The sequence below is a fragment of the Campylobacter concisus genome (assembly GCF_003048775.2).
Lineage (GTDB): Bacteria > Campylobacterota > Campylobacteria > Campylobacterales > Campylobacteraceae > Campylobacter_A > Campylobacter_A concisus_I.
On the sequence record NZ_CP049272.1, the window covers coordinates 402,627 to 863,999 of the forward strand.

Here is a 461,373-nt window from a genome sequence, read left to right on the forward strand (position 1 = left end):
GGCTTTGGGCGAGAAAAGCGGCGGAGACGCGAGATTTGTGCCCTATCTAGCGCGAGCTGCGGCGGCTGCCGGCGTGGACGGATTTTTTTACGAGACGCACGTAAATCCTTGCGAGGCGCTTTGCGACGGGCCTAATATGCTAAATTTGGACGAGCTAGACGCAAATATCGATCAAATTTTTAAGATAAAGCAAGCTCTTGGCGATGCAAACTAAGGGCTTTTTGTGGGTATTAGGCGGCGCGGTCGCCGAGTGCGGCTGGGCGTACGGGCTAAAACACGCCCAAGATGCCGTAGGATTCGCGCTTACTGCCGCGTTAGTCTGTGTTAGCTTCGTATCGTTTATAAAGGCTTTAAAATACATCCCCGTTAGCGTCGCATATACCGTATTTGTGGGGCTTGGGGCGTTTTTTGTGGTGATCGCCGAGATCGTGAGCGAATTTCGCGCGAGCGGTCAGACGCCGGATTTATTGCGGCTATTTTTCATAGCGACGCTGATCGCGGGCGTGTTGGGGCTAAAAAGGCTAAAATCTTGATGCACGTTTTAGCTCTTTTGGCGGCCGGGTGTTGCGAGGTTTTGGGCGTGTTTTTTCTAACGAAATTTCAAAAAAGCGTCGGCGTGAAAAAGGCGGCGAATTTTTTGATTTTAACCGCAAATTTCGCCCTTTCGCTCTGGCTTTTGAGCTACGCGATGCAGGCGATGGCGATGTCGGTGGCGTACGCGATTTGGACGGGCATCGGAGCGATCGGAGCCGTGGGCGTCGGGATAGTGTTCGATAAAGAAAAAATGAGCGCGCAAAAGGCGTTTTATCTATCGCTAATAACGCTAAGCGCGGTAATGTTAAAGATAAGTTAAAGGAGAAATCAATGAAAATAATCGAAGGAAATTTGGCTCTAAAAGGCGGTGAGAAGGTCGCCATAGTGGGTGCTAGGTTTAATCATATCATCACCGATAGGCTGGTCGAGGGTGCGAGGGATGCGTTTTTGCGTCACGGCGGGGATGAGGCGAATTTGAGCCTCATTTTGGTGCCTGGCGCATTTGAGATACCGATGGCGCTTGAAAAGGCGCTAGCTAGCGGTAAATTTGACGCAGTTTGCTGCGTGGGAGCGGTTATCCGCGGCTCTACGCCTCACTTTGACTACGTTAGCGCCGAGACTACCAAGGGTATCGCAAACGTCACGCTAAAATACGGCAAACCGGTGACCTTTGGCGTGCTAACGGTCGATAGCATCGAACAAGCCATCGAGAGAGCGGGCTCAAAGGCCGGAAATAAGGGCTTTGAAGCGATGACGGGCGTAATCGAGATGCTAAGCTTATATAAAAATTTGGAGGCGTAAAATGGCGACTCGTCATCAGGTCAGACAAGCCGTCGTTTCGCTACTTTACTCAAACGAGATAAATCCAGTAACTGCTGCATTTGAAGAGGAATTTCTGGAAGAGAAAAAGATAAGAAACGAGCGAAAAAGTGAGGCGCTGCAGACTTTTAAAGAGGTGCTCGCAAATAAAGAAAAACTAGATGAAATTTTAAAGCCATATCTAAAAGATGGTGATTTTAGCAAAGTTGGCGCGACTGAGCTTGCCATTCTTAGACTTGGGCTTTATGAGATGAAATTTAGCCAAACTGATAAAGCCGTCATCATAAACGAAGCGATCGAGCTTGCGAAAGAACTTGGAAGTGATCAGGCGCCAAAATTTATAAATGGCGTACTTGATAAGCTAAAGGACGATCTGTGAGGCTCTGCGTCGCACTTGATATGGCTAGTCGTGAAGAGAATTTAGCCCTTGCTAGTGAGCTAAAAGGGCTTGATCTTTGGCTAAAAGTAGGGCTTAGAAGCTATCTTAGGGACGGAGCAAAATTTATAGAAGAGCTAAAAGGGCTTGGAAATTTTAAAATTTTCCTCGATCTAAAGCTCTATGATATCCCAAATACGATGGCGGATGCGGCTGAAGTCGTCTCAAAAATCGGCGTAGATATGATAAATGTGCATGCTAGCGCTGGTGAGCGCGCAATGAAGACAGTTATGGATAGGCTAGCTGGTCTTGGAAGCCGTCCTTTAGTGCTTGCAGTATCGGCACTTACTAGCTTTAGTGAGAGCGAGTTTGACTCTGTTTATAACGATACGATCGCAAGAGCTGTTAGGAAATTTAGCCAGATGAGTTTTGAAGCAGGGCTTGATGGAATGGTCTGCTCTGTTTTTGAAAGCAAGCTCATTAAAGATGTAACAAATGAGAAATTTATCACTCTTTGCCCTGGTGTTAGGCCTTTTGGCGAGAGCGCTGGAGATCAAAAAAGAGTAGCAAACTTAGTGAGTGCAAAGCAAGAAGGTAGCGACTTTATCGTTGTTGGTAGGCCGATTTATGAGAATGTAAATCCAAGAGAAATTTGTGAACGAATTTTGGAGCAAATTTAAAATTTGAACTTGTGTGAAGTGATTTTTAACTAAGCTTTTTTACAAAATGTTGCGTGAAGATGATATCAAAGCGAAGTGAGGAGCTAAATTTGAGTGATTTTAAGAAAATCCTCTTGTTGGCTGAGCGGCTAAAGTGTATCTACTAGTACTTGGTTAAGGATATCGCTTTACTAAATGGCGCGGATCATAGCAAGATGTTCGAGTGCACAAAGGCGTTTGGTCGCGGTAGCGATAGGCGTTTTTATATGTTTTATCGTATGATTTGCTACTACGCCAATACGCCGCACCTAGACAAAGCCAAGCTAAAATGGTAGCTTTGGAAGGATTAAATTTGCAAAATTTGACTTGCGGAGAGTCGTTTAAATTTGAGTAGTTTTGCGCGGCTATTTTTCTATGGGAGAGTGGCAGGCGCGAAAATGTAAATTTAAGCAAGATATCAGCGGCGTTCAATTATAATGCGATTTCTTTTTATGGACAGATGGGTGAGTGGCTGAAACCACACCCCTGCTAAGGGTGCAGCTCTTAATCGGGGCTCGAGGGTTCAAATCCCTCTCTGTCCGCCACAAATTCATTAAATTCCATTTATATATCCCTAAATTTCAATGTTTTAGCTATATTTTTAAATGAATATTTTTGTCCAAAATTTCGGACAAATCAGATTTGTTACAGAAAATTTGCTATTTTGTTACAGAAACTATTTGGATTATTCCATGAGTTCTAGAATGATCACCAAAGTTCCTAACAGACCAAATTTTTATTTTTTTGATACGGCTATTAAAAATAACAAGAAAATAACAGTAAAGTATTGTTTATTTACTAAGGATCTGGATGAGGCAAGGATACTGGCCAGACTTATAAAAAACACTGCAAATGATGAACTATCACGCCATCTAACAACAAAACACCCAAATCTTAAAAGCTTGACATCCTTAATAAACATAAAAAGACAAAATGAACATAAGATAAAACAAGAACGTTTATATTTGGATGTGAGTGAGTATAAAAAAATATCTCAAAGTGTTATAGCAAAATTTTACAATGTTTCAATATCAGTGCAAGATAAATCAGAAATAGAGGTGACACCAAATAATAAACAAGAGAAGTCAAGTGAGCTAAACAAGTCAGTGTCTTTTGAGACAATAGCTAAAAGATACGTGTCAACCGAGTGTTTGAAGCTAAAGTCCAGTGATAAGACCAAGGGCTATTATATTAAGACTGGCAAGCTTTTGGATGAGTTTTTTAAAAATCATTCAGGGGAGTTTAAATACAGCGATGCTGAAGGTTTTCAAGTAAGCTTGTTAAATAAAAATCTAAACAAAAAGACTATAAATAATTATACGTCTTATTCTAAGAGGCTTTTTAATTACGGTATAAAAATAGGCAAGCTTACAGTAAATCCTTTCAAAATGCTTACATCTTTTAAAATTACATCTGATGAGAAGTCGCCAAAAGATAATTTTACGTTAGATGAATTAAAGATAGTTTTTGACACTCAAAGAAAAGATTTGAGAGATTATATGATGTTTGCACTTCATACGGGATTAAGACTAAATGAAATTTGGCAACTTGATAGCGACAATGTTGGTGAGCAGGATGGAATAAAATTTATAAATGTTAGAACTGCAAAACAAAGAGGGGGAGTGAAAAAGTATAGACAGATACCTTTGCATGAAAATATTGAGTATTTAAGCGATCTAAAGTGGCTAGAAAATATTAAGAGCAGTAAGGTTAATAGCGATTACTTTAGTAAGCGATTAAATAGACACATCCATAAATGTATCCCACTAGCAAACGTTACATTTCATAGGCTTAGGGGAAATTTTGCTAAGGCTATAAAGGATTACTGTTTGGAGAATTCCTTGACCGATCTAACATCTGTTTTGCTAGGACATAGTGCCGATCTTGCAACTGATACGTACGCAAAGGAAATATCTTTAAAAGCTAAGCAAAATTCTATGATTGGACTAAAAATTTTTAAATTTTTACATAACCAGTGATTTTTGAAAGCAATCGGTATAATTAGTAATAAAAGCAAAAAGGATTTTCGATGGAAAACAATAAAAAATCTATGGATGTGACAATGCAAAAGCTGCTTTGTGTAGAAAAATATGAGGATGTTCATCATGGGAGAGTAAGGGCGTATTATGATACTGATATAAAGTTATTGAAGCAAGATGCAATATATTGCCTCAATAAGGGATACTCTAGGTCTAGTGGTGAGAAAAAAAGACAATATTGGCTTAAGATATTTTTAAACCTAGCAAGTTTGTATCCGTGTATTTTATCACTAGATAAAAAAGGCATAGTTAGTAGTACGATTACTAATTTTTTTAACAACTTAGCCGAAAAAGAGTCTCGAAAAAAAAGAATTATTAATCAAGATCAAGTCGTAAGTCAAAATAAACTACCGCCAGAACTTCATATAGATCAAAAAAAGTGGGATAGTTTTCTTCAACTGCATTATGGGCAGATAGACTTTAATGATTATTACAACACCCCAGTGAGTAAAAAAATATCTGATGGAGTGTATAAAGTAAGAGATGGCTTTCTCGTAAGGGGTCAATTTATACCGAGTTATATTTTTTTAGAAATTAGAGAGTGTATTATAAAACAAGAAAAGACAAAGATAGTACCTGTAAAGCATCAATATGGTGTTAAACTAGAAAACTTTGAAGATATAGAAAAAGATTTTATGGAGCATGTTGCAAGGAAGCGAAATTTTAGTGATAGTACAAAAAAAGAGTACCGTCATGCACTTAAGCTGCTTAAGGAATTTCTTAATGATAGAGACATCAGCATAAGCGATATAAATGTAAAAGTAGCTGAGGACTTTCATGAAGGTCTTATTAAAGAAGAAGGTGTGAGAGCAAGAAACGAAAAGAGAGCAAATAATATAGTAGGCTTTTTATCAAATGTGTTTAATAGACTTGCACATTTAGGAGTAGTTGGTGATAACTTTTTTAAAAAAGAAGCGATAGAGCGATTTGGTATTAAAGAGAAAACGACAAAGAGAAATTTCTCTATGAGCGAGTTAATGCTGTTATTTTCTGGAGAACATAATATAGAAAAAGAGATACTAGACTATTTTCGCTTTAAACTACATGTTGGACTTCGCATGAGAGAGTTTTTTGGTTTAAGTGCTGATAGCTTTAAAACAGAAACAATCAATGGAAAGACTTACAATTATGTCATCATAAATACAGCCAAAGGCAAGGGTGGTAGAACATCCCAAAGAGCGATAGTTATACATGAAAATATTAAAGATTTGCATAATTATGATTGGGTTAAAAAGATAATCTCAAAATACCCAGACATAAAGTCTTTTGGAAAAAAGGTTAATAGATGTATAAGAAAAATAACTTCTGATAAAGATGTCAGTGATCACCGTTTGCGTGGTAACTTTGCAAATATACTAACAGAGTGTGATTTACGAAATGAAATAAGCGAGTCTATTGCGGATGTTGATGGAGCTCTTGGCCATAAGCCAAATATTCAAAAATATGAACGTAGACAATATACAACACTAGTAGAACATATGCTAGGTTATGGACTGTCTGATGCTTTTGATATATATGCTAGATCTGAGTATTTAGAAAGAAAGCAAGAGATTATAAAAGGGTTTGACTCATTATTTGGCTTTTTTAAATACCTAGAAAATCCAAACATACCGCATCTTAAAACGGATAAACATAGAAAAAATTCAAAAAAGAGTCAGAAAAAGTAGAAAACTTTTCTGTAGGTATAATTATTATAAACAATAAATAATAAAATAAGGAGGAATAAATGCTTTATTTATTAGGGCAAGATCAAATTTTGTTTAAACCTCTTGATTCAGAGGAACCTTATACTTTAGACAATGGGCTACAGACTATCAATTGCTGGCTTGATATGGCTATTATTGGTTTAAAATATAAAATACCTTTTGTTTTAATTGGTTTTGAAACACTGTATAGTGATGAAAAAGAGAGGATGGAGTATGTAGTTGGTGGTAGCAAAAATGATCCATGGCCCTTTGAAAGAGTCTATAAGTTTTGCAAAAAATTACATAATGATGTCTCTGGGTTTATGGAGGAGCTAGTGTTAGAATATTGTAGGCTTTGTATCTGCTCTACAACAGTAAAAGAATTTGAGAAAGATTGCAAAAGGCATCTAAAAGAGCTTGAGGATAAACTCTCGAGACTAGACGATGTCTTATAGTCTATTATTAGACTCATGGGAGGTCAATCCCATGAGTGAGTTTATAATACCTCAATATCCTGACCACTACTAGCTACTTTTTTGGACTCTACTAGGTTGTTGATACTTTTTAGCAACTCTTTATCTTTTGCACTTAGTATAGGTAAAAAGTAAGTATTTTTTGTTTTTATATTTAGTACTGCGATCAAGCCATAGTCTTTAGCCATCTGCCTATGAAATACTAAAATTTCATCTTCACAAAGCTCCTTCTCAGTGTATTTTGCCCCTAGCTTAAGGCTCTTTTGATAACAAAGCTCAGCGTTTAAAAGGTCTTTTTCATCTAAAAACATAGGTTTTGTTTTATAAATTTTCTCCTCATGATAGCACTCAAAATTTTTAAGCCCACTAAAGTCTTTATTTTCTCCATTTGCGTATTGTTTTATGTGGTTTTTAAAGAAATATTGATGAGATAAATTTCCAACTAGCTCTTTATATTTTGACTCTCCACCTAAAGAATTTTTTAGCACATCTTCATTTTGAAAAGCAAGTATGAGCTCCACCTTTGCCTCTCTTAGTACATCTGCGTGCAGATCTGTTTGTGGGTTTAACACGCGTTGTGCCTCGTCTATAAAAATACTAACTGGTACTTTATATTCATCTAAAATGCGTCTTGTCATGCTTGAAAGAGTGGAGTTTAGTATGAGTTCTATCACATTATCTTTTAGTCCTTGCGCATTTATGATCACTATTTTTCCTTGATTTAGTAGGGTGCTTATGCTTTGCATCATAGTGATGTCTTCGTTTAGCATCTCATCATCAGCTAGTTCTCTTAGTGCTTGAAGCATAAACGTATAGTTTGAAAACATCCTTGCTCTATATGTCTCTATCTCGCCAACAGCACTAGTGTGTTCTTTAAAAGCTTGCAAAAATTTGCTAGATTTTTGTTTAAAAGTGTTTAATGTCCAAATATTTTCAGCTAGCATCATCGGCTGACAAAGAGTTGAGATTTTACTGCTTATGTCATCTGCTATCGCTTTGTTGTCATTTGCATATCTGCTTAGTTCAAGCACTATGTCATAGAAATTTCTAAAATCAGATAGTTGCTGGGTAAATTTACATAGATTTGCAAAGCTAGGATAGATGCCTTCTGCTTTTTTGCACAGTTTTATGCTGCAAAAGGCACTCTTGCTAAAGTCATATATTGCTTTCATCATATCAAGAGAGCTTGCTGAGATATTTGTGGCCAAATTTCCCCAAAAAGTATCACGCTCAGTACCAAATGTTTTTTTGAAAAAATTTGTTAGCAATACATCATTTGTGTCATACATTAAGTTTAGTTTGTAGCCCCAAGGGACATTTACCATCACAACATCACGCAGTCTACCGTGTTTTTGTGCTAAAAATTTTACCTTTTTATGTTCTACTCCTTTGTAATCAAGGATAAGCATTGCGTGATTTGCCTTTATACGCTCATCAATAGCTGGCAATATAACAGATGTGGTTTTTCCACAACCTGTCTGACCTGTGATCATTGCATGAGTAAAGCTAATAGGTATGCTAAGTGAAGTTTCTTTACTAGCTAGAGCCGTATTGTTTTGTTTGTTGATTAATGAAAAGACTGACATGTTATTCTCCTTTGTTTGATGTTATTATTTCGTTTGCTAAACCGTATTTTATGGCTGTATCTGCGTCTATGTAACAGTCTCTATCTGTTATCTGCTCAATTTTTTCTAGCTCTAGCTTACTTCTCTGCATTATCATGTTATTTATTTTTGATTTTGTCTTTAAAATTTGATTTGCCATTAGCTCTATATCGCTTGCTTGACCTGATACTCCGCCTAGTGGCTGGTGTAGCATCAGACTGGAGTTTGGTAGCATATAGCGTTTATCTCCGCTTAAAAATATCAGTGCTGACATAGAGGCGGCTAGACCAACACAAAAGGTATTTATGGGTGCTTTTATGGTTTGCATAAAATCAATCAACCCAAAGCCATCATATATAGAGCCTCCTGGCCCACTTATGTAGATATTTATATCACTGCTTTTGTTTGTGGAGTTTAGATATAAAAGTGTTTTTTGAGTATTTAGACAAATTTCTTGATCTATCTGTCCGTATAAAAAGATATTTCTATCAGCTAGTAAGCTCATATGAATATCGGTGAAATTTAGTTTCTCTTTTTCTTGCATTTTCACTCCTTTTGTTTTTTGTGAGTGAAATTGTAAAATAAAAAGATTGCCTACTTGTTCCACCTATTGCTTGAAATGTTCTATTCAGCTAGGGTAGATAAAATTTTTATAGTACTTCAAAGTCAATATTTTGAGCAAAAAGTGGGTAATTATGCTTGTTAAGGTAGTCATTTAGGCTTTGTTTTATGATATCTTCGAAATAAATTTTGGCTAGTTCTTTAGGGGTCTTATGCTCACAAAAGCTATGGGTGCAGGTATAAAGACCATAAATATCATCTATGAGCCAGCTTCTTGAGGTATTGTTTTGTGAGGCATTAAAACTTTTATATGAGAGGTTGTTTTTTAGACTATTTAGTGCACTTAAAAATTTCTCTAAAACAAGCACATTAGCTTTTTTAAGATCTCTATAAACTGCTTTGGGCTCTAAAAGTGATGAGTCATTAAGTGTCCTAAGCAAGCCTTTTATAAGAGATTTTTTGTAGCTTATTTCTTTGTTTCTTATTTTTATTATATCAGCATAAATTTGCGTAAAATTTCCATTAAAAAATCTCGGTGAAAATATGACTAACGCATCATTTTCTCTAAAACTTATGTATCTGTCTTTAAATATCTCAAGCTTAAAAATTTCAGCTTTTAAATTTATAAAGCTTACAGCGCGGTTGTCTTTATCTATTGCTTTTACTAAGCCATCTTTTATGATAAGCACGCTTATATCTTGTATAAATTTATAAAGCTTTTGCTCTTTGTATGCTTCTGTGCTAGTTATATAGCCTATGATATTTTCAGGCAGGATAGGCATAGGCATGTCTAGGCTTTTAAAATCTAAATTAGATTTTTTTATTATCCAGACAAATTCGTTTGTTTCTACATACAGGCATATCATCACAAAGGCACTATCTTGCAGGTAATAAAATTTCTCATCATCACTAAAATTTAGCTCATGTTTTATATGCTTAACATGATTTTGTAGATATGCGTTTGGGGATAATATATAGCTATTTTTGTCGTTTATATGCTGCACTTGGTTTGAGAGGTTCTTAGCTAAGTTAAGGATCAAGTAGTATTCATTAGATAGCTTTTTTAGGAGTTTATTTATATTTCTTCTTTTGCTATCTTGCTTTTTGTCGCTATCTTTTATATATGTTTTTAGATTGACAAAATTTGCTATCAGCCTAAGAGCATCTTTGCCACACTCTTTACATATTCTTTCCATATCTTTTTTGACCTGTTTAAGATCGCTTGCTTTGGAGCCTATATGTGGATAAAATATATTATCTAGATCATCAGTTTCGTTAAACCTATAAAACTCAACAGCAAAAAGACATAAGGCATATATATTTATAAGTGAGTTACTATAGCTTCTTTTGTTTTCCTTATTTTTATGTATACGACTAGAAGATATAGATTTTGATTTACTACTAAATAATAAATAGTCGAACTCTGGCATGATCCTTGTTACCTATATATGTATTTTTTCCCATCTTCTGATAAAAAATATTGCAATTCACTATTATAGTAAAAAGCTTTGGGTTGATGGCTATCATCTCTAAATAAGCTATATGAAGGATCATTTTTTTCAAATATATTTTTGTGAAACAAATACAATCTGCCTCTATAAGGATAAAGAGATATTCTATACTCCCCTATGCGTATATTATAGTATTTATCTAGGTTAAAGCCAGTTGTTCCACCATATTTTATATGGTTTATAAAGCGTGAATAATCATTCACAAAGTATTTGTTATCCAATACTTTACCGTTTACATCAAAAACTTCTATTTTAGCATAACTACCGTCAGCTGTGCCAGCTTGACAACTACAATACATATTGTATTTAAGCCCTAGTTTGTCCCCTGCGATATATATAGCTGTATAAGAGCTATAAGCTGGCATAAAGTTAAAGTTTTTGTTAAAAACATAGTCATTTAATGTTTTGTCGCCAAAAAGTGGCTCTAAAATAGTATCTATACCCTCATATTCTCCCAAAAATCTCTCTCTTTCTATTTTTTGTGTGTCATATATGGCAAATACCATTTTTTGGTCTAATACTTTTTTAAGCTCAATGTTTTTACCTATGAAATTTAAGCTATATGTGTTGTTTTTATCAGTTTTATTAAAGTTTAATACCAACTCTTCGTGGTCATTACCACATTTTATGTCTTGTGAGTTTTTTGTTTTTTTACACAAATAGTAGTATCCATCTATGATCAGCATACCTTTATTTCTCTGATCATATATAGTATTATCACAGCCTCCTTTTACTCTATCACTAGGTAGATCATCACTTATGCTAAAAAAATTAAATACTAGTTGCGCATAAAGATCGTCTGAGGCATAAATGGATTCAGTGCCTTGCAGTATTTTAGACGCAACTGTAACGCCATCTTTGGTGATAGTTTCTTCTATATCATATTTGCCCTGAGTAGAAGCGTAAATGCTGGTTGCCAACAAAAGTAAAGCAAATATCCTTTTCATCCATGTTCCTTTTTTTTAAAAATTTCGAGCAATACACCAAAATACAGCATGTTATAAGGCTTGTATTTGAGCAAACACAAGCATATAAATCAAAGCACCATAAGAACTTTATTTAGATTGTCCTTTTTGATGCCAGTAAAAACTAAAAATAAATCAACAACATAAAAAATCATACTCGCAATAAATAAAATACTTCCTACAACAAGAAGAGATTCGTCTTTTTCTGATAGTCCAGCGTCATAAAAAAGCATACTACCAACTGACAATAAAAGCTTTATGATACCAAGCCCTATATCGCCTTTGTAAAATCTATCTATACCTAATCCGCCCAAAAGAAATCCAAGTATTAGCCCTACTATAGGACTTTTTAAATTTAGCATAGATATTGATGTACTTATTTTGTTTAAGCTCTCATCACTTGCGCTACTTAGTTTGTTGTGTAAGATAACATTTCCATGGCTCGGTATCTTACCTGTCAAAGTTGTTAAGATTACATTTTTCATTTTTACTCCTTAATGATTTTAAAAGAGCGAAATTATAGCATATATTATTCTATACGTATAAAAATATTTAATGAGCATAATTAGCAAAAGTATAATCGCATAAATTAGCCGTAGAGGATAAAATATGCAGATTCATGAAAGGATAAATTCGATCATTAAAAGCAAAGGGTTAAAGAAAAAGGACTTTTTGCAAAAATTTGTCTCTTTAGAGCCAAGGCTTAAAAGCACTGGTGAAATTCCATCTATCCCTACGATATACAACTATCTAAATGGCACTAGAGAGATAAAAGCTGAGCTTATACCGTATATGGCAAAGGCTCTTGATGTAAGTGAGCAGGAGTTATTTTTAGATAATGACTCGACTGAATTTTTTAAGGAATTTATTAAAAAACAAAGTGAAAACGAGAGCTCTAATGAGAAAAATAAAGCGATTTTAAAACTAATAAACCTATGCGAATACGCTTCTATGCCTATGCTTGAGAGACTAATAGAAATTTTAGAACAAAACAAACAGCTTACTTTACAAAATATGAAACGCATAGGTGGATTAGAATTTAACATGTAAGCTACTAAAATTCTTCCAACAAACCTTATTTTTTAATATATTTATCGCATATAAATTTTTCTTTTTTAACAATACACTACTAACTCAAATTTATTTTTCTATGTCAATATAGCTTTTATTATTCAATAAGCATAATATTAATAAAATTATCCGTATAGTAAATTTATTCTTAATAGTGATAGTTTTTTGTGCACTAACATACACTATCAGATTAATAAGTGTAATTTCAAGCAAGACAAAGACAAGAAAGGATAAAGATGAAAAAGATGGCTTTTATGCTTGCGCTTTTGCTGTGCAGTAGCTCTGCATTTGATTTTAACCCGGTAATATTGATCAAAAGGGCATTGAGCTCAAGCTCAGCTACAAGTGAAAAGACATTGGGTTCGGACTTTACTACGAACAAAAAGGCACCAGGGGCCACAGCTGGGTTTAGCAGAGATGACCGTTTGGGGGTTGTTAGAGATGATATATATAAACTGATGTGGCAAGATGATAATTTGCCAGATAAGATGGCTCAGGACAGAGCCGTTCACTACTGCGATGATTTAAATTTTGCAGGTTACGACGACTGGCGCTTGCCGACCAAAAACGAGCTTTTAAGCATCACGGACGATAGCAGGTATAAGCCTGCGATAAACAAAGCCTTTAAAAACGTCGCATACGAGACGAACAACAAGGGCGAGAAAATGTATTGGAGCTCTATCAAACATGCCGGCTACCCGTCGTCTCTCGTGTGGTCAGTGGATTTCGAGAGCGGCAGCGATTACTTTGGAAGCGTTTTAGATCGCTACTTCGTGCGGTGCGTCCGGCAGTATTGATTTTTGAAAGGATTTGAAAGAGTTGCTATATGAAAATTTACCTATATTTAGAGCTTCTATGAGATTTTGCGTCTATTTAGAAAATGAGTTCATGAGCTTAGTGTTATCATAGATGCACCGCGCAAGAGATAGATAAATTTTTAGCCGTTCAGGCTTCGTTTCTAGCTCATATAAAATGGGCTAACTTGTATAAGCTAAGACAAAAGGTGGCTTTGATAGACGAAAGCCGTGAAAATATCCAAGCGATATATAACTTTAGAAAGTAAAGGAAGATGGATGAAAAGATGCATAGCTATATCTTTGCTGCTTTGCGGACTGTTAAACGCTGAGGCGCTAAGTCCTGAGTGCTACCGAGATAACGAGAAAAACGTAGTGGTATGTAGCGAAAAAAAGCTGGAAAGACTAATGTGGCAAGACGAAGAACAAAGCTTTGAAGGAACGTGGGATGAGGCGCAAGAATACTGCAAAAAATTAAGCCTGGCCGGATACAAAGACTGGAGACTACCGACTAGAATGGAACTACTAAGTACAACGGACAATAGCAGGTATAAGCCTGCGATAAACAAAGCCTTTAAAAACGTCGCATACGAGACGAACAACAAGGGCGAGAAAATGTATTGGAGCTCTATCAAATATGTCGGCGACCAGTGGTCCGTGTGGTTAGTGAATTTCGAGAGCGGCAAGGATAACTTTGGAGACGTTTTTAATCGCTACTTCGTGCGGTGCGTCCGAGAGGATTGATTTTTGAAATTTCTTTTTTGAGAAATTCAGACTTAATGGCGGCGCTTTAAAAAGCCTTTTGCTCCCCTTGCGGGAGCTTTTTAAAATTTTGGAGAATGAAATGATTAATTTTACGTTTGAACAGATAATAAAAATAAACGAAATTTTTAGTAGAGTTGTCGACTGCAAGGGAAATTTGAAGGTGTTTAAGGATTTTGATTGGGATCAGGATAAAAACAATATTGTTATATATGAAGAAAGCCCATATGGAGATAAATCTCTTGCAATAGTAGATGACTGGAGTAAAGTGAGTCTTGAAGACATATATAATAATGCGCAAAAAGCTCTAAGTATAAGTGATATAACTCATATAATAGATAGAGCAAATATCGAGCCGCTGAAAGATTTTACGATAGAAATAAGGATAGATAAAAATAAAATAAATAATCAAGCAAATACACATTTTTCAGTTTTGTTGCACCAGCTTAGCGATCTTAAATTTGATGATTTTGACACGTTATACACTGCTTTTTATGATATTTTAGAAATTTGTACAAAAGAACTAAATATCAAAGATACTCATACGATCTTTTACTTAAATATCTTTCAAAGACTACTTGAATACTTTCAAAAAGGTGATGTAAATTTTTACATTAAAGATGGCAATGTAAAGCCAGTAGATGATGAACTTGCTAAAAGACTTAGAGAGTTTTTTGTTATTAATAGAATAATTTGCAAATTTAAAAATTATGTAGCAAGAAATTTAAATACAATGGTCTCAAATGGAGACAGATATATAGATACTGGAAAATTTATAGAAACACTAACAGATGAAGAGAAAGAAGTATATGAAAAATATGGTGTTGTTTTAAGGGATATTTTTGGTATTTTGCATGGGTGTATTCCTGATGAATTTGGCGAATTAATTCAAAATGGTATAAAAAATATCATCTACTACGGTGCGCCTGGAACCGGCAAGACAAAATTCGTAAAAGACTGCCTTGATATTTTAGATCCGAAACGTACTAGAACCGAATGGGTACAGTTTCATAGCGGTTTTGAATACGAGGATTTTATAGACGGCATAAAACCGATCGGCATACAAAACGGAAATTTAAATTTGGCTTTGACAAACGGCATATTTAAAGAATTTTGCTTAAAAGCGGCACAAAACGAAAAAGAAAATTTCTTTTTTATAGTCGATGAAATAAATAGAGCCGACATAGCGGCGGTATTTGGCGAAACGCTATCACTTTTGGAGGAGAATTACCGAGGTAAAAGCATAAAGACTAAAAATTATGCACTTAGTAAGCAGGAGTTTTCTATACCAAGCAACGTATATTTCATAGGTATGATGAACGACGTGGATAAAAGCATCGACTGCTTTGACTTGGCTCTAAGAAGGCGCTTTGCGTGGGTCTTAATGAGATGTGATTATGAGGTTTTAAGCGATTTGGACAAAAAATACAGCGACTATAAAGAAAAATGTAAAAAATTAAATAACTACATCACCAATGACCTCAAATATTTAGTCGAATACAAAGATGAAACTAGGGTAAAAATAAAATCTATTCAGTCTTACGATAATACCGAAAAAAGAGATGAAGCTTACAATAAGTTATTTTCAAGCGCATCTGACAAAGACAAAGAAAAAGAAAAAGAAAATGACAAGAAAAAATACGAAAAAAATAGTGGCTTAAATTTAGGCAGAGCTTACGAGATTGGACATTCATATTTTCTCAAAAAGGAAACAATGAGCGAGCAACAAATTTGGGATAGGCATATAGAACCGATCTTACGTGAATATATTAGAACGCAGTTTGGCGACGGCGAAGTAGAGAAAAAACTAAAAATAGCCGAGGGTATTTTTGTAGATGGAAAATGTATTCAACGATAATAGGATTTGTGATTCCAGAGATCATAAAAAAGAAATAACCTTTAATGATCTGGCGCAGGGCAAGACGGGCATAGTATTTCTAAACGGACGGCACGATAAATTTAAGCCCAAGATAAAAGACGATAAAGATGCGCACTATATCCTTAAAGAGTGTAAAGATGACAACTATATATTCGGCAACTATATAGGCCGTTTTACCTTTGAGTGGCAAGAGTACGTCATAAACTCTCGTTTCGGTAAAGAACTAGAAGCCGAGCTTTTAAAAACTATCGACTCGGCGTTTTTTAGCTCCGATGGTAGCGTCGCCGAGGTAAACGGCGACATTCCTATGGACGATGTCCTTTATGCCTCATTTATCAGCCGCTTAAAGCTAGCCAAACTAAGCGGCTTCCCGAGCATTTACAAGAAAATTCCTTTTAGAGACTACGCCGTGCACGGAAGCCTTGATGTTAAAAATTTCATCAAAAAAGATCAGCCATTCACGGGTAAAATCTCAAGCCGCAAAAGCTCTCGAGTGCCCGACGAAGTGGTCGCAAGGGTGCTTTTAAAAGCTTATGATATCTTGGTTAGAAAAAACCCTAAATTTGGGCTTTACGATAAGGAGATTAGAAATTTTTTGCTAGCTAACGCTAACGGCGAGATGAAAAGCGTAAAAGATATAAACGTAGCCCTAAACTCAAAATCCGTGATGAACGAGCTTTATAAAGATTACAAAATCGCTCTTCAAATCGCTAAGGTTATCATTTTACAAGATTCAAGATACGCGAACGAAAACGCCGTCAAAAATCTAAATTTCGGTTATTTGCTGTATGCACCCAATCTTTTTGAGCTTTATGTTGAGAGACTCATAAGAAGCGTATTAGGCGAATTTGGCGGTAAATTTAGGCTAGAAACGCAGGATAAAATTCCTGGCTCGAATTTGAAGCCCGATTTTTTAATAAAAGACGAAAAAGGGAAAATTTTAGCTGTTTTAGATGCCAAATATAGGCATTTTTATAATGCTAATTTAGGCGAAACCGACTTCAAGAATTTGTTGCAAATAAAACAATACGTGGAGAAGGCCGGTTCAAACACTGGAATTCTAATCTATGCTAAAAGTGACGTCTTTAATGGGTTAGGAAACATAAGACATAGTCCTGAAAACAAAATTTTTATACTCAATGTATTAAAAAATGATAATAAAACATCTGCTGACGAATTTAAAAAGTATCTTAAGAAGATTTTAGAAACTATAAAATAAAAGAGATAATGTGAAAACATTATAAAAGTTGTAGCGTTTATGGCTATAAGCTTGTTGGATGCAAAAGCTACTTTGTCTATAGAAGGATATATGGCAAAGATGTTCTTTTAAAAGAAAAAAGATGGCAACACTGTCTATGTGGCAAATGATGTACAAACAAGCTAGTAGAGGGTATACATAAAAGGACTCATTTAATCTATTTGGGTCAAATTTAAACTACGATCCGCTACTTTCAAAGTCTATACAAGCTAGAGTACTTTGAAACAAGCAAGTCAAAATAGGACTTAGATTTTTAAAAGAATGTAGGCTGTCTCTCTTGCATTAGAAAGCCTCGCAGAGCCCAAGGGTTTAGAGTTCTCTAAACCCATTTGGGCATTAAATGGTTAAAACCTACTCTTTTTAACAAAATACATATAATTAATAGTAATTAGATCATAGTTTTTGGAGAGTAAGATGTTTAAAGACCAACAAGCAAATATAACATTTGAACTAGCAAGTGAGCACCTGAATGCTCATAACAGTAGAGAAAACCGACCAAAATATCTCATGCCGGGATACTACTTAAATGAAAATTTTTGCGTATCTAAGCCAGTGGAGTATATAAGGCTAAACGAGCTTAGTTTTGATGAGCTGTGGCAAAAAAGAAGAGATGAGATGAAGAGTGAAGTGGTGCGTAATGGCAAAACAAAGCTGGTGGATATAGAAAGGGGCAAAAAACCACTCAAGCAAAACTGTCACTATGAGTGCGTCATAGGGCTAAATGAGCATACAAGTGTTTCAAGCCTGCTACGCTCCATAAAGGCAGTAGGAGAAATTTTAAACATAGAGCCCATAAATGTCTATATACATAGCGATGAGGGCCATCTTTTAAGAAAGCGTGATAGTAAAGAGATATATCCACTCTTTCGTGATGAAAATGGTAAGCTAGGTGGTACGTATGTGACTGATACAGACGGCAGAGCATACTACATACATATCAAAGAAAACAAAAAAGGCGAACAGTACTATGAAAAAGGAGCGGAGCTAAGATATGATGAGTTTGAGCCTATGTTTCAAAGGCATGCACACGTAGAGTGGAACACTCTAGTATCTAGCAGAAACCAGATGCAAAGGTTTAAAAGATACAGTGCTGATGCAAATTTAGATGCTAAGACTGTTTTTAAAAATGTATATAACACAAATGCTGAAATTTTAGGTATGAAAAAAGGCAGTGGCAACAGCAAACACAAAAAACTAAAAGAGTTTAGAGTGGCTAGTGAAAACGAAAAGCTAGCTAGTCAGATAGAAGAGCTAAAAAGTCTAGTAGAGCAAAAGGAAGCTCAGATGCAAAGCGCCTTTGAAACTGAGGTAAAGCAAAGGGATAAGATAAGAGAGCTGGCTATACAAAACGAAGGGCTGAAATCTGAGATAAAGGAGCGTATAGAACTATACGCTATGAAGTTACTTGAGCTACTAGATACTAAAGATGAGCTCGCACTAGCAAATGAAACACTTGCCGAGAAAGATATTGAGATAAAAAATTTAATAGATGAGATATCTTACAAAGATGAAGAGATAATGGCAGCTAGAGAAGAGATAGAACAAATAAAAGAGCAAATGCGTAATATAGAATACAAGCAAGAAGCAAGTATAAAACCTGCCAATACAAAAGGCAAAAGTCGTGAGGTGTATGAATTTGGGATGTGAAATTGACAATAAGTTATCAAATATGATAATATAGCCAACATGAAAGATCAATTATGGAAAATTACATTTTATGATAAGAGTGTTGAAGACGAGACACTATCTTTGCCAGATACGATACTAGCTAATTTACTTAGAGTACTTGAAATGGCAAAAGAGGTTGGACCAAATTTGGGTAGACCGCATAGTGCTCCTCTTGGAAATGGGCTATTTGAGTTTAGGGCAAAAGGCAAAGAAGGTATTGCAAGAAGTGTCTTTGTAAATGTTATAAATAAAGAAATAGTGATTTTGCATACGCTCATTAAAAAATCAGACACCATTCCTAAAAAAGATATGAAGATCATTATGCAAAGAGCAAAGGAGATAAAATGAGACCAACATTTGAGGACTTTAAAGAAAAAGCTCTAAAAAGAAGCGAGGTAAAAAAAGAATACGATAGGCTGGAGATTGAATTTGAGTTAAAACTAAAGCTTATAAAGATCAGAAAAGCTGCAAATCTAACTCAAGAGGAGATGGCTAGCAGGATGAATACTAGTAAAAGCAACATCTCAAGATTAGAGAGCCTAAACTCTAAAATTTCACCAACAATCTCTACTTTAAATGCCTATGCAAATGCTGCGGGATATAGGCTGGATGTAAATTTTGTGCAGTAAATTTTAGTGGCGTATAGGTTAGTGAAAGTATATAAAAATTTTTATGAAAGAATGTATGTGGAGGCTGATGTGTTTGGGTTTAGGGTACATTTGATATTTTATAAAATCTGTCCTGATTTAGGACAAAATTCTTCCAATAAAAATGTTATTTATAGTTTAATAAAAAGGGCTAGAGTGTGTTACATAGAATTTGGACTTTTGTTACAGAAAATAAGTAAAAATAAAGCTTTACAATGTATAATTGTAAAGTTCATAAAACACGTCTATATAAGCGTTTCTGAAAGGTTAAATGTGTATCAAAACGCCAAAATGGCGGAGTGTCCCTCTCTGTCCGCCACTGCTTATAGATAATCATAAATTTTATTATTGTTTAACATTATTTTTTTGAATATCTTTATATAAAAATTTTTCTGCGTTAGAAAATTGCTTACCTAGTAAAAAAACTTAACTATAAGTTTGTAGATTTTAGACTGATGATTTTTTTGTGAAATTTATAAGTAAAAATTTTATGGTGATCACACATCTTTTAAAAAATTATGATTTTTTTGGTTATATTGTTGTTTCAAACTAATTAAAAATATCTTAAATTAAGTTTTTATTATAAAAAGTATTATATTTTACATGATTAATTATATTGACAATCAAAAAGCTATTTTTTGATAAAAGCTTATAATTCGCTTTTTACAAACTATTGACATTTGGAATTTATATATTTAATTAATATATTTTTTTCTTAAAAGATAAAATTTCTCATATAAAGTTATATCTTATAAAGATAGTATATAATCACGTAAAAATTTAAATAATACAAAAAATAATAATAAGGAGCAATCTTGGCTAAAGAAGCTGGAGTAGTAAAATTTATTAGTGGCAAGGCGGTCGCTATCGATCAAAATGGAAATGAGAGAGAGCTAAAAGTAGGTGACATCCTTTATATGGGAGAGAGCATCAAGACAAGTGATGCCGCTGATAAAATAACAATCGTTTCAAATAATGGAAAAGAGATTACAATTGTAGGCAATGATACACTTGCTTTAAATCAAAGTACTATAGGCGCGGAAGGTTTGGCAGATGTTAGTGATTTGCAAAATGCTATTTTAAATGGTGGAGATCTAACAAAACTTGAAGAGACTGCTGCTGGTGGAAACACTGCTGCTGGTGGTGGAGATGGTGTTAGCCTAGGTGATGCTAAATTTGCTGAGGGTGGCCACTACTCAAACATTAATGCAACATATAGAAATTTAAGTGATACAAACAGAGCTTTTGCATCATACGATAGCTCAATAAGCGGATACAATGGTGGAGATGATCTATAATCCCAAGCGATCCTCTTGTAACTTTTATAAGCGATCTTAATAACGATGGTACTTTAAGTAGGGTTGAGCATGCACGAGATACAAATTTAAACACATCAAAAGTTCTTATTACGATTCCAAATGATGGCACAGTAAGGGCCGGAGATATACTAAATATCACTATAACTAAGCCAGATGGTAATACTGAAAATAAAACAATTCCTATCACTCCAACTATCATAAGCAATGGTTATCAGTTTGATGCACCAATACAGACTGGTAAAATTTCAAAAGTTGATGCAACTATTACAAATTTCCAAGGAAATGTTAGTGGCAGAAGTGAAGATAGCGTAACTTCAAGTGGCTTTAGTGCTCCAGAGGTTAAATTTACAGAAGATAACGGTCCTGATAATAATCTATTAACATATACTGAAAATGCTAAAGATGGCAAATTAAATGAAACTCCAGTGCTTATAACTGTAAAAGATGTGATTGTTGGAGATGTGCTTCACGTGACTTTAACAAAGCCTGATGGTACAACTGAGGTTAGAAATGTATCTATTGATCAAAACATAATAGATAATGGATATAAGATAGATAATATGCCAGTTGAGCACGGTAAGCCTTCAAAAGTAGAAGCTTACGTAGCAGATAGCACAAACACGATGAGAAGTGCAACTGCAAGTGACTCTACTACTCTTGATGTAAAACCGACTTTGACATTTACAGAAGATCAAGACAACAATGGCTATTTATATGATCCAGAAAATAGTCAAGACAATAACTTTAGAAGCACGACAGTAGAGATAACTCTACCAAAAGATGTAGTTATTGGCGATAAGATTGTTATAACTTATACCGATCCACTAACTAAGCAAGATACAACAAAAGAAATTTCTCTTACACAAGAGATGATTGATAGTCAAAAAGTAAATACATCTCTTCCGATATTTCCAGATGTAAGAACATCAGCTAGTGTTCATGTGGTAGATAAAAACAATGTTCGAAAAAGCGAAGAGTCAGATCAAGATAGTGTAATGCCTATTGGCAGAAATTTAGAAATGACATTACCAGAAGAAAAGACTCTTCATGAAATTTCAAGACAAGAAAGTACTGATGACAATGAAGTAAATAAAACCACAGCAAGGATTACTCTGCCAAATAAAATTGATAATGGCGATAAGCTTACGCTAACTATTACTGGACCTGATCCTGATGATCCTGTAAATAATCCTTCTAAAACTTATACAAGAGAATTTACTATACATATGGATAGTAAAGGTGTTGTAACTAGTGTAACAGAAAATGGAACTTCTAATGTTTTAACGCCTATAAAAGCAAGTGATAATCAATATATCATCAATGTTTCTGGTATCCAACTAAAGCATGGAGAAGATACGACTATTAAGGCCAAAGTTACAAATTTAAATCCAAATAGACATACATCTATAAATGAGCCAGAAGTATCGGCTAGTTTAGAGCATGTAAAAAAACCTGAAGTTATCTTTGATGAAGCTGATGGAGCTAAAACTATGACTAGAGAGCAAGCTATCAGCAAAGATGATCTTAATAGCACAACAGTCACTATAAAGCTTCCTAAAAATGCAGTAAGTGGAGATAAACTAACTGTAACTATAAAAGAGCCAAATGAAGCTACTGCTAGAGAAATAAAATACACTATTGGAAAAGATAATAATGGTAAGTTCTTTGTAAAAGATAGCGATGGCAATAAAATAGATACAGAAACAGATGGTAGAAGCTTTAAAATTTCTGGCATTAAAACAGCAACTGGTCTAGAAACTAAAGTAACAGCCGAGATAAAAGATAAAGATGGTATTCAGCATGCAGAAGATACAAGCACGGTTACTATCTCAAATATAAACGATATGGCAGTATATTTCAAAGAGGATGCTGACCGTAACGTATCTTTAACGAGAGCAGAGAGCAAGGACGCGGATGGCGACCTACATAAAACGACAGTAGTAGTAAAAGTGCCAAATAACGTTATAGCTGGCGATGTGGTAACTGTAAAAATAGATAATGGCACTTCACCTAAAACTTATAAGGTTACAGGTAGAGACCCAAGCGGTAAAATCATGCTAGAAGATACTTCTACTCATGCTTCTATAACTGCAAGTGATAAAAATGAGATAGAAATTCCTGGCGTAGAGATCATTGCTGGCAAGACCATCAATGTAACTACTGAGACCACCGATGCAAGTGGCGGCAAGAAAGCCGAAGCTCAAAATCATAATACTCTTGAAAAGCTTCATGAAGACATGGAGATAACTTTTGAAAAAGATACCAATAATGATGGTATTTTGGGCAGCACAGAGGCAACTGGAGCGACTACTATAGCAACTATCAAGCTTCCTTCAAATTTTGTTTTAGGTGATAAATTAATAGTAGAGTCACACAACGAAGACACGCCAAACAATAAAACGACCAAGACATATGAGATAGTAAAAGACAATAACGGCAAATTAATAGCTAAAAATGGTAGTGAAGAGCTTGATATTACCGATGATGCTGACGGCAATAAGGTGGTCAAATACACACTTGGCTTAACAGAAGATCATAAGACTATCATTAATGCCAAGGTTACTGATAATACTGGTGCTGATAAGGTTGAGACAAATAGCGATATTACGCTTGATGCTCAAGGTAGCGGTTCTGGAACAGGCTTTAGGCTATTTATTGATGAGGATAAAGATAGAAACGGAGTTCTAAGTAGAGATGAAGCTATGAAGGATGGAAATTTAAATACTACTTCGGCAACACTTCAAATCCCAACCACTGTAAATAGCGGTGATACTATAAAAGTTAAGGTAAATGGTGGGGCAGAGAAAACTTATACCGTTGCTTCAAATGATGGTACAAACGTTACTATAAAAGATGCAGGTAGCAGCCTTGTCGCACTTGAGCCAGGAAATAAACTAAAAATTTCTGATGTTCATATAGATAAAGATCATCCAGCAGTGGTTGAAGCTACTATAAATGGAGTAACAAAGACAGCTAAAGCTACATTAGAATCAGTAGATACCAAAAATTTAAAGATTGAATTTGTTGAAGATAATGCAAGTAGAGACAATGTAATAGACAGAGATGAAGCTATTTTGGACAATGATATAAAAAAGACAATTATAAGCGTTCAGGTGCCGCATAATGTCACAAATGGTGATAAGATAGCAGTAACTATAAAAGAGCCTAAAGCCGATGGTACTACGGCTGATAGGACAATAAATTACACAGTTTCAAAAACTGCCAATGGTAAAATTTCACTTACAGATGATACTACTCATGTTACTACACAGTTAGCAAACAATACTATAAAAATTCCTGGCGTTGCTATGCTTCCAGGTCGTGAAACTAGTGCAGTAGCTACTATAACAAATGGTGCTGAGACTACAACTAGTAGCGAAGCAAAAGCTAAACTTGCACCTTTAAGTGAAGCGGGATTAAGTGTAAGCATAGTTGCTGACAAAAACGACAATGGCATTATCTCAAGAGATGAGTCAGGTAGTAAAATTTCAAAGGTTCATGTTTCTATCCCAGGAAGTGTTGTAGCTGGTGATAAGATAGATGTCAAGATAACAAATCCTAATGGGTCTATCTTAACTAAACATTATGAAGTTATGGGAAAAGATGTAAATGGAAAAATTACACTTAAAAATTTAGATGATAATTCTCAACAAACACTTGATAGAGATAATCCACTTGATCTCAATGCTACTATCGCAGTTGATAAAGAAACAAAAGCTGAAGTTACTCTAACTGACACATTTGGTGAGAGCAAAACAGTAAGCGATACAGCACATGCTGAAATCGATGCTATAAGAGGCATCATGTTTAATAAAGATATAAAAACCTCAGAAAGTGGTGAGAGATCTACTTCTGTTAAAGTTTATCTTAATGAAGATGCTAGAGATGGAGATAAGGTAGAGTTTAAATACACTGATCCAGACAACCATACACTAACCAAGACTGCAAGACATACTTTATCAGCTGCAGATATAGCAAAAGGCACATTTGATCAAGAGCTTGATATCAATGCAAGATCAGCCTATGATCTAAATATTAAAGCCTCGCTTAAAACTTCAGATGGCTTAGAGTCCAAGTCTTACGAGCCTTATAAACCACTTCATATAGGCGTTGAAAACTATACGGTTAAATTTGACGCAAGTAAAGATATGAAAGGTGGTGAAGGTCATGATACTTTGGTGTTTGATAAGCAAATAGTTGATCTTAGAGGCATTGCTAATCTTGATTCAAAAGTGAAAAGCTTTGAAAACCTTGAGCTTAAAGGAGAAACAAAGATCAAATTTAATGCACAAAACATCCTTGATATCACTGATAATCCTGATACGGTGCTTAAGATAAAAGGTGGTGATGTTGATGCTAATGGCAATAAAATCACAAAAGTTGATCTAGTTCATAAATGGACAGCAGATCATACATATGATACTGCTGGATTTAAAGGCTACACAAGCATAGATCAAATAAATGGAAAAACTATCCATATCCAAATAGACGACAAAATCCACACCGATCTTTAATCCTCAAAATGAGTGCGTAAATTCGCACTCATTTCAAACTCAACTCACATTATTTTTTAAGTCTTGTTTTACTAATATTTGCTCCTTAAAGGAGAAAATATGAAAAATTTAATAGCCGTTATTATAGTTATTGCTGCACTTGCTTTTGGCGCTTTTAAGTATATAAATTCATTTGTTGCACTTGATGAAAATGTAAATGCAAAGTGGTCGCAGGTGTTAAATCAATATAAAAGAAGAGCCGAGCTTGTGCCAAATTTGGTTGAAACTGTAAAAGGCTACGCAGCTCATGAGCAAAAAATTTTTGAAGATGTGGCAAATGCTAGAAGCAAGAGCATGCAAGTAAGCATTGATGCAAGTGGTCTTAGCGATGAAGCTAAGATGAAAGAATTTATGACAGCACAAAGCTCATTTGGTTTGGCACTTGGCAGGCTTATGGCAGTTAGTGAGAACTATCCAGAGTTAAAAGCAAATCAAAATTTCTTATCTCTTCAGAGTCAGCTTGAAGGTACGCAAAACCGCATAAGCGTAGCAATGCATGATTATATCGAAGCTGTAAAAGAGTATAACGTAGCCCTTAGAAGCTTTCCAAATAAATTTATAGCAAGTACTTTTTATCCTGAGCTAAAGCCAAAACAAAATCTTGAAATAAGCAACGAAGAGAAGATCAATCCAAAAGTTTCATTTGAGAAATGATGAAGAAAATTTTTGCTCTTTTATTTTTTACATTTTGCTTTTGTTTTGCCATAAATTTTAATGAGCAGATAAATGACGAGGCTCAAATTTTCTCTAAAAATGAGAAAGCTGAGCTTTTAAGCTTGGTGCAAAATTACGAGCAAAATAGTACGACGCAAATTGCTATCGTGACTCTTAAATCACTAGAAAATAAAAGCATAGAAGAGATCTCTCTTGAGATAGCTAGAGGCTACAAGCTGGGACAAAAACAAAGCAGCAATGGAGTGCTTTTAATAATCGCTCCAAACGAGAGAAAAGTACGTATAGAAGTTGGTTATGGACTTGAAGGCATGCTAACTGACGCTATATCAAGCCAGATCATAAATGATGTGATAGTGCCTAAATTTAAGCAAGGCGATATGGGTGGTGGCGTGATAGAGGGCATAAGAGCCATCATAAAAGTGGCTAGTGGGGAAGAATTTGAAAGTGCGAGTGATGATGAAGAGATACCTTTTGGAATAGTTGCCTTTTTTGCTGGCATGATCTCGTGTTTTATCTCTGGCTTTTTAGGTAAATTTTTTATGCGAGTTGGCTTTAGTGCGTGTTTTGCAGGGCTGATATCTACGGTATTTGAGCAATTTTTTGGCGTGCAAAATTACTTCATTGTCTTTGCCATTGTGTTTGTAATATTTTTTATTATTTTAAAAAATGCCTTTAAAAAAAATACTCAAAGCAAAAATACATATAGTGGCTTCAGACGAGATAGATCAGACTCAAATGGTAGTGGCAGTGGCCATTCAAGCAGTTCAAGAGGTGGTGGCTTTAGTGGCGGCGGAGGCGGTTTTGGCGGAGGCGGAGCAAGTGGCAGCTGGTAAAATTTCATCAAAAATTAGCTTGTAAAGCTCAAATCTTTTAAAATATAAAAAAATTAGGAGCAAAGATGCTAGCTGGTGAGCTGCTTAAAAGCCATTTTGCTAAATTTGATCTAGTGGCAGTGCTTAGTAAATTTTTAGAGCAAAGTCATTTTGATAAAGAAAAATTTGGCCTACTTAAACAAAATAACTTTAAAATTCTAGATAAAAATATAAAGCAAGAGATAGTTGGTACTACTGGTTTTAAAGAGTTTTTTGATAAGAAATTTCAGAGCTTTTTATGCGAGCTTATGCAAAGTAAAGTTTTAATTGTTTCTGGCAAAGAGTATAAATTTAGCGAGCTTGAAATTTATACTTGTTTTGACGCAAATACCTACAAAAGGCAGTGTGAGGCAGGAGAGATTTACTTTCATAACTTTGGCTTTGACATATCTTTTAAAAGCGAGCCATCGCTTTATGGTGGCGTTTTAGTAAGAAGCCTAAAGCCCTTAAACGGGCAAAATTTTATCTTTGGGCCAAGAAAATGTGCCTTGCATATCTTAAATAGCAAAATGAGCAATTTAAACTTTGATCTAAAAGAGGCTGATTTTAGAAAAGATGAGATTACTTTTACGTCACGTATCAGATCATTTGGCGATGAAAACCAGCAAAAAAATGATTGCCTTAGAGCATTTACTGCCGAGTTTGAAAAAGCATTAGAGTTTGATGAAAATTATAAAAAGAGATTAAATGCCTATAAAAAGGGGTGAAATTCATCTACTTATCAGCTTTTGCAGTGAGAAATTTAGCCCAAAAATGCTAGATAAAAAAGATCGCAGAAGAGTAAAAAAATACCCAAATTTAATAAAACAAAACTCATTTAAAATATCTCGCTACTTAAAATTTAAAGCAAAGATGCGAGGTAAAATCTGTCTTTCTCATAAAAAAATATCGCAGCTTTAGCCATTTCAAAAGAAAAGATCGGAGTCAAAGATTTAAAAAAGAAATTTTAGCTCTAAAATCAATGAAGGATTTTAAGAAATTTATGCTTGATGAAAATACAAGTGTGGCTTACGCGAGTGGCTTTGTAAAAGGGGCGCAAAGTGATGAGGTGCTGAAGCGCCACAACGCTTTTAGCCTAAATTTTGCTGACTCGCTAAATGAGAGCCTAACTCAGGCAAAAGAGCTTGCTCTAAAGCTAAAAATAGCAGCGCTTGTGGTAGCATTTTTACTGCTTTGGGTTTATTTTAGTGCGATCATTTCGGTACTTGTGATGGGTGTCATCATCTTTGGCGTGCTTCTTACGATCTTTATCTTTGCCGTTTTTGGCGTAAATTTAAGCATTTTTGGCGTCTTTGGGCTCATCCTTGCAAGCGCTGTGGGGATTGATTACATGATATTTGCGCTAAATGAGAGTCTTAGCGAAAAAGAGCGAATTTATGGGATATTTTGCGCATTTATCACGAGTTTTATCTCGTTTTTTACGCTATCTTTTAGTCAGACTGCCGCTCTTAGCGTATTTGGATTAAGCGTTAGCCTTTGCGTGCTGATATATGGGCTATGCGCTAGCGTTTTATCTTGTAAAAATATAAAAATTTAGTTTGATTTTCATGCCCCAAGTGGCTTGCTTGGGGCTTTGGTGATATTATTTTATGACGGCTAGTTTGCCTGTGCCTGCGTTTTGATTTACCTCGTTTTGGACGCTTGAGGCTTTGAGGAGCTCAAATTTATATGGAGGCTCAAATGGCGGCTTGGTTAGCTTTTCGCAAACGCTGCCTTTTTTTGAAAGGTCTATGTTGCCGCTTTCAAAAATGGTGCCTTTGTTACACTTGTAGCTTATCTTGACGCCATTTGTAAAGTAGTTGTTTTGAGCGTATATTAGTGAGCCAAAGCGCACGCCAATGGCGTATTTTTGGTCATAAAAGCCATCTTTTGAGTCATAAAAGTTGTTATAGACGTGCACCTTTGCATTGCGTGCCATAGGTAGGCGTTGTGCGCAGTTGTCAAAAACGTTATGAGCGACCGTTATAGTCCTTGTTTCGCTGCTGCCGTCAGAGTCTCTTGAGCCAATTAACATCGTTTTGTCATGGTTTTCAAAGATGTTGTGCGAGATCGTGATAGCTGCACTGTCTCCCTTGATATCGCATAGTCCGTCATAGGTTTGCCATTTAGTAAGCTCTCCGCCTGCTAAATGCACATGACCAAGCTCGACCGTGTCCTTAAAATGGCAGTGATCTACCCAGATGTTTTTGCTTGATTCTATGCTGACGCCGTCATATTGCGCATTAAAGCCGTCATTTTTTTGTATATCTGGAAATGGATCAAAAGCATCTTCGATCTTCATATTGCGGATCGCGATATTTTGGACATTTTTTAACAAAAGCGAGCCGCCTTTTATGCCTGAGTTTTCGCCTAAGCCGATTATTGTGGTGTTACTAGCTACCGGCACTACGATGAGCTTTTTGTACTCGTTGGCTAAATTTTTGCGAAGCGCTGCTAACTTTGGATCTTGCGAACCGTCTAAATTTGCACGGCATGAGGTGCCGTAAGCCTGCATAAATTTGGCATAAGAGCTAAACTCGCCACCGCTAATCTCGCTTACAAATTTATCCAACCCCTCGCTCTTGCTATTTTGCGGGATATTACCTTCGCTAAGGTCTATGAGGCCATCCACATAGATTACGTAACCACCCATTTGAGCGTATTTTACGAGCTCTTGCCTATCTTTTACGACGACTTCTTTGCTCTCTTTGCCGGCGTATCCGCCAAAATTTTGCTCTGCTCCAACGCTAGCGTAACCAAAGGGCGAGTCGCTTGCTTTTATCTCGCCCGCTTGTGTCTCAGCACCAAATGCAAATAACGAAGAAACGGCTAGAAACAATATCTTTTTAAACATCTTTAGCCTCCCAAATTTGGCTTTTTATTTTTGATCTTCTGCTAGAAAATCGCTGCCGAATTTTATTTTGGCTCATTAAATTTAGCGTAAGACTTTTATAAATTTTTAGTAAAAGCGAAATTTTACGCGAAAAATATCTCGCTTTTTAGACGAAGTAGGCATAGATAGGCACTTAGCACGCTTTGCTCTCTAACGTAGTTGCGCTCCCCTTTTAAAAGTAGCCTCTCAACCTCGATGTTGCCGTTTCTATCGCCAGCTGCGACATATACCGTGCCAACTGGCTTGCTAGCTGTGCCACCACCTGGTCCTGTTATACCGCTAATAGCAAGCGCGAAGTCCGCATTTGTCGTGCTTAGCGTACCTTTTATCATCGCTTTTACGCAAGGCTCGCTCACGGCTCCGTAAGTATCTAAAATCTCATCCTCAACGCCTAGCCACTCGTGTTTTATGTGGTTTGCATAAGTCACCAATGAGCCATCAAAGCTAGCCGAGATGCCGCCATATCTTGCAAATTTAGCCGCCGCAAGCCCAGCCGTGCAAGACTCAGCAAATGAAATTTTAAGCCCCTTTTGCATGAGCTTTTTTGCTACAAATTTGATCACATCTTTTTGCGGGATAAATTTTTGCGAAAATAGCGTTTTTACACCTTGTAAAAAGCTCTCGATCTGACCAAATTTGTTGCTTTTTGCTCTTACTAGTATTAAATTTGGCAGGATCTGCGCAAGAGTGATATCGACCTCATAAGTTTTAGCAAGTGGCAGCATAAGGATCTTCGCGCTATCTGCGTCGATGTCTATTAGATGAAAGTAGCTAAAATCAGGCTCATACTCGGTGAGAAACTCGCCCAGTTCTTCATTTGGATTAGCTTTTATGAGATTTATCTGAGCGTTATTTAGGCTGGCTAAAAAGCTATTTTTAGAGTAGTCTAAGCTATCTTTAAGCGCAAGGGTCGTGCTATCTTTTAGCTCGAGCGAGCCCCCAGTTAGCGTCGCTACGATCTTTGCAGCGATGGCAAAATTTTCATCTGAGCCAAAAATGCTTACAAAGTCGTAATCTTTTGATAAATTTTCGATGATAAAAGGTAGCTCTTTGCTATTTTTGGGAGCAAAACTGACCACTCCAAGCTCGCCAAAATGATCCTCGTAACTTTGAAAAATGTAGTTTAGAAATTCTCTATTTATCTCAAGATCTTCGCCTATTATCAAGATACTTTGTCTCATTTTTAAGCTCCTTTTTTTGCCTCATTATACTATTTTTCAGTGTGATTTAACCAGCACAGGTGTAAAATTAGCAAATTTTAAAATCAAGGTAAAAAATGGACTACAAAGAGACACTTTTACTCCCAGAGACAAATTTCCCGATGCGCGGAAATCTCCCACAAAATGAACCGCAAAGACTAAAATCATGGTACGAAGAGCGCAAGGTTTATGAAAAAATGAAGAAAAATCGCCAAAATGCGGTTAAAAACTTCAACATCCACGACGGCCCTCCGTATGCAAACGGCCACCTACACATCGGTCACGCGTTAAATAAAATTTTAAAAGATATCATCACAAAAACGCACTATTTTTGCGGTGAAAACGTCCGCTACGTGCCAGGCTGGGACTGCCACGGCTTACCTATCGAGCAGCAAGTCGAAGTAAAGCTTGGCGATAAGAAAAAAGAGCTTAGCAAGGTCGAGATCAGGGAGCTTTGCAGGCAGCACGCGAGAGAATTTATAGACATTCAGCGAAATGAATTTAAAAGCCTTGGCATCATCGGCGACTTTGAAAATCCATACATGACGATGAAATTTGAGTTTGAGGCTGACATCTACAAAGCGCTTTGCGAGATCGCTAAAAAAGGCCTTTTGGTTGAAAGAAGCAAGCCAGTTTATTGGAGCTGGGCGGCTAGATCGGCGCTAGCTGAAGCTGAGGTTGAGTACGAGGAGAAAGAGGACTACTCTATTTACGTAGCATTTGAGCTTGATGGCGACGCGCTAGAAAAGCTTGGCGTAAAAGAGGCAAGCGCTGTCATCTGGACGACCACGCCTTGGACACTTCCAGCAAATCAAGCCATAAGCCTAAAACCAGATGAAATTTATGTGCTAACAGCTGAAAATTTGATCTTTGCAAAGCCACTACTTGAAAGCGTTGTGCAAAGCGGTCTAAGCAAGGGTGAGATCAAAAAAGAGTTTAAATCAAGCCTGCTTGAAAACACTCACGCGATAAATCCACTAAACGGCAGAAAGTCGCGATTTTTACTAGGTGATCACGTTATGATGGATGGTGGTACTGGACTTGTTCATACAGCTCCAGGACACGGCGAGGACGACTACTACGTCTGCTTGAAATATGGCTTTAGTGAAATTTTGATGCCAGTTGATGATGGCGGCTGCTACGATGAGAGCCTAAAACATCACGGATTATTTAGAAGTGACGTGGTAGACGAGTTTGTAGGTATGCACATCTTTAAAGCAAATGAGAAAATTTTAGAGCTACTTGGCAAAAATTTACTTAGCGTCTCTAAATTTAGACACTCTTATCCATTCTGCTGGAGAACGCATAAGCCTGTCATTTATAGAGCCACAAAGCAGTGGTTTATAGCTATGGATGAGGCAAAACTAGGCGGAAAAACGCTTAGACAAACAGCGCTAAAAGAGCTTGAAAAGGTTAAATTTTACCCAAGCGTTGGCGTAAAAAGAATAGGCTCAATGATAGAAAATCGCCCAGACTGGTGTATCTCTCGTCAGCGTGACTGGGGCGTGCCGATCGCATTTTTCAGAGATAAAGCGACAAAAGAAGTTATATTTGATAGTGAAATTTTAGACCACATCGTGTCTATCTTTAAAGAAAAAGGCGCTGATGCGTGGTGGGCGCTAAGCATAGACGAGCTTTTGCCAAAAGGCTCAAAATATAAGGCTGAAAATTTAGAAAAAGTGATGGACATCCTTGATGTTTGGTTTGATAGTGGCTCGACATGGCATGCGGTCTTGCAAAGCGACAACTACGACGCTGGCAAATACCCTTCAAGTATGTATCTAGAGGGCTCAGACCAGCACAGAGGCTGGTTCCAAAGTTCGCTTCTAGTAAGCACAGCTGTAAATTCTCACGCACCTTATGAAAGCATATTAACTCACGGCTTTACTGTCGATGCTAAGGGCGAGAAGATGAGCAAGAGTAAGGGCAACGTCATCGCTCCACAAGATGTGGCTAAGACTCACGGCGTGGAAATTTTACGCCTTTGGGTTGGCATGAGTGATTATTCAAGCGATTTAAAAATAAGCGAAGATATATTAAAACAAATCAGCGAGCAATACCGCAAAATTCGCAATACGATCCGCTTTTTACTAGCAAACGTAAATGACCTTGAGATCTTAAAAACGGATTTTAACATCCTTGATAAGTGGATCTTAGCACGCGCTAAAAAAGTCTTTGATGAGGCGAGCGCTTGCTTTAGAAACTACGACTTTTCAAAGGGTTTTAACATCCTTTTAAATTTCCTATCAGCCGATCTTAGCGGCGTATATCTTGACGTTTGCAAAGATAGACTCTACTGCGACGCAAAAGATGCTCCAAGAAGAAGGTCGGCTCAAAGCGCAATGGCGATCATCACAAAAACACTACTTCCACTCATCGCTCCAACGCTTACTTACACCGTTGATGAGGTGATGGATTATGCTCCAAAGATCATCAAAGGCGAGGCAAAAGACGCGTTTGATCTAGTCTATGAGCCAATCAAATTTGATCTTAGCTTTGAAGATGAGCTGCTTTTTGCCAGCAGGGAGAAATTTAACGAGATCGTGGACGTTCTTAAAAAGGACAAAAAGATAAAATCAACTCTAGAGCTAAGCCTAGAGACAACAAGCCACAGTATCACAGGCTACGACGAGCGCGAAGTGGCCGATCTTTACATGGTAAGCTCAGTTAAAGCTTACGATGATAGCGAGCCGTTAGCTGAGTTTGAGCTGGAGGGTGATAAATTTAAGATCATAGCAAGTAACCTTCACAAATGCCCAAGATGCTGGAAATTTAACGCTAGCAAAGAAGATGCGCTATGCCCAAGATGCGAAGAGGTCATAAGTGCTAAGTGAGCCAGTAAGCGCAACTATCATAATAGCAACGATCGCTGCGGTGGTCGTTGTTAGCTTGTTTGGCATATTTTTGGTTAATAAATTTAAAGGATAAAAATAGTGGTAACTTTAAAAGAAGCTTTGAAATTTTCAGCTGAAGAGATAAAAAATTTAAGAGCCGAGCTTGAGGCAAAGATCATAAAAGAAAAAGAACTTGGCGCTTATGTCGAGCAGCTAGCAAATTTAGAGATCGCAAAACTAGGCGAAGGCGTGCCTATCGCTATAAAAGACAACATCCAGGTAAAAGGCTGGAATGTAACAAGTGCCTCAAAAATTTTACAAGGCTACGTAGCACCATATAACGCAACTGTCATTGAGAAGCTACTTAGCAAAAATTTAGCTCCATTTGGCCGCACAAATATGGACGAATTTGCGATGGGAAGCACGACTGAGAGTTCATTTTACGGCAAAACACTAAACCCACTAAATCACGTTCACGTCCCAGGTGGCAGTAGCGGCGGCTCAGCAGCAGCAGTCGCAGCTGGCCTTGCAGTAGCCGCACTTGGTAGCGACACTGGTGGCTCGATCCGCCAGCCAGCGGCATTTTGCGGATGTGTGGGACTTAAGCCAACTTATGGCAGAGTGAGCAGATATGGCCTTGGCGCCTACTCAAGCAGCCTTGATCAGATAGGCCCAATCGCTCAAAACGTAGAAGACGCAGCCATTTTATATGACGCGATCGCTGGACACGATCCAAAAGATAGTACGAGCGCAGATGTGCCTTTTGTTAGCGTTAGCGACAAGATAGATGGCAACAAAAAGCTAAAAATTTGCGTCATCAAAAATTACGTAGAAAACGCAAGCGAGCAGACAAAAGCTGCTTTAAATTTAGCGATAGAGAAGTTAAAATCACACGGACACAGCGTGACTTACACAAATTTTGAAGACTCAAAATATGATGTCGCTGCCTACTACATTATCGCAACCGCAGAGGCAAGCGCAAATTTAAGCCGCTACGATGGCGTGAGATACGGCAGACGTGCAGAGGCTAGAAATTTAAAAGAGCTATATGTAAATTCACGTTCAGAAGGCTTTGGCGAAGAGGTAAAAAGGAGAATTTTGCTTGGTACATTTGTCCTAAGTAGCGGATACTATGATGCTTACTACATCAAAGCGCAAAAAGCAAGAGCGCATATAAAAGCTCAGTACGAGAAAATTTTAGAAGAAAATGATCTCATCTTCATGCCAGTTGCCCCAAGCACAGCTTATAAATTTGGAGCACACAGCGATCCGCTTCAAGCCTATCTAAGCGACATCTACACGATCAGCGTAAATTTAGCAGGCCTACCAGCTATCTCTGTGCCAGTTGGTAAAGATGATCAAAATTTAAATGTGAGCGCCCAGCTCATCGCAAAAGCGTGGGACGAACAGACCTTGATAAATGGTGCTAAGAGCCTAGAAAATTTAATAAAAGGATAAAAATATGAAGATAGTAAAGAGAGCTTTAACATTTGAGGATGTGCTTCTTGTACCGCAATACTCTGAAATTTTGCCAAAGCAAGTTGATGTAAAAACCAGGATCAGCAAAAATGTCACGCTAAATATCCCGATCGTCTCTGCTGCGATGGATACGGTGACTGAGCATAGAACTGCTATCATGATGGCAAGGCTTGGCGGTATCGGCGTCATCCACAAAAATATGGACGTCGAAAGCCAAGCAAAAGAGGTCAAGCGCGTCAAAAAAAGCGAAAGTGGCGTCATCATCGATCCTATCTTTATAAATCCAGAAGCGACCGTGGCTGAAGCTCTAAGCCTTATGTCAGATCTTCATATTTCAGGCGTTCCAGTCATCGACAAAGACCGCAAACTAATAGGAATTTTAACAAACCGCGATTTGAGATTTGAGACAAATATGAGCACTTTGGTAAAAGACCGCATGACAAAAGCACCGCTTATCACTGCACCAAAGGGCTGCACGCTTGATGATGCGGAGAAAATTTTCTCTCAAAACAGGGTTGAGAAGCTACCTATCGTCGATAAAGATGGCAGACTTGATGGCCTTATCACCATAAAAGATCTAAAAAAACGCAAAGAGTATCCAAATGCAAATAAAGATAGCTATGGCAGACTTCGCGTGGCTGCGGCTATTGGCGTGGGTCAGATAGAGCGCGCTAAAGCACTTGTTGATGCTGGTGTAGATGTCATCGTCATCGACTCAGCTCACGGCCACTCAAAGGGCATCATCGACACTTTAAAAGAGGTAAAAGCAAATTTTAATGTCGATGTCGTAGCTGGCAATATCGCAAATCCAGCAGCCGTAAAAGACCTAGCAGAAGCAGGAGCGGACGGCATAAAGGTAGGTATCGGACCAGGTTCTATTTGTACCACAAGAATCGTTGCTGGTGTTGGCGTGCCTCAAATTTCAGCGATTGACGACTGCGCAAGCGAAGCAGCGAAATATGGCATCCCAGTTATCGCAGATGGCGGTTTAAAATACTCAGGCGACGTGGCAAAAGCTCTTGCGGCAGGTGCAGCTTGCGTTATGGCGGGAAGCTTGCTTGCAGGTTGCGAGGAAAGCCCAGGCGAGCTTATAACATTCCAAGGTCGCCAGTACAAAGTCTATCGTGGAATGGGATCGATCGGTGCTATGACAAAGGGTAGCTCGGACCGTTACTTCCAAGAGGGTACCGCTCAAGACAAGCTTGTGCCTGAAGGTATCGAGGGTCGTGTGCCATTTGCTGGCAGTATAAAAGATGTGATCCATCAGCTAATAGGCGGCCTAAGAAGCGCTATGGGCTATGTCGGTGCAAAAGATATCCCAACTCTTCAAGAAAGAGCTGAATTTGTCGAGATAACAAGCGCAGGACTAAAAGAGAGCCACGTCCACGACGTAGTTATCACACACGAGGCACCAAACTACAAAGTTAATTAGTGTTAAACCTGCAAACTAGAACTATTAAATTTAACGAGCCACTCTATCTTGAGAGTGGCCGTATGCTATCAAATTTCAAGCTTATTTATGAGACTTACGGCACGCTAAACGCTGACAAAAGCAACGTTATCGTGATCTGCCACGCACTAACTGGTTCGCACCACGCTGCTGGCACCTACGCAGGCGATGAGAAAGCTGGCTGGTGGGACGGGCTAATAGGCAGCAAAAAGGCGGTCGATACGGATAAATTTTACGTTATTTGCGTAAATATCTTAGGCTCATGCTTTGGCTCGACCTCGCCACTAAGCGTGGATAGAAGTAGTAGCAAAGAGTATAGGCTAAATTTCCCAGTCCTTGCCATAAGCGACGTAGTAAAAGCGCAGATGAGGCTATTTAGCGAGCTTGGCATCACAAGAGCAAGAGCCGTGATAGGTGGTAGTCTTGGCGGTATGCAAGCACTTTGCTACGCTATCGAGTTTCCAGAATTTGCGCAGGATATCGTCATGCTTGCAAGTACCTATCAGACCAAGCCATGGGCGATAGCTTTTAACAAAATCGCCATCGAAGCCATTTTAAACGATGAAAATTTCAAAAATGGCGAATACGATGTGGAATTTATAAGAAAAAATGGGCTAAAGGGTATGGCTTACGGCAGGATGGCAGGTCATATCAGCTTTTTAAGCCCTGATAGCATGGATGATAAATTTGGACGCAACTACGTAGAAACTGACGGCCTTTACGAGCTTTCTGGACGTTTTCAGGTGGATCGCTACATGGAGTACAACGGTTACAACTTCCCAAAGAGGTTTGATCCGCTAAGCTACCTATATATCGTAAAAATGATGAACATTTTTGACTGTACAAGGCACTATGATAACCTAAAAGACGCCCTTGCGCCGATCAAAGCAAATTTGCATCTAATCGCATTTAAGGGCGATTTACTCTTTCCTCCAAGCTGCATGAGAGAAATTTATGACGCACTTTGTGAGATGGGGCGAGAGTTGAAGACAAATTTTGTAGAGATAGATAGTAACTACGGCCATGATGCGTTTTTGGTCGAGATAGAAAAATTTGATGGATATATAAAAAATATATTAAAAGGATAGAAAATGGAGCAAAAAGAGCAAAGCTTTGAAGAAAAATTAGCCCTAGCAGATAAAATTTTAAACGATCTAAACAAAGATGATGTGAGCTTAGAAAATAGTATAAAGCTACACAAGCAGGGCAAAAAGCTACTAAATGAAGCAAGAGAAATTTTAGAAAACGCAAAACTTAGCATAAAGCAGGTGGATGATGAGTAGAATTTGTGCTCTTCAGCTACCAACTCAGCCTTTAAGTGAGGCGAGGCTTGATTATTATCTAAAAATTTGTGCGGACGAAAATGCAAGACTTGTTGTGCTTGGTGAATACGTGCTAAATAGCTTTTTTAAAGAGCTCATTAGCATGCCAAAAAGCCTTATAAAAGAGCAGAGCGAGCGCAAGAAAGAGGCTCTTTTTGCAATGGCAAAAAAGTATAATCTAAATATCGTTGCACCCATTGTAAATCTAAAAGGCAAGGAAATTTTTAAAAGTCTAGCTAAATTTACCCCAACACAAGTAAAGCTATATGATCAGCAAATTCTCATGCCTTACGCTCACTGGAATGAGGCGAAATTCTTTAATAACACAAGCGATGAGCTAAATTTGCCTGTCTTTACCTACGAGAAATTTAAGGTTGGCGTCATGTTTGGCTATGAGGCGCACTTTGATGTGTGCTGGGCGTATATGAGCGCTAAAAAGGTCGATATCGTGCTCGTGCCAACGGCTTGTACATTTTTTTCTCAGACGCGCTGGGAGGAGCTTTTGAAGGTTAGAGCCTTTACAAACAACGTCTACGTGCTGCGCGTAAACCGCGTAGGAAGCCATAAAAGTGACGATGCTCAGTGGAGCTTTTACGGCGATTCGATGCTTATTAATCCGTTTGGTGAAGTTAAAAATAGGCTTGGTAAAAATGAAGAGATGATGATAGATGAGCTTAGCAAAAAGGAGCTTAGCGAGGCTAGAAGCACTTGGGGTTTTATGCAGATAGAGGCGAAATTTAAAAGATGAAGCGCTGTGCCTAGGTAGAAAAGAGCAAATTTAGCAAAAGTTATCGCGATTACGAGTTGGGTAATGTGACATCACGACTACGAGAATGAGCGCTCTTTAAAGGAATTTTGGAGTGAAATTTGAAACGAAGCGAGATTGAAAAATATATAAAAGAGAAATTTGACGTTTTGGGCGAGCAAATTTTCCCAAAATATCCAAATTTTAGCGCCTTTCGCCATAAGAAAAATGAGAAGTGGTTTGCACTGCTTATGGATATAAGTGCAAGCAAGCTAGGTCTTGAAAGTGACGAAATGATAGAAGTTTTAAATCTAAAATGCAGCCCTGATCTAGCCATGGTGCTAGTTGATGAAGAGCAAATTTTTAAAGCATATCACATGAATAAAAAGCACTGGATAAGTGTAAATTTAAACTCCAAAATCTCACAAAAAGCCGTTTTTAATCTGATAGATGAAAGCTTTAGCTTAAGCAAATAAAAGCCATTTTCAGCCTTAAATTTAGTAGTTTTTGTTAAAATCACGAAAAACTTAAGGATAAAATTTGCAAGAGCTAAACAACGAGATCAGAAAAGTCCATTTCATAGGCATCGGCGGCATCGGCATCTCAGCCATCGCTAGATTTTTACGCGAAAAGGGCCACAAGATAAGCGGCAGCGACATCAAAGAGAGCAAAACGACGCTAGAGCTAAAAGATGAAGGCATCGAAGTCATCACGCCACACTGTAAAGAGGCGATAAAAGACCAAGACTTTGTGGTCTACTCAGCCGCGATAAAAGAGGATAACATTGAGCTAGTGGAGGCCAGACGAAAGGGCATAAAGTGCTTTTCTAGAAAGGAAATTTTGCCTTATGTGCTTGAGGATAAGTGCGTCTTTGCAGTAGCTGGCGCACACGGCAAGAGCACGACTTCAGCGATGCTAGCAAGCCTAATAGAAGGCTCAGTCATCATCGGCGCCATCTCAAAACAGTTTGGCTCAAACATGCGCTACGCTAAAAGCGATAACGTCGTATTTGAGGCAGACGAGAGTGACTCTAGCTTTCTAAACTCAAACCCATATCTAGCCATCGTCACAAATGCAGAGCCAGAGCACATGGAGCACTATGACTATGATCTAGCTAAATTTTACGCAGCCTACAAGGGCTTTTTGGAGCGTGCAAAGGTTAGGGTGATAAATGCTGAGGACGAGTTTTTAAGCACACTTAAACTTGATGCGATCAGACTTTATCCAAGCACCGATATCACCGAGCTTACGATGGTTGTAAGAGACTATCAGCCATACACTAGCTTTAACCTTAAAAATTTAGGCAAATTTGAAGCCTTTGGCATGGGCGAGCACATCGCCATAGACGCATCTTTAGCAATTTTAGCTGCGATGCACGAGACGCCACTTAAAGACATCAGAGAAAATTTACTAAATTTTAAAGGTATCAAAAAGCGTTTTGACATCCTTAGCGCAAACAAAAATTTCGTCCTAATCGACGACTACGCGCACCATCCAACCGAGATAAAAGCGACGCTAAAATCAGTCTTTGAATACGCTAAAATTTTAGGCATAAACAGCGTCACAGCAATATTTCAGCCACACCGCTACACAAGACTTAGCACAAATTTACCTGGCTTTAAAGAGTGCTTTAAAGGCGTTGATGAACTTGTCATCTTGCCAGTTTATGCAGCTGGAGAAAGTCCGATCGAAGTTGATATGAAGAGCGAGTTTAGCGAGTATAACCCGATCTTTACTGATAAGGTCGAGAGGGTTGAAGAGGGCATAGAATTTACAGATGAATTTGGCGTGAAAAACCGCCTAAGTGATGGCATCGTAGTTGGTTTTGGAGCGGGTGATATCAGCGTGCAGCTAAGGGGCGGATATTAATGGATCTAAACACTTTCAAGCCTCAAGATGAAAATGAAATTTTAAAAGAGATAAAAGAAAAAGAGCTTGGTGAAGACGAAATTTCAAGCCTTATAAATTTAGGCAAAAAAGATATCTTGATCGCGCTTGCAAGGTCGCAAAAACTAAATAGCACTCAGATAAAAGATATGTTACCGAATGCCCCGTATATGGCTGTTTGCTTACTAGTTGAAAAGCAAGATATCAGTGAGGTTAGGGCTGAAATTTTAGAAAAGATCAATCCTCATTCTGAGCTTTACAAAGAGCTCATCGCAAAGTATAAAGGCGTGAAATGGTAAGAAATTTGATCCTAATCGCTGGCTTTATCGTACTTTTTGGAGCGATCTGGGGGATAAAAGATGAAAAGATCAGCAAAAGCATAAAAGCGCTCGTTAGCGCAGTGCTTGTAGCGATCCTTGTTTGCGTCTATTTTTACGAGGAGAATTTGTCCAAAAACGAGGACGCCATCTCAAAGCTAGTGACTGACTTTAAGCAGGGTAAAGTGCTAAAATGTGGCGAATACAACGTGAGCGCGGAGAAATTTAACTACGAATTTGGCACGGCGTCATTTTTGGCTAAAAGAGAATTTAGTGATCTCTCAGGCGTCATCGTGCCTATAAAAAGTTGTGAGCAATGACTGAAGAGATATTTTTAAAGCTCGATTTGGGCGAGTATTTAGAGAAATTTAACTCCTTTTTAGCAAGGCAAAAACCGCTATTTTTGCAAGGTGACAGCAAAATCCACTTTGAAAACATTAGCGAGCTTTCAAAGTATGATTTTAAAGCGCCTGATGAGATAAAAGAGCTTGATGATGCGCTAATTAGACTTAGCAAGCAAGCAGTGCTTCACATCAGTGAAATTTACGAGTTTGCAAAGATCATTAAGTATTTTTCATATCTAAAAAAGCAAAAATTTGAAGGCAGACTTGGGGAGTGGATCGCAAAGGTTGAGATCCCTGAAGCGATGAGCCAGATGGCAAACAGTTTTGATGAAAATGGCGAGTTTAGTGACAGCGTGGATGAGAGATTTTACGCGATAAAGCAGGCTTTTAGCGAGAAAAAGCGCCAGATCGACGCTGAGCTTAAAAAGCTCATCTACTCAAAGCACATCACGCCCTATCTAGTCGATACCCAGACGCACTACATCAACTCGCAAGAGGCACTTTTGGTGCGTGGCGGCTTTAATCACGCCTTAAAAGGCACCGTGATCGCTAGAAGCTCAGGCGGCTACTTCTACGTCGCACCTGCAAGTACTGAGCGCCTAAAAAAGGAGCAAAGCGAGCTACTTGATAGAAAAGAGGAGATCATTTTTGAGCACTGCAAGAAATTTAGCTTGCAGATGAGCAAGAGCCTGCTCTTTTTGAAATTTATAAATAACGCATTTGATCAGTTTGATGCGTATCAGGCGCGCGTAAATTTGGCTAGATCGCGTGACTATGAGTTTGTTTTGCCAAACAGCTCGCATGTTATCAAGCTTGAGAAATTTGCCCACCCAGCGCTTAAAAACCCAAAAAGCGTGAGTGTGGATTTTAGCAAAAAGGTGCTTTTAATAACCGGTGTAAATGCTGGTGGCAAGTCGATGCTTTTAAAATCTATCATCTCAGCCACGCTGCTTGCAAAGTATTTACTACCTATGCGTATCGATGCAAACCGCTCAAGCATCGGCTCTTTTAAAGAATTTGACGCGATCATAGAAGATCCGCAAAGTGTGAAAAACGACATCTCGACCTTTGCTGGCAGGATGGTGCATTTTGCAAAGCTTTTTACTAAAAAATCGATCATCATCGGTATCGACGAGATCGAGCTTGGCACCGATTTTGAGGAGGCTGCGAGCTTGTATGGCGTCATGATAGAGCGCCTCATCACTCAAGATATCAAAATGATCATCACGACCCACCACAAGCGCCTTGCGATGTTGCTAGCTAAAAATCCAGAGGTTGAGCTAGTGGCGGCACTTTACGACGAGGTGGCACAAAGACCTAAATTTGAGTTTTTAAAGGGCACGATCGGCAAGTCTTACGCCTTTGAAACAGCGGCAAGATACGGCATATCTCAAAATTTAGTGGCGCAGGCAAAGAAAATTTATGGCGAAGATAAAGAGAATTTAAACGAGATCATCACAAAGACGCTAAATTTACAAACTAAGCTTGACGATGGGATAAAAGAGGTCACGGCAAAAGAGGAGCGGCTGGAGCGCTTGCTTGAGGAGCAAAAAGAGCTAAAAGAGAAAAATGAGATCAAGCTAAATGCGACTATTTCGCGCCTTGAAAAAGAGTATTATGAAGCGATAAATGCGGCAAAAGCTGTTATAAATTTCAAAGATGTCAAGGACAAGCAAAGAGCGCTAAACGTGGCAAATGAGAAAAAAGCTGCCATCGTTAAGCCTAAGAAAACTGAGTGCGAGAGCCTAAAAATAGGCGATAGAGTGAAGTATGAAAATATAAAAGGTACGGTTTTAAGCATCTCTAAAAATGACGCGATGATCGAGTCAAATGGTATAAATTTACGCGTACCACTTGAGCTTTTAAGAAAAAATGGCAACGAAGTGGTCTTGCCTAAAAAAGGCGGCGTAAGTTTAAGCGTAGATAAGCCAAAAACAGCCTCGCTCTCGCTTGATCTGCACGGCATGAGAGCTGACGAGGCGATAGCAAAGCTTGATAAATTTATCTCAGATAGTCTTGTTATGGGATTTGACGAGGTTAGCGTATTTCACGGCATCGGCACTGGTAAGCTTGCCTTTGCAGTTAAAAATTTCTTAAAAGAGCATCCAAGCGTGAAAGAATTTTTTGACGCACCGGCAAATCAAGGCGGATATGGAGCTAAAATAGTCAGGCTTTAACTTTTTTCCAAAAGTTAAAATTTATTTTAAGGTTGATATAATCAGGGCAATTACACAAAACAAGGGAAGTAACTTTTGAGTAACAAGGACGAGCAAACTGGTAAAAATCTAAACATCATTAAAACGATTATAGGTTTAGTGTTTGTTTTGGGAAGTATTTTTTTAGTCGAAAACCTGGCAGTTTTTTATTTTAAATTTAATAATGCTTCTGCTGAAAATGGTTTTAATCTTCGAAAGAAAGTTGATTATTTGACATATCAATATGTTGATTATTTCAAAAATGTCAGCAAATATGATGTCGCAAATTTCCAATCTTACATTAATGATAGTGCTATGGGTGATGTTCTTTTATTAAAGGATGATAATAAAAATGGATACAAGGTCGTAGCGTCTTCAGATAAAAGAATAATAAATCAAGAGTTTAATGACAAAAGCTGTGGAAACATCTTTGCTCATAATTTCCAAAAAGATTATTTTTGGGCAAAAATTTTGCCAGAAAATGCCGCTCAAGTTTGTATGTTTGTGCCAGTTGGAGAGTATATATTAGGCTTTAAAGGAAAGGTCGATCAACGTATTACTGGCACGCATGATGAGTACTTTTTTGAGTGGCTTTTAAACAATATGGCTTTAACATTCATCTTAAGCCTCATTGGCGCAATAGTTGCTTTGTCTACTTGTATATGGTATGCGGTCAAGTACATAAAAGAAAAAAATAACTATAACGCATTAAAAACAGATACTAAAAAACAGATAGAAGAGCTTGGAGAAAAGCTTTATATCGATCCGATGACTGGACTTTTAAATAAAACAGCATTGGTGCGTGATATTAATAGTTATGAAAATCCTAAAGTAGTGCTTATAGATATTGATGATTTTGGTAAGATGAATGACTTTTACGGTAAATTTGCATGTGATCAGATTTTGGTCAAGATGGCTGATTTGATCAGTGAATTTGCCAAAAACGAGAATATGAAGGCTTACTGTATAGAAGCAGATAGGTTTGCTCTGGTAGAAGATAGCGATAGCTTTATCGATAGATATGAAGATATGGTTGAAGATTTGATAGAAATTTTTAAAGGCCGTATGCTAAGTATAGTCGATGAAGATGGTAGAGAGATAGAAGGTATCGAGATACATAGCACGATAGGCTTTGCTCTTGATAGTGACCAAACACTAAGAAAAGCAACAATAGCATTAAAAACAGCAAAAGAGCAAGATAAAGACTATGTTTGCTATTTTAAAGGGCTAAATCAAAAAGAGGAATACGCAACTCAAATAGAACGCTCTAAACTGATACAATACGCCACTATAAACAACAATATTGTTCCTTATTTTCAGCCGATAGTTAATGATCAAAAGGTACCTGTAAAATATGAATGTTTGATAAGACTTTTAGATAGAGGCGACGTTATATCACCAAATGTCTTTTTAGATATCTCAAAGCGCATTAAGCGTTATGCTGATCTTGAGAAACAACTCATTAAAAAGTGTTTTAAACAGCTTGTAGAGGATAAGAATTTAGTACTTTCTATAAATTTAAGTAGTAGAGATATGATCGATGGTGATGTTAGCTCACTTGTTTTAAATTTATTGAACAAGCACAATGTTGCTGGCAGAGTAGTATTTGAGATCGTTGAAGATGAAGAGCTTAAAAATTTAGAGAGAGTTTCAAATTTTATCGAGCGTGTAAAAAGCATGGGCGCAAAGATCGCTATCGATGATTTTGGCTCAGGATATTCAAATTTTTCTTACATCATAAAGATCAAGCCTGACTACGTGAAGATCGATGGCTCTATTATAAAAGATATAGACATAAATAAAGATTCACACTCTATCGCAAGTGCGATCGTGGCATTTGCAAAAGACCTTGGTATAAAAACTATTGCTGAATATGTGCATTCAAAAGAGATATTTGAAATCTGTAAAGAGATCGGCATAGATGAGTTCCAGGGCTTTTATTTTGGTGCACCAGAGCGTGCTGGCTCATAAGGTGCTTAGTGGTAATTAGCTTTTTAAAGGAGCTTTTAAGCTTTCGCTCTATCACACCTAATGATGCTGGAAGCTTAGAGTTTATCGCTAAATTTTTACCTGATTTTGAGGCGAAATTTATAGAAAAAAATGGCACCAAAAATCTCATACTTTCTAAAATTTATGGTGATGGCGAGCATCTAGCTTTTGCAGGGCATGTTGATGTCGTGCCTCCAGGTAAGGGCTGGGATAGCGAGCCATTTACACCATATGAAAAAGATGGCTACATCTACGCAAGAGGCGCACAGGATATGAAAAGTGGCGTGGCTGCTTTTATCTGTGCTGCTAAAGATGCGAAATTTAATGGTAAACTAAGCCTCATCTTAACAAGCGACGAAGAGGGCGATGGCACATATGGTACGCCTTTAGCACTTGAATATTTACGCGAAATAAATGATTTGCCAAAATTTTGCGTAGTGGCTGAGCCAACTTGCGATAAAGAATTTGGCGATAGCATAAAAGTTGGCAGACGTGGCTCAATAAATGGCAAGATCGTGATAAAGGGCATTCAAGGGCACGTGGCGTATCCTGAAAAGTGTGTAAATCCGGTAAATTTAATAGCTCCACTTTTAAATAAGATAGCTGATCACGATATGGACGCTGGGAGCGAGTTTTTTAGTCCAAGCAAGATCGTGGTAACTGATATCAGAGGTGGTATGCAAGTTTATAATGTCACGCCAAGCGAGCTTAGCATAATGTTTAATGTTAGAAACTCAAATTTAACTGACGTAAATGACGTCGAGAGCTATCTTAGAGGCGTTTTAGATGGGCTTGATTACGAGCTTAGTATAAAGCAAAGCTCAAAGAGATTTTTAACAAATAAAGATAGCAAAATCGTAAAAAATTTAATGGCCTCTGTCGCAAAAATTACCGGTGTCACACCGGTTCTAAATACAAAAGGTGGCACAAGCGATGCAAGGCACTTTGCTGAATTTGGCATAGATGCAATAGAATTTGGCGTCATAAACGACCGCATACACGCCAAAAACGAACGAGTTAGCGCCCACGAAGTAAATAAACTTTATGAAATTTTTAAAGATTTGATAGAAAAATTTTAATCCATAAATTTCATTGTCCTTAAACCAAAAAGTTATTAAGTGTCTAAAAAATATTTTCAAAAGCCATTTTGATTGATATTTTTTGTCAAAGAATTTTAAAATTAAGAAATTTCCTTTATTTGGCAATATTGCTATTATCTGTTACAATTCATGGAATAACCGGGTTTTGGTCATTTCAAGTAAAACCTAATGGAATGCTCTTTTTGACGAGCATATGGTAGAAGTTATAAATACATTTGTGGGCGAGAAATATATCCAGTACAATCCTGGCTTTAAAGATGGTATGGATATCATTTCTAATTTGTAAAAAAGTAAAATTTCAAATAAATAAAAAAATGCAAGTAAAACGAAAAATATACAAATCTTTTCAATACGAGAAAATGAGACATAGCTTGCGAGTTAGATTGTCCTTTTTAGTCGTAGCAGTCGTGATTTTAGCAATCGAAATTTATATCGCAGCTTTTGTTAAAGGTGGCTTTGTGCGCCATTACTTGGGTGATGTGCTAGTTACGGCGATGCTTTACGCATTTGGACGAGCCGTGTTTAAAACTACACCAAAAATTTTAGCGTTTGAAATATTTATTTTCTCGCTATTTATAGAAATTTTACAATACTTTAAAGTGCTTGAAATTTTAGATATTCATAATTTAATAATACGCATAGTCTTTGGCGGAACATTTGACGTTAGCGACATCGTATGTTACGCGTTGGGCTGCTTGCTAGCTTATTTGACTGATATCATTTGCCTTTTACAAAAGTATAAAAGTCCAAAGATATAGCGATAAATCACAGCTTTATTTTTTAAGTATAAAGCAGGAGCTAATCATCTTAAAAGCTCCAGCAAAATTTATCTATCTATTTTAGCTCGCCCCAGTTTTTGGCGATATTTAGCGATGTTTTAAGTGGCACATTTAACGTGTAAATTTCCTCCATCGTCCTTTGTGTCGCTTTGCCAAATTCCTGCGCAAACTCGTCTTTTACTTCAAAGATCAGCTCATCATGTATCTGAAGCAACATTTTGGCATTTTCATCTAAATTTGCTCTAACTTTTACCATCGCCATCTTGACAAGGTCTGCTGCGGAGCCTTGAAATACCGTATTTACCGCCTCGCGCTCAAACATAGCTATTTGCATAGGCGTAGCGCTTTTAAAGTCAAAGTAGCGCTTTCTGCCAAGTAGTGTCTGCACAAAGCCATCGTTTTTAGCTGAAATTTTTATGCTCTCTAAAAACTCTTTGATCGTCGCAAATGCCTTAAAATAGCGCTCTATATACTCTTTTGCCTCGGCTCTTGTGATATTTACTTGATTTGCCAGTTTGCTTGAGCCCATGCCGTAAATGAGGCCAAAATTTATGCTCTTTGCCACGGCTCTATTTTGCCCGTCGCTGCTACCAAATATACTAATAGCCGTCCTTGCGTGGATATCCTCATCATTTTTAAACGCCTCAAGCAGCGCAGGATCACGGCTAAAGTGAGCTAGCAGTCTAAGCTCGATCTGGCTGTAGTCAAGCCCCACGAAGCTATAGCCCTCACGCGCCTCAAAGCACTCTCTGACATCTTTTGCGAGGCTGCCACGAGCTGGGATATTTTGTAAATTTGGATTTTTACTTGAAAGCCTGCCGGTACTCGTGCCAGTTTGTAAAAAGCTCGTGTAAATTCGCGAGCCCTCGTCCTTTTTCGCAAGCGCTAAAAGTGGCTCGCAGTAGGTGCTTTGCAGTTTATATAGCTCGCGGTAAGCTAAAATTTTCTCTATCACCGGATGAGCGTCCGTAAGCTCAGCTAGCACGCTCTCATCGGTGCTATATCCTGTTTTTGTCTTCTTTTTGGTAGGGAGTTTTAGGTGCTCAAAAAGTATAACGCCAAGCTGTTTTACGGAGTTTATGTTGAAATTTTCGCCGCTTAGCTCGTAAATTTCACTTGTTAGCGCCTTTAGTTTGGTGTCGTTTTCAAGGATGAGCTTTTGCATCTTAGCTTCATTTATCTTGATGCCGTTTTGCTCCATGTCAAAGAGCGTGAGGATGAAAGGAAACTCATGCGTATCGGCAAGGGTTAGTAAATTTTTATCAAGTGTGTTTAAAAAAGTTTTATAAAATTTAAGCGTTATCCAAGCGTCCTCACTTGCGTATTTGGCGGCATTTTCTAGCGGTACATCGCCAAAAGTCTGCCCCTTTTTGACCACATCTTCAAATTTGATCGTGTCGTAGTCATAAAGCCTCTTTGCCAGTGCATCCATGCCGACACTTGAGTTTGGATCGCTAAGCCACGCAAGTATCATCGTATCTTTAAAATTTGCTGGGGGATTAAGACCTAGGTTGTTTTTCACGATCTCAAAGTCATATTTTAAATTTTGTCCGATCACGCAGCCTTTATAAATTTGCCCTACCGCCCAAGTGGCAAATTTTAGGCTAATTTGCTGTGGCACACCAAGGTAGTTGTGAGCTACTGGCACGTAATAGGCGTCCTCGTCGTTAAAGCAAAAGCTAAATCCAACGATCTTTGCGCTCCTGCTATCAACGCCTGTGGTCTCGGTGTCAAAGGCGATGATAGTCTCTGGTGTGATGTTAGAAAGTAGTTTTTCTATGCTAGCCTCATCAAGAAGCAAATTTGCTCTAAAGCCAAGCTTAAATTCAGCATTTTCCTCTTTTTGCAAGCTCTTAAGAAGTCTGTTTAGATCGTACTCTTTTAAAATTTCTGAGATGTTTATCAAAGGATTTTGCTCTGGAAATTTAGAGTGTTCAAGATCAAATGAACTAACTGCGTCATCAAATAAAGTGGCCAGCTTTTTGCTCAAAAATGCTTCGTCTTTTGCAGCTGCTAGCATATTTTTAGTACGCTCGTTTCTAAGAAGGGCTAAATTTTCATAAATTCCCTCTAGACTGCCATACTCAGCCAAAAGCTTCTTAGCTCCCACTGCACCGATGCCTTTGACTCCTGGGATGTTGTCCGAGCTATCGCCTGCGATGGCTAGAAAGTCCCTTACTTGAGCTGGATAGACGCCATACTTTTCAAAGCAGCTTGCACTATCATGATCGATCTTGCTTTGTGGGCTGTAGATGCTCACTTTGCCGTCCTCTATGAGTTGGTAAAGGTCTTTATCGTGGGTGACTATTCGCACAAATATATCTTTATCTTTACAAAATTTAACCGCACTTGCGATGATGTCATCGGCTTCGTAGCCCTCGCGGCTAAGGCTGTAAAGTCCCATTTTTTCTATCATATCTATGCAAACTGGAAGCTGTTCTTTTAGCTGAGCTGGTGGCTCGTTTCTGTTTGCTTTGTAATCACCTAAAATTTCGTGACGTAAGGTCTTACCTTTGCTATCAAGTGCGAATATGAGATAGTCGCTTTGGTATTCATCCTTGAGGCTTGCTATAAAATTTGCAAAGCCACTAATCATACCGCTTGGCTTGCCCTCACGGTTTTTAAGTCCGCTCATGGCGTAGTAGAGCCTAAAAAAGAAACCAAAAGTGTCAATAATCGTAAGTGTTTTCATTTTTATCCTTTGTGTAATTTTATGAAATTTAGGCAAAAAATAGGCTGATTTATAAAATTTTTTGATATTATGGCGGACATTACAAATGAAAAATCACAAAAATAAAAAGCTTTGAGGTCATGAAAAAAATAGTTTTTTTACGTATCAATCCAAACGCAGTCGGTGGTGCCGAACGCTATTTAAGGAGGCTTACCAAAGCCCTAAAAGACGTAGGTATAGATACATCTATACGCTCATATCTAGGAGAGGCTAGGATCTCGTCATGGAAAAAGGCTTTGAGATTTAACGCACAAGTAAAACGCCAAAAACAAAGTGATGAGATATATTTTAGCTTGGAGCGAGTGAGCTGCGCAGATATTTATAGAGCAGGGGACGGCGTACATAAAATTTATCGTGCCACAAAGCCATTTTGGTGGGTTAATCCTCTAAATTTTGTCTATCCATATCTAGAAAAACGTTGCTTTAAAAATTCTAAAAAGATAATCGCAAATTCAAACTACATAAAAGAGCAAATCATCTCAGCTTATGGTGTCGATGAGTCAAAGATCGTTACCATTTACAACGGTATAAATTTGCCACAAAAAGTAGAAAAAGGAGAAGCAAAACTTAGCGTATGCGAAGAATTTGGACTTGATTACAATTTACCAATTGTGCTTTTTGTAGGAAATGGCTTTAAAAGAAAAGGAGCAAAGGACTTTTTGCTTCTTGTCTCAAAGCTAAAAACGCCAGTAAATGCGCTAATAGTAGGCAAAGATAAAAATTTAAATTCATATAAGAAGCTAGCAAAAAAGCTAAAGATAAATGCATTTTTTACAGGTGAGCAAAAAATGACTGCCAAATTTTATGAAGCAAGCGATATTTTTATATTTCCAACACACTATGAGCCATTTTCAAATGTCGTTTTAGAGGCGCTTAGTTTTAAAAATATTGTCTTTACAACGGCTCAAAATGGAGCTGCTGAAATTTTAGAAAATCGTTTTATCATGCGTGAACCAAATGATGAAAGTATACTGGAGCTAGTGGAGCAGGTGCTTAATGATAATGACATGATGAGAGAGCTGCAAGAGAAGTCATTTTTACTTTCGCAAAAATTTAGTATAGAAGAAAATGCAAGCAAAACTCTTGAAACCATAAACGAAGTACTAAATTTGGAGCAAAAGTGAGAGTTTTTATAGAGCTTCCAACTTGGCTTGGAGATGCTGTGATGGCGAGCGCAGCGATAGAAAATTTAAGTAAAAATGCTAAAAATATTGTATTTTTTGGCTCTTACGTGGCCTGTGAGCTTTATAAATCACATCCAAAGTGCGAAAAAGTAGTCATTGACGATAGTAAAAAACAAAACTCAAGATATTTAAGCCTTATAAAAACGGCTAGAAAGCTTGGAAAATTTGATATTGCTATTAGTTTTAGAAGCTCATTTGCTAGTAAATTTTTGCTATTTTTTCTAAAAGCAACGCAAAAATTTTGCTTTAAAAAGAGTAGCGAGAGCTTGCATCAGGTGCAAAAATATCTAAATTTTATAAAGCAAAGCCTGAATTTAAAAGAAATTTCAAACGAACTAAAAATTTATTATGAAGCCAAAAAAAGTAAGCAAAAGCTCCTCGTGCTAAATCCAGGTGCTAGCTACGGAAGTGCCAAAAGGTGGTATCCGCACTATTTTGCAGAGGTTGCATTGCACTTTAAAGATGAATTTGATGTAAAGATCACTGGCTCAAAAGCCGAGCTTGAGATTTGCAATGAAATCGAGCAAACGCTCTTGCAAAATGGTATGAAATGTGAAAATTTAGCCGGAAAAACGAGCATAAAAGAGCTTTGCGAAGTTATAGGTTCTATAAAAAATGGCATCTTTTTGACAAATGATAGTGGCCCTATGCATATCGCAGCTGCCTATAAAGTGCCACTTGTGGCTCTTTTTGGACCGACAAAATTTAAAGAGACCAGCCCTTGGCAAGACGAAGGTGCAAAGATAGTGCACTTAAATTTAGAGTGTATGCCATGCATGAAGCGAGTATGTCCTATAAAAACACATGCCTGTATGAAGGAGCTTGTGCCAGAAATAGTCATCACTGAAATAGAGCTACTAAGAAAAAAATTAAATTTTTGAAATTCTAAACATAATTAAATATATACATACAAAATTAAAAATTTTAGTTTTTATTTGATTACATTTTTACTAAATATTTGACATTGGTTATCAATATAGCTATAATCACGCAAAAATTTTTACTAAGAAGGTATTATGGAGCTAATTAAACATCACATTGATCACGTAATTATTGCGATTTTAGGCATTATGAGTTTTTTTGTACTTTGGTATACGATTGAGCGTATTATTTTTTATTCACGCGTTGATATAAAAGGCTACAAAAGTATCGAAGCGCTTGAAGAGGCACTAACCAAAAATTTAACCACGCTTTACATTATCTATTCAAATGCACCATATGTAGGACTTCTTGGTACAGTTGCTGGCATTATGATCACATTTTATGATATGGGTATTGCAGGCGGAATCGATACTAAAAGCATAATGGTCGGCCTCTCTCTTGCGCTAAAAGCAACTGCTTTTGGACTACTTGTGGCGATACCAACTTTGATGATTTACAATGGTTTTGTCAGAAAAGTAGATGTAATGCTAAATAGATACAAGGCTGAAAATGCGTCTAAATAAAAAAGATGGGTTAAATATTGTCCCATTTATTGATATTATGCTTGTTTTGCTCGCCATCGTGCTTAGTATTTCGACTTTTATTGCTCAAGGCAAGATAGCTATTGATCTTCCAAGTGCAAACAGTGCTGAGCAAAGTAAAGAGGACGATAAAAAGGTAAACGTAGTAATTGATAAGGATAATAAATTTTTTATAGATGATGTAGAAATTTCTGAGAACGAACTCAAAGATAAGCTAAATGCGGTTGATATAAAGACATTGATCGAACTAAAAAGCGATAAAAATTCGAAATTTGATAGCTTTGTCAAAGTAATTGATATATTAAAAGAGAAGGGCCACGAAAATTTTGCAATCCAAACAATCTCTGAATAAAATTTCAAATTACAGCGGCTTAGCTGTTTCGCTTATAGTGCATGGAGCAGCAGTATATTTTTTACTTTCACATAATTTTGATGAGATAAAAATAGGTGAGCAAAAACCGATAAAAATAGCTCTTAATTCATTTACTCCAGTGCCACAAGTCTCAGCACCTCAAATAGCGGAGCAAATGCTTATCCCAGAGCCAACTCCACCAGCCCCGCCACCACCGCCAGAACCTCCAAAACCTGAGCCAAAGCCAGAACCAAAGCCAGAACCAAAACCTGAACCTAAAAAAGTGGAAAAACCAAAGCGTGAAATAAAAAAAGTAGAGCCTAAAAAAGAGAAAAAAATAGAGCCTAAGCCTGAACCGGTAATTGCTCAGCCAGTGCAGCCTATTGTACAGCCAGCCAGTGTAAATACAAATTTGCCAGCCAATAACAAGTCTATCGCTGCAGCTCCAGTTCAAAATGTAACACCTGAGCTAAATTTATCAAATTCACAAGGTGATGAAGATTTTACGAAGGTTATAATCGCAGTTAAGAGGCATAAAAGTTATCCAAATAATGCTAGACGTATGAAACATCAAGGAGTTGTAGAAGTTAGGTTTTTACTCAAACAAGACGGCAGTATAGATGAACTTAAAGTTAGTAAAAGCTCTGGTTTTGAGTCGCTTGATAATGGTGCTTTAGAAAATATTCAAAGAGCAAGTTCTGAGTTTCCAAAGCCTAAACAAGATCGTTATCTGCGCTTTCCTATTTCATATACACTAAAATAAATTACAAGCTTACTTAAGCTCGTAATTTATTATTTGCTTTGTAGAATTTCTTTTATATTTCAAGTCAAAATAGAAAAACATAACTTATTTTATTTAAAAAAGTGTGTATTTTAAACTTGCTTTAAATATTAAACATGTATAATCTGACTTTCTTTAACGAGTGGTTGGATAGCTCAGTCGGTAGAGCAGCAGACTGAAAATCTGCGTGTCGGCAGTTCGATTCTGCCTCTAACCACCATTTAAACTTTCCTTAAACATCAATCCTTTTTCTCTTAGTTCTATTAAATTTTGTATTTACAAGACTTCTAGGTTATTTATAAAATTTAAATAAATTTTTGTTATTAATAAATTTAAAATATAACAATGCTATTTTTATTTTATATATTCTAAGACAAATAAAATCTTCAAGATCAAATAAAAAATTTGTAAGAGATAATCTTATAAATTTTATCCTAAATAAGCCTTATTAATCAAAATGTTATATTTGTATCAAATCATCCTTAAAATATAAGTTTAATATAAATCCATAAGAGATATAATCTTGATTAAATTTGTATTAACTTAGGAGGTTTCATGGATTTTCTCATGAATTTAAGTGAAGGCATGCAGTTTGCTATCCAGCTTCTCATCGTCCTTATCTGTTTGTTCTACGGAGCTAAAAAAGGCGGTATCGCACTTGGTATGCTAGGCGGTATCGGTCTTATAGTCCTCGTTTTTGGATTTAATATCGAGCCTGGTAAGCCAGCTATTGATGTTATGCTAACTATCCTTGCTGTTGTTGTGGCAAGTGCTACGCTTCAAGCTAGTGGTGGTCTTGATGTTATGCTTCAAATAGCAGAAACTATACTTAGAAAAAATCCAAAATATGTAAGTATCTTGGCTCCTTTTGTAACATGTACGCTTACTATTTTATGCGGAACTGGACACGTTGTTTATACCGTGCTTCCTATCGTTTATGACATCGCTATCAAAAATGGTATCCGCCCAGAGCGACCAATGGCAGCAAGCTCAATAGCTTCACAAATGGGCATCATAGCTAGCCCAGTTTCAGTTGCTGTTGTAACTCTTACAAGCTTTCTTATTAATGCTAAAACTCACCTAGCTGGCTTTGATGGGTATTTAGATCTTTTAAAGATTACGATTCCATCAACATTTTGCGGTGTTTTAGCAGTAGGAATTTTTAGCTGGTTTAGAGGCAAAGATCTTGATAAAGACGAAGTATTTCAAGCAAAGCTTCAAGATCCTGAGTTTAAAAAATATGTTTATGGCGATAGTGCGACGCTTTTGGGCAAAAAGCTTCCTGGGTATCAATGGGCTGCGATGTGGATATTTTTAGGCTCTATCCTTGTAGTTGCGCTTCTTGGATATTTTAAAGATCTTCGTCCAAGCTGGACTACTTACAAAGACGCAACGGTCGTTCAAGTAATAGCTAACCTTCCAACTGAGCAAAAAGTCTTAAAAACCTTAAAAATAAAAGACGCTAGCATCCAAACAGAGGCGGCTGAGTTAAAAGTAGCAAACGATAAGCTAAATGCTAATCAAAAAGCTCAATCAGTCAAAATCATCGGCAAAGATGCAAATCAAACTCTTACTCGCACGGCTGATGGCGCAGTAACATATATAAATGAAAAAGGCGCAAAAGAAGAATTTCAAGGTGCTTACATCAATATAAGCAACAAACAAGCATCTTCAAAAAGCCTAAGCATGGTTCATGTTATCCAAATTTTCATGCTTTTAACAGGCGCTATCATTTTAATCTTTACACCAACAGATGCTAGCAAGATCGGTAAAAACGAGATATTTAGATCAGGTATGATCGCTCTTGTTGCAGTATTTGGAATCTCTTGGATGGCTGAGACTATGTTTGCAGTACACACTCCGATGATGAAAGAGGCGCTAGGAAGCATCGTAAAAGAGCACCCTTGGACTTATGCGGTTATGCTTTTGATTATCTCAAAATTTGTAAATTCTCAAGCTGCAGCCTTGGTTGCTTTTGTGCCATTAGCATTAAATATCGATGTTAATCCTGCTATCATTCTAGCTTTTGCGCCAGCTTGCTACGGATACTACATCCTACCAACATATCCAAGCGACCTTGCAGCTATTCAGTTTGATAGAAGTGGTACGACACATATTGGTAAATTTGTTATCAATCACAGCTTTATCATTCCGGGTCTTATTGGTGTTATATCCTCTTGTATATTTGGCTATATTTTTGCAACTGCTTTTGGATATCTATAGTATATAAATTCTCTTGCTGCTAGTATTTTCTAGTGGCAAGAGCAGAATTTATCAAAGCTTATCTTTAAATTTTTGTTTATTGCTCATATAAACGAAGCTTAGCACCTCGGCTACGGCTCTAAAAAGATGTGCTGGTATCGTATCATCGACTTCACAAATTTTATAAAGCTCTCTTGCGAGTGGTGGATTTTCATAAATTTGCACACCATTTTCAACGGCTATTTTTTTGATTTGCAGTGCTAAAAAATCAACACCTTTTGCAAGTATTATCGGTGCTTCGTCACGACTTTTATCATATCTTATCGCCACGGCGTAGTGAGTAGGGTTTGTGATGACTACGTCAGCTTGTGGGATATTTTGCATCATTCGCCTTTTTGCCGCTCGCATTTGTGCTTGACGAATTCTGCCTTTTACCTGAGGATCTCCCTCCATTTGCTTATACTCATCTTTTATCTCTTGCTTGCTCATACGAAGGTCTTTAAAATATTGAAAACGCACGATGAGAAGGTCGATAAGTCCGATTACAAAAAGAATAAAAAGCATGACACTAACAAGAATGATGAGCTTTTCTTTTAGCCAAGCAAGCTGATCAAACATAGAAAAAAAGAGCGTGTGTGGCAGCTCCTTTATAAACTGCAAGAAAAAATAAAATCCAACACCAAAGACGATGCTAACTTTTAGCACGATCTTAATGCTGTCTATCACTTTTTTCATCGAGAATAAATTTTTTAGCCCTTTTAGCGGGTTTATCTTGCCAAAATTTGGCATTATAGGCTTTGTGGTAAAGATAAATCCAAACTGCATTACATTTGCGATGACACCAGCGATCGCCACACAGATACAAACTGGAAGTATCATAAGAAGTGACCTTGCAAAGGTATTTACGACGATCATTTTTACAGTTGGCAAGGTAAGTGGCTGACCGATAAATTTTGAATAGTATATATAAAGTGAGATGATCTGTTCTTTCATAAAATTTAGCATCGCAAGTAGTACGCCAATAGCAATGACAAGGGTCACGAACCCAGCTAGGTCCTGACTTTTGGGGACATTGCCGTCCTTTTTGGCGTCTTCTATCTTTTTTGGGGTCGCTTCTTCGGTTTTTTCCTGATCTTCGCCTGCCATCTTTGTCCTAAGCTCGCTTAAATTTGGGGCGATTATAGCCAAAATGCGGTTAAACTATCCGCTAAATTTAACTTTTGCAATTCAAAAAAACTAAGCCGTTTTAGGCGTTTTTGGCTAAAATTAGCAAAAATAAGGAGCACGCAAAATGTCATTTTTAGAAGGCTTGTTTAACATTTTTAGAGCCAAAAAACCACCAAAAAGCGACGAAGAGCTACTTTTAGACGAGTATGCGATGATTTACACTGAAATAAAAGAGAAAAATTTAAACGAATACGACTTTTTATGTGAGCTCATACGATTACTCTCTTTTTCAAGAGCTAGACGCTACGACTTTTGCCTTGAAAAGTGCCTAGCTGATGGCAACGCCGAGGCACTAAATGATCTCATTTTTCAATACGCTAAGCTAAATTTACTCCCAGGATGTAGTGGTGGATATGATCAGTGCGAGAAGCTCATACCGGCATTTTTTGCTATCGCTTGTGGCGACACAGATAGTATGGCAAGGATCTTTCCAAAAGGCCTGCCACCTAGCAAAAACGGCTATAAATTTCTATGCGTTATGCATGATCTGCTAACGGCGATGCTTTGGCAAGATGAAAATTTACTTGCCCCTGCCCTAGAAAAAGCTCGCAATTTTGCAGAGTCCAAAAAGCCAGCAAACGAAAGAGAGGCGATTAAATTTGTGCTTGCCCTGCATAAAAAAGATGTGGCTGCCATGAGTGGGCATTTGCAGAAATTTTGCTCCACATTTGACAGGACAGATGCGCCTAAATTTGAAAAAAGGCTTTATATTTTCGCACACGGACTTCACGCTTTGGCACGCTACTTTTTACCGTTTGAGCTCTTTAAAGAGATCAAGCTACCAAAGAACGAAAATTTCAGTAAATTTTACGCAAAAAGGCTCTTTCAAAATGAAATTCCCAAGCCAAAACTTTATTTTACTTTTCCGCCTGAGCTTGAACTGATAAATGTGATTTTAAATGCGCCAGTAGCTAAAACTCTGATATATCAGCCATATTTGCCAAATAACAAAACATTTTTTCTGGATCACGATGCGATGATTAAAAATTTAGCCGACGAGATCATAAAATCAGGGGCATTAAAGTAGAATTTATAAACTTTTGGCTAACATTCACACCTTACAACCAATAAAGCTCCATAAATCTTTTGCAAAAAAGTGCTTTTTGGTCTTACCAAATTTTAGAAAGGTAGAGTATGTCAAAATACGCTATATTTAAGCATGGTGGCAAGCAATATCGTGTTAGCGAGGGCGAGTACCTTAAGCTAGACCACTTTAGTGCTGAAGCTAAATCAACCGTTGAGATTACAGAAGTTTTAGCTGTAAATGACGGCGAAGTAAAGGTAGGTGCGCCATTTGTTAAGGGTGCAAAAGTTGTTCTTGAGGTCGTTAATGAAGGCAAAGACAAAAAAGTAGTTATCTACAAAAAACGCAGACGTAAAGACTCAAAACTAAAACGCGGCTTTAGAAGACAATTTACACGTGTAAAAGTCGTAAGTATCGCAGCTTAAGGAGATAAGATATGGCACACAAAAAAGGTCAGGGTTCAACCCAAAATAACCGTGATAGTATCGGACGCCGATTAGGTGTTAAGAAATTTGGTGGTGAGTTCGTTCGTGCTGGAAATATAATCATCCGCCAAAGAGGAACAGCAACTCACGCTGGAAATAACGTAGGTCTTGGCAAAGACCACACAATTTTTGCATTAGTCGACGGCTTTGTAAAATTTGAAAGACTCGATAAAAACAGAAAAAAAGTATCTGTTTATCCAGCTGCATAATACCAGGGGCAATCGCCCCTTTCTTTCTTAAAATTATTCAAAAATCAAAATTTTTATTTAGTGTTTAGAATTTTTCAAATAGCTGTTTGAGAGAAATTTTAAATCAATCACAACTCTATATTTCGAGCTTCATGGTGTTTATATTTGCTTTATTTTAATCAAGATATCACGATTTAATTTCAGTAAAGTTGGATATAATCCAAATAAAAAATTTAAGGTAAAAAATGTTTATAGATAGTGCAAGATTGACTCTAAGTTCGGGGCATGGTGGAGCTGGAGCTGTGAGTTTTCGCCGTGAAAAACACGTCATTTTAGGTGGTCCTGATGGCGGAGATGGCGGAGATGGCGGAGATGTTTATTTTATTTGTGACAACAACACCCATACTTTAGCAAATTATAAGGGTAAAAGAGCCATGAAGGCTGGCAATGGTGAAGCTGGCATGGGCAAGCGAATGACTGGCAAAAAGGGCGAAAATTTAGAACTCATAGTCCCTCCTGGCACAGCTGTTTATGACGCACAGACAAATGAACTACTCTGTGATATAGTTAGTGAGGGTCAAAAGACACTGTTTTTAAAGGGCGGTAAAGGCGGACTCGGAAATTTCCACTTTAAAAGCTCTATAAACCAAGCTCCAGAATACGCTCAAAAGGGCATGCCAGAAGAGAGCGTAGAGGTTAGGCTCGAGCTAAAGCTGATAGCTGACGTGGGACTTGTTGGCTTTCCAAATGTCGGTAAATCAACCCTCATCTCAGCCGTCTCAAACGCCAAACCACAGATTGCAAACTACGAATTTACCACGCTTACACCAAAGCTTGGCCTTGTTGAGGTTGATGAGTTTAGTGGCTTTGTCATGGCTGACATCCCTGGTATCATCGAAGGGGCGAGCGATGGACGCGGTTTAGGCGTTAAATTTCTAAAACATATCGAGAGAAATAAAATTTTACTTTTCATGATAGATAGCGCAAACTACAGAAGCATGAGTGAGCAGTTTAGTGTGCTAAAAGAAGAAGTTGCTAAATTTTCAAGTGTGCTTGCTAGCAGGGACTATGCTATCGCGATCACCAGAGTCGATGCGGCTGAAAATTTAGATGAAAATATAAAAGAATTTATGAAATTTTTAAAGCTAAAGCCAGAGCAAAACGGTAAATTTATCTACAAACAAGATTTACTCAGCTTTGATCATTCAAAACCATATTTTATTTTGCCGATCTCATCAGCGACAAATGAGAATATCGACGAGCTTAAATTCGCACTTCTTGAGCTACTAAAAAAAGAGCTTTGAGTTGCGACTTTTTAGTGCTTTGGGCATAGATTTTTAAGAGTATAAAATGAAGAAATTTTTTGCATTATGCTATTTTGTCTTGGTGTATATAGCTGTGATCCAGCGGATCCGGCGTATATGTTTTTAGATTTTAATGACATAGATCGTGACGGAACGCTAAATTTAGATGAGTGGGTGGCGTGCAAGGCGCCACCAATGCTAAAAATAGCGCCAGATCTATGCACTAGTGATGAATTTAAAAGGCTGGATCTTGATCGTAGTGGCAAAGTTAGCGTTAATGAGTTAAGAAATTTAGTATTGCAAAAGATTAGCTGGCAGAAAGATCCATGCGCCTCTTGGCCGCCAAGCAGGCAAAACGCAGATCAAAATAAAAGTCGTTGAAATTTAAAGGAAAGTGATGAATGTAGTTTTTATGGGGACGCCTGATTATGCCGTTAGGATACTTAGGCATTTAAAAGAAGCTGGCTTTAACATAAAAGCAGTCTTTACCCAGCCTGATAAGCCAGTTGGCAGAAAGCAAATTTTAACCCCAAGTGAAGTCAAAATTTATGCGCAAAATGAGCTTTTAAGCGTGCCAGTCTTTACACCAAATACGCTAAAAGATGAGGCGGTGGTTGCCGAGCTAAAGGCATTTGAGCCTAAATTTATCGTAGTGGCAGCTTATGGCAAAATTTTGCCACAAAGTGTGCTTGATGTGGCGACTTGTATAAATTTACACGCCTCGATCTTGCCAAAATATAGAGGCGCAAGCCCTATACAAAGCGCGATCCTAGCAGGCGAGAAGCAAACTGGCGTCACAGCTATGCTAATGGACGCTGGCCTTGACACTGGCGATATGCTAGACTTCATCTACACGCCCTGCGAGAGCAAGATGTCAAGCGAGCTTTTTGGCGAGCTAGGTGAGCTTGGCGGCGAGCTAATCGTAAAAGTGCTTAAAAATTTTGAAAATTTAAAGCCACAAAAACAAGACGACGCGCAGGCCTCGCACTGCAAAAAGATAAGTAAGAGTGATGGGCTTTTTAGCTTTGATGAAGAGGCAGGACAAATTTATAATAAATTTCGTGCGCTCACGCCTTGGCCAGGGATTTATCTGGCAAGTGGGCTAAAAATTTTATCGCTTGAGCTAAGCGAAAAAAGTGGCAAAAGTGGAGAAATTTTAAGCGTAGAAAAAGATCACGTTGTGGTTGCTTGCAAGGATGGGGCGGTCAAAATTTACGAGCTTCAAGAGCCAAGCAAAAAGCCAACAAACGCAAAAGCATATATAAATGGTAAGCGCCTTAGCGTTGGCGATGAATTAAAATAAATTTAAAGGAGCGGTTATGAAAAATGCACTAAGTATAGCAGGGGTTGATCCAAGTGGCGGGGCTGGAGTTTTAGCTGATATAAAGGTCTTTATAGCGCACGGCGTATATGCGATGGGAGCGATCACTGCGGTCACTGCTCAAAACACAAAGGGCATCTTTGGCATGCAGTTAGTTGAGCCAAAGCTCATCGAGGATCAGATAAGAGCGATATTTGATGATATAAGAGTTGATGTGATAAAAATAGGCGTTGTCCCAAGCGTTGAGATCATCAAAAGCGTTGCAAAAACGCTAAGAGAGATCAAAAATTTACCGCCAGTCGTGCTTGATCCTGTCATGAGCTGTAAAAATGGCGACATCTGGCTAGAGGGCGCTGCAAAAGACGCGATCGTGGAGGAGCTTTTCCCACTTGCTAGCGTGATCACACCAAATATCTTTGAAGCGCGTGAAATTTTAAAGCATGAGCTAAAGGGCGAGAGCGAGCTAAAAGAGGCTTGCAAGGAGCTTTTGAAATTTGGTACAAAAAGCGTCTATCTAAAATGTGGCGAACTTGATGGCAAGTCGCTTGATATATTTTATGATGGCAAGGAATATGAAATTTTTAGCGATGAGCGTATAAAAACGACCGCAACTCACGGATCAGGCTGCTCGCTATCAAGCGCTATAGCTTCAAATTTAGCAAATGGGCTTAGCCTAAAAGAAAGCGTAAAAAATGCGCATGATTATATCTTTAACGCTATCAAAAATGCGGTCATCATCGGCGGTGGACAAAATCCGGTAAATCACTTCTATAAATTTAAGGTGTGATTTGAAAGTAGAGTTTTTTCAAAGTCTACCCTCGACACAGGAATTTTTGATAGAAGCCCTAAAAAAAGACGAGATAAAAGCTCCGTATATGGTCGTGGCGTATAATCAAACCAAAGGCATCGGCAGCCGCGGCAACAGCTGGGAGGGACTTGGCGGAAATTTATTTATGTCATTTTGCATAAGCGAAGATGAGCTGCCAAGCGATATACCTCCGCCCTCGATCTCGATATATTTTTCTATGCTGATGCGTGAAGTCTTGAGCGAGCTTGGCTCAAAGTGCTGGCTAAAATGGCCAAATGATTTTTACGTAGATGGCCTCAAAATAGGCGGAACTTTAACAAATAAAGTAGATGAAATTTACATTTGTGGTATGGGGATAAATTTAGCTAGCGCGCCCGAAAATGCGGGCATTTTAGACATAAAAACTAGCGTAGATGAGCTAGTTTGGGGCTTTGTTAGCATGCTTGATAAAAAGATTTTATGGAAGCCAATTTTTAGCAAATTTAGGATAGACTTTTGCAAGTCAAAAGGTTTTATTACGCATATTGCAAATAGAGCTGTTTCGCTTCAGGATGCTGAAATTTGCGATGATGGAGCGATCTTACTAAATGGGGAAAAGGTATATTCTTTAAGATGAGCGAGATAATAACAATAGCTAATCAAAAAGGCGGCGTTGGCAAGACTACAACAGCCGTAAATTTAGCCGCATCACTGGCGGTTGCTGAAAAAAAAGTATTATTAATAGACATCGATCCGCAGGCAAACGCGACAACCGGACTTGGTTTTAGCAGAAGTGACTATGAGTTTAACATCTATCACGTCTTAACAGATAGAAAAAAGCTCTCGCAAATCGTATTAAAAACTGAGATCCCAACACTTTTTTTAGCTCCGTCAAATATAGGACTTGTCGGCATTGAGCAAGAATTTAACGATCAAAATAAGGATTATAAACTAATCCTTAAAAATAAAATTTTAGAAGTTGTAAACGATTATGATTTTATCATCATCGATAGTCCTCCGGCACTTGGTAGCATTACGATAAATGCTCTTAGTGCAAGTGATAGTGTTATCATCCCGATTCAATGTGAATTTTATGCACTTGAGGGGCTAGCGCAGATCCTAAATACAGTCAAGATTATTAAAAAAACGATAAATCCAAAGCTAAATATAAAAGGCTTTTTACCGACCATGTTTAGTTCGCAAAATAATCTCTCAAAAGAGACAATTGCAAATTTAAAGCAGCATTTTGAAAATAAGCTCTTTAAGAGTAAGGACAGCAAAGAGGAATTTGTGGTCGTTCCAAGAAATGTGAAACTTGCTGAAAGCCCAAGTTTTGGTAAGCCAGTGATACTTTATGATATAAAATCACCAGGCTCGATCGCATATCAAAATTTGGCATATTGTATTTTAAACTAAAAAATAAGGAAAAAAATGGCTAAAAAAGGTGGATTAGGGCGTGGACTTAGTGCGATACTTGAAGATGTAGAGCAAGCCTACAGTAAAGAGATCGCAAATTTAAATGACTCTGAGATGGTCGAAGAGATAAATATAGATGAAATTTTACCAAATCCATACCAGCCTAGAACGCATTTTGATGAAGAGGCTTTAAAAGAGCTAAGTGCCAGCATCAAAAGACACGGACTGATCCAGCCAATAATCGTTATCAAAAAAGATGATGGCTATATGTTAATAGCTGGTGAGCGCAGATACCGCGCTACAAAGATGCTTGGAGCAAGCAAGATAAAGGCGATCATCGCTGATATCAAGTCTCAAAATTTAAGAGAGCTTGCGCTTATCGAAAATATCCAACGTGAAAATTTAAATCCAATCGAACTTGCAAAGTCGTATAAAGAGCTCATAAATGAGTATAAGATCACACAAGATGGCTTGGCAAATATCATTCATAAAAGTAGAACACAAATAACAAATACGATGAGGCTTTTACTTCTTAGCGACTACACGCAAAAACTTTTACAAGAAGACAAGCTCACGCAAGGCCACGCTAAAGTTATAGTTGGGCTTAGCGCCGAAGAAGAAAAGATGGTTGTTGATACGATAATTGGTCAAAAGCTAAGCGTTAGAGATACAGAAATTTTAGTAAAAAAGATAAAAAATAAGGAAGAGATAAAAGACAAAAAGCCAAAAATTCTGAGGAAATGGGCAAAAAATTATTAAATTTACAAGAAATTTTTAAAAATTTAAAGATAAAAGCAAAAGTAAAATCTAGCAATCTAGTTTTAGAATTTAATAATATTTCACAGGTGGAAGAATTTATTTCTAGGCTAAAATAGAATTACAAATTTATTTTTATTTTTAGTAATTTATTGTAAAATCAGACTTTAATTTGAATATTAAATAAAACTTAATGATAAAATAAGGAGAGTGGATGTTAGAAATAGATGTGCCATTGATGCTTTTAACGGCTATCGTTTTCTTGGTATTGATCGCTATTTTGAATTCCTTGCTGTATAAGCCAATGCTCAAATTTATAGATGACAGAAATGCTTCTATAAAAAATGATGAAGAGAGTACTAGCAAAAATGCAAGTGATCTAAGCGTTCATGAAAAAGAGATTGAAGAGATTATATTAAACGCAAGGACTGAGGCCAATAAAATAAGGCAAGAAGCCTTAAATTTGGCAAAAGAAGAGTCTTTAAAAGAAGTAAATGCTGTAAAAACTAGTTTAGAGGCTGATTACAATGAATTTTTAAATGCTCTAAGCTCTCAAAAAGATAACTTAAAGGCAGATCTATCAGCTAAACTACCTGAACTTAGAGCGGCTTTAAATGCCAAGCTCTCTAAAATTTAAAGGAATTTTATGAAGATAAAAATTTTATTTTTTCTAGCACTTCCATTTCTAGCTTATGCTAGTGGACATGGCGGAACAAACTACGACATAGTCGAGAGAACGCTAAACTTCTTACTTTTCTTTGCTATTTTGGTATATTTTGCAGCTAAGCCACTAAAAGCTCTTTATCAAAGCAGAATTGACAGGATCGCAAATAAGCTTGAAAGTATCCAAGAAAAGCTACGCGATTCTAAAGCCAAAAAAGATGATGCTCTAAAACGTGTTGAGGAAGCTAAACAAAATGCAAATTCCCTAATCGAAACTGCTAAAAAAGAGGCTTTAAATTCAGCTGCTAGGGTTAAAAGCGATACTCAAAATGATATAGCAAACCTCCAAAAGAGTTACAAAGAGCAAAAAGAATTTGAAGAGCGCAAGATGACAAAAGGCGTTGTAAATGAAATTTTGAGCGATATCTTCTCAAGTGATAGCCTAAAAGTCGATCAAAAAGAGCTTGTAAATATCATACTTAAAAAGGTTAGCTAATGAATGAAGTAGTAGCTAAAAAATACGTAAAAGCGATCTTAAGCGACGTAAAGTCCAATGAGCTTAATGCATTTGTCGAAAATTTATCAGAGCTAGCTGCTGCTTTTGCTAGCGATAAATTTAAAAGCATTATAAGTTTGCCAACATTAAAGGCTTCACGAAAGGTTGAATTTGTACTATCTTTGGTTAAAAATCAAGATGCTAAATTTGAAAATTTTATAAAGCTTCTTGGTGCGAACAAAAGACTAGAGCTTATACCTGCGATACTAGACGAGATGAAGATAGAGCAATCTTTGCTTGAAAATACATATCGCGGCGAAGTTGTTGGAAATTTTGATCTAAGCGCTGAGCAGCTGAAAGCTTTGGAAGAGAATTTCTCTAAGAAATTTGACTCTAAGATCAAGCTTAATGGCTCAAAGAGCGAATACAACGGTGTAAAAGTTGAGTTAGATGATTTAGGTGTCGAGGTAAATTTCTCTATCGACAGACTAAAAAGTCAAATGAGTGAATATATATTAAAAGCAATTTAAAAAGGAGTGAAAGCGTGAGTGCAAAAATTAAAGCTGACGAAATTAGCACGATAATCAAAGAGCGTATTGAAAATTTTGATTTAAGTGTTGATGTAGAAGAGACCGGTAAAGTCATCTCAGTTGCTGATGGCGTTGCTAACGTTTATGGTTTGAAAAACGTTATGGCCGGCGAGATGGTTGAATTTGAAAGCGGCGAAAAAGGTATGGCTCTTAACCTTGAAGAGAGTAGTGTTGGTATAGTTATCCTTGGAAAAACTAGCGGTATCACAGAAGGAAGCTCTGTAAAAAGACTAAAAAAACTTCTACGTGTGCCAGTCGGCGACGCATTGATCGGCCGTGTTGTAAATTCGCTCGGTGAGCCAATCGACGCAAAAGGTCCAATCGAAGCTACTGAATCTCGCTTCGTCGAAGAAAAAGCAAAAGGTATCATGGCAAGAAAAAGCGTTCATGAGCCACTTCAAACAGGTATCAAAGCTATCGACGCACTTGTGCCAATCGGTAGAGGTCAAAGAGAGCTAATCATCGGCGACCGCCAAACTGGTAAAACAACAGTTGCTATCGATACTATCATCAACCAAAAAGGTCAAGACGTTATTTGTATCTATGTAGCTATCGGTCAAAAACAATCAACCGTTGCTCAAGTCGTTAAAAAACTTGAAGAGTATGGCGCTATGGACTACACGATAGTTGTAAATGCTGGTGCTAGTGATGCAGCTGCGCTTCAATACCTTGCTCCATACGCTGGTGTAACAATGGGTGAATATTTTAGAGATAACTCTCGCCACGCGCTAATCATCTATGATGACTTGTCAAAACACGCGGTTGCTTACCGTGAGATGTCTTTGATCTTAAGAAGACCGCCAGGCCGTGAAGCTTATCCGGGCGACGTTTTCTACCTTCACTCAAGACTTCTTGAGAGAGCAAGTAAGCTAAATGACGCGCTAGGTGCGGGATCTTTAACAGCTCTACCTATTATTGAGACTCAAGCGGGCGACGTTTCAGCTTATATTCCAACAAACGTTATTTCTATTACAGATGGTCAAATTTTCCTTGAGAGCGACTTATTTAACTCAGGTATCCGTCCAGCGATCAACGTTGGTCTTTCTGTTTCTCGTGTCGGTGGTGCAGCTCAAATAAAAGCTATCAAGCAAGTTTCTGGTACACTAAGACTAGACCTTGCTCAGTACCGTGAGCTACAAGCATTTGCTCAGTTTGCAAGTGACCTTGATGAGAGCTCAAGAAAACAACTAGAGCGTGGTCAAAAGATGGTTGAAGTACTAAAACAACCTCCATATTCTCCACTTCCAGTTGAGAATCAAGTAGTTATCATATTTGCTGGTGCTAAGGGCTATTTAGATGATGTTGCAACTGCAAATGTAACAAAATTTGAAGCAGAGTTATATCCATATATCGAGGCAAAATACCCTGAAATTTTTGAGCAGATCAGAACTAAAAAGGTTCTTGATAAAGAGGTAGAAGAAATTTTACATAAAGCGTTGAAAGATTTTAAAGCGACTTTTGCCGCTAACTAGGGCTAAGATATGTCAAATTTAAAAGATATAAAACGAAAGATCAAGAGCGTTCAGAATACTCAAAAGACGACGCGTGCGATGAAGCTTGTTTCTACAGCAAAGCTTCGCAAAGCTGAAGAGGCTGCTCGCTACTCTAGAGTTTACGCACTTAAGATAAATGAGGTTTTATCCGAGATAGCTTATAAGATCAATCAATATGCTTCAGTTATGACTGAGAGTAAATTTTTTAACACAACAAAGAGTGTAGAAAAGGTTGATATTATATTTGTTACCGCTGATAAAGGGCTTTGCGGTGGCTTTAATGTCCAAACTATAAAGACAGTTAGGCGCATGATTGATGAGCTAAAAGCCAAAAAGATCAAGGTCAGACTAAGAGCTGTTGGTAAAAAAGGTATAGAATTTTTCAATTTTCAAGGCGTTGAGCTACTTGAGACTTACGTCGGAGCTAGCTCTTCTCCTACATATGAAAAAGCTCAAAAAATCATAAAAGATGCCATCGATGACTTTACAAATGGCATAACTGATAAAGTCGTGCTAATACACAATGGTTATAAAAATATGATTTCTCAAGAGATTAGAGTAAATGATATTGTGCCTATTGAGCCGTCTAAGATAGTTGCTGTTGAGACAAATTCTTTGATGGAATTTGAGCCAGAAGATAACTATACTAAGATTATGGATGAATTGCTCAATAAATATTTTGAGTATAGTATGTATTATGCCTTGGTTGACTCTTTGGCGGCTGAGCACAGCGCTAGAATGCAAGCTATGGATAATGCAACAAACAATGCTAAACAACGCGTCAAACAGTTAAATCTTGCTTACAATAAAGCAAGACAAGAGTCTATTACCACTGAGCTTATTGAGATCATCAGTGGTGTTGAATCAATGAAATAAAAGGAGTATGAATGAAGGGTGTTATTAGTCAAGTTATGGGCCCTGTGGTCGATGTTGACTTTAATGACTACTTGCCGAAGATCAATGAAGCTATCGAAGTTTTCTTTGAGGTTGAGGGCAAGAAACATAAACTAATATTAGAAGTTGCTGCTCACCTAGGTGATAATAGAGTTAGAACGATCGCTATGGATATGAGTGAGGGCTTGACTCGTGGCTTAGAGGCTAAAGCACTTGGTGCACCTATTAGCGTCCCGGTCGGCGAAAAAGTTTTGGGAAGAATTTTTAACGTCGTCGGTGATTTGATCGACGAGGGCGAGGGAGTAAATTTTGATAAGCATTGGTCTATCCATCGCGATCCTCCTCCATTTGAAGAGCAAAGCACAAAAAGTGAAATTTTTGAAACTGGTATCAAGGTAGTTGACCTTCTAGCTCCTTATGCAAAGGGTGGTAAAGTAGGTCTATTTGGTGGTGCTGGTGTTGGTAAAACGGTTATTATTATGGAGCTTATCCACAATGTTGCGTTTAAACACAGCGGTTATTCTGTATTTGCAGGCGTTGGTGAGAGAACTCGTGAAGGAAATGACCTTTATCACGAAATGAAAGAAAGTAATGTTTTGGATAAAGTTGCCTTGTGCTACGGCCAAATGAACGAGCCACCAGGAGCAAGAAACCGTATCGCGCTAACTGGCCTTACAATGGCTGAGTACTTCCGTGATGAGATGGGACTTGACGTTTTGATGTTTATCGATAACATCTTCCGTTTCTCTCAATCAGGTGCAGAGATGTCAGCTCTACTTGGACGTATTCCATCAGCTGTTGGTTACCAGCCAACTCTTGCAAGTGAAATGGGTAAATTCCAAGAGAGAATCACGTCAACTAAAAAAGGCTCAATTACCTCTGTTCAGGCTGTTTACGTTCCAGCTGACGATCTTACAGATCCAGCTCCTGCTACAGTTTTTGCTCACCTTGATGCTACAACGGTTCTTAATAGATCGATCGCAGAAAAAGGTATCTATCCAGCTGTTGATCCGCTTGATTCAACATCAAGAATGCTCGATCCACAAATTTTAGGAGCAGATCACTATAAGGTAGCTCGTGGCGTTCAAGCTGTACTTCAAAAATATAAAGATCTTCAAGATATCATTGCGATCCTTGGTATGGATGAGCTTAGCGAAGAAGATAAGCTAACAGTTGATAGAGCAAGAAAGATAGAGAGATTTTTATCTCAGCCATTCTTCGTTGCTGAAGTATTTACAGGTAGCCCTGGTAAATATGTAAGTCTTGACGAAAATATAGCTGGCTTTAAGGGAATTTTAGAGGGTAAATATGATCACTTACCAGAAGCAGCATTTTATATGGTTGGAAATATAGATGAGGCTTTAGCCAAAGCTGAGAAACTTAAGGCTTAAATTTAAAAAGGAAGCGTAATGGATAAATTACATTTAGAGATCGTAACTCCTCAAGGTCAGATATTTAATGATGACGTGAGCAGTGTAGTGCTTCCAGGTAGCGAGGGTGAGTTTGGTGTTTTACCAAACCATGCCTCATTAATATCTCTTTTAAAAGCAGGTATTATAGATATAGAACATAAAAATAAAAAACATGATGTTGTTGCGATTAACTGGGGCTATGCAAAGATTGATGAAGGTAAGGTGGTAATACTTGCTGACGGTGCGGTTTACGTCTCTGGTGATAGTGAAAGTGAGCTTGCAAATTCATTGGAAGCTGCTAGAAATTTGATAGAGAGCATGAGCAGTGATACAAATGCTTTTGCAGCAACTATATCTAAAATGGAAAATGTAGTGAGAACTAGATAAGTGGGCGGTATAGATTTATTTTTAAATTATATTCAAAGAAGTAGTTTTATTACAATTATTGTTTTAACTTGGCTGTCAATATATTTTATAGTTAGTTTTACAATTCTTTTTTCAAGAATGGCTGGTATTGGAGCTTGGCAAAAACGTGAGCAAAATGCACTTGAAGCACTGCTTATGGGTGCTAAAAATATTCCAAATGATTCGTCTTTGAGAAAATGTGCAAATGGAAGAATCTCAAGAGAAAAACTAAACGTATGTATAAGTATAGCCGAGAAAAATGCTACAAGTGGGCTAACGTGGCTAAGTGTAATAGCATCTACTTCGCCTTTTATTGGTCTTTTTGGAACCGTTGTTTCTATTTTAGAGACATTTTCACAACTTGGAAATGGTGGAGGTTCATCGCTTGGTATTATCGCCCCAGCTATTTCAGAGGCACTTGTTGCAACTGGTTGCGGAATTTTTGTTGCCATCCCAGCATATACATTTAACTTACTCATAAAAAGAAAAGCTTATGAATTAATGAGCGTTATCGAGCGTCAGGCTGATGTAATGATAGCACTTAAAAAAGATGATGAGATACTATAAATGGCTGCTAAATTTACCGATGAAACACCAGAGCTAAATATAACTCCTCTTGTTGATATTATGCTTGTTTTACTAGCCATTTTAATGGTTACTATGCCAACCATAACATATCAAGAGGATATTACTCTTCCGGATGGTTCAAAGGCAAAAACTTCAACATCTAAGCAAAAAGATCTTATAGTATCTATAAATTCGCAAGGACAAGTTAGAGTTGATCAAAGTACTATGAGCCTTGCTGAGTTTCCTGATAATATCGCATTAATGAGTACAAAATACGATAAAACCTCGCCTATCTATATAAAAGCTGACAAAAATTTAAAATACGATGATGTTATGTTTGTATTAAAGACTTTGAAAGGTGCTGGTTTTAATAAAGTAGCTTTAGAGACAAACGGTTAAAATGTCAAATAAAGTTAAATTTCCAACGCTTAGTTCGTTTCTTGTAGCGTTTTGTATTTACGTTACTATTATACTTATTTTATTTATAAAGCTTACATTTTTTGTAGAACCTCCTAAGAAATATACCGATGATAAAGATGCTATTATGGATGTGGTTATGGTTGATAGAGAAGTTGATCAAACCATTAAGGCCCCAAAACAAGCAGATGAAGTAGTTAAAGAGACAAAGCCTGAACCAAAAAAGGAGTCAGAAGAAGATAAACAAGAGACTACAAATAAGCCTGTTGTACCAGATGAACCATTACCTACGCCAAGCTTACCAACTCCTCCAAAAGAGGAACCAAAACCTGAGCCTAAAAAACCAGAACCAAAACCAGAAATTTTAAAACCAAGTGAAGAGCCTAAAGAAGATGTTAAGCTAGAGCCAAAACCTGAGCCTAAACCTACACCAAAGCCAGTTGAAAAGCCAAAACCAAAAGAGCCAAATATAAAAGATCTCTTTAGTGACATAGATCCTACGAAACTTAAAAAAGATGATGGTATAAAAAAGGCTGAGAATAAAGTACAAAGCCGCAAAAAAAGCGAGGCTTCTAGCTCAAAAGCTGCAAAAGAGGCTAGCGACATCATCAAGAGCCTAAAGATAGATCAAAATCCAACCGCACCAAAATCGCAAATGACGGGCACATACGATCCATTAAAGGGAGCCATAACAAAGCAAATTCAAAGAAGATGGCAAAGCTATAAAGCTGACTCTGCAAATATAGCTAAGGTGAAATTCATGATAGATCAAAGTGGAAATTTCAGCTATGAAATTTTAGAGCTATCATACAATGAAGAATTTAATGCAAAGGTAAAAGAGTGTCTAGAAAAGCTTACTGCAGAGAAATTTCCATTTAATCCAAACAAAAGCACTACTTTTGATTTAGATTTAGAAGATAGAATAGACCAAAAATTATAAATTTACGGAGTAGAGATGAAGAAAATTTTTCTTTTTTTATGCGTTGCTCTAGGGCTTTATGCTGCTGATGCGACCATATCTGTTGTAAATCAAGGTATTGCCTTGCCAAAGATAGCTTTGCAAGATGCAACAACTGCTGTTAGCGATATGGCTTTTAAAGATAAATTCTTTAAAATCATGCTAGGAGATCTAAAGGTTAGTTCCGATTTTGAAGTAATCGAAGATCATGTGCCTTCTACCTATGAAGGGGATGCGACTACTAATACAATGAGCGATAAAGGCGTCGAGCTTATCTTTAGATATGCTCTTGAGGGCTCTATGGGCTCACCTCTTACTTTGAGAGTAAAACTGATAAACGCTAAAACAGCAACTACAAGATATGAGAAGGTTTATACTATGCCAGACGGCGCAAAGTATCCGTTTTTGGCGCATAAAAGTATAGTTGAGCTTACTAATGAGCTCAATTTACCACCAGTTGGCTGGATGGAAAAATTTATTATTCTTTCAAAATATACTTCAGCTCGCCAAAGCTCTATCATAGTTGCAGATTATACACTTACATATCAAAAGACCATAGTAAGTGGCGGACTAAATATTTTTCCTAAATGGGCTGGAGCTGATCAAAGTAAATTTTACTATACATCTTATGTAAATAATAAACCAACTTTATTTAGATATGATCTAAATTCTGGCACAAAAACAAAGATAATTGATAGCATTGGCATGCTCATAGCCTCAGATGTTAGTAAAGATGGAAGTAAAATTTTATTAACTATGGCACCAAAAGATCAACCAGATATATTTATCTATAATACAAATAGCAAAAATTTGACGCAGATTACTAATTATCCAGGTATAGATGTAAATGGAAATTTTGTAGATAATGATAGTAAGATAGTTTTTGTATCAGATAGGCTTGGTTATCCTAATGTTTTTGCAACTCCTGCGATTTCTGGCGGAAGCGTTGAACAAATGGTATTTCATGGTAAGAATAATAACTCTGTAAGCACATTTGAAAATTATGTTGTTTATTCAAGCAGGGAAGCAAGCGGTAGTTTTAATATATATCTAATTTCAACTCAAACGGATTTTATACGACAGCTTACAGCAAATGGCAAAAATAACTATCCAAGATTCTCAAGCGATGGGCAAAGTGTTGTCTTTATAAAAGAGCTTGGCGGTCAAAGTTCACTAGGTGTTGTTAGGCTAAATGAAAACAGAAGTTTTCAGTTTCCTTTAAAAGTAGGAAAAATTCAATCTATAGATTGGTAATATTCTGATAAAATTTAAAATTTTTGTGATATAATTCGACCAAATTTCTAAAAAAGGATAAGGAATGAAAAAAGTAGTTCTAGCAAGTGTTGCAGTTGCAACTTTATTGTTGAGCGGTTGTAGCTCAAAAAACCCTGAAGTTGATATGAATTCAAATTCAAATCAATCTGCAGACAATTCAGGTAGCATGAGTGATGCTGATAGATTAGCAGCTCTTATTGCTAACATCGAGAGTCAAGTTAAAAGTGTATACTTTGACTTTGATAAATTTAATATCAAAGCTGATCAACAAGGCGTTGTTAGCTCAAATGCATCAGTATTTAACCAAGCTGACGCTCAAGCTCTTTCTATAAAAGTAGAAGGTAACTGCGATGAGTGGGGTACAGATGAGTATAACTATGCCCTTGGTTTAAAACGTGCTAAAAGCGCTAAAGATGCTCTTGTAAGAAATGGCGTTAGTGCTGATAGAATCGCTGTAGTTAGCTTCGGCGAAAGCAATCCAGTTTGCACAGATAAAACAAAAGCTTGCGATGCTCAAAATAGACGTGCAGATTTCAAAGTACTTCCATAATTTATAATTAAATAATAATGAACAAAAAATCGATTATAGTGGCTCTCATTGGAGCCACTATCTCTATTACCTCCGGTCAAGAGATTTCAGCTTTTGATGCAGGCAATATGGATAGTGCGAATCCATATGGTCTAACTGACAATGAAAAAGCTACCCTAAATAATAAGCGAAGTGTTCAAAATATTGAAGAGAATGTGAATAGTGTTTTAGAACAACTTCAAGGTTTGCAAAGCTTGATTGAGAGCATGAGTGCTAGAATGAATAAGCTTGAGCAGAGAATAAATGATATAGAGACGAAGGTAAATGGGGGCATAAGTGATTCTGGTGTAAGTTTGACATCACTGAAGGCTTATGTTGATGAGACTAGAGATATACAAGACAAAAACTACAAAAATATTACTGCAGCCTTAAACAAACTAGGTGCAATAATGGATAAAAATGCTGCCCAACCAAAGCAAAATGCAAATCCAAAACAACAAAATAAGCCAACTTCAAATTTTAGTGGAAAAAGCGATAAAGATATTTTGGCTGATGGCATTAAACTTCTAAATTCTGGCAATAGTACAGAAGCAGCTGAATATTTTGAATATTTAAATAAAAAAGGCTATAAAACTGGTGCAACAAATTATTATTTAGGTGAAGTTGCTTACAGTCAAAAATCATACAGTACAGCTATACAATACTATAAAAAAAGCATACAGAACGAAGATAAGGCTGACTATACACCAAAACTTCTATATCACACAGCTATAAGCTTTGATAAGATAGGTGACACGCAAAGTGCAAATAGATTTTATAAGGCTTTAAAAGTCGGTTATCCAGATAGTAAAGAAGCCAAAGCCTCTCCCAATAGAAACTAAATTTTAATCTTTTTTAGATATAATCCCACATTAATCAAAAAACCAAATCTAAGGAGATTATTGTGAGTAAAGATCAAGTTATAACTATGTTTTACGAACTAAAAGATGCTAATACTGGTGAAATTTTAGAGTCAAACATGCAAGAAGGTGGCCAAATTTCGTTTATAACAGGGCATGGCCATATTATAGAAAAGCTTGAAGAAGAAGTAAGCAAATTAAAATCAGGCGAAAGAGCAACTATAAGCGTAAAGGCAGCAGAGGGTTGTGGTGAATATAATAACGAAGCCATTCAGTCGTTACCAAAAGAGCAATTTGCTGGTATAGATTTACATGAAGGAATGGAGCTTTTTGGTCAAAATGAGGATGGCTCAAGTGTTCGTGTCATTGTTAAAGAGATCAAAGATGACGAAGTAACAGTTGATTTTAATCACCCATATGCTGGTAAAGATTTGCTATTTAATGTTGAAGTTTTAGAAGTTAGAGATGCGACAGAAGATGAAAAAGCAACAGGCATGGTAGCTGGGGCTCATACTTGCGGTTGCGGTGGTCACGATCATGAGCATGAGCATGAGTGCTGCGGAGGTCATGGACACGGTCATGGACATGGACACGAGGATGGTGGTTGCGGTTGCGGTGGACACGGACATCACCATCACTAAGAAGCTAAAATGAAAAAATTTGCTTTTGTTTTTGCGGGCCAAGGCTCGCAAAGTATTGGTATGGGAAAAGACTTTTACGAAAATTTTTCTACTGCTAAGTTACTTTTAAATGATGCTTGTAATGACACTGGCATTGATTACAAAGAGCTTTTATTTACACAAAACGATAAGTTAGATAAAACAGAATTTACTCAGCCAGCTATTGTTTTAAACTCACTAATGACTTATTTGGCTTTTTCAAATTTTATTAAAGAAAAACCAGAATTTAGTCTTGGGCACTCACTTGGAGAATTTACCGCTCTTGCAGTTAGTGGAGCATTTAATTTTATTGATGCGATTAGGCTTGTGAATTTACGTGGTAAATTTATGCAAGAAGCCTGCGTTGGCAAAGATGCTGGCATGATGGCAGTTCTTGGACTTAGTGATGAAGTGGTTGAAGAAATTTGTAAAAAAGCAAGAGAAGAAGGTTTGCAAATTTATGCTGCAAACTACAACTGCGATGGACAAATCGTTGTCGCTGGTGTAAGAGCCGATCTTGCTAGCTATGAAGCAAAATTTAAAGAAGCTGGCGCAAAAAGAGCAATGCTTTTAAATATGTCAGTAGCAAGCCATTGTCCGATACTTGAGCCAGCTAGTGTTAGGTTGGCAAGTGAGCTTGAGAGTACTTTGGCTGCCAAATTTTCTCCAGTTGTCTCAAACGTAAATGCTAAAATTTATACCGATAAAAGTGAAGCACTAGTTCTGCTAAAAGAGCAGCTAATAAAACCAGTTTGCTATAAACAAAGCATTAAAAACTATGAAAATAATGTTGATTGTTTTATCGAGCTTGGTGCTGCGACGTTAAAGGGCATCAATAAAAAAATTACTGAAAAGCCAACTTATAGTATTACTGATATGGCAAGTCTTGAAGAAGTTGTGAAAATTTTGGAGGAGAGATGATAGCGATACTAGGAGCTATGCAAGAGGAGATAACACCGATCCTGGAAATGGTTGGTGAATATAAAACTGTTCAATATGCAAATAATAAATTTTACTTAGCAAACTATAAAGGAAAAGAGCTAGTCATTGCCTATTCAAAGATAGGCAAAGTAAATGCAGCTATAACAGCAACTTTGATGATAGAAAAATTTAAGGCCTCAAAGTTGCTCTTTACTGGCGTAGCTGGCTCACTTGATGAGAGTTTAAAAATAGGCGATATGCTTTATGCTACTAGCTTAGTGCAACATGATCTTGATATTACGGCTTTTGGCCATCCTTATGGCTATGTGCCAGGCACAAGCATCTTTGTCAAAAGTGATGAAAGGCTAAATGAACTGGCAAAAAAGATAGCCGATAAAAAAGATATGAGCTTAAGTGCTGGTATTATTGCGACCGGAGATCAGTTTATCTGTGATAATGAAAAGAAAAATTGGATAAAAAAGATATTTAATGCGAGCGCTACTGAGATGGAAGGTGCTAGCGTTGCATTAGTTTGCGAAACACTTGGTGTGCCATTTTTTATACTAAGAGCTATCAGCGATGGAGCTGGTGATGCAGCAGAGTTTGACTTTGATAAATTTTTGCAAGATTCAGCAAATGTTAGTGCAAAATTTATACTTGAAATGGTAGAAAATTTATGATAGAGCTTAGCAAAAGGCTTCTTAGGCAAGTTGGTCAGACAAATGCCAGATACAAGATGATAGAGGGCGGAGATAAGATCTTGCTTGGTCTTAGCGGTGGTAAAGATAGCCTCGCACTAGCTCACGTACTAAAGCATATCCAAAACGTTACACCTGAAAAATTTGAGTTTAAAGCAGTAACACTAAGCTACGGCATGGGTGAGGACTACGCTTATCTTACGAAGCATTGCAATGAGCACGGAATAGAGCATGAAGTGATAGATAGCTCAATCTTTGAGATTTCAAAAGAGAAAATCCGTAAGAATTCCAGTTTTTGTAGTTTCTTTTCTCGTATGAGAAGAGGTTATCTTTATACTTACGCCTTAAAACATGGTTTTAATAAACTTGCGATTGCTCATCATTTAGACGATGCAGCGGAGAGCTTTTTTATGAACTTTACATATAATGGTGCACTAAGGACGCTTGCTCCAAAATATACTGCAAAAAATGGAATCACGGTTATTAGGCCATTTATCTTCGTTCGCGAGAGACAGCTTCGCGAAAATGCTATCAAAAATGAATTAAGAGTTATCGGTGATGAAGCATGCCCTGCAATGAGATTTGACGTAAAGATGCCGCATGCTAGGTATGAAACCAAACAGCTTTTAGCAACCTTAGAAAAAGAAAATCCAAAGCTTTTTACTTCGCTAAAAGCATCATTTGAAAATATCCATACTGATACTTTTTTTGCTCTCAATAGCAGTAGTGAAGAGTAAAATTTTACTTGTTTTTTGGGACTAATCCCAAGAAGCAAGCTGTAAATATTTCTATTTTAATTAGCTCGTATCAAAATAAATAAAAAAATGTATGAATAGATGAAATTCTTGTACTTGTTAATAAATCAAAACTGTCATATACAACAAATACAAAAGCATTTAGTGCAAAAAGCTACTGGTTAGAATTTTATAACTTAGAAAATTGAAGCTTAAAAAATAGTCATAATAGAGTTTAAAGTCCGTCAAGTAAAATTTTATAAAGTCGGTTTATCTCATCATCATTTAGCTCGATCGTGCTTTTTGTATCAAACAAATTTTTGATCTTGCTAGTGTCAAATTCGCTCCTATCAAGGCAGTGCTTATGAGAGGGCAAAAAGCCACGAGTTAGGCAAAGCTCGTTTTCTATCTCCTCATCGCAGATAAAGCACTCAAGCTCGCTGTGAAGCCTGCCTTCATACTCTAAAATTTTGACGTAGCTTTCGATGATAAGGCGTTTTGGATTTTGCAGCTGCATCTGTTTGGCGCAACGATCAAGCTCGTTAAAATAAATTTCATCAAGCTGCTCGACCTCTTTTAGATGATCATAAAGTAGGCGCATGAACTGCTGCCAAATGATGAGCTTGTCTCGCTCTAACAGCCATTTAAAGCCAAGATGAAGTATGCTTCTAAGCTTTGGTAGAAATTTTGCCTCTTGCTCTAGCTCAAAGTCGATCTTGTAGCCGGTCATGATATTTGAGTGGCGTGCGCCAAAAAATCTATATGACTTTACGAGCAAATTTGGCGTTAGCACAAAGACTAAAAGGTCCTCGTCTCTGACCTTTTGCACGCGCAGGATATAGCCTTGCATCTAGGCAAAAAACTCCCTTATACGCTCTCTCATCACATGGGCGTCTTTGATGAAATTTATATCGTTTCTAAAGGTTGTTGCACCGTCGATACCCTTGCTGTACTGATGCAAATGCTTTCTAAATATGCAAAGCCCATGCTCTCCGTAGTGCTCGATCATCGCATCAAAGTGAGCTAGGATTATCTTTTGTTTTAGCGCCTTATCTACGCTAGTTTTGGTCTTTATCTCGTGAAATATCCAAGGATTACCAATACTCGCTCTACCTATCATTAGGGCATCGCACTTTGTAAGGTTTAAAATTTCATCTGCATTTTGTGCGTTTATATCGCCATTTGCGACGACTGGAATTTTTACACTCGCCTTTACTCTAGCGATCGCTTCGTAATCAACCTTTGCGCTGTATCCACCAGCTCTGGTGCGCCCATGGACTGCGATATAGTTTGCGCCGGCTTCTTCGCAGGCTTTTGCTATCTTTTCTTCATTTTTATCGTTAAAGCCAAGTCTAAATTTAACGCTTAGGCTCTCTTTTTTTGAGACGCTTTTTATGGCTGAGATTATATTTTGAAGCTTGTCAAGATCGTTTAGTAAAGCAGAACCCGCTCCTTGTTTAACGACCTTTGGCACAGGGCAGCCGCAGTTTAGATCCAGCCCATAAATTCCATCAAATTTATTGATTATCTGCGCGGCTTTTTTTATATTTTCTATATCGCTACCAGCTATTTGAACGACGTAGGGCTCTTCGTTTGGGGATTTTTTAAGCATTTCAAGCGTTTTGTCACTGCTCTCATAGACCAAGGCATTTGCGCTGATCATTTCGCTAACAGTGACATCGCAGCCAAATTTCTTAACTACGCTTCTTAGTGGCAAGTCAGAAAAGCCAGCAAGAGGCGCTAAGAAAAGTGGCTTTTTGCTAAAGTCTATCATTTAAAAAATAACGAGCTAGGCACCATTTTGCCGTTATCTCGTAAAAACAGCAAGACCTTTATCTCTTTAAACTCATCTGGGTCGCTACCTTCGATAGCCTCTCTTACTTTATCAAGCATCTGAAGCTCAAATAGCGCATATACGTAAGCCTCATCAGCATCAGCATGGATGCTTTTTAGCTTCTCAAAGATGCCGATAAATGCGTCTGGTTTTAGCTTATTTTTAAGCATTATGGCTGCTTTGTCGTATTGAGTTTTTGTCACTTTTACGTTGTTTAAAAGATCAAAAATTTCATCACTGCTTAGATCGATCTCGTCATTTACAAATCGGGTAATAATAAGCATTATATCTTCACTTGCTAGCTCAAAATTTAATCTTTTGATTTCGCTAAAAGAAGCTACTTTTATGAGTTTATCAAATGCAGCTTTTTTAAGGCTCTCGTTTTGATCTTGATTTTTAAGTATGTCAAGATAATAAGTAGGTAGTTGCTCGATTTTATTTAGCTCATTTAGGATATTCAACTTGCTATCTTTTGCTAGTCTAAATTTCTTTAGATCGACGATCTCTTTATTTTTTATACTTTTTATAGTTTGTAAGATATTGTTTATCTCGGCATCATCTACACCGACATCTTTAAGCTCGCCTACTGGTGAGATAGAACGAGTAAGCTGTGAGGCGATCTTGTAAGTGTCGGTTTTAAAGTCTTTATTGCTCTCAAAGCCAAGAAGCGTCTCTTTGGCTAAATCTTTATAAAGCTGGCTATCTTTTTTGATCCATTTTTTATATCTATAAAAAGCATATCCATGATAAGCGATATGAAGTAGGGCAAGAAGTGCTAAAACAGCTACTGGAAGAGCGACCCAAATAGCAATTGGCAAAGTTATAGTTTGGCCTAAAAGCTCAAATGTGTAATCAGAACTATTAAGAGAATAAGTAAGCCCTGCAACAACTACTATGTAGATTATGCAATAGACGAGAAATTTTCTAGTTTTCATATTTTCTCCTTAGTTTTTTGCTGTTTTTTCGATTATTTCACGGCAAGTTATGCAGTATTTTGCATGTGGTTTTACCTTTAGTCGCGGTATGCTGATCTCCTCTTCACACATATCACAAATCCCATAAGTTTTATTTGCTATCTTCTCTAGTGCTTCATCTATTTCTGATAGCTCCGCTCTTTGTTGTGTCGAGATCGAATGCTCTATTAGCTGGTCTGTATTTACTGAGGCTATATCAAACTCATCGCTTACACCACTATCTCTTAAGCCATTTACTTCAACAGATGAATCATAGATATTTTTTTTGATCTGTAATTTTCTTTCTTCAAGTAATTTTTTAAAAAAATTTAGCTCAGTTTGTGTCATTTATATTCCTTTATTTGTGGTATGGGTGGTTTGCATTTATGCAAAGTGCTCTAAAAATTTGCTCAAAAAGTACAAGCTTGGCAACCTTATGCGCCATCGTCATCTTGCTTAAGCTTATGATTTTTTGCGCTTTATTCTTTAAATTTTGGCTAAGGCCGTAAGCTCCACCTATGAAAAAGTTAATTTGTGAATTTGAGTTTAAAATTTGTGCGAATTCTTGGCTGTCAAGTTGCAAGCCATTTTCATCAAGCATTACGCAAAAGCCTTTTAAATTTGGCTCATAAATTTCATCATAAGCTCTTAATGCTTCACTTTTTCCAGTGCTTTGAGCTTTTGCTATTTTTTCATTGAAAAAGACTTTATCGTTTATCTTGGCAAATTTTGCACTCATTTTTATATATTCTTGTATTTCGTTTTCAAAGTTGTCACGTGATGATTTTTGAATGCTAAAAACTGAAATTTCCAAATTTAGCCTTTGGTTTTTAGCTTTAGTTCAAAGTTATTTCCGCTCTCATCTTGGTTATCTTTTTGATGTATTGTCTTATTATTTGTGAGAAATTTAACCATATCGCTTATATATTTTTTATGTTCGCTTCTTGGCACAATAGCATCGATTAAGCCATGTTCTAATAAAAACTCGGCTCTTTGAAATCCCTCTGGAAGGTCAGCACCAATGGTTTGTTTGATGACCCTTTGACCGGCAAAGCCTATTAAAGCGCCAGGTTCAGCGATTATTAGATCTCCAAGCCAAGCAAAAGAGGCGCTAACACCACCCATTGTCGGATCAGTAAGTATTGAGATATAAGGTAGTTTCGCTTCATCAAGTAGTTTTAAAGCAGCTGATGTCTTTGACATTTGCATCAAAGAAAATGTACTCTCTTGCATTCTAGCTCCACCTGAAGCGCTCACTATGACTAAAGCTTGGCGTTTTTCTATTGCCCGTTTTATCGCCCTTACGATCTTTTCACCCTCAACTGAAGCTAGCGAACCACCCATGAAGCCAAAGTCAAAAACAACTAGCTGGATCTCTTGTCCGTCGCATTTACCTTCGCCACATATCACTGAGCTTGTGCGTCCTGTTTTTTCTTTATTTTCTGTGATTCTTTTTTTGTATGATTTTTTATCAACAAAATTTAATGGATCTACCGGTTTTAAATTTGCGTCAAATTCTACAAAGCTATCTTCATCACAGATCAAATTTATGCGATCAGTAGCTTTTAGTCTCATATGATAACCGCATTTTGGGCATACATTAAAACAAGCTTCAACTTCTTTGTAGTACATCAGTGAGTGACAATTATCGCATTTTACCCAGTGTGTAGGTGCTTCTTCTGGACGAGGTTGAGCTTTTCTTATCTTTGAAAAAATGTCTGAGAAATTCATATTTTTACCCACTTATATTAAAAATTGTGGGATTATATCTAATGTTTGCCTTGCTTTTTCTTATATGACTTAAAGTTTATTTATTTGTGGAGGTTTAAAGGGGCAAGTTAGCCCCTTTAAAGTATCTTGTTAGAATCGTCTTCCAATAGTAAATTCAAATGTATTTGTGTCATCACCCTCTTTAGGTTTAAGAGCTTTTGCAAAGATTAGTTGAAGTGGTCCGATAGGTGTTATCCACTCGATACCAGTACCAACTGATGATCTTTTTATCTCATTTAGGCTATTCTCACCGATCATGCCGTAGTCATAAAATACAACACCACGCATTTTGACACGATCTATTATAGGAAAGCTTATTTCAGCTGAATTATTAAACGAAGTTTCGCCGCCGTATTCGTAGTAGTCGCCATTATATTTTACCTTTGGAGATACGGTTCTGCTCTCGTAACCACGTAAGCTTCTTATACCGCCAAGGTAAAGTCTTTCGTTGATCGGAGTATATCCTCTTTCCCAAATTTTGCCAAAGCTAGCTTTATATCTTAAGATAAGATCGTAGTCGATGTACTCTCTAAGACCTAGATAGTAGTTAAAATTTGTGCGATTTTTGATAAAGTCTATATCGCCACCAAGCCCAGCTATCTCAAATGATGTGCTAGCTATGATGCCACGTCTTGGCAAGTAATAATCATCGGTGCTATTATATGTTAAAGCCGGAGTTATAGCGCTTTTTATAGCTTTACCTTCTCTATAAATTTCTTTTTTGGTTTTTGTGTTGATATCTCTTAGTTCATCATCTTTTAAAGTAATTTTACTTTGCTCAATATTGTAAGTAAGTGATGCGCTTAAATTTCTAGTTAGTTTTCTACCTAGTGTTGTGCTGAAGCCATAGCTTCTCTCTTTATATGTTCTCCAGTCATAGTCATTTGCGTAAAGTGTCCCACCAAGGCTATACTCTGAGTCAAAAATTCTTGGGTTTGTAAGACTTATCTGACCTGAAAGCTCTCTGTCACTCTTATCTACGCTTACTTGTCCTTGAAGACCAGAGCCAAAGATATTTGTGTCAGAAAGTGCCGCGTTTAGTAGTAGTCCGTCACTGCTGCCGTATCCGATACCACCGCTTATCGAGCCAGTTGAGGCTTCTTTTACTTTTACTTTTAGATCAACTGTATTTTTATCAACCGGATCTTCTTCTATCTCAACATCATCAAAGTAGCTTGTTCTTTTTAATGCATCTTTTGAGTCTTGAAGGTCAGTTCTACTATATAAATTTCCTTCAGTTAGATAAAGTTCACGTCTTACAACGCGGTCAACAGTCCTATCGTTTCCTGAAATTTGAACATTTCTTATATATACTTTTTCGCCAGGATCTACTTCATAATCAATATCGACAGTTTTATTTTCATCAAATTTATCAGTCTTTGGATAGACTTTTACAAACGCATAACCCTTGTCAGCTACCATATCATCGAGCTTTTTCATATCTTGGCGAAGTCTTGCTGAGTTCATCGTATCACCAGCCTCAAGCCTAAAGTCATCTATAATCTTTTTAGTGTCAAGATCTAGCTCTTCAGGTGCTGTAATACTTACATTTGAAACCTTATAAGGCTCACCTTCATGAACATAATAAGTAAGATCAGCTGTGTAATTATCAAACGATGAATTTAAATAAGGTGACGAAATAGTCGCGTCTAAATAGCCTTTTTGGAAATATTTGTCTTGTATTCTTGCTGGATCATTTTCAAGCTCAAAAAGTTTAACTTTACCGTCATTTCTGCCCCAAAGCCAGCCCATAAATTCTCTACTTTTGTTTGCAACTACTGGCTCAATGTCGTCATAATCAAACTCTTTTGCACCGACTAAATTTATATTTTTGATTATCATATTTTCGCCGCGGTTTATGTTGAGTGTTATAAAAAGTGAGCTGTCGTTATCTGCAACTGGTTGTTTTTCTACGTCTACAACGGTATCAAAATAACCCTTTGACTCATAATACTGACGAATTCTCTCTTTAGTTTTTTCTATTGTAAGCTCATCATACATATTGCCTGGTTTGATGTTGATTAGCGACTCGATCGCAGTTTTATCATTTGTTACGACGCCTTTTAGATCGACCCTAGCAATACTTGGCTTCTCTTTTACAGCTACTAAAAGATTGCCATTGCCTGTATCTTCTATGTAGATATCGTCGAAATAGTTTTGTTTGTATAAATTTGTGATCGCCTTATCGCTAAGCTTTGGGGTCAGATCCTGACCGACTTTTAAGCCCATTATTTGGCTTGCTACTTCAGGCGAAAGGTGAATTAGTCCTTTAAAATTTATTGACTGGATTGTTTGTGCGCTTAGGCCACTGAAAGCTAATGCTAATAAAAATAATTTCTTTCTCATTAAATTTAACCTAGAGTTTTAGTATAAGTGCGTATAATATCATATTTTATTTTTAATAAATTTAAATTTTATAATTTTGAAGGTTTTTTATGAAAATAGGTATCATCGGACTTGGTCTTATGGGCGGCTCGCTTGGTCTTGCACTAAAAGATGAAAAATTAATCTCTTGTGTTAGTGGATATGACAAAGATGAAAATCATAGCAAAAAGGCCTTAGAGCTTGGCTTGGTGCATGAAATTTTAAGCATTGACGAGATGAAAAAGAAGTGTGACATCATCTTTTTAGCTGTGCCAGTTGAAGCTATCGTATCAATAGTACAAAATTTAACCGATATTAGCGAAGATACAACTATCATTGATTTTGGCTCAACCAAACAAAAGATAATAGAAGCTGTGCCAGAAAAAATTCGTAAAAATTTCATCCCAGCTCACCCGATGGCAGGTACTGAGTATTCTGGTCCAGAGGCTGCTTTTAAATCACTTTACACAGGAGCAACTGTTATCGTTTGTGACTTTGCTGAGAGCGCAGAAAAACATGTAAAAAGAAGCGTGGAGTTATTTTCTTGCCTTGGCATGAAAATCATTTTTATGAGTGCGAAAGAACATGATCATCATGTTGGTCTTATTTCACATTTGCCTCATGCGATCGCATTTTCTCTTGCGAGTGGAATTTTAAAAGAAGAGGACAAAAGGCACATCGTAGCACTTGGCGGACCTACATTTAAAGGCATGATACGTGTCGCAAAGAGTTCGCCTTTTATGTGGAGTGATATTTTTAAGCAAAATAAAAATAATGTTGTTGAAGCTATAAATATGTTTGAAAAAGAGCTAAATTTGTGCAAAGATCTCATAAAAGATGAACGCTGGGATGAGCTTTTTGCTTGGATGAGCGACGCTAGAGCCGTAAGAGAAATTTTGTAATTAACTAAAAATTTATTGATTTACGTGTAAAATTTTGCAAATTAAATTTAAGGTAAAAATATATGTATAGACGTGGAATTGGCGGTTTTGGTATTGTTGTGCTTTTGCTAATTTTAATCTTAGCCGGTGGTTTTGGCTATGCTTTGATGTCAAAAGATTTTGAGCGAAATGAACCGATAATTGGTGTTGCTGATAAGGTTTATTGGAATCTTAGAACCCCAATGAATATCAAATTTAAAGACGATAGTGGTATAAAATTTGTACGAATTAGTATGAATGATGGGAAAAATGATCTAAATTTGTTAAATCAAATCATACAAAATCCAAGTACTGAGCTTGATGTAAATTTAACCTTTCCAAAGACTGGCTTTTTTGCTCAAAAAGATACCTATGAGATGAATATCGAAGCTGTAGATACTAGCAAATGGAGCTTTTTTACTGGCAATAAAGCTAGTAAAAAAGTCGAAGTAGTGCTTGATACTTCAAAACCTGATCTTTACGTGCTTTCACAGTCTTATTCTATCTCAAAAGGTGGTAGTGCTGTTGTGGTCTTTAGAGCAACTGATAATCAGCTAAAAGAGGTCTATGTCCAGACAAATTTTGGTAAGAAATTTAAGGCTGTTCCATTTTATAAAGAGGGCTTTTATGCAGCACTTGTTGCTTGGCCAGTTCAGGTTGAAAATTTTAGTGCTGAGGTCATTGCAAGAGACTTTGCAGGCAATGAGAGCAAGTCACATGTTAGATATTTTTATGAAAATGTAAAGTATAAAACTTCAACTATTGCATTAAACGATAGATTTTTAGATGGTAAGATAGTTGATTTAACGGATCAATATGCAAAAGATCCAAGCGCACTTTCAAGACTTGAAAAGATGAGATTTGTCAATGAAACGCTTAGAAATTCAAACGAAGAAAAAATAACAGCACTTACTACAAATCCTAGTGATGAGATGTTAACTAGCTTTAGTGTGACACCATTTTATCCACTAAGAAATGGTAAAAAAGTGGCTGACTTCGCCGATCACCGATACTATACATATAATAACGAGCAAGTAAGCGAATCATGGCATATGGGAATAGACTTTGCAAGCGTGGCAGCGGCTCCTATAATAGCTAGTAATGCTGGTCGTGTCGTACTTGCATCTGAAAATGGAATTTATGGATTAAATATTGTGATCGATCATGGATTTGGGCTTTATTCGCTTTATGGACACTGCTCAAGCACTAGAGTAAAAGAGGGCGATATGGTGGCAGCTGGCGATCAAATAGGCACTACTGGAACTAGTGGTCTTGCGCTTGGCGATCACCTTCACTTTGGAATTTTAGTCCAAGGCGAAGAGGTGAGACCACAACAATGGATGGACAAAAAGTGGATAAAAGATAATATCACAAGTGTCTTAGATACTGCAAAAGCGATGATAGATAAGAACTAAAAATTTGCAAAATTGATTTTTTAGTGCTATCATAAGCGGATTAAAAATATAAGGAAAATTCTTGAAACAAACTACTATCGCAAGACGCGTTGAGACCGTTGGTATAGGGCTTCATAAAGGTGAGCCGATAAGACTTATACTAGAACCTCTTGATGCAAATTCTGGTATTATTTTGCACCGCGAAGATCTTGGTATTAGTTTTAAAGCTGAACCTAAAAATGTGATAAATACGCAGATGGCAACTGTTGTTGGCAATGAAAAGGGCTTTATTAGTACGATTGAGCATCTAATGTCAGCCATAAATGGTTATGGCATTGATAATATTAGAATCTCTGTTGATGCAAATGAAATTCCAGTCATGGATGGCAGTGCAATAAGCTTTTGCATGCTACTTGATGAAGCTGGCATAAGATATCTTGATGCTGGCAAAAAAGTAATTCTTGTTAGGCGCGAAGTTGAAGTCGTTGAGGGTTCTAAATTTGTACGAACTTCACCTTCAAGAAGTCCAAAATTTGACTATACGATAAAATTTGATCATCCAGTTATTGGTGAACAAAGATATGTTTTTGATTTTAGTAAAAGCTCTTTTATAAAAAATATAGCTCGTGCTAGAACTTTTGGCTTTTTGAAAGATTTACAGCGTTTGCAAGCTCAAAATTTAGCCCTTGGTGCATCACTTGATAATGCCGTGGCAATCGATGATACGCATATTCTAAATCCAGAAGGTTTGAGATTTGAAAATGAGTTTGTAAGGCACAAAATTTTAGATGCGATTGGTGATTTAAGCTTGCTTGGAGCGCCTTTGTTGGGCGATTATACAGCATTTGCTGGAAGTCACGATCTAAATCACAAATTAACTCTTGCTTTGATGTCCGATGAGAAAAACTACGAGATCGCAACTCTAAATGGTGAACTTCTAAAAGAGTATCAAAAGGTATTTGCATAGAAAATATTGAAATTTTAGTTGTCTCTTTATCTGCTCCGCTTTTAGTTGGAGTATATAAAGACGGCGTAAAATTTGATGAAATTACGACTGATGAACATGTCAGTGAAGCTTTGATAAAAATCTTAGAAAATTTATCCTCTAAATTTAATATCACAAAAATTATCTATGCAAATACGCCAGGAAGCTTTATGGGGCTAAAGGTGGCCTATGTCATCTTAAAGACTTTCTCTTTAGCAAAGGGTTGCGAATTTTATGCGGTTAGCGGCTTTAGCTTAAATGGCAGCCAAGCGATCAGAGCAAATAAAAGTTTAAGCTTTGTTTTAAAAGATGGCGAAATTTCACTTGAAAAAGTAGAGCCAGTAGGATTTAGATTGCCTTTAAATTTAGATGAATTAAAACTAAATTCAGATACACTTCCAGATTATATCATCCAAGCAGTTTAGGAGAAATTTTGAATATCTTAGTCCCTGCAACAAGTGCGAATTTGGGTCCTGGTTTCGATGCTTTGGGGCTTAGTCTGAAGCTTTTTAATAGCGTGAAAATCGAGCCAGCAAAATTTAGCTCAGTATCGATAAACGGCGAAGGCAGTGGAAGTGTAAATTTAAAGAGAAATAATATATTCTTAAGTATTTTTAATGAAATTTTTTTTGAGCTAACTGGTAAAAATGAAAATTTTAGAGTCGTTTTTGAAAATAATATCCCATTTTCAAGGGGGCTTGGCAGTAGCTCCGCTGTTATCGTTGGAGCCATTGCTTCAGCCTACGAAATGGCTGGCTTTAAGGCAAGCAAAGAGACAGTTTTAAATAAAGCTATCATCTATGAAACCCATCCTGATAATATCTCGCCAGCAGTTCACGGCGGATTTATCAGTGCGATCGTAAAAAATGGTAATGTTTACGCAAATAAAATAAGCTTAAGTGACGAGATAAAAGCAGTAGTTGTTATCCCAAATAAACCAATGAGTACATCCTCGTCAAGACAAATTTTACCAAAGAACTATACGATGAAAGAATGCGTAAATAACTTATCTCATGCCGCTTTTTTAACGTCTTGTTTTTATGAAAAAAAGTATGATCTCTTAAAAATAGCAAGCAAAGATTTGATGCATGAAGAGCGTAGAATGCACGCTTTAGAAGAACTTTTTGAAGTTAGAAAAGTAGCTTATGAAAATGGTGCTTTAATGAGCACGCTTTCAGGCTCAGGTTCAAGCTTTTTAAATATCACTTACAAAGATGATGCTAAAAATTTACGAGATATTTTAAAGAGTAAATTTGGTGATTTTAGGGTTGAGGTTTTTTCATTTGATAACGATGGATACGAAATTACGCAAAGCTAAAAACAAGTTTAAAAAGATATAATGAACAAAAATAATCCTGTAAGGACATGTGTCGCTTGTAAAATTAAAATTTCTCAGAGCTTGCTAAAAAGATACCGCTTGGTAGGTAAGAATTTAGAGCATGGCAAAGGAAATGGTCGTAGCTTTTATCTGTGCGACAAATGTATGCAAAAAGATATAAAAATTTTAAAAAAAATAATTGATAAACAAACTAAAGGTGCTTTTATTTGTGATGCACCGAAGTTAAAGGAGATACTCTTAAATGAGCAATGTTAGGATTTCAGAGATCGCAAACGAGCTTGGCTATCCAAGTAAAGAGATAGTAGAAAAAGCTCAAGAGTTAGGATTAAAAGTCAAAACTCACTCAAATGCAGTTAGCCTTGAAGAGGCCGAAGCTATATATGAATATGTTCAAACTGGCGTGATACCAGATAAATTTAAAAAGAAAAAGAGTGAACCTAAACCAAAAAAAGAGTCTAAAAAAGAAGCAGAAAAAGAGTCAGTAAAAAAAGAAGAAAAACAAAAAAGTGAACCTAAAAAAGCTACTACTAAAACTGAGTCAAAGTCGGTAAAAGCTGAGCCTAAGAAAGAGGCACAAATTTTAGAAGAAAAACAAAAAATTGAGCCTAAAAAAGAAGAAATCAAAGTAGAGCAAAAACAAGTCGAAGCTCCAAGACCAAAAGAGAGCTTGGCCGATGTGACTCAAAAAAGACGTGGCCTTGTGATAGTAAAAAAGAAAAAAGACTATGAAGCGCCAATTGCTACAAAAGAAGAGAAAAAGCCTGAACCAAGCATAGCTAATATAAGCGATTTTAAAAGTATGTTTTCAGCAAATGATGAAAATTTAGCTAAGAAAAAGAAAAAAGATAAAAAAGTAGTTGTTGCAAGTAAAAAGGATAACACTCAGAAGATGGATCTACTTGGCGGAAGTGACTTTGGTGACATAGTGCTAGAAGATGAAGATGTAGTTGTTCTTCCTGATTTTAGTTTTAAAACCCCAGCACCAGTACCTGCACAAAAGACAAAACAGCCAAATGTTATGAGAACTACAGTCAACAACACGATAAATTCATTTGGCGAAGGCGGCATTCAAAGAAGAGCTAGAAAAAAACACAAAAAGCCTGAAAATAAACAAAACAATGAAGCTGTGACATCTATAAATATTCCAAAAGAAATTCGTGTTTATGAATTTGCTGAAAAGCTAAACAAACAGCCAAGCGAGATTATTGGTAAGCTTTTTATGCTAGGTATGATGACAACTAAAAATGACTTTTTGGATGAAGATGCGATCGAAATTTTGGCTGATGAGTTTAATGTAGAGGTTAATATCATCGACGATCAAAAAGAATTTGACTACGTAGCAGCCTATGAAGAAGAGATAAAAGACGATGAAAATCTCCAGCCAAGAGCACCAGTCATAACCATCATGGGCCACGTTGATCATGGTAAAACTTCATTACTTGATTACATAAGAAAATCACGTGTAGCAGCAGGAGAGGCTGGTGGTATCACTCAGCATGTTGGTGCTTATATGGTAAATAAAAACGGCAAAAACATCACATTTATTGACACTCCAGGTCACGAAGCATTTACTGCTATGCGCGCAAGAGGTGCTGGTGTAACTGATATAGTTATCATCGTTGTTGCAGCAGATGACGGCGTAAAACCACAAACAAAAGAAGCAGTTAGTCACGCAAAAGCCGCTGGCGTACCGATAATCATCGCTATAAATAAAATGGATAAAGAGTCAGCAAATCCTGACCTGGTAAAGACTGGTCTTGCTGAGCTTGATATCATGCCAACAGAGTGGGGCGGAAAGTATGAATTTGTGCCAATCTCTGCAAAAACAGGCATGGGTATAGATGATTTACTTGAGATCGTACTTTTACAAGCTGACCTTTTGGAGCTAAAAGCAAATCCAAAGGCAAACGCAAAAGCAACTGTCATCGAGAGCTCACTTCAAAAAGGCCGTGGCCCAGTAGCTACTATTATCGTTGAAAATGGCACGCTTCATGTTGGAGATACTGTCGTAGCTGGAGTTGCGTATGGAAAGATAAGAAGCTTACTTGATGACCAAGGTAAGCCTTTGCAAGATATAAAACCAGGCGAATGCGGTGTGATAGTAGGTCTTAGCGAGATAGCAGAGGCAGGCGAGACATTAATAGGCGTAAAAACTGATAAAGAGGCTCGTGAATACGCGCAGAAAAAGGCTGAATATATCCGCCAAAAAGAGCTTAGTAAGAGTACAAAAGTTAGTATTGACGAGCTTAGCGCTAAGATTGCTGAGGGTGAGTTAAAGACGCTTCCAGTCATCATCAAAGCTGACGTTGGTGGTTCACTTGAGGCACTAAAAGCAAGCCTAGAAAAACTAGCAAATGATGAGATCAGAGTAAATGTCATCCACTCTGGTGTTGGTGGCATCACGCAAAGCGACGTAGCACTTGCTAGTGCGAGCGAAGACTGTATAATCCTTGGTTTCAACATAAGACCAACTGGCGAGATAAAAGAAAAGGCAAAAGAGAGCGGCGTTGAGATTAAAACTTACAACGTTATTTATAATCTAATCGACGACGTGAAAGCGATCTTGGGCGGACTAATGTCACCGATCATCAGAGAAGAGCAGCTTGGTCAAGCTCAGGTTCGTCAAGTGATCCATGTGCCAAAAGTTGGAACTATTGCTGGATGTATCGTCACTGAAGGCACGATAAATAGAGGCGCAAAAATTCGCCTTATTAGAGAAGGTGTGGTCGTTTATGAGGGCTTGGTAAGTTCGCTAAAACGCTTCAAAGATGATGTCAAAGAGGTTGCTAAAGGTTATGAGTGTGGCGTTGGTATCGAAAATTTCAACGACATTAGAGAAAATGACTATATCGAAAGCTTTAAAGAAGTCAAGGAGAAAGCCACTCTATGAACGCTAACGAAATAAAGCGTATGAGAACAGAGAGCGTGCTAAAAGAGCTCATTCCAGAGGCTTTAGCCACTCTTGAAGATAGCATTTTAAAGGGGCTTTGCGTCACTGACGTCGAGTGTAAAAAGGGCAGATACGACGCCTTTGTTTATCTTGATAAGATGGCTTTTGACGAGCGTGAACAAGAGTATATTTTGGGGCATTTGAAGCGAGTTTGTAGGCATTTGCAAAACCACTGCATGGCAGCTGAGGGCTGGTATAGATGTCCAAATTTTCACTTTAAATTTGACGATAGATTAGAGTATCAAAACCATATGGATAAGTTGTTTGATAAAATTTCAAAGGATTTAAACAAAAATGGATAATTTAGACAAACTAGTACGCGAATGCGGTGTCGAGCTTTACGATAGCGAGATCGCAAATGAAAATGGTAGGGCTATTTTTAGAGTTTATATCACAAAAAATGGCGGAGTGAGCCTTGACGACTGTGAAAAAGTGAGTCGATTGCTCTCGCCTATTTTTGACGTGACACCGCCAGTTAGCGGGGATTATAACCTCGAAGTTAGTTCACCTGGCCTTGAGAGAAAGCTTAGTAAGCCATCTCATTTTAAATCAAGCATTGGTGAGCTAGTTAAAATTCAAACCGAGACTGAGAAATTTGCAGGAAGGCTTGTAAAAGCGGACGAAGAGAACATTGCAGTAGAAAACGAAGAGGGAATTTTTGAGATCAACATCAGTGAGATAAAAAAAGCAAAAACATATTTGGAGTGGTAAAATGCTAAGCGACATCGAGATAACTCACCAAACGAAACTAGAACACATCAGTAAAGTTGCCGCAAAACTAGGCTTAAACGAAGACGAGCTTGAGCTTTACGGCAAATTTAAGGCTAAAATTTCCCCTAGACTTGAGCCATCAAACTCAAAGCTCATCTTAGTTACTGCGACTAACCCAACCCCATACGGCGAAGGCAAAACGACTATGTCTATCGGTCTAGCCGACGCACTAAATTCACTTAATAAAAAGGTTTGCCTAGCGCTTCGTGAGCCATCTCTTGGGCCAGTTTTTGGCATAAAGGGTGGAGCGGCAGGTGGCGGCTACTCACAGCTTGCGCCGATGGAGGATCTAAATTTACACTTCACTGGCGATTTTCACGCGATAACATCGGCAAATAACCTGATTTCAGCGATGATAGATAATAGCCTTTATCAAGAAAACCCACTAAAAATCGAGAAAATTTTATGGAAGCGCTGTATGGATATGAACGACCGCGCGCTTAGATTTATCACAGTGGGTCATGGTGGCAGGACGGATGGCGTGCCAAGAGAAGATGGCTTTAATATCACCGCTGCAAGCGAGATCATGGCTGTGCTTTGTCTAGCAACAAGCCTTTCTGATCTAAAAGAGCGCGTAGCAAACATCATGGTTGCCTATGATAGCGATAAAAAGCCTATCTACGTGCGTGATCTAGGCTGTCAAGACGCTGTTTGTATACTTTTAAAAGATGCGATCAAGCCAAATTTATTTCAAACGCTTGAGCACACACCTACGCTCGTACATGGCGGTCCATTTGCAAACATCGCACACGGCTGTAACTCAGTCATTGCAACAAAAACAGCTCTAAATTTAGCTGACTACGTCATCACTGAAGCTGGCTTTGGCTCTGAGCTTGGTGCGGAGAAATTTTTAGATATAAAATGCAGGGTTGCTGATATCAGGCCAAGCGCTGTGGTGCTTGTAAGCACGATCAGATCGCTAAAATATAACGGCGAAGCAAATAAAGATGAGATCACAAAACCAGATATGAACGCTCTTAAAAAAGGCATCGAAAACCTTGGCGGACATATCGAAAATTTAAAAGGTAAATTTGGACAAAACGTAGTTGTGGCGCTTAATAAATTTGACTTTGACACCGATGAAGAGATAAATTTCGTAAAAGAGTACTGCCGTGAGCTTGGTGTAGAAGTGGCAGTTTGTGAGAATTTCTTAAAAGGTGGCAAAGGTGCGATTGAGCTTGCCGAGCTAGTTTTAAAAGCGTGCGATAAGCCAAGTAAGATAAATTTTACATACGAGATGAGCGATGATACGAAAACTAAAATAGAAAAGGTCGCTAAGGAAATTTATGGAGCTGGTGAGGTGGTCTTTGAGGAAGCCGCTCTTAAAAAGCTTGAGATGATAAAAGAGCTAAATTTGAGCCATTTGCCAGTTTGTATCGCAAAAACTCAGTATTCATTTAGCGACGATGCGAAGCTTTTGGGTAGAGCAAAAGGCTTTACATTTAGTGTAAAAGATCTTGATATTAGAACCGGGGCTGGCTTTATCGTTGCAGTTTGCGGTAAGATCATGCTGATGCCAGGACTTCCAAAAGTACCAGCTGCTGTCAATATGAAGATAGACGCAGACGGCAAGATCGACGGCTTATCGTAAATTTAGAAAATATGAAATTTGTAAAAATACTATTTTTAATAGTTTTAAGTGCTTTCTTCGTTGGATGCGCGGGAAGATATAAATATAATGTTGAGCCAACGCCGATACAAAAAGGCGTGGCTCAATACATTGTTAGTGATTTTAACCTAACATTGACGAATCAACCAACTAGATACGAGCACAACACTAACTATAAAAATGAAAGCGAGCTTCGTGATGAGTTTGTGGAATTTATAAACAAACATCTAAAAGAGCAGGGCATTTTAGGGGACGAAAATAGTTTCAAGATAAAAATACAAATGGACTATGAAAGATGGTTTAACTGGGGTGGCAAGGCGTTAAACAAGCCACACTTTCGCTATAGCGTGAAAATTTATGATAACGATGATAGGCTTTTGGTCTCTTACTCTATACCAGTTTCTACAACGAAATATAGCTATTTTAAAGAGATCGCGGTTTTGGCAGAGATCGCTGCTTTTAGGTGGGACGCAGAGGATGAGCCGACCGATATCGACTTGATCTCAAAAACTCTTGTTGATGAAATAAAAGATATAGGAAAATAAAAATAGTCTGTTAAGATGAACGACGAATTTTACATGGATCTTGCTTTAAGCGAGGCTTGGAAATTTCAAATATTAACCTATCCAAATCCAGCCGTTGGATGCCTTATCCTTGATGAAAATGGTCAAATTTTATCTTGCAAGGCTCATGAAAAAGCTGGATATTTACACGCTGAACCAACGACGATATTTTTTGCACTTTGCAAAAAAAGTAAAAAATTTAAAGATGATTTTATAAAAGCATATAACGCTAAATTTAGCTCTAATATAAAAGAGGACGAATTTGGCCTTTTGGAGCCAAAATTTACCTATGAATTTATACTAAAAAATCACTCAAATTTACTAAAAAATGCAAAAGCTTACGTTACGCTAGAGCCTTGCTCGCATCATGGTAAAACGCCACCTTGTGCAAATTTACTAAAAGAGCTTGGCTTTAGTGAGGTCATAATTGGCAGTCATGATGAAAATCAAATAGCAAGTGGTGGTGGTAATTTGTTTAAAAGCGCTGGTATAAAAGTTAAATTTGGCGTTTTAAAAGAGCGCTGCGATAAGCTGCTTGAACCATTTTTGGCATATCAAAATGGTGGTTTTAGTTTTTTAAAAATCGCAATTAGTAAAAATGGCGTAGCAAGTGGTGGCATCATCACAAATGAGCTTAGCCGCACGCACGTCCATAAACTAAGAAGCATCATAGATACGCTAGTGATCGGCGGCAACACAGTGCGAGTTGATCGCCCAAAGCTTGATAGCAGGCTAGTAAGTGGTGGCAAAAATCCAGATGTCTTAATCTACTCAAGAAGTGATAAATTTGATAAAACTATACCGCTTTTTAGTGTGCCAGGGCGCAAAGTTAGTATTCAAAAAAAGCTTAGCTTAACAGGACTTAGTATGTTTGAAGGTGCTGGCGAGTTTTTAAAACTTGCAAAAGATGGCAAGCTAGCAAACGTAAAATGGCTACTTATCTATCAAAGCTCAAATTTTAAGGATGGTAAAAGCTTGAGCCTTGATCTAAATTTAAAGCCACTATTTAGTGGGAATTTTGGAGACGACAGCTACACTTGGTATGAAATTTTGGATTAAATATCTAGACCAAAATAGTGCTTGACTAAAAAGCCGATGCCAAAAGATATGATCGCAACGCCAAAAGTTATCACGCACATCTCAATCACTCTTGGCAAAAATTTAAGCTCCTTTGCCACACTTATATAAAAGTTGTAAGTGATGATGGCAACCAGCGCAAAGAAAAACATCGACAAAACAGCGTAAAGACCGCTTGTAAAGATGAAAAATGGAAGTATCAAAAACGCCGTTGTTATGATGTACGAACCACCTGTGTAGAGCGAATAGGTAAGCGGTTTGATCTCGTCACTTGGATTTTCTTTTGACTCAAGATATGCTGAGCCAGCCATGGAAAGAGCAGCTGCAATGCCCATGATAAGGCCTGTTGCGCCAACTGATTTTGTATTTGAAAAAGCAAGTGCGATACCACTTAGTGTGCCAGTTAGCTCAACTAATGCGTCATTCATACCAAGAACAATGCCACCGGCATTGACTAGTTTCATATCTTTTAACATAGAGATTAAATTGTTTTCATGATTTACTTCTTCTTCATAAATATCTCTAGCTTCAGGATACTCGTCAACGATACCAAGATAAAATTGTTCTGCATCTTCTTCGCGTGACTCCATAAATTTTAAAGTAAAAGATGTACCAAAAATTTTAACAAGTATCGTATAGAATATGACTTTGAATAAATTTGCAGTTCTGCTCTCGCCTGTTATCTTTTGACAAAAAGCATAATGTCGTTTTTCCTCAGTGATTAATTTACGAAGTATTTTTTTATTTTCTTCATTTTTTTCACTAGCTTCTAGTAACGTATAGATGGCGGTATCATCTGCTTCATTTTGTAGCTGTTTTAAAGCACGCTTTTTATCTAGCATAAATTCCCCTTTTTTAATTTTGTAAGATTTTGGATTTTGAAGTGTAAGATTGGATGGTGCGATCAGCGAGACTCGAACTCGCACACCTAGCGGCACTACCCCCTCAAGATAGCGTGTCTACCAATTCCACCATGATCGCAAAAAGAGTAAAAGCCCCAAAGGGGCTAAATTTAAGCTTTACGCTTAGCCAAGCATTGGGTTTGCATAAAGAACGATAAGTGTAATAACAAGTGCGTAGATAACTTGTGCTTCGATCATCGCAAGAGCGATAAACATTGTTGTCATAAGTTTGCTACCAACGCCTGGGTTTCTAGCTGTTCCGCTAATTGTTGCAGCAGCTGTATTACCCATACCAATAGCGCCACCAAGAGCTGCAAGGCCAAGACCAATACCACCAGCGATAACTGAATATGATCTAATCATCTCGCCATCAGCACCAAATGCAAATGCAGCAAGACCAAGAATTAAAAACACGATCTTTTTCATCGTTGCTCCTTTAAAATTTTAAAGCTCTTTCGGATCTGTCCCCTACTTAAACTTTATGAGCCGTAATATTACAAAAACAAAACTTTGTTTCAAATAAAAACACTAAAAATTTAAATTGCCCATAAAAAATTCTTGGCTTAGAAAAATAAAAGTTTTTTTATGTTATCTTTGAAAAAATTAATTTATTCTTAATCTCAGGTAATCAATGATAAATGAAAAATTTTCAAAAATAGGCTTTGTTCTTGCTATGGCAGGATCGGCTGTTGGACTTGGTAATGCATGGAAATTTCCAACAATGGTAGGAAACAATGGTGGCTCAGCGTTTATAATTTTATATTTACTTCTCACGTTTGCTATCGCTTTTGTAGCGTTTTTAGCGGAGCTTAGCATTGGTAAGCTTGGTGAGAGTGACGTTGTAAGCTCCATTTATAAACTTGCTCCAAAACATAAAAAAATATGGTCCCTTTCAGGCTTTTTTATGATAGGAGCGATACTTATTGCTTCGTTTTATATGGTTGTCATTGGCTGGATATTAAAGTATATTTATCTTGGCTTTTCGCCACTTTTGGCTGATACTAAAGAAGCAGCAGCGCAGTTTAATACGCTTTTATCAAATGATTTAAGTAGTGCTATTGTTTGTTTTAGCTTGGTTTTTTTAATGGTATTTTTTGCTGTTTCAAAAGGTGTGAAAAGTGGCATTGAAAAACTAAATATCTGGATGATGCCGGGCCTTTTTATATTGCTTATTTGTATACTTTTTTATGCAATTAGCATGGGTGATGGCTTTGTTAAGGCGGCTAAATTTTTATTTGTGCCAAATTTTAGTGCGATCACGCCAGATGTTGTTTTGCAAGCTCTTGGACTTGCCTTCTTCTCACTATCTATGGGTGTCGGCGTCATACCGACATACGCTGCAAATTTACCGGAGCAGACAAATCTTATAAAATCAACGCTTTCTATCATCTTTATAAACATATTAATAGGCATTATGATGGGGCTTGTGGTCTTTACATTTATATTTGCTTATGGGGCTGATAGTACGGCAAGTGGACCAGGGCTTATTTTTATCTCACTTGTTACGCTTTTTGCAAAGCTTGGGATAGTTGGCAATATTATGGCTATCGCATTTTTTGTTTCGCTTTTATTTGCTGGTGTTACAAGTGCTGTTTCGATGATAGAACCATTTGCTTACTATTTGGTTAGAAAATTTGAAATTTCACGCAAAATGGCTCTTGTTTATATTGGAATTTTTGTCTATATTTTAGGCCTTTTTTGTATTTTTTCATATTATGCGCAGACGGCTAATATCTTTAGTATTTTTGGTAAGCCAGTCTTTGATGCACTTGATTTTCTTACTTCAAATATAATGATGCCAATAGGTGCCATAATTTTTAGTTTTTTTGTTGGCTATAAACTTAAAAAAGAGAGCTTATATCTACTCTTTGGTGAATTTATGGGAAAAGTATTTTTTGAAATTTGGTACTTTACTCTAAGATATATAGTGCCAATTGCAATTTGCGCCATCATGATCTATCAAATAGCAGGTAAATGATGGATAGATTTAGTAGAGTTGGTTTTGTTCTTTCTATCATTGGAGCGGCTATTGGCCTTGGTAATGCATGGAAATTTCCATATATGGTCGGTAGTAATGGCGGTTCAGCATTTATTCTTATATATCTATTTTTTGCTTTTGTGGTTGGGCTTAGCATATTTTTTGCTGAGATGGCAATGGGTAAAATTTCGCGCCTTGATACGGTTGGGGCATTTAAAAGTCTAGCTACAAAGGGGGCAATTTCCTGGAAATTTGCTGGTGTTGTGATGGTGACAGGGTTATTCATCGCATCTTTTTACACGCTCATTATCGGCTGGGTTTTAAAATACGTTATCTTAAGTCTTGGTGAGCTTCCAAAAGATATGGCAAGCTCAGAAGCGCTTTTTGTAAATTTTACTTCAAAGGGCATAGAGGAGCAAATCTTATATTTTAGCATCGCCTTTTTTGCCTACTTTTTTATACTTACAAAAGGTATAAAAAGTGGAATAGAGCGTATAAATGTATATCTTATTCCAGCACTTTTTATTTTGCTTTTGCTTATGCTTGGCTACTCTTTTGGCATGAATGGATTTGATGAGGCGGCTAAATTTTTACTAGTGCCTGATTTTTCAAAGATAGATCAAGGTGCTATCTTAAATGCTCTTGGGTTAGCTTTTTTTACGATGTGTATTGGCATTGGCTGCATTTTAACTTACTCATCAAGCCTAGGCAATGATACAAATTTATTCACTTCATCACTTTATGTAGTCTTTGCAAATATAATTATTAGCGTAATTATAGGGCTTATAGTTTTTACATTCACCTATGAATTTGGCTCAGAGCCATCAAAGGGTGCAGGGTTAGCATTTATCTCGCTTCCAACGCTTTTTGCAAAGCTTGGTTTGCTTGGAAATTTCTTAGCTTTTGCATTTTTTACATCTTTATTTTTTGCTGGTATAACATCGGTTATTTCGCTAGTCGAGCCATTTATATTTTTCTTAAATAAAAGTTTGGGATTTAGTAGAAATAGATCAATTATCATTGTCGGTGCCGTAGTTTATGTTTTAGGGATTTTATGTGCATTAAGCGGTATTGGTAATTTTAAAGAAGCACTTACATTTTTTGGTAAGAGCTTTTTTGATTTGCTTGATTATCTTAGCTCAAACATTATGCTCCCACTTGGTGGCATTATATTTGCCATTTTTGTTGGGTACTTTATGAAATTTGAGCTTTTAAAAGAGCTATTTTTGCCTTATATGGGTGAGATTGTTTTTAAAATTTGGTATTTTTTAATAAGGTTTGTGGCACCAGTTCTAGTTTTTGTGGTGTTAGTAAGGGAGATTGCATAATGGCAAAAGAACAGTTTTCTAAAATAGGTTATGTTTTAGCAGTTGCAGGGTCAGCTGTTGGACTTGGCAATGCGTGGAAATTTCCATATATGGTCGGTGAAAATGGCGGATCGGCATTTGTTATTTTATATCTTTTGATAACGTTTTTAGTTGGCATACCTATCTTTATGGCAGAGCTAAGTATTGGCAAACTTAGTGAGAGCGATAGTGTAAATGCCTTTAGAAAGTTAGCGAATAAAAATAAAAATTTATGGCAACTAGTTGGAATTTTAGCTATGGTAACCGCAGCTATAATCTCATCTTATTATATTGTTATCATCGGCTGGGTCTTTAAGTATTTCACACTATCTTTTACCGGTCTTCCAAACGATATAGAAAGTTCAAAAGCAATATTTAACGAGCTTCTTACACATGGTCTTGGCGAGCAGACACTTTATTTTGTTATAGCATTTGTAGCTTGCTTTTTTATCCTTTCAAAAGGAGTGAAAAGTGGCATTGAAAAGCTAAATGTTTGGATGATGCCAAGCCTATTTATCATGGTTTTAATCATGCTTATCTTTTCTATGACGATGAATGGCTTTACAAAATCGGCTGAGTTTTTACTTGTTCCTGATTTTAGTAAAATTTCATTTAACTCGCTCTTGCTTGCTCTTGGGCTTGCTTTTTGGACACTATCTCTTGGTATGGCAGCGATCATTACATATTCAGCTAGCTTAAGCGATGATACAAATTTAGCTACTTCTACGCTAAGTATTGTCTTTATAAATATCGTCTTAGCCATCATGATGGGTCTTGTTATCTTTACATTTATATTTGAATTTGGCGCAGAGCCATCTCAAGGACCAGGACTTGTCTTTATTTCGCTTCCAACGCTCTTTGCTAAGCTTGGTGTGATAGGTCAAATTTTAGCTGTGGCATTTTTTGCAGCACTTATCTTTGCTGGCATTACTTCAGCCATCTCTATCGTAGAGCCGTTTGTATTTTTCTTGATCAGAGAGTATGGCATTAGCAGGATAAAAGCTCTTAGCATAGTTGGAGCCGGTGTTTTTGTTTTAGGATTTTTGTGCCTTTTATCAAATATAGAAAATGTTGGCGATAAATTTATGCTCTTTGGTAAAAATTTCTTTGATTTTCTTGATTTTACCGCTTCAAATGTTCTGCTTCCAATTAGTGGTATAGGTGGTGCGATATTTGTTGGATATTTTATGAAAAGAGAGGCACTTTATGTGCTATTTAGTCCATATATGAGCGACTTTGTATTTAGTGCATGGTATTTTTTATTAAGATATGTGGCGCCAGTTTGCGTCTTTATCATTATGATAAATAAATTGTTTTTTTAAGGGTTGTTTATGCAAAAAGTTGAGAAATTTTTTGATAAGGTCGGCGATATAGTCGGCTATATTTGCATGTTTATTATGGCTTTGATGATAATAGATGTTTTTTTTAACGTTGTGGCAAGATATTTTTTTTCCTATGGAAACGTCGCATTTCAGGAGCTTGAGTGGCATTTTTTTGCTGTGATATTTTTGCTTGGCATGAGCTATGCATTAAAAGAAGATGCGCACGTTAGAGTTGATATCTTTTATGCTAAATTTTTACCAAAAAATAAAGCTCTTGTAAATATGATAGGAACTGTTATTTTTGTAATCCCATTTGCACTTTTGGTTTCAAATTTATCATTTGAATTTGTGAGTGATGCTTATACTTCAGCTGAAGCTAGTGCAGATCCAGGTGGTCTTACTCACAGATGGATCATAAAAGCACTTATTCCTTTTTCTTTTTATCTGCTTGTGTTTTTTGCGATCGGCTTTTTTATAAGAAATTTTAATCTTTACAAAAAAGCTAAAAAGGGGGAATAATGGCTGGCTTAATAATGTTTATAGCTGCGCTTTTGATGCTAGGCATTGGCTTTCCGGTAGCCTTTACCTTTGGTGCGGTTTCGATGATATTTGGCATGATTGGTAGTATTGTTGAGAGCATTGGAGACGGAGATGGGCTACTTGGAAGCATCGAAGTTTTCAAAGATATGTTTAACTTCATGCCTTATAGAATTTTCTCTATCATGGAGAGTAGAATTTTTATAGCAGTTCCACTTTTTGTATTTATGGGCGTCGTGCTTCAAAAGTCAAAACTAGCTGAGAGGCTACTTGAGAGCATGGGTATGCTTTTTGGAGAAATTCGCGGAGGTATTGCTATTAGCACTATCTTGGTTGGAGCACTTCTTGCAGCTTCAACCGGCGTTGTTGGTGCAAGTGTCGTTGCAATGGGCGTTATAAGCTTGCCTGTTATGTTAAAGTATAAATACGACCAAGCGCTAGGTTGTGGTACTATATGTGCTGCTGGTACGCTCGGACAGATTATTCCACCTTCTATCGTGTTGATTATTTTGGGTGATATATTTTCAGTGCCAGTTGGTGAGCTTTTTCATCAAGCCATCATCCCAGGACTCACACTAGTAGCAGTTTATATCATTTATATTTTGATTGTTGCTTATTTGAAACCAGATACTGCACCGGTAGTAAAAGATGAGAGCGGTGTTAGTAAATTTAAGCAGATTATGAGAGCATTAATCGCTATCTTTCCGCCGCTTTTACTAGTTATTTGTGTATTGGGCTCTATATTTGCAGGTATCGCTACACCAACTGAAAGTTCAGCTTTTGGTTGCGTTGGAGCCATTATTTTAGCTATTTTTTATAGGACATTTTCATTGTCTATGATAAAAGAGGCATTGGCAGAAAGCGTAAAAACTACAGCACTTGTCTTTGCCATACTTGTTGGTGCAACAGCCTTTTCTATGGTATTTAGTTACACTGGTGGTGATGAGATTGTTGAAAAATTTATGACAAATTTACCAGGCGAGAAGTGGGGCTTTATCATTTTTAGTATGGTTGTCATCTTTGTGCTTGGCTTTTTTATCGACTTTGTTGAAATTTCATATATTGTGCTTCCTATCTTGGTGCCAATAGCCGCAAAGCTTGGTATAAATCCAATTTATCTAGCAATCTTAGTTGCGATGAATTTGCAAACTTCATTCCTAACGCCGCCATTTGGTTTTAGCTTATTTTTCCTAAGGTCAGTCGCACCAGCTGAGATAAAAACGACTGCTATTTATAAAGGCGTTGTGCCTTATATTTTTATTCAGCTTGCTGTACTTGTATTTTTCTGCATCTTTCTAATGGAATTAAAGCCAATGCTTGATGCGAGCCACGGCGGATTATTAAACTTCTTGCTCTCACTTTTTAAATGATATAAAAGTTTTTGGTTGTAAAATACCAAAAAACAAGTAAAATGGCTAATTTGAGTTTCTAACCAATTTAGCCATTTTCTATGAATTCTTTAAATAAATTTATAAAATTAATGAGGTGGGTGATGGCGAAGAAATTTATCGATGTTATGGATACGACCTTTAGAGATGGCTTTCAGTCAGTTTATGGCGCTAGAGTGCTTATGAACGATTTTTTGCCTGCGCTTGAAGTGGCCAAAGAGGCTGGTATAGAGCATTTTGAATTTGGCGGAGGAGCGAGATTTCAAAGCCTTTATTTTTACCTAAATGAAGACGCTTTTGCGATGATGGATAAATTTAGAAGCATCGTAGGACCAAAAGCAAACCTTCAAACCCTAAGTAGGGGCGTAAATACCGTCACACTTGACACTGGTAGCCGCGAGCTGATCGACCTTCACGCAAAACTTTTCAAAAAACACGGAACTACTACTATTAGAAATTTTGACGCACTAAATGATGTTGAAAATTTAAAATATTCAGGCGAAAGGATCGCTCATCACGGACTAAAACACGAAGTCGTTGTTACTATGATGGATCTACCTAGTGGCTGTGTGGGAGCACATGATGTTAAATTTTATGAGAAAATTTTAAGAGAAATTTTAGACGCAAATATCCCTTATCACAGCGTTTGCTTTAAAGATGCAAGTGGCACAAGTAGCCCACAAAAGGTCTATGAGACCATAAAAATGGCTAGAAAATTATTGCCAGAAAAAACTCACATCAGACTTCACACTCATGAAACCGCAGGCGTAAGTGTGGCTTGCTATCTTGCAGCGCTTGAAGCTGGCGTTGATGGTATAGATCTAGCCGCAAGCCCAGTAAGTGGCGGTACAAGCCAGCCAGATATCTTAACTATGCTTCACGCAGTAAAAGGCAAAAACTATGATCTTGGCGGACTTGACGTGGAGAAAATTTTAAAATATGAAAGCGTTTTGAATGATTGCTTAAAAGAGTATTTCTTGCCGCCTGAAGCTGTGCAAGTAAGCCCACTCATACCATTTTCACCGATGCCTGGTGGCGCGCTCACTGCAAATACCCAGATGATGAGAGATAACAACATCTTAGATAAATTCCCAGAGGTCATCCTTGCTATGCGCGAAGTGGTGCAAAAGGGCGGATACGGCACTTCAGTGACTCCGGTTAGTCAGTTTTACTTCCAACAAGCATTTAATAATGTGATGTTTGGCAAGTGGAAAAAGATCGCCGAGGGATACGGCAAAATGGTGCTTGGCTACTTTGGCAAGACCCCAGTTACGCCTGATAAAGAGATCATTAAGCTTGCTAGCGAGCAACTAGGACTAAAACCAACTACAAAACACGCAGTTGATATAGCTGATAAAGACGAGAGTAAGTCGCTTGCTCATGTAAAAGAAATTCTAAAGCAAAACAATATAAAAACTACCGAAGAAAATATATTTATAGCAGCAGCTTGTAAAGAAAAGGGTATCGCATTTTTAAAAGGTGAAGCTAAAGTAAATGTAAGAAAAGTAGATCCAAACGCTAAGGCAAATGAATGCAGACAAACTCAAAGTGGCAGATATAGTGTCGTCGTAAATGGTAGCCGCTACAATGTCGAAGTAAGCGAGGGCTTTAACGATAGCATCCAAGTAAAATCAATCACCGAAGTTGAAGGCAAGAGCGTAAAAAATGCCAAAAGTGCAGCAGCAGGTGCAACTGAAAATGATATCGTTGCTAGCTTGCCGGGTGCTGTGCATAAAATTTTAGTTAGCCCTGGCGATCAAGTCAAAAAAGGGCAAGCTGTAGTCGTGCTTGAAGCAATGAAGATGGAGATAGAGGTCAAAGCCCCAAAAGATGGTGTGATAGGCTCTATCGAGGTTAACAAAGGTCAAAGCGTCGCGAACAATCAAGTAGTGGCTAAATTTAAATAAATTTGCCACTTTTAAAAAGATAGTGTTAAGCGAAATTTGATTAACATTTTGATGACTTTTAGGTCAGAATCTATAAAAAATGAAAATTTTAAAAGGAAATAACATGATAAATAAACTAGACGAGCTAGGTCTAAAAGAGATCAAAAAGATAAATCACAATCTAAGCTATGATGAGCTTTTTGAGCTTGAAAAGGCAAACAACGAGGGCAGAGTCTCAAGCAACGGCACATTTATGGTTGATACTGGAATTTTTACTGGAAGAAGCCCAAAAGATAAGTACTTTGTAAAACAAGATCCAAGTAAGAAGTATATCGCTTGGGGTAAGATAAATCAGCCTATCACAAAAGAGCTTTTTGACAAGCTTCTTAAAAAAGCAAAAGAGCAGCTAAGCGGCAAGGAAATTTTTATCCAAGACGCATTTTGTGGAGCTAGCAAAAAGAGCCAAAAATCAGTCCGTTTTGTCACTGAAGTAGCATGGCAAGCACATTTTGTAAAAAATATGTTCATCCGCCCAAGTGAGGCAGAGCTAGCTAAATTTGAGCCTGATTTTGTAGTATATAACGCTTGTAAGACAAAGAATGAGGACTATAAGGCTGATGGGCTACATTCAGATGTCTTTGTTATATTTAACGTTGAGGAAAATGTCGCAGTGATCGGCGGCACATGGTACGGCGGCGAGATGAAAAAGGGCATTTTTTCTATGATGAACTACTGGTTGCCACTTGAAGGTAAACTAAGTATGCACTGCTCTGCAAACGTAGGCGAGAAGGGCGATACGGCGCTATTTTTTGGTCTATCTGGCACTGGTAAAACGACACTTTCAACTGATCCAAAACGCAAGTTAATAGGTGATGATGAGCACGGCTGGGACGATGATGGCGTATTTAACTTCGAGGGTGGTTGCTACGCAAAATGTATAAACCTTGATCCAAGCAGTGAGCCAGAAATTTATGCAGCGATCAGGCGTAATGCGCTACTTGAAAATGTCGTGGCTGACGAAAATGGCGTGGTTGATTACAAAGACGGCTCAAAGACTGAAAACACACGCGTGAGCTATCCTATCTATCACATCGACAACTACGAACCAAGCTCAAGCGCTGGCCATCCAAAAAATATCATCTTTTTAAGCGCTGACGCTTTTGGCGTGCTTCCTCCAGTTGCAAAACTTACAAAAGAGCAGGCGATGTATTATTTCTTAAGTGGCTACACAGCAAAAGTTGCTGGTACAGAGCGCGGTATAACTGAGCCAGTCGCTACTTTTAGTGCTTGCTTTGGCGAGCCATTTATGCCACTTCATCCAACCGTCTATGCAAAACTACTTGGCGAGAAGATTGATAAGCATGGCGTTAATGTTTATCTTGTAAATACAGGCTGGAGCGGCGGTGCTTACGGCGTTGGTAAACGTATGAGCATAAAAGCAACTCGTGCTTGCATAAATGCGATCCTTGATGGCAGCATCACAAAATGCGAATTTGAAAATTTTGATAAATTTAACTTTGCTATACCAAAAGAGCTTGATGGTGTCGAGACAAAACTGCTAAATCCTATAAACACATGGGCAGATTCAGCTCAGTATAACGCTTCACGTGATAAGCTCGCTAAAATGTTTGTTGAAAATTTCAAGCGCTATGAAGATGTAAAAGAGGGCGTTGAATACGCTAAAGCTGGTCCAAAAGCTTAATTTATATATAGCCTTGCAAAGAGTTTGCAAGGCTAGTCTTTTAGTTGATATTTTTGATATGACTAAATTTAAAGTATCTATTTTCTAAATTCCAATCTCAAGTGTTACATTTGTAAATTTATTCTAGTAAAATAAAATATTAGGTATTGCCAAATATATGAGTTACTAATAAAATTTTCCTATTACAATTAGCCTCTAGTTTTTCTTTTTGTGCTTGAACCAGTTATCAAATATTGTTTATTGTGTTGTTTTCTAAAAATTTTTATAGATTTGAGAGGAGGAGATTTATCGCATTAAATTTAGAATAAAAAAATAATAAGGGCAAAGTTGCCCTTATGGTTATAAAGTTATATTATGAGTGGAAGTGAAATTCCTCTGGATGATCTAGTGCGTATCTAAATTTATCCATATCGACTTTTTTATCCCAGATAGAAACTATCATGCAACCAACGGCATTGCCGCAGAGATTACCAACTGCACGCATCTCTGACATAAATTTATCAACGCCAAGTAGCACAGCCACGGTGACGACTGGTATGCCAGTGCTCGGAAGTGCGCTTAGTGTTCCAGCAAGGACGACAAAGCCTGATCCTGTCACGCCAACAGCGCCTTTGCTCGTGATCATTAGTACGATTAGTATACTTATTAGATGCTCAAAACTTAGCGGGATATTAAATGCTTGAGCTAGGAAAATAACGCTTAGGCTTAGATAGATGTTGGTGCAGTCGAGGTTAAATGAGTAGCCAGTTGGAATGATAAGGCCAACAGCACCTCTATTTATACCAGCTGATTCTAGCTTTTGCATAAGTGGCGCAAGAGCTGTTTCGCTCGAGCTTGTCGCAAAGACTACCAATACCTCTTTTGAGATAAAGCGCATAAATTTAAAGACATTGATTTTTGCAAAATAGCAAATAACGCCAAGTACCACAAAGATAAAAAAGCAGCTTGCAAGTGCCATAACAACCAAAAGCTCCATCATTCCAAGAAGCGTTCCGATACCAAATTTGCCGATCAGATAAGCCATAGCCGAAAATGCAGCCACTGGGCTAAAGAGCATAAGCCAACTAAGAAGTTTCAAGACATAGTGCTGGATAAATTCAAGTGGCTTTAGACAAGCTTGTTTTTTATCATGAGCTAGCAGCGAAAGCACGACGGCAACGATAATAGCCATGAAAAGTACTTGAAGTGTGTTTGATTTTATAAATGGATCAAGTATATGCACGTAAGGGAAAATGTCATCTACCGGTACAGCACCTCTTAAGAGATGAAGTGTATGTGCTACAAATCCGCTATTTGCGTCCATATTTGCAGCTTGAGATGTAAATTTAGCTACACTTGAAGCATCAAGCTGAGTATAGTCAAGATTCATGCCATGTCCTGGGCGAAGTGTCTCGCCAAAGATGATACCAACAGCAAGCGCAAGTGTGCTAACTATCTCAAAATAGATAAATGCCTTTAATCCAATAGATCCAAGATCTTTTAAGCTTTCAAGCCCAACGATACCTGAAACGATCGTTAAAAAGATAATAGGGCCAATTAAAATTTTAAGTGCTTTTATAAAATAGTCGATTCCTGGTTTGCTGGCTATACCAAGCTCAGGTGCGACCATGCCAACGATAACGCCACCAACAATACCGATCACAACCCAAAAGGCAAGATTGGTAAATAATCTTACAGCAAGATTTCCTTGCTTTTTAGTATTATTCATAAATTTCCCCTTTATAGGCTTTCTCTGATCTTAGCAGAGATGATCTTATCGCCTTGTCTTATAGCGTCAAGCACCTTTAGGCTCTCTTCATCAACGCATTTTCCAAAGACTGTATGCACGCCATCAAGATGAGGTTGCTTGCTATGACAGATGAAAAACTGCGATCCGCCAGTATCGCGTCCTGCGTGAGCCATGCTAAGGCTACCGCGCTCGTGTTTTACCTTTTGTTTATCGCATTCGCATTTTATCCTCCAGCCAGGACCGCCCGTGCCTGTGCCATTTGGGCAGCCACCTTGGATGACAAAATTTGGTATAACTCTGTGAAAATTTAGACCATTGTAAAAGTCTGATTTTATCAAATGGATAAAATTTGCGACAGCTTGTGGAGCTTCCTCGGCAAAAAGTTCAATTCTGATCTCGCCTTTGTCTGTCTCTAAAACTGCAAATTTATCTTTTTTAAGCTCATCTAAATTTATGTCATAAACTTTTAATTCATCAAAACGCATGTATTTCCTTTTTATTCGATATTTGTATAAACTGCTTGAACGTCATCATCGTCTTCTAGCTTATCAAGAAGCCTCTCAACCTCAAGCATTTGCTCTTCGCTTAGATTCACAGTTTGATTTGGTAAGTATTGAAGTGAAGCTTTTTTAACCACTAAATTTAGCTTTTCGATACCTTCATGAAGTGTGCCAAAATTTGCATAATCGCCATAAACAAATAGCGTCTCATCGTCAGCCTCGATATCGCTTAGGCCATAATCTATCAGCTCAAGCTCGATCTCTTCGATGTCGGCACTTGGCTTTTCAAGCTCAAAAACGCTCTTTCTTGTAAACATAAAGCTAAGACTGCCACTTGGTAAAATTTCTCCACCATTTTTGCTAAATATCGCTTTAACATTGGCAACTGTTCTCGTTGGATTGTCAGTCGCACACTCAACGATGATCTGCACGCCGTGAGCTGCTTTACCATCATAAAAAATAGTCTTAATATCGGCGCTATCTTTGCCATTTGCTCTTTTTATAGCTGCATCGATGTTATCTTTTGGCATATTTTCAGCTTTTGCCGCTGCGATAGCTGCACGAAGTTTAGGGTTCATATCTGGATCACAACCACCATCTTTTGCCGCTACTGTTATAGCTTTTGCAAGTTTTGGAAATACCTTGCTCATCTTATCCCATCTAGCTTCTTTTGCCGCTCTTCGGTACTCAAATGCTCGTCCCATAAATATCCTTAAATAAATTTTTTACGGATTATAACTAAAAAAATTTTATACTTTTTTAAAACATTTTTAGTTTGTCTATTGGGGATTATTGATTTGTAAATCGCAGGTTGATATTTGGTAAAAATTTAAGCTAGAGTTTTATAATGACGCACATGATACAAAATGCTCAAAAACAAGATGCAAAAAGCTGTATAAAGCTACTAAATCTAGCAATGGAAGATATCGCCTACAAGCTAAGTGGCTACGATGATCCTATTAAAAGTGATGAAATTTTAGAAATTTTTTTCAAAAGTGAGACAAATAGACTAAGCTATAAAAATGTCTTTGTTTATAAACATAACGACGAAATTATCGCTGCCATGTGTGCTTACTTTGGTGGCGATGTAGCAATGCTTGATAGAGAAATTTCGCAACATTTAATGGCTCTTGGTAAAGATGCTCAAGTAGAAAAAGAGTGTTTTGATGACGAGTTTTATATAGATAGTATCGCTGTTGATAAAAATTTTAGAGGCCAAGGGCTTGCAAAAGAGCTCATAAGGCATTCATTTGTCAAGGCAAAAGAGCTAGGGCATAAAAAGGTTTCATTAATAGTAGATACAAATAAGCCAAAAGTTCGTAAATTTTACGAGAGTTTGGGCTTTAAATTTAATGTCAAGAAAATTGTAAATTTACATGAATATGACCACATGATAAAGGAGATAATATGAAAACATTTGAAGCAAACAATATCCACTGCCAAAATTGTGCGAACACTATAAAAAACGCACTTGAAGATGATTTTGGCAAGATAGAAGTTGATCTTAGCAAAGAGCCAAGACAAGTTAGTCTTGATATAAAAGATAGTGAAGTTGAGAAATTTAAGTCTGAAATGGCTGATTTGGGATTTGACATAATAAAAGAGCTCTGATATGTCTTTAAAAGTCAAACTGAATATAGCGGGAATGAGCTGCGTAAACTGCTCAAATGCTATCGAAAAGGTTTCAAAAAAGATAGATGGAGTACTTGAAGCAAATGTAAATTTTGCAAACGCAAGCGGCGAGTTTATCCTAAAAGATGCTAGTGTGCGTGAAATTTTAGAGCAAAAGATAAAGAAGCTTGGCTACTTTGTAGCAACTGATATTGATGAGTTTGAAGCAAAAAGAAAAGCTCACATTAGAAATATTAGAAATAAATTTATATTTGCATTTATTGCAAGTATCGTAATAATGGCACTTGAGATGTTCGCGCCTCACAGCATGCTAGTAAATTTAGTTATGCTAGCTTTGGCATTTTTAGTTCTTATTTTTAGCGGCAAAGGCTTTTTTACTCACGCCTACGAAGCGGTAAAAAATAGAAATTACGATATGAATGTGCTTGTCGCTCTTGGAAGTGGCAGTGCATTTTTATACTCGCTTTTTGTGGTGATCTTTTCAAATTTCATCCCAGATGATCTAAAAAATGTCTATGTCTCAGGCGTAGCGATGATAATAGCTTTTGTGCTTCTTGGCAAGTATCTTGAAGAGCGTTCAAAGGCAAAAGCAGGGGATTATCTAAAGAGACTACTTAAAATTTCTCCAAAAACCGCATTTTTGCTTATGCCAGATGGGAGAAGCAAAGAAGTACCAGTAAATGAGCTAAAAATAGGTGATATCGTCGTTGTAAAGAATGGCTACAATGTTCCATGTGACGGTGTGATAGTGCAAGGTGGAGCTGAAATCGATGCTTCGATGCTAACGGGCGAGAGCCTGCCGGTTTATAAAGAGGTGGGCGACAATGTATTTGCAGGCACATTAAATACAAATGGCTACATAAGCGTCAAGATGACAAAAAGCTCGTTTGAAAGCTTGTTGTCTCAAATTTTAAGCTTACTAAATGATGCTAGTACAAAAAAAATGCCAATAGGCAGGCTTGCTGATAAGATAGCAAATATCTTTGTGCCAAGCGTGGTGGCAATATCAGTGCTCACGTTTTTAGCTTGGATCATTTTTGATGGAAATTTTGCTTATGCGATCTCTTGTGCGATCTGCGTTTTAATAATCTCATGCCCATGCGCTCTTGGACTTGCTACGCCAATAGCAATAGTAAGCTCGCTTGCACGTGGTGCAAAAGCTGGAATTTTAGTAAAAAACCCAGAAGTTTTAGAGCTAATAAAAGATGCTAAATTTGTAGCATTTGACAAAACTGGTACGCTTAGCAAAGGGCAAATCAGCGTCAAAAGCTCAAATTTAAGTGAGCAAGATTTAGCACTTATCGCTTCTGCTGAAAATTTAAGCGAGCATCTCATCTCAAAAGCTATCGTTAGATATGCAAAGCAAAAATGCATAAATTTACAAAAGTTAAATGGTAAATTTCAAAATATCGTTGGGCAAGGCATCATTTATGAAGATGAGAATAATCAGATAATAATAGGCAACGAAAAGCTGCTTTTGGCAAATGAAGTTAGTTTAAATCTGGATGAAAGTAAAGCTATAAAAGAGGCTACAAACGATGGAAGTGGCGTCATACTTTGTGCTATAAATAAAAAATTTGTTGGTTTTTTAACGCTTAGTGATGAGCTAAAAGACGAAGCGAGCGATGTTATAAATGAGCTTACAAGTCTAAATTTACAAAGTGTGATCCTCTCAGGCGATGACGAGAAAGTAGTTGCAAGTATCGCCAAGAAGCTAAATGTAAGCAAATATCACGCAAATATGTTGCCTGAAGATAAATTTAATGAGATAAAAGAGCTTGCAAATCACGGTGGCGTTATCTTTGTTGGAGATGGCGTAAATGATTCACCATCGCTTAAAGGGGCAAGTGTTGGTATCGCTATGAACTCGGGCTCAGATATAGCAAAAGGTGCTGGAGATATCGTGCTTGTTAAAAATGATTTGCGTGGCGTGACCGGGCTAGTTAGACTGGCAAATGCTACTATGGCAAACATAAAAGAAAATTTATTTTGGGCGTTTATGTATAACGCTATTTGTATCCCAGTGGCTGCTGGCGTGCTTTACCCAGTCTTTGGACTACTTTTAAGCCCGGTTTATGGCTCAATGGCAATGTGTCTTAGCTCTGTTACTGTCGTTTTAAACGCACTTAGACTTAGATATCTACGACTTAAGGATTAAAATTTGAGACTTGGAGAACTTTATAGTGTTGTGGCGGCTGCGCTTGCTACAAATTTTAGTGGCATTTTAGATGTTTCATCTTTTATGCGTATCAAAAAGACAAATGCGTGGATAACGCAGACAAATAGCGAAGCAAATAAAAAAGGCAATGAGCTTTATGCCAAATTTATCAAAGATGAAAGTAGTGCTGTTTTATGTGACGATTTTGTCATTTTAAAGTCAAAATTTGAGGCGAGCTACTATTTTTCATCTGCAAAAGATGATTTAGCCCAATTTTATAAGGCTATAAATTTTCAGCCAAAAATTGGCGAGGTTGATAGCATCTCAAATCAGCTAATTTTAATAGCAAATATTTTAAAAAGCGAAGCATCTAAAGAGTCTATGAAGCTTCTTGCAGCTTTTAGTGTCTCATTTTTCTTGCCTTATGCTAAACAGCTCTCAAAAGATATCCAAAAAGACGCGACTAGCAATTTTTATAAATCAATGGGATATTTTTTAGAGGATTTTTGCTTGGTTTTAGAAACTATTATTGGTAAGGCTTAGTTTTAAGCCTGTGCCATTTCTATCATTTGAGTTTTAATGCTTAAAATGTTATTTTGGATAGCTGACTGCTCTAAATTTAAGTAATGAAGCATTTGCATAGAGTTACGATCTTTTAGGCTTTGGATGCTTGAAATTTGATGCGAAATATCTAGCTTTTGATCTTGTAATTTTTCTAAGTCTTTTTGTAACTGTATGGCACTCGCTTTATTAATAATTATAGGGGAAATTTTAGCATCTTCTCTTTGTTCTACATGTACTTCATTGCTTCTAACAATATCTTTCTTGTCATAGCCAGAAGATACTAGCATGCTTGTTTTTGAGCTATTTGAAGAGATAGATGTATAGCCATCATGATAGAAAATATTTGAGTTCATATTTGCATCTATTTGCATATCATCCTTCCTCTTATAGATTATTTTTATTTTAAACTATATTCAATAGAAAATTAAAATAGTTTTTAAAAAGTTATATTTTGAATTATATTTCTATATCCTTAAAGATAAATTATATTTATAACTTTTTTGCAACTTTATAGTTAAAATACCCAGTTAAGTGCTATTTTGTTAAAATCACGTAAAACTAATTAAAGGCAAAGCTATGAAAGAAGAGAAAAACGCACACAAAAAGATGTGGGAGGGTAGATTTAGCGAGGCTAGCTCGAAGCTACTTGAGGAATTTAATGCCTCTATAAATTTTGATAAAAATCTTTTTGAAGAGGATATTGCTGGAAGTAAGGCTCACGCAAAGATGCTTGGAATTTGTGGAATTTTGAAAAAAGATGAGTCAGAAGCGATCATAAAGGGGCTTGATGAGGTTTTATCTGAGATAAGAGCAGGTAAATTTGAGTTTAAGTTAGAAGATGAAGATATACATATGGCAGTTGAGAAGCGCCTTAGCCAGATCATCGGAGCTGAGCTTGGTGGTAGATTGCACACAGCTAGAAGCAGAAACGACCAAGTCGCGCTTGATTTTAAATTTTATGTTTTGAAGAAAAATTTAGAAATTTCTTCATGTATAAAAGAGCTCATCGCCACGCTTACAAATTTGGCAAAAAACCATAAAGATACACTAATGCCAGGCTACACACATCTTCAACACGCTCAGCCAGTAAGCCTTAGCTATCACTTGCTAGCATATGCATTTATGTTTAAAAGAGATTTTGAGCGTTTTGTTAGCTCATATGAGCGAAATAATCTAAGTCCGCTTGGCTCAGCAGCCCTTGCAGGCACACCTCATAAGATAGATAGAACTATCGTTGCAAGCGAGCTTGGCTTTGCAGGCTGCACGCAAAATGCGATGGATAGCGTGAGCGACCGTGACTTTGCGCTGGAAATTTTATTTAACATTAGCGTTTTTATGATGCACGCTTCTAGGCTTTGCGAGGAGCTTATACTTTGGAGCTCACAAGAATTTGGCTTTGTAAGCATCAGTGACGCTTATAGCACGGGCAGCTCCATAATGCCTCAAAAGAAAAATCCAGACGTTGCTGAGCTCATACGCGGTAAAACTGGGCGTGTAAATGGAAATTTGGTAGCGTTACTAACCACGATGAAAGGCCTGCCACTTGCTTACAATAAAGATATGCAAGAAGATAAAGAGGGCGTGTTTGACAGCGTATCTACTATTTTAAGCTCAGCTATCATCCTAAATGAGATGATAAAAACAGCTAAATTTAACGAAAAAAACATGCTAAAAGCGACAAAAACTGGGCATCTAAGTGCGACTGATTTGGCGGATTATCTAGTGCGTGAGAAAAATATCCCATTTAGGACAGCTCACTTTATAGTTGGTAAAGCTGTTGCAAAGGCTGAAAGCTTGGGGCTTGATTTGAGTGAATTAAACGAAGAGCAGCTAAAAAGTGTGGATGAAAATTTAGATGCAAATGCTATTAAATTTTTAGATCTTCACGCTTCAAAAGAGGCTCGCACTTCAAAAGGCGGCACGGCAAATAAAAGCGTTGATGAGCAGATAGAAATTTTAGATTACTGGCTTAAGAAAAAAGAGTTATAATTACGCAAAATCTACAAATTTTAAAGGATGAAAAATGTTTTTTGATGGCAAGAATAAAGAGCTTTCTAGTAAAAATGAAGCTTTAGAGAGAGAAAATGAAGCTTTAAAGGCTGAAATTTTAGCACTTAAAGAGGAGCTAAAAAACGTTAAAACTTGCGAGCCAAAAGAGCAAGCTAAGGATAAGCAAGAGGCTGTAAATTTATTGCTTTCAAGTTATCAAGATGGTATAAATTTCTTGCAATTAACAATGGAAGAAAACCTAAAAATGCTTGAAAGTATAAATGGACTAAATGAAAAGACTTTCAAAGAGACTGGCGAACTCAAGTCGCAAACGGCTGAAATTTTAAACTCGATCGAGCAAGTAAGCCAGATGAGTAATGACCTTTCAAATGACGCTTCTTCGCTTGATGGAAGCGTAAATTCGATTGTTGAGATTATAAATCTAATTAAAGATATCTCAGATCAGACAAATTTACTAGCTCTAAATGCTGCGATCGAGGCGGCCCGTGCTGGTGAGCATGGACGAGGTTTTGCTGTCGTGGCAGATGAGGTTAGAAAGCTAGCCGAGCGCACTCAAAAAGCGACACTTGAAGTAGAAGTAAATATAAATGGCCTTAAGCAAAGTGCGAACACGATGATCGAAATGAGTGAGAATTTCTCAAAAATTTCTGCAAACGCTATGAAAATTTTAGGTGGATTTGAAGGAAATATCTCAAGCGTAAACGCAAATACGCAAAATATCCTAAATCAGGCTCTAAATGTTACAAATGAAGTCTATGTAAGCAATGGAAAAATAGATCATATAAATATGAAGCTAAATGGATATAGAGGTGTGCTTTTAAATGAGTTTAATAAGATTCAAGATGTTCATGAGTGTAGATTTGGCAAATGGTATGAAAAAGATGTGAAAAATACTCTTGTAAAAGATGCCAAAATTCTCTCAAGTATCGCAGCTCATCATGAAAATGTTCATCATGGACTAGAAAAAGCGATGGTTATTTTTGCTGATAAAGACAAAGGAAATCTACCTGGCGTTGAAATATTAAAAGATGTCGAAAACTCAAGTAAAGTAGGTTTTGAAGAGTTGCTTGAAGCTATTAAGTCTGCAAGAAAATAAAATTTTAGACTCAGGCTTTGAGTCTAAAATTTAGAAGTTATTAAAATGTGCTTTGTGGATCAGCTACGCCTTCGCTCCAGCCAAGCTTCGCTCCGCCAAGTAGGTGAAAGTGTAGATGCATAACTTCTTGACCGCCGTTTTCACCGCAGTTTGTTATGAGGCGGTATCCGCTCTTATCAACGCCCATTAAGGTCGCTACTTCTTGGATAAATTTTGTCATCTCTCCCATTAAAATCGGATCCATCTCTTGGAAATTTTTATAGTGTTTTTTTGGGATGATTAGGATATGGATAGGTGCTTTTGGATTTATATCGTTAAAAGCTAGAAATTTCTCGCTTTCAAGCACTTTGTTACAAGGGATTTCGCCAGCTACGATCTTTTCAAATATGGTCATTTTAGCTCCTTTGAAATTTTGCAAAATTATATCAAAGTGTGCTTAAATTTCGTGCTCTTTATCTTGATTTTAACTCTTTTTCTATAAAATCGACTCAAAAATTTATAAAGGCAAAAAATTGCAAGATTTCGTTAATAAAATCAAAAATGAAATTTCAACGCTTGACGATCTTGAGAAGGTTAGGGTAGAAATTTTTGGCAAAAAGGGCATCTTGGCGCAAGGTTTTGCAAAGCTAAAAGAGCTAGGCGAAGATGAGAAAAAGGAATTTGCAGCAAATTTAAATAAGCAAAGAGATGAGCTTGGCGCGCTAATAGAAGCTAAAAAAGCTGAGCTTAGCGAGCAAGAGATAGATAACAAAATGAAAAAAGAAGCCGCTGATATCACGCTATTTAATGAGCCTATTGCTAGCGGGGCACTTCATCCTGTGATGGCTACGATGGATAAGATAATTGAATACTTTTTGGCTCTAAATTTCTCGCTCGAGACCGGACCACTAATAGAAGATGATTTTCACAACTTTGAAGCGCTAAATTTACCAAAATACCACCCAGCAAGGGATATGCAAGATACATTTTACCTAGATGATTTTAGACTTTTAAGGACGCATACGAGCCCAGTTCAGGTGCGAACTATGCTAAGCCAAAAGCCGCCTATCCGCATGATAGCGCCAGGCACCGTCTTTAGACGTGATATGGATTTAACGCATACACCGATGTTTCACCAGGTCGAGGGTCTTGTAGTAGAGGATGCCGAAAAAGTTAGCTTTGCAAATTTAAAATCAATGCTTGAGGGCTTTTTAAAGCACATGTTTGGCGACGTTGAAGTGCGTTTTCGCCCTAGCTTCTTTCCATTTACGGAGCCTAGCGCAGAGGTTGATATTAGTTGTATATTCTGCCATGGCAAGGGCTGCAGGGTGTGCAAGCAGACTACTTGGCTTGAGGTACTTGGATGTGGTGTCGTTGATCCAAATGTATTTAAGGCGGTTGGCTATAAAAATGTAAGTGGATACGCCTTTGGCCTTGGCGTTGAGAGATTTGCGATGTTGCTTCATAGAGTGCCTGATCTAAGGTCGCTTTTTGAGGGAGATTTAAGATTGTTGGAGCAGTTTAAATGATAATTTCAAAGCATTGGTTAAACGAGTGGATCGACCTTAGCGACGTTAGTGGCGAGACACTTTCAAAGACATTAAATTCTATCGGGCTAGAGGTTGATAGCTATAAAGAGATAAATTTACCAAAGAGTATTGTGGTTGGCTACATAAAAAGTAGAGAAAAGCACCCAGATGCTGATAAACTAAGCATTTGTCAAGTGGATGTTGGTGGAGAGACGCTTCAGATCGTGTGTGGGGCTAAAAACGTTGAAGCTGGCCAGTTTGTGCCAGTTGCACTTATTGGCACGACTATGCCAAATGGTCTTGAGATAAAAAAAGCAAAACTAAGAGGTATCGAGTCAAGTGGCATGATCTGCTCTTCAAGTGAGCTGGGACTTCCAAAGGTGAATGATGGAATTTTACCACTTGATGAGAGCATCGGCAAGCTAAAACTTGGTACAAGCCTTAGTGAATTTGAGGTATTTAAAGATACGATAATCGAAGTTGATGTCACAGCAAACAGAGGCGATTGCCAAAATTTACATGGCATTGCAAGAGAAATTTGTGCAGCGCTTGATCTAAATATGAAAGATAGCCACGAAGACGATGAGAGCGAAAATTTACTAGGTATTGGCAGAATAGCTTCTGTGCGAGCAGAGGATAAAGTAAATGGGTCATTTTTATATAAGGCTTTTGAGCTAAAAGAGGGACTATATGAAAATCTAATAACTCGCATGCGTCTAGCATTAATAGAGTGCCAAAAGACAAATTTAGTTGAGAGACTGCTTGAATACGCGACATTTTGCACGGGTGTTTTATTTAGGGCTTATGATCACGCTAAACTTGTAAGTGAAGGCGAAAAGGCTGTTTTTGATATAAAAAATAGCGAAAATGGCGAATGTGTCGTTTATTGCGGGGATAAAAATTTAGGCATTGCTGGAATTTACCAAAGTGACGTAGCAAGAGTAGATGAGAAGTCAAAAGTGATCTTAGTAGAAGCTAGCTACGTAAAGCCAGATGTAGTTTCAAAAGCTATTTTTGAAAATAAAAATTTACCAAAGGGTGATCAAATTTATCGCTCAAGTCGTGGTAGCGAGCCAAATTTAGCTTATGGAGCGGATTATTTATTTAAAAGACTTGCTAATTTTAAAGATACGCTAAATCTCTTTGCTGGCTCACAGCAGTCGCTTTTAAACACCGAGCCTATAACACTAAGCATCTCTCTTTTTGAGCTTAAAAATATGATCGGCCAAGATATTGCTAGAAATGACGTCGTTAAAATTTTAAAGAAACTTGGCTTTGAGATCGCAGTAAATGTTGAGCAGGAGAGCTTTAATGTAAAAGTGCCGTTATTTCGCCATGATATAGTAAATTCTCACGATGTTTGTGAGGAGATCGTAAGGATAGTAGGCATAGACAATATCGCCTCAAAACCACTAAATTTCTCTGAGAAAAATAGGCTAAATAAGACATATTTTGACTATAAAAATGCTTTAAATTTAAGGCGTAGAGCAGCTGATAATGGCTTTTTTGAAAGCGTGCACTATGTCTTTGATAGTGAGGACGAGCTTAACGAGCTAAATTTTAAACCATGCAAAGTCAAGATACTAAATCCTATAAACAACGAGTTAAATACACTTAGGCCGACACTTGTTAATCACCTTCTAAGCTCAAGCGAGAAAAATATCAAAAACTCAAAACGCTCAGTTAGACTTTTTGAGCTTGGAGAAATTTTTGATGAAAATGCAAGCCAGGGCTTAAATTTAGGCTTTGTTGTGTCTGGACTTTTAAAAGAACCGACTCTGATAAACGGCGCAAAGGGCGAGGAGGCAAATTTCTATGCATTCGCATCTATGGTGCAAAATGTCATAGGTAAATTTGAGCTAAAACCTTGCCAGGGCATCTCATATCTTAGTCCATACGAACAAGCACACATCTATCAAAATGGCGAAAATATTGGCTATATCGGTAGAGTTGACGCAAGAGTTGAGGCAAAGAGAGATCTGCCAAGAACTTACGTCTGCGAGATTGATTTTGCGAAGCTTAAATTTGAGCCAATTTTGGCAGTGCCTTATTCTAAATTTCAAAGCACTACAAGGGATCTTAGCCTCATCGTGCCTGAAAATTTTGAGGCTGGACAAATTTATGAGTGCATAAGAGGGCTAAACCTAAAAGAGCTAAAAGAATTTTTACCAGTTGATATTTATAAAGATGCGAAGCTAAATGGCTCGATCAGTCTTAGCCTCAAATTTACATTCCAAGATATGGAAAAAACACTCGAGGATGATGATATAAACGCACTTATGGATAAAATTTTAAGCGAGCTAAAAGAGAAACTAAATATCGGAATAAGATGAGAATTTATCCATTAGAAAAAAGTCTAAATTTAACTATTGACGACATCGCAGCGGATAAGTCCATCTCGCATAGATGCGCGATTTTTTCACTTTTAAGCGATAAACCATCTCGCATTAGAAACTATCTAAGAGCAGGCGATACGCTAAATACCTTAAAAATAGTCAAGCTTTTAGGCGCAAAAGTTGAGGACAATGGCTCTGAAATAACGATCACACCGCCGCAAAAGATAAAAGAGCCAAATGAAATTTTAGAGTGTGGCAACTCAGGTACTGCGATGAGGCTTTTTATGGGACTATTAGCCGCACAGGATGGCTTTTTTGTGCTAAGTGGCGATAGATATTTAAACTCACGTCCAATGGCTAGAATAGCAAAACCTCTAAACGATATGGGTGCAAAGATAGATGGCGCAAACAACGCAAACAACGCTCCGCTTTGCATAAGAGGGACCAAATTTGAAAGATTTGATTTTGAGGGCAAGATCGCCTCAGCTCAGGTAAAAAGTGCGCTTTTATTAGCGGCTCTTTACTCAAATGGCTGCAAATTTAGTGAACCAGAGCTAAGCAGAGACCACACTGAGCGAATGCTTGCTGGCATGGGAGCTGATATAAAATGTGGCGACCTAGAGATCACTTTAGAGCCGATGAAAGCCCCACTTGCACCACTTGATATAGATGTGCCAAATGATCCAAGTTCTGCATTTTTCTTTGCGGTCGCAGCACTTATCATTCCGGGCTCACACATTATTTTAAAAAATATCTTGCTAAATAAAACTCGTATCGAAGCTTATAAAATTCTAGAAAAAATGGGAGCTGAGATAAAATTTCACAAAACTTTAAGCAAATATGAAGATATCGGTGATATCGAGGTCAAGTACTCACCAAATTTAAAAGGTATAGAAGTTAGCGAAAATATCTCGTGGCTCATCGACGAAGCCCCAGCTTTAGCCATCGCATTCGCCTGCGCAAAGGGCCAAAGCAAGCTAACAAATGCAAAAGAGCTTCGCGTAAAAGAGAGCGATAGAATTGCTGTCACGATAAATGCGCTAAAGCAGTGCGGTGTCGATGCTAGCGAGCTTGAAGATGGCTTTATCATAAATGGCTCTGAGGCGAAATTTGCCACGATCGATAGCCACGGAGATCACAGGATCGCCATGAGCTTTGCCATACTTGGACTAAAATGTGGCATGCAGATAGAAAAGAGCGAATTTATCGCCACTTCGTTTCCAAATTTTGCTGAAATTTTAAAGAAAATGGGAGCTAGAGTTGAAGATCGAGCTTGCTAGTAGTTATGGCTTTTGCTTTGGCGTAAAAAGGGCGATAAAGATAGCCGAAAATGCTGGAGATGCCGCAACTATCGGCCCACTCATCCATAACAACGAAGAGATAAATAGGCTTGAGAAAAACTACAATGTAAAGACGCTTGAGGGCATAGATGAGCTAAAAGATGAGAAAAAGGCGATTATCCGCACTCACGGCATCACTAAAAATGATCTTGCAGAGCTAAAAAAGACCGATATAAAAGTAATCGATGCAACTTGCCCATTTGTGACAAAGCCACAACAAATTTGCGAAAAAATGAGCGAAGAGGGCTATGATGTGGTGATCTTTGGCGATATGCATCACCCAGAGGTAAAAGGGGTGAAGTCGTATGCCAAGGGTAATGTCTATGTTGTGCTTGAAGAGAGCGAGCTAGAGGGCATTAAATTTAAGCAAAAGGTCGCGCTTGTTAGCCAAACTACTAGAAAAGTTGAGAAATTTATGCAGATCGCAAACTATCTCATGCTTCATGTAAAAGAGCTGCGCGTTTTTAACACAATCTGCAATGCGACATTTGAAAACCAAGAGGCTGCTAAAAATTTAGCAAAAAGAGCTGACGTGATGATAATTATTGGCGGTAAAAACAGCTCAAACACAAAACAACTCTACCTAATATCTAAAAATTTCTGCGAAGATAGCTATCTCATTGAAAGCGAAGAAGAGCTTGAGGGATCATGGTTTGATGGCAAAAATTTGTGTGGCATAAGTGCGGGTGCAAGTACGCCTGACTGGATCATACAAAAAGTAGTTGACAGAATCAAAAAAGTATAAAATTTATCCTAGCTAAAGCCACAATTAACTATAATAAGCCAATTTGCCGCTACTGGCATAATAAAATTTAAAGGATCAAGATGGCTGTGAACAAAAGTGTTCAATTAGGAAAAGCAAAAGACGAAGATATCGAAGATATCGATTTTGCTGCGATGTTAGAGGAGTCTTTTAAAAAGACTGAAGAAGATAGTGACGCAAAGATCGTCAGTATCAATGGTGATGAGGTTTTAATTGACGTTGGCAAGAAGTCAGAAGGCATTTTAAATGTTTCTGAGATCACTGACGCAAACGGCAACCTGACGCATAAAGTTGGCGATACGATCAAAGTTGTAATAACTGGATCAAGAAATGGAAGACCTATAGTGTCGCACAAAAAAGCACTTAGAAAAGAGAAAGTTAAAGCTTTCATCGAAGCTTACGATCCTGAAAATTCTGGCGAAATCGACGTAAAAGTAGTTGGAAAAAATAAAGGTGGTTTTATCACTCAAGACGCAAATGGCGTAGAATTTTTCTTACCAAGAACGCACAGCGGATTTAAAAACGCTGAGGGCGTAGTTGGAAAATCATACAAAGTAAGAGTTATAAAAATTGATAAAGAAGAAAATAGCATAGTTGTCTCTAGAAAGAAAATTTTAGATGATGACCGCAAAAAACGTAAAGAAGCTCTATCAAGCATAGTAGAAAATGATAGCGTTATAGAAGGCACAGTTAAAAAAATCACAACTTATGGCATGTTTGTTGATGTTGGCGGAGTCGATGGACTTGTGCATTATAGCGAGATAAGCTATAAGGGCCCAGTAAACCCTAGCTCACTATATAAAGAAGGTGATAAAGTTTTAGTTAAAGTTATCAGTTATGACAACGAAAAACGCCACTTGTCTCTATCTATCAAGGCGGCTACTCCAGATCCTTGGGAAGAGATCATAAACGATGGACTAGAGGTTGGCGACACTATTAAAGTTACAGTTAGCAATATCGAGCCTTACGGCGCATTTGTTGATCTTGGAAATGATATTGAAGGATTTTTACATATATCTGAAATTTCATGGGACAAAAATATCAAAAATCCAAAAGATCACATTAATGAAGGTCAAGAGATCGATGTTGAGGTTATTGAGATAGATGCAAAAGGACATCGTCTAAGAGTGAGCCTTAAAAATTTACTTCCAAAGCCATTTGATGAGTTTAAGGCAAAACACAAAGAGGGCGACGTAGTAAAAGGCGTTGTGACAACTATCACAAATTTTGGTGCATTTGTTAGAGTAGGCTGCGTTGAGGGCTTGTTACACAATGAAGATGCATCTTGGGATAGGAATGACAAGTGCAAAGATATGTTTAAAGCTGGTGACGAGCTTGAAGTAAAGATCATCAAAATCGATAGTGCTGAACAAAAAGTTTCACTTAGCCTAAAAGATCTAAAACAAAGTCCAGTTCAAGCATTTGCTGATAAATTTAATGTAGGTGATATCGTAAAAGGAACAATTCGCGACATTAAAGACTTTGGCGTATTTGTAGAGCTTGGTGATAACGTTGATGCGCTGATCCGCAAAGAAGATCTAGGTAGTGTAGATGTTAGCACACTTAAGATCGGCGATGAGATCGAAGCAGCTATCGCATTTATCGATGAGAAGAAAAATAGAATACGCCTAAGTATACGCCGTTTAGCAAAACAAAAAGAGCGTGAAGTGTTAAATGAGATCAATGATAATGATGATAAAGTAACACTCGGCGATATTATAAAAGAACAATTACTTTAGTTTAAATGGGCAGACGCATACTTTTATTAGTAGTTGTCCTGCTATTTGTTATATTGGGTTTGGTTGGAATTTCTCTTGTTAAATTTGCAAGTATAAATTTCAGCCAAATATCTGAAGAAAATATCACAAATGAGCAAAATTTAACTAAAAACACGACCAGCAATACCAACTGGATGAGTGAGCTAGCAACTATTAGAAAAAGAGATTATGTGCTGCCTGTAAATGAAATTTTTATAGAATACAACCGACCCAAAATAGAAAAACCAAAGATTACTGCATATGAGCTTTTGATAGATAAAAATGATATCTATTCAATGTTTTGTTTGATGCAGACTTTAAGAAAAAGTGAGGTCGATTTTACTGTTGTAAAAGATGGTGCAAAAAGCCAGATATTTTTAAATACTCAAGACTCTAAACTTCTACAAAATATCATTTTAGAACTAAGAGTTTATGATATCCACTCAAGTGTGAGAGAGGTAAAATTATGAAAACTATCATTGTTTGCGATGCGATACATCCAGTAGGTTTTGAACTTTTAAAAAAAGAGCAAGATATAAATGTAATAGACGCAGTTAATACTCCCAAAGATGAACTTTTAAAAATTTTAGGCGAGGCTGATGTTGCTATAACAAGAAGCTCAACTGAAGTAAACGAGGCCTTTTTAAACGCTGGTAAAAAACTAAAAGCTATTGTTAGAGCTGGTGTTGGTGTAGATAATGTCGATATAGAAGGATGCTCAAGGCGTGGCATAATAGCTATGAACGTTCCAACTGCAAACACTATTGCTGCAGTTGAGCTAACAATGGCTCATATGCTAGCTTCAGCTAGATCCCTTGAATACGCTCATAATGATCTAAAGCTAGATAGAATCTGGAAGCGTGAGAAATGGTATGGGGTTGAGCTTTTTAAGAAAAAGCTTGGTGTGATCGGCTTTGGAAATATTGGCTCGAGAGTAGCTGTTCGTGCAAAAGCTTTTGGTATGGAGATCATCGCTTATGATCCATATATTGACCCATCTAAAGTTATCGATATGGGCGGTACTTACACTAAAAATTTTGATGATATTTTAGCATGTGATTTTATCACGATCCATACGCCAAAGACTAAAGAAACAACCAATATGATCGGCGCCAAAGAGATCGCAAAAATGAAAGATGGCGTAAGACTTATAAACTGCGCTAGAGGCGGTCTTTATAACGAAGAAGCGCTTTATGAAGGACTAAAAAGTGGCAAAATAGCATTTGCTGGTATTGATGTTTTTACAAGAGAGCCAGCAACTGATCATCCACTTCTTGATCTAAACAATGTAAGTGTAACTCCACATCTTGGAGCAAATACGCTTGAATCACAGCGAAATATCGCAGTTGAGGCAGTCGAACAAGCTATTTTAGCAGCTCGTGGTATAAGCTATCCAAATGCGTTAAATTTACCTATAAAAACAGAAGATCTACCACCATTTGTTGAGCCTTATATCGATCTTACAAGCAAGATGGCATTTCTTGCTGCACAGATAAATAAAAGCGTTATTAAGGCTATTCGTATCGAGACTCACGGTCAAATTAGCGAATATGCAAATTCAATGCTAACATTTGCCATAGTTGGTGCATTAAAAGAGAGTCTTGGTGATGCGATAAATTATGTAAATGCTAAATTTTTATGCGATGAAAAAGGTATAGTGACTGAAACTAGCCTTGGCGGAGATAGTATTTTTAAAAATAAAATTACCGTTCGCTTAACTACCGAAAATGGTATTGTAACTGTTGGCGGAACGGTATTTGGTGAAAATCAGCAACGCATCGTAACGATAAATGGCTTTAAGACCGACTTTAAGCCAAAAGGTAAGATGATCATCTTTAAAAACCATGACGTGCCAGGCGTTATCGCTCAGATTAGTAAAATTTTAGCTGATGAAAAGATTAATATCGCAGACTTCCGCCTTGGTAGAGATGATCACAATATGGCACTTGCTGTCATTTTGGTTGATGAACATATAAAAGCAGAAACGTTAGAGAGACTAAACGCACTTGAAGCTTGCGTTTGGGCTCAATACGCAGTTATATAAAATTTTGAAAGGATAAAAAATGGCTTCATATTCAATGGGCGATCTAAAAAAAGGGCTAAAGATCGAGATCGATGGCGTTCCTTATAAAATCGTAGAATATCAACACGTTAAACCGGGCAAAGGTGCAGCTTTTGTTCGTGCAAAAATCAAATCTTTTATCGATGGAAAAGTGCTTGAAAAGACTTTTCATGCAGGCGATAAATGCGAGCAACCACATCTTGAAGAAAAAGAGATGCAGTATCTTTATGATGATGGTGAGTATTGTCAGTTTATGGATACGGTTACTTATGAACAAGTTGCTATCAGCGATGAGGATGTGGGTGATGTTAAAAAATGGATGATCGATGGCATGATGGTTGAAATTTTATTTCACAATGGCAATGCGATCGGCGTTGAAGTGCCACAAGTAGTTGAGCTAAAGATAGTTGAGACCCCACCAAATTTCAAGGGTGATACGCAAGGTGGTAAAAAGCCAGCTACTCTTGAGAGTGGTGCGGTAGTTCAGATACCATTTCACGTACTTGAGGGCGAGGTTATCCGTGTGGATACTGTTCGCGGCGAGTATATCGAGCGTGCGAATAAATAATGCAGTTTAATCTTTCTTACTAAAACGTTTAGTCTTAGCTAAAGTCACTATTTAAAAAGTATTGGCTTTAGCAAAAACTTCATTTCATACATTGTAAAATTTCAAGTAGCACTAGCATAAAATACACAAAATTTTTATATTTTATAAAAATCCAAATATAGCCAAATATCGGCTCATAAAATATTTAAAAATCAAAAAATATATAAAAAAATGAAAATTCTTAGCGAGATAGGCTAACGCTTTAACTATAAAATTTTTATATTAGGATAGTAGAACCATAAGTCAAAAATAGGGAAAAACGAGACGGTTTCCCGTCTCGGTAGCTAGCATTAAGCCGACTTTGCTTTGAGATATTTGTTTATAAGAGTTGTGATCTCTTCACCGTGAGGAAATCTCGCTTCATCATTTCCGATGCGATCTTTCTTAGAAAATATAACATCTCCATCAACCTCGACGATGAAATTTCCACCATCACCTATAACCTTTTCGACTCTTGCATCACTAAAGTTCGCTTTTATTTCATCTTCTACACGAGAAGCTACCGGACGATAGTTTCAAGAGTTGCAGTAAATAATTTTTACTTGCATGCTCTGTCCTTTCTTGTGAAATAAGCCAATATTATATAAAATTTTACTTAACAAATAAAACATATTATTGTAAAGGATAAATTTATGAAAAAAGTTGCTGTGATTTTAGCTGAAGGATTTGAGGAGATAGAAGCACTAACTTCTGTTGATGTTTTACGTAGAGCTGGAGCGATAGCTTCTATTGTTGGGCTAAATGACGTAAACATCAAAGGATGTCACAATATATGCGTAAAAGCTGATGTGACACTTCGCGAGATGAAAGAGCTAGACTATGATGCGATCGTCCTTCCTGGTGGACTTCCAGGAGCTAGCAATCTAGCAAACGATACAAGACTCAAAGCAATTTTGCAAAATTTTGATAAAAGCAATAAGCTCATTTGTGCCATTTGTGCTGCTCCTATGGTGCTTGAGAGTGCTGGTGTGCTAAAAGATCATTTTGTTTGTTATCCAGGATTCGAAGAAAATGTAAGAAGTGATAAAAAGGGCTATGATAACGGCAAGAGTGTATTGAGGGATCAAAATATTATTACAGCAAAAGGTCCTGCTTTTTCAATGGAATTTGCACTTTTTATAGTTAAAAATTTACTTGGCGATGAAGCCTATCTTCAAGTAAAGAATGATTTACTTTATAAATAGCTTATAAAGATAAAATAGTTTTTTATTTAATTATTCTTTTTAAACTTAAGATTGGATTTTGTTTAGTGATAGTTGTAAAAGTTCTATATATACGAGTTTGTAGCTTTTAAGAATATTTTTCAAAAAAATATAATAATTTTTTGATTTTTTACATCTTTTTGACGAAAATTAGCTATTATCACACTAACCGAATAAATCGGTAATTTTTTTAAGGAACACTCCTGTGAATATTTATGTAGGAAATTTGTCGTATAGAACGACAGAGGCAGAATTAAAGGAAGCCTTTGCACAATTTGGTGAAGTAAGGCGAGCAAAAATAGTAAAAGATAGAGAAACTGATCGCTCAAAAGGCTTTGGCTTTGTTGAAATGGACGATGCAAATGAGGGACAAAAAGCTATAGACGCACTAAATGAAAAAGAACTAGGCGGACGTACTTTAAGGGTAAATGAGGCTAGACCAAGGGATTAATGACTATTTGCCACCAAATGGTGGCATAGTATCCCGCATAGCCCCTACGCCTAGTGGATTTTTGCATGCTGGCAATGCTTATAACTTCATCCTAACTTATCTTTTGACACGTTCGGCAAATGGCGTTTTGCACTTACGTATCGATGACTATGACCTTGGTAGATACCGGCAAGAATTTGTTCAAAATATCTTTGATGTTTTAGAATTTTTAGGGCTTGAATATGATAAAGGTCCAATTAGCGTAAGTGACTTTGAACGTAATTTTAGCTTCAAAGTAAGAGCTAAAAGATACGAAGATATACTTGAAAAACTAGATGAAATTTATATCTGTGAGTGTTCTAGAACTACAAAAAATGCCTACATAAACGGCATTTACACTAAAATTTGTAAAAATAAAAATCTAAAATTTATAAAAGACAAGACCGCCATTAGACTAAGCGTAGATGAGGGCGACCCTCTTGGTAAGCTTGTGGCAGAGCAAATGGGCGATTTTGTGATTTACAAAAAAGATTTTACGCCAGCTTACAACTTTGCAAGCGTGATAGATGACGAGGATATGGGTATAAATTTGGTTGTTAGAGGCGAGGATCTAAAGGCTTGCACGCTAGCTCAAAGATATCTTGCAAAAAAGCTAAATTTTAGCTTTTATAATGCTAATTTTATTCATCATAAGCTACTTTTAAAAGATGACAAAAAGCTCTCAAAAAGCTCGAAATCACCGCCAATTAATCTAAAAGATAGCCCGCAAATTTATTACAAAATTTTGGTAAATGATCTTGGTTTAGATATAAGATCAGCAGATAAAATCCAAAATCTACTTTATGAGTTTAAGCTAAAAAATATAGCCAAAAAATTTTTGCAAAGTATGAGCTAAATTTATACTATATATGCAGTTTGCCCCCGCCCTGATCTTTTGTTTTGATTAGCCATGTGTTGCTTTGATTATTTAAGCTTTGTCTCGAAAAATGCGTTAAAAAGCGAGTTTATGCCTTGCTTTGTAAATTTCTCCATTATCTTTTCGATCTGCGGTTTTTCTTGCCAAACTGGCTCATCTACGAGGCTCATTTTTACTAGCTCGTTTTGAGCGTCTATGTAGCTGCCAAGGCTGTCAATTAGCCCCATTTTTAGGGCATTGTGTGCCAAAAAGACCCTTGCGTTTGCCCACTCGTCTTTTTTCTTGATATCTAAATTTCTAGCCTCTGCCACGTCACTTACAAAGAGCATATAAGCGTCATTTACGAGCCCTTGTAAGCTCTCACGCTCTTGCTTGCTCCAGCTCCTCATAAAGGTTCCAGCCTCTTTAAACTCGCCAGCCTTCACCACCTGCTCGCTCACGCCTAAGTTTTTGGCTAAATTTTCGATGTTTGCCCCTTGCATGATGATGCCGATCGAGCCGATGAAAGCGCCTGGGTTTGCGACGATAGTGTCGGCATTTACGCCAGCGTAGTAGCTGCCACTTGCCATGTTGCCAGCTGCGTATGCGAGTACTTTTTTGCTCTCTTTTAGTCGCTTGACCGCCATAGCTAGCTCCACGCTAGGACTTAGCGCGCCGCCTGGGCTGTCGATGTAGAGCAGCACGCCTTTGATGTTGTTATCAAGCCTTGCTTTTTCTAGCGCTTCTAAAATTTCACTAGTATCCATTATCGTGCCGGTGATGTCTATGCGGGCTAAATTTGGCTCTTTCATCTTACCATCTGGCGCAAATACGAAAAATAAGATGAGTAAAAATATGAGCGCCTTAAAGTAGTTGTTGATAAATTTAAAAATTCCCAAAAATCCTCTAAAAATAAGCCTTAAAATTTGCAAATTTTGCCTCCGATATATAGTTTTTTAGCCTCATTTGTATGAAGTATGAGCTGAAGTATTAGCTCGCTATCATCGCACTCTAGGTCGTTATAGACGGCAAGATCGGCCGCTCGTCCTGCCTTTATTTCGCCGTTATTTGTTCTAAGCGCTTTTGCTCCACCATGCGTTGCAGCGACAAAAAGCCTAGCGGCAAGCTCGTTTAGATCAAGGCTCGTGTGGGTAAATAGGGCAGCTCTTAGCTCATGCCAAAAATTTAGGCTGATATTTGAGCTAAGGCCGTCTGTGCCGATGTTCAGACTGACATTGTTTTTGAAAATTTCTTTTAAATTTAGCGCCTTTTTACCAAGTAGCCTATTTGAAACGGCGCAGTGCGTCACGCTGTGATGAGGCTTAAATTTAGCAAAATCGCTCACATAAACGCAGTGCGTAAATAGCGTATTTATCTCACGAAACATCTCAAAATAGCCCTCTTTATCATACATAGGCTTTGGATCTGGGCTAAATCTTAAAAGATGCTTTTTAAAGCCACCACTGCTATGCTCTAGCCACTGCTTTTCAGCCTTGCTCTCTAAAAAGTGCGTGCTAACTAGCAAGTCATCCTTTTTGGCTATCTCAAGGGCGGCTTTGGCTAGCTTTGGGTGCACAGAGTAGGGTGAGTGCAGTGAGATGGCTGGGGTAAAATTTTTATTTTTATAGCCCTTTGTTTTTTCTAATTTAGCTAAGAAATTTTGCAAATTTTGCTGAACCATCTGCTCGCTTGATCCTAAAATTTCACTAAAAAGCACGACTTTTAGCGGACTAGCGGCTAAAATTTCAAGCTCCGAACCAAAGCTAGATATCTCGCCAATGGTGCAAACTCCGCTTTTTAGCAGTGATTTTATAGCTTCATTCATTGCTTTTTTAGCGTCCATTTTGGCTAGCTCGCTCCCTTTATCGATGATAGAGCCAAGCCACTTTATAAAATCGCCATATTTTAGTGTGCTAACGTTTGAGCTAAACTCCAAATGAACGTGCGTATTTACAAAGGCTGGGGCAACCACGCTATCACTAAAGTCGCAAATTTTAGCCTCTTTAAATTTCTTTTGCGCCTCTTTTTCGCTTGTAATTTCTAAAATTTTATCATCATCAATAACGACACAAGAATTTCTTAAAATTTTTGGATTTTCTCCGCCAGTGATTATTTTTTTTGCTTTTAAAATTTCCACATTTGAGCCTTAAATTTTTGTTATTGTAGCGAAAATTTAGGAACGGAAATGTATAATTTGGACTATTTAATCAAAAAGGAGTGACATGGATAAGAAGCTAAAAATAATGGTTATCCAAGGCCCAAATATCAATATGCTTGGCGCTAGAGAGCCAGGAATTTATGGCGTTATGAAGATGGAGGATATCCACTCTCAAATGAAGATCGTTGCCGATCAAAATGACGTTGAAATCGAGTTTTTTCAAAGCAACCTTGAGGGCGAGCTAGTCGATAAGATCCAAGAGTGCTTGGGCGATGCTGACGGCATCATCATAAACCCAGCCGCTTACACTCACACCTCTATCGCTATCCGTGACGCGCTAAGTGCGGTTGCGCTGCCAGTTATCGAGGTGCATATCAGCAACGTTTATAGAAGAGAAGAGTTTCGCCACAAAAGCCTCATCGCACCAGTTGCAGCAGGTCAGATCGTGGGCTTTGGACCAGTTGGTTATCATTTGGCGATGATAGGCATGCTTCAAATTTTTGAGCAAATCAAAGCAGTAAGAGCAAATCAAAAAGCACAATGAATTTCATCTTAAAGGACGAAAACGCCGTATTTTACGAGTGCGGCTACAGCTGCGACAATGAGTTTTTGCTATGCCTTGATGGTGTGAAATACTTTTTCACGGACGCGAGGTATTATTTTGAGGCAAAAAGCTGCGTAAATGCAGGCGTGGTCGTTCTTTTAGCGCAGAGAAATTTAATAAGCGAGGTCAGGGCATTTTTAAGAAAGATGAAGCCAAGTAGCCTCGTTTTTAACCCAGATGAGCTAAGCCTAAGTGAGTTTAATGCGCTTAGCAAGGGTTTTAAGATAAATTTCAAACCAAAGGCAAATTTCTCTAGGTTAAAGAGAATTTGCAAGAGCGAAGATGAGATAAAAATTTTAAAAAAGGCTAGCGAATTTGGGGCAAAATGCTTTGATGAATTTGCTAAATTTGTGCGTGAAAATGGCGAAGGGATGAGCGAAAAAGAGCTTCATTTTAACGCCTCGCTCATCTTTAGGCAAAAAAACGAGCTAGGTCTTAGCTTTGATCCTATCGTGGCGATAAACGAAAATGCCGCAAAGGCGCATGCGCTGCCTGGGGATAAAATTTTAAAAAAGGGCGACTTGCTGCTACTTGATGCTGGGGTTAAATTTAAGCGTTACTGCTCTGATCGCACCAGAACTGCTTGCTTTGATGAAAATTTTAACTTCTCAAAGGAGCAAAAATTTAAAAACGCCAAGATGCAAGAAATTTACGAGATCGTAAAAGAGGCTCAGGCTGCTGCGATAAAGATCACTAGAGCTGGCGTTAGGGCGTGCGAGATAGACCTTGCAGCAAGAAGCGTGATAGCAAAGGCTGGATATGAAAAGGTCTTTTTTCACTCGACAGGACACGGCGTGGGCGTCGATATACACGAGCTTCCAGTCATCTCAGCAAGGAGCGAAACGCTCATAAAAGAGGGCATGGTCTTTAGCGTGGAGCCTGGAATTTATCTAGAAAATGAATTTGGGGTGCGCATCGAGGACGTCGTGGTCGCAAGAGAAGGTGGGTGCGAGATTTTATGAGGCTAGCTGGAGCAAGAAAGATCGTAAAAAGCCGTTTTTGCCCTAGTTTTTTTCATAAAAGAGATGAGTTTAAGTATGAGGCGCTAGTTGGTATGGGTGGCAACATCGGTGATAGCGCAAAGAGGTTTGATAAATTTATAAGAGCGATTAGTGAAGATAGGCGTTTTCACGTAGTTGAAGTCTCGCCGATCCTTATAAATGCGGCGTTTGGCTACGAAGCGCAGGATGATTTTAGTAACGCTGTTATAAATTTACAAACATCTATGAGCTCTAGAGAAACTCTAAAAATTTTGAGGCACTATGAGAGTAAATTTAAGCGTGTCAGGACATTTAAAAATGCGCCACGTACGCTTGATCTAGATATTTTGTATTTTAGTAAAAAAGTCTATAAGACGCCGCGCCTTATCGTCCCGCACCCAGGAGCTGATAAGAGGCTTAGCGTGATCGTGCCACTAGGGCTTATGAGAGGTTAAAAGGATATAAATGGCTACAAAATTTCATACTTTTACAGGCGAGAGCACCATTGAGGCTTTGAAAAAGGCTCAAGAAACGTGCGGCGAAAAGGCCATATTAGTTACTACAAAACAAATTCAAGCCAAAACGATAAATAAAAAACCACTTTATGAAATTTTAGTAAGCGTCGAAGAAGACGATGTGAAGCAACCCCCAAAACCAAATACAAAAGCCATAAACTATGAAAATGCCTACTCTAAATTTAATAAAAACTATGAACCTGCTAAGCCAAAATTTGAGATAAAAGAAGAGCCGGCTAAATTTGATGCAAAGACAGCATCACCAGAGCCTTACGATCCAAACGAGAGTGTGCTTTTAAATATCTCAGCTGCTGCAAAAGAGATAAGCACGATCGCAAATGTAAATATTGACGATGTCAAAGATAAAGAGTCAAGCATACCAAGCGGCATGAATAAAAAAATAGACGATGTGGCAAAGCAAGTAAGCGTGCTAAGCGAGAAAATAGGGCTGATAACTGACATGATCTGGGACGAGAAAGCACCAAATCGCAATAATCTTTCGATCCCGCCGGAGTTTGCTAGCATCTATAAACTCGCAAAACAAAGCGGCATGAAAGAGGAGCATCTAGAGGCTATCATGCAAACGACGCTTGAAAATTTGCCAGTTTCGATGAAGAGCAATCCAACCGCAGTAAAAAGATATTTTTATTCGCTTTTGCGAAATATGCTACCTTGCAGAAAAGAGCCAAGTGATAAAAAACAACGTATCATGATGCTAGTTGGCCCAACTGGGGTTGGTAAAACTACGACACTAGCAAAGCTAGCTGCTCGTTTTGCATACGGCAATGAAAAACGCTATAAAACAGGTATTATCACGCTTGATACGTACCGTATTGGAGCGGTTGAGCAGCTATTTCAATACGCTAAAATGATGAAGCTGCCTATTCTTGATGTTATCGAGATAGATGACTTTCAAAATGCTATAAAGCAGCTTAATTATTGTGATGTGATACTTATTGATACGACTGGAAATTCGCAGTATGACAAAGAAAAGCTCGAAAGGCTTGATAAATTTTTAAAGCATAGCGGCGCAAAGATTGATGTAAATTTGGTCCTTTCGGCTGGCTCAAAGGTTGAAGATCTAATAGAAATTTATAATGGATTTTCGTTTTTAGACATCGACACACTTATAATCACCAAATTTGATGAGACAAAAATTTTTGGCAATGTCTTTTCGCTGATATATGAGACAAACACGCCAGTTAGCTACTTTAGCGTGGGTCAAGAGGTGCCTGATGATCTTGTGGAGGCAAAGAGTGAATTTTTAGTAGAGTGCGTGTTTGACGGCTTTACAAAGCAAAAGGCTAGCGATGAATAACCAAGCGCAAAAACTACAAAATTTAGTTCAGTCTCAAAATAAGGCTAAAAATACGCATTTTATAGCGATTACAAGCGGCAAAGGCGGCGTTGGCAAGAGCACGATAAGTGCAAATTTGGCAAATGTCTTGTCGCAAAATGGCTATAAAGTAGGGCTTTTTGACGCTGATATCGGCCTTGCAAACCTTGACGTCATCTTAAATGTAAAAATGGGTAAAAATTTACTTCACGTGCTAAAAGGCGAGTGCAGCCTAAAAGATATCTTGATACCTATAAATAAAAATTTGATCCTCATTCCTGGTGAAAGCGGCGATGAAATTTTGAAATTTAACAATCAATTTTTATTTGAGAGGTTTTTGGATGAGGCGAGCGAGCTTGATGAGCTTGATTTCTTGATCATTGACACCGGAGCTGGCATAGGCGGTAGTACGCAGCTGTTTTTAGAAGCGGCTGATGAGGTCGTGGTGGTAACTGTACCTGATCCTGCAGCGATAACTGATGCATACGCTGTCATAAAGATCGTCTCAAGGTTTAAAAATAGCGAGCTTTTGCTTTTAAATATGGTAAAAAATGAGGCAGAAGCGACTAGAATTTATGAAAATATCAAACGTGTTGCTAATGCAAATATCGGACCTAGCTTAAATTTAGAGCTTATAGGATTTGTGGCTTCTGATAAGAATGTTTCAAGAAGTATAAAACAACGAACGCTTTTTACAGACGACGCTGCTTATGCTGAGCCTAGCGCTCAGATAAAACAGATAGCTTCGAATTTACTTTATAGGTTGGAACGAAAAGTGCTTAACGATGAGCAAAGCAGGAGCTTTGGGGGCTTCTTTAAGCGTTTGATAGAACAATTTTAATGGAGATTGAGCTTTGCGTGCAGAAAATTTTATAGCATTTTTTACGGTTTGTGGTTTTTTTGTAGGTATAGTTTTTACCTTGCTAAAGGTGAGTGAGCCTATCGAAATGCTAGTTTATACACTAGTTATTACTTTGTTTTTTTATCTTATAATTCACATTGTTATCATGAACTACATCGATGTAAAAAGGGCTTTAACTAAAATTTTTGACAAACAAAAACACGAAGAGATCGCAGACTATCTCATCTCTGAGCTAAATACTAGAGAAAAGCGTATGGAAAATATAATGGTAAAAATGACTGCTGAAAATTTTGATTCTGGTAAACGAAATGCACGAGTTAAAGCAAAAGCAGCTTAACGCTTATAAAAATACGATAAAAAAAGAACAAGACGAGATAGTCTTAAAATATATGCCAGCACTGCGTGCAATGGCGTTCAGGCTTAAAGAGAGGTTGCCATCAAGCATAGATACAAATGACCTAATAAGCATTGGTGTTGAAGAGATGATAAAGCTTAGCAGGAAGTATGACAAGGAGCAAAATGACTCTTTTTGGGGTTATGGCAAAAAGAGAATTTATGGCTCTATGCTTGATTATCTAAGGACGCTTGATGTTGTTAGTAGAAGCGATAGAAAGCTAGTAAAGAGCATAAATAGCGAGATAGATAACTACTTTAATGAATTTGAAGAAGAGCCAAGCGATGAGTATTTGGCCGAAAAGCTTAATGAAGATATTGAGAAGATAAGAGAGGCAAGAGGCGTTAGCGGTATCATTACTATCTTACCAATAGACGAGCAAATGGAGCTAATTGGTCAAAATGACGTCGAGAAAAGCATTGAGAGAGAGGATCTCATTTTAAAAATAGAAGAAGCTTTAAAAGATTTTGACGAAAGAGATCAGATGTTGGTTCAGCTTTATTATTATGAAGAGCTAAATTTAAAAGAGATAAGCCAGATCATGAATATCAGCGAGAGTAGAATTTCACAAATTCATAAACGTTTGCTTGATCGTATTAGGCGTAGCTTGGGGGTTTAATGGCTGATATTTTAAGTCAAGAAGAGATAGACGCGCTACTTGAAGTTGTTGATGAAGACGGCGATACAAGTAATATCGAGGTTGAAGAGAGATCACAAGGCGAACAAAAACAGATTATTATTTATGATTTTAAGCGTCCAAACCGCGTTAGTAAAGAGCAACTCCGTGCGATAAAAGGCATCCATGATAAGCTTGCTAGAAATTTGGCTAGTCAAATTTCTAGCGTGATGAGAAGTATTGTCGAGATCAGACTTCACAGTGTTGATCAGATGACTTATGGCGAATTTTTGATGAGTTTGCCAAGCCCAACGAGCTTTAACGTCTTTTCTATAAAACCGCTTGATGGAAACTGTGTTTTGGAGATAAATCCAAGCATTGCCTTTCCGATGATAGATCGTTTGCTTGGCGGAACTGGTGAAAATTTTGAAGCAAATAGAGAGCTAACCGACATCGAAGTAAATTTACTTGATGCGGTGCTTAGAATGATTATGCAGCGTCTAAAAGAGAGCTGGTCAATGATAACTGATATGTACCCAAATGTGGAAGCTAAAGAGAGCAGTCCAAATGTCGTACAAATCGTCTCTCAAAATGAGATTGTTATTATGGTCGTTATGGAGATCATAGTTGGTGGCTCAAGCGGTATGATAAATTTATGCTATCCAGTCATCTACCTTGAACCGATACTCTCACGCCTTGCAAATAGAGACATTATGCTTGGTGAAACAAGTGCAAAAAAAAGTAGAAACAAAGAGCTAAAAACACTTATCGGACGAGCAGAAATTTTATATGAAGCCATACTTGGCAAATCGATCATCAGTGTAAATGAGTTTTTAAATTTAAAAGAAGGCGATATTTTAAGGCTTGATAGAGGAGCTGATGATAAGGCGATCGTTTGTATCGATAAAAAAGAAGTTTTCTTAGCTGAAGTTGGGCTTCATAGATTTAGAAAATCTATAAGGATTGAACAGTTAATACGCTCTGATAAAGATGAGATCAAAAATATCTTAGAAAAATACGAAGAAGAGCGAAAAGCAAAGCTAATGGCGTATGAAGCTAATGAGCGCAAAATGGAAGAAGAAGAGGACGACGAAGATGATGAATGATTTTTTTAATATATTTTCTAACGAATTAAAAGCTACTATCGAAGGACTTACGGGCAGAGCTCCTGAGGTTGGTGAAAGAAATGAATTTGACGCACCAACACAAAACGGCATAAAACCACCAGTAGTGATGGCCAATATCTCTTTAAGTGGCGACATCAATGCTAAAACAGAGATAGTATGCACTCCGGTTTTAATAAGTGCCATTAGCGAATGGATGATGGGTGAAGAGGAAATTTCAAAGAATGAAAATTTAGGCAGTGATGAGCTTGACGCTGCAAAAGAGATATTTTCAAACCTTTTTAGCGCCTTTAGTACATCTTTGGGTGCTCAAAAGGGCATGCCAAAGATAAATTTTGAAGTAATAAATGTAAATTTTTTAGATGAAAATTCTTCGCTTGATTTTAGTGTTTATGAAAAGCTATTTTTATTTAATGTCAAAATTGAAGATCTAAGCGAGCATATCGGTTTTGCTTGCGATCATTCGTTGATGAAATTTTTTGAGCCAACAAAGACTGAAGCCCCAGCTGCACCAGCGAGCACTCCTCACGTAGCTAAGGGCGATTTTAGCGCTGAAGAGATGAGAAATATCGGACTTATAATGGATGTTAGGCTCCCTATTCGTGTTCGTATTGGATCAAAAAGAATGCTTTTAAAAGATGTGCTTACCATGGATATTGGCTCAGTTATCGAGCTAAATCAATTAGCAAACGATCCGCTTGAAATTTTGATCGGCGATAAGGTAATAGCTCTTGGCGAAGTTGTCATAATCGATGGAAACTTTGGCATCCAGATCACTCAGATAGGCTCAAAACGCGAGAGGCTCCAACAGTTAAAATAATGAATAATGAATTAGTTAGTGATCTTTTAAATTTTCCAAACGTCTTAAAATATAAAAATAAAAATGTTACCTTCTTTGGCTCGGCTAGATTTGATGAAGAAAATTTCTACTGCAAAAAGGCTTATGAACTAGCTTACAAACTAAACGAGCTAGGGTATGCCATCTTAACTGGTGGCGGAGACGGCATAATGAGAGCTGCAAACAAGGGCGCGTTTGATAGTGCAAAATCGCCAAGCATAGCCCTAAATGTGAGGCTTCCATTTGAACAAAATACAAACCCTTACGTTACGGCAAAATATCTCTTTTCAAATTTAAGCCCAAGAAAATTTGCACTTACCGATCGTTCAGTCGCATTTGTCGTCTTTCCGGGTGGCTTTGGCACTCTTGATGAACTTTTTGAAATTTTAGTACTTGCTCAAGTTGGTAGCAAAAAAGTAAAAATTTTTCTTTTTGGGAGCGAGTTTTGGCAAGGGCTTGATGAGTTTATAAAAAATACGCTAGTTAGCCAAAAAACAATAAAAAAAGAAGATATAAATTTATACAAAATCACCGATGATTTAGAGCTTATTGCAAACGAAATTTTGGCTATTTAAAAATAAGATATAAAATATCCCCTTTTAAATTTCAAAGAGGTAAAAAATATGAAAGTAATGGTCGCAATGAGCGGTGGTGTAGATAGCACTATGACGGCTAAATTTCTGCAAGAAGCTGGTCATGAAGTGCAAGGTTGCTATATGATGCTACATCAAAAGCCAGGATATCACGAAGAAAATATCAGAAAAGTAAAAAAAGTAGGCGAGTATCTTGGCATAAAGGTGCATATTTTGGATCTGCAGGAAAAATTTAACGAGTTTGTCTATGATCCTTTTGTGAAGCTCTATAAAGAGGGCAAGACGCCAAATCCTTGTGCTTTGTGCAATAAATTTATAAAGCTTGGTGCGTTGCTTGATTTTGCAAAGGCAAATGGCTGTGAGAAGCTTGCTACTGGGCATTATGTGCAAGTTATTGATGGATTTATCACATGTGCAAAAGATCCTAGCAAAGATCAAAGCTACTTTTTAGCCCAAGTGCCAAAAGAGATATTAAAAGATGTTATTTTCCCGCTTGGGGATAAATTTAAAAAAGATATAAAAGAGCTTGCAAGAAGTGTAAAAGTGCTTGAAGAATTTGCTACGCAGGCAGAAAGTAGTGAAATTTGCTTTGTGGAAGATACTTATATCGAAGTTTTAAATAAGCATTACAATACAAATTTGCCAGGAAATGTAGTTGATAAAGACGGCAAAATAATCGGCCGCCACCAAGGCTATATGCACTATACTATCGGTAAGCGCCGTGGTTTTGAGGTTTTTGGCGCCCATGAGCCACATTTTGTTATAAAGATAAATGCCGATAAAAACGAGATCGTTGTAGGAACAAAAGATGATTTGGCTCAAAAAGTAGTCGAGCTTGAAAACGTAAATTTGTTTATAGATAAAGATAAATTTGAGTGCGAAACTAAGATAAGATATAGAAGCCCTAAACTTGATGCTTTTGTTGAGGTTGATAAAGAGAGTAAAACAGCGAAACTAACGCTAAATCAAAATGCACTTGGTGTGGCACAAGGCCAGCTTTGTGTTATGTATGATGGCGATAAGGTTATTGCAAGTGGATTTATAAAAGGCTAGTTTTGGCCTTTTATAAAAATTTATTGAGCTCTGTGCGATTTTTTCTAAATTAAGCTAAAATTTATTGACAAAACATATCTTTTCGTCTATAATACGAGCTCTTTTCAAGTGTTCCGGATTAGCTCAGCGGTAGAGTAGGTGACTGTTAATCACTTGGTCGCTGGTTCGAACCCAGCATCCGGAGCCATTTATCTTCAAAAATCCTTTTAAAACCCCGATTTTTACAATGTTTCAAGAGCTTTAAGTTTTCTTAGTTTTATAAAATTTGTTCCCTATTTGTTCCCGAAATTTTTTAATATTCCAATTTCTCGCCATGTTTTCTAAGTCAATCTAAGATGCTTTATTTTTGTTTTTAAAAACAAGAAAACATTTTTTATCCTAAATTACTCTAAAATACCCTAAGGAATCATAGGGTATTAAAAATTTTTCAAAAACTATCCAAAAACTACTCAAAATAGCAAGAGTAAATGAAAAGTACATATAATTAGTTATATAAGAATAAGCATAAGGAGAAAATGGGATGCTTAACGAACTATATAACGATGTAGAGTACAAAACGCTTCTTGAGCACATATCTAGCCAATATAAAGGAAAGGTAGTTCTAGACAGAAAGCAAACCGCAGGGGTTCTTGGCATCGGCGTATCTACTCTTGATCTTCGTATATCGCAGGGCAGAGATATTCCGCGTTATATAAAGATAGGAGATGCAAAGAATTCTCGCATAGCGTTTGCGATAACGGACATTGCGACTTATATTTTTCAAAAAAGGGTTAAAACATGCTCTTAATTTCTATAGTAGATAATAAAGAAAAGGACTAAAAATGAGTGATGCTCTTCAAATAGGCGGACACAGCCTAGTTCTTTGTGTAAGAAGCGAATTCTTGACGCTCAAAAAGGCTATTATAAGGTATGAGCACAATGTTAGAGAGGTTAAGCACGCCTCTAAGATCGGATATCTTAGAGGCAACAGCCGTAATAATAGATACATAGTGCTTAGCGAATATAACGATAACGGCAATATGCGAGAGATGCCTAATAGCGATAGGGAATTTAGCGATAGAAAGTATATAAAAGCACTCTTGAAAAAATACCACGAAAAAATGAAGGCCGACTACGAAGCCCAAACTAAAATCTATAAAAACGGCAAGGTGGTAAAGAATCGTTGGCGAGAAAATATGGTCGGGTTTTCCGAAATAGTCATAAGTTTCGGCACCGATCGGAATAAAGAATCCAAAGAAGGGCTAAATAAAACCGAAGTAAATTTTATCAACGCTCAGGTCTCGCTCGACAGAGTTAGAAGATTTGCAAACGATTATTGCGCTAAATACGGCGTTAAATGCCTGCTAATCGCTGAGCACAACGATGAGAAGACTAAGCATTATCAGCTTATTTTTACGAATTACCAATTTGAAAACCATAAAAATCTTAGGTTTAACGGCAAAGGCGAGACGTTAAAATTCGGCAGAAGCATGCAAGAAATGGGCGGAGCGGCATTTGAAGGCATTGCTCTAAGAGGCGAAATAGACAGCAAGGCAAGACATAAAAATTTAAAACAAATGTACCTAGACGAAAAAGAGTTTAACGACAAGCAAGGGCTAAAAAAGAAAATAAAGCAACTTGTAGTTAAGGAAGTGAAGAAATATACAAAAAAGGAAAAACCTATGTTCGGTAAAGAATATTTTAGAATAGAAGCCGAGGACGATAAGGCTTTTATAACGAGTCTTACGAATTTAGTATTGGATCAAATGCAAAATAATATAAGTATTGTTACCGACGTAGAACTAAAACAAAGGGTTTACGAGCTAACGAATCAACTAATAAACAAGGGTGAGATAATTGCAAAAAATAACGAGCTGGATCAATCCAATGAAAATCTAATCCAAGAAAATAAAAATCTAAAAGAGATTAACGCGAACCTAAACAATCAAGACAATATTATAAAAGATAGAAATTTGCAAATAAACAATCTATCTGCCGAGCTAATTCAAAAAGAAGATGAAAACAATAAACTAAAAAGCCGATTAGAAAATATTGAAGCTGATATAGCGCAAATAGATAAACTAAAACAAAAAGCCGACCAAAGCGATGCCCTACAAAGCAAGCTCAAAGAAGCTAATACAGATCTAGAAAGCAAAGAAAAAACAAATCAGTCTTTGAAACAAAGAAACGAAGAGCTGGAGGCGTCGTTAAGTAACGAGAATGCCTTAAAGGAAGACAATGAAAGCAAGCTACTACAAATCGTTAAACTACAAACTTCTATAAATGGCAAAGTTCAAAGAATATCTGAGCTAGAAGAAGAAGTAAAAGTTAAAGACGAAAGGATAGAAAATTTACAGGATAAGTTAACTATATTAGAAAGCTTTAAAACGAAGGTTATTAATTTTATCTCAAAAATAAGCAATTTAATACCGAATTTTAGTAAGCTACTGGATGATGAGCCTACAGAGATAAAAAATGAGATAAAAGGCAAAGCATACAGTAGGGATGGGATGGAGATATAAACAAGTTATCGGCAGCGAGAAATCTTTAATAGATTGTTATAGAGTGGTACCGGTAGGACAAATTTTATCAAAATGACTAATATGTGATTTTTCTTTCAAAATACGATTTTAAAGGCAAATTTAGCCAAAAAAGGAATATTCTAAATTTGCATATTACTTAAATAATCCTTAAAAAAATATACTAATCTTAAAACTAAATTTATATTTGCAGTTGTATAATAATCTCATAATTTTCAGTAATACTAGAAAGGAGCAAAAATGGAAGAGATCGTAAAGACCACCTGTCCATATTGCGGTACGGGCTGCGGCATCGATCTTATCGTGCGAAACGGTAGAATCGTAGACGCCAAACCCAGCAAAGACCACCACGTAAACGACGGCGAGCTTTGCTTAAAAGGAATGTTCGGATGGGAGTTCGTAAACTCTCCTAAACGCTTAAGTCGACCGATGATGAGAAAGCTAAATGGCGTCTACGACAAACGCGGCGAGCTTGAAGAAGTGAGTTTTGAGGAGGTTTATGATTTCCTCGCAGATAAATTTAAATCCACTGTCGCAAAATACGGCCCAAGCTCGATCATGGGCTTTAGCTCTGCTCGTTCAAATAACGAAGACAACTACGTTTTCCAGAAATTTTTCCGCGCTCAGGGCAGCAACAACATCGATCACTGCGCCCGCCTTTGACACGCTCCTACAGTGGCAGGTCTTGCCAGCACGCTAGGAAACGGTACGATGACGAACGACTTGGTCGAATTTGCGACCGACACGGACGTATTTTTACTCATCGGTACCAACACGAGCGAGTGCCACCCGATCATCGCTATGCAGATGCAGCGCGGACTTCAGCGCGGCGCAAAGATGATCGTCGTAGATCCAAAACGCACCGATATGGCCAAAAAAGCCGATATCTATCTGCAAATCCCGATCGGAGCGAATATCAAAACGCTAAACACGATGATGCACGTCATAATCGCCGAAAATTTGCAAGATAGCGAATTTATCGAGAAGTACTCCGAGGGATTTGAATATCTAAAAGAAGCGGTTAAGGACTTTACGCCTGAGCGTTTCGAGCGCGAAACCGGCATAAAAAAGGAGCTCATCATAGAAGCAGCTAGAATGTATGCTAAAGCAGGCGCGGCGGCGATTTGCTACACGATGGGTATCACGCAGTTTAGCGACGGCACGTCAAACGTCTTTTCGCTATCAAATTTAGCCGTTTTAACGGGAAATTTAGGCAAAAAAGGCGCAGGCGTAAATCCTCTGCGCGGTCAAAACAACGTCCAAGGCGCATGCGACATGGGCGCGCTGCCTAACGTCATCCCGGCAGGCGCGGTAAACAGCCCTTACGCGCAGGAGCAAGCGCGCAAAGTATGGCACTTTGAGCTAAATCCGGTTCCGGGCTTTAAACTAACGCAAGCACCCGATAAAATGGATAGCGGCGAGCTAAAAGTCCTCTACGTCTACGGCGAAAATCCCGTAATGAGCGATCCTTGGACCGAGCACTTCGTCCACGCCGTACATCACCTAGACTGCTTTATCGTGCAGGATCTTTTCTTTACCGAGAGCGCCCATAAGGCCGATGTGGTGCTACCTGCCGCGTGCTGGGGCGAAAAGGACGGGACCTTTATCAACACCTCTCGCCGCGTCCAACGCACGCGCAAAGCTAGCGAACCCGTTAGCGGCGTAGAGCCCGACTGGAAAGTCGTTTGCAACATCGCAAACCGCATGGGACTAGAGGGATTTGATTTTGCGAGCCCTGAGCAAATTTGGAACGAGCTAAGAGAGCTTATGCCTAAATTTTTCGGCGGTATCAGCTACTATAGACTAGGCAAGCTAGGAGGTATCAGCTGGCCGTGCCCAGACGAGGAACACCCTGGCACGCCGGTACTTTACGCAGATCACAAATCCATGCTGCCGGGCGGTAAATTCCGCTTTGCGCCGGTGCTTTACTTAGACGATAAAAACGAACGCGCAAAGGCCGAGGCCGAATTTAGAGCCAAGATGAATATCCCAGAGGGCTACCCAGTCGGTAGCGGCGCGCTTAGCGAGGTGCCAGACGAGGTATATCCGTGCCTATTTACGACCGGACGCAAGGTCTATCACTACCACACCGGCACGATGACTAGAGAGTGTCCGGCTCTTGAATACGGCGCGGGTATCGAGGGCGCGCTCATCGAGGTAAGTCCCGATATCGCTCGCGAGAGGGAGCTGGAGGAGGGCTGCTACGCGCTCGTACAAAACAAACGCGGCCAGATCGCCGCCAAACTGCGCGTAAATCCGGATCTAAAAGAAGGCACGATATTTACGACCTTCCACTACAGCGAGGCCGACGGTAACGAGCTAGCAAACGCGGGCGATCCAGATCCGCTCTCGGGCATCACGCCGCTAAAGATGACGATAGCAAATATCAGGCGTCTAAGCGAAGAGGAATTTATCAAATTTAGAGAGCAAAACGAGATGTCGATGCACTCGGCAAATCCGTATTTATCGCCCGTTAGAGCGTAAATTTAGGGCGGGAGACCGCCCTTTTTCTACTTAAATTTATCCATTTTTATTTTAAATTTGCCAGCATTCAAATTTGACGAACTATCCATAGAAGCATGAGTTAAATTCGACGCAGCCAAACCGCGTAAAATTTGATGAGATTACTCGCCCCCGCAATCTCGGCAAGAGCGAGCTAAATTTTAAGATTTTATTTTAAGCCTATCGCCAGCATAGTAGGCGAGCTTCCAAGTCAGAGTTTGCTTTAGGTCTTTAAAGCCGTAGCCGCGTGCCTTGACCCTATCGCCGTAGATCTTCTCTATCATTGCAGATTCGCCTACTAGCAGCGCCTTTGTCGAGCACATTGCGGCACAAACCGGCACTTTGCCTTCGGAAATTCTATCCTGGCCGTACTCTTCGCGCTCGGCTTCGCTATTTGTCGGTAGCGGACCGCCTGCACACATCGTGCACTTATCCATCGAGCCTTTGGCGCCGAACACTCCATCGCGCGGGAACTGAGGCGCGCCGAACGGACACGCGTATAGGCAGTATCCGCAGCCGATGCAGATATCTTTGTCGTGTAGCACTACGCCGTCGGCTCTGATATAAAAACAATCAACCGGGCAAACCAGCGAGCACGGAGCGTCCTCGCAGTGCATGCAGGCTATCGAGGTTGATATTTCCTTACCGGGTACGCCTTCGTTTAGCGTGATGACGCGGCGGCGGCGGATGCCAAGAGGCAGCTCGTGAGCCTCGTCGCAAGCTACCGCACAGCCGTTACAGTCGATGCATCTATCGTCGTCGCAGTAAAATTTAAGTCTATTGTTGTCATTAAATTCGCTCATTTTACGCCTTTTCTATGCGGCATAGACCGCTTTTGGTTTCGGGGATTTGAGTGTTTATATCATATCCGTAGTTAGTGACGGTATTTGCGCTCTCGCCTACCGCATAAGGCTTGGTGCCTTCCGGGAAATTACCCGTCATATCAACGCCTTGCATATAACCCGCATAATGAAACGGCATAAAGATGGTGTCGGGTTTAACGGACGGTACTACTCTGGCGCGCACCTTAACCTTAGTACCTTCAGGCGAATGAACCCAGATGAAATCCCAGTTTTTAATGCCGTGTTTAGCCGCAAGTTCAGGGTGGATATCTGCAAACATCTCAGGCGTCAAGCGGCTTAGATACATACTAGCTCTCGTCTCCATGCCCGCGCCGCTAAAATTTACGAGGCGAGCCGTCGTGAGGATAATAGGAAATTCTTTTGAGTAGTCCTTTGCTAGCTGGACGGATTTAAATTTTGTATCGACGCGGTTTTGAAGTTTCTTATCCTCAAAGCTCGGATACTTCTGCGCTAGATCAAATCTAGGCGTATGAAGCGGCTCTCTGTGAAGAGGAATTTGATCCGCAAAAGTCCAAACGATAGTCCTAGCTCGCGCGTTGCCGTACGGAGCGATATTTTTCTCCATGCATTTTTTAGCTATGATATTACTATCGTCATGTATCCAGCTGCCGCCTATTTTGGCCTTTTCATCCTCGGTTAGCGTGATGCCTAGCACTTTTTCGATGTTATCTTTTTTGATCTCAGGATATCCGCCCTTAACGAACGAATCTACGGGCGCGCTACCGTCTGCGGCTAATTGGCTAACTCCGTTATGCTCTAAGCCGAAGCGGTTTCTAAAACCCATACCGCCTTGTCTAACGGATTTGTTTATGTCGTAGAGTATCGGGCTGCCCGGATGATCCTCCGTCCAGCACGGCCACGGCAGACCGTAGTACTCGCCTTCGACTACGGTGCCCGGTTTTCCTAGACTCGTTTTTTCGTCAAATTTATCCCAGTTTTCTTGGTGCTTTTTGAGTCTCTCCGGAGTCCAACCCGTCATGCCGATAGTTTTAATTATATTTGCGATCTCGCGCGTAGCGACTTCAGGCCACTCGATCTTGCCTTCAGCGTCCCTGATCGTGCGCGTTAGCTCGTCATAGTAGCCTAGTCTTTTGGCAAGCTCAAATAAAATTTCGTGATCGGGCATACTTTCAAACAAAGGCTCCACGACCTGACTTCTCCACTGGCCGCTACGGTTCGTCGCTACGACCGTGCCGCTAGTTTCAAACTGCGTCGCCGCAGGCAGTATATAGACGTCGTCTTTTTTGTCCGTAATCACGCCGGCATCGTTTACGAAAGGATCTACTAGCACTAAAAGCTCAAGCGCATCTAGGCCTTCTTTTACTTTTACTTGTTGTGCTGTAGAGGTGATACCGTTGCCTATTACTACTAAGGCTTTTATACTGTCGCCGGCATTATCTACTGCTTCGTTGCCGTTTTTACCGTCAAGCACGCCCGCCCACCATTTTGACAGCGTAAATCCGGGCTTAAACATCATTTCAGGCTTAACGAAATTCTTTTGGAGCCATTCAAAATCGACCTTCCACATCTTAGCGAAGTATTTCCAGTTGGCCTCGTTTTTTGGATAGTATCCGGGTAACTCGGTCGGCAAATTCGCCATATCCGTCGCACCTTGGACGTTGTCGTGGCCGCGAAGGATGTTACAGCCGCCGCCGCTAACGCCCATATTCCCTAGCACTAGTTGTAGGATCGGAGCGATACGAGTGTTTGAGCTGCCTATGGTGTGTTGAGTTAGACCCATCGCCCAAACGACCGATCCCGGGCGATTTTTGGCGTAAACTTCGGTTATCTCAAGAAGCGTCTCTTTTTTGATCCCGCAAACATCGGCTACGACTTCGGGCGTCCATTTGGCAGCCTCTTCGCGGATCAGATCCATACCGTAGACGCGGTCGTTTATAAATTCCTTATCTTCCCAGCCGTTTTCAAAGATGATATTCATCATGCCATACATAAAAGGTATATCCGTGCCGGTGCGAATTTGAGCAAAATAATCAGCCTTAGCCGCAGTTCTCGTGTATCTTGGATCGACCACGATTAGCTTTGCGCCGTTATTTTCCTTCGCTTTTAGAAAATGTCTAAATCCTACCGGATGGTTTACTGCCGGATTTGCGCCCACTATAAAGATAGACTTCGCGTTTTGGATATCTCCAAGATGATTGGTCATAGCTCCGTAACCCCAAGTATTCGCCACACCGGCGACTGTAGAGCTGTGTCAAAGACGGGCTTGGTGATCTAGGTTATTAGTCCCGAACATCGCTACGAATTTGCTTATATAATAGCTTTGTTCGTTGCAATCTTTTGCAGAGCCTAGAAACATCACTTGTTCAGGGTTTTTCTCGCGATACGCTTTTAGTTTGGCGCCGATTTCATCAAGAGCCTCTTTGTAGCTGATGCGTTTCCATTTGCCGCCTACTTTTTTCATCGGGTATTTTACGCGGCAGTGAGAGCGCACCATATCGATGACGTCGCTACCCTTACAGCAGTGGCCGCCAGCGCTTACCGGGTGATCTTGGGCTACTTCTTGGCGTACCCAAACGCCGTTTTCTACCTCGGCGCGCACTCCGCATCCAACGGAGCAAACCGTACAAACGGTTTTTACGATTTTAGAGTTTGGAAACGGATTTGCCATTTCTTCTTTTGTGGCGCTTCTAGTTACGCCGCTAGCAGCCAGCCCGCTCATGCCGCCCGCTACGCCTGCTAGCGCGGCTATTTTTAAAAACGATCTTCGCCCGACTGCGTTTGAGTGGGGCATAAGACGTAAATTTGCCTCAGACATATTCATCCTTTCTTAAATTTTATTTATTTCGCTTGTTCGTAGTATAGATCCCAGTTTTTGCTTCTTTTATAAAGCACTTCGGTCTTTTTGCTTTTACCGTATTTTAGGTTTGACGCCGCTGCCGTTGCTACTCCGGCCGTAGCCGCTGCCGCGCCGACTAGCCCCGCCTTTTTTAAAAATTCTCGCCTATTTTTTTGCATTTTCTTCCTCCATAGCTTTTATCTTTCTCACTCGGTTTTTTTGTCTTCTTATGGCCTCAGATCTTGAAACTCCGTCCAAAGTCTTTTTGTTTTTGCCTTGATTTATAGGACGCGGCGCGCTTAAAACTACGCGCTCAAACTCTATAAATCCTTGCAAAAGCACTGCGACGTCTTTATAAATTTCGCTGCTTTCGTGGTTAAAAAGATCATTTATAAACTCGTCGATGTTTTGGTTTATGATCTCTTTAAAAAGCTGCTCCTCAAGCTCGCCGTATAGCTCCAGCTCGCTCTCTCGCGCGATAAATTCGCTCATTAGCGCAAACACGAAACCCACGTTGTCTTCGTTTTCTTTAAATTTAGCCTCGTCGCGCCTAATGTCTGTGCGGGCTAAAATTTTACGCACTTTTGCGCAGGCGTGTCCGACCTCGTAGCCCTCGTCGTAGTAGGACAGCGAGTTTCTAAGCGGACTTGGCAGAGCGTGGAAAATTTCATCGAATTCATCCGCTAAATTTTGCGAATTTTTTTCATCGAATTTTACCTGAATGCGCATTATCGCGGCGGCCGATTCTTCGTTTAGAGCGTGCGCCGAGGCAAGGCCTAGCATCGCATTTACGCCGCTAAATCTATCAGCACCTTGGCTAAAAACGAAAAAACGCGAAAATAGCGAGTAGTAAAGCCCACGTCCCGCCGCAAATTCGCCCTTGCTAGTCATCGCCTTCCTTTATCATTTTTGTCTATTTTTTGAGATTTTTCTCGATTGTGAAACTATACTACTTTTTGGCTTATTTCTTATACTTAAAAAAAAATAAATCAAAAAAATTAATATATGCTTAAATATGCCTTAGTTGCATATTGCTTACGGCGAATTTTAGGAGATAAAATAAATATGAAATTTCAGCATATATATTGCATTTACGCTTCATTTTGATATTTACTTTTAACTAGGCTCTTTTAACGGGCGTTAAACGAGTCTAAATTTAAAATTTGAAGCAAAATTTGCAAAATTTGAGGCTCATTCAAGCCCCAAAAACGCTCCTTCGTCAAATTTAAAATAAATCCTCTCGCCGACATTAAAATTTTGCGAATTAGGCGCCAGGGTTTTTATCAAAAAGTCGCCGATTTTGATTTTTACCAAAAGATCTTTGCCAAGATAGAGCGAAACCGAGTGCAAGATGCCGCCTAAGTAGCCTTCTATCGGCGTTTTGCTTAGCGTTATTTTACTTGGATTTACGGCGATTTTTACGGCATTACGTAAATTTTGCGGCAAATTTACGTTCGCGTTTTCGTCAAATTTTAAAACCCCGCCATGCGCGTCAAAAATATTTTTGTACTCAAATTCGCACACGCGGCCCTTGTGTAAAAAGATGTTTTCTTCGGCGACCGCGCTTAGCCATTTGTCGTCGTGGCTAGCGATCACAAAGCCGCAGCCGTATCTTTGCCGCATATAAAGCACCGCCTTGCCGAAAAGCTTTGAGGTGCCCACGTCCACGCTATTTGTCGGCTCGTCGAGTAGATAAAGCCGCGATCTAAGCGCCAAATTTAACGCAAAGCTAACGCGCTGCGTCTGCCCCGAGCTTAGCTCAAAGTGGCGCTTGCTTAAAAAGCTCTCGTCAAGATCGACCAAATTTAACGCCTCGCTCGCTCGCTCGTCAAATTCTCCCAGTACTCCGCGGCTTTTTAAAACGGCTCTAAAATTTTCCCTCACGGAGCGTTTTAAAAGCGCGGGCTCTGGCAACAAAACGCTAACGTCGCGCAGTAAATTTAGACTCGGCGCGCTGCTTCCCCACAGCCGCACCTCGCCGCTAGTGGGCTTTTGTAAAAACGACATTACTCGCATTAGCGTGCTTTTGCCGCTACCGTTGCTGCCAGTTAGCGCGGTGATTTTGGTGACGTCGATATCAAGGCGCGGGATGTTTAAAATCTCGCTCGCGCCGTAGTTTAGGCGTAAATTTCTAACGTTTATCACTTTGCGCCTTTCTCGTTAAATTTACGAAAAGACTCAAGTTTGACGCGCCTAGCGCGCTTTTTGCGAGCGTAAATTTTTCAAATTTGTCAAATTTCATCGGTCAAGCCTTTTTAGCGCGTGTATCGCCAAATTTACGGCAAACGCGATAAAGATGAGCACCAAAGCCAGCGCGATACCCATGGCAAACTCGCCTTTGTTCGTCTCCAGCGATACTGCAGTCGTGATCGTGCGGGTAAAATATTTGATATTTCCGCCGATCATCATCGCCACGCCGACCTCGGCCACGATACGCCCGTACGCCGTCGCTACGACCACCATCAGAGCATACCTTAGCTCGTAAAGCACGCAGCCCACTAGCCTTAGCGGGCTCAGGCGTAAATTTAGGATGGTTAGATAGTGCTTTTTGTCCATATTTTCCACGACGCTAGCGCTTAGCGAGATGATGATAGGTAGTGCTAGCACAAACTGCCCCAGCATCACGGCCTTTAGCGTAAAAAGCAGCCCAAACTCGCCAAACGGGCCGTTTCGCGTGATAAACGCGTATAAAATAAGCCCGATCGCAACTGTCGGCATCGCAAGCGCCGTATCGCTAAGCAATCGTAATACTCGCCGTCCGCGAAAATCGTAAAATCCCAGCGTAAATCCAAGCGGAAAGCCGACTAAAATCGCAAAAAATATCGAGACGCTCGAAGTGTAAAGCGTCGCCCTGATCGCCGAATACGTCTCCTCGTCGCCGCTAAAAAGCAGCCTAAAGGCCTCCAAAAATCCGTTTAATAAAAAATCCAAATATTCTTTCTCCGCATATTTCTAAGGTTAATTTAATGTGCTATAATAGCATACTTTTAAAAAAGGAGAAAAATGAAAAAAGTAATATTAGGCTCGCTAATCGCGAGCGTTTTGGCGTTTGCGGGCGATAGCGAACTCATCATGGCTACCACCACCAGCACCGATAACACGGGGCTACTAGACGCGATCTACCCTGTGTATAAGGCAAAAACCGGCGTCGATATCAAATGGACCGCCGTAGGCACGGGCGCTGCTTTAAAACTTGGCGAAAACTGCGATGCGGACATACTTTTCGTGCATTCGCCAAAAGTTGAGAAAGAATTCGTAGAAAAAGGCTTTGGCGTCGAGAGAAAAGCCGTAATGTACAATGATTTCGTCGTTATCGCCGATAAATCTATCGCCGATAAATTTAAAGGCAAAGACATAAAAGAGAGCTTTGAGCTGATCAAAAAAGAGAATATCAAATTTTTCTCTCGCGGCGATAAATCAGGCACTGACAACAAAGAAAAAGGTATCTGGAAAAAAATCATCGGCGAAGTGCCTGAAAAAGACGGCTGGTATATGCAAACCGGCCAAGGCATGCTAGCTACCATCAACGCTGCAGCCGAGCAAAAGGGCGTGACGTTCACCGACCGCGGCACCTACATCAAGTACGAGGACACCAAAAAAGGCGCGCCTGAGATGGTCATCATCAACGAGGGCGACAACGACCTAAAGAACTTCTACTCGCTAATCGCGGTAAATCCGAAGCACTGCGCTAAGGCCGACATCGAAAACGCAAATAAATTTATAGAGTGGGCGACGAGCGAAGAGGGTCAGAAATTTATCGGCGACTTTAAGCTGCTAGATAAGCCGCTTTTCACGCCTGACGCGAATACTCGCAAAAACTAATTTTATTTACGCGCAAATTTGAGTCGAATTTATGGCTTAAATTTGCGTGATTCGGGCGCGCTTTGCGCCCTTTTTTATAAATCAAAATCTATTTTACCTCTTATTCAAATTTAAACTCACCGACGTTATTTTTAAATATTTCAAAACACTTATTACTAACCACCTTGTCTTTAGTATATGCTTGATATAATTTTAGTAATTCTAAAGTCGTTATTATTAATATACCTTCACTTTTTGCATAGCTTATTTGATTGGCATGTATCGGCTCCCTTTTGCCAGGCTCTATGTCGCGTTGAGGGTTAACTATTAGCAGGCCTTTTACATTGCCAGGAGACTTGGTATCGTCTTCGGCTATTAAATCAGTTACATGTTTCTTGCACTGTGCTATATTGCTATTTTTGACGTTTGTATTTATTCCCTTTATCTCTACCATAAAGTTAACATCTTCAAATTCGAATCTAAAATCTTCTTTTTTCACATCTGTAAAATGACTGTCTTTTTGCTTGAAAATATCTACTAAAATTTCCTTCACTACACCAACTAGCTCATCTCCTGTTGAATATAGGATTGATTTAAATCTATTATTTTTAGATATTTCTTTTTCTAATACATCAAGTTGTTTTAATATTTCATCTTTTTCACTCAAATAACTTATATTACTAAAATGCTCTATATTGTTTATCCATTCCGGAGCTACAGACTTCTGATATTTAGACAATATAAAATAAAGAACCGCGCGAGCCGCATTATTGTCTTTTATGTCTAGTGTTGTTATATATACGCCATTAATCTCCAATATAACATTTTTTCCGCCGTTTGATTTTTTTAACGATCTGTGTATAGACTCATCAAAAACAAAATCAGATAAGAATGTGTAATCATCTATTTTAGTTACACTTCTTTCATATCTGATAGTTGGAAAATTACGTATCATTGGCGATAAAGAATCCGGAAAATATTGGATTATACTAGATATTTTTATATTGGAAATACTTATTGTCCAGCCATCGCCACCAATTTCTTCTGTTGTTATATTTTGTGGCATTATTATCAAAGTATTACTTTTTTTAGTTTCCTTAAGTATTTCTGATAATAAGCTAGCAAATCCTTTAATGTCCAAACATATACTTTTCCTTTTATCAGATTTCCAGAGCTTACCATCATTAAAATCTATTATATTAAAGTCAAATTCATCAAAACTTCTCGGCTCGCTTATTTTGCTTATACAAAAACTTTCATCTCTCAAAAAGCAAGTGCGTTTAGTTAGTATTTGAATCTTCATTTTATACTCCAAATAGTTTATATAATTTGTATAAATTCCAATTTTTATATATTAAATTTTATTTTTTTGCTTAGAAAATTTTCCCGCCGAACATCTCGTACATCGCCTTTTCCTCGCCCCAAAGATCGCGGTGCTTTTTGATACAGGATTTTATCGCACCCACGAGATATAGCACGTCTTGCTCGGCGTGCGTGTAGTGCAGGCTCACGCGCACGAAGCCGGGCTTGGTTTCTGGCATGCAACCCTCCTTGATACCAAGCAGATCGTGAGCGTACGGGCCGGCACACATCACGCCCGCGCGCGTCTGGATACCAAAGTCATTGCTAAGGCTTGCGGCAAAATCATATGCCGAAACGCCGCGCACGTTAAAGGAAATTATCGGCAGTCGTGGCGCGCCCTTTGGAGCGTAGTTTATGACCTCGTCTATGCTTGCTAGCTCGCTCTCAAAAAGACGCGCAAGCTCGTCCTCGGCGCTTTTTATCCTCTCAAAACCTACCTCGTTTCGCAGCGCGTAGGCTAAATTTGCTCGCATTAGCCCGATGATAGGCGGCGTACCGCCTTCTTCTAACTGCTCGGGGTTTTTCAAAAATACGTGTCCTTCGCGGCTAGCGTAGGCGACCGTCCCGCCTGCGGCAAACGTCGGCACGTCGCTGTTAAGCAGCTCCTTTTTGATCGCCAAAAGCCCGCAGCTAGCAGGCCCTCCTAGTAACTTATGCGGCGAGAGGAAAATCGCGTCGAAATAGTCGCAATCTAAATTCGCGTGCGAGCTCAGCGCCGCGCAGTCAAAGGCCACGATACCGCCCGCGGTCCTGATTAGTTTGCTGATTTTTTTATAATCGCTGATGACGCCCGTTACGTTTGAGGCGGCGCTAAACGAGCCGATGATGCGGCGTCCCGCGTTAATCTTCAAGATGCGCTCGAGTGCTAGCATATCTATCTCGTCGGACTCGCTAAGCGGCACTCGCAGGTAGTCGCAAAGCCCCTCGCGGAAGCTAAGCTCGTTTGAGTGGTGTTCGTACGGCGAAACGAGCACGAGCGGAGGCTGCGCGGCGCGTAAATTTGCCTCGCCGATCGCGCTTCTGGTTGCAGGCGGCAGGTAGATGCCAAGCAGCTCCTGAAATTTCTTGATCGCTGCCGTCGCACCCTGCCCACAGGCGATGAGATAAAACCGCTCGTCAAGGCCTAGCAGCTTTTTTAGGCTCTCGCGCGCACCCTCGTAGCGCCGCTGCGTGATGATGGCGCTCGAGCTACTGTCGGAGTGTGTGTTGGCGTAGGTTTTGAGAACATCTGCTATCTCGCGCTCTACGGGCTCATAAGCAAGCCCGGAAGCCGCGAAATCAAAATAATGCACGCCCGGTTTTAGGATGATATTTTTTCTTATTTCGTCTAAATTTGCCATTTTTTACTCTTTAAATTTGATACAGTAATTATAGTAAATTTTCGCAAATTTCGGGCTTTTGCTGTAGAAATGATTTAGTAAATTTGGAGGTTAAATTTGAACAAGCTAAATTTAACCGCAAAGCGGCAAATTTAACTTGATAAAGCACAGAAGCGCGAGCCACAGAGGCTCACGACCATTTTATTATTTGTTTATAAAATTTTTCTCTAGCCACTCGATGGCTTTTGCCTCGGTTTCGAAGCGTCCGCTTTTAGCGACCTGATTTTGCCCCTCGTAGAAGCGAATCCTGATACCGTCTTGGACGCTATCTACCTTTATTCTAGTGATCTTGTCTTTGTTTAGATAGACCCTATTGTTTAGTTTTACGTACATTTTTTCTCCCTTAAATTGATTTTTTTATCTTTTTTGTCGTCTTTAGTTGCGTCATTTTTTTCGCCGTCTTTTTTCAAGAACAACTCCTTAAAGCGCTTATCCGCAAAATCCTCGATGTCGTTTTGAAGCTGCCTATAGGCGTTTATGAGCTCATGCGCGCGCTCGTTTAGCGTCGTACCGGCATTTTCGCCGCCGCCTTGTCTAGTCGTAAAAAGCTCCTCTTTTAGATTTTTTTGCAAAATTTGCAGATGAGTCCAGCATTTTTTATAGTTCATTCTTAGGATTTCGGCGGCCTTTGAGATCGAGCCGACCTCGGCGATGACGTCTAGGACTTCGGTTTTGCCCTTACCGAATATCAGCTCGCCCTCGTCGTTTTCTATCCAAGTTTTGGTTTTTACTCTCATCTTTTTTCCTTTCTTCTCCTTAAAACACCTCAGCTGGCAGTATTTTACGTCGATTTTATAGTCTTTTAGCGTAGAGCGGATCGTCTTTAGCCCCACGCTCGCAGCTGCGTCTCTAGCGTCTTTGCACAGTATCCTGCCCTTTTCGTCGGTCATCTGTTTTAGCTGCGTCATCACGGTATATTTGCCGCGTCCGTTTTCCAGCCCGCCAAACTGCCCTAGCTCGCAGTTGTCTATCTTTACGCCCATTTTTTCAGCCTCGTCGCTAACCTCGCCGATCTCTACGCCTAGCTTTGCGGCGATCTTAAACGCCGCGCCGCAGTCTAGCCTGCCCTTTGGATTTAACAGTTTTGTTATCAGTTCGCGGATTTGCTCACTCATAGATTCTCTCTGCGCCGCTATACACGTTTATGTTTTCGCCGCGAGCAAAGCCGCACAGCGTTAGGTTAAATTTACGCGCTATCACGACGCCAAGACTAGTCGGAGCCGTACGCGAGACGAGCACTGGGATGCCGTGCATGACGGCTTTTGCGACCATTTCGGAGCTGAGCCTGCCGCTCACCATCAAAAACGAATTTTGCAGCTGCGCGCCGGCTAGTATAGCTTTGCCGACGGCTTTGTCTATGGTGTTATGCTGAGCGATATCCTCGCCGATGTAAAACTGCTCTCCGTTCACGAAAAGCTTAGCCGTATGCACGCAGCCCGTCATCTCGTAAAGCTCGCACTGCGTGTAAAACTGCCCCATCTGGCGCAAAATTTCGTCTTTGTTAAATTTGACGTCGGCCTTTATGGAGCGCGCCGCCATAGCCCCCGGGTCGATATTTGCCGTCGAGCTGCGTCCGCAGCCGCTGATTATCACCTTTTCCTCGTCAAACTGCTCGAGGCGCTTTTCGTTGATTTTAGCCTTTACCCGCACGCTTAAAGCGTCGCTTGAAAGCTCTATGCTCTCGATATCCTCAGGGCTTGCGATCAAATTTTCGCTGATTAGGTAGCCAGCAGCTAGAGCCTCCTGATCGGTCGGAGTCGCCATGAGCGCGCCGAAACGCTTGCCGTTTATGTAGATCTCAAGCTTGATCTCGCGCACCAAAATATCATCAACGGCGCTTTTTTGCGCGCCTTTAAATTTGGTGATTTGGGTCGTAAAAATAGGTTGCATGATTTTCCTTAATTTTTGCGAAATGATAGCTTGAAAATCTAAATTTAAGATTTGATTGTAGTGAATTATTGCTTAAATCAAGCAAAAACTTAAACGTATTTTAGCGCGTTTTTATCGGTATCTGATGATGATTTGTATATGCGAATTTAGCATATATCTTAAGATATTTTTGACCACGATTTTATCATTATCTATTATTTGCATAAGAAATGAAGGAATAATAAAAAATAGCATAAGGCTAGAACGAGATCGCACATAACTTGCCGCATATGTAGGTTAAATCTTGAAAAATCATAAATATAATTTGCGGCCTGACGTAAGACCGAGAAGGAAATTTATATTATAGAGTCGAGTCAAAAAACTAATTTTGTCAAGCCGTATTTTACTGTTATATAGCCCGTGCATGACTCAAACACGCCGACCGTATATAAAAAGCCCTTAATTATATTCATTAAGGGCTTTTTATATGAAAACTTAGACATTTTGCCGATGAAAAATCATTTTCGAGCGATAAAGTTTCGTCTAAGTTTTTATATTTTTCTTTTGCCTAGACAAAAAAAATATCGGCCGTCTGCCAAGACCTTACAGCAAACTCATTTGAGTTTGCTAAGGCTAAGTAAGTATTAACATATTATCAACATATTGTCCTATGTAGAGGTTATTTATTCTTGATGTTTTGATAAATGATATTAAGTTCTAAAACTGTACGATGGAATTAGAAACTGTTATTTTTTATTAAGTTAAAGTAAATTTGGTTTATATGGAAATTTACTTTTGTTTTTTTATTTGGTATTTTAGCACAAATTTTAAAAATTGAGATTTTGTTGGTTTTTATATAGCATAAATAAAGATTAAAGTAGAGATTGTTTTTTGAGCAAGAAATAAAAATCAAAAAGAAGAGTATTTTTGTGTGGGATTAAGATTATTTAATAAAACAAGCATCGTTATAATATAGCCGTATTTATTTTTGTAGACGTATTAAAAATCTCGATTTTATCGTGTTAAAAATATATTTATACCATAACGATCTTATTTTTTCCAAATTACTAACAGTCGTATTTGCAAAAAAGCCCCGATTTGATAATCAACAAAGCTTAATATTTTCTTCTGTATTGACTTGAGTATTTGCTAGATAATTAATCTCACTCAAACTATCGCCACTCTTTTACCGCAAGCTTTTATGTAGTTAAAGAATGTTTTATACTTGATATTATACGCTCCGCTTTCTATCCTAGCTACGGCTGATTGGGTTATGCCCATCCTTTTAGCTACCTCGCTTTGAGTTAGCCCGGCTTCGCTTCTGGCGTCTATTAAAGCTTCTATGGCTTTATATTCGTCCTCTAACGCATCGTATTGCGCTTTAAATTCCGGATTTTTTAGCTCTTCTTTTAAAACTTCTCTAAAATTAACGGTTCCCATCTTTAAACTCCCTTAATCTTTGTTCCGCCAAATTTAGTATGCTTTTTGGCGTTTTTTGCGTTTTTTTGACAAAAGTTAGCAGGATTATTATCCTTTTGCCGATTTCATAACAATATATGCTTTTAGCTATACCTTCATCCGACTTTATACGTATCTCAAATAGTCCGTCATTTACGATCATTAGCGCCGTAAGCGCGGTGGTAAAAGAGAAAATGAACTCAAATCCAGCCTTTTATAAATCAATAGCGCAGCAGATACAAGATATCATTGACGAGTATAAAGCAAAAAGGCTAAGTGAGGAAGAAAAACTTGCCAAAGCAAAACTACTAAAAGACCTAATAACTGGCGCTTTAAAGCCAAATGAAGACAGGTATCCAAAAGAATTTAATGGTAAGAAAATTTTATTTACCATTTATGATAATTTGCTTGACATTTTGGCAGATGTGGAGCTTATGGATGTTGAAACGGTCGCTAAAAATTTGAGCATGAAATTTTATGAAATTTACGAAGAGTCCTCAAAAAAACCAGAATGGCACAAAAATAAAGACGTAGAAAATGAGATAACAAGCGCTATGGAAGACGCTCTTTGGGAGATAGAGGACGAATATGACGTTTCTATCGATGAGAAGGAGAAAATTTACCAAACTATCCGTGGAATAGGGATAAGCTTTTATGTCAAATGAGGTGAAAATCATCAAAAAAGAGGTGAAAAATATCACCTTAAAAGTTAGACCAAATGGCGAAGTGATCCTAACGGCGCCAAAAGCCGCAAGCGATGAGCATATAAAATTTATCATAAAAAAAAGAGCTAAATGGATAGTGCAAAAGCGCGCGTTTTTTTCTCGTTTAAGACGAGTAAAAAAGAATATGTAAGCGGCGAGGACTTTAAATATCTTGGGCGAAGTTATCGGCTAAAAGTGGTGCAGTCTAAAGAGGAGCGCGTAAAGCTTCAATGTGGCTATCTTGAGCTCTTTGTGAAAGATAAAAGCGACCTAGAGCGAAAAGAAAATTTAGTCTATGAGTGGTATCATGAAAAGGCGACGTTATATTTTTTTACTATCTTGCAAAAATTTAACAAGATAGTAAAACAAGATATCAAAAGCGTAAAAATAAGGCAGATGAAGACGAGATGGGGGAGTTGCAATCCTTATAAATCATATATAAATTTAAACATAGAACTCATCAAAAAACCAAAATCGTGCATCGAGTACGTCGTATTTCACGAGCTCGCTCACCTGCTGTATCCAAATCACTCAAAGAAATTTTATAACTATCTAACGCTTTATATGCCTGATTGGCAAAAACGCAAGGAAATTTTAGAAATAGTTTAGAAAATTTGGCTTAAATTTTGGACTATTAAACATTTTTGTATTTTAAAAATATTTTAAGATCTAAGGAAAAGTGATGAAAAATTTTTGATTTTTTAGTGTTGATAAAGTAGGTGGTGGGTTCACCAGGACTCGAACCTGGGACCATCCGGTTATGAGCCGGATGCTCTAACCAACTGAGCTATGAACCCGCAGTTAAAAGAAAATCGTATTATACAAGAAAAAGCTTATCTAAATATAAAAAATAGCCTTTTTTATGCAGCGTATAAAACTAGCAAATTTAAAAAGAGAAAAGCCCTAAAATAGGGCTTATAAATTATTTATAATTTTTTATCGCAGCGTCTAAAATCTCTTTTGCAGCATTTGCATCTTTAAATTCTTTCACCTTAACCCATTTGTTTGGCTCAAGAATTTTATAAGTTTCAAAGAAATTTTTGATCTTATTTAGCGTTGCAACTGGTAAGTCTTCGTAGCTTTTTATCGCTTCATATCTTGGATCGATCTTTGTAACTGGCACAGCCAAAAGCTTCTCGTCCATGCCTGCTTCATCTTCCATCACCAAAACGCCTATTAAGCGGCAAGGGATGACGCTGCCAGCTTGGAGTGGATACTCATTTAGTACCAAAATATCAGCTGGATCACCATCAGCCGCAAGTGTATTTGGCACAAAGCCGTAGTTTGCTGGATAAAACATTGCTGAGTAAAGCACACGATCGACTACGACTGCACCGCTATCTTTGTCGATCTCGTATTTGATATTTGAGCCATAAGGTATTTCGATTACGGCATTGATTTTGTCTGGGTTTGAGCCAGCTTTGATCTTTGAAACGTCCATATATTCGTCCTTTTTATTAGAAATTTTCGTGATTTTAGTATTTTTTGTATTAAATATGCGTAAAATTTAACTACTTTATAACCTCTATGCTATCGACATCGATCTCTGTTTTCATAAGGTCTTTATCCACTTCGCCTCTTATTCTTAAAGGTGTATCTTCGTTGGCTGTTATGTTACCCCATTTTTTGTTATCGATCTCAATAATAATGACATCACCATTTTTATCGATAAATTCATATTTGTCTGATTTTATATGCGATTTTATTTTGCCCTCAAGTACGACTTTAGCGTCGTCTTTTAGTTTCAAAGCCTCTTTTACGCTTATCACTTCACTTGAGTATTTTGATGTGAAGCCCCCAGCCATTGCGATGCTAGCAGCTAGTGAAGCGATTATGATTTTTTTCATTTTTATCCTTTTAGAATTTGTTGTAAAAATTTAAAAGGATATTACATTTTTGATGTTAATGAAAAGTAAGTTTTTACATAAAGTCTTTTGTAACAATGTTATAGATATTTTTAGCGGTGATAGGCAGTGCTCTATCTGCGTTACCGCCAAGAAAGCCATATCTGATCTCGACCGTAACATTAAATTTAGCTACCTCTTTGCCACTTTGATCGACTAAATTTACGACTGCGAGAGTCTCAGGTTTGCCAGCACCACCTATGCCTAGAGTTAAGTGTCTAAGGATTCTAACTCCATTTTTTGTTCTTTGTATATCGCATTTTATGATTAGATCATCGCCGTACTGGTCTCTCTTTTTTAAAAAGGCGTTTATGTATTTTTCTAGCTTTTTATCAAGCTCGGTTTCTCCGCAAACCGCTTTAGCGCTACTGTACTTATACGTGGTGTCTTTTTCAACCATCTCTATATGCTTTTTGGCACATCCTGTAAAAGCAAAAATGGTTATGATCGCAAGTAGTATCGTAAATTTAAATTTATGCATAATTTCATCTTTTGTTTATATTTTTTAAAAATAAGCTTAGGATTGTAGATTGGACCCTTGCACCTTTTGATGCAAGGTCTGTAAATTTATAAAAGTTTAGCTAGTAAATTTTTAATATCAGCTACGATCTCGTCTATACCGCGTTCACCGTTTACTACATGAAGTAGTTCTTTTTTGCTGTAAAATTCACGGATAGGTACGATCGGATCAAGATATACTTTCATGCGGTTGTTAAATACTTCGTTGTTGTCATCAGCGCCTCTTGCACGGCCGAGCACTCTAGCTCTTGCTACTTCCTCACTCACGTCAACTTCAATTACGCCTTTTAGAGAAATTTCATCTTGCTCGCTTAAGACCTTGTCAAGCTCAGTCATTTGCTCAACGCTTCTTGGGTAGCCGTCGATTATGATGTTTGATTTATTTGAGCTTTTGATAGCTGATACGATCGCATTTACGACGACGTCAAGTGGAACTAAATTTCCTTTTGAGATAAAGCCGTCTATAAGTTTGCCAAGCTCGCTACCACTTGCGACTTCAGCTCTTAAAAGATCGCCAGTTGAAAAGTGTGCAAATTTCTCATCTTGCTGTGCGATGATTGATGCGTCTGTTGTTTTGCCGGAGCCTGGAGCGCCTATGATTAAAAATAAATTCTTCATTTTTTCCCTTTTATTGCCTTTATCTTTTGAGCGCTTTTTGCGGAGCTAGTAAAATTTAGCTTGATGAACTAAGCGTTCTATCTGCGCAAAATTTTACGTCGCAACCACAAAAATCATCTCAAAATACTTAGACAAGTTTTAATTTAATTAGCCGCCAAGTCGGAGGCATCTTTTTTATAAATTTAAATTTAGGACGAGAATTTGTCTAAGAAAAATATCTAAAGACAAAATTCCATCTCTTTTAAAGGCAAATTTTAAGCCTTTTGTTCTTTTTCTCTTATCCTTAGTCCTAGCTCCCTAAGCTGTTCGTTGCTAGCGTGGCTTGGTGCCTTTGTTAGTGGGCACTGAGCACGTTGTGTTTTAGGGAAGGCTATGACGTCACGGATCGAGCTTGCTTTATTTACAAGCATATTTAGCCTATCAAAGCCGATCGCGATACCACCATGTGGAGGTGCACCAAATGTCAAGGCATCAAGCAAGAAGCCAAATTTCTCACGCTGCTCCTCTTCATCTATGCCAAGAAGTTTAAATACTTTTTGTTGGATATCGTTCTTGTGAATTCTTATACTTCCGCCGCCAAGCTCAAAGCCGTTTAGAACAACGTCGTGAGCGATAGAGAGGATATCCTCAAGATCAGGCTCGTCTATATTTTTTGGCATAGTAAATGGATGGTGCATCGCAGAGTAGCTGCCATCGTCATTTTGCTCAAACATTGGGAAGTCAAGCACCCACAAAAACTCAAGTTTGTCTTGATCAATGATACCCATTTGTTCAGCTAGGAAAATTCTAAATCTTCCCATATAATCAAGCACGATTTTTTTCTTGCCAGCACCAAAAAATACTACGTCACCAACTTTTAGCTCACATCTTGATATGATCTCGTCAAGATCGCTTTGCTCGAAAAATTTACAAAGTGGGCCTTTTAGTCCTTCTTCTTTCATTTGGAAGTAGCCAAGACCTTGCGCGCCAAATTTACGTACAAATTCCTCAAATCTATTCATTTCGCGCTTGCTAAAGATGTTGTCGCCATTTGGCACTTTTAGTGCTTTGATGCGGTTTTTCTTCTTATCTTTTGCAATTGAGCTAAAAATTTCATTGCTTGAGCGCTCGAAAATATCGATAACATCGATCATTTTTAGATCGTATCTAAGATCAGGCTTATCTGAGCCATAAGTCTCGGTCGCCTCTTTGTAGCTCATGCGTCTAAATGGCGTTTTGATATCGTATCCGCAGGCTTTAAATATATCTTTTAGCATCGTCTCAGCCATATTTATGATATCTTCTTGCTCGACAAAGCTCATTTCGATATCTATTTGAGTAAATTCTGGTTGGCGATCAGCCCTTAGATCTTCGTCGCGGAAACATTTTGCGATTTGGAAATATTTATCAAAGCCCGAGCACATCAAAAGCTGCTTAAATAGCTGTGGGCTTTGTGGGAGCGCATAAAATTGACCCGGATATACACGGCTTGGCACTAGGTAGTCTCTCGCTCCTTCTGGAGTTGCGCGTGTTAAAACCGGAGTTTCAAACTCGATAAAGCCCATTTTATCTAGGCTGTTTCTAGCTGCGATCGCAGCACGAGAACGCATTTTAAAGATATTTTGCAAGCGCTCGCTTCTAAGGTCTAAAAAGCGGTATTTTAGCCTAATGTCCTCATTTACGCTCTCATCGCCTATCATAAATGGTAGCGGCTCGCTTGGATTTTCGATGATTAGCTCACTTACTATTACTTCTATCTCGCCAGTTTTTAGCTTTGGATTGGTTAGTCCTTCGCCTCTAGCTCTTACTTTTCCTTTTGCTTTTAAGACATATTCATCTCTTACTTTTGCAGCCACGTCATGTGCTTCTTTGCTATCAGCTGGATCGCAAACTAATTGTATAAGCCCGCTAACATCTCTTAAATCGATGAAAACAACGCCGCCATGGTCTCTATATGTGTTTGCCCAGCCACAAAGTATTACTTCTTTGCCGATGTCAGCTTTGCTAAGATCGGTGCAATAATGACTTCGCATAAAATGCTCCTTTGCAATGTTTTTTAGGCAATTATAATCGCTTTTTTCTTTTGAAAAGCTTTGTTAAAATAAAATATGTTACAATCATTTACATGAAAAATGAACAAAAATTTAATACTTTTTGCACAAAAAAAGTAGGACTTATTGCCAAAGATTATCCATTATTTAGGCAAGATTTAGAAAAATTAGAAAAAATTTTAAAAAAGTATAACGCAGAAATTTTGCTTGAAAGAAATTGTGCTAAGCGTATAGAAAACAATGGTTTTGAGCTGATAAAATTAGCCAAAGAGTGCGAATTTTTAATCACTCTTGGCGGAGATGGTACGATCATTTCAACTTGTAGAAAGCTAGCTCACATTTCGCCGCTAGTCCTTGGCATACACGCTGGTAGACTTGGATTTCTAACTGACATAATGATTAATGAGAGTGAGAAATTTTTTAAAGACTTTTTTGATGGTAAATTTGAGGTTGAAATGCCTTTTATGCTTGACGTCGCGCTTCACAAAAATGATGGCAAAACCGAGCAAAAGATAGCATTTAACGATGCAGTCATCGTTAGTAAAAATGGCGGTTCGATGACACATATCGAGGCACTTTTAAATGAAAAATATTTTAATTCATATTTTGGAGACGGCGTTATAGTAGCGACACCTGCTGGAACAACGGCATATAACATGAGCGCAAATGGCCCTATTATCTATCCATTAAGCGAAGTTTTTACAGTAACTCCTATATGCTCGCACTCACTTACACAGCGTCCAGTCGTGCTTACGAAAAATCACACGGTTAAATTTAGAACAAATAGCGATGCGATTTTGGTACTTGACGGACAAGATAGGTTTGATATGAGTAAAATTTCAGCCGTCAGCATGAGTCTGAGCGATAAAAAAGCGAGGCTGATACGCCATATCGGCAGAGATTATTTTCAAATTTTAAAAGAGAAACTTCACTGGGGTTATAATGATTGATCGAATTTTGATTAAAGATTATCTAAATTTTAAAAATGTCGAGCTAAATTTCAAAGAGGGTCTTAGCGTATTTACGGGCGTTAGTGGCGCTGGCAAGTCGGTGCTGATGAGCGCGATAATGGCTGTTTTTGGGCTAAAAGATAGCGAAGCAAGGCTGATAGAAGCTGACGTGGAGCATAAATTTGAACTTGATGAGTTTGGCATAGAAAACGAAGAAGTCAATCTTTTCAAACTTTTAAAAGATAAGAGCACGAGGTATTTTATAAATCAACAAGCCATCTCAAAGAAAAATTTAGCCCAAGTGGCGCGCGAGCATATCAAATATCTCTCTGCAAAAGAGGCAAACGAATTTGAAAATGAGAAATTTCTAAATTTGCTTGATAGGCTGGAAATTTCAAAAAATGAGAATTTTAAAGAGATAAAACAAGAATTTGAAGAGGCGTTTTTAGAATTTTCTAAAATTTCAAAAGAGCTAGCCACTATAAAAGAGGAAGAGAAAAAGGTCGAGGAGCTAAAGGAGCTTGCTAGCTTTGAGATCGAGAAGATAAGAAGCGTGGGGCCTAAAAAAGGCGAGTTTGAAGAGCTTATGGAGACTAAGAAAAGGCTTAGCAAAAAGGATAAGATAAATGAGGCGTGGGCTAGAGCTGATCGGATATTTGAGCTAGAGCATAGCGTAAATGAGGCGCTAAGTATCAGTGACCTTGATAATGGCTTTTTTGAAGATGCGATGAATGAGCTAAGAGTCGCAAGAGATAGCCTAAATATGGAGGAGCTTGACGATATCGACGTGGAAAGCGTGCTTGATAGAATAGAAGCTCTTAATGCCATCATCAGAAGATATGGCAGCGAGGAAGAGGCATTAGAAGCGCTTGATAAAAAGGAAAAAGAGCTTGCCAGATATGAAAATTTAAGCTTTGAAAAGAGCGAGCTAGAGAAGAAATTTGAAATTTTAAGCAAAAAGGCAAATGAGCTGGCTGGAATTCTAAGCAGAGCAAGGGTTGCAAATTTAAAAGAGCTTGAGACGATGATAAATTTATACCTAAAAGAGCTTTATATGCCAGATATTACACTAAAAATAGAAGAAAAAAGACTTGATATTTTAGGGCTTGATGAGGTTTGTTTAAATTTAAACGAGACCTCACTTAAAAATTTAAGTTCAGGCGAGCTAAACCGCCTAAGGCTGGCTTTTATAGCCGCATCTAGCGAGATCACAAAAACGGGCGGTGATGTCATCATACTTGATGAAATAGATGCAAATTTAAGTGGAAAAGAGGCGATGAGTATCGCAAATGTCTTACTTAAGCTTGCAAATTTTTATCAAATTTTTGCCATTTCACATCAGCCGCAGCTTAGCTCAAAGGCAAATTCGCACTTTTTAGTAGAGCGTCACGGCGAAAGCTCAGTCGTAAGAGAGCTTGACAAAGAGGAGCGTGTAAATGAGCTTGCGCGTATGATAAGCGGTGAGCATATAAGCGAAGAAGCAATAAATTTTGCTAAAGGGCTTTTAAAGTAGCTTAATTTAAATTATTAATTTAAGCTTTGTAAATAAATTTATTTGATAAAATCGCCACTAATTTGATAAAAATTTTTGTAGGAATAATATGGAAAGAATCCTTGTAGTTGATGATAATAAGGCGTTAGCAAAGCTGATTGTTATGCAAATGGAAAAGACTATTGATGATATGACAATTGATGTAGCATACAGTTTTGCCGAGGCTAAGACGTTAATTAGCGAGCATGACAAAGATTATTTTATGACTATTTTGGATTTAAATTTACCAGATGCTCCAAATGGTGAAATTGTTGATTATGCACTTTCCAAAGGGCTTTCAGCTATCGTTTTAACAGGTAGCATCGACGATGAAACAAGGCAAAATTTTATAAATAAAGATATTGTGGATTATGTTTATAAAGGAAATATGGACGATATCAACTATATTTTCCAAATGATAAATAGACTGAGCAAAAATAGGCAATACAAGGTTTTGGTTGTTGAAGACTCGCTTCCTTTTAGAAATATGATAAAAAAGATATTAACTAGCCTTCAGTTTAAGGTTTTGGCCGCAGCTCACGGCGAAGAGGCGATGAACTATTTTGTGGATAATCCTGATATAAATCTTATAATAACTGATTATAGAATGCCGGTAAAAGATGGCCTTGAAGTTTTAAAAGAGGTTAGAAAAGAAAAAGATAAAAATAGTCTTGGCGTAATCGTTATGACATCTCCTAGCGAAAAGACTGACGCGTCGATATTTTTAAAAAATGGTGCGAGCGATTTTATAGCAAAACCATTTTCAAAAGAAGAGCTAATATGCCGTGTTAATAATACGATCGAAGCTATGGAAAATATAAACAAGATAGCAAATTTTGCAAATCGCGACTTCTTAACCGGAGTTTATAATAGAAGATTTTTTTATTCTGACGTAGAAGAGTATGTTCAAGTAGCTGAAGAGGCTAATGAGCCTTACGCTTTTGCAATGATTGATATTGATTATTTCAAAAAGATAAATGATAAATATGGTCACGATGGCGGAGATAAGGTACTAAAATCAATCGCAAAAATTTTAAATGATAATACAAAAGGAAGTGATATAGTTGCTAGATTTGGCGGCGAAGAATTTTGCGTTGTCCTTAAAAAGATAAATAAAGAAGAAGCTGTTAAATTTTTTGTAAATTTACGAGCCAAAGTGGCTGAAAATAAAGTAACTATAAAAAAGGAAAAAGTAAAAGTTACTATATCAATAGGCGTATCTTTTGGCAATGGGCATTGCGAGATAGACGATATGCTTGAGGCTTGCGATTCAGCACTTTACATCGCAAAAGAAAATGGTAGAAACAGAGTAGAAATAGCTTTATGATTATAGATACGCATTGTCATTTGGATAGTAAAGTTTATGATCCTGACCTTGATAAAATTTTAGATGAAGCTAGAAATTTAGGGCTAAAGGGCTTTATTATCCCGGGAGCTGATATCAATGATTTACCAAAAGCGGCTAAAATAGCGCGTGAAAATTCTGACATTTTCTTTGCCGCTGGAGTTCATCCATATGATAAAGAGAGTTTTAGCATTGAAATTTTAAGAAATTTTGCTAAAGATGAAAAGTGTGTGGCGATTGGTGAATGTGGTCTTGACTACTTTCGCTTGCCAAAAGATGAAAGTGAAAAGATAAAAGAAAAAGAGGATCAAAAACGTATTTTTTTAGCTCAACTTGATTTAGCTGTTGAGTTAAAAAAACCCGTTATTCTTCACATTAGGGAGGCTAATGAGGACTCTTTTAACATCTTAAAAGAGTATGCACCAAAGCTTGAAGCTGGAGCGATTTTGCACTGTTATAATGCTTCGCCACTTCTTTTAGAGCTTTGTAAATTTGGGAATTTTTATTTTGGTATAGGTGGTGTTTTAACATTTAAAAATGCTAAAAATTTAGTCGAAATTTTGCCAAAAATCCCATTTGATAGGATAGTTATTGAAACTGACGCTCCTTATCTCACGCCAGAACCAAATCGTGGTAAGAGAAATGAGCCGGCGTTTACGACATTTGTTGCTAAAAAGATAGCTGAAATTTTAAACCTTGAGTTTGAAGTTGTTTGTGAAAAAACTTCAAATAATGCCAAAAGGTTGTTTAAGTGCTTTGCTTAAATTTTGAGCGTTGCACTTGTTTAAGATGCTAGCATCTTAAGTTTTGACACGAAAAAGGATAGAAATGAAAGCAATGCTTAAAATATTTTTAATGTTTGCATGTAGTACCTTGCTACTAGCAAATACACCTGAAAAAAGCTCATACGACACTCAGGTAAAAATTTTAAAAGAGCTGGACATTGATGCTAGCTTTATGAAGACTTCTCACTATGCAAAGATGAGACAAGGTATCAAACAATCACAACTTGAAACATTTACAGAAGCTCTAAAAAATGGTTATATGTATATACCAATGGTAAAAGAGCAGATCAAAAAATCAGGCGTACCTGAGTCATTCTTTTATCTAGCTATGATAGAATCAGGCTTTTCAAATCACACAGTCTCAAACGCAAAAGCTACTGGTATGTGGCAGTTTATGGAGCAAACGGCTAGACTGCATGGCCTAAAGGTAGGACAGTATGTCGATGAGAGAAAAGATCCAGTAGAGTCTACTATCGCAGCAACAAATTATCTAAAGTCGCTTAAAAATCAATTTGGCAAATGGTATCTAGCAGCTATGGCCTATAACTGCGGCGATGGAGCCTTAAAAAGAGCTATACAAAAAGCTGGTACAGATGACCTTGTAACGCTTCTTGATGCTGAGAAAAAATACCTTCCAGCCGAAACTAGAAATTTTGTTATTAAAATTTTAAGAGCAGCATATACCGCAAAAGACGCGGACTTCTTGATGTCTAAAGATTCATCTTTATTAAATATAAATGGAGGACTAAAGCTTGTAAAAGTAAAAGTTCCAGGCGGTACAAATTTAGCTCAAATAGGCGATAGTATCGGCCTTAGTACAAAAAAGATGAAAAACAACAATCCACATTTAAAATTTGTATTTACTCCACCAACTCTAAAGGATTATTATGTTTATATCCCTGAAAATAAAAAGCAGCTTTTTGCAGAAAATTTCAAGCCATTTAATGGTAAAAATAATTTTTATGCCTACGTTGTAAAAAGGGGCGAAACATTACTTTCTATCTCTAAAAAAACAGGTGTTAGCCATAGAGCGATCAAAGACTACAACGAGCTTAGCACAAATGCCGTAAGCTATAATCAAAAACTAATTATTCCATTTTCCGCACAAAATAAATCTCAAAACTATATAGTCCAAACTGGTGATACGATAGCTTCTTTATCTAAGAAATTTAATGTGAGCGAAAAAGATTTAAAAGATGCAAATTCTTTTGCTAGTTCAAATTTAAATGTTGGAGCAAATATTGTCATACCATAAGAGCCTAAAATTTTATATAGGACTAAGTTTTACTCTTCTAGTTACTGGTTGCTCTTGGAGCGGGGCACCATTTACACCAAGTGGCCCAACTAATGTAAAGGGCAACAATTCAGCTTCTATCCAAAAAGCAACAATGAGGCCTTACACGATAAATGGCAAAACATACTACCCAACCGTTGTAAGCGTTGGTGATAAGGCAAGTGGCACAGCAAGCTGGTATGGTCCAAATTTTCATGGTAAAACAACCTCAAACGGCGAAATTTATAATATGTACAACATGACTGCAGCACACAAAACTTTGCCGATGAATACGATCCTTAAGGTAACAAATTTAAGAAATCAAAAAAGCGTCATTGTTCGCGTAAATGATCGTGGACCTTTTGTGGCTGATAGAGTTTTAGACCTTTCAAAGGCGGCTGCAACTAAACTTGATATTATCGGTACAGGCACAGCTCCAGTCAGTATGGAAGTCATAGGCTTTAATGAAGATATAAATGCTGTTGCAAGCATTAACACTCAAGCAAAACCGACAAGCACTGGCATAAAAGTGCCAAATCCAGTCTCTCCGACAGCTCCAACTGGAGGCATTATTATTTCGTCAGAGCAACGAGTCGTAGGTGGAGATTTTATGGTGCAAATTGGCTCATTTAAAAACCTTGAGGGCGCAAACAGATATCAAAGAGAGCATCAAAGCATAGATGGTTACAAGTCGGTAGTTAGGACATTTACTATAGATGGCTCGACCATTTATAGAGTATTTTTAAATGGGTTTAGAAGTGAGGACGAGGCCAGGGATTATGCAAGAAGCGGTAAATTCCAAGGTGCATTTATAGTAAGAGGTTAGGGCGTGAGAGAAGAAATTTTAGAACTAACTAGAAATACAAAAGAGACACAAATCTTAATGAAGCTTAAAATTTATGGCTCTGGGGTTGCAAAGATAGATACTGGCATTGGTTTTTTTGACCATATGCTTGAAGCTTTTACAAAGCATTCTTTGCTCGATCTTGAAATTTCATGCAAGGGCGACACGTATGTGGATTTTCACCACAGCGTTGAGGATGTCGGCATAGTTTTGGGTCAGCTTTTAAAAGAGGCCTTGTATCCTTTAAGTGGTGTTGAAAGATTTGGTGAGGCGAGTGTTGTTATGGATGAGGCAGCTGTTTTTTGTGCGTTAGATCTTAGCAATAGAGCCTACCTCGTATATGAAAATTTTAACCAAAACGCTAAAGTAGGGGAGTTTGACACGGAGCTTGTGGAGGAGTTTTTTAGGGCAGTTGCTATAAATTCAGCCATCACGCTTCATCTAAATCAAATTCGTGGTAAAAACACTCACCACATCATCGAAGCAACGTTTAAATCATTCGCTGTCGCACTTCGTAGAGCGCTTGCTAAAAACGCAAGGATAGGCACACCAAGCACAAAGGGTGTTTTATGATAGAGATTATATTTTTAGATGTTGATGGCTGCCTGACTGATGGCAAGATTATATACAATGCAAATGGTGAAGAGCTTAAATTTTTTGATGTAAAAGATGGCTACGCGATAGAAAGCTGGCTAAAGCTTGGCAAAAAAGTAGCTATCATCACTGGCAGAAAGTCAGCCATCGTTGAGCGAAGGGCTGAAGATCTAAAGATAAATCACGTCTATCAAGGTGTTGGTGATAAATTTGAAGTAGCGAGTGAGATATTAAAATTTGAAGGGCTTAGCTTTAAAAACGCAGCAGCTATCGGCGATGACTACAATGACTATAAAATTTTAAATGCAGTTGCTTGGAGCTTTAAGCCAAAAGACGCGATAAAAGAGCTTGATGTAAAGACAAAACTAAAGCACAAAGGTGGCAATGGCGCGGTTAGAGAAATGATCGAGCTTATTATAAAATCAGAAAATTTATATGACGAGTGGTCGAAGCGTTGGTTGTAAAAATTTTCTACTTCGTCGTGGCCATTTTTAGTGTCGTGATGATATTTTTGGCAGCTCAAGATCCATACCTTGCAAATGTTTTAAAGATCGACACAAAGATATCAAATATGCAGATAAATGATGTGATAGATTATGAGATAAATTCCACGAAAATAAGCGGAGTCTACGAGGCTGATGAGCTAAATAGATACAATGATAAAGATGAATTTTTGAGTTTTAAAGCAAAAATTTTAAGAGGAAATTTAAAACATTTTCTAAGCTCAGACAAAGCAATCTCACAAAATGACGAAATCATCTTTCAAAAGAATGCAAACTATGAAAACAACGATAGTTTGAGATTTATAAGTGACGAAGTGATATATGGAACAAAAACAAAAATAGTAAGATCTGAAGCAAATTTCACGCTCATAAGAAATAATGATAAGGCACTGGGCGAGAGTGGAAGCTATGATCTTGCTAAAAAACAAACGCAGGTAAAAGGGTTAAGGGCATGGGTAGAAGAAAATCAGCGATTTTAGCGGTGATATTGGGTTTTACATTTTTAAATGCAGAGCAAGTTGAAATCACATCAAATGATTTTTTTGCAGATGAGAATAAGCAAACTAGTGAATTTATAGGTAATGTAAATATCAAAAAGGGCTCATTTGATGAGCTTAAGGCAGATAAGGTGGTCGTCTATTTTGACAAAAAACGCCAACCTGTAAAATATGTAGCTACTGGTAATGCTAGAGCAAAAATTTTTATAAAAGATAAGCACTATGATGGCAAAGGCAATACTCTTACATATGAGCCAGCAAAACAGATCTATACTGTTAGTGGAAATGGCTATTTACATGAGGTAGAAACTGATAAAAATGTTTATGGCGAAAAGATCGTTGTCAATCAAAAAGATGGCACATATAGCGTAAATAGTGATGAGAAAAAACCTGTTAAATTTATCTTTCAGGTAGAGGAAAAAGATAAGTGATAAGGCCACTAGGTGCTAAATTTATCACATCAAGCCCAAGTATAAAAGAGGCTCCAAGCTTCGTAACAAGCGAAGTTGTCTTTTTGGGGAGATCAAATGTTGGTAAAAGCAGCCTCATAAATACACTTGTAAATCAAAAAAATCTAGCCAAAAGCTCATCGACTCCTGGCAAAACTCAACTTATAAATTTCTTTGAGGCTGAGTTTTGTGAGCAAAAAGATGAGCAGGAAGAAAAAGATAAATTTAAGCTCATCTTGGTTGATTTGCCAGGCTTTGGCTATGCAAAAGTAGCAAAGTCAAAGCATGATGAATGGCGTAAAAATTTAGATGAGTTTTTGAAATTTAGAAGCGACATAAGGCTTTTTATACATCTAATTGATGCTAGGCATTTTGATTTAGACATAGACGTAAATGTAGATGCTTATCTAAAAAGCTTTTTAAGGGCTGATCAGAAAATTTTAAATTTATATACAAAAAGCGATAAGCTAAATCAAAGCCAAAAGAGTGCGGTAATGAAATTTGATCCAAGCGGTATCTTGGTCTCAACTCTTAATAAAAGCGGTATCGAAAAGGCTAGAGAAGCTATCATAAATAACGCTCTTGGTAGATAAAATGCAAACCATAAGCAGCTTAGATATTAAAATTTTTAAAGAATTTTGGTGGGCTGTTTTTTTATTCTCGTATGAGATTGCAACTACGCAATTTGGTTTCTTGCCGCCACTCATTGGTATTTTTTTTACTTATATGATTTTGGAGTATTCAAGAAAACAAAAGCAATACGACGAGTTTAAGCATAATTGGTACTTTGCGATAATTTTTATAATATTTGCTGAGCAAATTCATGGATTTCATCTTTTTTCAACGATTATTGCATTTTTGCTTTTTTATAATTTTATTTTAGATTGGCTATATACCACGATGAAGTGGCGAAACTGCCTACTTATCATCTTTGTAGCAGCCGGACATACTTTAACATTTCTTGTAAATAATCTATTTGCTTACGTTTTAAATGAGCAAAATTTAGCATTTTCGTCTGAATATCTATTTTTTATAGCATTTGAAAGTATCCTTGCTATCGTTCTTTTTAGGGATAAAGTGCTATGAGAATGCGCATCGTCTTTAGTGTGATCGCTCTTTTTTGGATTATACTTTTGGGACGAATTTATCACCTAAGCATCAACTCAAATACTTACTACAACGAGATTGCAGAACAAAACGCGATAAAGACTATTTATATTCCGCCAGTTAGGGGTATCATCTTTGACGCACATGATAAGCCAATGGCTGTTAATCGTCTTGGTTTTTCGGTATCCATTAGACCTCATTTAAGTGCTAATAAAAAGGTAAAAATTTTAGATAATGAGTTAGCTTACATTGGCTCACTATTTAGTGATCTAAATGTCACAAAGCTTAAAAATGAATACATAAAAAATGACTCAGCTTATAACCAAGATTTTATAAATGTGGTCGAATTTATCGATTATGATAAATTTTTGCCATTTTTTGCATCACTTTCTTTGCGTGAAAATTTAGAGATAAGGCCCGCTTCAAAACGCCACTATCCGTATAACGATCTAGCTTCTCACATCATCGGCTATGTCGGTAGGGCAAATCAAAAAGATATGGATAATGATCCTTTGACAAAGCTTACAAATTATATTGGAAGAAGTGGTGTGGAACGATTTTATAATCCGATCTTACAAGGAATTCAGGGTTTTAAAAAGATAAAGGTAAATGCCTTAAATGAAGAGATCGAACAGATAAACTATCAAGCACCACAAAGTCAAAATATCAAGCTTGCAGTCGATCTTGAGCTTCAGCAGTTTGTGGCTGATGTCTTTGGTAAGGATGCAGGAAGCGTTATCGTTATGAGTCTAAAAGATGGTGCTATCATAGCTGCTGGTAGCTTTCCAGAGTATGATCTAAATCCATTTGTGCTTGGAATTTCTCAGCCTGAATGGGAAGAGCTTGTAAAAAACGTCGATCATCCTTTTACAAACAAGCTAATAAACGGCCTTTATCCGCCAGGTTCTGTCGTAAAAATGGGTATGGCGCTAGCGTTTTTGGATAATGGCATGAGTAAATACGATAGTTTTTTTTGTAGTGGCTCATATGAGCTTGGAGGGCGTAAATTTCGCTGCTGGAACTCTCACGGACATGGAAATGTTAATATGAATACGGCAATTAGAGAGAGCTGTGATGATTATTTTTATAAAGGTAGTCAAAAGATAGGAATTGACGCTATTGTGCCGATACTTGAGCGTATGGGATTTGGTAGAAAAACAGAGGTTGATTTGCCAAATGAGTTTGTGGGGACTTTGCCAAGTAGAGAGTGGAAGATGAGAAAGTATGGCAAAGCATGGTTTCAAGGCGAGACCCTCATTACTTCTATCGGCCAGGGAAATTTCTTGGTCACGCCTATGCAAGTGGCAAAATATACAGCAGGCCTTGCAACTGGGCTAAATGTTACTCCACATTTTTTAAAGAGCATTGATGGCAAGGATGTTGATTTTACGCCAACAGATGATGCTTTTACGCCGTTTGAAAAATCACAACTACCAGCCATTAGGCATGCAATGTATGAAGTAGCAAATCACCCAAGAGGAACGGCAAATAGGCATTTTATTGGAAGCTTTGTTAAAGTTGCCGCAAAGACCGGTACTGCCCAGGTCGTTGGAATTTCTCAAACTGAAAAGAAACGTATGAAAGAAGAGGATATGGCGTATTTGCAAAGATCCCATGCATGGATGACTACATATGCGCCCTATGAAGATCCGCAATATGTCATCACAATGGTTATCGAGCATGGTGGCCATGGCGGAAGTGCGGCTGGGCCAAAAATCGCTCAAATTTATAATAAACTCGTTGAAATGGGATATATAAATTTAGAAAAAATCCAAAGCGATCAAAATAAGAAACAAGACAATAAGAAAAAATAAGATCACTAAAAAGTCGTGGTAGTGACCACTTACTTAGAAATTTTTGCCTTATGCTTGGTGCGTTTTAGCTAAAATTATCAACTAAGTTTTAATCCTCTTTATTAAATTTTGGCAAGGTTGACTGAGAATTTATGTTTTTGGTAGCTAGCAAGAACCTAAGCGTTGATATATCTTTAAATTCGTTAAATAGCCTTGCTTAATAAGATGTGGTGATTAGGAAAAATATCAATTTCCAAAATGTTTAAATATATAAAAACGTAGCAAAGTAAGATATCTCTTTGCTATTTTATAGAAGCTCATAAGGAAAATTTTTGATTTTTATATGCGATTTTATCAGTGGCGTTCGCCTTTTTAAAGCCATTTAGCCTTAGCCTGCAGCTATCGCAAAGTCCACATGCCTCGTCATCGCTCTCGTAGCAGCTCCAAGTAAGCTCTAGTGGCGAGCCAAGCTCAAGAGATTTTGCTACGATGTCAGCCTTGCTTAAATTTACAAGTGGAGTAATTATCTCGCACGAGAAACTAGGTGAAGTGCCTAAATTTATGGACTCGTTTATACTTTTTATGAAGCTCTCTTTGCAGTCAGGATAGCCTGAACTATCTTCTTCTACGACTCCGATATAGATAGCTTGTGCATTTTCTTTTTCAGCAAGTGCGGCAGCGACCGAGATAAAAATGCCATTTCGAAAAGGCACATAGGTATTTGGCACATCTTTTTCCACCCCATCTTTTCTTATTTGCAAGCTTTCATCGGTTAAAGAATTTCCGCCTATTTGGGCAATAAAACTAACATCTAAACTCATCTTTTTTGTAATACCTAATCTTTCGCAAATTTCGTTAAATGCACGTTTTTCACGCTTCATCGTCCTTTGACCATAGTCAAAATGAAGCGCTACGATATCATATCCAGCCTTTTTTGCCATTACAGCACAAAGCGTGCTATCCATACCGCCGCTCATTATACAAACCGCTTTTTTCATATTTTGCCTTTTATTTTTGCTAGAATTATACAAAAAGTTACTAAGGAAAGAGCCTAAAATGATACTTTGCGAAGAGAGCTATCCAAAAATTTTAGATGAAATTTGTGAATATTTGACGCTAGGAGAAATCGAGCTAGTTTTTGTCGATAAAGAAGAGATGAGAGAACTAAATAAAACTGAGCGAGGCATCGATAAAACGACAGATGTTTTAAGTTTTCCGCTTGAGCTTGTCATTCACGCCCCACTTGGCTCAATCGTTATAAACAAAGATATGGTAAAAGAGAAAGCTGCTGAGCTAAATCATAGTGAAGAGGCCGAAACCGCACTACTTTTTACACATGGATTGCTTCATATCTTGGGATTTGATCATGAAAAAGATGATGGCGAAATGAGAGAAAAAGAGTGCGAGGTTATCAAGAAATTTGAGCTACCTAAAAGTCTAATAGTAAGAAGCGAGGATGTTAGGCTGATTGATCTTATAAATAATAAAAACTAAAAGAGTAGATTTTCTTCAGATGTTTTGTGAAGCTCTTCTAAAAGCTCCTCTTTTTGGCATAAAATCAATATGTAGATAAAATTTTTAAGCTTTTTTATCTCGCTTAAATTTTTAAAGTAGATTGCGTTTTGTACTTTTAACAAAGAGCCTTCTGGCAAGCAAATTTTTATCTCATCAGGGCTAAATTTTTTATTTAAAAATATACTTTGGCTTATGAATAAATCTTCATCGCTTTCAGTAATTATGGCTCTAAAGCTATTTCCAAAACTAGTAGGAATAAAATTTTTATCTATAAAAATCGGGTCAAAATGCCCGTGAATCCTACCTTCGTAAGGCTTAAATGAAATTTTATTGCTATCAAGAAATTTTAAAAGCCCATAAAACATTCCAGCAAAAACTCGTGGTATGTTTAAGTTTTGATAGTATGTTTGCTTAAAGACTGTGCTTGTAAAAAATATCGAGCTTGGATTTATCTCGTGCATAGTCGTATCTGTGTAAATGGTCTCAAAAAGAGGCGATATTCGCTGAAGTGTTCTTGTATCATCGCCGAAAAAGACATCAAAGACCTTTGCGTGAAAAATTTGATTAAAAAGCTCAGTGATATTTTTTGACATGACGTGTGCGTTAGAGCCAAGTTTTGATTTTTCTAAAAAATCATTTATAAAAGGATTTACGGCGCAAAATTTTAGATCTTTGTGAGTTGACTCAAATCTCATAAGCTTTATCATGGCAGTTTGTAAGCTACTAACTTTTAAAAAAGCGATCTCTTTATCGATAATTGGCACATTATCTTCGCTAATTATGGCGTATGCACCTTGTTTGATTGCCGTTTCTATATCGCTATCGTTTGCATTCAAGCAAATATATGCAAAGCCACGCCTTACGTGTTTTAGCTCAAAAACAAACTCACTTACGCTAGTTATTGTTGGTGTGTTTAGAGCCTCGGCATTTATGAGGCGAGTTAAGTTTTCTATTGTCATTTAGCCAACGATCGCGCCATTTTTAACTTTACCTTGCGTACCAAGAAGTGTTAGCGAGCCATCAGATGCGCTTAGGATCATGCCTTGAGAGACATATTTTTTCATCATCGTTCGCTCTTTTAAATTTGCTAAAACGCAAACTTGTTTGCCCACAAGCGAGCTAGGCTCGTAGTATTTTGCGATGCCAGATAAAATTTGACGCGGCTGCTCCTCGCCAAGATCTATCTTAAATTTAAGCAGCTTCTCGCTACCTTCAACTCTCTCGCACTCTAGCACCTCACCTACTTTTATCACCACCTTTGCAAAGTCATCAATGCTAATGATTTCGTTCTCTTTTTTCTCCTCTTTTGGCTCAGCTTTTGCCTCAACCTTTGGCTCATTTGCCTCGCCCATTAGCTCTTTTTCTATCCTTGGAAAAAGTGGCTCAGTAGCTTTTGCTACAAAATTTGAAATTTCATTTTTTAAGACAAGACTTTCATAAGAAGCTGTATCTATGCTAAAGCCAAGCGTGTCAGCTATCTTAGTACAAGTTTTAGGCATAGCTGGACTAAGTAGCGTCGCCACTTTTGCAAGTAAATTTGCGCAAAGTGCCACAAGTGCGTTTGCCTCATCAGTTTTACCAGCTTTTACAAGCGACCATGGCTCATACTTCGCAACGGCTGCGTTTGCTAACGTTACAACCTTCCAAAGATCCTCCAAGTAGCGGTTTGTAGCTAAATTTTCTAAATTTCTTATAGCTTCATCAAGGTAGCCTTTTGCTTCATCAAGCTCAGCTTTGTGAAATTTGAGCACATCTTTTGAATCGATTTTATAGTCGCTATACTTTGCACTCATGCCAACAATGCGACTTAGCAGGTTACCAAGTCCGTTGCCAAGTTCTGAGTTTATACGCTCGATCAAGGCTTTTTGGCTGTAATCGCCATCTTGACCAAATGGTACCTCTCTAAGCAAAAAGTATCTGAAATTTTCAAGTCCATAAGCGTTTGCAACCTCTCTTGGGTTTATAACATTACCCTTACTTTTGCTCATTTTTTCACCATTTATAGTCCACCAGCCGTGAGCTGCTACGTGTTTTGGTAATGGCAAGCCAAGACTCATCAAAAATGCCGGCCAGTAAACTGCGTGAAAGCGTAAAATATCTTTGCCAACGATGTGAGTAGTGTATGGCCAAAGATCCATTCTAGCGTCATCTCTTGAATATCCTAGTGTTGTTAGGTAGTTTATAAGCGCGTCAAGCCAGACGTACATAACGTGCTTTTCATCGTTTGCGCTCTTTGGTAGCTTTATGCCCCAGTCAAAGCTCGTTCTAGTTACTGAAAGATCTTTTAGTCCACCTTTTACAAAGCTTACGACCTCGTTTTTCTTACCTTTTGGGATGACGCAAAGCTCGTCATTTTCGTACCATTTTAAAAGCGCATCTTCATATTTTGAAAGCTTGAAAAAGTAGCTCTCTTCTTTGACTAAAGACGTCACGCGGCCACAGTCTGGACAGTGATTGTCTTCTAGTAGGTCTCTTTGGTTAAAAAAAGTTTCGCAACTAACGCAGTAAAATCCCTCATATTCGCCTTTATAAATGTCGCCATTTGCTTGCATCTTTTCAAAGACATTTTGCACGGTTTGTTTGTGCTCTTCGTCGGTTGTTCTTATAAAATGATCATAGCTTATCTCAAACTCATCCCAAAGTGATCTAAATTTAGCGCTAATCTCGTCAGCATACTCTTTTGGAGTCTTGCCTCTAGCACGTGCTGCTTGCTCGATCTTTTGTCCGTGCTCGTCTGTGCCTGTCATAAAGTATGTTTCTTTGCCTTGCAGGCGGTTAAATCTAGCAAGTGTATCAGCGATGATAGTCGTGTAGGCATGGCCAATGTGTGGCACGTCGTTTACGTAATATATCGGGGTCGTTATATAAGCTTTTTCTTTCATATTTTTCCTTTAATTTTAAAAATCAAATCCGCCATCGCTGCCAGTATTGCCTTTTGACATCGAGTTATAGCAGCTATTTACGTATTCTTTTCTTGTCTCGCAGTCAAAAAATACTTCGCAGTTAAAGCAGCTTTTTTGCCTTTTTTGGCTTTGGCATTCTTGCAAAATTTTTGCTTTTTGCTTTAAGGCTAGCTCAAATGCGTCAAGTGGCTCGTTTGCTTGTGTTTCTTGCATTATTTTTGCTCGTAAAATTTATGCAAAAGAGAAATTTCATCACGTGAGCCAAAAAAGCATGGCGTTGTTTGGTGAATTTTTTCTATTTTTACATCAAAAAGCGTTTGGTTTTTGCCGTTTGTCGTTGCGCCCTTTGCGTTCTCATATATGAAGGCAAATGGCAACACTTCAAAGACTACTCTTAGCTTGCCTTTTGGATGATCGCTCGTTGCTGGGTAGCTAAAAAGACCGCCGCCTTTTAGTAAAATTTGATGTAGGTCGCTCACCATCGCACCTGAGTATCTTAGTCTATAGCCTTGGTTGAATAGCTCATTTATAAAATTTCTATGCGTTTGGCTCCAGCCTTTTTGTGTGGCTCCCGTGGCATTTAGCTTTCCCTTTTCTTTTAGCTCAAGCTCTTTTACAAATTTAAACTCACCATCTTTGCCAAGTCTATAAAATTTAGGCAAAGCGCCCTTTTTCTCGGCAATTACCAGCTCAAGTCTTGGGCCATATATGCTGTAAGCTGCGGCTATTAAATTTTCTGGTTTTACTTCGTTTTCATAGATACCAAAGATCGAGCCAACAGCAAAATTTACATCAACTAGGCTTGAGCCATCAAGTGGATCGTAAGCAATTATAAATTTAGCATTTTTGTTTATCTCAAGCTCGTCCTCTTTTTCTTCGCTAATTAGCGCTTTTACGCATGAAAGCTGCTTAAATTTAGCCGTGATGATCTCGTCGCTTTTGACATCAAGCTTTAGCTGTGTGTCTCCGGTTGCGTTTTCGTGAGTTGTGTAGCCAAGATCGGCATATTTTATCACTTCGCTTATCTCTTTTGCGATCTCTTTTATGGTGTTAAAGATTTGATTTAATTCTTGCATTATACAGCCTTTGCATTTTTGATTATCCACGCACAAATGGCGTCTATATCGTCTAAATTTATATTTTTTATCTCGTAAGGAATTTGTTTTTTATATGTTGCGATCGCATCTGAAAAGCTAAGATATTTTTCATCTATTTCATCTTTAAAAACACTTAATCTTGGTAGTGGAAGCGTCTTTAACCCCTCGACTAATAGCATATCAAACTCGCCTAGCATTTTAATGACATCGCTAATTTCTTGTGGATTTTGTGAAAAATAAGTTGTTCTAGTCGGACTCATCACCACTACATCTGCTCCGGTTTGAGAAAATTTAAAGCTATCCTTGCCTTCAACATCAAATTTGGCCTTGTCGCCTGGATCGTGTTTTACTATCGCAACTTTCAAACCATCATCTATAAATTTCTTTGCAACTTTTAAAATAAGAGTCGTTTTCCCACTATTTGAAGGGCCAGAAAAAGCGATAGCAAGTCTTTTCATAAGAACCTTTTTTGTTAAAATTTCTCGCGATTATAACTTATGTTGGCTTTAAAATTTATGAGTGAAATTTAAAAATTAAAATGCTAAAATGGCAGAAATTTTAGAAATTTAAGAGTTTTTATGAGTAAATTTATATCGTTTTTTGTATTTATTTTGATGATATTTGGCTGTGCTGGTGAAAAAGTAATCGTGCATGAGCCGTTAAAAAATGAGCTTTTGGCTTACACAAGCAAGAGCGAGATTATTGATGGTGCTGACAGGACGCTCATCATTGCTACCTATTTAAATCCGATCTACAATTCAAATTTAGACCAGAACAAAGAGCACTTTTTGGTGGCTATAAATCCAAAAGAGCACGCTAGTGAGCTAAAAAATATCAAGGTAAATAACGACTCAAATACCACAAATGCAAGGCTGCTTGATGAAAATGATAAGATGCTAAAATTTGCTGGATTTTCGATGCCTTGGGCGCTCTATTATGAAGTGACCGCACCAAGCAAGCAAAGCGATGATCTCACTCTTAGTTTCGAAATTTATCAGTCAAAGCCGGTTTTGTTAAATTTTCGAAAAGTTGCGAAATCTTTATATTGGAACCAGTAAGTGCCATGTAGATCACGTAGTTGGCAAGCACCTTCTTTCCGTAGTTTCTAGTTTCTGCCACAGGGACAAATTCTAGTGATAAAAATGGCTCAAATTTCCCCTCTTTAAACATATCATCTCTTGTGATAAGCTTTTTGGTAAAGCCGATACCGCCGTTGTACGCGTATGCGGTAAAGAGCGGATGATAGAGAAATTTATCAAGATAGTTTAGGTGATGGTTTGCAAATTTAAATGCAACATCTGTTTTAAAAAGATCGTCTTGGTCAAAATTTGGGATTTTTAGCTCTTTTTTGCCGATCGCATTTGCGAGAAACGGCATAAACTGCATCATGCCAAGGGCGTATGAAGTAGAAACCACACTTGGGATAAAGAGACTCTCTTGTCTAGCTAGGGCATAGATCATCGATTTTCTCTCGTTACTGATGCCATCAAGCTCAGGAGAGCTTGGCATTAAGAAGTATTGTTTCTCCCAACCATGCGCCTTTTGCATGAAGTATGCATAAGCACCAATGCTTTCGTTTGTATAAAATTTCTTCGCAAATTCGCTTGCTTGCGTGGCATTCATATCCTTTGCAAGGGCTGCAGTTTTGTTCCATAAAAACGGATCGCTCACGTCAAAATTTTCGATATTTTGCTTATTAGGCCTTGGCACGATGACTTCAAGTGGTTCGCCACCGATCAAATCTCTTGCGTAAAGAGAGTAGATATTTGCGTCCTTGCTGGCACTTAGCTCTTTTAAAAAGCTTTCGTTTTTACTTATCTGGTACTGCCAAAAGGTCGCATTGTCTCTTTGCCACGCCCTTTCAAATGTGCTCTTGGCTCTTGCAAAAAGGCTAAAAGCGATATCGTCTTGTCCTAGTAAAATGGCATTTAATCCAAGTGTAAAAGCATCATTTTTCTCAGTGATGGCTGGATCGATGCTTAGCAAATTTCTTCTAAAACCTTCATATTTTTTATTAAAAATAATATCGTTTAATAAATTTGTAAAGCCCTTTTGTGAGTAGAGCTTGGTCATAAAATTTGCATCAAAGCTTTCGCTAAAAAGTGTACTTTTATTTTGCGGGCTAGAGGCGTTAAATAGTTCTAGAAAGCTCTTTGTATCGTTTAGATTTACAAATGCCTGGGCTGGATTTGGCTCATTTAGTGCGAGTAAAATTTTTGATTTTTCTGGATTTGTCTTTGCAAGATTAGCTGCCAAAATTTCACGAGTGTGATTATCAAGTTTTAAACTAAAAGCAATAGATGTTAGCAAATTTTGGCAGGTTAGATTTGCTTGGGTGATATTTTTTGCATTTACACCAGGGCATTTGCTAGGAGCCGCTTTTGGAGGTAAAATTTTATCGATTGATTTTTGAACAAGGCCTGCTCTTCTAAATACATCACGCGAAAGATCTGCTATCTGCTCTTTTGTATAACTGCCCTCGTTGATAAGGCGGTTGATGTAGTAGTCTTTTGCTAGGCTTTTTGGTTCTTTTTTTAGCTCTTCGTAGGTGTAAATTTTGCCCAAAAGAGCAACACAGGCAAGAGAGAGAATACTAAAGTGACGCAGCAAAACCAAATAAAAGCCTTATTAAAAATTGATCTAAAAATTGAAGTGCTAAAAGCACAATAAGCGGAGTAAAGTCGATACCGCTAAAATTTGTTTTTATATAGCGTCTAATAAAGCTATAAACCGGCTCAGTTAGCCTATAAAGTAGCTGCACGACTGGCGAGCTAGGATCAGGTCTGACCCAGCTAATGAGCGCTGCTGCGATAATGATCCAAGTATAGACCGTGATAATAAGGTGCAAAATGTTTGCGATCGCTGAAAATAGGGTGGAAAGTATCATTTTTGCTCCTAGATTAAAATTTTGGCCAGATCATCTTTGATGAGTGGATAGAGCTCGCTAAGCTCAGGGCCGTGAAGATCGTTTGTAAGCAGCGCACGTAGTGGCATGAAAAAGTTTTTACCTTTTAAATTTGTAGCGCTCATAAGCTCTTTTTTAAACTCATCAAATGTTTCGCACGGTTTTAAATTTAGAGCTGCTTTTTTGATGATCTCAAATTCGTTTTTGTACTCATCTGGAGCTACTTTTGGCGAATATATAGCCTCAACTTTTGCCTTTATCTCAGGCACTAGTGAGCTTTCTTGAGTGTAAAATTTAACTAGCTCAACCTTGCTATCATCCACGCCAAAGATCTCTTTTATACGCTCTTTTGAAGCAAGCTTAATATGTTCTCTATTTATCTGCTCAAGTTTTTTTACGTCAAATCTAGCAGGTGAGCGTGAAATTTTGGTTATATCAAACCACTTTACCGCATCTTCGATCGTAAAAATTTCAGTCGGAGTTTTGTTTCCAAGAAGTATCAAATAGTTTGCGATTGCTTCAGGTAAAAATCCCTGCTCAAAGAGCCATTTTACGCTTGATTCGTTCTCGCGCTTGCTCATTTTTTTACCTTCAATATTTAAAAGTATAGGCAAATGCGCGTAGTTCATCTTGCCAGTGTAGCCAAGACCTTCTCGTATGAGATTTTGCTTTGGTGTATTGCTCACGTGATCCTCGCCACGTATGACAAAGGTTACGCCCTCAAGCATATCATCGACTGCACAAGCGAAGTTGTAAGTTGGAGTCTTGTCTGCTCTCATGATAACAAAGCTATCAACAGCGTCTGGCTCGAAGCTCAGCTCGCCCTTGATCGCATCTGTAAAGCTCATAGTGCGTGTTGGCTTTTTCATACGAATGACAAATGGCTTCTCACAGTTTAAAACTTCAGCATCGCTTAGTCTCTCGCAGGTACCGTCATATCTATATGCCACGCCTTGCTCTTTTGCTTTTTGTTTTTTTGCCTCAAGCTCTTCTTCGGTGCAAAAGCAAGCAAAGGCCTTTTTATCGATGAGAAGCTTTGATGCAAGCTGTCTGTGGAATTTTAAATTTTCACTTTGGATGTAAATTTGCTCTGGTTTTATGCCAAATTTGCTCAAAATTTCTAAGATATCTTTCTCTTTTCCCTCGATATTTCGCTCTTTGTCGGTATCTTCTATGCGTAAAATAAAGCCACTTTTATCTTGCAAAGAACAAATATAGTTAAAAATAGCAGCACGTAAATTTCCTATGTGCATATCTCCTGTTGGAGAGGGTGCAAAACGATACATAAGCTCATTCCTTACGTTAAATTTGAAGTTTGGATTATAACACTCGCTTGATAAATTTAAAGTTATGTAATTTTAAATTTTTAGGCTAAGCAAAGCATATTTTTTATAAAATCCGCACGAAAATTTAACTATTTATAGGAGAAAGAATGAGTTTTATCAGCGAATTTAAAGAATTTGCGATGCGCGGAAATGTCATAGATATGGCAGTTGGTGTTGTTATCGGTGGGGCATTTGGAAAGATCGTTTCATCGCTAGTTGGTGATATTATTATGCCAGTTGTTGGCGTTATAACAGGCGGTGTAAATTTCACTGATCTTAAACTAACATTAAAAGAAGCAGCTGAAGGTGCGCCAGCAGTTACTATAAACTATGGCTCATTTATACAAACAATGGTTGATTTTTTAATCATTGCATTTTGTATTTTTTGCGTTATCAAAGCTTTAAATACACTTAAAAATAAACTACCAAAAGAAGAAGAGGCAGCTCCTGCAGAGCCTGAAACTCCAGCTGATATAGCACTTCTAACTGAGATCAGAGATCTTCTTAAAAAATAAATTCTTAAATCAAAGGGAGAAAGATCCCTTTGAAATCCGTTAAATTTTGTCCTATTTTTTATGCTAAAATGCTTTTTCATCTTAAAAGCGAGTGAAAGTATGATAGAACAAATCCCATTTTTTCAAGGTCTTAGCGCCGAGGACCTAGCCAAACTTGAAGCAATAAGCGTTGTTAAAAAATACAAAAAAGGCGAGTTTTTATTTATAGAGGGCGAGGAGCCAAAGTGGCTTACATTTTTGATAACTGGCTCGGTTAAACTTTATAAAACTACGGCAAGTGGCAAGGAAATTTTTATCCATCAGCTTGCACCTATGAATTTTGTAGCTGAAGTTGTAAATTTTGAAAATATACCTTATCCAGCAAGCGCCATTTTTACTATCTCTGGTGAAGTTTTAAAGATAAATTATGAAAAATTTGAAACACAATTTTTGACAAAGCCAGAAATTTGCATGAAATTTCTAAAATCAATGGCTCAAAAGATAAGAATAACAACGAATTTACTTCATCAAGAGCTCATCTTAAGCTCCGAAGAGAAGGTGGCTAGGTTTATTTTAAATCACGAAGATCTATTTAATGAACTAAAGCATACAAAAATTTCATCGATACTCAATATGACGCCAGAAACTTTTTCGAGAATTTTAAATAAATTTAAAACAAATGGTTTGGTTAAACTTGACGAAAAGAACCAAATTTTGGAAAAAGATATAGGTGGGCTACAAGAAATTTATTCTTATTGAAAGTTAATATCAAATAAATATTTTTATTTACTTAAAGAAAAAATTTATATTTTTTTAGATAACATTCACCTAAAATTTTCGTAAAAATTTACGATATATTGATAAATTCAGGAGGAGATTTTGGCTGAAGTTAAGAAGAAATTTTTTGTTTGGTCATCTGTGATAATAGGCATCGTAATCGGCCTTATCGCTTCTATGGGCGTAGCTGATGCACTTCATGCGACTGGTAGTGGCTACATCTGTACCATTTGTCACACGATGGATCCTATGAATGCTGCATATCATGAAGATGTACACGGCGGCAATAACAAGCTTGGCATAAAAGCTGAATGTTCAGCCTGTCACCTAAATCATACAAGTGCCTATACCTATGTACTTACAAAACTTAAAGTATCGATAAATGATGGCTATAAGACATTTTTTACAGATACTGACAAGATCGACTGGCGTAAAAAACGCGAGCATGCATCTCACTTTGTCTATGATAGTGGGTGTTTAACTTGTCACTCAAATTTAAAAAATGTTATTCAAGCTGGTAAATCATTCTTGCCACATAGAGATTATTTCGTTCTTGGAAATCCTAATAAGAAATCATGTGTTGACTGCCACGAGCATGTTGGTCACAAGAATTTAGGACTACAAATCGATAAATTTGAAGCAATTAAAAAACAAGAAAACAATAAAACCAAGTAAGGAGGAGAGATGTTTAAAAAGTCGCTAATGTTATTAGCCTGTCTAATGTCTTTTGGCTTTGCCGCAAACATGGATGCAAATAAATCTGACGCTTTAAACCTTAATGTTGTAAAAAACATTAAAGTTGCTCACAAAATGTCAGACTTATCAAAAAGCTGTGTTGAGTGCCACGCTAAAGAGACACCCGGCATAGTTGCCGATTGGAAAAATAGTCGCCACGCTCACGTTGGCGTAAGTTGTATGGATTGCCACTCTGTAAATGCAGATAATCCTATGGCTTCAGTTAAGGTGCATCCAAAAGATTCTAACAACCATGTTTCAATGCTAGTTAGCCCAAAAACTTGTGCTAAGTGTCACGAAAATGAGGTTGAAGAATCTGTTAAGAGTGGTCACGCAAGAGGTGCTATGCAAATGTATGCTAACCCTGCGATGGTAAAACTAATGTATCACTATGAAGGTATGGATCATCCAGAATACAAAATGGCTCCAGACGCTACTGGTTGTACACAGTGCCACGGAACCGTCATCAAACTAGACGCTGATCACAAACCTACAAAAGAGACTTGGCCAAACTACGGTATAGGTAATGTTTATCCTGATGGTGGCGTAGGTAACTGTAAATCATGTCACAGCGCGCACACATTTAGCGTAGCTGAAGCTAGAAAACCAGCTGCTTGTGCATCTTGCCACCTTGGACCTGATCACCCAGATATTGAGATCTTTAACAACTCAATGCACGGACATATCTATAATAGCGAAGCTCATAAATGGAACTTTGATTCTGCTCCTGATACATGGGATGTACCAGACTTTAGAGCTCCAACTTGTGCAGCTTGCCACATGAGTGGTGTTGGTGAAACAACAACAACTCACAATGTTTCAAGAAGACTAAAATGGAACCTATGGGGCGTCAGCAGTAAGCTAAGAACAGCTGGTGATGAACAAGCTGCTGTTGTTTACGAAAAAACTGGCAAACTAACCATAGGAACGCCACTTGCAGGTCATCCAAATGGACCAGAAGCAGCAAGAGCTGAGATGAAGCTAGTTTGTAAAGTTTGCCATACATCAACTCATACAGATAACTTCTTCATTATGGGTGATAAGCAAGTAGAGCTTTATAACGTTTACAGTGCTGAAGCAACTAAGATGCTTGAAGAGTTGAAGGCCAAAAACCTACTACTAGAAGATGCTTGGTCAGATGAGTTCCAAGATGTCTACTATCATATGTGGCACCACGAAGGTCGTCGTATGAGACAAGGCGCTCTAATGGGTGGTCCTGACTACTCACACTGGCATGGTGTATTCGAAGTTAAGAACGACATTAGAAAACTTCGCAAAATCTATAAAGAAAGAATTGAGTCTGGCAAAGTCCAGTAATTCTTTTTAAGGTGGGAGTTTTCCCACCTTTTTATTTTTAAATTCCAAAATTTTATCTTTTAGTTATTATCCTAAAGCAAATATCTTTTAACAATTATTTTTGTAAATTTAAATTATAAAATCATACGGCTTAGCACTACAAATCGTTCTAAATAATTAATAAAATTTATAATGTAAATTTAAAAATATAAAATATAATCTTTGTTTTCAAGGAGATTTTTTGGGACTTTTTCGGATTATTATTGGGGCATTTATCTTTAGTGCTCTTACAAATTTATACTCATACAAACGTTTTATCAAAAAGGTATCTTTTTTTACTCCACACCTTAAAAAAATTCGTATATTCTTCTACATTATTAGTGCGCTTGAGTTTATATTTGTTCTTCAATTAAGATTTTCTTTTTTAAATATAGAGCTATATCTGATAGCAGGAACTCTCATTGGTTTTTCACTATTTTTATTTGGTGTTAGTTTGTTTTATGATATTGTTAGATCCATTTGTTCAAAAGCTCATTTTAATCCCACAAGACGAAAATTTATTAAATTTTGCTTTGATGTGACATTTGTTGTTTTTATAGTTGCTTGCTTTTTAAAAGGAATTTTTAATGCACTTACTCCGCCAAAAATTAGACAAATTAGTATAAAAATAAAAAATTTACAAAATGATCTAAAAATAGCCATGATAACAGATGTGCATATTGGTGAGTTTTTGCAAAAGGACTTTGTTGCTGAGCTTGTAAAAGAGATAAATTTAGCTAGACCAGACCTAGTGGTGATAGTTGGCGACTTGGTTGATATGAGAGCTGAGCTTATAGGTGATTTTTTGGATCCATTAAAAAATCTTAAAAGTACCTATGGCACCTTTTATGTCCCTGGCAATCACGAATACTACCACGGAGTTGATGGGATATTAGAAAAAATTCGCGCTCTAGGCATTAGGGTGCTTGGCAATAAAAATGAAAAAATAGCTAGTATAAATTTGGCAGGGGTCTATGATCTAGCTGGCATAAGGTTTAAAAATTTAGAGCCAAATTTAGACGAAGCGTTAGCAGGACGCGACCTAAATTTGCCTACCATCCTACTCTCTCATCAGCCAAAATTTATAAAAACTATGCAAAAAGATGTCGATCTAGTGCTTTGCGGCCACACGCATGCTGGACAAATTTTTCCTTTTAGTATCCTAGTTTTGCTGGATCAAGGTTTTTTACATGGGCTTTATAAGATTAATGATAAAATGCAAGCTTATGTTAGCAGTGGTGCTGGATTTTGGGGGCCTCCTGTTAGAATTTTTGCTCCAAGTGAGATTGCAATATTAAATTTAAGTAAGGAATAAAATGAGTAAAGACAATCTGTTTTCTCAAATTTTTGGAAAGGTTGCAAGGATTAACTTTTACAAACCACTTCAAGAGGCCATAAATTCTTTTTACATAAAGCTGTTTAAGATAGATATGAGCGAGTTTAAGCCAGCAAATGAATATAAAAATTTAAATGAGCTTTTTACTAGAAGGCTCATAAAACCAAGAGATTTTGATGCAGCAGATGAAATGTTTATAAGCCCAGTTGATGGTACTTGTCTTAGTTTTGGCAGCACAAAGGAGCTAAGGGCCTTTAGCATAAAAGGCATGGAGTATAGTGTAAGTGAGCTATTGGGGCAGAACAAGCTTGAGGGCGAATATGACTTTGCAAATATCTATCTTAGCCCAAAAGATTATCATCATTATCATGCACCTTGCGATATTGCCATTAAAAAAGCCGTATACATTCCGGGTAAGCTTTATAGCGTGGCTACAAAATGGCTTGCAAAAGTAGACAGCCTTTATACAAAGAACGAACGCGTAGCGCTATTTTGTGAGATAAAAAATGGTAAGAAGCTTTGGCTTGTTTTTGTAGGTGCGCTAAATGTCGGAAAGATGAAATTTTGTTTTGATGAGCGTATACAGACAAATGCGATGGCAAATTTTACACAAATTTACGAGTATGAAAATTTACATATCAAAAAGGGCGAGCGCCTCGGAAATTTTGAACTTGGCTCAACTATTGTGATACTTAGCGAAAAAGATGCAATCGAATACAATCTCTTTGAAAATAAAGAGCTTAAATTTGCTGAGACTATCGGGCTTATAAAATAAATACGCTAGGCATATAAGTAAAATTTTCATATCTTACTTGGCCGGTATCCTATTTGCTCAGATTTTGGTGGTTTTTCATATATCCATATATAATATGAGCTTAAAATAGTATTAGGTATGAAAGCTTGTAAAATATAATGAGTGCATTATTTTATCTATCGAAATCTTTCTTGCTTTAATTGTGTTCTTCATTGAGCCATCAACCTCTGCAACTAAGCTATTATCTTTACTTATAAAACCCATATTGATATCACAGAGCTGATAGCATTTACATCATTGCTTGTATAGAGAAGCTTATGTATCAATAAAAATTATTAATAAGACATAAGATAACTTAGTATATTTTTCAAAAGAATTTTTATCAACTATAATAAGGAAGTTTTAATTCACCTTATACAGCCAAAGGATTAAATATTTTTTGACTATTTAGCCCAAAAGAGGGCTAAATTTAAACATTAAACCTAAAGTGCATTACATCGCCATCTTGTACGATGTATTCTTTGCCCTCAAGTCTCATTTTACCAGCCTCTTTGGCTCCGTTTTCACCGCCATGTGCGATGTAGTCCTCGTAGCCTATCACTTCAGCCCTGATGAAGCCCCTCTCAAAGTCATTGTGGATGACGCTTGCTGCTTTTGGCGCTTTCCAGCCATTTGTGATCGTCCATGCCCTAACTTCTACGACGCCAGCAGTAAAATAACTTATCAAATTTAGCTTTGCAAAAGACGTTCTTATGATCTTCTCAAGTCCGCTCTCACTCGTACCGATAGATGCCAAAAACTCGTGTGCCTCTTCGTCGCTTAGACCTATTAGCTCCTCTTCTACTTTGGCGCAAAGCTTGATCACCTCGTGATCTGAGGCTTTTGCGTACTCTTTTAGCGCTTTTACAAATTTATTATCTTCATTAAGCCCTTCTTCATCGACATTCGCACCATAAACTACCTCTTTGGCGCTTAAAAGTCTTAGCTCTCTATTGAGTGACAAAAACGCCTCACTATCTCTTTGCTCAAAGCTACTTGCGCTTTTGCCCTCATTTAGATGAGCCAAAAGTAAATTTGCTATCTCAAGTGCCTCTTTAGCACCTTTTGCATTTGCCTTCGCCTCTCTTGTGAGCTTTTCTATCTTTTTGTTTAGCTGCTCGATATCAGCTAGTATGAGCTCGGTTTGGATGATCTCAATGTCTCTTACTGGATCGACACTGCCCTCGACGTGAGTGATGTTTTCGTCCTCAAAGCAGCGAACTATGTGCAAAATAAGCTCTGTCTCTCTAATGTTTGATAAAAATTTATTGCCAAGTCCCTCGCCAGAGCTCGCCCCTTTTACAAGGCCAGCGATATCGACAAATTCGATGGTTGAATACTGAATTTTATTAGGATTAACTATCTTTGCAAGCTCATTTAGGCGCTTATCAGGCACTGGCACAATGGCTTTGTTTGGCTCGATAGTGCAAAACGGATAGTTTGCGCTCTCGGCATTTTGCGCCTTTGTAAGTGCGTTAAATGTCGTTGATTTGCCCACATTTGGTAGGCCTACGATTCCAACTGAAAGTCCCATCAATTCTCCTTGCTAAGTGCTTGTAAAAAGTATAAATTCATCCTAACGCCAGCTCCACTCGCACCTGCTTGGTTATATCCCCAAGCCTTTTCGCGGTATGCTGGGCCTGCGATATCAAGGTGTAGCCACTTATCTTTATACTCATCTTTGATAAATTTAGCTAGAAACATACCAGCTGTGATCGCGCCGCCATATCTGCTTGAGGCGCAGTTGCTAACGTCTGCGATCTGGCTTTTGATGAGCTCGCTAAGATAAGGGTTAAAATCAAGTATAGTTGCTAGCTCGCCGCTATCTTTTATCTTGTTTTTAAACTCGCTTTTTAGGCTCTCGCTGTTGCCCATGATGCCTGTTGTGTATTCGCCAAGTCCCACGACACAAGCGCCAGTTAGGGTTGCCATGTCGATTAGGATGTCTGGCTTAAAGTCCTGCGCGTAGCTTAGGCAATCAGCCAGCACCAAACGCCCCTCTGCGTCGGTGTTTCTAACCTCTATGCTAACGCCACTTCTTGAAATAAGCACATCATCTGGCTTATAGGCGTTGCCGCCGATCATATTTTCAGTTGCGCCTAAAATGGCGTGAATTTCAAATGGTAAATTTAGCTCCGCTGCGCCTTTTATGATGCCAAGAGCTGCTGCTGCGCCGCTTTTGTCTGATTTCATAGTGAGCATATAATCAGCCGGTTTCAAGCTAAGGCCGCCACTATCGTATGTTAGGCCTTTGCCGACAAATATGATGCGTTTTTTAGATTTTTTAGGCTTGTAGGTTAGATGGATAAGTCTTGGTTTGTGCACGCTTGCGCGATTTACTGCCAAAAATGCGTTCATATTCTCTTTTGCTAGAAATTTCTCGTCATAGACCTCACACTTTATGCTTGCGATATTTTTGGCTAAATTTTGCGCATCCTCGGCCATCTTTTGCGGTGTGTAAATTTCTGGAATTTCATTTACGATATCTTTTGTAAAATTTGTAGCACTTGCTATTATCTCTGCCTCTTTAAAGCCCTCACTCGCGGCTTTTAGATCGACCTTTTTGCCTACAAATTCTTCAGTCGAGAAGATGATCTCTTTAAGGGTGTATTTCTCTTTTTTCTCTTTATACTTGTTAAATTCATAACTTCCAAGCAAAAAGCCCTCAGCTAGCGCCTCAAAGCTTAGTTTTTGACACTCTGCTACGTAAGAAGCTAGCTTTATGCTCTTAATGTTTAGCGATTTTAGTGCGTTATAAGCTTTAGCCGCCGCAACTCTAAGCTCGTCAAGATCAAGCTTAGAAAGTGGCACGTAAGCCCTTTTTGCCTCACTTAGTACAAGGACGCTATCGCCCTTATAATTATTAAATTTAATAGCCTCTTTATCGCTTATAAATTTATGTTTTAAGTCCTTATCTACTACGAAAATTAGTTCAATATCAGCTTTTATATCTTTTAATTTTTTATCAACTATTTGAAACTGCATGTCTTCTGCCTCTCCTTTCGTTTAAAATTTTATTTTCGATGCGCTTAAATGTATATATCAAAAGCCCCATAAATATGGCAACCACCGGGATAGCGACGTACCAGTGCTCTTTTGCTTTTTGCAAAAGCACAAGTATATGCTCGCCAAGTATCCAAGCAGGTATGGTGGTGATCGCTGCCCAGCACCAAGCGCTGATCAAATTTATAAAGGCGTATTTTTTAGCATCATAGCCGGTAAGTCCTATGCAAAGCGGGATGATGACACGAAAGCCATACATATAGCGTTGCAAAAAGATGATCGGCCAGCCGTATTTTTTCAGCATTATGTGCGCCACTGCAAATTTTCTCCGCTGCGTGTGGAGCCTTTTTGCGATGTATTTTTTGTTGTAACGGCCAAGATAGAAGTAAATTTGATCTCCCACAAAGCCTCCAAGTCCAGCCACAAAGATAGCAAGCGCGATGTGCATATGCGTGGTGTGAGCGAGAATTCCAGCCATTATTAAGGCCATCTCGCCCTCCATGATACACCAGACAAAAAGTATGATGTAGCCGTACTCTTTAAGCAGTTCTATAAAAAACTCTTCCATTCTAAACCTCTAAAACGCTGTAAATTTTAGTAAGCGACTTTAGCTTTTCGCTACCTTTTAGATCAACTAGATCTACGATAAAGCACGCCTCTACGCAGGTTGCGTTAGTTTGATTGATAAGCTCAACTGAAGCCTTTGCAGTGCCTCCAGTAGCTATTAGATCATCCATCAAAAGCACTCTAGCGCCTGCTTTTTCTCCAAAAGCATCGATGTGAATTTGCACTTCATCGACGCCATACTCTAGGCTATATTTTTGAGAAAGCGTGATAAAAGGCAGTTTTTTTGGCTTGCGAATAGGCACAAAAGGCAGCCTTAGTCTTGCTGCAAGCGCTGCGCCAAAGATGAAGCCGCGAGACTCGATGCCAGCGATGTAGTCTATATTTGCGTCCTCATATCTAGCCACTAAATGATCTATCAAAAAGTTAAATGCTTCTTTGTTATTTAGTAGTGTCGTGATGTCGCGAAATACTATGCCAGGCTTTGGAAAGTCGTTTATGCAGCGAATAGAGTTTAGTAAAAATTCTCTTCCTTTTTGATCTAAAATTTTCATAAATTTCCTTAAATTTGATGTTAAAGTAGCGCTTCGATTTTGCCTTCAAGCTCACGTATGCGTTGTCTTAGCTTGTCGTTTTCTAAGCGGTACTGGGAATTTCTTGTGCGAAGCGAGGTTACGTCGTTTTTAGTTTTGTTTAGCTCATCTGTCAAGATGTCGATGTTGCCTAGACTTCGCTGAAGTTGGATCTGAAATTTTCTTATGACGACCTCGGTGTCTTGGAGGTTATTTTTCATAAAATCTTTTGTTGCACGCTCTTTTTTTAGAAGCGTTTTGAAGTAAAAAACCATGACGGTTAGGTAGATCGCAGCACAAACAAGAGCGGTAAAAACGATCCACTCGCCTATCATTTGGCTTCCTTAAGCTCTATTTTTTTGACTCTTCTTTCGTGTCTGCCACCTGCAAACTCTGTCTTTAAAAATGTTTCAAGTGCTGCTGTAGCCACGCCAGTTCCGATAACCCTTGCTCCAAAAGCAATGACGTTTGCATCGTTATGTTCTCTTGCAAGTCTAGCGGTAAATTCGTCGTGACAAAGGGCGCACCTTACGTTTTCATGCCTGTTTGCGGCTATTGATATGCCAATACCTGTGCCACAAATGAGTACGCCGTAGTAGTTAGGCTCAAGCTTGCTTGCTAGCAAATGCGCATAATCAGGGTAATCAACGCTATTTTTGTCACTAGTACCAAGGTCAATGACTTCATAACCAAGCTTTTTTATGGCTTCTTTTAACTCTGCCTTAAGCTCTACTCCAGCGTGATCACAAGCGATAAAAATTTTATCTATTTTCATGAAAAATCCAATAAATTTTTTGCAGATTATAGTGAAAGTTGCATTAAAATAAAATTTTGCTTGCATATGATAAAAAGGCTATAATTTGTGAAATTCTTAAAAGGGAAAAATATGAAAAAGACGCTCTTTTTAATGGCTTCAGTGCTAGCCTTTGCAAATGAAAATTTGATAGAGATCTATACAGATCAAACCATAATCACTCAAAAATTTAGCGACGCAAATAGCTCTTTTAGCGCCTTTGTGCCAGAAGGTGTGCAGAGTGAGAGCATCACTATAAATGGGGATTGTGACGTGAATGCTTATCTAAAAAAGATCAGCGAAGAAAATAGCCCAAGTTACATAAAATGGAAGCAAGAAGTTGTAAATTTAAGTAGTAAGATTGAGGCGCTAAATGCAAGAGGTAGGTTTATAGAGCAAGCTTTGATAGGAGAAAACAAAAGTAACGATGTGACAAAAAGAGCTGATGAGTTTTATAAATTTAGCCTAGAAAATATCGAGAAAATCTCAGCTGCTAAAAGTGAGCTTGAAGTGCTTAAAGAAAATGAGCCAAAGAGCGAGATGGCTGGATTTTTGCAGCTTGATATGAAATTTGCTTGCAGTCCAAAAGAAGCGACGCTTTCATATATGGATGATGATGCCCCAAAGACGCTAAATGAAATTTATGCAGACACAAAAAACAAAAAGATCTTGATAAAACAAGAAATTTTACTCAGCAACCCATATGCTAGCGATGTTAAAAATTTAAAGCTCGCCATCTATCCGACCAGATATCAAAAAGCGCTTGCTCCAAGCAAGTTCTACCCTTGGTACGAGGAGAGTGAGGTGGGGACTGATGGTTACGGCGCTTCAAAAAATATGCTAAAAGCTGCGAAAGTCACTGCTGAGGTCGCTGATATGCGTGTGCAAAGAGATGAAAATGAGTTTGCCAAAATTTGGAAGATAGATGGGATAAATTTAGCAAAAGGCGAGAGCAAATATATAACTTATGACACGCAAAAAATGGATGCAAATTTTAGCGTTTTTGCTGATTTTTACGGCTCGCTAAAGGCATATAACGTAGCTAGCTTTAAGCTAAATGATGATCTAACGCCAGCTAAAACGCAGTTTTACGTTAATGGCGTGAGTGTTGGTAGTCCTAGCGAGTTTGAGATAAAAGCTAAAGATGAGGCCTCTCAGCTCTTTTTAGGACAAAACGAGCTAATCGAGCTTAAAAAAGAGCGCTTAAATAAATTTAAAAAGAGCTCGCTTCTTGGCAAAGAGCGCATAAGCGAAGAGGGCTATGAGATAAGTGTCAAAAATAACTCAAGCAAGAGCGTTGATATCACTTTGGTCGATCGTGTGCCAGTCTCTGCTGACGAGGCGGTAAAGGTCGAGATAAAGGGCTTTGATAAAAAAGATATCAGCAAAGATGGCAAGGTGGAGCTTAAATTTAGCCTTGCACCAAAAGAGGAATTTAAAAAAGAGTACTCTTATAAGATCACAAAGCCAAAAATTTAGAGCAAATTTGCTCTAAATTTAGCCATTTATAAAGGTACTTGCGATATCTAAAACGTATCTTGTCGGATAAAAGATAGTATCTTTTAAAGGCGAGACGAGGATGATGATAAGGATGACAAAGCCATATCGCGAGATGGCCTCTAGCTTTTCAGCTAGTGCGTGAAAGCCAAAATTTCTAAGCGCATACTCGAGCGCGTGAAAGCCATCAAGTGGCGGGATCGGATAGAGATTAAAGATGGCTAACATCAAATTTAAAAGTGCAAGCGTAAATAAAAACTGAAGTAAAATTTCAAAGGTTTCTATATTTAATAAAGCTTTTAGCACAAAAAGTGACAAGATGCCTAAGATGACGTTGTAGCAAATGCCAGCTAGACTTACGTAGATAGCTGCCTTATATCCGCCATTTCGCACGACTGTGTAGGTATTTACAGGCACTGGTTTTGCCCAGCCAAACATCATACCAGTGCTTAGGTAAAGCACCAGTGGCACGATGATAGTGCCAACTGGGTCGATATGTTTTATAGGGTTTATGCTAAGCCTACCAAGATTTTTTGCGGTGTTGTCGCCAAATTTATAAGCGACATAGCCATGAGCGATCTCGTGACCGACGATGGCGATTATTAAAGAGATGACGATAGTGGCGACTTTGACTATATCTATGTTATCAATGAAGCCCATCTACTTCGCCTTCTTTTAGAGCTTTGTTAGTGAAAAATTCGTCATTTTCTATCGTATTTACAAAGCGTCCGATACGCTCCCAGCGCACATTGTAGTTCCTGTCCCAACTAAAATATATAAACCAAGGCTGACCAACTATATCTTTATAAGCCACGCTTCCCCAAAAACGGCTATCGTTTGAGTGATCGCGGTTGTCGCCTATCATGAAGTATTCGTCTTTTGGCACTTTTACGTAAAATGCATTAAGGTTAAAATTTGGATTTTGCGGCAATGAGCTAATGGACACTGGCTTCATAAAAACACTATCTTTGTTTGTATTTAGCATGAAAACCATCTGCTCAAATAAATTTACATTTTCGTCATAGTGGATGCCGCTAAACCTATATGGCTCTTTTATGAAAAGTTTGCCATCAAGCTCGGCTATATCGCTACATGAGTAGCCAAATTTACTCTCTTTACCATTTAAATTTTCACGGCAGTTTGCCTTTATGAAATTATCTCCCTCTTTTGGACGCAAATACAAGGCTTTTTCGGTAAATACTATCTCATCTTCGCTTGTGGCAAAGCAGCGTTTTACAAAGTGGGTCTTTTCGTCTTTTGGATAACGAAAGACGACTATATCTCCTCTTGCTGGGCCATCACCTGTTACGAGATGTCCATTATCGTTTAGCTCAGGTAAAATTTTTACTTCAAGCCATGGAATTCTTGGTGTTGGTATACCATAAACAAATTTTTTGGCGAATAAAAAATCACCAACCAAAAGCGTATTTTTCATCGAACCAGACGGAATAACAAAGGCTTGAGCTATGAAAAATATAACAAAAAGCACGATGATGACCGTGCCAGTCCAGCTCGAGCAAAAGTCATAAAATTTAGTAAAAAATTTTTTCATTATTAGGCTCTTTTGTGGCTAGCTATCTTAGCTTGGGCTGCAAGGATTGTGTTATTTAAAAGCATCGCAATCGTCATCGGACCTACGCCCCCTGGAACTGGCGTGATGTATGAGCATTTTGGGGCAACCTCGTCAAAATCTACATCGCCTACAAGTCTGCCATCATCAAGTCTGTTTATGCCCACATCAACGACTACTGCGTCATCTTTTACCATGTCAGCCTTTAAGAAAAATGGCTTACCAATGGCTGCGACGATAAGGTCAGCATTTTTGCAAATTTCTTTTAAATTTTTAGTCTTGCTGTGAGTGATCGTAACTGTTGCTGAAGCGTTTAGAAGTAAATTTGCCATAGGCTTGCCAACAATGTTGCTTCTACCGATCACTACTGCATTTAGCCCAGCTACTTCTATGCCATACTCTTTTAAAATTTCCATCACGCCAAGCGGTGTGCAAGGCACAAAACCATCTAGCCCACTAACAAGTTTGCCGACATTTACAGCGTGAAAGCCATCTACGTCTTTTGCTGGATTGATCGTTGCTAAAACGGTATTTGTATCTATATGTTTTGGAAGTGGCAACTGTACCAAGATGCCGTGGATACTATCGTCTAAATTTAGCACATTTATAAGTGCTAGAAGCTCTGCTTGGGTTGTATTTTCGCTTAGACGGTGAGCTACACTTTTTATGCCGTATTCGTTGCAGGCTTTTTCTTTGGCTCTAACGTATGTTTGAGATGCTTTGTCTTCGCCTACTAAGATAACAGCTAGGGTTGGTTCTACGCCAAATTTTTTTAGTTCTTCAGCTCTTACTTTTACGCTTTCTTTGACCTTTAAAGATACGGCTTTGCCGTCTAAAATTTTCATATTGGATCCTTATTTAAAAGCTTTTTTAATCACAAGGGTGGTATCATACCTAAAATTAAATTAAAATTTTTAAAGAGAGGTTTATGCGGTCTGTTTTTTTGTTTTTGCTTTTTTGTGTGGCGATTTTTGGGGCTGATTTTATCACAAAGACCGAATACGCCAAGATGCTCTACCTAAATCCACGTGGCATAGGATGCGACAAGTGTCACGGCACAAAGGGCGAGGGCAGTCTCATATCTAAATATAAACACTTTGATAAAAAGGCAAACAAAACGGTCGATGATGAGCTTAGAGCACCAAAGATAAATGATATAGATTTTGAAAGCTTTAAATCCGCTTTAACTAAGCCAAAAGGCGTCATGCCAAGCTACTTTTTGACAGACGAGGAGACTACGATTCTTTATGAATACATTACAAATAAGATAAATACTCCTTCAAAAGCAGCAAAAGCGCAAAATTTGGGCAAGCCAGTTTCCACTGATACGACGCAAAAACAGCCAGAGCAATCTGCCAAAGCCGCCCCTGCTACAAAACCAGCAGAACCAGCTAAAACTGCCCCTGTAAAACCAGCTGAGTCAGCAAAAACTGCTACTACACAAGCACCAAAGTCGCCAGTAAAACCAGCTGCAAACCTAAAAGATAATCAAAAGACAAATTTAAAAACACAAAATCAAAAGGATAAAAAATGACAAATAAAGAGGCATTTAGCGAAGCCAAAAAATATATCCCAGGTGGTGTAAATTCACCTGTTCGTGCATTTGGCAGCGTTGGAGGCGAGCCTGTGATGATAGATCACGCAAAGGGAGCTTATCTATACGACGTCGAGGGTAAAAAATATCTTGACTTTATCCAAAGCTGGGGACCGCTCATATTTGGCCACTGCGACAAAGATATAGAAGAGGCGATCATCTCTGCTGTAAAACAAGGCGTATCTTACGGCGCCCCCTCTCCAAAAGAGACCGCTCTAGCAAAGCTAATATATGACGAGTTTAAGCAAATAGATAAAATTCGCTTCGTTAGCTCTGGCACAGAGGCCACTATGAGCGCGATAAGAGTGGCTAGAGGATATTCTAAAAAAGACGGACTAATAAAATTTGAAGGCTGCTATCACGGACACAGCGATGCACTTCTTATCAAAGCAGGAAGTGGCGCAACGACATACGGCAACGCTTCAAGCAGCGGCGTGCCACAAGATGTTGTGAAAAACACCTATTTAGCAGTTTATAACGATATAGAAAGCGTAAAAGCCATCTTTGAAAACAATAAAGACAAAATAGGCGTCGTCATAATTGAGCCTATCGCAGGAAATATGGGGCTTGTGCCAGCTAATAAGAAATTTTTAGAAGAGCTTAGAGCGCTTTGCGATAAATTTGGCGCTGTGCTCATTCTTGATGAGGTTATGAGCGGCTTTAGAGCTTCTCGCCTTGGCTCATATCCATTTCACGAAGTGGACGCTGATCTCATCACATTTGGCAAGGTTATAGGCGGAGGTATGAACGTCGCTGCATTTGGAGGTAAGACTGAGATAATGGACTGCTTAAGTCCAGATGGCGCTGTCTATCAAGCAGGCACGCTAAGTGGCAACCCAGTAGCGATGAGTGCTGGCATAGCGGCGATTTCAAAGATAAATAGTGATCCAAATTTATACGCTAGACTCGAAAAGCTTGCCCTAAAACTAATGGCTGGCTTTAAAGAGGCTGCAAAGAGTGCTGGTATCACCATCCAAACTGATGTTCGTGGCTCGATGTTTGGCTACTTTTTTACAGATCATGCCGTGAAAAACTACGACGATGCGTTAAAGAGCGATACAAAACTCTTTGCTAAATTTCACCAAGCGATGCTTAAGCGTGGAATTTATCTAGCGCCAAGTCAGTTTGAAACTGGATTTGTCTGCGATGCGATGAGTGAAGCTGATATCGATCTAGCGGTAAGTGCAGCTAAAGAGGCGTTTTTGGAGATAAAAGCCTAATGGCAAAATTTAAGATAAAAGATATCGTAGCGGGGGCTGAGCAGCTAAGCCTTGGCGTTTCAATCGTAGTTGCGATCTTACTTGGCACTGGACTAGGGTATTTTGTAAAAAAGGCTACAAATTTCACGCCAGCACTTTGGATAGGCTTTGCTATTGGCATCGCAGCTGCTATTTTAAATGTCTATAAAGCCTACAAAGCACAGATAAAAAGCTTAGATGAGCTAAAAGATGAAAGTAGATACAAAGGCTACACAAAAGACGATAATGAGGACGATTAGCAGGCTTTTGATTTGCTATTTTGCGCTTTGGCTGGCTCTTAGCGCGGTTGGCAAATTTGTATCATTTTCATTTTTTATAAGCTCACAAATTTCATTTTTTGCCTCGCTTATCATCCTAACGGCTAGCTTTTTTGCCTATAAAAATCGCATAAACTCAAGGCTAGAAAATGCAAGAGATGAAATTTTAGCCAAGATAGAAGAAGAGGATGAAGAAAATTTGCCCCAGAGGGAGGCAAAAGAGTTTAGCCTAAAAGATGAAAAAGCAAGGCTAAAAAAGCAGAAATTTTCATTTAAAGATAGAAGCTTTGTGGCAGCTTTTATGCCTTATCGCTTGGTTGCGTATGCGATACTTTTTTTTGGATTTATATTTTTAAAAAATGAAAATTTACTAAACGTGCCTGGCTTTTTAGTTGGGCTTGCTCCGATGCCAATTGGCGCATTTATTTTTGGGCTTATGGAGAATAAGTTTAATACCACAAAGGATACTGATGGCAAGTAGCTTTAGGATCATCCGCTCGATGGGACCGCTATTTTTGGGCATGAGTTTGCTTTTTATCGGAAATGGCCTAGTCATCGCATCTTGTAGCGCACTTCTTAAGCAAAATGGAGTGGGTGAGCTAGAGATTGGATTAATCAATACAGGCTTTTTTGTAGGCGCGTTAATTAGCACCATTACAGCTCACAGAGTCATCTCAACTACTGGCCACATAAGAGCCTTTGCCATCTTTTCAGCCATTTTTGCAGTCTCAGCTATGCTTCATGCGGTAAATCAAAATTTAGCATTCTGGGCGATCTTGCGTGCATTTTTGGGATATTGCTACTACGCGCTTTTGATGGTTATAGAAAGCTGGCTAAATGCAAAAATTCCAAATAAAATAAGATCTCGCGTGATAGCCTTTTATGAAGGCGTTTTTTACACGAGTTTTGGACTTGGCATTTTGATCTTGGCGCTTAATCTTAATACCTTTGAAATTTTCATAATAAGTGCAGCTTTTATCATGCTTTCAAGCATTCCATTAAATTTGATCCGTATAAATCAGCCTCAAATCCCAGAGCGTCAGCCCATAAATATCCCAAAAATTTTTGGTATCGTCCCGCTCGCTCTTGTTGGAGCGCTAATTGCGGGCTTAGCAATAAATGGCTTTTTTTCGATGGCAAGCCTTTTTGTTTTACTTCAAGGATACGGCACAAAAGAGGCATCGTTTTTTATGACAGTTGCGATGATCGGAGGCTTTTTAGCTCAAGTTTTTATCGGTAGTTTTTCTGATAGATATGGTAGAAGGCCAGCTATTTTGCTTTGTAGTAGTGTAGCTTTAATAAGTGCGGTTTTGTTTTTACTAAATGGCAAAAATTTAACGGTTGAATATCTGCTTTCATTCTTTTTTGGAGCTGGAATTTTTTGCACATATGGACTTTCTTTAGCTAGAGCAAATGACGAGATCACAGACAAGACAAAGAGCGTGCAAGTCGCACGTGCTTTGTTATTTAGCTACTCTTTGGCTTCGCTTTTTTCGCCGCTTCTTATGAGCTATGCGATGAAAATTTTTGGAGCATTTGGCTTTATCTATGTCTATTTGGTTCTTTTTGCTGGGCTTATTTTATTTGCACTAACGCAAAAGACAATACCACAGCACATGAGAAAAGAGTACAACGACAGGCTCGTTGCAAGAACGGCTGGCATCGCTACTATTGAGCAAAATGGAAATTTTGCCGATAGAAAAAATAAAAAGTAAAAAATGAACGTAGGAAATTCTTTGAATATATCAAATACTTCGGTTCAAACTGGACAAAATACTGCTCAAAATGTGCCAGTTCGTAAAAATGAAGGCTCGCTTTTTAAAAATCAGCCAAGCGTACAAACGCCTAGTGAGCAAAGCGTTTCAGAGACACTTGATAATGTTGGAAAACTCGTTGCAAGAGTGCTTGATGATCTAAAAAGCGCTTCAAGTCTTAGCAAGGCTGAACAAATTTTATCTCAGGCAAAAGATACGAAAATCGCTCCAAATTTAGCGGGCGAGCTATCAGACCTTGCAAAAAGTTTAGAAGCAGAAGCAGCGCAAAATGAAAATAGTGAGATAAAGAGCCTTGCACTAAAGCTAAAAGAATTTCTAAAACCAATAGCCGATCTAAAAGCCGGCTCACTAAATGATCAGATCAAAAACTCAGGCGTAATGCTTGAAGCAAATTTAAAAGACGCACTTAGCCCAGAGAAGCTTCCAAGCTCGGTTCAGAAGCTACTAAGCGATATAAAAAATCTCTCAAGCGGGAATTTACTAAATCAAATTTTAACCCTAAGTGATGAAAAATTAGACAATCAAAATTCTTTTTCAAAACTTGCTTCTATACTTGAAAAAGCGAGTAGTGACGCAAAAAATATCCTTGATAACTCAAGCATAAAAACTCTCTTAAAAGATGTTGATAAGCTTGATAGTGTGGTTAAATTTTTAGATAAAAATTTTTCAAAAGATCAAAATGGCGAGCTAGTAAAAAATCAAATAGGCAAAATGCAAAATTTCATCTCAAATTTAAGCGAGAAAGTCGCAAGCCTGGCAAATGAAAAGCTAAATCAAAATTTTGGTTTTAGTCAAAATCACAAAGAGCTAAAAACTATCCTTGATAGCATAAAAAACGATCTAAAAACGCTAAATAACATAGGCGATGAAGCAGGGCTTGTAAAAGCGTTTAATGAGATGAGCGATGTTTCAAAGGATGGCAGCTTACAAGATAAGCTCCAAAGCGCGGCGAGGCGTCTTGCTCATAGCCTAAGTCTTGCTGATGCTAAGGCAAGTTTGGCTAAAAATGAGCTAAGTGAGAGCAAGGCGCTTTTAAAGCAGTTAAATCTCGCCACAAACGATATAAATAACATTACGACTAAAAATAGCAGCGAAATTTCAAAGGTGCTAAGCCAAGATATAAAAAGTACGCTTTTAAATATTAGTGAAAAGAGTCAAAATCCGCAAAGCGTAAATGCTGCAAATAAGATGATTTCGCAGATCGAGATGCATCAAATGATATCAAGCCTTCAAGGCGGGATTCAAACTTATATGCCTTATATTTGGGATGGCGTTGAGGGTGGAAATATCGCATTTAAGCAAGGCAAAAAGGATAAATTTTACGCTCAGATCGATCTAAATTTTAAGAAATTTGGACAGATAAATGTGATGGTTGGACTTATTGATAAAAGGTACATTGATCTTTCGGTAGCTACGCAAACAAATGAGTTTAAGGAGCTAATCCTTTCAAACTCTAGCGAATTAAAACAAGCAATATCAAAGCTTGGACTCATAGTTTCAAACTTTAATATCAAAACTTTGTCAAAAGTAAAGCTAAATGATAGATTTAAAAAATTTGGTGGCCTTGATGTGGGCTTTGATAAGAAAATTTAATGCAAGTAAATAAGAAAAAAGCAGTAGCTCTTGGCTACAACAGATCTAAAGATAATGCTCCAAGAGTGCTGGCTAGTGGCGCTGGCGAGATAGCAAATAGAATAATTGATCTTGCAAAAGAGCATGATATACCGATCAAAGAGGATCCTGATCTTATTGAAATTTTAAGCAAGGTTGAAGTTGATCAAGAAATTCCACCAAATTTATATAAAGCTGTTGCTGAAATTTTTAGCTTTTTGTATAAGATCACAAAGAAATGATCTATAAATTTGCTTAAAAATTAGCAAGGCATATAAAGAGTGGCAAGGATATTGACGATATACAAAAAGTGGCGTAAGCTAAATATTAAATTAAAATTTTAAAGGCTATTTGTGGCACAAAAATTAATATTAATAGGGGCATCTACTGGCGGGCCTGGGCATTTAAAAAAGTTACTAAAAAACGTAAAACTAAATGGAGCTATCATCGTGATAGCCCAGCACATGAATAAAATGTTTATAAACTCTTTTGCTATGCAAATTGGAAAAGAGTGTGGCTTGGATGTTGAAATTTTAAATGAGAGGAAAATTTTAAAAGAAAATACCGTATATGTCTGTGAACAAAATGTAGTGGTGTCACCAAATTTACCGATCAGTGCAAAGCCAAATACAGAAGAAAAGACTATATATACGCCAAATGTTGATGTGCTGTTTAAATCTGGAGTTGGAATTTGTAAAAGCGCAAGTGTCCTAGCTATCTTGCTAACTGGCATCGGAGATGATGGTGCATCTGGGCTTGATAAACTTTATAAGGCTGGAGCAAAATGTATAGCTGAAAATGAAGAGAGCGCGATAGTTTATGGTATGCCAAAACGTGCAAAAGAGCTAAATCAAAGCTTAAAATCATTAAATCTAACTATGATAAAAAAAGAGCTGGAGGATTTTTTAAATGCTATTAACTAATGACGCAAAAGATACAAAAACAATGCAAACAAATACTTCACAAGATATGGATAGTTTTAATGAATTTATGAACGTTATCAAAACCCTTTGCGGAGTTGATCTGGAGCCAAAAAGAGATATTACATTGCAGCGAATTACCATTTTTATTAGAGATCGTCAGATAAAAAGCTTTAAAGATCTTGTTTCGATGATAAAATATAACTCAAGCTTGCGACAAGACATTTTAAATCTAGTAACTGTAAATGAGACTTATTTTTATAGAGAGTTGCCTCAACTTAAAGACGTGATATATTACGCAAAGGAGCTTGGAGGAGCTAGAATTTTGTGTGCTCCTTGCTCCACTGGAGATGAGTCATATTCGCTTGCAATGCTTGCTTATGAGATGGGATTTAAACAGCATGAAATTTCAATCGTAGGTATAGACATAAACTCAGAAGCCATAGCAAGCTGTCAAAATGGTATTTTTAGTGAGAGGAGCTTGCATAGATTAAGCGATTTTCAAAAAGAGAGATTTTTTACAAAAGTCGATGATAAATTTAAGATAAAAAAAGAAATTTTACCAAGGTGTGAGTTTAAAATTTTAAATGTTTTTGATGACGCTATTTTTAATCTAGGAAAATTTGATATCGTGCTTTCAAGAAATATGATGATCTATTTTGATGATGATTTTAGATTAAAATGTGTTGAGAGGCTTCATAAATTGCTTAAGCCAGAAGGTAGGCTTTATGCTGGGCACGCTGATCTTGTGCCTTACACTCCAGCTTATGAAAAACGCTTTTCAAATGGAACTACTTACTATCTAAAAAAATAAAAATTTGCCAAGTCGCCTTTTAACTTAGGCGACTTAATTTAAAATCAATTACCTTATTTTGTAGCTTTTTAATACTATGTGATAGTAAAAAGCCCCTACAAAAAAGAGGCTTCCCATAAAACTTGCAATCATCTCAACGCTAAGTCCAATATCATAAAGCAGACCAATGATAAATGAAATAAGAGCGCTAAAGCCAAGAAAAACCATATCGTTATATGCAATCACTCGGCCATAAAATTCTTTTTTGCAGTTTTGCTGAAGCATCGTATAGGTGTAGCTCCAAAGACTTGATGTGCAAAATCCAGCGAAGATAATGCCAATAAGCGATAGATAAAAATTCCAAAGTGATAAAGCCCAAATAATGATACCAAGGCCTTGACCGATATATACGAAAATAAGCGTATTTTTATTTATAAATTTACTAAGTATGGCTGGAGCAAACATAAGTGAAATGGACCTTGAAGTATTTAATAATCCTATAACTAGCGATGTCGAGAGTAAATTTGCATATTTGTAATCAGCTAAAAGTGCGATCAATGCGTCATAAGCGGTAATGCCAACAAAGGCGTGCAAAAATATAAGGTGCACGATAAGTCTGTTTTCTTTTAAATACACAAGTCCATTTTTTAGCATTTTTAGTGGTTTTTCTATAAATTCTGGCTTTAGACCTTGCAAATTTAAAAAATATAAAAATCCAAAGCTAAAAATGTATAGTATGCCATCAAGCAAAAATGCGCTTTTTATCCCAAAGAAGTGTATATAAACTCCAGCAAGCCCCATGCCAGCAGTGTATGAGACCGCCCAGATGATAGAGTGGATCTCATTTGCGAGTTTGAGATTTTCTTTGCTTAAAATTTTTGGCAGTACGCTCATCTCTACTTGAAAATACATTCCGCCAGTGCCATTTCTAACAAAAATGATGAGTAAAAGTAGCCATAAAAAATCAAGTGAGTCTATAAAAAGAAGCATAAAAACGCTTATCGTCTCAACTGCCATCATGATGACAAGCATCGGTTTTGGGCTAAATTTATCAACTAAAATTCCACTAAAAGGAGCTATGACAACACCTGGGATAAATGCCATCGCTGCACTTAGTGTAATCGCCCAAACAGGAGCGTCAAGCTTAATAAGAAGGGTAAAAATACCTGTGTGCGAAAACCATACGCCAAAATAGCATATAAGCTGAATGATACTTAAGAGGCGAAAATTTTTCTCTTCTTTTAAAAGTTTAAGATATTCTTTCAACTTATTGATTCCACATTAGCGTTATTTGCTCTATTTTCGTTTCATCTGGGATATCGTTTAGGCTTGTTGCCTCTTTGGTAAGTGGATTTTTTAGTGTGATTAACATATCGTGGCTATCTATTTTTAGATAGATATTGTTTTTGTCACTACTAAATTTAGAGATAACAAGAGAATTTTTTATATCTTTGAAATTTGATTTAAGGCTGATATTTTCTGGAGTTTTAAACTCATTTGAATAAATTTCAATGCTTGTGATAATGCCATTTAGCAAGGTGTATTCAAAAATTCTTTCATTTTTGTTTGTCACGATGTAGCTGTTTTCTTTTTTTGTGTCATCTCGTTTTATGTTTTTTGAGCCGTAAATTTTTATAACATCTCTATTTGCTGATTCGTTTGTCAGCTCTGCAAAAAAGCCTTTGCCAAAGAGATTTTTTTGATCTTTATCTTTTTTATATCGTCCGCTTATGTGAGCATTTTTACAAATTTTATCGTTTGCTACTAGAAAAATTGCATTATTTATCCTGTGTATGCTTAGAGCAATGCCTTTTTCATCTAAAAGGTAAAAAATTCCTTTGTCGTAAAGTAGCTCAGAGCTAAACTCGCAAAGTGGCGAGCCATTTTTTAATGATGAATAAAAACTTATTTTCGCACCATTTTTGCTTGGTACGATTACAATGTCTAAAAAGTTATCTTTATTTTTAAATTTATAAAATTTGGCAAAAAAACTATCTTTGTAAGCTTTGTTTACCGGCTCAAAATTATAAATTTGAGCTAGTACGCCAACTCGCTTATTTTTCTTGTCATCAAGTTGAAGAAGTGAGTTTTTATTTGGCGCAAAGTAGCTAAGATTGCCATTTTCATCTTTTAAAATGATAGCACTATCATCAACATCAAATGTACCATTTTTTTCAACCAAGCTTACTTCTTTATCCATAGTAAGCATTGTTTTTGTGTAGGTTTTGTCTTTATTTAACGTGATGATAGTTTTTATGCCTTCGCAGTTTGGGCAAGGCAAAATAGTGTGAAAACTACTATAAATTGAGTTTGGAAGTATTAGCTTTTCTGGCTTTTTGGGTGTATTTGCTTGAGCTAGTGGTTTGTCTTCTTTTACTGTATTTTGTGTGTTTTGTTTTGGCTCTAAATTTTCATTTTTTGCGCAGCCAAGGATGAAAAATGAGATAAGTATGGCAAAAAGATATTTCATTTGCAACTCCTTAAAAATTGCAAAATTATATCATTTTGCCTTTAAAATTTATTTTACGCGTTTAAAGATGTATTTATCTTTTAGCTCGCCAGTGACCTCTTTTTGATCCATATCTAGCATTTTTAGGTTCTCGCCTTCTATTTTATAAAAGCTCTTTTCTTTATACTCATCAATCGTTGTTATCACACCATTTTCGATTGAGTATTTACCTTTACTAACGGCTTTGTAATTGTCTTTTGACTTGTAGTCCATCACGCTTTCAAACGTACCATCTTTTTTTAATGTTAAGCGTGAATCAACACCCATGCAACTAGCGCAAGGTAAAAATGCTTTATAAGTGCCCTCGATGCTGCTAATTGGAGCTTCGCAGCTACCTTTTACTTCACATTTGCCTTGTGGGACATTTGTGTTTTGGCTAGATGAGGCACAACCTGCCAAAAGTAGAGCCGCACTTAGTGCAAATATAAAATTTTTCATGCTAATCCTTTTTGAAAATAAAATTTAAAATGTATTATAATACTTAAGAAAATAACAAATTATAAATTAAAGGAGTAAAAATGCAAATCGAAGCATTTGGCGTTTTAGTCGTGGTTCTGGTTATCTTTGCGTTCTTGTTTTTAAGGGCTGGCATCAAGATCGTCTCACAAGCTGATAATCTGCTCATCGAGCGACTTGGTAAATTTCACAAAGTGCTTGACGGCGGATTTCACATAATCATCCCATTTGTCGATCAAATAAGAGCGATAATCACCGTAAAAGAGCAGCTTGTAGATATCACAAAACAGCAAGTCATCACAAAAGATAATGTTAATATAAGCGTCGATGGTATCGTCTTTTTAAAGGTATTTGATGCAAAAATGGCGGTTTATAACGTAGATAACTACAAGCGTGCCATTGCAAATTTAGCCATGACTACGCTTCGTGGCGAGATAGGCGCGATGAATCTTGACGATACGCTAAGCTCACGTGACCGCTTAAATGCTGCGCTTCAAGTGGCTCTTGGCGACGCTGCTGGCAACTGGGGTGTAAAAATCATGCGTGTAGAAATTTCTGAAATTTCTGTCCCACTTGGTATCGAAGAGGCGATGAATATGCAGATGAAAGCTGAGCGTGAAAAACGTGCGATTGAGCTAAAAGCCTTGGCTGAAAAAGAGGCACTAATACGCAACGCAGAGGCGCTAAAACAAGAAAAAGTGCTTCAAGCAGAGGCGATCGAGCGTATGGCTGATGCGAAAAAATACGAACAAATCGCTATTGCAACGGCTCAAAAAGAGGCTATGGATATGATAAATGATAGTATGAGCAAAAACGCAAATGCGGCTGAATTTTTGCTCGCTCGCGATAGAGTCGGGGCATTTAGCGAGCTAGCTAAAAATAGCTCAAAAGATAAAATTTTAGTCCCTTATGAAGCGACTGAGCTTATTGGTTCACTTAGCGTTTTGAAAAATTTCCTAGCTAAGGATAAGGCGTGATCAGTCCTTTTATAATGATAGCAATCGGTGTGGTTTTGTGCATCACCGAGTTTATCTTTTTCTCGTTTTATTTGCTATTTTTTGGCATAGCTTTTATAGTAGTTGGAGCTATAAATTTTGGTTTTAGTTTTGCTTGGAGCTATCAAATTTTAATTACGGCAGCGATTGCGATCGTGCTCCTTGTGCTTTTAAAAGCGCCGTTAAAGAGTAAATTTATGTCCAGAAAAGAGAGCTTTAACGAGGAATTTTTAGACGAAGCCGGAGTTGGCGAGATCAGAGAAAATATGGTCTATTTCAAAGGCACACTTTGGAAATATGACGGAAATTTAGCTAACGGAGAGAAAGTGACGGTTCTTGGCACCAAAGGTGACAAGGTTATATTAAAATAAAGTGCCATTTGGCACTTTATCTATTTTGCGTGAGCTGGGCAGCCTGCTGGCATTTGCTCATGCATCGCCCCTTGCATGCCATGATGTGGGCAGCTTGGCATATTTTCTTGCATCATTTTTTGATGATGAGGGCAACCGCAACCTTCGTGGCTTGCTGGCTTTGGCTCATTTTTAGCACAACCAACTAAAAATAGTCCGCAAATAATGGCAAATACTATCTTTTTCATAACTCGCTCCTTTAAAGAATTTCTCACATTTTAGCCTTTAAAAATTAATTTTTCATAACGCCTGATTTATCATATTTAAAAGCATTTTTGGCTAAACTCTCGCCCAAAAATAAGCAAAATAAAAGGTTAAATTTGAAAAGACTTAGTGTAAATGAAGCCATCGATCTTATAGAAAACGCACCGCTTCACGAGCTTGGCAAGATGGCGCTAGCTAGAAAAAAAGAGCTTCATCCAGAGGGCATTACGACCTTTATCGTAGATCGCAATATCAACTATACAAACGTCTGCTGGGTGGATTGTAAATTTTGCGCATTTTACCGTCACGCAAAAGAAGAAGACGCTTATGTGCTAAGTTTTGAGGAGATCGGCAAGAAGATCGAGGAGCTTATCGCCATTGGTGGCACGCAAATTTTATTTCAAGGTGGTGTTCATCCAAAGCTAAAGATCGAGTGGTACGAGGAGCTAGTGAGCTACATCAGCAAGCACTATCCAAGCATCACGATACATGGTTTTTCAGCTGTTGAGATCGACTACATCGCAAGAGTTTCAAAAATTTCTACCAAAGAGGTCTTAAGGCGCCTAAACGAAAAGGGCTTATACTCGATGCCAGGGGCTGGAGCAGAAATTTTAAGCGACAGGGTGCGTGACATCATCGCCCCAAAAAAGTGCGACACCGCAGACTGGCTTCGCATACACAAAGAGGCGCACGAGCTTGGCATAAAGACAACTGCTACGATGATGTTTGGCACGGTTGAGAGCACTCGCGAGATCGTCGAGCACTGGGAGCACATCAGAAATTTACAAGATGAAACAGCTGGGTTTAGGGCATTTATACTTTGGAGTTTTCAAGGGCTAAACACAAAGCTCATGCAAGAATTCCCTGAGATCAAAAAGCAAAGCTCAAACGTCTATCTAAGACTTCTTGCGGTCTCAAGGCTCTTTTTGGATAACTTTAAAAATATCCAAAGCAGCTGGGTCACGCAGGGCAGCTACGTTGGTCAGCTAGCGCTTCTTTTTGGCGCAAACGACCTTGGCTCGACCATGATGGAAGAAAACGTCGTAAAGGCCGCAGGGGCTAGCTTTAGGATGAATCAAGACCAGATGATCGAGCTTATAAAAGATGTCGGAGAAATTCCAGCCAAGCGTAACACAAACTATGATATTTTGGAGAAATTTTAGATGAAAATTTTAGATATCAATGTAAAAAATGTAAAAATTCCAGTCGTTTTTGAAAGCTCAAAAGCGATGCCGGTAGTGAGCCTAAAACTAGTTTTTAAAGCAGCTGGCAGCTCGCAAAATGGCAAGCTAGCAGGTCTTGCAAGGCTAAGTGCAAATTTGCTAAACGAGGGCGATATGAAGCTAGGCTCGGCCAAATTTGCTAAAGAGCTTGAAGTAAGGGCGATTAGCCTAAATGCAAGCTGCGGCTTTGAGACATTTTGCATAGATATAAACTGCCTAAAAGAGCACTTTGCCTTTGCGTGCGGCAAGCTAAAAGAGCTTATAAGCGCTCCAAATTTAACTGATGAAATTCTAAATAGGTGCAAAACCGTCACACTTGGCGAGATCGCAGCAAATGAAAACGACTTTGACTACGTGGCAAGGCAGGGACTTTTTGAGCTTTTATACCCAAAAAGCGTGCTTTCAGAGCCTAGTATCGGCACTAAAAAGAGCGTTAAAGCGATCACGCTTGAAGATGTAAGCAAATTTTTAAATGAGCATTTAGACCTTTCAAATTTGCTTTGCGTGCTAGGTGGCGACATCGACGAGAAGCAGACAAAAGAGCTTGCTAGCGTTTTAGAGATCCTAAAGCCTGGCAAGGTGCGAAAGCTAGAGCGCTTTAACCCAAGCGATAAGTGCGAAATCAGCGAGATCATCAGACAAAGCGAGCAGGCCTACATCTACTTTGGCGCGCCATTTAAAGTAAGACCTGAGGAGAAATACAAGGCTACAGTGGCGACATTTATCTTGGGCGAGGGTGGCTTTGGCTCGAGGCTCATGGAGGAGATACGCGTGAAAAGAGGGCTTGCTTATAGCGCCTACGCTAGAAATTTGCTAAATCTCTCTTACAGCCAGCTATACGGCTACATGCAGACAAAAAATGAGAAAAAAGATGAAGCCATCGCCGTTATAAAAGAGGAAACTTTAAAATTTAGTAAAAAAGGTGTTAGCAAGGCCGAGCTTGAGCAGGCTAAGAAATTTTTACTTGGCTCGTTGCCGCTTAGACTTGAGACGTTATTTAAACGCCTTGATATCGCACAAAGCGAGTTTTACGAGCATGGCGAGCTTGGGGCATTTTTGAAGGATCTGGATAAAATTTCAGCCCTTTCGCTAAGCGAGCTAAATAGCTTCATAAAAGCCCACGCAGAGATCAATCAGCTAAGTTTTTGCGTCTTAAAAAATGAAATTTGAAGCAAGCGACAGAGCAAAACTTCTAAAAATAGGCGTGCTTAGCCTACTTGACCTTGCTCTTGTGCTACCAAAGGGCTTTGAGGATACGACGATCGCTAAGAGCCCAAGAGAGGGGCAGGTCTGCATAAATGTAAAGATCACTTCGCTCGCCTCGCGCCCTGGAATGCTAACGGCACTTGCCTTTTGCGAGCAGTGGCAAAGTAGCGTAAAGATCGTCATTTTTAATGCAAAGTCCTGGCACTACGGCGCTTTTAAGATGGGCAAAGAGATGGCGATATATGGGCTTTGCTCCTATGCCTTTGGCTCGTGGCAGATCGTAAATCCAAAAATCACCACAAAAATAGGCCAGATCGTGCCTAAATTTAAGACTGAGCTAAAAGATGAGGAGCTAAAAAAACTCATCTTAAAATATCTAAATTTACAAAATTTACTAGATGAGGGTTTAAATGAAAAAGAGGCTAAATTTCTAGCCGATCTGCAAAGGTTAGATGAGCAAAGCGTGCAAATTTTATACCGCCTAAAAAATGATGGCGAGGGCGTGGAAATCTTAAAATTTGTAGAAATTTTTAACTACATAAAAAAGCTAAGTGCTAAAAAAACCTACTTTAAAAGCCCAAAAATCAAGCTTTTTGATATAAGCTCTTGGCTTAAGAGCCTGCCATTTACGCCGACAAATGACCAGATAAAAGCGATAAACGACATCAGAGACGACCTTAGCACCGTGCAGGCAAAAAGGCGCGTCATAATGGGCGACGTGGGAAGCGGCAAGACTCTTGTGATCCTAGCAGCTTCTCTTAGCGTCTATCCGCAAAGTGCCATTTTGATGGCACCAACAAGCATCTTAAGTGAGCAAATTTATAATGAAGCAAAGAGGTTGCTACCTGCTTTTATGAACGTGATGCTAGTGCGAAGTGGGGAGAAAAAGATAGACTTTAGCGGGGTAAATTTGATCGTTGGCACACATGCGCTACTCTTTCACGAGCTGCCAAACTCGCCGCTTGTCATGGTCGATGAGCAGCACCGCTTTGGCTCAAATCAGCGCAAAAAGATAGAGGAGCTTGCCTCAAACGAAGACGAGCGAGCAAATTTCGTGCAGTTTTCAGCTACGCCAATACCTAGGACGCTAAGCCTCATTCAGTCTGAGATCGTAAATTTTAGCTTTTTAAAGCAGATGCCGTTTAAGAAAAATATAACGAGCCAAATTTTAGGCGCTAGCGAGTTTGGCTTTTTGCTAACTCACATCAAAAAGCAGCTTGCGGGCGGCTTTCAAGTAGCCATCATCTATCCGCTAGTTGAGAGCAGCGAGAGCTCAAACTACCAAAGTCTAAGCGAGGCACAGGTCTTTTGGCTAAAGAATTTCAAAAATGTCTTCGTCACGCACGGCAAAGACAAAGAGAAAGAGGAAATTTTAAGGCGATTTAGAGAAGATGGTGAAATTTTGCTCTCAACAACCGTTGTTGAGGTTGGTATTTCGCTACCAAGGCTAAATACGATAGTGATCGTAGGCGCTGAGCGGCTAGGGCTTGCCACACTTCATCAGCTGCGAGGCAGAGTGGGGCGAAACGGCGGCGATGGATACTGCTTTTTGTTTACCAAGTTAAAAGAGGCGCCAGCTAGGCTAAAGGAATTTTGCGCGATAAATGACGGCTTTAAAGTGGCGGAGCTTGATCTAAAAAACCGCCAAAGTGGCGATATACTAAATGGCTTTTTCCAGCACGGAGCGACATTTAACTTCTACGACTACGAGGATGATATCACACAGGCTGCAAAGGCGAGAGTAGCTGCACTTGCTAAAAATAATGCCTAGTTGCTTTTAGCTTAACTTAAATTTTTGATTTGATTTTGTTGGCTAAATTTTAGCGGAGTAAATTTTAATAAAATTATTTTTCTACTCTTCGCTCTTTGCATACATTCTCGCATGATATGCCGTCACGATCACGATCAAACCCACTGCGTCCGCATTTTCTTAGATAGTGATATGCTTCTTCGCAACTTTTCATCTCTTTGCAGTAGCGTTTAGAACAATCAAATTTATCCGCCGCGTTTGCTATCAATGCAAAAAATAAAATCAAAACTATTTTTTTCATTTTTACTCCAAAGGCAGTATTAAATAAGAAAAATAATATAAAAAGCGCTCTCAAAAGAATTTCTCTTTTGAGAGTGTAAATTTAAAGAGGATATGTTAAGCAGCACTCTCTTTTTACTTCGTCGATGTAGCTTACGTTTAAGCTTAGTCCGTAAAGCTTGCTTAAATTTTCGCTTCTGATGATCTCATCAACCGTGCCAAATCCAACCTCGCCATCACCTTTTACAAGTGCGACATATCCGCCAAGAAGCACGGCAAAGTCAGGGTTGTGAGTAGTTAGCACGACCGAGTAGCCAAGCTCTTTTAGCCACTTGAGCGTGCGTAGAAATTTATACTGGTTGCCGTAATCAAGCGCGCTCGTTGGCTCGTCAAATATAATCATCTTTGGCTGCGCAGCCATTGCACGAGCGATCATACACATCTGCTTTTGACCACCACTCATTTGAGTGATAAATTTCTCTTCAAGGTGCTCGATCTCAAGCTTTTTGGTGTAAATTTTAGCGATTTCTTCATCCTCTTTGCTAGGTCTTGCAAAGATACCAAGGTGCGCCGCACGTCCCATCGTGATGAACTCAAGTCCGGTGTATTCATACTCGGTTACCTCGCTTTGAGCCACATATGCCATGATCTTGGCACGCTCTTTGTTGCTTAGACTATCTACGTTTTTACCATCAAGGAAAATTTCTCCCGAAACTGGCTTTAGCGAGCCACTTATTAGCCCAAGAGTGGTTGATTTGCCAGCTCCATTTCGACCAAGAATAGTTAAAATCTCACCTGCGCCTATCTTTAAATTTACATTTTCTAGTTTGCCAGCCCCATTTGGGTAGCTAAAGTTTAAATTTCTGACTTCAAGCATCACGCAACCTTTTTATTTCGCCACAAGACCCAGACGAAAAATACCGTACCGATAAAGCCAGTAAGCACGCCAAGAGGCACTTCGCTCACGCTTATGCTGCGTGCTAAGGTATCAACAAAAAGCAAAAACATAGCACCCATAAATATGCTTGCAGGCATGCTTCTTATGTTATTTGCACCAACTAGCATGCGAGCTAAGTGAGGCATGAGAAGTCCCACCCAGGCCACTATACCACTTATGCAGACGCTACATGCTGTAAGAAGCGTGGCACAGATGATGATGATAGAGCGTTCAAAAGCCACATTTACGCCAAGTCTATCCGCACTCTCGTCGCCAAGAGAGAGCAAATTTATACGCCAGCTCATAGCGATTAGCAAAATAGCGCAGATGATCATTACTGGGGCGATGTATTTTAAATTTTCGCTATCAAGCTTTGCTAGGCTACCAAGCTGCCAATAAACAATGTCAGGCAGCTTCGTCTCAGGGTCGGCGACATACTTTAAAAAGCCGATCACTGAGCCCATTAGGCCACTTACGATGATGCCAGAAAGAACTAGCATAAGTGTGCTTGAGCGTCCCATCATCTTAGGTATGGCTAGCGTGATAGCAACGGCTGCTAGGCCAAAGCCAAATGCAAAAGCCTGCACCCAAAATAGCGATAGGTCAAAGATGATCGCAGTTGCAGCGCCCACACAGGCACCTGCAGAAACACCAAGTAGATCTGGGCTTACTAGCTGGTTTTTAAAGACGCCTTGATAGGCAGCACCGCTCACGCTAAGAGCGGCGCCGACTAAGATAGCTGCGATGATGCGAGGTATGCGCAAATTTTCTATCACATTTGTGATGTTACTAGCTGCGCCATCGCCAAAGCCAAAGCCGTGAGCAAGCACGCTAAAGACATCGCTAAATGGTATGTAAAATCTGCCAACGCAAAGCGCGACAAAGGCGCAAAGAAGCGTTAGCAGAGCTAAAAAAATGGTAACTAATGAAAAATTTGCGTTTTTCATATATTATTTTTTGCTACCGTCTGGGTTTAGACCTTTTAAGATATAGTCATACTCTGTATCACTAAGATCGTGGTTTAAGAACTCTTTGTAAAACTCTTTTGTCTTAGCTTTTACATCTACATCTTTAAATAGATCTGGTTGGATAGTCTTTGCTGCCCATAAAATTTGAAGAGCACTCTCTGCACCGTATCTATCCCAGCCAAAAACGCCTTTTGGGTTGCCATAAACTTTGCCGTTTTTAACAGCATTTGAGCCTGAATATGCAGGGTTTTCTTTTATACTTTTGATCTGTGCGTCTGTATCAGCACCACCAACGATGATGATATCAGGGTTTGCGTTGATGAGCTCTTCAGCTGTTAGCTCGATCATAGAGCCTTCTTTTGAGACTGCGTTTTTACCACCTGCTAAATTTATCCAAGTGTTTATGATAGTTTTTGTGCCATCAACCTTTAATAAATTTGCTCCGCCAAGCAAGTGAAGCACTTTTGGACGTTTAGCATTAGGGATGTTTTTTGTTCTATCAGTTACAAATTTGGTGTTATCTTGGATATTTTTTGTAAGTTTATCAGCCATAGCTCTAGCCTTGTCAGTGCCGATCACTTCAGCTGTTGCGTAGATACTTTTCTCCATATCTGGGTAATCTCTAAAGATCAAATTTACAGCGCTAAAGCCGTTTTTGCTAAGCTCGTCTTGATAGTTTTTGCTTGAGACTACGACAACATCAGGAGCAAGCTTAACAAGCTCTTCGATCTGAAGATCTTTGCCATCAAGTGCGGCTGGTAAATTTTTAAGCCTTGGATAGACGAGGGCGAACCACTTGTTTTTCTTGATCTGATCGGTTGTGGCTACAACTTTATCCATACCGCCAAGCGCTAGGATTATCTCGTTGTTTGCGTGCCAAAGAGCAGCGATCTTCTCAACCTTCTCAGGCACGCCTACTTTGACGCCTTGCATATCGGTTATGCTTCTAGCAGACTCAGCAGCGTTTAGGTTAAGAGCCATAAAAAGTGAAGCGACAAGGCTAAATTTAGCCATTTTTTGCAAAAAATTTCTTTGCATATTTTTTTCCTTTATTTTAAAAATACAAAGTTGTATATTAATAATTTTTAGGTTAATTCTATGTAAAATTCCGCAAATTTCATAAATTTTTTAAAATTTTTATTAAGACAATATATATCTTTTATTGACATACATCATTAGCTGCTTTTTTAAAATAAGATAAACTTCGCCTTAAAATTTTTAAAAAAGGAGAATCAATGCGTGAATACAAAAAGTATTGGCTAGCACTTGTTGCAGTACTAGTAATTTGCTTTAGTATTTTAGGCTACTACGGCGTTGAGGTTTATAGAAGCTCGCCACCAGTTGTAAATTTTACGGATGAGAATGGCAATGTCGTTATCGACAAAGAGAGCATCTATAAAGGTCAAGAGGCCTGGCAAAGCATAGGAGGTATGCAAGTTGGCTCTGTTTGGGGACACGGCGCATATCAAGCACCTGATTGGAGTGCGGACTGGCTTCACAAAGAGTTAGTTATATTTTTAGAGTTAAAAGCAGATGAAATTTATCACTCAAAATATGCTGACTTAAATGATGAGCAAAAAGCAAATCTAAAAGTTCTACTTAAAAAAGAGTACCGAGAAAATGGCGTAAAAGACGATAAAATCGTACTTAGCAGTGATAGATTAAAGGCTATGAAACAAGTAAGCCAAGAGTATTCATCACTTTTTGGAAATGACCCTAAGTTTAAATCTTTAAGAGAAGCTTATGCGATGAAAGAAAATACTCTTCCAAATGCTTCTGATAGAGATGATCTTAATAACTTTTTCTTCTGGTCAGCCTGGGCAACCGCAGCAAATAGACCTAATAGCGATGCTACATACACAAATAACTGGCCACACGAGCCACTAATCGATAATGTACCAACAAGCGAAAATATATTTTGGTCAGTTGCAAGTGTTGTAATACTTATTGCTGGTATTGGATTTCTTGTTTGGTTTAGCTCTTTTTATGGCAAAAAAGATGATGAAAAGTTGGAAGCTATTAGCGAAGATCCACTTAGTAAATTAAGCCTAACTCCATCTCAAAAAGCTCTTAAAAAATATCTTTTTGTGACTTTGGCTCTTTTTGCATTCCAAATTTTAATAGGTGGCTTTACAGCTCACTATACAGTCGAAGGACAAGAATTTTACGGTATAAATTTATCAGCTTATATTCCTTATTCACTTGCTAGAACATGGCACATTCAGGCTAGTATTTTCTGGATTGCGACAGGATTTTTAGCAGGCGGTCTTTTCTTAGCACCTATTATAAATGGCGGTAAAGATCCAAAATTCCAAAAGCTTGGCGTAGATTTACTATTTTATGCACTACTAATCCTTGTAGTTGGCAGTTTTGCTGGTGAGTATTTAGCGATTGCAAATATTATGCCTATAAATTTAAGCTTTTGGTTTGGACACCAAGGATACGAATATATCGAGCTTGGACGTGTTTGGCAAATTATTTTATTTGTTGGCCTTGTCATTTGGATGCTACTTTTACTTCGCGGATTTATCGGCGGATTTAAGAACAAAGGTGATAAAAATTTACTTGCTATCTTTGCAGCTTCTGCTGTTGCAGTTGGATTATTTTACGGAGCAGGATTATTTTATGGTCAAAGAAGTCCACTTCCAGTGATGGAATACTGGCGCTGGTGGGTTGTACACCTTTGGGTTGAAGGCTTTTTTGAAGTCTTTGCTACCGCTTCACTTGCTTTTGTATTTGTTAGTCTTGGTCTTGTTTCAAAGAGATTTGCTACCTTTTCAACACTTGCGAGTGCATCACTTTTCTTAGTAGGCGGAATTCCAGGAACTTTCCACCACTTATATTTTGCGGGCACTACAACACCTATAATGGCAGTTGGCGCTAGTTTCTCAGCACTTGAGGTAGTTCCTCTTGTATTGCTTGGTGCTGAAGCTTATGAGCACTACAGACTTCAGTTTGCTCAAACTTGGGCTAAGACATTAAAATGGCCACTTTACTGCTTTATCGCAGTTGCTTTCTGGAATATGCTAGGCGCTGGTGTATTTGGATTTTTAATCAATCCTCCGATTTCACTATTTTATATCCAAGGTCTAAATACGACTCCAGTTCACGGACATGCTGCGCTATTTGGTGTTTATGGATTTTTGGCACTTGGATTTGTTTGGCTAGTAGCTACTTATCTATTCAAAGGTCAAGAATTTGACGAGAAGCTTATGAAAGTAGGCTTTTGGGGCTTAAATATAGGCCTTATGCTAATGATCGTGCTTTCACTACTTCCAATAGGAATTTATCAAGCATTTGCAAGCCTAGAGCAAGGCATGTGGTATGCAAGAAGCGCTGAGCTTTTACAACAATCACACTTACAAAATTTAAGATGGGTAAGAATGATTGGCGATACGATTTTAATAATCGGTGGAATCAGCTTCCTTGCACAACTTCTAAAATTTATGCTTAATAAAAAAGCTTAAAACTAAAGGGGTATTTTGCCCCTTTATTAAGCTATCTTTTCATAAAATAACGCAAATTTAAAAGGAAAGAAATGATTACATTTTTTAAAAGAATTTGCGTTATTTTTATCGTACTCTTACACTCTTTTTTGGCTCTTGTAGTTGATTATTCGTTTCCACACTATGCAAATGTGCAAATAACAGGTGGCGATGTCAAACGTATGGACAAAGATGGCATCATCGATGCTAAAAATCCGGCTGATGGCCCTACCAGAGATGTTTATTTTATCTACACTAAAGATTCTAATAATTCAAATAAAGTCATGGCTTATAGAAATGAAGATACTGCATGGGGATTTCCTTTTTATTTTAAATTTAACTCAGCTGATGTACAAGCCAAGGCTCAAGGCTTTGCAAATAGCGATAAAAACGTAACTGTAAAATATTATGGATATAGAATTTCTATGCTTCAAGAATTTAGAAATGTCATCTCGCTAAAAGAAAGCGGCACTGATACTAGTTGGCCGGTAGCTAGCTATGTATTTTACTTTATCTTGTTTATCTCGCTAATCATTTGGATAAGAAAGATAAATAAGGCCTTTAGACCAAAAACTAGTGAAAATTTAGAGAAATAGATAGTATTTGTTTTAGCTATTTGATATTTTAAAAAAACAAAAAGAGAGCTTTTCTTTTATCTTTGAAAATTTTTTGACGACATCAGGCATTCTTAGCTCGTTTGCTCTGCTATGCCATTGCCATATTCCTCTACGCTTTCCCAGTCTATAAAATAAAATTCTACATCTTGATGTTTGCAATTATTTTTAAGAAAATCACCCATTTTTTTATGGCATTTAATTCTTTGCCTTGCCATTCATCAGTTGTTACCTAGTTTAGTTCGCCAAGATCTTCTAAAAAGAGGCTCGTACGAAAGCCCGCCTTGTATCTATATCTATCTCACGCAAGGATATCTATTCTATTTTTGAAAATTTTAAGCCATTTGCTGGCACAGTAGTTTTTGTAAGCAGGGTTTTGGACTATAGGAAGAAATTTATAGTAGATTGGTATAAATTTAGGGGCAAAGCTGCCCCTAAAATTTAGTAAAGACCGAAAGTTCCGTCTGTTCTTTTGTAGATCACACGCATTTTGGCATCAACATCGTTAAATACGTAAAATTGTTTATCACTTGATTTTAGTTTCTCAAGTGCTTCTTCGACTTCAAGTGGTTTATAAATTTCAAGCTCCATAGGCACGATTTCTTCAACACCTTCGATCTTTTCTTCGCCTATTCTTGAGCGAAATTCTTTGTCGTCAGCCTTGCCTTTTACAGTAAATTTCTTATCATGCTCTCTTCTTAAAACTTTTGATGCTTTTTCGATAGCAAGATCGATCGCAGCGTAAAGATCTTTATCTTTTTGGCGAACGACTATGGTATCTTTATGAGCCATATTTAGAGAAAATTCTGCATTAAAGCCTTTTTTTCCTTGTTTTTCATCGGCTGCTACAACACATCTTGCTGAGATGATGTCGAGATTGTATTTGCCAAGAGTATCAAAAGCGTCTTGGATATAGTTTTTGATTGGCTCTGTTAGCTCAAATTGTTTTCCTACAATGCTTATGTTCATCGTAATCTCCTTTATAGAAAGTAAGATGATTATAACACGCTAAAACTAAAAACAAATTAAACTAAAATCTTTATAAAATTTTAAAGTTTCTGAAGAGTTCGTTTGTGAAAATTTATAGGATTTGGCGTTTTTTTATCTTTTGATGTTACAAAAACATCAAAGATCATATTGCCAGTACTTGCGACTCCGTTTGTTCCTGGCATGATGGCCGGCGGAGTGCATATACCGATATCGCCAAAGTAAGTTATTTTTACTTTAAAGTCGAACATATCGTTAAATTCTCCATCTACTTTATCTAGGCATTTGTTTGAGAAATTGGTTCTAAAAATTTCAAACATCGCATACTCTGCTGCTGCTTGAGCAACGAGTTGTGCTTGCTCTCTTAGATAAATTTCGCTGCTTTGTCTAGCTGATGTGCTAGCTATCGAAAGAGCAAGAGTGCTGATAGAGGCTGCTACAACTAGAAAAAATATCGCTGCTATTAATGTAAATCCTCTTCTCATCAATAAACCGCCTTTGACTTGCAAATGGTTATTTCTGATTTTTCTGCTTTAAGGCAAAGCTTTAACGCGATGACTCCATTTTTTTCTGTAAAGACAAATCTTGTTACATGTTTAGCTAGTGTCGCACTTTCGGCTTTGATAGCCTTTGTAGATGTTGAGCTAAATTTTTTAAAGCTTTCATTTAGCCATGGCCTATAGTTGTAGTAAATTTTAAGGTCAAAAGAGCCGTTTTGTATATCCTCGGCACTTTGCTCAGCTGGTGCTATGGCAATGGCTGTGTAAGCTAGCTTATACTGCTCTGAAATTTTTTTATTTTTAAAGTCACTTGAAATTTTAAGCGTGTCGATTGATTGTATGCCAACTTTTGCGATATCTAAGTGCCTTTGGTCTAAGTTTTCTTGATAGCCAAAGCTGCTACCAACTCTATAAAGTATGCTAGAAAATATCGCTACTAAACCACCATTTTCATTATCGGCGTTTATACACCTAGAGCCGCTATTTACATCTTCTTCATTGCTATCATTTTCGCAGGTCAAGTCCATTACGCCGTTTCTAAAAGCATCATTAAATTTGCTTCCAGGGCTTTTTAATCCATTTGCAATAGAACTATTTGCAAGATCTACATATCCGCTATATATGCCTTCTTCGATGATAGGATCTCCGTTAGTATCATCTCCTTTATATTCGTTTATGCCATCAAATAACTCATAAGCAGCTGGGATAAATTCTAAAATTTCAAAGTCACTACTTAAATTTACACCACTATCATTTAGAGCTAGGTAATCTCCATTTTTTTTTCTAGCGATAACGCTTTGTTTGATTCTGTGGCTAAGTAGCATTGAAATTTGCTCTAGAGCGATTTCGCTTTGTGTTTCTAGTTCGTTTATTACTTTGCTTTGAAAATAGTTTTGATATAAATTCATAAGCGTGTTAAAGCTCATAAGTGAGATAACACCAAGCACGGTGATGACTATTATTAGCTCAATTAATGTAAAAGCTTTTTTTGTTTTTTTCATTTCCATTCTTTTACACTTAGAGTGCTGCTTTCGCCTATGTTAAAGGCATATCCAAAAAGTACGCTTTTGCTCTCTTTTGTAGTTTTCATAGTCGTATCTAGCTTTATCTGTAAAACGTCGTTATCGTTTAAAGGAGTGCTAACTACAAATTTATCAGCTCCATTTGTTATGGTTGGAGTCGTCTCTGTATCTATGATAAAGTCGCGTTTAGTGGTACTGGCAGTTGGTAAGATGGATTTTTGAGTATTGAAATTTTTGATAGATTTTACTTTAAAATTTACGCTTTTGATTGATTCTGGAAGCTTTGAATCAATAGGCCTTGTAGCACATGCAGATGAATTTTGCACCGGATATGCAAGTATCCTATGTCCTTCACCTTTTACACCGCTTTTTTCATAAAAATCCGGATTTGCCCCTTGATCGCAGATAATAAGAGGAAAAATTATAGCCTCTTGAGTCGTTATAGATGATGGCATAGTATTTTTACCGGCTATTAAGACTTGATCGCTAAATGGTGCTTTTAATATTAATGACATATAAGTTTTAGCATTCATTAGTCCTTCTTGCATTAAGGATTGCTCGCTTAAATTTGAAGTAGTTCTTACTGCTAGTGGTAAGCTTGCACTTACTATGGCTACTACAAGCACTGACAAGATAAGCTCTATCAATGAAAAGCCGCCTCTTTTTACCACTCTATTCTCCTGTTTGTCTTATCGCTTATATCTAGGTTACTATCACTATTTGATTTTACTCCTATAAAACCTCCAACTGCACCGCTTGTCTTATCCTCTATATTATTGCTCTTTAGGACTTTACCAGCCCATTCGCCATTTGGTACTAGAAAATTTAGATTGAAATTATTTGTTTCAGGTTTCTCATCAAATTCGCTATAAAGAAGCCAACTAGGTGCTCTCATTTTAGCCACATCAGTAACTGCTGACGGGTTTCTTATAAAAATTATTTGCTCGCCATTGCTTATACTACTTACATCATTTCTTAAAACAGTACCGCTGTAAGTGTTTGTAAAGCTAAAGTCATGATAGTTAAGTACTCCTGCATTGTGTTTTGGATTGGTAGCCCAAAATGGTGCAGCTGGAAAGTCTTGCCACAGTTTGCCATTATCTTTCATATAGATATTTTTATTGCATCCATCGCAGTAGGCACCATAATAAATTTTGGCATAAAAGCCACTATAAAGCCCTTCATAAAATGGTGCATAAACCCTACCAAAGTAAAATTTTGCCGTTGTTTCTGTTGCTGGTTTTTCATATTTTTTTACTGTATCGGTGCTATCTGACATGCCGCTAAAGCTAAAATCATTACTCGAAATAGTAAAAGGGTTTTTGGCATGATTTACTTTTCTTTCAAAATTAAAATATACTTCACCTTTGCCTACGCCATTTACAAAAGTATTTTTCTCTACATAAAATGTTGATTTTGTGGCACTTGGATCTATTGCTTTTCTAGTGTTTGAGCCAGGAATTTCAAAAAATAAAATTTCTTCATTTGCTTTTGCTAATGTACCGGCATTGCCATCATTATCTGTAAAATTTAAAGGAACTCTGTCTAGCTTTATGTCAAAGTTCATATTCTTTGCATAGCAATCTTCATTATAAAGTTTTGCAGGATCATCGTTAAACAACCTAGCAGTTACTTCAAAGTCAAGCTTTGCTTTTTGTATGCCTTCATTATCAAGGTATGTTATATCGCTATCTTTTGTTATCTTTAACTTGCTTATTTGTATATCTTTTGGCCTAAACAAATAATCTCTATTACCTTCTAGCTTTATGCTGCATCCGATCCTTCCTTCTTGAGCAGTGTCTTGTGACGGATCGTTGCTAATTGAGTTTTTTACACAATCATCAGCTCTTGATGGCGTATGTTGATCAGTTGCTGTATAGTCTTTGTCTAATACATAAAAATATGTATCGCCTATATCTGAGTAAGAGAAGCCAACAGGTCCACTTGATGTGTGACGGAAAATTTTACCCAATGCTTTATTTGGATCGTTAAAATCTACGCTTAGTTTATTCTCGCTCTCTATAATGCTAGGATCGCAAGTCGCACTATATGCTGGTACAAGTTTTATCTCTCCATTTGAGCCACTTATGTTATTTATATAACCATTTGCTAAGCCACTATCAAGAGGTTTCATAGCTGCAAGAGCAATGTTATTATAAACTTTGCCGCCTATTAAAACATTGTTATTATTGATCGTATTCTTATCAGTATCCCATAGTCTAAAGTGGCTTGGTCTTATAGCAAAATCATCTAATTTTTCGCATTCAACCTTTGTGCTATTTGTCACTGGATCAAGATGAGAAATTCTAAATTTTACGCTTTTATAGGCTCTGTCAATACTAATGCCTGATAACAAAATATCAGTTACGCCATTAAATGTTATATCTTGTTCATATAAATTTGTTGGAGCACTGCAAGACTCGACCAACTCTACTTTTACATCTACTGGAGCATCTGGTACTTTTTTATTGCCATCTGTATCATAGTTCGTGATATAGACATTAAATGGCGTAGAAACGATTTTTGTTAGAAGTCTATTTTTAAATTTAGTTTTAAAAGTCGCTGAACCATCGTCTTGTCTATTGCTTGCGACGAAATTATTTGGACTGGCACTAACGCCTAAAGTAATGTTGTAATTTTGATTGCTACATCTTCTTATGTATGTGTCATAGGGCTGTAAATTTATATCAGCATTTGCGACTGTGGCTTTGTAACTATTTGGCTCAAATTTAGACTTAAGGGTAGTTTCATATATGGCATAAGCGTAGTTGCCTTGATGAATTAGCATTTCTCCACCCTTATTTGCAGCCGCACCTTGTCCTAAATAAAAAGTTAAGTCATTTCCACTTAGTTGCTGTAAGCCTGTATTGTCGTTATAGTGTACCTGTCCCGACATAGTAAGCAGATCACTAGGTCCTTGCGATGCTTTATCTGCGTATATGTAAGTTGAGTTTGGATTATAAATTTGGCTTGGATCTATTGTGGCTTTTAGCGCAAAGTCTTGGGCAGCTTCATTAGTATTATTTGTAACTTCAACGAAAGTTTTTAAAATAGTATTTGCTGGCACTACCGTCGGAGTATTTTCTTGCACCTTTGTAAAAGTACTATCGCTAGGTTTTTTTGCATAAATATATTCCATATAGCAAACATCTGGTTTGTATATACGAGAAGAAAAGCCAACTAGTGCTAAATTTATACGATCAGCACTTACAACATTAGCACCGCCTGAGCTTTTAATCGTTGTAACTGTAAATTTTATATCCGCTTCTTTTTGAGCATATGACATTTTGTCTGATATATCAAATATATCTAAGTCTGCTTGAGAGTGAAATTTTTTACCTGGATTTATAAGTTGTCCAAATTTTGTCATAGTTGAGTTAAACTGATCACCTTGTGCGTTATATCCGCTGGTAATACTCTGATAGCTACCACCTTTTTTTATCTTGATATCTTCACCTTTTGTTTCTGGCTTGCCGCCAAAGGAAAACATTGTAAGCGAAGCATCTATATTTCCTGCTTTTGGTGTGTAGATATTTTCAAATTTTACATCTATGGTTGAGCTCTTTACAGTACCAAATGGATCGCTTGACTTCATCCAGTCTGCTGCAAGTCTTTCTAGCCCATCAAATATACTAACAAGCTTTGGCTCTATATTGTTTGCTGTAGCGGTTTTATCATCAAAGTCATAAATGATGACCAAACTCCAAGCTGCAAATTGTGGTGCGATGGATTGTATCCAGTAGCCATTTTGTCCTTGGACTGGCGAAAACAGCAGTGTGCCGTATGTTTTTTTTAATTTTCTATTAGTGGAATTATTTACCTTATATATGCCATCATTTGGGTCTATAAATTCATCACTAAAGGGAATCGTAGTTGATCTGATATTGCCAGCATAAAATGTCCTATCTGACTCGCTAGTGCCAAGAGAGTCTCTAACTATATCTGTTACATCAGCGCTTGCTACATATTGGTAGTTTATTCCAGCCTTTACATAGTAGCTATTAGACTCGTTTTGATTATATGATTCAAGAGTCATTGATTTTGGTCGATACTCGCTAAAAGATCCAAACCAAAAAACATCTTTTGGATCAGCATCTATTGTGATTACACTCTTTCCAGGAGCTTTAAAATCAATCCTGCTATATCCTTTTATGTAATTTAAGGCACTTACATATAAATTTGACCCAAGATTTTTTATTGCCCAGTTTTGATAAAGAGAGCCGCCCCAATAAAGCCTGGCATAGACTACGTTTTTGCCTTTTAAATTATTTTGTATAAAGGTATTTTTCTCACTAAAATCAAACGTGGAAGAGGATGAATTTTTACAATAAGGATGCTTGCTAGGATTATAAATATATGTTGTTTGACAAAGTGTGTAATTGCTAGGCGAAAAATTACCAGTATCTAAAAATATTCTATCGGCTGTAGATGATGTTCTTGTTACGTTAGATGGATCTGGAACAAAATTATATCCAGCGTATTGTGGAATCATAATAGTAGCACCAATGGTAGCTATATCTCCATTTACTCTGGTATTTAGATTTCCATTTATTGATCTTTGTCTTAAGCCTTTAGAGTGATCATCCCACATACCTATTAATGATCGTTGATTCCATGGAGAAAATTGCTCAACGTAAATATGATAGTGATCTTGTGCTAAGCCTGAAGAAAAGCTATTGGTATCTATCGTCCAAGTTCTGTTAGATTTTCTTATACAATGTGGGATATTTTTAGAAGAGTTGTCTTGATACTCTTCAGCGTCTATAAAGCAAGAATAATTTGCTCCACTACAACCAATAGATGCTGCTTCTGCTGTTGTACAAGCTCTGGGTGCACAAAAACCAAACGTGACAATAAAACAGAGTAAGTATGCTATCTTCACAACAAATCCTCTAAATAACAATAAAAAATCTCTCCTTAGATTTTTAAAAGCTTTTAGCTACTATTTTTGTATAAAATTTTCTATCATTTCAGCTTGCCCGTACTGAGGATATTTGGCAATGTCTAAAACGACTTGAGATAAGGTCATATTATCCATATTGCAAACGATAGGAGCTATAAAATTTACAGTTGATTTTTCAAGCGGGAGTGCAACAACGATAATGTTATAAATTCTAAGTTGAGAGCTTTCTTTAATCTCCATAAGATCTTCATAATAGCTTGGAATATCGAATTCGTAGCTTCTTAATGCAAAAGGATTTATCATTGTAAAAGATGTCTCATCATCTTTGCTTGCTAGTTTAACAAAAAATTTATCAAGTTCAATTAACTCCATCTTCTTGATATGCTCAAAGCCTAAAATAGGGCTTTTAACACTAAAAATCATACTAACTCCTATTTTGTAAAGTTGCCGTATTTTATCATAGTTTTAAAAAATTTATACAAAAATAATAGCAAAAAATGTAGAATACGAGGATTTAAACTTTTTAAGGAAAAGCATGAAAAGATTTTCTAAATTTCTAGCAGTTGTAGCTCTTTTGGGGCTTTTTAGTGGTTGTGCTGAAAAATATACCGAGCTTTACAATCTAACTCCAGATGAGTGGTATGCTCAGGTTATAGCTGATATAAAAGACGGTGATCTTGAAGCGGCCGATAAACACTATGTTTCAATGGCAAGCGAACACGTAGCAAGCCCACTTTTGGAGCAAATTTTACTTATCCTTGCCCAAGCTCACGCAAATGATGAAGAGTATCTTATGGCAAATCATTATCTTGACGAATACATTAAAAGATATGGCGACAACGGCCCAAAAACAGAGTTTGCTCAGTATCTAAAGATAAAAGCAAATTTTGACTCATTTACCCAGCCAAACCGCAACCAAAAGCTAATGGAGGATAGCGTAACTGAGATCGAGAAATTTCTTTATATGTATCCAAATACTGAATATAAGCCACTTATTGAGACTATGCTTATTAAATTCAAACTCGCGCTTTACTTCCTAGATATGCAAATAGCAGATCTTTACAATAGGACCGGTCGTGATGTTTCGGCTAAAATTTATGAGCAAAAGCTTGAAGATTCGCCGTTTAAAAACTCAGATCTTATCAAACCTGACGTAGCATGGTATAGAAAACTGTTTGAATAGGAGAAATTTTGCAAATAAACGAAAATAAAGGCTTCCCAACCGAAATTCCCATCATCGTTGAGGATGAGCTATTTTTATATCCATTTATGATAACTCCGCTTTTTTTAAGCGATGATGAAAATTTAAAGGCACTCGAACTTGCCATACAAGAAGAGACTCCGATCCTTGTGGTGCCTACAAAGCCTCAGCAAGACGGCGCTAGAGACTTTGATGGTATCTATGATGCTGGTGTGATCGGCACGATAATGCGCCGTGTGCCACTACCTGATGGACGTGTAAAAGTTTTATTTCAAGGCATAGACAAAGGTAAAATTTTAAAACAATCAGGCATAAATCCGCTCCGTGGCATTGTCGATATGCTCCACGTCAAGCGCCCATCGCAGGTCAAAACTGACGCTCTTATCGTGGTTTTAAGAGAAAAAGTAAGAGAGCTTTCGCAATTTAGCCACTTTTTCCCGCCTGATCTTTTAAAAACGATCGAAGAGAGCGCTGAAGCGATCAGGGTTTGTGACCTAGTTTCAAGTGCACTTCGCTTAAAAAAACAGATCGCTTATAGCTTTTTTGTCGAGGAAAATTTAGAGCAGCGCTTGCTAAAACTAATCGACTATGTTATCGAAGAGATCGAGGCAAATAAGCTTCAAAAAGAGATAAAAAATAAAGTCCATTCAAAGATCGATAAGACAAATAAAGAGTACTTCTTAAAAGAGCAGCTAAAGCAAATTCAAGCCGAGCTTGGAGCGGATACGAGCCGTGAAGAGGAGCTTGAAGAGTACCGTAAAAAGCTTGATGCTAAGAAGAAATTTATGGCTGAGGACGCCTACAAAGAGATCAAAAAACAAATAGACAAACTTTCTCGCATGCACCCAGACTCAGCTGACGCAAACACCTTGCAAAGCTACCTTGACTGGGTACTTGAAATTCCATTTGAAAATGTAGCTAAGAAAAAGTCATCTATCGCTGAAGTGAGCAAGCACTTAAATGCCGATCACTACAGCTTAGAGAAGCCAAAAGAGCGCATCGAGGAGTATTTTGCCTTGCGTGAGCTTTTAGAGCTTAGAGGTGTTGGCGAAAAGGTAAATAATGGCGCTATTTTATGCTTTGCAGGCCCTCCAGGTGTGGGCAAAACAAGCCTTGCAAACTCGATCGCAAAGGCACTAAAGCGTGAGCTAGTTAGGATCGCTCTTGGCGGACTTGAGGACGTAAACGAACTAAGAGGCCACCGCCGCACCTACATAGGTGCTATGCCAGGTCGTATCGTGCAAGGGCTCATAGAAGCTAAGCAGATGAACCCAGTAGTTGTATTAGATGAGATCGACAAGGTTGGCAGAAGCTACAGAGGCGATCCGACCGCGGTTTTACTTGAAATTTTAGACCCAGAGCAAAATAATAAATTTAGAGACTACTACTTAAATTTCAACATCGATCTTAGCAAGATCATCTTCATCGCTACAGCAAATGACGTGAGTATGATACCAGCCGCGCTTCGCGACAGGATGGAGTTTATCGAGCTTAGCTCATACACCCCACAAGAGAAATTTGAGATCGCTAAAAAATATCTCTTACCTCAAGAGCTTAAAAAACACGGCCTAAAACCAAGCGATGTGAGCATCAGCAAAGAGGCACTTGAGCTAATTATCAGTGACTATACAAGAGAGAGTGGTGTACGAAATTTACGCCGCAGGATCGCTGATATACTAAGAAAAGTCGCCAAAAACATCCTCACCAAAAAGAGCGAGGGCAAGATCAGTGTCACAGCTAAAAATTTGAAAGAATTTTTAGAGAAAAAGGTCTATGAGATCGAGCCAGCGGATAAAAAAGATCAGATCGGCTTAGTAAATGGTCTCGCGTGGACGAGTGTCGGTGGCGATGTGCTAAGGATCGAGGCTATTAGGATCCAGGGCAAAGGCAACATGCAAATCACTGGTCAGCTAGGCGATGTGATGAAAGAGAGCGCTCAGATCGCATTTAGCGTTGTTAAAGTGCTAATAGACAACAAAAAAATAAAAGTACCGATGACTATCGTGCCAAAACTAGATGACGATAAGCGTAAGCTCGAGGCTAGCGATGTTTATAGGCGCTATGATCTTCACTTGCACGTGCCAGAGGGCGCGGTGCCAAAAGATGGCCCAAGTGCTGGCATCACGATGGCAACTGCGATCGCATCGATACTAACCGATACAAAGGTAAGACACGACATAGCAATGACTGGTGAGATTACGCTAACTGGCAGAGTGTTGCCGATCGGTGGTCTAAAAGAGAAGCTAATCGCCGCTCACAAAGCTGGCATCAAAACAGCTCTGATACCTCGTAAAAACTATGACCGCGATCTTGTCGACATCCCAGCCGAAGTAAAAGCTGATATGAAGATCATCGCCGTTGATACGATCGATGATGTGCTAAAAAACGCTCTTGTTACTAAAAAATAATCCAAATCCTAGCTCCATTTAGCTTCACTTGGGGCTAGGAAATTTTCATAAACTACTACGAAGTAAAAATTTAGGCTAGCTTGTTTACACTACTTAGAGCCGTGATATGCTCGTTCATAAATTTTAAAATTTGATGGATTTTTTGCTGTAAATTTTAGCTATTTATGCTTTGCTTCATGCTCTAAAAGCCAAATTTTAGTTGGCAAGCCCTCGCCGCCAGAGTATCCGCCAAGCCCACTGCTAGCTAGCACTCTGTGACAAGGGATGATGATAGGTACTGGGTTTTTAGCATTGGCTGATCCTGCTGCTCGGTAGGCATTTTTGTGACCTACGGCAAGTGCAAGGGCTGCGTATGTGGTCGTTTCTCCGTATGGTACTTTTTGTAAAGCCTCGTAAATTTTTGCTCTAAAATTAGTTGTTTTTATATCAAGCCTTACGCTAAATTTTTTAAGCTTGCCATTAAAATAAGCCTCTAGCTCATTCAAGCAAAGCTTTAAATTTTTATCTTTTACCGCTATTTTTTCAAATTTATCTACAAAATTTATCTCACAAATTCCATTTTCGCTAGCGATGATCTCCAAAATTCCGATAGGCGATTTTAGGTAAGCTTTTGACACATTTGCTCCTTGAAATTTGAAATTTTGGGCAAATTTTACTTTAGTTTGTTTTGCTTTTTGATAAAATGCAAGCAAAACTAGCGATTTTAGACTAAAAATAACGAGCAAAAACCACAAAGGAATTTCATGAGCTTTTTTACCAACTACGAAAAACACGTGAGTGAGCGAGAAAAAGAGGGCGTGCCACCGCTTGCGCTAAATGCCAAGCAAACAAGCGAAATTTGCGAGCTAATAAAGCTTGCCAGCAAGTCTAGTGGCGATGAAAAGGCACAATGCGAGCTAAAATTTCTTATAAGTTTGCTTGAAACTCGTATCAATCCCGGTGTTGATGACGCAGCGAAGATAAAGGCAGAATTTCTTGGTGAAGTAATAGACGGGCTTGCTGTTAACGGCCTTGACGCGATGCGTGCTATTAAAATTTTAGGCAAGATGCTTGGTGGATATAACGTGGAAATTTTAGTGCGAGCTCTAAAAAATAGCGATGAAAATATCGCGCATGCTGCGGCAAATGAGCTAAAAAATATCATCCTGGTGCATGAATATTTTGACGAGATAGTAAAACTAAGTAGCAACAATAAATTTGCAAAAGATGTACTTGCTTCTTGGGCAAATGCGGAGTGGTTTACGCATAAAAAGCCAATCGAAACCTGTATAAACGCAGTCGTTTTTAAGGTACCAGGTGAAACAAATACTGATGACCTAAGTCCAGCGAGCGAGGCCTACACAAGGGCTGACATACCACTTCACGCAAAGGCAATGCTTGTTAAAAAGATGCCTGAGGGTCTAGAAATTTTAAAAGAGCTCAAAACTCGTGGTAAAAAAGTGGCTTATGTTGGCGATGTGGTTGGCACTGGCAGCAGCAGAAAGAGCGGTATAAACTCGATCCAGTGGCACTTGGGTGATGAGATTGAGGGCGTGCCAAATAAAAAAACGGGTGGCATCGTGATCGGCACGACCATAGCTCCGATATTTTTTAACACCGCCGAAGATAGCGGCGCACTGCCGATAGTCGCAAACGTAAATGAGCTAGAAATGGGCGATGAGATAGAAATTTATCCATTTAATGGTGAAATTTATAAGCTTGCAGGCACCCAAAAAAAGCTCGTGGCAAATTTTAAACTTAGCCCAAACACCCTAAGTGACGAGATAAGAGCAGGGGGCAGGATACCTTTGATGATAGGTAGGCAAGTGACCAAAAAGGCTAGAGAGGTCTTGGGACTTGGCGAGGAGCAAATTTTCATAAAGCCAGATCAGCCAAAAGAGCTAGGTGGTGGCTATACGCTCGCTCAAAAGATGGTCGGCAAGGCTTGCGGCAAGGATGGCGTGAGAGCTGGGGCATACGTGGAGCCTGAAATTTTGACCGTTGGCTCGCAAGACACCACAGGGCCGATGACTAGAGATGAGATAAAAGAGCTTGCTAGCCTTAGTTTTGGGGCAGATTTTGTCTTGCAAAGCTTTTGCCACACGGCTGCTTATCCAAAGCCAAGCGACCTTGAGATGCAAAAGAGCTTGCCTAAATTTATAAATTTACGTGGCGGTGTGAGCCTAAAACCAGGTGATGGCGTCATCCACTCGTGGCTAAACCGCATGGTACTGCCTGATACGGTGGGCACTGGTGGCGATAGTCACACGAGATTTCCTATTGGTATCAGTTTCCCAGCGGGCAGCGGCCTAGTGGCTTTTGCGGCGGTTCTTGGTATGATGCCACTAAATATGCCAGAGTCGGTTTTGATCAAATTTAAAGGCGAGCTAAAAGAGGGCGTGACACTTCGCGATCTTGTCAATGCGATACCGTATTTTGCGATCAAAAAAGGGCTTTTAAGTGTTGAGAAGAAAAACAAAAAGAATGTTTTTGCGGGTAAAATTTTAGAGATAGAAGGGCTTGAGAATCTAAAAGTAGAGCAGGCGTTTGAGCTAAGTGATGCTTCGGCTGAACGCTCGGCCGCGGCTTGTGTGGTAAATTTAAGCGTTGATAGTGTCGTGGAGTATGTTCGCTCAAATGTTGCGCTAATTGATGCGATGATAAAAGCTGGTTATGAGAGCCGTGAAACGCTTGCTAGACGAAAAGAAAAAATGCAAAAATGGCTAGAAAATCCAACGCTTTTAAGAGCCGATAAAGATGCAAAATACGCTGAAATTTTGGAGATTGATTTATCGCAGATAGATGAGCCGATTTTGGCGTGTCCAAATGACCCAGACGATGTGGCAACGCTAAGTGAAATTTTAGCTGATAACAAAAGAGTGCATAAGATCGATGAAGTTTTTGTGGGAAGCTGTATGACAAATATAGGCCATTATAGGGCGCTCGCTAGAATTTTGGAGCGTGAGAGCAAGCTTACAACTAGGCTTTGGATAGCACCGCCGACAAAGATGGATAAAAGCACACTTGAAGATGAAGGTGTTTATGAAATTTTTAAAAGATTAAATGCAAGAACAGAGGTGCCAGGCTGCTCGCTTTGTATGGGCAATCAAGCAAGAGTAAATGACAATGCAGTGGTATTTTCTACTTCGACTAGAAATTTTGATAACAGAATGGGCATGGGGGCAAAGGTCTATCTAGGAAGTGCCGAGCTAGCTGCTGTGTGTGCGCTACTTGGGCGTTTGCCAAACATCGATGAGTACAAAAATATAGTAAGAGAAAGTCTTAGTTTAAACAAAGATAAAATTTATAAATATCTAAATTTTAATGAAATAAGCGAGTTTAGCATATAAATTTGTTACAATATCGCGAAATTTTAAGGAGCTTTGATGAAAAAAGTAGTTTTTTTTCTCTTTTTTAGCGTTTGTTCTTTGATAAATTTACACGCTTTAGAGTGCAGTGATCTTGCCAAAAAAGAGAGCTTTAAAACTACTCCAAACGATCTTGCTTACACGAATGAGGGGCTATTTTACTGTGATGGTTCGCTTTTAAATTTAAAAGAGGTGAAAGAGCTTTTTGATGCGAGTGTGGCTGTGAGAAGTGAGTCTCAAAGTTGCGTTGGTGATAGAGTTTATAAAGAAAATTTAAACAAGTTTAGATGGCTTTTGCTAAAAGCGTCATTCGCACCTGAATTTTACGCAAAAGAGCTTGCAAAGCCAGAGGTTGCTGAGAGCGAAAAAGACGCCAGAATGGAGTATCTTAGATACTGGGCAAACGAGAGCTTGTTTAATTTTTTAAAATATAAAAAATTTATCGAAGCTTACAAAAACGCTCAAACTCCGCTTGTAAAATTTTATGAAAGCCTGGGACTTGATACGGCAAGTGCTGCTTACTACGCAACTAGCGTGGTAAATGAGTTTTTGACTTTTGGCGTTGGTAAAAGTGTAAATAAAGCTAAAATTTTAACACCTGAGCAAAACATGATGGCACAAAGGATAAATTCCGATGAGCTGGCAAATTTGCTCTACTCGAAAAATTTTAGTACCGCTGAGCTTACAAATTTACTTAATATCGCGCTTTTAAACGAAAAAAGTAGCGACATGATAAAAGAGATCATAAGGCGTGGGGCCGATGTGAATTTGGGCGATGAGACGCCGCTATTTTTTGCTTTAAAAAATATAGAAAACGTAAAAATTTTACTTGCAAATAGAGCCGATGTAAATCACAAAAATTTCTTTGGAAAAAGCGCGCTTTTTTACGCTGTGCAGTTTGATGATGCGCCTCTTTGCGAGCTTTTGCTAAAAAATGGTGCCAATGCCAACGAGAGCTACATAGATGAAAATACCAAGATGAATATGATAAATTTGGGTATGACGCAGGTTGAAGATACATGTGGTCTAGAGCATACAAATAGAAGCGTTTTTATGCATGCAGCAGCTCACGCAACGCCAGAAATTTTAAAGCTTTTGATGGATAATGGTGCTGATATTAACGCCACTGATGACGCTGGGTTTAATGCGCTTGACTATGCCATGAAAGAACAAAACGAAAAGACGATCAAATTTTTAGAAAATTTGGGTTTAAAACCAAATTTCAATTAGGAAAAATCATGAAAAAGACAGCTTTTGTAACCGGTGCAACATCTGGATTTGGCGAGGCGATCGCTAGAAAACTCTCAAAAGAGGGCTACAAGATAGTCGCTCTTGCAAGGCGAGAAGATAGGCTAAAGAAGCTTGCAAGCGAGCTTGGCGATACACATATCATCGTAGCTGACATACGCGATAAAGAAGCTGTTTTTAAAGCGGTTGAGAGCCTGCCTGATAAATTTAAGGATATAGAAGTGCTTGTAAATAACGCTGGCATGGCGCTTGGACTCGAAAAGACGATAGATGCGAAGGTGGAGGACTTTGAGGCGATGATAGACACCAATGTCAAAGGTCTTATCTACTCGACAAAGGCGGTTTTGCCACTACTTTACAAGCAAGAAAAGGGCTATATATTTAACCTGGGTTCTACTGCTGGCTCATGGCCATATCCTGGAAGCAACGTTTATGGTGCCACAAAGGCATTTGTAAAGCAGTTTAGTTTAAATTTAAGAAACGATCTAGTTGGCACAAATATCAGAGTAACAAACATCGAGCCAGGGCTTTGTAAGACCGAATTTAGCGAGGTTAGATTTAGAGGAGATAAGGCAAAAGCGGATAGTCTTTATGAAAATACAAATTTCATCACATCTGAGGATATCGCGACTATTTTGGTAAATTGTCTAAATATGCTTGGAAGTGTTAATATAAATAGAGTCGAAGTCATGGCAAATACGCAGACTTGGGCTGGACTTGCGATAGAAAAATTTTAAGGAGTTCTTGTGAGACAAATTTTATTATTACTTTTTTTTAGCGTTGCGCTTTTTGGTGTCGATCCAGAAGTGGCAAAGAGAAACGCTGAAATTTATGGCGTATTTACGCTTATACCGCCTGTTGTGGCAATAGCACTTGCTTTTATCACAAAAGACGTCATCTTGTCGCTATTTATAGGTGTTTTTAGCGGAACATTTCTCATAAATATCATCAATGAAAACATCTTTATGGGTATCGTAAAAGGCTTTACAGGTATCGTTTCAAGGGTCGTTGAATCAATGGCTGATAAGACTGACTCAGGAATTTTACTTCAAGTGCTTTGTATCGGTGGTGTGGTCGCACTTATCACAAAAATGGGTGGTACAAAGGCGGTTGCTCTTTGGCTTAGCAAAAAGGCAAAAAGCGGCATTTCAGCTCAAATTTCAACGTGGCTGATGGGAATTTTTGTATTTTTTGATGACTATGCAAATGCTCTAATAGTAGGTCCAATTATGAGACCAATAAGTGATAAATTTAAAATAAGCCGCGAAAAGCTAGCTTTTATTATAGATGCTACCGCAGCACCGATCGCTGGTATTGCTATCATCTCGACATGGGTTGGCCTTGAGGTTTCACTCATCGAAAAGGGCTATGAGCTAGTTGGAGAGACTGGCATTAATGCTTATTCTATATTTATCGAGACAATTCCATATAGATTTTACAACCTCTTCATCTTATTTTTTATAGTCTGTACAGCCTTGATGCAACGTGAATACGGACCAATGCTATTAGCTGAAAGACGCGCTAGAAGAGGCGAGCTTCACTCTGGCAAAACTCAAATCCAAGATCTTGAAGATAAAACACTTGAGCCAAAAGAGGGCGTAAAATTAAGCGCTGCAAATGCTGTTGTACCACTTCTCGTGCTAGTTATTGGTGCATTTACTAGTTTTTACTTTAGTGGTCTTGCTGCACTTGAGGGCGATACTCTTAAAAATGCACTTGCTAATCCGCTTTCATTTTCTACATTTAAAGATACTTTTGGCGCAGCAGACTCAGCTACATCGCTATTTCAAGCAGCACTACTTGCTAGTATCGTAGCTATCACAATGGGTGTTTGGCGTAAAATTTTTGACGTAAAAGAGGCTATCAGCACATGGGTAAAAGGCTGGAAAACTATGATAATTACAGTTGTAATCTTGCTTCTTGCATGGAGCCTTAGTGCTGTTATCAAAGAGCTTGGCACATCAAGATATTTGGTTGATCTATTAAGCTCTTCAACACCTAAATTTATCCTGCCAGTGGCTGTTTTTATCCTTGGTTCATTTATTAGCTTCTCAACTGGAACGAGCTATGGCACAATGGGAATTTTAATGCCTCTTGCTATCCCGCTAGCCTATGCGGTCGGCAAAAACTACGGACTAGAGGGTGATGCGATGCATGCATATATGATTGTAAATATTTCAGGCGTGCTTACAGGCGCGATCTTTGGCGATCACTGCTCACCGATATCGGATACTACGATACTTTCATCAATGGGCGCAGGATGTAATCATATCGATCACGTATCGACTCAAATGGTCTACGCGCTTAGCGTTTGTGCGGTTTGTGTGCTAGTTGGTTACTTGCCAGTTGCACTTGGTCTTAGCGTTTGGATCGCGCTTCCTTGCGGATTTTTAGCGATTTGGGCGCTAGTTAGATTTGTTGGAAAGAAAGTAGAAGCATAAATTTGGATTGCAATTATTTAAAAGAGTGTGGCTCTTGCACTCTTTTTACTCCTTACGATGAGCAAATTTTATTTAAAACTGACCTTGTAAAACAAAATTTTTCAGAGTTTTATGATGGTGAGTTTGATGTTTTTAGCTCAACACCAAAACACTACCGCACGAGAGCTGAGTTTGGCATCTGGCATGAAGGCAGCAAGCTTTGCTATACGATGCATGCAAGCGAAAAGGGCAAAAAGGTCTTTGTAGATGATTGTCCAAAGGTTTGCGAGCAAATTTCAGATCTCATGCCAAGGCTACTTGAAAATTTGCAAAGTGATGAAAATTTACGCGCAAAGCTTTTTGGAGTGGAATTTATCTCTTGTAAAAGCGGTATTTTGGTCACACTTCTTTACCATAAAAGGCTTGATGGCGAGTTTGAAGCGGCTATGAAAATTCTAGCTAGCAAGCTTGACGTCACCATACTTGCTAGATCGCGTGGGCAAAAGCTACTAAGTGGTGAGCTAAATTTGATCGATGAGCTAGACGTTGGCGGTGAAATTTATAAATTTAGCCTAAGTGAGAATGCCTTTATTCAGCCAAATAGAGCCGTAAATGAAAAGATGATAGCTTGGGCAAAAGAGTGCGTGCAAGGCGGTGCTGACCTACTGGAGCTTTACTGCGGACATGGAAATTTTACTATTCCGCTTTCTTTTAAATTTAACAATGTACTTGCCACTGAAATTTCAAAGAGCTCGATCGCAAATGCTATTAAAAACTGCGAGCTAAATAAGGCTAAAAACATCAAATTTTTACGAATGGATGCTGATGAGCTTATGAGCGCATTTGCTGGCGTTAGGGAATTTAATAGGCTCAAGGATATAAATTTAAGTGACTTTAACTTCTCTCACGTCCTTGTTGATCCGCCCCGTGCAGGACTAAGTGAAAGTGTTGTAAATTTCATCAAAAATTTTAAAAATATCATCTATATCTCGTGCAATCCAGAGACTCTAAAAGAAAATTTAAAAGAGCTTTGTAAAAGCCATAAAGTGATAAAATTTGCCATTTTTGATCAGTTTGCAAATACTCATCACATTGAATGCGGCGTGCTACTAAGGGCAAAAGAATAATTTAAAAAAGGAAAAATAAAAAATGGTTTCACTAAATAAAATCATCCAAGCAAAGATTACGATCGGTCATTTCGTAAATAAAACTCCATTTGCTCTGAGTGCAAAACTTAGTAAAAATTTGGGAGCAAGCATCTATCTAAAAGAGGAAAATTTACAACGAACCGGCGCATATAAGATAAGAGGCGCATACAATAAAATAGCTAGCCTAAGCGACGAAGAGAGAAAGCGTGGCGTCGTGGCTGCAAGTGCTGGCAATCACGCTCAAGGCGTAGCGATAAGTGCGAAAGAATTTGGCGTGCATGCTTGTATCATCATGCCAGAATCAACCCCGCTTCTAAAGGTTGCTGGTACTAAAGACCTTGGTGCAGAGGTTATTTTAAAAGGTGATAATTTTGATGAGGCGTATGCTTTTGCAGTTAATTACGCCAAAGATAAGGGTATGACATTCGTTCATCCATTTAACGACGAGTACGTCATGGCAGGGCAGGGCACTGTGGGGCTTGAGATGCTTGATGAGATAAGCGACCTTGACATAGTCATTGTCCCAGTTGGCGGCGGTGGGCTAGCTAGCGGTGTGGCTAGTTGTATAAAACAAGTTAATCCAAAGACAAAAGTAATCTGTGTCGGTGCAAAAGGCGCTCCAGCGATGTTTAATAGCTATGGCGCTAAAAAGAGCATAAACTCAAAATCAGTTCGCACCATAGCTGATGGTATAGCTGTGCGTGATGCGAGCGAGATCACGCTGGCAAATATTATTGAGTGTGTTGATGAGTTTGTGCAAGTTGATGATGAGGAGATCGCAACTGCGATTTTGTTCTTGTTAGAGACGCAAAAGATCGTTGTAGAAGGAGCTGGCGCAGCTGGCGTGGCAGCGCTTATGCATGATAAGATAAAATTTAAAAAAGGTGCGAAGATAGGCGTGGTACTAAGTGGCGGAAATATCGACGTACAGGTACTTTCTATCATCATTGAAAAGGGCCTTATCAAGTCTCACCGCAAGATGACTTTGCAAATAACGCTTGTGGATAAGCTAGGAGCGCTCATGAGCTTAACAGATAGTCTCAAATCAGCAAACGCAAACATTGTGAAGATCGACTACGATCGCTTCTCGACAAGGCTTGATTATGGTGATGCAAGTATTACTATCACACTTGAGACAAAGGGTCTTGAGCATCAAGAAAAGATCAAAGAAGTTCTTACTAAAAACGGTTTTTCTTTCACTCAACTATTTTAATTTAATGGCTCGCTACTATTTAAAGTAGCGAGCATGATTTACCTATTAAAACAAAATTTCAAATTTTACATTTACGCTGTTTGATTTCACGTCTTTAGCAAAAGCACCTGTGTAAGATAGACCTAAATTTATATTTTTATAAACATTAGCTTTTACACCAAGGCTAGCTGTGCCAAGATCGCGCACCTCTTTTCCTTCAAGTTCCAAGTACCCAGCATTTGCGATATTTACGCCGATATTTGGTCTTGTATCGCCAACTAGTCTATTGTAGGCTAGATCAGCTTCAAATTTCATCTTTGTACTACTAAGACTAAATGGCACACTAGGGTTTAGACCTATGCTAAATACACCCAAATCCCTAGTTTTTTCATCAACATCCATTCTGAAAATTCCTATATTTTGGCTAGTACTATCAGTTTTCATACGTAGATAGCTTGCACCCACATAAGGATTTAGTGAGAAATTTGCACTATTAAATACTGTTAATGCCAAATTTGCGTAAGCAGTAAGTGCTTTTTCCTTGCTTTTTACATGCTCATCTGAGTAAAAGCTAACGATCGTAGCACCATTTTGCGTTTTTCGTTTAGCATTTGTATATATGAGACCAAGGTCTATTTTCGTGCTAGCGATCTGGCTTTTTCCGTAGATGCCGATACTTGTACCTTTTGTTTTATAAGCATCATCGCCATCTTCTTTTACTTTTTCACTGCTAGCACCAAGCACACCACCAAGTGTGAAAACATCATTTACACTACCGTCAAATCCAAAAAGCTGAGTGAATGAGTTTGCTTTTACATCGTCAAATTTCATAGCATTAGCCATGGTATTTGACCAAAATTTCATGCCACTCGCATCAATTGCTTTTGCGCTGAATGGATCAAATTCATGGTTAATGATTGCATTTTTGAGCAAGATATTTTCTAGTAAAAATGCATTATGTTGAGCTAAATTTGCATTATTTGCAAATGTTTTTAGCGTATCACTTGCTTCTTTTGGCGTAGCGTAGATGAAGTGTCTGTATAGATCGCTCGTGATGACTGTTGGTCTACTTCTAAACGGCGAAGCAAGGAGTGCTGGTCTGCCAGCTGTGCTCTCTATGAATTGTGCTACTCTTTTTTGGTTGTCGCTAGCTGCTATACTTGTTATTGTATTTTTTGATTTTTTGAGTGTTAGTTCTAGCTTGTTGTCGCTATAGTTTCTAGTAAGGTCAAAAAATGCATATTTTCTTAAGACGGTGTCATTATAGCCACTAAAATTTCCAGTTACAGCGTAAGTTTTTGCCTTTGAGCTATCATCATATAGTCTTTTCATGATATCTACATCTGGCTTGCTTATATCTATGATAGAGTTCTTTTCAAAATTTAGATTTAAATTTGCTGCGTTATTTGAGATGATATAACTACCACCTGTTTTTATAGTAGCTTTTACTGCGTCATTTGTGCTTTTTCTAGTTACATCTTTAAAAGATAGCTTTTGAGAAAATTTATTTCTATCAATCTCTCTAACACTCATCTCTTTAACAATCTCAAGTGCACCACCATTTTCGACTACTACTTCGCTTGATTTTAGTGATTGATTTAGTGCTGTGATCTTGCCACTTTTTATTATGGTTTTGCCAGTGTATGAGTTGGTGCCTGCTAGTTTTAGAGTGCCTAGGCCCCTCTTAATAAGAGTTCCTTCATAGCCTTCGCTAGCTCTTTGTTCTCTTGCTTTTTCTCTAGCGTTGCCTATATCAAGTTCAGCCTTTTGCTCGGCTGTTAAATTTGACATTTTCTCAAGCTCAGCCTTGCGATTAGCCCAAATTTTTGCCTCTGCCTCATCTTCAGTCTTTCTGTATTTTATAGCTACATCACTGATATTATTTGAGTAAAGATCATCTGTGTCTAGACTTACATCAAATACGCCTAGTAGCTGTCCTGGTCCAAACATAGCCTTTGACATATCAAGTGCTCCCCAGCCCCAGCGCTCATCAGGTACGCCAAGTGGCGCAGTAAAACCAGAAATTCTTCTTGTATCGGCTGGCTTTTTAAACTCATCTCTAACTTGTCTTGCGGTAGTTAGTAAAACATCTCTTGCTTGAGAGTTGCTCATATATGGATATCTTTGCATGACAAGACCAAGTGCGCCAGTGACGTGTGGAGCTGCCATTGATGTACCATCCCAGCTATCATAACCAGCGTTTCCATTTTTAGGATCAACTGTGCTTGATTTTATACTTTTACCAGGTGCTGCGATACTCCACCATTTTGAGTGTCCTGCGGTATTAAAATGTTGTGCATCGCCATCTGTCATTCCAGTAACGTTTATCCAGTATTTTTCAGCATCTGGACGAAAATATGGAAGCATTGCTCTTGTGTATGACTCTTTCATGCCATTTCTATTTCCGGCAGTGAAGACTTGAATGATGCCGTATTTTTTGGCGACTTCATAAGCAGCATCTAAGAAATTTTTACCATTTGTGACAAATGGATAGTAGCTTTTATAGGCTGCGTCAAGATCTTTTATATCTAAGCTATTGCCACCATCAAATCCAGTTGCTCCCTCATAAGCTTTATAAAATTTTCGGTTTGAACCCCAACTATTATTTATAGCTCTTGCACCAGCTTTAGCTAGTCCCTCATAAGATGCTAAAAAGAAGTTGTAGTCTTGGTTTGGTCCATATGTCATACCATCGGTTCCGCCAGTATTTCCTACTATAAGTTTTGAGTCAAATGCTACACCATGCATCCCTTTACCATCTCTTGAGCCAGCAATTGTGCCAGCTACGTGCGTGCCGTGCGAGTCGTTTACACCAGCGATCCAGTTGCCATCAGCTTCAAATTTATCACCTTTTTTAAAGTCGCCAAAGTCAGCTCTATTTTTATCAGTGCTTCCTTTTTTTAAAAAAGGAGAGTTGCCGTGCTCAGTATCTGGATATTTTTGTCCGTCTTTGTAGTAGCTACCAGAAATTTTTAGTGCGCTTATCCTACCGTCACTAAGTTCAGGGTGGCTAAGTAATGCGCCAGAGTCCATAACGCCAAGCGTCACACCTTTGCCTGTCACTCCAAGAGCATACGCAATAGCTGCATTGATACGCTTTAGTCCCCAGTATGCTTCATATTCAGCGCTCTGCCAGCTACTTATGTCGCCAAATTTACCACTTTCTTGATCGTTGGCTTTTAGCGAATTTGTAAACAAAAGAGCACAACAAGCTGCACTTATAAAAATACATTTTTTATTTAAAATGGATCTTTTCACATCTCATCCTTTTGCATAAAATTTAAATGGATTGTAATATCCTTAAAATAAATTATTAATTAAAATATTAAAATTTATGATAAATTTTTACTTTAATAATCCCTTTTTTACGCTATTTTTACTATAAGATATGAAAAAATGATTAAAATGGTATCACATAAATATTATTAATTACGATTTTATTTTAAAACAATTATTTAAATATAATTTTTAATAAAAGTAGAATTTCATCTCTGCTTTACAAATTTAAGCTAAAATAGCAGACTTTAAAGGAGAAAATATGAGCGAATACGCAAATTTGATATTAGCTATCTTGCTAGCTATTTTGGCATTTGCATTTTATAGGTCAAACAAAGCGCTAAAAAAGGCAAAAGATGATAGCGAAAATGTTTCAGTCAGCACTGAAATTTCGCAGCTTAAAAGCATCGGCGAACTGTCTGTCTTTCAGGTATATAGCAAAGAGATCGTCACAAAGACAGATCATGCATTTGGAAATTTTGGCAAAGAGTATCTAAGGTGGCTGGTAAGCGAAAAGAAGCTTTCGATGATATTTGAATTTGAGATAAATTTCATCTACGATCTAACTAGCCCTAGACTCGAGATCATGCAGATCGCAAACTCTAGCTACAAGATAAAAATGCCCCCATGTAAGTATAAATTTTCAATCGCAGATATGAAATTTTACGACGAAAAAAACGGCAAATTTATACCATTTTTGCTGCCTGACTCGCTAAATGGCTTTTTTGGTAGCACTTTTACAGAAGAAGATAAAAATAGGCTAATAGAAGAGGCTAGAAACGAGGTTAAAAAGATGAGCGTTCGCCTTATCTCGCAGCTTCAAAGTAAAATTCACAAATCAGCCCGCGACACGCTTGAAGCGATAGCTAAGAGCTTTGGCGCAAACAAGGTCGAGTTTGTCTTTGACGATAGCGATGATCAGATCAACGAGCAACTAAATTTAGAAAATATCGCATAAAAACAAAATTTAAAGGAGAAAAAATGAGTGTAAATTCACAAGAGGTCACACAAGCACCAGGCAACAACACAGTCTTTCAAACATGGGTCTTAAAAGGCGACAAAAAGGCATGTAAAGAGGGCTTTGCTAAGCTTTGTGCTTTGGTTGTAAATTTAAATAAAACTGCCAAAGTTAGATTTGGCGCAAATGAAAATGTAAATTGCGTCCTTGGCGTGGGTCATGATGCTTGGAAAAAGCTTGAAATTTCAAAAGAATTGCCAAAAGAGCTTGTAAATTTTAAAGCGATCAAAGGCGATAAACATGAAGCCGTTAGCACGAAGGGCGATATACACATCCACATCCGCGCGCTAAATGCGGCTGACTGCTTTGACATGGCGCAAAATATCAAAGAAGTTTTGTTTAAATTTGCAGAGCTTACAGATGAGACTCAAGGCTTTAAATACCACGATGGCAGAGCGATAATTGGCTTTGTTGATGGCACTGAAAATCCTGATGGTGAAGATAGAGATCTTTTTGCAAAAGTCGGCAAAGAGGACGCTAAATTTAAAGGCGGTAGCTACGTTTTTGTTCAAAAATACTTCCACAAAATGAAAGAGTGGAACGCTACAAGCGTAAGCGAGCAAGAAAAGGTTATAGGCCGCTCAAAAGAGTATGACATCGAGATGGATGAGAGCGTAAAACCTACAAATTCACACTCAGCTGCTGCAAATGTCGGCGACGATAAAAAGGTCGTGCGCGGCAATATGCCATTTACTGAAGGCAGCAAAACAGGCACTTACTTCATCGCTTATGCGAGCACATTTTCAACGGTTGAGCTTATGCTTAAAAAGATGTTTATCGGCGAGCCAAAAGGCAACTCAGATAGGCTGCTTGACTTTAGTACGCCAGTAACTGGGGCTTTATATTTTGCTCCTACGCTTGATATGCTTGGCGATTACGAGGGATAAATTTAGCTTGGGGCGAAGCAAATTTGCCCCTTTAAATTTATAAGGATAAAGATGCCAGAGTGGTTTATCTATGCAGCTCTTTCGGCTGTTTTTGCTGCACTTACAGCGATCTTTGCAAAGCTAGGCGTAAAGGACATCGATAGCGATTTTGCGACATTTATAAGAACGATCGTTGTCATTTTGATGCTTGTTTTGCTTTTAAGCGTGGCTAAAAAATGGCAACCGCTAAGCTCGCTAAGCCCTAAAAACTGGCTCTTTCTCATACTAAGTGGCATGGCGACTGGTCTTTCGTGGCTTATGTATTTTAAAGCTATGCAAGCAGGCAAGGTCTATCAAGTAGCGCTGGTTGATAAGTTTAGCGTTGTGCTGGCTATCATTTTGGCTGTCATATTTCTTGGTGAGAGGCTAAATTTAAAAGAAATTTTAGCCGTCTGTCTTATCGTATCTGGCGTGTTTCTACTCATTTTTAAATAAAATTTTCTGCGTTATTCTTAAAGTATTTTTTTAATTTTAATTTGTAATTAATCTAAAAGCCCCTAGAATTTAGAGAAATTCATTTTTAAAGGGAGAAATATGAAAAAAATCATTCTTTCAGCTATCGTGGCTTGTGCTGCATTTGGTGCTGGCCTAAACTATACAGATGTCGTTAAAGACGTTTATGGCGATGCTAGCTCAAACAAAAGTATAGGCAGACTGCTACCAACCAACGCAGTTGAAATTTTACAAACAAGCGGCGACAGAGCGCAGATAAAAGTAAAAGGCTATCAAAACCCAGCCGTTAGCAACGTAGTTTATTTTGCTGATGGCGCGAGGATCATCTCAGTAGCGTTTGCAAAAACTGCACCTTTTGACATCGAAGTGACAAAAGAGGGCAAAAACGGTAAATGGAACGAGGTAGAAACAACAGTTTTTGTTCAAAAAGATGGCTTTAGCACTGACGTAAACGCGATGTTTGCAAAAGCTGACAAGATGTATAAAGAGAGTTGTGGTGTTTGCCATGCGTTGCCTCAAACCACACATTTCAACGCTAACCAATGGCCGTCACTTCTAAAATCAATGATCGGCAGAACCGCAATAGAGAAAAAAGACGAGTGGTTGGTTGTTGAATACCTTCAAAAACACTCATCTGACGTAAATCTAGGTAAATAAGCAAAACTTTTGTAGCGGAGAGTAAAAACAAATATTAAAGTTTAGCTTATTTAAAAGAAAACTTATAATGAAAGGGAGATAAGATGAACGAGAACAGGCGAGATTTTCTAAAAAAAGGTGCTACAGCAATTGCAGCGACACCTTTGCTTTCAAGCGTAACAGCATCAAATTTATTTGCTGATGGCGTAAAAAAGAGTGTTTTAAGAGATAGCGAGGTCATCACAGCTGCCCACTGGGGTATGTTAAAAGTGACAACCAAAAACGGTGTAGCAGTAAAGTCAGAGCCTATCCAAAAAACAAGTGAAATTTACAACCCACTTCAGCACTACACACCAGATATGATCTACAAATGTCGTATCAAGCGACCAGCAGTAAGAAAGAGTTACCTTGAAAATCCAGATAGTCCAAAGCCAGAGCTTCGTGGCAAGGATGAGTGGGTTGAGGTGCCTTATGAGGAGGCGATCAAGCTAGTTGCAAGAGAGCTGAAAAAAACAAGAGCGCAAAAAGGCTTACAAAGTGTATTTGCGGGTAGCTATGGCTGGAAGTCAAGTGGAAACGTGCATAACTCAAGAATTTTACTTCATAGATTTATGAACCTTAGTGGTGGCTTTGTTGGCTCGTTAGGGGACTACTCAACAGGTGCTAGCCAGATCATAATGCCTCACGTTGTGGGTAGTATCGAGGTCTATGAGCAGCAAACCAGCTGGCCAGTCGTGCTTGAAAACTCAAAAGTCGTAGTCATTTGGGGTGCAAACCCACTTGCGACACTTCGCATAGCTTGGACAGCGACTGATGAGCAGGGCTTTAAATACTTTGAAGAGCTTAAAAATAAAAAAGATATTAAAGTGATCGTTATCGATCCTATCAAGTCTGAAACAGCGCAATACTTCGACAAAGCTCAGTGGATAGCCCCTGTGCCAAACACCGACACAGCGATGATGCTTGGTATGATACACTACTTATACGAGAGTGGCAAGTATGATAAAAATTTCATTGAAACCTACACAACAGGCTTTGATAAATTTCTCCCATATCTACTTGGTAAGACAGACAATACTCCTAAAAATTTAAAGTGGGCGAGCAAAATTTGTGGCATCGATAAAGATACTTTAAAAGAGCTAGCTGATACATTTATCGCAAACCGCACTATGATAATGAGCGGCTGGGGCATGCAGCGCGCTCACCACGGCGAGCAACCACACTGGGCGATGGTGACTTTGGCGGCGATGCTAGGACAGATCGGACTTCCTGGCGGTGGATTCGGGCTTAGCTATCACTATTCAAACGGTGGCGCACCAACATGCAAGGGTGCAGTCATTGGCGGAGTAAATAGTGCAAGTGTGGGTAAATTTAACGATAAGGGCGAGTTTATAGGCACGGATACAGGTGAGTTTGACAAACGAGGTCGCTTCGTCGCAAAGGCAGCCGCAGCAGCAGGCACAGGCCAAAGTTGGCTACAAAAGGCAACCAACTATGCCTTCCCGGTCGCAAGGATTGCTGATGCGTTGCTACATCCTGGTAAAGTGATCGACCACGACGGCAAAAAGATCACCTATCCAGATATCGACTTTATCTACTGGGTCGGCGGCAACCCACTTGTACACCACCAAGATACAAATACAAATTTAAAAGCGTGGAGAAAGCCAAGAACGGTTGTCGTTCACGAAGCATACTGGACACCGACAGCTAAAATGGCTGATATTGTCTTCCCAGTCACTACAGAGTACGAGAGAAACGATATCACCATGACCGGTGACTACTCAAATATGAACATCGTGCCAATGAAGCAAGTCGTTGAGAAATACCACGAGGCAAGAGACGATTATCAAATTTTCATCGATCTTTGCAAGGCTTATGCTAAAAATTTAGTAATTGCCTACACAGATAACGGCAAGGATGAGTTTGACTGGATCAAAGAGTACTATGACGCAGCCTACGCTCAGGTCAAGGCTGTACCAGAGCTAACTACTGATATGAAACCATTTGAAGAGTTTTGGAACGAGAACAAGCCAGTTACATTTGCTTCATCTCAAGATAGCGATAGTTGGGTGAGATTTGGCGAATTTAGAGAAGATCCTGTACTAAATGCTCTTGGAACTCCAAGCGGTCTTATAGAAATTTACTCAGAGACTATCGAGAAAATGGGCTACGACGACTGCAAGGCACACCCAATGTGGTTTGAGCCAATCGAGTGGCTAGGCATGAAAGATAAACCAGCTAAATTCCACATGATAAGCGCTCACCCAACAGACCGCTTGCATTCACAGCTAAGCCAAACTTCACTTCGTGACAACTATGTGATCGCAAACCGCGAGCCTATCTGGATCAACGAAAAAGACGCAAAAGAGCTTGGCGTACAAAGCGGCGACTTGGTGCGTGTGTTTAACGCACGTGGCGAGGTGCTAGCAGGTGCTCATGTCACTAAAAATATCAAAGAGGGCGTTGTAAAACTAGCTGAGGGCGCTTGGTATGACGGCTTTGATAGTGGCATCTGCAAAAACGGCTCTGCAAACGTGCTAACCATAGATATCCCAACAAGTAAGCTAGCAAATGGCAACATTAGCCACACAGCTCTTGTAAATATTGAGAAATATAAAGGTGATGAGGCATTAAAGCTTACAGCTTTTGCTGAGCCAAAAATTTCTAAATAATATTAAAAGCAGGGGAGTCTTCTCCTGCTTTTGAACTTAAAATTTAAAACAGATCTTCTATTTACAAAAAGCTTAAATTTATATTTAAAGTCTATAGTTCTATCAATTCTTATTTCGCAACAGATGTTTAGAAGAGAAGCAAATAAGGCTATAGCTATATTGTAAAAAAGTTATTTGGCTGATTATTTTAAAATTTAAAAACATCAATCCAGTAATCTTGGTAATTAGAGTTATACATTTATATCAAGAATAGTATAAATTTAAAGGATGAACAAGATAGATATAAAATTCAAGATATCTTTGACATCTTCTTAGGCTTGATTTTTATAGTTGCGAGTGTATAAGGTCTATCAAGTAGCCTTAGTTGATAAATTTAGCGTTGTGCTTGCTGTTATTTTGGCTATCATCTTTTTTGGTGAGAGGCTAAATTACAAAGAAATTTTAGCCATTTGTCTTATTATTTCAGGCGTTATTTTATTGATTTTCAAGTAAAAATTTATACTCTATATCTAGCAAAATAACAAAAAACAAAACTAGCTTATTTAATGGCATTTTGTGATCTAAAATTTATTCAAAAATTTTTAATTATCAAGATATCTTTATTAATTTTTAAAAAGCATTAAATAGAGGGTAAATTTAATACTAATTTTAATTCTTTTTCGATAAATTAAAGCGATTTTAACTTTTTAAAGGAGGAAAGATGAAGTCCATAACTTCAAAGATAGCGATAATTATCATCTCATTGCTAGTTATTTCGTTTGCTGCTATTTCGGCAGTCAGCTACTATACAGCGGAAAGTAAGGTAGTAGAGTTGGTCAGCCAGACCCAGGATCAGATTCTAAGTGACATCAAAGCTACTACGGATTCTTTTTTTGAAGAATATTTAGAAGTTGCTAAAAAGTATGCTTTGGATATAGCACAAACACCAAATAATGATGACTCGTACATGGAAAAAACAAAAATGCAAAAAGAAAGCGTTAGTCGTCTAGTTACTGATATTTTTTATGGTCGCGAGAGTGATGGACATTTTTTCCAGTCTGACGGCACTAGAACAACTCCAGCCGATAACTACGATCCTAGAACTAGAGGTTGGTATAAAGCAGCAAAGAGCGCAAATGGTGCTATCTATACCGAACCTTATAAAGCTGCCTTGTTTAACGCTTTAGTAATTAGTTTTGCTGCTCCAGTAAATAAAAATGGAAATTTTGATGGTGTTTTGGGGCTTGATTTAAATATGGATGCTTTAAGTAAAAAAATTCTTGAAATGGGTAAAACAAAATATGGCTACGTCTATTTAATAAATAAAGAAGGCGTAATGCTAATGCATAATGACCCAAACAATGTTGGTAAAACCGTTCCTGCTAGCAAATATATTGCTGAGGCTTTTGCAGCTAAAAAATTTGATGAAAATGGACTTATTCCTTATACAAACTATAAAGGCGAAAACGTAACCGCCAAAGTCCTTCCTATAAACGATCAAGGCTGGTTAGCCGTAGCCGCTATCGGAGCGGATACTTTTTCGTCTAATACCTTGCCTTTATTAAAAGCCCAAATAATCCTTGCCGTAGCTTTTATAGTCATACTTTCGGCTATCGTATTTACTCTTCTTAAAAAATCCCTTAGCCCTATTAGAACTATTCAAACTAAGCTTGAAGATGCGTTTAAATTTATCACCTACGAAACCCCTAACGCTCCGGAAAAGCTAGTAGTAACTACGCAAGACGAATTCGGTAGAATGAGCGAATCTATTAACGAAAATATAGAAAAAGTCCTTAACGGCGTTAAAAAAGACAGCGCCTTAATAGACGAGATGAACGGTATAGCAAATCTCATGATAAAAGGCCACATGGGAGCCAAGATTAACTCTACTCCGAATAATCCGGCTTTAGTTCAGTTAAAAGACCTGCTAAATAAATTCTTTACTTCTATTTCTGAAAATTTAAAAGGCATAGCCGTAGTCTTAGCTTCTTACAACAAAAACGACTACACTCCTAGACTAGAGCTAAAACCGGAGCTTGAAAGCGATCTAAGAGATATGATAGTAGGCCTTCAAAGCGCGGGCGACGCCGTAAGCAATATGCTAAGGGAAAATTTAAAAGAAGCTCAGGTTCTAGAAGAAAAAGCTAAAATCCTAGCAGAATCTATGAGAACCCTAACCGACGGAGCCCATAAGCAAGCCGACTCTATCCAAGAAAGCGCGGCTGCTATAGAAGAGATGAGCAGTTCTATGAACGCCATTAGTCAAAAAGCTAGCGACGTAACAAGACAAAGCGAAGAGATTAAAAATATCATCGTTATTATTAGAGATATAGCCGACCAAACCAACCTACTTGCTCTAAACGCGGCTATAGAGGCGGCTAGAGCGGGCGAGCACGGAAGAGGATTTGCTGTAGTCGCCGACGAAGTGCGCAAACTAGCTGAAAGAACTCAAAAATCCCTCGGTGAGATCGAAGCTAACGCAAATGTTCTAGCTCAAAGCATCAATGAGATGAGTGAGAGCATCAGAGAGCAAAGCGAAGGCATAAATATGATAAATCAAAGCGTAAGTCAGATCGACAGTATTACAAAACAAAATATAAATATTGTTGGTACAACAAACGAAATTACTTACCAAATAGATGACATGGCCAAGACGATAGTAGCCGACGTTAGAAAGAATAAATTTTAATCTTAGACCGAATTTAGGGGTTTGTTTCCCCTAAATTCTAATTTTATCTCGCTGATTTTAACTATCTAAAATGAAAAAATAATTCAAAATTATTATTTAATGTATACATCACTATTTTGTAATTAATATTATTAAATACTATTTAATATAAAAAAAATATACAATCGCATCTTAAAAATTTTTGTAAAAGGAAAGTAAATGCGATCAATTGCAAACAAAATATCTTTAATGCTAATACTGGCATTATTTATATCATTCTCGCTGATATCTTTAGCTAGCTATAACACAGCTCATGATAAAGCCATTGAGCTAGTAATACAAACTCAAAAGCAAATTTTAAAAGATGTAAAAATCACATTAAATAGCTTTTTTGATAACAATCAGTATGCTATAGAGAAAATGGCTGAGACTCTTAGTAAAATAAGCGAGAAAAGTGATGGCTCGATGAATGCTGATGGTATAAATTTAGCTTTATCTCAAGCAAAAGCTATATCTGGAAAAGAGATCACTCTTGTTTATGCTGGATATGAGGATGGGGCTATGTTTAGATCAAATGGGCAAAATAAAGCTGGATATGATCCAAGAGTTAGAGGATGGTATAAACAAGCTAAAGCCGAGAATAAACCAATATATACTGATCCATACATGGCAGCTTCATTAAATGCGATGGTTATAACTTTTGCTGCACCTATTAAAAATATTGGAGTTACGGGTATAGATGCATCTATTGAGGAGTTGAGCAATAATATATCGCAAATTAGTAAGACTGAATACAGCTATGCTTTTGTTGCAGATCAAAATGGCAACATTATAATGCACCCAAATAAAGAATTAGTCGGCAAACCTCACGAGATCGCTAAAAGCCTGATAAAACAATATAATGAAAAGAAATTTGATGAAAATGGATTAATAGCATATAAAAATACAAAAGGTGAAGATGTCTATGCCTATATGCTAGAGATAAATGACAAAGGTTGGTTGGCAATAACAGCAATGGATCAAAATATCTTTAGCTCGCATACTTTGCCTATTTTAAAAGTTCAGATTATTTTAGCCTTTATATTTATAGTTGTCTTGTCTGCGTTTGTATATTTCTTGCTAAAAAGATCGCTTAATCCGATTAAAACCATTACAGATGCTTTGGTTAGTTTCTTTAGATTTTTAAATTTTGAGATAAAAGAGCCAGTTGTTTCAAAGGTAGCAACAAAAGATGAATTTGGTGTAATGAGCAAACTAATAAATGATAATATTGCTAAAATTTTTGACAATGCCGATCAAGACTCTAGAGTGGTATCTCAATCTGTTGAGACTGCAAAGGCGATAGAAAATGGAAATTTAAAAGCAAGAATAGTAGATATTCCAGCTAATCCAAAACTAATTGAATTAAAAGATGTCTTAAATAAAATGCTAGATGTTTTGGAGAAAAGAGTAGGTAGCGATTTAAATATGATCCAAAAAACTTTTAATGATTTTAGAAATTCTGATTTTACTTCAAGAATTTTGGATGCCAAAGGCAATGTCGAACTAGTAACAAATGAGCTTGGCGAAGAGATAGCTAATATGCTTGCGTTTAACTTAAAACAAGCACAATTTTTAGAAGAAAAAGCCAAAAATTTAGATGCATCAATGAAGCAAGTAACTCAAGGTGCTAGCACACAAGCAAATTCTCTCCAAGAAAGTGCTGCTGCGATCGAACAAATGAGTAGCTCGATGAGCGCAATTAGTCAAAAGACTGTAGATGTTATAAAACAATCTGAAGAGATTAAAAATATCATCGTTATTATTAGAGATATTGCAGATCAAACTAACCTACTTGCTCTAAACGCGGCTATCGAGGCAGCACGTGCTGGTGAGCATGGACGAGGATTTGCTGTAGTTGCGGATGAGGTTAGAAAACTAGCTGAGCGAACTCAAAAATCACTTGGTGAGATCGAAACTAATGCAAATATACTTACTCAAAGCATTAACGAGATGAGTGAGAGCATCAGAGAGCAAAGCGAAGGCATAAATATGATAAATCAAAGTGTAAGCCAGATAGATAGCATTACAAAGCAAAATGTTGATATCGTGAGCTCAACGAATGAAATCACCGCCCAAATCGATCAAATGGCTAAGACAATAGTAGCCGATGTTAAAAAGAATAAATTTTAACCTTGCGGCTTGATATTTAAAATTTCATTAATATTTCATCCTCAAAATCTGAGGATGAAAATAACTCCTTTTTTATCTCTAATCTTAAAATTATTTTTTGTTTTATAAATATAATAAAATTTTTAAAAAAATTATCTAATTTTTTTATAGCTTTATAGTGATATTGCTAGTTAAATTTTTTTATAGATTATGTTTGCTGTCAAGTAGTGAAATCTATTAGAATTTATCCTTACAATTATTGCTATTTCAGTAAGGAGATAAAAATTTTTAATAATAATTTATGTTACTTTTTTTACTCAAATATTCAAAAAAACAATTTTACTTTATTTCCTTTAGCTTTTTTTGATAACAGCTCTAAAATTTCTTTAAATTTTATTAAATAGTATTTTCTTTTAAAAATCGTGCTTTGTGAGAAAATTAATATTTTTATGTAGAAAAATATTTACATTTTTGGCTTAAGTTTTTTGAAATTTTTGTAAATGTAAATCAGTTGTAAATAAGTTTTGTAAGATTAATATCAATTAAATTTGTTTTAAATCTTTAAAGGAGAAAGAATGAATCGACGAGAATTCATAAAAAGTGCTGCAGCTAGTGCTGCTTGTGCTAGTGCTGGTATAGCCGTACCAAGCTCGCTAAGTGCAGCAAGCGAAGCTGAAAAAGGCTGGCGCTGGGATAAAGCCGCTTGTAGGTTTTGTGGGACAGGCTGTGGTATCATGGTCGCTACAAAAGAAGGCAAGATAGTAGCTGTAAAAGGAGATCCAGAAGCACCAGTAAATCGCGGTCTAAACTGCATCAAAGGCTATTTTAACGCCAAAATCATGTACGGCGAGGACAGGATCACTCATCCGCTTTTACGTGTAAATGAAAAAGGCGAATTTGATAAAAAAGGTAAATTTAAGCAAGTAAGCTGGAAGCAAGCATTTGATGTTATGGAGGCTCAGTTTAGAAAAGCATATGATGAGCTAGGACCTCATGGTATCGGAGTTCTAGGCTCTGGTCAATATACTATTCCAGAAGGTTACGCTGCTATTAAACTTATAAAAGGTGGCTTTAGAAGCAATAGCATCGATCCAAACGCAAGACACTGCATGGCAAGCGCGGTTGTTGGCTTTATGCAAGTTTTTGGTATAGACGAGCCATCAGGCTGTTTTGATGATATCGAGCTAACTGATACTATCGTAGCTTGGGGCGCAAATATGGCCGAGATGCACCCGATACTTTGGGCACGCGTAAGCGATAGAAAGCTTAGTGATCCTGATAGAGTAAAGGTTGTAAATTTAAGCACTTACTCAACTAGAACATCAAATTTGGCTGATATCGAGATCATCTTTGCTCCGTCATCTGACCTTGCTATCTGGAACTACATCGCTCGTGAAATAGTTTATAACCACCCAGAGATGATCGATGAAGAATTTGTTAAAAAGCACTGTGTATTTACAACTGGTCCAGCCGATATCGGATATGGTCTTCGTCCAGATATTAATCACAAAAAATATGCTCCAAGCGAGCTAGACACTGCTGCTACTGAGAAGTCAAAGGTGCTAAGTGAAGCTGAGGGTGTTACACTTGCATATCTTGGACTAAAAGCTGGCGATACGCTAGAAAATAAAAATGCTGCAAAATCTGGCGCACATTGGCAAATAACATTTGAAGAGTTTAAAAAAGCTCTTGCACCTTACACGCTTGACTTTACAGCAAAGGTGGCAAAGGGAGATCCAAATGAAGATATAGAAGAATTTAAGAAAAAGCTAAAGGCACTTGCTGATCTTTACATCGAGAAAAACCGCAAAGTCGTAAGTTTTTGGACGATGGGCTTTAACCAACACCAACGTGGTACATGGGTAAATGAGCAAGCTTATATGGTGCATTTCTTACTTGGTAAGCAAGCACTTCCAGGCTCAGGAGCGTTTTCTCTAACTGGCCAACCAAGTGCGTGTGGTACTGCAAGAGAGGTTGGAACATTTGTTCACCGCTTACCAGCTGACATGGTTATCGAAAATCCAAAACATAGAGAGATAACTGAAAAAATTTGGAAACTTCCTGCTGGAACACTAAGTGGTGTACTCGCTTCTCACTACGTAAAAATGATGCGTGATCTTGAAGATGGTAAGGTTAAATTTATATGGGTTCAAGTAAACAACCCATGGCAAAATACTGCAAATGCAAACCACTGGATAAAAGCAGCTCGTGAGATGGATAACTTCATCGTTGTAAGCGATCCTTATCCAGGAATTTCTGCAAAAGTGGCTGACCTTATTCTTCCAACTGCGATGATCTATGAAAAATGGGGTGCATATGGTAATGCCGAGAGAAGAACACAACACTGGAGACAGCAAGTACTTCCTGTTGGTGAAGCGATGCCTGATATTTGGCAAATGATGGAGTTTAGTAAGCGCTTTAAGCTAAAAGATGTTTGGGGTGAGAAAAAAGTAAATGACAAAGTTACACTTCCAAATGTGCTTGATGCTGCAAAAGCTATGGGGTATAGCGAAGAAGATACGCTATTTGATGTACTTTTTGCTAACGAAGAGGCTAAGAAATTTAGTGCAAACGATCCGATCATAGAAAACTACGACAATACAGAAGTATTTGGCGATAGCAGAAAGGTGATCGGCTCAGATGGCAAAGAATTTAAAGGATATGGATTTTTCGTCCATAAATATCTTTGGGAAGAGTATAGAAAATTTGGCGTTGGACACGGCCACGATCTAGCAGACTTTGATACTTACCACAGAGTAAGAGGTCTTAGATGGCCAGTAGTTGATGGCAAAGAGACTCAGTGGAGATTTAATACTAAATTTGACCCATACGCTAAAAAAGCTGCCCCAAATGAGAAATTTGCATTCTATGGCAACAAAAATGCAGCACTTCCAACAGGCGATCTAAAAGGCGTTACAAATAAAGATAAAACATCTCTTGCAAACAAAGCAAAAATTTTCTTCCGCCCTTATATGGATCCATGCGAGATGCCAAGTAAAGATTATCCATTCTGGCTATGTACTGGCCGTGTTCTAGAGCACTGGCACTCAGGCACTATGACCATGCGTGTTCCTGAGCTTTATAGGGCTGTTCCAGAGGCACTTTGCTATATGCATGAAGATGATGCTAAAAATCTTGGCGTAATGCAAAATGAGATCGTTTGGGTCGAATCACGCCGTGGCAAGGTAAAAGCAAGAGTTGATCTAAAAGGTAGAAATAAGCCGCCAGTAGGGCTTGTTTATGTGCCTTGGTTTGATGAAAACGTATTTATCAATAAAGTCACACTAGACGCTACTTGCCCAATCTCAAAAGAGACTGATTATAAAAAGTGTGCGGTTAAAATTTATAAAGCATAGGTGAGCGATATGGGATTTTCAAGTAGGCGAGAGGCTTTAAAATTTGGAGCAAAAGTAGCACTTTTGGCTCTTGGCGGAGGCTTTGTTTGGTCGCTTAGTGCCAAAGCTTCGCCACTTATGCTTCTTAGGCCTCCTGGTGCAAAAGAAGAGAAGCAATTTTTACAAAGTTGCATTAGATGCGGGCTTTGCGTAGAAGCTTGTCCATTTGATACGCTAAAGCTCTCATCGCTAGAAGATGGCATAAGCATTGGAACGCCTTATTTTGAGCCTAGAAAAATTCCTTGCTATATGTGTGAAAATATCCCTTGTGTGCCAGCCTGTCCGACTGGAGCTTTGGACGTAAATTTAGTAAGCACAAAAGACAAGCTTGACATAAATAAGGCCAAAATGGGTGTTGCGGTGGTTGATATGAAAAACTGCGTGGCATACTGGGGCATACAGTGCGATGCTTGCTATAGATCCTGTCCGCTCATAGATAAGGCCTTGTATCTTGAGTATCGCCGTAACGAAAGGACGCAAAAGCATGCCTTTTTACTTCCAGTGGTCGATAGCGACATCTGCACCGGATGTGGCCTATGCGAGCGAGCCTGTATCACTAAAAAAGCAGCCATTACCGTGCTAAACCGTGACGCGGTGCTCGGCAAAGTAGGCGATAACTACGTCAAAGGCTGGATAAAAGAAGATGAAAGACGCATAGACGATGCAGACAGCAAAATAAAGCTTGACATTAAAAAAGCGACTGATTATCTAAATGGTGGTGAGCTATGAAATTTTTAATCTTAAGACGAATAACTCAAATTTCTATCCTAGCGCTATTTATCCTAGGAAATTTTTACGGAGTTAAGATACTTAGCGGAAATTTAAGCTCATCTTTGCTTTTTGGAAAAATTCCACTAAGCGATCCATTCGCTTTAGTTCAAATTTTACTTGCAAGCTTTAGTGCCGGCATAAATGCAATTATTGGAGCTGGCATTATCTTTACATTTTACGCATTGATTGCTCCAAGAGCGTTTTGTTCGTGGATATGCCCGATAAATTTACTAACCGATATCGCTTTTAAACTAAGAGAAAAATTTGGCTTTAAGGGCGAAAAAGTCTTAAATGTGAGTAAAAATTTACGTTATTACTTGCTGGCTCTTGCTCTTATATTAAGCCTTGCTTTATCTTATCCAGTATTTGAGAGCGTTAGCTATATTGGCATTATTCAGCATGGCATTATTTACGGCTCAGCTAGTGCTTTAGGCATAGCAGTTGCGATCATTGCTTTTGATATGTTTGTGTTAAAGCGTGGCATTTGCTCGCACGTTTGTCCACTTGGTGCCTTTTATGCCATTATCTCAAAATTTGCCCTAATTAGAGTAAAACATGATGCCCAGGCTTGTACAAAATGTATGAAATGTAAGCTTATTTGCCCAGAGATGCAAGTGCTTGACATGATCGGTAAAGAGAGCCGCTCGGTTAGCTCAAGCGAGTGCATAAGCTGTGGTAGGTGCATTGATGTTTGTGGAGACGGGGCATTGAAATTTAGTATTAGAAATTTAAGGAGAGAAAAATGAAAATAAAAATAATGATGCTTGGAGGATTGTGTGCTGCGTTTTTTGCGGCATGTACTTTTAATAATCCAAGTATTAGTGATTCGCAAATCGGCTTTAGAAATATCGATTTGCTAGACGATAAAGACGTTGTATTAAAAGATGTGAACTACACAAAAGAGCCAGCTGGCATGTCAAAGAAATTTGATAGGTCTTTTGAAAATGCACCACCATTTATCCCACACGATACTGAGGGTTTAGTGCCTATCACAAAGGATATGAATATGTGCGTAACCTGCCATATGCCTGAGTTTGCAAAAGATAGTGGAGCAACACCGATACCATCATCTCACCTTTATGACATCAGAAATAAAAAAGATCTTGCAGGCAAGCTTGATGATGAAAGATATAACTGCACAACATGCCACGTTGAGCAACAAAATGGCGTAACGCAGCTTGTTGGCAATAAATTTAAGCCTGATTTTAGAGACAAAAACGGCACTCATAAGTCAAACTTGCTAGATGTTTTAAACGATGGTGTTAAATAATGCAAAGCAGGCGAGAGCTTTTTAGTAAAATTTTGGGGGCAAAATCTGCTCCCAAATTTATAACTCCGCCATTTTTTAGCGGAGAGTTTGACTGCGGTGGATGCGATGCTAGCTGCGTAAATGCTTGTGAAAAAGAGCTTCTTAGCTTTGAAAATGAAAGGGTAGTTTTTAAAGTTAAAAAGCTAGGCTGTGACTTTTGCGAAGAGTGTGTAAGGGCTTGTGAGAGTCTTGATAAGAAGACATTAAGCTTAAGCTCACCAAAGAGTATAAACGCAAAAGTTAGCATCGATGTTTCTAGCTGTCTAGCATGGAACGATACGATCTGCTACAACTGCCTTGATGCTTGCAAATTTAAAGCAGTCGAATTCCTTGGCGTTTTTCGTCCTATTGTTAATCAAAAATGCGTAAGTTGCGGCGAGTGCTTTGATGTTTGCTTTAAAAATTCACTTCAAATGGAGGCCCTATGAGAGCTTTGTTTTTTATTTTTTGTCTATTAAATTTTATCTTTGCAAGCGAGATCACCACTCCATACAAGCAAATAGAGGCTAGTGCAAATGTGCTAAGCACAACGCTAATAAATGGCAAACTCTTTATCGCGACTGATGGAGGGACGGTTGAAATTTATGATCCTAAAGAGTCTAAATTTGAAGAGATTATCAAAATGGATGATATAAAAACCTATGTTAGTGATCACGAAAGACCAAAAATTCTAAATGTTGATGAGTTAAATAGCAAGATACTCATCCTAAGTGAGGGTGACTATGCTACAAAGGTGCTTTATATAAGAGAAAATGGGCAGATGAAAAGCATAAAAATACCAAATCAAGCGATAAAAAAGGCATTATTTTTAGATGACGAGCGTATTGCACTTGCTTCAATTAGCAATGAAATTTACTTTTTGAACTTAAAAAATGGCGAAATTTATGATAGCTTTAAAATTTCAATTGCAATGCTCTCAGATATGGAGATAAGCGAAGATAGAAGCACGCTAGCTATCGCTTGCGAGAGTGGGAAGGTCTACTTTTATAACATAAAAGCTAAAAAAATGGATCAAATTTTAGACATTCATACAGATAATATCTACGACATCTCATATAAAAATGGAGTCATGATCAGCGGAGGCACCGATAGGATCGTGGGGATATTTTCAGCTGGAAGCCTAAAAAAGATAAATACCGGCTTTTTGGTCTATGGTGTTGGACTTAGCGATGATGGTAGAGTAGCGGCCTATATGAGTGATGAGATGAGTGATGTAAATTTAGTTGATAGCAAAAGCTTAGAAAATATCGCAATGCTAAAAACTGGACAAAGTACGATAAATAGCATAGTTTTTATAAGCGATAACGAAGTCGTAACTTCAGCCTATGAGAATAAAATTTTATTTTGGAGAATTAAATGAATATTTCAAGTTTGATAGTTTATACGGACAATAAAAATGAAAGTGTAAAAAACGAAATAAAAAAGCTAAAAGAGTGTGAAATAATAACTGACGCAGACGATAGAATCGTAGTGGTAGTTAGCTCAGATAGCATTGAAGATGAGATAAAAAATTTTAAGAAGATAGAAGCTATCAGTGGAGTAGTGAGCGTTGCGATGGTTTATAGCTATCAAGAAGATGCCGAAGAAAATAGGAAAAAGCTAGAAGAAAATGGCAAGATAAGTGAAATTTTAACAAGCGATGAGGTAAAAGCTGAAGATATTACTTATGGTGGCAGCGTGCATCATAGAGTGAAATAGTAAAACCAAATTTCTAGCTTTTGCATTATCATTAAAATTTATAGTGCAAAAGCCTACCTTTCATATAGACCTTCTTAATAAATTTGTTGCTAATACTACTTATATTTAATTAACTTTGTTTGGCTTGTAGATTAAATTTATGTTCAAGGTTTTAATTTAGATTTTGGGTGGAAAATTACTCAGCAAGCATTAAAATCAAAAACATAACAAGTGAATTAAATTTTAGCTTATAAGATCTTGAGATGATGCTTGCATAAAGAATTTTAGCAGGCCAGTTTTGGCTTACTAAATTTATAGCCCTAAGGTCTATCTTTGATCAAATTTAATAAATTTTCTCCAATGTTTTCATTTGTTAGATTTGAAATTTCTTTATAGAAATTTCCTTTTTTGTCTATTAAATATATTGAAGAGCTGTGAGCAACAGAGTAGCCCATGGCTGAGTTTTCAAGACGGACTTTTTGAAATTTTACACCATAGGTTTTTGCCACTTCTTTTAAGGCATTTAGTTTTAATCCATCGGCATCTTTGTAGAAATTTTTTGCCATTAGAGTTAAATTTTCAGGAGTGTCACGTTCAGGATCAAGCGTAATAAAAAGCAGCTCAAAGTCATCTCTTTTTAGCTTGTTTAGTTCATCGCCAATCAAAGAGAGCGCAGTAGGGCAGACATCGGGGCAAAAAAGATAACCAAAATATATAACTTTGTACTTTCCGTCGTAATTTTTAAGACTTACTTCACCATTTTGCGAAAGTGCCTTAAAATCATACTTGTTTGGCTTTATCAGCAAAAGTGCAACACCTATACAAATTAAGATTATTATTAAGCCCCAAAATGCCTTTTTCATCATTACCTTCTATAATTTTAGATCAAGATCTACAAAAAAACCAGTTTCTTTTTCGTCATCAAGCACTTTAAATCTATATCTCATAAGCTCGACAACACAAGCACTTAGCACTACTTGAGCAGTTAAGTTATCGCCTCTTGGCTCAAGTCTTGCTTTGATCGATCCCATATTCATATTTATGCCGTCTATTTCAAGACTTGGATTTTTTAGCCCTAAATTTTTACCATTAATGATTTTAAAGCTAAAAGGCCTCATAGCATAAATAGGTCTTGGCGAGATGTCTATTTTTAGCTTTACGCCTTTAAATTCCATCTCACAAGATTTATTGTTTAGATCACATTTTAAAGGATCTAGCGATGTGTTTACATCGGCAAATTCAGGTGGATCTTCTTTGCTCGTTGTCATAAGCTTATAGCCTATCGAAAAAGCACCTAGAACAATAAAGATAAATGAAAAAATAATTATGATTTTTTTCATTATTTAAAGTTTTTAGTTACTCCGATATTATCAAGCTTTATGCTCTCGCCATTGCTAAATTTTAGCTCTAAATCAACTTTATCACCATCTTTTAATGGTTTATTTAGATCCATAAGCATAATGTGTAAACCGCCAGGAGCTAGTTTTGTTTCGCCATTTTTTGGGATCACTGCATCTTCGATTTGAACCATAGCCATCATGCCATCATTCATTTTGTGTGTATGAATTTCTGTACTTTTGCAAACGCTTGAGTGAGCACCGATGAGCTTTACATCAGAATTTGAAGCATTTTTTATATCCATAAAAATTGCACTATTGTTTGTGCCAGGTTTTGTATCTCTAGCTCTAACATTTTCTAGGCTGATATCAGCCGCCATAAGAGCAGAAGCTGCAAGCATCGCACCAAAAACGATTTTCTTCATATTTTTCCTTTGTGATAAAATTAATAATGGTTTTCACATTATACATTTAGAACTACTTAATTTACCTTTAAAATCTAAAAATATAAATTTTTTAGGATATAATTACGGACTAAATTTTACTTTTTGGGATATTTCACTTGAAAAAAATTATATTTTTCTTCATCGCGTTATCGCCTTGTCTTTTTGCCCAAAATTACGAAGAAATTTACTTAAAAAATGGCTCTGCTGCTGTTATTGATGCCATCGAAAAAAATATTTTAAGTAAGGATTACTGGCTAAAAAAGCTTGAGGGCAAGGATGTAAGATATGGGTATTATGACAACGAGATACTTCTAAGTGTAGTTGATAAAACTAAAAAGAAGCTTGAAGTGATCTCTTATAATGGCGGCATTACAAAAAAGCTTTTTAGCTCAAGCGTTATAGTTGGCAAAAATGGTGATAAGCTTCTTGAAGGCGATCTAAAAACACCGGTTGGAGTGTATCAGCTTACACGTAGATTTACGCCAAATGATAGATATCTTGGCCCACTTGCATTTTCGCTTTCATACCCAAATTTGCTTGATAAGCTTGCAAAGCGAAATGGTGGTGGCATTTGGATACATGGCTATCCACTTGATGGTCAAAGGACAGATGAGCTAAAAACAAAAGGCTGCGTGGCTATGCAAAATGATACTTTGATGAAATTCGATGATGTTGTGGATCACAAAAAAACACTTGCATTTATTTATGAAGATAAGCGTCCAGAAGCTAGTGCAAAAGATATTGCAGTGATCATTTCTGGACTTTTGGGCTGGAAAAAGACATGGAGCGAGAGCGACATTGAAAACTATCTTAAATTTTACGATAAAGATTTTGAGCGATATGATGGTATGAGCTTGGAAAAATTTAAAAGTATGAAGCGGGCTATTTTTTCTAAAAAAGAGAAAAAACGCATTAGTTTTTCAAATTTTCTCATCACGCCTTATCCAAATCTTAAAAACGATAGGCTTTTTCGTGTGAGTTTTTATGAGGATTATGTTTCAGATACACATAAATTTGCTGGTCAAAAGACGCTTTATGTGAAGCTTTATAACGATGATATGAAAATTTTTATAGAGGAGTAAAAGTGGAAAAATCTCAAGAAGTAAAAGAAAAAATCGAAAAAATTTTAGAGGCAAGAGCTGCTTTTTTTGCTGAGCTTGACCGCCAAGTTCCAAAGAAAGATGGTACTGATGTTTTTGATTTTAGTAAAGTAAAAGAGGCTGATCTGAAAGAAATTTACGCTAAATTTTATGCATTTGACTACAACGTAAGAAAACTTTTACCGGATGTTTATACTGCTTTTAATGTGAATTTTAATGTCTGAAATACGCCTAAATAAAGCTTCATATATCCATAACCTCACTCAAATTTGTGCTAAAGCTGGTGGCAAAGAGAAAGTAATAGTTGTATTAAAAGACAATGCTTATGGCCATGGCGCAAGGCTTATTGCAAATGAAGCTAAAAAATTTGGCATAGAAATTTGTGCTGTAAAAAGTGAGTTTGAGGCAAATGAAATTTCTGACATATTTGAAAATATTCTCATTCTCTCGCATGTTCCAACCGGAAATGAAAGCAGCAAATTTATCTATGCGATAAACGACATAGACGCACTTTTAAAGATAAAAGAAAATACAAAAATCAACCTTGCAATTGACACTGGTATGCATAGAAATGGGCTTGATATAAGTGAGCTTGATTATGCGTTTGAAATTTTAACAAAAAGGAATTTGGAGTTTCTTGGAGCTTATACTCATTTTCGTGCAAGTGATGAGCTAAATACTGATTATTTCGTGCAAAGGGAAAATTTTAGGGCTGCAAAAGAGAAAATTTTAGCTCTTTGCGATGAGTTTGGTATAAAAAAACCGATCTTTCACTCTCACAACTCAGCTGCTCTTGAGAGAGCAAGTGAAATCGATGATGATATGGTGCGTATTGGTATTGCCCAGTATGGATACTCTCAGTTCAATGATAGTTTGGGGTTAAAGCCGGTACTTTCACTATGGGCAAAAAGAGTTAGCAGGCGCATTTTAAAAAGTGGTCAAGGTGTTGGATATGGCGCTAAATTTAGCGCAAAAGAAGATATAAAAGTAGCCACCTATGATCTTGGATATGGCGATGGGTTACTAAGATACAATGGCTGTGGTGAGTTAAGACTTGCCAATAACGAGCCAATACTAGGCAAAATTTCTATGGATAGCTTTAGTTGTAAAGATAGTGGCGAGTTGGTCTGTGTCTTTGAGGATGCAAATATTTGGGCGAAATTTTTTGATACGATAAGTTATGATATTTTAGTAAAGCTCTCGCCAAATATAACTAGAAAATTTATATAAAGGTAATGTGTGAAAAAGATCGTTTTATTAGCTCTTGTTAGCCTTGCTTTTGGCGTACAAGAGAGCGAGTTTAAGATTTATGAGCAGATACTAAATCAGCTTGATGCTAAGCAGATCCCAGCTTTTGTCGTCCAAACTGCAAAGCCAAATTTGCCAAGCAGAGTCGATGAGATGATCACGCTAAAAGATGTAAGTAGCAGTGGGCTAAACATACATGGTGAGTTTGTTTTAAACGAGACTAAGACAAATAAGATAAAAGGCTACAACAAAGCTCAAATTTTAGCTTTAAAAGATGAGTTTTATAAAAATGGAAAAGATGCGCTTTGTAACTCAGGTATGGCAAGAGCTGTGCTAAATCGTGGCATCACTCTAAGTGGTAGTTATGGCTTTGAAGGCAGGCATTTTTTTGATATAAATTTGGATAAAAGTAGTTGCGAATAGTCCTTTTTTTACTATTTTTTTACTCGCTTACTCTGGCTCTTACGCCAGATATGGCAGCGAAAAATCACGCAACTTACTACAAAAAAAAGCTCCCATTTATCTGTACGCCAACACTGACGCTTAATGATATCTTAAATGTTGGCGACACACTCATTTATAGATACGCCGTCAAACACGCAAGAAAGCAAGAGATCAAAAGATTTGAGGAGAAAGAGCGTTTAGAATTTATCGAAGCTATCAAAAAAGAGAATTTGCGAACTGCTTGCAAAGATAAAGAGATCTTAAATATGCTAAGCATCGGTGTCGCCTTGGATGAGCTTTTTTATTCAGAAAATGGTGAGCTGATCTTTGAGTACACTATAGAAGATCGTGACTGCAAGAAATTGCAGTGAAATTTGGGGCTAAATTTCGGTTTTTTGGTTGTAAATTTGATATTTTTATAAATTTTAAAATTTTATTTACTTGCAAGAATTGACTACTAAAATTTGATTTTGCCCACCGCTTGGCTCAAATTTTAGATCCGAAATTACTCGCTCATAAAATTTAAAATTTCTTGTAAATGTCTAAATTTAAAGCCAAAAAAGATGGTAAAAAGAAGAAATTTAGCCCAAATTTCACTAAGGACTAAATTTTTACATGCCTCTTTTTATCTCTTGTTCAAGTCTTTCAAGCTCAGAAATCCTATCGCTAGTGCTTGGATGCGTTCTAAAAAGTACGCCAAGCTTGTTAGTTAGCGAGCCAAATGGATTTACGATAAACATATGAGCACTTTGCTCGCTTGCGTTTTGCATAACGTAAGAATTTGAGTAGCTCTCAAGCTTTCTTAGAGCGCTTGCAAGCCACTCTGGGTGTCCTGTTAGATAGGCTGCGCCTTTGTCCGCCTTGTACTCGCGCTCCCTTGAGATCGCCATTTGGATGATTGTGGCAGCTATTGGCATGAGTATAGCAAGTGCTAGCATAACGATGGCATTACCGCCACCTCTTCTTGAACCGCTGCTTTGCCCAGCAATACCACCAATCTTAGCAAAATTTGCAAGCATTGCGATAGCGCCAGCTAGTATGGCAGCGATTGAACCAGTTAGGATGTCGTAATGCCTTACGTGGCTTAGCTCGTGAGCTAGCACACCCTCGATCTCGTTTTCATTTAAAATTTTTAAAAGCCCCTCGGTTACTGCAACGGCTGCATGGCTTGGGTTTCTGCCCGTAGCAAAGGCATTTGGTACCTCTTCTGGTATGATGTAAATTTTTGGCATAGGCAAATTTGCCTTTTGTGTGAGACGAGATACGATCTCATAAAGCCCGTGAGCGTTACTCTCATCGACTGGGATAGCGTTATATCTTTTTAGCACGAGTTTGTCGCTGAAAAAGTAAGAAAAGATATTCATGCCAGCTGCCATCAAAAAGGCGATCATCATGCCATACTCACCGCCAATATATCCGCCAACAGCGATAAAAATCAGCATTAAAGTAACCATTAAAAAAGCAGTTTTAAAAATTTCCATTTTTGTCCTTATTCTTTTATAGCGCTTGGCAAGATCGCAGCATCGATGTTAAATTTTGCAAGCTGTGCTAGCTCGCTCTCATCTTTTATCAAAACAGCTATAAGTACGTCAAATAAATAACTCTCAGCAATCTTTGCTAGATCTTTTGCAATGTCAATATCTGCAATAATAAATTTTGCTCCAGCTGCGTTTGCGATGATAGCTTCGTTTATGTCATTTGCGATGATACTAAAGCTTGCTCCAGCCTCTAACGCCCTTTTTATTAAATTTCTATCAAATTTAAAGAGATTTTGCCTGCCATTTGAAATTTCATCTTTGCTTTTGCAAAGAAAAAGCGGCTCAAATTTTATCAGCTCATCACCCAAAATTTTCATCTCTCGCCCTTTATGCACTCTTTACAGATGTATTTTCCGTCTCTTAGCACCATTTGATCGATATCGCTAAAGACGCCGCATTTGCTGCACTCTTCGAAGTTGCTGGTGCTTACCTTGTCGCTATTTTTTCTATTTTTAAAAAATATGATGTAAATTGCAACCAAAATCGCTACAAAAAGCAAGTATTTCAACGTTTCTCCCCTTGATTTTTGAGATTAAAAAATATGTAGTTTCTGTTTTTTTCATTGTAAATTTGCGCGTTGATGCCTGAAATTTCATCCATAACGCTTGAGCCCTTGTAGATGAGAAATTTGGTGTTTTCATCATAAAAACCATCGCAAATTTTTATAAGCTCTTTTGTCTTGCTAAGCGCCCTTGAGGTGATGAGATCAGCCGTAAATTTATCTGCAAGCTCGATCTTTTGGCTATGAACTTCTAAATTTTGCAAGCCAAGCTCGATCTTAGCGTAGCTTAGAAATGATGACTTTTTGGCTATCGGCTCAAAAAGGTGCCACTTCGTTTGAGGCATCGCAAGGGCTAAAAATATCGCTGGAAAGCCAGCCCCACTGCCTACATCTGTCGCTGTTTTGGCACTTAGGTCAAAAATTTCAAGCGGTTTTATGCTATCAAGCACCTGCTCGCTTATATCTTTATAATTGCTTAAGCTATGAACCTTATTAAATTTAGCAAAAATTTGAGCGTAAGCCTTTACTTTTTCGTCAAATTCTGCCGGCAAGCAAAGCTCATTTTTCATCACAGGATGTGCCCCATTTGCTCTTTTTTTACTTTCAAGTAGCCTTCGTTAAATTTATTTGGCTTGATGACGATAGGCACGCGTTTTACGATCTTTACTGAGCTTAGTCCGTGAAGTTTTAAAGGGTTATTTGTGAGTAAATTTACCTCTTTTACACCGTAGTGATTTAGGATAAAATCAACCACTTCATAAGTCCTCTCATCGGCCTTAAAACCCAGCTGGTGATTAGCCTCAATGGTGTCAAGGCCCTTATCTTGCAGGCTGTAGGCATTTATCTTGTTTAAAAGCCCGATATTTCTGCCTTCTTGACGTAAGTAGATGACCATACCACCATTTTCTTCGATATATTTTAGGCTCGCTTCAAGCTGGTCGCGGCAGTCGCACTTTAGGCTTCCGATCGCATCGCCAGTTAGGCATTCGGAGTGAATTCTAAGATTTACCACCTCGCTCAAAGGCTCTTTGTAGATCACGAGGTGCTCTTTTGACCCTTCTTTGAAGGCTTGAACCTTATAAGTGCCAAACCTTGAAGGTAGATTTGCGGCGTTTGAAATTTCTATTTTCATTTTAAATTTACTCCAACTGTGCTAAACTAGCTAAAAATCACGCATTTTAACAAAGAAAAGGCAAAAATATGTTTAAACGTTTTAGAAGATTAAGAATAAATCCAGCCCTAAGAGACATGGTGAGAGAGACTAGCCTTAGCGTAAATGACTTCATTTATCCGCTCTTTGTGGTTGAGGGCAAAGGCGTTAAAAACGAGATCGCTTCGATGCCGGGTGTTTATCAAATGAGTATCGATGAAATTTTAAAAGAGTGCGAAGAGATAGTAAATTTAGGCATAAAATCGATCATTTTATTTGGCATACCAAGCCTAAAAGATAGCGTTGGTAGTGACGCACTAAGCAACGACGGCATCATCGCAACCGCGCTTAGAGCTATAAAGGATAAATTTCCAAATTTGGTAGTCGTCACTGATCTTTGCTTTTGCGAATATACAGACCACGGCCACTGCGGCATAATCGACCACGTACATAACACCATCGACAACGACGCAACGCTTGAAATTTCAGCCAAACAAGCTTTGATACACGCTCAAAATGGCTCTGACATGATCGCGCCAAGTGGCATGATGGATGGCATCATCGCAACGCTAAGAGAGACACTTGATAGCAATGGCTTTGAGAATTTACCAGTGATGGCGTACTCAACTAAATTTGCCTCAGCATACTACGGACCATTTCGTGACGTAGCACAAAGTGCACCAAGCTTTGGCGATAGAAAGAGCTACCAAATGGACAGCGCAAACCGCCTAGAGGCGATCAATGAGAGCTTGCAAGACGAGGCCCAAGGCGCTGATATCTTGATGGTAAAGCCTGCACTTGCCTATCTTGACGTCGTTAGAGAGCTAAGAAATTTAACACTTCTGCCAATCTGCGTCTATAATGTAAGTGGCGAGTACGCACTGCTAAAGGCTGGCGCAAAAGCTGGTATCATCGACTACGAGCGCGTCATGATGGAGACTTTGATCGGTTTTAAAAGAGCAGGGGCAAATTTGATCATTACCTATCACGCAAAAGAAGCAGCCAAAATTTTAAGGGACTAAGATGAGGCACTTTTTGACGCTAAATGACTTTAGCAAAGATGAAATCGAGCAGATGATAAATTTAGCCCGCAAGATCAAAAAAGAGGCGAAGGCTAGAGAATTTAAGCCATATCTAAAAGATCAAAAGCTTGCTATGATATTTGAAAAAAGCTCAACTAGAACTAGAGTGAGCTTTGATGTGGGCATACATGAGCTTGGCGGATATGCGCTATTTTTAAGTAAAAATGATATACAAATAGGCCGCGGCGAGCCTATACGTGACACTGCCAGAGTGATCAGCAGGATGTGCGATATGGCTATGCTAAGGGTTGATAAGCATGAGACGCTAGAAGAATTTGCTAAATTTTCAAGCGTGCCAGTGATAAACGGCTTAAGCGATAAATTTCACCCAGTGCAGCTCATGGCGGATTATCTTACCATGCTTGAATTTAGCGTAGGCGAGAAGGTCGCGTATGTAGGCGATGGCAACAACATGACTCACTCGTGGCTCATGCTAGCTAGCAAACTTGGACTTGAGCTAAGAGTCGCCACGCCAAAAGGCTATGAGGTAGACGCTGAAATTTTAAAAATGGCTAATGAAAACGCGAAAATTTCAGGTGCGAAAATTTTTATCACAAATGATATAAAAGAAGCGGTAAATGGTGCCGATGTAGTGACTACGGACACTTGGGTATCAATGGGGCAAGAGGCTGAGAAAGAAAAGAGGCTAAAAGACCTTGCTGGATACTGCGTGGATGAAAATTTGATGAGCTTAGCTAAAAAAGATGCGATATTTTTGCACTGCCTACCAGCTTATAGAGGCTATGAGGTGAGCGAGGCAGTTTTTGAGAAGCACGCAGATGAAATTTTTAGTGAGGCTGAAAACAGACTTCATGCCCAAAAAGGCGTGATGGTCTGGCTGGATGAGAGAAGAAGATGAGTAAAGAGAAAAATATATATGATGAGATAGATGATATCGGCAATAACCTTGGGCTGAGTAGCCCTGAAAAGACGATCTTTGAGATAGTTTCAACCAAAAATCCAAATGAGCATATTTTAAATTTAAAAAGTGGCTCTTGGGACTCAAAAGAACCGTGGTTTGGCATTGATGAAAATCAAAATTTACATACGGTAATCTCTGTAAAATCGCTTTCGGCTTTGATCGAGGCCTTAAAAGAGTCGCAAAAAGAAAATTTTGATCTAAGGCTTGAAAAGACGATCTGGCAAAATATACCGGTTGATTTTAGCGATGTTTGGGTGGTTGCGATGGATGAGATCAAAAAGATCGCTCACGATAAAAAGAGCAGGCAGTTTAACATCGACCTTGATAAGCTGGTAAAAAATATCAAAAAAGAGCATCCAAATTTATTTGTAGATATAAAAGAGATGATCCAAATGGCAAGGAGCAGGGCAGATGATTGATTTTAGCGCGTATGTGAAGTATTCAAGGCCAGGGCCAAGATATACGAGCTATCCGACAGCACCGGAGTTTAGTGACAAATTTAGCTATGAGGCTTACGTAAAAGAGCTTGAAAACCGCGATAAAAAAAGACCGCTTTCGCTTTATTTGCACTTGCCGTTTTGCAGGAGTGCTTGCTATTTTTGTGGCTGTAACGTCATCTACACGAGCAAAGAGGACCGTAAAGAGAGATATATAAGATATATAGAAAAAGAGCTTGAAATTTTAGCTCGCCACTTAGATACCAGCACTGAGGTCTTGCAGATGCACTTTGGTGGTGGCACTCCGACATTTTATAATGCCGCCCAGCTTGATGAGATCATCAAACTTATCAAGGCTAAATTTAAAAATTTCTCAAAAGAGGCTGAGATAAGCTGCGAGATAGACCCTAGATTTTTGACAAACGAGCAGCTTGATGTGCTCATATCTCACGGCTTTAACCGCATAAGCTACGGCGTGCAAGACTTTGATGAGAAAGTGCAAAAAGAAATTCATAGAATTCAGCCCTATGAGATTACTCAAAATGCCGTAAAAATGGCTAGAGAAAAGGGCATAAAATCAATCAATATGGACCTGATCTATGGCCTGCCGTATCAAAGCCTAGAGAGCTTTAAAAAGACGCTTGAGCTTGCTCTTACACTTGATCCTGATAGACTTGCGGTATTTAACTACGCTCATGTACCTTGGATAAAAAAATCAATGCGTAAATTTGATGAAACCACATTGCCAAATCCAGAAGTGAAGCTTGAAATTTTAAAATTTACAGCTGAGTTTTTGACTAAAAATGGCTACAAAATGATAGGTATGGATCACTTTGCAAAGCCAAATGATGAGCTTTTTGGTGCTTTGGCAAATGGTACTTTGCATAGAAATTTCCAAGGCTATACGACAAAAGGTGGCGCTGATCTTATCGGCATAGGCGTGACAAGTATCGGTGAGTGTAAAAGACACTACGCGCAAAATCATAAAGATATGGATGAGTATGAAAAAGCGATCGATAGTGGAAAGTTGCCATACGCAAAGGGAATTTATCTAAGCGATGAAGATTTGCTTAGAAAGAGTGTGATTATGAACTTAATGAGTAATTTTGGGCTTGATATTAAATTTATCGAGAATGAATTCCATATAAATTTCTTTGAACACTTTAAGGAAGAGCTTGAGGAGCTTAAAAATTTAAGTGAATTTGTCAATGTTACAGCAGATAAAATCAGCGTAAATGAAACTGGAACACTGATAATACGAAATATTGCAATGTGTTTTGATGAATATCTAAAGAAAATTCCAGAGAATTTAAGGCGTTTTTCTAAAACTATATAAAAATTATTTTTTTGTCATAAGATATTTAAAATATATTTAATATTTCTTGGTGTATAATTCGTACCAAAAAGTTCAAGTCTAGGCTTGTTAATAAAGTTAATAAATAAGGTAAAAGGATCTTAGTTATGAAAAAGATGTTAGCAATTAGTGCTTTGGCAGCAACTGTGCTGTCAGCTCAAGATGTTCCTTATAGGATTTTTCTAGCTTCATTTGCACAAGATGATAATCAGGCTAGAATCGACAGTGCTATTAATAAAGTTAATAGTAAAATTTCTGATAGTAGGCTGACCACAGGTATCTATGAGGTTGGTGGACGAAAATTTTTATATGTTGACACAACTCCAGTCTCTGAGGATGAAGCTAATAGTCTATTAGTTAAAGTTCAAAACGAATCAGGCTATAAGGATGCTTTAATGAGAGCAAAAGCACCTGTAGCTGATGCTCAAACAACAAAAAAATCTAATATAGAACAAGCTATATCAACTGAAGTAAAACCAGTAGTACAAGTTGATGATGGAGTTTTGACTTTAGATCAAGTTATAAAGACTATTTTAAATGAAAATCCAAGTTTAAAAGCTACAGAATTTAACTATCTACAAGTTGGTAAAGATCTAAAAATAGCAAAAAATGCCTATTATCCAACACTTGACGCTGCTGCTAGAGTGGGATATGAGAAAAAACGCCTTGATGATGGAGTTTCTACAAGAAGAGGAGATGGAAGAATTTCTGGTACATCTCTAACCTTGGTTGAAAATTTATACAATGGTGGTGCTGATAAAAATAGAATAAATTCTCAAAGCGCAAGACTTGATTCAGCTGCTTATTCAGTAGCACAAGCTGCAGATAGACTTACATTAAATGCTGCAAATGCTTACTTACAAGTTCTTCAAACTAAGAGAATTTTAGACATTGAAGAAGAAAACGTAAAGAGTCATGAGGAAATTTATAGCCAAATTAAAGATAGAGCAAGGTCAGGTTATGGCGTAGCTTCTGAAGAGAGACAAGCTGGATCACGCTATACTTTAGCTCAATCAAACTATACAGCTGCTAAAAATAACTATGAAGATGCACTTTCTACATTTGAGAAATTATATGGAAAAAAAGTTGCAGCTAAAAATTTAGTAATGCCTGAGTTTAGCCTTCCTTTGCCTAGCACAAAAGAGGCTGTTTATAATAAAGCAATTCTTTGCAACCCATCACTTTTGGTTCAAAAATCAAATATTGCTATGGCAGAGTCAGTTGTGAAAGAGAAAAATGCGCCATTCTTGCCAAAACTAGATCTTGTTGTATCTGGTGCGTATGATCATTCAAATGTTTTATATGACAATTATGAAGAACAAACATTTGACGCACTTTTAAGACTAAACTATAACCTTTACAATAAAGGCAATGATAAACTAGATAAAGAAAAAAGCCAACTTGCTGTTCAACAAGAGCAACAAACTTTGGATAATCTTGTAAGAGAACTTAAAGAATCTTTGGAATTTTCATGGCAAAATTATGTTCTTAACCAAGAAAAAATGGGATACTTAAATCAACACGTTGAATATGCTAAAGCTACACTTGATGCTTATCAGGATGAATTTAGAATCGGTCGTCGTGATCTTATAAACTTGCTTGATGCTGAAAATGAATATAACTCTGCATTAAAAGAGATTGCTACAACTGAGACAGCACTATCTTATGCAAAATACAGACTGTTAGATAATATGGGAATGATCTCAGATAGCTTTGAACCAGGTTTTGCGAAGAGATACATTCAAGGTGCTTGCAGCATTCAAAACGATTTAAGATAAAAATGTAAAAAGTAATGACCATGAGGGTCAAGACAAATTTTTGGACGCTTATTGTAAGCGTCCTTTTTTTATTATTAGCAAGTGCTATTGGAGATTTTATAAAATCAACAACGATAGCAAAGGTAGCTAAAATTTATGGAGAAGATGCAAGAAGAAGGGCCTCTGCTCTAAATTCTTTAATGACTTCATTGCAAGATGCAACTGAACAAGAGAAATTAATAAAAGTAAATGACTTTTTTAACTCTTTTAGATGGGTTGATGATATGCAGCTTTGGCATAAAAAGGATTATTGGGCTACTAGAATGGAATTTATAGGAAAAGGTGCTGGTGACTGCGAAGACTACGTTATCGCAAAATATTTTACACTAAAGCAGCTAGGAATTCCAACTCAAAAATTATACTTCACATATGTTAAAGCCTTAAGATACAATCAAGCTCATATGGTTTTAGCATACTACGATACACCAAAATCTATTCCATTAATTTTAGATAACATAAATGGTAAAATAAAAATCGCAACTCAAAGAACAGACCTTGTTCCAGTTTATAGCTTTAATGGTGATTCGCTATACTTGGCAAAACAAGAAGGTCTTGGTCAAGCAATACCAGGTGGAAATAAAAAACAAAATCCTAAGTGGATGGAACTAATAGATAGGATAGGAAAAGAGGATTTATGACGCTATTTAAACAAATTATGATCGCCGTGATAACTTTTGGTATCATGATTTTTATGGCTGTTGGCTACTTAAATTTTAAGAGCCTAAATGGATATATTAATGACCAGCTTGGTGAAAACGCAAGGCATACAGCAAATTCGCTTGGACTTGCTTTAAAGCCTATTATCGATCCAGATGACATGTCCTTGGCTCAAACAATGATAAATTCTATGTTTGACAGCGGTAGATACAAGCTTATCAAGCTTGAAGATGTTGATGGCAAGGTTCTTATTGAAAATTCTCAACAAACTGTTGTTAAAGATATTCCTGAGTGGTTTTACAAAATAGCCAAGTTTGAAGCGCCAATAGCAGATAGCGAGATTATGACTGGCTGGGCAAAATTTGGCACGCTTTATGTTCAAGGCAGCACAGCACTAGCCTACAATGAGCTTTATACTAACTCAAAAAATATTTTTAATTTTCTTCTTCTAATGATAATTGTCACTCTCGTGGTGGCATATTTCGCTCTAAAAGCTATTTTTAGACCACTTATGAAGGTTCAAGATCAGGCTGAGGCCATACTTGATAATAAATTTATTATTCAGAAAAGAATTCCATTTACAGCTGATCTTAAAAAAATGGTTCTAGCTATGAACTCTATGGTTAGCAAGGTAAAAGACATTTTTGAGAGAGAGGCAGCCACACTTAGTAAGTATCAAGAACTTTTATATAAAGATACAATGAGTGGTGCTAATAACAGAAGATTTTTTCAAACTAAATTTAGTGAGTATCTAGCAAGTGAAGAATATTCAAGTGGTGTTGCTTTACTTGTTAGTTTTAAAGATCTAATAAATTTAAAAAGTACGCTTGGCTTTGAAAAATGGCAAAGCGTTGTAATGAAAATAGCTCAAATTTTACAAGAAAAATCAATTCATAATGATAAAAATACAATTGTTGCAAGGCTTAACGATAATGATTTCATCGTACTTTCGTATGGTAGAAATTCGTCAAATTTCTTGGCTCTATGTGATGAAATTATGAACGAGTTTAAAAAGCTTTATGCAAATTTTGCACTAAATGATAGCGAGTATCCAGTAAATGCTGCGATAGTAGAGTATTCACCAAATACTGATATCAAGACACTTCTTACTTCAGCTGACGTTACATTGGCTAGCTCAAGACTTGCTGGAAGCTTTACATATAAGGTATTTAATGAAAATCAAAATACTTTAGTGATTGGTAAAGAGAAGTATAAAGAGCTTATTTTTGACTCAATAAAAGAGGATGAATTTAAATTCGCAGCTCAAAAAGTGATTGATCTTAATTCAAATTTTGAGCAGTATGAGCTTTATTTGAGGCTTGTTGATAAAGATGGTGTATGGCGTATGGCCTCATATTTTATGCCGATGGTAAATGAGCTAAATCTAGGCGCGATGCTTGATCTTCACATCTTAAATAGGGTAGCTAGAATTTTACCGGAGAATATCTTACCAAGTGGCAACTTGGCCATAAATTTGGGAAAAGAGATATTAAACTCAGATGAAAATTTTTCAAAACTTGAAGCTACACTTAAAAGGATAAGTCAAATTTCAAAATATAAAAACTATATAGAAATTCCAAATAAAGACGATATTAGCATAGAAAGTATAGTTAAGCTTACTAAAAAATTAAAAGAACTTGGCTTTGGATTTGGTTTTGACCACTTCGAGCTTAACGCAAAAGGTATCGAGAAACTAAAAGAATTTAACCCTGATTATGTAAAAATTCAGTCAAATGTCTTGATTGACTTCTTAAGTGATAAGTCAGGAGTAAACACAAAACAATCACTTGATGTTGTTTTAAGCTCAAAAGACATTATTTTGATAGCAATCGGCGTTGAAGGCGAAGAGCAGAAGAAAAAGCTAATCGATCTTGGCATTAAAAATATGCAAGGAATTTATATAGATGAAATTAAGAACATTGGATGATAGATGCATAGTGATAAGATAAAAGATGAGCTGCTTCAATGTTTGGTTATTTTTACCAAGCTTCATAATAATCCATACAGTGCCGATGCTTTAACTATTGGCTTGCCAGTAAAAGATGGCGATGAGATTGAGCTTTTTTCACTTAAAAGCTCAAGGTCTTTATTTTCTCGTGCTGCTTCTCGTGCTGGTTTTGCTTCTACCCTTGTAAGAAAAGATCTTGAACAAATCTCTCCTTTAGTTTTACCTTGCATTTTAATGCTTAGAGGCAAAAAAGCTTGCATCTTGCAATCTTTTAGTAAAGATAAAAAGACAGCAAATATCATAACACCAGAACTTTCAACTGGTACTAGCACAATAGAAATAAGTAAATTAAAAGAAGAATATTTAGGCTATGCATACTATCTAAAGCGCGAGTTTGTTCCAGAGGATACTAGCTCAACAAAGCTAATTGATGCGGGCAATGACCACTGGTTTTGGGGAACTCTAAAACGTTCAAAAAAGATTTATTTTGATGTTGTTCTTGCAAGTTTTATTATAAATTTATTTGTTCTTGCTAGTCCGCTTTTTACGATGAATGTATATGACCGTGTCGTGCCAAATAATGCGGTTGAAACACTTTGGGTCTTAGCGCTTGGCGTAAGTGTAGTTTATGGCATAGATCTTTTTTTAAAATTTGTAAGATCATATTTTCTTGAGATTGCTGGCAAAAAGAGTGACATCATAATGAGCTCTATTTTATTTGAGCGTGTTATGGATATGAAATTTAGCAATAAACCAAAATCTGTTGGCTCATTCGCTAGTAATCTAAAAGAGTTTGATACGGTTAGAAATTTCTTCTCATCAGCCTCATTGGCAGCCATTGTCGATCTTCCATTTGCAATCATTTTCTTGATAGTTACTTATTTTATAGGAAGCTATATCGTACTCGTGCCAATTGTTATCATGATAGCTATTTTATGCTATACATTTTTTATAAAAGATCCACTTCAAAATGCTATTAAAAGTACATTTGAGGCTTCGGCTATAAAAAATGGAATTTTAATAGAGAGCCTTAGTAGTCTTGAGACCATCAAAACTCTTGGTGCTAGCGGACATATACAGTGGAACTGGGAAGAGGCAACCGGTGAAATAGCAAATAGAAGCATTAAATCAAAAATTATCACAACTTCGATAACCACTGTTACATCTTTTTTAGTGCAATTAAATACTATTGCCATCATCGTTCTTGGTGTCTATATGATACAAGATACACACCTTACAATGGGTGGTCTTATCGCTGCGGTTATGCTTAGCTCTCGCGCTATCGCTCCTATGGGACAGGTGGCTTCACTAGCTGCAAATTTTGAGCAGACAAAAACAGCCTATCAAAGTCTTAGTAAGATTATGCAAATGCCTGTTGAAAGGCCAGAAGGTAAAAAATTTGTTAGAAGAAATTCTTTTGATGGAAAGATCGAGTTTAAGAATGTAAGCTTTACATATCCAGATACCACAAAAGGTTCGCTTGATAGGATAAATTTTGTTATTCAGCCAGGTGAAAAAGTTGGCATTATAGGCAAAAATGGCTCTGGAAAAACTACTTTACAAAAGCTTATTTTGGGACTTTACTCACCAACTGAAGGCTCAGTTTTGATTGATGGAATAGATATTAATCAAATCGATCCAGCCGATCTTAGGCGAAACATCGGCTACGTTCCACAAGATGTTGTGCTTTTTAAAGGAACGGTTAGAGAAAATATTGTTCAAAAAGCACCATATGTTGATGATATCCAGATTATAAAAGCAGCTAAGGTAAGCGGAGTTGATGAATATGTAAATGCTCATCCACTTGGATTTGATATGCCAGTCTTTGAAAGAGGCGATGGCATAAGTGGTGGACAGCGTCAAAGCATAGCTGTGGCTAGGGCATTTTTGCTAGATAGTCCTATTATTTTGCTTGATGAGCCAACAAATTCTCTTGATAATACGGTTGAAAATAAGTTAAAAATAAATTTAAAGACAAATACAGCAAATAAAACGATGCTGCTTGTCACACATAGGACGTCGATGCTAGATCTTGTTGATAGACTTATAGTTATGGACAATGGCAAAATTTTATTGGACGGACCAAGAGATGAAGTTTTAGCAAGACTTAGTGGGAAGTGATCATGCAAGAAGATATCAAGAATAAACAAAATGAAAATCCAAAAACTGAAAAAAGATTAATTTCAGAAAATAGCATAAAAGAACAAGAGGAAGCTAGTAATAAAATTTTAAATAGCGTAGATGATATAAAGTCTAATCTTCAAACAAAAAATTATGATGCTTATGATTTGAAATTTATGTCAAGTCTTTCTGAGGCTGTTTTGGCTAAAGCCCCATCAACATCTAAAAAGATACTCTATACAGTTGCTATAACTATGTTTTGGCTTCTTATTTGGGCTTCCTGGGCACAAATAGATGAGATCACAAGAGGTAGTGGTAAGATCATCCCGTCTGGAAAAAACCAAGCGATACAAAATCTTGAAGGCGGTATAGTCGATCAAATTTTTGTAAAAGAGGGCGATGAAGTCAAGAAAGATCAAATTCTAATAAGGCTAGATAATAAAAATTTTACGAGTAGTTATGGTGAGTCAAAACTAAGACTTGACGAACTTCAAGCAAAATTTATGAGACTTGATGCTGAGGCGAATGATAAGGAATTTGACTATGACGAAGCTAGAGATGCAAACAATAGCAAGGCCATAAGATATGAGCTAAGTTTACATAATTCAAATATTGATCACCTAAATGAACAGATAGGAATTTTAACAGAGCAAATTCATCAACGCCAGAGTGAATTGGTCGAACTAAAAAATAAAATTTCTCAAACTCAGAATAGCTATAACCTTGTTCTAAAAGAAAAGGCCATTATGGAGCCAATCTTTAAAAAAGGTCTTGTTAGTGAGGTCGAATACATTCAGCTTCAAAGGCGCGTAAATGATCTAAGAGGTGAGCTTGATGCAGCCGTTCTTGCCGTACCAAGAGTTGAATCAACTATAAAAGAAGCGAAAAATAAGATCGAAGAAGCAAAACTTGCTTTTAAAAATAATGCAAAAAAAGAGCTAAATGAAGTTTCAGCAGAGATCGCAAGGATAAATGAATCACAAATCAGTCTAAGCGATAGAGTAGAAAGAACATATGTAAGATCTCCAGTAAATGGTATTGTCAGCAAAATGATGGTTCATACCGTATCAGGAGTTATCAAGCCTGGCGAAAATATTGCCGAGATCGTTCCTATTGAGGATAAATTGGTTGCTGAAGTAAAAGTAAAACCAGCTGATGTTGCATTTTTGAGGCCTGGGCTTGATACGATGGTTAAATTTACGGCCTACGATTTTAGTATTTACGGTGGTTTAAAAGGCAAAGTAACGCAGATTAGTGCCGATACGGAGACTAATGAAAAAACGGGCGAGAGCTATTATTTGGTCAGGATAGAAACTGAGAAAAATTATCTTGGTAGCGAAGAAAAGCCACTTAGGATAAAAGTTGGTATGATAGTTTCAGCTGATATCATTACCGGTAAAAAGACAATACTTGATTATTTATTAAAGCCTATTTTAAAGGCAAAACAAAATGCCTTAACGGAGAGGTAATGGGTAAGATCGCTTTTTATGATAAGAAATTTAGTGAATATGAGATTGAAAAATTTCAAAATTTACAAAATTTCTACCTCATAAAAGATGATCATTCCTGCGATATAGTTAATGATGAAATTGAACGATTTAAATTTAGTGATTGTGAAATGGAATTTTTACAATTAGTAGATGTTGCTAGTAGACATAAAAAAACTATTTGAAAAATATAAAAATTCAAGATGATATAGTAAGAAATATTAAAAATTTTTAATAAAAGGCTATGACCAGAGTTTGGATAAATTTGACTTTGATCCCGAATTTTTAAATTTAAATATCCCTTATAAATATGCTATATCACAAGATTTTTTTGAAATGACTATTTTTTTAGAAGAAAAAAATCCTCAGTGGTTACTAAATTTTTTTCTCATCAATAGATTACAAGATACACAAAAAAATGGCGAAAGTCGTCATATAGAATTTTTTTATAAATAATAAAAAATTTATGAAAGAATCATATAAATAATCCAAGGAAAGGTAATGCAAGTTATTTTATTTACACAAAATAGTGCATTAAACAATATTTGGAGAAGCTATTTTACTGGCAATAGCGATGTGAAATTTATACATAATAGAAAAGAGTTTTTTTCTCATATAAATGATGATGTTGATATTATAGGTATTGATATTGATGTTTTTAAAGATAATATTGATGATGTTATAAAAAATATAATTGAAAATTCCCCAAATATAAAAATACTCATACTCTCAAATAGGCCAACGATAAACGAAGGCAAGCACCTGCTTACGCTTGGAATCAAGGGCTATGCAAATTCTCATATGAGGAAGACTCACTTTGAAGATGCTTTTGAAACTATTTTTAATGGAAATATATGGCTTTACCAAGAATTTGTTCAGGCAATGATTAGTGAGCTAACTGGCTCATATATTAATAGTGAAAGTGAAAAGGTAGACAAAAAGACCGATCTCTCTGAGCTTAGTTCAAGGGAGAGAGAAATTGCAGATTTAATCTATCAGGGTCTAACAAATAATGAAATTTCAGAAAAAACAGGTATTACACTAAGGACGGTCAAAGCACATACAAGCTCGATTTATAGTAAGCTAAATGTAAAGGATAGAATAGGGCTTGTGCTTTTAATGAAGCAGCTTGACGCATAAAGTCTTGATTTATTTTTGTGATAAATTTAAGGCCCTTCTTCAAAAACTATAAATTTTTATACATGCGCCCATAAGAAATACATACATAACTTTTACTAGCTGAAGAATACAATAAATATAAAATTTTCAAATAAAAAATGATTTGCTAAAATCTTAAATAAAAAATTCTAGCAAATTTATTAATAGCCGAGATAAGAAACCAGAAGCTTTAGTCTTCCAAATCGATATCTACTTTTTCAACATTTGTTATGATGTCTTTTGTATTTTTTTCGATATCGTGTTTATTTTTTTCAATAAGCGATCTATTTTGTCCAATCAAATCCCTATTTTCTTTAATGCCATCACTATTTTGTTCAATTAATTTGCTAAGAGTTGATATTCTTTTCTCATAACGTATCATTAGAAAATAAATTACATAAATTAGTAATAAAATTATCGCCCAAGGTAAAAATTGCATATTAAGTCCTTATATATTTTTTGTAATTATAGAAATTTTAGCTTTTAAAAAAAATAAAACTATAAAAATTATACATATTTTATAAATACTTAATGATGCGTTACGGATTTAAATGTAATAAAAATTTGTATTCTTAAACGGTTATATTTTATGATTTTAATTTTTATGAAAATTTTTTAAATTTCCCTTGACTTTTACCTTGTTTTGATATATAATTGCCACTTCACAAAACAGGTGCTGGTGTAGCTCAGTTGGTAGAGCTACTGCCTTGTAAGCAGTGGGTCGGCGGTTCAAGTCCGTTCACCAGCTCCATTTTTGTAACAGTGTTTGACCAGAAAATACCAAAATAGTTTATTAATGTTTAAGGTGAGATACTCAAGCGGCCAACGAGGGCAGACTGTAAATCTGCTGACTATGTCTTCCGTGGTTCGAATCCACGTCTCACCACCATTGTTATGCGGGAGTAGCTCAGTTGGCTAGAGCATCAGCCTTCCAAGCTGAGGGTCGCGGGTTCGAGCCCCGTTTCCCGCTCCAAAATTTGGGAAAATAAACTGGGAGCTGTATCTAGATTTTACTAAACACAGTTATTCCTTACTTTATTTTCAAAATTTTTAGTTGTTTGTATTATTTAATTGGAATCATCTCTGCCAAGCGTTTTTCGCTCATATGGCTCAGAGGTAGAGCACTTCCTTGGTAAGGAAGAGGTCGCGGGTTCAAGTCCCGCTATGAGCTCCACTGGTTAAATATGATTTTATTATGATTATACAAATTTGGTAAGAAAAAAGACATATATCACATACGGAGGAAAAGATGGCTAAAGAAAAATTTTCACGCAACAAGCCGCACGTAAACATAGGTACTATTGGTCACGTAGATCATGGTAAAACTACATTAACAGCTGCAATATCTGCAGTTCTTTCACGCAAGGGACTTGCTGAGCTAAAAGATTATGATAATATTGATAATGCTCCAGAAGAAAAAGAGCGTGGTATTACAATTGCTACTTCACATATTGAGTACGAGACAGAGAAACGCCACTATGCTCACGTTGACTGCCCTGGTCACGCCGACTATGTAAAAAATATGATTACAGGTGCTGCACAAATGGATGGAGCTATTCTGGTTGTTTCTGCGGCTGATGGTCCAATGCCACAAACTAGAGAGCACATTTTGCTATCACGCCAAGTTGGTGTTCCATACATTGTTGTTTTCATGAACAAGGCCGATATGGTTGATGATGCTGAGTTACTTGAATTGGTTGAAATGGAAATCCGCGAATTACTTAATGAGTATAATTTTCCAGGCGATGATACACCTATTGTTTCTGGTTCAGCGCTTAAAGCTCTTGAAGAGGCAAAAGCTGGTCAAGATGGTGAATGGTCGGCAAAAATTATGGAATTAATGGATGCAGTTGATAGCTATATTCCAACTCCAGTTCGTGCGACAGATAAAGACCTTCTTATGCCGATTGAAGATGTTTTTTCGATTTCAGGTCGTGGTACAGTTGTAACTGGTAGAATCGAAAAAGGTGTTATTAAGGTTGGTGATACAATTGAAATTGTTGGTATTAAGCCAACTCAAACAACAACAGTTACTGGTGTTGAAATGTTTAGAAAAGAGATGGATCAAGGCGAAGCTGGTGATAATGTTGGCGTTCTTCTCCGTGGTACTAAGAAAGAGGATGTTGAGCGTGGTATGGTTCTTTGCAAGCCTAAATCAATTACCCCTCATACAAAATTTGAAGGCGAAGTCTATATCTTGACAAAAGAAGAAGGTGGTCGTCATACTCCTTTCTTTAATAACTATAGACCACAATTCTATGTAAGAACAACTGATGTTACTGGTTCAATTACGCTTCCAGAAGGAACAGAGATGGTTATGCCAGGTGATAATGTAAGAATTTCAGTCGAGTTGATTGCTCCAGTAGCACTTGAGGAAGGTACTCGTTTTGCTATCCGTGAAGGTGGTAGAACTGTTGGTTCAGGTGTTGTTTCAAAAATACTTGGTTAATTTATAAAAATTTGTCAAAGGGAGAATATTCCCTTTGATATTTTGAAAAGGACTTATATGAGAATTAAAATTGGTTTAAAATGCTCTGAAAGTGGTGATATAAATTATACAACAACTAAAAATAGTAAAACTACTACAGATAAAGTTGAGCTTAAAAAGTATTGCCCAAGACTAAAAAAACATACTATACATAAAGAAGTTAAATTAAAAAGTTAATTAAGAAGCTATTAGGGCAATAGCTCCAACGGTAGAGCGCTGGATTCCAAATCCAATGGTTGGGGGTTCGAATCCCTCTTGCCCTGCCACGACTAAGGTTAAGATTATGGAGAAAATTATAAATTATATTAAGCTTTCTAAATTGGAAATAATGAAGGTTATCTATCCTACAAAAGAACAAATTAGAAATGCTTTTTTTGCAGTTTTTATCGTAGTTGCTGTTGTATCACTTTTTTTAGCTCTTGTCGATGTTATTATGTCCTTTGTTCTATCTAAAGTTATATGATATAAGGAAAAGTAATGTCACATAAATGGTATGCTATACAGACTTACGCTGGAAGCGAAATGGCAGTAAAAAGAGGAATTGAAAATTTAGTAAAAGATCATGGAATAGAAGATCAGCTAAAAGAAGTTATAGTTCCTACAGAAGACGTAATTGAAATAAAAAATGGCAAGCAAAAAATCAACGAAAGAACTCTTTATCCAGGTTATGCTTTTGCATGCTTAGACCTTGATACAGCTCTTTGGCACAGGATTCAATCTTTACCAAAAGTTGGACGTTTTATTGGTGAAGCTAAAAAACCTACACCATTATCTGAAAAAGATATTAATACTATTTTGGAAAAAGTTCAAAAAAGAGCTGCGCCAAAACCTAAGATATTCTTTGAGGATGGTGAGAGTGTTCGTATAACAGAAGGTCCTTTTGCTAACTTTACAGGTATTGTTGAAGAATATGACATGATACATGGAAAACTTAGGCTTAATGTTTCTATTTTTGGTAGAAGCACCCCTGTTGATATTTTGTATTCACAAGTTGAGAAGATAATTTAAGGAGCAAGAAATGGCTAAAAAAGTTATAGGTGAAATAAAATTACAAATTGCTGCAACAAAAGCAAACCCTAGTCCGCCGGTTGGTCCAGCTCTTGGACAAAAAGGTGTTAATATTATGGAATTTTGTAAAGCCTTTAATGAGAGAACAAAAGATATGGTTGGGTTTAATATTCCAGTTGTTATAACTGTTTATGCTGATAAAAGTTTTACATTTATCACAAAACAGCCTCCTGCTACAGATCTTATTAAAAAGGCTGCAGGTATAACAAAAGGAACTGATAATCCTTTAAAAAATAAAGTAGGCAAACTAACAAAAGCTCAAGTTTTAGAAATAGTTGAGAAAAAACTTGTTGATTTAAATACAAATGATAAAGAGCAAGCAGCTAAAATTATTGCTGGTTCAGCTCGATCAATGGGTGTCGAAGTAATAGACTAAAACCTTTACCGTCAGGTTGATTAGCAAAAGACGGAAGCAATATATATGCGGAGAAATTTATGGGAAAAACTAGTAAGAGATTTCAAGAATTGCTCAAAAAAGTAGAGCAAGATAAAATTTATAACCTTAGTGAGGCTATTGATACAGTTAAAACTCTAGCTTCTGCTAAATTTAATGAAACAGTTGAGATTGCATTAAAATTAAATGTTGATCCAAGACATGCTGATCAAATGGTTCGTGGTTCAGTAGTTTTACCAGCTGGTACAGGTAAAACCGTAAGAGTTGCAGTTATTGCAAAAGATACTAAAGCTGATGAGGCAAAAGCAGCTGGTGCTGATATTGTTGGTGCAGATGATTTGGTCGAAGATATTCAAAAAGGTATAATGAATTTTGATGTTCTTATAGCTACTCCAAATTTAATGGGTCTTGTAGGTAAGGTCGGTAGAATTTTAGGACCAAAAGGATTAATGCCAAACCCAAAAACTGGCACAGTTACAATGGATGTTGCACAAGCTGTTAACAATGCAAAAAGCGGCCAAGTAAATTTCCGTGTTGATAAGCAAGGAAATATACATGCAGGTCTTGGTAAAGTTAATTTTACTAAAGAACAATTAAATGAAAATATTTCAACATTTATTAAAGCGATCAATAAACATAAGCCTGCAACAGCAAAGGGCAGATATGTTAGAAATGCTTCGTTGTCTTTGACAATGAGCCCATCTATAGCTCTTGATACTCAAGAAGTTATGGACTTAAAATAAAACTAAAAATTAAAATTTATATCTTAGATTGGAGATAGCCGAGGCCATTGGGCTTAATTGATTCGACCCGCTCTGCTTGAAATCACCGGTCGGAAAGGAGAAAAAGTGACACGTAACGAAAAAACTGAAGTTGTTGCAAAATTAGAGAGTGAATTTAAAACTGCTGAAGCTATTATAGTTTGTGACTATCGTGGCCTTTCAGTAAAGAAACTTGAAGTTTTAAGAAATTCTGCTAAAGAACAAAATGTAAAAGTTCAGGTTATTAAAAATACTCTTGCAAATATTGCTCTTAAAAATTCTGATAAAGTCGGAATGGAACTCAAAGATACAAATATCTATCTTTGGAGTGAAGATCAATTAGCAGTAACTAAAGTAGCCGCAAAATTTGAAGAGTCTAATGCTGATCTTTTTAAAATAAAAACAGCTTATATTGATGGCGAAATTGCTAGCGTTGATAAAGTTAAAGCTCTATCTAAAATGCCTAGCCGTGATGAGCTTATTGCGATGCTTTTACAAGTTTGGAATGCGCCAATTCAAAATTTTACAATTGGTTTGAATGCACTTAAAGAGAAAAAAGAACAATCAGCTTAATTTAAATTAAAAAAATAATAAGGATTAAAAATGGCAATTACTAAAGAAGATGTATTAGAGTTTATATCTAATCTTTCTGTACTTGAACTTAGTGAACTTGTAAAAGAGTTCGAAGAGAAATTTGGTGTTAGCGCAGCTCCTGTAATGGTAGCTGGTGGTGCTGTTGCAGCAGGCGGTGCAGCAGCTGCAGCAGAGGAAAAAACAGAATTTAACATTGTCCTGGTTGATTCTGGTGATAAGAAAATCAACGTTATTAAAGTTGTTAGAGCGCTTACTGGTCTTGGTCTTAAAGAAGCCAAAGACGCAGTTGAGGGAACACCATCTGTTCTTAAAGAAGGCGTTAGCAAAGATGAGGCTGAGGCAGCTAAAAAAGAGCTTGAGGAAGCTGGTGCCAAGGTTGAACTTAAATAATTTTTTATTATTTGAGCTTAATATTTCAAGAGAGGGCATAGGCTCTCTCTTTTTTTAAATTTTAGATGCCTTGTTAAAAGGCTATACTTTTCTTTCAAAATTACCACGAGGTAGATGCAATGTTAAATAGCTTATACTCAGGAAATCGTCTTAGGGTTGACTTCTCTAATGTCGTTAAGGAGATAGACGTTCCGAACCTACTACAACTACAAAAAAAGAGCTTTGATAATTTTTTAAATCTAAATAACAATCAAACAGAAAGCGGTATAGAAAAAGTTTTCAAATCAATCTTTCCAATACATGATCCGCAAAATCGTTTGACTTTAGAATATGTTGGCTCAGAAATTGGAAAACCAAAATATACAATTAGAGAGTGTATAGAAAGAGGTCTTACATACTCTGTAAATTTAAAGATGAAAATACGTCTTATCGTTCATGAGAAAGATGATAAGACAGGTGATAAAGTTGGTGTTAAAGATATAAAAGAACAAGAAATTTTTATACGCGAAATTCCACTAATGACTGATAGAATTTCATTTATTATAAATGGTGTTGAGCGCGTTGTTGTTAATCAACTCCATAGAAGTCCAGGTGTTATTTTTAAACAAGAAGAGAGTGCGACTGTTGCAAATAAATTAATTTATACAGCTCAAATAATACCTGATCGTGGCTCTTGGCTACATTTCGAATATGACACAAAAGATATTTTATATGTTAGGATAAATAAACGTAGAAAAGTGCCAGTAACTATATTATTTAGGGCGCTTGGATATAAAAAACAAGACATTATTAAGTTGTTTTATCCAATACAAAATTTAATTATCAAAAATAACAAATTCTTAACTCTTTTTAATCCTGAAGATTATTTGGGAAGAGTTGAATATGATATAAAAAACGAAGATGGAGAAATTCTTCACCAAGCAGGCAAGCGTCTAACGAAGAAAAAAGCTGATAAGTTGATCGAGGATGGTGTAAAATTCGTTGAATACCCAGTTGAAGCACTTATTGGTAGATATTTGGCAAACCCTGTAATAAATACAGAGAGCGGAGAAATTTTATATGATACACTATCTGCTCTTGACGAGAATAAACTTGCAAAAATTTTAGCTGAGCATGAAAGTATTGAGATTATAAATAACTCTGCTGCTGGTGTTGATGATGCAATTATAAATTCTTTCATAGCTGATAACGATATGCTTAAGGTTTTAAAACAAACTGAGGGTGTGGATGATGAAAATGATCTTGCGGCTATTAGAATTTATAAGGTTATGAGACCAGGAGAGCCGGTTGTAAAAGAGGCTGCAAAGAGTTTTGTAAATGATATGTTATTTAATCCTGAGAGATACGATTTAACAAAAGTTGGTCGTATGAAAATGAATCATAAGCTCTCTCTTGATGTGCCAGAATACGTTACTTTACTAACAAGTGAAGATATCATAAAAACTGCAAAATATCTTATAAAAGTTAAAAATGGACAAGGTCACATTGATGACCGCGACCATCTTGGTAACCGCCGTATAAGGTCAATCGGTGAGCTACTTGCTAGCGAACTTCACCTCGGTTTTGTAAAGATGCAAAAGGCTATCCGCGATAAATTTACAAGCTTAAGCAATAATACTGAAGAGATTATGCCATACGACCTCATTAATCCAAAAATGATTACTGCTACGATTATGGAATTTTTTACAGGCGGTCAGCTAAGCCAGTTTATGGATCAGACAAACCCACTTAGTGAAGTTACTCACAAGCGCCGTCTATCTGCACTTGGTGAGGGTGGCTTAGTAAAAGAGCGTGCTGGATTTGAGGTGCGTGACGTTCACCCAACTCATTACGGTAGAATTTGTCCAGTTGAGACTCCAGAAGGTCAAAATATTGGTCTTATCAATACGCTTTCAACCTATGCAAAAGTGAATGATCTTGGCTTTGTTGAAGCGCCTTACAAAAAAGTTATAGATGGCAAAGTGACTGATGATATAGTTTACTTGACCGCAACTCAAGAAGAGGGCAATGTTATAGCTCCGGCATCAACCAAACTTGATGAAAATGGACACATCGTTGAGGACTTGATTGAGGTTAGAAAAGATGGTGAGATGATGCTTGCCCGTAGAGAAGATGTTACTTTGATCGACCTTTGTTCTGGTATGATAGCTGGTGTTGCAGCTTCACTTATTCCATTCCTAGAGCATGATGATGCTAACCGTGCTCTCATGGGCTCAAACATGCAACGTCAGGCAGTCCCACTACTTCGCTCAACTGCTCCTATTGTTGGAACAGGTATGGAGAGCGTTATCGCAAGAGATGCATGGGAAAGCGTAAAAGCAAAACGTAGTGGTGTGGTTGAAAAGGTTGATAATAAAAATATATTCATTTTAGGCGAAGACGAAGCTGGTCCATATATCGATCACTACTCTTTGGAGAAAAATTTAAGAACAAACCAAAATACGACTTTTTCTCAACATCCGACAGTTAAAAAAGGTGATGAGATCGTTGTCGGTCAAATAATTGCTGACGGCCCAAGCATGGAAAAAGGCGAGCTAGCTATCGGTAAAAATGCACTAATTGCATTTATGCCTTGGAATGGCTACAACTACGAGGACGCGATCGTCATTAGCGAAAAAATGATACGTGAAGATGCTTTTACGAGTGTTCATATCTACGAAAAAGAGATCGAGGCTCGTGAGTTAAAAGATGGTGTTGAAGAGATAACAAAAGATATACCAAACGTCAAAGAAGAGGAGCTTATGCACCTTGATGAAAGTGGTATCGTCAAAATTGGTACAGAGATCAAGCCTGGTATGATCCTTGTTGGTAAAGTATCTCCAAAAGGCGAAGTTAAGCCAACTCCAGAAGAAAGATTACTACGTGCGATCTTTGGTGAAAAGGCTGGCCACGTGGTAAATAAATCGCTTTACGCTTCAGCTTCGATGGAAGGCGTGGTTGTTGATGTTAAAATTTTCACCAAAAAAGGATATGAAAAAGATAGCAGAACAAATAAAGCTTACGAAGAAGAGAAGACACTTTTAGAAAAAGAACATCATGATAGACTACTTATGCTAGACCGCGAAGAGATGCTAAAAGTTACAGCACTTCTTTCTAAAAATCCACTAGCGAGTGATCAAGAGGTAAATAAAAAAGAGTATAAGAAAGGCTCAAAGATCAATAAGGCTGATCTTGAAAATATAAATAGGTTTACTCTAAATGCTATCGTTAAAAGCTTTTCAAAAGATATCCAAAAGAAATATGACGAGCTAAAAAATTACTTCCAAAATGAGAAGAAAAAGCTTAAAGAAGAGCACGATGCTAAGATAGAAATTTTAGAAAAAGATGACATTTTACCAAGCGGCGTTGTAAAGCTTGTAAAAGTTTACATAGCTACAAAACGCAAACTAAAAGTCGGCGATAAGATGGCTGGACGTCACGGTAATAAAGGTATCGTTTCAAATATAGTTAGAGAAGTCGATATGCCGTATCTTCCAAGCGGTCAGATCGTTGATATCGTGCTAAACCCACTTGGCGTTCCAAGCCGTATGAATATCGGTCAAATTTTAGAGAGCCACCTTGGTCTTGTTGGCTATCGCTTAGGCGAGCAGATAAATGAAATTTTTGAAACTAAAAAAGGCGAGTGGATAAAAGAGCTAAGAGCTAAGATGATAGAGATAGCAGGTGTTGCTAAGCTAATGGATGCTAAAAAAGCTCTTGGTAAGATGAGTGACGAGAAGCTTCTTGAACACGCAAAAGATTGGAGTAATGGCGTAAGATTTGCAACTCCGATTTTTGAAGGCGTTAAGGCTGATGAATTTGCAAAATTATTTGAGATGGCAAAGATAGATAGTGACGGCAAAACTGAGCTATACGATGGACGCACAGGCTCAAAGATAAGAGAACGCGTTAATGTTGGTTGTATGTATATGCTAAAACTTCACCACTTGGTTGATGAGAAAGTTCACGCAAGAAGCACTGGACCATATAGCCTTGTTACACAGCAACCTGTCGGTGGTAAGGCACTATTTGGTGGTCAAAGGTTTGGTGAGATGGAGGTTTGGGCACTTGAGGCTTATGGTGCCGCTCATACACTAAGAGAGATGCTAACTGTAAAATCAGATGATGTTGAGGGAAGACTTTCTGCTTACAAAGCTTTAACAAGAGGTGAAAACGTTCCTGAGACTGGTATCCCTGAGACGTTCTTTGTTCTAACAAACGAGCTAAAATCACTAGCTCTTGATGTAGAAGTATATGATGAGGATGAGACAAATGAAACTAACTAATTTAAAACCAGTTGAGATAAAAGAAGAGCATAGACCTCGTGATTTTGAAGCTTTTCAACTTCGTTTAGCAAGTCCTGAGAAGATAAAATCTTGGAGTTATGGCGAGGTTAAAAAGCCAGAAACCATCAACTACCGCACGCTAAAACCTGAGCGTGACGGCTTATTTTGTGCCAAAATTTTTGGACCGATCCGTGACTACGAGTGCCTTTGTGGCAAATATAAAAAGATGCGTTATAAAGGCATCAAGTGCGAAAAATGCGGTGTTGAAGTAACGACATCTAAGGTTCGTCGCTCTCGTATGGGTCACATCGAGCTTGTAACTCCAGTGGCTCACATCTGGTATGTAAATTTCTTACCAAGCCGTATTGGTGCGCTTCTTGGTATTAAGATGAAAGACCTTGAGCGCGTACTTTACTATGAGGCATACATTGTTGATAATGCTGGCGAGGCTTATTACGACAATGAAAATTCTAAAAAAGTTGAAAAATACGACGTTTTAAATGAAGAACAATATCAAAGCCTAGCTTCAAGATATGAAGAGACTGGTTTTACGGCTAGAATGGGTGGCGAGGTCATCTATGATATGCTAGCTGAGCTTGATTTGATGGAAATTTTAAATCAGCTAAAAGAAGAGATGGAGTCTACAAATTCTGAGGCTAAGAAAAAGACTATCGTAAAACGCCTAAAAGTTATCGAGAGCTTTTTAAATTCAGGTAACCGCCCAGAGTGGATGATGATAACAAATTTACCAGTTCTTCCACCTGATCTTAGACCGCTAGTCAGCCTTGATGGTGGTAAATTTGCTGTTTCAGACGTAAACGACCTATATCGCCGTGTAATAAACAGAAATAGCCGTCTAAAACGTCTACTTGAGCTTGATGCGCCTGAGATTATTATCAGAAACGAAAAGAGAATGCTTCAAGAGGCTGTTGATGCGCTATTTGACAATGGCCGCAGAGCAAATGCAGTAAAAGGTGCAAACAAGCGCCCGCTAAAATCACTAAGCGAGATCATCAAAGGTAAGCAAGGTCGCTTCCGTCAGAATTTGCTAGGTAAGCGTGTTGACTTCTCTGGACGTTCTGTTATCGTCGTTGGTCCAAAGCTAAAGATGGATCAGTGTGGTCTTCCAAAGAAAATGGCTCTAGAACTATTTAAACCACATTTGCTTGCTCGCCTTGAAGAAAAAGGCTATGCAACAACTGTTAAGCAAGCTAAAAAGATGATAGAAGATAAGACAAATGAGGTTTGGGAGTGCCTAGAAGAGGTCGTTAAAGACTATCCAGTTATGCTAAACCGTGCTCCAACACTTCACAAGCTTTCTATCCAAGCGTTTCACCCAGTGCTTGTTGAAGGCAAGGCGATTCAGCTTCACCCACTAGTTTGTGCGGCGTTCAACGCAGATTTTGACGGTGACCAAATGGCTGTTCACGTGCCACTATCACAAGAGGCTATCGCTGAGTGCAAAATTTTAATGCTTAGTTCAATGAACATCTTACTTCCTGCAAGTGGTAAGGCTATCACAGTTCCTTCACAAGATATGGTTTTAGGAATTTATTATTTAAGCCTAGAGAGAAATGACGAAAAAGGCGCAAATAAAATTTTCTCAAGCGTTGATGAAGTAATGATCGCTGAAGAGGCTAATACTCTTGGTCTTCACGCTAAAATTAAGACTATGGTTGATAATAAGATCATCTTCACAACAGCCGGTCGCTTGATCTTAAGAGCAATACTTCCTGATTTTGTTCCTGAAAATATGTGGAATAAGATCATGAAGAAAAAAGATATTGCAAATTTGGTTGATTACGTTTATAGAAATGGCGGTCTTGAAGTAACGGCCGACTTCCTTGATAAGCTTAAAAATTTAGGCTTTAGATATGCAACAAAAGCGGGAATTTCTATCTCTATTGCTGATATCATCGTACCTGATAGCAAGCAAAAATATATTGACGAAGCTAAGAAAAAAGTTCGCGAAATTCAAAAGCAATACGGCGCTGGTCTTTTAACAGATAGTGAGAGATACAACAAGATCATTGATATCTGGACAGATACAAACAACAGCGTTGCAAGCGAGATGATGAAGCTTATCCAAAACGATAAAGGTGGATTTAACTCAATTTATATGATGGCAGACTCAGGTGCGAGAGGTAGTGCAGCACAAATTCGCCAGCTAGCTGGTATGCGTGGTCTTATGGCAAAACCTGATGGTTCGATCATTGAAACACCGATCATTTCAAACTTCCGTGAAGGTCTAAATATAATGGAGTACTTTAACTCTACCCACGGAGCTAGAAAAGGTCTTGCAGATACAGCGCTAAAAACAGCCAACGCCGGTTATTTAACAAGAAAACTAATCGACGTTGCTCAAAATGTTAAAGTAACAATGCACGACTGCGGTACGCACGAGGGCGTTGAAATCACAGATATTACTGAGAGTGGCGAGCTAATAGAAAGCCTTGAAGAAAGAGTATTAGGCCGTGTTTTAGCAGATGATGTGATCGATCCTATAACAAATGAAATTTTATTTAGCGAAGGCACATTACTTGATGAAGAAAAAGCTAGAGCTATAACTGAGGCTGGTATAAAATCAGTGAGCATTAGAACGCCTATCACGTGTAAGGCACCAAAAGGCGTTTGTGCAAAATGCTACGGCTTAAATTTGGGTGAGGGCAAACTTGTAAAACCAGGTGAAGCAGTTGGTATCATTTCAGCTCAATCTATCGGTGAGCCAGGTACACAGCTAACACTAAGAACATTCCACATAGGTGGTACGGCTTCTACTGAGCAACAAGATCGTCAGGTAATCGCTCAAAAAGAAGGTTTTATTAGATATTACAACCTTAATACTTATGATAACGGTGATAAGAAGATCGTTGCAAATAGAAGAAGTGCAGCTGTGCTACTTGTTGAACCAAAGATTAAATCAACGATTGACGGCAAAATAGAGATCGAATATGCCCACGAAGATGTAAATATCGTGATAAAAGGTAAAAAAGAAGAGGTTAAATATACAATTAGAAGAAACGATCTTGCTAAACCAAATGAATTAGCTGGTGTTAGCGGAAAGATCGAAGGAAAGATGTATATACCTTATGTAAGTGGCGATAAGGTAAAAGAGAATGAAAGTATCGTTGAGATCATAAAAGAGGGTTGGAATATCCCAAATCGTATCCCATACGCTAGTGAACTTAAAATTTCAGACGGAGATCCTGTAACTCGTAAAATTTTAGCCGACGCAAATGGTGTGGTTAAATTTTTCATACTAAAAGGTGATTACCTTGATAGGGTTAAAGATATCAAAAAAGGTCACAAGGTAACTGAAAAAGGTTTCTTTGTGGTTGTTTCTGATAAAGATGGACGTGAGGCGGTTCGCCATTATATCCCAAGGAATTCTATCATCCAAGTTTCTGATAATGATGCAGTTGAGAGAGCTACTGTAGTTTCATTACCTGAAAAAGATGATAAGTTGATTATTGCTGAGTGGGATCCATACTCAACTCCAACTATTGCTGAAGAAGCCGGTGTGGTTAGCTTTGAGGATATTGAACCAGGATACAGCGCTACTGAGCAAGCTGATGAAGCGACTGGACAAAGACGTCTTGTTATCAATGAGTATTTGCCAAGCGGTGTAAAACCTGCGATTATTATCGCTACTAAAAAAGGAAATTTAATTAAGTATCCGCTTGATCCAAAAACTGCGATCTTTGTCTCAAGTGGTGATGAAGTAGCTCAGGCTGATATTTTGGCCAAGACCCCAAAAGCTGTTGCTAAGTCAAAAGATATTACCGGCGGTCTTCCAAGAGTTAGTGAGCTATTTGAAGCAAGACGCCCTAAAAATACAGCTATCGTTGCAGAGATTGATGGTGTGGTTAGATTTGACAAGCCACTTCGCTCAAAAGAGCGCATAATTATCCAAGCAGAAGATGGCACGACAGCTGAGTATTTGATCGAGAAGAGCCGTCAGATCCAAGTAAGAGACGGCGAATTTGTCCATGCTGGCGAGAAACTAACAGACGGACTAATCTCAAGCCATGATATCTTAAGAATTCTTGGTGAAAAGGCGCTTCACTACTATTTGATCAGTGAAATTCAGCAAGTTTATCGTCGCCAAGGTGTTGCGATCGCTGATAAGCACATCGAGATCATCGTCTCTCAAATGCTTCGCCAAGTGAAAATCGTTGATAGCGGAAATACAAATTTCATTGTTGGCGATATGGTTTCAAGAAATAAATTTAAAGAAGAGAACGAGCGCATCATGAACATGGGCGGTGAGCCAGCTATTGCTGAGCCGATCTTATTAGGCGTTACAAGAGCAGCTATCGGAAGTGATAGTGTAATCTCTGCTGCATCGTTCCAAGAGACAACTAAGGTCTTAACAGAAGCATCGATTGCTGCTAAATTTGACTATCTTGAAGATCTAAAAGAGAACGTTATCCTCGGACGTATGATCCCAGTTGGAACAGGTTTTTATAAAGATAAAAAAGTAAAAATCAAAGAAAACTAGTCCTTTAAGCCCCTATTTTGGGGCTTAACCTCTTTATAAAATTAAATCAATTAAAAATTTACAAGCTATTAACTATCACCTAATAAAATCATTGTCTTTAAATCACATTATGGAGAATTTATGAAAAACGTTGATCTTGGACTTTTGTTTATACGTTTAGGACTCGGTATCTGCCTTTTTATGCATGGTTTTGGTAAAATTTTACATGGACTTAGTGGAGTAAAAGGTATATTAGTAAATGCTGGATTACCTGGATTTTTGGCATATTTTTCTTACCTTGGAGAGCTCTTAGCACCCATCATGTTAATTATTGGTTTTTATTCAAGAGTAGGCGCTATCCTAGTTTTAGGTACTAGTATTACTATTTTATACTCGTACTATGGATTTGCAAATTTATTTGCATTAAATGAGGTTAATGGCTTTAAATCGGAACTTATCTATCTTTATATTGCTATTTCACTTTGTATTCTTTTGATAGGTAGTGGCAAATATGCTATCAAACAAGACTAATACAAAATAAAGACAGCAGAGTTTTATAAAATCAAGAATTTATAAAATCAAGAATTAGATGAGTAAGTCTAACTTATTAACCGTTATTTAAGTTTATTTTAAATAAAATTAGGTCTTTTTAATAAATTTAGTTGAAAGGAATTATTGTGCCAACCATAAATCAATTGGTCAGAAAAGAACGCAAGAAAGTGATTGTTAAGTCAAAATCTCCAGCGTTAAAAGAGTGCCCTCAAAGAAGAGGAGTTTGCACTAGGGTTTATACTACAACTCCTAAAAAACCAAACTCAGCTTTGAGGAAAGTTGCCAAAGTCAGGCTAACAAGCGGTTTTGAAGTCATCAGCTATATCGGTGGTGAAGGTCACAACCTACAAGAACACAGTATCGTTTTAGTTCGCGGCGGTAGGGTTAAAGACTTACCAGGTGTTAAATATCACATCGTTCGTGGTGCACTTGATACTGCTGGTGTTGCAAAAAGAACAGTTTCTCGTTCTAAATATGGTGCGAAACGCCCTAAAGCTGGCGCTGCAGCTGCAACAAAAAAGTAAAAATTTAGGTTCGCAGACGTTGCTAAAATTTGCAAACGTTTGAGTAAAATTTCATAAAAATTTGAAGGAAAGATCAAAATGAGAAGAAGAAAAGCCCCTGTAAGGGAAGTCTTACCTGATCCGATTTACGGAAATAAAATAATCACTAAATTTATTAATTCTCTTATGTATGATGGCAAAAAAAGCGTCGCTACTGAGATAATGTATGGTGCTATTAAAGCCATAGAAAAGAAAAATGCTGAGGTTAAAGGCATTGACGTTTTTAACGATGCTATTGAAAATGTAAAACCTATTTTAGAAGTTAAATCACGCCGTGTTGGTGGTGCTACTTATCAAGTACCAGTTGAGGTTCGCCCAGCTCGCCAACAAGCTCTTGCTATTCGCTGGCTTATAACTTACGCTAGAAAGAGAAGCGAAAGAACTATGATAGATAAACTAGCGAATGAGCTCTTAGATGCGGCAAACTCAAAAGGTGCATCTTTCAAGAAGAAGGAAGATACTTACAAGATGGCAGAGGCTAATAAAGCATTTGCTCACTACCGCTGGTAAGAAAGAATTAGTATGGCAGAGAGAAAAACGCCTTTACATAAGGTAAGAAATATCGGTATTGCGGCTCACATTGATGCTGGAAAGACAACTACTAGTGAGAGAATTTTATTCTTTACTGGTATGAGCCATAAAATAGGTGAGGTTCATGATGGTGCTGCTACCATGGACTGGATGGAACAAGAAAAAGAGCGTGGTATTACTATTACTTCGGCTGCAACTACGGCATTTTGGAAGGGTTATCAAATAAACCTAATTGACACTCCGGGACACGTTGACTTTACTATCGAAGTTGAGCGTTCTATGCGTGTCCTTGACGGTGCTGTTTCAGTATTTTGTTCTGTTGGTGGTGTTCAACCACAATCAGAAACCGTTTGGAGACAAGCAAATAAATATCACGTACCAAGAATTGTTTTTGTTAATAAAATGGACAGAATTGGTGCAAATTTCTTTAGAGTTGAAGAGCAGATCAGGGAAAGACTAAAAGCAAACCCAATTCCTATTCAAATTCCTATAGGTGCTGAGGATAACTTTAGAGGTGTGGTTGACCTTGTAAGAATGAAAGCTTACGTTTGGAATGATGAGAAAAAGCCAACTGACTATGTTGAAGAAGAAATTCCAGCTGAAGTTAAAGAAAAAGCAGAGGAATACCGTGCAAAACTAATCGAAGCAGTTTCAGAGACAGATGATAGCTTGATGGAGAAATTTTTTGCTGGTGAAGAGCTAAGTGAAGAAGAGATTAAAAAAGGCATAAAAGCAGGGTGCTTGAGAATGACTATCACGCCTATGCTTTGTGGAACCGCGTTTAAAAACAAGGGTATTCAACCTCTACTTGATGCTGTTGTTGATTACTTGCCAGCTCCAGATGAAATTGAAGCTATTAAAGGCGTATATGAAGATGGTACTGAAGTAACTGTTGAAAGCACTGATAATGGTGAATTTGCAGCTCTTGCATTTAAGATTATGACTGATCCATTTGTTGGACAGCTAACATTTATTCGTGTTTATAGAGGAAGCTTGGAAAGTGGTAGCTATGCTTATAATACCGTTCAAGATAGTAAAGAGAGAATCGGTCGTTTGCTAAAAATGCACTCAAATAAACGTGAAGAGATTACTGAGCTTTTCGCTGGTGAGATCGGCGCTGTTGTCGGTCTAAAAAATACTCTAACAGGTGATACTCTAGCTAGCGAAAAAGATAAAGTTATCCTTGAGAGAATGGACTTCCCTGAGCCAGTTATTAGTGTTGCGGTTGAGCCAAAAACAAAAGCAGATCAGGAAAAAATGGCAATAGCGCTTCAAAAACTAGCTCAAGAAGATCCAAGTTTTAGAGTTAGTACAGACGAAGAGAGTGGTCAAACTATTATTAGCGGTATGGGTGAGCTTCACTTGGAGATCATAGTTGATCGTATGCTTCGTGAATTTAAAGTTGATGCAGAGGTTGGACAACCACAAGTTGCTTATCGCGAAACTATTCGTAAGACAGTTGAGCAAGAATATAAGTATGCTAAACAATCAGGCGGTCGTGGTCAATATGGTCACGTATTTTTACGTATTGAGCCACTTCCAGCTGCTAGTGGATTTGAGTTTGTTAATGATATCAAAGGTGGTGTTGTTCCAAAAGAATATATTCCGGCTGTTGAAAAAGGTTGTAAAGAGGCACTTCAAAGTGGTGTTCTTGCTGGTTATCCAGTCGAAGATGTTAAAGTTACACTATTTGATGGTAGCTACCATGAAGTTGACTCGTCTGAAATGGCATTTAAGCTTGCTGCTTCAATGGGTTTTAAGGAAGGTGCTAGAAAAGCAGGTGCTGTTATTCTTGAACCTATGATGAAGGTTGAAGTTGAAACTCCAGAAGAGTATATGGGTGATGTTATAGGCGACCTTAATAAACGTCGTGGCCAAGTAAATTCAATGGATGATAGAAATGGTGTGAAGATTATTGCAGCTTATTGTCCATTAGCTCAAATGTTTGGCTATTCAACAGATCTTCGCTCAATGACTCAAGGTCGTGCAACTTACTCAATGGAATTCGATCACTACGAAGAAGTTCCTAAAAACGTAAGTGATGAGATCATTAAAAAGAGAAATGGCTAATTAACCAAAGAAGGGCAGAGTAATCTGTCCTTCAAAAATTATTTATTCTGATAAAATCTATCTACAAAATATATAAATTGTCCTCATAGCTCAGCTGGATAGAGCGTAGAATTCCTAATTCTAAGGCCACAGGTTCGAACCCTGTTGGGGACACCATCATATAATCATCTTTATAAAATACAAAATACTCAAACAGGTGTATACCAAAACATACAATTAAGATATAGCAATTTATAAAAAATATTCTTATGAAGATCGGCAAATAGAGTAAAATAAAAAACAAAGAATAGACTTTTAAAAATATGATCACTAAAATCAAAGAAAATTTTATAAAAAGCGTAATGGTAAATGACTATATTTTCATCAATCTAGTCGGTTTATCTATAGATGCATTTGTAGTAGATTTAGTTTTTATTAACACGTTATATTATTAATTTTTATCAAAACTAATAAATTTTATCAACAAAAATTTTTATATATTTAATAATCCGTGCTAACATTTCAAAAATTTATTTAAGGAGAGTAGATGAAAAAAATTTTACTTTTAGGAGCTGTTTGTTGTATGTTGTCAGCTGATGTTAAAACCGTTAATATAAGCCCAGATGAGATCAAAAAATATGATCAGATTATCGATATAAGAACTCCATCTGAGTGGCAAGAGACTGGCGTTATCGCAGGTGCAAAGACTATAACTTTTAATCCAAACGATAAGAGTGCATTTTTAGAGGAGCTTTCAAAGGCAGTTGATATCAAAAAACCTATTGCTCTTGTTTGTAGAAGTGGTAGAAGAAGCACAGCAGCAGCTGCAGCAATAGATAGCTCAGATCTTAAGATAATAAATTTAGATGGAGGTATGAGCAGTTTGATCGAGCAAGGCTACAAAACTACACCTTATAAAAAATAGATAAATTTTTGTGATCCTACATTGACTACAAGATAAATTTATTTTGTAGTCAAATTTTATATCAAATAATAAAATTTATTATTTGATTAACCACCGATTAACTCTAACTATATATAATTTTATCATATTTATAATAAAAAAGGAGACAAAATGTCAAAAGTTATTTTACAGTTAAATGTTATTCAGGCTGATGCAAATGCACTTTATATTAAATTTCACGACCTTCACTGGAATGTAAAAGGTATTCAATTTTTTAGCGTTCATGAATACACAGAAAAAGCTTATGAAGATATGAGTGAGATATTTGACGATGCAGCTGAGAGAGCTCTTATGCTTGGTGGCAGACCTATCGTCAAGGCTGAGGAGCTAGCAAAAGTTACTCATATCAAACACGAGCCAAAAGAAATTTACACTCCAACTGAGGTTTTAGAGATTGTCTTGGCTGATTATAAACACCTTTTGGGCGAGTTTAAAAAGCTTGACGAGCTTGCAGAAGGCGATACAACAACTCAAATGTATGCACAAGATCAAATCGCAAAATTTGAAAAAGCGATCTGGATGCTAAACGCAACACTTAGCAAATAACTACTAGCGGGAGTTTTCCCGCTCTATCTAAATAAATTCTACTTTTTGGCGATATTGATTTTATAAATTTTAAGGAGCCAAAATGAAAATTTCTCAAATCGCAAACTCATATAATAGTTCAAGCCTAAAAGAAAATGTAAAATCAGAAATTTCACTTCATAAAGATGAAAAGGATATCTCTAAAAAAGAGTCTGAAATTACAAATTTAACAGCCAAAGATATTTCAAATAGCTACTTTTTGCAGTATCAAAAAGAGATCGTTAAAAGCAGTAGTTCAAATTTATTAGCTCAAGGTGGCTTAAGCTTTAATGCGCCTAAAAATTTATCAGAAATTTTATCAGGCCTTGATCTTACAAATATCGGCTATAATGGTAAATCTTTAAACGAGCTAACTAGTGACGAGGCAAATGATCTTATTAGCGAGAATGGATTTTTTGGTATCGCAAATACGGCTGATAGGATAGCTAGCTTTGTGCTAAATGGTGCAGGCGATGACGTGGAAAAACTAAAAGCTGGTAGAGAGGGTGTAGCAAAGGGTTTTGAGGATGCGAAGAAAATTTGGGGAGGTGAGCTTCCTGAAATTTCTCAAAAGACTATTGAAAAGACCCTTGAGACACTTGATAAAAAGATCGCCGAGCTTGGCGGCAACGTTTTAAATGTTTCAGCTTAACTATCTTAGGTAGGCTCGCCTAAGATAAATTTGTATGATCGTGTATATAAATTTAAATACAAGCCTTTAATTTCCCACAAAATTTATTTAATCTTAAAAGTTATACTTTGCCGTTTTACACTAAGGAGAAGAGATGAAAGCTAAAATTTTACTTCCACTGGCAACTACTATCATGTTTTTGGGTTGCTCATTTTTTGAGGACAACCCACCAGTGCGAAAACAGCCAAGACAGGTCATACAAAATACACCAGCAAAAAGCTCGATCAAAGGTTTTATAAAAGAGGTTACTTATAAAGATTCAAAATACTGCTATGAAATAGTGGCGAGCGATACAAAAAACCATAAACTTAATAAAGCAAATTTTTGTGCAAATAGATACTATTATGATAAAGGCGACTTGGTCTATGCAACCTTTTATGCAGATAAACTTATAGATATGCTTCTTATAAAAGAGGGTGGCTCTAGTGGCTTATATAATGGTATAAAAAAGCCGCAAAATGAAGTGATTATTAAAAGAAAAAATGTAAAAACAAATATCGAAGTGCCAAAAGAGGAAAAAATTTCTTTTTAATTACCGTTGATTTACTGCTTGCTTATATAATTTCAACAGCAATCAAAACTAGAACTCCTTTTAAGGGGCAAAGCAACAGCCCCTTTTTCTTTTTATTCCCTTTTCCAAAAATGCTGTTTTTGAGGTTAAAATTATCAAAAATATACTTTTTTGGTTAAAATCAGTAAACGATTGGTAACAAAAATTAAAAATTTTATGATTTTTTAAGCTTTAAATTAAAATTTATAGATTATAATCGTTGTCACAAAACCTTAAAAGGAGAAAAAATGAAACTAACAAAAATTAGTTTAGCCACTTTGGTTGCTTTAGGTGCGTTTTCAAGCGTAGCAAGTGCTACTCCACTTGAAGAAGCTATAAAAAATGTAGATCTTTCAGGATTTGCAAGATATAGATATACAAATACTCACAATAAAGATACAGAGCAAAGTGATGTTACAAAAAAAAGCGAAGCTAATCATCAATTTAGAATGGTTACAAACTTTAAAGCCGCTATTGATGATAATTTCTTTGGAGTTATTGGTTTAAGATATAACTCTGTTGATGGCTCAGGTGATAACGCTAAAACAAGACAAGCAGATGGTACAGATAAAACAGATACAACAAAGACATTTGATGTTCATCAATTCTATCTTGGCTATAAAATTGGCGGTACAACTATCACAGCCGGTAAACAAGCCATTGGTTCATACTTTACTGATGATGCAGTTGGTACAGGTGTAAGAGTAGTAAATGAAGACATTGAAGGTCTTACGCTTACAGCTTTAGCATTTGATGCTATCTCTAGTGAATGGGCTGATGGTGATTTATACAAGAAGGCAACAGGTTCTTTAGACAGTTATGATGTTGGTAATCTATATGCAGCTGGCATAGCTGGCTCATATGATCCAGTAAATTTCCAACTATGGTATGCTAGTTTAACAAACCTAGCTGACCTACTTGCTGCTGATGTTTCAGCAAATTTTGCTATTACTAATGATGTTTCTTTGGGTGCAAGACTTAACTATGTAAATAGCACAGTTGATGCTAGTGCAAAAAGCAAACTAGGATATAACGATGGTAACTTCTATGCTGGAGAACTTTCAACTTCACTATTTGGTTTTGATTTAGCTGGTGGTTATATCGGTTGGAAATCTAAAGATAAAGGTATATCAGCATTTTCATTTGAAGATCAAGGAAGCTTGATTGACGCAGGTGAAGATATATTTGACTGGACATATGCAGAAGGCAAAGGTAACTTCTTCTACGTAACAGGTGCTTATACATTTGATAAATTTACAGCTGGTTTAGACTATGTAAAAGGTACTCAAAAAACATCAGCTGGTGCTGGTAATCCAGATGCAAAAGATAAAGTTGAAGAATTTGTTCCAAGATTTGCTTATCAATACAGCAAAAAGTTGAAATTTAGTTCATTCTACTCTTTCCAAACACATAAATTAGATAATGATGAGAAAAAGAAAGAAGATAAATTCAGATTTGAAGCTAAATACTCATTCTAATTCATAGCTCATTAATCAACTTATGATATAATCCCGGGTCGGAGTAATCTGATCCGGGATTTTTAAATTTAGAGCAAAATTTCAAGGAAAATTATGAAAAGTATTAAAATTTCTTTTTTGGCGTGTTTTTTGGTGGCAAATGCCTTTGCAGCTTCACAAGTCTACTATATAGAAGCTCGTGGTGAGTTTGGTAAAGAACTTGCTGAAATGGCAAAAAAGCAGGCTAATGATAGAAATGAAAAAGTAAATGTCTATGTTGATGAAGATCCAAGACGTTATAAAGATAATAGAATTTTAAAATTAGGCGTTGATAGAAAGGGCAGATATAGTGTTTCTTTGGGTAAGGAGCTTTATGAAAAGCAATGTGCTAGCTGTCATGGCGAGAATGCTGATAAAAGGCCATTTGGTTCAACGCCTCTAAAAAATATAGATGCTAAGGATATTGAAGATAGCATCATCTCTTATAGAAGTGACTCAAGTTTCGGTGGAAGCGGTAAAAATGTAATGCAAAACCAAGCTAAAATTCTTTCAAATAATGACCTTGGTGCGATTCTTGCCTATCTAAAAGGCAAAGATGCATTTGCTGAACAAGACGCAAATGAAAACAAACCAGTCTCTACTCAAACAAAGCAAGGTAGTTATTTAAGATAATTTTCACTTTGATAGCTTTGTCATAATATAAATAAAAGGAAGCAGATGTTAAATCCAAAATCATTATTTTTAAGTATGGGCTCAGCTATCGTTTTGATGATAATCTTTGCCATAGCTAGCGGAGCCGCTACGATAATAGAAAGTAAAACTAGTACAGAAGCTGCATGGTACTATGTTTATGGTGCCAGCTGGTTTGCTATCATTCAACTACTGCTTGGTATAAATTTGACCTATAATATCTTTAGATATAACTTAATCGATCCAAAAAAACTCCCTTCGCTTACCTTTCACCTTGGTTTTATCGTTATCTTAATCGGTGCTGGTATAACAAGATATCTTGGCTTTGAGGCTGATATGCATATAAGAGAAAAAACTCAGTCAAATATCGTTACGACAAAAATATCCTATTTAAATTTAACCGCATTAAACGATAATGGAGAAGAGATAAACGCTGCTTTGCCACTAGGAATTTCTGATGCAAAAAAAGGTTTTGATCTAAAGCTAAAAATAGCAGATAATGAAGCTAATTTAAAATTTAAAGAATTTGTGCCAAATGCAAGTTATAAGTTTGTGGATGATAAAAACGGGCAACCAGTAGTGGAATTTGTGGTTTCAAACGAGAGTGAAAGTGAAGAAATCTTCTTGTTAGAAGAAGAGGAAGCAAGAGTTGCAGATATTAGTTTTATCTTTAATGCTAAGCCAGACGAAAGCAAAAAATATGTGCTTTTTAAATTAGTGGATGGAAATTTTACAGTTACTTCAAATACTGATCTTTCAAAATTTACAATGAGTGATAGCTCAAAAACTGAGTTAAAAGCTGGTAGCGTAAATGAATTTGGCATGGGTAGTCTTTATACTATTTCAAATATAAATTTTGCTCCAAGATTAGTTTCAGCTCATGCCTCAAGGAAGCTAGTTAGCACAAAAGATAGCGAATTTAACGCCTTGATAGCTGAATTAAATTATAAAGGCGATAGTAAAGAGATGCATATTTTTTATAACCTAACAGAGCCTTCACGCTTGGCTGCGGCTGGACAAAAATTTAACGCTTCATGGGGTGCACAGCAAGTTAAACTTCCGTTTAGCTTATACTTAAAAGACTTTGAGCTTAAAAGATATCCTGGCTCAAATTCGCCTATGAGCTATTCAAGTGAAGTTATTGTAAAAGATGATACAAACATGTCTGGGCTTGACTATAAAATTTATATGAATCATGTGCTTGACTATGATGGGTATAGATTTTTCCAAAGTTCATACGATACAGATGAAAAAGGAACCATTCTCTCTGTCAATAAAGATCCAGGCAAGATACCAACTTATATCGGCTACTTTTTGCTTGGGCTTGGCTTTGTGTTAAATGTTGTAAATCCTGGTAGTCGTTTTAGAAAGCTAGCTAAGTTAATCGATAATGAATCAACAAAAGGCGGTAAAAAGATTGTTGCTATCATTGCCATTATGCTTTTAAGTTTAAATTTTAGCTCATTAAAGGCTGAAGACTTTTTGCCTAATATCAGCAAAGAGCACACACAAAAGCTTGCTAGACTTATTGTGCAAAGCTCAGATGGTAGAATGAAGCCATTTGACACTCTTAGCAAAGAAATTTTAAATAAAATACATAGAAGCGAGAACATAAATAGCCTAAACTCGAATCAAGCGATGCTTTCAATAATGGTAACGCCTGATTTTTGGCGAAGTGAAAAAATTATCTCACTTGGACAAAGCAAGGAACTAAAAAAAGAGCTTGGCATAGATGAAAATGCGAAATATGCAAGTTTTAATGATTTTTTTAGAGCCACAAAAGATGGCGGAAGTGAATATAAACTCACAAAATTTGCCGAAATTGCTAATCGCAAGCACCCTGGATCGCGCAATACGTTTGATAAAGACGTAATCAAGATCGATGAGAGATTGAATGTTTTTTATATGATATTTATTGGTGAAATTTTTAAAATTTTTCCAAAACAAGATGATCCATCAAACTCTTGGTATTCGCCTGCTAGTGCAATGATGTACTTTCCGCCTAAGGAGGCCGATCTAGTCATCAATATGATGAGAGAGTATTTTGCAGCAGTTGATGCGGCAACAAAAGATAGTGATTGGAGTAAGGCTGATGCTGCACTTGATAAAATTTCAGCCTATCAGCAAAAGTACGGCTCTGCTGTAATGCCAAGTGAAGAAAAGATAAATATAGAAATTTTGTTTAACAAAATTCAAATTTTTGAACGATTGACGCCGGTTTATCTTTTGGCTGGCCTTGCACTTTTATTTTTTGTTTTTGTTAAAATGCTAGCTCCAAATATTCAGATAAATGGTATTGTAAGAGTTGTATATATTGTAAATTTACTAGCTTTTCTTGCTCATACTGTTGGACTTGGACTTCGTTGGTACATTGCTGAGCATGCGCCTTGGAGTAACGCTTATGAATCAATGGTCTATATCGCTTGGGCTTTAGGATTTTCTGGTATCGTCTTTGCAAAACGTAGCCCTATCGCTCTTGCTCTTACGTCTATATTGGCTGGTGTTACATTATTTGTTGCACACCTTAGCTGGATGGATCCGCAGATCACTACACTTGTGCCAGTGCTTCAAAGCTACTGGCTAACAATACATGTTTCTGTCATTACTGCAAGTTATGGATTTTTAGGGCTTTGCGCGTTACTTGGTGGCTTTACTCTATTACTTATCATTTTGCAAAATAAGAAAAAGCCAAATCCAGAAATTTCTCGCAATATCCTCGAAGCCACCCGCATAAATGAGATGGCTATGATACTAGGACTTAGTTTACTTACTCTTGGAAATTTCCTGGGCGGTGTTTGGGCGAACGAGAGTTGGGGTAGATATTGGGGCTGGGATAGCAAGGAGACTTGGGCATTAGTTTCGATACTTGTTTATGCCGCAGTTCTTCATATAAGATTTATTCCAAAGCTAAATAACCAGTATGCATTTGCAGTGGCTTCATTCTTTGCTTATTGGTCGATTATTATGACTTATTTTGGCGTAAATTTTTATTTAGCTGGTATGCACTCGTATGCAGCTGGCGATCCATTACCAGTGCCTGATTTTGTCTGGATTAGTATCGTGATAATGGTGCTTATGAGTATTTTGGCATTTACAAAGCGATCACTTTGTTCAAGGCTTTAGATGCTAATAAAAGGTCTAATAGTTTTCTTTATTGTATTGCTATTAATTGCAATTTGTGTGTTAATCTATATACTTTTAAGAAATAGGGATTATAGCACCGAAACAAAGGAGCTTGTATTAGAAAAAGAAGAGATAACGATCGAAAAGCTTGAAAAACTTGCGGGTGATAATAGTTTAAGCAAAAACGAGCTTTTCGAACTTATTCAAATCTTTGTAGGAAATTTTAGTATACCAGCTAAAAATAACCAAGTCATGCCAAAAGAGGCAAACAACTATATAAATTTCATAATTTTGATCTGCTCTCATAAAAATTCTGATGCAAAGCTCATTAGTTTTTTAGACAAAGAGGCTAAAAAGAAAAATCCAAGCTACATTGTCGAAATAGAAGAGAGTGAAAAAATCGGCATAGAAAATCGCAAAAATCGTAGATAAATTTATTCAAAAAAGTGTAGTTGAAATATCTTAAAATCAAGCTTGGGATAAAAAATGAGTTCTTATGATATTGATTCTATGTATGTGATATTTCTTATTTTCTTTTCAATCGTATTGCCTATATTTTTGATAATCCCAGCAGGTAGGTATAATATAAAGGTTTATGCGAGTAAATTTGATCTAATCGGATTTCATCTAATTTTTCCAATCATTATATTACCTACTTTGGTAAGTGCTTTTATTTTAGTTTGTAGCTTTTTAAATATTTCAGATTATGCTGGTTTAAGCTTTGTATTCTATGCTTTTTTGATTCTAATGATGGCCTATATAATTTATGGTTTTTATGTTTGTATCAGATACAACTACGGCTTTTTTCATTGCATTGTAGCGCTTTTCTTAAGGTTTAATTATGTTACGCCACTTATTTATCTAATCTTTTTAGGCGGAAAAAACTACAAAGATGACAAAGAGATAACCTCTAAAAATATTAAGGACTTAAAAATTTTTGATCAGTTTAGATTTTCTATTTATAATTTAATTGCTATTAGAAGTTAAAAGTATTTTAAGAGCATTAAAGGTTTTGCAATTAGAGAAAACGCCAAAAAGCAAGAGAAATTTTTACATTTATTTTTTGCTTGGTTTTTAGGTCTTTTTTGTTTTTAAAATTTTAGTCCAAAGCAGGCTTTTGTTTTGTCTTATCGTTTTTAAGCTTATCTTTTTTGGCTTCAAACTCAGCTATTACATTTGCATCAGGAAATAAATATCCATCCTCAATCATCAGATCAACTGCTTTTTTAAACATAGGCAACGCACTTTGAGCACCGAAATAGTAGTAAGGTCTTTTAGGATCCCTTGCTAAAACGCCTATTGTGTAGCTATTGCCTCTTGTGTCATTTACAAAGCCAAAAAATGAGCCATTGTAGGTATTGCTGTATCCACCACTACCTGAGGCAATGTGTGCAGTTCCAGTCTTGCCACCTATCTCAAGTCCTGGCGTAAAGGCTTTTAGTCCAGTACCTTTCTCAACCGTTTTTATTAAAATTCTCTTCATTATCTTTGCGGTCTCTTGTGATATAACTTGAGCTGGCTCGGACTTTGGCAAATCGTATCTTTTTCCATTTCTCTCTAAGTAGGCGACCATGTGAGGAGTAACTTCAATGCCTTTATTATTAAATGTATTATAGGCTTTTAAAAGTTGCATAAATGTAGCTTGCAAGCCGTATCCGTAGCTCACAGTCGCCTTATATGTCGATGAGTTTAGCTTTGTAACTGTTGGCATCATACCTACTTGCTCGTAAGGTAGGTCTATGCCGGTCTTTCTTGAAAAGCCAAAATTTAAAAGTCCTTGATAAATTTGTGGCCCATTTAAACGCTCAACAAGCTGAATCATACCGATGTTTGAGCTATGTACGATTATATCCTCAGCGCTCATAAAAGGCTCTGGATGGGTATCTTTGATTATCCTTTTGCCAAGTTGGTATCGGCCATTATAGGTATTTACAAGCTCAAATGGATTTACTTTCTTCTCTTGAAGTAAGATAGAAAATATAAATGGTTTAAAAACTGAGCCAACTTCATAAGCATATTCGCTAACGGTCGAATTTAGAGCGCTATAATCTTGCTTTCTTATATTCGAAGGATCATACCTTGAGCTAGAAGCTAGGGCTAAAATTTCTCCATTTTTGCTATTCATTATGCAGATGACTAACTCTTTTGCATCTAGAAATTCACGCTTTTCATCTAAAATTTGCTCTAGTTTAGTTTGAAATTTAAGCGGTATAGAAAGCACCGCATTGTAGCCATCTACTCTTGTTGCTAAATTTGAGTCGCTTGTTAAAATGATATTATTTCCAATATCACGAGGCCCTAAAATTTTTGCATTTTGTATAGGAGCTAAATAATCTTCATAATATCTCTCAAGACCTTTTACACCTTTACTTTTTGTAAGTGCATCACTTTCAGTTTTGCTCACGTAGCCAATAGCTGGTGTGAGGGCGTCTTTTGACATAAATTTACGATTTTGTCCACTCTCCATTACTCTCATGCCCTGAAATGAAGCAAGTCCTGTTTTTGGATCAAGGTATGAAACCAAAATGCTCTTGCGATTTAGCTTTCTTGAGAGCTCTTGAAGGTAGGTAGCACCCTTTGCATCAATACTATATGAGAGTGTAACGATGCCTTTTGTACCATTTATGATCTTTCTTACTTTGTTTGGATCGTCGCCGCTGTAAAGCGAATATAGCTTGATAAACATCTCTTTTTTATTAGGATCAATATTTCTAGTATCAAGCATCACTTTGTAGAGTTTTTGGCTTGAAGAGATGCTAAAGCCATCTTTTGTGATTATATTGCCACGAATTGCTGTGTTTATATCGCTTGTTTGAAGCCTAGGAAGCTTTCGCTCGATACTTGCTCTATAAAATATGACAAGTACAAATATTGAAATTCCAAAAGTAATTAATAAAAAAAGTATGGTTATTTTTGATTTTCTGGAATTCATTAATGACTTAAATTTGTGTTCTAGAAATTTCTTTATAAGCACTTAGTGCTTTGTTGCGAATTTCTAGCATAAGCTTCATGCTAGTCTCTGCTTTGCCTATCGCAATAGCAGCTTGGTGAAGATCTTTTACCTCGCCAGTTGCAAGATCGGCTATGGCTTTATCTGCATTGATTTGGACTTTATTTAGCTCTTTTAAAGAGTCGTTTAGAGCATTTTCGAAGCCACCTTCTTCGCCTGCTTTTGCTATTTTATTTGAATTTTCATTTTTATTTATTTTGTCTAAATTTATACTATTTATCATTATGCTTGTCCTGAAATAAGTGATATCGCACTTTGTGCTATTGTTTTTGCATTTTGAAAGGCTGCCACGTTTGCTTGATATGCCCTTGTTGCTTCAAGTAGGTCAGACATCTCAATGACCGGATTTATATTCGGAAATGCGACGTAGCCATTTGCATTTGCGTCTGGATGGCTCGGGTCATATTTTAGCTGAAAGTCCTTATCGTCACGCACCACTTTATCCACGATCACGCTAGTTAGGGCAGGGTGAGCGTTTCTTGGTGAGCTTGGGTCGTCGAGTGGATTTTCATACTCGAGTAGACTTTGTGAGTTTTTAAGCTGATCGTTTAAAATTTTATTAAAGTTCATCTCTTTAAAGATGACCTCTTGCCTTCTGTAAGGGCCACCTTCAGCCGTTCTTGTAGTTTGAGCGTTTGCTATGTTTGAGCTGATGACATTCATCCTGAAGCGTTGCGCGCTTAGTCCATATCCGCTAATATCAAAATCATTTAAGTATGACATCATCTCTCCTAGTTCTTAGCACTTGCGTCTATTACGCTTTTAAAGATATTGCCTTGAGCCTTGTAGGCGCTATCAAGGGCGTTTATCATAACTGTGTTTTTACCCATTTCTGTTGTCTCAACATCAAGATCGACTGTATTTGCGTCGTTTCTAGCCATGTGACCATCACGCAAGAAAATTTGAGCTGTGTCGCTTTTTGGGAAATCAACCGCAGCCATGTGTGCTTCGTTTGTTTTAGCTAAATTTAGTTTTTTACTCTCTGAAACGTTGTAAATTTCATCTGCTTTTTCTTTTAAAACATCTTCAAATCTTATATCTCTAGCTTTATAAAATGGTGTATCAACGTTTGCAAGATTACCAGAGATTAGTTTTTGGCGTAGTTCTCTGCCTGCAAGAGCTGATTCAACAAGTGGGCTAGATTTTGATTTATCTAAAACAAACATTTAAAATCCTTATGAAATTTCATATTTTTATAAGCAAACGATGTTCCAAATATAGGGCAAATTTATTTTGTCTCATAAATTTTTGCCAGATCTTCTTTCATTTTTGTGACTTTTATACCACCAAGATAGTATTTTACCCCGTATTGTCCGCTATCTACGTCTGTTAAAATTTGATATTCGCCATTTTTTATCACGACCTTAAAAGGTAGTGCGATCTCGTGTTTATATTCGATGTCTCTTACGATCTGCTCGGCAAGTCTGTCATTTATCTTTTGATCGTTTGTTATGAAGTAGTAGGCGTTAAATTTTTGCATAAATTCGTGTAAAACATACTCATTTGTGACATTTTCAAAATGAGTTAGTCCAATTAGTGTAAATTTATCTTTGTTTTCAAGCTGATATTTTGTAAGCTCAGCTGCCTCTTTTTGACAAGGCGGGCAAAATGTACCAAAAATATCGATCATTAAAACCTTATTTTCATCATTTTTGATAGCAAAGCCGTGATCTTTTCGAACTAAAGTAAGCTCTTTACCGCTTACATCTACAAGTTTAACTTCTTCATTTGGGCTAAATTCTTTAAAATTTACACTACTGCTTTCATCATCGCCACAACCAAAAAAAGCAAATAAAGTGATTATTAAAACGAGTAAATTTTTCATCTTATCCCTTAAACATATCTTTTTATGGCAGCTCTTGCCTCTTTGTCTGCCTCGCGTCTTTTTAAAGTCTCGCGTTTATCGTGTAAATTTTTACCTTTTGCAAGGGCGAGCCTTGCTTTTACGATATTTTTATCACTTAGATAAAGTGCTAAAACAACCAGTGCTAGTCCATCTTGTGAGACTTGACCGAAAATTTTATCAATCTGCTTTCTATGCATCAAAAGTTTTCTGGCTGCTCGCTCATTTGGACGAAATGCGCTATGTGTAGTCTCAAGATAGCTAATGTGGGCGTTTAGTAAGAAAAGCTCGCCCTTTATGATGCGCACAAAGCTATCTTTTAAATTTGCTCTACCAGCCCTTAGAGCCTTGACTTCGCTGCCTTTTAAAACGATGCCAGCTTCAAAGGTCTCAAGTATGCTAAAGTCATGCAGGGCTTTTTTGTTTTTTGCTAGATCTTTTATCAAAATTTTACCTTTTATTTTACGCTAAATACGCTACTGCCGCTACCACTTAGAAATTTATCTTTAAACTCGTTCATCTGTGGATAGAGCTTAAAGCATGGGGCAAAAAGATCGTTTAGCTCCTCGTTTTTATAAATTTCAAGTAGCTCTTTGCTCTTTAAATTTTGCATCTTTTTTGTAGCATTAACGTCTATGTATTGTAAGAAATTGCTTCTAAATTCTTGATAAACCATCGGTGTGGAGCAAAAAACATTTGGCGTGAAGATATTTAAATCCGGCACTTCGTCATCAAATTTTTCTATGATCTCACCTATACCGCTTACATTTGCTGCCTTGTAGCCACTTACGAAAAAAGCTACATCTGCGCCAATTTTAGACGCTATTTGCATCAAATTTTTGCGTTTTATATTTAAATTTAGCTCATCATTTACCATTAGCAAAAAGGTGGCGGCGTTTGAACTACCTCCGCCAAGACCCGCACCAATTGGGATATTTTTGTTGATGATGATTTTATGAGAGCTAAAAAACTCGTCGAGCTCGTTTGAAAAGCTGGCTCTTTTTAGCTCATCTACCGCTTTTTGAATGATATTGTCTTTTATATCGCGGTTGTTGCATTCTATGGCAAATGAATCTGACTTTTTAAAATAGATTTCGTCAAAAAGCTGCTCACAGAGGATAAAGCGCGATAAAATTTCGTGATAGCTGCCTCTAGTACCAACTATCTTTAAAAATATATTTATCTTTGCAAAGCTTTTCATTTCTCGATTTTTTTAGCTAGCTCGTGGATATCGGCTTCACTTGCAGTTTTTGTGGCATGGATATTTTCGTTTTTGATATCATTTGCTAGTTCGCTTCTTAGTATCATTGTATTTCGTGGCGCTTCGATACCGAGTTTAACAGTATTTTTTGAAATATTTACTATGACAACTTTTATGTCATTTCCTATTAAAATTTCTTCATTTTCTTTTCTTGCTAGGATTAACATTTTTCAACCTTATTTAGAGTGTAATTTATAGTATCATCCGTGATTTGGATTACGCTCATAAATTTATCATAATTTAGCAAATAAATTCCTTGCTTTTGTGTTTCAAAATCGTTAATTTTTAATTTCTTACCATCAAGAATATCGTTTATATCCCCAAGATATGTATTTTTCTGAATGTTTAAAAAATCACAAATATTCAAAAATTTTTCATTTTCGTAGCAAAATTTGCCTTCACTTGTCCTTTTTAATGAGCTTAAAGTTACATTATAACCAAGCTTTTTTCCAAAAATTTCTGCATACGAACGGATATAACTTCCTTCGCTTACGCTTAGACGGATAGTTAAAAATGGGTGCGAATAGTTTAAAATTTGGCTATCAAAAATTTCCATCGTTTCTGTCTTTAGCTCAAATTCTTCGCCGTTTCTAGCTAGCTTGTAGGCTCTTGTACCATTTACATGCTTGGCGCTAAATTTTGGCGGGATGTAGCTTATCTTGCCAGTCAGCTCACTTCTTATGGCTTCTAGTTTTTCTAAATTTATCTCTTTTACATTTGAAATTTCAGTGATATTTTCATTGTCCATGCTAGGACTGCTAGCCCCAAGCCAGATCGTTGCTTTATAGACTTTTGGGCTTTTGTCTAAAAATCTAAAAAATTTCGTATACGAGCCAAAAGCGACTATTAAACAACCGCTTGCAAATGGATCAAGTGTGCCTGAAAACCCAGCCTTTTTAACGCCGTATTTTCTCTTTAGTCGCCCTAAAAAGTGGTTTGAGCTCATGCCAGCTGGCTTATTTGCCACGAAGATGGCGTTCATACGGCCTTTTCCACGAAGCTTGACATTATTTCTCTTACATTGCCACCAAAATTTATGGTCAGTTTAAACTCTTTTTTGATCTTGCTAACCGCGCTCACCCTGCCAATACCAAAAATTTTATGCTTAACCAAGTCGCCTTTTTTAAATTCATTACTCTGTTCGATGACTAGCGAGCCATGCGTTATGCCACTTTCGCTTAAAAATCTACTTTTATTTAGTCTTGTTCGCTGACCTTTGTAAAAGCGCGAATTTGCAAAGCTTAGGCTAAGTGTCTTTTTGGCTCTTGTTATCGCCACATAAGCGAGCCTGCGCTCCTCTTCGATGTCGCTACCATCGCCAATGAGCGGGAAAAATCCCTCTTCAAGGCCGATCACAAAAAGGTGTTCAAACTCAAGCCCCTTGCTCGCATGCACGCTCATAATGCTAATAGTCTCGTCGCTGATGCCGTCTTGCTCGCTTGTTAGCGTGATCTCGTTTAAAAACTCTTCTAGATCAAAGCTTGGATTTTGCTTGATCTGATCTTTTAAAACAGCGTAAAACTCGTCGATGTTCGCCGCTCTTTCAGCACCATCTGGCAAGCTCTCGTAGTATTTTTTCACGCCAAATTTAGCTTCAAATTTATCTATCAGGTCAAAAACCGAGCTGCTTTCTTGAAGCTCTTTTAGGTTGTTTGCAAACTCAAGAAGGGCTGATTTTACCTTTTTACTAAAGGCTTCGTCGTTATCAGAGATGTTTGAGATCGCCTCGTAAATGGAAATTTTACCCTCAAATGCCATCTTTTCAAGCTTATCAAGGCTTACTTTGCCTAGTCCTCGCTTTGGGCGATTTATGATGCGTCTTATTGAAAAGTCATCATTTGGATTATTTATCAGTCTTAGATAGCTTATGATATCTTTGATCTCGGCTCTTTCGTAAAATTTAACGCCGCCTACCATTTTATAAGCGATCTGTTCTTTGTTTAGCCCATCTTCAAGTGAGCGAGAGAGCGCGTTTATGCGGTACAAGATCGCGATATCTTTTGCCTGCACGCCTTTGCTTAAAAGCTCTTTTATATTTTTTGCGATCTTGCCAGCCTCGACGCTCTCATCAAAGCTCTCTAACAAATTTACAGCTTCGCCTTCGCCTTTTGTGCCTACAAGCTTTTTGCCAAGGCGGTTGCGGTTATGATCTATCAGTTCGTTTGCAGCCTTTAGTATCGCCTCACTCGAGCGGTAGTTTTTCTCAAGTCTGATGATCTTTACGTTGCTAAACTGATCTTTGAAATTTAAGATATTGTCTATCTTTGCACCACGCCAGCCATAAATACTTTGGTCATCATCGCCAACCACACAGATGTTTTCGTGGCATAGACAGAGCTTTTTTAGGAGCTTATACTGAAGGTCGTTTGTGTCTTGATACTCATCGACCATTATGTATTTGTAGCGGTTTGAAATTTCTCTAGCAAGATCTTCGTTTTCGTCTAAAATTTTATACGTAAGCCCTAGTAAATCGTCAAAATCAACAAGGTTGTTTGCCTTTAAATAGTCCTCGTACTTTTCATAAATTTGCGCTGCTTGCTTGTAAAAGTTATCCTTGCTCTTGTCAAATGAAGAGAAATTTGCATTTTTATAGACCTCTTCGACGCTTAAAAGTGAGTTTTTGTAGTTTGAAATTTCACTTGACAAAATAGCCGTGGCAACCGGGCTTTCAAAGCTTTTGATGATACGCTTTTTATCGTCTGTGTCGATGATGACGAAGTTGTTTTTTCTGCCAAGCTTTTCTATGTAGAGCTTTAAAAACAAAAGTCCAAATTTGTGAAATGTGCAAAGAAGCGGCGAGTAGTTTTTGCCGCTTTGGCTTAGCATCGCCATGGCTCTACTACGCATCTCGTTGGCGGCTTTGTTTGTAAAAGTAAGAGTTAGTGTGTTTGCCGCGTCTATGCCGACTTCGCCGATGAGATAGGCAAGCCTAGTTGTAATCGTCTTTGTCTTGCCACTGCCAGCACCTGCAAGTATGAGCATCGCCCCATCTATGTGAGTGGCTGCTTCGCGCTGGGCTTCGTTTAAATTTGATAGTAAATTTTCCATTTTTCGCTTTTTAAATTTTCTTTTGATTTTAGCCAAAAATGCTTAAAATTACTATTTTTTCTTAAATATATCTTTATTTTTTGGGTTTTGCAAAAAGACTGAGGCTGATTTTTTAGCGTGATCGACTTGCTTCTCTTTTGGCTTGTAGATAGAGAAATTTACAAGGATCGGGCTATTTTCAACCAAAATTTGAACCACCGCGCCAAGCGGAAACGATACCACTGAGGCAAAATTCTCACTACCAAAGCCAGCCTCAAAACTTAGCTCATCTTGTGTTAGTTTCGCACTCTCAAGCGTATAGCCACCAAGTGAAAACATAATGACTGGCATGCTAAAGCTCCTGCTTATCTCATCTGGTAAGCTTGGCTCAAAGCTAACTAGCGGTAAATTTGCCATAACTGAGAAATTTACCCCTTTTTCAAGCAAAAAATCAATGCACTCATAGACGTGCATCTTCATCAAAAGCGAAAATTTCTCATCATCTAAAATTTCGTCTAACATCTTAATCCTTTGAAATTTCTAAAAACTCATCTACTAGCTTTTTGACCTCGTTTATGCCAATCTGCCAGAAATTTTTATCATCGATATCAAAGCCAAATTTACCTACAAGCTCCTTTGGACTAAGGCTGCCGCCAAGGCTCAAAAACTTGGTGTAAATTTCAACAAAATTTTTGCATTTGCCGCTTTTATAAAGCCCAAAAAGTGCAAGCACTAGAAGCTGCGCATAAGAGTAGGCGTAGCAGTAAAACGGCGTGTGGATGAAGTGCGGGATGTAGCTCCACCAAATTTTGTAGTAGTCATTTAGCGTGATGCTTTTGCCAAACATCTTTTTGCTCTCTCTTAGCCAAATTTTATTTAGCTCATCTAGGCTGATCTCGCCTTCATGTGCGTGCACAGCTCGCTCAAATGTGGTGAAATTTATCTGGCGGTAAAGCGTGGCAAATATATCCTCGATCTTGCCAGCAAGCAGTGAAATTTTCTCTTTTTTGCTAAGGCCGTCTTTAACGTGATCAAAAACTAGCATCTCGCAAAATACTGAAGCTGTCTCAGCCGTGGTTAGCGGAGTGTCTGAGTTTAGGTAGCTTACACTATATGATAGCTTTTGATGCACGGCGTGGCCAAGTTCGTGAGCTAGCGTGAAAAGATCTCTTCGTTGGTTGGTGTGATTTAGCAAAACATAGGGATGCGTGTCGCTTGATCCTGAGTGAGAAAATGCGCCACCTCGCTTGTTTGGCGCTGGATAAACGTCGATCCAGCCGTCACTAAAGGCACTTTTGGCGATCTCGCCAAATTTAGGTGAAAACGCCCCGAACGCCTTTAAAACTATCTTTTTGCACTCATCAAATTTATACTCGCCCTCGCTGCTAAGAGGCGCGTATCTATCGTAGTCATAAAGCTTTTTAAGGCCTAAAATTTCTCTTTTTCGCTCATAAAATTTAGCAACTAGGTCAAAATTTTTTTCAGTTACAGCAATGAGCGAATCAACGCTTTTTTTAGTGATTTGATTTTCAAGGTGTCTTGACTCTTCAGGAAGCTTGAAATTTCTAAGCTCGCAGCTTGTTTTTAGATCAGTTTTTATCATATTGTATATGTAGCCAAGAAGGTGCTGGTGTTTGCTAAGCTCGTTTGAAAGGCTCTTAGCGGCTAGTTTTCGCACGCTTTGATCGTTATCATGAAACTTGGCTAAAATCTCTTCTTCATTTAAAAGCTCACCTTTAAATTTAAACCTCATTTTGCTCATACTCTCATCAAAAAGCCTTGAAAAGCCCTCAGCTCCAGTGCTTGCAGTGCGAAGCAAGACCCTTTCTTCGGCAACACTAAGTTGGTGCGGTTTTGCTTTGGCGAGGTTGCTTAGATAGTAGCCGTATTTTTTAGAGCTTTTTATGATCTCTTCTTGTTTTTTAGGGCTAAACTCATTAAATTTGATCTCAAAAAATATCAAATTTTCATTTGCTTTTGTCGCTATCTCATCGATCTTTGCATAAAACGCTCCCTTGCTTGTATCTTTGGCAAAATTTAAAAAAGAATAGGTCATTACTTTTGAAATTTTAGCTATCAAGCTTTCATATTCGCCAAATGCCTTTAAAAATTCATCTGTTTTTAAATTTTCATAATTTTCAAGGTATTTATCTTTAAATTTTTTGCACTCTTTTTGTAAATTTAGTGCGTTTTGCTCGCACTCTTTTTCGTTTGCAAAAAGTGCTTTTAGATCCCAAATTTGCATATTTATCCTTTAAATTTTTGGGACATTTTACAAAAAAATGGATAAAAGTAAAATTTCAGCCAAAATTTAGCTGAAATTTTATTGAAGGTTAGTTTGAAGTCTCTGATGCCACGGCTGTAAAAAGCACGTCTGATGAGCTATTTAACGCAGTTTCAACTGAGTCTTGGATGACGCCTATTGTAAAGCCAACTGTGACAAACTGCATGGCGATGTCGTTGCCGATACCAAAAAGTCCGCACGCTAATGGCACTAAAAGAAGTGAGCCGCCAGCCACACCAGATGCGCCGCACGCACCAAGAGCTGAGATGAAGCAAAGAAGTAGCGCATCGCCAAATGTAACTGTGATAGATGGGATAGAATTTACCGCAGTAAGCGCTAGGATGCTGATGGTAACTGCTGCACCGCCCATGTTTATGGTGGCACCTAGTGGGATCGAGATCGAGTAAAGCTCCTCTTTTAGACCAAGCTTTTTGCAAAGTGCCATATTTACAGGGATATTTGCGGCCGAGCTTCTTGTAAAAAATGCTGAAATAGCGCTCTCTTTTAGGCAGATCATGACAAGTGGATAAGGATTTTTTCTAGTTAATACAAAAACCATGGCTGGATAGATGATAAATGCGACAACAAGCATTGCTCCAACAAGAACTAAAATCAGTTTTAGATATCCTGCAAGTACTTCAAATCCAGTTTCATGAATGCTAATAGCTACCATACCAAAGATGCCAAATGGAGCTAGTCTAATGATAAATTTAACGATATGAGTCACACCATCGCTTATGTCTTTAAATACTTTTTTGGTCTCAGCTGTGGAGTTTCTAAGTGCGATACCACTACCAACCGCCCAAGTGATTATACCTATATAGTTACCATTTGCTAAAGCATTTATCGGGTTTTCAACCATTTTATAAATGAGATCTTTTAAAACATTAGTAATTCCCTGAGGCGCTGACATATCAGCACTTGCAAGACCTTTTAAAGAAAGCTCCACTGGAAATAAAAAACTAGCAATAACTGCAACAACGGCTGCTAAAAATGTACCAATTAGATAGAGTGTAATGATCTTTTGCATACCTTTTGTATGACCAAAATCTCTTAAAATGATGGATGTTGCCACTAAAACAAAGACAAGAATTGGTGCGATAGCTTTTAAAGCGCCTTTGAATAAATCGCCTAAAACTGAAGCTGAAGCTGCGATAGAATCGGCTGAACTAGCTTTTTCTTTGGCTTCGTTTAGCTGCTTGGCTTCATCTTGACTAAGGTGAGTTTTTATAACTTCATCTACGCTCAAACCACTTTCGTTTTGAATAGTTTGAATTTTAGCTGAGATCTTGTTATAAGGAGCTACTTCGTAGTGTGTGTAAAAGCCAACTAGGGCACCTAGGATGATACCAACTAAAATTTGAATTATCAAATTTCCATCGGCGTATCTTCTTGCTATGTTTTTAAGCATATTCATTTGACACCTTAATAAATTAGTTTTTTGTTGATTTTAGCTAAACAATTTTTAAATATAAAGAATTTGATAAAGATTAATTAGCTTTTTAAATAGATTTGTTACAATTGCACAAAATTTTAGTTAATAAAAGGATAAAAATGTATCTATTTACCTCTGAAGTTGTAAGTCCGGGCCATCCAGATAAATGTGCTGATATCATCGCTGATAGCATAGTGGATACTATTTTAACGCAAGATCCAAATGGACGCGTCGCTAGCGAAGTTTTTGTGGCTGGAAAAAATATAGTAATAGGCGGAGAGATAAACTCAAAAGTAAAACTCTCTTATAAAGACTATGAAAAGATCGTAAAAGATGCTCTTGCGCATATCGGATATGATGGAAAGAGTAATTTTACAAAAGAGCAGTGTTTGCACCCAGATGATATCGAGGTTAAAGTTTGCATAAATCAACAAAGCCCAGATATAAATCAAGGTGTTGATCAAAGTAGCGGTGAGATCGGAGCGGGCGATCAAGGCATTATGTTTGGTTTTGCAAGCTGCGAAGCGAAAGAATTTATGCCAGCAGCTATAACTTACGCAAGAATGCTTTGCGATAAAGTATATAAATTTGCCAAAGCAAACCCTGATAAGCTTGGCGTTGATATTAAAACGCAAGTTACGATTGATTACGGTAGCAAAGACAACTTTGAAAACTGCAAACCTCAAAGCATCCACACTATCGTTGTCTCTGCTCCTTGCGTGGAGAGCATGAAGATAGAAGAGCTTCGCGCACTAATTCAAAATTTAATAGACGAAACTGGTCTTCCAAAAGAGCTATATAATAAAGAAAAAACGATCATTTACATAAACCCAACAGGCAGATATGTAAACCATAGCTCACTTCATGATAGCGGTCTAACAGGTAGAAAACTAATCGTTGATAGTTTTGGTGGATATAGCCCAATAGGCGGCGGTGCTCAGTCAAGCAAAGACTATACAAAGGTTGATCGCAGCGGACTTTACGCAGCTCGCTGGATAGCTAAAAATATCGTTGCAGCAGGCCTTGCTAAAAAATGTATCGTCCAGATAAGCTACGCGATCGGTGTTGCAAAGCCAACTTCAGTTAGTGTTGATACCATGGGAACTCATGCAAATGGCATAAATGACGATATGCTTTCAAATTTTGTAAGCGAGCATTTCGCTCTAACGCCTCGCTGGATAACAAATAAATTTGGTCTTGATAAGCCAAGTAAAGATACGTTTTTATATGCAAAAGTAGCTGCAAAAGGTCAAGTAGGAAATGCAAAATACCCTTGGGAAAAGCTTGATGCGGTTGATACCTTCAAAGCTTTACTGAAAAAATAATCATATCAAAGTGGCTTTATCTAAAAGCCACTTTAAATTTCTTTTTAAAACTCATCCCAAAATACTTTTTTAGGTTTTATGATCTCACTTTTTGAGCCATTTACGCTGTGATAGACCGTTTTATTGTATTTCGTGGCAAGGTGTTTTATAAGCAGCCTTTGAAGCACAGGCTCGCTGCTTGGCACAAACCAGCCATTGTTTGTGATAGCTACAACCACGTCAAATTCGCCCTTGTAAAGCTCCTCTCTTGTCGCTTCATAGCAGATAGCGTTTCTAATTTTTACTCCATCTACCTCGTAGTCGCTAAAATTTTCAGCCTTTTTAAAGTCACTAGCTCCGCCAAAAAATAGCTTATTTACTGTATCTTGCATAAATTTTGGCAAAGGAATTTCTTCGCCAAATGGCACTAAAAATTTCTTATCCATTCGCCTAAGATTGCCATCTTGAAACAAAAATGCAGAGTTATAAATTTGCTTATTTTCATAGGCAAGCGCGCCAGCTACGATGGTTATCTTTTTTGAAAGCTCTTTTAGCTCATCGACAAGCAGTGGCTCATTTGTCATAAATAGTGGAAATGCGCTCTCTGGTAGTACGATAAGGCGTTTTTGCTCGGCTATGGCGTTATTTATTAAGTCTAAATTGTCATTTGTAAATTTCATGCGTAAGTTTTTATCCCAGCGCACCCTTTGAGCGACATCGGTGTTTATTAGCTCCACGTCAAATGGTAGAGTTTTCGCCTCGCTACTTTTAAACTGCAAAGCGGCGATGAGGCAGATAAAAGCTAGGATAAATTTTAAAATTTTGCCTTTTAAACTCAAAGAAATAGCTGCAAGAAATATAAATATAAGCCCTCTTGTGCTTGGCTCAAAAGCTCCTACAACAAGTGTGGCCTCGAGATTAAACCAGTTAAAGCCGAATGGATGAACGTAGCTTGCTAAAAATAGCAAAATGGCTCTAAGTGCTACAAAACTTGGGAAAGAGGCTATCCAAAACATAAATCCGTAAACAAATGCTACAAAGAGAATGACAAACGGTATAAGCCAAACGAGCTCATAGTAGATAAAACTAAAGCTGATCCAATAAAACCACAAAATTCCTGTGAAAAATCCAGCTGCGAAAAAACCAGCTCTGCTTAAATTTATGATGATGTAAATTCCAGTCAAAGTTAGAAACGGTGAGATGAAATTTAAGAGCAAATTCTCGAAGAGGCTTAAAAAAATAAAGTTGGAAAGCAAAAAAGCACCGACAAAGGCTTTTATTATAATTTTAGTGCTAAAATGCCCATTTAAAAATCTTACAAATAAGGAAATCCATGCAAAACGCTGATTTTTTAACATCATTACTACCTCTTGTTGTGCTTTTCGCCATATTTTACTTTTTGGTTATTAGACCTCAACAAAAACAACAAAAAGCCCATGCAGCAATGCTCGCAGCTCTTGATAAAGGTGATAAGATAATAACTAATGGCGGACTTATCTGCGAAGTGATTAAAGCCGAAAATGATTTTATCAAAGTTAAACTTAACGATGATGTAATCGTTCGCATAGCACGCGAGTTTGTAGCTAAAAAGATCGAAGATAAATAATGCGTAACGCAAGAGTCACATATAGGCTAATTATCTTAATATTAGCCTTGATCTTTGGTTTTGGCTTTTCGGTGCCATCTTTTTTTCAGACTCAAAATGGGGCTAAAATTTCACTTGGCCTTGATCTTCAAGGCGGCCTTCATATGCTGCTTGGTGTTGAAACGAGCGAAGCTATTCACTCAAAAATAAAATCAATAGCTGGAAGTATAAATTATTATGCTAAAAAAGAAGATGTGTTAATTGATAAATTTAAGATTAAAGAAGAGAACATTGACTTTACTCTCCTTGATGGCGACGAAGCTCCAAAAGTAGATAAAGCACTAGCTGAGATAAAGGGGCTTGATATCAAAAAAGATGGTTTAAATTACAGCATATCTTTAACAGAGCAAGAAAGAACGGATACGGTCGAATATGCGATCTCGCAAGCTGTTGAAACTATTAGAAATAGACTCGATCAGTTTGGTCTAGCTGAGCCAACTGTTGCCAGACAAGGCAAAGACAATATCCTAGTTGAGCTTCCTGGTATAAAGACTGAAGAGGATGAGCAAAGAGCAAGAGATCTTATCGCAAAGGCTGCTCACTTGCAGCTTATGGCAGTTGATGATAAAAGGCAAGATCAGGCCAATACAATGAGTGAGGCTGAAGCTGAGAGCTACGGCGACGTGATCTTTAAGGATGCTAAAAATGACCGCGTGAAATATGTCGTTAAAAATATCCCAGTGCTTGACGGCTCAATGCTAACTGACGCAAAGGTTGCATTTTCTCAGCAAAACAACCTACCGATCATAAATTTCACTCTTAACTCAGAAGGCGCTAGAATTTTTGGTGATTTTACTGGTGCAAATGTTGGCAAAAGGCTTGCTATTGTGCTTGATGGGAAGGTTTATTCAGCTCCAGTTATAAATGAAAGAATAGGTGGCGGTAGTGGTCAGATCAGCGGTGGCTTTACTCTTGATGAGGCTCACGACGTAGCGATCGCGCTTAGAAGCGGTGCACTTTTAGCCCCTGTTAAGATGCTGGAAAAAAGAAGCGTTGGCCCATCTTTGGGACAAGAGAGCATCAACCAAAGTATGGTAGCACTTGCTGCTGGATCTATCTTAGTCGTGTTATTTATGCTAGTTTATTATGGAATTTCTGGAATTTTTGCAAATATTGCACTAGTTGCAGACGTCGTTATATTAGTTGCTGTCATGGCACTTTTTGGGGCGACGCTTACTTTGCCAGGTATGGCTGGTATCGTGCTAACGATCGGTATGGCTGTTGATGCAAACGTCATCATAAATGAACGTATTCGCGAGCTTTTGCGTGAAGGTGTGGCGATAAGGACAGCTGTGCAAAAGGGTTATGAGCACGCCATGAGCGCGATTATTGATTCAAATTTAACTACTATCATTACAGTTGCAGTGCTTTACGCTTATGGCACTGGTCCGGTTAAAGGCTTTGCAGTAACAATGGCAATAGGTATCATGGCTTCGATGCTAACAGCTATACTTGGCACTCACGGTATGTTTGATGCTGCTATGGATAAGATAGAAAAAAGTGGAAATACCAGACTTTGGTTTGGTTATAAAAGGAGCTAATGATGCAAATTTTTACTAAGGCAAAAGTTTATGATTTTATGCGTTTTAGATTTGCTTCACTAGCATTTTCTATATTTTTATTTGTTGGCTCTATCGTTTTACTTGCTACAAAGGGGTTAAATTACGGCATTGATTTCTCTGGCGGTACGCTTATTCAGCTAAAATACGACACCAAAGCGCCACTTGATAAAATTCGTGATGCTTTTGGCACAAATGAAGTGCTTAAAAACGCCTCTGTTACTGAGTTTGGAAGTGACGATGAGGTGGTTATTAGATTTTCAGGTTCAAGCTCAAATTTAACTGGCGATATCGGCACTGAAATAAAACAAATTTTAAAAGATACTGGAAATTTTGAAGTAAGACGCGTTGATATCGTTGGACCAAAGGTTGGCGATGAGCTTAGAGAAAAAGGCTTGATGGCTCTTGGAATTTCACTAATTGGCATATTAATCTACATCACATTTAGATTTGAGTGGCGTTTTGCGCTAGCTGCGATCGCAACTGAAATTCACGATATAGTTATAACTGTTGGTGCTATTTCGCTATTTAATATTGATGTAAATTTAGATACGCTAGCGGCTGTTTTAACGGTGCTTGGCTACTCTCTAAATGATACGATTATTATTTTTGATAGGATCAGAGAAGGTATCAAAGAGAGCAAGCGAACTGATATCGAAGGCGTTATCAACGAGTCAGTCTCAGCCACACTTTCAAGAACTATCCTAACTTCAGCAACTACGATGATGACAGTTCTTGTGCTATTTTTATTTGGTGGAGATATGATACATGGATTTTCATTTATTCTTATCGTTGGTATTGTCATAGGAACGATCAGTTCGATCTACATCTCTTCGCCGTTTCTTATCTGGTTTAAATTTAGTATCGAACATTTTAGAAGTAGAGAGACTGAAAAACAAAAGATAAAAAAAGAGCGCGAAAAAGAGCGTGCTATGTTTGAGAAAGGCGTTGTGTAAGGAGGGATAATGAACTGGGGAAAAGTTATCTACATATTTTTTGCATTGATGAGTCTTACGACTACGGCAGAATTTTTATATGATAAAAACGAGATTGCACTCTTTGTGGCGGCTAGTATAAATTTGGTTTCAACGCTACTTAAGATCGGTGTTAAAAATTTACTCTCTGCTGAGCTTTTTGCAAGCTCGCTGGTTGCTGATTTACACCTTATACCAGCTTTTGTTATTTTGCAAGTCTCTGAAAATATAACACTTAGCTATTCACTAGCTATTGGCGCAGTCATTGCAAATATATTTTCACTAGCCTTGGTTTTAATAGAATCAAGTAAAGCTCAAGAAGAATTTTAGGAGAAAAAATGGCTGAAAAGAGAAAATATGAGCCTTTAAAGATAGAAAAAAAATGGCAAGAAATTTGGGATAAAAATGAAGAATTTGAACCAAAAGACGATCTAAGCTTGCCGAAAAAATATATCCTAAGCATGTTTCCATATCCAAGTGGACGCATACATATGGGGCATGTAAGAAACTACTCTATCGGCGATGCGCTGGCTAGGTCATATAGAAAAAACGGCTACAACGTGCTTCATCCTATTGGCTTTGACAGCTTTGGCATGCCAGCTGAAAACGCAGCCATAAAACATAAAATTCACCCTAAAATTTGGACTTATGAAAATATCGACTATATGAAAAAAGAGCTAGCAAGCCTTGGCTTTTCATTTTCTAAAAAGAGAATTTTAGCTACATCTGACCCACTTTACACAAAGTGGGAGCAAAGCTTTTTTATAAAGATGTTTGAAAAAGGGCTTGTTTATAGAAAAAATGCAATTATAAATTGGTGTGAATACGATCAAACTGTGCTTGCAAACGAGCAGGTGGAGGATGGCAAATGCTGGAGATGCGGTAATGATGTTGTACAAAAAGAGCTTCCTGGATATTACTTTAACATCACAAAATACGCTAGCGAGCTACTTGACGATTTGAAGCTTCTTGAAGGCAAATGGCCAAATCAAGTAATTACAATGCAAGAAAACTGGATTGGCAGAAGCTACGGCTTGGAGTTTAAATTTTATCTTGATGAAGCTTCAAAAGAGGCTTTAGGTGGTAAATTTGATGGCTTTGAGGTGTTTACTACAAGAGCTGATACGATTTATGGCGTTAGCTACACAGCTCTTGCGCCTGAGCATCCTATTGTAAAAGCATTGCTTGTGAGTGATAAAATCGATGAAAGCAAAAAGACAAAGATAAAAACAATCCTAAATCAAAGCCCAAGAGAGCGTCAAGCGAGCGAAAAAGACGGAGAATTTTTAGGAATTTATGTCGTTCATCCGCTTACTAATGAAAAAATCCCAGTTTGGGTTGCAAATTTTATCTTAGCTGACTACGGCAGTGGTGCTATCATGGCTGTCCCTGCGCACGATCAAAGAGATTACGAGTTTGCAAGTAAATTTAATCTTCCTATAAAGTCAGTAGTAAAGCCGCTTGATGGCGAGAGTGACGGTTCTAAAGCATACTCTGAGTACGGAATTTCTATAAATTCTGAGCTTATAAATGGGCTTGCTTCAGAAGAAGCTAAAAATTTCATAATAGAAAAATTTGAAAAAGATGGTTTAGGCAAAAGGATCACAAACTACAAACTAAGAGACTGGGGAATTTCTCGTCAAAGATACTGGGGTGCGCCAATACCTGTCGTGCACTGCAAATGCTGCGGCGTAGTGCCTGAAAAAGAGGAAAATTTACCTATCGCGCTACCTGAAGATGTCGAGATCACAGGCGAGGGCAATCCTTTAGATAAACACCCAACTTGGAAATTTACAAAGTGTCCAAAATGCAGTAAAGATGCGATTAGAGAGACTGATACGATGGATACGTTTGTGGAGAGTAGCTGGTATTTTGCTAGATTTGCAAGCGATGAAAAGAGTTGGGAGCAAAAAGCGCTTGACGAGAAAAGCGTGAATTATTGGATGAACGTAGATCAGTACATCGGCGGTATCGAGCATGCGATCTTACACCTTTTATACGCTAGATTTTTCCAAAAGGTCTTAAGAGACCTTGGCTATCTAAGAGACGATGAGCCATTTGAAAATTTACTAACACAAGGCATGGTCTTAAAAGATGGCAAAAAGATGAGTAAAAGCAAGGGCAACGTCGTAGATCCTGATGATATCATAAATAGATACGGCGCCGATACGGCAAGGCTATTTATCCTTTTTGCTGCTCCTCCTCAAAAAGAGCTTGAGTGGAACGACAGCGCAGTTGAGGGTGCATTTAGGTTTTTAAATAGGCTTTGGGAGAAGGCGCAAACTATCAAAAAGATAGATAAACTACCTGAGATAGATCACGAAAGCTTAAATAAAGATGAGAAATTTGCAAGGCTAAAAATTTATGAAGCGCTTAAAAAATCAACCGAGGTTTTTGGCGATACATTTGCTTTTAACACTTTAATCGCTGCTTGTATGGAGGCACTAAACGCTATAAATGCGCAAGATAATGACGATGTAAATGCTGAGGGCTTTTTCATCATCTTAAATTTACTAGAGCCTATCGTGCCGCATATCGCAAATGAGCTTAGTGAAGAGCTTTTTGGTAGAAAAAATTTCACAAAGATAGCCGTAAAAGAAGAGGTTTTTGTAAAAGATAGCATCGCTCTTGCAGTTACAGTAAATGGTAAAAAAAGAGCCGAGTTTGAAGTGGCAGCGAGCGAGAGTGAGGGTGAAATTTTAAAGCTAGCTAAGCAAAATGTGGCTAAATGGCTTGAGGGAAAAGAAATTTTAAAAGAGATTTATATAAAAGGCAAATTAGTAAATTTTGTCATTAAAGGATAAATTTTGAGATATTTTTTAGCGTTTTTTATTGCGTTTTTTATCTGCGGGTGTGGGTATAAACCAGTTTCAAAGATCACACATGATCTAGTGGGCGATAAAATTTACGTTGATGTGATTATTAGTAAAGAAGAGCCGAAAAATAGTGTTTGGATAAAGGATGCTGTAAAAGAGGGCATGGTCGCAAGGCTAAATAAAGATTTATCAAGTAAAGAGAGTGCTGATACTTCGATAATTATTTCGGTAAAAGATTTAAATTACGAAGCAATTATTTATGATGAGTTTGGCTACATTACGTCATATAAAGCACATTTAAGCTTAAATTATAAGACTAAATTTAAAGATGGTAGCGTGGTTGATATTCCAGCCACTGGCGAGTATGACTTTAGTGTCGCAAGACGTCAAAAAGATGTAAGATTTGCTGATAGCGTTCTTAGTGATACTCAAAAATACGAAGCTATCAAAGAGGCATCAAAAGAGGCCTTTGATGAGTATATCGCAAGTTTAGCGGTAAAAGGATATAGAAATGGCAGCAGTAACCGTTAGTCAAATAGTCAAGGAAGCCTTAAATGAGATCAAAGATCGTCATTTGATGCTAACGCCAGAGAATTACACTGAAGTCTATAATGAAATTTCTAAAAAATATGGCTTTACCACAGAAGAGAGTAAAAGGATAGAAAAATATATCTCAAGGCTTGGTGATGAATATAAAAATCAAGCCCTAAGCCTTCATATAAAGACGGTTGATGAGTTTGTCGCTTTTATGACTGCCAGGCTCTCTAGAGGTGCTCAACAGGGAGCAGGACTTGCAACTGATGATAAAAAACTACAATCACTAAACGCATTTGCTAGAAGAATTCTCCAAGCTATCTCAATGCTTCACAATAAAGATGCAAAAAGCTTAGCAGAGCAAAGTATGCAACTGCTTGCCAGAAGATATGATGAGAAAAATCTTGAAGAAATGTGCCTTAGATGGTTTGACTTTGTTAGTTCTTACGACACTGAATTTTTAGAATTTTTGAAATATTATGGTGTTAGAAATTTTGATGATTTAAAGACAATGAGTTCTGAACTTGAGAAATTTCTTACACAAAAAGATGAAGATGGCGAAGAGGATGTTTTGATTCAGCTTTTAAGCCTTACTCTTGAGCCTTCTATTACAAAGGATCTTGATGAAGAGCTTAGCACGATAAGAAGTACTTTGAAGCAAAGTCCTAAAACCTTAAATAGCAAAGAATTTCAAGAAAAGGTAAAGGCATTTGTTGATCGCAGAATAGAAGAAGATAGAACAGAAATCATAGAAAAAGTTGGTTCGCTAAATAATGTCTTGCAAAATATAAGCGAGAGAATTTCTGATATCGCTGTTAGCTCGCAAAGTAGTTCTGATAAAGTAAAAAGCATTAAAAATGATCTTAAAAATGTAAATTTAAATACAAACAGTATTGATCAAGTAAGAAGCATGCTTATTGAGATCGCTGGTGCTTTGGAGATCGAGAGCAAAGAGCTTGGTATCGAGATGCACAATAGGCAAGCTACTATTTTAGAGCTTCAAAACAGAGTGAATAGTCTTGAAAAAGAGCTTGAAGAAGCTAAGTTGGAGAGCAAAGAGGACTTTTTGACAAAAGTATCTACTAAGCGTGCTTTGATGAATGAGATTCAACGCATTGAAGAAGCGTATAAACGTTATGGGACTGATTACTCTATATGTTTTGTTGATATTGACTTTTTCAAAAGCATAAACGATACTTATGGGCATGAGGCTGGAGATGTTATTCTTTCAGCAGTGGCTCAAGTGCTTAAGAAAAATGCTAGAAAGGTTGATTTTGTTGGTAGATATGGCGGTGAAGAATTTGTAATCTTGCTTCCAAGCACTGGCTTAAAAGATAGTGTTAAATTTGGGGATAAGCTAAGAAGTATGATAGAAAATTTCAAATTTATCTATAAAAATGAGCGTATCAAGGTTACTATAAGCTCCGGTATAGCGACAAGAAGTGCAAATTTAAGCGAGACGATGACGCTTGAGGCTGCTGATAAGATGCTTTATCTCTCAAAAGAGAATGGTAGAAATCAAGTAATGCCAAAGATAATCGAGGAAAAATGAGCCTAGCTAAATTTCTTGATGGCAAACCACTTTACTACAAAGAGATTGATTATGGCAGAATTATTAGAGCGTATGCGACTATAAAAGAGCACATAAAGCCATTTAAAATTATTCACATAATAGGCACAAATGGCAAAGGCAGTACTGGTCGCTTTTTAGCGCAAATTTTAAGCCAAAATGGTGCAAAAGTAGGGCATTATACGAGCCCACATATATTTAAATTTAATGAGCGATTTTGGCTAAATGGTGAGGTTGCTAGTGATGAAATTTTAGAAGCAGCTCACGAGCGTTTGCAAGGACTTCTAAGCGATGAATACAAGATAAAAACAAGCTATTTTGAGTATATGACGCTACTTTCTGCTGTGCTTTTTGAGGGTTGCGACTACTTTGTCTGCGAGGCCGGCATGGGTGGTGTGCTTGATGCGACAAATGTCTTTGAAAAAGAGTTAAGCATTTTTACGCCTATTGGGCTTGATCACACGGCAGTTCTTGGGGATAGTTTGGAAGAAATCTCACGTACGAAATTTGAGGCTATGGGCAAAAGAGCTATTTTAAATGACGAAATGAACGATACAAGTATCGCTATCGCAAAAGAGATCGCAAGTGAAAAAGGCTCCACTTTAAGCTTCCCAAGAGAAATTTTAACCAAAGAAAATTTAAACGAGATCGCAAACTATGCAAATAAATTTAATCTGCCAGAGTTTTTACGATCAAATTTAACTCTAGCCTACGCTGCGGCTAAAATTTTAGATAGCAGCATAGATATCAAAAAGCTGGGTGCTCTTACGCTTCGAGGCAGATGCGAAAAGATCGCTTCAAATTTATACGTTGATGTCGGTCACAACGAGCTTGGCGCAAAGGCTGTTGCTAAGAAATTTAGCCAAGGTGAGTTTGTTGGCAAGAAGCTTACCTTGGTATATAATTCGTTCTTGGATAAAGATTTCAAAGCGGTTTTGGCAGCTTTAAAGCCAGTCGTTGAGGATGTGCTGCTTTATCACTATCACTGCGAGGGTAGGGAGCTTGGCGGAGAGCTCATAAATAAAGCGTTAAACGAGCTTAAAATTTCGCATAGAGAGTTTGAGTCAAGCGATATGAACGATATAAAAGAGGCAAAAAACGGCAAAATTTACCTAGCATTTGGCTCGTTTCACTTAGCCGAAGCCTTTTTAAAAGAGTACTATGCAAGCAAAGGTCTATGAGTATCTTTTAACGCACGTTCCACAAATTCTCATCTGCGAAGATGATAAGGAGGCGGCACTTTGTGCGGATACGGCCAGTTTTACTGGCTTTAACGCCTTTAAACTACCTGATTTTAGAGCTAAAAAGGGCGATGATCTAAGAAGCTTTAACGAAGAGCTCTTTGAAATTTCATCCGTTCTTAGCAAATACTATAAATTTGATGGCAAAAAGATTATCATAAGCCCATTTAGCACGCTTTTAAACCCACTTCCAACGCAAAAAAACCTAGAAAGCTCAACAATCAAGCTAAAAGACAATCTAAATTTAAACGAATTTGCTGACCTACTCATACGCTTTGGCTACGAGTGCGTCGATATCGTTGAGAGCGTTGGCGAGTTTAGCATACGCGGCGAAGTGATTGACATTTATGGCGTAAATATGGACGATCCTGTTAGGATTTTGCTTTTTGGTGATGAGGTTGAGAGTATAAGAAACTATAACACCGCCACGCAAATTAGCAATAAAGCTGAGCTAAGCGAAGCTGAGATCGTGCCATTTATCGCAAATTTGAGCAAAGATGAGTTTGAAAAAGTTAGCCAAAAGATTGAGGATATGCAAAGTGACGCCTTGGTGAGTGATCTAAATTCGCTTGGATTTTGGGCGATAGATAGCTTTAGTGACTATTTAAAAGAATTTGACTCAAAGCTTGTTAAAAAGATCGATTTTGAAATTTATGATGTGCCTGAAGATAAATTTAAGGGCATTGAAATTTTACCCGAGCCAAAGGTCTATAAAGATCTAGAAGTTACTTTAAATTTTGACTTTTTTGAGCTAAATAAGAGCAAAAGTATAACCGTTCTTTCAAGAAATGAAGGGCTTTTTAAGGGCTATGAGCTTGATGGCTTTACCAACGTAAAGCTTGAAATTTCGCCCCTTGTAGTAAATTTAACCTCAAGCGACAAGATCGTAGTCTCACTTAATAAATTTGAGAAAAAAAGGCGAGTAAAACGCTCAAGCCTCGTGGTGGATGAGCTAAAAGTAAATGACTACGTCGTGCATGAAGATTATGGTATAGGACGTTTTTTGGGCCTTGAAAAGATTAAGGTTTTGGGCGCGACGAAAGAATTTGTGGTTATCGCCTACCAAAATGACGACAAGCTTCTTTTGCCAGTTGAACATCTAAATTTGATAGACCGCTACATCGCTCAAAATGGCTCTATGGCGGTGCTTGATCGTTTGGGTAAGGCAAATTTTGCAAAGATAAAAGAAAAGGTCAGAGAAAAACTCTTCGCGATCGCCTCAAAGATCGTAGCAATGGCTGCAAAAAGGGAGCTAATCGCAGGCAAAATTTTACAAAAAGAGGATATCTCTTATCTAAATTTCGTCCAAGACGCTGGCTTTTCATACACGAGCGACCAGCAAAAGGCGGTAAATGATATAAGGGATGAGCTAAAAAGCGGCAAGGTCATGGATAGGCTGCTTAGCGGAGACGTTGGCTTTGGCAAGACTGAAGTAGCGATGAATGCTATATTTACCTGCATAAAATCAGGCTTTAGCGCGTTTTTCTTTGTGCCAACGACGCTTCTTAGCTCACAGCACTACAAGACGCTAAGCCAAAGATTTAGCAAATTTGGCATAAAGGTCTTTAGGCTGGATCGCTTCTCAAGTGCCAAAGAAAAATCAAACCTACAAAAAGCGCTAAAAGAAAATGAGCCTATAGTTTGCGTGGGTACGCATGCGCTTCTTGGCGTAAAGGCTGAAAATTTAGGGCTTATAGTAGTTGATGAAGAGCATAAATTTGGCGTTAAGCAAAAAGAGCAGCTAAAAGAAATTTCTCAGCACTCGCACATCTTAAGTATGAGTGCCACGCCGATACCAAGAAGCCTAAATATGGCGCTTAGCAAGATAAAAACATATAGTATTTTGGCCACTCCGCCAAGCTCAAGGCTTGATGTGAGAACAAGTGTGAAAGAGTGGGATGAAAAGGTTGTCAAAGAGGCGATCATGCGTGAGCTAAGACGTGGTGGACAGACTTTTTACATTCACAACCACATCGCAGACATAGAGCAAACAGCAAATGAGCTAAGAAAAATTTTGCCAAAGCTTAGGATTTTGATACTTCACTCAAAGGTAAATGCAAAAATAGCTGAAGATGAGATGATGAAATTTGAGCGGGGTGAGTATGACTTGCTGCTTTGCACCAGCATCGTTGAAAGCGGCATCCACTTGCCAAATGCAAATACCATAATCGTAGAAAATGCTAATAAATTTGGCATGGCTGACCTGCATCAGCTCCGTGGACGAGTTGGTAGAAGCGACAAGCAGGCTTACTGCTACTTTTTGGTAGAAGATAAAGATGCCATCAGCAAAGACGCGCTAAAACGACTTGTAGCACTTGAAGGCAACTCATTTTTGGGCGCTGGCTCAGTGCTAGCCTATCACGACCTTGAGATAAGAGGTGGGGGCAACATCATCGGAGAGGCACAAAGCGGCCATATCGAGGCTATCGGCTACTCGCTATATCTAAAGATGCTAGAAGATGAGATAAACAAACTTCTTAATCAAGACTCCGAAAAGCTTGACAAGATCGATCTAAAGCTTAGTGTGAGCGCCTTTTTAAATCAAGAATTTATAAGAGAAGATAGACTACGGCTTGAAATTTATAGGCGCCTTAGCAAGTGTAAAGAAGTGAGTGAGGTCTATGAGATACAAAGTGAGCTTGAGGATAGATTTGGCAAGATAGATACGTTTACAAAGCAGTTTTTAGACGTCATCATTATCAAAATTTTAGCTCTAAAAGCTGGCATAAAAACGATCTCAAACAGCGAGCAAAACATACTAATAACAAAGAATGATGATGAAAAGATCAGACTAAAGTCACGTAGCAAGGACGATGACGATGTGTTGGCTGAAATTTTGGTCTATCTAAGAAAGGATAAGAAGTGATAGATTGGGGTGTGAAATACGCAGCGATTTATAAAAGTACAAAAGGGATGTTAAAGTCGGTTGAGGATATCGATTTTGTCGATATCGACTCACTTTATGGACTGGAAAAACAAAAAGAAATTTTACTAAAAAATACTCTAAATTTTATAGAAGGTAAGGATGCAAATCACGTGCTTCTTTGGGGCGAGAGAGGATGTGGCAAGTCAAGCCTTGTAAGGGCTGTTTTTACTAAATTTTATAAAGAGAGACTTCGCATCATTGAGATCGGCTGCGAGGATCTAAAATACCTTGGCGACATCATCGATGAGATCAGAAAGAGTGAGTTTAAATTTATCATTTTCTGCGATGATCTAAGCTTTGAAAATGGCAGTAATGAGTATAAATTTCTAAAGCCTATCATGGATGGCTCTATCCAAAAGCCGCCAAAAAATATCCTTTTATACGCCACATCAAACCGTAGACATCTAATAAGCGAGTTTAAAAGTGAGAATGAAAACTCAGAGCTAATTGACGGCGAAATCCACTACAGCGACGCAGCTCAGGAGAAAATTTCTCTATCCGATCGCTTTGGTCTTTGGATCAGCTTTTATCAAGGCAACTACGACGAGTATCTAAAAATGGTTGATTTTTACTTTAAGGATTACATAGGCGACAAAGATGAGCTTCACACACTTGCTAAAAATTTCGCAACGCTAAGAGCCAGCAGAAGTGGCAGGACGGCAAAGCAGTTTTATCTAACTTTTAAAGAAAATTTAAAATGACTTCAACCGATCTATTTTTAACCTTATTTAATCACAAAAGCAGAAATTTTGATGAGCTAAAGTGGCCAGGCGAGGGTACTTTTGAGGTTGTTTTGGGTGCTATTTTGGTGCAAAATACCAACTGGAAAAATGTTGAAAAAGCGCTAAATAATCTAAAAAACGCAGGTAAAGATAGCCTAAATGGCATCTGTTCTCTTGAAAACAGTGAACTTGCCACGCTTATAAAGCCAAGTGGCTTTTACAATACAAAGGCAAAACGACTAAAGACGCTTTGTCTAGCTATAAAAAATGAATTCGAGAGCTTTGAAAATTTTAAAGAAAATACCAGCCGTGAGTGGCTCATAAGCGTAAAAGGTGTTGGAGCCGAGACTTGCGACGCGATACTGGCATATGCTTGCGGCAAGCCTTACATGGTCGTTGATGCTTACGCACTTAGGATAATGGCATATTTTGACTATACTTTTGAGAGCTACGATGAGGCAGCTGAGTGGTTTAGCTCGCTTGATTATGATAAAATTTATAAATTTCTTGATAGTGAGAAATTTGACGAAACTGAGGTTTTAAAACTCTATCATGCGCTTATTTTGGAGTTTTGCAAAGAGAATTTCAAAGGTAAAATCTTAAGCCAAAATGGTCAAAAAATATTAAGTAGCATTAAAAATTAAACTACTAATATGTAACAACTCTTTATAAATTTGCCAAAGATTGGGGCTTTTTATAATCTATTTCAAAATTCTGTGCTAAATTTACACAAAATTTATCTTATTTAATTTAGGAGGAGTGATGATTTACGATAACATCGTTAAAACGATTGGTAATACACCTATTGTAAAGATAAAGACAGGTGCTGATGAAGCCGAAATTTACGTAAAACTAGAGTTTTTTAACCCAGGTGGCTCTGTAAAAGATAGGATTGCATTTAATATGATAACTAAGATGCTAGCTGACGGTACGCTAAAACATGGTGATACTATCGTTGAGCCAACGAGCGGAAATACTGGCATTGGTGTAGCGATGTGCGGTGCTGCACTTGGTTTTAAAGTGATACTTTGCATGCCAGAGAGCATGAGTATCGAAAGACGCAAAATAGTGGCTGCTTATGGCGCACAGCTTGAGCTTACTCCTGCGTCTGGTGGTATGAAAGCAGCGATCGCAAGAGCTACAGAGCTAGCAGCTCAGCCAAATCATATAATGCTAAGCCAGTTTGAAAACAAGTATAACCCACAAGCTCACGAACTAACAACAGCTGCTGAGATCGTGGCTGATTTTAGTAAGCTTGATGCCTTTGTAGCTGGCGTTGGTACAGGTGGCACAATAAGTGGCGTAGCAAAAATTTTAAAAGAAAAGGGCTATGATACTAAGATCATCGCAGTTGAGCCTGAAGCATCGCCGGTTTTAAGTGGTGGTAACCCAGGACCGCATAAAATTCAAGGCATTGGAGCCGGATTTTTACCAAATACTATGAATATGAGCCTAGTTAGTGAAGTAGAAAAAGTAAGCAACGATGATGCGCTAAACGCAGCTAGAGCAATCGCTAAAAGTGATGGACTCATGATAGGTATAAGCGGTGGTGCTGCTTACGTGGCTGCAAAAAGAGTAGCTAAAAGACTTGGTGCTGGCAAAAAAGTACTTTTCATAGCTCCAGATAATGGCGAAAGATACTTAAGTACAGAGCTTTACGGAGCATAAAAATATGTGGGAGAGTCTAAAGGAGCTAGTTCAAACTGTTCGTGAAAAAGACCCATCGGTACATAAGTGTTGCTTTTTGGCAATACTTATAAACACTCCTGGTATTCATGCGGTTTTGTTTCATAAAATTTCTCATTTTCTATATAAAAAAGAGCATTTTTTTCTAGCTAGGCTCATCTCGCAAATTACAAGATTTTTAACAGGCATCGAGATCCACCCAGGCGCAAAGATCGGTAGGAGATTTTTCATAGATCATGGTATGGGTGTGGTTATCGGTGAGACAGCAGAGATAGGTGATGATGTGATGATGTATCATCAAGTAACACTTGGAGGCACTGGAAAAGAGTGTGGCAAAAGACATCCGACTGTAAAAAATGGCGTGACTATTGCAGCTGGCGCGAAAATACTAGGTGCCATAACGATCGGCGAAAATGCCAAGATCGGCGCAAACTCGGTCGTGCTAAAAAATGTCCCAGCAAACGCGACAGTCGTTGGTATACCAGCAAGAATAGTTCGAGTAAATGGGACAAAATTTGAACCAGAATTTATTATCTAATTTTAGAATTTAAATAAATTTATTTTTGCTCTTTGTATTTTAAAATTTGAGCATAAATTTCATCTTTTAGTTTTAATTTTTCTTTCTTTAAACCATCAAGCTCTGATGGTTTTGCTAGATTCTCATCTATTTTTTTATTTAGCTCATCATGTTTTTTGCAAAGAGTAGCAAAACGAGCATCGGTTTTCTTTAGCTCATTTATAAGGTCTGTATATTCATGTAACATATCGGCTCCTATAAAAATTTGAGAAATTTTATCAAGACTTTGTAAATGTTTGGATATAAAATAAGCACCAAGTCATTGCTTAAATTTTTAAAAAGAGCAAGTAGAAAAATTTATTTTATACGTATTTAAATTCTTCAGGTTTGTGTTTGCTTTTTACAACGCGCTTGGTTAGACGTATTCCATCAACGGTACCGATGACTAAAAGCTTTGATCCTGTTCCTACTAATGTGTCACCATTTGGCATTGGTACAAAATTATTATTTATATCTCTAATACCTACTATATCCGCATTTGTGATATTTCGCAGATGAGTCTCTTTTAGTCTTTTAAATCTTATCCAAGAGTAATCAGGAACAAGAATTTCTTCTATATCGATAGGTGAATTTTTTGTATACAAAAACTGCTCTAATAAATTTTCCATGTCCGGCCTTACGCTCATAGCACTTAACCGCTGCGCGACTAAGCGAGATGGGCTTACTACATTGTCAGCGCCTAATTTTTTTAATCTTTGCGTATCGTCTTCTGTCTCTGCATTTGTGATGATATGATAAGGCTTTCTGCGACCTATCTCTTTTTCATAAAGTCTTACAGATGCTATAAGGGCGATATTATCAGCAATATTTGAGCTAAGAGTTATAAGTCCTTTTGCGCTTGATAGATGTGTTTTCAAAAAGGCAATTTGTGTGTGTGGCTGAGCTTTTATGAAATATGGATATTTATAAATTTGAGCTAGCTCTGCGATATCTTCTCTATCATCGACCACTACAAAAGGTATATGATTTTCGCGAAATTGAGCACTAAGTTCGATTGTGTATAGATTGTGATAACAAATAACGAAGTGATTTTTTAGTCTTGCGATCCTATAAAGCATGCGTCGTTCCTTTAAAATGCTAATTAATGTACCTCTTTTTAAAACCTCAACCACAATACCAATCGATAGTGTAAATATAATAAAACCAATAAGTATAAATGTGATAGTAAAAATTCTGCCCTTTGGAGTTATTGGAGCAACTTCGGTAAAACCAACTGTTGTAAAAGTCATACCAGCTTGGTAAAAGGCATCTATTAGTGAGAAATTATCTATTAAGACATAACCTAATGTTCCAAAAAGCAACAGTAATACGACTGAAATTAGTGGAAATCTAAAAGGTTTTAATTGTTCGTAAAGCTCAGTATCTAGGCTTATTTCTGGCTTTGTAGAGTTTGACCAGTTGAGGAATTTTAAAAGTCTTGAGAGAAAAGACATAAATTCCTCTTCATTTTATATTCTTAGTTTGATTGTTTCTTCATCGTTCTTAGAGTAGAAGCAGCAACTTTTATCTTTCTTGTAGTACCATCTTCTAGTGTAACACGAATCGTTCTAAGATTTGGCAAGAATCTTCTTTTAGTTTTATTGTTAGCATGGCTCACATTGTTGCCTATCATCGGTCCTTTGCCTGTTATCGCACATCTTTTTGACATTTTTTTTCCTTCATAAACAAAAATTTCTGCTGATTTTATCTAAAACAAACAAAAGTAATGCTTAAATAGATTTTTTTTAAAAGAATTGATTTTTATTAATAATCTAGATAAAATAACGACTTTGTCTATAAAATTATAAATAGCAAAAAATATTTAGAAATCTTGAGTGATACAAAATGCTTAGTAAAGAGTTGATCGAAAAAAATGTTGATTTTGTTTTACAGATGCCAACTCTTTTTGAAAAGATCGAACACTTCTTGTTAGCTGGTAATGTAACTGAGGCAGTTACTACTTTACAAAATATAGCATCTTTTAAAACTTATTTTAACTCCATTTTTAAACGTGCAAAATTTGATATTCCTTATGATGGCGACGATTTGGTAGTAATAGCAAATATGCTTGGCATTGATACTTTTAGAGCGATAGTGTTTTCTTATTTTATATTTTTAAAATCCCCAAAAATTTATAAGGTATTTAATTTTAAAATCGTTGATTTGATCGAGCTTAATGCTAAAATTTTATCAGATTGGCTAAAAGTATTAAATTCTTTTAAAGAAAAACGATACAGCTATTTATCGCTTGCTCCGTATTCTATAGCCTGTATTATAGTGTGTGAGAATTTATTTTCGAAATTTCCATCTTGCATGTCAGACATCATTTCGTATTCTGATGTAAGCTATAATAAAATTTTGCAAAAAAAATATGGCTTTAGTCTTTGGGATATTTTTTTAAAAGCAATGAATATGAATAAACAATCATTAAGCAAGATTGATAAAGAGATGCTTTGCGTTTTTGAGATTTTGCTCTCTTATGAGTCCAGTAGGCCTGAATTTTATGATTTTGGAGTTGATAAAATTTTAGATATCAATGTTTATCCAGAGATGCAAACCATTATATTTATTAAAAAAGCTCTACAAAAATGAAATTAACTTTTAATGGTTCTATGGCAATTATAAGGCCTTTTGGTTTTTTGGAAGCAGAGAATGTTCCGTTAAAATTAAGTGAAAAATATATAAACCAAATTTCATCGCGCGACATCAGCGCTATACTGCTCTCACTAAAAAATGTTACATTTTTTAGCCCCGTTTGGCTTGGTAGAATAATTGAAAATTTAAGCGAAGAAGCGCAAAAGCTTGGCGTGGTATTTGCGATTTGCGATTACAATGAAATTTTTTATGAATTGATGATGAAAACAGTTAAGAATATTTCAAATATTTCGATGTTTGAAAGTGAAAACATTGCAAGCTTGTTTTTAAATAAATTTCTAAATAACGCAGATAAAGTTTTCATTTATAACTCAACTGAGCAGTACAAGCACTATTTAGCTAATTATCTCAAAAATCGCTCACTTGATGTGGTTGAGGCTAGAGATGCAACCGAGTTTAATAAAAAAAAGAATTTATATAGTTATGCAGTGTCACAGCTAAATCATGTGAGATTAAAGCAAAATCAGATAGATACTTTTATAAAAGATGGTGTCGTTGTTTATGCCATAAAAAGTTTTATGGATTCAGATTTTATTGAAGATTTTGATATGTCAGCTCATGATATTATGCTAAAAATCGGATATAAATTTTTTATTTTATGGGTAAATATTTCTGGTGCTTTAAATATAAGAGGCGCAAAATTTCTAATCAAACTTGCTAGCATTAGCAAAAGATCAGGTGCATTTATTTCGCTTTGTGGCATAAACGAAGCAAATTTATCTATCGAATTAGTAACGTACCTTAAAGATGCAAATATATTTATCTATAAAAATTTAAATGACTTTTACAAAGATGACACCATTTTTTATCTTAAAAAAAGAGACTTTGATGCAGAGCCAGTAGATATCAACAAGAGTGTGGCTCAAATTTCATCTTATGTGACGCAAATCGCGAGCAAAATTATCTCACAGTTAGCAGAAGAAGAAATTTTGTGTGTTGATACCAAAGTTAGTGCGCTTGACATAGAGGATGAATGCGATTACTTGCGTATTTGTGTTCAGTATTATGGCGATATTTATGCAAGAGTGCTATTTGGAGTAAAAAAAGATAAATTAGACAAAATTTGCTCTATTTTTATGCCTGAAGGCGATGATTCAAATGATTATTTAAGTGGATATTCTCAAATTTTTAGTATCATTACAGATAAATTTTTGACTCATCTTTGGCAAAAAGGCATAAAAGCAAAAGTTAGCTTGCCTAAAATTTTATCTGATGATGTTTTTTTTGATCACAATAGTATAGGTATTATGAATAGGCTAGATGCAAAAGATGACGAAATTGGCTTTATATTTGTAACTAAATAAGGAGAAAAAATGTACGTTGCACCTAGTATTTTATCGGCTGATTTTGGAAATTTGGCAGCTGAGATAAGAGCCATTTGCGAGGCTGGGTGCGATCTGGTGCATGTTGATGTTATGGATGGGCATTTTGTGCCAAATTTAACCATCGGACCAGTTGTGGTAAATGCCGTTGCAAAGGCAGCTACAAAGCCACTTGATATACATTTGATGGTTGAAAATAACTCGTTTTTTGCCGACCTTTTCTTACCACTAAAGCCAAAATTTCTAACCTTTCACATCGAAGAAGAGAAGCACCCAATGAGACTCATTGATCACATCAGGAAAAATGACGTTAGCCCTGGCATCGTGCTAAATCCGCATACGCCAGTTAGTGCGATCGAGCATATCATTGATGAAGTCGATATGGTGCTTTTAATGAGTGTAAATCCTGGCTTTGGCGGTCAGAAATTTATGCCAGTCGTGCTTGAAAAAACAAGGGCGCTAAGAGAGCTGATAGAACGAAAAAACGCCAAGTGTCTGATCGAAGTAGATGGCGGCGTAAACGGACTAAATGCGCCTGATCTTGAAGAGGCTGGAGCTGATATCTTGGTGGCTGGCAACTACATCTTCTCATCAAATTCTTACGAACAAGCCATTCGCGCCATAAAGCTTGAGTTTTGAAACCAAAAAAACAGCGTTTAGAAAATAGCATTGAAATTTTAGCTAGGCAAAATTTAAGCTATCATGAGTTTATTTTAAGATTTAGTGATATTGAAGAAATTTCATCACTCATTGACGTGCGCGATCTTGATATGTGGCGAACTCTTGGGCTTGACATCACTAGAAATGAAGAGAATGAGATCGAGCTTGGCACGAGATTTAGAGATATTAGCGAGCAGGAATTTTGTGTGGTTGATATCGAAACGACTGGTGGTACAACGAGCGGACAGATCATTGAAATCGGTGCAATCAAAATGAAAAATGGCATTGAGATAGGGCGTTTTGAAAGCTTTGTGGCAGCTGATGTGGTGCCTGAAAATATCACCGAGCTAACCGGCATAAAGGCGAGCGATCTAGTTGGTGCGCCAAATTTACTAAATGTACTTGAGCGGTTTAAAATTTTTCTTGGAACTAGCGTCTTTATCGCTCATAACGTAAATTTTGACTATGGCTTTATCTCTCACAGCCTAAATGAGATCGGTCTTGGCATGTTGCTAAATAGAAAGCTTTGTACCATCGATCTTAGTCGCCGCACTATTGCTTCGCAAAAATACGGACTTGGCTCACTAAAAGAGCTTCTTGGCATAAACAATACCCACCACAGAGCATTAAACGACGCAATAGCTGCGGCTGAAATTTTTAAAGTCTGCCTCACACGCCTGCCTTTTAGTATCCAAACGACAGAGGATCTCATAAACTTTAGCAAAACAGCTCCAAGCGTGAAGCTAAAACCTGAACCAGTTTTGTGTGCGAATTAGCGATAAAAATTCTCTACAATAAATATAAAATTACTAAATTTAATCTTTTTTAAAAGCTTATGGGCAGTTTGCTAAATTTTACAAAAAAGGAGGCAAATGAGCCAGAAAAATTTAGTTTCAAATTTAATCTCAGCTGACGATGAGATGCTCGCTTTTTTGTCAAAATTTGGTGAAAATTGGTGCATGAGTAATGATGGAGCGAAATTTATAGAGCAAAATTTTACCTTCATTGGCTCAAAGCCAGTTTTGCAAAATTTAAAAGATTACAAAACGGCTGAATATAAAAATTTTGCAGACATTAAAAAATTCCTCAGCTCAAATCCAAGCATCAAAAGTAAAATTTTAAGTGGCGAGATAAGCTACATCGGCGACAATATAACAAGCATAGAGATTAAATTTGCACCCAAGTATTTTTACGATTTTTTAAAATTTATAGTTGAAAATATCCCAGAGCATCACTATTTTTGTGGTCCCAAGGAGGGCTGGATATTGTTTATTGCGATGGAGGGATATGTAGAATTTGGCGTTTTGCACTAATAAATTTATTTTTAAGCAGTTGTCTAAATTTACCCATAAAGATAAAACGCAAAAGCAAATTCTTTCCGTAAAGATTCTTAAAATTAACAAAAAGTTAGGATTGCATGCTAATGAAGCCTGCTGCTAGCAAAATTTAATCAATTTTTTTATATAATCCCTATTTTTCACAAAGGCAAAAAGATGGATAGAAAATCTTGGAGTTCAAGGCTCACATACATTTTAGCTGTTGCAGGAGCTACGGTTGGCTTTGGTGCGACGTGGCGTTTTCCGTATTTAGTCGGGCAAAACGGCGGCGGTGCCTATGTACTCGTGTTTTGTATCGCGATGATCGTGATCGGCATACCGATGATTTTAGCCGAAAACGCGATCGGCAGACGCCTAAAATGCAACGCCGTGGATGCTTTTGGCGGATCGATAAATGGTAAAAAGATCAGCAAAAAGTGGCAGATCGTTGGCTGGATGGGACTTGTCGGTGCTTTTGGCATCATGGCTTACTACATGGTTATTGGTGGCTGGGTGCTAAACTACATCGCCCAAATTTCATTTGGTTTGCTTGATCTCTCGCATGTGGTTAGTTTTGAGGAGACAAGTGCGTTTTATGAGCAAAATATCGTAAGCAATCCACTTGCTATCAGCTTTGCGACTCTTGTTTTTGTGCTGGTTAATTACGCTATTTTGGTGCAGGGTGCGGTCGGCGGTATCGAGCGATCAGCGAAATTTTTAATGCCACTACTTTTTATTTTAATGCTTATTATGATCGCTAAAAATATCACGCTTGATGGTGCAATAGAAGGCGTAAAATTTTACTTGACACCTAACTTTTCAAAGATAAATTTAAAGCTTTTTGTTGATGTTTTGGGGCAGGTATTTTTTGCGCTCTCGCTTGGTTTTGGTGTGATGATCACGCTTTCTAGCTTTGTGAAAAAGGATGAGGGTTTGGTTAAAATTTCTATCATTACAGGCATTTTAAATACGGTAATCGCTGTGCTTGCAGGCTTTATGATATTTCCTTCTCTTTTTAGCTACGGCGTATCGCCAGATAGTGGCCCAAGTTTGGTATTTAAATCACTACCAATTGTTTTTTCTCACATGCCATTTGGTGGTTTTTTTGCGGTTGCGTTTTTTACACTATTAATGATCGCTGCACTTACAACATCGCTACCAATATATGAAGTAATAATCACGACACTTCAAGAAAAATTTAAGATAAAACGCAAGAAAGCAATATTTTTAGTCCTTGGAGGTATATTTGTTTTAGGAAATTTGCCTTCGCTGATGGCCACAAATATACTAAGTCACGTAAGCATTTTTGGTAAGAATATTTTTGATGCATATGATGCAATAAGCGCAACGATATTTTTTGTATTTACATCATTTGGTTGTGCAATATTCGTAGGTTGGGTGCTAAAAGATGATGCAAAAAAAGAGATTTTGCAAGGTAGTGAAAAACATGCAAAACTAATAAATATCTGGTTTTGGTATATCAAATTCGTCGTACCGTTTATCATTTTGGTGCTTTTTATTAGCTCGTTTTACGATAATTTTTTAAAATAGGGCGTAAAAATATGTTTTATTTTTTACTCGGTATTTACTTTTTTTACGTCGCCGCAAAGGCGATTTTGGCGATTTTGCAGATAAATTTTATACGCGCAGAGGCCAAAAAGCCAGCCGTCGTGCTAGAGCAGGGGGAGTATGAAACCGCCGCTGCCGCAGCAATAACTAATCAAAAATTTGAGATAGCAGGCCTACTTTATCACGCCGCGATATTTATGATGTGGGCGTGCTGGGGGCTTGGCGCGATATCGGGGCATGCTTATAAAACGGGAGATATAGGTGACAACGTCTTTATGGTTATGGTATTTTTGCTCGTTTCGTCGCTGCTAGAACTGCCGCTAAATATCTACGAAACCTTCGTCAAAGACAAAAAGCTCGGCTTTTCAAACGTAACGCCTAAAATTTTCGCGCTCGATCTGCTTAAAACGCTCGCGCTGACGCTGGTTTTTGGCACGCTATTTGTGTGGCTGGTGCTGCTTTGCATTAGATTTTTGGGCGATTTTTGGTGGTTTTGGGCGTTTTTGCTTAGCTTTGCCATCGCGCTTGTTATAAATCTCATCTACCCGACGCTTATCGCGCCTATCTTTAACAAAATGCAGCCGCTAGAAGATGGCGAGCTAAAAAGCCGTATAGAAGGGCTTTTAGCGCGGTGCGGGTTTAAAAGTAGCGGCGTTTTTACGATAGACGCCAGCAAGCGCGACAACCGCTTAAACGCCTATTTTGGCGGCCTTGGCGCGACCAAGCGCGTGGTGCTTTTCGACACGCTCGTAAAAAAACTAAGCTTAGAGGAGATAATCGCCGTTTTGGGGCATGAGCTGGGGCACTTTAAGCACAAAGATATCCTAAAAATGATAGCTCTAAGCGCGGTTATGCTTCTTGCGATGTTTTTAATATTCGGCAATATCCCTGACGCAGTGTATCAAGCGCTTGGGCTTCATAGCGGAGGCGGCGGAACGATCGTGTTTTTGCTACTTTTTTCGCCGATTTTCGGATTTTTATTTTCGCCGGTTAGCTCGTATTTTAGCCGCGCGAATGAATTTGGCGCCGATAAATTCGCAGGCAATGTCTCAAACAAAACCGACATGATAAGCGCGCTAAAAAAACTAGGCAGCGAAAACAAGGCCTTCCCGAAGGCTCATCCGCTCTATGCGTTCGTCTATCATTCGCACCCAAGCCTCTTTGAGCGTATAAACGAGCTGGAAAATGAAAATTGAAGAGGCTCTTAAAGAGGCTAGTTTAAGGCTAAGCCCGCTTTGTCAAAATCCAAGCAGAGTGGCTAAAATTTTGCTTATGAACTATCTTGATGTAAGCATTGAATGGATATTTTTAAATCAAAAAAATGAATTTGATGAGAGCGGCTATTTCGCTCTAGTTAAAAGGTATGAAAACTACGAGCCTCTTGAATATATAACTGGTAAAGCTAGCTTTTATGGGCTTGATTTTTACATGGAAAGCGGAGTGCTTATTCCAAGGCCTGAAACAGAAATTTTAGTGGATAAAGTAATAGAAATTTCACGCGAATATAATGAATCAAAGATCGCAGAAATAGGCACAGGAAGCGGCATTATTAGTATCATGCTAGCTCTAAAAACAAAGGCAAATATCGTAGCGACAGACATTAATGAAAAAGCTTTGATACTTGCTAAAAAAAATGCAGATAAATTTGATGTAGGTGGGAGGATCAAATTTTTAAACTGCTCTTATGTGGATGAAATTTTAGAAGATATTGATATTTTGGTTTCAAATCCACCATATATTGCAAGAAGCTATAAACTTAGTAGATTTGTACTAAATGAGCCAGAAAGTGCACTCTTTGGAGGCGAAGTAGGAGATGAAATCTTAAAAGACATTATTCTCATAGCCAAAGATCGCAATATCAAAAACGTTGCTTGTGAGATGGGTTATGATCAAAAAGCAAGTATGCAAAAATTCTTAGAGGCCAATGGTTTTGAGTATAGTTTTTACAAAGATTTGGCTGGCTTTGATAGAGGCTTTTGCGCGAAGTTAAAAATATAAAGGAGATAGTTTGAGAGGAGTTTATTTTTTGCTTTTGGCAGTACTTATAGGAGCTGAGCTAACGCTTGGTATTTTAGTGGCGCCAGTCATATTTTTTCCGCAGAACATCATAGGAGATGGCATACTTACGCATTTTATGAGCGGTCAAATGATGACAAAGATATTTTTGAAATTTAATTATATTTTGCTTTTTGTAAGCATAGTTGTAATGATTGGTGAGCTATTTGATCTTAGAAAAAAGCTTATTTTTTCACTAAAATTTAGCATGTTAATGCTTGCTTTTTTAAATTTGGCTTTAGCTTTTAGCTTTGTATTTTTCTTTACGCCTTTTATAGTTTACGCTCAGAATTTGGGGGTCGATGCGACGCAGACGGCTGAATTTGCCAAAATGCATAGCGCGAGTGAATATGTGATGAAAATCATGCTTGTTTTACAAATCATTTTATTTTTTGTGAAATTTAAGATTAGCCAAAATGAACGCAAAGCCTGATATTCAAGTCTTAACAAATTTTCTAGCCGAATACACGAGTGCGATGGTGAGTGCTGGCACCTACACAGCGCGCGTAGAAAAGTGCGTAGATCGCATAGCTAAACACTACGGCTACGACGTTAGCGTGACGATTTTCGTGAAGTATTTTACGATTAGCGTCATGGACTCGGCCGACAACTCCCTGCGCCGAACCTACGTGAAAAAGATCCCGCTAGGGCAGGTGAGCTTTAACCGTATTTCCGAGCTTTCGTCGCTTAGCTGGCGGATTTTGGATGAAAATTTGAGCTTAGAGAAGGCAAAAGAGCAGTTTGAGGGCGTCATGCGCATCGGGGCAAATAAATTTACAAGCTCGCTTATTTTAATAAGCCTTGCAAATGCGGCGTTTTGCAGGCTTTTTGGCGGCGATGCGGGCTCGGTAGCTTGCGTATTTTTTGCGACGCTCGTGGGCTATAGCCTTAGATTTGCACTTGCTAAAATGGGCGTAAATTTAAAAATCCAGTACGTCCTAGTTTCGTTCGTGGTCTCGTTTATCGCCTATCTTGGCGTATTTTACGGCTTTACGCACACTAGCGACGTGGCGATCGGCTCGTCGATACTCTTTTTGATGCCGGGCGTTTTTCTCATAAACTCGGTCTTTGACATCCTAAACGACAACACGCTTGTAGGCATCAGCAGAGCCGTGAGCACGGGCATCCTGATACTTTGCATCGCGGTGGGCGTCTATATCACGCTCTCGCTTAGCAATGCGGAGATTTTACATGTTTGAGCTTTTGACCGCGACTCTCATAGACGGCGCTTTTGCCGCGGTGGCGGGGCTTGGCTTTGCCTACGCTAGCTCGCCGCCTAAAAGGACTCTCTCTTTTTGCGCACTGCTTGCGGCGTTTGCGCACGCTAGCCGCTTTTGGATCATGCAGATGGGATTTTTTAACATCAGCGTAGCCACGCTCATCGTCTCTTTTTTAAGCGGGATTTTAGGTATGCTCTTTGCTAAACGGCTCAAAGTGCCCGCCGAGATCATCGCGTTTCCCGCGCTTTTGCCGATGGTACCGGGAGTCTACGCGTACAAGGGTATTTTGGCGCTATTTTCGTTTCTAAACGAGCCTAATATCGCTAAGAAAAACGAATACCTAATCATATTTTTCGATAACGCAATCACGACTACGACGGTCTCGCTAGCCCTTGGCGTGGGCGTTTCGGTGGTGCTTATTTTATTTTACGATCAGTCCTTGATGATAACTCGCGGCGCTAAGTGTGATCTAGCGGCGAGGAAGATGCGCGAGTAATTTTAACTTTCGGCATAGAAATTTTGTATGGCTTTTTGATAGTTTTTATTATTTTTACTAGATATTTTCTCAATTTTGCCGATGTAGCTTAAAACCAAATTTTAAAAGGATTTATGATGTTAAGCGGTATCGGCGGATTTTCTAGTGTCGCTAAAAATTTTCAACTAAATGAAAAACATAGCATAAAGAGTCAAATCATATATAAAAATGAAATCTCGCAGCCGGATACGGTCGAGCACAAATTTAACGAAGTTTTAGGCTATAAAGTAGGTGCGGACGGATATTTTACGTTCGAATTTAACGAAGCCGCAGGTATCCCAAAGGACTACAAAATCCACTCTGATACCTTAAAATCTCTCGTGAACGTAAATGATAAAGCGATCGCATTTAATAAAATGTTTTCAAAAATCGACATAGCAAAAACAGTCGGCAATGCATATAAAATTTTATCCCAAGTAGTCGGCGAGGACGTTTTAAATTCCAAAGAAAGTTTTAACAAAGAAGACCTCGCCAAATTTCCTCAAGGATACGAGTACGAAAAATCAAGTCTAAAAGTAACTAAAGTAAATAAAAACATCTACGACTATACGTCGGCACGTAGCGCATTTGACGATAAGTCCGGGAAAACCAATATGGAAACGCTATTTTTTAATAGTTCATATCATGAGTTAACAACAACGCCGCAATATAAGCCTTCAACCAATATCTTTGATAATAATAACGGCGGCAAAGAGAGCGAAAATGTGAGCGTGTTTATAAATCCTCACGGCGAAAGATACACCAACCCTGACGGTAGTATAACCAAAGGAGGCTTGATAGCAGCCGTAATAAACTCAAATTTAGGTGTACGAGAGGGCGAAACTACGGTTTGGGGCAAGATGCAAGGTTATGACAAAAACATAAGCGGCAAAGAATACAGACAAAAGCTGGACGCCTTTATTGATTCGCGCAACATCTACGGCATCAAAGGAAGCGAGCTTGACGGGCTTAGCAAGGATTACCGAGAATATGTACTAACGTTTCAAAAAATGCAAGAGTCGCTTTTACCCGGTAGCACTGCCTTAAGCGGCAACTCTAACATAACTTCCGACGGCAAAGAATCAAAAAGCCTCTTTGAAATAATGCAAGAGGATATGAAAGAGGCGCAAAAACGCCTAGAAAAGCTAACCAGGCAAGAAAAGCGAACGCAAAAGATGCTGGATAAAAACAGAAAATACGACAAAGAGCTAGAGCAAAATACTAGAAAAAATTTAGAAGAACTTGAGGCGATGATGAAATTTAACGCTAAGAGCGTGGATATAAAGGCTTGAAAGGATTAATATGATAAACGGCGTAAACGGATTTAACGCAAATGCAAATTTTGATTTTAGCGGCGCTCGCGGGCAAAATTTAAAGACGCATGAGGAAAAAGAGGCGGATATAATGGGGCTTTTAAGAAAATTTAGTAAAATTGGGCTTAATGTAAAAGTCTAAGGAAATACCGTGAAAATAAGAATCTACTACGAAGATACCGATGCTGGTGGCATAGTCTATCATACAAACTATATTAAATTTTGCGAGCGAGCTAGAAGTGAAGCATTTTTTCAGGCTGGATTAAATTTCACAAAAGAGGGCGGATACTTTGTAGTTTCGTCGCTTGAGGCTAAATTTATCGCCTCTGCTGTACTTGGAGATGAAATTTTTGTTCGAAGCAAGGTATTGGAGATTAAAAAAGCAAGTATTGTTTTAGAGCAAGAAATTTATAAATTTGATGATAAAAATGCGGAAAAACTACTTTTTAGAGCAACAATTACTTTAGCTTTCATGAAAGAAGAGAAGCTTGCTAAGATAAATGACGAGATAAAGAAATTTCTGGAGAATTCTAAATTTTAAATCGTGGTTAAGTTTAGAAATTTAGCTTTAGCCACTTTTTGCTTTTACATTGAGCTGTTTTGATCGAGCAAAATTTCTTGATTTGCTTCGTCAAAGTGGTCGCCTTTTGCGTTATAAATTTTAACTCCATATAAAACTTGTGAGTTTTCAACTCTTTCGGTAAAAATTCTATCAGCACTTTTATCTATAAAATTTGTATATATATACTCGGCACCAAAAGCACTTGAATAGCCGATTTGTGAATATCTAAAATCTACATCAAAAAGATCACCAAGCCCCAAAAATAAGTCGTTAATAGGATTTAGTGAGTTTGCAATGAAAAGATTTTGTCTATCTCTTTGCGCGATGGCATTAAAGATATTTGGTAAAAAATTTATCTGCGTACTTAAAAGTGCGTATGGTTTTATCTCAAAGCCTCTCATCTGCGTTGCTACAAGAGAAGCTTTGACGATTGGGATGTTTAAAAATATACTTGCGTCATCAAATTTGGATTTTTTACTTAAAGTATCATTTAAATTTATATCTTTGCCTACGATAGAGGCTTCATGATAATCGCTACTTTGCATGCGGACATATTCATTTAGCTTTTGTCCTAATGAACTACCATCATCAAATGCAACTATTTTTTCGTTCGAGTAAGCTAGCAAAGCTGAAATTTGGTCTTTATAATCAATGCCACCAAAGATCAAATTTGGCTTTGGATTTATGATAAAAGAGCTATGAACGCTTGGAATGTAGATAAGCTCATTTGATAGAACTAGCGAATTTATAATGTTTGCACCATTTGATGTAAGGGCTGCGATAAAATAATTAAAGCCTTGGGCTCTAGCCGTTTGCATAGCATTCGTAAGACTTTGTGGGCTTTCATCGTTGCTATTTATAAATTTGATCTCGATATCTGCGTCTTGCTTTAAGACATAGCTTAAGACAGCATTTGATACAACATTTGCATAAGATTTTATAATCTTTTGCGGGATGATTACAGCGATTTTGCCGCTTTTATTAACTTTTAAAATAGCTTCACCACCAAGAGAGATATAAAGCTCTAAAAGAGTGTTATCATCTATTTTTGCTGGCTCAAATCTTGCCATAAAACTAGCCAGTAAATCAGACTTAATAAGCTCATTTAAGCAGGCATTATCACAAAAATCTGGTTCTAAATTTATATAAGTAATCTTTGCTGGAGGTATGCTTGATAGACTTTGGTTTTTTGTAATATTACTCTCAAAATTTATCTCATCTTGCGATGCAAAAATAGTCGAAAAAATGGCTAAAAAAAGTAAAATTTTTCTCATATCACTCCTTTGATCTTTCTTAAATCATCTATAAAAATATTTTCAAAACTAGGATTTTTGCTGATCCACTCTGGTGAAAACGTTGGTAAAATAAGGCTATTTTCATTTTTTAAAATACTACCTCTTATGCTTGAAAATCCGCCTTTTAATAATAAATTTGGGTATAAATGCATAAAAGCTTTCTCTCCTAAAGTCACAATTATCTTTGGTTTTATCAGTCTAATCTCTTCAAACAAATAAGGACGACAAAGTTCAATAGAACGGCTTAAAATCGGACTTTTATCATCACTTTGTGAAATTTCACACCGAAGTAGAGAACTTATATAAATTTCTTTTATATCTAAATTTAAACTATTTTTTATGGCATTTTCTAAAAATTTTTTACTGTTATTTTCATAAGAATCATTTTTTTTAGAAAATAATATAAACATGATTTTGCTATTTTCATTGCCGATGCCAGCTGTTACGCCTTTTGAGCTGTTTCGCAAAGAACAAAGAGAACATTTTTTTACTTCGCGGTTTAGCTCATCAATATTGTTGTAATCATGATAATTGCTTATACTAAGAAAATTTTTATCAATAAACTTATAGCCAATTAGTTTTAAGAAAAATAATTTTTTTAAAAGCCTATTGTCTTTATTAAAATTCATTTTTGGATTATAACTTGATTTGCTTAAAGTTTGAGTTGTGACTTTTTAAGCTAAGTTATTCAAAGGAATTTAAGTATTGCTTTGATAAAATTCCACTTTTTATATTAACTTTAAGGATAGAAATGAAAAGGACTTATCAACCTCATAAAACCCCTAAAAAACGCACTCACGGCTTTCGCTTAAGAATGAAAACTAAAAATGGCCGAAAAGTAATAAACGCTAGACGTGCCAAAGGTAGAAAAAGATTGGCTGCTTAGCTGGTTTTGAGTCGTTAAGCGGCTCAAAAGAATTCTCTCAAGTTTATAAAGAGGCTAGCAAGTGGCATTGTGATGCTTGCATTGTTTTTTATAAACCAACAAATGAAAAAAAAATAGCAGTAGTTGCTAGTAAAAAAGTAGGAAAAGCGGTAGTTAGAAATAGAGCTAAAAGACTTTTGAGAGCCGCTTTTTTTAACATTTCTAGTGAATTAAAAGATGGCACATATATTATGCTCGCAAAAAATGGACTTACAGAAATTTCATTTGAAAAAATTTTGTAAAAATTTAAGTTGGTCTACAAAAAAAATGGGATGTTTAAAATGAAAAAAATTGCGATTAAAGCTATCGCTTTTTATCAAAAATATATTTCCATACTTCTACCAAAAAGCTGTCGCTATTACCCGACTTGTTCACAATACGCGATTTGGGAATTTCAAACAAATAGTTTTTTTTCTGCTTTTTTTGCAACCTTCATGCGAATTTTAAAATGTAATCAGCTTTTTAAAGGCGGTATCAATTACCCAATCATCTACAAAAAATTTAACTTATGTTTTATATCTCAAAAAAGTGATACCAAAAATGTAAATTTTTGGTTTGTCCCTTGTCGGAATAGTAAATTTTATGTCGTAAAAGTATTAGATAAATTAAAGGAAAAAAATTAAAATGGAACAGATGTCTATGCAAAAAAGGTTGCTTCTTGCAGCACTTTTATCTATTGTTTTTTTTATAGTGTATGATTTTTTTATGCCAAAAAGGGTGATACCTGAGCAAAACCAAACTACAATGTCTAAAACAATAGATCAAAATAAAGCTCCAAATATAAATCAAAATACTCCAAAATCAAATGAAAATTTAGCTTCAAACGAGATAATCGCTACTATCAAAGGTCAAAGCTACGAAGCAAAAATAGATAAGCTAGGAAGAATTTCAAAATTCTATCTAACTGAAGAGAAATATAAAACAGAAGATGGCAACAAAATCGAGCTTGTCTCACAGAATCCATTGCCACTTGAGCTTAGATTTAACGATAGTACGCTAAATACCGATGCTTTTAAGGTTACATATAGTAGTGACGCTAGCGAGATAGATGTCAGCAGCGAGCCTAAAATCATAAAACTTACTCAAAATTTAGATGGAGTTACGGTCACAAAAAATATCAAATTTTACCCAAATGGTCGTTACGAGGTTGAAGTAAATTTAAGTAAAAGTGTTGATTATTTCATCACTCCTGGCTTTAGGCCAAACATCGCAGTAGATAGCTACACAGTTCATGGCGTGATGCTTAGAAATACAGATGATAGCCTAAACATCATAGAAGACGGTGACGCCAAAGAGGTTAAAAACTATGCAAATACCACAATAGCAGCCGCCTCTGATAGATACTATACAACTCTATTTTACTCATTTGAAAAGCCATTTGAAGTAGCCACAGATAAAGATTCTAACAATAATCCTATTCTTTTTGTAAAGGCAAATGATAATTTAAAATTAGGCGCATATATCGGACCAAAAGAGCATAAAATTTTAAGCTCAATGGACGAGAGACTAAACGACGTTATTGAGTATGGTTGGTTTACATTTATAGCAAAACCGATGTTTGCATTTTTAAATTTCTTGTATAACTACATTGGCAACTGGGGTTGGGCGATAGTTGTGCTAACGCTTGTTATAAGGATAGTTTTATTCCCGCTTACATATAAGGGTATGTTATCCATGAACAAGCTTAAAGAGCTTGCTCCAAAGGTAAAAGAGCTTCAGACAAAATATAAAGATGATAAGCAAAAAATGCAAGTTCATATGATGGAGCTTTATAAAAAGCATGGTGCAAATCCGATGGGTGGCTGCTTACCGATCTTGCTCCAGATTCCGGTATTTTTTGCGATCTACCGCGTCTTACTAAATGCGATCGAGCTAAAAGGTGCTCCTTGGATACTTTGGATACACGATCTTTCGGTAATGGACCCATATTTTGTATTGCCTATTTTGATGGGTCTAACGATGTTTTTACAGCAAAAGCTTACACCAACGACATTTACTGATCCTATGCAAGAAAAGGTGATGAAATTTTTACCTCTTATATTTACATTTTTCTTCGTGACATTCCCAGCTGGTCTTACACTTTACTGGTTTGTAAATAACGTTTGCTCGGTTGTTCAGCAAGTATTTGTAAATAAACTTTTTGAAAAACATAAAAAAGCTGCGGAGGTAAAGGCTTAATGAAAATAGAAGCAAATACCCTTCAAGAGGCATTTCAAAAGGCAGCCGAGCAGCTTAACTGCTCAGTAACTCAGCTTGATATAAAAGTTTTACAGCATCCAAGCAGTGGTTTTTTTGGATTTTTTAAAAGAAGTGCGATCATCGAAGCAAATTTAGAAAATCAGTCAAAACCACAACACAAGTCAAAAAATGATAAAAATTTTGTTAAAAAAAATGATGAGAACGAGGCTATAAAAGAAGATAAAAAGCAAGCTAAAAAACACGATCATAGCGATAAAAAGCGAGGCCTTAAAAAACATAGAGATGAAAAAAACGAAACTAAATTTGAGCAAAAAGAACATAAAAATGAAAAGTCAAATTTAAGTGAAAAAAACGAAGCTCTAGCTAAAGATGCGTTTGCTCAAAAGAGTGAAGAAGCTGAACCAGGATATGTAATAAAGAGACTTGATGAGCCAAAAGAAATAAAGGAGTTACAAGCTGGTAAAAATGCTCCTAAAAATATTTTAGATAATTCTATTATTGAAAATTTTAACCAAACTGATGAAGAGAGTGTGGCTCAAGCTTTACAAAAAGAAAAAAAAGAAAAATCAGCAATCGACTTTGATAAAATTTTACCTGAGATCAAAGATGGCATGAACCGTCTTTTTAAGGCAAGTTGTTTTGATATTAGTAAAATTGAAGTTAGCAAATTTGACGATGAAACGGTGCTTATAGAGCTTGATGGAGCTGATGCGGCTCTACTTATAGGTAAAGAAGGTTATAGGTATAAAGCGATATCTTACATGCTTTATAACTGGCTAAATTCAAAATACAACCTCGCTATCCGCCTAGAGATCGCGCAATTTTTGCAAAATCAAGAAGCGATGATGGATCAATATCTAAATGGCGTGATCGAGCGTGTGCAAAATAGTGGCAGAGCTCAAACAAAGCCGCTTGATGGGGTTTTGGTCAAGATCGCGCTTGAGAAGCTTCGCGAGAAATTCCCAGATAAATATGTCGGCATAAAAAGTGGCAATGACGGCAAATTTGTCGTTGTAAATGACTTTTTCAAAAAATGAGTGAAACTATCGCAGCCCTTGCCACAGCTTATGGCATCGGCTCAGTTTCTATCGTAAGACTTAGCGGCAAGGACGCCCTAGCTATTTCTTTAAAACTCCTTAAACTTTCAAATTTAGAGCCAAGATACGCAAAACTTGCCAAAATTTACTCCCTTGATGATGAAATTTTAGACGAGGGCATCGTTATATATTTTAAAGGCCCAGCAAGCTTTACAGGCGAGGATATCGTTGAGTTTCAAACTCATGGTGGCGTGATGGTGAGTGAGAGAATTTTAAATGAGCTAATAAAGGCTGGTGCAAGGCTTGCTATGCCAGGCGAGTTTAGCAAGCGAGCGTTTTTAAATGGCAAGATGGATCTAGCTAAGGCTGAGGCTATGCAAGGACTCATCACTTCAAAAAGCGAGATCGCTGCTAAAATTTTGACCCGTCAGATGCAAGGCGATCTTAGTAAATTTGTAGGAGAGATCAGAAGCGAAGTTGTAAAAACTCTTGCTTTTGTTGAGACAATGATTGATTATGCTGATGATGATCTGCCTGCAAATTTACTAGAACAGACCAAGCAGATGCTTTTAAAAAATAGTGAGAAACTAGAGCGTATAGCCACACTTAGCGAGCAAAGAAGAGGGCTGATTGATGGCTTTAAGATCGCTATCGTTGGTAAGCCAAATGTTGGCAAAAGCTCCATTTTAAACTCATTTTTGGCATACGAGAGGGCGATCGTTAGCGACGAGGCGGGCACTACTAGAGATAGGATAGAAGAAAATTTTAAGATCGGCTCACATCTGGTTCGTATAATAGATACCGCTGGCATCAGAAAAGATGCTGGAAAGATCGAGCAAATCGGTATAAACTATTCTATTGCTGCTATAAACGAAGCTGACATAATCCTAGCTGTTTTTGATGGCTCAAATCCAAGCGACGAGCAAGACAAAGAGATAATTAGACTCGTTTCTAACTCAAGTAAAAAAGCCTTTTTTATCCTAAACAAAAGCGATCTGGCATTTAAATTTGACATAAATTTGGACGGTGCTATCAAAATTTCAGCAAAAACCGATACGAGTGTAGTTTTAAAAAAGCTCGAGGAATATCTCAAGACGCAAGACACCGACGAGATCATGCTAAGCTCAAACCGCCAAATTTTAAGCTGCAAAGAGGCGAGCGAGGCTTTAAAAAGAGCGTTAAATTTGCTTGTCGAGTCTGAGCTCGAGCTTTTTGCTTATGAGCTAAATGCGGCGATAGAGCAAATCTCGTCAATCACGAAGCCGTTTGAAAGAAGCGAAATTTTAGACGAAATGTTTAGCAGCTTTTGCCTGGGCAAGTGAGCGAATTTATCTTAAAGGAGAAAACAATGAAAAAAATTCTATCAGTCGTCGCTTTGGCGGCGTTATTTAGCGGTTGCGCGCCTTTGCAAGATAAACTAACGGGTACGGACTCATCCGAACCAAAGTGGAGTAAGTATTTTGAAAACGACGGTAACCTCGGCAATATCGCGTTTTACTCGGAAAATTTAAGCAAAACTTACGCGCTAAAAGACGGCGACGTCATCGGTATGGCGATCGTAAAAAGGGCCGATATGGCGCTGAAACTGGGCGATATGTATGCGCTAAACGGGCTTTCGTTTACGGTACTTGAGCTTGACGACAAGAAAAAATTCGGCTATCGCTACGTAAATATGCGCGATAAAGCCGAGCATGAAGCCCTAAAAAAGGCAAAAACGGTCAAATTTTATCAGTTTGGCGGCGGCATATTAGAGAGCGTAGTTTTTAGTGCGGACTCGGGCGCCGTGTGCGAGAGTTTTGCGGCGGACAAGACGGTAAAAGCTCATGCGGTGACTAATTATTACGATAAAGAAAGCGTCGACAATAGCGAATTTTTCGCGACCCTGATGGATATCGGAGTGAAGAAGGGCAAAAGCGCCGAGATCAAAAATCTAGACTTTAAATTTTTCGTTAGCGACGGCAAGCTTGCTAGTACGCAAACGCGGGCTCGCTCGGCGGATTTTAGAAGCAAAGTCATAGACGCCGACTCTAAAAAACAGGAGCAAATCCTATCAAACATCGTGTGCGCCGCGCCTAAAAACTGATCGCTTTTATCAAATTTAAACGCGAGCGCGATATGAAAAAATTATTTCTAGCGGCTATTGCGGCATTGGCGTTTAGCGGTTGCGCGGCCATTACAGGCGAGATGGGCGGCGAGAGAGCGTGGCGTACGTATATGGAAAACGACGCTAGCATACAGCAGATCGGATTTATAACCGAGACTACGGTCTACGAGATGAGCGGCGGCAAAACAGAGGAAAAATTCGGCGACTACATGGGTAGGGCCGAGGTGAAATCGCCGGGCGAGAGCGACTCGGCGAGCCAAAATCTAGGCTGGGTTTATGCAAGCGGCGACGGCGTAAAAACTCTGATAGTAATTGATCTGGATAGCGGTAGAAATGTAGATTTGAGCGATAAAGACGAGATAAAAAAGCTACAAAACTCAAAGAAATTTAAGTTTTACGAATTTGGCGGCGGGATCCTTGAGAGCGTGGTTTATAGCGCGCAAAAATCTCCTGTTTGCAAGGCGTTTTTTGGCGGCGAACCTATAAGCGCTAGAAGCGTGACGAACTACTACGTGGGCGCGTCTGACGAGTTTTTCGCTACCGTGATCGACGCGAAGATAGTCGGAAACAAAGGCTTTGAGATAAAAAATTTAGACTTTAAATTTAACCTGCCTAGCAGCAAGCTAGCCGAGGTTAAAGAACGGGCGACCTCTGCGAAATTTAGACAAGACGTCATCGATCAAGACCTCAAAAAGCAAGGGCGTATCCTGCTAAACATACTTTGCTACTATAGCATGCCGAGCAAATAGTCGTTTGCGGCGGGTAATCGCCTGCTAAATTTGACGGAGTATCGGACTTTCTTGCGTCAAATTTAGGGGTCTAGTATGCTTAAATTTTTAATTTCCACAGCTAGTTCAAATTTGGCATTCGTCTAAAATTTGAGCCGTTCACCAAGACCCGTACCGCAAAAATGCTAATTTTTCGGTTGAATTTATAGCCGAATCAATAACTACAAATATAACATTTTAGCTTGCTATATGAAGTTTAGACTCTTATTTTATTCGTCAAATTTGTTCTATTTTCGCTCCTTTGGTTTATCATCTTTTTATGCAAATTTAAGTAAAATCAACCAAAATTTTTTAAAGGCTAAAAATGGACAAAGCTACCGTAAAAGCGCACAAAATCAGCGACCAAGAGTACGAAGAGATCCTAAAGATCCTAGGCAGAGAGCCAAATTTGCTAGAGCTTGGTATATTTTCAGCGATGTGGAGCGAGCACTGCAGCTACAAATCAAGCAAAAAATACCTAAACGGCTTTCCGACAAAGGCGCCTTGGGTCATCCAAGGACCTGGCGAAAATGCTGGCGTCATTGACGTTGGCGACGGGGTTGCGGCTGTGTTTAAGATGGAGAGTCATAATCACCCAAGCTTTATCGAGCCGTTTCAAGGTGCTGCAACTGGAGTTGGTGGAATTTTAAGAGATATCTTTACGATGGGCGCAAGGGTTGTTGCGAACATGAACTCGCTTCGTTTTGGTGAGATAAGAGGCGATAGCGAGCTAGCCAAAAAGCATAGATATCTACTAAAAGGAAGTGTTGCAGGTATCGGACACTATGGTAACTGCATGGGCATCCCAACGATCGGTGGCGAAACCACATTTGATCCTAGCTTTAATGGCAATATCCTAATCAACGCCTTTGCGCTTGGGCTTTGTAAAAGTGATGAAATTTTCTACGGCAAGGCTGAAGGCGTAGGCAATCCAGTCATTTACGTGGGCTCAAAGACCGGCAGAGACGGACTTGGCGGCGCTGTGATGGCTAGTGATAGCTTTAACGACGAGAACAAATCGCTTCGTCCGACGGTGCAGGTGGGTGATCCATTTGCTGAGAAGCTGCTTATGGAAGCTTGCTTGGAGCTCTTTAAAAAAGACTACATTATTGGCATCCAAGACATGGGCGCAGCGGGACTAACAAGCTCTAGCTTTGAGATGGCAGGCAGAAGTGGTAGCGGTATGAAGATGTACCTAGACCGCGTGCCGATGCGTGAAGTTGGCATGACGCCTTATGAGCTAATGCTAAGTGAGTCTCAAGAGCGCATGCTAATATGCGCCAAAAAGGGCTATGAGCAAAAGGTGCTTGAAATTTTTAGAAAGTGGGACCTTGACGCTGAGATCATCGGCGAGGTCACAAGTAGCGGTGTGATGCAGCTTTACTGGCATGGTGAGCTTGCAGGCGAAATCCCTATCGGCCCACTTAGTGAGGCAGCTCCGGTGCTTGACCGCCCAGTTGCACGTCCAAAATATCTTGATGAGATAGCAAATTTAAAAATTCCAAATAACGTTGATAACAAAACCGCATTTTTCAAGCTTTTAAAAGAGCCAGAGGTGCTAAATAAAAGCTTTATCTACGATCAATACGACGCAAATATCCAAACAAACACGATAAAACAGCCAGGTCACTTAGGCGCTGCAAGTATCAGAGTAAAAGGCACTAAAAAGGCCGTCTCTATGGCTGCACAGTGTGATCCTAGAGCAAATTTTGTTGATCCTAAAATTGGCGCTGCAAGAGCCGTCGCAGCAGCTGGTAGAAAGGTAGCGATGAGTGGCGCTATGCCACTTGCGATCACCGACTGCCTAAACTACGGCAATCCACAAAATCCAGAGGTGATGTGGCAGTTCAAAGAGGGATGTGAAGGCATAAAAGAGGCTTGCCGTGAGCTAAATACGCCAGTTGTTAGCGGTAACGTGAGCCTCTATAACGACACTGACGGCGTGAGCGTCTATCCGACACCAGCCATTGTCACAGTAGGTGTAAATGAAGATGCGAACTTAAATCTAAAAAGCACATTTTTAAGCGAGGGCAGGGCGATTTACCTTCTTGGCGAGACAAGTGGAGAATTTGCAGCTTCACTTTATGCAAAGGCACTATTTAATGTGGTTGGCGGAAAGCTAAAAGAGGTTGATTATAAAGCTGAGCGAGCTCTTTGGGATCTAATAATCGAAGCAAATAAAGAGCAAATTTTAGAGTTTGCAAATAGCGTAGGCGTGGGTGGTCTTGCTATCACGCTAGCAAAAATGGCTAGCATATCAAACATCGGCGTAAACTGCGAGGCGAAATTTAAAGAGCCGAATTTTATCTTTGATGAGAGCTTTTCAAGAGCAGTTGTGGGAGTAAAAGACGAGGCTAAATTTGAAGCGCTTGCTGCTAAATTTGGCGTAAAATTTGAAAAAATTGGCGTTAGTGGTGGCAGAAGATTTAAACTAAATGATATCGATGAGAGCGTGGATGAGATAAGAGAAATTTATCTAAATGAGTTTGCAAAAATCGTTAGAAAAGAGGATTAAAAAATGGCTTTGAAAAAGGGTAAGGTCGCTGAGGCTGAAAATGAGCAAAAGGAAGCAGAGCAAGTTGAAAAGCGGGGCGTAGCAAAACCGCCAGTGCTTTTTAGTAAGACACAAAATTTAATAAAATCGATCGAAAAAAGACTAAACGCCACCTTGATAACTTACTATAATTCAAATGCTGGTAGCGTTTGCGGCAACGATGCGAGTGCTATGTATGAAATTTTAAAGGGTAAAAAGATAGATACTGCTTATCTTTTTATAAAAAGTGACGGCGGAAGCGGTATCGCCGCTCTTAGGATTATCACTACTCTTAGAAATTACTGCAAAAATTTAATAGCTCTAATACCTGCAAACTGTGCCTCAGCTGCTACCATGATGGCACTTGGCGCAAATGAGATCGTCATGGGGCCACTTGCCTATCTAACGCCTGTTGATACTTCACTCAAACACGAGCTTAGCCCGACAAACAAAGGCAATGAGCTTGTGAGTGTTTCGATGGACGAACTTAGTCGTGTGGTGAAGCTTTGGAAAGAGCAAGACAAAGATAGGCCAAACGACACAAACCCTTATAATTCTCTTTATGAGTATATTCATCCGCTAGTCTTTGGTGCGGTTGATCGTGCTAGCTCGTTATCGCTTAAGATTTGCACCGAGCTTCTTAGGTACCACATCGATGATGATAAAAAGATCGCAGAAATTTCTGAAAGGCTAAATGGCGACTACCCAGCTCACGAATATCCGATCCTCTTTAGAGAGGCGCACGAGATCGGCCTTCATGTAAAAAAGATGGATGATGATCTAAATGAAATGCTTCAAGAGTTAACGCTACTTTACTCTGAGATGGGACAGCGAGCTTTTACCGACTATGATGAAAATAGCTACCACGATAACAATATCGCAAATATCATCGAAACAAATGGCAAGCAAATTTACTATCAGATAGATAAGGACTGGTTTTATCGCCCTGAAGAGCGTCGCTGGAATGTGATGAATGACGAGAGCTCTTGGCGTAAAAACGAGCTAGTAAATGGCAAAATAAAAAATACTATCTATCACTTGTGGTAATATGTCTGGAGTCCTGTTTTTACTGATATTAGGCGGTGCGATATTTCTCTTTATGAATGTCCAAATAGGTAGTAACCGCAAGAAACAAGCAGATGTAGATGAGGCTAAATTTCTAGTCTCACTGCTTGCAAAAGTAGCTAAAAGTGACGGCAGAGTTAGCGAGCTAGAGGCTAGGCTGATCACTCAAGTGCTAGATGATCTAAGCCAGAAAGTTAGCGGCGTTAGCGGCGTGCGTGAGTATCTAAAAGATGTCTATAACAGTCAAAAAGAAAATGTAGATAACGCCTATGAGACCGCCAGAAACTATAAGCGTGCGTTTAATCTAAACTACGATACATGTGTCGCTAGACTCACATTTTTTCTGAATTTGGCTTATATTGATGGCGAGTTTAATGCAAGTGAGCAAGCTGTCATCAGAAATATTGCTTATGGATTTGGCATCGACAAAGATACGCTTGATGAGATCATCTTTAAATTTGATAGCTTTTATGGCTCAAGATTTGATGCAAATCCCGATGAAGCTATCCAAGAAAAAGATGCGTTTGAGATTCTAGGACTTAGTAAAAATGCAAGTCTTGAAGAGGTAAAAGCTCGTTATAAAGAGCTTGTGAGGCAGTATCATCCCGACATTTTAATGGGTAGAGGCGAGAGTAAAGAGGTGATAGAACGCTCAACTAAAAAGCTTCAGGAGATAAATGAGGCTTATGGGCGATTAAAAGAGAAATTTGGAGTTTAGATGAATAAATTTATTATTTTGCTGCTAGCGGTGGCTGGCTTTTGTAATAATTTTAAAGTGGTAAATATCGATGGAAAAGAGATAAAATTTAAGCTTACGCAAAGCGAGCTTTATCAAGATCAAAGGTTAGTCATCAGCAACTACGATGTTAAAGATAGCAATGTGAGCATAATATTTGTCGATAAAGATGGCAACAAGAGCGACATTATGTCGGTTCAAGCAAAAAAATTAAATGAAATTAGTGAGTATATCTTTTCGTATGATCGCGGTATAAAGGTGATGAAATTTAGCTCGAAAAAGCCGATATGCGAGGCACTTGAGAAAGAGGAGCCTGTAAATTTAAGCGTATTAGATGCGAGATATTTTGATGGCAATCAAATTTCAAGCTATGCCTTTAGTGTTGATATTGCTGGTCAAAAGCGTGAAAACTTTGTAGAGAGAAAAGACTATTATATAGATGCAGCTGCAAATGTTATGGTTACGCTAGAAGCCTTATCTATAAAGAATATCGCAAAGGATATAAAAATGGGGCAGCTTCTGCTTGTAAAAGGTATATGTTTAACAAAAAGATAAAAAATTTAATGAAGGAGAAAAAATGAGAGCATTGCTTAGCGTTAGCGATAAAGAGGGCATTGTAGAGTTTGCAAAGGGGCTGGAAGAGCTTGGCTGGCAGATACTTTCAACTGGCGGTACATTTAAGCTTTTAAAAGAAAATGGCATCAAAGCCACTGAGGTTAGCGAATTTACGGCTTCACCTGAGATGTTTGAGGGCAGGGTAAAGACGCTTCATCCAAAGATACATGGCGGCATCTTGCATAAACGTGACGACGCTACGCACGTGGCTCAGGCAAAAGAGCATGGCATCGAGGGCATAGACCTAGTTTGCGTAAATTTATATCCATTTAAAGAGACTACGATTAGGACAGATGACTTTGCTGAGATCATCGAAAATATTGACATCGGTGGCCCAGCCATGGTAAGAAGTGCAGCTAAAAATTTTAAAGACGTGCTTATCGTTACTAGCGTGCTTGATTATGATGAAATTTTAAAGCGCCTAAAAGAGAAAAGTGATGATTTTGAGTTTAGAAGATCGCTGATGATAAAGGCATTCGAGCACACAGCAGCTTATGATAGTATGATCGCAAACTATATGAATGATAGATTTAATGGTGGTTTTGGCGATGCTAGATTTATCGTGGGAAGCAAGGTTTTTGACACAAGATACGGAGAAAATCCACACCAAAAAGGCGCACTTTATGAGTTTGATTATTTCTTTACAAATAACTTTAGAGCCTTAAAAGGCGAGGCAAGTTTCAATAATATGACCGATATAAATGGCGCATTGATGCTTGCAACTAGCTTTGATGATGCGCCAGCAGTGGCTATCATCAAGCACGCTAACCCTTGCGGCTTTGCAGTAAAAGATACCTTGCTTGAGAGCTACGAGGCTGCGCTTAAGTGCGATCCGATCTCAGCTTACGGCGGTGTGGTTGCAATAAATGGCACACTTGATGAGAAGCTAGCAAAAAAGATAAATGAAATTTACGTTGAAGTAATAATTGCTGCAAATGTTGATGAAGCAGCTCTTAAAGTATTTGAGAGTAAAAAACGTATCAAAATTTTCACTCAAGACAATAAATTTTTAGTTCGCTCAAATGATAAATTTGACTTTAAGCACGTTGATGGTGGATTTGTATTTCAAGAAAGAGACTATGTAAAAGACGAAGAGCTTGAAAATATGAAGCAAATGAGCAAGAAATTTGCAACTGGTAGCGAACTAAAAGATGCTCAGATCGCGTGGAAAGTGGCTGCGCTAACGAAGAGCAACTGCGTAGTTTATGTAAAAGATGGCGCTATGGTGGCTATTGGCATGGGTATGACTAGCCGTGTGGATGCTGCACGTGCAGCCGTGGCAAAGGCAAAAGAGCTAAAGATCGATCTAAGCGGTTGCGTTCTTGCAAGTGAGGCATTCTTTCCATTTAGAGATAGTATCGACATCGCTAGCAAGGTCGGCGTAAAATGTGTCATCGAGCCAGGTGGCAGCATCAGAGATGATGAGGTGATAGAGGCTACCGATGAGCATGGCATGTCACTATATTTTACTGGTGTTAGGCACTTCTTGCACTAAAATTTAGGGGCGCTTGCCCCTTTCTTCACACTTTATAACTTTAATTTTCATATAATCTTTTAAAAATGAAAGGAGATAGAATGAAAAAGATCTTAAAATTTATCTTAATGGCGGCGGTGTTTTTTGGTCTAAATTTGATGGCAAAAGATGAGCTTATAAAGGAGCAGACGATGGCAGGGCAAAATTTAAAAGAAATTTATCTAGCAGGCGGTTGCTTTTGGGGTATGCAGGGATATTTTAAAAAGATATTTGGCGTAGTGGATACAAAGGTAGGCTACGCGAATGGCAAGAGCGAAAATACTAGCTACCGCGAGCTTCATGAGAGTGATCATGCTGAGACACTTTATGTAAAATACGACGAAAATAGAGTCGCTTTGGCTGAAATTTTGGCTCACTTTTTTAGGGTAATCGATCCGACCTCGCTAAACAAACAAGGCAATGACGTTGGTAGGCAGTATAGAAGCGGAATTTACTATGTGAGCGAAAGTGATCTGCCAACGATAGAGAGCTTTATGAAAATAGAGCAAAAGAAATTTAAAGATAAGATCGTGGTTGAGGTGGCGCCACTTAAAAATTTCGTCTTAGGTGAGGAGTATCATCAAGATTATCTTGATAAAAATCCTTTTGGATATTGTCACATTGACCTAGGTTTAGCTGATAAACCGCTTTACGATGAGGCAAAATTTAAGCCGCTTAGTAAAGATGAGCTAAAGAAAAATTTAAGTAGCGAGCAGTATGCCGTGACGCAAGAAGCAGCGACCGAGAGGCCATTTAGCAGCGAGTATGATAAATTTGATCAAAAAGGCATTTATGTAGATATAACGAGCGGAAAGCCACTTTTCTCAAGTGCAGATAAATTTGATGCAGGATGTGGCTGGCCAAGCTTTACAAAGCCTATCACGACAACAGCTCTTTCGTATAAGGAGGACAACTCGTTTATGATGAAAAGGGTCGAAGTTAAGTCTCAAAATAGCGATGCGCACCTTGGACATGTTTTTGACGATGGCCCAAGCGATAAGGGTGGGCTAAGATATTGCATAAACGGCGCAAGCCTTAAATTTATACCACTTGAAGATATGGCTAGGCTTGGATACGAGGAATTTATACCTTACATAAAATAGCTTTTGTTGAAGCAAATCAATAGTTTAAAAAGTTTAATCAGAGTATAATTCTCCAAAATTAAAAGGAGAAAAAATGAGCGATTTTTTCAAAAACGCAGAGCAGTTTAATGTCGATGGTGCAACTGTGCCATTTTATAAATTTAATGAAAATGGTGTAAATTTTGTTGGCTTTGATTCACGTCCTTGCGTGCCGCCAGAGCCAATGGTCAATGCATTAATCGCTATTAAATTTGCTGATAAAGACACAAAAATTATGATGCTAAATCATAAATTTCCAGCTGGTCTTATACCAAAGATAGATAAGAGCTTTGATATAGAGCGTGAAGATATAGATGGTGGGGCTGTAAAGATGATTTTTAGCCTAAAAGACGGTGCAAACATAGAAGACGTAGATATGAGTCTTTGCCACTAAGATGCTTTTAAATACTTACGCGCCACCATTTAAGCTAGTCGGTGGATATTTTATTGCTGGAATTTTCTTTTTAGCATTAAGTGTGCCGGCATTCTTTTATACAGATTTTGATGCGATTAGCTCACTAAACACAGCTGGTTTTTTGCATATATTTTTTGTTGGCTTTGTTATGAGTATTATTATCGGAGCACTTTATCAGCTAACCTCAGTCATCTTAGAAAAGCCATTTTTTACAGCAAAAGGTGCTATTTTAAATTTGGCTATTTTTTGTCTATCATTGCTGGGTATGTGTTACGGGATGTTATTTGCTGATGCTAAAATTTTACAAATTAGTGGAGTTTTGCTTTTTTGCTCACTTGCCTTTTTTGCTACGACTTATGCACTAAGCTTTATGGATAATGAAAAAAAGAGCTTTGCGGCCTTTGCACTTTTTGTTTCAGCTGTCTTTTTGCTAATTGGAATAACGCTTGGTTTTTGCTTGCTTATGATACTTAGTGGCACGCTGATGCTTGATTTTGAGATGACACTAAAATTTCACGTTTATTTTGTGCTGGGATTTGTATTTCTTGTGATACTTGGAGCTGCTAGCGTACTCTTACCTATGTTTGCATTGGCTCACGATCTAAAATTTACACTTAGCAAGACCTCACTAGCATGCTATATTTTGGGTGGCATCTTACTAGCTTTTAATGAAAATTTGTCTATTTTGTCAATATGTGTGGCGGCTTTACTTTTTATAGCTCAAGCGCTTTATATTTTAAAAAAACGCGTTAGAAAGGCGTATGATTACTGGAATGTAAATATAGTGCTTTCGTTGGTGGCTTTGCTTGGTGCCACTGTTTTTATAGCTTTAGACAAATTAAATTTAGCTGCATATTTTTTAATATATGGCTTTTTGTTTGCTTTTATCGTAGCTCATCTTTATAAGATCGCACCATTTCTCATATGGTATCACTACGTAGCACCTTTTGTCGGAAAGGTAAAAGTGCCACTTCTTGATGCCATGATACTAAAAAAGATAGCTTATTTTGGTATAGCTTTTAATGCTATCTCGCTTCTTTGTTATCTTCTATCAACTTGCTTTGAACTAGAAATTTTAGTGCAAGCAGGTATGATTTTTATAGCTCTTAGTATAGTTTTGCTATCGATAAATATAATAAATATTTTTAGATTTACTGGTTTTAAAGGATAAAAAATGAAAGAAAAAATTTATAACGCACTGTCAAATATCGTTGATCCAGAAGTTGGCTTTGATATCGTTTCGCTCGGACTTATATATGATGCGAGCTGCGATGAGAATGGCAAAGCAAAGGTTACTATGACGCTTTCAACCAAATCTTGCCCGCTACATGAAATGATACTTGGCTGGGTAGAGACTGCCGTGCTTGATATAGAAGGCGTCAAAGAGTGTGAGATCGATCTTGTCTGGGAGCCTGAGTGGAATATACAAATGGCAAGCGATTTTGTAAAAGCACAACTTGGAGTTTAATTTTTAAGTTTTTGGATTTAAAGGTTTGTAAATTTTTAATAAGCTAGAGAGCAAAAGCTCTCTAGAAATTTTAAGGAGTTTGTTTTTTATTAGTCCATTTGATGGCGCATAAATGATGGCACATCAAGCTGTGACATATAGTCTTCGTCATATCCACCACTAACTTTTTTAAGTCTTAATATACGCTCTTTTTTTATGATATCGTTTGCATTAGAAGTTTGTATTTCATCTTTTTTTTCAGTTTCTTTTTGTGAGCTTTGAAAACCTGTGGCTATTATTGTAACTTCAACTTTATTGTCTTCTATTTTGTCATCAGTTGTTGTACCAAATATAATTTCAGCATCTTCATCTGCTGCCTCATGAATAATGCTCATCGCATTATTGATATCAGCTAGTGGGCAACTAGGGCTTATTCTAAAATGAACTAAAATACCAAATGCGCCATTTATTGTCATATTATCAAGAAGTGGTGATTGTATAGCATTTTTTATAGCTTCTTGTGCTGCATCTTCGCCGCTTGCTTCGCCAACACCCATTAGAGCTAGTCCTCTATGGCTCATAATCGTTCTAACATCAGCAAAGTCTAGATTTATGTCGCTTTTTCCTGAATCAAGCACGATCGTACTCATGCCATTGACGGCTCTTGCAAGTACTTCATCGACCATTTCAAAGCTTTCTTTTATGCCAGCATTTTTATCAATTAGTGTTAAGAGCTTATCGTTTGGAATGACTACAATAGAATCGCTTTCTTTTCTAAGTTCTTCAAGGCCACAATCAGCCAATTTTCTACGTTTTTTTCCTTCAAACATAAAAGGCATAGTAACAACTGCAACTGTTAGTGCGCCAATATCTTTTGCAGCTTGAGCAACTACTGGAGCTGCACCTGTACCAGTTCCACCACCAAGTCCTGTACCGATAAAAACTATATCTGATGTCTCAAGTGCACTTTTTACTTCATCGTAGCTCTCTTCAGCAGCAGCTTTTCCTATTTCAGGTCTCATGCCTGCACCTAGACCTTTTGTTGTCTTTTCTCCAAGCTGTATTTTTGTATGTGCAAGAGAATTTTCAAGAGCCTTAGCATCTGTATTAGCAACAATAAGATCTATATTTAAATTTGGATTAACTCTTATTATGTGGTTGACCATATTGCCACCACCTCCACCTACACCTACGACCTTTATCTTTGCACCATAGATGCTTTTATTTTCTTCTACTGTGAAGCTACTCATTTTTGAAATTCTCCTTAAAATAATTGTGTAATACTATACCAAAATTTTGCAAAAGCATTTGGCTTTTTTTCTTGTTTGCTAATATCTGCAATATTGGCAAGCTCTTCTTTGTTTTTTGATTTATTTGCTATCTCTAATTCAAAATCTTTATCAGAAAAACTATCCTCTTTTTCATTTGGATCCTGCACCTCTTGTCCAAAATTTTGTACATTTTCTTCTTCTACAAAAACATTCCTAAAATTTGCTTTCGGTTTTGAGGCTATTTCCCCTTGGTATCTCATTTTTTTCTCAGAATCAATCTCGTATGGGCTAAAGTTGCCAGCACCATACAAACAAAGCCCTATAGCACAAGAATTTGCTGGGTCTCTTAAAATTTCAAATAATCCATCCATTTCTTTTGGTTTTGCTATACGAACTGGCATTTTATCAAATATCGCAGATGCAAGATCCCTAATACCTTCTAGCTTAGTCATGCCGCCAGTAAGTATTATTCCAGCACCAATGCTATCTTTATAGCCGCTATCTTCTAGCATCTTAGCAAGTACCATAAGGGTTTCTTCTGCTCTGGCATATATAACATTTGATATTATGTCTAGTGAAACTTCGTGGCTTTTTGTTTCATCTCCAAGTATCGGGAGCTCTATTAGATCAACTGACTTATTTATTAAAGCACCATAACCTAATTTTATCTCTTCTGCCTTTGGAAGTGGTGTATGTAGAGCCATAGAAAGATCATTTGTAATGTTTGCTGAGCCAACAGGTAAAAATTCATTGTATCTTATAGAATTTCCAGAATGCACTACAAGATTACAAGTAGCACCACCCATATCAACAAGTGCGGCACCAAGCTCTTTCTCATCTTTTGTTAATGTTGCTATCGCAGAAGCATATCCTGAAAGGACTATGTTATCTAGCTGAACGCCTGCTAAATTTACGGCTTTTCTTAGGTTGCTAATAGATGATTTTTGTACTGTAACAATATGTGTTTGCACTTCCAGTCTACTACCATTCATGCCTATTGGATCTTCAATGTGTTCTTGTCCATCTACTTTAAAATTATAAGGAAGAACATGTAATTTTTCATATTCATGAGGTATATCAGCTGTATGATCGGCCATTTGCATAGCACGCTCAATCTCTTTTATACCTATTTCATGATTTGGTATATTCACTACACCACTACTGTCAACGCTTTTTGTATACGCACCAGAAATAGAAACTATGACCTTTTCATAGCGTGTTCCTGCAACTCTTTGTGCTTCTATTAATGCATTTTTTATTGACTTTGCAGCTTGTTCAATATTAGTTATAACACCTTTTCTTATTCCCTGCGTTTTTTCAGTTCCAATTCCAATTATCTTAATACCATTTTCATCATGTTGTGCTATTACTGCACAAATCTGGAAAGAGCCGATATCTATACCTAAAATTTTTGTACTCAAGATAAATTACCTTTTGATATATTCTTTAATTTCATAGTATTTTTTTAGTTTGTTTGTTAAATCTTTTATTAACTCATTATTTTTAAGCATTGTAACGTTTTGCTGTGTTATTTGCTTATAGTTATTATCTATATTATCTACAAGCAACCTTTGTTCCAAAATATCGTATATAACGGCCTTATCTTCTAATATAACATAATCTTCTTTTTTGTTGTTAGTTTCAAAAAGTTGAGAAACAAAAGTTCTAGTTTCACTTTCATTTAGTCCTAAGATAGAGCCATTTATATCTCTACTGATAAAGCCTATATCAGTTCCTTTGAAATTTTGTAAAGACTCTTTTGCTATGGTTATTAAGTTTTCTTTTTTCTTTTTATCTTTGTAAATTTTAAGCACCATTGCTCTTGCTTGTTCAAAACTCATAGGTTGTGGAGGAGTTATACTTTTTACTCTAACTATCAAATATCCATCTTTATATGTAAACGGTTTTATCACCTCACCAACTTTTGCCCCTTTTATTTCATCGAGCGAGAATGTCGCATTATCTTCATTTATACTAACAAATTCATTTGTTGCAAGCTCAGCTTTTTTGATAGAGGTATATTTTTTTAAAGCATCGGTCTTACTTTTCTCAATATTGTAGTCTTTGACAACTTCAGTCTTTACTTCGTCAAATGATTTGATTTTATCATCAGAGCCTTTGTATCTCTCCTTGTTTTCGTTATAGTAGTCACTCAAAGTAGTTTGATTTACATCATTTTTATTTGACTCTATAAAGTATGTTTCTAGACCATATATAGTCTTTGTCATATAGTTGTTTTTATTTGTTTCCCAAAGATTCTTTAGCTCTTTTTCATCTATTTTTATATCACTTTGATTAGCATTTATTATCTGTATTGCTAATTTGTCTTGCATAAAAAAGCTTGCTTCCATCATTGCAATGTCTTCTTTGCTAGCTGGTAAATTTAAAATAGTTCTAAGCTTATCAAGTAGTATTGTTAGTTTTAAATTTTCTTCAAAATCAGTTGGATTTATTCTAGCTCTTCTTAAAATATCGTAGTATAAATTTTTATCAAAAGTACCATCTTTTTGAAATGTTGGATCAGCGATTATATATTTTAAAATATCATCTTTACTAACACTAAGACCTATATCGTCTGCAAAATTTAATAGTAAATTCTCTTGAATTGTAGCCTGAAGTGCAGCATTTTGTAAGCCTAACTCATTGGCCTTTTCTTGTGTTAATTTACCATCAAAAAGATTATTGTAGTATTGATACAAATTATCGTATTTTTGTTGTAGTTCTTGAATGCTTATATTTCTGTGTCCTACTTTTGCTACCGAAGTGGCTCGATTGCTGTTTAAATCATATGCTCCCCAGCCTACAAAGCCTGCTCCAACAAAGGCTATTGTACTTACCCAAATGGTAACAACTAGGTATTTTTTATGTTTTTGCATCCAAGACAACATTAAATTTTCCTTTAAAAGACTAACGAAATTCGTATGATATATTATATAAAATTGCCTTAAATAAGCTTAAAATAGGGGCTTTAAAAATACCTTTGTGAAGAATTTTAATAACATTTTTTTGGTATTGTTAGCAAAATTTTAAATACTATAATCGCTATAACCACTAGTTAAATGAAGCAATTTGCAGCTATTTTCTAGTAAAGCTATCTCTTTTGCAAGAAGCTGAGGGCTTCTACTGTAGGCATAAATGCCATATCCTTTAATGATAATAATGTTTGTATTTTTTTCAACCATATATCTATAAATTTCAGTTTCTGCACGCTCATACCAGTCGTCATATTGTTTTGGATCATAGACTAAAATTTCATTAAATCTCATATACCCAAAATAATCTTTCGGTACTATTTTTTCATGTTTCATTGCGTAGGCAGTTGCGTATGGTGGCATTGCGTAGCAAACAAATCTCGCCTCATTTATATTTTTATAAATATTTAAGTGTATATCAGCATCAAGACTAGCTTCATTCCAACGATAGTCTTTTTTTGATGAAAGAAGTGTCAAATCATCATCTTTTAAATTATCAAAAATGGCATTTTGTTTATTGATTATAAATTGATTTTTTTCGACTCTTGCCGAAATCGAGCCGTGAAAAACGCCAAAAAAATTCTTTCTAAACATAGAAAGTGATATCGTTTTTATCTCATTTATTGAGTGTTCTAGCTCCATTTTTTCTCCTACATTTAAGCGATTATATTTAAGCTATCTTAAAATTTATGTAAAATTTTGTGTAATGATAGCTTTTTAAGTAAAATTTCGATAAATTTTCCACACTATTTACTATACAGAGGCAGTGTTGCAAAGTCCACATATTAGTGTTTTACTTGATGAAGTTCTATCTTTTTTTAAAAATTTAAATGGAAATTTTATAGATTGCACGCTTGGATATGCCGGACATTCTAGTGTCATTTTATCTCAAAATGAAAATTTAAATTTAATTGCCTGTGATAGAGATAACGAAGCTATAAATTTTTCACTAAAAAAACTTGAGCCATTTGGTAGTAGGGTTAAAATTTATAAAAGTAACTTCTCTGAATTGACTAGCAAGCTAAGTCAAGAAGAAATTTTAAATGTTAGAGGAATTTTGGCTGACATCGGTGTTAGCTCGCTTCAGATAGATAAAGATGATAGGGGCTTTAGTCTTAGCTCAAGCACGCTTGATATGCGCATGGATAAAGAGCGAAATTTTAGTGCGTTTGACGTTGTGAATGGATACTCTTTTGATGAGTTGGTTAGAATTTTTAGAGATTATGGTGAGCTAAAAAATGCTGCCGGGATTGCAAATAAAATTATAAATGCTAGAAATTTAGGCAAGATAACGAGTGCAAAAGAGCTTGCAAATTTAATAGGTACAGCCCAGATAAAAGGGCGCGGAGTTAGCCCTGCAATACTTGCCTTTCAAGCCATCAGGATAGAGGTAAATGGTGAGCTAGATGAGCTAACAAATTTGCTTGATAGTATAGAAAAAGGCGGGTTTAAAGATTGTCTTGTGGCGATTATTACATTTCACTCACTTGAAGATAGGATCGTAAAGGAGCGCTTTAAAAAATGGGCAAATAGCTGTATCTGCCCGCCAGGTGTCTATAGGTGTGAGTGCGGAAACAACCACGAATTAGGAGAAATTTTGACCAAAAAGCCACTAACGGCAAGTAGTAGTGAGCTAAAGGTAAACTCACGAAGCAAGAGCGCAAAACTGCGGGTTTTTAAGATAAAGGGATAAAAATGCAAGAAAAAGAAGAGCTACTAACGCTTCACGACGAGGAGCAAAAACGTGAGGTAAATTTAAGCTTTAAGACATTAGTGATGGTCTATTTAGCTGTTTTTATAGCTCTAGCTATATTTTTGCCAAAAATTTACATAGCAAATCAAATTTATTATATAAGTAGAGATATAGCGGACATTAGCGGTAAGCGAGATATGCTTTTAGAGGAAAATAGAGCTCTTAATATAAAGCTCGAAAATTTACGTTATAAAAATCAAATTTTAAATAATATGCAAGAGCGTCAATGGAAATAACTGAACATTTAAAGTTTTTAAATTTCGGTGATTCAATTACATTGGCAAATAATATAGCCATTTTGTATGCAACTGCACAAAAATAAAGTTAACTCAACAAACAAAGCCTAGCTTAACTTACTAATTAATTACTTTAATTACTCTCTTTTTGAGAGATTAGCTTTTCATATATATATTGTTCTAAATCTTTTTTTGATATGTCATTTTTTATAGCAGTATTATAAATTTCTTCGACCTTGCTTGAGTATTTTTCATAGCCAAAATAGGGAAAATGCACACTCCAGGCTTTCTTGATAAGATCGTGACTTATCTCTCTTCTTGCCCAAACTTTAAACATATCAAAGCCAATGAAAACGGCCGAAGTAACGACAGCAGTCGCTATTATCGATATGTGTGCATCAGTTTTTGCTAAAAAATGATGCGTGATGATTAACAATGGAAATAAAATGACAAAACAGATAAGTGCATAAATCTGGTAGAGCTTGATATGGTTAAATCTAAAATTTAGCTTTGCTCCATCTATTAGCATACCTTCGTTAAAAAGGGCATTTGCTTCAAGTAGATCCCTAAATAAAACTGGCTGTTTTGAAACAAAAAAAACGTTTTTTATGATTCTATCTTTTAAAGTTTCTTGCATTTTTTATAGACTTTTTACCTTTGAAATTTTGGCTCATTATATCTAAGAATCTATAAATTCAAACAAAATTAGATACAATTTGCCCAAAATTTAAGGAGCTAAAAATGGCAGATCAAGCTTTACAAACCGTCTTTTTAAATGGAGAATTTTTGCAAAAAGACGAGGCAAAAGTTAGTGCTTTTGATAGAGGATTTATATTTGGTGATGGAATTTATGAGGTTGTGCCTGTGATAAATTCAAAAATGGTTGATAAAGATGGATTTTGGGCGAGATTTGAAAGAAGCTTAAATGAAATAGATATAAGCCTGCCTTACGAAAAAGATAAATTTGAAGCGATCTTAAATGAGATGATCGCCAAAAATGCCTTAAAAGAGGGCGGAATTTACATGCAAGTAACAAGAGGCGTGGCGTTTAGAAATTTCTATTTTATGGAAAATTTAACCCCAAGCGTCTTCATCTTTTGCTACGAGAGTGAAATTTTAAACAACCCAGCTGCAAAAACTGGCATAAAAGTGGTAAGCGTCGAGGATATAAGGTGGAAAAGGCGCGACATAAAGTCGATCTCGCTTCTAGCTCAGTGCTACGCCAAAAATGAGGCTCACAAAAAAGGCGCAGACGAGGGCTTTATGGTGGAAAATGGCTTTGTGACAGAGGGCTGTAGCTCAAGTGCTTTTATCATCAAGGATAAAACTCTAATTACAAAACCACTTTCAAATGAAATTTTGCCAGGGATCCGCCGCATGAGACTTTTAAGGATTGCTAAAGATATCGGCCTTAAGATAGAGGAGCGAAAATTTAGCATGGATGAAGTTTATAGTGCTGATGAAGTCTTTATCTCGGCTGCGACGCTCATACTCTTACCAGTCGTTTATGCTGATGGCAAGGCGATAAATGGTGCAAAAGTAGGAGAAATTTCAAGCAAACTTCGAGAAATTTATGCTGGTGAACTTTTAAAAGAAGCTGAACTTTGAGAGAAAAAATCTTAATAAGCGCTTGTTTGGTCGGCATAAATTGTAAATTTAACGGCGAAAATAATCTTTTAAGTAAAGATGTTTTAGATGAAATTTCAAAGAGATATCATCTGCTTTTTGTTTGTCCAGAGGTTTATGGTGGGCTTAGTACGCCAAGGGAACCAGCTGAGATGAAAAATGGCGCAGTTATTTGTAAATTTTCAGGTAAAGATGTGAGCGAAAATTTTAAAAAAGGAGCAGAAATTTGCCTGAGAATAGCCAAACTAAATGGTTGTAAAAAGGCTATTTTAAAATCAAAAAGTCCAAGTTGTGGAAGTGGGCAAATTTATGACGGAAGTTTTAGCAAGAGACTTATTTTGGGCGATGGTATCACAGCAAAACTGTTAAAAGAAAATGAAATTTTAGTTTACGGCGAAGATGAGATAGCAGGGCTTGATGCTTGATAGACTAAAAGACAATATTATGCTTGAGGTGATCTTTAAATATATCATCTTGTTGCTGCTTTTTATCTGTGTGATCGGTCTTTTTATGAGCGGCGTTCTTTTCTTAAATGGGGAGATGAGTGAAAATTCGCTGAATTTACACATTTTCTTTGGCTTTAGTTTGGTTGTTTTAACGATTGTTCATAGTTATGTTAAGAAGAAAAAGTTAAAGAAGCTAAGCCTTGAGTTTAAAAATATCTTAAATCACAAGCCAGTGCAGATGGACTGCAATACAACTAGGTTTTTAAACGCTCTAAATGATGTAAAAGTGAGCGAGGTTTCAAAGAAATTTGGCTCTGATATTGTAGAAATTTTAAGGTCAAATGACATAAAAGTAAAAAGCGAGAATGAGACTATGAAGCAAATTTGTAAAAACAACGATGAAAAGATGTTTTATATTTTTGTTTTGATTGTAGAAGCTATTTTTAATGATAAGGAAAAAAGTTGAAAAAGGGTATATTTTTAGCATTTAGTGTTGCTTTGTTTTTGGGATGTTCACAGACCCAGCCAAAGCCAAGTGTGCAAAATTCTTTACCAGATGAAAATGTATATAAGCCAAATGAACGCATTAGTTTGCTTGATTTTGAAATGAAGCAAGATGCCTCGTCGCTACCGCAAAATGTGCAAAGTGCAAGCTTTGACCAAGAAGAAATTTTAAAAAGAAGGTTTAAGGTTTTTACATTAAAGGGTGTAAAATTTAATCCAAACGATGTCTTTTGGGCATTTAATATATATAAGCCAAGCGAAAAGAGAAAGTATTTTGGCTCAAATTTTAGACAGATACCTCAAAGCTGGTTTGACGCACAAAAGGACAATGCAAATTTTTCAGCTCTTTCAAGCATCTCTGCTTATGCTCTAACTTCGGCAAACACAGCTTTAAGAAATTTTCCAACCGATGAGCCGATATTTTTAAATCCGCAAACTCCAGGAGAGGGCTATCCGTTTGACTATCTGCAAGAATCAACACTAAGCATCGCTCATCCACTTTTTGTGTCACATCTTTCTAAAGATAGGGCATGGGCGTTTGTTAGCGATGATGCGGTTTGGGGCTGGGTAAAGGTCGAGGATATAAAATTTATAAGCGATGATGAGGCAAATGCCTATCAAAAGTCAAGTTTTGTGACTATAAAAACGGATAAAATGCCAGTTTATGATAAGGTCGGAAATTTCTTGTTTTATTCAAGGGTTGGAGCGATACTACCTGTTTTGGCACAGGATAGTAAAAATTACTACGGTAAAATTTATGTAAGAAATCTCTTGAGAGAATTTGTGTTGCCAAAGTCTGTTGGCGCTCTTTTTCCTCTTAAATTTAATGACTCAAATCTAAAAACACTTATTAGCTCCCTTCTTACTCAGCCTTATGGTTGGGGTGGGGTCGATAAGCTAAGGGATTGCTCGCTTTTTACTAAAGATTTGCTAGCAAGTTTTGGCGTGTGGTTGCCTAGAAACTCAAGAGCCCAAGCAAATATGGGACAAAAATTTGATCTAAAAGGACTTAGTAACGCTGCTAAGACAAAAGAGATAAAAGAAAAAGGTGTGCCATATCTTACGCTAGTGCATCTGCCAGGGCATATCATGCTTTATGCTGGATACAAGGGCGATGATATATATGTGGTGCATGATGCTTGGGGACTAAAAACCGAAAATAACGGCCGTGCACTAATTGGTGCAACAGCGATAACGACGCTAAATATCGGTCAAAACAGGAGCGACATACAAAATGCAAATTTGCTTATCTCAAAGGTGGACTCTATAAACGTCATAAAACCTGAAAATTTCATAAGCGACAAAGCGAGGAAAATTTCTGCCCTTGAGCGTGCTTATGGGGTTAAAGTGGAGGAAAATTTAGTCAAATTTAGCGATGGCACGAGTTTAGTCTATGATGACTTTAAACAAAAAGATGATGAGTGTAGTATCGGTGCTGATATAGAGGATATGAATGCACTTGATTACGCTGCATTTTCGCCGCTTAGCACTGCACTAAGTGATGCTGGCAGATGTAGAAATTATGAGTTTTTAGGCAAAATTTATGGTTCAAGCGAGAGCGAGGTAAAAGCAAATTTGGTAGATGTCGTTTGGCTAAAAGATAGCCTTGCGCTAAAACTACCATTTAACTCTAAAAATGGAGCCGCAGCTGCTTTGCAGAATGTGAGCAACGAGCTAAACGAGATGGCAAAGAGCGATCCAGCCTTACTTGAGTATTTAAAAGATCCAGGCGGGACATTTAAATGGCGCATCATCGCTGGCACAAACCGCTTAAGTGCGCACAGCTACGGTATCGCGATCGATATAAATGTGAAAAAGAGCCACTACTGGCAGTGGAGCAATGGCTACCAAAACCTCATCCCTGAAAAGATAGTGCGTGTTTTTGAAAAACATAAATTTATCTGGGGCGGACGCTGGAAGCACTTTGATACGATGCACTTTGAGTATCGCCCAGAGATGTTTGAGTAGATGCTAGATCAAATTTTAGAAATTTTATCCCACTCAAACGTCTTTTTAACAGGCGGCGGCGGTGTTGGCAAGAGCTATCTAACCGCCTCCGTCATAAGACACTACAAAGAAAATTTTAAAAACGTCATAATCCTTGGCTCAACTGGCATAAGTGCCGTTAGCCTTGGAGGAGTTAGCTTGCATAGCTTTTTTAAATTTGGCTACTGCAAGGATTATGAGGAGCTAAGACGCTTTGACTATCACCAAAAAGACAAACTAAGCAAGCTAAGAAATATGCTAGATGCTTGCGATCTGCTTGTAATTGATGAAATTTCAATGGTGAGCTCAGATTTAATGGAGATGATAAGATACCGACTACTTACTTCCAAATTTAAAGGTAGGGTGCTTATAGTGGGCGATTTTTATCAGCTTCCGCCAGTGCAAAAGGTGCAAAACGAAAATAGGCTTTTTAATTTTTTATACGCTTTTAACTCCAGTGCGTGGGAGGATATGAAATTTACAAATGTCGAGCTTTTGCTCTCAAAACGCACTAATGATCTTAAATTTTATGAGATTCTCTCTCGTCTTAGAGTAGGCCAGCTAGATGATGAAATAATGAGCTATATAGAGAGTTTGAGAGTGACCAAGATAGAGCCAGATGATGATACGAGTGTGCTTTTTGGCAGAAACGCCGAGGCTGAAATGCTAAATCAAAAGAGGCTTCTTGCACTTAATACACCGCTTGAAATTTCAAACTCAGATGTGAGCATTTTGGATGAAAATTTAGATAAAAAAGAGTTTGAAAAATGGGCAAATACACTAAATATCTCAAGGGATTTGGAGATGAAGATAGGCGCTAAGATCATCTTTACGTCAAATAAGTGGGGTGAGTACTATAACGGCGAGCAAGGCAAGATCATGCAAATTTTAAAAGAAAATGGAATCATCTCAAGCGTGATCGTGAAAAAAGATAGTGGCGAAATTTGCGAGATAGAAAAAGCCGCTTATATATTTAGTTCGTTAAATTTAAACGAAGATGAGATCGAAGAAAATGTACAGGCATCGCTCTATCAGTTTCCATTTAAGCTTGCTTACGCTCTAACCATCCACAAATCTCAAGGAATGAGTATAAACTCGCTCATTTGCAATATCAACCATATTTTTGCCAAAGGACAACTCTACGTCGCACTTTCTCGAGCAGTAAGTCCTAAAAATTTAAAACTTTTTTATGATAAAAAAAGTGATTTTAGGCAGCATTTAAGAAAAGTGGTTAAAATTGACGACGAAGTTAAGAAATTTTACCAAGAAAACGTATTTTTGCATATTAAGGAGAATTTATGAAAAAGCTATTTTTAAGCCTTACTTTTTGTATTTTTGCATTTGCAGACGTGCTAAAAGTGAGTGACTTTCAAACAGATATCTACTCAAAAGCCGGACAAAATTTAACAAAAAAGATAAATATGAACCTTGAAGTCGTCGGACGTGATGTTGAAGAAAATGAAGCGTATGTGCTTGATGCGCTAAACATAATAGTTGGTAGCTTTTACGTGGAGGATATCCTAACCTCAATAGGAAAAGAGAAATTTAAAGAGCTTTTCATAAAATACGCAGCCAAAAAGCACTCTCTTGATATTGATGATGTGCTTATCTTAAATATAAAAGTGATAAATAATCTTGAGCTAAGCGAGATCATAAAAGCGATAAAAAGCCAAAATTTATGCTCTGATCCAAGCGTAAATGAAGATGTGATGACAAAGCCAGAAAAGAAGAAAAAGGGCAATGAGATTATCATCTCGCCAGATCCAAATGACGTAGTCCAAAAGCCTATTGATCTAAATAATGTTCAAGAATTTGGAAAAGATTTTGGAGAGAAGTAAGTAAATTTGGCTAAAGCTAGCCAAATTTATTGATTTACGATGTCGTAACCTTGTGGGATAACTGGAGTTAGCGTCTCTTGTGGTATGAGCGCGTCTTTTACTGGGTTGCTTAGAGTTATTTTTATTTTATTTGAAAGTTTATCTTTATAGTCAATCGTCGTTGGAAGCGTGTTTTTAATAGTTATAAAGTACTCAACTCCGTCATATATTGCTTTGTAAAGTGTTGGCTGAATTTGCTCCGCATGAGCCAAGATTTGTGTCAAATTTGGCGTATCATCAAGCTTTGAAATAATAGCTTGCTCAAGCTCGTCCTCAATCACGATCACACGCTCTTTGTTAAAATAAATTCTCTTTGGCGTTGGACTTTCATATATCCAAAGTGCAGTATTGTCGTTTTTTGCGTAAAATCTACCCTTGTAGTTTATGCTTTTGCCCTCGCTAAAGACAGTTTGAGTAAAGTCACTTTGAAGGCTTTTGAAATTTAAGCCAGCACCAAATGAGCAAACTGCGACGAGAGATGCAACTAGAAATTTTCTCATTTTTTTATCCTTTTTTGGCGTATTCTAGCCCAGTTTAATTAAATAAATAGTTAAACTATGCTAAGATCCAAAGTTTAAAAATTTAGGAAGGTAAAATAATGATTTCATCGGTATTTAGAAAGATTTTTGGCACGAAAAACGATAGAGAAGTCAAAAAATATATAAAACGTGTGGCGCAGATAAATGCGCTAGAGCCTACTTATGAGAAGATGAGCGATGATGAGCTTAAGATCAAATTTAATGAGCTAAAAGCCCAAGTAGTAGAAGAAAAAGTCACTTTAGATGAAATTTTAAATGATGTTTTTGCGATCGTTAGAGAGGCTAGCAAAAGGGTGCTTAAGATGCGCCATTTTGACGTACAGTTAATCGGCGGTATGGTGCTAAACGAGGGTAGGATCGCTGAGATGAAAACTGGCGAGGGTAAGACCTTGGTGGCGACTTTACCAGTTATATTAAATGCGATGAGTGGCAAAGGTGTGCACGTAGTGACCGTAAACGACTACCTTGCAAAGCGTGACGCTACACAAATGGGTGAGCTTTATAACTTTTTAGGCTTAAGCGTTGATGTGATACTAAGCGGCGGATACGATGATAACGTAAGACAAGCTGCTTATAATGCCGACATAACATACGGCACCAACTCAGAATTTGGCTTTGATTATTTACGTGACAATATGAAATTTGAAGCTGGTCAAAAGGTGCAAAGAGGCCATAACTTCGTTATCGTGGACGAGGTCGATAGTATCTTGATAGATGAGGCTAGAACACCGCTTATAATCTCAGGTCCAACAAACCGCACGCTTGATGGCTATATAAGAGCTGACCAGGTCGCAAAACAGCTTACTAGAGGCACTCCAGCCGATCCAAACGTGCCAGGCTCAAAGCCAACGGGAGACTTTATAGTAGATGAAAAAAATAGAACGATAATGATCACAGAAGCTGGTATAAGTAAGGCTGAAAAATTATTTGGTGTTGAGAATTTATATAACCTTGAAAATGCCATACTAAGCCACCACTTAGATCAAGCTCTAAAAGCTCACAACCTCTTTGAAAAAGACGTTCATTATGTCGTAAAAGATGGCGAGGTAGTCATTGTTGATGAATTTACTGGACGTCTAAGCGAAGGCAGACGCTTTAGCGAGGGGCTTCATCAAGCGCTTGAGGCAAAAGAGGGCGTAAAAATCCAAGAAGAGAGCCAAACGCTAGCTGATACAACATATCAAAACTACTTTAGGATGTATAAAAAGCTTGCGGGTATGACTGGTACAGCTCAAACTGAGGCCACTGAGTTTTCTCAAATTTATAACCTCGAAGTTATCTCGATCCCTACGAATCTGCCAGTTAAAAGAATCGATCAAAACGATCTTATCTATAAAACTCAAAATGAGAAATTTAAAGCAGTTATCGACGAAGTTAAAAAAGCTCACGAGAAAGGTCAGCCAGTACTTGTGGGAACTGCAAGTATCGAGCGCAGTGAGGTGCTTCACGAGATGCTTAAAAAAGCTGGCATCCCACACTCTGTGCTAAATGCTAAAAATCACGAAAAAGAGGCCGAGATCATCGCTCAAGCTGGTGTAAAAGGTGCTGTGACTATCGCTACAAACATGGCTGGACGTGGTGTTGATATCAGGATCGATGATGAGGTTAGAAATTTAGGCGGTTTATATATCATCGGCACTGAGAGGCATGAGAGTAGAAGGATAGACAATCAGCTCCGTGGCCGTGCTGGACGTCAGGGCGATCCTGGTATGAGTAGATTTTATCTAAGTTTAGAGGATAATCTTTTAAGAATTTTTGGTAGCGACCGCATAAAAGCGATTATGGATAGGCTTGGTATTGACGAGGGCGAGAGTATCGAGAGTCGCATGGTGACAAGAGCTGTTGAAAATGCCCAAAAGAAAGTTGAGAGCTTGCACTTTGAGGCTAGAAAGCACTTGCTTGAGTATGATGATGTGGCAAATGAGCAAAGAAAAACCATCTACAAATACCGCGATGAACTACTTGATAAAAACTACGATATGAGCGAAAAGATAGCTCAAAATAGGAAAGAGTACGCTGCAAATTTACTTGATACGGCTGAAATTTTCCATGGTGGCTTGAAAGATGACTTTGATATTAAAAATTTATGTTCTATCATCCTTGCAGATTGTGGCGAAGAGATAGACGAGAGTGAGCTAAAAGGCCTAGAGTATGATGAGCTAATAGAAAAGCTTGCACAAATTTTTGAAGTAAGATATAACGAAAAAATGAGTGTGCTAAATGAAGATCAAAGAAAAGAGATAGAGAAAATTTTATACCTTCAAGTGCTTGATAATGCGTGGAGAGAGCACCTCTATCAAATGGATATCCTAAAAACTGGTATCGGCCTTAGAGGGTATAATCAAAAAGATCCGCTTGTCGAATACAAAAAAGAGAGCTATAACCTCTTTATGGAGCTAGTTAGCAGGCTAAAAAGTGAGAGTGTTAAGACGCTTCAGGTTGTAAGATTTAAGAGCCGTGAAGAGCAAGAAGAGCAAGCTAGAATGATGCTTGAAGCTAGCCAAAATGCTGAAAATGAAAATTTAAGCTACAACAACCAAGGCGGAGATGAAAATTTCACACCAGAAAAAAAAATACCAAGAAACGCTCCATGCCCTTGTGGAAGCGGTAAAAAATATAAAGATTGCCACGGAAAAAGTGGTCCTAAAAAAGGCATATTTGCTTAAAATTTCTACTTTTAAGGCGCCAAAGCGCCTTAATCTTTTAAAGGCTATTTGATGACAAGCTTACCAAAGTACCTACTTTTTAAATATTTAAGATTTGATAAAACTCAGCCTTTTATCACTCTAAGTGCCTTGCTTGCCTTTCTTGGTGTTAGCATCGGACTTATGGTTTTGATCGTTGCGATGGCGATTATGAATGGATTTGATAAAGAATTTGAGCGTAAACTTTTTACGATGAACTATCCAATAACCGTTCAAAGTGCCTTTAAAGGCTCTATTGATGATGATTTTGTTGATGAGCTAAAGGCTAGATTTAGCGATCTAAAATTTAGTCCATTTATAAGCACACAGGTCATTTACCGCTCGGCAAATGCACTTGAGGGCGGACTGGTTTATGGCGTAAATTTTAAAGATGAAAAACAGATAAACTCAGTCGTAAATGAAGCTTTAAAAGACAAAGAGCTAGATGGTTTTGAGATACTTGTGGGAAGTGGCATAATGAGCGAGTTTAGACTAAGAAACGATGAGAAATTAACGCTTATCTTTACAAAGGCCGATCCAGCTGGCTTTTCGCTAACACCAAAGATGAAGCGCTTTGATATCGGCGGCTCATTTACATCTGGACTAATCGCCTATGACAAGGCATTTTCATATACTTCAGTTGATTCTTTGAGGAAAATTTTAGACTATCCAAAAGGCGTTTATGATGGAATTCATATCTTTTCAAGTAAGCCATTTGATGATATAAAAAGAGTGCGTGAAGGGCTTCCAGCTGGCACGGTAGCTATTGGCTGGTGGGAGCAAAATGGTAATTTTTTCTCAGCACTCGCACTTGAAAAAAGGGCACTTTTTATCGTTTTGATGCTAATTATCCTTGTGGCGTCGTTAAATATCATAAGCTCGCTGCTAATGACAGTGATGAACCGCAGGCAAGAGATCGCCTTGCTTCTTGCACTTGGGGCTAGTAAAAGTGAGATAAAAAGAAGCTTCTTTTATCAAGGGCTAGTAATCGGGGGCGGTGGCATTATATTTGGCTTGATACTTGGCTTTTTAGGACTATTTTTACTTGGAAATTTCAACATTATAGACTTGCCAGCTGATGTTTATGGCTCAAGCAAACTACCACTCGAGCTTTCAACCATCGATCTTGTGCTTATCGTAGTTGGGGCTGTATTTATCGTTGCTATCTCGTCTTATTACCCAGCTAAAAAAGCAACAGAAGTAAATGTGCTTCAAACTTTAAGAAATGAGTAGAGCCTAGAGACTCAGGCTTACTCATTGCTTGTAAAAGTTATTTTTAAAAGATTATTTTAAAACTAGCATAAACTAGTAAAAATTCTAGGATAAATTTATACTTTTACGCTCTTATATCATGATCGATTTTGCATTGAAGAGCCTCGTGTACGAGTGTTTTTGCCATGACACGCTCTTCGTTTATTAGGTGGAAATTTTTACCTAACTCACCAAAAATATCTTTATTGCCCTCACCATTTATTTTTATTATAGTTTGGGTATTTACACCGTAGTCTTTTATCTTTTGCGCGATGAGCTCCACTCTTTGCTCATTGTTAACAGTTATAATAACAGCGGCTGCATCGCTTAGGCAGGCATTTTCAAGTGTGTGGCTTTGAAGAACATTACCTAAAAATACATTTTCCCCGCGGCTCCTACCAAGCTCAACTAGACTAATATCATTATCAAGCACAAGGTATAAAAGCTTTGTCTCTTTTAGCCTTAAAACGACCTCTTGTCCAAGCCTTTCATAGCCAAAGACTACGATGTGATTTTTTATTTTTTGCGGCTTTAGAGTTTCATTTGGTTCAACAACGATCTCACGTTCTATGAGGTCTGCTATTGCGTCTAGTTTTTTAAGTATAAAAGGCGTAGCAAACATCGACACAACTGAGGCTGCGATAAAAATTTGAGCAGTTTGTATATCAAGTAAATTTCTAGTAGTCATTAGTCCAAAAACAGCTAGTGCAAATTCGCCTATTTGACAAACACTAAGTGCAGTTTTTGCAGCAACTCTTCGCTTTAAGTAGATGTTTAAGATAGCAAAAACGACAACTGCTTTTATCACCATGACACTAAATACTAGGCCAAGAACAAGCCAGATGTTTGAGATAACTACAGCAAAATTTATTTGCATACCAACGGTTATAAAAAATAGCCCTAAGAGCAAATCTCTAAAAGGTATGAGATCAACTTCGATTTGGTGTTTATACTGTGTCTCAGCCATCATCATACCGGCTAAAAATGCACCCAAAGAGTATGAGAAGCCAAAGAAGTGAGCCAAAGTACTGGAGCCAACGACCATAAATAAAATCGTAGCTATAAAAACTTCTTGCGAATTTGTTTGAATGACTTTATAAAATATCCAGTTGATAACATATTTACCAAGTAAAAATAGCACAACAATAAGAATAATCGCACTTGTAAATGTCTTTAGCAAAAGCTCATTTATTGAAGCATCTTGCGAGCTAAACATATCTATCATAAGCAAAATAGGAATGACTGCAATATCTTGAAATAGTAAAATTCCAAGTGCTTTTCTGCCGTAAATTTTGCTCACATCACCACTATCGTTTAGCGTCTTTAGCACGATCGCAGTTGATGATAGTGCAAGCGCAAGACCTGCAATAAGTGCTGTTTCGTCTTTTAAGTGAAGGGCATAATAAAGCATAACGCCCATTATAAAGCCACTTAAACAAACCTGTAATCCGCCATTTAAAAAGACCTCTTTTTTCATGCCCATGAGATGTTTAAAACTAAACTCAAGTCCAATGGTAAACATCAAAAATGCGATACCAAATTCCGCGATATGAGAAATTTCATCATTACTTTTTAGGTTGAAAAATTCTGATATAAGCGTACCTGTTACGATGTAGCCGATAATGGTTGGTATCTGAAATTTTTTAAAAATGACGTTTAATGCGACTGAGATCGCTGCAACAAGCAAGAAACCTTCTAAAATTTGTTCCATAAATTATTTTTTACCTTCATAAAAGACTAGATCAAAGCTATTTTTTCTCTTTACAAGCGATCTTTTTGTGCTAGTTTGACTGGTAGCTTCGTGTAATTTTTTATTTAGCTCATCAATAGTTGATTCTAAATCGTCAATTTTTTCTTTCAACTGAAGTATCACATCAACGCCGGCTAAATTTACACCTAGTTCGCGGGTTAAATTTAGTATAGTTTTTACGCGATCAACGTCTTTTTGTGAGTAGAGCCTCATCTTGCCATCTGTTCTTGATGGCTCGATAAGTCCCTCTCTTTCATATTGTCTTAAAGTTTGTGGATGTATGCTCAAAACCTTTGCAACAACGCTTATTAAAAAAAGTGGTTCTTCATAATTTTGCATTTTTTACTCCGGTAATTTTTCTTTTAACTCTTTTACTAAGCCTTCATCAAGCTCACTGATATTTGGAAGTTTTACCCTGGCTTTTAAGTAAAGATCGCCATAAATTCCGCTCTTTCTATTTTGCACACCATATCCTTTTAAGCGGATCTTTGTGCCTGTTTTTGAGTTCTCAGCGATCTTAATCGTGACATCTTTTTTGTAAGTATGTACATCGACTTTTCCGCCAAAAAGCATAGTTTTTAGTGGAATTTCTATATCTTTATAAAGATCGTCTCCAACTCTTTCATATTCGTCGCTTGGCTCAACGCTAATAGCAAGTATAAGATCGCCTTTTTGACCACCAGCGCTTTTACCTTTGCCTTTTACACGAAGCTTCTCGCCGCCTTCTATGCCACTTGGAATTTTTATCTTAATGCTTTCGCCATTAAAATTTATCTTATGTTCACCGCCAGTTACAGCTACGTCAAATGGTATAGAAATTTTTGCATTTACGTCTAGATCAGCTCCGCCAAAGCCAAATCCACCACTACTAAATCCGTCAAATCCTCCAAAATTGCTACCAAATCCGCTGCTAAATTTAGCTCCACCGCCGCCAAAGCTACCTGAGAAGATATTCTTTAAAATTTCATTTAGATCGCCCATATCGGCTGAACTACTAGCAAAGTCGTGGAAATTTTGACCGCCAAACATAGTATCGCCGTACTGGTCGTATTGAGCTCGTTTTTTATCGTCGCTTAAAATTTCATAAGCGGCATTTATCTCTTTAAATTTATCTTCTGCTCCAGGGTCTTTGTTGATGTCTGGGTGATATTTTCTAGCAAGTTTTCTATAAGCTTTTTTTATCTCGTCACTTGAGGCACCCTTTGAAACCCCTAAAGTCTCATACAAGCTTTCACTCATATATTCTCCTTATATTTTTTTGATACGGATTATATCACAAAGCTTTAGTCTATGCAAGTCAAGTTTATTTTTGTTTAATAACAAGAAAAAGTGTTAAGATTTTATTTTTTCACTATATTTATAATTTGCAAAAATTTTTAGTTTAAAGGAAAAAAATGAAAAAGATTGTGCTAATTTCATTAGTAGCAGCTTCTTTTTTAGTGGGGGCTGATATTAAATTTAATGAAGCTAACTCTAATATCACGAGAGTCTCGCCACTTAGCGATAAAAATAGCGTACTTTCTTATTATGACTCGATCGCTCAGGCAAAACTTTCAGTTGTAAATATCTCAACTACAAAAACAGTAAATAACGCAGGCATTGAGCAGATGTTTAATGACCCATTCTTCAATGAATTTTTTGGATTTAACTTTGCAAAACCAAAAGAAAAAGAAAAAACTACTTCGCTTGGTTCTGGTGTTATCATCTCAAATGATGGATATATCGTTACAAATAACCACGTTATAGAAGATAGTGATCAAATAGTCGTAACTCTTGCAAATGGTGGCAAAGAATTTAAAGCCAAATTAATAGGAAGTGATCCAAAAACCGATCTAGCCGTCGTAAAGATAGAAGCAAACGGGTTAAACGCGATCACTTTTGCAGACTCGTCAAAGCTACTTGATGCAGATGTTGTATTTGCAATAGGTAATCCATTTGGCGTTGGTGAAAGTATCACTCAAGGTATCATTTCAGGCCTAAATAAAGATAATATCGGCCTTAATCAATATGAAAATTTTATCCAAACAGACGCCTCTATAAACCCAGGAAATTCAGGCGGCGCTTTGGTTGATAGCAGGGGCTATTTGGTTGGAATAAACTCAGCCATACTTTCAAAAAGTGGTGGCAATAACGGCATTGGTTTTGCAATCCCATCAAATATGGTCAAAGATATCGCTAAAAAGCTGATAACTGACGGCAAGATCGAGCGTGGCTTTATAGGCGTTACGATTGCAAATTTAACTGACGAGCAAAAAGAGCTTTATACAAATAAAGAAGGTGCTTTAATAAGTGGCGTAGAGCAAGGCATGCCAGCAGATGAAGCTGGACTAAAAAGAGGCGATTTGGTTATATCGGCTAATGATAAAGCTATCAAAAATGCAAATGATCTTAAAAATTTCATCGGCTCACTAACTCCAAATAGTAGTGTTGATATAACTTACGAGCGATCAAATAAAATAATGAATGCAAAAATTAAGCTTGCAAACGCTGATCACAATTCAAAAGACATAGCAAAAAGCATTATAATCGAAGGACTTAGCGTTAGTAATCTAAGCGATGAGATAAGATATAAATACAAAATCAGCCCAGATACTCAAGGCGTGCTAGTAACTGATGTAAAATCAGGCTCAAAAGCTGAAGACTTTGGCTTTGAAAGAGGTGATGTGATCGTTCAAGTTGGCGAAGAGAGTATAAAAGATCTTCAAACATTTGCAAATACTGTCAAAAATACAAAAGGTAAAAAGACGCTAGTGTGGATAAATCGCGGCGGTATCATACAAGGCCTTGTTATAAAATAATCATCTAAGAGCTGAAATTTCAGCTCTTAACCCTTTTAAATTTTTAAAATCTTAATCTGCTATAATCCTTAAAAATAAATTTACAACAGGAAAGATCATGACTAGAATTTTAATGATAGAAGATGATATGGAGCTTGCTGAAATTTTAACCGAATATCTAGAAAACTATGATGTTGAAGTGGTGACTGCCGAAGAGCCATATATCGGACTTTCTACGCTAAATACAAGTAAATTTGACTTAGTAATACTAGATCTTACATTGCCTGGTATGGATGGATTAGAAGTTTGTAAAGAGATCAGGAAAAATCACAATATTCCTATTATCATATCAAGTGCAAGACATGATATAACAGATAAGGTAAATGCTCTTGATAACGGAGCGGATGATTATTTGCCAAAGCCATATGACCCACAAGAGCTTTTGGCTCGTATCAAAAGTCATCTAAGAAGGCAGAGTATCACCCCGGCAAATGAAGCGAGAAATTTAAATAAAGACTTGGTTTTAAAAGAATTTGAGCGTGAAATTTTATTTAAAGGAAACGTGCTAAATTTAACTGCCGCAGAATACGATATCTTAAAATATCTACTTTTAAAAGAGGGCGGAGCGGTTACTAGAGAGGAGCTTATCTATAACTGCGAGAGCATAAATGAAGATAGCTCAAACAAAAGTATTGACGTCATCATCGGCAGGATTCGCCAAAAATTAAATGAAAATCCAAAAGAGCCAAAATACATCCACGCGATCCGCGGTATCGGCTATAAATTGGTTCTTTGATGCCAAGATCGTCTATTTTTATAACCATAACTTTTATCTTTGCTCTTGCGCTCGTTTCGATATTTCTAGCTTTTTTATGGCTCATGGGCTTTGATAAGCAAAACTATACAAGAGAGCTAAATAACAAATACTCAAACGTTGCTAGGACAAATTTGTTTTATATGGGTGGCATCATAAATAAAACTCAGTACGACCGCCAGCTTTCAAATATCGATATGCCAGAGATCAAAGACGAGAAGAAAAAAGATGAAATTTTAAAACAAGCGACCGTTTTAGAAGAAATTTCAAGCGATCTAGGCTCAAGTGCTATTTTGCTTTATGATAAGCATCATTACTTAAGGATTGAGCATTTAGACGAGCTAAAGCTTTTAATGGATAAAGAATTTCAGCCTTACAGATACGAGGTAATAAAGGCTGTTTTTTTGGTGGTTGCGGTCATTTTGCTAGGTGCTTACATTTTTGTCATATATAAGATAAAACCACTTAGAAAGCTAAAGCGTCAGATCGTAAAATTTGCAAATGGTGAACTTGATGGCGTGCAAAATGTTGGCAACGGCAAGGATGAAATTTCTGAAGTTTCTGAAGCATTTTATGAGGCGGTTTGTCAGATCAAGGCGCTTAATGACTCGAGGCATCTTTTCTTAAGAAATATAATGCACGAGCTAAAAACTCCTATCACAAAAGGCCTAATAGCTGCTCAAATGATAGAAAAAAGTAAAAATCAAGAAAGGCTAATCTCTGTCTTTCACAAGCTTGAAAATTTGATAAACGAACTTGCGGCGATAGAACAAATAACATCAAAAATAGGACTTAGCAATAAAACGCCATGTTTTATGAGGGATCTCATCGATGAGGCAATCGATATAGCCATGGTAGAAAAAGAGTGTGTTGGTGTCAGTGAGCTTGATGAGGTTAGAGTATTGGTTGATTTTAAGTTATTTTCAGTTGCTATAAAAAACATGATAGACAATGGCATAAAATATTCAACTGATAAGCACGTAAATATCGTTGTTAGCAAGGATCATATGAAATTTATAACTCAAGGTGAGAAGCTAAAAAATGATCTTGACTTTTATGTCCAGCCATTTATCAAAGGAGAGGATACTCAAAAGAGTTTTGGACTAGGTTTATATATAGTTAGCAATATACTTGATGCTCATGGACTCAAATTTAGATACGAATACAAAAATGGAATGAATGTCTTTGTTTTTGAAAATTTACAAGATATAATAGTGACTTAAATAAAACATAATAAACAAAAGAGGGCTAAAAATGGCAGCAAAAATTTTCTCACCAGTTGATATCTTATCAATAATAGATCTTGAAATAGCTTTTATAAATCGTTATAAAAATGTAAAAGATTATGCAAAAAATTTATCTTTGATATATTTTTCTTTGCCAAGCACCAAAGAGTATAGTGAACTATTTGAAAAATTTTTAAGACAAACTGACGTCGTTGTAAGAGAGAATGAGCATTATGTGGTCGTGCTTCATGGAACAAATGAAAGAGGAGCTAGCGAACTATTATCTGGTATTCAGGAGTTTTTAAACGCTGAGCCAATTGATTTGATAGTAAGCTATCCAAAAGACGGAAGAAACGCTAAAGAGCTTACTACTAAGCTTCAAGATGAGATAAAAGATAACTATGGTGTATTGCTTGAAATGCTTTCAAATCAAGAAAAATTTGAAGCTTTTGAAAGCATGATTTAATATAATTTTGTGGAGTTTGTTTGGAGAATTTACTACTATTTTTTGCAGTTTTGCTTATAACTAGCATTCTTTTAAGTAAGATCTCTGATAAATTCGGAATTCCATCTTTAATAATATTTTTAGGTGTTGGTATGCTGGCTGGCTCAGACGGCTTGCTGGGTGTAAATTTTGATGATCAAGTGATTGCTCAAAATGTCGGTATGCTAGCACTTATTTTTATACTTTACGCTGGTGGGCTAGATACTGATTTTGCAGCGATTAAACCTATTTTTGCTAGAGGTTTAGCACTTGCTACACTTGGTGTTTTCTTAACCGCGCTAGCTATTGCTCCTGTTGCAAAATATCTGCTTGATTTTACCTGGGCGGAGGCCTTTTTGCTAGGCTCCATCATCTCTTCAACAGATGCAGCAGCTGTTTTTGCCATACTAAGAGCCAAGAAAATTTCACTTAAAAATAGCATTGCTCCATTACTTGAACTTGAATCTGGCTCAAACGATCCAATGGCGATATTTCTAACTATGACGATCATTCAAATGATCTCACTAAATAGCACTCCAAGTGCGTCAGAGTGGGCGATTACACTGGTTAAGCAGTTTGGTATAGGTATCGCTATGGGCTATTTATTTGGCGTTGCTTTGCCAGCTATCTTTAATAGACTTCGCCTAAAAAACTGGGGCCTTTATCCAGTTTTTTCTATCGCTTGGATATTGCTTTTATACACACTTTGCTTTAAAGTTGGCGGTAATGGCTATTTGGCTGTCTATATAGCTGGAATTTTTATAAATAAAAAAGAGTTTTCTCATAAGAAAAATTTAGTCGGTTTTCATGACGGTATCGCTTGGACGATGCAAATAGTTGTCTTTTTGACGCTTGGTCTTTTGGTAAATCCCTCCGAGCTTCCAGCAACGGCACTAATGGCGCTTGTTTTGGCCTTGTGGCTTATGTTTTTTGCAAGACCACTTGGTGTTTTTGCATCGCTTGCATTTTCAAAATTTAAGATAAATGAGCAAATTTTTATCTCTTGGGTTGGGCTAAGAGGTGTTGTGCCGGTCGTGCTAGCTACTTATGTTTATGTCGATGGCGTGCGTGATGCAGATATGATTTTTAACATTATATTTTTTATGGTTTTGATTTCGATTTTGATACAGGGTATGTCACTTGGCTTTGCGGCTGATAAATTTAAGGTCAAAGAGAGCGAGCAAGAGGATGTTAAGGTAGTGGAAAACTCTCCGATCTTAAGCTACACGCTTCGCCAGCATACCATCCACTATGGTTCAAAACTAATTGGCAAAGATTTGGCTCAGCTTGAGCTTCCAACTGAGTTTTTAATAATCCTAATAAAGCGTAAAAACGAGTATCAAAAGCCAACTGGCTCAACAATCTTTGAAGAAAATGACCTGTTACTGATACAATGCGAAAATCAAGTGCTTTATCAAGATACGATTAAGTATTTGACTTATTAAAATTTTGATAAAAATTGCCATATTTTATTTCTCTTTGTAAATTTTAAAACTTTACTCACTCGCCTTAGCAGACTGCTAAATTTAGGCTATACTTTGTTTAGCACTAAATTTAGAGCCGTGATATGCTCGCTCGTAAATTTTTAAAATTTGCCAGAGTTTTTAATAGCATGCGGCGCGTTAGTACCTTTGTGTGCTACCTCTGATGTGCGAGGTGATTGAGGGATTAAAGGGGGATAAGGGGACGGCCTCGTAACTTGAGTCCCCTTGTCTCCCTTTTGAATAGAAGTATCACAAATGGGATTTTATATTTTTACAAATTTTTGAAATTCTATTTACTCGCAAGAGTTACCTACTAAAAATTTGGCTTCGCTTGCAGCTTAGCTCAAATTTTAAGGCCAAAACAAATCCGTTCAGTCTCATTTTATTTTGCTTTTTATAAAATCACTAAAACACTAGCAAAATGGGAGGCAAAATGCTTGATAGTATCATTCTTGCGGTCTTGGTATATTTTGCAACATTCTTATTTATGTTTTTTATGCTCGCCTTTTTTACTTTTTGGTATATAAGCGTGCCGCTACTTGTCATCTTTTTCGTTATAAAATTTATAAGGCAAGCAAAAGAGTGCGAGAGGATATATGGCAAGCTTGAGTAAATTTTAAATTTCTAGCCCAAAATGAGCTAGAAATTTGATTATTCTAAGGCTTGAGCCAGATCAGCTATCAGATCCTCGGCGTTTTCAAGGCCTATGCTAACTCTTATCAGCTCTTTTGTGATACCAGCTTTGATTAGCTCTTCACTGCTTAGCTGTTGGTGCGTAGTTGAAGCCGGATGCGTGATGAGCGACTTTGTATCGCCGATATTTACTACGATCTTAAAGAGTTTTACGCGCTCTAGCATCTTTTTTGCGCGCTCAAAGCTATCAGTCTCAAAGCAAAATAGTCCATTTGCCATGCCGTCTTTAAAGTATTTTTGCGCCTTTGCGTGATCTACGTTGTCGGCAAGTCCAGGATAAGCCACGCTTTTTATATGTTTGTGAGAGTTTAGAAATTTAGCCACTTTTAGCGCGTTTTGCGAGTGTCTCTCAACCCTAACAGTAAGCGTTTCAAGCCCTTGTATGAGCTGCCAAGAGTTAAACGGAGAGATCACAGCACCGATATCGCGCACGATAGCAAGCCTCATTCTTAGTGTGTAGATGTCAAAACGATCTGTCATATCAGCATAGACGATGTCGTGATAGCTCGCATCTGGCACATTAAAATGCTCATATCTCTTATTGCCTTTTAGCTTTTCGTTTAGGTGATTTGCACTTATGACCACACCTGCTAGGCTAAGACCCTGACCGCTCATATATTTGCTAGCGCTATGCACGCAAACATCGACGCCGTGGCGAAGTGGCTGAAAGATGATAGGCGTTGGCACGGTGTTATCGGTGATGCTGATAATGCCATATTTGTTTGCGATTTCTACGATTTTTTCGATATTTGGGATAGAAATTTGTGGATTTGAGAGCGTTTCAAAAAATATAGCCCTTGTTTTATCATCTATCAAACTCTCCAGATCATCAGCCGTGTCGCTGTCAAAGACTCTGGCCTCTATGCCAAATCTTTTTAGTGTGTGCGTAAAAAGTACTGTCGTGCCGCCATAAATTTTTTTGGCGATGATGATGTTATCGCCTGCTTGGGCTAAATTTATGATGCTGTAAAACAAAGCTGATTGACCGCTCGCAGTCGCTATCGCAGCGGCTCCGCCCTCAAGTGCGGCGACCCTTTTTTCAAAGATATCTGTCGTTGGATTGCCAAGTCTTGTGTAGATGTGGCCGCCATCTTTTAGATCGAACCTAGCAGCCGCAGTCTCGGCGCTTCCAAAGTCGTAAGCTGTGCTTTGAAAAATAGGCACAGCCATCGTGCCAAAGCCTTCATGTGTATCGTAGCCTACGTGAATCGCAGCGGTTTCTTGCCTCATTTTTGCTCCTTTTATGGTAATTTTGGCGTAAATTATACATTAGCAAAGCCAAAATTTAGGGGATAAAATCAAATTTTGATATAATTTGCCAAAAAAAGGAAGAATTTGAACCAAGTCACGGACAAATTTAAACGTGTAAAATATCTTCGTGCGCTAGAAAAATTTGCAAAATCAGCGATAAATGGGCTAAAAAGAGATGACTTTGACGATGGCGAATTTCGCCAAAGAGTGGAGAAAAACGCGAAAGTCATCGAAAAAGTCGAGGCTGTCTATCTTGATCAGCCATACTCAAAGGCACTAGAAAATTTTATAAATTTGCTTGTCAAAAATGCCACAAAAGATGAGCTTTTAAAGGCGGCAAATCTACTTGATAAGCTAAAAAATCAAAAGACATATAAAAAAGAAAAACATAAAAATAAATTTAAGGATGAGGATTGAAAGTAGTTATTTTTGATATGGATGGCACGGTGATAGATAGCGGCGAGGCGATATATAAAACGGTAAATGAAGTAAGAGATGAGCTAAATTTGCCACCACTTGAAAAAGAATTTATCATAAAAGCGATCAACGAGCCAGGCAGAAATTTAGCCCTTGAGTTTTACGGCATCGACACGCCAAGCAGGAGCTTAAAAGAGGGCTTTGAAGAGAAATTTAAGAAATTTTACGATGAGTGTGCGACTACATATGAGGGTGTAAAAGAGCTTTTGCAAAAGTGCAAAGATGCTCACTATAAGGTCGTTTTGGCAAGCAACGCACCGCACGATACGCTAGAGAAAATTTTAAAGAAAAATGAAATTTATGAGCTATTTGACGAGGTCATCGGCGCTAGCAAGGAGATACCGCAAAAGCCAGATCCTGCGATGCTTCACCTAGCTGTTAGTAAAACTGGAGCTGATAAGGCGATCTTTGTAGGAGATAGCCTAAAAGACGAGCTAGCGGCTAAAAATGCAAATATACCTTATGTGCAAGTTTGCTGGGGATTTGGCGAGGAGAGCAAAACTGCCACGTATAACGCCAAAAATGTTAGCGAGGCGTGGGAGATAATATTAAATTTTTAACTTAGTTTTAATTGGCTATAATCTTAATAAATTTTCAAAGAAACAGCGATGATAGATATATTTGAGGGCAGTGCGAGGGATAAATTTTATGACATTTTGTTTAACGCAAATGCCGTTTTAGTTAAAAACGAGATAGATAAAATTTTTGAGAAATTTGTGGCTATGAGCGAGCTTTGCGAAAAGCATGGCATTGGCGAAGATGAGATCAGAAATTTTATGGCCTTAGAGCAAGATAAAGTTTATAACGGAGTAAATGACCTATATATCGAGCTTAGCGGAGAAATTTTAAGCCAAAATGAGTAGAATTTTTGCGCTCATTACTTTGCTTACTGCTCTTGTTGTTGCAAAAGAGCCAAATTTTGACCCAAGTTCGGTGCATACATTTGAGCTTAAAAAAGACGAGTGGGCTAGGGTCTTTATAACTGAAAAGCGAACTCAAAGGGTTGAAACGTTTGACTTTCGTTGGACGCTATTTGATAGTACAAATATCACTGTGCAAAGCTTTTTTAGGCGCTATCCAAGGCAGATGGTCTTTTCGCTAAGACAAGGACAAAACACCTATATGCAGCGAGTTTTGCCTGATTTTACGATGCCGCCAAATGAGAGCGTAAGCCTTTATATATCATTTATTGATTTTAAGGATAAAAAGGCGCATTTTAGGGTGGCTCTGCTAGATGAGAGCAAGCGTGTGGATGTGGGTTTTAGAGATCCAGATGAGGCTAAATAGAAGGATAAAAATGGATAAAATCGATGAAATAATGGGTAAATTTATAAGCGAGCTTGGCTATAAAGAGGCGTTTGAGATGTTTTTAAAGATAAGCTCAGGCAAGAAGCTACGCTCAAAACTTCTCTTAAAGATCGCGGGCGAGAGCGAAATTTCACTTAAACTTTGCGCTATCATCGAGCTCATCCACCTTGCAAGTTTGCTTCACGACGACGTCATAGACGAGGCAAACATGAGACGCGGCAAACCAAGCATAAACGCACTTTTTGGCAGTAAAAACTCAGTCATGTTGGGCGACATCCTCTACTCAAAGGCTTATTTTGAGCTTACAAAATTTGATCCAAGCATCGCGGCTATCATCTCAGACGCAGTAAGCAAGCTAAGTATCGGTGAGATGATGGATGTAAAAATGGCTGAAAATTTTAATGAAAACGAGCAAGAATATTTAAAAATGATCTACTATAAAACAGCTGTTTTGATAGAAGCCACGTCTATTTGCGGAGCAAAGCTAGCTGGCAAAGATAGCGAGAAATTTGGAATTTATGGCAAAAATTTAGGTCTTGCGTTTCAGATCGTGGATGACATCTTAGACATAACTCAAGATGAGAAAACACTTGGCAAACCAGCGCTCAACGACTTTGTCGAAGGCAAAACTACACTTCCTTACATATATCTTTATAAGAGCTTAGACGAAGCTGGTAAGACAAAGCTTAGATCTCTTTGGTCAAAGAAGCTAAACGCGGGCGAAATTTCATGGCTAAAAGAAAATTTTGATAAAACTAGCTCGGTTAGCAAAGCTATAAGCGAGGCAAAAAGGCTTGGGACTGAAGCGATAGAAGCGATAAGAGAGTATAAAAACGCCGAGCTTGAAGGGATCATAAAAAGCATGATAGATAGGGAATTTTGATGCACTATTTAGATATAAGTTTTACATATAAAAATACTGATATTTCAGTTAGAGAAAAGCTTGCATTTGATAGCGATGAGAAAAAAGAGCAAATTTTAAAACTACTAAGATCAAACAAAAGTATAAACGAATGTATGGTTTTAAACACATGCAACCGCGTCGAGATAATTGCAAGCGTTAGTGATCTAGAAAGCGCAACGACGCATGCGTTTAGATGCATGTCTGTATTTTCAGGTGTTTTTGAAGATGAGCTTTATGAGAGGGCTGATATTTATGAAGATAGCGGAGCCGTGCACCACCTCTTTGCCGTGGCAAGCTCGCTTGATAGCCTAGTCGTCGGCGAAACGCAGATCGTTGGTCAGCTAAAAAATGCTTTTAAATTTGCTTACGATAGCTCAGCTTGCGGCGAACAAATCAGTAAAATCATCCACTATGCATGTAAATGCGCTGCTAAAGTTAGAAACGAAACTCAAATTTCTAAAAACCCGATCTCTGTTTCAAGCGTAGCTGTGGCAAAAGCAAAAGAAATTTTTGGCACGCTTGAAGGAAAAACTGCTATCGTCGTAGGCGCTGGTGAGATGGGCGAGCTAGCAGCAAAACACCTCATATCAAGTGGCGCAGAAGTCATCATCATAAACAGAAGCTCCGAGCGTGTTGAGCAGCTAGTTGATAGCCTGGGTGATAACGCTAGTTGGGATAGCATTTTAAAATTAAAAGAGTATGTAAATAGCTATGATCTCATCTTTTCAAGCACTGCAGCCCCACAAGCCATCATCACAGGCGATATAATCGAGCCAAGAGAATTTCACAGATACTTTTTTGATATCGCTGTGCCAAGAGATATAGACCTTTTAAACACAGAGCTTATCAGCGTCTACACGGTCGATAGTCTAGAGGAGATCGTGCGTAAAAATTTAGCTCTAAGGGAAGAACAGGCACAAAAAGCCTACTCGATCGTTGGGCAAGGTACGAACGAGTTTTTAAGGATATTAAAAGATGATCTAAGTGTGCCTCTTATCAAATCGATCCGCAAACAAGCTGAAATTTGCGCTAAAAACGAGCTAGAAAAAGCGATAAAAAAAGGATATTTAAAGCATAGTGATTATGAAGAGGCACAAAAGCTCATTCATCAAGTTTTTAAAGCATTTTTGCACCAGCCAACGATGAAGCTAAAAGGGCTTGCGGATGAGGAGAGAGCGAGTGAGCTTTCAAATGGAGTTAAATTTTTATTTGACATACAAGATGAACAAAATTTTCAAGCAGGAGATATAGATGAAATTTAGTAAATTTTACGCCCCAACGACCAAAGAAGCACCAAAAGATGCCTCTTTGCCAAGTCATCAGTTTTTGATTAGGGGTGGATTTGTCGAGCAATTTGGCTCCGGACTTTACAACTATCTGCCGCTTGGAAAGATTATGCACGATAAAATTTCACGTGTGGTAAAAGAGGAGATGGACGAGGCTGGAGCGCTAGAGGTGAGTTTTAGCGTGGTTACTTCAAGCGAGCTTTGGAAACAAAGTGGCCGCTACAACGTCTTTGGCAAGGAGCTTTTACGCTTTAAAGATAGAAAAGAAAATGACTTTGTGCTAAGCCCAACAAACGAAGAGGCAGCCGTTGCCTTGGTGCGTGGTAAGGTTACTAGCTATAAGCAGCTGCCATTAAATTTATATCAGATAAATACTAAATTTCGTGACGAGGCAAGACCACGCTTTGGCTTGCTAAGAGGTCGCGAATTTACGATGAAAGATGCTTACAGCTTCCACTCTAGCAAAGAGGATCTTAAGCGAGAGTTTGACCTTATGGAGGCAACTTATAGTAAAATTTTCACTCGTCTGGGGCTAAATTTTAGAGCCGTTGAAGCTGATAGTGGAGCTATCGGTGGTAGCGGCAGTAAAGAATTTATGGTGCTTGCAAGTAATGGCGAAGATGACATCCTTTGCTGTGAGGCTTGCAAATACGCTGCAAATATAGAGGCTGCTAGGAGAAAAGCTAGAACAACCGATGCTGAGGCACCAGAGGCTGACGCGGCTAAATTTAAAACGCCAGATACAAAGACTATAAAAGGTGTGGCTGAGTTTTTCAAAGTTAGCGAGTTTTACTGCATAAAAGCCGTTATAAAAAAAGCAATCTACGAGGACAAGGAAGAAGTTGTGGTCTTTTTTGTAAGGGGAGATGACGAGCTTCAAGAAACAAAGGCGCAAAATGCTTGCAAGGCGCTCGAGCTTGTCGATGCTAGCGAAGAAGAGATTATAAAAGCTGGGCTTGTGGCTGGATTTTGCGGACCAGTTGGGCTAAAAGATGTAAAATTTTACATAGACAACGAGCTAAAAGGCGCAAATAATATGATATGTGGTGCCAACGAAAAGGATTACCACTTTGTTGGCGTTAGCGTTAGCGGATTTAACGAAGAGAGATTTAAAGACCTTGTAAAGGTAAAAGAGGGCGATAAATGCCCAGAGTGTGGCGGAAATTTAAAACTTAGTAAGGGCATAGAAGTCGGTCATATCTTTCAACTAGGCGATAAATATTCAGCTGCGATGAATGCGACATATCTTGATGAAAACGGCAAGGCAAAGCCATTTTTGATGGGTTGCTATGGTATTGGTATCAGTAGGCTGATTGCCGTAATGATAGAGGCTAGCCACGACGAGAAGGGCTGCATCTGGAAAAAAGAGTGCGCGCCGTTTGACGTGGAGATCATCATTTCAAATTTAAAAGATGAAGAGGGCGTAAAATTTGCATTTGAGCTTTATGAGAGCCTTAAAAAAGCTGGCGTTAGTGTCATCATCGACGATAGAAACGAGAGATTTGGCGTTAAGATGAATGACTTTGAACTCATCGGCTTCCCTTTTGCGTTACTTGTGGGTAAAGAATTTGCAAATGGCAAGGTCGAGTTTATCACAAGAGATGGTTTAAGCAAAGAAACGATCGGCGCAAATGAAGCCTTTAAAAAGATAAAAGAAGGCTTATGAGATTTTTCGCATTTTTATTTTTTTTGATAGAAGCGATATTTATCTATCTTTTTGTTGATAAATTTGGCTTTTTAAACTACTTTCTTGAGGTGCTAGTCTCTGGATTTGTGGGTATCGCACTTCTTTTAAATGCTGGATTTTCTAGCTTAAATTCGCCTCAAGTGGCGCTTAAAAGCTTTCTTGGCGGAAATTTATTTAGTCAGTTAGGGCTTAGCTTTGGCGGAATGCTTTTGTTTCTGCCAGGAATTTTAACAGATATTTTTGGTATAGCCGTAGTTATTTTTTCTTTGATATTTAAGAAAAATGTAGCAAAAAATGAGAGCTATCAGGAGTTTAAATTTCAAAATTTTAGCGAGCAGAGTGCTAAAAAAGATGATGGCGAGATCATAGACGTTGAGGTCATAGAAGAGCCAAAAAGAGTAAATTAGGAGAGACGATGAAAGAGATAAAAATAGCAACTAGAAAGAGTATCTTAGCGCTTTGGCAAAGCGAGCATATCAAAGCTAGAATAGAATCAAAACATAACGATATAAAAGTTGAGCTTATTGGTATGAAGACAAAGGGCGACGTGATCCTTGATACACCACTTGCGAAGATCGGCGGCAAAGGGCTTTTTACAAAAGAGCTTGAAGATAGCATGCTAAAAGGCGAGACTGACATCGCAGTGCATAGCCTAAAGGATGTGCCAGTAGTCTTTCCAGAAGGGCTTAGACTTGCAGCGATTTGCTCACGTGAGGATACTAGAGATGCGATGATAAGTGAGAAATTTGCTAAATTTGGCGATCTACCGCACGGCGCAAGGGTTGGTACAACGAGTCTACGCCGCAAGATGCAGCTACTTATCATGAGGCCTGATCTTGAGATTATCTCGCTTCGCGGAAACGTGCAAACTAGACTTAGAAAGCTAAAAGAGGGTGAATTCGACGCGATTATTTTGGCGATGGCTGGCATAAATCGCTTAAATATCAAGGCTGAAGTGGCGCACATCTACACATTTGGCTTTGACGAGATGATACCTGCGATGGGGCAGGGTGCTCTTGGGGTAGAGGCTAGAGATGAGAAGAAAATTTTAGATGAGATCTCTTTTTTAAACGACGAAAATGCGGTTATAGAAACGACCATAGAGCGTGATTTTGTAAGCGTTTTAGAAGGCGGCTGCCAGGTACCAATTGGTATAAGCGCAAGGCTAAAAGATGATGAAATTTCTATCGATGCGATCGTTGGTCTACCTGATGGAAGCGAGTTTATAAAAGATAGCTTAAAGGTCAGCAAAGATAAATTTCAAAGCGTTGGTAAGGAGCTAGCTCATAAATTTATAGAAAAAGGGGCAAAAGAGCTTTTAAAACGCGCTGAAGAGATGGCTTAGAGTGTGTTTGAGCTAAAATTTAAAGCAAAAGCCCTAACCGCTACTAAAAATAGCAAAGACAACTACTATATGATCGGTCTTGCAGACGACAAATACGACTACAAAAACTACATAATCTTTCAAAGACCGATCAAGCTCAAAAAAGATGACGACGAAAACGCCGACATAAACGGCATATACGCAGAGTGCAACGGCGACGTTTGCTATAACGCTTGCAAAAGGGTGAAGATCACTGATAAAACTATTATTTTTGAGGTGCAAGATAGCGTTATTAGCGTTGATATAGAGGGTGTTCAACTTAATGAGCGCTTTATGAAATATAGCAAAGAGATATTTGGCAAACTGCTAAAATGTAGCATATCGAAGTAATTAATAAAATTTACTGCCGTTTTTAAAACTGCGATGCCATCTAGCGTTTAAAAAAATTGTAATGAATCACTTTGGAAAAGATGTAAGTATACCGGCCATGTGTGGCTGTGCGTTGAGCACTAGTTTGCGGACGTTATGACAATGGAGTATAAATTTAGTGTTTGTGTCTATTTAAACAGCGAGGCAATATCGCAAAGACTGCGTCCGAAACAGCGATCGATACTCTGATAGCTATCGGTGCGTGCGGCAAATAATAAATACCCGCTTTGCTTCGCCTTTTTCAGCTATTTTTGGCTAAAATCGCCCAAAAATCAAAAAGGCGAAATATGGACTACATCAAGCTTTTAAAAGAAAATAATCTACTTCGTGTTATCGACGAGCCAACAGATATTGATCTTGAGATCGCGCATGCAAGCTATATCGAGGTCAAGTGTGAGAGCTCGCAAGCGCTACTTTTTACAAATCCAGTCTGCAAAAAAACTGGGCGTAAATTTGCCCCAGTGCTTACAAATATATACGGCTCAAAACGCGCACTTGAGCTTATCTTTGGGCTAAAGCCTGATGAGATCGCAGATGAGATAGAAAAGCTTTTAAAACCCAGAAAACCAGAGAATTTCAAAGAAAAGCTTGATTTTTTAGCCTATCTTTTTAGCATGAGAAAAATTTTTACTAAGAGATTAAAAGGTGAGGGTGAGTGCCAGCAGGTGAAATTTATAGGTGAAGATGCTAATTTGCTATCGCTTCCAGCACTAAAGACATGGCCACATGATGGTGGCGCTTTTATTACGATGGGGCAGGTTTATACGCAAAGCTTAGACGGCGCTTTGCAAAATTTAGGTATGTACCGCCTACAAATTTATGACAAAAACCGCCTTGGCATGCACTGGCAGATACATAAAGACGGTGCAAATTTCTTTTACGAGTACAAGCGTGCAGGCAAAAAGATGCCAGTTTCAGTAGCCATTGGCGGTGATCCGCTTTATATTTGGTGTGGGCAAGCACCGCTTCCAAAGGGAGTTTTTGAACTTTTGCTTTATGGTTTTATCCGCAAAGAGCCAGCCAAACTTGTAAAATCCTTAACAAATGAAATTTACGTCCCGCACGATACAGACTACGTGATAGAGGGTTTCGTGGATACTACTAAGAGCGAACTCGAGGGGCCATTTGGCGATCACACTGGCTTTTATACACCTATCGAGCCTTTTCCGGTGATGGATGTAACGGCGATAACTAGCAAGCGTGAGCCGGTATTTCACGCAACTGTGGTTGGAAAGCCACCACTTGAGGATAAATATATGGGCTGGGCGACTGAGCGGGTTTTTCTGCCGCTTTTACGCACGACGGTACCGGAGCTTTTAGACTACAACATGCCTGAAAATGGCGTTTTCCACAACCTAATCTTAGCCAAGATAAATACGCTCTATCCAGCTCATGCAAAGCAGGCCATGCACGCATTTTGGGGCGTTGGGCAGATGAGCTTTGTAAAACATGCCATTTTTGTTGGAGCCGATGCGCCTGAACTTAAAGATTATGATGAATTTACTAGCTTTGTTTTAAATCGTTTTGGTAGCCAGAGTGTGCTAATAAGCCAAGGCGTGTGCGATCAGCTTGATCATGCTAGTCCAAACTCGTGTTTTGGTGGCAAACTCGGCGTAGATGCGACGCAAGACTTTTGTAAATTTAGCCCTGTGGTTTTAAGCGACAGCGAGCTTTTGGCTAAATTTCAAAGCGTTACGCCAAATGTAAAAGAGCTTAAGCAGTTTAAAACGGATACCAAAACGCCTATTTGTATGGTGAAATTTGAAAAAGATTGTGTGGTAAAAGAGCTTTTTGACAAGCTTTTGATATTTAGAGATTTTTTCAAGCTCCTTATCGTTGTAGATATGCAAAATCATCTTGAAAACCCATATATGCTACTTTGGCGTGTGACAAATAATATTGATGCATTGCGTGATATTTTCATAGATGGTGAAAATTTCTGCGTGGATGCCACTAGTAAAGATGAGCGCGAAGGATATACTAGAGGCTGGCCGCTACAAACGGATTGTGACCGCGAAGTGGTTGCTGATCTAGTTAAGCGCGGCATAGTAAAAGACGAGCCAGAGTTATTTAAAAAATTTGAAATATTTGGCTAGCTTTGAGGGGCTCAAGTAAATTTATAAATTTTGCTTTTTGCTGCGGATTTGAAATTTTTAATAAGACTTGCTTAATCAAATGCTAGTGTTTGTTTGCTAATTAAAAATAGCTTTTAGACTGGGTCTAAAAGCTTAATTTGTTTTTAGCTCTCTTTTAAGAGCTTACTTGCGAGCATATCGGCTTTTGCTTTATCTGTATCTTTTTTTACGGATTTATAAATTTTAGATATATAATTTTCCAAAACTTCGTGGCAAGATATTACTTTTTCATTTTCACTTCTTGCTACTTTTACGTATTCACCGCTATTTTGTAGCTCAAAAGCTAGGTCATTATCGCTTAGCTGAAGTTCTAAAATTTCAAGTAGTCTCTCTTGAAGTCTTGGCTCAAAAATAGGCGTCATAAGCTCTAAGCGACGCTCTAAATTTCTTGGCATCCAGTCAGCACTTGAGATGTAAATTTTTGGCTGAGCATGTTTAAAATATAAAATTCTAGCGTGTTCTAAGTATTTGCCGATAATAGAGCGAACTTTTATGTTTTCACTTTTGCCTTTTATGCCAGGCCTTAGTCCGCACACACCACGAACTATAAGATCGATCTTCACGCCTGCGTTTGATGCGCGGCTAAGCTCATTTATCACATCTTCATCGATTAGAGCATTCATTTTGGCGATGATCCTGCCTTCACTACCTTTGCTAACCTCCACCCTTATCTTTTCGATAATGCGCTCTTTTATCTGAAAAGGCGACATGCTAAGAGCGTTTAAACGGCGATTTTTATTATATCCTGAGAGGATGTGAAAAAACGAAGTCGTATCCTGGCTAAATTCTTCTTTGCTCGTAAATAGACTAACGTCAGTATAAATTTTAGCCGAACTGCCGTTGTAGTTGCCTGTGCCAAAATGCATATAAAATTTAAGCTTATCGCCGATTTGGCGGATGACCTGGCTAACTTTTGCATGCACCTTAAAGCCTGTGATGCCGTATATCACGTGCGCTCCAGCGTCTTCAAGCGCCTTTGCCCAGTGCAGGTTATTTTCCTCATCAAACCTTGCTTTTAGCTCAACCATTACAGTTACTTGCTTGCCGTCACTTGCGGCGTCTATTAGGCTTTGAATTATTGGCGAGCTTTTATCGACTCTATAAAGTGTCATTCGAATAGATATGACTTTTGGATCTTTGCTGGCCTCTTTTATAAAGCTTACAACTGGATCAAAGCTCTCAAATGGATGCACTAGCAGCACATCTTCTTTATCTATGGCGTCAAATACAGATATGCCATTGCCAAATGGTGGTAGCGTTTTTGGAACGTAAGGCGCATTTGCCAGGTGGGTAAAATTTTTACTTCCAGCTATCTCCCAAAGCGAGCTAAGAGTGAGCGGAATGCTTGAAAAATAGACATCTTTATGAAAAATTTTCATATGAAAATTTAAGAAGTCTAAGATATCAGCGTCTACGTTTTTATCGATTTGCATACGAACAAAAGCCCCTTTTCTGCGAAGCTTTAGCCCTTGCTCAAGTATCATCATAAAATCATCCGCTTCTTCTTCTTCGATGACGATATCAGCATTTCTTGTCACTCTAAAAGCAGCTGAGCTAAGTAGCTTATACCCTGGAAAAATTTCTTCTGCGTGGCGGTGTACGATCGTTTCAATCGGCACAAAAACATTGCTACTTGGCTGTGTAAAGCGTGGCAAGACTCTTGAAATTCTTATCATGCCGTATTTTAAAATTTCTGGATGTTCGATATCAGCAAGCTTAACGGCAAGCGAGAAGCTAAGGTTGTTTAGGTGCGGAAATGGATGAGTCGCATCGACAGCGATAGGCACGATGACTGGCAAGATATTTGAGAAAAAGTATTCGTCGCACTTTTGCTTCAAGCTATCATCAAGCTCGTCATAATTTTTTATAAAAAGCCCCTCTTTTTTAAGGGCATTTACAGTGTTTTTGTAGTGATTTTCAACTAAAATTTGCTCATTTTGTAAATATTTTCTGATCTCTCTTAGTTGATCAAGTGGACTCATACCATCGCCACTGCTTGTGGTAGCTCCAGCTGCAAAAAGTTGCTTTAAACCAGCAACCCTGATCATATAAAACTCGTCTAAATTTGTCATATAGATCGCTAAAAATTTTAGCTTTTCAAGTAAAGGAATTTCCTTTTCACATTGAGCGAGCACCCTTGAGTTAAAGCGTAGCCAGCTTAATTCTCGGTTTATAAAAAGAGTTTCGTTTTCGCTCATCATCTTCTCCTTGTGTTTTTTGGTTATTTTATGATATATGCGGTTATAAAGTTCTTACTTTATTTAAAATTTTGGTTACAATAAGCCAAAACTTAAATTTAAAGGCTTATTATGTCTGATTATGTGATATTAGTTGGTATCTTTTTAGTGGCAGTCGTTGTTTTTGCGCTTATTAAAAAGATATCGTTTTAGCTTTTAAATTTCTCCCACCACAAATAAGCAAAGATAAGCCCAAAACCTTTGACCTTGCTCTCATCAAAGGCAAATTTCATCATATCTTCTCGTTTTATAAAAACAAGTTCGATATCTTCGCCATCGACGCCACCGCCAGAATTTACCTTCATGCTCTCATCGATCTTTGCGTAAAACATAGTTTGCATATTGCCTCCAAAGCCAAAAGCACCGTATGTCATTGTGATACGCTCTATCTCTTTTAGCTCATAGCCCACTTCTTCGATCGCTTCTTCTCTAGCTGTTTGCTCTTCGCTTAGCCCTTTATCCATAAGCCCTGCGCAAAGCTCATAAGTAAAGCCTTGCTCATTTGTTTTGATGCCTTCTTTCTCTTGTGAGTACCAAACAGCAGGACGAAACTGCTTTACAAACAAAAAGGCATCTTTTTGCTCGTGATATAAAAAAATACTAACACTATTCATCACCTTGACGCAGTCCCAGTCTCTTTGGACACCATTTTGCATAAATTTCATCTTAAATGGCTTTAGGTATTTTGACTCGCCAAGAGGCAGAATTTCTAAATTAGTTATAGTAGTATCCATTTTGCAAGTCCTAAAAAGCTAAAAAATCCTATCGCATCAGTAAAAGTAGTAAGAATGACGGCTGAACCGACTGCAGGATCTATGTTAAAGCGCCTTAGCGTTAAAGGTATGATCGTGCCAAAAAAGCCAGCAAAGAATAAATTCGTAACCATACTAAGTCCGATAACAACGCCAAGCATACCTTTGTCAAACCAAACAGAGGCGATTATGCCCATTACCACACCAAAGATTAGTCCATTTATAAGTGAAATACTAACCTCACGTTTTAGAACATTTTTGGCATCTTTAAACTCTATTTCGCCAAGTGCCAAACGACGAACCGTAACGGTAAGCGCTTGTGTGCCGGTATTTCCACCCATTGACGCAACTATTGGCATTAAAACAGCAAGAGCGACGTAGGCTGCGATTGTCTCGTCAAAAAGCCCGATTATAGATGAGCTAAAAAGAGCTGTTAGTAAATTTACACCAAGCCAAACCGCACGACCACGACCAGCCTTAAAAAGTGTATCGTCCTCTTCTGACTCGTCATCAACGCCGGCTAGGTTATAAATTTGCTCAGTTGCACTCTCTTGAATGTAGTCGTGGATGTCATCAGACGTGATACGACCAAGCAAAATTCCAGTACTACTAGTAACTGCGATAACATTTAAATCGTACTCTTGAAACATATCAGCGACATTTTGCATAAGATCCATATCATTTGCAACGTGTGGCTTGTAGTGATCGATCTGTGCTGACTCGATATTTTGCTTTAGTGTCTTTGTAAAATCAAAAAGTATAAGATCTTCAAGCGGGATAGCGTATTGTAAAACGCCATTTTTATCGATGATAAAAAGCTGCGAGATATTTTCTAGCTTGCCTTCTTGCTTTTCTCGTCTAAGTCTTGCTACTGCATTGCCAAGCTTTTCCTCAAGATGAGCCGAGAAGAGCTCTGTTTGCATGTGAGCACCGGCTCTATCTTCTTCGTAGCTTCTAAGCCTTAAAATTTCATTTTGGTTTTCTCTGTCAAGCTCGTTAAAAAGCTCTCTAGCTTTATCCTCGTCAATGTCCTCGATGTATTGAAGCAAGTCAGTCGCATCATCACTCTCTAGCTCTTCAAGTGCTTCTACGATCTTTTCAGCTGGAAGCTGTTCGATCACATCTTTTAGCATGTGATCAGGTAACTCGATAGCAACATCACCTAAAATTTCAGGGTCTAGCTTTTCAAGATAGTGAGCAAAAAGCTCTTCGTCGTGCTTTTTAAGTGTTTTTAGGTGTTGGGCTAGCTCGTAAGGCGAGAGTTCGTTATCTTCTAAATTTTCATCCAAATGCTGATCTATCAGCTCTTTTGCTTCTTCTAGTTCTTGGCTCAAGTTTTACCTTTAAAATTCTATTACATTAGGGAAAAATTCCACTTTATGATACTCTTTTTCGTTGCTTAAAGCATTTTTTATTAGCTCGTCATTTTTGCTAACAACTGCTTTAAATTTAGCTGATTCTTTCTTGTCTTCTAGGCTTCTAACGACCTTTATTGCACTTTCTGGATTGATAGGCTTATTGTCCCTATAAAGACCAAAATGTAGATGTGGTCCTGTGCTCATACCGCTTGTACCAACGTAGGCTATGAGCGTACCTTGCTTAACTTTTAGTCCGCCTTTTATGCCTTTAGCAAAGCCATTTAAGTGAGCATAAAGTGTCTCATAGCCACCAGCGTGAGAGATGATGACGGTTCTGCCATATCCACTTTTTTGTCCGACAAATTTAACCGTACCATCGCCTGCGGCTTTGATTGGTGTGCCTTTTGGAGCACCGTAGTCAACGCCAAGGTGCGCTCTATATCTTTGTAAAATAGGGTGCCATCTTTTTAGAGTAAAAGCTGATGTGATTCTGGCGTTTGTAAGAGGGCGAACAAGTAAAAATTTATCATTTTTCTTGCCATTTTTATCATAAAATTTATCTTCAAATTTATACATGACATATCGTTTATTTTTCGTTTCTATCATCGCAGCATAGATTTCTGGAGTACCAAAAGAGCGGCCCATACGTATTTTTTGATTATAAACGATAGCGATCGTATCGCCTTTGTTTATCTTTTTAAAATCAATGCCACTTCCTTTAAAAATTTCTTTAAAGCCAAGAGCTAGCGTGCCAGAGCCAGTGTAGTCAAAAATGTCTTCAGAGACTGATTTGTCCACCCTTAAGGCTAAAAATTTATCCTCACTTTGATAAGAGATGGGGAGAAATTCGAGCTTAAATTTATCATTGTCATCTCTAAAAATATGCATTTGAAGTTCGTCGCTAACAGGGATTAGTACTTGTTTGGTATTGCCGTTGTCGTCTTTATAAATTTGATACTTTGTGCCAGCGATGATCTCTTCTGTTAGTTCTTGATCTTCGGTTGCTAAGTTATAGTAAAGTGAAAGTGGGATTTTGTTTGTCTCTAAGAAATTTAAGAAGTTACTTCCATTTGGCCAGCTAAGCTCTTCGACACTTGGCTTTATAGCGTATAAATTTATAGATAATATTGCAAAAATTATAAAAATACGAGGCATTAATGTCCTTTTAAAAAGCTGGTGGGATTTTAACTAAAACTTGCTTTAATTTTGCAAAAGATAAAGCATTTTAGGCTATAATCGCTCTAAAAATTTAAACCTAGGAGATATTTTTGAAACGTATATTTGTGATTTTATCGCTAGTTTTTGGCTTTGCTTTTGGGGCTGATTTTTCTTTAAATGAGTATAGAACTCCTATAATTAGCGTCGATAGTGATGGCACAGCGACGATAGTTGATAGTCCAGAAATTTTAATCGGCTCAAGTGGTGTCGTACTTCATAAATTTGACACCGATAGCTCTATCATCGCAAGAGTTAGTGTTATCTCAAAAAATTCTGGCTTTGCTAAGATTAGATTTGAGGTGTTTGATCTGCTTGAGCAAAAGGCGCTCCCACTTCCAGGCATTGCACCTGCAAATGGCGATATGGTCGTGCTAAACTATCTTTATAACCGCTCATTAATCATCGTGCCAAATAAAGAAATTTACGAAGAGATCACATCTGCGTTTCCAAATATGATATTTATCCACCCAGATATTATAGGAGCGTATCTAAGCTACGAATACAAACCAAATCCAAGCAGAGATGACTTTAGAAAAATGTGCGCTCAAAGCGCAGCTGGTTTAATTTTCGTAGCGATGGATGGCAGAAGCGTTTTTGCTGATTGCCAAAGCTTTAAAGTACTAAAAGAATTTAAAAGTGGTGAGGTTGAGTACTATCAGCTACCATTTTATACAAGAGTTAGCGACATAGACACCGTCTTTTGGAAGCTAAATAGCGAGCACATCAACAACTACGACGCTCACTACGAAAAACTTTTCGAAGAAGATAACTGATAAATGAGCCGTTTGTCCTTAAGTAAGCAAAATTTAAAGGAGTTTTTAAATTTGCTCCCAACGCTTAAGGACAAAGAGCTCTTTCACTATGCCTCAAGCCTTAGTTTTCATACGATTTTATCGATCATTCCGATACTTCTTATATCATTTTCTATCTTTACAAAACTGCCTAGTTTTGAGGATTATTACGCCAAGATTCAGGACTTTATATTTTCAGCTCTTTTGCCAAGCAACCAAGAGATCATCTCAAACTACTTGCAAAATTTCTTACAAAATAGCGGAAATTTAGGCATAGTTGGCTTTGTGGCGATGATATTTACATCGGCTATGTTTTTTAGCGACTATGAATATGTAGTTTTAAAAGTGACACGTGCAAGTAAGGCTAGAGGATTTTGGTCAGCACTTAGCTCGTATTGGACACTTATCACGCTCGCGCCACTTGGTCTTGCCGGTAGTTTTTATCTTTCAAGCCTCATTCAAGAGATGCTAAACTCAAACGTGATCACAAACTCGATAAATTTTTTAAGCATATTCCCATATCTCATCATCTGGGCGATATTTTGCATCACATATCTCATCTCAGTAAATGACGAGATAAAGTTTAAAAGCGCTTTTTTTAGCTCGTTTGCCGCTTCGCTCGTTTGGTATATTGGCAAGTCGGCCTTTGTCTATTATGTCCTTTACAACAAGACCTATCTAAGCGTTTATGGCTCGTTTTCAGCCGTACTTTTCTTTTTTGTCTGGATCTATATCTCGTGGATCATCTTTTTATATGGACTAAAGCTTTGTGCTTATCTCTCTAATAGTTCAAAATTTAAAAGATAAATTTAATAGTTAGTACCAGCTGGCAATATATTTTTATAAATTTACCAGCTAGTGTGATTTGTATTATTTTATGTAGAATATTATGTAAAATCAGCGTTTAAACTCGCAAATTTCTATCTTTACTCCAAGCTCTTTGCTAAAATCTTTAGCCTTTTTCTCTAGCTCATCTTTGTCAAAGCAGATAAGATCTATGTAAGATCGCATCTCGCCATTTGCTTCACCTATGATCTCACAAATTTCACTCTCTTTTAGCGCGTCTGAAATTTTGTTTTTGCTATCAACGCCAAACTGTATGTCGCCACCGTGAGATATGGCTAAAAAGCAAAAATTTATGCCAAGCTCAAAAGCTTCGTTATAAGTATCGCTTGCACCGTCGTAGTATTCGTTTAGTAGCTCGCTAAGAGATGTAAATCCTGTGAAAACGTCGTCACGTAGCTTGTTTGAACGAGGCTCTAGCTCATAGACCATAAAATTCTTAAGTGGCTCGTTTGAGGCTTCTTTACCAAATTTCTCATCTATAAGATCGGCAAAGTCGATCAGTGGCACGCCTTTTTCTCTTGGCTCATCTATTATCTCAAACTCTCCAAGCATATTTATCATGATCATCTCACCAACTACGTTGTCACAAAGTATGAGCGATAATGTATATGCCTTATTTTCATCTTCGCTTTTAAGCTTACTTAGAGTCTCGTTATATAGGCACATATCTACGCTTTTGTCATTAAATTTTGCATAGACCATGACCTCATTTGCATCAACGCTTACGCCATACATTTGTATAGTAGCGACGTTTCGTGGTGCACGTGGCTTGCCAAGTGTGCAAGTAAGCTTTGCCTCATACTCTTTTGGCATGCGCAATTTTATAAATTTAAGCCACAAAAGCCTATGTTTAAGTCCTTCTGGAGTGAGTACTAGATCGATCTTTCCATCAATAAGGCCTATCATAAAAGTTGGATCAACTAAACATAAATTTAGCGCTTTTTCGGTCATTTTGCTTGCAGCTTCAAAATTTTTATCTTCTAAATTTTGTTTGATGGTGTCTAAATTTTTGCCAAACTCGCTCCAAAATTTATCAACTCTGCTTGCAAAGCTAGAGCTCTTTTTAGAAAACCACATTTTTTATCCTTGTTTATTAAAATTTTCAACATTTTTTTGCGTATAAATTTTCATCGATGGAAATTCTAAGGCACTTAGCTTGTCATATCCTTCTTCATTAAAAACACATCCCGTATCGATATTGGCGCTATTTGTATAGAGCTTAGCCTCATGCACTGGCGTGTGTCCGTAGACATTAAATATGCCTTCAACTTGCATCATATCGCCTCTGCCTGATAGTACATGCCTTCTAAACTCATCCCTTGAACTATCATCATCTCTTAAAGTCCAAAATTTGCCAACAGCCGAGTGGGAAACGACCAAATGCTCGCCATTTTGGTTTTTGTGGTCTTTAAACTCCAGATAAACTGGCCTTGTTTCTAAAAAATCCACATGCCTTTGCTTAAACTCCACACTTTGTCCAAGGTATGATCTATATGTCTCTTCTCCGCCGTTTCCAAAGAACCAGCTCCTGTCAAATGGCACTTTGTTGTTTAGAAATTCAAGTTTATTACTTAGCAGCCTGCGCTCATGATTTCCCATTACCATTTTATAGTTATTTTGCATGATAAGCTCGACTACATCGCAACTAAAAAGCCCTCGATCTATCACATCTCCGACAAAGCAAATTTGTGATTTTTCTTTGTCTGGAAACTGCTTGATAAGCTCTAAAAGTGTGTTAAAACAGCCGTGCACATCGCCTATGATATAAATTTGCTCGCTCAATTTTTCTCCTTTGTGCCAAATTTTAGTCTATTAAGCTTAAAAATGTAGTGTTAAGAAAACACTTTTGTATAGCTGTACTATATTGGCGTAATGCTAGCGATATATAAAGTTAAAACCTAGTAAAAGATATTTAAAATTTAAGGAATTTAAAGCAGAAGGGAGCCTAAGCTCCCTAAAATCATTGTGCGTAAAAGCCGCTAACCTTACCGGTTAGGTCAATCATGATGTTTTTCATTTGAGTGTAGTGCTCAAGGATGATCTTGTGAGTTTCTCGGCCGATACCTGAGTTTTTATATCCGCCAAATGGGCTGCCTGCTGGGATTTGGTTATAGGTGTTGATCCAGACTCTGCCAGTCTCCATAGATCTTGCAACGCGGAGCGCTTTTGTGATGTCTTGTGTGAAAATTCCGCCACCTAGGCCATATTCGCTGTCATTTACCATTTTGATAAGTTCGGCTTCATCTTTAAATTTGATGACAACGCCAACTGGTCCAAAAATTTCTTCCTGTGCCACTCTCATATCATTTGTCACATCAACTAACAACGTTGGCTCGACAAATGCGCCCTTGTCGCAACCATTTGCAGTGTAGGCTTTGCCACCGACTGCCACTTTTGCGCCTTCTTTTTTGCCGATCTCGATGTAGTTTAAAATTTGCTCAGCTTGTTTTTTATTGATTTGTGAGCCCATTTGAGTACTAGGATCTAGCGGATCGCCAACTTTTATAGTGCTAAATTTCTTCACCGCAGCCTCTATAAATTTGTCGTAAAAGCTCTCTTCTACGAAAATTCTTGATCCTGCGCAGCAAACTTGACCTTGGTTAAACAAAATTCCAAGCTGAAGGCCGTCAAGCGCTTTGTCTAAATTTGCGTCGCTAAAGAAGATATTTGCGCTCTTGCCACCAAGCTCAAGTGTGGCTGGGATGATACGGCGAGCCGCTGCTATGGCGATATCTCGGCCGATCTCGGTTGAGCCAGTAAATGCTAGCTTGTCAAGGCCTGGGTGGTTTTTGATCCACTCGCCGCTCTTGCTACCTTTTCCAGTTATTATGTTGATAAGACCTTTTGGCAAAATTTTATCTATCAGCCTAAATAGCTCAAGCACGCTTAGACTTGTCTCGCTTGAAGGCTTAAACACGCTTGCATCGCCTGCTGCGATCACTGGAGCTAGCTTCCAAGCTGCCATTAAAAATGGAAAATTCCAAGGTACGATCTGACCCACAACACCTATTGGCTCGCGTAAAACGATAGAGAGTTGCTTCTCATCAAGTACATTTGCGCTGCCTTCTTCGCCCATGATAACGCCAGCAAAGTACCTAAAATGCTCTGCTGCAAAAGGAATATCAACATTTAGCGTCTCGCGGATCGGCTTGCCGTTATCCATGCTCTCGACTTTTGCCAAGTGCTCTTTGTGCTCATCGATGATATCAGCGATCTTATTTAAAAGCTTTGCACGCTCGCTAATTGTGGTGTGTTTAAATTTCTTAAAAGCCTCACGTGCAGCACGAACTGCGTCATTTACATCTTCTTCGGTAGCATCAGCGATCTTTGCAAGGTGCTCGCCGTTTGCTGGATTTTTTGCATCAAGTGTAGCGCCGTCTTTTGCGTCGCGCCACTCACCATTTATGAAAAGCCCATATTTTTCTAGTAGTTTCATACTTTTCTCCTTGATTAAGATTTTGTAAAAGGATTATAATATTAATAAAATTTATCAAAAATAAATTTTGGACATAAATTATCTTTTTTAATAAATTTTATTATTTAAAGTAGGATTATTTTAAAATTTAACTCTGCCAAGAGAGCAAAAACGTAGTCTCGCCATCAAGTTCGCTTTGGCATTTTACGACGATATCATTTTTCTTACAGCACTCTTTAACTAAATTTAGCCCTATGCCAAAGCCGCCTTGATCGTCGTTAAATCTCGTGTAACGATCAAAAATTTGAAGTTGCTGCTCTTTGCTGATGCCTCGACCGGTGTTACTTATGCTAAAGAAATTTGGCTCTAAAGTGATGCGTACTTTTGAATTTGGCGCTGCATATTTGGAGGCGTTGCTAAGAAGGTTGTCTAAAATTTTGCTCACATCCCCAAGATCTGCATTTATAAGGCTTGGCTTTAGGCTAGTATCTATCTCAAGTCCGCGTTTGGCAAAAAATGGCGAGAAATAGTTCAGTCTTTGTGTGGTTAGCAAATTTAGATCTATGAGCTCTTTTTTGCTAGGCTTGTCTAGGTTAAAGCTTAGATGAACGAGCGCGTCATAAATGTTATTTAGGCTCTTTGCGGCAAGGCTGATATTATTAAAACGCTTTAAATTTCGCTCATTTAGGTTGTCAAGATCGGCTGTTTCTATACTCATCGAGATGACGCTTAGAGGCGTGTTTATCTCGTGTGTTGAGTCTTTTATAAAGCGGTTTAGCGTATCTATCTTTTCATAAAGCGGTCTTAGGCTCAGTTTTGCGAGGTAAAAGGCGACAAAGAGTAGGGCAAAAAAGAAAAAGAGTGCCTTTAGTATGGTTGAAATTTGTAAAGATAAAATTTCAGCCTTGATATCTTTGCCAACTAGAAAAATATCTGCGTACGAGAGCTCGTCTGTAGTGTTGTCGTCCATGTACTGGATCTTTTCAAATATCGCGACCTTGCCGCTAATCAAATTTACATTTTTGCTTTTATCGATCTTTTGACAGTCAAAGTCTTTATAAATTTTCTCGCCATTTTTTAGCACGATGCAAGCATGCACGCCTTTTTCTTTTGTTAGACTTGAAATTGAGTCAAGTCCATTCATTCTAGCTTTCATGTAAATGCCCATCTTTATCTCTTTTAGCATTTTGACCTCGTTTAAGATGAGCGCATTTTTTTTATTTTTGTAGTCGTTTATGAAAAAATAGCCCAGAAAGAGCACGGAGCTAACAAGATAGAGGGATAAAATTTTAAATAAAATTTGCGTCTTTTCAGACATAGATGTAACCATCTCCACGCCTGTTTAAAATGGCATCTTTGCCTAAAATCTGGCGTAGATTTTTGATATAGACACGGAGGCTAAGCTCGCTTGGCTCCTCGTCAAATTTCCAAATTTTATTAAAAATTTCATCTTTGGTTAAAATTTTGCCTTTGTTTTGCAAAAATAGGGCGAGTAGGTCGCTCTCTTTACTAGAGATATTTACATTTTTACCATCTTTGCTTAGTGTTTTGCTCTGTGGATGAAAGCTAAATTCGCTTGAAATTTTGATCGCATCTCCACTGTGATGTGAGAAATTTCTCTTTAGAAGTGCTTGTATACGTATGAGTAGTTCTTTTAGCTCAAATGGCTTTTTTAGATAGTCGTCGCAGCCACTTTTGTAGCCTTTTTCAAGATCGTCTATGGTGTTTAGCGAGGTGGTAAAGATGCTAGGTGCGCTAACACCTAGCTCTCTTAAGGAAGAAAGAAGTGAAAAGCCATCTCCTTGTGGGAGTTTGACGTCAAGTATAAGCAGGTCGAAATTTTGCTCGTAGGCGAGATCAAGTGCTTCTTTGGCATTATCTGAAGTAGTTACCTCATAGCCATTTTCGCTTAGATACTCACTGATGAGATCAAGTAAAATTTCATCATCTTCAACGAGCAAAATTCTAACCATTAAGCACCTTTACATGCCTTTTTTCATTTCGTCTTTTTTCATACCCATGTCGTCTTTTTTCATTTCGTCTTTCATGCCCATGTCATCTTTTTTCATTTCATCTTTTTTTATCATGGGTTTTTTGCCCATGTCATCTTTCATCATCTGCTCTTTCTTCATCATCTCGTCTTTGCCCATGTCATCTTTTTTCATCATTTCAGTAGCATTTGCAAGACCACCAAGCATAAACATAGCACCAAGTGCAACTAGTAGTAATTTCTTCATAACGTCTCCTTTAAATGAAATATGATGAAATACTATCTCTTTAGTGTTAAGTGAGTGTGAATTTACGCAAATACAAAATATATAACTGGAAGCGTGATAAATGAAAAAAGCACGCCTATGGCCACTGATGAGATGGCTAGCGAGCTATCAAGCCCAGCTTTTATGACCATCGCACTTGCAAGGGCTGATGTTGGCATCGCACATTGAAAGAGACCAACGACCCAAGTTTTGTTCATCTGGATACCTGAAAATTTTAATATGATAAAAAATACGATAGCTGGCAAGATCATCTTACACAAAAGCACAACGCTAACGCCTTTATATGAGCTTGTGATACTGCTAAAGTTAAGACCAACACCAATCGCAAAAAGTGCCACCGGAGTAACACTACCTTCAAACATCCTAAGTGGAGCAAAGATAAACTCAGGCAAAGGGACTTCTTTTAAGATAAGAGCCATAATAAGCGCGATAAATGGTGGAAATTTTAAAATTTTCATCGTATTTTGAAATAGAGAAACCTTCTCTGGTGCAGCAAAAGAGAGGATAAGTGGCCCAAGGATCGAAAGTGGGATACCAGTAGCTATTTGATCGTAAAAGATGACTTCATTTACCATCGCATCGCCAAAGAAGCCCTGAATGACAGGCATACCGACAAATAGGGTATTACCAAAAAGGCTTAGCATGACCATACTAACAGTTGTTACTTTAGTAAATTTAAAAATCTTACCAAGCACCAATGCCATGACAGCGCTGATAGCTGTTGAGCCAAAGCCAATTAAAATTGTATTTATGAGCGAAACATCGACGTTTACGTGATAAATTTTGTCAAAGATTAGCGCAGGCATTGCAAAACAAAGGACAAAATCCACAAAAGGGATCGAGTGCTTTTGCTCAACAATGCCGACTTTTTTAGCAAAAAAACCAGTTGCGATTATGAAAAAAATTGCAAAAAGTGGAGTAAAGTTCATAGCATTCTCTTTTAAATCTAAATTTTTTACGGAAAATTGATTATAGGACCCATAAGATTAAATTACAATAAACCTTTTTTAAAATTTGCTCTCAAAATTTATGCCTTAATATCAACCTTTTTATAAAATTTATCTCTCTCATCTATCTTTTCTTTACTCTTTAAATCATTCTCAAGATAGCTGATATTATAAATTTCTCTTGTAGATATGCTTTTGCCATTATTTAGACTGATTAAAAATTTACTCTCAAATTTATTAGATAGATTGGTAATAGCAATCGCTCCGGCATCTTTTAGGCTTACGATTTTATCGCCTTGCATGAAGCCAATATCTTTAAAATCCAAGCTATTTAGCTGCACATTACTCATCTCTTTTGCCTCTAAATTTATGCTAGTTTTTAGCTCACTTGATGTATTTAACTTGCCAGTATCGTTATAGAGCTCTTTTACGTCTATCTCTCTACCACTATCAAATTTTAGCCTTATGGTGCCGTCTTTGTTTAGCTTCATAGCTATTACGCTATCGCTATCTTGCAAAGATGCGGCAGCTGTGGCTTCATTTGTTATAAAAGCCTTTTTTACCTTTTTTAAATTCGAGATACTAAACTCAAGTCCAGTCGCTTGTTTAAATTCATTTTCCATCGCTATCATTTTGGCTGATTTTGTCTTCTCAAGCTTTGATATATAAGCATCCGCATTTTCTTCAAATTTCTTTAAATTATTGCCAAGATTTTCTATCATCTTGTTATATGAGTCAAACTCAGCGTTATAATCTTTGTAAAATTTCATAAAACTATCTTTTTGAAATTTTGTATATGAGAAATTTTCATCTTTTTTGTAATCTTTGCTCGGCTCAATGATCGGATTAAACTCGCTTAGCCTTGCAGTATCATCAAAACCCACTTTAAGATAGGCAAAGTTTTTAAAAGAGCTATCTTTGCCAAAGATGTTATTGTGTCTTAGATCGACCCAGCCATCATTTTGGGCATATTTTTTAAAGAAATTATTTATATCATTTTTCTCTATCTTTTCATATCTGTTTTCTGCAGTGAACAAAGTATTTGGATCTGAGGCGTAGTAAGAGTGCCTATAATCAATATCTTTTGTATCTACGTAAAGATCGGGATTATTTGTGATCGTTGCTTTACGATTTAGCTCTTCTCTTTCTATTTGGTTGTGATTTATGACATTTGTGCTGATAAACTGCCTAAGATCAACCCTTGGCATTACATCGCTTAAATTTGCTATTTTTTCATTTCCGTCTTTGTCATAACCTCTTACTTTTAGCTTATCAAAGAGTATATCTTTTTGGTCTAGCACGCCGTCATTGTTGCTATCAAAGCTAAAAAGATAGCTATTATTTTCCAATTTTGTAGTGCCAAGTTTATCGTTATCGCCGTAAATATCTAAAAATACTTCTACTTCTCCATACTTTGTTTTTAGAGTGTTTGAATAAGCGTAATCGTTTAAATTTTTAAATTTTGTATTTTCTAAGTATCCACTTTTTAGTGTAGATAGCATGCTGCTACTATCTGAAGCTTTTATATTTTTAAAGTAGGATTTTTCACTAAAATGATGACCTTTGGAAAGCTCATCGGAGTAGATTTTGTTGTTGCTGTAGATGAGATTTTTTGAGTAGTTATTTAAAATTTCTTCTACTTTTTGTAGGATTTTATGTCTATTTTGCTCTTTGATCTCGGCATCAGTGACATTTATAACTTTGCCTATTTTTATACTTTCTTTTAGACTTGAAATTTGTTCGTTATTTATCTCTAAACCTTGTTTATCCTTAAAGGCATGGAGCATATCTGTAGGATTTTCTAAATCTTTTAAATTTATAAAGTTATATTTTAAAGGTGCAATATTCATCCAAAATCCTTTTTAAAGATGTTGCAGATAATATCGGATAAATTTAGAAAGTATTTAGGTTTATAATGGTGCCCGAGGTCGGACTCGAACCGACACAAGGTTGCCCTTACCAGATTTTGAGTCTGGCGCGTCTACCAGTTTCACCACTCGGGCTAAGTTAAGATTGAAATTTTAGATTTGTGAGAAGAAAGAAAAAGGGGAGACTTGCTCCCCTAAAAAGAAATTATTTCTTTTTACCTTTTTTAGCAGCACCAGCAGCAACTGCTTCTTTAAGTTTTTTGCCAACTTTGAATTTAACTGCTTTGCTAGCAGGAACGTCGATAACTTTTTTAGTTCCAGGAACTCTAGCTTTTCTTGCAGCTCTGTCAGCAGTACCGAAAGTACCAAAGCCTATAAAGCTAATTGTATCGCCTTTTTCAAGAACTGCTTGGATTGTCTCCAAAGTAGCATCAACAACTTTTAGAGTATCTTTTTTTGAAAGACCAGCCTTATCGGCAACAGCTTGAATAAATTCAGCTTTTTTCATGAACCATCCTTTTAAGAAGTTATGTGGCTATATTACACTCTTTTAAAAAAAAATACAATACTTTTTCCCTAAATTTAGCTCTTTTTTACATTTTTTTAACAAAAAATGCAATTTTTTTAAAAATTTACTCGCAAATTTCAAACATAAGCTCGGTCTTTAGACCAATCTTTTTCATATCAATAAGCCTTAAATTTTTAAAATTTAAGCTCATTAGTTCATTTTTATTTTTTACAAGCTTATTTGCTATCTGACGCAAGACTTCGCCTCTATATGCTTTTGCGTGATGACTCACTATTTTTTTATTTTTTACAAAGCAAAAAGTTATGTATTCTTTTTTTATAGTGTAAAATTTTTCGTAAAATTTAGCTCTGAGATCCAAAATATCGTCATCTTTTAAAAACTCATCAACCGTTTTACTAAAATTTTTTTCATAAAATTTTGAAATTTCAAAGCTATCTAGCTTTTCACCTTGTTTTAGTTTATACTCTGGTATCTCATCTTTTGCCAAGATAGGTCCAAATAAATTTGAAAATATTAAAACATTATTATCTATATATTTTTGTGCCTCATTGTCTAAACCACGATAGTTTAGATGTTTATAAGCCACTCCATCATACCTTAAGATAGCTTTTATGCTACCTTTTTGAGATAGGCTTTCTCGCAGCTGCTTACTCTCTTCAAGCTCTTTTAGCCCAAAAAGCTTTTTTATCTCGTCTAAATTTGCCTTTTTTAAAAACTCATCGTATCTGTTTAAAATTTCAAATCTTTTGTCAAAAAGCTCTGGAAATATCAAATTCTTACCATTAAATTTATTATTCGTATTTAGAGAAATTTTACTTTCGCTTGGAGAAAAGAGAATTTTTAATGCCATTTTTCTTACCTATTTTTATATATAAATTTTTGTTGGATTATACAATAAACTTTTTGTGCTAAAAAAAATCAAATTTTTACCGATATAAAAACAAGCGGAATCATTTTTGCTTAGAGTGAATAAAAATTTAGGAAAAAATTATGAGAATAACAAACCAACTACGTTTTAGTCAGACTTTGCATGACTACCAAAAAAATATGACTGGTGTAAATAAAAGCTACAAGCAGCTCTCAAATGGTTTGAAAATTCAAGATCCATATGATGGTGCTGCGACTTATAATGATGCGATGAGGCTTGATTATGAAGCGACTACTCTCACTCAAGTAGTTGATGCCACTGGTAAATCTGTAAATTTCTCAAAAAATACAGATAATGCATTGCAAGAGTTTGAAAAACAGCTTGAAAATTTTAAGACAAAAGTAGTCCAAGCAGCTAGCAGTGTGCATAGTAAGACATCGCTAGAGGCTTTGGCAAATGATCTTCAAGGCATAAAAAATCACCTTATGAATATTGCAAATACTTCGGTCAATGGGCAGTTTTTGTTTTCTGGAAGTGCTGTTGATACAAAGCCAATAGATGGTGCAGGAAAGTATCAAGGCAACCGTGATTATATGAAAACATCAGCTGGTGCTCAGGTTGAGCTTCCTTATAATATCCCAGGATATGATCTATTTTTAGGAAAAGATGGCGATTACAGTAAAATTTTGACTACAAATGTTCGTTTAGCTGATCAAACTAGAACCGACATCTCTTATGCACCAAAATTTCTAAACGATAACAGCAAGATAAAAAATATGATCGGGCTAAATTACGCTAGTGATTCAGTGGTTAGAAGTGATGGCTCTTACAATGGAACAATAAATCCAGATTATGATTTTTTAGATAATTCAAATGTAAATTTTCCGGATACATATTTTTTCATGCAAGGCAAAAAGCCAGACGGCACGACATTTACTAGCAAATTTAAGATGAGTGCAAATACAACAATGGCTGGGCTTATGGAAAAAATTGGCATGGAATTTGGCAATACAAAAACAACAAAAGTTGTTGATGTAAGCATAAATAACGATGGACAATTTAATATAAAAGATCTTACTAAAGGTAATCAAACTATTGACTTTCATATGGTTGCGGCCACATCAGTAGCACCAAATCGCGGCGCAATCGCTCAAAACAACGCGCTTGATGCAGTAAATTCTCTTGAAGATCTTGAAACAATGGCAAATAACGTTCCAAAAACGGTTCATATCACTGAGTTTGTAAAGAGCAAATATACCGATAAAGATGGAAACGCGACAAATGCATTTGACTATGATAAGGTTAGATTTGAAAGAAAAGATAATGAGCTAATCGCAAATTTGCCTCAAGTAGCTAGAAGAACGGGCGAATATGCAACAGATCAGACAAAGCTAAGCGAAGTTTCTGGTACAAAAGAGAGCTACGATAGAAATTTATATCCAAAAGATGTTGACGCTAGAAAGAGAGAGCTTTTTAATATCGACAACCAAGAGATAAATTTACAAGTAAAGTCAATCACTGGCACAAAATATGACATAAAGGTAAAAATGGGTACAGCGGGAGGCACAAATACTCCAGTGCAATTTGAAATAACATCTACACCACCAGGTGGCACGCCTTCTGCACCTAGGACTTTAACTGTTTATAACTCAGATGAGTTTGGAAGTTACAGAACTTATGCTAGTGATTTTACTTATAGGCAGCTCATGGATATCGTTGCTATGGCAGCAAGCGATAATATTCCAAACCCTCCACATTCAGAAAACGCAAATTTTGATACAGATATTGAAAAGGTAAAAAGAGATCAAAACTATAATGCCTATAAAGAGGCTTTATCAAAAACTAAGGGTGCGGTAGAAACAACTTTAGATGATAAAGGCAGAATGGTTTTAACTGACAAGACAAAATCAGTAACAAACATAGAAGTAACTATGCATGATGCAAAAAATAGCGATAAATTTGATGGCGATAGTACTGGTAGAGATACGGCTGGTAATGCTGGCCACCCTCAAGGAAAAGGTTCTGTCTTTAGCTTTAATGAAAATAATGCCTTAACTATTGATGAGCCAAGTACGAGCGTTTTTCAAGACCTTGATAATATGATTGAAGCTGTTAGAAAGGGATATTATAGAGCTGATGCAAATAGCAATGACCCACGAAATACCGGCATGCAAGGTGCTTTGCAAAGACTAGATCATCTAATAGATCATGCGAATAAAGAGCTTACAAAGATCGGCTCTCAATCAAGACTTTTAACAGCTACAAAAGAGCGAGCCGAAGTAATGAAAGTGAATGTGCAAACTGTTAAAAATGATGTAATTGACGCAGACTATGCGGAGTCATATCTGAAATTTACGCAGCTTTCACTATCTTATCAAGCAACCCTACAAGCAAGTGCAAAGATAAATCAACTAAGCTTGCTAAATTATTTAAATTAAAATTTAAATCAGCAGGCCACCTAGCTTGCTGATTTTTTAAAATTAAACTCAAGCGTGCTATAATAAGCCTTTTTTATAAAGGATCTAAAATTTTACGACATATCTTATTTACAATTTTTGTTTGCATTTTTATATATTTTGGTATCGCTACAGCTGCCCCAACTGCTGATTTTGTTGGCTCGCTTGGGCAAAGCCTTGGTATTTTAAATATCAAATATTTTGGACTTATCGCGTATGTTTATCCATTTTTATTGATCATTTTAGGCTATTTTGTCTATAAAAATTTTAAGAAATTTGACTTTGATTTTGCTCAGTTTTTGGTAGGAATTTTTCTATTTTTTGTAGCCTTTTTGATGTTTCAAGCCTTGAGCGCTTCAAGTACAAATGGCGGTATAATTGGGAATTTTATAGTTAGTGCTTTAAAAGAGGTGATCGGCTCTATCGGCACTGCGGTTGCTATACTTATGATGTTTATTATCTCACTTGGGCTTGCTTTTAGGGAAAATTTTATCATTGTTTTAAGAAAGGCTTTTGTAGATAAAGAGACAAAAGTCCATGAAGAGAGAAATTTAAAAGAGATAAAACAAAAACAACTTCCAAAAATCGAACGCAAAAGACAAAAGAATAATGATATAAAAGAAGAAGAGCTTATAGAAGCTCAGGTGCTAAATGATGATGAGCAGAATTTAGATGAAGAGCTAGAGCCTGAGCCAGAAAAGGAGAGCAGGGCCTCAACTATAAACGGAGTTGAAATTTTAAACGAAGTGGCTGAGAACAAGAAGTTGCTTGATCAAATAGAACGAGGAAATGTAGAAAAGCCAAAGAATTTTGTCTTGCCACCGCTTAAATTTTTAAACGATCCGCCAAAACGCTCGCATAGTGTCAATGAAACTGAAATCGATCAGCAAATTTCTAATTTGCTTGATAAACTCCGTAAGTTTAAAATAGACGGCGATGTGGTTAGAACTTATACTGGGCCTATCGTCACGACATTTGAGTTTCGCCCAGCGCCGCACATTAAGGTGAGTAAAATCCTCACTTTGCAAGATGATCTGGCGATGGCGCTAAAGGCTCAAACTATCCGTATCCAAGCACCGATCCCTGGTAAAGATGTGGTAGGTATCGAGGTACCAAATCAAAATTTAGAGACGATATATCTAAAAGAAATTTTAGAGAGCGAAGTCTTTAAAAATGCAAGTAGCTCGCTAACTATGGCACTTGGTAAAGATATCGTCGGTGCCCCTTTTGTGACAGACCTTAAAAAACTACCTCATTTGCTAATCGCTGGAACTACAGGATCTGGTAAAAGTGTGGGTATAAACGCGATGCTTTTAAGCTTACTTTATAGAAATAGCCCACAAACTTTGCGCCTAATGATGATCGATCCAAAAATGCTTGAATTTAGCATATATAACGACATCCCACACCTTTTGACGCCGGTTATCACAGAGGCTAAAAAAGCGATCACTGCACTTGCCAATATGGTCGCTGAGATGGAGCGAAGATATAAGATAATGAGCCAAACTCGTACAAAAAATATAGAGAGCTACAATGAAAAGATGAAAGAGGAAGGCGGTGAGCAGTTCCCATACATCGTTGTGATCATAGACGAGCTTGCTGATCTCATGATGACTAGCGGGAAGGATGTGGAGCTTTATATCGGCCGCCTAGCACAGATGGCAAGAGCTAGCGGTATACACTTGATAGTGGCAACCCAGCGCCCAAGTGTCGATGTTGTGACTGGCCTTATAAAAGCAAATTTACCAAGTAGGATAAGTTACAGGGTAGGGCAGAGGATTGATAGTAAGGTCATTCTTGATCAAATGGGAGCTGAGAGCTTGCTTGGACGAGGAGATATGTTATTTACACCTCCAGGAAGTCCTGGTGTGATAAGACTGCATGCGCCATTTGCTAGCGAAAAAGAGATAGAAACGGTTGTAAATTTCTTAAAAGAGCAACAAGATGTGGCTTATGATGAGAAATTTTTAATAGAAGAGGGCACAAGCGGAAGTGTAGCCACTGGTACTCTAGGAGAAGATGAGCTTGATGAGCTTTATGAAGAGGCTAAAGAGATCATTTTAAGTGAGCAAAAGACGTCAATAAGTTATCTGCAAAGACGTTTAAAAATAGGTTACAACAAAGCTGCAAATATAATCGAACAAATGGAAAAAATGGGTGTTTTAAGCCCAGTGAATGCAAAAGGACAAAGAGAAATTTTATAGCTAAAGTCATAAATTGCTTTAATTTTAGAATTTTAATTTTTATTAAAATTCTAAAAAGTCTTGACAAAGCGCATTAAAATCTATATAATTACAACTCTTAAAAACATTGGGGTATCGCCAAGCGGTAAGGCAACTGGTTTTGGTCCAGTCATTCAGAGGTTCGAATCCTCTTACCCCATCCACTTTTTAAATCCAAAATAATACTTATCGCGGAGTAGAGCAGTGGTAGCTCGTCGGGCTCATAACCCGAAGGTCGGCGGTTCAAATCCGTCCTCCGCAACCAAATGCCTCATATCTTTATCATTTAAAAACTAAACGCCAACCCCTGTCCCATCACGTATATCATCTACATTGAGATGAACGTAGTGTAAGCTACTTTTAATATCCGTATGACCCATAAAAGCCATCAGTTTATGTGCATTAAATCCCTTCAAACTCACTAACCTAGAAGCCACTGTATGGCGTAATACGTATAGTCCGTGAGTGTTGCTTTCTCCCTTATATCCTAAATGGTTTCTTACAGCCCACCACATACGATTTGCTGTGTCATGGTTTAGATGAGTTATAGGGCACTTGTTTAATGGTAGGTCTTTGCAGTTGTCATAAGCCCCTTGAGATACCCAGTAGTAAGCCATACGAAGCACTTGGTCGTCTTTTGTTTCAGTAAAGAGTTTGCGTGCCTCTATTTTACTTACGCTCTTAGCTATTTCTAAGCGTTGCTTTATGGTTTTAAAGATTTCTATATAAGGTAGAATGGAATTTTTATATGAAAAAAGGAAGATTAGTAAAAACTAGGCATCATCTTTTTTAAATGAAAAAAGTAAAATTTGTATTAACTCTTGGCAAAATATTTCATAGAAATATAAATGAGAATTCTCACCTACTATTGTTTTATGGATTATTAGTATAAATTTAAAAATGCAGGAGGGGCGAATGCCCCTAATTATTATTTTAAAGTTTGGATGTATTCAGCTACTGCTTTTGCATCTTCGTCGCTCATTGGAGTAGCGATTGGTTTCATCATAGCGCCAAGACCAAATTTATTTGCTCCTGTTTTATAACCCTTTAGTGCCTCTTCGATAGCTGCTGCATCAAGAGATGTTAAAGCTGGAACTTTATTATTAAACATTTTTTCAGCTTTTGCGCCATGACAGGCGATGCATTTTTTGTAGATAGCAGCACCATCTGCAGCAAAGGCAGCAGTTGAAATTAGAGCCGCAACGCTAGAAACAATTAGTAATTTTTTCATTTTTCATCCTTTGTAAAAAAGTTTATGCATTATAGTACAAAAAGGTAAATTCGCAAGAAGCTAGTTAAAATATTTTGGCTATAATCACCAAATGAATAAAAATGAGCCTATTAAAGCACTTTTTCTGGATAGAGACGGCGTAATAAACGAAGATGCTGGATATGTTTACGAGATAAAAGATTTTAAATTTATCGATGGTATTTTTGACGCATTGAGAGAATTTAGCGATGCTGACTATAAGATCTTTGTCGTGACAAACCAATCAGGTATCGGCAGGGGCTACTACACGCAGGAGCAGTTTGACGCTCTAAACAAATTTATGTTAGAAAGCTTTCAAAAAGAGCAAATTTTTATCACCAAAGTTTACTTTTGCCCACACGCTCCAGAGGCGGATTGCACCTGCAGAAAACCAAATCCAAAGATGATACTTGATGCCTGCAAAGAATTTAACATAAACCTTAAAAACTCGCTCATGATAGGCGATAAGCCAAGTGACGTCGAGGCTGGTAAAAGGGCAGGTGTTGGTAGAAATTTCTTGCTCGATGAGATAAATTTTAAAGATGTAAGAGATGTTTTAAATAAGCTAAAAAAGGAAAAATCACTATGAATTTAAATGGAAAAAAGATAGTTATAACTGGCGGTGCTGGCTTTATCGGCTCAGCCTTGGCGCATTATTTTGATGAAAATTACAAAGACGCTCACGTGCTTGTCGTGGATAAATTTAGAAACGACGAGACATTTAGCAATGGTAACTTAAAAAGCTTTGGTCATTTTAAAAATTTACTTGGCTTTAAAGGTGAAATTTACGCTGGCGATATCAATGATAAGAGCACACTTGAGAAGATAAAGAGCTTTGCTCCAGATGTCATCTACCACGAAGCAGCGATCTCTGACACCACTGTAAAAGAGCAAGACGAGCTAATAAAAACAAATGTAAATGCCTTTGTAAATTTGCTTGATATCTGCGAGAGTTTGGGCGCAAAGATGATCTACGCTAGCTCAGGGGCGACTTACGGCAACGCAAAGAGCCCACAAACAGTTGGCGAGTGCGAAGCGCCAAATAACGTCTATGGCTTTAGCAAGCTAAACATGGATAATATCAATAAAATTTACGCAAAGCGCGGCGTGAGCGTGGTTGGACTGAGGTATTTTAACGTCTTTGGTAAGGGCGAGTTTTTCAAAAATAAAACTGCCTCGATGGTGCTTCAGTTTGGACTTCAAATTTTAGCTGGCAAGACCCCAAGGCTCTTTGAGGGCAGCGACCAGATCAAACGCGACTTTGTCTATATAAAAGATATCATTGACGCAAATATAAAAGCACTTGACGCGCCAAGTGGCGTCTATAACGCGGCTACTGGCAAGGCTAGAAGCTTTCAAGATATCGCTGACATCTTGCAGCGCGAGATCGGCGTAAATTTAGGCAACGAATATATCAAAAATCCATTTATCGGCTCATATCAGTTTCACACCGAGGCCGACGTTGCCCCAGCTCGCGAAGCATTTGGCTTTAGCGCGACTTGGAGCTTGGAAGAGGCGATAAAAGACTACTTACCAGAGATAAAGAGAATTTATAAGGAAGAGCTAAATGGCTAAGAGAGTTAAAATTTTAGTTGTCGGCGATCTCATGTTAGATCACTATATCTGGGGTAGCTGCGACCGTATCTCGCCAGAAGCGCCAGTGCAGGTTGTAAAGATAAATAACGAAACCTACACGCTTGGTGGCGCTGGCAACGTGGTGAGAAATTTGCTCTCACTTGGCGCAAACGTGAGCGTGGCTAGCGTTTTGGGAGATGATGAGGCTGGCAAAAAGATAAAAGAGAGGCTTGCTGAGCTAAACGTAAAAGATGAGCTCATACTCACCGAAAAAGGGCGTGAAAGCTCAATAAAAAGCCGTATCATGGCATCGCACCAGCAAGTTGTCAGGATCGATAAAGAGAGCGTTGTCAAGATAAATTTAGAAGATGAGCTCATCTTAAAAGTAAAAGAAAATCTTGCAAATTTTAAAGCCGTCTTGTTAAGCGACTACGGCAAGGGCGTGCTTAGCGAAAAGGTCTGCCAAGAGATCATAAACGAGTGCACAAGACTAAATATCCCAGTGCTTATCGATCCAAAAGGCAGTGACTACTCAAAATACAAAAACGCGACCCTTCTAACGCCAAATAAAAAAGAGGCGAGCGAGGCTACAAATTTAAAGATAAAAGACAAGGCCGAGCTTGAAAAGGCGATAAAACAGCTAAAAGACGAGCTAAATTTGACCTATTCGATCATCACAATCTCAGAAGAGGGTATCGCGCTATATGATGACAAATTGCACATCTTTGCCGCTAAGGCAAAAGAGGTCTTTGATGTCACTGGCGCTGGAGATACGGTGCTTGCCACACTTGGCTACATGCTAGCAACTGGGGCTGACATAAAAGAGGCGATAAAGATAGCAAACCTCGCAGCAGCCGTCGTAGTGGCAAAGATAGGTAGTGCAACGGCTAGCTTTAGCGAGATCGAGCAGCTGCTAAATAGCTCGTTTGGGGCAAATTTCGAGCATAAGCTTAAAACTGTTGAAGAGTTAGAAGAAATTTTAAGTCAAAAGGATAAGAAAAAGGTTGTTTTCACAAATGGCTGCTTTGATATCTTGCACGCTGGGCACGTAAAATACCTAGCGCGCGCAAGGGAGCTTGGCGATCTTTTGGTTGTCGGGCTAAACTCAGACGCTTCAGTTAAGAGGCTAAAAGGCGAGGCTAGACCTATAAACTCGCAAGATGATAGAGCCTGCGTGCTAAGTGGGCTTGGGTTTGTCGATTATGTCGTGATATTTGATGAGGATACGCCATTAAATTTAATAACAAAGATAAAGCCTGACGTGCTTGTAAAAGGGGCTGACTACAAGGGCAAAGAGGTCGTTGGCAGCGAGATCGTAAAAGAGGTCAGGCTGATTGACTTTGTCGAGGGCAAAAGCACAACAGGGATAATAAAAAGGATAAAAGATGCTAAAAACGATGATAAAAAATGAGCTTGAGGCTCACCAAAAGACCTTTAGCGAGCATGTAAATTTGCTAGGTAACTTGGAGCGTGCTTGCCAGATGGTGGCTGATACACTAAAAAATGGCAAAAAGGTGCTGATATGTGGCAACGGTGGCTCTGCAGCGGACGCTCAGCACTTTGCAGCCGAGCTAACTGGCAGATATAAAAGCGAGCGCCAGCCACTACCTGGCATCGCGCTAACCACTGATACTTCGGCACTTACGGCCATTGGCAACGACTACGGCTTTGACTATGTCTTTTCACGTCAGTTTGAGGCTTTAGCGCAGTCTGGCGACTTACTCGTGGCGATCTCAACAAGTGGCAACAGCAAAAATGTACTTGAAGCTATAAAAAGTGCCAAGAAAATGGGCACATCGGTACTTGGGCTTAGCGGCAAAGGCGGTGGTGCTATGAATGAGGGCTGCGATCTAAATTTAGTCGTTAGCTCAAGCGATACCGCAAGGATACAAGAGTCGCACATATTTTTTATTCACACGATCTGCCAGGCCGTAGATGAGGCTTTTAGGAGCTAAGATGCAAGAAGCGATGGATAAATTTTTAAGTGATCCAAGCCAGCAAAATGAGATAAATTTGATATCGGTTTTAAAAAAGGCTACTTTTTTTGCTCCGGTGCTTTTAAACCAAGCGCTTGCAAAGCCTGATGGTGGCGTAGTTTATGAGGAGGAGGGCTCAAATATCAAATTTATCCTTCTTGAAGATGAGGGCGAGAAGCTTAGTTATTTTCCAGCATTTACTAGCAAAGAGGCGATGAAGCTTTGGCGAAACGATAGCGAGCAAGAAAGCATTGAAATAGGGCTAAAAGAGTATCTTGCGATGCTAAAAGAAAGCAGCTACGCTGGAGTCGTGGTTGATGCTTTTAGCTATGATTTTATTCTTAAAAAAGAGCAGATAGCAAGAATTTTAGACTAAAATTTTCATCGCACTATTGCCAAAGTCGCTGATTTGCTATTTAGCAAGTTTTTATTAATTTTAAGCTAAAATCAGCCAAGCTAAATTTAAGGAAAAAAATGAAAGACAATCTACTTGAATTAACTCAAGATATCGCTTCAGTTGATATCGAAGAGTCTATAAAAACTAGCTATCTTGACTACTCCATGAGTGTCATCGTCGGACGTGCTTTGCCTGATGCTAGAGACGGATTAAAGCCAGTTCACAGAAGAATTTTATACGCTATGGACAATCTTGGCGTTGGCAGCAGAAGTGCCTATATGAAGTCGGCTCGTATCGTCGGTGAAGTCATCGGTAAGTATCACCCGCACGGCGACACAGCGGTTTATGACGCACTTGTTCGTATGGCTCAGAAATTTTCTATGCGTTATCCAGTCGTTGACGGACAAGGAAACTTTGGTTCAATAGACGGCGACAGCGCTGCTGCTATGCGTTATACGGAAGCTAGAATGACAATGCTTACCGAAGAGCTTTTAAAAGATATCGACAAAGACACGGTTGATTTTGTGCCAAACTACGATGATAGAGAGGTTGAGCCAGACGTACTTCCAAGCCGTGTGCCAAATTTATTATTAAACGGATCAAGCGGTATCGCTGTTGGTATGGCGACAAATATCCCGCCACACAGTCTTGATGAGCTAATAGACGGTCTTTTGCTACTTCTTGAAAACAAAGATGCGACACTTGAAGAGGTAATGGAATTTATAAAAGGTCCAGACTTTCCAACTGGTGGTATCATCTTTGGTAAAAAAGGCATCATAGAGGCCTACCGCACAGGTCGTGGCAGGGTCAAACTAAGAGCCAAAACTCACATAGAAAAAAAGCCAAACAAAGACGTCATCGTCATCGACGAGCTACCATATCAAACAAATAAAGCAAGGCTTATCGAGCAGATCGCTGAGCTTGTAAAAGATAAGCAGATAGATGGCATCAGTGAGGTTAGAGATGAGTCTGACAAGGACGGCATCCGCGTCGTCATCGAGCTAAAACGTGACGCGATGAGCGATATCGTGCTAAACAATCTCTTTAAATCAACCACGATGGAGAGCACTTTTGGCGTTATTATGCTTGCTATCAATAACAAAGAGCCAAAGGTATTTAACCTTATCGAGCTACTTAAGCTATTTTTAAATCACAGAAAAACCGTTATCATTAGAAGGACGATATTTGAGCTTGAAAAAGCGCGCGCAAGAGCCCACATCTTAGAGGGTCTAAAGATCGCACTTGATAACATCGACGAGGTGATAGAGCTTATTAGAAATAGTGCTGATACGGCGGTTGCTAGAGAAGGCTTGATGAGTAAATTTAACCTCTCAGAGCTTCAAGCAAACGCTATCCTTGATATGCGTCTAAGCAAGCTTACAGGTCTAGAGAGAGAAAAACTAGAGGTCGAGCTAGCTGAGCTTATGGCCGAGATCGCAAGGCTTGATGAAATTTTAAAGAGCGAGACATTGCTTGAAAATTTGATCAAAGAAGAGCTTCTTGAGATCAAAAATAAATTTAAAGTACCAAGAGTTACTGAGATCGTTGATGACTACGATGACATCGATATCGAAGATCTCATACCAAATGAAAATATGGTCGTAACCATAACTCACCGCGGCTACATCAAGCGTGTGCCAAGCAAGCAGTATGAGAAGCAAAAACGCGGTGGCAAGGGCAAAGTAGCGGTCACGACATACGATGATGACTTTATAGAGAGCTTCTTTACTTCAAATACCCACGATACGCTTATGTTTGTGACTGACCGCGGACAGCTCTACTGGCTAAAAGTCTATAAGATCCCAGAGGGAAGTCGCACGGCAAAGGGCAAAGCGGTTGTAAATTTGATCCAGTTGCAGCCTGATGAGAAGATCAAAGCGATCATCCCAACGACTGACTTTGACGAGAGTAAATCGCTAGCATTCTTTACTAAAAACGGCATCGTAAAACGCACAAATTTAAGTGAGTTTAAAAACATCCGCTCAGTTGGCGTAAGGGCTATAAGCCTTGATGAAAACGACGAGCTAGTAACTGCGCTCATCGCTCAAACATACGATGATATGCCAGTGACTGACCCAGAAAATGAGCTAAGCGTTGAGACCGAGGTGCTTGAAGTTGAAGAGCTTCAAAACGAGATCGACGAAGATAATGTAAATGCCGAAGAGGACGCAAACTCAGGCGATGAGACAATGCTATTTGTCGTTACTAAAAAAGGCATGTGTCTTAAATTTAAGATCAGCAAGGTTCGCCAAATGGGAAGAACTGCACGCGGCGTAACTGGCATTAAATTTAAAGAGCCAGGCGATGAGGTCGTAGGTGCAGCAGTAATTGAAAGCAATGATCAAGAAATTTTAAGCATATCTCAAAAAGGTATCGGCAAGCGCACAACCGCTGATGAGTACCGCTTGACAAACCGCGGCGGCAAAGGCGTCATCTGCATGAAGCTAACAAGTAGAACAGGCGATCTCGTGGGCGTTGTGATGGTTGATGAAGAGCAAGATCTTATGGCTCTAACATCAAGTGGTAAGATGATAAGAGTCGATATGCAAAGCATCCGCAAAGCAGGACGTAACACAAGTGGTGTGATCGTCGTAAATGTCGATGGCGATGATGTTGTAAGTATCGCAAGATGCCCTAAGGCAGATGATGGCGAGGATGAGGAAGAAGCACCAAGCGAAGATATGGGGCTTTTGGAATAAATTTTGCTATTAAATTTTAAATAAAAGCATAAAAAAGGTTGTTTATGAAGGTTAAAAATTTATCTTTTGCTTTGATGGTCGCTATTTTTAGCGGTTGCTCATTTAACGGCTTTATGGGCGAGCCAACTAGCACATCAAACCGCAACGTAGTCATCCAAAAGGTCGATAAAGACGATCTTAGAGAGGTGATGAGAAAAGAGAAGATGATATATGATAGCGCTCCAAAAGAGACCACTTTTAGAGCCACAGGCGAGGGCATAGCTCCGCTAAATTCGCTCTCTTATGCTCAGTCAGTCACTCTTGCAAAAAGAGCAGCTATGGCTGATGCTTATTCGCAGCTTGCTGGTAAGCTTTATGGCGTAAAGATCAATGCTGAAGACACCGTAAGAGACGCGATGCTAAACGACTCATCTATCACTTCAAAGGTTCAAGGCCTTGTTAAAAACGCAAGGATCGTGAATGAAAATTTCAAAGACGGGCTTTATAAGGTAAATATGGAGCTTAAGATAGACGAAGATAAGTGGCGAGAAGTCTTTTCTTACTAACAATACTTTTAAATTTCGCCTTTTGCCTGGAGGAGTTTATCTTCTGGGCGAAGGTCGATACAAAAAACCAAATAGTTGCCTTTGAGGAAATTTCATTTTCAAAGGCGATGACTTTAACATCAAATCCAAAACCAAAATTTCTTTGCCAGATAGATGCTTTTAAAGATGAAAACACCACAACTCTTGGCTTTTTAAATTTACACAAAGATGAAATTTTTGACTGCTTTGCCTTAAAAAAAGTGATGATAAAAAATGAGCTTAATGTCAAAAATGCACAGGTCACAAACGCTTCAAATTTGAAAATTTTGCCAGTTAGATTTATGGTGGAATTTAAGCCAAAATCCGCTATCATCGGCACACTTCAATAAAAAGAGATCAAATGAATATCGTCATAGTAGAAGATGACATCAATATGCGAAAGTCGCTTGAGATCGCACTTGGCGAGTATGAAGAGCTAAACATCAAGAGCTATAAAAGCGCAGTTGAGGCTCTAAAAAAGCTAAGTGACGACACTGATCTAATAATCACCGACATAAACATGCCAAAGATGGACGGACTTGAGTTTATTAAAGAGCTAAACGGCAAATTTGATGTCATCATAATGACTGGAAACGCCACACTTAACAAGGCGATAGAAAGCGTTAGGCTCGGCGTAAAAGACTTTTTAACCAAGCCGTTTGACGTCTCGACGCTATATGAAGCGATAAAAAGGGTCGAGCTTCTTAAGCAAAAAACTCCAAAAACTATAAAAAAAATAGAAACAAAAAGCAAAAATAACAGCTTTTTAGCCACTTCAAAGGCGCTAGAAGCCACGCTAAATATCGCGCTAAAAGCCGCAAGGACTGACGCTTCAATAATGCTTAGTGGCGAAAGTGGCGTTGGCAAGGAGGTCTTTGCTAAATTTATCCACGCAAACTCACCTAGAAAAGATGCAGCATTTGTCGCTTTAAATATGGCAGCGATCCCTGAAAATTTGATAGAAAGTGAGCTTTTTGGCTTTGAAAAGGGCGCCTTTACTGACGCTGCAACTACCAAAAAAGGGCAGTTTGAGCTGGCAAATGGCGGAACGCTATTTTTAGATGAGATCGGCGAGATGCCTATAAATTTACAGCCAAAATTGCTTCGTGCCTTACAGGAGCGCGAGATAACAAGGCTTGGCGCTACAAAGAGCGAAAAGATAGATGTTCGCATCATCTGCGCTACAAACGCAAATTTAGAGCTTGCGATGAGGGAGGGCAGGTTTAGAGAGGATCTTTTCTACCGTCTAAACACGATCCCGCTTTTTATACCGCCACTTCGCGAGCGAAAGGATGAAATTTTACCTATCGCGCAGGATACTTTAGAGAAGTGTTGTAAAGAGTATGGCTTTAAGGCTAAAAATTTCTCAAAAACAGCAAAAGAAGAGCTTTTGAGCTACGACTATCCAGGCAACATAAGAGAGCTCATCTCAGTCGTGCAGCGTGCAGCGATACTAAGTGAGGACGATGAAATTTTGCCAAATGATCTATTTTTACAAGCCAGAAGCAAAAAATAGCCATAAATTTAAGTAAAATTACGAAAATTAAAAAAGATAAGGAGAGCAGATGAGAAAATTTAACGTAGCAGTCGTTGGTGCTACTGGAGCGGTCGGCGAAGAGCTTTTTAGGGTGATGGAAGAGGTTGATTTCCCAGTTGGAGAGCTTTTGCCGCTTGCTAGCGCAAAAAGTGCTGGTAGCGAGATCGAATTTAATGGCAAATATTACAAAGTAAAAGAGCTAACCGAAAAGGTTTTTAGCGAGCACGAGATAGATATAGCTTTTTTTAGTGCGGGCGGTTCAGTTTCAGAAAAATTTGCCAAATTTGCAGCTGATAGTGGCGCAGTAGTTATCGATAACACCAGCCATTTTAGAATGGATAAAGATATCCCGCTAGTTGTGCCAGAGTGTAATCCAAGTGATATAGCTATGTGGAAAAATCGCGGTATCATCGCAAATCCAAACTGCTCAACCATCCAAATGGTGCAAATTTTAAAACCACTAAACGACGCTTTTAGTATCAACAGAGTTGATGTCTCTACTTACCAAGCAGCAAGCGGTGCTGGCAAAGAGGGTATGGAAGAGCTTGTCGTTCAGATGCAAAAATTCTTTGAGTTTAAGCTTGATGAGTGCGAGCCAAAGGTGTTTGCGCACCGCCTAGCACTAAATGTGATCCCACACATCGACGTCTTTTTGGATAACGACTACACAAAAGAAGAGATGAAAATGGTCAATGAAACGCAAAAAATTCTTCACAAAGATATCGAAGTGAGCGCTACCTGTGTGCGTGTGCCAGTGCTTAGGAGCCACTCTGAGGCGATCACTATCCACTTTGATAAAGATGTGAGCGCAGATGCAGCAAGAGAAATTTTAAGCAAAGCCCCAAGCGTCGTTGTAGTCGATAATCCAGCAAATAAAGAGTATCCGATGCCTATCATTTCAAGCGATACAAATGAGACTTATGTCGGTAGGATCAGAGTTGATAATTACAGACCTAATGTTCTTCATCTTTGGTGTAGTGCTGATCAGATCCGCGTAGGGGCTGCGACAAATGCCGTCAGGATCGCACAAAAGTGGATCGCGATGCAAGAGTAAATAAAAAGGATTTTTATTGCGTAAGATATTTGAAAAAATTTTACTTGCAAGCAACAGCTTTACACTTTTTCCAGTAGTTTTTGGACTTTTAGGCGCGATCGTGCTTTTTATCATCGCAAGTTACGACGTCGGCAAAGTACTTCTAGAGGTTTATAAATATTTCTTTGCTGCAGATTTTCACGTTGAAAATTTCCACTCAGAAGTTGTCGGTGAGATAGTTGGAGCGATCGATCTATACTTAATGGCACTTGTTCTTTATATATTTAGCTTCGGAATTTATGAGCTTTTCATCTCAGAGATCACACAGCTAAAGCAGTCAAAGCAGAGTAAGGTGCTTGAAGTGCATTCGCTTGATGAGCTAAAAGACAAGCTTGGCAAAGTGATCGTCATGGTCTTAATCGTAAATTTCTTCCAAAGGGTGCTTCACGCAAACTTTACAACACCGCTTGAGATGGCTTATCTTGCGGCTTCTATCCTAGCGCTTTGTCTTGGACTTTATTTCCTTCACAAGGGAGATCACTAAAATTTTAAGCGTTTTTACGCTTAAAATTTCTCCTACATCTTTTCTTTAGCTATTTTTAGGTAATATCCCTTTAAAAATTTAAAGGAAATTTAATGATTTTTATAGACGCTTGTCTTAAAAAACCTACCCCTTATACGCCTGTTTGGATGATGCGCCAAGCTGGCAGATATTTGCCAGAGTATATGCGAGTACGCGCGCAAGCAGGGGATTTTTTATCTCTTTGCAAAGACTACAAAAAGGCTAGCGAAGTTACGCTTCAACCAGTTGAAATTCTTGGCGTTGATGCGGCGATTTTGTTTAGCGATATCCTTGTCGTACCTCTTGAAATGGGCATGGATCTACGTTTTGAAAAGGGCGAAGGGCCAGTTTTTAGTGAGCCTTTGCGTGATGAGGCCACACTTGATGCGCTTAGTATCGAAAGATCGGTTAAAGGCTTAGCATACGTCTATGACACGATAAAGCTTACAAGAGAAAATTTGGCTAAAGATAAGGCGCTCATTGGTTTTTGTGGCGCGCCGTGGACGATAGTTACATATATGATAGAGGGTGGCGGCAGCAAAAACTATGCGGTCTGCAAAAAAATGCTCTATCAAAATCCAGAATTTTTACATCAAATTTTAGAAAAAGTGACGCAAGCTCTCATCTTTTACGTGAAAGAGCAGATAAAAGCTGGCGTAAATGCCGTGCAAATTTTTGACAGCTGGGCGGCTGCGCTTGAGGAGCAGGCTTATTTTGAGTTTGGATTTAACTACATAAACAAAATAGTTGATAGCGTCAAGGCTGAATTTCCAGAGATCCCGATCATCGTTTTTCCAAAAGGTATAAGCGGCTATCTGGATAAAATTTCAGGTAAATTTGACGTTTTTGGCGTTGATTGGAGCACGCCAATTGAGCTAGCAAAAGAAAAACTTAGCCCAAGATACGTCCTTCAAGGCAACATGGAGCCAACAAGGCTTTATAGCAAAAAGGCGATAGATGAAGGTGTGGATAAAATTTTAAGCACTATGAAAGGTGTGCCACATATTTTCAATCTTGGTCATGGAATTTTGCCTGATGTGCCAGTTGAGAATGCAAAATATTTTATAAAACAGGTACAGACAAAAAGTGCAAGGTAGCAAGCCTTGCATCGTCTTTGGACCGATAAATTCTCGCCGTTTTGGCATGAGCCTTGGCATCGATCTAAGCCCTAAACAAAAATCATGTAATTTTGACTGTGTTTATTGCGAGCTAAGTGGCGCAAAGACTGTTGAAACAATAGAAAATCCGCCAAGCGTTGATGAGATCATAAGCGATTTAAAAGAAGCATTAAAAACTCATCAAAATATCGACGTCATCACGCTTACAGCAAATGGCGAACCAACTCTTTACCCGTACTTAAAAGAGCTGATAGCAAAAGTAAATGAGCTAAAAGGTAGCGCAAAAACACTTATTTTGAGTAATGGCTCAGGCGTGTGTGATCCAAAAATTTGTGAAGCGCTACATGGGCTTGATATAGTTAAATTTAGCCTGGATAGCGCAGTGCAAAGCACATTTAAAAAGATAGACCGCAACAAAAGCGGTATAGAAGTTAGCGAGCTCATAAAAGCAATGGCTAAATTTCGTAAGGAATTTAGGGGCGAACTTGTGCTTGAAATTTTGGTTGTGGCTGGATTTAACGACAAAGAAGAGGAATTTATAGCACTCAATGTGGCGATAAATGAGATAGCTCCGCACCGAGTGGATATTGGCACGATAGATCGTCCGCCAGCTTACAATGTAAAGGGTGTAGACGCCAAAAAGCTAGAGGAGCTAGCCAAGCAGATAAGTGGCGTACCGGTTAATATAGCTAAGGCTCACAAAATAGAGCAAAAGTATAACTTTAGTGAGGATGAAATTTTAGAAATGCTAAGGCGTCGTCCGCAAACTATTGCAAATGTTGAAGAGAATTTCTCAGAACACTCAAAGCAAATTTTAAACAAGCTCTTGCAACAAGATGTGGTTTATCTAGCCGATGTTGCTGGGGTAAAATTTTACAAACTAAGAGCATAAATGAAAAGAATCCTTACAATACAAGATATCTCGTGCGTTGGCAAATGCTCCCTTACCATTGCACTTCCAATAATTAGCGCTCAAGGCATTGAGGCGTGCATATTGCCTACTGCACTACTTTCGACTCATACTGGCTTTAAAAATTTCACATTTCGTGATCTGACTGATGAATTTGACGCAATAACACGAGTATGGCACAAAGAAAATATCGCATTTGATGGAATTTATACCGGATTTTTAGGTAGCTTTAGTCAGCTTGAGCTGATAGAGAAAATTTTTAATGAGTTTAATGACTCTACTTCACTAATACTTGTAGATCCTTGCATGGGCGACAATGGCAAGCTCTATCACGGATTTGATGAAAAATTTGTTATGAAAATGCGTGAGCTTTGCACAAAGGCTCACGTCATCACGCCAAACATAACTGAAGCAAGCTTTATGTGTGGGATGCCGTTTTTTGGCAGTGACTATACGCAAGATTATATTTTAGAGTTGCTTGAAGGCTTAGCTAGCTTTGGAGCTAGAAAGATCGTGCTAAAGGGCATTAGATATAAACAAAATGAATGTGGCATCATAGCTTACGACGCAAAGACAAAAGAGAAAGTAGAGTATTTCCATGAATTTTTACCATTTCACACGAGTGGAACTGGAGATATATTTGCTTCAGTGCTTTTTGGCTCGCTAGTAAATGGCAAAACGATAGAAACTGCTATAAAAAAGGCGGCAAATTTTGTGCTCAGTAGCATTAAAATCACGCTAAAAGATAAGAACCGCACATGGTATGGTGTGCAGTTTGAAAAGGTACTTGGTACTCTTGCGAAATAGGCGGGCAAACTACTTATTTAAAATCTTTAATAACACAACGATATGGCAAAGATTTATATCTTTGCTCGCTGTTAGAAGTGCTATATCGCCATGCTCTTTTTCTAGTTTTTTTAACATTTTAAAGCAAGATTGCGCTTTTTCATTATCAAGCTCGAGCTCAAATTTTTCGCAAAACTCATCAAATCTAGCTTCTCTATCTTCATGAAACCACTCTCTTAAAATAGTGCTTGGTGTGATATCTTTTAACCAAAGGAAATTTGAAAATATTTCTTTTTTTATTCCTCTTGGATAGAGTCTATCAACAAAAGCCGCCTTCATATCCAAACTATCATCTTTGATAAAATCATAAATTCTATAAGCTTTAAACATGTTGTGATTGTAATCCTATAACGTTTATAAATAAAAAAATATTCTTAGTTATCTTATATTTTTTATACTTGTTTAAATTTTAAGGTTTGTAAAATCAAAGCTCAAATTTTTGATTGTGGCGATAAGAATTAAACTAGGGCTAGAAAATAGTCCTAAAAAGAATAAATTTAAATTAAAGCTCGTTTCGATAAAATCCCAACATAAAAATCACTAAAAAGGTTATCATTATGAGAGGCTATAAAATTTTCTCAGGAACGGCTAATATTGAGCTTTCAAAGAAAATTTCGCAATATCTTTCACTTCCTCTTAGCGAGGCAAGCATAAAAAGATTTAGCGATGGAGAGATCAGCGTGCAAATCGGCGAGAGCGTGCGCGGAAAAGATGTTTTTGTCATTCAGCCAACATGTGCACCGACAAATACAAATTTAATGGAGCTACTTATCTTAACTGACGCTTTAAGACGTAGTAGTGCAAGCTCTATAACAGCGATTGTGCCGTATTTTGGCTACGCTAGACAAGACAGAAAAGCAGCTCCTAGAGTACCGATCACTGCAAAGCTAGTGGCAAACATGATGCAAACAGCAGGTATCGATAGAGTCGTCACTATGGATCTTCACGCAGGACAAATTCAAGGATTCTTTGATATTCCGGTTGATAACCTTTATGGAAGCATCATTTTTAATGACTACGTAAGAGCTAAAAATCTACCAAATCCAATCGTTGCAAGCCCTGATGTAGGCGGCGTGGCTCGTGCTAGAGCCTTGGCTAAAAATCTAAATCTTGACATGGTTATTGTTGATAAACGCCGCGAAAAAGCAAACGAGAGCGAAGTGATGAATATAATTGGCGACGTAAATGGCAAAGATGTGATTTTGGTTGATGATATGATCGATACAGCCGGTACGATCGTAAAAGCAGCTGAAATTTTTAAAGAGCGTGGCGCAACTAGCGTTATGGCATTTTGTACGCATCCAGTCCTTAGTGGACCAGCTTACGATAGGTTAAAACTGGGCTTTTTAGATGAGCTAGTGGTAACAGATACGATACCTTTAGCAGAGGAGCTTCCTTGTATAAAAGTGCTAAGTGCTGCTTCTTTATTTGGCGAAGTGATACGCCGTGTATATCACAATGAAAGCGTAAATAGCTTATTTTAATTGATTTTGGCTTTTGTTTGGAGTGCTTCAGGCAAAAGCCAAATCTTTAAATGCTTATTAGAATTTAATTTTGATAAATCAAAATTTATAGCAAAAAGATAGCCTCTATTTATAGCTGGAATTTTTAAAATTCTAGCCTTCTCTTTAAAAATTTTTGGCATTATGGCTTTGCAAAATGGAGTTACTAAAAGGTAAGTGTCTGCGTATCCGACAGCTATCTTGCCACTTAGTACCACGCTTGTTTGCTTTGCTAAATTTGCACTTAGCTCTTCTTTTTGCGCTTTGCTTAGAAGCACGTTTAGCTCTTTTGCCGCCATATCAACGCCTCGTATCGCATTACTATCATTTTTTATGATAAAAATTTCATCACTTATTTTTGTGATATTTGGCATTAAAATTTGTCTATCGGCTTCTAAAAACTCAAAGCTCTTTTGCACGCCAATAAAATATCTATCTAAAAATGGCTCACTAAAATTTAGCCTCATGAAGCTTCTTTTTAACTCGCCTTTTAAATTTGTCTCATCGACAAAATAGCGCAAACCTCGCTCATCAAGATAGTTTTGAAGCTCTTTTTTGCGTAAATTTAAAAGCGGCCTAACTAGCCAAAAGTGCTTTCTTTTTTCAAGCTCGCTCATGCCAAAGAGCTCTTTTAGTCCAGCACCCTTACTAAGCTGCATCAAAAACCACTCAAATTTATCATCAAACTGATGCGCTAGGATCAAATTTTCATAGCCAAATTTTTGGCAAATTTCTCCAAAAAACTCATATCTTACCTCGCGCGCATTTTTTTCAAAATTTGACTTATCTAAAAAAACGCTTTTTGTATAAATTTTTTTACCAAATTTATCTGCGAGTTCTTTTGCACTTTCTATTTCGCTTTTACTTTGCTCTCGAACATTGTAATCAACCATCGCTAGATCAAATTTGATCCCAGCCTCTTCTAAAATATAAAAAAGTGCGGTGCTGTCTATACCGTGCGAGAATGCAAACAGGTTTGCACCTAAGTTTAGCCTCTCTCGCACATTTTGACTTATCATTTTGCTTTTTTGATGATTTTAGTGATCAGCTTTTGATCGACCACGTCAGTGACCTCGCAGAGGTAGAGCGAGCCGATCTCAAGCTCTTTTACATCGCTCTCGTTTATTAAAATTTCTCCGTCTATATCTTTATCCCAGATATCTTTTTTGGCTGCGTAAAACATCTCGCCCTCGCTGCTTTCGCCCTCAAGAGAAGCATAAATTTGCTTACCAATCTCTTTTTGCAAGCTCTCATTTATCGATTTTTTGGTGATCTTTTCTATCTTGTTTAGTCTTTTTGAAATAATTTTGGCTGGGATTTGCTTCATTTCAAAAGATGCCGTATCTTCCTCTTTTGAGTAGGCAAAGGCTGAAATTCTATCAAATTTAAACTCTTCTAAAAATTCGCAAAGCTCCTCAAAATCCTCCTCACTCTCTCCTGGATGACCCACGATGACACCAGTTCGTAAAAACGAATTTTCGGCATCTCTCATTAAATTTAAAAGCTCTTTTATCTTTTTAGCGCCACTTCCACGCTTCATTATCTTTAGCATGTCTTCGCTGATATGCTGAATCGGCATGTCAAAGTAGTTGTGAAAGATAGGCGAGGCGATGATACGCTCAATTAGCTCCTTACTAGTCGTGCTTGGATAGAGATAAAGTATCCTGGCACTCCTTACGCCCTTTATCTTTTCTATCTCATCTATTAAATTTATAAGCCCGTCGTTAACGCCTTGATCGCGCATATATGAGCTTGAGTCCTGAGATAAAAAGCTAAAGTCGTAGTAGCCTTTTTTGACTAGATTTTTAACCTCATTTACGATGTTTTCAAGTGAGCGTGATTTTAGTTTGCCTTTAAAAGTTGGAATGGCACAAAAGCTGCATTTTTGGTTACAGCCCTCTGAAATTTTGATGTAGGCGTGGTAGTTTGAGCCAGTTATCACACGCTCTTCATTTGCTTGTAGATAAGTTTGTGGGCTAAATAAATTTTGCTTTTTTAAGATGATCTCATCGATCTTGTCATAGTCAGCCACACCGGTAAAGAGATCAACCTCTGGTAGCTCTTTCATGAGTTCGTCTTTGTAGCGCTGCATAAGACAGCCAGTTACTACTAGTAAAGAGCCATTTTTACGTGCTTCGTGCATCTCAAGTATGGTTTGTATGCTCTCTTCTTTGGCGGATTTGATAAAGCCACAGGTATTTACGATGATAACGTCAGCGTCACTGATGTCATCGGTAATATCGTAGTTTTGCAATCTACCAAGCATGATCTCAGAATCAACTAAATTTTTGTTACAGCCAAGTGAAATTAAGTGAAGCTTTGGCATTTTTATATCCAGATATTGTCTATTAGTCTAGTTTTGCCAACACAAGCTGCTACTAAAATGATGGTGTTATTTTTTTCTATTTTGGAAATTTCATTTAAATTTCTATCCGTAATTGCGACATAATCAACCTTTAACGGCTCTAGCACTTCAAGCATCTTTGTTTTGATCTCGCTTGCGTCCTCTTCGCCGTTTTGGATCAAATTTTGTGCTTTATTTAGCGATCTTGAAAGCCTTAGAGCATTACATTTATCTTCGTCACAGATATAGACGTTTCTACTTGAAAGTGCAAGTCCGTCTGGCTCTCTAACGATATCGCAAGCCACTAGCTCGATGTTTAGGAAAAATGTCTTTATCATATTTTGCACGATGATTAGTTGTTGTGTGTCTTTTTTGCCCATGTAAACACTATTTGCACGAGTTAGGCGAAATAGCTTGTTTAGCACTCTTAATACGCCGTCAAAGTGTCCAGGCCTAGTTTTGCCCTCTAAGATGGCTGAAAATTTCTTTGGAGCAACGATTAGAGGTTCATCTTCAAAGTAAAGCTCACCAGCATCTGGGATAAAGATAGCGCTAACGCCGTTTTGCTCGCAAATTTTAATGTCGTTTTGCTCATTTCTTGGGTATTTGTCTAGATCTTCGCCTGGTAAAAATTGAGTTGGATTAACGAATGTTGAGACGATACTTATCTCATTTTCGTTCACGCATTTTTTAATAAGGCTAACGTGTCCGTCATGAAGTGCGCCCATGGTCGGCACAAAACCGATCTTTGCGCTTGTGCTAGAGACGAAATTTTCAAGTTCCTTTATAGTTCTTATGATTTGCATTTTTGACTCTTTTTGTTTGAAATTTTAACTTGGCATTTTAACAAAAAAGGATTAAAAGGGCGTAAATTTAAAAATGTAAGCAACTTTTGGCTAAAATCGCCAAAAATTTTTGGAGAAAAACTTGGATAGTTACGAATACAACGAGCTTTTAAAGAAGCTACAAACAAAAGTTGAAAACATAGGCTCTATCGTAAAGCCTGACGAGATAAAGGCTAGACTAAAAGAGATCGAGGCCACCGAGCAAGACCCTGATTTTTGGCAAGATATCGCTAAGGCTGGTGCTTTAAATAAGGAAAAAACTAAGATTTCAAATATGCTTGCAAAATTTAACGATGCTAATCAGGCAGTAAGTGATGCAAAGGAGCTTTTTGAGCTAGCAAATTCTGAAAATGACGAAGAGACTATAAATTCTCTCTTTGATGACGCTAAAAATTTAGATGAAAAGATAGTAAATCTTGAAATTTCTATGCTTTTAAGTGGCGAAGATGATGGCAAAAACGCGATCGTATCGATCCATCCTGGAGCTGGTGGCACTGAGAGTAATGACTGGGCGAGTATGCTTTATAGGATGTATCTTAGATTTTGTGAGCGTGAGGGCTTTAAGGTCGAGACTCTTGACTTTCAAGAGGGCGAAGAGGCTGGGCTAAAGGACGTGAGCTTTATAGTAAAAGGTGAAAATGCCTATGGGTACTTTAAAGCAGAAAATGGTATCCACAGGCTCGTTCGCACAAGCCCATTTGATAGCGCAGGGCGCCGTCATACAAGCTTTTCTAGCGTCATGGTAAGCCCTGAGATAGATGATGACATAGAGATCGAGATCGAGGAAAAAGATCTAAAGATAGATACTTATAGAGCCAGTGGCGCAGGCGGTCAGCACGTAAACAAGACTGAATCTGCCATTCGCATCACGCACATACCAACTGGCATCGTCGTGCAGTGCCAAAATGACCGCAGCCAGCACAAAAATAGAGCCACAGCGATGAAAATGCTAAAATCACGCCTTTACGAGCTTGAGCTAATGAAACAACAAGAGGCGAGCAACAGCGTCGAAAAGAGCGAGATCGGCTGGGGTCATCAGGTAAGATCATACGTGCTTTTCCCATATCAGCAAGTAAAAGACAACCGCAGCGGCGAGGCATACTCACAGACTGATGCGATACTTGATGGTGACATCAAAAAGATGATAGAAGGCGTCTTGATCGCTCAAAAGGCTGAGGCGTAATAAATTTACAAAAAGAGATGGGAGCTAAAATTTCATCTCTTTTAGCTTTGTGCAGGCTTCTTCTTTGCCTTTAAAGCAAGCCTCATCAAGATAAATTCTAGCTTTTTTATAGTCATTTTTGCCTAGATAGATAAGCCCTAGATCGTAGCTAGCCTCGCTTGAGCCAAGGCTTGTAGCTTTTTCATAAAAATATATCGCTTTTTCTAAATTTTTATTGACCCCAAGGCCGTATTCGTATATATATCCAGCACTTCTTAGTCCGTCTATGTTGCCGTATCTGCCAGCTGTCTCAAACCAAAAAAGTGCCCTTAAGATATCCTTGCTAAAGCCTTTGCCGTCACGAAAGCAAATGCCAGTTTGCTGCATGGCTAGAACATTTCCATCTTTTGCGTAGTCGTAAAATCTCTTGCAAGCTTTTGGATAGTTACCTTCATTGTATAGATATATAGCATCTGCTATTTGTTCGACCTCTGGATCAAGTGGTGGCTCGCTAAGGCCAAAATTTTGTGAAATTTGATCTAATGAACATCCCCAAAATAGCAAAACACTAAACACAAAAATGATAAATTTTTTCATATTTGTCCTTGAAAATTTAGGCGATTTTATCCAATTTTATCTTATAATGCCCGAAAATTTTAAGCAAAAGGAACGATATGGATCATAATGCACTTTTAATCCAGCTTGGCTATAACGTCAATGAAACGACCACTGCTCAAATGTGTAGAATTTTAAACAATACTGATGGTCTTTTGCCAAAGAGCATAATTGAACTAAATGATCATTTAAAGCCACACCTTTGTTTTGTGGCGATGAGTGGAAGTGAAGATAGACTAAAGATAAAAAATGTAGCTACCGTTAATGAAATAAAAGAGCGAGTTGATGAAATCATAAAAAACTGGGCTAATAAATATAAAATGGAGCTAAAAAAGATAAATGAAACAACTTACTATGTAATTGGAAAGATAAGGGACTGAAAATGAAATATGATATTGTAATTATTGGTTTTGGAAAAGCTGGCAAAACGCTAGCGGTTAAAGCTGCCGCACTTGGCAAAAAAGTAGCTCTTGTAGAGAGATCACCAAAGATGTATGGAGGTACTTGCATAAATGTTGGCTGCATACCAACCAAGCGTCTAATAACAGCCGCTAAAGAGGCAAAATTTGTAAATAATAGTGTTGAAAGCGAATATTACACGCTTAGTGTGGAAAATAAAAATAAACTAATCTCAGCTTTGAATGCTAAAAACTACGCAATGCTAAATGATAAAGAAAATATAGATGTGATCGATGGTATTGGCTCATTTGCTAGTGAAAATAGCGTACTTGTAACAACGCCAAGTGGTGAGAAAAAGATAATAGAGGGCGATTTTATTATCATAAATAGTGGCTCAAAAGAGGCAGATACTCCTTTTGAGGTTGTAAGCTCAAATGTATTTTCAAGCCAAACTTTGCTTGATCTAAAAAATTTACCAAAGCATTTTGTCATTATCGGTAGTGGTTTTATCGGTATAGAGTTTGCATCAATGTTTGCAAATTTTGGCTCAAAAGTGACTATCGTAGGGCGTTCAAAACTACTTAAAAACGAAGATGATGATATAGCTAATAGCGTAAAAGAAGCTCTTAGAGTCCAAGGCGTTGAAATTTTAGAGGGTTGCGAGATAGGGTGCATTAAAGAAAATGTATTAAATTTCAAGCAAAATGGCGAGCAAAGATGTCTTAGAGCTGATGCATTTTTGATCGCACTTGGCAGAGTAGCAAATGTAGATGATTTAAATTTAAAAGCTGCTGGAGTTGAGCTAAATGAAAAAGGTTTTATAAAGACAAATGAAAACCTTCAAACAAATGTACCAAACATCTATGCGGTAGGCGACGTGCGCGGCGGAGAGCTTTTTACTTATACGAGCTTGGATGATTTTAGGATAGTTTATTCACAAATTTTTGGTGATAAAAAGAGAAATACTAAAAATAGAAGTATTCACGCAAATGTGCTATTTACCGACACTCCGCTAGCAAGAGTTGGAGTAAATGCAAAAGAGGCTAGTAAATTTGGGCTAAATTTTAAAGAGCTAAAGCTTAGCATGGCAACAGTACCAGGCGCAAAAGTACTAAATCACGATGTAGGCATGCTAAAAGCTATCGTTGATGCACAAAGTGGAGAAATTTTGGGTGCTAGCTTTCACTGCATCTATGCAAATGAGCTGATAAATGAAATTGCAATTGCTATGAATTTAAAAGCAAATGCAAATTTCTTTAAAAATCAAATTTTCACTCATCCAAGTATCAGTGAAGCACTAAATGACTTATTTGGACAATTTTAAAAGGAAAAGAATGAAAAAATATTTATTGCTTTTATCGGCTTTATTTTTCACTGGCTGCTTAAACGTGATTGGTGTAGGACAAAAACAAGATGATTCGTGGCAGCAACCAAAGGATGAAAAAATAGTGCAAAATAAAGAGCAAATTTCAAGAAATGCGATCGAAATTTTAATACCAAAATGCGAAGAAGGCGATACGGAAGCTTGCAACGATTTGGGTGTAAATTACGAGCTTTTAAAAGAATATGAAAATGCTTTAACAAATTATAAAAAGGCTTGCGATGCTAAGGTGCAAGTCGGTTGTGCAAATTTGGGCACTCTTTATGAGCTTGGACTCGGAGTCAAAAAAAATCCAAAAAAGGCAATTTCGATTTATAAAGAAAGTTGCAATGGCGGAGGCATGCAAGCTTGCTATCATTTAGGCAATGCTTATAGAAAAGGTGAGATCGTTAAGCAAGATTATTACTTAGCAATGCAAGCTTATACAAATGCATGCAATGCTGGCGATTTGCCAAGTTGTGCTAATATCGGAGCGATGTATGAGCTTGGTCTTGGTGTCAATAAAGACGAAAAAAGGGCTTATGGAATTTATAAAGTCGCTTGCTTTCGTGGGCTAAGCAAGGCATGCCCGCAGATGAAAAGACTAGGCACAAAGCTAGGAATGTAAGTGAAAAAGGTCTTAAAATTTGGTCTTATTTTGGCTATGGGCTTTATGCTTAGTGGTTGCTGGTCGTGGCAAAAGATGGTAAGCTTTGGCTTTTGGCAAAGTGATGAAGAGGCTAGGACGGAGCGTATTGAGCTTGAAAAAGAGAAGATGATGCAAAACTGCGAGAGTGGAAATAATATCGACTGCAACAACCTAGCTGTAAATTTTAGCAACGAAAAAGACTTTGTAAAAGCAAAAGACTACTACGAAAAAGCTTGCAATGCTGGGCTTGCTACGGCTTGCTCAAATTTAGGTCAAATCTATGAGCAAGGGCTTGTTAATGAGCAAAAAGATATGGAAAAAGCTCTAAAGCTTTATAAACTAGCTTGTGATAGTGGCGATGGCGTTGGCTGTTATAATGAGGCTATGGGGCTAAAATCCTACATCGAAAGCGAAAATTTAAAGACTCATAAGATAGATAGAAACAAGGCTGAGGCTAGAGTGCTAAGGCTTTTGGCTAAGAGTTGCGAACTTGAGTATGCTCAGTCGTGCTTTTTGCTTGCAAAGCTAAGCGGGGACGAAACAAAGGCGGACGCACTTTACAAAAGAGCCTGCCAGCTTGGCAAATGTGTGGATAGAAAATAAGGGATAAAATTGCTTTTTAACTCATATGCCTTTATATTTGTATTTTTACCACTTGTATTTTTTGTATATTTTTTTCTAAATAAAAAGAGACTAAGCACTCTTGCAAAAGCTTTTTTAGTGAGTGCTAGTTTATTTTTTTATGCTTATTGGAGTGTTTATTATCTGCCGATTTTACTAGGAAGCATTATCTTTAACTTTTTTATTTCAAAATTTCTTGCAAAACATCATAGTAAAGCTATTTTAGTTTTTGGTATAGTTTGCAATCTCGCTTTACTTGGATATTTTAAATATGCTGATTTTTTAATTTCAAATTTAAACGCTATAGCAAATACAAATTTAAGTCTACTTCATATCGCTTTGCCGCTAGCACTTAGTTTTGTCACATTTCAGCAAATAGCATATCTAGTGGATAGTTATAACAAGCAGACAAAAGAGAATAGTTTTTTAAACTACTGCCTTTTTATAACATTTTTTCCACAGCTTATTGCTGGTCCGATAGTGCATCACAAAGAAATGATGCCTCAGTTTACAAATAAATTTAATCTTATAAAAAACTATAAATTTATAGCTCTTGGGCTTTTTGTTTTTAGCATGGGGCTATTTAAGAAGAGTGTGGTTGCTGATATTTTTTCGATTTTTACAAATACTGGATTTGATGTGGAAGGAAATTTGACTTTTCTGCAAGCATGGGCGACGTCACTTTCATATACCTTTCAACTTTATTTTGATTTTAGTGGTTATTGTGATATGGCGATAGGTCTTGCGCTACTTTTTAACATAAGGCTTCCCATAAATTTTAACTCCCCGTATAAGGCTTTAAATATTCAGGATTTTTGGCATAGGTGGCACATTACACTATCATGTTTTTTAAGAGACTACATATATATCCCACTTGGGGGAAATAGGGGGGGGGCAGAGCCGTACCTATCTAAATTTGTTTTTGGTATTTTTGATAGGCGGTCTTTGGCATGGGGCTGCTTGGACATTTGTTGTTTGGGGTGCTTTACATGGTGTTGCTATTGTTATTCACAGATGTTGGCAAAAGTTAAATTTTAAATTAAATAAAATCATTGCTTGGATCATCACCTTTAACTTTGTAAATTTTACATGGATATTTTTTAGGGCAAAAAGCTTTGAAGATGCCATGAAAGTGATCCGAGGGATGTTTTTTGGTGAGTTTAAAATAGACGTTAACTATCTTGAGATATTTTTTGTCGTTTTAGCTTTTTTGGTTGTTTTGCTTTTTAAAAACTCTATGCAAATGGCATTTGATAAGAAATTTAAATTTACTATCTGGCAAATTTTTGCAACATCTTTCTTTTTATTTATATCAATCTTGGTAATTAGGCTTAATAATGCGAGTGAATTTTTATACTTTAGATTTTAAGAAAAAAATATTTCTATGCCTGTCTTTGGTAGTATTTGCTATGGTTGGGCTTGATGTTGTACTTTATGTTTTTGCAGAAAGTAGAACAAGTAAGACAAATTTCGTTGATAATAAAATTTCAAAAGCGGAGCACTTTAAGATAAATAGCGAAAAACAAAAGGATATCGTTTTTGTTGGAAGCAGTAGGACGTTTAATCATATTTCAACAAACATTTTTAAAGAAAATAATATTGGTATTTATAATTTTGGCGTTTCTGGAAATTTTATAGGTGACTATCCTTTTATTGTAAATGCTATTAAAAAAGTTGGTGCAAAAGAGGTTGTTGTTAGTATAAGAGTTAGCGATCTTTTTAAAGATTATATTGAGAGAGATGTCAAAATTTATACCACTGATGAACTAATGGCAAATTTTGGCACAAATAAGATAACGTTTTTAAAAACACTGCCAGATTATTTAGCAAGCTTGCATTTATTTTTAAGATACTCTGAAGCTATCTATAATAGAGTAATTATGACTTATGGTAAATTTACACCAAAGACTGCAACCAATGTAAATAATTTTAGTGTAGAAAATTTCTTTAATATTGAAGCAAATAGTGATTGCGAGCTAATTAACACAAGTGAAGTAAATTCAAATTTTACAAAAGACAAAAAGATTATTGTTGCAAAATGTAGCAATGGTGATAATATACTTTTTGCAAATACAATACCGAGAGAGAATTATGGCAAGGTTATTGAATTAAAAGAGCTGAATTTAAACACATTAAAATACATGCAAAATTATATAATAGATCCACTGGTTAAAAACGGCATGAAAGTAATTATTTTACTTGAACCAATGTTTGATGGAATGAGACTTCAATATAGTATAAATGAAATAATATCAGCCATCAAAAATGCCAAAATTGTTGATCTTACAAATTTAAAATTTGGCGATGAAGAATTATCTGATTGGGAACATTTAAACTATCTTGGTAGAAAAAGATATAGTGAGTTTTTGGTTAAACTTTATCTTAACGGTGGACTTTAGTTTCTTACTTCAACCCAAAAACTTTTATATTAAAAGTAGTATGGATTTTATCCTTTTCGCCTTTCATGACGATAGGAAATTCGGTCTTTACGATACTGTCATAGCTGCTAAGCGCATCTAAAAAGTCATAAAATTTTTGTGGCGTCCTTAGAGAGCTAGTTACATTTAGACGAAATCTAAAAAATTTCTCACTAGCATTATTATCACTTTCTTCTATTTTACTAAGGCTTACTTCACTGAAAAATTTAGAGGCAAATTCTATAAATTTATCTTTATCAAATTTATTCTCAAAAGCTGAAATGATAGCTCCATCTTTTTGTTTGGTTGCTTCAAGAGCTTTAAATTTGGCTTCAAATTCATTTTTTACTTTTGTGTAAGATGAGGTTTGTGAATAATTTTGTCTAGTTAGGCTTTTAAATTCTTTTATATTTGGGACGATAAAACCAAATATCATAATGAAGCAAACTACAATAAAAGCAAATATAAAAAGTAAAAGCTTGACGGGATCTATTTTTTCTAAGCTCGTATCTTTTTTACTCATTATATCCCTCAGAATTATCAATTTTATTTGTGCTTATAAAGCCGTACCAGCCGTTTTTACTTTGATAAAAGCTAGTATTTGAAGTCGTAAAAATAGATCTTAAAGGTGAAGCTAGAAGCTGATTAAATACATCTTTTGTCGGCGTTATACCACGAATGATGAGTGAGTTTTTATCCATAAAAACCTCTTCAAGCGTTATGCTGTCAGGCACTAGGTCAAAAAGATTGTGCAAGCTTTGCTTGAGAATAGAATTTGACGTGAAGATATCATTTGCAGATTCTATTTGTACGGTGAGCTTAGCTGAAATTTCATCTGTTGTGACTATTTTTTGACTAAGTTCTTTTTGCTCATTTGATAAAAAATTTATATTTTTTTCAATTGAATAATTTTTATAGAGTATAAAGAAATTTGTTGCCAAAAGAGCTACAAACACAAAGCTTATAAGGCTTAGCCAAATTTTGCTAAAGATAGATATAAGTGGTCTTGGTTCCAGAGTAATAAAGCTAAATCTCATAATATTATCTCTTCTTGCATGATTTCATTCATAATATGATTTGTATTCACTGGATACACCGAAGTCTCCACTAAAAGCTCAGATTGCAGATATTGTAAAAAGGTTGCACTTGTTTTTGTATTTTCAAAAACAATTATTTGTTCAATAAAATCACCGCCGTAGAGAGGATTTTCGTAAAATTCTTTTACAGCCTTTACGATGTAATCAAACATCTTCATGTCATACCCAAAAATAGCAACCGATCTTTCTACATTTGTAGAAGCTGGCATGTTTAGTTCATAGTTTAGATCTTCAAATTCTTTTGGCTTATCATCACTTAAAAAATCATCTAAACTTTTAAAATCATCAAGCGACGTTGCGTCATTTTCTTCTTTAATGATTAAGTTATCAATATCTGTTATATCTTCTTCTTTTAGGCTTTCAGCTTCCTGATTAGTTTCCTCAATACCAGCCATATTTAAAAAAGTGGATAACTTCATTTGTTTATCTTTAAATATCGCAAGCGTAAACGAATGTGCATGGATATAAAGATAAAGTGTAGTTTTTGGAGAAATTCCGCGTTTTAAAAGCTCGTAAAAGAGTAGGGCAATAGGTGAGTAGATGAGATCCACGCTATCTTGTCCAAATAAATTTTTATATTTTTTTATAGCATTTAAATTTGCATAAATACTCCAGCTATCCTGCATGATAAGGCTTGTAAGATTTTTAGTATTTATATTAAATTTTTTGTATTCATCAAAGCTAACACTAGGAAGTGCGCCTTGCGAGTCGTCGTTAAAAAAAACTGAGACATATACGCCAAAATATGCTTTTTCTTGCTCTTCTATGTATTTTATGATTTTCTCATCGATATTATCGATATTTATATCTGTAAATTTAGCGTTTATGGTTTTTAAAAGTTTGCCATTTCTAAAGACCTGACCGAAGAATATGCACTCATTGCCCTCCAACACGACGCTTAAAAAAAGGTTAGAAAAAAGCTTTTTGACGCTAAAAGACATAAATCTCCTAAATTTAGTGCATAATTTTCGTTATGGTAGCTAAAAAGGGATTAAATAAGTTTAAAACAGCTCGTTTTTAAGCTTAACGAAAATCTCTTTTGTATTTAAAGCTTCATTTTTTAGCTCACTATCAAGTAAGGCCGAGTTTTTAAGGTCGTCAAAATCCTCTATCATCACATCACACATCATCTTAATGCGTTCACTATCAGCCTTGCTGATGCTACTTTGGCTCATTTTTTTGATACGCTCAAGATACTCTTTGCCATTTTTTATGTATGAGCTAAATTTGATAGCAGCCTTGCTTTGATTTAGCACAGTATTTGCCATTTTGTTATAAATATCTATATCAAGTGCTTTTTGGCTTAAATTTAAAGCCTTTTCATATTCTTTGTTTTCGTATAAAAATTTTGCTTCAAGGGCGAGTTTGTAGGAGTTGTCGCTATAAAAAAATAGTCCGAATAAAACAATTAGAAAGATGGCTATAAAAATAGATAGTTTATTTTTCATAAATTTCATCCAAAATTTCTTTTATCTCGTCTCTTATTTGCGGATTTTTATGCGCATACTTTTTCCACCAAATTTTTAAATTTGCTCTAAAGTCCTCTT

Annotated in this window: 458 protein-coding genes, 14 tRNA genes and 12 pseudogenes (2 of these 484 running past the window's edge); 339 read left to right on the top strand and 145 right to left on the bottom strand. The window is 37.6% G+C overall.

The window, feature by feature from the left end:
• The 10 genes from kdsA to CVT17_RS02000 all read left to right on the top strand — a co-directional run.
• Positions 1-214: the end of a 3-deoxy-8-phosphooctulonate synthase gene (gene kdsA / locus CVT17_RS01955; protein WP_107769742.1), read on the top strand. It extends 593 nt beyond the left edge of the window; 214 of the gene's 807 nt are visible here — the last part of the coding sequence; the start codon falls outside the window, past its left edge; its stop codon occupies positions 212-214.
• Positions 204-533 (top strand): DMT family transporter, encoded by a 330-nt coding sequence (locus tag CVT17_RS01960; RefSeq protein WP_107770047.1) that lies wholly within the window; start codon positions 204-206, stop codon positions 531-533. Before kdsA ends, CVT17_RS01960 begins: the two co-directional genes overlap by 11 nt.
• Complete coding sequence (locus CVT17_RS01965) at positions 530-853, top strand: DMT family transporter (RefSeq protein WP_107769741.1); 324 nt, start codon at positions 530-532, stop codon at positions 851-853. The genes CVT17_RS01960 and CVT17_RS01965 overlap by 4 nt, the downstream gene beginning before the upstream one ends.
• A gap of 11 nt (positions 854-864) precedes the next feature.
• Entirely contained in the window at positions 865-1,335 is a 471-nt protein-coding gene (gene ribH, locus CVT17_RS01970) for a 6,7-dimethyl-8-ribityllumazine synthase (RefSeq protein WP_021090940.1), read from the top strand.
• A 1-nt stretch (position 1,336) separates the two neighbouring features.
• The gene (gene nusB / locus CVT17_RS01975) at positions 1,337-1,732 is read left to right on the top strand and encodes a transcription antitermination factor NusB (RefSeq protein ID WP_087578360.1); all 396 of its coding nucleotides are present in this window, start codon (positions 1,337-1,339) and stop codon (positions 1,730-1,732) included.
• Positions 1,729-2,409, top strand: a complete 681-nt coding sequence (gene pyrF, locus CVT17_RS01980) for an orotidine-5'-phosphate decarboxylase (RefSeq protein ID WP_107769740.1) — start codon at positions 1,729-1,731, stop codon at positions 2,407-2,409. The genes nusB and pyrF overlap by 4 nt, the downstream gene beginning before the upstream one ends.
• A gap of 472 nt (positions 2,410-2,881) precedes the next feature.
• A tRNA-Ser gene (locus CVT17_RS01985) sits at positions 2,882-2,972 on the top strand.
• A gap of 60 nt (positions 2,973-3,032) precedes the next feature.
• Positions 3,033-4,406, top strand: coding sequence for a tyrosine-type recombinase/integrase (locus CVT17_RS01990; protein ID WP_230853308.1), 1,374 nt, complete (start codon positions 3,033-3,035; stop codon positions 4,404-4,406).
• Between the two features lie 50 nt (positions 4,407-4,456).
• Positions 4,457-6,133 carry a phage integrase SAM-like domain-containing protein gene (locus tag CVT17_RS01995; protein ID WP_087579604.1) on the top strand — a complete coding sequence of 559 codons (1,677 nt, stop codon included), beginning with the start codon at positions 4,457-4,459 and terminating at the stop codon, positions 6,131-6,133.
• A 59-nt stretch (positions 6,134-6,192) separates the two neighbouring features.
• Positions 6,193-6,606: a hypothetical protein gene (locus tag CVT17_RS02000; protein ID WP_087579605.1), complete on the top strand. Its 414-nt coding sequence runs from the start codon at positions 6,193-6,195 to the stop codon at positions 6,604-6,606.
• 41 nt (positions 6,607-6,647) lie between these two features.
• On the opposite strand, the gene CVT17_RS02005 is transcribed toward CVT17_RS02000, so the two are convergent.
• The 5 genes from CVT17_RS02005 to CVT17_RS02025 form a co-directional block, all read right to left on the bottom strand.
• Positions 6,648-8,210 carry a hypothetical protein gene (locus CVT17_RS02005; RefSeq protein ID WP_087579606.1) on the bottom strand — a complete coding sequence of 521 codons (1,563 nt, stop codon included), beginning with the start codon at positions 8,208-8,210 and terminating at the stop codon, positions 6,648-6,650.
• Between the two features lies 1 nt (position 8,211).
• Positions 8,212-8,772: a ClpP family protease gene (locus CVT17_RS02010; protein ID WP_087579607.1), complete on the bottom strand. Its 561-nt coding sequence runs from the start codon at positions 8,770-8,772 to the stop codon at positions 8,212-8,214.
• A gap of 106 nt (positions 8,773-8,878) precedes the next feature.
• Positions 8,879-9,985, bottom strand: a complete 1,107-nt coding sequence (locus tag CVT17_RS02015) for a hypothetical protein (RefSeq protein ID WP_141083425.1) — start codon at positions 9,983-9,985, stop codon at positions 8,879-8,881.
• 242 nt (positions 9,986-10,227) lie between these two features.
• A complete protein-coding gene (locus CVT17_RS02020) occupies positions 10,228-11,247 on the bottom strand; it encodes a hypothetical protein (protein WP_107858484.1) in 1,020 nt (339 codons plus the stop codon).
• Between the two features lie 89 nt (positions 11,248-11,336).
• Positions 11,337-11,750 carry an NINE protein gene (locus CVT17_RS02025; protein ID WP_107858485.1) on the bottom strand — a complete coding sequence of 138 codons (414 nt, stop codon included), beginning with the start codon at positions 11,748-11,750 and terminating at the stop codon, positions 11,337-11,339.
• Positions 11,751-11,874: 124 nt separating this feature from the next.
• On the opposite strand from CVT17_RS02025, the gene CVT17_RS02030 reads away from it, so the two are divergent.
• From CVT17_RS02030 to CVT17_RS02095, 14 genes are all read left to right on the top strand, one after another.
• Complete coding sequence (locus CVT17_RS02030) at positions 11,875-12,315, top strand: hypothetical protein (protein WP_087576629.1); 441 nt, start codon at positions 11,875-11,877, stop codon at positions 12,313-12,315.
• Between the two features lie 257 nt (positions 12,316-12,572).
• Positions 12,573-13,133, top strand: coding sequence for a DUF1566 domain-containing protein (locus CVT17_RS02035; protein ID WP_219336684.1), 561 nt, complete (start codon positions 12,573-12,575; stop codon positions 13,131-13,133).
• A 276-nt stretch (positions 13,134-13,409) separates the two neighbouring features.
• Positions 13,410-13,874, top strand: coding sequence for a DUF1566 domain-containing protein (locus CVT17_RS02040; RefSeq protein ID WP_087576630.1), 465 nt, complete (start codon positions 13,410-13,412; stop codon positions 13,872-13,874).
• A gap of 100 nt (positions 13,875-13,974) precedes the next feature.
• The gene (locus CVT17_RS02045) at positions 13,975-15,750 is read left to right on the top strand and encodes an McrB family protein (RefSeq protein WP_087576631.1); all 1,776 of its coding nucleotides are present in this window, start codon (positions 13,975-13,977) and stop codon (positions 15,748-15,750) included.
• Complete coding sequence (locus CVT17_RS02050) at positions 15,728-16,990, top strand: 5-methylcytosine restriction system specificity protein McrC (protein WP_087576632.1); 1,263 nt, start codon at positions 15,728-15,730, stop codon at positions 16,988-16,990. Before CVT17_RS02045 ends, CVT17_RS02050 begins: the two co-directional genes overlap by 23 nt.
• Before the next feature lie 453 nt (positions 16,991-17,443).
• Positions 17,444-18,676 carry a hypothetical protein gene (locus tag CVT17_RS02055; RefSeq protein ID WP_087579617.1) on the top strand — a complete coding sequence of 411 codons (1,233 nt, stop codon included), beginning with the start codon at positions 17,444-17,446 and terminating at the stop codon, positions 18,674-18,676.
• A 39-nt stretch (positions 18,677-18,715) separates the two neighbouring features.
• Positions 18,716-19,045: a type II toxin-antitoxin system RelE/ParE family toxin gene (locus CVT17_RS02060; protein WP_087579618.1), complete on the top strand. Its 330-nt coding sequence runs from the start codon at positions 18,716-18,718 to the stop codon at positions 19,043-19,045.
• Positions 19,042-19,326: a helix-turn-helix domain-containing protein gene (locus tag CVT17_RS02065; RefSeq protein ID WP_084041731.1), complete on the top strand. Its 285-nt coding sequence runs from the start codon at positions 19,042-19,044 to the stop codon at positions 19,324-19,326. Before CVT17_RS02060 ends, CVT17_RS02065 begins: the two co-directional genes overlap by 4 nt.
• 833 nt (positions 19,327-20,159) lie before the next feature.
• Positions 20,160-20,642 (top strand): retention module-containing protein, encoded by a 483-nt coding sequence (locus tag CVT17_RS02070; RefSeq protein ID WP_107858575.1) that lies wholly within the window; start codon positions 20,160-20,162, stop codon positions 20,640-20,642.
• Between the two features lie 446 nt (positions 20,643-21,088).
• Positions 21,089-25,177, top strand: coding sequence for a hypothetical protein (locus CVT17_RS02075; RefSeq protein ID WP_107858576.1), 4,089 nt, complete (start codon positions 21,089-21,091; stop codon positions 25,175-25,177).
• A 99-nt stretch (positions 25,178-25,276) separates the two neighbouring features.
• Positions 25,277-25,870 (top strand): LemA family protein, encoded by a 594-nt coding sequence (locus tag CVT17_RS02080; RefSeq protein WP_107769738.1) that lies wholly within the window; start codon positions 25,277-25,279, stop codon positions 25,868-25,870.
• On the top strand, positions 25,870-26,724 hold the full coding sequence (locus CVT17_RS02085) for a TPM domain-containing protein (RefSeq protein WP_159070449.1): 855 nt from the start codon (positions 25,870-25,872) through the stop codon (positions 26,722-26,724). Before CVT17_RS02080 ends, CVT17_RS02085 begins: the two co-directional genes overlap by 1 nt.
• Before the next feature lie 65 nt (positions 26,725-26,789).
• Positions 26,790-27,470 (top strand): ABC transporter substrate-binding protein, encoded by a 681-nt coding sequence (locus tag CVT17_RS02090; protein WP_107769736.1) that lies wholly within the window; start codon positions 26,790-26,792, stop codon positions 27,468-27,470.
• Between the two features lie 275 nt (positions 27,471-27,745).
• Positions 27,746-28,300 (top strand): hypothetical protein, encoded by a 555-nt coding sequence (locus CVT17_RS02095; protein ID WP_196373575.1) that lies wholly within the window; start codon positions 27,746-27,748, stop codon positions 28,298-28,300.
• A gap of 45 nt (positions 28,301-28,345) precedes the next feature.
• Here CVT17_RS02095 and CVT17_RS02100 read toward each other — a convergent pair whose 3' ends face one another.
• Entirely contained in the window at positions 28,346-29,596 is a 1,251-nt protein-coding gene (locus tag CVT17_RS02100; protein WP_107769734.1) for a pectate lyase family protein, read from the bottom strand.
• A 122-nt stretch (positions 29,597-29,718) separates the two neighbouring features.
• Entirely contained in the window at positions 29,719-30,816 is a 1,098-nt protein-coding gene (locus CVT17_RS02105) for a CinA family protein (RefSeq protein ID WP_107858577.1), read from the bottom strand.
• Positions 30,817-30,911: 95 nt separating this feature from the next.
• Here CVT17_RS02105 and ileS point away from each other — a divergent pair, with 95 nt between their 5' ends.
• From ileS to CVT17_RS02175, 14 genes are all read left to right on the top strand, one after another.
• The gene (ileS, locus tag CVT17_RS02110) at positions 30,912-33,668 is read left to right on the top strand and encodes an isoleucine--tRNA ligase (protein ID WP_107858578.1); all 2,757 of its coding nucleotides are present in this window, start codon (positions 30,912-30,914) and stop codon (positions 33,666-33,668) included.
• A gap of 99 nt (positions 33,669-33,767) precedes the next feature.
• Positions 33,768-35,126, top strand: coding sequence for an Asp-tRNA(Asn)/Glu-tRNA(Gln) amidotransferase subunit GatA (gene gatA, locus CVT17_RS02115; protein WP_107858579.1), 1,359 nt, complete (start codon positions 33,768-33,770; stop codon positions 35,124-35,126).
• A gap of 4 nt (positions 35,127-35,130) precedes the next feature.
• Positions 35,131-36,579: an IMP dehydrogenase gene (guaB, locus tag CVT17_RS02120; protein ID WP_087576644.1), complete on the top strand. Its 1,449-nt coding sequence runs from the start codon at positions 35,131-35,133 to the stop codon at positions 36,577-36,579.
• Entirely contained in the window at positions 36,579-37,685 is a 1,107-nt protein-coding gene (metX, locus tag CVT17_RS02125) for a homoserine O-acetyltransferase MetX (RefSeq protein ID WP_107858580.1), read from the top strand. Before guaB ends, metX begins: the two co-directional genes overlap by 1 nt.
• A 3-nt stretch (positions 37,686-37,688) precedes the next feature.
• On the top strand, positions 37,689-37,880 hold the full coding sequence (gene xseB / locus CVT17_RS02130) for an exodeoxyribonuclease VII small subunit (RefSeq protein WP_107858581.1): 192 nt from the start codon (positions 37,689-37,691) through the stop codon (positions 37,878-37,880).
• The gene (locus CVT17_RS02135; protein WP_107858646.1) at positions 37,873-38,667 is read left to right on the top strand and encodes a carbon-nitrogen hydrolase family protein; all 795 of its coding nucleotides are present in this window, start codon (positions 37,873-37,875) and stop codon (positions 38,665-38,667) included. The genes xseB and CVT17_RS02135 overlap by 8 nt, the downstream gene beginning before the upstream one ends.
• A gap of 119 nt (positions 38,668-38,786) precedes the next feature.
• Positions 38,787-39,140, top strand: coding sequence for an MmcQ/YjbR family DNA-binding protein (locus CVT17_RS02140; RefSeq protein ID WP_107775871.1), 354 nt, complete (start codon positions 38,787-38,789; stop codon positions 39,138-39,140).
• A gap of 85 nt (positions 39,141-39,225) precedes the next feature.
• A complete protein-coding gene (murC, locus tag CVT17_RS02145) occupies positions 39,226-40,533 on the top strand; it encodes a UDP-N-acetylmuramate--L-alanine ligase (RefSeq protein WP_107858647.1) in 1,308 nt (435 codons plus the stop codon).
• Positions 40,533-40,850 (top strand): hypothetical protein, encoded by a 318-nt coding sequence (locus CVT17_RS02150; protein ID WP_107775872.1) that lies wholly within the window; start codon positions 40,533-40,535, stop codon positions 40,848-40,850. Before murC ends, CVT17_RS02150 begins: the two co-directional genes overlap by 1 nt.
• The gene (locus CVT17_RS02155) at positions 40,844-41,188 is read left to right on the top strand and encodes a hypothetical protein (RefSeq protein ID WP_107858582.1); all 345 of its coding nucleotides are present in this window, start codon (positions 40,844-40,846) and stop codon (positions 41,186-41,188) included. The genes CVT17_RS02150 and CVT17_RS02155 overlap by 7 nt, the downstream gene beginning before the upstream one ends.
• Positions 41,185-43,389, top strand: coding sequence for an endonuclease MutS2 (locus CVT17_RS02160; protein ID WP_107858583.1), 2,205 nt, complete (start codon positions 41,185-41,187; stop codon positions 43,387-43,389). The genes CVT17_RS02155 and CVT17_RS02160 overlap by 4 nt, the downstream gene beginning before the upstream one ends.
• A gap of 75 nt (positions 43,390-43,464) precedes the next feature.
• A complete protein-coding gene (locus tag CVT17_RS02165) occupies positions 43,465-45,378 on the top strand; it encodes an EAL domain-containing protein (RefSeq protein ID WP_107858584.1) in 1,914 nt (637 codons plus the stop codon).
• An 8-nt stretch (positions 45,379-45,386) separates the two neighbouring features.
• Positions 45,387-46,475 (top strand): succinyl-diaminopimelate desuccinylase, encoded by a 1,089-nt coding sequence (dapE, locus tag CVT17_RS02170; protein ID WP_107858585.1) that lies wholly within the window; start codon positions 45,387-45,389, stop codon positions 46,473-46,475.
• A 380-nt stretch (positions 46,476-46,855) separates the two neighbouring features.
• On the top strand, positions 46,856-47,254 hold the full coding sequence (locus tag CVT17_RS02175) for a DUF2809 domain-containing protein (RefSeq protein WP_230853309.1): 399 nt from the start codon (positions 46,856-46,858) through the stop codon (positions 47,252-47,254).
• Between the two features lie 76 nt (positions 47,255-47,330).
• Here the strand turns inward: CVT17_RS02175 and polA are convergent, their stop codons facing one another.
• Positions 47,331-49,967, bottom strand: coding sequence for a DNA polymerase I (polA, locus tag CVT17_RS02180; protein WP_107769724.1), 2,637 nt, complete (start codon positions 49,965-49,967; stop codon positions 47,331-47,333).
• A gap of 119 nt (positions 49,968-50,086) precedes the next feature.
• Here polA and CVT17_RS02185 point away from each other — a divergent pair, with 119 nt between their 5' ends.
• The 7 genes from CVT17_RS02185 to CVT17_RS02215 all read left to right on the top strand — a co-directional run bounded on the left by CVT17_RS02185 (position 50,087) and on the right by CVT17_RS02215 (position 56,009).
• Positions 50,087-51,130, top strand: a complete 1,044-nt coding sequence (locus CVT17_RS02185; RefSeq protein ID WP_107858586.1) for a glycosyltransferase family 4 protein — start codon at positions 50,087-50,089, stop codon at positions 51,128-51,130.
• On the top strand, positions 51,127-52,071 hold the full coding sequence (gene waaF / locus CVT17_RS02190) for a lipopolysaccharide heptosyltransferase II (protein ID WP_107769722.1): 945 nt from the start codon (positions 51,127-51,129) through the stop codon (positions 52,069-52,071). Before CVT17_RS02185 ends, waaF begins: the two co-directional genes overlap by 4 nt.
• Before the next feature lie 135 nt (positions 52,072-52,206).
• Complete coding sequence (gene exbB / locus CVT17_RS02195) at positions 52,207-52,635, top strand: TonB-system energizer ExbB (RefSeq protein WP_107769721.1); 429 nt, start codon at positions 52,207-52,209, stop codon at positions 52,633-52,635.
• On the top strand, positions 52,622-53,005 hold the full coding sequence (exbD, locus tag CVT17_RS02200) for a TonB system transport protein ExbD (RefSeq protein ID WP_107769720.1): 384 nt from the start codon (positions 52,622-52,624) through the stop codon (positions 53,003-53,005). The genes exbB and exbD overlap by 14 nt, the downstream gene beginning before the upstream one ends.
• Positions 52,980-53,768 carry an energy transducer TonB gene (locus CVT17_RS02205; RefSeq protein ID WP_107769719.1) on the top strand — a complete coding sequence of 263 codons (789 nt, stop codon included), beginning with the start codon at positions 52,980-52,982 and terminating at the stop codon, positions 53,766-53,768. The genes exbD and CVT17_RS02205 overlap by 26 nt, the downstream gene beginning before the upstream one ends.
• 162 nt (positions 53,769-53,930) lie before the next feature.
• A tRNA-Phe gene (locus tag CVT17_RS02210) sits at positions 53,931-54,006 on the top strand.
• A 335-nt stretch (positions 54,007-54,341) separates the two neighbouring features.
• The gene (locus CVT17_RS02215; RefSeq protein ID WP_072593834.1) at positions 54,342-56,009 is read left to right on the top strand and encodes an anaerobic C4-dicarboxylate transporter; all 1,668 of its coding nucleotides are present in this window, start codon (positions 54,342-54,344) and stop codon (positions 56,007-56,009) included.
• Positions 56,010-56,060: 51 nt separating this feature from the next.
• Here CVT17_RS02215 and flhB read toward each other — a convergent pair whose 3' ends face one another.
• Positions 56,061-57,134 (bottom strand): flagellar biosynthesis protein FlhB, encoded by a 1,074-nt coding sequence (gene flhB / locus CVT17_RS02220; RefSeq protein WP_035167257.1) that lies wholly within the window; start codon positions 57,132-57,134, stop codon positions 56,061-56,063.
• Positions 57,135-57,279: 145 nt separating this feature from the next.
• Here flhB and CVT17_RS02225 point away from each other — a divergent pair, with 145 nt between their 5' ends.
• From CVT17_RS02225 to CVT17_RS02355, 27 genes and pseudogenes are all read left to right on the top strand, one after another.
• Positions 57,280-58,242, top strand: a complete 963-nt coding sequence (locus tag CVT17_RS02225) for a hypothetical protein (RefSeq protein ID WP_107769718.1) — start codon at positions 57,280-57,282, stop codon at positions 58,240-58,242.
• Between the two features lie 107 nt (positions 58,243-58,349).
• Complete coding sequence (rplU, locus tag CVT17_RS02230) at positions 58,350-58,664, top strand: 50S ribosomal protein L21 (protein WP_021090648.1); 315 nt, start codon at positions 58,350-58,352, stop codon at positions 58,662-58,664.
• 11 nt (positions 58,665-58,675) lie between these two features.
• Positions 58,676-58,933 (top strand): 50S ribosomal protein L27, encoded by a 258-nt coding sequence (gene rpmA, locus CVT17_RS02235; protein WP_002942569.1) that lies wholly within the window; start codon positions 58,676-58,678, stop codon positions 58,931-58,933.
• 224 nt (positions 58,934-59,157) lie between these two features.
• The gene (gene obgE / locus CVT17_RS02240) at positions 59,158-60,216 is read left to right on the top strand and encodes a GTPase ObgE (RefSeq protein ID WP_107769717.1); all 1,059 of its coding nucleotides are present in this window, start codon (positions 59,158-59,160) and stop codon (positions 60,214-60,216) included.
• Between the two features lie 117 nt (positions 60,217-60,333).
• Complete coding sequence (locus tag CVT17_RS02245; RefSeq protein ID WP_196373576.1) at positions 60,334-60,597, top strand: hypothetical protein; 264 nt, start codon at positions 60,334-60,336, stop codon at positions 60,595-60,597.
• Between the two features lie 16 nt (positions 60,598-60,613).
• A complete protein-coding gene (fmt, locus tag CVT17_RS02250; protein ID WP_107858588.1) occupies positions 60,614-61,519 on the top strand; it encodes a methionyl-tRNA formyltransferase in 906 nt (301 codons plus the stop codon).
• Positions 61,520-61,535: 16 nt separating this feature from the next.
• Positions 61,536-62,324 (top strand): bifunctional hydroxymethylpyrimidine kinase/phosphomethylpyrimidine kinase, encoded by a 789-nt coding sequence (gene thiD, locus CVT17_RS02255; RefSeq protein ID WP_107858589.1) that lies wholly within the window; start codon positions 61,536-61,538, stop codon positions 62,322-62,324.
• Between the two features lies 1 nt (position 62,325).
• Positions 62,326-62,961: a biotin--[acetyl-CoA-carboxylase] ligase gene (locus CVT17_RS02260; protein WP_107858590.1), complete on the top strand. Its 636-nt coding sequence runs from the start codon at positions 62,326-62,328 to the stop codon at positions 62,959-62,961.
• Positions 62,958-63,740 carry a ParA family protein gene (locus tag CVT17_RS02265; protein WP_107858591.1) on the top strand — a complete coding sequence of 261 codons (783 nt, stop codon included), beginning with the start codon at positions 62,958-62,960 and terminating at the stop codon, positions 63,738-63,740. The genes CVT17_RS02260 and CVT17_RS02265 overlap by 4 nt, the downstream gene beginning before the upstream one ends.
• A gap of 15 nt (positions 63,741-63,755) precedes the next feature.
• Positions 63,756-64,615: pseudogene (locus CVT17_RS02270) on the top strand (ParB/RepB/Spo0J family partition protein).
• 95 nt (positions 64,616-64,710) lie between these two features.
• On the top strand, positions 64,711-65,133 hold the full coding sequence (locus tag CVT17_RS02275; protein WP_087579661.1) for a FoF1 ATP synthase subunit B': 423 nt from the start codon (positions 64,711-64,713) through the stop codon (positions 65,131-65,133).
• A gap of 9 nt (positions 65,134-65,142) precedes the next feature.
• Positions 65,143-65,655: a F0F1 ATP synthase subunit B gene (locus CVT17_RS02280; protein WP_107769713.1), complete on the top strand. Its 513-nt coding sequence runs from the start codon at positions 65,143-65,145 to the stop codon at positions 65,653-65,655.
• Positions 65,655-66,185, top strand: coding sequence for a F0F1 ATP synthase subunit delta (locus tag CVT17_RS02285; protein WP_084041258.1), 531 nt, complete (start codon positions 65,655-65,657; stop codon positions 66,183-66,185). The genes CVT17_RS02280 and CVT17_RS02285 overlap by 1 nt, the downstream gene beginning before the upstream one ends.
• 14 nt (positions 66,186-66,199) lie before the next feature.
• Positions 66,200-67,717 carry a F0F1 ATP synthase subunit alpha gene (gene atpA, locus CVT17_RS02290; protein WP_009294343.1) on the top strand — a complete coding sequence of 506 codons (1,518 nt, stop codon included), beginning with the start codon at positions 66,200-66,202 and terminating at the stop codon, positions 67,715-67,717.
• 9 nt (positions 67,718-67,726) lie between these two features.
• Positions 67,727-68,614, top strand: coding sequence for an ATP synthase F1 subunit gamma (atpG, locus tag CVT17_RS02295; protein WP_002939426.1), 888 nt, complete (start codon positions 67,727-67,729; stop codon positions 68,612-68,614).
• A gap of 11 nt (positions 68,615-68,625) precedes the next feature.
• Complete coding sequence (atpD, locus tag CVT17_RS02300) at positions 68,626-70,023, top strand: F0F1 ATP synthase subunit beta (RefSeq protein WP_085657716.1); 1,398 nt, start codon at positions 68,626-68,628, stop codon at positions 70,021-70,023.
• Between the two features lie 18 nt (positions 70,024-70,041).
• Positions 70,042-70,431 carry an ATP synthase F1 subunit epsilon gene (atpC, locus tag CVT17_RS02305; RefSeq protein WP_021090667.1) on the top strand — a complete coding sequence of 130 codons (390 nt, stop codon included), beginning with the start codon at positions 70,042-70,044 and terminating at the stop codon, positions 70,429-70,431.
• Positions 70,432-71,016 carry a MotA/TolQ/ExbB proton channel family protein gene (locus tag CVT17_RS02310; protein WP_051288435.1) on the top strand — a complete coding sequence of 195 codons (585 nt, stop codon included), beginning with the start codon at positions 70,432-70,434 and terminating at the stop codon, positions 71,014-71,016. It begins immediately after the preceding gene.
• Entirely contained in the window at positions 71,017-71,415 is a 399-nt protein-coding gene (locus tag CVT17_RS02315; protein WP_085657715.1) for a biopolymer transporter ExbD, read from the top strand.
• A 1-nt stretch (position 71,416) separates the two neighbouring features.
• Positions 71,417-72,373 (top strand): TonB C-terminal domain-containing protein, encoded by a 957-nt coding sequence (locus CVT17_RS02320; protein WP_107769712.1) that lies wholly within the window; start codon positions 71,417-71,419, stop codon positions 72,371-72,373.
• 15 nt (positions 72,374-72,388) lie between these two features.
• Positions 72,389-73,645, top strand: a complete 1,257-nt coding sequence (gene tolB / locus CVT17_RS02325) for a Tol-Pal system protein TolB (protein ID WP_103580401.1) — start codon at positions 72,389-72,391, stop codon at positions 73,643-73,645.
• A 64-nt stretch (positions 73,646-73,709) separates the two neighbouring features.
• Positions 73,710-74,216, top strand: coding sequence for an OmpA family protein (locus CVT17_RS02330; RefSeq protein WP_021090913.1), 507 nt, complete (start codon positions 73,710-73,712; stop codon positions 74,214-74,216).
• Positions 74,217-74,233: 17 nt separating this feature from the next.
• Positions 74,234-75,076 (top strand): tetratricopeptide repeat protein, encoded by an 843-nt coding sequence (locus CVT17_RS02335; RefSeq protein ID WP_084041266.1) that lies wholly within the window; start codon positions 74,234-74,236, stop codon positions 75,074-75,076.
• 56 nt (positions 75,077-75,132) lie between these two features.
• The gene (locus CVT17_RS02340) at positions 75,133-75,735 is read left to right on the top strand and encodes an FKBP-type peptidyl-prolyl cis-trans isomerase (RefSeq protein ID WP_223154487.1); all 603 of its coding nucleotides are present in this window, start codon (positions 75,133-75,135) and stop codon (positions 75,733-75,735) included.
• 9 nt (positions 75,736-75,744) lie between these two features.
• A complete protein-coding gene (gene fabD, locus CVT17_RS02345) occupies positions 75,745-76,674 on the top strand; it encodes an ACP S-malonyltransferase (RefSeq protein ID WP_107769710.1) in 930 nt (309 codons plus the stop codon).
• Positions 76,671-77,354, top strand: a complete 684-nt coding sequence (locus tag CVT17_RS02350) for a 5'-methylthioadenosine/adenosylhomocysteine nucleosidase (protein ID WP_107769709.1) — start codon at positions 76,671-76,673, stop codon at positions 77,352-77,354. Before fabD ends, CVT17_RS02350 begins: the two co-directional genes overlap by 4 nt.
• Positions 77,351-78,109, top strand: coding sequence for a tRNA 2-thiocytidine biosynthesis TtcA family protein (locus CVT17_RS02355; protein ID WP_107769708.1), 759 nt, complete (start codon positions 77,351-77,353; stop codon positions 78,107-78,109). The genes CVT17_RS02350 and CVT17_RS02355 overlap by 4 nt, the downstream gene beginning before the upstream one ends.
• Before the next feature lie 232 nt (positions 78,110-78,341).
• Here the strand turns inward: CVT17_RS02355 and recO are convergent, their stop codons facing one another.
• The 7 genes from recO to bamA form a co-directional block, all read right to left on the bottom strand.
• Entirely contained in the window at positions 78,342-78,956 is a 615-nt protein-coding gene (gene recO / locus CVT17_RS02360) for a recombination protein RecO (RefSeq protein WP_103629142.1), read from the bottom strand.
• Complete coding sequence (locus tag CVT17_RS02365) at positions 78,957-79,880, bottom strand: tRNA dihydrouridine synthase (RefSeq protein WP_107769707.1); 924 nt, start codon at positions 79,878-79,880, stop codon at positions 78,957-78,959.
• Positions 79,877-80,875: a uroporphyrinogen III synthase HEM4 gene (locus CVT17_RS02370; RefSeq protein ID WP_107769706.1), complete on the bottom strand. Its 999-nt coding sequence runs from the start codon at positions 80,873-80,875 to the stop codon at positions 79,877-79,879. The genes CVT17_RS02365 and CVT17_RS02370 overlap by 4 nt, the downstream gene beginning before the upstream one ends.
• 9 nt (positions 80,876-80,884) lie before the next feature.
• Entirely contained in the window at positions 80,885-81,241 is a 357-nt protein-coding gene (dksA, locus tag CVT17_RS02375) for an RNA polymerase-binding protein DksA (RefSeq protein ID WP_035167251.1), read from the bottom strand.
• A gap of 10 nt (positions 81,242-81,251) precedes the next feature.
• A complete protein-coding gene (locus tag CVT17_RS02380) occupies positions 81,252-81,707 on the bottom strand; it encodes a 23S rRNA (pseudouridine(1915)-N(3))-methyltransferase RlmH (protein ID WP_021090906.1) in 456 nt (151 codons plus the stop codon).
• 2 nt (positions 81,708-81,709) lie between these two features.
• Positions 81,710-82,624, bottom strand: a complete 915-nt coding sequence (gene accD, locus CVT17_RS02385) for an acetyl-CoA carboxylase, carboxyltransferase subunit beta (protein ID WP_103629216.1) — start codon at positions 82,622-82,624, stop codon at positions 81,710-81,712.
• A gap of 129 nt (positions 82,625-82,753) precedes the next feature.
• Entirely contained in the window at positions 82,754-85,009 is a 2,256-nt protein-coding gene (gene bamA / locus CVT17_RS02390) for an outer membrane protein assembly factor BamA (protein ID WP_107858593.1), read from the bottom strand.
• Between the two features lie 89 nt (positions 85,010-85,098).
• Between bamA and CVT17_RS02395 the strand changes: the two genes are divergently transcribed.
• The 12 genes from CVT17_RS02395 (at position 85,099) to ribD (ending at position 96,617) form a co-directional block, all read left to right on the top strand.
• Entirely contained in the window at positions 85,099-85,929 is an 831-nt protein-coding gene (locus CVT17_RS02395) for a prephenate dehydrogenase (protein ID WP_084108777.1), read from the top strand.
• Positions 85,930-85,991: 62 nt separating this feature from the next.
• On the top strand, positions 85,992-87,362 hold the full coding sequence (locus CVT17_RS02400) for a M23 family metallopeptidase (RefSeq protein ID WP_107858594.1): 1,371 nt from the start codon (positions 85,992-85,994) through the stop codon (positions 87,360-87,362).
• Positions 87,363-87,423: 61 nt separating this feature from the next.
• Positions 87,424-88,308, top strand: a complete 885-nt coding sequence (gene lpxC / locus CVT17_RS02405; protein ID WP_084108771.1) for a UDP-3-O-acyl-N-acetylglucosamine deacetylase — start codon at positions 87,424-87,426, stop codon at positions 88,306-88,308.
• 80 nt (positions 88,309-88,388) lie between these two features.
• On the top strand, positions 88,389-88,751 hold the full coding sequence (locus CVT17_RS02410) for a glycoprotease (RefSeq protein WP_196373584.1): 363 nt from the start codon (positions 88,389-88,391) through the stop codon (positions 88,749-88,751).
• A gap of 8 nt (positions 88,752-88,759) precedes the next feature.
• Positions 88,760-89,644 carry a homoserine kinase gene (gene thrB / locus CVT17_RS02415; protein ID WP_107769702.1) on the top strand — a complete coding sequence of 295 codons (885 nt, stop codon included), beginning with the start codon at positions 88,760-88,762 and terminating at the stop codon, positions 89,642-89,644.
• 21 nt (positions 89,645-89,665) lie between these two features.
• A complete protein-coding gene (locus CVT17_RS02420; protein WP_072594698.1) occupies positions 89,666-89,920 on the top strand; it encodes a hypothetical protein in 255 nt (84 codons plus the stop codon).
• Positions 89,907-92,555, top strand: coding sequence for a translation initiation factor IF-2 (gene infB / locus CVT17_RS02425; RefSeq protein ID WP_107769701.1), 2,649 nt, complete (start codon positions 89,907-89,909; stop codon positions 92,553-92,555). The genes CVT17_RS02420 and infB overlap by 14 nt, the downstream gene beginning before the upstream one ends.
• A complete protein-coding gene (gene rbfA, locus CVT17_RS02430) occupies positions 92,552-92,917 on the top strand; it encodes a 30S ribosome-binding factor RbfA (protein WP_021090755.1) in 366 nt (121 codons plus the stop codon). The genes infB and rbfA overlap by 4 nt, the downstream gene beginning before the upstream one ends.
• Positions 92,910-93,326 carry a ribosome maturation factor RimP gene (gene rimP, locus CVT17_RS02435; RefSeq protein ID WP_107769700.1) on the top strand — a complete coding sequence of 139 codons (417 nt, stop codon included), beginning with the start codon at positions 92,910-92,912 and terminating at the stop codon, positions 93,324-93,326. The genes rbfA and rimP overlap by 8 nt, the downstream gene beginning before the upstream one ends.
• A gap of 1 nt (position 93,327) precedes the next feature.
• Positions 93,328-94,977, top strand: a complete 1,650-nt coding sequence (locus CVT17_RS02440) for a formate--tetrahydrofolate ligase (RefSeq protein WP_107858595.1) — start codon at positions 93,328-93,330, stop codon at positions 94,975-94,977.
• Between the two features lie 11 nt (positions 94,978-94,988).
• Complete coding sequence (locus tag CVT17_RS02445; protein WP_107769698.1) at positions 94,989-95,540, top strand: hypothetical protein; 552 nt, start codon at positions 94,989-94,991, stop codon at positions 95,538-95,540.
• 15 nt (positions 95,541-95,555) lie between these two features.
• On the top strand, positions 95,556-96,617 hold the full coding sequence (gene ribD, locus CVT17_RS02450; protein ID WP_107769697.1) for a bifunctional diaminohydroxyphosphoribosylaminopyrimidine deaminase/5-amino-6-(5-phosphoribosylamino)uracil reductase RibD: 1,062 nt from the start codon (positions 95,556-95,558) through the stop codon (positions 96,615-96,617).
• Here ribD and CVT17_RS02455 read toward each other — a convergent pair.
• The 3 genes from CVT17_RS02455 to CVT17_RS02465 all read right to left on the bottom strand — a co-directional run bounded on the left by CVT17_RS02455 (position 96,614) and on the right by CVT17_RS02465 (position 97,963).
• Positions 96,614-97,477, bottom strand: coding sequence for a VIT1/CCC1 transporter family protein (locus tag CVT17_RS02455; protein WP_107769696.1), 864 nt, complete (start codon positions 97,475-97,477; stop codon positions 96,614-96,616). The two genes, ribD and CVT17_RS02455, sit on opposite strands and share 4 nt — an antisense overlap.
• A gap of 54 nt (positions 97,478-97,531) precedes the next feature.
• Positions 97,532-97,616 (bottom strand) — tRNA-Leu (locus tag CVT17_RS02460).
• 44 nt (positions 97,617-97,660) lie between these two features.
• Positions 97,661-97,963: a F0F1 ATP synthase subunit C gene (locus CVT17_RS02465; protein ID WP_004317263.1), complete on the bottom strand. Its 303-nt coding sequence runs from the start codon at positions 97,961-97,963 to the stop codon at positions 97,661-97,663.
• A 205-nt stretch (positions 97,964-98,168) separates the two neighbouring features.
• Here CVT17_RS02465 and CVT17_RS02470 point away from each other — a divergent pair, with 205 nt between their 5' ends.
• From CVT17_RS02470 to pckA, 7 genes are all read left to right on the top strand, one after another.
• The gene (locus CVT17_RS02470) at positions 98,169-99,515 is read left to right on the top strand and encodes a sodium-dependent transporter (RefSeq protein ID WP_107858596.1); all 1,347 of its coding nucleotides are present in this window, start codon (positions 98,169-98,171) and stop codon (positions 99,513-99,515) included.
• A complete protein-coding gene (locus tag CVT17_RS02475) occupies positions 99,512-100,843 on the top strand; it encodes a sodium-dependent transporter (protein WP_107858597.1) in 1,332 nt (443 codons plus the stop codon). The genes CVT17_RS02470 and CVT17_RS02475 overlap by 4 nt, the downstream gene beginning before the upstream one ends.
• A complete protein-coding gene (locus tag CVT17_RS02480) occupies positions 100,843-102,183 on the top strand; it encodes a sodium-dependent transporter (protein ID WP_107769693.1) in 1,341 nt (446 codons plus the stop codon). Before CVT17_RS02475 ends, CVT17_RS02480 begins: the two co-directional genes overlap by 1 nt.
• 9 nt (positions 102,184-102,192) lie before the next feature.
• The gene (locus CVT17_RS02485) at positions 102,193-102,702 is read left to right on the top strand and encodes a TRAP transporter small permease subunit (RefSeq protein WP_107769692.1); all 510 of its coding nucleotides are present in this window, start codon (positions 102,193-102,195) and stop codon (positions 102,700-102,702) included.
• Positions 102,702-104,090, top strand: coding sequence for a TRAP transporter large permease (locus tag CVT17_RS02490; RefSeq protein ID WP_107858598.1), 1,389 nt, complete (start codon positions 102,702-102,704; stop codon positions 104,088-104,090). The genes CVT17_RS02485 and CVT17_RS02490 overlap by 1 nt, the downstream gene beginning before the upstream one ends.
• Before the next feature lie 122 nt (positions 104,091-104,212).
• A complete protein-coding gene (locus CVT17_RS02495) occupies positions 104,213-106,015 on the top strand; it encodes a biotin/lipoyl-containing protein (protein ID WP_107858648.1) in 1,803 nt (600 codons plus the stop codon).
• A gap of 106 nt (positions 106,016-106,121) precedes the next feature.
• Positions 106,122-107,696 (top strand): phosphoenolpyruvate carboxykinase (ATP), encoded by a 1,575-nt coding sequence (pckA, locus tag CVT17_RS02500; RefSeq protein ID WP_196373585.1) that lies wholly within the window; start codon positions 106,122-106,124, stop codon positions 107,694-107,696.
• Between the two features lie 352 nt (positions 107,697-108,048).
• On the opposite strand, the gene CVT17_RS02505 is transcribed toward pckA, so the two are convergent.
• From CVT17_RS02505 to CVT17_RS02515, 3 genes are read right to left on the bottom strand one after another with little or no spacing between them, the layout of a single operon-like run.
• Positions 108,049-109,404: a cation:dicarboxylate symporter family transporter gene (locus CVT17_RS02505; RefSeq protein WP_107769689.1), complete on the bottom strand. Its 1,356-nt coding sequence runs from the start codon at positions 109,402-109,404 to the stop codon at positions 108,049-108,051.
• Between the two features lie 11 nt (positions 109,405-109,415).
• Positions 109,416-109,910 carry a peptidylprolyl isomerase gene (locus tag CVT17_RS02510; RefSeq protein ID WP_107769688.1) on the bottom strand — a complete coding sequence of 165 codons (495 nt, stop codon included), beginning with the start codon at positions 109,908-109,910 and terminating at the stop codon, positions 109,416-109,418.
• Positions 109,911-109,921: 11 nt separating this feature from the next.
• On the bottom strand, positions 109,922-110,629 hold the full coding sequence (locus tag CVT17_RS02515) for a YebC/PmpR family DNA-binding transcriptional regulator (protein ID WP_021090734.1): 708 nt from the start codon (positions 110,627-110,629) through the stop codon (positions 109,922-109,924).
• A 152-nt stretch (positions 110,630-110,781) separates the two neighbouring features.
• Here CVT17_RS02515 and CVT17_RS02520 point away from each other — a divergent pair, with 152 nt between their 5' ends.
• From CVT17_RS02520 to CVT17_RS02535, 4 genes are read left to right on the top strand one after another with little or no spacing between them, the layout of a single operon-like run.
• Positions 110,782-111,336 carry a GNAT family N-acetyltransferase gene (locus CVT17_RS02520; RefSeq protein ID WP_107858649.1) on the top strand — a complete coding sequence of 185 codons (555 nt, stop codon included), beginning with the start codon at positions 110,782-110,784 and terminating at the stop codon, positions 111,334-111,336.
• A complete protein-coding gene (locus CVT17_RS02525; protein ID WP_107769686.1) occupies positions 111,333-111,536 on the top strand; it encodes a heavy-metal-associated domain-containing protein in 204 nt (67 codons plus the stop codon). Before CVT17_RS02520 ends, CVT17_RS02525 begins: the two co-directional genes overlap by 4 nt.
• Position 111,537: 1 nt before the next feature.
• A complete protein-coding gene (locus tag CVT17_RS02530) occupies positions 111,538-113,715 on the top strand; it encodes a heavy metal translocating P-type ATPase (protein WP_107769685.1) in 2,178 nt (725 codons plus the stop codon).
• A 3-nt stretch (positions 113,716-113,718) separates the two neighbouring features.
• Positions 113,719-114,258: an oxidoreductase gene (locus CVT17_RS02535; RefSeq protein WP_107769684.1), complete on the top strand. Its 540-nt coding sequence runs from the start codon at positions 113,719-113,721 to the stop codon at positions 114,256-114,258.
• A gap of 2 nt (positions 114,259-114,260) precedes the next feature.
• Here the strand turns inward: CVT17_RS02535 and CVT17_RS02540 are convergent, their stop codons facing one another.
• Positions 114,261-114,650, bottom strand: coding sequence for a hypothetical protein (locus CVT17_RS02540; protein WP_021090651.1), 390 nt, complete (start codon positions 114,648-114,650; stop codon positions 114,261-114,263).
• 205 nt (positions 114,651-114,855) lie between these two features.
• On the opposite strand from CVT17_RS02540, the gene argH reads away from it, so the two are divergent.
• The 3 genes and pseudogenes from argH to CVT17_RS09515 all read left to right on the top strand — a co-directional run bounded on the left by argH (position 114,856) and on the right by CVT17_RS09515 (position 117,385).
• Positions 114,856-116,268: an argininosuccinate lyase gene (gene argH, locus CVT17_RS02545; protein WP_107769683.1), complete on the top strand. Its 1,413-nt coding sequence runs from the start codon at positions 114,856-114,858 to the stop codon at positions 116,266-116,268.
• 445 nt (positions 116,269-116,713) lie between these two features.
• Positions 116,714-116,992: pseudogene (locus CVT17_RS09510) on the top strand (methyl-accepting chemotaxis protein); the annotation flags it as partial.
• 84 nt (positions 116,993-117,076) lie between these two features.
• A complete protein-coding gene (locus CVT17_RS09515; protein WP_374048490.1) occupies positions 117,077-117,385 on the top strand; it encodes a CZB domain-containing protein in 309 nt (102 codons plus the stop codon).
• 40 nt (positions 117,386-117,425) lie between these two features.
• On the opposite strand, the gene CVT17_RS02555 is transcribed toward CVT17_RS09515, so the two are convergent.
• The gene (locus CVT17_RS02555; RefSeq protein ID WP_072594719.1) at positions 117,426-117,779 is read right to left on the bottom strand and encodes a histidine triad nucleotide-binding protein; all 354 of its coding nucleotides are present in this window, start codon (positions 117,777-117,779) and stop codon (positions 117,426-117,428) included.
• 118 nt (positions 117,780-117,897) lie between these two features.
• Between CVT17_RS02555 and pheS the strand changes: the two genes are divergently transcribed.
• The 8 genes from pheS (at position 117,898) to efp (ending at position 127,719) form a co-directional block, all read left to right on the top strand.
• A complete protein-coding gene (pheS, locus tag CVT17_RS02560; RefSeq protein ID WP_107769681.1) occupies positions 117,898-118,893 on the top strand; it encodes a phenylalanine--tRNA ligase subunit alpha in 996 nt (331 codons plus the stop codon).
• Positions 118,890-121,226, top strand: coding sequence for a phenylalanine--tRNA ligase subunit beta (pheT, locus tag CVT17_RS02565; protein ID WP_107858600.1), 2,337 nt, complete (start codon positions 118,890-118,892; stop codon positions 121,224-121,226). The genes pheS and pheT overlap by 4 nt, the downstream gene beginning before the upstream one ends.
• Entirely contained in the window at positions 121,223-122,509 is a 1,287-nt protein-coding gene (gene aroA, locus CVT17_RS02570; RefSeq protein WP_107858601.1) for a 3-phosphoshikimate 1-carboxyvinyltransferase, read from the top strand. Before pheT ends, aroA begins: the two co-directional genes overlap by 4 nt.
• On the top strand, positions 122,490-123,314 hold the full coding sequence (locus CVT17_RS02575) for a 4-hydroxy-3-methylbut-2-enyl diphosphate reductase (RefSeq protein WP_103568390.1): 825 nt from the start codon (positions 122,490-122,492) through the stop codon (positions 123,312-123,314). The genes aroA and CVT17_RS02575 overlap by 20 nt, the downstream gene beginning before the upstream one ends.
• Before the next feature lie 80 nt (positions 123,315-123,394).
• Complete coding sequence (locus CVT17_RS02580; RefSeq protein ID WP_107769678.1) at positions 123,395-125,071, top strand: 30S ribosomal protein S1; 1,677 nt, start codon at positions 123,395-123,397, stop codon at positions 125,069-125,071.
• A 5-nt stretch (positions 125,072-125,076) separates the two neighbouring features.
• Positions 125,077-125,559 carry a hypothetical protein gene (locus tag CVT17_RS02585; protein WP_107769677.1) on the top strand — a complete coding sequence of 161 codons (483 nt, stop codon included), beginning with the start codon at positions 125,077-125,079 and terminating at the stop codon, positions 125,557-125,559.
• Positions 125,553-127,133 carry a phosphoglycerate dehydrogenase gene (serA, locus tag CVT17_RS02590; RefSeq protein WP_223154202.1) on the top strand — a complete coding sequence of 527 codons (1,581 nt, stop codon included), beginning with the start codon at positions 125,553-125,555 and terminating at the stop codon, positions 127,131-127,133. The genes CVT17_RS02585 and serA overlap by 7 nt, the downstream gene beginning before the upstream one ends.
• A 19-nt stretch (positions 127,134-127,152) precedes the next feature.
• The gene (gene efp / locus CVT17_RS02595; protein WP_021090997.1) at positions 127,153-127,719 is read left to right on the top strand and encodes an elongation factor P; all 567 of its coding nucleotides are present in this window, start codon (positions 127,153-127,155) and stop codon (positions 127,717-127,719) included.
• A 329-nt stretch (positions 127,720-128,048) separates the two neighbouring features.
• Here efp and CVT17_RS09430 read toward each other — a convergent pair whose 3' ends face one another.
• Positions 128,049-128,306, bottom strand: a complete 258-nt coding sequence (locus CVT17_RS09430) for a SelT/SelW/SelH family (seleno)protein (RefSeq protein ID WP_262481491.1) — start codon at positions 128,304-128,306, stop codon at positions 128,049-128,051.
• An 84-nt stretch (positions 128,307-128,390) separates the two neighbouring features.
• On the opposite strand from CVT17_RS09430, the gene CVT17_RS02605 reads away from it, so the two are divergent.
• The 3 genes from CVT17_RS02605 to CVT17_RS02615 all read left to right on the top strand — a co-directional run bounded on the left by CVT17_RS02605 (position 128,391) and on the right by CVT17_RS02615 (position 130,285).
• Positions 128,391-128,942 carry a DJ-1 family glyoxalase III gene (locus CVT17_RS02605; RefSeq protein ID WP_107769676.1) on the top strand — a complete coding sequence of 184 codons (552 nt, stop codon included), beginning with the start codon at positions 128,391-128,393 and terminating at the stop codon, positions 128,940-128,942.
• Between the two features lie 223 nt (positions 128,943-129,165).
• Complete coding sequence (locus tag CVT17_RS02610; protein WP_009294719.1) at positions 129,166-129,411, top strand: RNA recognition motif domain-containing protein; 246 nt, start codon at positions 129,166-129,168, stop codon at positions 129,409-129,411.
• Entirely contained in the window at positions 129,389-130,285 is an 897-nt protein-coding gene (locus tag CVT17_RS02615) for a glutamate--tRNA ligase family protein (protein ID WP_107769675.1), read from the top strand. Before CVT17_RS02610 ends, CVT17_RS02615 begins: the two co-directional genes overlap by 23 nt.
• A 68-nt stretch (positions 130,286-130,353) precedes the next feature.
• Here the strand turns inward: CVT17_RS02615 and sppA are convergent, their stop codons facing one another.
• Positions 130,354-131,217, bottom strand: a complete 864-nt coding sequence (sppA, locus tag CVT17_RS02620) for a signal peptide peptidase SppA (protein ID WP_107858602.1) — start codon at positions 131,215-131,217, stop codon at positions 130,354-130,356.
• Positions 131,205-132,422 (bottom strand): aminofutalosine deaminase family hydrolase, encoded by a 1,218-nt coding sequence (mqnF, locus tag CVT17_RS02625; RefSeq protein WP_107769673.1) that lies wholly within the window; start codon positions 132,420-132,422, stop codon positions 131,205-131,207. The genes sppA and mqnF overlap by 13 nt, the downstream gene beginning before the upstream one ends.
• A gap of 85 nt (positions 132,423-132,507) precedes the next feature.
• Here mqnF and aroQ point away from each other — a divergent pair, with 85 nt between their 5' ends.
• The 15 genes from aroQ to CVT17_RS09450 all read left to right on the top strand — a co-directional run bounded on the left by aroQ (position 132,508) and on the right by CVT17_RS09450 (position 146,361).
• The gene (gene aroQ / locus CVT17_RS02630) at positions 132,508-132,987 is read left to right on the top strand and encodes a type II 3-dehydroquinate dehydratase (protein ID WP_004317604.1); all 480 of its coding nucleotides are present in this window, start codon (positions 132,508-132,510) and stop codon (positions 132,985-132,987) included.
• The gene (locus tag CVT17_RS02635; RefSeq protein ID WP_107769672.1) at positions 132,984-134,009 is read left to right on the top strand and encodes a M24 family metallopeptidase; all 1,026 of its coding nucleotides are present in this window, start codon (positions 132,984-132,986) and stop codon (positions 134,007-134,009) included. The genes aroQ and CVT17_RS02635 overlap by 4 nt, the downstream gene beginning before the upstream one ends.
• On the top strand, positions 134,006-134,482 hold the full coding sequence (gene folK / locus CVT17_RS02640; protein ID WP_107769671.1) for a 2-amino-4-hydroxy-6-hydroxymethyldihydropteridine diphosphokinase: 477 nt from the start codon (positions 134,006-134,008) through the stop codon (positions 134,480-134,482). The genes CVT17_RS02635 and folK overlap by 4 nt, the downstream gene beginning before the upstream one ends.
• Positions 134,483-134,492: 10 nt before the next feature.
• Positions 134,493-135,860 (top strand): flagellar biosynthesis protein FlhF, encoded by a 1,368-nt coding sequence (gene flhF, locus CVT17_RS02645; protein ID WP_107769670.1) that lies wholly within the window; start codon positions 134,493-134,495, stop codon positions 135,858-135,860.
• Positions 135,853-136,719: a P-loop NTPase gene (locus CVT17_RS02650; protein WP_107769669.1), complete on the top strand. Its 867-nt coding sequence runs from the start codon at positions 135,853-135,855 to the stop codon at positions 136,717-136,719. The genes flhF and CVT17_RS02650 overlap by 8 nt, the downstream gene beginning before the upstream one ends.
• A gap of 13 nt (positions 136,720-136,732) precedes the next feature.
• The gene (locus tag CVT17_RS02655) at positions 136,733-137,077 is read left to right on the top strand and encodes a hypothetical protein (protein ID WP_021090750.1); all 345 of its coding nucleotides are present in this window, start codon (positions 136,733-136,735) and stop codon (positions 137,075-137,077) included.
• Positions 137,049-137,753, top strand: coding sequence for an RNA polymerase sigma factor FliA (locus CVT17_RS02660; RefSeq protein ID WP_021090868.1), 705 nt, complete (start codon positions 137,049-137,051; stop codon positions 137,751-137,753). Before CVT17_RS02655 ends, CVT17_RS02660 begins: the two co-directional genes overlap by 29 nt.
• Positions 137,753-138,856 (top strand): flagellar motor switch protein FliM, encoded by a 1,104-nt coding sequence (gene fliM / locus CVT17_RS02665; RefSeq protein ID WP_054196277.1) that lies wholly within the window; start codon positions 137,753-137,755, stop codon positions 138,854-138,856. Before CVT17_RS02660 ends, fliM begins: the two co-directional genes overlap by 1 nt.
• Positions 138,846-139,694: a flagellar motor switch protein FliY gene (gene fliY, locus CVT17_RS02670; protein ID WP_072594737.1), complete on the top strand. Its 849-nt coding sequence runs from the start codon at positions 138,846-138,848 to the stop codon at positions 139,692-139,694. The genes fliM and fliY overlap by 11 nt, the downstream gene beginning before the upstream one ends.
• Positions 139,694-140,287, top strand: a complete 594-nt coding sequence (locus CVT17_RS02675; protein ID WP_103648879.1) for a TIGR00730 family Rossman fold protein — start codon at positions 139,694-139,696, stop codon at positions 140,285-140,287. The genes fliY and CVT17_RS02675 overlap by 1 nt, the downstream gene beginning before the upstream one ends.
• Before the next feature lie 48 nt (positions 140,288-140,335).
• Positions 140,336-141,358: a tRNA 2-thiouridine(34) synthase MnmA gene (gene mnmA, locus CVT17_RS02680; protein ID WP_107769667.1), complete on the top strand. Its 1,023-nt coding sequence runs from the start codon at positions 140,336-140,338 to the stop codon at positions 141,356-141,358.
• Positions 141,359-141,470: 112 nt separating this feature from the next.
• Positions 141,471-141,545, top strand: a tRNA-Asn gene (locus tag CVT17_RS02685).
• A 333-nt stretch (positions 141,546-141,878) separates the two neighbouring features.
• Complete coding sequence (locus CVT17_RS02690; RefSeq protein ID WP_107769666.1) at positions 141,879-142,145, top strand: helix-turn-helix transcriptional regulator; 267 nt, start codon at positions 141,879-141,881, stop codon at positions 142,143-142,145.
• A 34-nt stretch (positions 142,146-142,179) separates the two neighbouring features.
• Positions 142,180-143,859, top strand: coding sequence for a hypothetical protein (locus CVT17_RS02695; protein ID WP_107858603.1), 1,680 nt, complete (start codon positions 142,180-142,182; stop codon positions 143,857-143,859).
• A 258-nt stretch (positions 143,860-144,117) separates the two neighbouring features.
• Complete coding sequence (locus CVT17_RS09450; protein WP_234402198.1) at positions 144,118-146,361, top strand: molybdopterin oxidoreductase family protein; 2,244 nt, start codon at positions 144,118-144,120, stop codon at positions 146,359-146,361.
• 179 nt (positions 146,362-146,540) lie between these two features.
• On the opposite strand, the gene fdh3B is transcribed toward CVT17_RS09450, so the two are convergent.
• The 6 genes from fdh3B to tupB all read right to left on the bottom strand — a co-directional run bounded on the left by fdh3B (position 146,541) and on the right by tupB (position 152,970).
• Positions 146,541-147,182, bottom strand: a complete 642-nt coding sequence (gene fdh3B, locus CVT17_RS02710) for a formate dehydrogenase FDH3 subunit beta (RefSeq protein ID WP_103579577.1) — start codon at positions 147,180-147,182, stop codon at positions 146,541-146,543.
• A gap of 1 nt (position 147,183) precedes the next feature.
• Positions 147,184-149,994, bottom strand: a complete 2,811-nt coding sequence (locus tag CVT17_RS02715) for a molybdopterin-dependent oxidoreductase (protein ID WP_107858650.1) — start codon at positions 149,992-149,994, stop codon at positions 147,184-147,186.
• Between the two features lie 47 nt (positions 149,995-150,041).
• Positions 150,042-150,218: a twin-arginine translocation signal domain-containing protein gene (locus CVT17_RS02720; protein WP_084040950.1), complete on the bottom strand. Its 177-nt coding sequence runs from the start codon at positions 150,216-150,218 to the stop codon at positions 150,042-150,044.
• Entirely contained in the window at positions 150,205-150,930 is a 726-nt protein-coding gene (locus CVT17_RS02725) for a TorD/DmsD family molecular chaperone (protein WP_107769660.1), read from the bottom strand. The genes CVT17_RS02720 and CVT17_RS02725 overlap by 14 nt, the downstream gene beginning before the upstream one ends.
• Positions 150,931-151,230: 300 nt before the next feature.
• The gene (gene tupC / locus CVT17_RS02730) at positions 151,231-152,184 is read right to left on the bottom strand and encodes a tungstate ABC transporter ATP-binding protein TupC (RefSeq protein WP_107769659.1); all 954 of its coding nucleotides are present in this window, start codon (positions 152,182-152,184) and stop codon (positions 151,231-151,233) included.
• Between the two features lie 93 nt (positions 152,185-152,277).
• Entirely contained in the window at positions 152,278-152,970 is a 693-nt protein-coding gene (gene tupB / locus CVT17_RS02735; RefSeq protein WP_107769658.1) for a tungstate ABC transporter permease TupB, read from the bottom strand.
• Positions 152,971-153,042: 72 nt separating this feature from the next.
• On the opposite strand from tupB, the gene tupA reads away from it, so the two are divergent.
• Complete coding sequence (gene tupA, locus CVT17_RS02740; protein ID WP_084108635.1) at positions 153,043-153,861, top strand: tungstate ABC transporter substrate-binding protein TupA; 819 nt, start codon at positions 153,043-153,045, stop codon at positions 153,859-153,861.
• A 100-nt stretch (positions 153,862-153,961) separates the two neighbouring features.
• Here the strand turns inward: tupA and CVT17_RS02745 are convergent, their stop codons facing one another.
• The 7 genes from CVT17_RS02745 to CVT17_RS02775 form a co-directional block, all read right to left on the bottom strand.
• Entirely contained in the window at positions 153,962-155,143 is a 1,182-nt protein-coding gene (locus CVT17_RS02745) for a hypothetical protein (RefSeq protein ID WP_107769657.1), read from the bottom strand.
• Positions 155,144-155,213: 70 nt separating this feature from the next.
• Positions 155,214-156,542 carry an aminotransferase class V-fold PLP-dependent enzyme gene (locus CVT17_RS02750; RefSeq protein ID WP_107769656.1) on the bottom strand — a complete coding sequence of 443 codons (1,329 nt, stop codon included), beginning with the start codon at positions 156,540-156,542 and terminating at the stop codon, positions 155,214-155,216.
• Between the two features lie 183 nt (positions 156,543-156,725).
• Positions 156,726-156,914, bottom strand: a complete 189-nt coding sequence (locus CVT17_RS02755; protein WP_107769655.1) for a sodium-dependent tyrosine transporter — start codon at positions 156,912-156,914, stop codon at positions 156,726-156,728.
• Entirely contained in the window at positions 156,905-157,696 is a 792-nt protein-coding gene (locus tag CVT17_RS02760) for a winged helix-turn-helix domain-containing protein (RefSeq protein ID WP_107769654.1), read from the bottom strand. Before CVT17_RS02760 ends, CVT17_RS02755 begins: the two co-directional genes overlap by 10 nt.
• Positions 157,689-158,471 (bottom strand): formate dehydrogenase accessory sulfurtransferase FdhD, encoded by a 783-nt coding sequence (gene fdhD / locus CVT17_RS02765; RefSeq protein WP_103600472.1) that lies wholly within the window; start codon positions 158,469-158,471, stop codon positions 157,689-157,691. The genes CVT17_RS02760 and fdhD overlap by 8 nt, the downstream gene beginning before the upstream one ends.
• 1,146 nt (positions 158,472-159,617) lie before the next feature.
• Positions 159,618-159,890 (bottom strand): helix-turn-helix domain-containing protein, encoded by a 273-nt coding sequence (locus CVT17_RS02770; RefSeq protein WP_087576737.1) that lies wholly within the window; start codon positions 159,888-159,890, stop codon positions 159,618-159,620.
• Positions 159,877-160,071 carry a type II toxin-antitoxin system RelE/ParE family toxin gene (locus CVT17_RS02775; RefSeq protein WP_107769653.1) on the bottom strand — a complete coding sequence of 65 codons (195 nt, stop codon included), beginning with the start codon at positions 160,069-160,071 and terminating at the stop codon, positions 159,877-159,879. Before CVT17_RS02775 ends, CVT17_RS02770 begins: the two co-directional genes overlap by 14 nt.
• Between CVT17_RS02775 and CVT17_RS02780 the strand changes: the two genes are divergently transcribed.
• Complete coding sequence (locus CVT17_RS02780; RefSeq protein ID WP_230853335.1) at positions 160,007-160,573, top strand: hypothetical protein; 567 nt, start codon at positions 160,007-160,009, stop codon at positions 160,571-160,573. The two genes, CVT17_RS02775 and CVT17_RS02780, sit on opposite strands and share 65 nt — an antisense overlap.
• A pseudogene (locus CVT17_RS02785) lies at positions 160,563-161,221 on the top strand (M48 family metallopeptidase). Before CVT17_RS02780 ends, CVT17_RS02785 begins: the two are co-directional and overlap by 11 nt.
• Positions 161,222-161,332: 111 nt before the next feature.
• Here CVT17_RS02785 and CVT17_RS02790 read toward each other — a convergent pair.
• The 6 genes from CVT17_RS02790 to aspS form a co-directional block, all read right to left on the bottom strand.
• Positions 161,333-161,409, bottom strand: a tRNA-Ile gene (locus CVT17_RS02790).
• A 125-nt stretch (positions 161,410-161,534) separates the two neighbouring features.
• Positions 161,535-162,053 carry an inorganic diphosphatase gene (gene ppa, locus CVT17_RS02795; RefSeq protein WP_072594769.1) on the bottom strand — a complete coding sequence of 173 codons (519 nt, stop codon included), beginning with the start codon at positions 162,051-162,053 and terminating at the stop codon, positions 161,535-161,537.
• A gap of 70 nt (positions 162,054-162,123) precedes the next feature.
• Positions 162,124-162,459 (bottom strand): NirD/YgiW/YdeI family stress tolerance protein, encoded by a 336-nt coding sequence (locus tag CVT17_RS02800; RefSeq protein WP_107769652.1) that lies wholly within the window; start codon positions 162,457-162,459, stop codon positions 162,124-162,126.
• Positions 162,460-162,532: 73 nt separating this feature from the next.
• Complete coding sequence (locus tag CVT17_RS02805) at positions 162,533-162,997, bottom strand: hypothetical protein (RefSeq protein ID WP_107769651.1); 465 nt, start codon at positions 162,995-162,997, stop codon at positions 162,533-162,535.
• 86 nt (positions 162,998-163,083) lie between these two features.
• A complete protein-coding gene (locus CVT17_RS02810; protein ID WP_107770042.1) occupies positions 163,084-163,653 on the bottom strand; it encodes an adenylate kinase in 570 nt (189 codons plus the stop codon).
• A 254-nt stretch (positions 163,654-163,907) separates the two neighbouring features.
• Positions 163,908-165,665 carry an aspartate--tRNA ligase gene (aspS, locus tag CVT17_RS02815; protein WP_103604775.1) on the bottom strand — a complete coding sequence of 586 codons (1,758 nt, stop codon included), beginning with the start codon at positions 165,663-165,665 and terminating at the stop codon, positions 163,908-163,910.
• Positions 165,666-165,757: 92 nt separating this feature from the next.
• On the opposite strand from aspS, the gene CVT17_RS02820 reads away from it, so the two are divergent.
• From CVT17_RS02820 to mrdA, 13 genes are all read left to right on the top strand, one after another.
• Entirely contained in the window at positions 165,758-166,633 is an 876-nt protein-coding gene (locus CVT17_RS02820) for an NAD(+) kinase (protein ID WP_107770041.1), read from the top strand.
• Positions 166,626-168,146: an AAA family ATPase gene (locus CVT17_RS02825; protein ID WP_196373577.1), complete on the top strand. Its 1,521-nt coding sequence runs from the start codon at positions 166,626-166,628 to the stop codon at positions 168,144-168,146. Before CVT17_RS02820 ends, CVT17_RS02825 begins: the two co-directional genes overlap by 8 nt.
• 88 nt (positions 168,147-168,234) lie before the next feature.
• Positions 168,235-169,491: a GGDEF domain-containing response regulator gene (locus tag CVT17_RS02830; protein WP_107858604.1), complete on the top strand. Its 1,257-nt coding sequence runs from the start codon at positions 168,235-168,237 to the stop codon at positions 169,489-169,491.
• The gene (locus CVT17_RS02835; protein ID WP_107858605.1) at positions 169,488-170,273 is read left to right on the top strand and encodes a TatD family hydrolase; all 786 of its coding nucleotides are present in this window, start codon (positions 169,488-169,490) and stop codon (positions 170,271-170,273) included. Before CVT17_RS02830 ends, CVT17_RS02835 begins: the two co-directional genes overlap by 4 nt.
• Before the next feature lie 64 nt (positions 170,274-170,337).
• Positions 170,338-171,549, top strand: a complete 1,212-nt coding sequence (locus CVT17_RS02840) for a lytic transglycosylase domain-containing protein (protein ID WP_107858606.1) — start codon at positions 170,338-170,340, stop codon at positions 171,547-171,549.
• A complete protein-coding gene (locus CVT17_RS02845) occupies positions 171,536-172,393 on the top strand; it encodes a septal ring lytic transglycosylase RlpA family protein (RefSeq protein ID WP_103648851.1) in 858 nt (285 codons plus the stop codon). Before CVT17_RS02840 ends, CVT17_RS02845 begins: the two co-directional genes overlap by 14 nt.
• Before the next feature lie 15 nt (positions 172,394-172,408).
• The gene (hisB, locus tag CVT17_RS02850) at positions 172,409-172,984 is read left to right on the top strand and encodes an imidazoleglycerol-phosphate dehydratase HisB (protein WP_180998638.1); all 576 of its coding nucleotides are present in this window, start codon (positions 172,409-172,411) and stop codon (positions 172,982-172,984) included.
• Positions 172,981-173,469: a KdsC family phosphatase gene (locus CVT17_RS02855; RefSeq protein ID WP_087584728.1), complete on the top strand. Its 489-nt coding sequence runs from the start codon at positions 172,981-172,983 to the stop codon at positions 173,467-173,469. Before hisB ends, CVT17_RS02855 begins: the two co-directional genes overlap by 4 nt.
• On the top strand, positions 173,448-173,987 hold the full coding sequence (locus tag CVT17_RS02860; RefSeq protein ID WP_230853312.1) for an LPS export ABC transporter periplasmic protein LptC: 540 nt from the start codon (positions 173,448-173,450) through the stop codon (positions 173,985-173,987). Before CVT17_RS02855 ends, CVT17_RS02860 begins: the two co-directional genes overlap by 22 nt.
• A complete protein-coding gene (gene lptA / locus CVT17_RS02865) occupies positions 173,960-174,436 on the top strand; it encodes a lipopolysaccharide transport periplasmic protein LptA (RefSeq protein ID WP_103593037.1) in 477 nt (158 codons plus the stop codon). Before CVT17_RS02860 ends, lptA begins: the two co-directional genes overlap by 28 nt.
• Positions 174,433-175,047 carry a ribosome biogenesis GTP-binding protein YihA/YsxC gene (yihA, locus tag CVT17_RS02870; RefSeq protein ID WP_021090939.1) on the top strand — a complete coding sequence of 205 codons (615 nt, stop codon included), beginning with the start codon at positions 174,433-174,435 and terminating at the stop codon, positions 175,045-175,047. The genes lptA and yihA overlap by 4 nt, the downstream gene beginning before the upstream one ends.
• A gap of 1 nt (position 175,048) precedes the next feature.
• Positions 175,049-175,540: a hypothetical protein gene (locus CVT17_RS02875; RefSeq protein WP_107858651.1), complete on the top strand. Its 492-nt coding sequence runs from the start codon at positions 175,049-175,051 to the stop codon at positions 175,538-175,540.
• Complete coding sequence (gene mrdA / locus CVT17_RS02880) at positions 175,537-177,375, top strand: penicillin-binding protein 2 (protein ID WP_107858607.1); 1,839 nt, start codon at positions 175,537-175,539, stop codon at positions 177,373-177,375. The genes CVT17_RS02875 and mrdA overlap by 4 nt, the downstream gene beginning before the upstream one ends.
• Before the next feature lie 296 nt (positions 177,376-177,671).
• Here the strand turns inward: mrdA and queC are convergent, their stop codons facing one another.
• Positions 177,672-178,385, bottom strand: a complete 714-nt coding sequence (queC, locus tag CVT17_RS02885; protein ID WP_257639844.1) for a 7-cyano-7-deazaguanine synthase QueC — start codon at positions 178,383-178,385, stop codon at positions 177,672-177,674.
• A gap of 25 nt (positions 178,386-178,410) precedes the next feature.
• On the opposite strand from queC, the gene ybeY reads away from it, so the two are divergent.
• Positions 178,411-178,848: an rRNA maturation RNase YbeY gene (gene ybeY, locus CVT17_RS02890; protein ID WP_103577114.1), complete on the top strand. Its 438-nt coding sequence runs from the start codon at positions 178,411-178,413 to the stop codon at positions 178,846-178,848.
• Here the strand turns inward: ybeY and CVT17_RS02895 are convergent.
• The 5 genes from CVT17_RS02895 to mobB are packed head-to-tail and all read right to left on the bottom strand — an operon-like array spanning position 178,845 to position 183,327.
• Entirely contained in the window at positions 178,845-179,828 is a 984-nt protein-coding gene (locus CVT17_RS02895) for a ferrochelatase (RefSeq protein ID WP_107858608.1), read from the bottom strand. The genes ybeY and CVT17_RS02895 overlap by 4 nt on opposite strands.
• Positions 179,829-181,751 (bottom strand): methionine--tRNA ligase, encoded by a 1,923-nt coding sequence (gene metG / locus CVT17_RS02900; protein WP_107858609.1) that lies wholly within the window; start codon positions 181,749-181,751, stop codon positions 179,829-179,831.
• A 15-nt stretch (positions 181,752-181,766) separates the two neighbouring features.
• Positions 181,767-181,985: a hypothetical protein gene (locus CVT17_RS02905; RefSeq protein ID WP_107769641.1), complete on the bottom strand. Its 219-nt coding sequence runs from the start codon at positions 181,983-181,985 to the stop codon at positions 181,767-181,769.
• Positions 181,985-182,848 (bottom strand): class 1 fructose-bisphosphatase, encoded by an 864-nt coding sequence (locus CVT17_RS02910; protein WP_230853313.1) that lies wholly within the window; start codon positions 182,846-182,848, stop codon positions 181,985-181,987. Before CVT17_RS02910 ends, CVT17_RS02905 begins: the two co-directional genes overlap by 1 nt.
• Complete coding sequence (gene mobB, locus CVT17_RS02915) at positions 182,848-183,327, bottom strand: molybdopterin-guanine dinucleotide biosynthesis protein B (protein WP_084040860.1); 480 nt, start codon at positions 183,325-183,327, stop codon at positions 182,848-182,850. The genes CVT17_RS02910 and mobB overlap by 1 nt, the downstream gene beginning before the upstream one ends.
• A 120-nt stretch (positions 183,328-183,447) precedes the next feature.
• Between mobB and CVT17_RS02920 the strand changes: the two genes are divergently transcribed.
• Complete coding sequence (locus CVT17_RS02920; protein ID WP_107858611.1) at positions 183,448-183,927, top strand: hypothetical protein; 480 nt, start codon at positions 183,448-183,450, stop codon at positions 183,925-183,927.
• On the opposite strand, the gene CVT17_RS02925 is transcribed toward CVT17_RS02920, so the two are convergent.
• The 3 genes from CVT17_RS02925 to gltX are packed head-to-tail and all read right to left on the bottom strand — an operon-like array spanning position 183,848 to position 187,060.
• A complete protein-coding gene (locus tag CVT17_RS02925; RefSeq protein WP_107858612.1) occupies positions 183,848-185,485 on the bottom strand; it encodes a lytic transglycosylase domain-containing protein in 1,638 nt (545 codons plus the stop codon). The genes CVT17_RS02920 and CVT17_RS02925 overlap by 80 nt on opposite strands.
• Positions 185,463-185,756, bottom strand: a complete 294-nt coding sequence (locus tag CVT17_RS02930) for a YggT family protein (RefSeq protein ID WP_103625256.1) — start codon at positions 185,754-185,756, stop codon at positions 185,463-185,465. Before CVT17_RS02930 ends, CVT17_RS02925 begins: the two co-directional genes overlap by 23 nt.
• An 8-nt stretch (positions 185,757-185,764) precedes the next feature.
• A complete protein-coding gene (gltX, locus tag CVT17_RS02935; protein ID WP_107858613.1) occupies positions 185,765-187,060 on the bottom strand; it encodes a glutamate--tRNA ligase in 1,296 nt (431 codons plus the stop codon).
• Between the two features lie 146 nt (positions 187,061-187,206).
• On the opposite strand from gltX, the gene mscL reads away from it, so the two are divergent.
• From mscL to CVT17_RS02965, 6 genes are all read left to right on the top strand, one after another.
• Positions 187,207-187,614, top strand: coding sequence for a large-conductance mechanosensitive channel protein MscL (gene mscL / locus CVT17_RS02940; protein WP_009294582.1), 408 nt, complete (start codon positions 187,207-187,209; stop codon positions 187,612-187,614).
• Between the two features lie 99 nt (positions 187,615-187,713).
• Complete coding sequence (locus CVT17_RS02945) at positions 187,714-188,352, top strand: Crp/Fnr family transcriptional regulator (RefSeq protein WP_107858614.1); 639 nt, start codon at positions 187,714-187,716, stop codon at positions 188,350-188,352.
• Positions 188,353-188,472: 120 nt separating this feature from the next.
• Entirely contained in the window at positions 188,473-189,045 is a 573-nt protein-coding gene (locus tag CVT17_RS02950) for a cytochrome c3 family protein (RefSeq protein WP_107858615.1), read from the top strand.
• Between the two features lie 9 nt (positions 189,046-189,054).
• Entirely contained in the window at positions 189,055-190,422 is a 1,368-nt protein-coding gene (locus tag CVT17_RS02955) for a multiheme c-type cytochrome (protein ID WP_107858616.1), read from the top strand.
• 220 nt (positions 190,423-190,642) lie between these two features.
• On the top strand, positions 190,643-191,755 hold the full coding sequence (locus CVT17_RS02960) for a metallophosphoesterase (protein ID WP_107858617.1): 1,113 nt from the start codon (positions 190,643-190,645) through the stop codon (positions 191,753-191,755).
• A 1-nt stretch (position 191,756) separates the two neighbouring features.
• Entirely contained in the window at positions 191,757-192,551 is a 795-nt protein-coding gene (locus tag CVT17_RS02965) for a phosphatidylserine decarboxylase (protein ID WP_107858618.1), read from the top strand.
• Between the two features lie 448 nt (positions 192,552-192,999).
• Here the strand turns inward: CVT17_RS02965 and ychF are convergent, their stop codons facing one another.
• Genes ychF through rpiB form a run of 6 tightly spaced genes read right to left on the bottom strand, consistent with a single transcriptional unit; the run spans position 193,000 to position 197,483 of the window.
• A complete protein-coding gene (gene ychF, locus CVT17_RS02970; protein WP_107858619.1) occupies positions 193,000-194,103 on the bottom strand; it encodes a redox-regulated ATPase YchF in 1,104 nt (367 codons plus the stop codon).
• Positions 194,103-195,554 carry a leucyl aminopeptidase gene (locus tag CVT17_RS02975; protein WP_107858620.1) on the bottom strand — a complete coding sequence of 484 codons (1,452 nt, stop codon included), beginning with the start codon at positions 195,552-195,554 and terminating at the stop codon, positions 194,103-194,105. The genes ychF and CVT17_RS02975 overlap by 1 nt, the downstream gene beginning before the upstream one ends.
• Positions 195,535-196,140: a DedA family protein gene (locus CVT17_RS02980; protein WP_107775955.1), complete on the bottom strand. Its 606-nt coding sequence runs from the start codon at positions 196,138-196,140 to the stop codon at positions 195,535-195,537. Before CVT17_RS02980 ends, CVT17_RS02975 begins: the two co-directional genes overlap by 20 nt.
• A 1-nt stretch (position 196,141) precedes the next feature.
• Positions 196,142-196,690 (bottom strand): adenine phosphoribosyltransferase, encoded by a 549-nt coding sequence (gene apt / locus CVT17_RS02985; protein WP_107858621.1) that lies wholly within the window; start codon positions 196,688-196,690, stop codon positions 196,142-196,144.
• Positions 196,691-196,710: 20 nt separating this feature from the next.
• Entirely contained in the window at positions 196,711-197,043 is a 333-nt protein-coding gene (locus tag CVT17_RS02990; protein WP_002939538.1) for a hypothetical protein, read from the bottom strand.
• Positions 197,040-197,483 (bottom strand): ribose 5-phosphate isomerase B, encoded by a 444-nt coding sequence (rpiB, locus tag CVT17_RS02995; RefSeq protein ID WP_107858652.1) that lies wholly within the window; start codon positions 197,481-197,483, stop codon positions 197,040-197,042. The genes CVT17_RS02990 and rpiB overlap by 4 nt, the downstream gene beginning before the upstream one ends.
• A gap of 111 nt (positions 197,484-197,594) precedes the next feature.
• Between rpiB and CVT17_RS03000 the strand changes: the two genes are divergently transcribed.
• The gene (locus CVT17_RS03000) at positions 197,595-198,980 is read left to right on the top strand and encodes a DUF4139 domain-containing protein (protein ID WP_107858622.1); all 1,386 of its coding nucleotides are present in this window, start codon (positions 197,595-197,597) and stop codon (positions 198,978-198,980) included.
• An 18-nt stretch (positions 198,981-198,998) separates the two neighbouring features.
• Here CVT17_RS03000 and CVT17_RS03005 read toward each other — a convergent pair whose 3' ends face one another.
• The 3 genes from CVT17_RS03005 to folD are packed head-to-tail and all read right to left on the bottom strand — an operon-like array spanning position 198,999 to position 201,413.
• Positions 198,999-199,658 (bottom strand): site-2 protease family protein, encoded by a 660-nt coding sequence (locus CVT17_RS03005; RefSeq protein WP_107858623.1) that lies wholly within the window; start codon positions 199,656-199,658, stop codon positions 198,999-199,001.
• Complete coding sequence (gene lepB / locus CVT17_RS03010) at positions 199,645-200,550, bottom strand: signal peptidase I (protein WP_107858624.1); 906 nt, start codon at positions 200,548-200,550, stop codon at positions 199,645-199,647. Before lepB ends, CVT17_RS03005 begins: the two co-directional genes overlap by 14 nt.
• A 2-nt stretch (positions 200,551-200,552) precedes the next feature.
• Entirely contained in the window at positions 200,553-201,413 is an 861-nt protein-coding gene (folD, locus tag CVT17_RS03015; protein ID WP_103641344.1) for a bifunctional methylenetetrahydrofolate dehydrogenase/methenyltetrahydrofolate cyclohydrolase FolD, read from the bottom strand.
• An 83-nt stretch (positions 201,414-201,496) separates the two neighbouring features.
• Between folD and CVT17_RS09520 the strand changes: the two genes are divergently transcribed.
• From CVT17_RS09520 to CVT17_RS03060, 9 genes are all read left to right on the top strand, one after another.
• Entirely contained in the window at positions 201,497-202,102 is a 606-nt protein-coding gene (locus CVT17_RS09520; protein WP_103641343.1) for a c-type cytochrome, read from the top strand.
• Positions 202,099-203,382, top strand: coding sequence for a glutamate-1-semialdehyde 2,1-aminomutase (gene hemL / locus CVT17_RS03025; protein WP_107769628.1), 1,284 nt, complete (start codon positions 202,099-202,101; stop codon positions 203,380-203,382). The genes CVT17_RS09520 and hemL overlap by 4 nt, the downstream gene beginning before the upstream one ends.
• The gene (locus tag CVT17_RS03030) at positions 203,382-203,660 is read left to right on the top strand and encodes an AtpZ/AtpI family protein (protein WP_107769627.1); all 279 of its coding nucleotides are present in this window, start codon (positions 203,382-203,384) and stop codon (positions 203,658-203,660) included. The genes hemL and CVT17_RS03030 overlap by 1 nt, the downstream gene beginning before the upstream one ends.
• On the top strand, positions 203,611-204,159 hold the full coding sequence (locus CVT17_RS03035) for a hypothetical protein (RefSeq protein ID WP_230853314.1): 549 nt from the start codon (positions 203,611-203,613) through the stop codon (positions 204,157-204,159). Before CVT17_RS03030 ends, CVT17_RS03035 begins: the two co-directional genes overlap by 50 nt.
• Positions 204,149-205,393, top strand: a complete 1,245-nt coding sequence (locus CVT17_RS03040) for an MFS transporter (RefSeq protein WP_107858626.1) — start codon at positions 204,149-204,151, stop codon at positions 205,391-205,393. The genes CVT17_RS03035 and CVT17_RS03040 overlap by 11 nt, the downstream gene beginning before the upstream one ends.
• Positions 205,394-205,414: 21 nt before the next feature.
• Complete coding sequence (locus CVT17_RS03045; RefSeq protein WP_196373578.1) at positions 205,415-207,046, top strand: flagellar hook-length control protein FliK; 1,632 nt, start codon at positions 205,415-205,417, stop codon at positions 207,044-207,046.
• Positions 207,046-207,306: a FlhB-like flagellar biosynthesis protein gene (locus CVT17_RS03050; protein WP_021090972.1), complete on the top strand. Its 261-nt coding sequence runs from the start codon at positions 207,046-207,048 to the stop codon at positions 207,304-207,306. The genes CVT17_RS03045 and CVT17_RS03050 overlap by 1 nt, the downstream gene beginning before the upstream one ends.
• Before the next feature lie 111 nt (positions 207,307-207,417).
• Positions 207,418-207,987 carry a CheB methylesterase domain-containing protein gene (locus CVT17_RS03055; protein WP_107769623.1) on the top strand — a complete coding sequence of 190 codons (570 nt, stop codon included), beginning with the start codon at positions 207,418-207,420 and terminating at the stop codon, positions 207,985-207,987.
• Positions 207,974-208,798 (top strand): CheR family methyltransferase, encoded by an 825-nt coding sequence (locus CVT17_RS03060; protein WP_107769622.1) that lies wholly within the window; start codon positions 207,974-207,976, stop codon positions 208,796-208,798. Before CVT17_RS03055 ends, CVT17_RS03060 begins: the two co-directional genes overlap by 14 nt.
• Positions 208,799-208,846: 48 nt before the next feature.
• On the opposite strand, the gene CVT17_RS03065 is transcribed toward CVT17_RS03060, so the two are convergent.
• The 3 genes from CVT17_RS03065 to CVT17_RS03075 are packed head-to-tail and all read right to left on the bottom strand — an operon-like array spanning position 208,847 to position 211,724.
• A complete protein-coding gene (locus CVT17_RS03065; protein ID WP_107769621.1) occupies positions 208,847-210,043 on the bottom strand; it encodes an MFS transporter in 1,197 nt (398 codons plus the stop codon).
• A gap of 1 nt (position 210,044) precedes the next feature.
• On the bottom strand, positions 210,045-211,247 hold the full coding sequence (locus CVT17_RS03070) for a copper resistance protein NlpE (RefSeq protein ID WP_107769620.1): 1,203 nt from the start codon (positions 211,245-211,247) through the stop codon (positions 210,045-210,047).
• 48 nt (positions 211,248-211,295) lie between these two features.
• Positions 211,296-211,724: a copper resistance protein NlpE gene (locus tag CVT17_RS03075; RefSeq protein WP_107769619.1), complete on the bottom strand. Its 429-nt coding sequence runs from the start codon at positions 211,722-211,724 to the stop codon at positions 211,296-211,298.
• 80 nt (positions 211,725-211,804) lie between these two features.
• Between CVT17_RS03075 and CVT17_RS03080 the strand changes: the two genes are divergently transcribed.
• Positions 211,805-212,719: an SPFH domain-containing protein gene (locus tag CVT17_RS03080; protein ID WP_107769618.1), complete on the top strand. Its 915-nt coding sequence runs from the start codon at positions 211,805-211,807 to the stop codon at positions 212,717-212,719.
• Positions 212,716-213,108: an NfeD family protein gene (locus tag CVT17_RS03085; RefSeq protein WP_021090625.1), complete on the top strand. Its 393-nt coding sequence runs from the start codon at positions 212,716-212,718 to the stop codon at positions 213,106-213,108. The genes CVT17_RS03080 and CVT17_RS03085 overlap by 4 nt, the downstream gene beginning before the upstream one ends.
• 20 nt (positions 213,109-213,128) lie before the next feature.
• On the opposite strand, the gene CVT17_RS03090 is transcribed toward CVT17_RS03085, so the two are convergent.
• Positions 213,129-213,335, bottom strand: a complete 207-nt coding sequence (locus tag CVT17_RS03090; RefSeq protein ID WP_107769617.1) for a hypothetical protein — start codon at positions 213,333-213,335, stop codon at positions 213,129-213,131.
• 132 nt (positions 213,336-213,467) lie between these two features.
• Between CVT17_RS03090 and CVT17_RS03095 the strand changes: the two genes are divergently transcribed.
• The 3 genes from CVT17_RS03095 to recG are packed head-to-tail and all read left to right on the top strand — an operon-like array spanning position 213,468 to position 217,551.
• On the top strand, positions 213,468-214,514 hold the full coding sequence (locus CVT17_RS03095) for a dehypoxanthine futalosine cyclase (protein WP_103581432.1): 1,047 nt from the start codon (positions 213,468-213,470) through the stop codon (positions 214,512-214,514).
• Positions 214,515-215,744 (top strand): M16 family metallopeptidase, encoded by a 1,230-nt coding sequence (locus tag CVT17_RS03100; protein WP_107858628.1) that lies wholly within the window; start codon positions 214,515-214,517, stop codon positions 215,742-215,744.
• Complete coding sequence (recG, locus tag CVT17_RS03105) at positions 215,734-217,551, top strand: ATP-dependent DNA helicase RecG (protein ID WP_107769615.1); 1,818 nt, start codon at positions 215,734-215,736, stop codon at positions 217,549-217,551. The genes CVT17_RS03100 and recG overlap by 11 nt, the downstream gene beginning before the upstream one ends.
• Before the next feature lie 73 nt (positions 217,552-217,624).
• Here recG and CVT17_RS03110 read toward each other — a convergent pair whose 3' ends face one another.
• From CVT17_RS03110 to CVT17_RS03125, 4 genes are all read right to left on the bottom strand, one after another.
• Positions 217,625-217,831 carry an excalibur calcium-binding domain-containing protein gene (locus CVT17_RS03110; protein ID WP_107770037.1) on the bottom strand — a complete coding sequence of 69 codons (207 nt, stop codon included), beginning with the start codon at positions 217,829-217,831 and terminating at the stop codon, positions 217,625-217,627.
• An 81-nt stretch (positions 217,832-217,912) separates the two neighbouring features.
• Complete coding sequence (locus CVT17_RS03115) at positions 217,913-218,686, bottom strand: ABC transporter ATP-binding protein (protein ID WP_107769614.1); 774 nt, start codon at positions 218,684-218,686, stop codon at positions 217,913-217,915.
• Positions 218,686-219,693: a FecCD family ABC transporter permease gene (locus CVT17_RS03120; protein WP_107858629.1), complete on the bottom strand. Its 1,008-nt coding sequence runs from the start codon at positions 219,691-219,693 to the stop codon at positions 218,686-218,688. The genes CVT17_RS03115 and CVT17_RS03120 overlap by 1 nt, the downstream gene beginning before the upstream one ends.
• Before the next feature lie 3 nt (positions 219,694-219,696).
• The gene (locus CVT17_RS03125) at positions 219,697-220,752 is read right to left on the bottom strand and encodes an ABC transporter substrate-binding protein (RefSeq protein WP_107858630.1); all 1,056 of its coding nucleotides are present in this window, start codon (positions 220,750-220,752) and stop codon (positions 219,697-219,699) included.
• Between the two features lie 197 nt (positions 220,753-220,949).
• Here CVT17_RS03125 and CVT17_RS03130 point away from each other — a divergent pair, with 197 nt between their 5' ends.
• Complete coding sequence (locus CVT17_RS03130) at positions 220,950-223,181, top strand: nitric-oxide reductase large subunit (protein ID WP_107858631.1); 2,232 nt, start codon at positions 220,950-220,952, stop codon at positions 223,179-223,181.
• Positions 223,182-223,252: 71 nt separating this feature from the next.
• The gene (locus tag CVT17_RS03135; protein WP_021090645.1) at positions 223,253-223,795 is read left to right on the top strand and encodes a DUF1523 family protein; all 543 of its coding nucleotides are present in this window, start codon (positions 223,253-223,255) and stop codon (positions 223,793-223,795) included.
• A 459-nt stretch (positions 223,796-224,254) separates the two neighbouring features.
• Here the strand turns inward: CVT17_RS03135 and hpf are convergent, their stop codons facing one another.
• The 6 genes from hpf to fliW form a co-directional block, all read right to left on the bottom strand.
• Positions 224,255-224,782: a ribosome hibernation-promoting factor, HPF/YfiA family gene (gene hpf, locus CVT17_RS03140; protein WP_021090930.1), complete on the bottom strand. Its 528-nt coding sequence runs from the start codon at positions 224,780-224,782 to the stop codon at positions 224,255-224,257.
• Positions 224,783-224,862: 80 nt separating this feature from the next.
• Positions 224,863-225,288, bottom strand: coding sequence for a hypothetical protein (locus tag CVT17_RS03145; protein ID WP_196373579.1), 426 nt, complete (start codon positions 225,286-225,288; stop codon positions 224,863-224,865).
• The gene (locus CVT17_RS03150; protein WP_223154467.1) at positions 225,285-226,301 is read right to left on the bottom strand and encodes a type II secretion system protein; all 1,017 of its coding nucleotides are present in this window, start codon (positions 226,299-226,301) and stop codon (positions 225,285-225,287) included. Before CVT17_RS03150 ends, CVT17_RS03145 begins: the two co-directional genes overlap by 4 nt.
• Positions 226,298-226,993, bottom strand: coding sequence for a type II secretion system protein (locus CVT17_RS03155; RefSeq protein WP_107858632.1), 696 nt, complete (start codon positions 226,991-226,993; stop codon positions 226,298-226,300). The genes CVT17_RS03150 and CVT17_RS03155 overlap by 4 nt, the downstream gene beginning before the upstream one ends.
• Complete coding sequence (locus CVT17_RS03160; RefSeq protein ID WP_159070450.1) at positions 226,987-231,204, bottom strand: hypothetical protein; 4,218 nt, start codon at positions 231,202-231,204, stop codon at positions 226,987-226,989. Before CVT17_RS03160 ends, CVT17_RS03155 begins: the two co-directional genes overlap by 7 nt.
• Before the next feature lie 60 nt (positions 231,205-231,264).
• A complete protein-coding gene (fliW, locus tag CVT17_RS03165; protein WP_107858634.1) occupies positions 231,265-231,648 on the bottom strand; it encodes a flagellar assembly protein FliW in 384 nt (127 codons plus the stop codon).
• Between the two features lie 112 nt (positions 231,649-231,760).
• On the opposite strand from fliW, the gene CVT17_RS03170 reads away from it, so the two are divergent.
• Together CVT17_RS03170 and lon are read left to right on the top strand one after the other, a co-directional pair.
• Complete coding sequence (locus CVT17_RS03170; RefSeq protein ID WP_087576799.1) at positions 231,761-232,408, top strand: outer membrane protein assembly factor BamD; 648 nt, start codon at positions 231,761-231,763, stop codon at positions 232,406-232,408.
• A gap of 8 nt (positions 232,409-232,416) precedes the next feature.
• Positions 232,417-234,834, top strand: coding sequence for an endopeptidase La (gene lon, locus CVT17_RS03175; protein ID WP_107858635.1), 2,418 nt, complete (start codon positions 232,417-232,419; stop codon positions 234,832-234,834).
• 158 nt (positions 234,835-234,992) lie between these two features.
• Here the strand turns inward: lon and CVT17_RS03180 are convergent, their stop codons facing one another.
• Entirely contained in the window at positions 234,993-235,451 is a 459-nt protein-coding gene (locus CVT17_RS03180; RefSeq protein WP_107858654.1) for a methylated-DNA--[protein]-cysteine S-methyltransferase, read from the bottom strand.
• Positions 235,452-235,577: 126 nt separating this feature from the next.
• Here CVT17_RS03180 and CVT17_RS03185 point away from each other — a divergent pair, with 126 nt between their 5' ends.
• The 6 genes from CVT17_RS03185 to ilvA are packed head-to-tail and all read left to right on the top strand — an operon-like array spanning position 235,578 to position 244,210.
• Positions 235,578-238,163, top strand: coding sequence for a bifunctional aconitate hydratase 2/2-methylisocitrate dehydratase (locus CVT17_RS03185; RefSeq protein ID WP_107858636.1), 2,586 nt, complete (start codon positions 235,578-235,580; stop codon positions 238,161-238,163).
• Between the two features lie 36 nt (positions 238,164-238,199).
• Positions 238,200-239,411 (top strand): ankyrin repeat domain-containing protein, encoded by a 1,212-nt coding sequence (locus tag CVT17_RS03190; protein WP_107858637.1) that lies wholly within the window; start codon positions 238,200-238,202, stop codon positions 239,409-239,411.
• 8 nt (positions 239,412-239,419) lie between these two features.
• A complete protein-coding gene (locus tag CVT17_RS03195; RefSeq protein WP_107858638.1) occupies positions 239,420-240,166 on the top strand; it encodes an SDR family NAD(P)-dependent oxidoreductase in 747 nt (248 codons plus the stop codon).
• A 9-nt stretch (positions 240,167-240,175) separates the two neighbouring features.
• Positions 240,176-241,870: a Na+/H+ antiporter NhaC family protein gene (locus CVT17_RS03200; protein ID WP_103593084.1), complete on the top strand. Its 1,695-nt coding sequence runs from the start codon at positions 240,176-240,178 to the stop codon at positions 241,868-241,870.
• A gap of 2 nt (positions 241,871-241,872) precedes the next feature.
• Positions 241,873-242,976 carry a tRNA (uridine(54)-C5)-methyltransferase TrmA gene (gene trmA / locus CVT17_RS03205; RefSeq protein ID WP_107858639.1) on the top strand — a complete coding sequence of 368 codons (1,104 nt, stop codon included), beginning with the start codon at positions 241,873-241,875 and terminating at the stop codon, positions 242,974-242,976.
• A gap of 22 nt (positions 242,977-242,998) precedes the next feature.
• Positions 242,999-244,210 (top strand): threonine ammonia-lyase, encoded by a 1,212-nt coding sequence (gene ilvA, locus CVT17_RS03210; RefSeq protein ID WP_107858640.1) that lies wholly within the window; start codon positions 242,999-243,001, stop codon positions 244,208-244,210.
• 45 nt (positions 244,211-244,255) lie between these two features.
• On the opposite strand, the gene CVT17_RS03215 is transcribed toward ilvA, so the two are convergent.
• Complete coding sequence (locus tag CVT17_RS03215) at positions 244,256-247,447, bottom strand: S8 family serine peptidase (RefSeq protein ID WP_107858641.1); 3,192 nt, start codon at positions 247,445-247,447, stop codon at positions 244,256-244,258.
• Between the two features lie 280 nt (positions 247,448-247,727).
• Here CVT17_RS03215 and CVT17_RS03220 point away from each other — a divergent pair, with 280 nt between their 5' ends.
• The 17 genes and pseudogenes from CVT17_RS03220 to CVT17_RS03290 all read left to right on the top strand — a co-directional run bounded on the left by CVT17_RS03220 (position 247,728) and on the right by CVT17_RS03290 (position 265,141).
• Positions 247,728-248,423: a DUF4230 domain-containing protein gene (locus CVT17_RS03220; RefSeq protein ID WP_103615569.1), complete on the top strand. Its 696-nt coding sequence runs from the start codon at positions 247,728-247,730 to the stop codon at positions 248,421-248,423.
• A 23-nt stretch (positions 248,424-248,446) separates the two neighbouring features.
• Positions 248,447-249,370, top strand: coding sequence for a Dyp-type peroxidase (locus CVT17_RS03225; protein WP_009293961.1), 924 nt, complete (start codon positions 248,447-248,449; stop codon positions 249,368-249,370).
• Between the two features lie 51 nt (positions 249,371-249,421).
• Positions 249,422-249,844 carry an EamA family transporter gene (locus CVT17_RS03230; RefSeq protein WP_021085058.1) on the top strand — a complete coding sequence of 141 codons (423 nt, stop codon included), beginning with the start codon at positions 249,422-249,424 and terminating at the stop codon, positions 249,842-249,844.
• Positions 249,845-249,943: 99 nt separating this feature from the next.
• Entirely contained in the window at positions 249,944-250,519 is a 576-nt protein-coding gene (locus CVT17_RS03235; protein ID WP_107858642.1) for a cytochrome C, read from the top strand.
• An 83-nt stretch (positions 250,520-250,602) separates the two neighbouring features.
• Positions 250,603-253,170 carry a molybdopterin-dependent oxidoreductase gene (locus tag CVT17_RS03240; RefSeq protein WP_107858643.1) on the top strand — a complete coding sequence of 856 codons (2,568 nt, stop codon included), beginning with the start codon at positions 250,603-250,605 and terminating at the stop codon, positions 253,168-253,170.
• Positions 253,171-253,506: 336 nt separating this feature from the next.
• Entirely contained in the window at positions 253,507-253,662 is a 156-nt protein-coding gene (locus CVT17_RS03245; RefSeq protein WP_223154469.1) for an EamA family transporter, read from the top strand.
• A gap of 208 nt (positions 253,663-253,870) precedes the next feature.
• Positions 253,871-254,602, top strand: a pseudogene (locus CVT17_RS09525) (cache domain-containing protein); the annotation flags it as partial.
• An 864-nt stretch (positions 254,603-255,466) separates the two neighbouring features.
• A pseudogene (locus tag CVT17_RS09530) lies at positions 255,467-255,838 on the top strand (methyl-accepting chemotaxis protein); the annotation flags it as partial.
• Positions 255,839-256,066: 228 nt separating this feature from the next.
• Positions 256,067-256,807, top strand: a pseudogene (locus tag CVT17_RS09535) (cache domain-containing protein); the annotation flags it as partial.
• A gap of 657 nt (positions 256,808-257,464) precedes the next feature.
• Positions 257,465-257,989 (top strand): methyl-accepting chemotaxis protein, encoded by a 525-nt coding sequence (locus tag CVT17_RS09540; RefSeq protein WP_430622409.1) that lies wholly within the window; start codon positions 257,465-257,467, stop codon positions 257,987-257,989.
• A gap of 554 nt (positions 257,990-258,543) precedes the next feature.
• Entirely contained in the window at positions 258,544-261,324 is a 2,781-nt protein-coding gene (gene napA / locus CVT17_RS03260) for a nitrate reductase catalytic subunit NapA (RefSeq protein ID WP_107769598.1), read from the top strand.
• 9 nt (positions 261,325-261,333) lie between these two features.
• A complete protein-coding gene (gene napG, locus CVT17_RS03265; protein WP_107859025.1) occupies positions 261,334-262,092 on the top strand; it encodes a ferredoxin-type protein NapG in 759 nt (252 codons plus the stop codon).
• Entirely contained in the window at positions 262,089-262,880 is a 792-nt protein-coding gene (napH, locus tag CVT17_RS03270) for a quinol dehydrogenase ferredoxin subunit NapH (RefSeq protein ID WP_107859026.1), read from the top strand. The genes napG and napH overlap by 4 nt, the downstream gene beginning before the upstream one ends.
• Positions 262,877-263,404, top strand: coding sequence for a nitrate reductase cytochrome c-type subunit (locus CVT17_RS03275; protein WP_072594841.1), 528 nt, complete (start codon positions 262,877-262,879; stop codon positions 263,402-263,404). Before napH ends, CVT17_RS03275 begins: the two co-directional genes overlap by 4 nt.
• Entirely contained in the window at positions 263,404-263,871 is a 468-nt protein-coding gene (locus tag CVT17_RS03280) for a 4Fe-4S ferredoxin (protein ID WP_107769596.1), read from the top strand. The genes CVT17_RS03275 and CVT17_RS03280 overlap by 1 nt, the downstream gene beginning before the upstream one ends.
• A complete protein-coding gene (locus CVT17_RS03285; RefSeq protein ID WP_107769595.1) occupies positions 263,868-264,803 on the top strand; it encodes a WD40 repeat domain-containing protein in 936 nt (311 codons plus the stop codon). Before CVT17_RS03280 ends, CVT17_RS03285 begins: the two co-directional genes overlap by 4 nt.
• Positions 264,800-265,141 carry a chaperone NapD gene (locus CVT17_RS03290; RefSeq protein ID WP_072594844.1) on the top strand — a complete coding sequence of 114 codons (342 nt, stop codon included), beginning with the start codon at positions 264,800-264,802 and terminating at the stop codon, positions 265,139-265,141. The genes CVT17_RS03285 and CVT17_RS03290 overlap by 4 nt, the downstream gene beginning before the upstream one ends.
• A 299-nt stretch (positions 265,142-265,440) precedes the next feature.
• On the opposite strand, the gene CVT17_RS03295 is transcribed toward CVT17_RS03290, so the two are convergent.
• The 3 genes from CVT17_RS03295 to CVT17_RS03305 are packed head-to-tail and all read right to left on the bottom strand — an operon-like array spanning position 265,441 to position 266,882.
• A complete protein-coding gene (locus tag CVT17_RS03295; protein ID WP_054196383.1) occupies positions 265,441-265,983 on the bottom strand; it encodes an SCO family protein in 543 nt (180 codons plus the stop codon).
• Positions 265,984-265,992: 9 nt separating this feature from the next.
• Positions 265,993-266,460: a hypothetical protein gene (locus CVT17_RS03300; RefSeq protein ID WP_035167203.1), complete on the bottom strand. Its 468-nt coding sequence runs from the start codon at positions 266,458-266,460 to the stop codon at positions 265,993-265,995.
• Entirely contained in the window at positions 266,460-266,882 is a 423-nt protein-coding gene (locus CVT17_RS03305) for a copper chaperone PCu(A)C (protein ID WP_072594846.1), read from the bottom strand. Before CVT17_RS03305 ends, CVT17_RS03300 begins: the two co-directional genes overlap by 1 nt.
• A 137-nt stretch (positions 266,883-267,019) precedes the next feature.
• On the opposite strand from CVT17_RS03305, the gene CVT17_RS03310 reads away from it, so the two are divergent.
• The 5 genes from CVT17_RS03310 to CVT17_RS03330 are packed head-to-tail and all read left to right on the top strand — an operon-like array spanning position 267,020 to position 270,066.
• A complete protein-coding gene (locus CVT17_RS03310; RefSeq protein WP_107859027.1) occupies positions 267,020-267,985 on the top strand; it encodes a L,D-transpeptidase family protein in 966 nt (321 codons plus the stop codon).
• Positions 267,986-267,987: 2 nt separating this feature from the next.
• Complete coding sequence (gene cmeU, locus CVT17_RS03315) at positions 267,988-268,227, top strand: CmeU family protein (protein WP_021091016.1); 240 nt, start codon at positions 267,988-267,990, stop codon at positions 268,225-268,227.
• Entirely contained in the window at positions 268,220-269,233 is a 1,014-nt protein-coding gene (locus tag CVT17_RS03320; RefSeq protein ID WP_107859028.1) for an alanine racemase, read from the top strand. The genes cmeU and CVT17_RS03320 overlap by 8 nt, the downstream gene beginning before the upstream one ends.
• Before the next feature lie 9 nt (positions 269,234-269,242).
• Entirely contained in the window at positions 269,243-269,674 is a 432-nt protein-coding gene (locus CVT17_RS03325; protein ID WP_107859029.1) for a peptide deformylase, read from the top strand.
• The gene (locus CVT17_RS03330) at positions 269,665-270,066 is read left to right on the top strand and encodes a flagellar protein FlaH (RefSeq protein WP_107859030.1); all 402 of its coding nucleotides are present in this window, start codon (positions 269,665-269,667) and stop codon (positions 270,064-270,066) included. Before CVT17_RS03325 ends, CVT17_RS03330 begins: the two co-directional genes overlap by 10 nt.
• Before the next feature lie 240 nt (positions 270,067-270,306).
• Here the strand turns inward: CVT17_RS03330 and htpX are convergent, their stop codons facing one another.
• Genes htpX through ribA form a run of 5 tightly spaced genes read right to left on the bottom strand, consistent with a single transcriptional unit; the run spans position 270,307 to position 272,867 of the window.
• Positions 270,307-271,176, bottom strand: coding sequence for a zinc metalloprotease HtpX (gene htpX, locus CVT17_RS03335; RefSeq protein WP_107859031.1), 870 nt, complete (start codon positions 271,174-271,176; stop codon positions 270,307-270,309).
• Positions 271,177-271,184: 8 nt separating this feature from the next.
• Complete coding sequence (locus CVT17_RS03340) at positions 271,185-271,550, bottom strand: hypothetical protein (protein ID WP_107859032.1); 366 nt, start codon at positions 271,548-271,550, stop codon at positions 271,185-271,187.
• Positions 271,547-271,741 (bottom strand): hypothetical protein, encoded by a 195-nt coding sequence (locus CVT17_RS03345; protein ID WP_021090700.1) that lies wholly within the window; start codon positions 271,739-271,741, stop codon positions 271,547-271,549. The genes CVT17_RS03340 and CVT17_RS03345 overlap by 4 nt, the downstream gene beginning before the upstream one ends.
• Entirely contained in the window at positions 271,738-272,304 is a 567-nt protein-coding gene (gene rsmG, locus CVT17_RS03350; RefSeq protein ID WP_107859033.1) for a 16S rRNA (guanine(527)-N(7))-methyltransferase RsmG, read from the bottom strand. The genes CVT17_RS03345 and rsmG overlap by 4 nt, the downstream gene beginning before the upstream one ends.
• Positions 272,304-272,867: a GTP cyclohydrolase II gene (gene ribA / locus CVT17_RS03355; RefSeq protein ID WP_107859034.1), complete on the bottom strand. Its 564-nt coding sequence runs from the start codon at positions 272,865-272,867 to the stop codon at positions 272,304-272,306. Before ribA ends, rsmG begins: the two co-directional genes overlap by 1 nt.
• A 68-nt stretch (positions 272,868-272,935) precedes the next feature.
• Between ribA and hemB the strand changes: the two genes are divergently transcribed.
• From hemB to CVT17_RS03415, 12 genes are all read left to right on the top strand, one after another.
• Complete coding sequence (gene hemB / locus CVT17_RS03360) at positions 272,936-273,907, top strand: porphobilinogen synthase (RefSeq protein ID WP_107769586.1); 972 nt, start codon at positions 272,936-272,938, stop codon at positions 273,905-273,907.
• A 1-nt stretch (position 273,908) separates the two neighbouring features.
• Positions 273,909-274,826: an ornithine carbamoyltransferase gene (gene argF, locus CVT17_RS03365; RefSeq protein ID WP_107859035.1), complete on the top strand. Its 918-nt coding sequence runs from the start codon at positions 273,909-273,911 to the stop codon at positions 274,824-274,826.
• Positions 274,823-275,308, top strand: a complete 486-nt coding sequence (locus tag CVT17_RS03370) for a DUF2603 domain-containing protein (RefSeq protein WP_107769584.1) — start codon at positions 274,823-274,825, stop codon at positions 275,306-275,308. The genes argF and CVT17_RS03370 overlap by 4 nt, the downstream gene beginning before the upstream one ends.
• Positions 275,301-276,662 carry an oxygen-independent coproporphyrinogen III oxidase gene (gene hemN / locus CVT17_RS03375; RefSeq protein WP_107859036.1) on the top strand — a complete coding sequence of 454 codons (1,362 nt, stop codon included), beginning with the start codon at positions 275,301-275,303 and terminating at the stop codon, positions 276,660-276,662. The genes CVT17_RS03370 and hemN overlap by 8 nt, the downstream gene beginning before the upstream one ends.
• Before the next feature lie 125 nt (positions 276,663-276,787).
• The gene (locus CVT17_RS03380; protein ID WP_107769582.1) at positions 276,788-278,458 is read left to right on the top strand and encodes a TolC family outer membrane protein; all 1,671 of its coding nucleotides are present in this window, start codon (positions 276,788-276,790) and stop codon (positions 278,456-278,458) included.
• A 20-nt stretch (positions 278,459-278,478) separates the two neighbouring features.
• Positions 278,479-279,135 carry a transglutaminase-like cysteine peptidase gene (locus tag CVT17_RS03385; protein ID WP_054196396.1) on the top strand — a complete coding sequence of 219 codons (657 nt, stop codon included), beginning with the start codon at positions 278,479-278,481 and terminating at the stop codon, positions 279,133-279,135.
• Positions 279,132-281,081 (top strand): bifunctional diguanylate cyclase/phosphodiesterase, encoded by a 1,950-nt coding sequence (locus CVT17_RS03390; RefSeq protein WP_107859037.1) that lies wholly within the window; start codon positions 279,132-279,134, stop codon positions 281,079-281,081. Before CVT17_RS03385 ends, CVT17_RS03390 begins: the two co-directional genes overlap by 4 nt.
• A gap of 3 nt (positions 281,082-281,084) precedes the next feature.
• Entirely contained in the window at positions 281,085-283,223 is a 2,139-nt protein-coding gene (locus CVT17_RS03395) for a type I secretion system permease/ATPase (RefSeq protein WP_084040698.1), read from the top strand.
• 2 nt (positions 283,224-283,225) lie between these two features.
• Positions 283,226-284,692 carry an HlyD family type I secretion periplasmic adaptor subunit gene (locus CVT17_RS03400; protein WP_107769580.1) on the top strand — a complete coding sequence of 489 codons (1,467 nt, stop codon included), beginning with the start codon at positions 283,226-283,228 and terminating at the stop codon, positions 284,690-284,692.
• A complete protein-coding gene (locus CVT17_RS03405) occupies positions 284,692-284,895 on the top strand; it encodes a hypothetical protein (protein ID WP_196373580.1) in 204 nt (67 codons plus the stop codon). Before CVT17_RS03400 ends, CVT17_RS03405 begins: the two co-directional genes overlap by 1 nt.
• Before the next feature lie 49 nt (positions 284,896-284,944).
• Complete coding sequence (locus CVT17_RS03410; protein ID WP_269059513.1) at positions 284,945-285,166, top strand: DUF5416 family protein; 222 nt, start codon at positions 284,945-284,947, stop codon at positions 285,164-285,166.
• A 45-nt stretch (positions 285,167-285,211) separates the two neighbouring features.
• Positions 285,212-285,850, top strand: coding sequence for a response regulator transcription factor (locus tag CVT17_RS03415; protein ID WP_072594861.1), 639 nt, complete (start codon positions 285,212-285,214; stop codon positions 285,848-285,850).
• A 208-nt stretch (positions 285,851-286,058) separates the two neighbouring features.
• Here CVT17_RS03415 and CVT17_RS03420 read toward each other — a convergent pair whose 3' ends face one another.
• Entirely contained in the window at positions 286,059-286,307 is a 249-nt protein-coding gene (locus CVT17_RS03420) for a hypothetical protein (protein ID WP_021090800.1), read from the bottom strand.
• Between the two features lie 236 nt (positions 286,308-286,543).
• Between CVT17_RS03420 and CVT17_RS03425 the strand changes: the two genes are divergently transcribed.
• The 29 genes from CVT17_RS03425 to CVT17_RS03565 all read left to right on the top strand — a co-directional run bounded on the left by CVT17_RS03425 (position 286,544) and on the right by CVT17_RS03565 (position 313,029).
• Positions 286,544-286,619, top strand: a tRNA-Thr gene (locus CVT17_RS03425).
• Positions 286,620-286,672: 53 nt separating this feature from the next.
• Positions 286,673-286,757, top strand: a tRNA-Tyr gene (locus tag CVT17_RS03430).
• Between the two features lie 7 nt (positions 286,758-286,764).
• Positions 286,765-286,841: transfer RNA gene (locus tag CVT17_RS03435), tRNA-Gly, on the top strand.
• A 126-nt stretch (positions 286,842-286,967) separates the two neighbouring features.
• Positions 286,968-287,042, top strand: a tRNA-Thr gene (locus tag CVT17_RS03440).
• 75 nt (positions 287,043-287,117) lie between these two features.
• Positions 287,118-288,317: an elongation factor Tu gene (gene tuf, locus CVT17_RS03445; RefSeq protein WP_021090663.1), complete on the top strand. Its 1,200-nt coding sequence runs from the start codon at positions 287,118-287,120 to the stop codon at positions 288,315-288,317.
• Between the two features lie 57 nt (positions 288,318-288,374).
• Positions 288,375-288,533 (top strand): 50S ribosomal protein L33, encoded by a 159-nt coding sequence (gene rpmG / locus CVT17_RS03450; RefSeq protein WP_035167196.1) that lies wholly within the window; start codon positions 288,375-288,377, stop codon positions 288,531-288,533.
• A gap of 13 nt (positions 288,534-288,546) precedes the next feature.
• A tRNA-Trp gene (locus tag CVT17_RS03455) sits at positions 288,547-288,622 on the top strand.
• A gap of 17 nt (positions 288,623-288,639) precedes the next feature.
• On the top strand, positions 288,640-288,819 hold the full coding sequence (secE, locus tag CVT17_RS03460) for a preprotein translocase subunit SecE (RefSeq protein WP_072594862.1): 180 nt from the start codon (positions 288,640-288,642) through the stop codon (positions 288,817-288,819).
• A gap of 14 nt (positions 288,820-288,833) precedes the next feature.
• A complete protein-coding gene (nusG, locus tag CVT17_RS03465; RefSeq protein WP_054196403.1) occupies positions 288,834-289,364 on the top strand; it encodes a transcription termination/antitermination protein NusG in 531 nt (176 codons plus the stop codon).
• A gap of 10 nt (positions 289,365-289,374) precedes the next feature.
• Positions 289,375-289,800 (top strand): 50S ribosomal protein L11, encoded by a 426-nt coding sequence (rplK, locus tag CVT17_RS03470; protein ID WP_084040690.1) that lies wholly within the window; start codon positions 289,375-289,377, stop codon positions 289,798-289,800.
• Positions 289,801-289,859: 59 nt separating this feature from the next.
• On the top strand, positions 289,860-290,561 hold the full coding sequence (gene rplA / locus CVT17_RS03475; protein ID WP_084040688.1) for a 50S ribosomal protein L1: 702 nt from the start codon (positions 289,860-289,862) through the stop codon (positions 290,559-290,561).
• A 105-nt stretch (positions 290,562-290,666) separates the two neighbouring features.
• The gene (rplJ, locus tag CVT17_RS03480; RefSeq protein WP_107770534.1) at positions 290,667-291,152 is read left to right on the top strand and encodes a 50S ribosomal protein L10; all 486 of its coding nucleotides are present in this window, start codon (positions 290,667-290,669) and stop codon (positions 291,150-291,152) included.
• Positions 291,153-291,182: 30 nt separating this feature from the next.
• Positions 291,183-291,563 carry a 50S ribosomal protein L7/L12 gene (rplL, locus tag CVT17_RS03485; protein ID WP_021090592.1) on the top strand — a complete coding sequence of 127 codons (381 nt, stop codon included), beginning with the start codon at positions 291,183-291,185 and terminating at the stop codon, positions 291,561-291,563.
• 119 nt (positions 291,564-291,682) lie between these two features.
• Positions 291,683-295,828 carry a DNA-directed RNA polymerase subunit beta gene (rpoB, locus tag CVT17_RS03490; protein WP_107858709.1) on the top strand — a complete coding sequence of 1,382 codons (4,146 nt, stop codon included), beginning with the start codon at positions 291,683-291,685 and terminating at the stop codon, positions 295,826-295,828.
• Positions 295,815-300,329: a DNA-directed RNA polymerase subunit beta' gene (rpoC, locus tag CVT17_RS03495; RefSeq protein ID WP_021091033.1), complete on the top strand. Its 4,515-nt coding sequence runs from the start codon at positions 295,815-295,817 to the stop codon at positions 300,327-300,329. The genes rpoB and rpoC overlap by 14 nt, the downstream gene beginning before the upstream one ends.
• 120 nt (positions 300,330-300,449) lie before the next feature.
• Positions 300,450-300,839, top strand: coding sequence for a DoxX family protein (locus tag CVT17_RS03500; protein WP_084040682.1), 390 nt, complete (start codon positions 300,450-300,452; stop codon positions 300,837-300,839).
• A 146-nt stretch (positions 300,840-300,985) separates the two neighbouring features.
• Positions 300,986-301,384, top strand: coding sequence for a 30S ribosomal protein S12 (rpsL, locus tag CVT17_RS03505; protein ID WP_103649434.1), 399 nt, complete (start codon positions 300,986-300,988; stop codon positions 301,382-301,384).
• 78 nt (positions 301,385-301,462) lie between these two features.
• The gene (gene rpsG / locus CVT17_RS03510) at positions 301,463-301,933 is read left to right on the top strand and encodes a 30S ribosomal protein S7 (RefSeq protein WP_021090980.1); all 471 of its coding nucleotides are present in this window, start codon (positions 301,463-301,465) and stop codon (positions 301,931-301,933) included.
• Between the two features lie 12 nt (positions 301,934-301,945).
• Complete coding sequence (fusA, locus tag CVT17_RS03515) at positions 301,946-304,024, top strand: elongation factor G (RefSeq protein WP_084040680.1); 2,079 nt, start codon at positions 301,946-301,948, stop codon at positions 304,022-304,024.
• A gap of 79 nt (positions 304,025-304,103) precedes the next feature.
• Positions 304,104-304,180: transfer RNA gene (locus CVT17_RS03520), tRNA-Arg, on the top strand.
• Positions 304,181-304,550: 370 nt separating this feature from the next.
• The gene (locus tag CVT17_RS03525) at positions 304,551-304,928 is read left to right on the top strand and encodes a rhodanese-like domain-containing protein (protein WP_021090898.1); all 378 of its coding nucleotides are present in this window, start codon (positions 304,551-304,553) and stop codon (positions 304,926-304,928) included.
• Between the two features lie 150 nt (positions 304,929-305,078).
• A complete protein-coding gene (locus CVT17_RS03530) occupies positions 305,079-305,513 on the top strand; it encodes a Dps family protein (protein WP_021090517.1) in 435 nt (144 codons plus the stop codon).
• 82 nt (positions 305,514-305,595) lie between these two features.
• Positions 305,596-306,183, top strand: a complete 588-nt coding sequence (locus CVT17_RS03535; protein ID WP_107858708.1) for a hydrogenase-4 component G — start codon at positions 305,596-305,598, stop codon at positions 306,181-306,183.
• 133 nt (positions 306,184-306,316) lie between these two features.
• Positions 306,317-306,754, top strand: coding sequence for a hypothetical protein (locus tag CVT17_RS03540; RefSeq protein ID WP_107770531.1), 438 nt, complete (start codon positions 306,317-306,319; stop codon positions 306,752-306,754).
• A gap of 266 nt (positions 306,755-307,020) precedes the next feature.
• Complete coding sequence (locus CVT17_RS03545; RefSeq protein WP_107858707.1) at positions 307,021-308,250, top strand: major outer membrane protein; 1,230 nt, start codon at positions 307,021-307,023, stop codon at positions 308,248-308,250.
• A 93-nt stretch (positions 308,251-308,343) separates the two neighbouring features.
• The gene (locus CVT17_RS03550) at positions 308,344-308,901 is read left to right on the top strand and encodes a c-type cytochrome (RefSeq protein WP_084040670.1); all 558 of its coding nucleotides are present in this window, start codon (positions 308,344-308,346) and stop codon (positions 308,899-308,901) included.
• A 45-nt stretch (positions 308,902-308,946) separates the two neighbouring features.
• Positions 308,947-312,042: a cytochrome c biogenesis protein CcsA gene (gene ccsA, locus CVT17_RS03555; RefSeq protein WP_107858706.1), complete on the top strand. Its 3,096-nt coding sequence runs from the start codon at positions 308,947-308,949 to the stop codon at positions 312,040-312,042.
• Positions 312,043-312,099: 57 nt separating this feature from the next.
• Positions 312,100-312,474 carry a fatty-acid--CoA ligase gene (locus tag CVT17_RS03560; RefSeq protein ID WP_223154653.1) on the top strand — a complete coding sequence of 125 codons (375 nt, stop codon included), beginning with the start codon at positions 312,100-312,102 and terminating at the stop codon, positions 312,472-312,474.
• A gap of 54 nt (positions 312,475-312,528) precedes the next feature.
• A complete protein-coding gene (locus tag CVT17_RS03565; RefSeq protein WP_223154470.1) occupies positions 312,529-313,029 on the top strand; it encodes a hypothetical protein in 501 nt (166 codons plus the stop codon).
• Between the two features lie 112 nt (positions 313,030-313,141).
• Here the strand turns inward: CVT17_RS03565 and CVT17_RS03570 are convergent, their stop codons facing one another.
• The 13 genes from CVT17_RS03570 to sstT form a co-directional block, all read right to left on the bottom strand.
• Positions 313,142-314,974, bottom strand: coding sequence for a peptidoglycan D,D-transpeptidase FtsI family protein (locus CVT17_RS03570; RefSeq protein ID WP_085657837.1), 1,833 nt, complete (start codon positions 314,972-314,974; stop codon positions 313,142-313,144).
• Positions 314,975-314,981: 7 nt separating this feature from the next.
• Positions 314,982-315,275: a flagellar hook-basal body complex protein FliE gene (fliE, locus tag CVT17_RS03575; protein WP_021090507.1), complete on the bottom strand. Its 294-nt coding sequence runs from the start codon at positions 315,273-315,275 to the stop codon at positions 314,982-314,984.
• On the bottom strand, positions 315,275-315,775 hold the full coding sequence (gene flgC / locus CVT17_RS03580; protein ID WP_107770528.1) for a flagellar basal body rod protein FlgC: 501 nt from the start codon (positions 315,773-315,775) through the stop codon (positions 315,275-315,277). Before flgC ends, fliE begins: the two co-directional genes overlap by 1 nt.
• 8 nt (positions 315,776-315,783) lie before the next feature.
• Positions 315,784-316,218 carry a flagellar basal body rod protein FlgB gene (gene flgB / locus CVT17_RS03585; RefSeq protein ID WP_107770527.1) on the bottom strand — a complete coding sequence of 145 codons (435 nt, stop codon included), beginning with the start codon at positions 316,216-316,218 and terminating at the stop codon, positions 315,784-315,786.
• 62 nt (positions 316,219-316,280) lie between these two features.
• Positions 316,281-316,877 (bottom strand): thioredoxin, encoded by a 597-nt coding sequence (locus CVT17_RS03590; RefSeq protein ID WP_107858705.1) that lies wholly within the window; start codon positions 316,875-316,877, stop codon positions 316,281-316,283.
• Between the two features lie 8 nt (positions 316,878-316,885).
• Complete coding sequence (smpB, locus tag CVT17_RS03595) at positions 316,886-317,338, bottom strand: SsrA-binding protein SmpB (protein ID WP_107770551.1); 453 nt, start codon at positions 317,336-317,338, stop codon at positions 316,886-316,888.
• Positions 317,339-317,352: 14 nt separating this feature from the next.
• Positions 317,353-318,096 (bottom strand): 4-(cytidine 5'-diphospho)-2-C-methyl-D-erythritol kinase, encoded by a 744-nt coding sequence (locus CVT17_RS03600; RefSeq protein WP_107770526.1) that lies wholly within the window; start codon positions 318,094-318,096, stop codon positions 317,353-317,355.
• The gene (csrA, locus tag CVT17_RS03605) at positions 318,093-318,323 is read right to left on the bottom strand and encodes a carbon storage regulator CsrA (protein WP_021090864.1); all 231 of its coding nucleotides are present in this window, start codon (positions 318,321-318,323) and stop codon (positions 318,093-318,095) included. The genes CVT17_RS03600 and csrA overlap by 4 nt, the downstream gene beginning before the upstream one ends.
• Complete coding sequence (gene truB / locus CVT17_RS03610; protein ID WP_107770525.1) at positions 318,317-319,138, bottom strand: tRNA pseudouridine(55) synthase TruB; 822 nt, start codon at positions 319,136-319,138, stop codon at positions 318,317-318,319. The genes csrA and truB overlap by 7 nt, the downstream gene beginning before the upstream one ends.
• The gene (locus tag CVT17_RS03615; protein WP_107770524.1) at positions 319,135-321,204 is read right to left on the bottom strand and encodes an ATP-dependent helicase; all 2,070 of its coding nucleotides are present in this window, start codon (positions 321,202-321,204) and stop codon (positions 319,135-319,137) included. The genes truB and CVT17_RS03615 overlap by 4 nt, the downstream gene beginning before the upstream one ends.
• Before the next feature lie 51 nt (positions 321,205-321,255).
• Positions 321,256-321,705 carry a hypothetical protein gene (locus CVT17_RS03620; RefSeq protein WP_103604911.1) on the bottom strand — a complete coding sequence of 150 codons (450 nt, stop codon included), beginning with the start codon at positions 321,703-321,705 and terminating at the stop codon, positions 321,256-321,258.
• Between the two features lies 1 nt (position 321,706).
• Positions 321,707-323,428 carry a M3 family oligoendopeptidase gene (locus CVT17_RS03625; RefSeq protein ID WP_107858704.1) on the bottom strand — a complete coding sequence of 574 codons (1,722 nt, stop codon included), beginning with the start codon at positions 323,426-323,428 and terminating at the stop codon, positions 321,707-321,709.
• Positions 323,429-323,516: 88 nt separating this feature from the next.
• Entirely contained in the window at positions 323,517-324,884 is a 1,368-nt protein-coding gene (gene sstT / locus CVT17_RS03630) for a serine/threonine transporter SstT (RefSeq protein ID WP_410470391.1), read from the bottom strand.
• A gap of 137 nt (positions 324,885-325,021) precedes the next feature.
• Here sstT and metK point away from each other — a divergent pair, with 137 nt between their 5' ends.
• Positions 325,022-326,227, top strand: coding sequence for a methionine adenosyltransferase (gene metK, locus CVT17_RS03635; RefSeq protein ID WP_072594882.1), 1,206 nt, complete (start codon positions 325,022-325,024; stop codon positions 326,225-326,227).
• A gap of 44 nt (positions 326,228-326,271) precedes the next feature.
• Here metK and CVT17_RS03640 read toward each other — a convergent pair whose 3' ends face one another.
• On the bottom strand, positions 326,272-327,564 hold the full coding sequence (locus CVT17_RS03640) for an apolipoprotein N-acyltransferase (RefSeq protein WP_196373582.1): 1,293 nt from the start codon (positions 327,562-327,564) through the stop codon (positions 326,272-326,274).
• On the opposite strand from CVT17_RS03640, the gene yajC reads away from it, so the two are divergent.
• The 13 genes from yajC (at position 327,540) to epsC (ending at position 342,417) form a co-directional block, all read left to right on the top strand.
• Positions 327,540-327,812, top strand: coding sequence for a preprotein translocase subunit YajC (gene yajC, locus CVT17_RS03645; RefSeq protein ID WP_021090619.1), 273 nt, complete (start codon positions 327,540-327,542; stop codon positions 327,810-327,812). The two genes, CVT17_RS03640 and yajC, sit on opposite strands and share 25 nt — an antisense overlap.
• Positions 327,812-329,392, top strand: coding sequence for a protein translocase subunit SecD (gene secD, locus CVT17_RS03650; protein ID WP_107858702.1), 1,581 nt, complete (start codon positions 327,812-327,814; stop codon positions 329,390-329,392). Before yajC ends, secD begins: the two co-directional genes overlap by 1 nt.
• A 2-nt stretch (positions 329,393-329,394) precedes the next feature.
• The gene (gene secF, locus CVT17_RS03655) at positions 329,395-330,366 is read left to right on the top strand and encodes a protein translocase subunit SecF (RefSeq protein WP_087578623.1); all 972 of its coding nucleotides are present in this window, start codon (positions 329,395-329,397) and stop codon (positions 330,364-330,366) included.
• Positions 330,367-330,375: 9 nt separating this feature from the next.
• A complete protein-coding gene (locus tag CVT17_RS03660) occupies positions 330,376-330,714 on the top strand; it encodes a DUF6394 family protein (RefSeq protein WP_021090699.1) in 339 nt (112 codons plus the stop codon).
• Positions 330,715-330,722: 8 nt separating this feature from the next.
• Positions 330,723-333,188, top strand: coding sequence for a leucine--tRNA ligase (gene leuS / locus CVT17_RS03665; RefSeq protein WP_107770519.1), 2,466 nt, complete (start codon positions 330,723-330,725; stop codon positions 333,186-333,188).
• A gap of 3 nt (positions 333,189-333,191) precedes the next feature.
• On the top strand, positions 333,192-333,731 hold the full coding sequence (lptE, locus tag CVT17_RS03670) for an LPS assembly lipoprotein LptE (protein WP_107770518.1): 540 nt from the start codon (positions 333,192-333,194) through the stop codon (positions 333,729-333,731).
• Positions 333,712-335,286: a GGDEF domain-containing protein gene (locus CVT17_RS03675; protein WP_107858701.1), complete on the top strand. Its 1,575-nt coding sequence runs from the start codon at positions 333,712-333,714 to the stop codon at positions 335,284-335,286. The genes lptE and CVT17_RS03675 overlap by 20 nt, the downstream gene beginning before the upstream one ends.
• Complete coding sequence (locus CVT17_RS03680) at positions 335,283-336,485, top strand: Mur ligase family protein (RefSeq protein WP_107858700.1); 1,203 nt, start codon at positions 335,283-335,285, stop codon at positions 336,483-336,485. Before CVT17_RS03675 ends, CVT17_RS03680 begins: the two co-directional genes overlap by 4 nt.
• On the top strand, positions 336,466-339,411 hold the full coding sequence (mfd, locus tag CVT17_RS03685) for a transcription-repair coupling factor (protein WP_107770515.1): 2,946 nt from the start codon (positions 336,466-336,468) through the stop codon (positions 339,409-339,411). The genes CVT17_RS03680 and mfd overlap by 20 nt, the downstream gene beginning before the upstream one ends.
• Positions 339,408-340,172, top strand: coding sequence for an ATP-binding protein (locus CVT17_RS03690; protein WP_107858699.1), 765 nt, complete (start codon positions 339,408-339,410; stop codon positions 340,170-340,172). Before mfd ends, CVT17_RS03690 begins: the two co-directional genes overlap by 4 nt.
• On the top strand, positions 340,169-340,837 hold the full coding sequence (locus CVT17_RS03695) for an endonuclease III domain-containing protein (protein ID WP_107858698.1): 669 nt from the start codon (positions 340,169-340,171) through the stop codon (positions 340,835-340,837). The genes CVT17_RS03690 and CVT17_RS03695 overlap by 4 nt, the downstream gene beginning before the upstream one ends.
• 118 nt (positions 340,838-340,955) lie before the next feature.
• Complete coding sequence (gene cysK / locus CVT17_RS03700; RefSeq protein ID WP_103582621.1) at positions 340,956-341,861, top strand: cysteine synthase A; 906 nt, start codon at positions 340,956-340,958, stop codon at positions 341,859-341,861.
• 4 nt (positions 341,862-341,865) lie between these two features.
• Positions 341,866-342,417: a serine O-acetyltransferase EpsC gene (gene epsC / locus CVT17_RS03705; RefSeq protein ID WP_107858697.1), complete on the top strand. Its 552-nt coding sequence runs from the start codon at positions 341,866-341,868 to the stop codon at positions 342,415-342,417.
• A gap of 19 nt (positions 342,418-342,436) precedes the next feature.
• Here the strand turns inward: epsC and CVT17_RS03710 are convergent, their stop codons facing one another.
• From CVT17_RS03710 to rpmB, 3 genes are all read right to left on the bottom strand, one after another.
• Positions 342,437-342,643 carry a YdcH family protein gene (locus tag CVT17_RS03710; RefSeq protein ID WP_084041511.1) on the bottom strand — a complete coding sequence of 69 codons (207 nt, stop codon included), beginning with the start codon at positions 342,641-342,643 and terminating at the stop codon, positions 342,437-342,439.
• 115 nt (positions 342,644-342,758) lie between these two features.
• Positions 342,759-343,889 (bottom strand): potassium channel family protein, encoded by a 1,131-nt coding sequence (locus CVT17_RS03715; protein WP_021090478.1) that lies wholly within the window; start codon positions 343,887-343,889, stop codon positions 342,759-342,761.
• Between the two features lie 23 nt (positions 343,890-343,912).
• Positions 343,913-344,104 (bottom strand): 50S ribosomal protein L28, encoded by a 192-nt coding sequence (gene rpmB / locus CVT17_RS03720; RefSeq protein ID WP_021090707.1) that lies wholly within the window; start codon positions 344,102-344,104, stop codon positions 343,913-343,915.
• A 176-nt stretch (positions 344,105-344,280) separates the two neighbouring features.
• Here rpmB and CVT17_RS03725 point away from each other — a divergent pair, with 176 nt between their 5' ends.
• The 14 genes from CVT17_RS03725 (at position 344,281) to CVT17_RS03790 (ending at position 355,600) form a co-directional block, all read left to right on the top strand.
• Positions 344,281-345,027, top strand: coding sequence for a hypothetical protein (locus CVT17_RS03725; RefSeq protein WP_107858696.1), 747 nt, complete (start codon positions 344,281-344,283; stop codon positions 345,025-345,027).
• Entirely contained in the window at positions 345,024-346,394 is a 1,371-nt protein-coding gene (locus CVT17_RS03730; protein WP_107858695.1) for an anti-sigma factor antagonist, read from the top strand. Before CVT17_RS03725 ends, CVT17_RS03730 begins: the two co-directional genes overlap by 4 nt.
• A 9-nt stretch (positions 346,395-346,403) precedes the next feature.
• Positions 346,404-347,051 (top strand): ribulose-phosphate 3-epimerase, encoded by a 648-nt coding sequence (rpe, locus tag CVT17_RS03735; RefSeq protein ID WP_103576678.1) that lies wholly within the window; start codon positions 346,404-346,406, stop codon positions 347,049-347,051.
• Positions 347,048-347,848 (top strand): 3'-5' exonuclease, encoded by an 801-nt coding sequence (locus CVT17_RS03740; RefSeq protein WP_107858694.1) that lies wholly within the window; start codon positions 347,048-347,050, stop codon positions 347,846-347,848. The genes rpe and CVT17_RS03740 overlap by 4 nt, the downstream gene beginning before the upstream one ends.
• A gap of 96 nt (positions 347,849-347,944) precedes the next feature.
• Positions 347,945-348,385, top strand: a complete 441-nt coding sequence (locus tag CVT17_RS03745) for a hypothetical protein (protein WP_107770509.1) — start codon at positions 347,945-347,947, stop codon at positions 348,383-348,385.
• A 180-nt stretch (positions 348,386-348,565) separates the two neighbouring features.
• Positions 348,566-349,939: a sodium-dependent transporter gene (locus tag CVT17_RS03750; protein WP_107770508.1), complete on the top strand. Its 1,374-nt coding sequence runs from the start codon at positions 348,566-348,568 to the stop codon at positions 349,937-349,939.
• 11 nt (positions 349,940-349,950) lie between these two features.
• Complete coding sequence (locus CVT17_RS03755; RefSeq protein ID WP_107770507.1) at positions 349,951-351,153, top strand: M48 family metallopeptidase; 1,203 nt, start codon at positions 349,951-349,953, stop codon at positions 351,151-351,153.
• Positions 351,143-351,955: a peptide chain release factor N(5)-glutamine methyltransferase gene (prmC, locus tag CVT17_RS03760; protein ID WP_107858693.1), complete on the top strand. Its 813-nt coding sequence runs from the start codon at positions 351,143-351,145 to the stop codon at positions 351,953-351,955. Before CVT17_RS03755 ends, prmC begins: the two co-directional genes overlap by 11 nt.
• 10 nt (positions 351,956-351,965) lie before the next feature.
• Complete coding sequence (locus CVT17_RS03765) at positions 351,966-352,445, top strand: DUF4149 domain-containing protein (protein WP_103604554.1); 480 nt, start codon at positions 351,966-351,968, stop codon at positions 352,443-352,445.
• The gene (locus CVT17_RS03770) at positions 352,429-353,211 is read left to right on the top strand and encodes a threonine/serine ThrE exporter family protein (RefSeq protein ID WP_103600822.1); all 783 of its coding nucleotides are present in this window, start codon (positions 352,429-352,431) and stop codon (positions 353,209-353,211) included. The genes CVT17_RS03765 and CVT17_RS03770 overlap by 17 nt, the downstream gene beginning before the upstream one ends.
• Positions 353,204-353,728, top strand: coding sequence for a threonine/serine exporter family protein (locus CVT17_RS03775; protein ID WP_107770505.1), 525 nt, complete (start codon positions 353,204-353,206; stop codon positions 353,726-353,728). Before CVT17_RS03770 ends, CVT17_RS03775 begins: the two co-directional genes overlap by 8 nt.
• Positions 353,729-353,844: 116 nt before the next feature.
• Complete coding sequence (locus CVT17_RS03780) at positions 353,845-355,038, top strand: Cj0814 family flagellar-dependent secreted protein (protein ID WP_107770504.1); 1,194 nt, start codon at positions 353,845-353,847, stop codon at positions 355,036-355,038.
• Positions 355,039-355,048: 10 nt separating this feature from the next.
• On the top strand, positions 355,049-355,201 hold the full coding sequence (locus CVT17_RS03785) for a hypothetical protein (protein ID WP_159070452.1): 153 nt from the start codon (positions 355,049-355,051) through the stop codon (positions 355,199-355,201).
• A 9-nt stretch (positions 355,202-355,210) separates the two neighbouring features.
• Positions 355,211-355,600 (top strand): YbgC/FadM family acyl-CoA thioesterase, encoded by a 390-nt coding sequence (locus CVT17_RS03790; RefSeq protein WP_072594906.1) that lies wholly within the window; start codon positions 355,211-355,213, stop codon positions 355,598-355,600.
• A 44-nt stretch (positions 355,601-355,644) separates the two neighbouring features.
• Here the strand turns inward: CVT17_RS03790 and CVT17_RS03795 are convergent, their stop codons facing one another.
• Entirely contained in the window at positions 355,645-356,895 is a 1,251-nt protein-coding gene (locus CVT17_RS03795; RefSeq protein WP_107770503.1) for a hypothetical protein, read from the bottom strand.
• Positions 356,892-357,545 (bottom strand): uracil-DNA glycosylase family protein, encoded by a 654-nt coding sequence (locus CVT17_RS03800; RefSeq protein ID WP_107770502.1) that lies wholly within the window; start codon positions 357,543-357,545, stop codon positions 356,892-356,894. Before CVT17_RS03800 ends, CVT17_RS03795 begins: the two co-directional genes overlap by 4 nt.
• A 122-nt stretch (positions 357,546-357,667) precedes the next feature.
• Between CVT17_RS03800 and rpmH the strand changes: the two genes are divergently transcribed.
• From rpmH to CVT17_RS03885, 17 genes and pseudogenes are all read left to right on the top strand, one after another.
• Positions 357,668-357,802 (top strand): 50S ribosomal protein L34, encoded by a 135-nt coding sequence (rpmH, locus tag CVT17_RS03805; RefSeq protein WP_002940373.1) that lies wholly within the window; start codon positions 357,668-357,670, stop codon positions 357,800-357,802.
• Positions 357,790-358,126 (top strand): annotated as a pseudogene (rnpA, locus tag CVT17_RS03810) (ribonuclease P protein component). Before rpmH ends, rnpA begins: the two are co-directional and overlap by 13 nt.
• A complete protein-coding gene (gene yidD / locus CVT17_RS03815) occupies positions 358,123-358,464 on the top strand; it encodes a membrane protein insertion efficiency factor YidD (RefSeq protein ID WP_107770501.1) in 342 nt (113 codons plus the stop codon). Before rnpA ends, yidD begins: the two are co-directional and overlap by 4 nt.
• 1 nt (position 358,465) lies before the next feature.
• Positions 358,466-360,019 carry a membrane protein insertase YidC gene (gene yidC / locus CVT17_RS03820; protein ID WP_107770500.1) on the top strand — a complete coding sequence of 518 codons (1,554 nt, stop codon included), beginning with the start codon at positions 358,466-358,468 and terminating at the stop codon, positions 360,017-360,019.
• Positions 360,019-361,077: a Jag N-terminal domain-containing protein gene (locus CVT17_RS03825; protein ID WP_107770499.1), complete on the top strand. Its 1,059-nt coding sequence runs from the start codon at positions 360,019-360,021 to the stop codon at positions 361,075-361,077. Before yidC ends, CVT17_RS03825 begins: the two co-directional genes overlap by 1 nt.
• A complete protein-coding gene (mnmE, locus tag CVT17_RS03830; RefSeq protein WP_107770498.1) occupies positions 361,074-362,399 on the top strand; it encodes a tRNA uridine-5-carboxymethylaminomethyl(34) synthesis GTPase MnmE in 1,326 nt (441 codons plus the stop codon). The genes CVT17_RS03825 and mnmE overlap by 4 nt, the downstream gene beginning before the upstream one ends.
• A 26-nt stretch (positions 362,400-362,425) precedes the next feature.
• Complete coding sequence (locus CVT17_RS03835) at positions 362,426-363,160, top strand: hypothetical protein (protein WP_107770497.1); 735 nt, start codon at positions 362,426-362,428, stop codon at positions 363,158-363,160.
• 32 nt (positions 363,161-363,192) lie between these two features.
• A complete protein-coding gene (locus CVT17_RS03840) occupies positions 363,193-363,930 on the top strand; it encodes a hypothetical protein (RefSeq protein WP_107770496.1) in 738 nt (245 codons plus the stop codon).
• A 343-nt stretch (positions 363,931-364,273) separates the two neighbouring features.
• Positions 364,274-366,463 (top strand): phosphoribosylformylglycinamidine synthase subunit PurL, encoded by a 2,190-nt coding sequence (gene purL / locus CVT17_RS03845; RefSeq protein ID WP_107770495.1) that lies wholly within the window; start codon positions 364,274-364,276, stop codon positions 366,461-366,463.
• A 3-nt stretch (positions 366,464-366,466) separates the two neighbouring features.
• The gene (locus CVT17_RS03850; protein ID WP_107695291.1) at positions 366,467-367,528 is read left to right on the top strand and encodes an SDH family Clp fold serine proteinase; all 1,062 of its coding nucleotides are present in this window, start codon (positions 366,467-366,469) and stop codon (positions 367,526-367,528) included.
• Position 367,529: 1 nt separating this feature from the next.
• Positions 367,530-368,264, top strand: coding sequence for a TerB family tellurite resistance protein (locus CVT17_RS03855; RefSeq protein WP_107770494.1), 735 nt, complete (start codon positions 367,530-367,532; stop codon positions 368,262-368,264).
• Positions 368,265-368,837: a hypothetical protein gene (locus tag CVT17_RS03860; RefSeq protein ID WP_107770493.1), complete on the top strand. Its 573-nt coding sequence runs from the start codon at positions 368,265-368,267 to the stop codon at positions 368,835-368,837. It begins immediately after the preceding gene.
• A 22-nt stretch (positions 368,838-368,859) separates the two neighbouring features.
• Entirely contained in the window at positions 368,860-370,392 is a 1,533-nt protein-coding gene (purH, locus tag CVT17_RS03865) for a bifunctional phosphoribosylaminoimidazolecarboxamide formyltransferase/IMP cyclohydrolase (protein ID WP_107858691.1), read from the top strand.
• An 80-nt stretch (positions 370,393-370,472) separates the two neighbouring features.
• The gene (gene msrB, locus CVT17_RS03870; RefSeq protein ID WP_107770491.1) at positions 370,473-371,513 is read left to right on the top strand and encodes a peptide-methionine (R)-S-oxide reductase MsrB; all 1,041 of its coding nucleotides are present in this window, start codon (positions 370,473-370,475) and stop codon (positions 371,511-371,513) included.
• Between the two features lie 73 nt (positions 371,514-371,586).
• Positions 371,587-371,925, top strand: a complete 339-nt coding sequence (locus CVT17_RS03875; RefSeq protein ID WP_107770490.1) for a hypothetical protein — start codon at positions 371,587-371,589, stop codon at positions 371,923-371,925.
• A 1-nt stretch (position 371,926) separates the two neighbouring features.
• Complete coding sequence (locus CVT17_RS03880; RefSeq protein ID WP_107770489.1) at positions 371,927-373,117, top strand: peptidase M50; 1,191 nt, start codon at positions 371,927-371,929, stop codon at positions 373,115-373,117.
• Positions 373,118-373,120: 3 nt separating this feature from the next.
• Entirely contained in the window at positions 373,121-373,414 is a 294-nt protein-coding gene (locus tag CVT17_RS03885; RefSeq protein ID WP_021091019.1) for a metal-sulfur cluster assembly factor, read from the top strand.
• 89 nt (positions 373,415-373,503) lie between these two features.
• Here CVT17_RS03885 and ftsZ read toward each other — a convergent pair whose 3' ends face one another.
• The 4 genes from ftsZ to CVT17_RS03905 all read right to left on the bottom strand — a co-directional run bounded on the left by ftsZ (position 373,504) and on the right by CVT17_RS03905 (position 378,278).
• A complete protein-coding gene (ftsZ, locus tag CVT17_RS03890) occupies positions 373,504-374,643 on the bottom strand; it encodes a cell division protein FtsZ (protein WP_103593171.1) in 1,140 nt (379 codons plus the stop codon).
• Between the two features lie 14 nt (positions 374,644-374,657).
• Positions 374,658-376,085 carry a cell division protein FtsA gene (gene ftsA / locus CVT17_RS03895; protein WP_021090773.1) on the bottom strand — a complete coding sequence of 476 codons (1,428 nt, stop codon included), beginning with the start codon at positions 376,083-376,085 and terminating at the stop codon, positions 374,658-374,660.
• Positions 376,086-376,091: 6 nt separating this feature from the next.
• Positions 376,092-377,552 carry a peptidylprolyl isomerase gene (locus tag CVT17_RS03900; RefSeq protein ID WP_107770488.1) on the bottom strand — a complete coding sequence of 487 codons (1,461 nt, stop codon included), beginning with the start codon at positions 377,550-377,552 and terminating at the stop codon, positions 376,092-376,094.
• Positions 377,553-377,690: 138 nt separating this feature from the next.
• Positions 377,691-378,278, bottom strand: coding sequence for a class II aldolase and adducin N-terminal domain-containing protein (locus CVT17_RS03905; RefSeq protein WP_107770487.1), 588 nt, complete (start codon positions 378,276-378,278; stop codon positions 377,691-377,693).
• A 127-nt stretch (positions 378,279-378,405) separates the two neighbouring features.
• Here CVT17_RS03905 and rsmH point away from each other — a divergent pair, with 127 nt between their 5' ends.
• Positions 378,406-379,329: a 16S rRNA (cytosine(1402)-N(4))-methyltransferase RsmH gene (gene rsmH, locus CVT17_RS03910; RefSeq protein WP_107770486.1), complete on the top strand. Its 924-nt coding sequence runs from the start codon at positions 378,406-378,408 to the stop codon at positions 379,327-379,329.
• A gap of 2 nt (positions 379,330-379,331) precedes the next feature.
• The gene (locus CVT17_RS03915) at positions 379,332-379,625 is read left to right on the top strand and encodes a hypothetical protein (protein WP_021090986.1); all 294 of its coding nucleotides are present in this window, start codon (positions 379,332-379,334) and stop codon (positions 379,623-379,625) included.
• Positions 379,626-379,758: 133 nt separating this feature from the next.
• Here the strand turns inward: CVT17_RS03915 and CVT17_RS03920 are convergent, their stop codons facing one another.
• On the bottom strand, positions 379,759-380,262 hold the full coding sequence (locus CVT17_RS03920) for a hypothetical protein (protein WP_103579680.1): 504 nt from the start codon (positions 380,260-380,262) through the stop codon (positions 379,759-379,761).
• 104 nt (positions 380,263-380,366) lie between these two features.
• Between CVT17_RS03920 and CVT17_RS03925 the strand changes: the two genes are divergently transcribed.
• Genes CVT17_RS03925 through CVT17_RS03950 form a run of 6 tightly spaced genes read left to right on the top strand, consistent with a single transcriptional unit; the run spans position 380,367 to position 386,025 of the window.
• Positions 380,367-381,233 carry a D-amino acid aminotransferase gene (locus tag CVT17_RS03925; RefSeq protein WP_107770485.1) on the top strand — a complete coding sequence of 289 codons (867 nt, stop codon included), beginning with the start codon at positions 380,367-380,369 and terminating at the stop codon, positions 381,231-381,233.
• Positions 381,230-381,676, top strand: coding sequence for a DUF523 domain-containing protein (locus tag CVT17_RS03930; protein ID WP_107770484.1), 447 nt, complete (start codon positions 381,230-381,232; stop codon positions 381,674-381,676). Before CVT17_RS03925 ends, CVT17_RS03930 begins: the two co-directional genes overlap by 4 nt.
• Positions 381,669-382,163 carry a chemotaxis protein gene (locus CVT17_RS03935; RefSeq protein ID WP_107770483.1) on the top strand — a complete coding sequence of 165 codons (495 nt, stop codon included), beginning with the start codon at positions 381,669-381,671 and terminating at the stop codon, positions 382,161-382,163. Before CVT17_RS03930 ends, CVT17_RS03935 begins: the two co-directional genes overlap by 8 nt.
• A complete protein-coding gene (locus CVT17_RS03940; protein WP_107770482.1) occupies positions 382,160-384,169 on the top strand; it encodes an SH3 domain-containing protein in 2,010 nt (669 codons plus the stop codon). Before CVT17_RS03935 ends, CVT17_RS03940 begins: the two co-directional genes overlap by 4 nt.
• The gene (locus CVT17_RS03945) at positions 384,170-385,489 is read left to right on the top strand and encodes an ATP-dependent DNA helicase (RefSeq protein WP_107770481.1); all 1,320 of its coding nucleotides are present in this window, start codon (positions 384,170-384,172) and stop codon (positions 385,487-385,489) included. It begins immediately after the preceding gene.
• Complete coding sequence (locus tag CVT17_RS03950; RefSeq protein ID WP_107770480.1) at positions 385,486-386,025, top strand: hypothetical protein; 540 nt, start codon at positions 385,486-385,488, stop codon at positions 386,023-386,025. Before CVT17_RS03945 ends, CVT17_RS03950 begins: the two co-directional genes overlap by 4 nt.
• 26 nt (positions 386,026-386,051) lie before the next feature.
• On the opposite strand, the gene lolA is transcribed toward CVT17_RS03950, so the two are convergent.
• Entirely contained in the window at positions 386,052-386,564 is a 513-nt protein-coding gene (lolA, locus tag CVT17_RS03955; RefSeq protein WP_054196481.1) for a LolA-like outer membrane lipoprotein chaperone, read from the bottom strand.
• A gap of 98 nt (positions 386,565-386,662) precedes the next feature.
• Here lolA and secA point away from each other — a divergent pair.
• The 3 genes and pseudogenes from secA to CVT17_RS03965 all read left to right on the top strand — a co-directional run.
• A pseudogene (secA, locus tag CVT17_RS03960) lies at positions 386,663-389,059 on the top strand (preprotein translocase subunit SecA); the annotation flags it as partial.
• A gap of 108 nt (positions 389,060-389,167) precedes the next feature.
• Positions 389,168-389,269 (top strand): annotated as a pseudogene (locus CVT17_RS09545) (SEC-C metal-binding domain-containing protein); the annotation flags it as partial.
• 51 nt (positions 389,270-389,320) lie between these two features.
• Positions 389,321-390,520, top strand: a complete 1,200-nt coding sequence (locus CVT17_RS03965; protein WP_107858690.1) for an ABC transporter permease — start codon at positions 389,321-389,323, stop codon at positions 390,518-390,520.
• Positions 390,521-390,623: 103 nt separating this feature from the next.
• Here the strand turns inward: CVT17_RS03965 and CVT17_RS03970 are convergent, their stop codons facing one another.
• Genes CVT17_RS03970 through CVT17_RS03980 form a run of 3 tightly spaced genes read right to left on the bottom strand, consistent with a single transcriptional unit; the run spans position 390,624 to position 393,527 of the window.
• Complete coding sequence (locus CVT17_RS03970) at positions 390,624-392,249, bottom strand: cation:proton antiporter (RefSeq protein ID WP_021090872.1); 1,626 nt, start codon at positions 392,247-392,249, stop codon at positions 390,624-390,626.
• 3 nt (positions 392,250-392,252) lie between these two features.
• Entirely contained in the window at positions 392,253-392,627 is a 375-nt protein-coding gene (locus tag CVT17_RS03975; protein ID WP_072594938.1) for a heat shock protein transcriptional repressor HspR, read from the bottom strand.
• Between the two features lie 3 nt (positions 392,628-392,630).
• A complete protein-coding gene (locus CVT17_RS03980) occupies positions 392,631-393,527 on the bottom strand; it encodes a DnaJ C-terminal domain-containing protein (protein ID WP_021090570.1) in 897 nt (298 codons plus the stop codon).
• 155 nt (positions 393,528-393,682) lie between these two features.
• On the opposite strand from CVT17_RS03980, the gene CVT17_RS03985 reads away from it, so the two are divergent.
• The 6 genes from CVT17_RS03985 to CVT17_RS04010 all read left to right on the top strand — a co-directional run bounded on the left by CVT17_RS03985 (position 393,683) and on the right by CVT17_RS04010 (position 399,686).
• Positions 393,683-395,086: a Do family serine endopeptidase gene (locus tag CVT17_RS03985; protein WP_107770477.1), complete on the top strand. Its 1,404-nt coding sequence runs from the start codon at positions 393,683-393,685 to the stop codon at positions 395,084-395,086.
• Positions 395,087-395,183: 97 nt separating this feature from the next.
• Positions 395,184-395,861, top strand: coding sequence for a response regulator transcription factor (locus CVT17_RS03990; protein ID WP_103576816.1), 678 nt, complete (start codon positions 395,184-395,186; stop codon positions 395,859-395,861).
• The gene (locus CVT17_RS03995; RefSeq protein ID WP_107858689.1) at positions 395,861-397,102 is read left to right on the top strand and encodes an ArsS family sensor histidine kinase; all 1,242 of its coding nucleotides are present in this window, start codon (positions 395,861-395,863) and stop codon (positions 397,100-397,102) included. The genes CVT17_RS03990 and CVT17_RS03995 overlap by 1 nt, the downstream gene beginning before the upstream one ends.
• Before the next feature lie 31 nt (positions 397,103-397,133).
• Complete coding sequence (locus CVT17_RS04000) at positions 397,134-397,571, top strand: hypothetical protein (protein WP_021090991.1); 438 nt, start codon at positions 397,134-397,136, stop codon at positions 397,569-397,571.
• Positions 397,572-397,591: 20 nt separating this feature from the next.
• The gene (locus CVT17_RS04005) at positions 397,592-399,034 is read left to right on the top strand and encodes a potassium/proton antiporter (protein ID WP_107770476.1); all 1,443 of its coding nucleotides are present in this window, start codon (positions 397,592-397,594) and stop codon (positions 399,032-399,034) included.
• 472 nt (positions 399,035-399,506) lie between these two features.
• On the top strand, positions 399,507-399,686 hold the full coding sequence (locus CVT17_RS04010; RefSeq protein WP_107770475.1) for a transformation system protein: 180 nt from the start codon (positions 399,507-399,509) through the stop codon (positions 399,684-399,686).
• A 38-nt stretch (positions 399,687-399,724) separates the two neighbouring features.
• Here CVT17_RS04010 and CVT17_RS04015 read toward each other — a convergent pair whose 3' ends face one another.
• Entirely contained in the window at positions 399,725-400,996 is a 1,272-nt protein-coding gene (locus tag CVT17_RS04015) for an O-acetylhomoserine aminocarboxypropyltransferase/cysteine synthase family protein (protein ID WP_107770474.1), read from the bottom strand.
• Positions 400,997-401,101: 105 nt separating this feature from the next.
• On the opposite strand from CVT17_RS04015, the gene CVT17_RS04020 reads away from it, so the two are divergent.
• The 11 genes from CVT17_RS04020 to CVT17_RS04070 all read left to right on the top strand — a co-directional run bounded on the left by CVT17_RS04020 (position 401,102) and on the right by CVT17_RS04070 (position 410,528).
• Complete coding sequence (locus tag CVT17_RS04020; RefSeq protein WP_107770473.1) at positions 401,102-401,434, top strand: hypothetical protein; 333 nt, start codon at positions 401,102-401,104, stop codon at positions 401,432-401,434.
• Entirely contained in the window at positions 401,431-402,054 is a 624-nt protein-coding gene (locus CVT17_RS04025) for an HAD family hydrolase (protein WP_107858688.1), read from the top strand. The genes CVT17_RS04020 and CVT17_RS04025 overlap by 4 nt, the downstream gene beginning before the upstream one ends.
• 48 nt (positions 402,055-402,102) lie before the next feature.
• Positions 402,103-402,357 (top strand): DUF2018 family protein, encoded by a 255-nt coding sequence (locus CVT17_RS04030; RefSeq protein ID WP_084108179.1) that lies wholly within the window; start codon positions 402,103-402,105, stop codon positions 402,355-402,357.
• Positions 402,350-402,781: a hypothetical protein gene (locus CVT17_RS04035; protein ID WP_107858687.1), complete on the top strand. Its 432-nt coding sequence runs from the start codon at positions 402,350-402,352 to the stop codon at positions 402,779-402,781. The genes CVT17_RS04030 and CVT17_RS04035 overlap by 8 nt, the downstream gene beginning before the upstream one ends.
• Before the next feature lie 10 nt (positions 402,782-402,791).
• A complete protein-coding gene (locus tag CVT17_RS04040) occupies positions 402,792-403,685 on the top strand; it encodes a polyprenyl synthetase family protein (RefSeq protein ID WP_107858686.1) in 894 nt (297 codons plus the stop codon).
• Positions 403,685-404,968 carry a glutamyl-tRNA reductase gene (gene hemA / locus CVT17_RS04045; protein ID WP_107858685.1) on the top strand — a complete coding sequence of 428 codons (1,284 nt, stop codon included), beginning with the start codon at positions 403,685-403,687 and terminating at the stop codon, positions 404,966-404,968. Before CVT17_RS04040 ends, hemA begins: the two co-directional genes overlap by 1 nt.
• A complete protein-coding gene (locus CVT17_RS04050; protein WP_107858684.1) occupies positions 404,958-406,658 on the top strand; it encodes a proline--tRNA ligase in 1,701 nt (566 codons plus the stop codon). The genes hemA and CVT17_RS04050 overlap by 11 nt, the downstream gene beginning before the upstream one ends.
• On the top strand, positions 406,655-407,086 hold the full coding sequence (locus CVT17_RS04055) for an FxsA family protein (protein ID WP_107858683.1): 432 nt from the start codon (positions 406,655-406,657) through the stop codon (positions 407,084-407,086). The genes CVT17_RS04050 and CVT17_RS04055 overlap by 4 nt, the downstream gene beginning before the upstream one ends.
• An 8-nt stretch (positions 407,087-407,094) precedes the next feature.
• Positions 407,095-408,024, top strand: a complete 930-nt coding sequence (gene hemC / locus CVT17_RS04060) for a hydroxymethylbilane synthase (RefSeq protein ID WP_107858682.1) — start codon at positions 407,095-407,097, stop codon at positions 408,022-408,024.
• 3 nt (positions 408,025-408,027) lie between these two features.
• Positions 408,028-408,393 (top strand): Imm10 family immunity protein, encoded by a 366-nt coding sequence (locus CVT17_RS04065; RefSeq protein ID WP_107858681.1) that lies wholly within the window; start codon positions 408,028-408,030, stop codon positions 408,391-408,393.
• A gap of 326 nt (positions 408,394-408,719) precedes the next feature.
• Complete coding sequence (locus CVT17_RS04070; RefSeq protein WP_107858680.1) at positions 408,720-410,528, top strand: menaquinone biosynthesis decarboxylase; 1,809 nt, start codon at positions 408,720-408,722, stop codon at positions 410,526-410,528.
• 143 nt (positions 410,529-410,671) lie between these two features.
• On the opposite strand, the gene CVT17_RS04075 is transcribed toward CVT17_RS04070, so the two are convergent.
• From CVT17_RS04075 to CVT17_RS04090, 4 genes are all read right to left on the bottom strand, one after another.
• Positions 410,672-412,792 carry an RNA degradosome polyphosphate kinase gene (locus CVT17_RS04075; protein WP_269059514.1) on the bottom strand — a complete coding sequence of 707 codons (2,121 nt, stop codon included), beginning with the start codon at positions 412,790-412,792 and terminating at the stop codon, positions 410,672-410,674.
• 161 nt (positions 412,793-412,953) lie between these two features.
• Positions 412,954-413,538, bottom strand: coding sequence for an NUDIX domain-containing protein (locus CVT17_RS04080; RefSeq protein ID WP_021090636.1), 585 nt, complete (start codon positions 413,536-413,538; stop codon positions 412,954-412,956).
• Positions 413,523-414,890, bottom strand: a complete 1,368-nt coding sequence (gene mgtE, locus CVT17_RS04085) for a magnesium transporter (RefSeq protein WP_107858678.1) — start codon at positions 414,888-414,890, stop codon at positions 413,523-413,525. The genes CVT17_RS04080 and mgtE overlap by 16 nt, the downstream gene beginning before the upstream one ends.
• Before the next feature lie 9 nt (positions 414,891-414,899).
• Complete coding sequence (locus CVT17_RS04090; RefSeq protein ID WP_107858677.1) at positions 414,900-416,069, bottom strand: peptidoglycan DD-metalloendopeptidase family protein; 1,170 nt, start codon at positions 416,067-416,069, stop codon at positions 414,900-414,902.
• A 113-nt stretch (positions 416,070-416,182) separates the two neighbouring features.
• On the opposite strand from CVT17_RS04090, the gene CVT17_RS04095 reads away from it, so the two are divergent.
• Together CVT17_RS04095 and CVT17_RS04100 are read left to right on the top strand one after the other, a co-directional pair.
• Positions 416,183-416,905, top strand: a complete 723-nt coding sequence (locus CVT17_RS04095; protein ID WP_021090557.1) for a plasminogen-binding N-terminal domain-containing protein — start codon at positions 416,183-416,185, stop codon at positions 416,903-416,905.
• 3 nt (positions 416,906-416,908) lie between these two features.
• The gene (locus CVT17_RS04100) at positions 416,909-417,730 is read left to right on the top strand and encodes a YihY family inner membrane protein (RefSeq protein ID WP_107858676.1); all 822 of its coding nucleotides are present in this window, start codon (positions 416,909-416,911) and stop codon (positions 417,728-417,730) included.
• Between the two features lie 90 nt (positions 417,731-417,820).
• Here the strand turns inward: CVT17_RS04100 and CVT17_RS04105 are convergent, their stop codons facing one another.
• From CVT17_RS04105 to CVT17_RS04155, 11 genes are all read right to left on the bottom strand, one after another.
• Complete coding sequence (locus CVT17_RS04105; RefSeq protein WP_107858675.1) at positions 417,821-418,846, bottom strand: hypothetical protein; 1,026 nt, start codon at positions 418,844-418,846, stop codon at positions 417,821-417,823.
• Positions 418,847-418,849: 3 nt separating this feature from the next.
• Positions 418,850-419,551 (bottom strand): metallophosphoesterase, encoded by a 702-nt coding sequence (locus tag CVT17_RS04110; RefSeq protein WP_107858674.1) that lies wholly within the window; start codon positions 419,549-419,551, stop codon positions 418,850-418,852.
• Between the two features lie 178 nt (positions 419,552-419,729).
• Complete coding sequence (locus CVT17_RS04115; protein WP_107858673.1) at positions 419,730-421,205, bottom strand: aldehyde dehydrogenase family protein; 1,476 nt, start codon at positions 421,203-421,205, stop codon at positions 419,730-419,732.
• A gap of 127 nt (positions 421,206-421,332) precedes the next feature.
• Positions 421,333-422,502 carry a sensor histidine kinase gene (locus tag CVT17_RS04120; protein ID WP_085657465.1) on the bottom strand — a complete coding sequence of 390 codons (1,170 nt, stop codon included), beginning with the start codon at positions 422,500-422,502 and terminating at the stop codon, positions 421,333-421,335.
• Positions 422,495-423,157, bottom strand: coding sequence for a response regulator transcription factor (locus tag CVT17_RS04125; protein ID WP_084041439.1), 663 nt, complete (start codon positions 423,155-423,157; stop codon positions 422,495-422,497). Before CVT17_RS04125 ends, CVT17_RS04120 begins: the two co-directional genes overlap by 8 nt.
• 9 nt (positions 423,158-423,166) lie before the next feature.
• Complete coding sequence (locus CVT17_RS04130) at positions 423,167-423,421, bottom strand: pyruvate kinase (protein WP_054196512.1); 255 nt, start codon at positions 423,419-423,421, stop codon at positions 423,167-423,169.
• A 62-nt stretch (positions 423,422-423,483) separates the two neighbouring features.
• Entirely contained in the window at positions 423,484-424,389 is a 906-nt protein-coding gene (locus CVT17_RS04135) for an AEC family transporter (RefSeq protein ID WP_085657464.1), read from the bottom strand.
• Positions 424,390-424,487: 98 nt separating this feature from the next.
• Positions 424,488-426,257: a response regulator gene (locus CVT17_RS04140; RefSeq protein ID WP_107858672.1), complete on the bottom strand. Its 1,770-nt coding sequence runs from the start codon at positions 426,255-426,257 to the stop codon at positions 424,488-424,490.
• 66 nt (positions 426,258-426,323) lie between these two features.
• Positions 426,324-426,410: transfer RNA gene (locus CVT17_RS04145), tRNA-Leu, on the bottom strand.
• Positions 426,411-426,480: 70 nt separating this feature from the next.
• Positions 426,481-426,783, bottom strand: a complete 303-nt coding sequence (locus CVT17_RS04150) for an HU family DNA-binding protein (RefSeq protein ID WP_012001719.1) — start codon at positions 426,781-426,783, stop codon at positions 426,481-426,483.
• Positions 426,784-426,907: 124 nt separating this feature from the next.
• Positions 426,908-427,654 carry a YaaA family protein gene (locus CVT17_RS04155; RefSeq protein WP_107770453.1) on the bottom strand — a complete coding sequence of 249 codons (747 nt, stop codon included), beginning with the start codon at positions 427,652-427,654 and terminating at the stop codon, positions 426,908-426,910.
• 140 nt (positions 427,655-427,794) lie between these two features.
• Between CVT17_RS04155 and CVT17_RS04160 the strand changes: the two genes are divergently transcribed.
• From CVT17_RS04160 to CVT17_RS04175, 5 genes and pseudogenes are all read left to right on the top strand, one after another.
• A complete protein-coding gene (locus CVT17_RS04160) occupies positions 427,795-430,110 on the top strand; it encodes a flagellin (protein WP_107858671.1) in 2,316 nt (771 codons plus the stop codon).
• Positions 430,111-430,253: 143 nt separating this feature from the next.
• A pseudogene (locus CVT17_RS09550) lies at positions 430,254-430,610 on the top strand (DNA translocase FtsK 4TM domain-containing protein); the annotation flags it as partial.
• 261 nt (positions 430,611-430,871) lie between these two features.
• A pseudogene (locus tag CVT17_RS04165) lies at positions 430,872-432,332 on the top strand (DNA translocase FtsK); the annotation flags it as partial.
• A 107-nt stretch (positions 432,333-432,439) separates the two neighbouring features.
• Positions 432,440-432,514, top strand: a tRNA-Gln gene (locus tag CVT17_RS04170).
• Positions 432,515-432,540: 26 nt separating this feature from the next.
• Positions 432,541-432,615: transfer RNA gene (locus CVT17_RS04175), tRNA-Met, on the top strand.
• Positions 432,616-432,643: 28 nt separating this feature from the next.
• On the opposite strand, the gene CVT17_RS09555 is transcribed toward CVT17_RS04175, so the two are convergent.
• Both CVT17_RS09555 and CVT17_RS04185 read right to left on the bottom strand, forming a co-directional pair.
• A complete protein-coding gene (locus CVT17_RS09555) occupies positions 432,644-432,967 on the bottom strand; it encodes a tyrosine-type recombinase/integrase (protein ID WP_431188778.1) in 324 nt (107 codons plus the stop codon).
• 311 nt (positions 432,968-433,278) lie between these two features.
• Positions 433,279-433,581 carry a c-type cytochrome gene (locus CVT17_RS04185; RefSeq protein ID WP_107770434.1) on the bottom strand — a complete coding sequence of 101 codons (303 nt, stop codon included), beginning with the start codon at positions 433,579-433,581 and terminating at the stop codon, positions 433,279-433,281.
• A 91-nt stretch (positions 433,582-433,672) separates the two neighbouring features.
• Here CVT17_RS04185 and gmhB point away from each other — a divergent pair, with 91 nt between their 5' ends.
• From gmhB to CVT17_RS04255, 14 genes are all read left to right on the top strand, one after another.
• Positions 433,673-434,188: a D-glycero-beta-D-manno-heptose 1,7-bisphosphate 7-phosphatase gene (gmhB, locus tag CVT17_RS04190; protein WP_107858669.1), complete on the top strand. Its 516-nt coding sequence runs from the start codon at positions 433,673-433,675 to the stop codon at positions 434,186-434,188.
• A complete protein-coding gene (gene rfaD / locus CVT17_RS04195; protein WP_107770432.1) occupies positions 434,185-435,174 on the top strand; it encodes an ADP-glyceromanno-heptose 6-epimerase in 990 nt (329 codons plus the stop codon). Before gmhB ends, rfaD begins: the two co-directional genes overlap by 4 nt.
• Entirely contained in the window at positions 435,167-436,585 is a 1,419-nt protein-coding gene (gene rfaE1, locus CVT17_RS04200) for a D-glycero-beta-D-manno-heptose-7-phosphate kinase (RefSeq protein ID WP_107858668.1), read from the top strand. The genes rfaD and rfaE1 overlap by 8 nt, the downstream gene beginning before the upstream one ends.
• Positions 436,560-437,129 (top strand): D-sedoheptulose 7-phosphate isomerase, encoded by a 570-nt coding sequence (gene gmhA, locus CVT17_RS04205; RefSeq protein ID WP_107858667.1) that lies wholly within the window; start codon positions 436,560-436,562, stop codon positions 437,127-437,129. The genes rfaE1 and gmhA overlap by 26 nt, the downstream gene beginning before the upstream one ends.
• A 1-nt stretch (position 437,130) precedes the next feature.
• The gene (locus CVT17_RS04210) at positions 437,131-437,526 is read left to right on the top strand and encodes an SseB family protein (RefSeq protein ID WP_084108090.1); all 396 of its coding nucleotides are present in this window, start codon (positions 437,131-437,133) and stop codon (positions 437,524-437,526) included.
• 98 nt (positions 437,527-437,624) lie between these two features.
• Positions 437,625-440,246 carry a DNA gyrase subunit A gene (gyrA, locus tag CVT17_RS04215; RefSeq protein ID WP_107858666.1) on the top strand — a complete coding sequence of 874 codons (2,622 nt, stop codon included), beginning with the start codon at positions 437,625-437,627 and terminating at the stop codon, positions 440,244-440,246.
• A gap of 44 nt (positions 440,247-440,290) precedes the next feature.
• Positions 440,291-440,791, top strand: a complete 501-nt coding sequence (locus CVT17_RS04220; RefSeq protein WP_087576955.1) for an LPP20 family lipoprotein — start codon at positions 440,291-440,293, stop codon at positions 440,789-440,791.
• The gene (locus CVT17_RS04225) at positions 440,767-441,159 is read left to right on the top strand and encodes a hypothetical protein (protein ID WP_103628293.1); all 393 of its coding nucleotides are present in this window, start codon (positions 440,767-440,769) and stop codon (positions 441,157-441,159) included. The genes CVT17_RS04220 and CVT17_RS04225 overlap by 25 nt, the downstream gene beginning before the upstream one ends.
• 11 nt (positions 441,160-441,170) lie before the next feature.
• Entirely contained in the window at positions 441,171-442,325 is a 1,155-nt protein-coding gene (locus CVT17_RS04230; RefSeq protein WP_107776187.1) for a sigma-54-dependent transcriptional regulator, read from the top strand.
• A gap of 49 nt (positions 442,326-442,374) precedes the next feature.
• Entirely contained in the window at positions 442,375-443,400 is a 1,026-nt protein-coding gene (locus CVT17_RS04235; protein WP_021090917.1) for an aspartate-semialdehyde dehydrogenase, read from the top strand.
• 16 nt (positions 443,401-443,416) lie between these two features.
• Positions 443,417-443,923 carry a YqhA family protein gene (locus tag CVT17_RS04240; protein WP_087578735.1) on the top strand — a complete coding sequence of 169 codons (507 nt, stop codon included), beginning with the start codon at positions 443,417-443,419 and terminating at the stop codon, positions 443,921-443,923.
• 92 nt (positions 443,924-444,015) lie between these two features.
• Positions 444,016-445,038, top strand: coding sequence for a uroporphyrinogen decarboxylase (gene hemE / locus CVT17_RS04245; RefSeq protein WP_107858665.1), 1,023 nt, complete (start codon positions 444,016-444,018; stop codon positions 445,036-445,038).
• Positions 445,039-445,084: 46 nt separating this feature from the next.
• Entirely contained in the window at positions 445,085-445,951 is an 867-nt protein-coding gene (locus CVT17_RS04250) for a radical SAM protein (RefSeq protein WP_107858710.1), read from the top strand.
• Complete coding sequence (locus CVT17_RS04255; RefSeq protein ID WP_107858664.1) at positions 445,952-446,776, top strand: pyridoxamine kinase; 825 nt, start codon at positions 445,952-445,954, stop codon at positions 446,774-446,776.
• Positions 446,777-446,785: 9 nt separating this feature from the next.
• Here CVT17_RS04255 and CVT17_RS04260 read toward each other — a convergent pair whose 3' ends face one another.
• Positions 446,786-447,145, bottom strand: coding sequence for a DUF488 domain-containing protein (locus CVT17_RS04260; RefSeq protein WP_107770426.1), 360 nt, complete (start codon positions 447,143-447,145; stop codon positions 446,786-446,788).
• A gap of 227 nt (positions 447,146-447,372) precedes the next feature.
• Here CVT17_RS04260 and CVT17_RS04265 point away from each other — a divergent pair, with 227 nt between their 5' ends.
• Positions 447,373-448,299: a ribose-phosphate pyrophosphokinase gene (locus CVT17_RS04265; RefSeq protein ID WP_021090753.1), complete on the top strand. Its 927-nt coding sequence runs from the start codon at positions 447,373-447,375 to the stop codon at positions 448,297-448,299.
• Here the strand turns inward: CVT17_RS04265 and tilS are convergent.
• Genes tilS through panC form a run of 3 tightly spaced genes read right to left on the bottom strand, consistent with a single transcriptional unit; the run spans position 448,296 to position 451,467 of the window.
• Positions 448,296-449,336, bottom strand: coding sequence for a tRNA lysidine(34) synthetase TilS (gene tilS, locus CVT17_RS04270; protein WP_107770425.1), 1,041 nt, complete (start codon positions 449,334-449,336; stop codon positions 448,296-448,298). The two genes, CVT17_RS04265 and tilS, sit on opposite strands and share 4 nt — an antisense overlap.
• Positions 449,333-450,643: a 30S ribosomal protein S12 methylthiotransferase RimO gene (gene rimO / locus CVT17_RS04275; RefSeq protein WP_107770424.1), complete on the bottom strand. Its 1,311-nt coding sequence runs from the start codon at positions 450,641-450,643 to the stop codon at positions 449,333-449,335. Before rimO ends, tilS begins: the two co-directional genes overlap by 4 nt.
• 2 nt (positions 450,644-450,645) lie before the next feature.
• A complete protein-coding gene (gene panC, locus CVT17_RS04280) occupies positions 450,646-451,467 on the bottom strand; it encodes a pantoate--beta-alanine ligase (protein WP_107770423.1) in 822 nt (273 codons plus the stop codon).
• A 121-nt stretch (positions 451,468-451,588) separates the two neighbouring features.
• Between panC and prfB the strand changes: the two genes are divergently transcribed.
• Positions 451,589-452,689, top strand: coding sequence for a peptide chain release factor 2 (prfB, locus tag CVT17_RS04285; RefSeq protein ID WP_107770422.1), 1,101 nt, complete (start codon positions 451,589-451,591; stop codon positions 452,687-452,689).
• A 24-nt stretch (positions 452,690-452,713) separates the two neighbouring features.
• Here the strand turns inward: prfB and CVT17_RS04290 are convergent, their stop codons facing one another.
• Complete coding sequence (locus tag CVT17_RS04290; protein WP_087578743.1) at positions 452,714-453,265, bottom strand: tetratricopeptide repeat protein; 552 nt, start codon at positions 453,263-453,265, stop codon at positions 452,714-452,716.
• Between the two features lie 77 nt (positions 453,266-453,342).
• On the opposite strand from CVT17_RS04290, the gene CVT17_RS04295 reads away from it, so the two are divergent.
• The 7 genes and pseudogenes from CVT17_RS04295 to CVT17_RS04320 all read left to right on the top strand — a co-directional run bounded on the left by CVT17_RS04295 (position 453,343) and on the right by CVT17_RS04320 (position 458,711).
• Complete coding sequence (locus CVT17_RS04295) at positions 453,343-453,663, top strand: type II secretion system protein (RefSeq protein ID WP_103560313.1); 321 nt, start codon at positions 453,343-453,345, stop codon at positions 453,661-453,663.
• Positions 453,664-453,665: 2 nt separating this feature from the next.
• Entirely contained in the window at positions 453,666-455,006 is a 1,341-nt protein-coding gene (locus tag CVT17_RS04300) for a dihydrolipoyl dehydrogenase family protein (RefSeq protein ID WP_107770421.1), read from the top strand.
• Between the two features lie 10 nt (positions 455,007-455,016).
• Complete coding sequence (locus CVT17_RS04305) at positions 455,017-455,670, top strand: tetratricopeptide repeat protein (protein ID WP_103577262.1); 654 nt, start codon at positions 455,017-455,019, stop codon at positions 455,668-455,670.
• Complete coding sequence (locus CVT17_RS04310) at positions 455,671-456,294, top strand: tetratricopeptide repeat protein (RefSeq protein WP_107770420.1); 624 nt, start codon at positions 455,671-455,673, stop codon at positions 456,292-456,294.
• 405 nt (positions 456,295-456,699) lie between these two features.
• Positions 456,700-457,360: pseudogene (locus CVT17_RS09560) on the top strand (MBOAT family O-acyltransferase); the annotation flags it as partial.
• A 78-nt stretch (positions 457,361-457,438) separates the two neighbouring features.
• Positions 457,439-457,681, top strand: coding sequence for a hypothetical protein (locus tag CVT17_RS09565; protein ID WP_410470392.1), 243 nt, complete (start codon positions 457,439-457,441; stop codon positions 457,679-457,681).
• Between the two features lie 25 nt (positions 457,682-457,706).
• The gene (locus tag CVT17_RS04320) at positions 457,707-458,711 is read left to right on the top strand and encodes a hypothetical protein (RefSeq protein WP_159070451.1); all 1,005 of its coding nucleotides are present in this window, start codon (positions 457,707-457,709) and stop codon (positions 458,709-458,711) included.
• A 4-nt stretch (positions 458,712-458,715) separates the two neighbouring features.
• Here CVT17_RS04320 and CVT17_RS04325 read toward each other — a convergent pair whose 3' ends face one another.
• The 5 genes in view from CVT17_RS04325 to CVT17_RS04345 are tightly spaced (at most 60 nt apart) and all read right to left on the bottom strand, a layout consistent with a single transcriptional unit that may run on beyond the window.
• Positions 458,716-459,252, bottom strand: coding sequence for a hypothetical protein (locus CVT17_RS04325; RefSeq protein ID WP_107770418.1), 537 nt, complete (start codon positions 459,250-459,252; stop codon positions 458,716-458,718).
• Positions 459,245-459,766, bottom strand: a complete 522-nt coding sequence (locus CVT17_RS04330) for a hypothetical protein (RefSeq protein WP_107770417.1) — start codon at positions 459,764-459,766, stop codon at positions 459,245-459,247. Before CVT17_RS04330 ends, CVT17_RS04325 begins: the two co-directional genes overlap by 8 nt.
• Positions 459,763-460,767: a hypothetical protein gene (locus CVT17_RS04335; RefSeq protein WP_107770416.1), complete on the bottom strand. Its 1,005-nt coding sequence runs from the start codon at positions 460,765-460,767 to the stop codon at positions 459,763-459,765. Before CVT17_RS04335 ends, CVT17_RS04330 begins: the two co-directional genes overlap by 4 nt.
• 60 nt (positions 460,768-460,827) lie before the next feature.
• Positions 460,828-461,274 carry a hypothetical protein gene (locus CVT17_RS04340; protein ID WP_084041518.1) on the bottom strand — a complete coding sequence of 149 codons (447 nt, stop codon included), beginning with the start codon at positions 461,272-461,274 and terminating at the stop codon, positions 460,828-460,830.
• Positions 461,264-461,373, bottom strand: the 3' end of a protein-coding gene (locus CVT17_RS04345) for a lysophospholipid acyltransferase family protein (protein WP_107770415.1). It continues 670 nt past the right edge of the window; the window shows 110 of its 780 coding nt (coding positions 671-780); the start codon falls outside the window, past its right edge — the gene reads right to left on this strand; the stop codon is at positions 461,264-461,266. Before CVT17_RS04345 ends, CVT17_RS04340 begins: the two co-directional genes overlap by 11 nt.

Coding starts and splice junctions, on each gene's coding strand:
- CVT17_RS01960 (WP_107770047.1), top strand. CDS start 204: ATGCAAACTAAGGGCTTTTTGTGGGTATTAGGCGGCGCGGTCGCCGAG.
- ribH (WP_021090940.1), top strand. CDS start 865: ATGAAAATAATCGAAGGAAATTTGGCTCTAAAAGGCGGTGAGAAGGTC.
- nusB (WP_087578360.1), top strand. CDS start 1,337: ATGGCGACTCGTCATCAGGTCAGACAAGCCGTCGTTTCGCTACTTTAC.
- CVT17_RS01990 (WP_230853308.1), top strand. CDS start 3,033: ATGAATATTTTTGTCCAAAATTTCGGACAAATCAGATTTGTTACAGAA.
- CVT17_RS01995 (WP_087579604.1), top strand. CDS start 4,457: ATGGAAAACAATAAAAAATCTATGGATGTGACAATGCAAAAGCTGCTT.
- CVT17_RS02000 (WP_087579605.1), top strand. CDS start 6,193: ATGCTTTATTTATTAGGGCAAGATCAAATTTTGTTTAAACCTCTTGAT.
- CVT17_RS02005 (WP_087579606.1), bottom strand. CDS start 8,210: ATGTCAGTCTTTTCATTAATCAACAAACAAAACAATACGGCTCTAGCT.
- CVT17_RS02010 (WP_087579607.1), bottom strand. CDS start 8,772: ATGCAAGAAAAAGAGAAACTAAATTTCACCGATATTCATATGAGCTTA.
- CVT17_RS02015 (WP_141083425.1), bottom strand. CDS start 9,985: ATGGAAAGAATATGTAAAGAGTGTGGCAAAGATGCTCTTAGGCTGATA.
- CVT17_RS02020 (WP_107858484.1), bottom strand. CDS start 11,247: ATGAAAAGGATATTTGCTTTACTTTTGTTGGCAACCAGCATTTACGCT.
- CVT17_RS02025 (WP_107858485.1), bottom strand. CDS start 11,750: ATGAAAAATGTAATCTTAACAACTTTGACAGGTAAGATACCGAGCCAT.
- CVT17_RS02030 (WP_087576629.1), top strand. CDS start 11,875: ATGCAGATTCATGAAAGGATAAATTCGATCATTAAAAGCAAAGGGTTA.
- CVT17_RS02035 (WP_219336684.1), top strand. CDS start 12,573: ATGAAAAAGATGGCTTTTATGCTTGCGCTTTTGCTGTGCAGTAGCTCT.
- CVT17_RS02040 (WP_087576630.1), top strand. CDS start 13,410: ATGAAAAGATGCATAGCTATATCTTTGCTGCTTTGCGGACTGTTAAAC.
- CVT17_RS02045 (WP_087576631.1), top strand. CDS start 13,975: ATGATTAATTTTACGTTTGAACAGATAATAAAAATAAACGAAATTTTT.
- CVT17_RS02050 (WP_087576632.1), top strand. CDS start 15,728: ATGGAAAATGTATTCAACGATAATAGGATTTGTGATTCCAGAGATCAT.
- CVT17_RS02055 (WP_087579617.1), top strand. CDS start 17,444: ATGTTTAAAGACCAACAAGCAAATATAACATTTGAACTAGCAAGTGAG.
- CVT17_RS02060 (WP_087579618.1), top strand. CDS start 18,716: ATGAAAGATCAATTATGGAAAATTACATTTTATGATAAGAGTGTTGAA.
- CVT17_RS02065 (WP_084041731.1), top strand. CDS start 19,042: ATGAGACCAACATTTGAGGACTTTAAAGAAAAAGCTCTAAAAAGAAGC.
- CVT17_RS02080 (WP_107769738.1), top strand. CDS start 25,277: ATGAAAAATTTAATAGCCGTTATTATAGTTATTGCTGCACTTGCTTTT.
- CVT17_RS02085 (WP_159070449.1), top strand. CDS start 25,870: ATGAAGAAAATTTTTGCTCTTTTATTTTTTACATTTTGCTTTTGTTTT.
- CVT17_RS02090 (WP_107769736.1), top strand. CDS start 26,790: ATGCTAGCTGGTGAGCTGCTTAAAAGCCATTTTGCTAAATTTGATCTA.
- CVT17_RS02095 (WP_196373575.1), top strand. CDS start 27,746: ATGCTTGATGAAAATACAAGTGTGGCTTACGCGAGTGGCTTTGTAAAA.
- CVT17_RS02100 (WP_107769734.1), bottom strand. CDS start 29,596: ATGTTTAAAAAGATATTGTTTCTAGCCGTTTCTTCGTTATTTGCATTT.
- CVT17_RS02105 (WP_107858577.1), bottom strand. CDS start 30,816: ATGAGACAAAGTATCTTGATAATAGGCGAAGATCTTGAGATAAATAGA.
- ileS (WP_107858578.1), top strand. CDS start 30,912: ATGGACTACAAAGAGACACTTTTACTCCCAGAGACAAATTTCCCGATG.
- guaB (WP_087576644.1), top strand. CDS start 35,131: ATGAAGATAGTAAAGAGAGCTTTAACATTTGAGGATGTGCTTCTTGTA.
- xseB (WP_107858581.1), top strand. CDS start 37,689: ATGGAGCAAAAAGAGCAAAGCTTTGAAGAAAAATTAGCCCTAGCAGAT.
- CVT17_RS02135 (WP_107858646.1), top strand. CDS start 37,873: ATGAGTAGAATTTGTGCTCTTCAGCTACCAACTCAGCCTTTAAGTGAG.
- CVT17_RS02150 (WP_107775872.1), top strand. CDS start 40,533: ATGGATCTAAACACTTTCAAGCCTCAAGATGAAAATGAAATTTTAAAA.
- CVT17_RS02155 (WP_107858582.1), top strand. CDS start 40,844: ATGGTAAGAAATTTGATCCTAATCGCTGGCTTTATCGTACTTTTTGGA.
- CVT17_RS02160 (WP_107858583.1), top strand. CDS start 41,185: ATGACTGAAGAGATATTTTTAAAGCTCGATTTGGGCGAGTATTTAGAG.
- CVT17_RS02175 (WP_230853309.1), top strand. CDS start 46,856: ATGAGACATAGCTTGCGAGTTAGATTGTCCTTTTTAGTCGTAGCAGTC.
- polA (WP_107769724.1), bottom strand. CDS start 49,967: ATGAAAACACTTACGATTATTGACACTTTTGGTTTCTTTTTTAGGCTC.
- CVT17_RS02185 (WP_107858586.1), top strand. CDS start 50,087: ATGAAAAAAATAGTTTTTTTACGTATCAATCCAAACGCAGTCGGTGGT.
- exbB (WP_107769721.1), top strand. CDS start 52,207: ATGGAGCTAATTAAACATCACATTGATCACGTAATTATTGCGATTTTA.
- exbD (WP_107769720.1), top strand. CDS start 52,622: ATGCGTCTAAATAAAAAAGATGGGTTAAATATTGTCCCATTTATTGAT.
- CVT17_RS02215 (WP_072593834.1), top strand. CDS start 54,342: ATGGATTTTCTCATGAATTTAAGTGAAGGCATGCAGTTTGCTATCCAG.
- flhB (WP_035167257.1), bottom strand. CDS start 57,134: ATGGCAGGCGAAGATCAGGAAAAAACCGAAGAAGCGACCCCAAAAAAG.
- CVT17_RS02225 (WP_107769718.1), top strand. CDS start 57,280: ATGTCATTTTTAGAAGGCTTGTTTAACATTTTTAGAGCCAAAAAACCA.
- rplU (WP_021090648.1), top strand. CDS start 58,350: ATGTCAAAATACGCTATATTTAAGCATGGTGGCAAGCAATATCGTGTT.
- rpmA (WP_002942569.1), top strand. CDS start 58,676: ATGGCACACAAAAAAGGTCAGGGTTCAACCCAAAATAACCGTGATAGT.
- obgE (WP_107769717.1), top strand. CDS start 59,158: ATGTTTATAGATAGTGCAAGATTGACTCTAAGTTCGGGGCATGGTGGA.
- CVT17_RS02245 (WP_196373576.1), top strand. CDS start 60,334: ATGTTTTTAGATTTTAATGACATAGATCGTGACGGAACGCTAAATTTA.
- fmt (WP_107858588.1), top strand. CDS start 60,614: ATGAATGTAGTTTTTATGGGGACGCCTGATTATGCCGTTAGGATACTT.
- thiD (WP_107858589.1), top strand. CDS start 61,536: ATGAAAAATGCACTAAGTATAGCAGGGGTTGATCCAAGTGGCGGGGCT.
- CVT17_RS02265 (WP_107858591.1), top strand. CDS start 62,958: ATGAGCGAGATAATAACAATAGCTAATCAAAAAGGCGGCGTTGGCAAG.
- CVT17_RS02275 (WP_087579661.1), top strand. CDS start 64,711: ATGTTAGAAATAGATGTGCCATTGATGCTTTTAACGGCTATCGTTTTC.
- CVT17_RS02280 (WP_107769713.1), top strand. CDS start 65,143: ATGAAGATAAAAATTTTATTTTTTCTAGCACTTCCATTTCTAGCTTAT.
- CVT17_RS02285 (WP_084041258.1), top strand. CDS start 65,655: ATGAATGAAGTAGTAGCTAAAAAATACGTAAAAGCGATCTTAAGCGAC.
- atpG (WP_002939426.1), top strand. CDS start 67,727: ATGTCAAATTTAAAAGATATAAAACGAAAGATCAAGAGCGTTCAGAAT.
- atpD (WP_085657716.1), top strand. CDS start 68,626: ATGAAGGGTGTTATTAGTCAAGTTATGGGCCCTGTGGTCGATGTTGAC.
- atpC (WP_021090667.1), top strand. CDS start 70,042: ATGGATAAATTACATTTAGAGATCGTAACTCCTCAAGGTCAGATATTT.
- CVT17_RS02315 (WP_085657715.1), top strand. CDS start 71,017: ATGGCTGCTAAATTTACCGATGAAACACCAGAGCTAAATATAACTCCT.
- CVT17_RS02320 (WP_107769712.1), top strand. CDS start 71,417: ATGTCAAATAAAGTTAAATTTCCAACGCTTAGTTCGTTTCTTGTAGCG.
- tolB (WP_103580401.1), top strand. CDS start 72,389: ATGAAGAAAATTTTTCTTTTTTTATGCGTTGCTCTAGGGCTTTATGCT.
- CVT17_RS02330 (WP_021090913.1), top strand. CDS start 73,710: ATGAAAAAAGTAGTTCTAGCAAGTGTTGCAGTTGCAACTTTATTGTTG.
- CVT17_RS02335 (WP_084041266.1), top strand. CDS start 74,234: ATGAACAAAAAATCGATTATAGTGGCTCTCATTGGAGCCACTATCTCT.
- fabD (WP_107769710.1), top strand. CDS start 75,745: ATGAAAAAATTTGCTTTTGTTTTTGCGGGCCAAGGCTCGCAAAGTATT.
- CVT17_RS02350 (WP_107769709.1), top strand. CDS start 76,671: ATGATAGCGATACTAGGAGCTATGCAAGAGGAGATAACACCGATCCTG.
- CVT17_RS02355 (WP_107769708.1), top strand. CDS start 77,351: ATGATAGAGCTTAGCAAAAGGCTTCTTAGGCAAGTTGGTCAGACAAAT.
- recO (WP_103629142.1), bottom strand. CDS start 78,956: ATGCAAGGCTATATCCTGCGCGTGCAAAAGGTCAGAGACGAGGACCTT.
- CVT17_RS02365 (WP_107769707.1), bottom strand. CDS start 79,880: ATGATAGACTTTAGCAAAAAGCCACTTTTCTTAGCGCCTCTTGCTGGC.
- CVT17_RS02370 (WP_107769706.1), bottom strand. CDS start 80,875: ATGAAAACTAGAAAATTTCTCGTCTATTGCATAATCTACATAGTAGTT.
- dksA (WP_035167251.1), bottom strand. CDS start 81,241: ATGACACAAACTGAGCTAAATTTTTTTAAAAAATTACTTGAAGAAAGA.
- accD (WP_103629216.1), bottom strand. CDS start 82,624: ATGAATTTCTCAGACATTTTTTCAAAGATAAGAAAAGCTCAACCTCGT.
- bamA (WP_107858593.1), bottom strand. CDS start 85,009: ATGAGAAAGAAATTATTTTTATTAGCATTAGCTTTCAGTGGCCTAAGC.
- CVT17_RS02395 (WP_084108777.1), top strand. CDS start 85,099: ATGAAAATAGGTATCATCGGACTTGGTCTTATGGGCGGCTCGCTTGGT.
- CVT17_RS02400 (WP_107858594.1), top strand. CDS start 85,992: ATGTATAGACGTGGAATTGGCGGTTTTGGTATTGTTGTGCTTTTGCTA.
- CVT17_RS02420 (WP_072594698.1), top strand. CDS start 89,666: ATGAACAAAAATAATCCTGTAAGGACATGTGTCGCTTGTAAAATTAAA.
- infB (WP_107769701.1), top strand. CDS start 89,907: ATGAGCAATGTTAGGATTTCAGAGATCGCAAACGAGCTTGGCTATCCA.
- rbfA (WP_021090755.1), top strand. CDS start 92,552: ATGAACGCTAACGAAATAAAGCGTATGAGAACAGAGAGCGTGCTAAAA.
- rimP (WP_107769700.1), top strand. CDS start 92,910: ATGGATAATTTAGACAAACTAGTACGCGAATGCGGTGTCGAGCTTTAC.
- CVT17_RS02440 (WP_107858595.1), top strand. CDS start 93,328: ATGCTAAGCGACATCGAGATAACTCACCAAACGAAACTAGAACACATC.
- CVT17_RS02445 (WP_107769698.1), top strand. CDS start 94,989: ATGAAATTTGTAAAAATACTATTTTTAATAGTTTTAAGTGCTTTCTTC.
- ribD (WP_107769697.1), top strand. CDS start 95,556: ATGAACGACGAATTTTACATGGATCTTGCTTTAAGCGAGGCTTGGAAA.
- CVT17_RS02455 (WP_107769696.1), bottom strand. CDS start 97,477: ATGCTAGATAAAAAGCGTGCTTTAAAACAGCTACAAAATGAAGCAGAT.
- CVT17_RS02465 (WP_004317263.1), bottom strand. CDS start 97,963: ATGAAAAAGATCGTGTTTTTAATTCTTGGTCTTGCTGCATTTGCATTT.
- CVT17_RS02470 (WP_107858596.1), top strand. CDS start 98,169: ATGATAAATGAAAAATTTTCAAAAATAGGCTTTGTTCTTGCTATGGCA.
- CVT17_RS02475 (WP_107858597.1), top strand. CDS start 99,512: ATGATGGATAGATTTAGTAGAGTTGGTTTTGTTCTTTCTATCATTGGA.
- CVT17_RS02480 (WP_107769693.1), top strand. CDS start 100,843: ATGGCAAAAGAACAGTTTTCTAAAATAGGTTATGTTTTAGCAGTTGCA.
- CVT17_RS02485 (WP_107769692.1), top strand. CDS start 102,193: ATGCAAAAAGTTGAGAAATTTTTTGATAAGGTCGGCGATATAGTCGGC.
- CVT17_RS02490 (WP_107858598.1), top strand. CDS start 102,702: ATGGCTGGCTTAATAATGTTTATAGCTGCGCTTTTGATGCTAGGCATT.
- CVT17_RS02495 (WP_107858648.1), top strand. CDS start 104,213: ATGGCGAAGAAATTTATCGATGTTATGGATACGACCTTTAGAGATGGC.
- CVT17_RS02505 (WP_107769689.1), bottom strand. CDS start 109,404: ATGAATAATACTAAAAAGCAAGGAAATCTTGCTGTAAGATTATTTACC.
- CVT17_RS02510 (WP_107769688.1), bottom strand. CDS start 109,910: ATGCGTTTTGATGAATTAAAAGTTTATGACATAAATTTAGATGAGCTT.
- CVT17_RS02515 (WP_021090734.1), bottom strand. CDS start 110,629: ATGGGACGAGCATTTGAGTACCGAAGAGCGGCAAAAGAAGCTAGATGG.
- CVT17_RS02520 (WP_107858649.1), top strand. CDS start 110,782: ATGATACAAAATGCTCAAAAACAAGATGCAAAAAGCTGTATAAAGCTA.
- CVT17_RS02525 (WP_107769686.1), top strand. CDS start 111,333: ATGAAAACATTTGAAGCAAACAATATCCACTGCCAAAATTGTGCGAAC.
- CVT17_RS02530 (WP_107769685.1), top strand. CDS start 111,538: ATGTCTTTAAAAGTCAAACTGAATATAGCGGGAATGAGCTGCGTAAAC.
- CVT17_RS02540 (WP_021090651.1), bottom strand. CDS start 114,650: ATGCAAATAGATGCAAATATGAACTCAAATATTTTCTATCATGATGGC.
- argH (WP_107769683.1), top strand. CDS start 114,856: ATGAAAGAAGAGAAAAACGCACACAAAAAGATGTGGGAGGGTAGATTT.
- CVT17_RS09515 (WP_374048490.1), top strand. CDS start 117,077: ATGAAGCTAAATGGATATAGAGGTGTGCTTTTAAATGAGTTTAATAAG.
- CVT17_RS02555 (WP_072594719.1), bottom strand. CDS start 117,779: ATGACCATATTTGAAAAGATCGTAGCTGGCGAAATCCCTTGTAACAAA.
- pheT (WP_107858600.1), top strand. CDS start 118,890: ATGATAATTTCAAAGCATTGGTTAAACGAGTGGATCGACCTTAGCGAC.
- aroA (WP_107858601.1), top strand. CDS start 121,223: ATGAGAATTTATCCATTAGAAAAAAGTCTAAATTTAACTATTGACGAC.
- CVT17_RS02580 (WP_107769678.1), top strand. CDS start 123,395: ATGGCTGTGAACAAAAGTGTTCAATTAGGAAAAGCAAAAGACGAAGAT.
- CVT17_RS02585 (WP_107769677.1), top strand. CDS start 125,077: ATGGGCAGACGCATACTTTTATTAGTAGTTGTCCTGCTATTTGTTATA.
- efp (WP_021090997.1), top strand. CDS start 127,153: ATGGCTTCATATTCAATGGGCGATCTAAAAAAAGGGCTAAAGATCGAG.
- CVT17_RS02605 (WP_107769676.1), top strand. CDS start 128,391: ATGAAAAAAGTTGCTGTGATTTTAGCTGAAGGATTTGAGGAGATAGAA.
- CVT17_RS02615 (WP_107769675.1), top strand. CDS start 129,389: ATGAGGCTAGACCAAGGGATTAATGACTATTTGCCACCAAATGGTGGC.
- aroQ (WP_004317604.1), top strand. CDS start 132,508: ATGGATAAGAAGCTAAAAATAATGGTTATCCAAGGCCCAAATATCAAT.
- CVT17_RS02635 (WP_107769672.1), top strand. CDS start 132,984: ATGAATTTCATCTTAAAGGACGAAAACGCCGTATTTTACGAGTGCGGC.
- folK (WP_107769671.1), top strand. CDS start 134,006: ATGAGGCTAGCTGGAGCAAGAAAGATCGTAAAAAGCCGTTTTTGCCCT.
- flhF (WP_107769670.1), top strand. CDS start 134,493: ATGGCTACAAAATTTCATACTTTTACAGGCGAGAGCACCATTGAGGCT.
- CVT17_RS02650 (WP_107769669.1), top strand. CDS start 135,853: ATGAATAACCAAGCGCAAAAACTACAAAATTTAGTTCAGTCTCAAAAT.
- CVT17_RS02660 (WP_021090868.1), top strand. CDS start 137,049: ATGCACGAGTTAAAGCAAAAGCAGCTTAACGCTTATAAAAATACGATA.
- fliM (WP_054196277.1), top strand. CDS start 137,753: ATGGCTGATATTTTAAGTCAAGAAGAGATAGACGCGCTACTTGAAGTT.
- fliY (WP_072594737.1), top strand. CDS start 138,846: ATGATGAATGATTTTTTTAATATATTTTCTAACGAATTAAAAGCTACT.
- CVT17_RS02675 (WP_103648879.1), top strand. CDS start 139,694: ATGAATAATGAATTAGTTAGTGATCTTTTAAATTTTCCAAACGTCTTA.
- mnmA (WP_107769667.1), top strand. CDS start 140,336: ATGAAAGTAATGGTCGCAATGAGCGGTGGTGTAGATAGCACTATGACG.
- CVT17_RS02690 (WP_107769666.1), top strand. CDS start 141,879: ATGCTTAACGAACTATATAACGATGTAGAGTACAAAACGCTTCTTGAG.
- CVT17_RS02695 (WP_107858603.1), top strand. CDS start 142,180: ATGAGTGATGCTCTTCAAATAGGCGGACACAGCCTAGTTCTTTGTGTA.
- fdh3B (WP_103579577.1), bottom strand. CDS start 147,182: ATGAGCGAATTTAATGACAACAATAGACTTAAATTTTACTGCGACGAC.
- CVT17_RS02720 (WP_084040950.1), bottom strand. CDS start 150,218: ATGCAAAAAAATAGGCGAGAATTTTTAAAAAAGGCGGGGCTAGTCGGC.
- CVT17_RS02725 (WP_107769660.1), bottom strand. CDS start 150,930: ATGACTAGCAAGGGCGAATTTGCGGCGGGACGTGGGCTTTACTACTCG.
- tupA (WP_084108635.1), top strand. CDS start 153,043: ATGAAAAAAGTAATATTAGGCTCGCTAATCGCGAGCGTTTTGGCGTTT.
- CVT17_RS02745 (WP_107769657.1), bottom strand. CDS start 155,143: ATGAAGATTCAAATACTAACTAAACGCACTTGCTTTTTGAGAGATGAA.
- CVT17_RS02750 (WP_107769656.1), bottom strand. CDS start 156,542: ATGGCAAATTTAGACGAAATAAGAAAAAATATCATCCTAAAACCGGGC.
- CVT17_RS02755 (WP_107769655.1), bottom strand. CDS start 156,914: ATGTACGTAAAACTAAACAATAGGGTCTATCTAAACAAAGACAAGATC.
- CVT17_RS02760 (WP_107769654.1), bottom strand. CDS start 157,696: ATGAGTGAGCAAATCCGCGAACTGATAACAAAACTGTTAAATCCAAAG.
- fdhD (WP_103600472.1), bottom strand. CDS start 158,471: ATGCAACCTATTTTTACGACCCAAATCACCAAATTTAAAGGCGCGCAA.
- CVT17_RS02770 (WP_087576737.1), bottom strand. CDS start 159,890: ATGGGAACCGTTAATTTTAGAGAAGTTTTAAAAGAAGAGCTAAAAAAT.
- CVT17_RS02780 (WP_230853335.1), top strand. CDS start 160,007: ATGCTTTTAGCTATACCTTCATCCGACTTTATACGTATCTCAAATAGT.
- CVT17_RS02775 (WP_107769653.1), bottom strand. CDS start 160,071: ATGATCGTAAATGACGGACTATTTGAGATACGTATAAAGTCGGATGAA.
- ppa (WP_072594769.1), bottom strand. CDS start 162,053: ATGGACGTTTCAAAGATCAAAGCTGGCTCAAACCCAGACAAAATCAAT.
- CVT17_RS02800 (WP_107769652.1), bottom strand. CDS start 162,459: ATGAAAAAAATCATAATCGCTTCACTAGCTGCTAGCATCGCAATGGCT.
- CVT17_RS02805 (WP_107769651.1), bottom strand. CDS start 162,997: ATGCATAAATTTAAATTTACGATACTACTTGCGATCATAACCATTTTT.
- CVT17_RS02810 (WP_107770042.1), bottom strand. CDS start 163,653: ATGAAGAATTTATTTTTAATCATAGGCGCTCCAGGCTCCGGCAAAACA.
- aspS (WP_103604775.1), bottom strand. CDS start 165,665: ATGCGAAGTCATTATTGCACCGATCTTAGCAAAGCTGACATCGGCAAA.
- CVT17_RS02820 (WP_107770041.1), top strand. CDS start 165,758: ATGAAAAATGAACAAAAATTTAATACTTTTTGCACAAAAAAAGTAGGA.
- CVT17_RS02825 (WP_196373577.1), top strand. CDS start 166,626: ATGATTGATCGAATTTTGATTAAAGATTATCTAAATTTTAAAAATGTC.
- CVT17_RS02830 (WP_107858604.1), top strand. CDS start 168,235: ATGGAAAGAATCCTTGTAGTTGATGATAATAAGGCGTTAGCAAAGCTG.
- CVT17_RS02835 (WP_107858605.1), top strand. CDS start 169,488: ATGATTATAGATACGCATTGTCATTTGGATAGTAAAGTTTATGATCCT.
- CVT17_RS02840 (WP_107858606.1), top strand. CDS start 170,338: ATGAAAGCAATGCTTAAAATATTTTTAATGTTTGCATGTAGTACCTTG.
- CVT17_RS02855 (WP_087584728.1), top strand. CDS start 172,981: ATGATAGAGATTATATTTTTAGATGTTGATGGCTGCCTGACTGATGGC.
- lptA (WP_103593037.1), top strand. CDS start 173,960: ATGGGTAGAAGAAAATCAGCGATTTTAGCGGTGATATTGGGTTTTACA.
- CVT17_RS02875 (WP_107858651.1), top strand. CDS start 175,049: ATGCAAACCATAAGCAGCTTAGATATTAAAATTTTTAAAGAATTTTGG.
- mrdA (WP_107858607.1), top strand. CDS start 175,537: ATGAGAATGCGCATCGTCTTTAGTGTGATCGCTCTTTTTTGGATTATA.
- ybeY (WP_103577114.1), top strand. CDS start 178,411: ATGATACTTTGCGAAGAGAGCTATCCAAAAATTTTAGATGAAATTTGT.
- CVT17_RS02895 (WP_107858608.1), bottom strand. CDS start 179,828: ATGACAATAGAAAACTTAACTCGCCTCATAAATGCCGAGGCTCTAAAC.
- metG (WP_107858609.1), bottom strand. CDS start 181,751: ATGAAAGAAAAAGCTTATATAACGACCCCGATATATTACGTAAACGAC.
- CVT17_RS02905 (WP_107769641.1), bottom strand. CDS start 181,985: ATGCAAGAAACACAAGCAAACGAGCCACTTGACGCATTTGAGCTAGCC.
- CVT17_RS02910 (WP_230853313.1), bottom strand. CDS start 182,848: ATGCAAGAATTAAATCAAATCTTTAACACCATAAAAGAGATCGCAAAA.
- mobB (WP_084040860.1), bottom strand. CDS start 183,327: ATGAAAAGACTTGCTATCGCTTTTTCTGGCCCTTCAAATAGTGGGAAA.
- CVT17_RS02920 (WP_107858611.1), top strand. CDS start 183,448: ATGAGTAAATTTATATCGTTTTTTGTATTTATTTTGATGATATTTGGC.
- CVT17_RS02930 (WP_103625256.1), bottom strand. CDS start 185,756: ATGATACTTTCCACCCTATTTTCAGCGATCGCAAACATTTTGCACCTT.
- gltX (WP_107858613.1), bottom strand. CDS start 187,060: ATGTATCGTTTTGCACCCTCTCCAACAGGAGATATGCACATAGGAAAT.
- mscL (WP_009294582.1), top strand. CDS start 187,207: ATGAGTTTTATCAGCGAATTTAAAGAATTTGCGATGCGCGGAAATGTC.
- CVT17_RS02945 (WP_107858614.1), top strand. CDS start 187,714: ATGATAGAACAAATCCCATTTTTTCAAGGTCTTAGCGCCGAGGACCTA.
- CVT17_RS02955 (WP_107858616.1), top strand. CDS start 189,055: ATGTTTAAAAAGTCGCTAATGTTATTAGCCTGTCTAATGTCTTTTGGC.
- CVT17_RS02965 (WP_107858618.1), top strand. CDS start 191,757: ATGAGTAAAGACAATCTGTTTTCTCAAATTTTTGGAAAGGTTGCAAGG.
- ychF (WP_107858619.1), bottom strand. CDS start 194,103: ATGGGACTTTCAGTTGGAATCGTAGGCCTACCAAATGTGGGCAAATCA.
- CVT17_RS02975 (WP_107858620.1), bottom strand. CDS start 195,554: ATGCAGTTTCAAATAGTTGATAAAAAATTAAAAGATATAAAAGCTGAT.
- CVT17_RS02980 (WP_107775955.1), bottom strand. CDS start 196,140: ATGGAAGAGTTTTTTATAGAACTGCTTAAAGAGTACGGCTACATCATA.
- apt (WP_107858621.1), bottom strand. CDS start 196,690: ATGAAAATTTTAGATCAAAAAGGAAGAGAATTTTTACTAAACTCTATT.
- CVT17_RS02990 (WP_002939538.1), bottom strand. CDS start 197,043: ATGATAGGCGAGTGGATCGTTTTTACCGCTCTTGTTTGTGCTGCGATC.
- rpiB (WP_107858652.1), bottom strand. CDS start 197,483: ATGAAAATAGATAAAATTTTTATCGCTTGTGATCACGCTGGAGTAGAG.
- CVT17_RS03000 (WP_107858622.1), top strand. CDS start 197,595: ATGAAAAAGACGCTCTTTTTAATGGCTTCAGTGCTAGCCTTTGCAAAT.
- CVT17_RS03005 (WP_107858623.1), bottom strand. CDS start 199,658: ATGGGCTTCATTGATAACATAGATATAGTCAAAGTCGCCACTATCGTC.
- lepB (WP_107858624.1), bottom strand. CDS start 200,550: ATGAAAAAATTTTTTACTAAATTTTATGACTTTTGCTCGAGCTGGACT.
- folD (WP_103641344.1), bottom strand. CDS start 201,413: ATGAAAATTTTAGACGGCAAAGCCGTATCTTTAAAGGTCAAAGAAAGC.
- CVT17_RS09520 (WP_103641343.1), top strand. CDS start 201,497: ATGCGGTCTGTTTTTTTGTTTTTGCTTTTTTGTGTGGCGATTTTTGGG.
- hemL (WP_107769628.1), top strand. CDS start 202,099: ATGACAAATAAAGAGGCATTTAGCGAAGCCAAAAAATATATCCCAGGT.
- CVT17_RS03030 (WP_107769627.1), top strand. CDS start 203,382: ATGGCAAAATTTAAGATAAAAGATATCGTAGCGGGGGCTGAGCAGCTA.
- CVT17_RS03035 (WP_230853314.1), top strand. CDS start 203,611: ATGAAAGTAGATACAAAGGCTACACAAAAGACGATAATGAGGACGATT.
- CVT17_RS03040 (WP_107858626.1), top strand. CDS start 204,149: ATGGCAAGTAGCTTTAGGATCATCCGCTCGATGGGACCGCTATTTTTG.
- CVT17_RS03050 (WP_021090972.1), top strand. CDS start 207,046: ATGCAAGTAAATAAGAAAAAAGCAGTAGCTCTTGGCTACAACAGATCT.
- CVT17_RS03060 (WP_107769622.1), top strand. CDS start 207,974: ATGCTATTAACTAATGACGCAAAAGATACAAAAACAATGCAAACAAAT.
- CVT17_RS03070 (WP_107769620.1), bottom strand. CDS start 211,247: ATGAAATATCTTTTTGCCATACTTATCTCATTTTTCATCCTTGGCTGC.
- CVT17_RS03075 (WP_107769619.1), bottom strand. CDS start 211,724: ATGAAAAATTTTATATTTGCACTAAGTGCGGCTCTACTTTTGGCAGGT.
- CVT17_RS03080 (WP_107769618.1), top strand. CDS start 211,805: ATGCAAATCGAAGCATTTGGCGTTTTAGTCGTGGTTCTGGTTATCTTT.
- CVT17_RS03090 (WP_107769617.1), bottom strand. CDS start 213,335: ATGAAAAAGATAGTATTTGCCATTATTTGCGGACTATTTTTAGTTGGT.
- CVT17_RS03100 (WP_107858628.1), top strand. CDS start 214,515: ATGAAAATTTTAGATATCAATGTAAAAAATGTAAAAATTCCAGTCGTT.
- recG (WP_107769615.1), top strand. CDS start 215,734: ATGAAATTTGAAGCAAGCGACAGAGCAAAACTTCTAAAAATAGGCGTG.
- CVT17_RS03110 (WP_107770037.1), bottom strand. CDS start 217,831: ATGAAAAAAATAGTTTTGATTTTATTTTTTGCATTGATAGCAAACGCG.
- CVT17_RS03115 (WP_107769614.1), bottom strand. CDS start 218,686: ATGCTTGAAGTCAGAAATTTAAACTTTAGCTACCCAAATGGGGCTGGC.
- CVT17_RS03120 (WP_107858629.1), bottom strand. CDS start 219,693: ATGAAAAACGCAAATTTTTCATTAGTTACCATTTTTTTAGCTCTGCTA.
- CVT17_RS03125 (WP_107858630.1), bottom strand. CDS start 220,752: ATGCAAAGAAATTTTTTGCAAAAAATGGCTAAATTTAGCCTTGTCGCT.
- CVT17_RS03130 (WP_107858631.1), top strand. CDS start 220,950: ATGCGTGAATACAAAAAGTATTGGCTAGCACTTGTTGCAGTACTAGTA.
- CVT17_RS03135 (WP_021090645.1), top strand. CDS start 223,253: ATGATTACATTTTTTAAAAGAATTTGCGTTATTTTTATCGTACTCTTA.
- hpf (WP_021090930.1), bottom strand. CDS start 224,782: ATGAACATAAGCATTGTAGGAAAACAATTTGAGCTAACAGAGCCAATC.
- CVT17_RS03150 (WP_223154467.1), bottom strand. CDS start 226,301: ATGAAAAAAACAAAAAAAGCTTTTACATTAATTGAGCTAATAATAGTC.
- fliW (WP_107858634.1), bottom strand. CDS start 231,648: ATGATTTTTAGTGTTAAAAGCCCTATTTTAGGCTTTGAGCATATCAAG.
- CVT17_RS03170 (WP_087576799.1), top strand. CDS start 231,761: ATGAAAAGATTTTCTAAATTTCTAGCAGTTGTAGCTCTTTTGGGGCTT.
- CVT17_RS03185 (WP_107858636.1), top strand. CDS start 235,578: ATGAGCTTTTTTACCAACTACGAAAAACACGTGAGTGAGCGAGAAAAA.
- CVT17_RS03190 (WP_107858637.1), top strand. CDS start 238,200: ATGAAAAAAGTAGTTTTTTTTCTCTTTTTTAGCGTTTGTTCTTTGATA.
- CVT17_RS03195 (WP_107858638.1), top strand. CDS start 239,420: ATGAAAAAGACAGCTTTTGTAACCGGTGCAACATCTGGATTTGGCGAG.
- ilvA (WP_107858640.1), top strand. CDS start 242,999: ATGGTTTCACTAAATAAAATCATCCAAGCAAAGATTACGATCGGTCAT.
- CVT17_RS03220 (WP_103615569.1), top strand. CDS start 247,728: ATGAGCGAATACGCAAATTTGATATTAGCTATCTTGCTAGCTATTTTG.
- CVT17_RS03225 (WP_009293961.1), top strand. CDS start 248,447: ATGAGTGTAAATTCACAAGAGGTCACACAAGCACCAGGCAACAACACA.
- CVT17_RS03230 (WP_021085058.1), top strand. CDS start 249,422: ATGCCAGAGTGGTTTATCTATGCAGCTCTTTCGGCTGTTTTTGCTGCA.
- CVT17_RS03235 (WP_107858642.1), top strand. CDS start 249,944: ATGAAAAAAATCATTCTTTCAGCTATCGTGGCTTGTGCTGCATTTGGT.
- CVT17_RS03240 (WP_107858643.1), top strand. CDS start 250,603: ATGAACGAGAACAGGCGAGATTTTCTAAAAAAAGGTGCTACAGCAATT.
- CVT17_RS09540 (WP_430622409.1), top strand. CDS start 257,465: ATGAAGCAAGTAACTCAAGGTGCTAGCACACAAGCAAATTCTCTCCAA.
- napA (WP_107769598.1), top strand. CDS start 258,544: ATGAATCGACGAGAATTCATAAAAAGTGCTGCAGCTAGTGCTGCTTGT.
- napG (WP_107859025.1), top strand. CDS start 261,334: ATGGGATTTTCAAGTAGGCGAGAGGCTTTAAAATTTGGAGCAAAAGTA.
- napH (WP_107859026.1), top strand. CDS start 262,089: ATGAAATTTTTAATCTTAAGACGAATAACTCAAATTTCTATCCTAGCG.
- CVT17_RS03275 (WP_072594841.1), top strand. CDS start 262,877: ATGAAAATAAAAATAATGATGCTTGGAGGATTGTGTGCTGCGTTTTTT.
- CVT17_RS03280 (WP_107769596.1), top strand. CDS start 263,404: ATGCAAAGCAGGCGAGAGCTTTTTAGTAAAATTTTGGGGGCAAAATCT.
- CVT17_RS03285 (WP_107769595.1), top strand. CDS start 263,868: ATGAGAGCTTTGTTTTTTATTTTTTGTCTATTAAATTTTATCTTTGCA.
- CVT17_RS03290 (WP_072594844.1), top strand. CDS start 264,800: ATGAATATTTCAAGTTTGATAGTTTATACGGACAATAAAAATGAAAGT.
- CVT17_RS03295 (WP_054196383.1), bottom strand. CDS start 265,983: ATGAAAAAGGCATTTTGGGGCTTAATAATAATCTTAATTTGTATAGGT.
- CVT17_RS03300 (WP_035167203.1), bottom strand. CDS start 266,460: ATGAAAAAAATCATAATTATTTTTTCATTTATCTTTATTGTTCTAGGT.
- CVT17_RS03305 (WP_072594846.1), bottom strand. CDS start 266,882: ATGAAGAAAATCGTTTTTGGTGCGATGCTTGCAGCTTCTGCTCTTATG.
- CVT17_RS03320 (WP_107859028.1), top strand. CDS start 268,220: ATGTCTGAAATACGCCTAAATAAAGCTTCATATATCCATAACCTCACT.
- htpX (WP_107859031.1), bottom strand. CDS start 271,176: ATGGAAATTTTTAAAACTGCTTTTTTAATGGTTACTTTAATGCTGATT.
- CVT17_RS03340 (WP_107859032.1), bottom strand. CDS start 271,550: ATGAAAATTTTGGGTGATGAGCTGATAAAATTTGAGCCGCTTTTTCTT.
- rsmG (WP_107859033.1), bottom strand. CDS start 272,304: ATGAAAAATGAGCTTTGCTTGCCGGCAGAATTTGACGAAAAAGTAAAG.
- ribA (WP_107859034.1), bottom strand. CDS start 272,867: ATGAAAATAGAAATTTCAAACGCCGCAAATCTACCTTCAAGGTTTGGC.
- hemB (WP_107769586.1), top strand. CDS start 272,936: ATGTTTAAACGTTTTAGAAGATTAAGAATAAATCCAGCCCTAAGAGAC.
- argF (WP_107859035.1), top strand. CDS start 273,909: ATGAGGCACTTTTTGACGCTAAATGACTTTAGCAAAGATGAAATCGAG.
- CVT17_RS03370 (WP_107769584.1), top strand. CDS start 274,823: ATGAGTAAAGAGAAAAATATATATGATGAGATAGATGATATCGGCAAT.
- hemN (WP_107859036.1), top strand. CDS start 275,301: ATGATTGATTTTAGCGCGTATGTGAAGTATTCAAGGCCAGGGCCAAGA.
- CVT17_RS03380 (WP_107769582.1), top strand. CDS start 276,788: ATGAAAAAGATGTTAGCAATTAGTGCTTTGGCAGCAACTGTGCTGTCA.
- CVT17_RS03385 (WP_054196396.1), top strand. CDS start 278,479: ATGAGGGTCAAGACAAATTTTTGGACGCTTATTGTAAGCGTCCTTTTT.
- CVT17_RS03390 (WP_107859037.1), top strand. CDS start 279,132: ATGACGCTATTTAAACAAATTATGATCGCCGTGATAACTTTTGGTATC.
- CVT17_RS03395 (WP_084040698.1), top strand. CDS start 281,085: ATGCATAGTGATAAGATAAAAGATGAGCTGCTTCAATGTTTGGTTATT.
- CVT17_RS03400 (WP_107769580.1), top strand. CDS start 283,226: ATGCAAGAAGATATCAAGAATAAACAAAATGAAAATCCAAAAACTGAA.
- CVT17_RS03405 (WP_196373580.1), top strand. CDS start 284,692: ATGGGTAAGATCGCTTTTTATGATAAGAAATTTAGTGAATATGAGATT.
- CVT17_RS03415 (WP_072594861.1), top strand. CDS start 285,212: ATGCAAGTTATTTTATTTACACAAAATAGTGCATTAAACAATATTTGG.
- CVT17_RS03420 (WP_021090800.1), bottom strand. CDS start 286,307: ATGCAATTTTTACCTTGGGCGATAATTTTATTACTAATTTATGTAATT.
- tuf (WP_021090663.1), top strand. CDS start 287,118: ATGGCTAAAGAAAAATTTTCACGCAACAAGCCGCACGTAAACATAGGT.
- rpmG (WP_035167196.1), top strand. CDS start 288,375: ATGAGAATTAAAATTGGTTTAAAATGCTCTGAAAGTGGTGATATAAAT.
- secE (WP_072594862.1), top strand. CDS start 288,640: ATGGAGAAAATTATAAATTATATTAAGCTTTCTAAATTGGAAATAATG.
- nusG (WP_054196403.1), top strand. CDS start 288,834: ATGTCACATAAATGGTATGCTATACAGACTTACGCTGGAAGCGAAATG.
- rplK (WP_084040690.1), top strand. CDS start 289,375: ATGGCTAAAAAAGTTATAGGTGAAATAAAATTACAAATTGCTGCAACA.
- rplA (WP_084040688.1), top strand. CDS start 289,860: ATGGGAAAAACTAGTAAGAGATTTCAAGAATTGCTCAAAAAAGTAGAG.
- rplL (WP_021090592.1), top strand. CDS start 291,183: ATGGCAATTACTAAAGAAGATGTATTAGAGTTTATATCTAATCTTTCT.
- rpoB (WP_107858709.1), top strand. CDS start 291,683: ATGTTAAATAGCTTATACTCAGGAAATCGTCTTAGGGTTGACTTCTCT.
- rpoC (WP_021091033.1), top strand. CDS start 295,815: ATGAAACTAACTAATTTAAAACCAGTTGAGATAAAAGAAGAGCATAGA.
- CVT17_RS03500 (WP_084040682.1), top strand. CDS start 300,450: ATGAAAAACGTTGATCTTGGACTTTTGTTTATACGTTTAGGACTCGGT.
- rpsG (WP_021090980.1), top strand. CDS start 301,463: ATGAGAAGAAGAAAAGCCCCTGTAAGGGAAGTCTTACCTGATCCGATT.
- fusA (WP_084040680.1), top strand. CDS start 301,946: ATGGCAGAGAGAAAAACGCCTTTACATAAGGTAAGAAATATCGGTATT.
- CVT17_RS03525 (WP_021090898.1), top strand. CDS start 304,551: ATGAAAAAAATTTTACTTTTAGGAGCTGTTTGTTGTATGTTGTCAGCT.
- CVT17_RS03530 (WP_021090517.1), top strand. CDS start 305,079: ATGTCAAAAGTTATTTTACAGTTAAATGTTATTCAGGCTGATGCAAAT.
- CVT17_RS03535 (WP_107858708.1), top strand. CDS start 305,596: ATGAAAATTTCTCAAATCGCAAACTCATATAATAGTTCAAGCCTAAAA.
- CVT17_RS03540 (WP_107770531.1), top strand. CDS start 306,317: ATGAAAGCTAAAATTTTACTTCCACTGGCAACTACTATCATGTTTTTG.
- CVT17_RS03545 (WP_107858707.1), top strand. CDS start 307,021: ATGAAACTAACAAAAATTAGTTTAGCCACTTTGGTTGCTTTAGGTGCG.
- CVT17_RS03550 (WP_084040670.1), top strand. CDS start 308,344: ATGAAAAGTATTAAAATTTCTTTTTTGGCGTGTTTTTTGGTGGCAAAT.
- ccsA (WP_107858706.1), top strand. CDS start 308,947: ATGTTAAATCCAAAATCATTATTTTTAAGTATGGGCTCAGCTATCGTT.
- CVT17_RS03565 (WP_223154470.1), top strand. CDS start 312,529: ATGAGTTCTTATGATATTGATTCTATGTATGTGATATTTCTTATTTTC.
- CVT17_RS03570 (WP_085657837.1), bottom strand. CDS start 314,974: ATGAATTCCAGAAAATCAAAAATAACCATACTTTTTTTATTAATTACT.
- fliE (WP_021090507.1), bottom strand. CDS start 315,275: ATGATAAATAGTATAAATTTAGACAAAATAAATAAAAATGAAAATTCA.
- flgC (WP_107770528.1), bottom strand. CDS start 315,775: ATGTCATACTTAAATGATTTTGATATTAGCGGATATGGACTAAGCGCG.
- flgB (WP_107770527.1), bottom strand. CDS start 316,218: ATGTTTGTTTTAGATAAATCAAAATCTAGCCCACTTGTTGAATCAGCT.
- CVT17_RS03590 (WP_107858705.1), bottom strand. CDS start 316,877: ATGAAAAATTTACTCGTTTTAATAATCACTTTATTTGCTTTTTTTGGT.
- CVT17_RS03600 (WP_107770526.1), bottom strand. CDS start 318,096: ATGAAAAGCTTTGCAAAGATAAATATATTTTTAAAGATAGTTGGTACT.
- csrA (WP_021090864.1), bottom strand. CDS start 318,323: ATGTTAATCCTAGCAAGAAAAGAAAATGAAGAAATTTTAATAGGAAAT.
- truB (WP_107770525.1), bottom strand. CDS start 319,138: ATGAACGCCATCTTCGTGGCAAATAAGCCAGCTGGCATGAGCTCAAAC.
- CVT17_RS03615 (WP_107770524.1), bottom strand. CDS start 321,204: ATGGAAAATTTACTATCAAATTTAAACGAAGCCCAGCGCGAAGCAGCC.
- CVT17_RS03620 (WP_103604911.1), bottom strand. CDS start 321,705: ATGTTAGACGAAATTTTAGATGATGAGAAATTTTCGCTTTTGATGAAG.
- CVT17_RS03625 (WP_107858704.1), bottom strand. CDS start 323,428: ATGCAAATTTGGGATCTAAAAGCACTTTTTGCAAACGAAAAAGAGTGC.
- sstT (WP_410470391.1), bottom strand. CDS start 324,884: ATGAATATGCTTAAAAACATAGCAAGAAGATACGCCGATGGAAATTTG.
- metK (WP_072594882.1), top strand. CDS start 325,022: ATGTATCTATTTACCTCTGAAGTTGTAAGTCCGGGCCATCCAGATAAA.
- yajC (WP_021090619.1), top strand. CDS start 327,540: ATGCAAAACGCTGATTTTTTAACATCATTACTACCTCTTGTTGTGCTT.
- CVT17_RS03640 (WP_196373582.1), bottom strand. CDS start 327,564: ATGTTAAAAAATCAGCGTTTTGCATGGATTTCCTTATTTGTAAGATTT.
- secD (WP_107858702.1), top strand. CDS start 327,812: ATGCGTAACGCAAGAGTCACATATAGGCTAATTATCTTAATATTAGCC.
- secF (WP_087578623.1), top strand. CDS start 329,395: ATGCAAATTTTTACTAAGGCAAAAGTTTATGATTTTATGCGTTTTAGA.
- CVT17_RS03660 (WP_021090699.1), top strand. CDS start 330,376: ATGAACTGGGGAAAAGTTATCTACATATTTTTTGCATTGATGAGTCTT.
- leuS (WP_107770519.1), top strand. CDS start 330,723: ATGGCTGAAAAGAGAAAATATGAGCCTTTAAAGATAGAAAAAAAATGG.
- CVT17_RS03675 (WP_107858701.1), top strand. CDS start 333,712: ATGGCAGCAGTAACCGTTAGTCAAATAGTCAAGGAAGCCTTAAATGAG.
- CVT17_RS03680 (WP_107858700.1), top strand. CDS start 335,283: ATGAGCCTAGCTAAATTTCTTGATGGCAAACCACTTTACTACAAAGAG.
- mfd (WP_107770515.1), top strand. CDS start 336,466: ATGCAAGCAAAGGTCTATGAGTATCTTTTAACGCACGTTCCACAAATT.
- CVT17_RS03695 (WP_107858698.1), top strand. CDS start 340,169: ATGACTTCAACCGATCTATTTTTAACCTTATTTAATCACAAAAGCAGA.
- cysK (WP_103582621.1), top strand. CDS start 340,956: ATGATTTACGATAACATCGTTAAAACGATTGGTAATACACCTATTGTA.
- epsC (WP_107858697.1), top strand. CDS start 341,866: ATGTGGGAGAGTCTAAAGGAGCTAGTTCAAACTGTTCGTGAAAAAGAC.
- CVT17_RS03710 (WP_084041511.1), bottom strand. CDS start 342,643: ATGTTACATGAATATACAGACCTTATAAATGAGCTAAAGAAAACCGAT.
- CVT17_RS03715 (WP_021090478.1), bottom strand. CDS start 343,889: ATGTCTTTTCTCTCAAGACTTTTAAAATTCCTCAACTGGTCAAACTCT.
- rpmB (WP_021090707.1), bottom strand. CDS start 344,104: ATGTCAAAAAGATGTGCGATAACAGGCAAAGGACCGATGATAGGCAAC.
- CVT17_RS03725 (WP_107858696.1), top strand. CDS start 344,281: ATGCTTAGTAAAGAGTTGATCGAAAAAAATGTTGATTTTGTTTTACAG.
- CVT17_RS03730 (WP_107858695.1), top strand. CDS start 345,024: ATGAAATTAACTTTTAATGGTTCTATGGCAATTATAAGGCCTTTTGGT.
- rpe (WP_103576678.1), top strand. CDS start 346,404: ATGTACGTTGCACCTAGTATTTTATCGGCTGATTTTGGAAATTTGGCA.
- CVT17_RS03745 (WP_107770509.1), top strand. CDS start 347,945: ATGAGCCAGAAAAATTTAGTTTCAAATTTAATCTCAGCTGACGATGAG.
- CVT17_RS03750 (WP_107770508.1), top strand. CDS start 348,566: ATGGATAGAAAATCTTGGAGTTCAAGGCTCACATACATTTTAGCTGTT.
- CVT17_RS03755 (WP_107770507.1), top strand. CDS start 349,951: ATGTTTTATTTTTTACTCGGTATTTACTTTTTTTACGTCGCCGCAAAG.
- prmC (WP_107858693.1), top strand. CDS start 351,143: ATGAAAATTGAAGAGGCTCTTAAAGAGGCTAGTTTAAGGCTAAGCCCG.
- CVT17_RS03770 (WP_103600822.1), top strand. CDS start 352,429: ATGAACGCAAAGCCTGATATTCAAGTCTTAACAAATTTTCTAGCCGAA.
- CVT17_RS03775 (WP_107770505.1), top strand. CDS start 353,204: ATGTTTGAGCTTTTGACCGCGACTCTCATAGACGGCGCTTTTGCCGCG.
- CVT17_RS03780 (WP_107770504.1), top strand. CDS start 353,845: ATGTTAAGCGGTATCGGCGGATTTTCTAGTGTCGCTAAAAATTTTCAA.
- CVT17_RS03785 (WP_159070452.1), top strand. CDS start 355,049: ATGATAAACGGCGTAAACGGATTTAACGCAAATGCAAATTTTGATTTT.
- CVT17_RS03795 (WP_107770503.1), bottom strand. CDS start 356,895: ATGAGAAAAATTTTACTTTTTTTAGCCATTTTTTCGACTATTTTTGCA.
- CVT17_RS03800 (WP_107770502.1), bottom strand. CDS start 357,545: ATGAATTTTAATAAAGACAATAGGCTTTTAAAAAAATTATTTTTCTTA.
- rpmH (WP_002940373.1), top strand. CDS start 357,668: ATGAAAAGGACTTATCAACCTCATAAAACCCCTAAAAAACGCACTCAC.
- yidD (WP_107770501.1), top strand. CDS start 358,123: ATGAAAAAAATTGCGATTAAAGCTATCGCTTTTTATCAAAAATATATT.
- yidC (WP_107770500.1), top strand. CDS start 358,466: ATGGAACAGATGTCTATGCAAAAAAGGTTGCTTCTTGCAGCACTTTTA.
- CVT17_RS03825 (WP_107770499.1), top strand. CDS start 360,019: ATGAAAATAGAAGCAAATACCCTTCAAGAGGCATTTCAAAAGGCAGCC.
- mnmE (WP_107770498.1), top strand. CDS start 361,074: ATGAGTGAAACTATCGCAGCCCTTGCCACAGCTTATGGCATCGGCTCA.
- CVT17_RS03835 (WP_107770497.1), top strand. CDS start 362,426: ATGAAAAAAATTCTATCAGTCGTCGCTTTGGCGGCGTTATTTAGCGGT.
- CVT17_RS03840 (WP_107770496.1), top strand. CDS start 363,193: ATGAAAAAATTATTTCTAGCGGCTATTGCGGCATTGGCGTTTAGCGGT.
- purL (WP_107770495.1), top strand. CDS start 364,274: ATGGACAAAGCTACCGTAAAAGCGCACAAAATCAGCGACCAAGAGTAC.
- CVT17_RS03850 (WP_107695291.1), top strand. CDS start 366,467: ATGGCTTTGAAAAAGGGTAAGGTCGCTGAGGCTGAAAATGAGCAAAAG.
- CVT17_RS03855 (WP_107770494.1), top strand. CDS start 367,530: ATGTCTGGAGTCCTGTTTTTACTGATATTAGGCGGTGCGATATTTCTC.
- CVT17_RS03860 (WP_107770493.1), top strand. CDS start 368,265: ATGAATAAATTTATTATTTTGCTGCTAGCGGTGGCTGGCTTTTGTAAT.
- purH (WP_107858691.1), top strand. CDS start 368,860: ATGAGAGCATTGCTTAGCGTTAGCGATAAAGAGGGCATTGTAGAGTTT.
- msrB (WP_107770491.1), top strand. CDS start 370,473: ATGAAAAAGATCTTAAAATTTATCTTAATGGCGGCGGTGTTTTTTGGT.
- CVT17_RS03875 (WP_107770490.1), top strand. CDS start 371,587: ATGAGCGATTTTTTCAAAAACGCAGAGCAGTTTAATGTCGATGGTGCA.
- CVT17_RS03880 (WP_107770489.1), top strand. CDS start 371,927: ATGCTTTTAAATACTTACGCGCCACCATTTAAGCTAGTCGGTGGATAT.
- CVT17_RS03885 (WP_021091019.1), top strand. CDS start 373,121: ATGAAAGAAAAAATTTATAACGCACTGTCAAATATCGTTGATCCAGAA.
- ftsZ (WP_103593171.1), bottom strand. CDS start 374,643: ATGAGTAGCTTCACAGTAGAAGAAAATAAAAGCATCTATGGTGCAAAG.
- CVT17_RS03900 (WP_107770488.1), bottom strand. CDS start 377,552: ATGTTGTCTTGGATGCAAAAACATAAAAAATACCTAGTTGTTACCATT.
- CVT17_RS03905 (WP_107770487.1), bottom strand. CDS start 378,278: ATGGAGCTAGAACACTCAATAAATGAGATAAAAACGATATCACTTTCT.
- CVT17_RS03915 (WP_021090986.1), top strand. CDS start 379,332: ATGCAAGAAAAAGAAGAGCTACTAACGCTTCACGACGAGGAGCAAAAA.
- CVT17_RS03920 (WP_103579680.1), bottom strand. CDS start 380,262: ATGCAAGAAACTTTAAAAGATAGAATCATAAAAAACGTTTTTTTTGTT.
- CVT17_RS03925 (WP_107770485.1), top strand. CDS start 380,367: ATGGCAGATCAAGCTTTACAAACCGTCTTTTTAAATGGAGAATTTTTG.
- CVT17_RS03935 (WP_107770483.1), top strand. CDS start 381,669: ATGCTTGATAGACTAAAAGACAATATTATGCTTGAGGTGATCTTTAAA.
- CVT17_RS03945 (WP_107770481.1), top strand. CDS start 384,170: ATGCTAGATCAAATTTTAGAAATTTTATCCCACTCAAACGTCTTTTTA.
- CVT17_RS03950 (WP_107770480.1), top strand. CDS start 385,486: ATGAAAAAGCTATTTTTAAGCCTTACTTTTTGTATTTTTGCATTTGCA.
- lolA (WP_054196481.1), bottom strand. CDS start 386,564: ATGAGAAAATTTCTAGTTGCATCTCTCGTCGCAGTTTGCTCATTTGGT.
- CVT17_RS03965 (WP_107858690.1), top strand. CDS start 389,321: ATGACAAGCTTACCAAAGTACCTACTTTTTAAATATTTAAGATTTGAT.
- CVT17_RS03970 (WP_021090872.1), bottom strand. CDS start 392,249: ATGGAACAAATTTTAGAAGGTTTCTTGCTTGTTGCAGCGATCTCAGTC.
- CVT17_RS03975 (WP_072594938.1), bottom strand. CDS start 392,627: ATGCAAAATTATGAAGAACCACTTTTTTTAATAAGCGTTGTTGCAAAG.
- CVT17_RS03980 (WP_021090570.1), bottom strand. CDS start 393,527: ATGAGTGAAAGCTTGTATGAGACTTTAGGGGTTTCAAAGGGTGCCTCA.
- CVT17_RS03985 (WP_107770477.1), top strand. CDS start 393,683: ATGAAAAAGATTGTGCTAATTTCATTAGTAGCAGCTTCTTTTTTAGTG.
- CVT17_RS03990 (WP_103576816.1), top strand. CDS start 395,184: ATGACTAGAATTTTAATGATAGAAGATGATATGGAGCTTGCTGAAATT.
- CVT17_RS03995 (WP_107858689.1), top strand. CDS start 395,861: ATGCCAAGATCGTCTATTTTTATAACCATAACTTTTATCTTTGCTCTT.
- CVT17_RS04000 (WP_021090991.1), top strand. CDS start 397,134: ATGGCAGCAAAAATTTTCTCACCAGTTGATATCTTATCAATAATAGAT.
- CVT17_RS04010 (WP_107770475.1), top strand. CDS start 399,507: ATGCTTGATAGTATCATTCTTGCGGTCTTGGTATATTTTGCAACATTC.
- CVT17_RS04015 (WP_107770474.1), bottom strand. CDS start 400,996: ATGAGGCAAGAAACCGCTGCGATTCACGTAGGCTACGATACACATGAA.
- CVT17_RS04030 (WP_084108179.1), top strand. CDS start 402,103: ATGATAGATATATTTGAGGGCAGTGCGAGGGATAAATTTTATGACATT.
- CVT17_RS04035 (WP_107858687.1), top strand. CDS start 402,350: ATGAGTAGAATTTTTGCGCTCATTACTTTGCTTACTGCTCTTGTTGTT.
- CVT17_RS04040 (WP_107858686.1), top strand. CDS start 402,792: ATGGATAAAATCGATGAAATAATGGGTAAATTTATAAGCGAGCTTGGC.
- hemA (WP_107858685.1), top strand. CDS start 403,685: ATGCACTATTTAGATATAAGTTTTACATATAAAAATACTGATATTTCA.
- CVT17_RS04050 (WP_107858684.1), top strand. CDS start 404,958: ATGAAATTTAGTAAATTTTACGCCCCAACGACCAAAGAAGCACCAAAA.
- CVT17_RS04055 (WP_107858683.1), top strand. CDS start 406,655: ATGAGATTTTTCGCATTTTTATTTTTTTTGATAGAAGCGATATTTATC.
- hemC (WP_107858682.1), top strand. CDS start 407,095: ATGAAAGAGATAAAAATAGCAACTAGAAAGAGTATCTTAGCGCTTTGG.
- CVT17_RS04070 (WP_107858680.1), top strand. CDS start 408,720: ATGGACTACATCAAGCTTTTAAAAGAAAATAATCTACTTCGTGTTATC.
- CVT17_RS04080 (WP_021090636.1), bottom strand. CDS start 413,538: ATGGATACTACTATAACTAATTTAGAAATTCTGCCTCTTGGCGAGTCA.
- CVT17_RS04090 (WP_107858677.1), bottom strand. CDS start 416,069: ATGCCTCGTATTTTTATAATTTTTGCAATATTATCTATAAATTTATAC.
- CVT17_RS04100 (WP_107858676.1), top strand. CDS start 416,909: ATGAGCCGTTTGTCCTTAAGTAAGCAAAATTTAAAGGAGTTTTTAAAT.
- CVT17_RS04105 (WP_107858675.1), bottom strand. CDS start 418,846: ATGTGGTTTTCTAAAAAGAGCTCTAGCTTTGCAAGCAGAGTTGATAAA.
- CVT17_RS04115 (WP_107858673.1), bottom strand. CDS start 421,205: ATGAAACTACTAGAAAAATATGGGCTTTTCATAAATGGTGAGTGGCGC.
- CVT17_RS04120 (WP_085657465.1), bottom strand. CDS start 422,502: ATGTCTGAAAAGACGCAAATTTTATTTAAAATTTTATCCCTCTATCTT.
- CVT17_RS04125 (WP_084041439.1), bottom strand. CDS start 423,157: ATGGTTAGAATTTTGCTCGTTGAAGATGATGAAATTTTACTTGATCTC.
- CVT17_RS04130 (WP_054196512.1), bottom strand. CDS start 423,421: ATGAAGAAATTACTACTAGTTGCACTTGGTGCTATGTTTATGCTTGGT.
- CVT17_RS04135 (WP_085657464.1), bottom strand. CDS start 424,389: ATGAACTTTACTCCACTTTTTGCAATTTTTTTCATAATCGCAACTGGT.
- CVT17_RS04140 (WP_107858672.1), bottom strand. CDS start 426,257: ATGAATATTGCACCTTTAAAATATAACTTTATAAATTTAAAAGATTTA.
- CVT17_RS04150 (WP_012001719.1), bottom strand. CDS start 426,783: ATGAAAAAAGCTGAATTTATTCAAGCTGTTGCCGATAAGGCTGGTCTT.
- CVT17_RS04155 (WP_107770453.1), bottom strand. CDS start 427,654: ATGGCATTAAAAATTCTCTTTTCTCCAAGCGAAAGTAAAATTTCTCTA.
- CVT17_RS04160 (WP_107858671.1), top strand. CDS start 427,795: ATGAGAATAACAAACCAACTACGTTTTAGTCAGACTTTGCATGACTAC.
- CVT17_RS09555 (WP_431188778.1), bottom strand. CDS start 432,967: ATGGCTTACTACTGGGTATCTCAAGGGGCTTATGACAACTGCAAAGAC.
- CVT17_RS04185 (WP_107770434.1), bottom strand. CDS start 433,581: ATGAAAAAATTACTAATTGTTTCTAGCGTTGCGGCTCTAATTTCAACT.
- gmhB (WP_107858669.1), top strand. CDS start 433,673: ATGAATAAAAATGAGCCTATTAAAGCACTTTTTCTGGATAGAGACGGC.
- rfaD (WP_107770432.1), top strand. CDS start 434,185: ATGAATTTAAATGGAAAAAAGATAGTTATAACTGGCGGTGCTGGCTTT.
- rfaE1 (WP_107858668.1), top strand. CDS start 435,167: ATGGCTAAGAGAGTTAAAATTTTAGTTGTCGGCGATCTCATGTTAGAT.
- gmhA (WP_107858667.1), top strand. CDS start 436,560: ATGCTAAAAACGATGATAAAAAATGAGCTTGAGGCTCACCAAAAGACC.
- CVT17_RS04210 (WP_084108090.1), top strand. CDS start 437,131: ATGCAAGAAGCGATGGATAAATTTTTAAGTGATCCAAGCCAGCAAAAT.
- gyrA (WP_107858666.1), top strand. CDS start 437,625: ATGAAAGACAATCTACTTGAATTAACTCAAGATATCGCTTCAGTTGAT.
- CVT17_RS04220 (WP_087576955.1), top strand. CDS start 440,291: ATGAAGGTTAAAAATTTATCTTTTGCTTTGATGGTCGCTATTTTTAGC.
- CVT17_RS04230 (WP_107776187.1), top strand. CDS start 441,171: ATGAATATCGTCATAGTAGAAGATGACATCAATATGCGAAAGTCGCTT.
- CVT17_RS04235 (WP_021090917.1), top strand. CDS start 442,375: ATGAGAAAATTTAACGTAGCAGTCGTTGGTGCTACTGGAGCGGTCGGC.
- hemE (WP_107858665.1), top strand. CDS start 444,016: ATGATTTTTATAGACGCTTGTCTTAAAAAACCTACCCCTTATACGCCT.
- CVT17_RS04250 (WP_107858710.1), top strand. CDS start 445,085: ATGAGCCTTGGCATCGATCTAAGCCCTAAACAAAAATCATGTAATTTT.
- CVT17_RS04255 (WP_107858664.1), top strand. CDS start 445,952: ATGAAAAGAATCCTTACAATACAAGATATCTCGTGCGTTGGCAAATGC.
- CVT17_RS04260 (WP_107770426.1), bottom strand. CDS start 447,145: ATGTTTAAAGCTTATAGAATTTATGATTTTATCAAAGATGATAGTTTG.
- CVT17_RS04265 (WP_021090753.1), top strand. CDS start 447,373: ATGAGAGGCTATAAAATTTTCTCAGGAACGGCTAATATTGAGCTTTCA.
- tilS (WP_107770425.1), bottom strand. CDS start 449,336: ATGATAAGTCAAAATGTGCGAGAGAGGCTAAACTTAGGTGCAAACCTG.
- rimO (WP_107770424.1), bottom strand. CDS start 450,643: ATGCCAAAGCTTCACTTAATTTCACTTGGCTGTAACAAAAATTTAGTT.
- panC (WP_107770423.1), bottom strand. CDS start 451,467: ATGCAAATCATAAGAACTATAAAGGAACTTGAAAATTTCGTCTCTAGC.
- CVT17_RS04290 (WP_087578743.1), bottom strand. CDS start 453,265: ATGAAAAAATTTATCATTTTTGTGTTTAGTGTTTTGCTATTTTGGGGA.
- CVT17_RS04295 (WP_103560313.1), top strand. CDS start 453,343: ATGGATCATAATGCACTTTTAATCCAGCTTGGCTATAACGTCAATGAA.
- CVT17_RS04300 (WP_107770421.1), top strand. CDS start 453,666: ATGAAATATGATATTGTAATTATTGGTTTTGGAAAAGCTGGCAAAACG.
- CVT17_RS04305 (WP_103577262.1), top strand. CDS start 455,017: ATGAAAAAATATTTATTGCTTTTATCGGCTTTATTTTTCACTGGCTGC.
- CVT17_RS09565 (WP_410470392.1), top strand. CDS start 457,439: ATGAAAGTGATCCGAGGGATGTTTTTTGGTGAGTTTAAAATAGACGTT.
- CVT17_RS04325 (WP_107770418.1), bottom strand. CDS start 459,252: ATGAGTAAAAAAGATACGAGCTTAGAAAAAATAGATCCCGTCAAGCTT.
- CVT17_RS04330 (WP_107770417.1), bottom strand. CDS start 459,766: ATGAGATTTAGCTTTATTACTCTGGAACCAAGACCACTTATATCTATC.
- CVT17_RS04335 (WP_107770416.1), bottom strand. CDS start 460,767: ATGTCTTTTAGCGTCAAAAAGCTTTTTTCTAACCTTTTTTTAAGCGTC.
- CVT17_RS04340 (WP_084041518.1), bottom strand. CDS start 461,274: ATGAAAAATAAACTATCTATTTTTATAGCCATCTTTCTAATTGTTTTA.